At 70.9% G+C, this 447,125-nt stretch carries 423 protein-coding genes, 3 tRNA genes, 1 other RNA gene, 6 pseudogenes and 2 riboswitches (2 of these 435 only partly in view); of the genes and pseudogenes, 233 read left to right on the top strand and 200 right to left on the bottom strand.

Going from position 1 to position 447,125, the window contains the following annotated elements:
* The 3 genes from ACNNMR_RS13275 to ACNNMR_RS13265 form a co-directional block, all read left to right on the top strand.
* Positions 1-125 carry the 3' portion of a glycine--tRNA ligase gene (locus ACNNMR_RS13275; RefSeq protein ID WP_419994795.1) on the top strand. It extends 1,258 nt beyond the left edge of the window, so only the last 125 of its 1,383 coding nucleotides appear in the window; its start codon lies off the left edge, out of view; it ends in the stop codon at positions 123-125.
* A 150-nt stretch (positions 126-275) separates the two neighbouring features.
* Positions 276-1,208, top strand: a complete 933-nt coding sequence (locus tag ACNNMR_RS13270; protein ID WP_419994794.1) for a DUF4394 domain-containing protein — start codon at positions 276-278, stop codon at positions 1,206-1,208.
* Positions 1,209-1,311: 103 nt separating this feature from the next.
* Positions 1,312-1,548 (top strand): hypothetical protein, encoded by a 237-nt coding sequence (locus ACNNMR_RS13265; protein WP_419994793.1) that lies wholly within the window; start codon positions 1,312-1,314, stop codon positions 1,546-1,548.
* Here ACNNMR_RS13265 and ACNNMR_RS13260 read toward each other — a convergent pair.
* Together ACNNMR_RS13260 and ACNNMR_RS13255 are read right to left on the bottom strand one after the other, a co-directional pair.
* Complete coding sequence (locus ACNNMR_RS13260) at positions 1,525-2,139, bottom strand: TetR family transcriptional regulator (RefSeq protein ID WP_419994792.1); 615 nt, start codon at positions 2,137-2,139, stop codon at positions 1,525-1,527. The genes ACNNMR_RS13265 and ACNNMR_RS13260 overlap by 24 nt on opposite strands.
* Before the next feature lie 19 nt (positions 2,140-2,158).
* Entirely contained in the window at positions 2,159-3,181 is a 1,023-nt protein-coding gene (locus ACNNMR_RS13255) for an aldo/keto reductase (RefSeq protein WP_419994791.1), read from the bottom strand.
* A 156-nt stretch (positions 3,182-3,337) separates the two neighbouring features.
* Between ACNNMR_RS13255 and ACNNMR_RS13250 the strand changes: the two genes are divergently transcribed.
* Entirely contained in the window at positions 3,338-4,447 is a 1,110-nt protein-coding gene (locus tag ACNNMR_RS13250) for an MBL fold metallo-hydrolase (protein WP_419994790.1), read from the top strand.
* Positions 4,448-4,501: 54 nt separating this feature from the next.
* Here ACNNMR_RS13250 and ACNNMR_RS13245 read toward each other — a convergent pair whose 3' ends face one another.
* Complete coding sequence (locus ACNNMR_RS13245; protein WP_419994789.1) at positions 4,502-5,836, bottom strand: alpha/beta fold hydrolase; 1,335 nt, start codon at positions 5,834-5,836, stop codon at positions 4,502-4,504.
* A 49-nt stretch (positions 5,837-5,885) separates the two neighbouring features.
* Positions 5,886-9,389 carry a BTAD domain-containing putative transcriptional regulator gene (locus tag ACNNMR_RS13240; RefSeq protein ID WP_419994788.1) on the bottom strand — a complete coding sequence of 1,168 codons (3,504 nt, stop codon included), beginning with the start codon at positions 9,387-9,389 and terminating at the stop codon, positions 5,886-5,888.
* A gap of 104 nt (positions 9,390-9,493) precedes the next feature.
* Here ACNNMR_RS13240 and ACNNMR_RS13235 point away from each other — a divergent pair, with 104 nt between their 5' ends.
* Positions 9,494-11,050, top strand: coding sequence for an MFS transporter (locus tag ACNNMR_RS13235; protein ID WP_419994787.1), 1,557 nt, complete (start codon positions 9,494-9,496; stop codon positions 11,048-11,050).
* 82 nt (positions 11,051-11,132) lie between these two features.
* On the opposite strand, the pseudogene ACNNMR_RS13230 reads toward ACNNMR_RS13235, so the two are convergent.
* Together ACNNMR_RS13230 and ACNNMR_RS13225 are read right to left on the bottom strand one after the other, a co-directional pair.
* Positions 11,133-12,578, bottom strand: a pseudogene (locus ACNNMR_RS13230) (MFS transporter).
* Between the two features lie 44 nt (positions 12,579-12,622).
* A complete protein-coding gene (locus ACNNMR_RS13225) occupies positions 12,623-14,155 on the bottom strand; it encodes an MFS transporter (protein WP_419994786.1) in 1,533 nt (510 codons plus the stop codon).
* Positions 14,156-14,244: 89 nt separating this feature from the next.
* On the opposite strand from ACNNMR_RS13225, the gene ACNNMR_RS13220 reads away from it, so the two are divergent.
* The 11 genes from ACNNMR_RS13220 to ACNNMR_RS13170 all read left to right on the top strand — a co-directional run bounded on the left by ACNNMR_RS13220 (position 14,245) and on the right by ACNNMR_RS13170 (position 25,103).
* On the top strand, positions 14,245-15,099 hold the full coding sequence (locus ACNNMR_RS13220) for a helix-turn-helix transcriptional regulator (RefSeq protein ID WP_419994785.1): 855 nt from the start codon (positions 14,245-14,247) through the stop codon (positions 15,097-15,099).
* Between the two features lie 14 nt (positions 15,100-15,113).
* Positions 15,114-16,244 (top strand): tRNA dihydrouridine synthase DusB, encoded by a 1,131-nt coding sequence (gene dusB, locus ACNNMR_RS13215; RefSeq protein ID WP_419994784.1) that lies wholly within the window; start codon positions 15,114-15,116, stop codon positions 16,242-16,244.
* 744 nt (positions 16,245-16,988) lie between these two features.
* Entirely contained in the window at positions 16,989-19,793 is a 2,805-nt protein-coding gene (ppdK, locus tag ACNNMR_RS13210; protein ID WP_419994783.1) for a pyruvate, phosphate dikinase, read from the top strand.
* Positions 19,794-20,117: 324 nt separating this feature from the next.
* Positions 20,118-20,528: a DUF6907 domain-containing protein gene (locus tag ACNNMR_RS13205; protein WP_419994782.1), complete on the top strand. Its 411-nt coding sequence runs from the start codon at positions 20,118-20,120 to the stop codon at positions 20,526-20,528.
* Positions 20,529-20,531: 3 nt separating this feature from the next.
* Positions 20,532-20,831, top strand: coding sequence for a hypothetical protein (locus ACNNMR_RS13200; RefSeq protein WP_419994781.1), 300 nt, complete (start codon positions 20,532-20,534; stop codon positions 20,829-20,831).
* Positions 20,828-21,208, top strand: coding sequence for a DUF6907 domain-containing protein (locus ACNNMR_RS13195; protein ID WP_419994780.1), 381 nt, complete (start codon positions 20,828-20,830; stop codon positions 21,206-21,208). The genes ACNNMR_RS13200 and ACNNMR_RS13195 overlap by 4 nt, the downstream gene beginning before the upstream one ends.
* A complete protein-coding gene (locus tag ACNNMR_RS13190; protein WP_419994779.1) occupies positions 21,205-21,414 on the top strand; it encodes a hypothetical protein in 210 nt (69 codons plus the stop codon). The genes ACNNMR_RS13195 and ACNNMR_RS13190 overlap by 4 nt, the downstream gene beginning before the upstream one ends.
* Positions 21,411-22,499 carry a conjugal transfer protein gene (locus ACNNMR_RS13185; RefSeq protein WP_419994778.1) on the top strand — a complete coding sequence of 363 codons (1,089 nt, stop codon included), beginning with the start codon at positions 21,411-21,413 and terminating at the stop codon, positions 22,497-22,499. The genes ACNNMR_RS13190 and ACNNMR_RS13185 overlap by 4 nt, the downstream gene beginning before the upstream one ends.
* Entirely contained in the window at positions 22,499-22,675 is a 177-nt protein-coding gene (locus ACNNMR_RS13180; RefSeq protein WP_419994777.1) for a hypothetical protein, read from the top strand. Before ACNNMR_RS13185 ends, ACNNMR_RS13180 begins: the two co-directional genes overlap by 1 nt.
* Positions 22,672-23,046 (top strand): DUF6251 family protein, encoded by a 375-nt coding sequence (locus ACNNMR_RS13175; RefSeq protein ID WP_419994776.1) that lies wholly within the window; start codon positions 22,672-22,674, stop codon positions 23,044-23,046. The genes ACNNMR_RS13180 and ACNNMR_RS13175 overlap by 4 nt, the downstream gene beginning before the upstream one ends.
* Positions 23,043-25,103: a cell division protein FtsK gene (locus tag ACNNMR_RS13170; protein ID WP_419994775.1), complete on the top strand. Its 2,061-nt coding sequence runs from the start codon at positions 23,043-23,045 to the stop codon at positions 25,101-25,103. The genes ACNNMR_RS13175 and ACNNMR_RS13170 overlap by 4 nt, the downstream gene beginning before the upstream one ends.
* A gap of 138 nt (positions 25,104-25,241) precedes the next feature.
* On the opposite strand, the gene ACNNMR_RS13165 is transcribed toward ACNNMR_RS13170, so the two are convergent.
* On the bottom strand, positions 25,242-26,093 hold the full coding sequence (locus tag ACNNMR_RS13165) for a helix-turn-helix domain-containing protein (protein WP_419994774.1): 852 nt from the start codon (positions 26,091-26,093) through the stop codon (positions 25,242-25,244).
* A gap of 11 nt (positions 26,094-26,104) precedes the next feature.
* A complete protein-coding gene (locus tag ACNNMR_RS13160) occupies positions 26,105-26,863 on the bottom strand; it encodes a DUF6879 family protein (RefSeq protein ID WP_419994773.1) in 759 nt (252 codons plus the stop codon).
* A gap of 169 nt (positions 26,864-27,032) precedes the next feature.
* On the opposite strand from ACNNMR_RS13160, the gene ACNNMR_RS13155 reads away from it, so the two are divergent.
* The 3 genes from ACNNMR_RS13155 to ACNNMR_RS13145 all read left to right on the top strand — a co-directional run bounded on the left by ACNNMR_RS13155 (position 27,033) and on the right by ACNNMR_RS13145 (position 28,506).
* Positions 27,033-27,248 carry a hypothetical protein gene (locus ACNNMR_RS13155; RefSeq protein WP_419994772.1) on the top strand — a complete coding sequence of 72 codons (216 nt, stop codon included), beginning with the start codon at positions 27,033-27,035 and terminating at the stop codon, positions 27,246-27,248.
* Positions 27,249-27,410: 162 nt separating this feature from the next.
* A complete protein-coding gene (locus tag ACNNMR_RS13150; RefSeq protein WP_419994771.1) occupies positions 27,411-28,085 on the top strand; it encodes a hypothetical protein in 675 nt (224 codons plus the stop codon).
* 112 nt (positions 28,086-28,197) lie between these two features.
* Entirely contained in the window at positions 28,198-28,506 is a 309-nt protein-coding gene (locus ACNNMR_RS13145) for a hypothetical protein (RefSeq protein ID WP_419994770.1), read from the top strand.
* A 102-nt stretch (positions 28,507-28,608) separates the two neighbouring features.
* Here the strand turns inward: ACNNMR_RS13145 and ACNNMR_RS13140 are convergent, their stop codons facing one another.
* The 9 genes from ACNNMR_RS13140 to ACNNMR_RS13100 form a co-directional block, all read right to left on the bottom strand.
* On the bottom strand, positions 28,609-29,205 hold the full coding sequence (locus ACNNMR_RS13140) for a hypothetical protein (RefSeq protein WP_419994769.1): 597 nt from the start codon (positions 29,203-29,205) through the stop codon (positions 28,609-28,611).
* Between the two features lie 53 nt (positions 29,206-29,258).
* Positions 29,259-29,726 carry a phage terminase small subunit P27 family gene (locus tag ACNNMR_RS13135; RefSeq protein WP_419994768.1) on the bottom strand — a complete coding sequence of 156 codons (468 nt, stop codon included), beginning with the start codon at positions 29,724-29,726 and terminating at the stop codon, positions 29,259-29,261.
* Positions 29,727-30,366: 640 nt separating this feature from the next.
* Positions 30,367-31,035 (bottom strand): hypothetical protein, encoded by a 669-nt coding sequence (locus ACNNMR_RS13130; protein WP_419994767.1) that lies wholly within the window; start codon positions 31,033-31,035, stop codon positions 30,367-30,369.
* A 17-nt stretch (positions 31,036-31,052) separates the two neighbouring features.
* Complete coding sequence (locus ACNNMR_RS13125) at positions 31,053-31,616, bottom strand: hypothetical protein (RefSeq protein WP_419994766.1); 564 nt, start codon at positions 31,614-31,616, stop codon at positions 31,053-31,055.
* Positions 31,613-31,840, bottom strand: a complete 228-nt coding sequence (locus ACNNMR_RS13120; protein ID WP_419994765.1) for a hypothetical protein — start codon at positions 31,838-31,840, stop codon at positions 31,613-31,615. Before ACNNMR_RS13120 ends, ACNNMR_RS13125 begins: the two co-directional genes overlap by 4 nt.
* A 12-nt stretch (positions 31,841-31,852) precedes the next feature.
* Positions 31,853-33,667: an ATP-binding protein gene (locus ACNNMR_RS13115; protein ID WP_419994764.1), complete on the bottom strand. Its 1,815-nt coding sequence runs from the start codon at positions 33,665-33,667 to the stop codon at positions 31,853-31,855.
* Complete coding sequence (locus tag ACNNMR_RS13110) at positions 33,664-34,527, bottom strand: bifunctional DNA primase/polymerase (protein WP_419994763.1); 864 nt, start codon at positions 34,525-34,527, stop codon at positions 33,664-33,666. The genes ACNNMR_RS13115 and ACNNMR_RS13110 overlap by 4 nt, the downstream gene beginning before the upstream one ends.
* A complete protein-coding gene (locus ACNNMR_RS13105; RefSeq protein ID WP_419994762.1) occupies positions 34,524-34,802 on the bottom strand; it encodes a hypothetical protein in 279 nt (92 codons plus the stop codon). Before ACNNMR_RS13105 ends, ACNNMR_RS13110 begins: the two co-directional genes overlap by 4 nt.
* Positions 34,799-35,020 (bottom strand): DNA-binding protein, encoded by a 222-nt coding sequence (locus tag ACNNMR_RS13100; RefSeq protein ID WP_419994761.1) that lies wholly within the window; start codon positions 35,018-35,020, stop codon positions 34,799-34,801. The genes ACNNMR_RS13105 and ACNNMR_RS13100 overlap by 4 nt, the downstream gene beginning before the upstream one ends.
* Positions 35,021-35,166: 146 nt before the next feature.
* Here ACNNMR_RS13100 and ACNNMR_RS13095 point away from each other — a divergent pair, with 146 nt between their 5' ends.
* Both ACNNMR_RS13095 and ACNNMR_RS13090 read left to right on the top strand, forming a co-directional pair.
* Positions 35,167-35,673 (top strand): helix-turn-helix domain-containing protein, encoded by a 507-nt coding sequence (locus tag ACNNMR_RS13095; RefSeq protein WP_419994760.1) that lies wholly within the window; start codon positions 35,167-35,169, stop codon positions 35,671-35,673.
* Positions 35,657-36,925 (top strand): tyrosine-type recombinase/integrase, encoded by a 1,269-nt coding sequence (locus ACNNMR_RS13090; RefSeq protein ID WP_419994759.1) that lies wholly within the window; start codon positions 35,657-35,659, stop codon positions 36,923-36,925. The genes ACNNMR_RS13095 and ACNNMR_RS13090 overlap by 17 nt, the downstream gene beginning before the upstream one ends.
* Before the next feature lie 131 nt (positions 36,926-37,056).
* Here the strand turns inward: ACNNMR_RS13090 and ACNNMR_RS13085 are convergent, their stop codons facing one another.
* Positions 37,057-37,938: a hypothetical protein gene (locus ACNNMR_RS13085; protein WP_419994758.1), complete on the bottom strand. Its 882-nt coding sequence runs from the start codon at positions 37,936-37,938 to the stop codon at positions 37,057-37,059.
* A 195-nt stretch (positions 37,939-38,133) separates the two neighbouring features.
* On the opposite strand from ACNNMR_RS13085, the gene ACNNMR_RS13080 reads away from it, so the two are divergent.
* From ACNNMR_RS13080 to nirD, 3 genes are read left to right on the top strand one after another with little or no spacing between them, the layout of a single operon-like run.
* Complete coding sequence (locus ACNNMR_RS13080; protein WP_419994757.1) at positions 38,134-39,441, top strand: NAD(P)/FAD-dependent oxidoreductase; 1,308 nt, start codon at positions 38,134-38,136, stop codon at positions 39,439-39,441.
* Positions 39,442-39,443: 2 nt separating this feature from the next.
* On the top strand, positions 39,444-42,032 hold the full coding sequence (gene nirB, locus ACNNMR_RS13075) for a nitrite reductase large subunit NirB (protein ID WP_419994756.1): 2,589 nt from the start codon (positions 39,444-39,446) through the stop codon (positions 42,030-42,032).
* A complete protein-coding gene (nirD, locus tag ACNNMR_RS13070) occupies positions 42,029-42,379 on the top strand; it encodes a nitrite reductase small subunit NirD (RefSeq protein ID WP_419994755.1) in 351 nt (116 codons plus the stop codon). Before nirB ends, nirD begins: the two co-directional genes overlap by 4 nt.
* Before the next feature lie 3 nt (positions 42,380-42,382).
* On the opposite strand, the gene ACNNMR_RS13065 is transcribed toward nirD, so the two are convergent.
* On the bottom strand, positions 42,383-43,666 hold the full coding sequence (locus ACNNMR_RS13065) for a hypothetical protein (protein WP_419994754.1): 1,284 nt from the start codon (positions 43,664-43,666) through the stop codon (positions 42,383-42,385).
* Between the two features lie 92 nt (positions 43,667-43,758).
* Between ACNNMR_RS13065 and ACNNMR_RS13060 the strand changes: the two genes are divergently transcribed.
* Positions 43,759-44,682 carry an oxidoreductase gene (locus ACNNMR_RS13060; protein ID WP_419994753.1) on the top strand — a complete coding sequence of 308 codons (924 nt, stop codon included), beginning with the start codon at positions 43,759-43,761 and terminating at the stop codon, positions 44,680-44,682.
* Positions 44,683-44,691: 9 nt separating this feature from the next.
* On the opposite strand, the gene ACNNMR_RS13055 is transcribed toward ACNNMR_RS13060, so the two are convergent.
* Together ACNNMR_RS13055 and ACNNMR_RS13050 are read right to left on the bottom strand one after the other, a co-directional pair.
* Positions 44,692-46,236, bottom strand: a complete 1,545-nt coding sequence (locus tag ACNNMR_RS13055; protein WP_419994752.1) for an MGH1-like glycoside hydrolase domain-containing protein — start codon at positions 46,234-46,236, stop codon at positions 44,692-44,694.
* Positions 46,237-46,316: 80 nt separating this feature from the next.
* Positions 46,317-46,823: a hypothetical protein gene (locus ACNNMR_RS13050; protein ID WP_419994751.1), complete on the bottom strand. Its 507-nt coding sequence runs from the start codon at positions 46,821-46,823 to the stop codon at positions 46,317-46,319.
* Between the two features lie 216 nt (positions 46,824-47,039).
* On the opposite strand from ACNNMR_RS13050, the gene ACNNMR_RS13045 reads away from it, so the two are divergent.
* From ACNNMR_RS13045 to ACNNMR_RS13030, 4 genes are read left to right on the top strand one after another with little or no spacing between them, the layout of a single operon-like run.
* Positions 47,040-48,302 (top strand): ABC transporter substrate-binding protein, encoded by a 1,263-nt coding sequence (locus ACNNMR_RS13045; RefSeq protein WP_419994750.1) that lies wholly within the window; start codon positions 47,040-47,042, stop codon positions 48,300-48,302.
* A 1-nt stretch (position 48,303) separates the two neighbouring features.
* Positions 48,304-49,218 carry a carbohydrate ABC transporter permease gene (locus ACNNMR_RS13040; RefSeq protein WP_419994749.1) on the top strand — a complete coding sequence of 305 codons (915 nt, stop codon included), beginning with the start codon at positions 48,304-48,306 and terminating at the stop codon, positions 49,216-49,218.
* Positions 49,218-50,054, top strand: coding sequence for a carbohydrate ABC transporter permease (locus tag ACNNMR_RS13035; protein ID WP_419994748.1), 837 nt, complete (start codon positions 49,218-49,220; stop codon positions 50,052-50,054). The genes ACNNMR_RS13040 and ACNNMR_RS13035 overlap by 1 nt, the downstream gene beginning before the upstream one ends.
* 32 nt (positions 50,055-50,086) lie before the next feature.
* Entirely contained in the window at positions 50,087-51,055 is a 969-nt protein-coding gene (locus tag ACNNMR_RS13030) for an NAD(P)-dependent alcohol dehydrogenase (protein ID WP_419994747.1), read from the top strand.
* A gap of 16 nt (positions 51,056-51,071) precedes the next feature.
* Here the strand turns inward: ACNNMR_RS13030 and ACNNMR_RS13025 are convergent, their stop codons facing one another.
* Positions 51,072-51,860 carry an SDR family NAD(P)-dependent oxidoreductase gene (locus ACNNMR_RS13025; protein WP_420000347.1) on the bottom strand — a complete coding sequence of 263 codons (789 nt, stop codon included), beginning with the start codon at positions 51,858-51,860 and terminating at the stop codon, positions 51,072-51,074.
* Between the two features lie 123 nt (positions 51,861-51,983).
* Here ACNNMR_RS13025 and ACNNMR_RS13020 point away from each other — a divergent pair, with 123 nt between their 5' ends.
* The 4 genes from ACNNMR_RS13020 to ACNNMR_RS13005 all read left to right on the top strand — a co-directional run bounded on the left by ACNNMR_RS13020 (position 51,984) and on the right by ACNNMR_RS13005 (position 55,609).
* Positions 51,984-52,622 carry a TetR/AcrR family transcriptional regulator gene (locus ACNNMR_RS13020; RefSeq protein WP_419994746.1) on the top strand — a complete coding sequence of 213 codons (639 nt, stop codon included), beginning with the start codon at positions 51,984-51,986 and terminating at the stop codon, positions 52,620-52,622.
* A 40-nt stretch (positions 52,623-52,662) separates the two neighbouring features.
* A complete protein-coding gene (locus ACNNMR_RS13015; protein ID WP_419994745.1) occupies positions 52,663-53,364 on the top strand; it encodes a class I SAM-dependent methyltransferase in 702 nt (233 codons plus the stop codon).
* 94 nt (positions 53,365-53,458) lie between these two features.
* Positions 53,459-55,012: an MFS transporter gene (locus tag ACNNMR_RS13010; protein WP_419994744.1), complete on the top strand. Its 1,554-nt coding sequence runs from the start codon at positions 53,459-53,461 to the stop codon at positions 55,010-55,012.
* A 3-nt stretch (positions 55,013-55,015) separates the two neighbouring features.
* A complete protein-coding gene (locus ACNNMR_RS13005; protein ID WP_419994743.1) occupies positions 55,016-55,609 on the top strand; it encodes a TetR/AcrR family transcriptional regulator in 594 nt (197 codons plus the stop codon).
* A 22-nt stretch (positions 55,610-55,631) separates the two neighbouring features.
* Here the strand turns inward: ACNNMR_RS13005 and ACNNMR_RS13000 are convergent, their stop codons facing one another.
* From ACNNMR_RS13000 to ACNNMR_RS12970, 7 genes are read right to left on the bottom strand one after another with little or no spacing between them, the layout of a single operon-like run.
* A complete protein-coding gene (locus ACNNMR_RS13000) occupies positions 55,632-56,294 on the bottom strand; it encodes a SanA/YdcF family protein (protein WP_419994742.1) in 663 nt (220 codons plus the stop codon).
* A gap of 14 nt (positions 56,295-56,308) precedes the next feature.
* Positions 56,309-57,595 carry a cytochrome P450 family protein gene (locus tag ACNNMR_RS12995; protein WP_419994741.1) on the bottom strand — a complete coding sequence of 429 codons (1,287 nt, stop codon included), beginning with the start codon at positions 57,593-57,595 and terminating at the stop codon, positions 56,309-56,311.
* Positions 57,592-58,872, bottom strand: coding sequence for a cytochrome P450 (locus tag ACNNMR_RS12990; RefSeq protein WP_419994740.1), 1,281 nt, complete (start codon positions 58,870-58,872; stop codon positions 57,592-57,594). The genes ACNNMR_RS12995 and ACNNMR_RS12990 overlap by 4 nt, the downstream gene beginning before the upstream one ends.
* The gene (locus tag ACNNMR_RS12985) at positions 58,869-59,420 is read right to left on the bottom strand and encodes a GTP-binding protein (protein WP_420000346.1); all 552 of its coding nucleotides are present in this window, start codon (positions 59,418-59,420) and stop codon (positions 58,869-58,871) included. Before ACNNMR_RS12985 ends, ACNNMR_RS12990 begins: the two co-directional genes overlap by 4 nt.
* Positions 59,421-59,478: 58 nt before the next feature.
* Positions 59,479-59,871: a DUF742 domain-containing protein gene (locus ACNNMR_RS12980; protein WP_419994739.1), complete on the bottom strand. Its 393-nt coding sequence runs from the start codon at positions 59,869-59,871 to the stop codon at positions 59,479-59,481.
* Positions 59,868-60,434: a roadblock/LC7 domain-containing protein gene (locus tag ACNNMR_RS12975; protein ID WP_419994738.1), complete on the bottom strand. Its 567-nt coding sequence runs from the start codon at positions 60,432-60,434 to the stop codon at positions 59,868-59,870. The genes ACNNMR_RS12980 and ACNNMR_RS12975 overlap by 4 nt, the downstream gene beginning before the upstream one ends.
* A complete protein-coding gene (locus ACNNMR_RS12970; protein WP_419994737.1) occupies positions 60,434-61,684 on the bottom strand; it encodes an ATP-binding protein in 1,251 nt (416 codons plus the stop codon). The genes ACNNMR_RS12975 and ACNNMR_RS12970 overlap by 1 nt, the downstream gene beginning before the upstream one ends.
* Positions 61,685-61,860: 176 nt before the next feature.
* On the opposite strand from ACNNMR_RS12970, the gene ACNNMR_RS12965 reads away from it, so the two are divergent.
* Both ACNNMR_RS12965 and cutA read left to right on the top strand, forming a co-directional pair.
* Entirely contained in the window at positions 61,861-62,640 is a 780-nt protein-coding gene (locus tag ACNNMR_RS12965; protein WP_419994736.1) for a sulfite exporter TauE/SafE family protein, read from the top strand.
* Between the two features lie 26 nt (positions 62,641-62,666).
* A complete protein-coding gene (cutA, locus tag ACNNMR_RS12960) occupies positions 62,667-63,002 on the top strand; it encodes a divalent-cation tolerance protein CutA (RefSeq protein WP_419994735.1) in 336 nt (111 codons plus the stop codon).
* Here cutA and ACNNMR_RS12955 read toward each other — a convergent pair.
* On the bottom strand, positions 62,963-65,074 hold the full coding sequence (locus ACNNMR_RS12955; RefSeq protein ID WP_419994734.1) for a molybdopterin oxidoreductase family protein: 2,112 nt from the start codon (positions 65,072-65,074) through the stop codon (positions 62,963-62,965). The genes cutA and ACNNMR_RS12955 overlap by 40 nt on opposite strands.
* Before the next feature lie 161 nt (positions 65,075-65,235).
* Between ACNNMR_RS12955 and ACNNMR_RS12950 the strand changes: the two genes are divergently transcribed.
* A complete protein-coding gene (locus tag ACNNMR_RS12950) occupies positions 65,236-66,123 on the top strand; it encodes a sirohydrochlorin chelatase (protein WP_419994733.1) in 888 nt (295 codons plus the stop codon).
* Here ACNNMR_RS12950 and ACNNMR_RS12945 read toward each other — a convergent pair.
* Positions 66,120-67,373 carry an NAD(P)/FAD-dependent oxidoreductase gene (locus tag ACNNMR_RS12945; protein WP_419994732.1) on the bottom strand — a complete coding sequence of 418 codons (1,254 nt, stop codon included), beginning with the start codon at positions 67,371-67,373 and terminating at the stop codon, positions 66,120-66,122. The two genes, ACNNMR_RS12950 and ACNNMR_RS12945, sit on opposite strands and share 4 nt — an antisense overlap.
* 290 nt (positions 67,374-67,663) lie before the next feature.
* On the opposite strand from ACNNMR_RS12945, the gene ACNNMR_RS12940 reads away from it, so the two are divergent.
* On the top strand, positions 67,664-68,656 hold the full coding sequence (locus tag ACNNMR_RS12940) for an ArsR/SmtB family transcription factor (RefSeq protein WP_419994731.1): 993 nt from the start codon (positions 67,664-67,666) through the stop codon (positions 68,654-68,656).
* A gap of 12 nt (positions 68,657-68,668) precedes the next feature.
* Here the strand turns inward: ACNNMR_RS12940 and ACNNMR_RS12935 are convergent, their stop codons facing one another.
* Positions 68,669-69,928: a deoxyguanosinetriphosphate triphosphohydrolase gene (locus ACNNMR_RS12935; RefSeq protein WP_419994730.1), complete on the bottom strand. Its 1,260-nt coding sequence runs from the start codon at positions 69,926-69,928 to the stop codon at positions 68,669-68,671.
* 142 nt (positions 69,929-70,070) lie between these two features.
* Between ACNNMR_RS12935 and ACNNMR_RS12930 the strand changes: the two genes are divergently transcribed.
* The 3 genes from ACNNMR_RS12930 to ACNNMR_RS12920 all read left to right on the top strand — a co-directional run bounded on the left by ACNNMR_RS12930 (position 70,071) and on the right by ACNNMR_RS12920 (position 73,891).
* Positions 70,071-70,535 carry a GNAT family N-acetyltransferase gene (locus ACNNMR_RS12930; RefSeq protein WP_419994729.1) on the top strand — a complete coding sequence of 155 codons (465 nt, stop codon included), beginning with the start codon at positions 70,071-70,073 and terminating at the stop codon, positions 70,533-70,535.
* Positions 70,536-70,544: 9 nt separating this feature from the next.
* Positions 70,545-72,443: a DNA primase gene (dnaG, locus tag ACNNMR_RS12925; RefSeq protein WP_419994728.1), complete on the top strand. Its 1,899-nt coding sequence runs from the start codon at positions 70,545-70,547 to the stop codon at positions 72,441-72,443.
* Between the two features lie 143 nt (positions 72,444-72,586).
* Positions 72,587-73,891 (top strand): RNA polymerase sigma factor, encoded by a 1,305-nt coding sequence (locus ACNNMR_RS12920; protein WP_419994727.1) that lies wholly within the window; start codon positions 72,587-72,589, stop codon positions 73,889-73,891.
* 135 nt (positions 73,892-74,026) lie between these two features.
* Here ACNNMR_RS12920 and ACNNMR_RS12915 read toward each other — a convergent pair whose 3' ends face one another.
* Both ACNNMR_RS12915 and ACNNMR_RS12910 read right to left on the bottom strand, forming a co-directional pair.
* Positions 74,027-75,481 (bottom strand): xylulokinase, encoded by a 1,455-nt coding sequence (locus ACNNMR_RS12915; protein WP_419994726.1) that lies wholly within the window; start codon positions 75,479-75,481, stop codon positions 74,027-74,029.
* Positions 75,482-75,544: 63 nt separating this feature from the next.
* Positions 75,545-75,868: a YtxH domain-containing protein gene (locus ACNNMR_RS12910; protein WP_419994725.1), complete on the bottom strand. Its 324-nt coding sequence runs from the start codon at positions 75,866-75,868 to the stop codon at positions 75,545-75,547.
* A 161-nt stretch (positions 75,869-76,029) separates the two neighbouring features.
* Here ACNNMR_RS12910 and ACNNMR_RS12905 point away from each other — a divergent pair.
* Positions 76,030-76,102 (top strand) — tRNA-Asn (locus ACNNMR_RS12905).
* Positions 76,103-76,370: 268 nt separating this feature from the next.
* Positions 76,371-76,444 (top strand) — tRNA-Ile (locus tag ACNNMR_RS12900).
* A gap of 307 nt (positions 76,445-76,751) precedes the next feature.
* Here ACNNMR_RS12900 and ACNNMR_RS12895 read toward each other — a convergent pair.
* Positions 76,752-76,946, bottom strand: a complete 195-nt coding sequence (locus tag ACNNMR_RS12895) for a hypothetical protein (RefSeq protein ID WP_419994724.1) — start codon at positions 76,944-76,946, stop codon at positions 76,752-76,754.
* 98 nt (positions 76,947-77,044) lie between these two features.
* The gene (locus ACNNMR_RS12890; RefSeq protein ID WP_419994723.1) at positions 77,045-78,070 is read right to left on the bottom strand and encodes a calcium/sodium antiporter; all 1,026 of its coding nucleotides are present in this window, start codon (positions 78,068-78,070) and stop codon (positions 77,045-77,047) included.
* Positions 78,071-78,163: 93 nt separating this feature from the next.
* Between ACNNMR_RS12890 and ACNNMR_RS12885 the strand changes: the two genes are divergently transcribed.
* From ACNNMR_RS12885 to ACNNMR_RS12875, 3 genes are read left to right on the top strand one after another with little or no spacing between them, the layout of a single operon-like run.
* Positions 78,164-78,886 (top strand): TetR/AcrR family transcriptional regulator, encoded by a 723-nt coding sequence (locus tag ACNNMR_RS12885; RefSeq protein WP_419994722.1) that lies wholly within the window; start codon positions 78,164-78,166, stop codon positions 78,884-78,886.
* Positions 78,883-79,923 (top strand): NAD(P)-dependent alcohol dehydrogenase, encoded by a 1,041-nt coding sequence (locus ACNNMR_RS12880; RefSeq protein WP_419994721.1) that lies wholly within the window; start codon positions 78,883-78,885, stop codon positions 79,921-79,923. The genes ACNNMR_RS12885 and ACNNMR_RS12880 overlap by 4 nt, the downstream gene beginning before the upstream one ends.
* Positions 79,924-79,980: 57 nt before the next feature.
* Positions 79,981-80,856: a universal stress protein gene (locus tag ACNNMR_RS12875; protein ID WP_419994720.1), complete on the top strand. Its 876-nt coding sequence runs from the start codon at positions 79,981-79,983 to the stop codon at positions 80,854-80,856.
* Here ACNNMR_RS12875 and ACNNMR_RS12870 read toward each other — a convergent pair.
* Complete coding sequence (locus ACNNMR_RS12870; RefSeq protein ID WP_419994719.1) at positions 80,774-81,859, bottom strand: SGNH/GDSL hydrolase family protein; 1,086 nt, start codon at positions 81,857-81,859, stop codon at positions 80,774-80,776. The genes ACNNMR_RS12875 and ACNNMR_RS12870 overlap by 83 nt on opposite strands.
* A 180-nt stretch (positions 81,860-82,039) precedes the next feature.
* On the opposite strand from ACNNMR_RS12870, the gene ACNNMR_RS12865 reads away from it, so the two are divergent.
* From ACNNMR_RS12865 to ACNNMR_RS12815, 11 genes are read left to right on the top strand one after another with little or no spacing between them, the layout of a single operon-like run.
* A complete protein-coding gene (locus ACNNMR_RS12865; RefSeq protein WP_419994718.1) occupies positions 82,040-83,110 on the top strand; it encodes a LacI family DNA-binding transcriptional regulator in 1,071 nt (356 codons plus the stop codon).
* A gap of 34 nt (positions 83,111-83,144) precedes the next feature.
* Positions 83,145-84,074 (top strand): ABC transporter permease, encoded by a 930-nt coding sequence (locus ACNNMR_RS12860; protein ID WP_419994717.1) that lies wholly within the window; start codon positions 83,145-83,147, stop codon positions 84,072-84,074.
* Positions 84,071-84,949, top strand: a complete 879-nt coding sequence (locus ACNNMR_RS12855) for an ABC transporter permease (RefSeq protein ID WP_419994716.1) — start codon at positions 84,071-84,073, stop codon at positions 84,947-84,949. The genes ACNNMR_RS12860 and ACNNMR_RS12855 overlap by 4 nt, the downstream gene beginning before the upstream one ends.
* Positions 84,950-84,989: 40 nt before the next feature.
* The gene (locus tag ACNNMR_RS12850; RefSeq protein ID WP_419994715.1) at positions 84,990-86,504 is read left to right on the top strand and encodes an ABC transporter substrate-binding protein; all 1,515 of its coding nucleotides are present in this window, start codon (positions 84,990-84,992) and stop codon (positions 86,502-86,504) included.
* Complete coding sequence (locus ACNNMR_RS12845; RefSeq protein WP_419994714.1) at positions 86,501-87,469, top strand: ABC transporter ATP-binding protein; 969 nt, start codon at positions 86,501-86,503, stop codon at positions 87,467-87,469. Before ACNNMR_RS12850 ends, ACNNMR_RS12845 begins: the two co-directional genes overlap by 4 nt.
* The gene (locus ACNNMR_RS12840) at positions 87,466-88,305 is read left to right on the top strand and encodes an ATP-binding cassette domain-containing protein (protein WP_419994713.1); all 840 of its coding nucleotides are present in this window, start codon (positions 87,466-87,468) and stop codon (positions 88,303-88,305) included. The genes ACNNMR_RS12845 and ACNNMR_RS12840 overlap by 4 nt, the downstream gene beginning before the upstream one ends.
* 14 nt (positions 88,306-88,319) lie before the next feature.
* Entirely contained in the window at positions 88,320-89,915 is a 1,596-nt protein-coding gene (locus tag ACNNMR_RS12835) for an FAD-dependent oxidoreductase (protein ID WP_420000345.1), read from the top strand.
* Positions 89,915-90,835, top strand: coding sequence for a dihydrodipicolinate synthase family protein (locus ACNNMR_RS12830; protein ID WP_419994712.1), 921 nt, complete (start codon positions 89,915-89,917; stop codon positions 90,833-90,835). The genes ACNNMR_RS12835 and ACNNMR_RS12830 overlap by 1 nt, the downstream gene beginning before the upstream one ends.
* 19 nt (positions 90,836-90,854) lie before the next feature.
* On the top strand, positions 90,855-92,684 hold the full coding sequence (locus ACNNMR_RS12825) for a glycosyl hydrolase family 28-related protein (protein WP_419994711.1): 1,830 nt from the start codon (positions 90,855-90,857) through the stop codon (positions 92,682-92,684).
* A gap of 40 nt (positions 92,685-92,724) precedes the next feature.
* On the top strand, positions 92,725-94,542 hold the full coding sequence (locus ACNNMR_RS12820; RefSeq protein ID WP_419994710.1) for a fumarylacetoacetate hydrolase family protein: 1,818 nt from the start codon (positions 92,725-92,727) through the stop codon (positions 94,540-94,542).
* Positions 94,529-96,331: a sulfatase gene (locus tag ACNNMR_RS12815; RefSeq protein ID WP_419994709.1), complete on the top strand. Its 1,803-nt coding sequence runs from the start codon at positions 94,529-94,531 to the stop codon at positions 96,329-96,331. Before ACNNMR_RS12820 ends, ACNNMR_RS12815 begins: the two co-directional genes overlap by 14 nt.
* On the opposite strand, the gene ACNNMR_RS12810 is transcribed toward ACNNMR_RS12815, so the two are convergent.
* From ACNNMR_RS12810 to ACNNMR_RS12795, 4 genes are all read right to left on the bottom strand, one after another.
* On the bottom strand, positions 96,328-97,113 hold the full coding sequence (locus ACNNMR_RS12810; RefSeq protein WP_419994708.1) for an isocitrate lyase/PEP mutase family protein: 786 nt from the start codon (positions 97,111-97,113) through the stop codon (positions 96,328-96,330). The two genes, ACNNMR_RS12815 and ACNNMR_RS12810, sit on opposite strands and share 4 nt — an antisense overlap.
* Positions 97,114-97,206: 93 nt before the next feature.
* The gene (locus ACNNMR_RS12805) at positions 97,207-99,744 is read right to left on the bottom strand and encodes an Ig-like domain-containing protein (protein WP_419994707.1); all 2,538 of its coding nucleotides are present in this window, start codon (positions 99,742-99,744) and stop codon (positions 97,207-97,209) included.
* Positions 99,745-99,861: 117 nt separating this feature from the next.
* Positions 99,862-100,530 (bottom strand): response regulator, encoded by a 669-nt coding sequence (locus ACNNMR_RS12800; RefSeq protein ID WP_420000344.1) that lies wholly within the window; start codon positions 100,528-100,530, stop codon positions 99,862-99,864.
* Positions 100,500-101,822 (bottom strand): sensor histidine kinase, encoded by a 1,323-nt coding sequence (locus tag ACNNMR_RS12795; RefSeq protein ID WP_419994706.1) that lies wholly within the window; start codon positions 101,820-101,822, stop codon positions 100,500-100,502. The genes ACNNMR_RS12800 and ACNNMR_RS12795 overlap by 31 nt, the downstream gene beginning before the upstream one ends.
* 222 nt (positions 101,823-102,044) lie before the next feature.
* On the opposite strand from ACNNMR_RS12795, the gene ACNNMR_RS12790 reads away from it, so the two are divergent.
* Positions 102,045-102,602 (top strand): GlcG/HbpS family heme-binding protein, encoded by a 558-nt coding sequence (locus ACNNMR_RS12790; RefSeq protein ID WP_420000343.1) that lies wholly within the window; start codon positions 102,045-102,047, stop codon positions 102,600-102,602.
* Positions 102,603-102,659: 57 nt separating this feature from the next.
* Here ACNNMR_RS12790 and ACNNMR_RS12785 read toward each other — a convergent pair whose 3' ends face one another.
* Both ACNNMR_RS12785 and ACNNMR_RS12780 read right to left on the bottom strand, forming a co-directional pair.
* A complete protein-coding gene (locus ACNNMR_RS12785; RefSeq protein WP_419994705.1) occupies positions 102,660-103,784 on the bottom strand; it encodes an L-talarate/galactarate dehydratase in 1,125 nt (374 codons plus the stop codon).
* Positions 103,785-103,899: 115 nt separating this feature from the next.
* A complete protein-coding gene (locus tag ACNNMR_RS12780) occupies positions 103,900-104,694 on the bottom strand; it encodes an SDR family oxidoreductase (protein WP_419994704.1) in 795 nt (264 codons plus the stop codon).
* Positions 104,695-105,043: 349 nt separating this feature from the next.
* Positions 105,044-105,206: riboswitch (cyclic di-AMP (ydaO/yuaA leader) on the top strand.
* 4 nt (positions 105,207-105,210) lie between these two features.
* On the opposite strand from ACNNMR_RS12780, the gene ACNNMR_RS12775 reads away from it, so the two are divergent.
* Positions 105,211-105,963, top strand: a complete 753-nt coding sequence (locus ACNNMR_RS12775) for a transglycosylase SLT domain-containing protein (protein WP_419994703.1) — start codon at positions 105,211-105,213, stop codon at positions 105,961-105,963.
* A 103-nt stretch (positions 105,964-106,066) separates the two neighbouring features.
* Here the strand turns inward: ACNNMR_RS12775 and ACNNMR_RS12770 are convergent, their stop codons facing one another.
* Genes ACNNMR_RS12770 through ACNNMR_RS12760 form a run of 3 tightly spaced genes read right to left on the bottom strand, consistent with a single transcriptional unit; the run spans position 106,067 to position 108,896 of the window.
* Entirely contained in the window at positions 106,067-106,873 is an 807-nt protein-coding gene (locus tag ACNNMR_RS12770; protein WP_419994702.1) for a maleylpyruvate isomerase family mycothiol-dependent enzyme, read from the bottom strand.
* A gap of 58 nt (positions 106,874-106,931) precedes the next feature.
* Positions 106,932-107,924, bottom strand: a complete 993-nt coding sequence (locus tag ACNNMR_RS12765; protein ID WP_419994701.1) for a formylglycine-generating enzyme family protein — start codon at positions 107,922-107,924, stop codon at positions 106,932-106,934.
* Between the two features lie 42 nt (positions 107,925-107,966).
* Positions 107,967-108,896 (bottom strand): LLM class flavin-dependent oxidoreductase, encoded by a 930-nt coding sequence (locus ACNNMR_RS12760; protein ID WP_419994700.1) that lies wholly within the window; start codon positions 108,894-108,896, stop codon positions 107,967-107,969.
* Positions 108,897-109,072: 176 nt separating this feature from the next.
* Here ACNNMR_RS12760 and ACNNMR_RS12755 point away from each other — a divergent pair.
* Both ACNNMR_RS12755 and ACNNMR_RS12750 read left to right on the top strand, forming a co-directional pair.
* Positions 109,073-110,061: pseudogene (locus tag ACNNMR_RS12755) on the top strand (transposase); the annotation flags it as partial.
* A gap of 132 nt (positions 110,062-110,193) precedes the next feature.
* Positions 110,194-111,156: an alpha/beta fold hydrolase gene (locus ACNNMR_RS12750; protein WP_419994699.1), complete on the top strand. Its 963-nt coding sequence runs from the start codon at positions 110,194-110,196 to the stop codon at positions 111,154-111,156.
* A gap of 42 nt (positions 111,157-111,198) precedes the next feature.
* Here ACNNMR_RS12750 and ACNNMR_RS12745 read toward each other — a convergent pair whose 3' ends face one another.
* The 3 genes from ACNNMR_RS12745 to ACNNMR_RS12735 form a co-directional block, all read right to left on the bottom strand.
* Positions 111,199-111,591 carry an STAS domain-containing protein gene (locus ACNNMR_RS12745; protein ID WP_419994698.1) on the bottom strand — a complete coding sequence of 131 codons (393 nt, stop codon included), beginning with the start codon at positions 111,589-111,591 and terminating at the stop codon, positions 111,199-111,201.
* A 282-nt stretch (positions 111,592-111,873) separates the two neighbouring features.
* Complete coding sequence (locus ACNNMR_RS12740; protein WP_419994697.1) at positions 111,874-112,278, bottom strand: peptidase inhibitor family I36 protein; 405 nt, start codon at positions 112,276-112,278, stop codon at positions 111,874-111,876.
* Positions 112,279-112,402: 124 nt separating this feature from the next.
* Positions 112,403-113,122 carry a TetR/AcrR family transcriptional regulator gene (locus ACNNMR_RS12735; RefSeq protein WP_419994696.1) on the bottom strand — a complete coding sequence of 240 codons (720 nt, stop codon included), beginning with the start codon at positions 113,120-113,122 and terminating at the stop codon, positions 112,403-112,405.
* 95 nt (positions 113,123-113,217) lie between these two features.
* On the opposite strand from ACNNMR_RS12735, the gene ACNNMR_RS12730 reads away from it, so the two are divergent.
* Positions 113,218-114,681: a DHA2 family efflux MFS transporter permease subunit gene (locus ACNNMR_RS12730; RefSeq protein ID WP_419994695.1), complete on the top strand. Its 1,464-nt coding sequence runs from the start codon at positions 113,218-113,220 to the stop codon at positions 114,679-114,681.
* 76 nt (positions 114,682-114,757) lie between these two features.
* On the opposite strand, the gene ACNNMR_RS12725 is transcribed toward ACNNMR_RS12730, so the two are convergent.
* Positions 114,758-115,864: a hypothetical protein gene (locus ACNNMR_RS12725; protein WP_419994694.1), complete on the bottom strand. Its 1,107-nt coding sequence runs from the start codon at positions 115,862-115,864 to the stop codon at positions 114,758-114,760.
* Positions 115,865-116,105: 241 nt separating this feature from the next.
* On the opposite strand from ACNNMR_RS12725, the gene ACNNMR_RS12720 reads away from it, so the two are divergent.
* The gene (locus tag ACNNMR_RS12720) at positions 116,106-117,329 is read left to right on the top strand and encodes an alpha/beta hydrolase family protein (protein WP_419994693.1); all 1,224 of its coding nucleotides are present in this window, start codon (positions 116,106-116,108) and stop codon (positions 117,327-117,329) included.
* A gap of 20 nt (positions 117,330-117,349) precedes the next feature.
* On the opposite strand, the gene ACNNMR_RS12715 is transcribed toward ACNNMR_RS12720, so the two are convergent.
* Positions 117,350-118,096, bottom strand: a complete 747-nt coding sequence (locus ACNNMR_RS12715; RefSeq protein WP_419994692.1) for an MBL fold metallo-hydrolase — start codon at positions 118,094-118,096, stop codon at positions 117,350-117,352.
* Positions 118,093-119,007: a cyclase family protein gene (locus ACNNMR_RS12710; protein WP_419994691.1), complete on the bottom strand. Its 915-nt coding sequence runs from the start codon at positions 119,005-119,007 to the stop codon at positions 118,093-118,095. The genes ACNNMR_RS12715 and ACNNMR_RS12710 overlap by 4 nt, the downstream gene beginning before the upstream one ends.
* Positions 119,008-119,047: 40 nt before the next feature.
* Here ACNNMR_RS12710 and ACNNMR_RS12705 point away from each other — a divergent pair, with 40 nt between their 5' ends.
* Positions 119,048-120,223 (top strand): low temperature requirement protein A, encoded by a 1,176-nt coding sequence (locus ACNNMR_RS12705; RefSeq protein ID WP_419994690.1) that lies wholly within the window; start codon positions 119,048-119,050, stop codon positions 120,221-120,223.
* On the opposite strand, the gene ACNNMR_RS12700 is transcribed toward ACNNMR_RS12705, so the two are convergent.
* Entirely contained in the window at positions 120,220-120,804 is a 585-nt protein-coding gene (locus ACNNMR_RS12700; protein WP_419994689.1) for a TetR/AcrR family transcriptional regulator, read from the bottom strand. The two genes, ACNNMR_RS12705 and ACNNMR_RS12700, sit on opposite strands and share 4 nt — an antisense overlap.
* 112 nt (positions 120,805-120,916) lie before the next feature.
* Between ACNNMR_RS12700 and ACNNMR_RS12695 the strand changes: the two genes are divergently transcribed.
* From ACNNMR_RS12695 to ACNNMR_RS12685, 3 genes are read left to right on the top strand one after another with little or no spacing between them, the layout of a single operon-like run.
* Complete coding sequence (locus tag ACNNMR_RS12695) at positions 120,917-121,381, top strand: DUF6463 family protein (protein WP_419994688.1); 465 nt, start codon at positions 120,917-120,919, stop codon at positions 121,379-121,381.
* Positions 121,382-121,411: 30 nt separating this feature from the next.
* Entirely contained in the window at positions 121,412-121,831 is a 420-nt protein-coding gene (locus tag ACNNMR_RS12690; protein ID WP_419994687.1) for a DUF3995 domain-containing protein, read from the top strand.
* Between the two features lie 46 nt (positions 121,832-121,877).
* On the top strand, positions 121,878-122,405 hold the full coding sequence (locus ACNNMR_RS12685) for a DUF2867 domain-containing protein (protein WP_419994686.1): 528 nt from the start codon (positions 121,878-121,880) through the stop codon (positions 122,403-122,405).
* Between the two features lie 528 nt (positions 122,406-122,933).
* On the opposite strand, the gene ACNNMR_RS12680 is transcribed toward ACNNMR_RS12685, so the two are convergent.
* Positions 122,934-123,965, bottom strand: coding sequence for a multicopper oxidase domain-containing protein (locus ACNNMR_RS12680; RefSeq protein ID WP_419994685.1), 1,032 nt, complete (start codon positions 123,963-123,965; stop codon positions 122,934-122,936).
* Positions 123,966-124,232: 267 nt separating this feature from the next.
* Here ACNNMR_RS12680 and ACNNMR_RS12675 point away from each other — a divergent pair, with 267 nt between their 5' ends.
* Entirely contained in the window at positions 124,233-126,602 is a 2,370-nt protein-coding gene (locus tag ACNNMR_RS12675) for a ThuA domain-containing protein (RefSeq protein ID WP_420000342.1), read from the top strand.
* A 17-nt stretch (positions 126,603-126,619) separates the two neighbouring features.
* A complete protein-coding gene (locus ACNNMR_RS12670) occupies positions 126,620-128,524 on the top strand; it encodes an OmpL47-type beta-barrel domain-containing protein (RefSeq protein ID WP_419994684.1) in 1,905 nt (634 codons plus the stop codon).
* On the opposite strand, the gene ACNNMR_RS12665 is transcribed toward ACNNMR_RS12670, so the two are convergent.
* Positions 128,511-128,996 (bottom strand): Lrp/AsnC family transcriptional regulator, encoded by a 486-nt coding sequence (locus tag ACNNMR_RS12665; protein WP_419994683.1) that lies wholly within the window; start codon positions 128,994-128,996, stop codon positions 128,511-128,513. The two genes, ACNNMR_RS12670 and ACNNMR_RS12665, sit on opposite strands and share 14 nt — an antisense overlap.
* A gap of 69 nt (positions 128,997-129,065) precedes the next feature.
* Here ACNNMR_RS12665 and ACNNMR_RS12660 point away from each other — a divergent pair, with 69 nt between their 5' ends.
* Positions 129,066-130,013, top strand: a complete 948-nt coding sequence (locus ACNNMR_RS12660) for a threonine ammonia-lyase (protein WP_419994682.1) — start codon at positions 129,066-129,068, stop codon at positions 130,011-130,013.
* A 10-nt stretch (positions 130,014-130,023) separates the two neighbouring features.
* Here the strand turns inward: ACNNMR_RS12660 and ACNNMR_RS12655 are convergent, their stop codons facing one another.
* The 3 genes from ACNNMR_RS12655 to ACNNMR_RS12645 all read right to left on the bottom strand — a co-directional run bounded on the left by ACNNMR_RS12655 (position 130,024) and on the right by ACNNMR_RS12645 (position 133,128).
* Positions 130,024-130,905, bottom strand: coding sequence for an NAD(P)-dependent oxidoreductase (locus ACNNMR_RS12655; protein WP_419994681.1), 882 nt, complete (start codon positions 130,903-130,905; stop codon positions 130,024-130,026).
* Between the two features lie 110 nt (positions 130,906-131,015).
* Entirely contained in the window at positions 131,016-131,915 is a 900-nt protein-coding gene (locus ACNNMR_RS12650; RefSeq protein ID WP_419994680.1) for a DMT family transporter, read from the bottom strand.
* Between the two features lie 169 nt (positions 131,916-132,084).
* Positions 132,085-133,128 (bottom strand): ABC transporter permease, encoded by a 1,044-nt coding sequence (locus ACNNMR_RS12645; RefSeq protein ID WP_419994679.1) that lies wholly within the window; start codon positions 133,126-133,128, stop codon positions 132,085-132,087.
* Between the two features lie 138 nt (positions 133,129-133,266).
* Here ACNNMR_RS12645 and ACNNMR_RS12640 point away from each other — a divergent pair, with 138 nt between their 5' ends.
* Positions 133,267-133,899 carry a TetR/AcrR family transcriptional regulator gene (locus ACNNMR_RS12640; RefSeq protein WP_419994678.1) on the top strand — a complete coding sequence of 211 codons (633 nt, stop codon included), beginning with the start codon at positions 133,267-133,269 and terminating at the stop codon, positions 133,897-133,899.
* A gap of 3 nt (positions 133,900-133,902) precedes the next feature.
* On the opposite strand, the gene ACNNMR_RS12635 is transcribed toward ACNNMR_RS12640, so the two are convergent.
* Positions 133,903-135,243: a cytochrome P450 gene (locus ACNNMR_RS12635; protein ID WP_419994677.1), complete on the bottom strand. Its 1,341-nt coding sequence runs from the start codon at positions 135,241-135,243 to the stop codon at positions 133,903-133,905.
* A 139-nt stretch (positions 135,244-135,382) separates the two neighbouring features.
* Between ACNNMR_RS12635 and ACNNMR_RS12630 the strand changes: the two genes are divergently transcribed.
* Entirely contained in the window at positions 135,383-136,255 is an 873-nt protein-coding gene (locus tag ACNNMR_RS12630) for an SAM-dependent methyltransferase (RefSeq protein ID WP_419994676.1), read from the top strand.
* Between the two features lie 110 nt (positions 136,256-136,365).
* Here ACNNMR_RS12630 and ACNNMR_RS12625 read toward each other — a convergent pair whose 3' ends face one another.
* The 4 genes from ACNNMR_RS12625 to ACNNMR_RS12610 all read right to left on the bottom strand — a co-directional run bounded on the left by ACNNMR_RS12625 (position 136,366) and on the right by ACNNMR_RS12610 (position 139,875).
* Positions 136,366-136,647 carry a hypothetical protein gene (locus tag ACNNMR_RS12625; RefSeq protein WP_419994675.1) on the bottom strand — a complete coding sequence of 94 codons (282 nt, stop codon included), beginning with the start codon at positions 136,645-136,647 and terminating at the stop codon, positions 136,366-136,368.
* Positions 136,648-136,824: 177 nt separating this feature from the next.
* Positions 136,825-137,658, bottom strand: a complete 834-nt coding sequence (locus tag ACNNMR_RS12620; protein ID WP_420000341.1) for a carbohydrate ABC transporter permease — start codon at positions 137,656-137,658, stop codon at positions 136,825-136,827.
* A gap of 11 nt (positions 137,659-137,669) precedes the next feature.
* Entirely contained in the window at positions 137,670-138,551 is an 882-nt protein-coding gene (locus tag ACNNMR_RS12615) for a carbohydrate ABC transporter permease (protein ID WP_419994674.1), read from the bottom strand.
* A 1-nt stretch (position 138,552) separates the two neighbouring features.
* Positions 138,553-139,875: an ABC transporter substrate-binding protein gene (locus tag ACNNMR_RS12610; protein WP_419994673.1), complete on the bottom strand. Its 1,323-nt coding sequence runs from the start codon at positions 139,873-139,875 to the stop codon at positions 138,553-138,555.
* A gap of 219 nt (positions 139,876-140,094) precedes the next feature.
* Between ACNNMR_RS12610 and ACNNMR_RS12605 the strand changes: the two genes are divergently transcribed.
* The 8 genes and pseudogenes from ACNNMR_RS12605 (at position 140,095) to ACNNMR_RS12570 (ending at position 149,830) form a co-directional block, all read left to right on the top strand.
* Positions 140,095-142,521, top strand: coding sequence for a glycoside hydrolase family 2 protein (locus tag ACNNMR_RS12605; RefSeq protein WP_419994672.1), 2,427 nt, complete (start codon positions 140,095-140,097; stop codon positions 142,519-142,521).
* Positions 142,518-143,552 carry a LacI family DNA-binding transcriptional regulator gene (locus ACNNMR_RS12600; protein WP_419994671.1) on the top strand — a complete coding sequence of 345 codons (1,035 nt, stop codon included), beginning with the start codon at positions 142,518-142,520 and terminating at the stop codon, positions 143,550-143,552. Before ACNNMR_RS12605 ends, ACNNMR_RS12600 begins: the two co-directional genes overlap by 4 nt.
* A gap of 135 nt (positions 143,553-143,687) precedes the next feature.
* Positions 143,688-144,629, top strand: a pseudogene (locus tag ACNNMR_RS12595) (alkaline phosphatase family protein); the annotation flags it as partial.
* 76 nt (positions 144,630-144,705) lie between these two features.
* The gene (locus ACNNMR_RS12590; protein WP_419994670.1) at positions 144,706-145,308 is read left to right on the top strand and encodes a hypothetical protein; all 603 of its coding nucleotides are present in this window, start codon (positions 144,706-144,708) and stop codon (positions 145,306-145,308) included.
* Between the two features lie 155 nt (positions 145,309-145,463).
* Entirely contained in the window at positions 145,464-146,735 is a 1,272-nt protein-coding gene (locus tag ACNNMR_RS12585) for an extracellular solute-binding protein (protein WP_419994669.1), read from the top strand.
* A 74-nt stretch (positions 146,736-146,809) separates the two neighbouring features.
* The gene (locus tag ACNNMR_RS12580) at positions 146,810-147,745 is read left to right on the top strand and encodes a carbohydrate ABC transporter permease (RefSeq protein ID WP_419994668.1); all 936 of its coding nucleotides are present in this window, start codon (positions 146,810-146,812) and stop codon (positions 147,743-147,745) included.
* Positions 147,746-147,747: 2 nt separating this feature from the next.
* Positions 147,748-148,617 (top strand): carbohydrate ABC transporter permease, encoded by an 870-nt coding sequence (locus ACNNMR_RS12575; RefSeq protein ID WP_419994667.1) that lies wholly within the window; start codon positions 147,748-147,750, stop codon positions 148,615-148,617.
* Positions 148,618-148,741: 124 nt separating this feature from the next.
* Positions 148,742-149,830: a murein hydrolase activator EnvC family protein gene (locus ACNNMR_RS12570; protein ID WP_419994666.1), complete on the top strand. Its 1,089-nt coding sequence runs from the start codon at positions 148,742-148,744 to the stop codon at positions 149,828-149,830.
* Here ACNNMR_RS12570 and ACNNMR_RS12565 read toward each other — a convergent pair.
* From ACNNMR_RS12565 to ACNNMR_RS12530, 8 genes are all read right to left on the bottom strand, one after another.
* A complete protein-coding gene (locus tag ACNNMR_RS12565) occupies positions 149,820-150,035 on the bottom strand; it encodes a Trm112 family protein (protein ID WP_419994665.1) in 216 nt (71 codons plus the stop codon). The two genes, ACNNMR_RS12570 and ACNNMR_RS12565, sit on opposite strands and share 11 nt — an antisense overlap.
* Positions 150,022-150,981 carry a DMT family transporter gene (locus tag ACNNMR_RS12560; RefSeq protein ID WP_419994664.1) on the bottom strand — a complete coding sequence of 320 codons (960 nt, stop codon included), beginning with the start codon at positions 150,979-150,981 and terminating at the stop codon, positions 150,022-150,024. The genes ACNNMR_RS12565 and ACNNMR_RS12560 overlap by 14 nt, the downstream gene beginning before the upstream one ends.
* Positions 150,982-150,985: 4 nt before the next feature.
* Positions 150,986-151,840, bottom strand: coding sequence for a methyltransferase domain-containing protein (locus tag ACNNMR_RS12555; protein WP_420000340.1), 855 nt, complete (start codon positions 151,838-151,840; stop codon positions 150,986-150,988).
* 323 nt (positions 151,841-152,163) lie between these two features.
* The gene (locus tag ACNNMR_RS12550) at positions 152,164-153,489 is read right to left on the bottom strand and encodes a condensation protein (RefSeq protein WP_419994663.1); all 1,326 of its coding nucleotides are present in this window, start codon (positions 153,487-153,489) and stop codon (positions 152,164-152,166) included.
* Positions 153,490-153,529: 40 nt separating this feature from the next.
* The gene (locus ACNNMR_RS12545; RefSeq protein WP_420000339.1) at positions 153,530-158,326 is read right to left on the bottom strand and encodes an alpha-(1->3)-arabinofuranosyltransferase domain-containing protein; all 4,797 of its coding nucleotides are present in this window, start codon (positions 158,324-158,326) and stop codon (positions 153,530-153,532) included.
* Complete coding sequence (locus tag ACNNMR_RS12540; protein WP_419994662.1) at positions 158,323-159,048, bottom strand: class I SAM-dependent methyltransferase; 726 nt, start codon at positions 159,046-159,048, stop codon at positions 158,323-158,325. The genes ACNNMR_RS12545 and ACNNMR_RS12540 overlap by 4 nt, the downstream gene beginning before the upstream one ends.
* Positions 159,049-159,180: 132 nt before the next feature.
* Positions 159,181-160,356, bottom strand: a complete 1,176-nt coding sequence (locus tag ACNNMR_RS12535; protein ID WP_419994661.1) for a glycosyltransferase family 4 protein — start codon at positions 160,354-160,356, stop codon at positions 159,181-159,183.
* Positions 160,357-160,433: 77 nt separating this feature from the next.
* Complete coding sequence (locus ACNNMR_RS12530) at positions 160,434-161,450, bottom strand: DUF3068 domain-containing protein (protein WP_419994660.1); 1,017 nt, start codon at positions 161,448-161,450, stop codon at positions 160,434-160,436.
* Between the two features lie 126 nt (positions 161,451-161,576).
* Here ACNNMR_RS12530 and ACNNMR_RS12525 point away from each other — a divergent pair, with 126 nt between their 5' ends.
* From ACNNMR_RS12525 to ACNNMR_RS12515, 3 genes are all read left to right on the top strand, one after another.
* Entirely contained in the window at positions 161,577-161,720 is a 144-nt protein-coding gene (locus ACNNMR_RS12525; protein ID WP_419994659.1) for a hypothetical protein, read from the top strand.
* 222 nt (positions 161,721-161,942) lie between these two features.
* Positions 161,943-163,172, top strand: coding sequence for a helix-turn-helix domain-containing protein (locus tag ACNNMR_RS12520; protein ID WP_419994658.1), 1,230 nt, complete (start codon positions 161,943-161,945; stop codon positions 163,170-163,172).
* Positions 163,173-163,247: 75 nt separating this feature from the next.
* The gene (locus ACNNMR_RS12515; protein ID WP_419994657.1) at positions 163,248-164,087 is read left to right on the top strand and encodes an SMP-30/gluconolactonase/LRE family protein; all 840 of its coding nucleotides are present in this window, start codon (positions 163,248-163,250) and stop codon (positions 164,085-164,087) included.
* A 93-nt stretch (positions 164,088-164,180) separates the two neighbouring features.
* On the opposite strand, the gene ACNNMR_RS12510 is transcribed toward ACNNMR_RS12515, so the two are convergent.
* Together ACNNMR_RS12510 and ACNNMR_RS12505 are read right to left on the bottom strand one after the other, a co-directional pair.
* Positions 164,181-166,235: a SpoIIE family protein phosphatase gene (locus ACNNMR_RS12510; protein ID WP_419994656.1), complete on the bottom strand. Its 2,055-nt coding sequence runs from the start codon at positions 166,233-166,235 to the stop codon at positions 164,181-164,183.
* 151 nt (positions 166,236-166,386) lie between these two features.
* The gene (locus ACNNMR_RS12505; RefSeq protein ID WP_419994655.1) at positions 166,387-166,842 is read right to left on the bottom strand and encodes a MarR family winged helix-turn-helix transcriptional regulator; all 456 of its coding nucleotides are present in this window, start codon (positions 166,840-166,842) and stop codon (positions 166,387-166,389) included.
* Between the two features lie 95 nt (positions 166,843-166,937).
* Here ACNNMR_RS12505 and ACNNMR_RS12500 point away from each other — a divergent pair, with 95 nt between their 5' ends.
* From ACNNMR_RS12500 to ACNNMR_RS12490, 3 genes are all read left to right on the top strand, one after another.
* On the top strand, positions 166,938-167,963 hold the full coding sequence (locus ACNNMR_RS12500) for an NADP-dependent oxidoreductase (protein ID WP_419994654.1): 1,026 nt from the start codon (positions 166,938-166,940) through the stop codon (positions 167,961-167,963).
* A gap of 54 nt (positions 167,964-168,017) precedes the next feature.
* A complete protein-coding gene (locus ACNNMR_RS12495; protein ID WP_419994653.1) occupies positions 168,018-168,443 on the top strand; it encodes an organic hydroperoxide resistance protein in 426 nt (141 codons plus the stop codon).
* A gap of 194 nt (positions 168,444-168,637) precedes the next feature.
* Positions 168,638-171,370 carry an ATP-binding protein gene (locus ACNNMR_RS12490; RefSeq protein ID WP_419994652.1) on the top strand — a complete coding sequence of 911 codons (2,733 nt, stop codon included), beginning with the start codon at positions 168,638-168,640 and terminating at the stop codon, positions 171,368-171,370.
* A gap of 59 nt (positions 171,371-171,429) precedes the next feature.
* Here the strand turns inward: ACNNMR_RS12490 and ACNNMR_RS12485 are convergent, their stop codons facing one another.
* Positions 171,430-172,413 (bottom strand): GNAT family N-acetyltransferase, encoded by a 984-nt coding sequence (locus tag ACNNMR_RS12485; protein WP_419994651.1) that lies wholly within the window; start codon positions 172,411-172,413, stop codon positions 171,430-171,432.
* A 234-nt stretch (positions 172,414-172,647) separates the two neighbouring features.
* Here ACNNMR_RS12485 and ACNNMR_RS12480 point away from each other — a divergent pair, with 234 nt between their 5' ends.
* A complete protein-coding gene (locus tag ACNNMR_RS12480) occupies positions 172,648-175,143 on the top strand; it encodes a glycoside hydrolase family 172 protein (RefSeq protein ID WP_419994650.1) in 2,496 nt (831 codons plus the stop codon).
* Here ACNNMR_RS12480 and ACNNMR_RS12475 read toward each other — a convergent pair whose 3' ends face one another.
* Both ACNNMR_RS12475 and ACNNMR_RS12470 read right to left on the bottom strand, forming a co-directional pair.
* Positions 175,144-176,208 (bottom strand): aldose epimerase family protein, encoded by a 1,065-nt coding sequence (locus tag ACNNMR_RS12475; RefSeq protein ID WP_419994649.1) that lies wholly within the window; start codon positions 176,206-176,208, stop codon positions 175,144-175,146.
* Between the two features lie 54 nt (positions 176,209-176,262).
* Positions 176,263-177,186 carry a GDSL-type esterase/lipase family protein gene (locus ACNNMR_RS12470; RefSeq protein ID WP_419994648.1) on the bottom strand — a complete coding sequence of 308 codons (924 nt, stop codon included), beginning with the start codon at positions 177,184-177,186 and terminating at the stop codon, positions 176,263-176,265.
* Positions 177,187-177,443: 257 nt separating this feature from the next.
* Between ACNNMR_RS12470 and ACNNMR_RS12465 the strand changes: the two genes are divergently transcribed.
* Positions 177,444-177,938: a DUF3145 domain-containing protein gene (locus ACNNMR_RS12465; protein WP_419994647.1), complete on the top strand. Its 495-nt coding sequence runs from the start codon at positions 177,444-177,446 to the stop codon at positions 177,936-177,938.
* A gap of 533 nt (positions 177,939-178,471) precedes the next feature.
* Here ACNNMR_RS12465 and ACNNMR_RS12460 read toward each other — a convergent pair.
* The 5 genes from ACNNMR_RS12460 to ACNNMR_RS12440 all read right to left on the bottom strand — a co-directional run bounded on the left by ACNNMR_RS12460 (position 178,472) and on the right by ACNNMR_RS12440 (position 183,437).
* Positions 178,472-179,737, bottom strand: a complete 1,266-nt coding sequence (locus tag ACNNMR_RS12460; RefSeq protein WP_419994646.1) for a beta-ketoacyl-[acyl-carrier-protein] synthase family protein — start codon at positions 179,735-179,737, stop codon at positions 178,472-178,474.
* Positions 179,738-179,849: 112 nt separating this feature from the next.
* On the bottom strand, positions 179,850-180,098 hold the full coding sequence (locus ACNNMR_RS12455; RefSeq protein ID WP_419994645.1) for an acyl carrier protein: 249 nt from the start codon (positions 180,096-180,098) through the stop codon (positions 179,850-179,852).
* Between the two features lie 74 nt (positions 180,099-180,172).
* The gene (locus ACNNMR_RS12450; protein ID WP_419994644.1) at positions 180,173-181,207 is read right to left on the bottom strand and encodes a ketoacyl-ACP synthase III; all 1,035 of its coding nucleotides are present in this window, start codon (positions 181,205-181,207) and stop codon (positions 180,173-180,175) included.
* Entirely contained in the window at positions 181,204-182,142 is a 939-nt protein-coding gene (locus ACNNMR_RS12445) for an ACP S-malonyltransferase (RefSeq protein WP_419994643.1), read from the bottom strand. Before ACNNMR_RS12445 ends, ACNNMR_RS12450 begins: the two co-directional genes overlap by 4 nt.
* A gap of 89 nt (positions 182,143-182,231) precedes the next feature.
* Positions 182,232-183,437 carry a PucR family transcriptional regulator gene (locus tag ACNNMR_RS12440; protein ID WP_419994642.1) on the bottom strand — a complete coding sequence of 402 codons (1,206 nt, stop codon included), beginning with the start codon at positions 183,435-183,437 and terminating at the stop codon, positions 182,232-182,234.
* 446 nt (positions 183,438-183,883) lie between these two features.
* Between ACNNMR_RS12440 and ACNNMR_RS12435 the strand changes: the two genes are divergently transcribed.
* Positions 183,884-184,558: a pirin family protein gene (locus tag ACNNMR_RS12435; protein WP_419994641.1), complete on the top strand. Its 675-nt coding sequence runs from the start codon at positions 183,884-183,886 to the stop codon at positions 184,556-184,558.
* A gap of 3 nt (positions 184,559-184,561) precedes the next feature.
* Here the strand turns inward: ACNNMR_RS12435 and ACNNMR_RS12430 are convergent, their stop codons facing one another.
* On the bottom strand, positions 184,562-184,708 hold the full coding sequence (locus tag ACNNMR_RS12430) for a hypothetical protein (protein WP_419994640.1): 147 nt from the start codon (positions 184,706-184,708) through the stop codon (positions 184,562-184,564).
* A 50-nt stretch (positions 184,709-184,758) separates the two neighbouring features.
* A complete protein-coding gene (locus tag ACNNMR_RS12425; RefSeq protein ID WP_419994639.1) occupies positions 184,759-185,586 on the bottom strand; it encodes a serine hydrolase domain-containing protein in 828 nt (275 codons plus the stop codon).
* 114 nt (positions 185,587-185,700) lie between these two features.
* Between ACNNMR_RS12425 and ACNNMR_RS12420 the strand changes: the two genes are divergently transcribed.
* Both ACNNMR_RS12420 and ACNNMR_RS12415 read left to right on the top strand, forming a co-directional pair.
* On the top strand, positions 185,701-186,159 hold the full coding sequence (locus ACNNMR_RS12420) for a MerR family transcriptional regulator (protein WP_419994638.1): 459 nt from the start codon (positions 185,701-185,703) through the stop codon (positions 186,157-186,159).
* 4 nt (positions 186,160-186,163) lie between these two features.
* Positions 186,164-187,174, top strand: a complete 1,011-nt coding sequence (locus ACNNMR_RS12415) for an aldo/keto reductase (RefSeq protein ID WP_419994637.1) — start codon at positions 186,164-186,166, stop codon at positions 187,172-187,174.
* A gap of 23 nt (positions 187,175-187,197) precedes the next feature.
* Here the strand turns inward: ACNNMR_RS12415 and ACNNMR_RS12410 are convergent, their stop codons facing one another.
* From ACNNMR_RS12410 to aceE, 7 genes are all read right to left on the bottom strand, one after another.
* Entirely contained in the window at positions 187,198-188,799 is a 1,602-nt protein-coding gene (locus ACNNMR_RS12410; RefSeq protein WP_419994636.1) for an FG-GAP repeat domain-containing protein, read from the bottom strand.
* Positions 188,800-188,960: 161 nt separating this feature from the next.
* Complete coding sequence (locus tag ACNNMR_RS12405) at positions 188,961-190,004, bottom strand: alpha/beta hydrolase (RefSeq protein WP_419994635.1); 1,044 nt, start codon at positions 190,002-190,004, stop codon at positions 188,961-188,963.
* A gap of 164 nt (positions 190,005-190,168) precedes the next feature.
* Entirely contained in the window at positions 190,169-190,849 is a 681-nt protein-coding gene (locus ACNNMR_RS12400) for a response regulator (protein WP_419994634.1), read from the bottom strand.
* Positions 190,846-192,180 carry a sensor histidine kinase gene (locus ACNNMR_RS12395; RefSeq protein ID WP_419994633.1) on the bottom strand — a complete coding sequence of 445 codons (1,335 nt, stop codon included), beginning with the start codon at positions 192,178-192,180 and terminating at the stop codon, positions 190,846-190,848. The genes ACNNMR_RS12400 and ACNNMR_RS12395 overlap by 4 nt, the downstream gene beginning before the upstream one ends.
* Before the next feature lie 27 nt (positions 192,181-192,207).
* Positions 192,208-193,077 carry a DUF4429 domain-containing protein gene (locus ACNNMR_RS12390; protein ID WP_419994632.1) on the bottom strand — a complete coding sequence of 290 codons (870 nt, stop codon included), beginning with the start codon at positions 193,075-193,077 and terminating at the stop codon, positions 192,208-192,210.
* An 88-nt stretch (positions 193,078-193,165) separates the two neighbouring features.
* A complete protein-coding gene (locus ACNNMR_RS12385; RefSeq protein WP_419994631.1) occupies positions 193,166-194,335 on the bottom strand; it encodes an alpha/beta hydrolase in 1,170 nt (389 codons plus the stop codon).
* Positions 194,336-194,471: 136 nt separating this feature from the next.
* Entirely contained in the window at positions 194,472-197,219 is a 2,748-nt protein-coding gene (gene aceE / locus ACNNMR_RS12380) for a pyruvate dehydrogenase (acetyl-transferring), homodimeric type (RefSeq protein ID WP_419994630.1), read from the bottom strand.
* 404 nt (positions 197,220-197,623) lie between these two features.
* Between aceE and ACNNMR_RS12375 the strand changes: the two genes are divergently transcribed.
* The 6 genes from ACNNMR_RS12375 (at position 197,624) to ACNNMR_RS12350 (ending at position 201,973) form a co-directional block, all read left to right on the top strand.
* A complete protein-coding gene (locus tag ACNNMR_RS12375; protein WP_419994629.1) occupies positions 197,624-198,052 on the top strand; it encodes a DUF3052 domain-containing protein in 429 nt (142 codons plus the stop codon).
* Positions 198,053-198,119: 67 nt separating this feature from the next.
* Positions 198,120-198,605, top strand: coding sequence for a peroxiredoxin (locus ACNNMR_RS12370; protein WP_419994628.1), 486 nt, complete (start codon positions 198,120-198,122; stop codon positions 198,603-198,605).
* Between the two features lie 22 nt (positions 198,606-198,627).
* The gene (locus ACNNMR_RS12365; protein WP_419994627.1) at positions 198,628-199,203 is read left to right on the top strand and encodes a TerD family protein; all 576 of its coding nucleotides are present in this window, start codon (positions 198,628-198,630) and stop codon (positions 199,201-199,203) included.
* Positions 199,204-199,353: 150 nt separating this feature from the next.
* Positions 199,354-199,932 carry a TerD family protein gene (locus ACNNMR_RS12360; RefSeq protein ID WP_419994626.1) on the top strand — a complete coding sequence of 193 codons (579 nt, stop codon included), beginning with the start codon at positions 199,354-199,356 and terminating at the stop codon, positions 199,930-199,932.
* Positions 199,933-199,974: 42 nt separating this feature from the next.
* Positions 199,975-201,129 carry a DUF475 domain-containing protein gene (locus tag ACNNMR_RS12355; RefSeq protein WP_419994625.1) on the top strand — a complete coding sequence of 385 codons (1,155 nt, stop codon included), beginning with the start codon at positions 199,975-199,977 and terminating at the stop codon, positions 201,127-201,129.
* Between the two features lie 94 nt (positions 201,130-201,223).
* A complete protein-coding gene (locus ACNNMR_RS12350; protein WP_419994624.1) occupies positions 201,224-201,973 on the top strand; it encodes a TerD family protein in 750 nt (249 codons plus the stop codon).
* A gap of 105 nt (positions 201,974-202,078) precedes the next feature.
* On the opposite strand, the gene ACNNMR_RS12345 is transcribed toward ACNNMR_RS12350, so the two are convergent.
* Positions 202,079-202,795 (bottom strand): TerD family protein, encoded by a 717-nt coding sequence (locus ACNNMR_RS12345; protein WP_419994623.1) that lies wholly within the window; start codon positions 202,793-202,795, stop codon positions 202,079-202,081.
* Positions 202,796-202,981: 186 nt separating this feature from the next.
* On the opposite strand from ACNNMR_RS12345, the gene ACNNMR_RS12340 reads away from it, so the two are divergent.
* From ACNNMR_RS12340 to ACNNMR_RS12325, 4 genes are read left to right on the top strand one after another with little or no spacing between them, the layout of a single operon-like run.
* Complete coding sequence (locus ACNNMR_RS12340) at positions 202,982-204,154, top strand: HpcH/HpaI aldolase/citrate lyase family protein (RefSeq protein ID WP_419994622.1); 1,173 nt, start codon at positions 202,982-202,984, stop codon at positions 204,152-204,154.
* Between the two features lie 23 nt (positions 204,155-204,177).
* Positions 204,178-206,967 (top strand): phosphoribosyltransferase, encoded by a 2,790-nt coding sequence (locus tag ACNNMR_RS12335; protein WP_419994621.1) that lies wholly within the window; start codon positions 204,178-204,180, stop codon positions 206,965-206,967.
* 8 nt (positions 206,968-206,975) lie between these two features.
* A complete protein-coding gene (locus ACNNMR_RS12330) occupies positions 206,976-207,782 on the top strand; it encodes an HAD family hydrolase (RefSeq protein WP_420000338.1) in 807 nt (268 codons plus the stop codon).
* Entirely contained in the window at positions 207,779-208,462 is a 684-nt protein-coding gene (locus ACNNMR_RS12325; RefSeq protein ID WP_419994620.1) for an O-methyltransferase, read from the top strand. The genes ACNNMR_RS12330 and ACNNMR_RS12325 overlap by 4 nt, the downstream gene beginning before the upstream one ends.
* Before the next feature lie 3 nt (positions 208,463-208,465).
* Here ACNNMR_RS12325 and ACNNMR_RS12320 read toward each other — a convergent pair whose 3' ends face one another.
* Positions 208,466-209,107, bottom strand: coding sequence for a DUF4383 domain-containing protein (locus ACNNMR_RS12320; protein ID WP_419994619.1), 642 nt, complete (start codon positions 209,105-209,107; stop codon positions 208,466-208,468).
* Positions 209,108-209,254: 147 nt separating this feature from the next.
* Here ACNNMR_RS12320 and ACNNMR_RS12315 point away from each other — a divergent pair, with 147 nt between their 5' ends.
* The gene (locus tag ACNNMR_RS12315; protein WP_419994618.1) at positions 209,255-209,476 is read left to right on the top strand and encodes an FmdB family zinc ribbon protein; all 222 of its coding nucleotides are present in this window, start codon (positions 209,255-209,257) and stop codon (positions 209,474-209,476) included.
* A gap of 16 nt (positions 209,477-209,492) precedes the next feature.
* On the opposite strand, the gene ACNNMR_RS12310 is transcribed toward ACNNMR_RS12315, so the two are convergent.
* From ACNNMR_RS12310 to ACNNMR_RS12295, 4 genes are all read right to left on the bottom strand, one after another.
* A complete protein-coding gene (locus ACNNMR_RS12310) occupies positions 209,493-210,749 on the bottom strand; it encodes a hypothetical protein (RefSeq protein WP_419994617.1) in 1,257 nt (418 codons plus the stop codon).
* Between the two features lie 176 nt (positions 210,750-210,925).
* Positions 210,926-211,366, bottom strand: coding sequence for an iron chaperone (locus ACNNMR_RS12305; RefSeq protein WP_419994616.1), 441 nt, complete (start codon positions 211,364-211,366; stop codon positions 210,926-210,928).
* Positions 211,367-211,470: 104 nt separating this feature from the next.
* Entirely contained in the window at positions 211,471-212,073 is a 603-nt protein-coding gene (locus ACNNMR_RS12300; protein WP_419994615.1) for a DUF1707 SHOCT-like domain-containing protein, read from the bottom strand.
* A 130-nt stretch (positions 212,074-212,203) separates the two neighbouring features.
* Positions 212,204-212,278 (bottom strand) — tRNA-Val (locus ACNNMR_RS12295).
* A 60-nt stretch (positions 212,279-212,338) separates the two neighbouring features.
* Between ACNNMR_RS12295 and ACNNMR_RS12290 the strand changes: the two genes are divergently transcribed.
* Positions 212,339-213,064, top strand: coding sequence for a GNAT family N-acetyltransferase (locus ACNNMR_RS12290; protein WP_419994614.1), 726 nt, complete (start codon positions 212,339-212,341; stop codon positions 213,062-213,064).
* A gap of 12 nt (positions 213,065-213,076) precedes the next feature.
* Here the strand turns inward: ACNNMR_RS12290 and ACNNMR_RS12285 are convergent, their stop codons facing one another.
* Genes ACNNMR_RS12285 through ACNNMR_RS12275 form a run of 3 tightly spaced genes read right to left on the bottom strand, consistent with a single transcriptional unit; the run spans position 213,077 to position 215,491 of the window.
* A complete protein-coding gene (locus ACNNMR_RS12285; RefSeq protein WP_419994613.1) occupies positions 213,077-213,928 on the bottom strand; it encodes an RNA polymerase sigma factor in 852 nt (283 codons plus the stop codon).
* Entirely contained in the window at positions 213,928-214,839 is a 912-nt protein-coding gene (locus tag ACNNMR_RS12280) for a haloalkane dehalogenase (protein ID WP_420000337.1), read from the bottom strand. The genes ACNNMR_RS12285 and ACNNMR_RS12280 overlap by 1 nt, the downstream gene beginning before the upstream one ends.
* A gap of 55 nt (positions 214,840-214,894) precedes the next feature.
* Entirely contained in the window at positions 214,895-215,491 is a 597-nt protein-coding gene (locus ACNNMR_RS12275; RefSeq protein ID WP_419994612.1) for an AAA family ATPase, read from the bottom strand.
* A 68-nt stretch (positions 215,492-215,559) separates the two neighbouring features.
* On the opposite strand from ACNNMR_RS12275, the gene ACNNMR_RS12270 reads away from it, so the two are divergent.
* Positions 215,560-216,294 carry an HAD hydrolase-like protein gene (locus tag ACNNMR_RS12270; RefSeq protein ID WP_419994611.1) on the top strand — a complete coding sequence of 245 codons (735 nt, stop codon included), beginning with the start codon at positions 215,560-215,562 and terminating at the stop codon, positions 216,292-216,294.
* 33 nt (positions 216,295-216,327) lie between these two features.
* On the opposite strand, the gene ACNNMR_RS12265 is transcribed toward ACNNMR_RS12270, so the two are convergent.
* The 3 genes from ACNNMR_RS12265 to ACNNMR_RS12255 form a co-directional block, all read right to left on the bottom strand.
* Positions 216,328-217,344: an endonuclease/exonuclease/phosphatase family protein gene (locus ACNNMR_RS12265; protein WP_419994610.1), complete on the bottom strand. Its 1,017-nt coding sequence runs from the start codon at positions 217,342-217,344 to the stop codon at positions 216,328-216,330.
* A 147-nt stretch (positions 217,345-217,491) separates the two neighbouring features.
* Positions 217,492-218,247: a hypothetical protein gene (locus ACNNMR_RS12260; protein WP_419994609.1), complete on the bottom strand. Its 756-nt coding sequence runs from the start codon at positions 218,245-218,247 to the stop codon at positions 217,492-217,494.
* Positions 218,244-218,585: a PadR family transcriptional regulator gene (locus ACNNMR_RS12255; RefSeq protein WP_419994608.1), complete on the bottom strand. Its 342-nt coding sequence runs from the start codon at positions 218,583-218,585 to the stop codon at positions 218,244-218,246. The genes ACNNMR_RS12260 and ACNNMR_RS12255 overlap by 4 nt, the downstream gene beginning before the upstream one ends.
* Positions 218,586-218,674: 89 nt before the next feature.
* Between ACNNMR_RS12255 and ACNNMR_RS12250 the strand changes: the two genes are divergently transcribed.
* Genes ACNNMR_RS12250 through ACNNMR_RS12240 form a run of 3 tightly spaced genes read left to right on the top strand, consistent with a single transcriptional unit; the run spans position 218,675 to position 219,983 of the window.
* Positions 218,675-219,118 carry a hypothetical protein gene (locus tag ACNNMR_RS12250; RefSeq protein ID WP_419994607.1) on the top strand — a complete coding sequence of 148 codons (444 nt, stop codon included), beginning with the start codon at positions 218,675-218,677 and terminating at the stop codon, positions 219,116-219,118.
* Between the two features lie 5 nt (positions 219,119-219,123).
* On the top strand, positions 219,124-219,435 hold the full coding sequence (locus ACNNMR_RS12245; RefSeq protein ID WP_419994606.1) for a DUF3817 domain-containing protein: 312 nt from the start codon (positions 219,124-219,126) through the stop codon (positions 219,433-219,435).
* A gap of 11 nt (positions 219,436-219,446) precedes the next feature.
* Positions 219,447-219,983, top strand: coding sequence for an AAA family ATPase (locus tag ACNNMR_RS12240; protein ID WP_419994605.1), 537 nt, complete (start codon positions 219,447-219,449; stop codon positions 219,981-219,983).
* On the opposite strand, the gene ACNNMR_RS12235 is transcribed toward ACNNMR_RS12240, so the two are convergent.
* The 3 genes from ACNNMR_RS12235 to ACNNMR_RS12225 all read right to left on the bottom strand — a co-directional run bounded on the left by ACNNMR_RS12235 (position 219,913) and on the right by ACNNMR_RS12225 (position 222,715).
* Complete coding sequence (locus tag ACNNMR_RS12235) at positions 219,913-220,479, bottom strand: DUF6886 family protein (protein WP_419994604.1); 567 nt, start codon at positions 220,477-220,479, stop codon at positions 219,913-219,915. The two genes, ACNNMR_RS12240 and ACNNMR_RS12235, sit on opposite strands and share 71 nt — an antisense overlap.
* A 9-nt stretch (positions 220,480-220,488) precedes the next feature.
* The gene (locus ACNNMR_RS12230) at positions 220,489-221,199 is read right to left on the bottom strand and encodes a class I SAM-dependent methyltransferase (RefSeq protein WP_419994603.1); all 711 of its coding nucleotides are present in this window, start codon (positions 221,197-221,199) and stop codon (positions 220,489-220,491) included.
* Positions 221,200-221,959: 760 nt separating this feature from the next.
* Positions 221,960-222,715 carry an SDR family NAD(P)-dependent oxidoreductase gene (locus ACNNMR_RS12225; RefSeq protein WP_419994602.1) on the bottom strand — a complete coding sequence of 252 codons (756 nt, stop codon included), beginning with the start codon at positions 222,713-222,715 and terminating at the stop codon, positions 221,960-221,962.
* A 180-nt stretch (positions 222,716-222,895) separates the two neighbouring features.
* Between ACNNMR_RS12225 and ACNNMR_RS12220 the strand changes: the two genes are divergently transcribed.
* The 5 genes from ACNNMR_RS12220 to ACNNMR_RS12200 all read left to right on the top strand — a co-directional run bounded on the left by ACNNMR_RS12220 (position 222,896) and on the right by ACNNMR_RS12200 (position 227,961).
* Positions 222,896-223,312: an RbsD/FucU family protein gene (locus ACNNMR_RS12220; protein ID WP_419994601.1), complete on the top strand. Its 417-nt coding sequence runs from the start codon at positions 222,896-222,898 to the stop codon at positions 223,310-223,312.
* Positions 223,309-224,847, top strand: a complete 1,539-nt coding sequence (locus ACNNMR_RS12215; RefSeq protein WP_419994600.1) for a sugar ABC transporter ATP-binding protein — start codon at positions 223,309-223,311, stop codon at positions 224,845-224,847. The genes ACNNMR_RS12220 and ACNNMR_RS12215 overlap by 4 nt, the downstream gene beginning before the upstream one ends.
* A 68-nt stretch (positions 224,848-224,915) precedes the next feature.
* Positions 224,916-225,926: an ABC transporter permease gene (locus tag ACNNMR_RS12210; RefSeq protein WP_419994599.1), complete on the top strand. Its 1,011-nt coding sequence runs from the start codon at positions 224,916-224,918 to the stop codon at positions 225,924-225,926.
* Between the two features lie 10 nt (positions 225,927-225,936).
* A complete protein-coding gene (locus tag ACNNMR_RS12205) occupies positions 225,937-226,899 on the top strand; it encodes an ABC transporter substrate-binding protein (RefSeq protein ID WP_419994598.1) in 963 nt (320 codons plus the stop codon).
* A gap of 63 nt (positions 226,900-226,962) precedes the next feature.
* Complete coding sequence (locus ACNNMR_RS12200) at positions 226,963-227,961, top strand: alpha/beta fold hydrolase (protein ID WP_419994597.1); 999 nt, start codon at positions 226,963-226,965, stop codon at positions 227,959-227,961.
* Here the strand turns inward: ACNNMR_RS12200 and ACNNMR_RS12195 are convergent.
* Positions 227,937-228,395, bottom strand: a complete 459-nt coding sequence (locus tag ACNNMR_RS12195) for an Lrp/AsnC family transcriptional regulator (protein ID WP_419994596.1) — start codon at positions 228,393-228,395, stop codon at positions 227,937-227,939. The two genes, ACNNMR_RS12200 and ACNNMR_RS12195, sit on opposite strands and share 25 nt — an antisense overlap.
* Before the next feature lie 83 nt (positions 228,396-228,478).
* Between ACNNMR_RS12195 and ACNNMR_RS12190 the strand changes: the two genes are divergently transcribed.
* Positions 228,479-229,153 carry a LysE family translocator gene (locus ACNNMR_RS12190; RefSeq protein ID WP_419994595.1) on the top strand — a complete coding sequence of 225 codons (675 nt, stop codon included), beginning with the start codon at positions 228,479-228,481 and terminating at the stop codon, positions 229,151-229,153.
* A 69-nt stretch (positions 229,154-229,222) separates the two neighbouring features.
* Positions 229,223-230,191: a hypothetical protein gene (locus tag ACNNMR_RS12185; protein WP_419994594.1), complete on the top strand. Its 969-nt coding sequence runs from the start codon at positions 229,223-229,225 to the stop codon at positions 230,189-230,191.
* Here ACNNMR_RS12185 and ACNNMR_RS12180 read toward each other — a convergent pair.
* Positions 230,158-230,946: a Clp protease N-terminal domain-containing protein gene (locus ACNNMR_RS12180; RefSeq protein WP_419994593.1), complete on the bottom strand. Its 789-nt coding sequence runs from the start codon at positions 230,944-230,946 to the stop codon at positions 230,158-230,160. The two genes, ACNNMR_RS12185 and ACNNMR_RS12180, sit on opposite strands and share 34 nt — an antisense overlap.
* A 58-nt stretch (positions 230,947-231,004) precedes the next feature.
* Positions 231,005-231,652 (bottom strand): DedA family protein, encoded by a 648-nt coding sequence (locus ACNNMR_RS12175; protein ID WP_419994592.1) that lies wholly within the window; start codon positions 231,650-231,652, stop codon positions 231,005-231,007.
* 257 nt (positions 231,653-231,909) lie between these two features.
* On the opposite strand from ACNNMR_RS12175, the gene ACNNMR_RS12170 reads away from it, so the two are divergent.
* Positions 231,910-232,524 carry a superoxide dismutase family protein gene (locus ACNNMR_RS12170; protein WP_419994591.1) on the top strand — a complete coding sequence of 205 codons (615 nt, stop codon included), beginning with the start codon at positions 231,910-231,912 and terminating at the stop codon, positions 232,522-232,524.
* Between the two features lie 407 nt (positions 232,525-232,931).
* On the opposite strand, the gene ACNNMR_RS12165 is transcribed toward ACNNMR_RS12170, so the two are convergent.
* Entirely contained in the window at positions 232,932-233,606 is a 675-nt protein-coding gene (locus ACNNMR_RS12165; protein WP_419994590.1) for an HNH endonuclease family protein, read from the bottom strand.
* A gap of 223 nt (positions 233,607-233,829) precedes the next feature.
* On the opposite strand from ACNNMR_RS12165, the gene ACNNMR_RS12160 reads away from it, so the two are divergent.
* Both ACNNMR_RS12160 and ACNNMR_RS12155 read left to right on the top strand, forming a co-directional pair.
* Positions 233,830-234,609 (top strand): ABC transporter permease, encoded by a 780-nt coding sequence (locus ACNNMR_RS12160; RefSeq protein WP_419994589.1) that lies wholly within the window; start codon positions 233,830-233,832, stop codon positions 234,607-234,609.
* A gap of 190 nt (positions 234,610-234,799) precedes the next feature.
* Positions 234,800-235,381 carry a TMEM165/GDT1 family protein gene (locus tag ACNNMR_RS12155; RefSeq protein WP_419994588.1) on the top strand — a complete coding sequence of 194 codons (582 nt, stop codon included), beginning with the start codon at positions 234,800-234,802 and terminating at the stop codon, positions 235,379-235,381.
* A 51-nt stretch (positions 235,382-235,432) separates the two neighbouring features.
* Here the strand turns inward: ACNNMR_RS12155 and ACNNMR_RS12150 are convergent, their stop codons facing one another.
* On the bottom strand, positions 235,433-236,089 hold the full coding sequence (locus ACNNMR_RS12150; protein WP_419994587.1) for an HAD-IA family hydrolase: 657 nt from the start codon (positions 236,087-236,089) through the stop codon (positions 235,433-235,435).
* A gap of 74 nt (positions 236,090-236,163) precedes the next feature.
* Positions 236,164-237,078, bottom strand: a complete 915-nt coding sequence (locus tag ACNNMR_RS12145; RefSeq protein ID WP_419994586.1) for a LysR family transcriptional regulator — start codon at positions 237,076-237,078, stop codon at positions 236,164-236,166.
* An 86-nt stretch (positions 237,079-237,164) separates the two neighbouring features.
* Here ACNNMR_RS12145 and ACNNMR_RS12140 point away from each other — a divergent pair, with 86 nt between their 5' ends.
* Positions 237,165-238,319 carry a YeiH family protein gene (locus ACNNMR_RS12140; protein ID WP_419994585.1) on the top strand — a complete coding sequence of 385 codons (1,155 nt, stop codon included), beginning with the start codon at positions 237,165-237,167 and terminating at the stop codon, positions 238,317-238,319.
* A 3-nt stretch (positions 238,320-238,322) separates the two neighbouring features.
* On the opposite strand, the gene ACNNMR_RS12135 is transcribed toward ACNNMR_RS12140, so the two are convergent.
* Complete coding sequence (locus ACNNMR_RS12135) at positions 238,323-239,000, bottom strand: peptidoglycan-binding domain-containing protein (protein WP_419994584.1); 678 nt, start codon at positions 238,998-239,000, stop codon at positions 238,323-238,325.
* Between the two features lie 381 nt (positions 239,001-239,381).
* Between ACNNMR_RS12135 and ACNNMR_RS12130 the strand changes: the two genes are divergently transcribed.
* Positions 239,382-241,478 carry a DHA2 family efflux MFS transporter permease subunit gene (locus ACNNMR_RS12130; protein ID WP_419994583.1) on the top strand — a complete coding sequence of 699 codons (2,097 nt, stop codon included), beginning with the start codon at positions 239,382-239,384 and terminating at the stop codon, positions 241,476-241,478.
* Positions 241,479-241,491: 13 nt separating this feature from the next.
* Here ACNNMR_RS12130 and ACNNMR_RS12125 read toward each other — a convergent pair whose 3' ends face one another.
* Positions 241,492-241,797, bottom strand: a complete 306-nt coding sequence (locus ACNNMR_RS12125; RefSeq protein WP_419994582.1) for an antibiotic biosynthesis monooxygenase family protein — start codon at positions 241,795-241,797, stop codon at positions 241,492-241,494.
* A gap of 122 nt (positions 241,798-241,919) precedes the next feature.
* Here ACNNMR_RS12125 and ACNNMR_RS12120 point away from each other — a divergent pair, with 122 nt between their 5' ends.
* On the top strand, positions 241,920-243,908 hold the full coding sequence (locus ACNNMR_RS12120) for a bifunctional glycosyltransferase 87/phosphatase PAP2 family protein (protein WP_419994581.1): 1,989 nt from the start codon (positions 241,920-241,922) through the stop codon (positions 243,906-243,908).
* On the opposite strand, the gene ACNNMR_RS12115 is transcribed toward ACNNMR_RS12120, so the two are convergent.
* Positions 243,805-244,218: a DUF2000 family protein gene (locus ACNNMR_RS12115; RefSeq protein ID WP_419994580.1), complete on the bottom strand. Its 414-nt coding sequence runs from the start codon at positions 244,216-244,218 to the stop codon at positions 243,805-243,807. The genes ACNNMR_RS12120 and ACNNMR_RS12115 overlap by 104 nt on opposite strands.
* A gap of 63 nt (positions 244,219-244,281) precedes the next feature.
* On the opposite strand from ACNNMR_RS12115, the gene ACNNMR_RS12110 reads away from it, so the two are divergent.
* Together ACNNMR_RS12110 and ACNNMR_RS12105 are read left to right on the top strand one after the other, a co-directional pair.
* On the top strand, positions 244,282-245,109 hold the full coding sequence (locus ACNNMR_RS12110; protein ID WP_419994579.1) for an AraC family ligand binding domain-containing protein: 828 nt from the start codon (positions 244,282-244,284) through the stop codon (positions 245,107-245,109).
* 102 nt (positions 245,110-245,211) lie between these two features.
* Positions 245,212-246,840: a GMC family oxidoreductase gene (locus ACNNMR_RS12105; protein ID WP_419994578.1), complete on the top strand. Its 1,629-nt coding sequence runs from the start codon at positions 245,212-245,214 to the stop codon at positions 246,838-246,840.
* 110 nt (positions 246,841-246,950) lie between these two features.
* On the opposite strand, the gene ACNNMR_RS12100 is transcribed toward ACNNMR_RS12105, so the two are convergent.
* On the bottom strand, positions 246,951-248,186 hold the full coding sequence (locus tag ACNNMR_RS12100) for a cytochrome P450 (RefSeq protein WP_419994577.1): 1,236 nt from the start codon (positions 248,184-248,186) through the stop codon (positions 246,951-246,953).
* Positions 248,187-248,403: 217 nt separating this feature from the next.
* Between ACNNMR_RS12100 and ACNNMR_RS12095 the strand changes: the two genes are divergently transcribed.
* Positions 248,404-249,573 carry a steroid 3-ketoacyl-CoA thiolase gene (locus ACNNMR_RS12095; protein WP_419994576.1) on the top strand — a complete coding sequence of 390 codons (1,170 nt, stop codon included), beginning with the start codon at positions 248,404-248,406 and terminating at the stop codon, positions 249,571-249,573.
* Positions 249,574-249,691: 118 nt separating this feature from the next.
* On the opposite strand, the gene ACNNMR_RS12090 is transcribed toward ACNNMR_RS12095, so the two are convergent.
* Complete coding sequence (locus ACNNMR_RS12090) at positions 249,692-250,267, bottom strand: CGNR zinc finger domain-containing protein (protein WP_419994575.1); 576 nt, start codon at positions 250,265-250,267, stop codon at positions 249,692-249,694.
* Positions 250,268-250,383: 116 nt separating this feature from the next.
* Here ACNNMR_RS12090 and ACNNMR_RS12085 point away from each other — a divergent pair, with 116 nt between their 5' ends.
* On the top strand, positions 250,384-250,839 hold the full coding sequence (locus ACNNMR_RS12085) for a VOC family protein (RefSeq protein WP_419994574.1): 456 nt from the start codon (positions 250,384-250,386) through the stop codon (positions 250,837-250,839).
* Between the two features lie 2 nt (positions 250,840-250,841).
* On the top strand, positions 250,842-251,783 hold the full coding sequence (locus ACNNMR_RS12080; protein WP_419994573.1) for a pyridoxamine 5'-phosphate oxidase family protein: 942 nt from the start codon (positions 250,842-250,844) through the stop codon (positions 251,781-251,783).
* Here ACNNMR_RS12080 and ACNNMR_RS12075 read toward each other — a convergent pair.
* From ACNNMR_RS12075 to ACNNMR_RS12050, 6 genes are read right to left on the bottom strand one after another with little or no spacing between them, the layout of a single operon-like run.
* Positions 251,780-253,309 carry a helix-turn-helix domain-containing protein gene (locus ACNNMR_RS12075; RefSeq protein ID WP_419994572.1) on the bottom strand — a complete coding sequence of 510 codons (1,530 nt, stop codon included), beginning with the start codon at positions 253,307-253,309 and terminating at the stop codon, positions 251,780-251,782. The two genes, ACNNMR_RS12080 and ACNNMR_RS12075, sit on opposite strands and share 4 nt — an antisense overlap.
* Positions 253,310-253,323: 14 nt before the next feature.
* Complete coding sequence (locus ACNNMR_RS12070; protein WP_419994571.1) at positions 253,324-254,184, bottom strand: ECF transporter S component; 861 nt, start codon at positions 254,182-254,184, stop codon at positions 253,324-253,326.
* A complete protein-coding gene (locus tag ACNNMR_RS12065; RefSeq protein ID WP_419994570.1) occupies positions 254,181-255,878 on the bottom strand; it encodes an ABC transporter ATP-binding protein in 1,698 nt (565 codons plus the stop codon). The genes ACNNMR_RS12070 and ACNNMR_RS12065 overlap by 4 nt, the downstream gene beginning before the upstream one ends.
* A complete protein-coding gene (locus ACNNMR_RS12060) occupies positions 255,875-257,107 on the bottom strand; it encodes a CbiQ family ECF transporter T component (RefSeq protein WP_419994569.1) in 1,233 nt (410 codons plus the stop codon). Before ACNNMR_RS12060 ends, ACNNMR_RS12065 begins: the two co-directional genes overlap by 4 nt.
* 44 nt (positions 257,108-257,151) lie before the next feature.
* The gene (locus ACNNMR_RS12055; protein WP_419994568.1) at positions 257,152-257,787 is read right to left on the bottom strand and encodes an SCO2322 family protein; all 636 of its coding nucleotides are present in this window, start codon (positions 257,785-257,787) and stop codon (positions 257,152-257,154) included.
* On the bottom strand, positions 257,784-258,974 hold the full coding sequence (locus ACNNMR_RS12050; protein ID WP_419994567.1) for a hypothetical protein: 1,191 nt from the start codon (positions 258,972-258,974) through the stop codon (positions 257,784-257,786). Before ACNNMR_RS12050 ends, ACNNMR_RS12055 begins: the two co-directional genes overlap by 4 nt.
* 110 nt (positions 258,975-259,084) lie before the next feature.
* Positions 259,085-259,192, bottom strand: a riboswitch (cobalamin riboswitch).
* 32 nt (positions 259,193-259,224) lie between these two features.
* Here ACNNMR_RS12050 and ACNNMR_RS12045 point away from each other — a divergent pair.
* Positions 259,225-259,644 (top strand): GNAT family N-acetyltransferase, encoded by a 420-nt coding sequence (locus ACNNMR_RS12045; RefSeq protein WP_419994566.1) that lies wholly within the window; start codon positions 259,225-259,227, stop codon positions 259,642-259,644.
* On the opposite strand, the gene ACNNMR_RS12040 is transcribed toward ACNNMR_RS12045, so the two are convergent.
* Positions 259,549-260,070 (bottom strand): GNAT family N-acetyltransferase, encoded by a 522-nt coding sequence (locus ACNNMR_RS12040; protein ID WP_419994565.1) that lies wholly within the window; start codon positions 260,068-260,070, stop codon positions 259,549-259,551. The two genes, ACNNMR_RS12045 and ACNNMR_RS12040, sit on opposite strands and share 96 nt — an antisense overlap.
* A gap of 23 nt (positions 260,071-260,093) precedes the next feature.
* Complete coding sequence (locus ACNNMR_RS12035) at positions 260,094-261,104, bottom strand: MBL fold metallo-hydrolase (RefSeq protein ID WP_419994564.1); 1,011 nt, start codon at positions 261,102-261,104, stop codon at positions 260,094-260,096.
* Between the two features lie 111 nt (positions 261,105-261,215).
* Here ACNNMR_RS12035 and ACNNMR_RS12030 point away from each other — a divergent pair, with 111 nt between their 5' ends.
* The 6 genes and pseudogenes from ACNNMR_RS12030 to ACNNMR_RS12005 all read left to right on the top strand — a co-directional run.
* Entirely contained in the window at positions 261,216-262,667 is a 1,452-nt protein-coding gene (locus ACNNMR_RS12030; protein WP_419994563.1) for an aldehyde dehydrogenase, read from the top strand.
* A gap of 5 nt (positions 262,668-262,672) precedes the next feature.
* Positions 262,673-262,906: a ferredoxin gene (locus tag ACNNMR_RS12025; RefSeq protein WP_419994562.1), complete on the top strand. Its 234-nt coding sequence runs from the start codon at positions 262,673-262,675 to the stop codon at positions 262,904-262,906.
* A gap of 118 nt (positions 262,907-263,024) precedes the next feature.
* Positions 263,025-265,646, top strand: a complete 2,622-nt coding sequence (gene lanKC / locus ACNNMR_RS12020; RefSeq protein WP_419994561.1) for a class III lanthionine synthetase LanKC — start codon at positions 263,025-263,027, stop codon at positions 265,644-265,646.
* Positions 265,647-265,682: 36 nt separating this feature from the next.
* A complete protein-coding gene (locus ACNNMR_RS12015) occupies positions 265,683-265,805 on the top strand; it encodes a SapB/AmfS family lanthipeptide (RefSeq protein WP_419994560.1) in 123 nt (40 codons plus the stop codon).
* Positions 265,806-265,815: 10 nt separating this feature from the next.
* Positions 265,816-267,633, top strand: coding sequence for an ABC transporter transmembrane domain-containing protein (locus ACNNMR_RS12010; RefSeq protein ID WP_419994559.1), 1,818 nt, complete (start codon positions 265,816-265,818; stop codon positions 267,631-267,633).
* Positions 267,630-269,339, top strand: a pseudogene (locus ACNNMR_RS12005) (ATP-binding cassette domain-containing protein); the annotation flags it as partial. The gene ACNNMR_RS12010 and the pseudogene ACNNMR_RS12005, both read left to right, overlap by 4 nt.
* A 258-nt stretch (positions 269,340-269,597) precedes the next feature.
* Here the strand turns inward: ACNNMR_RS12005 and ACNNMR_RS12000 are convergent.
* Positions 269,598-270,206, bottom strand: coding sequence for a LuxR C-terminal-related transcriptional regulator (locus ACNNMR_RS12000; RefSeq protein WP_419994558.1), 609 nt, complete (start codon positions 270,204-270,206; stop codon positions 269,598-269,600).
* A gap of 206 nt (positions 270,207-270,412) precedes the next feature.
* Positions 270,413-271,042, bottom strand: coding sequence for a TetR family transcriptional regulator (locus ACNNMR_RS11995; RefSeq protein WP_419994557.1), 630 nt, complete (start codon positions 271,040-271,042; stop codon positions 270,413-270,415).
* A 68-nt stretch (positions 271,043-271,110) separates the two neighbouring features.
* Here ACNNMR_RS11995 and ACNNMR_RS11990 point away from each other — a divergent pair, with 68 nt between their 5' ends.
* From ACNNMR_RS11990 to ACNNMR_RS11980, 3 genes are read left to right on the top strand one after another with little or no spacing between them, the layout of a single operon-like run.
* Positions 271,111-272,751, top strand: coding sequence for a glycosyltransferase family 4 protein (locus ACNNMR_RS11990; RefSeq protein WP_419994556.1), 1,641 nt, complete (start codon positions 271,111-271,113; stop codon positions 272,749-272,751).
* On the top strand, positions 272,745-273,488 hold the full coding sequence (locus ACNNMR_RS11985; RefSeq protein ID WP_419994555.1) for a methyltransferase domain-containing protein: 744 nt from the start codon (positions 272,745-272,747) through the stop codon (positions 273,486-273,488). Before ACNNMR_RS11990 ends, ACNNMR_RS11985 begins: the two co-directional genes overlap by 7 nt.
* Entirely contained in the window at positions 273,485-274,567 is a 1,083-nt protein-coding gene (locus ACNNMR_RS11980) for a prenyltransferase (protein ID WP_419994554.1), read from the top strand. Before ACNNMR_RS11985 ends, ACNNMR_RS11980 begins: the two co-directional genes overlap by 4 nt.
* On the opposite strand, the gene ACNNMR_RS11975 is transcribed toward ACNNMR_RS11980, so the two are convergent.
* On the bottom strand, positions 274,564-274,860 hold the full coding sequence (locus tag ACNNMR_RS11975) for a hypothetical protein (protein ID WP_419994553.1): 297 nt from the start codon (positions 274,858-274,860) through the stop codon (positions 274,564-274,566). The two genes, ACNNMR_RS11980 and ACNNMR_RS11975, sit on opposite strands and share 4 nt — an antisense overlap.
* A gap of 121 nt (positions 274,861-274,981) precedes the next feature.
* Here ACNNMR_RS11975 and ACNNMR_RS11970 point away from each other — a divergent pair, with 121 nt between their 5' ends.
* The gene (locus ACNNMR_RS11970) at positions 274,982-275,515 is read left to right on the top strand and encodes a hypothetical protein (RefSeq protein ID WP_419994552.1); all 534 of its coding nucleotides are present in this window, start codon (positions 274,982-274,984) and stop codon (positions 275,513-275,515) included.
* A 33-nt stretch (positions 275,516-275,548) separates the two neighbouring features.
* Complete coding sequence (locus ACNNMR_RS11965; RefSeq protein ID WP_419994551.1) at positions 275,549-276,343, top strand: maleylpyruvate isomerase family mycothiol-dependent enzyme; 795 nt, start codon at positions 275,549-275,551, stop codon at positions 276,341-276,343.
* Here the strand turns inward: ACNNMR_RS11965 and ACNNMR_RS11960 are convergent.
* From ACNNMR_RS11960 to ACNNMR_RS11945, 4 genes are all read right to left on the bottom strand, one after another.
* Positions 276,340-277,350, bottom strand: coding sequence for an LLM class F420-dependent oxidoreductase (locus ACNNMR_RS11960; RefSeq protein WP_419994550.1), 1,011 nt, complete (start codon positions 277,348-277,350; stop codon positions 276,340-276,342). The genes ACNNMR_RS11965 and ACNNMR_RS11960 overlap by 4 nt on opposite strands.
* A gap of 94 nt (positions 277,351-277,444) precedes the next feature.
* The gene (locus ACNNMR_RS11955; RefSeq protein WP_419994549.1) at positions 277,445-278,344 is read right to left on the bottom strand and encodes a hypothetical protein; all 900 of its coding nucleotides are present in this window, start codon (positions 278,342-278,344) and stop codon (positions 277,445-277,447) included.
* Between the two features lie 183 nt (positions 278,345-278,527).
* The gene (locus tag ACNNMR_RS11950; protein ID WP_420000336.1) at positions 278,528-279,406 is read right to left on the bottom strand and encodes an N-acetylmuramoyl-L-alanine amidase; all 879 of its coding nucleotides are present in this window, start codon (positions 279,404-279,406) and stop codon (positions 278,528-278,530) included.
* A gap of 27 nt (positions 279,407-279,433) precedes the next feature.
* The gene (locus ACNNMR_RS11945; RefSeq protein WP_419994548.1) at positions 279,434-280,078 is read right to left on the bottom strand and encodes a class I SAM-dependent methyltransferase; all 645 of its coding nucleotides are present in this window, start codon (positions 280,076-280,078) and stop codon (positions 279,434-279,436) included.
* A gap of 126 nt (positions 280,079-280,204) precedes the next feature.
* Between ACNNMR_RS11945 and ACNNMR_RS11940 the strand changes: the two genes are divergently transcribed.
* From ACNNMR_RS11940 to ACNNMR_RS11925, 4 genes are all read left to right on the top strand, one after another.
* A complete protein-coding gene (locus ACNNMR_RS11940; protein WP_419994547.1) occupies positions 280,205-281,698 on the top strand; it encodes an NAD(P)/FAD-dependent oxidoreductase in 1,494 nt (497 codons plus the stop codon).
* On the top strand, positions 281,658-282,785 hold the full coding sequence (locus ACNNMR_RS11935; protein ID WP_419994546.1) for a hypothetical protein: 1,128 nt from the start codon (positions 281,658-281,660) through the stop codon (positions 282,783-282,785). Before ACNNMR_RS11940 ends, ACNNMR_RS11935 begins: the two co-directional genes overlap by 41 nt.
* 4 nt (positions 282,786-282,789) lie before the next feature.
* Positions 282,790-283,389, top strand: coding sequence for a TetR/AcrR family transcriptional regulator (locus ACNNMR_RS11930; RefSeq protein ID WP_419994545.1), 600 nt, complete (start codon positions 282,790-282,792; stop codon positions 283,387-283,389).
* Positions 283,390-283,461: 72 nt separating this feature from the next.
* A complete protein-coding gene (locus ACNNMR_RS11925) occupies positions 283,462-284,907 on the top strand; it encodes an MFS transporter (protein WP_419994544.1) in 1,446 nt (481 codons plus the stop codon).
* On the opposite strand, the gene ACNNMR_RS11920 is transcribed toward ACNNMR_RS11925, so the two are convergent.
* Positions 284,894-286,018, bottom strand: coding sequence for a CapA family protein (locus ACNNMR_RS11920; RefSeq protein ID WP_419994543.1), 1,125 nt, complete (start codon positions 286,016-286,018; stop codon positions 284,894-284,896). The two genes, ACNNMR_RS11925 and ACNNMR_RS11920, sit on opposite strands and share 14 nt — an antisense overlap.
* Positions 286,019-286,303: 285 nt before the next feature.
* Here ACNNMR_RS11920 and ACNNMR_RS11915 point away from each other — a divergent pair, with 285 nt between their 5' ends.
* From ACNNMR_RS11915 to ACNNMR_RS11905, 3 genes are all read left to right on the top strand, one after another.
* On the top strand, positions 286,304-287,170 hold the full coding sequence (locus tag ACNNMR_RS11915) for a MaoC/PaaZ C-terminal domain-containing protein (RefSeq protein WP_419994542.1): 867 nt from the start codon (positions 286,304-286,306) through the stop codon (positions 287,168-287,170).
* Between the two features lie 151 nt (positions 287,171-287,321).
* Positions 287,322-288,401: a Zn-dependent alcohol dehydrogenase gene (locus tag ACNNMR_RS11910; RefSeq protein ID WP_419994541.1), complete on the top strand. Its 1,080-nt coding sequence runs from the start codon at positions 287,322-287,324 to the stop codon at positions 288,399-288,401.
* A gap of 15 nt (positions 288,402-288,416) precedes the next feature.
* Positions 288,417-289,358: a 3-oxoacyl-ACP reductase gene (locus ACNNMR_RS11905; RefSeq protein ID WP_419994540.1), complete on the top strand. Its 942-nt coding sequence runs from the start codon at positions 288,417-288,419 to the stop codon at positions 289,356-289,358.
* 7 nt (positions 289,359-289,365) lie between these two features.
* On the opposite strand, the gene ACNNMR_RS11900 is transcribed toward ACNNMR_RS11905, so the two are convergent.
* From ACNNMR_RS11900 to ACNNMR_RS11890, 3 genes are all read right to left on the bottom strand, one after another.
* Entirely contained in the window at positions 289,366-289,821 is a 456-nt protein-coding gene (locus tag ACNNMR_RS11900) for a hypothetical protein (RefSeq protein ID WP_419994539.1), read from the bottom strand.
* A 68-nt stretch (positions 289,822-289,889) separates the two neighbouring features.
* Complete coding sequence (locus tag ACNNMR_RS11895; protein ID WP_419994538.1) at positions 289,890-291,458, bottom strand: carboxylesterase/lipase family protein; 1,569 nt, start codon at positions 291,456-291,458, stop codon at positions 289,890-289,892.
* The gene (locus tag ACNNMR_RS11890) at positions 291,451-293,949 is read right to left on the bottom strand and encodes a beta-glucosidase family protein (RefSeq protein ID WP_419994537.1); all 2,499 of its coding nucleotides are present in this window, start codon (positions 293,947-293,949) and stop codon (positions 291,451-291,453) included. Before ACNNMR_RS11890 ends, ACNNMR_RS11895 begins: the two co-directional genes overlap by 8 nt.
* A 276-nt stretch (positions 293,950-294,225) precedes the next feature.
* On the opposite strand from ACNNMR_RS11890, the gene ACNNMR_RS11885 reads away from it, so the two are divergent.
* Complete coding sequence (locus tag ACNNMR_RS11885; RefSeq protein ID WP_419994536.1) at positions 294,226-294,564, top strand: SCO4225 family membrane protein; 339 nt, start codon at positions 294,226-294,228, stop codon at positions 294,562-294,564.
* 65 nt (positions 294,565-294,629) lie between these two features.
* A complete protein-coding gene (locus ACNNMR_RS11880) occupies positions 294,630-294,989 on the top strand; it encodes an SCO4225 family membrane protein (RefSeq protein WP_419994535.1) in 360 nt (119 codons plus the stop codon).
* 16 nt (positions 294,990-295,005) lie between these two features.
* Here ACNNMR_RS11880 and ACNNMR_RS11875 read toward each other — a convergent pair whose 3' ends face one another.
* Entirely contained in the window at positions 295,006-297,330 is a 2,325-nt protein-coding gene (locus ACNNMR_RS11875) for a hypothetical protein (protein WP_419994534.1), read from the bottom strand.
* Positions 297,331-297,508: 178 nt separating this feature from the next.
* Here ACNNMR_RS11875 and ACNNMR_RS11870 point away from each other — a divergent pair, with 178 nt between their 5' ends.
* From ACNNMR_RS11870 to ACNNMR_RS11860, 3 genes are read left to right on the top strand one after another with little or no spacing between them, the layout of a single operon-like run.
* Positions 297,509-298,387 carry a Nif3-like dinuclear metal center hexameric protein gene (locus ACNNMR_RS11870; RefSeq protein WP_419994533.1) on the top strand — a complete coding sequence of 293 codons (879 nt, stop codon included), beginning with the start codon at positions 297,509-297,511 and terminating at the stop codon, positions 298,385-298,387.
* Positions 298,384-299,127, top strand: coding sequence for a zinc ribbon domain-containing protein (locus ACNNMR_RS11865; protein ID WP_419994532.1), 744 nt, complete (start codon positions 298,384-298,386; stop codon positions 299,125-299,127). Before ACNNMR_RS11870 ends, ACNNMR_RS11865 begins: the two co-directional genes overlap by 4 nt.
* On the top strand, positions 299,124-300,254 hold the full coding sequence (locus ACNNMR_RS11860) for a bifunctional RNase H/acid phosphatase (protein WP_419994531.1): 1,131 nt from the start codon (positions 299,124-299,126) through the stop codon (positions 300,252-300,254). Before ACNNMR_RS11865 ends, ACNNMR_RS11860 begins: the two co-directional genes overlap by 4 nt.
* 29 nt (positions 300,255-300,283) lie before the next feature.
* Here the strand turns inward: ACNNMR_RS11860 and eda are convergent, their stop codons facing one another.
* Both eda and yaaA read right to left on the bottom strand, forming a co-directional pair.
* Complete coding sequence (eda, locus tag ACNNMR_RS11855; protein WP_419994530.1) at positions 300,284-300,925, bottom strand: bifunctional 4-hydroxy-2-oxoglutarate aldolase/2-dehydro-3-deoxy-phosphogluconate aldolase; 642 nt, start codon at positions 300,923-300,925, stop codon at positions 300,284-300,286.
* Between the two features lie 49 nt (positions 300,926-300,974).
* Complete coding sequence (gene yaaA, locus ACNNMR_RS11850; RefSeq protein WP_419994529.1) at positions 300,975-301,754, bottom strand: peroxide stress protein YaaA; 780 nt, start codon at positions 301,752-301,754, stop codon at positions 300,975-300,977.
* Positions 301,755-301,852: 98 nt separating this feature from the next.
* Between yaaA and ACNNMR_RS11845 the strand changes: the two genes are divergently transcribed.
* Positions 301,853-303,352, top strand: a complete 1,500-nt coding sequence (locus ACNNMR_RS11845; protein ID WP_419994528.1) for an RNB domain-containing ribonuclease — start codon at positions 301,853-301,855, stop codon at positions 303,350-303,352.
* On the opposite strand, the gene ACNNMR_RS11840 is transcribed toward ACNNMR_RS11845, so the two are convergent.
* Positions 303,241-304,146: a hypothetical protein gene (locus tag ACNNMR_RS11840; protein ID WP_419994527.1), complete on the bottom strand. Its 906-nt coding sequence runs from the start codon at positions 304,144-304,146 to the stop codon at positions 303,241-303,243. The genes ACNNMR_RS11845 and ACNNMR_RS11840 overlap by 112 nt on opposite strands.
* Positions 304,143-304,937, bottom strand: coding sequence for a MerR family transcriptional regulator (locus ACNNMR_RS11835; protein WP_419994526.1), 795 nt, complete (start codon positions 304,935-304,937; stop codon positions 304,143-304,145). Before ACNNMR_RS11835 ends, ACNNMR_RS11840 begins: the two co-directional genes overlap by 4 nt.
* 118 nt (positions 304,938-305,055) lie before the next feature.
* On the opposite strand from ACNNMR_RS11835, the gene ACNNMR_RS11830 reads away from it, so the two are divergent.
* Together ACNNMR_RS11830 and ACNNMR_RS11825 are read left to right on the top strand one after the other, a co-directional pair.
* Positions 305,056-305,481, top strand: a complete 426-nt coding sequence (locus tag ACNNMR_RS11830) for a DUF4260 family protein (protein ID WP_419994525.1) — start codon at positions 305,056-305,058, stop codon at positions 305,479-305,481.
* Entirely contained in the window at positions 305,474-306,016 is a 543-nt protein-coding gene (locus tag ACNNMR_RS11825; RefSeq protein WP_419994524.1) for a TetR/AcrR family transcriptional regulator, read from the top strand. The genes ACNNMR_RS11830 and ACNNMR_RS11825 overlap by 8 nt, the downstream gene beginning before the upstream one ends.
* Here the strand turns inward: ACNNMR_RS11825 and ACNNMR_RS11820 are convergent.
* Positions 306,006-306,479, bottom strand: coding sequence for an OsmC family protein (locus ACNNMR_RS11820; RefSeq protein WP_419994523.1), 474 nt, complete (start codon positions 306,477-306,479; stop codon positions 306,006-306,008). The genes ACNNMR_RS11825 and ACNNMR_RS11820 overlap by 11 nt on opposite strands.
* A gap of 29 nt (positions 306,480-306,508) precedes the next feature.
* On the opposite strand from ACNNMR_RS11820, the gene ACNNMR_RS11815 reads away from it, so the two are divergent.
* Positions 306,509-307,351 (top strand): helix-turn-helix domain-containing protein, encoded by an 843-nt coding sequence (locus tag ACNNMR_RS11815; protein ID WP_419994522.1) that lies wholly within the window; start codon positions 306,509-306,511, stop codon positions 307,349-307,351.
* Between the two features lie 10 nt (positions 307,352-307,361).
* Positions 307,362-308,327: a DMT family transporter gene (locus tag ACNNMR_RS11810; protein WP_419994521.1), complete on the top strand. Its 966-nt coding sequence runs from the start codon at positions 307,362-307,364 to the stop codon at positions 308,325-308,327.
* On the opposite strand, the gene ACNNMR_RS11805 is transcribed toward ACNNMR_RS11810, so the two are convergent.
* Entirely contained in the window at positions 308,248-308,721 is a 474-nt protein-coding gene (locus tag ACNNMR_RS11805; protein WP_419994520.1) for a nitroreductase/quinone reductase family protein, read from the bottom strand. The genes ACNNMR_RS11810 and ACNNMR_RS11805 overlap by 80 nt on opposite strands.
* A 97-nt stretch (positions 308,722-308,818) precedes the next feature.
* Here ACNNMR_RS11805 and rnpB point away from each other — a divergent pair.
* The 7 genes from rnpB to ACNNMR_RS11770 all read left to right on the top strand — a co-directional run bounded on the left by rnpB (position 308,819) and on the right by ACNNMR_RS11770 (position 317,039).
* Positions 308,819-309,233, top strand: an RNA gene (rnpB, locus tag ACNNMR_RS11800) — RNase P RNA component class A.
* 458 nt (positions 309,234-309,691) lie between these two features.
* Positions 309,692-310,276, top strand: a complete 585-nt coding sequence (locus tag ACNNMR_RS11795) for a terminase large subunit domain-containing protein (protein ID WP_419994519.1) — start codon at positions 309,692-309,694, stop codon at positions 310,274-310,276.
* Positions 310,254-310,517, top strand: a complete 264-nt coding sequence (locus ACNNMR_RS11790) for a hypothetical protein (protein WP_420000664.1) — start codon at positions 310,254-310,256, stop codon at positions 310,515-310,517. Before ACNNMR_RS11795 ends, ACNNMR_RS11790 begins: the two co-directional genes overlap by 23 nt.
* Entirely contained in the window at positions 310,405-310,722 is a 318-nt protein-coding gene (locus ACNNMR_RS11785) for a hypothetical protein (protein WP_419994518.1), read from the top strand. Before ACNNMR_RS11790 ends, ACNNMR_RS11785 begins: the two co-directional genes overlap by 113 nt.
* A gap of 86 nt (positions 310,723-310,808) precedes the next feature.
* Positions 310,809-312,329, top strand: a complete 1,521-nt coding sequence (locus ACNNMR_RS11780) for a type I restriction-modification system subunit M (protein WP_419994517.1) — start codon at positions 310,809-310,811, stop codon at positions 312,327-312,329.
* A gap of 2 nt (positions 312,330-312,331) precedes the next feature.
* Positions 312,332-313,510, top strand: coding sequence for a restriction endonuclease subunit S (locus ACNNMR_RS11775; protein WP_420000335.1), 1,179 nt, complete (start codon positions 312,332-312,334; stop codon positions 313,508-313,510).
* A 46-nt stretch (positions 313,511-313,556) separates the two neighbouring features.
* Positions 313,557-317,039, top strand: a complete 3,483-nt coding sequence (locus ACNNMR_RS11770; RefSeq protein ID WP_419994516.1) for a DEAD/DEAH box helicase family protein — start codon at positions 313,557-313,559, stop codon at positions 317,037-317,039.
* Positions 317,040-317,422: 383 nt separating this feature from the next.
* On the opposite strand, the gene ACNNMR_RS11765 is transcribed toward ACNNMR_RS11770, so the two are convergent.
* Positions 317,423-318,100 carry an HAD family hydrolase gene (locus tag ACNNMR_RS11765; protein ID WP_419994515.1) on the bottom strand — a complete coding sequence of 226 codons (678 nt, stop codon included), beginning with the start codon at positions 318,098-318,100 and terminating at the stop codon, positions 317,423-317,425.
* Between the two features lie 130 nt (positions 318,101-318,230).
* On the opposite strand from ACNNMR_RS11765, the gene ACNNMR_RS11760 reads away from it, so the two are divergent.
* Together ACNNMR_RS11760 and ACNNMR_RS11755 are read left to right on the top strand one after the other, a co-directional pair.
* Complete coding sequence (locus ACNNMR_RS11760; RefSeq protein ID WP_419994514.1) at positions 318,231-318,482, top strand: helix-turn-helix transcriptional regulator; 252 nt, start codon at positions 318,231-318,233, stop codon at positions 318,480-318,482.
* A gap of 129 nt (positions 318,483-318,611) precedes the next feature.
* Positions 318,612-319,808, top strand: coding sequence for an IS110 family transposase (locus ACNNMR_RS11755; protein WP_419992772.1), 1,197 nt, complete (start codon positions 318,612-318,614; stop codon positions 319,806-319,808).
* A gap of 8 nt (positions 319,809-319,816) precedes the next feature.
* On the opposite strand, the gene ACNNMR_RS11750 is transcribed toward ACNNMR_RS11755, so the two are convergent.
* Positions 319,817-320,122 carry a hypothetical protein gene (locus ACNNMR_RS11750; RefSeq protein ID WP_419994513.1) on the bottom strand — a complete coding sequence of 102 codons (306 nt, stop codon included), beginning with the start codon at positions 320,120-320,122 and terminating at the stop codon, positions 319,817-319,819.
* Positions 320,123-320,140: 18 nt separating this feature from the next.
* Here ACNNMR_RS11750 and ACNNMR_RS11745 point away from each other — a divergent pair, with 18 nt between their 5' ends.
* From ACNNMR_RS11745 to ACNNMR_RS11735, 3 genes are all read left to right on the top strand, one after another.
* A complete protein-coding gene (locus ACNNMR_RS11745; RefSeq protein ID WP_419994512.1) occupies positions 320,141-320,881 on the top strand; it encodes a transcriptional regulator in 741 nt (246 codons plus the stop codon).
* Between the two features lie 75 nt (positions 320,882-320,956).
* Positions 320,957-321,382 carry a hypothetical protein gene (locus tag ACNNMR_RS11740; protein ID WP_419994511.1) on the top strand — a complete coding sequence of 142 codons (426 nt, stop codon included), beginning with the start codon at positions 320,957-320,959 and terminating at the stop codon, positions 321,380-321,382.
* 94 nt (positions 321,383-321,476) lie between these two features.
* On the top strand, positions 321,477-322,088 hold the full coding sequence (locus ACNNMR_RS11735; RefSeq protein WP_419994510.1) for a hypothetical protein: 612 nt from the start codon (positions 321,477-321,479) through the stop codon (positions 322,086-322,088).
* Positions 322,089-322,161: 73 nt separating this feature from the next.
* On the opposite strand, the gene hisS is transcribed toward ACNNMR_RS11735, so the two are convergent.
* Positions 322,162-323,490 carry a histidine--tRNA ligase gene (gene hisS / locus ACNNMR_RS11730; protein WP_419994509.1) on the bottom strand — a complete coding sequence of 443 codons (1,329 nt, stop codon included), beginning with the start codon at positions 323,488-323,490 and terminating at the stop codon, positions 322,162-322,164.
* 195 nt (positions 323,491-323,685) lie between these two features.
* Here hisS and ACNNMR_RS11725 point away from each other — a divergent pair, with 195 nt between their 5' ends.
* A complete protein-coding gene (locus tag ACNNMR_RS11725; RefSeq protein ID WP_419994508.1) occupies positions 323,686-324,270 on the top strand; it encodes an HAD family hydrolase in 585 nt (194 codons plus the stop codon).
* Position 324,271: 1 nt separating this feature from the next.
* Here the strand turns inward: ACNNMR_RS11725 and ACNNMR_RS11720 are convergent, their stop codons facing one another.
* Complete coding sequence (locus ACNNMR_RS11720; RefSeq protein WP_419994507.1) at positions 324,272-325,762, bottom strand: twin-arginine translocation signal domain-containing protein; 1,491 nt, start codon at positions 325,760-325,762, stop codon at positions 324,272-324,274.
* 643 nt (positions 325,763-326,405) lie between these two features.
* Between ACNNMR_RS11720 and ACNNMR_RS11715 the strand changes: the two genes are divergently transcribed.
* Together ACNNMR_RS11715 and ACNNMR_RS11710 are read left to right on the top strand one after the other, a co-directional pair.
* Positions 326,406-326,585, top strand: a complete 180-nt coding sequence (locus tag ACNNMR_RS11715; RefSeq protein WP_419994506.1) for a hypothetical protein — start codon at positions 326,406-326,408, stop codon at positions 326,583-326,585.
* Positions 326,582-327,070 (top strand): ATP-binding protein, encoded by a 489-nt coding sequence (locus tag ACNNMR_RS11710; protein WP_419994505.1) that lies wholly within the window; start codon positions 326,582-326,584, stop codon positions 327,068-327,070. The genes ACNNMR_RS11715 and ACNNMR_RS11710 overlap by 4 nt, the downstream gene beginning before the upstream one ends.
* A gap of 117 nt (positions 327,071-327,187) precedes the next feature.
* Here ACNNMR_RS11710 and ACNNMR_RS11705 read toward each other — a convergent pair whose 3' ends face one another.
* Complete coding sequence (locus ACNNMR_RS11705; RefSeq protein ID WP_419994504.1) at positions 327,188-327,685, bottom strand: hypothetical protein; 498 nt, start codon at positions 327,683-327,685, stop codon at positions 327,188-327,190.
* A 327-nt stretch (positions 327,686-328,012) separates the two neighbouring features.
* Between ACNNMR_RS11705 and ACNNMR_RS11700 the strand changes: the two genes are divergently transcribed.
* A complete protein-coding gene (locus ACNNMR_RS11700; protein ID WP_419994503.1) occupies positions 328,013-328,528 on the top strand; it encodes a DinB family protein in 516 nt (171 codons plus the stop codon).
* Here ACNNMR_RS11700 and ACNNMR_RS11695 read toward each other — a convergent pair.
* Entirely contained in the window at positions 328,525-329,385 is an 861-nt protein-coding gene (locus ACNNMR_RS11695) for an IS5 family transposase (protein ID WP_420000334.1), read from the bottom strand. The two genes, ACNNMR_RS11700 and ACNNMR_RS11695, sit on opposite strands and share 4 nt — an antisense overlap.
* Before the next feature lie 35 nt (positions 329,386-329,420).
* Between ACNNMR_RS11695 and ACNNMR_RS11690 the strand changes: the two genes are divergently transcribed.
* The 30 genes and pseudogenes from ACNNMR_RS11690 to ACNNMR_RS11545 all read left to right on the top strand — a co-directional run bounded on the left by ACNNMR_RS11690 (position 329,421) and on the right by ACNNMR_RS11545 (position 366,656).
* On the top strand, positions 329,421-330,350 hold the full coding sequence (locus tag ACNNMR_RS11690) for a DUF6461 domain-containing protein (protein WP_419994502.1): 930 nt from the start codon (positions 329,421-329,423) through the stop codon (positions 330,348-330,350).
* 349 nt (positions 330,351-330,699) lie between these two features.
* Positions 330,700-331,503 (top strand): hypothetical protein, encoded by an 804-nt coding sequence (locus ACNNMR_RS11685; protein ID WP_419994501.1) that lies wholly within the window; start codon positions 330,700-330,702, stop codon positions 331,501-331,503.
* Positions 331,504-331,867: 364 nt separating this feature from the next.
* Positions 331,868-332,149 (top strand): pilin, encoded by a 282-nt coding sequence (locus ACNNMR_RS11680; protein ID WP_420000333.1) that lies wholly within the window; start codon positions 331,868-331,870, stop codon positions 332,147-332,149.
* 177 nt (positions 332,150-332,326) lie between these two features.
* Positions 332,327-334,171 (top strand): hypothetical protein, encoded by a 1,845-nt coding sequence (locus ACNNMR_RS11675; protein WP_419994500.1) that lies wholly within the window; start codon positions 332,327-332,329, stop codon positions 334,169-334,171.
* A 5-nt stretch (positions 334,172-334,176) separates the two neighbouring features.
* A complete protein-coding gene (locus tag ACNNMR_RS11670; protein WP_419994499.1) occupies positions 334,177-335,118 on the top strand; it encodes a PrgI family protein in 942 nt (313 codons plus the stop codon).
* Positions 335,119-335,133: 15 nt separating this feature from the next.
* Positions 335,134-336,978, top strand: a complete 1,845-nt coding sequence (locus tag ACNNMR_RS11665) for a VirB4 family type IV secretion system protein (RefSeq protein ID WP_419994498.1) — start codon at positions 335,134-335,136, stop codon at positions 336,976-336,978.
* A complete protein-coding gene (locus tag ACNNMR_RS11660; protein ID WP_419994497.1) occupies positions 336,975-339,395 on the top strand; it encodes a type IV secretory system conjugative DNA transfer family protein in 2,421 nt (806 codons plus the stop codon). The genes ACNNMR_RS11665 and ACNNMR_RS11660 overlap by 4 nt, the downstream gene beginning before the upstream one ends.
* An 18-nt stretch (positions 339,396-339,413) precedes the next feature.
* Entirely contained in the window at positions 339,414-340,442 is a 1,029-nt protein-coding gene (locus ACNNMR_RS11655) for a replication-relaxation family protein (protein WP_419994496.1), read from the top strand.
* 262 nt (positions 340,443-340,704) lie between these two features.
* Positions 340,705-341,382 carry a C40 family peptidase gene (locus tag ACNNMR_RS11650; RefSeq protein WP_419994495.1) on the top strand — a complete coding sequence of 226 codons (678 nt, stop codon included), beginning with the start codon at positions 340,705-340,707 and terminating at the stop codon, positions 341,380-341,382.
* Between the two features lie 5 nt (positions 341,383-341,387).
* Positions 341,388-342,428 carry an extensin gene (locus ACNNMR_RS11645; RefSeq protein ID WP_419994494.1) on the top strand — a complete coding sequence of 347 codons (1,041 nt, stop codon included), beginning with the start codon at positions 341,388-341,390 and terminating at the stop codon, positions 342,426-342,428.
* 274 nt (positions 342,429-342,702) lie between these two features.
* The gene (locus ACNNMR_RS11640; protein ID WP_419994493.1) at positions 342,703-343,368 is read left to right on the top strand and encodes a MarR family transcriptional regulator; all 666 of its coding nucleotides are present in this window, start codon (positions 342,703-342,705) and stop codon (positions 343,366-343,368) included.
* A gap of 1,456 nt (positions 343,369-344,824) precedes the next feature.
* Positions 344,825-345,157 (top strand): hypothetical protein, encoded by a 333-nt coding sequence (locus tag ACNNMR_RS11635; RefSeq protein ID WP_419994492.1) that lies wholly within the window; start codon positions 344,825-344,827, stop codon positions 345,155-345,157.
* A 36-nt stretch (positions 345,158-345,193) separates the two neighbouring features.
* Positions 345,194-345,502, top strand: coding sequence for a pore-forming ESAT-6 family protein (locus ACNNMR_RS11630; protein ID WP_419994491.1), 309 nt, complete (start codon positions 345,194-345,196; stop codon positions 345,500-345,502).
* Between the two features lie 59 nt (positions 345,503-345,561).
* Positions 345,562-346,017 carry a DUF6507 family protein gene (locus ACNNMR_RS11625; protein WP_419994490.1) on the top strand — a complete coding sequence of 152 codons (456 nt, stop codon included), beginning with the start codon at positions 345,562-345,564 and terminating at the stop codon, positions 346,015-346,017.
* Positions 346,018-348,411 (top strand): hypothetical protein, encoded by a 2,394-nt coding sequence (locus ACNNMR_RS11620; protein WP_419994489.1) that lies wholly within the window; start codon positions 346,018-346,020, stop codon positions 348,409-348,411. It begins immediately after the preceding gene.
* A gap of 108 nt (positions 348,412-348,519) precedes the next feature.
* Complete coding sequence (locus ACNNMR_RS11615; RefSeq protein ID WP_419994488.1) at positions 348,520-348,894, top strand: hypothetical protein; 375 nt, start codon at positions 348,520-348,522, stop codon at positions 348,892-348,894.
* Positions 348,895-349,091: 197 nt separating this feature from the next.
* Entirely contained in the window at positions 349,092-349,982 is an 891-nt protein-coding gene (locus tag ACNNMR_RS11610; protein WP_419994487.1) for an immunity 49 family protein, read from the top strand.
* A 349-nt stretch (positions 349,983-350,331) separates the two neighbouring features.
* The gene (locus ACNNMR_RS11605; RefSeq protein ID WP_419994486.1) at positions 350,332-351,135 is read left to right on the top strand and encodes an immunity 49 family protein; all 804 of its coding nucleotides are present in this window, start codon (positions 350,332-350,334) and stop codon (positions 351,133-351,135) included.
* Positions 351,136-351,299: 164 nt separating this feature from the next.
* On the top strand, positions 351,300-351,608 hold the full coding sequence (locus tag ACNNMR_RS11600; protein ID WP_419994485.1) for a hypothetical protein: 309 nt from the start codon (positions 351,300-351,302) through the stop codon (positions 351,606-351,608).
* Between the two features lie 16 nt (positions 351,609-351,624).
* Positions 351,625-352,992 carry a type VII secretion integral membrane protein EccD gene (eccD, locus tag ACNNMR_RS11595; protein WP_420000332.1) on the top strand — a complete coding sequence of 456 codons (1,368 nt, stop codon included), beginning with the start codon at positions 351,625-351,627 and terminating at the stop codon, positions 352,990-352,992.
* Between the two features lie 480 nt (positions 352,993-353,472).
* Entirely contained in the window at positions 353,473-354,285 is an 813-nt protein-coding gene (locus ACNNMR_RS11590) for a type VII secretion protein (RefSeq protein ID WP_419994484.1), read from the top strand.
* A gap of 22 nt (positions 354,286-354,307) precedes the next feature.
* Positions 354,308-358,310 (top strand): annotated as a pseudogene (gene eccCa / locus ACNNMR_RS11585) (type VII secretion protein EccCa).
* Between the two features lie 7 nt (positions 358,311-358,317).
* Positions 358,318-359,715: a DUF6177 family protein gene (locus tag ACNNMR_RS11580; protein WP_419994483.1), complete on the top strand. Its 1,398-nt coding sequence runs from the start codon at positions 358,318-358,320 to the stop codon at positions 359,713-359,715.
* Between the two features lie 1,055 nt (positions 359,716-360,770).
* Positions 360,771-361,334, top strand: a complete 564-nt coding sequence (locus ACNNMR_RS11575; RefSeq protein ID WP_419994482.1) for an adenylyl cyclase — start codon at positions 360,771-360,773, stop codon at positions 361,332-361,334.
* Between the two features lie 235 nt (positions 361,335-361,569).
* Entirely contained in the window at positions 361,570-361,878 is a 309-nt protein-coding gene (locus ACNNMR_RS11570; RefSeq protein ID WP_419994481.1) for an endonuclease domain-containing protein, read from the top strand.
* A gap of 113 nt (positions 361,879-361,991) precedes the next feature.
* Entirely contained in the window at positions 361,992-362,315 is a 324-nt protein-coding gene (locus tag ACNNMR_RS11565) for a hypothetical protein (protein ID WP_419994480.1), read from the top strand.
* 114 nt (positions 362,316-362,429) lie between these two features.
* Positions 362,430-363,110: a hypothetical protein gene (locus ACNNMR_RS11560; RefSeq protein ID WP_419994479.1), complete on the top strand. Its 681-nt coding sequence runs from the start codon at positions 362,430-362,432 to the stop codon at positions 363,108-363,110.
* Positions 363,111-363,208: 98 nt separating this feature from the next.
* Positions 363,209-363,409, top strand: a complete 201-nt coding sequence (locus ACNNMR_RS11555; RefSeq protein WP_419994478.1) for a hypothetical protein — start codon at positions 363,209-363,211, stop codon at positions 363,407-363,409.
* Between the two features lie 520 nt (positions 363,410-363,929).
* Positions 363,930-364,682 (top strand): alpha/beta hydrolase, encoded by a 753-nt coding sequence (locus ACNNMR_RS11550; RefSeq protein WP_419994477.1) that lies wholly within the window; start codon positions 363,930-363,932, stop codon positions 364,680-364,682.
* A gap of 885 nt (positions 364,683-365,567) precedes the next feature.
* On the top strand, positions 365,568-366,656 hold the full coding sequence (locus ACNNMR_RS11545) for a hypothetical protein (protein WP_419994476.1): 1,089 nt from the start codon (positions 365,568-365,570) through the stop codon (positions 366,654-366,656).
* Between the two features lie 239 nt (positions 366,657-366,895).
* On the opposite strand, the gene ACNNMR_RS11540 is transcribed toward ACNNMR_RS11545, so the two are convergent.
* From ACNNMR_RS11540 to ACNNMR_RS11515, 6 genes are all read right to left on the bottom strand, one after another.
* The gene (locus ACNNMR_RS11540; RefSeq protein WP_419994475.1) at positions 366,896-367,255 is read right to left on the bottom strand and encodes a hypothetical protein; all 360 of its coding nucleotides are present in this window, start codon (positions 367,253-367,255) and stop codon (positions 366,896-366,898) included.
* Between the two features lie 103 nt (positions 367,256-367,358).
* Positions 367,359-367,856 (bottom strand): hypothetical protein, encoded by a 498-nt coding sequence (locus tag ACNNMR_RS11535; protein WP_419994474.1) that lies wholly within the window; start codon positions 367,854-367,856, stop codon positions 367,359-367,361.
* 41 nt (positions 367,857-367,897) lie between these two features.
* Complete coding sequence (locus ACNNMR_RS11530; protein WP_419994473.1) at positions 367,898-368,383, bottom strand: hypothetical protein; 486 nt, start codon at positions 368,381-368,383, stop codon at positions 367,898-367,900.
* Positions 368,384-368,454: 71 nt separating this feature from the next.
* Complete coding sequence (locus tag ACNNMR_RS11525) at positions 368,455-370,278, bottom strand: VWA domain-containing protein (protein WP_419994472.1); 1,824 nt, start codon at positions 370,276-370,278, stop codon at positions 368,455-368,457.
* 59 nt (positions 370,279-370,337) lie between these two features.
* On the bottom strand, positions 370,338-371,441 hold the full coding sequence (locus ACNNMR_RS11520; protein ID WP_420000331.1) for an AAA family ATPase: 1,104 nt from the start codon (positions 371,439-371,441) through the stop codon (positions 370,338-370,340).
* 209 nt (positions 371,442-371,650) lie between these two features.
* Entirely contained in the window at positions 371,651-372,244 is a 594-nt protein-coding gene (locus ACNNMR_RS11515) for a hypothetical protein (protein ID WP_419994471.1), read from the bottom strand.
* Positions 372,245-372,464: 220 nt separating this feature from the next.
* On the opposite strand from ACNNMR_RS11515, the gene ACNNMR_RS11510 reads away from it, so the two are divergent.
* Positions 372,465-372,650 carry a hypothetical protein gene (locus tag ACNNMR_RS11510; RefSeq protein ID WP_419994470.1) on the top strand — a complete coding sequence of 62 codons (186 nt, stop codon included), beginning with the start codon at positions 372,465-372,467 and terminating at the stop codon, positions 372,648-372,650.
* A 362-nt stretch (positions 372,651-373,012) separates the two neighbouring features.
* Here the strand turns inward: ACNNMR_RS11510 and ACNNMR_RS11505 are convergent, their stop codons facing one another.
* The 12 genes from ACNNMR_RS11505 to ACNNMR_RS11450 form a co-directional block, all read right to left on the bottom strand.
* A complete protein-coding gene (locus ACNNMR_RS11505; protein WP_419994469.1) occupies positions 373,013-375,760 on the bottom strand; it encodes a BTAD domain-containing putative transcriptional regulator in 2,748 nt (915 codons plus the stop codon).
* A 9-nt stretch (positions 375,761-375,769) separates the two neighbouring features.
* The gene (locus ACNNMR_RS11500) at positions 375,770-376,219 is read right to left on the bottom strand and encodes a pilus assembly protein TadG-related protein (protein WP_419994468.1); all 450 of its coding nucleotides are present in this window, start codon (positions 376,217-376,219) and stop codon (positions 375,770-375,772) included.
* On the bottom strand, positions 376,216-376,635 hold the full coding sequence (locus ACNNMR_RS11495; RefSeq protein WP_419994467.1) for a TadE family protein: 420 nt from the start codon (positions 376,633-376,635) through the stop codon (positions 376,216-376,218). Before ACNNMR_RS11495 ends, ACNNMR_RS11500 begins: the two co-directional genes overlap by 4 nt.
* A 2-nt stretch (positions 376,636-376,637) precedes the next feature.
* Positions 376,638-377,054 carry a TadE/TadG family type IV pilus assembly protein gene (locus tag ACNNMR_RS11490; RefSeq protein ID WP_419994466.1) on the bottom strand — a complete coding sequence of 139 codons (417 nt, stop codon included), beginning with the start codon at positions 377,052-377,054 and terminating at the stop codon, positions 376,638-376,640.
* A 7-nt stretch (positions 377,055-377,061) separates the two neighbouring features.
* Entirely contained in the window at positions 377,062-377,196 is a 135-nt protein-coding gene (locus tag ACNNMR_RS11485; RefSeq protein WP_419994465.1) for a hypothetical protein, read from the bottom strand.
* Between the two features lie 121 nt (positions 377,197-377,317).
* A complete protein-coding gene (locus tag ACNNMR_RS11480) occupies positions 377,318-378,214 on the bottom strand; it encodes a type II secretion system F family protein (RefSeq protein ID WP_419994464.1) in 897 nt (298 codons plus the stop codon).
* Positions 378,211-379,113, bottom strand: a complete 903-nt coding sequence (locus tag ACNNMR_RS11475; protein ID WP_419994463.1) for a type II secretion system F family protein — start codon at positions 379,111-379,113, stop codon at positions 378,211-378,213. Before ACNNMR_RS11475 ends, ACNNMR_RS11480 begins: the two co-directional genes overlap by 4 nt.
* Positions 379,110-380,459 (bottom strand): CpaF family protein, encoded by a 1,350-nt coding sequence (locus ACNNMR_RS11470; protein WP_419994462.1) that lies wholly within the window; start codon positions 380,457-380,459, stop codon positions 379,110-379,112. Before ACNNMR_RS11470 ends, ACNNMR_RS11475 begins: the two co-directional genes overlap by 4 nt.
* On the bottom strand, positions 380,456-381,253 hold the full coding sequence (locus ACNNMR_RS11465) for a MinD/ParA family ATP-binding protein (RefSeq protein ID WP_419994461.1): 798 nt from the start codon (positions 381,251-381,253) through the stop codon (positions 380,456-380,458). The genes ACNNMR_RS11470 and ACNNMR_RS11465 overlap by 4 nt, the downstream gene beginning before the upstream one ends.
* 41 nt (positions 381,254-381,294) lie before the next feature.
* Entirely contained in the window at positions 381,295-381,879 is a 585-nt protein-coding gene (locus ACNNMR_RS11460) for an SAF domain-containing protein (protein WP_419994460.1), read from the bottom strand.
* Between the two features lie 224 nt (positions 381,880-382,103).
* A complete protein-coding gene (locus ACNNMR_RS11455) occupies positions 382,104-382,583 on the bottom strand; it encodes a hypothetical protein (protein WP_419994459.1) in 480 nt (159 codons plus the stop codon).
* Positions 382,584-382,981: 398 nt separating this feature from the next.
* Positions 382,982-383,338, bottom strand: a complete 357-nt coding sequence (locus ACNNMR_RS11450) for a hypothetical protein (protein WP_419994458.1) — start codon at positions 383,336-383,338, stop codon at positions 382,982-382,984.
* Between the two features lie 731 nt (positions 383,339-384,069).
* Between ACNNMR_RS11450 and ACNNMR_RS11445 the strand changes: the two genes are divergently transcribed.
* From ACNNMR_RS11445 to ACNNMR_RS11430, 4 genes are all read left to right on the top strand, one after another.
* Entirely contained in the window at positions 384,070-384,534 is a 465-nt protein-coding gene (locus ACNNMR_RS11445; RefSeq protein WP_419994457.1) for a hypothetical protein, read from the top strand.
* The gene (locus ACNNMR_RS11440) at positions 384,531-385,511 is read left to right on the top strand and encodes a TRM11 family SAM-dependent methyltransferase (protein ID WP_419994456.1); all 981 of its coding nucleotides are present in this window, start codon (positions 384,531-384,533) and stop codon (positions 385,509-385,511) included. Before ACNNMR_RS11445 ends, ACNNMR_RS11440 begins: the two co-directional genes overlap by 4 nt.
* Before the next feature lie 94 nt (positions 385,512-385,605).
* Positions 385,606-385,995: a helix-turn-helix transcriptional regulator gene (locus ACNNMR_RS11435; RefSeq protein ID WP_419994455.1), complete on the top strand. Its 390-nt coding sequence runs from the start codon at positions 385,606-385,608 to the stop codon at positions 385,993-385,995.
* Positions 385,996-386,030: 35 nt separating this feature from the next.
* Positions 386,031-387,365: a site-specific integrase gene (locus ACNNMR_RS11430; protein WP_419994454.1), complete on the top strand. Its 1,335-nt coding sequence runs from the start codon at positions 386,031-386,033 to the stop codon at positions 387,363-387,365.
* Positions 387,366-387,699: 334 nt separating this feature from the next.
* Here ACNNMR_RS11430 and ACNNMR_RS11425 read toward each other — a convergent pair whose 3' ends face one another.
* Entirely contained in the window at positions 387,700-387,912 is a 213-nt protein-coding gene (locus ACNNMR_RS11425) for a hypothetical protein (RefSeq protein ID WP_419994453.1), read from the bottom strand.
* Positions 387,913-388,052: 140 nt separating this feature from the next.
* A complete protein-coding gene (locus ACNNMR_RS11420; protein ID WP_419994452.1) occupies positions 388,053-388,523 on the bottom strand; it encodes a hypothetical protein in 471 nt (156 codons plus the stop codon).
* A gap of 304 nt (positions 388,524-388,827) precedes the next feature.
* Between ACNNMR_RS11420 and ACNNMR_RS11415 the strand changes: the two genes are divergently transcribed.
* Positions 388,828-389,328: a hypothetical protein gene (locus ACNNMR_RS11415; protein WP_419994451.1), complete on the top strand. Its 501-nt coding sequence runs from the start codon at positions 388,828-388,830 to the stop codon at positions 389,326-389,328.
* A gap of 16 nt (positions 389,329-389,344) precedes the next feature.
* Here the strand turns inward: ACNNMR_RS11415 and ACNNMR_RS11410 are convergent, their stop codons facing one another.
* The 4 genes from ACNNMR_RS11410 to ACNNMR_RS11395 form a co-directional block, all read right to left on the bottom strand.
* Complete coding sequence (locus ACNNMR_RS11410) at positions 389,345-390,034, bottom strand: hypothetical protein (RefSeq protein ID WP_419994450.1); 690 nt, start codon at positions 390,032-390,034, stop codon at positions 389,345-389,347.
* 38 nt (positions 390,035-390,072) lie between these two features.
* Positions 390,073-390,405, bottom strand: a complete 333-nt coding sequence (locus ACNNMR_RS11405; RefSeq protein WP_419994449.1) for a hypothetical protein — start codon at positions 390,403-390,405, stop codon at positions 390,073-390,075.
* Between the two features lie 243 nt (positions 390,406-390,648).
* Positions 390,649-391,080 (bottom strand): DUF4267 domain-containing protein, encoded by a 432-nt coding sequence (locus tag ACNNMR_RS11400; protein WP_419994448.1) that lies wholly within the window; start codon positions 391,078-391,080, stop codon positions 390,649-390,651.
* 38 nt (positions 391,081-391,118) lie between these two features.
* Positions 391,119-391,523: a VOC family protein gene (locus ACNNMR_RS11395; RefSeq protein WP_419994447.1), complete on the bottom strand. Its 405-nt coding sequence runs from the start codon at positions 391,521-391,523 to the stop codon at positions 391,119-391,121.
* 102 nt (positions 391,524-391,625) lie between these two features.
* Between ACNNMR_RS11395 and ACNNMR_RS11390 the strand changes: the two genes are divergently transcribed.
* Complete coding sequence (locus ACNNMR_RS11390; protein WP_419994446.1) at positions 391,626-392,204, top strand: TetR/AcrR family transcriptional regulator; 579 nt, start codon at positions 391,626-391,628, stop codon at positions 392,202-392,204.
* Here the strand turns inward: ACNNMR_RS11390 and ACNNMR_RS11385 are convergent.
* Complete coding sequence (locus ACNNMR_RS11385) at positions 392,194-393,822, bottom strand: hypothetical protein (RefSeq protein ID WP_419994445.1); 1,629 nt, start codon at positions 393,820-393,822, stop codon at positions 392,194-392,196. The genes ACNNMR_RS11390 and ACNNMR_RS11385 overlap by 11 nt on opposite strands.
* A 186-nt stretch (positions 393,823-394,008) precedes the next feature.
* Here ACNNMR_RS11385 and ACNNMR_RS11380 point away from each other — a divergent pair, with 186 nt between their 5' ends.
* The gene (locus ACNNMR_RS11380; protein WP_419994444.1) at positions 394,009-395,025 is read left to right on the top strand and encodes a chitinase; all 1,017 of its coding nucleotides are present in this window, start codon (positions 394,009-394,011) and stop codon (positions 395,023-395,025) included.
* A gap of 40 nt (positions 395,026-395,065) precedes the next feature.
* On the opposite strand, the gene ACNNMR_RS11375 is transcribed toward ACNNMR_RS11380, so the two are convergent.
* Genes ACNNMR_RS11375 through ACNNMR_RS11365 form a run of 3 tightly spaced genes read right to left on the bottom strand, consistent with a single transcriptional unit; the run spans position 395,066 to position 399,196 of the window.
* Positions 395,066-395,938: a dioxygenase gene (locus tag ACNNMR_RS11375; RefSeq protein ID WP_419994443.1), complete on the bottom strand. Its 873-nt coding sequence runs from the start codon at positions 395,936-395,938 to the stop codon at positions 395,066-395,068.
* Positions 395,935-397,047, bottom strand: a complete 1,113-nt coding sequence (locus ACNNMR_RS11370; protein WP_419994442.1) for a maleylacetate reductase — start codon at positions 397,045-397,047, stop codon at positions 395,935-395,937. The genes ACNNMR_RS11375 and ACNNMR_RS11370 overlap by 4 nt, the downstream gene beginning before the upstream one ends.
* Positions 397,040-399,196, bottom strand: coding sequence for an ATP-binding protein (locus tag ACNNMR_RS11365; protein WP_419994441.1), 2,157 nt, complete (start codon positions 399,194-399,196; stop codon positions 397,040-397,042). Before ACNNMR_RS11365 ends, ACNNMR_RS11370 begins: the two co-directional genes overlap by 8 nt.
* A 91-nt stretch (positions 399,197-399,287) precedes the next feature.
* Here ACNNMR_RS11365 and ACNNMR_RS11360 point away from each other — a divergent pair, with 91 nt between their 5' ends.
* On the top strand, positions 399,288-399,959 hold the full coding sequence (locus tag ACNNMR_RS11360) for a nitroreductase (protein WP_419994440.1): 672 nt from the start codon (positions 399,288-399,290) through the stop codon (positions 399,957-399,959).
* Between the two features lie 18 nt (positions 399,960-399,977).
* Here ACNNMR_RS11360 and ACNNMR_RS11355 read toward each other — a convergent pair whose 3' ends face one another.
* From ACNNMR_RS11355 to ACNNMR_RS11345, 3 genes are all read right to left on the bottom strand, one after another.
* Complete coding sequence (locus tag ACNNMR_RS11355) at positions 399,978-401,120, bottom strand: glycoside hydrolase family 53 protein (protein ID WP_419994439.1); 1,143 nt, start codon at positions 401,118-401,120, stop codon at positions 399,978-399,980.
* 116 nt (positions 401,121-401,236) lie between these two features.
* Complete coding sequence (locus tag ACNNMR_RS11350) at positions 401,237-401,707, bottom strand: hypothetical protein (RefSeq protein ID WP_419994438.1); 471 nt, start codon at positions 401,705-401,707, stop codon at positions 401,237-401,239.
* Entirely contained in the window at positions 401,697-402,182 is a 486-nt protein-coding gene (locus tag ACNNMR_RS11345) for a hypothetical protein (RefSeq protein WP_419994437.1), read from the bottom strand. The genes ACNNMR_RS11350 and ACNNMR_RS11345 overlap by 11 nt, the downstream gene beginning before the upstream one ends.
* A gap of 302 nt (positions 402,183-402,484) precedes the next feature.
* Between ACNNMR_RS11345 and ACNNMR_RS11340 the strand changes: the two genes are divergently transcribed.
* On the top strand, positions 402,485-404,152 hold the full coding sequence (locus ACNNMR_RS11340) for an alpha/beta hydrolase (protein WP_419994436.1): 1,668 nt from the start codon (positions 402,485-402,487) through the stop codon (positions 404,150-404,152).
* Between the two features lie 67 nt (positions 404,153-404,219).
* On the opposite strand, the gene ACNNMR_RS11335 is transcribed toward ACNNMR_RS11340, so the two are convergent.
* Genes ACNNMR_RS11335 through ACNNMR_RS11325 form a run of 3 tightly spaced genes read right to left on the bottom strand, consistent with a single transcriptional unit; the run spans position 404,220 to position 406,276 of the window.
* Positions 404,220-404,561, bottom strand: a complete 342-nt coding sequence (locus ACNNMR_RS11335; protein ID WP_419994435.1) for a VOC family protein — start codon at positions 404,559-404,561, stop codon at positions 404,220-404,222.
* Positions 404,562-404,609: 48 nt separating this feature from the next.
* Complete coding sequence (locus ACNNMR_RS11330) at positions 404,610-405,881, bottom strand: MFS transporter (protein ID WP_419994434.1); 1,272 nt, start codon at positions 405,879-405,881, stop codon at positions 404,610-404,612.
* Positions 405,878-406,276 carry a VOC family protein gene (locus tag ACNNMR_RS11325; protein WP_419994433.1) on the bottom strand — a complete coding sequence of 133 codons (399 nt, stop codon included), beginning with the start codon at positions 406,274-406,276 and terminating at the stop codon, positions 405,878-405,880. The genes ACNNMR_RS11330 and ACNNMR_RS11325 overlap by 4 nt, the downstream gene beginning before the upstream one ends.
* Positions 406,277-406,448: 172 nt before the next feature.
* On the opposite strand from ACNNMR_RS11325, the gene ACNNMR_RS11320 reads away from it, so the two are divergent.
* Positions 406,449-406,814: a helix-turn-helix transcriptional regulator gene (locus ACNNMR_RS11320; RefSeq protein WP_420000330.1), complete on the top strand. Its 366-nt coding sequence runs from the start codon at positions 406,449-406,451 to the stop codon at positions 406,812-406,814.
* A 34-nt stretch (positions 406,815-406,848) separates the two neighbouring features.
* Entirely contained in the window at positions 406,849-407,235 is a 387-nt protein-coding gene (locus ACNNMR_RS11315; protein WP_419994432.1) for a VOC family protein, read from the top strand.
* Positions 407,236-407,286: 51 nt separating this feature from the next.
* Here the strand turns inward: ACNNMR_RS11315 and ACNNMR_RS11310 are convergent, their stop codons facing one another.
* The gene (locus tag ACNNMR_RS11310; RefSeq protein WP_419994431.1) at positions 407,287-408,690 is read right to left on the bottom strand and encodes a gluconate:H+ symporter; all 1,404 of its coding nucleotides are present in this window, start codon (positions 408,688-408,690) and stop codon (positions 407,287-407,289) included.
* Between the two features lie 44 nt (positions 408,691-408,734).
* Entirely contained in the window at positions 408,735-409,247 is a 513-nt protein-coding gene (locus tag ACNNMR_RS11305; RefSeq protein ID WP_419994430.1) for a gluconokinase, read from the bottom strand.
* A gap of 147 nt (positions 409,248-409,394) precedes the next feature.
* On the opposite strand from ACNNMR_RS11305, the gene ACNNMR_RS11300 reads away from it, so the two are divergent.
* The 3 genes from ACNNMR_RS11300 to ACNNMR_RS11290 all read left to right on the top strand — a co-directional run bounded on the left by ACNNMR_RS11300 (position 409,395) and on the right by ACNNMR_RS11290 (position 411,355).
* Positions 409,395-410,114, top strand: a complete 720-nt coding sequence (locus ACNNMR_RS11300; protein WP_419994429.1) for a FadR/GntR family transcriptional regulator — start codon at positions 409,395-409,397, stop codon at positions 410,112-410,114.
* 109 nt (positions 410,115-410,223) lie between these two features.
* Complete coding sequence (locus ACNNMR_RS11295) at positions 410,224-410,772, top strand: response regulator (RefSeq protein ID WP_419994428.1); 549 nt, start codon at positions 410,224-410,226, stop codon at positions 410,770-410,772.
* 34 nt (positions 410,773-410,806) lie between these two features.
* On the top strand, positions 410,807-411,355 hold the full coding sequence (locus ACNNMR_RS11290) for a GNAT family N-acetyltransferase (RefSeq protein ID WP_419994427.1): 549 nt from the start codon (positions 410,807-410,809) through the stop codon (positions 411,353-411,355).
* On the opposite strand, the gene ACNNMR_RS11285 is transcribed toward ACNNMR_RS11290, so the two are convergent.
* Both ACNNMR_RS11285 and ACNNMR_RS11280 read right to left on the bottom strand, forming a co-directional pair.
* Positions 411,352-412,581 carry an alanine--tRNA ligase-related protein gene (locus ACNNMR_RS11285; RefSeq protein ID WP_419994426.1) on the bottom strand — a complete coding sequence of 410 codons (1,230 nt, stop codon included), beginning with the start codon at positions 412,579-412,581 and terminating at the stop codon, positions 411,352-411,354. The two genes, ACNNMR_RS11290 and ACNNMR_RS11285, sit on opposite strands and share 4 nt — an antisense overlap.
* Before the next feature lie 249 nt (positions 412,582-412,830).
* A complete protein-coding gene (locus tag ACNNMR_RS11280; RefSeq protein ID WP_419994425.1) occupies positions 412,831-413,421 on the bottom strand; it encodes an endonuclease domain-containing protein in 591 nt (196 codons plus the stop codon).
* A gap of 665 nt (positions 413,422-414,086) precedes the next feature.
* Here ACNNMR_RS11280 and ACNNMR_RS11275 point away from each other — a divergent pair.
* On the top strand, positions 414,087-415,139 hold the full coding sequence (locus ACNNMR_RS11275; RefSeq protein WP_420000329.1) for an ADP-ribosylglycohydrolase family protein: 1,053 nt from the start codon (positions 414,087-414,089) through the stop codon (positions 415,137-415,139).
* On the opposite strand, the gene ACNNMR_RS11270 is transcribed toward ACNNMR_RS11275, so the two are convergent.
* Positions 415,126-415,596, bottom strand: coding sequence for an OsmC family protein (locus tag ACNNMR_RS11270; protein WP_419994424.1), 471 nt, complete (start codon positions 415,594-415,596; stop codon positions 415,126-415,128). The genes ACNNMR_RS11275 and ACNNMR_RS11270 overlap by 14 nt on opposite strands.
* A gap of 69 nt (positions 415,597-415,665) precedes the next feature.
* Here ACNNMR_RS11270 and ACNNMR_RS11265 point away from each other — a divergent pair, with 69 nt between their 5' ends.
* The 8 genes from ACNNMR_RS11265 (at position 415,666) to ACNNMR_RS11230 (ending at position 425,708) form a co-directional block, all read left to right on the top strand.
* Positions 415,666-416,913, top strand: a complete 1,248-nt coding sequence (locus ACNNMR_RS11265; protein WP_419994423.1) for a styrene monooxygenase/indole monooxygenase family protein — start codon at positions 415,666-415,668, stop codon at positions 416,911-416,913.
* Positions 416,914-417,062: 149 nt separating this feature from the next.
* The gene (locus ACNNMR_RS11260) at positions 417,063-418,484 is read left to right on the top strand and encodes an amidase (RefSeq protein WP_419994422.1); all 1,422 of its coding nucleotides are present in this window, start codon (positions 417,063-417,065) and stop codon (positions 418,482-418,484) included.
* A gap of 119 nt (positions 418,485-418,603) precedes the next feature.
* Positions 418,604-420,187, top strand: a complete 1,584-nt coding sequence (locus ACNNMR_RS11255; RefSeq protein WP_419994421.1) for an ABC transporter substrate-binding protein — start codon at positions 418,604-418,606, stop codon at positions 420,185-420,187.
* Between the two features lie 30 nt (positions 420,188-420,217).
* Positions 420,218-421,180: an ABC transporter permease gene (locus tag ACNNMR_RS11250; RefSeq protein ID WP_419994420.1), complete on the top strand. Its 963-nt coding sequence runs from the start codon at positions 420,218-420,220 to the stop codon at positions 421,178-421,180.
* Between the two features lie 2 nt (positions 421,181-421,182).
* Positions 421,183-423,105 carry a dipeptide/oligopeptide/nickel ABC transporter permease/ATP-binding protein gene (locus tag ACNNMR_RS11245; RefSeq protein WP_419994419.1) on the top strand — a complete coding sequence of 641 codons (1,923 nt, stop codon included), beginning with the start codon at positions 421,183-421,185 and terminating at the stop codon, positions 423,103-423,105.
* The gene (locus ACNNMR_RS11240; protein WP_419994418.1) at positions 423,102-423,899 is read left to right on the top strand and encodes an ATP-binding cassette domain-containing protein; all 798 of its coding nucleotides are present in this window, start codon (positions 423,102-423,104) and stop codon (positions 423,897-423,899) included. The genes ACNNMR_RS11245 and ACNNMR_RS11240 overlap by 4 nt, the downstream gene beginning before the upstream one ends.
* Positions 423,900-424,034: 135 nt before the next feature.
* A complete protein-coding gene (locus tag ACNNMR_RS11235) occupies positions 424,035-424,766 on the top strand; it encodes a DUF2382 domain-containing protein (RefSeq protein ID WP_419994417.1) in 732 nt (243 codons plus the stop codon).
* Between the two features lie 195 nt (positions 424,767-424,961).
* Positions 424,962-425,708: a DUF2382 domain-containing protein gene (locus ACNNMR_RS11230; protein WP_419994416.1), complete on the top strand. Its 747-nt coding sequence runs from the start codon at positions 424,962-424,964 to the stop codon at positions 425,706-425,708.
* A gap of 97 nt (positions 425,709-425,805) precedes the next feature.
* Here ACNNMR_RS11230 and ACNNMR_RS11225 read toward each other — a convergent pair whose 3' ends face one another.
* Positions 425,806-426,777, bottom strand: a complete 972-nt coding sequence (locus ACNNMR_RS11225; protein ID WP_419994415.1) for a Ku protein — start codon at positions 426,775-426,777, stop codon at positions 425,806-425,808.
* A gap of 32 nt (positions 426,778-426,809) precedes the next feature.
* On the opposite strand from ACNNMR_RS11225, the gene ligD (ACNNMR_RS11220) reads away from it, so the two are divergent.
* The gene (gene ligD, locus ACNNMR_RS11220) at positions 426,810-427,697 is read left to right on the top strand and encodes a non-homologous end-joining DNA ligase (RefSeq protein ID WP_419994414.1); all 888 of its coding nucleotides are present in this window, start codon (positions 426,810-426,812) and stop codon (positions 427,695-427,697) included.
* A 38-nt stretch (positions 427,698-427,735) separates the two neighbouring features.
* Positions 427,736-427,936, top strand: a complete 201-nt coding sequence (locus ACNNMR_RS11215) for a hypothetical protein (RefSeq protein WP_419994413.1) — start codon at positions 427,736-427,738, stop codon at positions 427,934-427,936.
* A 7-nt stretch (positions 427,937-427,943) separates the two neighbouring features.
* On the opposite strand, the gene ligD (ACNNMR_RS11210) is transcribed toward ACNNMR_RS11215, so the two are convergent.
* From ligD (ACNNMR_RS11210) to ACNNMR_RS11195, 4 genes are read right to left on the bottom strand one after another with little or no spacing between them, the layout of a single operon-like run.
* Complete coding sequence (ligD, locus tag ACNNMR_RS11210) at positions 427,944-428,930, bottom strand: non-homologous end-joining DNA ligase (protein ID WP_419994412.1); 987 nt, start codon at positions 428,928-428,930, stop codon at positions 427,944-427,946.
* Between the two features lie 11 nt (positions 428,931-428,941).
* The gene (locus tag ACNNMR_RS11205; protein ID WP_419994411.1) at positions 428,942-429,307 is read right to left on the bottom strand and encodes a group I truncated hemoglobin; all 366 of its coding nucleotides are present in this window, start codon (positions 429,305-429,307) and stop codon (positions 428,942-428,944) included.
* Positions 429,308-429,341: 34 nt separating this feature from the next.
* Positions 429,342-430,118: an SDR family oxidoreductase gene (locus tag ACNNMR_RS11200; protein ID WP_419994410.1), complete on the bottom strand. Its 777-nt coding sequence runs from the start codon at positions 430,116-430,118 to the stop codon at positions 429,342-429,344.
* 52 nt (positions 430,119-430,170) lie between these two features.
* Positions 430,171-431,064, bottom strand: a complete 894-nt coding sequence (locus tag ACNNMR_RS11195; protein WP_419994409.1) for a DUF4429 domain-containing protein — start codon at positions 431,062-431,064, stop codon at positions 430,171-430,173.
* A 142-nt stretch (positions 431,065-431,206) separates the two neighbouring features.
* Here ACNNMR_RS11195 and ACNNMR_RS11190 point away from each other — a divergent pair, with 142 nt between their 5' ends.
* The 3 genes from ACNNMR_RS11190 (at position 431,207) to ACNNMR_RS11180 (ending at position 435,254) form a co-directional block, all read left to right on the top strand.
* The gene (locus ACNNMR_RS11190; protein ID WP_419994408.1) at positions 431,207-432,826 is read left to right on the top strand and encodes an alkaline phosphatase D family protein; all 1,620 of its coding nucleotides are present in this window, start codon (positions 431,207-431,209) and stop codon (positions 432,824-432,826) included.
* A gap of 36 nt (positions 432,827-432,862) precedes the next feature.
* Entirely contained in the window at positions 432,863-434,143 is a 1,281-nt protein-coding gene (locus ACNNMR_RS11185) for a Bcr/CflA family multidrug efflux MFS transporter (RefSeq protein ID WP_419994407.1), read from the top strand.
* A 76-nt stretch (positions 434,144-434,219) separates the two neighbouring features.
* On the top strand, positions 434,220-435,254 hold the full coding sequence (locus ACNNMR_RS11180) for a small ribosomal subunit Rsm22 family protein (RefSeq protein WP_419994406.1): 1,035 nt from the start codon (positions 434,220-434,222) through the stop codon (positions 435,252-435,254).
* Here the strand turns inward: ACNNMR_RS11180 and ddaH are convergent.
* Together ddaH and ACNNMR_RS11170 are read right to left on the bottom strand one after the other, a co-directional pair.
* A pseudogene (gene ddaH, locus ACNNMR_RS11175) lies at positions 435,205-436,065 on the bottom strand (dimethylargininase); the annotation flags it as partial. The gene ACNNMR_RS11180 and the pseudogene ddaH overlap by 50 nt on opposite strands.
* Before the next feature lie 96 nt (positions 436,066-436,161).
* Positions 436,162-436,329 (bottom strand): DUF6243 family protein, encoded by a 168-nt coding sequence (locus ACNNMR_RS11170; RefSeq protein WP_419994405.1) that lies wholly within the window; start codon positions 436,327-436,329, stop codon positions 436,162-436,164.
* Positions 436,330-436,430: 101 nt separating this feature from the next.
* On the opposite strand from ACNNMR_RS11170, the gene ACNNMR_RS11165 reads away from it, so the two are divergent.
* Positions 436,431-437,036, top strand: a complete 606-nt coding sequence (locus ACNNMR_RS11165; RefSeq protein WP_419994404.1) for a TetR/AcrR family transcriptional regulator — start codon at positions 436,431-436,433, stop codon at positions 437,034-437,036.
* Positions 437,037-437,072: 36 nt separating this feature from the next.
* On the opposite strand, the gene ACNNMR_RS11160 is transcribed toward ACNNMR_RS11165, so the two are convergent.
* Positions 437,073-437,891 (bottom strand): glycerophosphodiester phosphodiesterase, encoded by an 819-nt coding sequence (locus tag ACNNMR_RS11160; protein ID WP_419994403.1) that lies wholly within the window; start codon positions 437,889-437,891, stop codon positions 437,073-437,075.
* 164 nt (positions 437,892-438,055) lie between these two features.
* On the opposite strand from ACNNMR_RS11160, the gene ACNNMR_RS11155 reads away from it, so the two are divergent.
* On the top strand, positions 438,056-438,802 hold the full coding sequence (locus ACNNMR_RS11155; protein ID WP_419994402.1) for a bifunctional DNA primase/polymerase: 747 nt from the start codon (positions 438,056-438,058) through the stop codon (positions 438,800-438,802).
* A gap of 79 nt (positions 438,803-438,881) precedes the next feature.
* On the opposite strand, the gene ACNNMR_RS11150 is transcribed toward ACNNMR_RS11155, so the two are convergent.
* The 4 genes from ACNNMR_RS11150 to efeO are packed head-to-tail and all read right to left on the bottom strand — an operon-like array spanning position 438,882 to position 443,118.
* The gene (locus ACNNMR_RS11150) at positions 438,882-439,784 is read right to left on the bottom strand and encodes a hypothetical protein (protein ID WP_420000328.1); all 903 of its coding nucleotides are present in this window, start codon (positions 439,782-439,784) and stop codon (positions 438,882-438,884) included.
* On the bottom strand, positions 439,741-440,682 hold the full coding sequence (efeU, locus tag ACNNMR_RS11145; protein WP_419994401.1) for an iron uptake transporter permease EfeU: 942 nt from the start codon (positions 440,680-440,682) through the stop codon (positions 439,741-439,743). Before efeU ends, ACNNMR_RS11150 begins: the two co-directional genes overlap by 44 nt.
* Positions 440,682-441,977 (bottom strand): iron uptake transporter deferrochelatase/peroxidase subunit, encoded by a 1,296-nt coding sequence (efeB, locus tag ACNNMR_RS11140; protein WP_419994400.1) that lies wholly within the window; start codon positions 441,975-441,977, stop codon positions 440,682-440,684. Before efeB ends, efeU begins: the two co-directional genes overlap by 1 nt.
* A 10-nt stretch (positions 441,978-441,987) precedes the next feature.
* Complete coding sequence (efeO, locus tag ACNNMR_RS11135) at positions 441,988-443,118, bottom strand: iron uptake system protein EfeO (protein ID WP_419994399.1); 1,131 nt, start codon at positions 443,116-443,118, stop codon at positions 441,988-441,990.
* A gap of 147 nt (positions 443,119-443,265) precedes the next feature.
* On the opposite strand from efeO, the gene ACNNMR_RS11130 reads away from it, so the two are divergent.
* On the top strand, positions 443,266-443,982 hold the full coding sequence (locus ACNNMR_RS11130; RefSeq protein ID WP_419994398.1) for a CDP-alcohol phosphatidyltransferase family protein: 717 nt from the start codon (positions 443,266-443,268) through the stop codon (positions 443,980-443,982).
* Here the strand turns inward: ACNNMR_RS11130 and ACNNMR_RS11125 are convergent.
* Positions 443,930-444,394: an adenylyltransferase/cytidyltransferase family protein gene (locus ACNNMR_RS11125; protein ID WP_419994397.1), complete on the bottom strand. Its 465-nt coding sequence runs from the start codon at positions 444,392-444,394 to the stop codon at positions 443,930-443,932. The two genes, ACNNMR_RS11130 and ACNNMR_RS11125, sit on opposite strands and share 53 nt — an antisense overlap.
* Before the next feature lie 101 nt (positions 444,395-444,495).
* On the opposite strand from ACNNMR_RS11125, the gene ACNNMR_RS11120 reads away from it, so the two are divergent.
* Both ACNNMR_RS11120 and ACNNMR_RS11115 read left to right on the top strand, forming a co-directional pair.
* Positions 444,496-445,854 (top strand): glycosyltransferase family 4 protein, encoded by a 1,359-nt coding sequence (locus tag ACNNMR_RS11120; RefSeq protein WP_419994396.1) that lies wholly within the window; start codon positions 444,496-444,498, stop codon positions 445,852-445,854.
* A protein-coding gene (locus ACNNMR_RS11115) for a lipopolysaccharide biosynthesis protein (protein ID WP_419994395.1) crosses the window boundary here: on the top strand, positions 445,851-447,125 show its 5' portion. Its footprint extends 477 nt past the window's final position; only the first 1,275 of its 1,752 coding nucleotides appear in the window; its start codon is at positions 445,851-445,853; the stop codon falls past the right edge of the window. The genes ACNNMR_RS11120 and ACNNMR_RS11115 overlap by 4 nt, the downstream gene beginning before the upstream one ends.

Genomic DNA, 447,125 nt, shown 5'->3' with positions numbered 1-447,125 from the left:
CGGTGGACTTCGACTCGCTTGAGGACAACGCGGTGACGGTGCGCGAGCGCGACACGATGAAGCAGGAGCGGGTTTCGCTGGATCAGATCGAGTCGTACCTGGCGGGTCGGCTGATCGGCTGCTGAGCCAGTCCATACGCAGTGGCGTCGGCCCCCGGAGCTTGAAGCTCCGGGGGTCTTCGCATGTTCCGCCAATCCGGAGGCGGCGGTGCTCCGAATTCAGGGGACAGCGGTCCGCAGGGGGCGGCCGCGACACCGGAATTCATGGGGGTACTCATGCGCAGGAAAGCACTTATCGGCGCCGCCGCGCTTGCGGCGGCGGCCGCGACCGTCGGGGTAGTCGGGGCGTCCGCCTCCGGGGGCGCCTCGAACGGGGAGGACCAGCAGACGCAGGCGGCTTCCGCCAAGGGCTTCGGGATCGTCCAGCAGATCAAGGACGCCAGGCTCTCCGCCGTCGGGCTCACCGACGACGGGCGGCTCTCGGCTTTCCGCGTCGCGAAGCCCGAGGCGGCCGTGAGCCTCGGCAAGGTCAAGGGCCTCCAGGGCGACCAGCAGCTCATCGGGATCGACTACCGGGTCCAGAACAAGAAGCTCTACGGCGTCGGCGACCAGGGCGGCATCTACACCGTCGACACCAAGGGGGCCATGGCCACCAAGGTCTCCCAGCTCACCGTAGCGCTGCAGGGCAAGAGCTTCGGCGTCGACTTCAACCCCGCCGCCAACCGGCTGCGCGTCATCAGCGACACCGGCCAGAACCTCCGCCACAACATCGACGACCCGAACGGCGCCCCGGCCGCCGGCGCCACGGCCACCGACGGCACCCTGACCAACCCCGCCGTGCCGCCCGCACCCGCGCAGACCGCGACCGGCGTCACCGCCGCCGCGTACACCAACAACGACCTGGCCGCCGCCACCGCGACCACCCTCTTCGACGTGGACACCGCGCTCGACCAGGTGTCGGTGCAGTCGCCCGCGAACGCCGGCAACCTCGCCCCGACCGGCAAGCTCGGCGTCGACGCGGGCTCCGCGGCGGGCGCCGACATCTACACCGACAAGGACGGCGGGAACACCGCGTACGCCACCCTGGACGTCTCCGGCAAGCAGCGGCTCTACCGCGTCGACCTGCTGAACGGCAGCGCCGACTCGAAGGGCGCCTTCCCGGACCGCGGCAAGGTCGTCGACCTGGCGTTCCCCATCGACCAGTCCTGAGCCGTCAAGGCCGCGGTCCCGTCAAGAATCCCTGAGGGTGGTGTCGTTGAGGCCGAAGTTGCTGCACACTGGGGCGGATTTCGCTCACCATCCAGGAGGCGCGATGCACCACGCGATGGCGACGAGCCGGGTGACCGGGACCGACCCGGACGGCGCGGAGCACACCGTACGGGTGGCGGGGGCCGGGACCAGACGGCAGTTGGAGTGCGGCAGCTGCGACTGGCGGATCGGCGCCCAGTTCCTGCCGTGGCTGAAGGCCGAGGAGCACCTCGCCGAGGCGCATGACGCCGCGGTGCCCGTGCAGGGCGGCCAGGGATCAGGGCCGCAGGCCGCGCAGTAGCAGGTCGACCAGGGCCGTGAAGGCGGCCTCCGCGCCCGGCTTGCTCCATTCGGGGGCGTAGACCGGGTCGTGGAAGCGGGCGGTGGCCGAGAAGACCGCCTCGGCCGCCGCGGCCGGATCGGTGGCCGCGAGGGTGCCCTCGCGGCCCCCGTCCTCGATGATCCGGGCGAGCTGGGTGGTGAGTTCGGCGACATGCCGGGCCACCACCCCCTCGACCCGGGCGCGGTCGCCGTCGCCGAGGCGCTCGATCAGCGCCGAGTACGTGGCGAAGAGCTCCGGGTCGTCGCCCGCCTTGCGGCGCTTGGCCGCGAAGAGCGCCGCCAGCCAGTCCCGCAGCCGCTGCGGCGCGGGCGTCCCGGCGGTGACCACGGCCTCCAGCTCATTGGCCGTACGGTCGAGCCACCGCTTGGTGACCGCCTCGCGGAGCGCCACCTTGCTGCCGAAGTGCCGGTAGACGCTGCCGTGGCTGACGCCGAGCGCGCGGGCGACGTCGACGACGGTGGCCTTGTTGGGGCCGTAGCGCCGCAGCACCTCCTCGGTGGCTTCGAGGATGCGCTCCGGGGTCAGGGACTCGGCGGGCTGCGGCGGCATCGGATTCCCGTTCTCTGCGTCAGTTCTTCTCGCTGTCCAGCATGGCCATCTGCTCCGGGGCGTAGCGCTCGCCCGCCACGGCGTCGGCCGGGACCGCGGCCTCGATGGCGGCCAGGTCGGCGTCGTCCAGGCGGACGTCCAGGGCGCCGAGGGACTCGGCGAGCCGGTCCCGCCGGCGGGCGCCGATCACCGGGACGATGTCCTCGCCGCGGGAGAGCACCCAGGCGATCGCGGTCTGCGCGACCGTAGCACCCTGCGCTTCGGCGACCTTCCTGAGCTGGTCGACCAGGTCCAGGTTGCGGTTCATGTTCGCGGCCGAGAAGCGCGGGCTGTGGGCGCGGAAGTCGTCGGCGGCGAGCTTGGTCTCCCGGTTCATGTGGCCGCTGATCAGGCCGCGGGAGAGCACGCCGTACGCGGTGATGCCGATGCCCAGCTCGCGCGCGGCCGGGAGGACCTCGGCCTCGATGGAGCGGGAGATCAGCGCGTACTCGATCTGCAGGTCGGCGATCGGCGCGACGGCGGCGGCCCGGCGCAGGGTGTCCGCGCCGACCTCGGAGAGGCCGATGTGGCGTACGTACCCGGCGTCGACGAGCTCCTTGATGGCGCCGACCGTCTCCTCGATCGGGACGTTCGGGTCGAGGCGGGCCGGGCGGTAGATGTCGATGTGGTCGGCGCCCAGGCGCTGCAGTGTGTACGCGAGGGCCGTCTTGACCGCGGCCGGGCGGGCGTCGAAGCCGAACCAGCTGCCGTCCGGGCCGCGCTGGGCGCCGAACTTCACGCTGATCACGGCGTTCTCGCGGGCCTGCGGCGAGGCGGTGCGCAGGGCCTCGCTGAGCAGCAGCTCGTTGTGGCCCATGCCGTAGAAGTCGCCGGTGTCCAGGAGGGTGACGCCGGCGTCGAGGGCGGCGTGGATGGTGGCGATGGACTCGGCGCGGTCGGTGTCGCCGTAGACGAGCGGCGACATGCCCATGAGGCCGAGGCCGAGGGCGGAAACGGACGGGCCGGTGGCGCCGAGGCGGCGCTGGGGGAAGTTCGTAGTCATGCTTCGACTATGGCATGGCAGATGACAGATTTCAATTTCTGTCATTCCGCTACGCTGGAACGGGATCCCGAAAGGGGGATCCGGAGGGGGGATCCGGAACATCGCGGACCACCTCCGCCGTTGTTCCAGCGACACGACCATCACCAGGGAGAGCCCATGCGCGGAGTGCGCCCCGATTCCTTCGGCGCCGAGCCCACCGGCGAGCGCCTGCAGCGCATCCTGCGCTCGCCGCATTACGACCCGGAGGCGGGCGCCTTCCGTAATCCCGTGCCCGCATCGATGGGGCCGAAGCCGGACGGCTCGCGCTGGGAAATGCTGCGCACCATGCTGAGCCGGGAGGGCCGCCGCCCCTCCTTCGCGCTGCCGGTGCAGCGGCCCGACCTCGCGACGCCGCCCGCGAGCGGGCTGCGGGTGACCTGGCTGGGGCACTCCACGGTGCTCGCGGAGATCGACGGGCGGCGGGTGCTGTTCGACCCGGTGTGGGGCGAGCGCTGCTCCCCGTACTCCTTCGCGGGTCCGAAGCGCTATCACGAGCCGCCGCTGCCCCTCGACGCCGTCGGCCCGCTGGACGCCGTCGTGATCTCCCACGACCACTACGACCACCTCGACATGCCCACGATCCGCGCGCTCAAGAACGCCGACGTGCTCTTCGCGGTGCCACTCGGCGTCGGTGCGCACCTGGAGCACTGGGGCGTGCCGGCGGGGCGGATCGCGGAGCTTGACTGGCACGAGTCGGCCGAGGTCGCCGGTCTGACGCTGACGGCGACGCCTGCGCGGCACTTCTGCGGCCGCGGGCTGCGCAACAAGCAGCGGACGCTGTGGGCGGGCTGGTCGGTGGCGGGCCCCGACCACAGGGTCTTCCACAGCGGCGATACGGGCTACTTCCCGGGCTTCGCCGAGATCGGCGCCCAATACGGCCCGTTCGACGCGGCGATGGTGCAGATCGGGGCGTACTCCCCGTACTGGCCGGACATCCACATGTACCCGGAGGAGGGCGTCCAGGCGCACCTCGACCTGCGCGGCGACGTGCTGCTGCCGATCCACTGGGGCACCTTCAACCTCGCCCCGCACCCGTGGCAGGAGCCCGCGGAGCGGACGGTGTCCGCGGCGACCGAGCGGGGGGTGCGGGTGGCGGTGCCGCGCCCGGGCGAGTCCTTCGAGCCCGCGGGCGCGCTGCCGTCGGCGGCGTGGTGGCAGCGCCCGGCGGGCCGCGCGGCAAAGCCGGCGACGGCCGGCGCACCGGAGCCGGGGGCGGCGAAGACCTGAGCGTCCCGGGCCGCGGAGGGCTGATCGGCGGCGCGCCCTCCGCGGCCCTGTTCGCTATGGCAGCCGCGGCACCTCGCCGCAGTTGCCCGGGCCCGCGGGCTTGCCCGCCAGGCGGTCGGTCAGCCAGCTCACCGCCTTGCCCTGGTCCGTCAGGAGCGGGGCCACATGGTTGGTGACGATCTTGTCGCCGAGGTTCGGCAGCTTCACCGGTTCGTACGTCACCGCGCCCCCCTTCGCGCACCAGTCGGCGGCGAGCTGCCGGGCCTGCTCATGCGGCACGATGTCGTCCTCGACGCCCGTCGCCAGCCGCACCGGACCGCTCGGCTTGATCTTGCCGAGCCGCTGCGCGTCCATCGTGGCCTGCAGCTTCGGCTCCCCGGCGACGATCTCGGAGAGCGTCTTGCCGCTCTTCGTCCAGTCCTTGCTCTTCTTGAAGCCGTAGCCGAAGAGCGCGTCGCCGATGCACATGGTCGACAGGTCCTTGAGCGCCGCCTTGCCCTTGTCGTTGACGTTGGCGTCGACGATGGGCTGCAGCGCGGGGTCGTTCTGCGCGAAGCCGTTGATCGACCAGCCGAGCGCGCCCGCGAGCGCACTGCCGTCGATGCCCTTGATGACCTCTTCGAGGTTCGCGGGCGGCGCGCCCGAGTACGTACCGCTGAGCTCCACGTCAGGCGCGTACTCCGGCTGCAGCTCGGCGGCCGAGGCGACCGCACCGCCGCCCTGGCTGTATCCGTAGAGCCCGACAGGGGAGTCCGCGCCGACCGACGCCCCGTCGACCGTACGCGCCGCACGCACCGCGTCCAGCACGGCATGGCCCTCGTCGACGCGATTGACGTACGTGTGCAGCCGGTCGGTGCCGCCCAGGCCCGGGTAGTCGGTGACGACCACGGCGGCGCCCTCGGCGAGGAAGCGGTAGACCGCCAGGTCCTCGTAACCGACGGACATGGTCTTCCCGTTGAAGGTGATCGGGTGCTCGAGCCCGAGCGAGGCCGAGCACTGGTCGCCCTGGCCCATCGTGCCGGGTGCGACGGCGACGACCGGGCGCGGCCCGTCGCCCTTCCACTTCGCGGTGGGCTCGATGTAGGCGCCGGTGACACCGACCGGCTTCCCGCCCGCGTCGGTGGACTTGTACATCAGCCGGGTCGCCTTGCCCGGCAGCGGGCCGTCGGTGGAGGGGAGGGTCAGGCCCAGGGGGAGCGGCTCGGTGCGGACCAAGGCGCCATTGGCGGCGGGCAGTTCGGCCGGCGGGGTGTAGAACGCGGGGATCTTCACGCCCCGGGACGTCGTACCGCCGGGCTCGTCGGCCGCCGCCATGGGCAGCGCCTGGGCGCCCGCACAGGCGGCGGCGATGACTGCGGCGGCCACCAGTTTCATACGAGGGTGAGTCATGTGACGCGAAAGTAGTGGCACGTGTTACCAAAGGTAACCCGCCGGTAAGTTACGTCCCGGTAACTATCGTCGAACGCGGTGTCGAATGCGGAATGGGGTGCTCCGACGGGTGCATGGCGGCGCCGCGCTCGTGTGCGGCGGCGAAGGCGGGCGCGCCGAGAGCGCGGGTGGCCAGGGCCGTAATGCGGTCGACGTCGCCGCGCTCGGCGGGCGGCAGCGGGGCGCCGGACCGGCGGCGGAGGGCGGCGGCGGTGCCGAGGAGGAGGGCGGCCCGGGTGGCGGGGTCGGTGTCCCCGGTCGGCGCGGGGCTTCCGGGGCGGGCGGCGTGCGCGGAGTCCCCGGCCCGTGCGGCGTCTCCGGCGGGTGCGGCGTCCCCAGCGTGTGCGGCATCTCCGGCGCGTACGGCGCCTCCGGCGGCGGCCTCGACGCCCGCCAACCCCTCCAGCGCCAGGGCGACCGCGCGCGGGTCGGCGGTCTCGCGGGCGGCGGTCAGGCCTTCCAGGTGCAGCTCCCTGGCCCGGTCGAGGTCGCCGCGCTGCTCCGCCGCGAAGCCCAGCTCGGCGAGGGTCAGGGCCAGGCCGTGCGGCGTGCGCAGCCGGCGGTTCCACTCCAGCCACGGCGCCAGCAGCGCCTCCGTGTCCGCGGGCCTGCCGTCGCGGCGCGCCAGCATCGCGAGGCCGACCGTGGCGTACTCCTCGCCCGCCGGGTCCAGGTGCTTGGCGGCCAGCTCCCGGGCGCGTTCGTGGAGTTCGCGGGAGCGGGGGAGGTCGCCGGTGAGGAGGGCGATGCGGCCGAGCCCGGTGAGCCGGTACGAGACGTCCGCCCACAGGCCGAGCTCCTCGGCGCGGCTCATGGACTCGCCGTGCAGCCGGGCGGCGCGCTCGTAGTCGCCGGTGATCTCGGCGTAGCGGGCGAGGTGTTCGGCGGCCTCCAGCTGCCCCCACCCCTCGCCCAGCTCCTCGAACAGCGCGGTGCTCTCGGCCGCCCGCCGCGCCGCCTCGTCGATCTCGCCGCTGAACACCGCCACCGTGGACAGCACGGCGAGCGCGATTCCCGCGCACCAGCGGTCGCCGCGCTCCCGCGCCTCGGCGAGGGCGCGGGCGGCGAGGCCTGCGCCGGTGCCGGCGCTGGTGCCGGCGGCGCCGGGATTGCCGTAGTTCGCGCGGGCGTACGCAAGGAAGGCCACGGCTCGCGGGTCGGCGCCGGCCGCCGGGACGGTGTCCACGGGGGCAGGCCCGTCCGCCACAGTCGCGGCGATCATGGCGAAGCCGTCGTGCCAGGCGGCGACGGTGGCGCGCAGGGCCGCGGGCGCTTGTGGGGCCGGGTCCGGCTGCGGGGCGGGGTCTGCCTGCGCGGCCGTGCCTGCCTGCCCGCTTGGCTCCTGGCCGGGCTGCGTGGCTGCCTCCCCGCCTGCCTCCCGCGCGCCGGCCGCGAGCGCCCATGCCAGCGACCTGGCGCCCTCCTGGTGCCGGCCGCGCAGGAACCAGTACCAGGCCAGCGAACCCGCCAGCCGCAGCGCGAGGCCGGCGTCGCCGGTGGTGACTGCGGCGCCCAACGCCCGGTGCAGGTTGGTCGACTCGGCGTCCAGGCGGCGCAGGGCGGCCAGTTGGCCGTCGGTGGTCAGCTGCGGCGCGGTGCGCTCGGCGAGCGCGGTGTAGTACGCGGCGTGCCGCAGCCGTACGGCCGTCTCCTCACCGGCGGCCTTGAGCTCCTCCAGGCCGAAGGCGCCCACGGACTCCAGCAGCCGGTAGCGGTACCCGTCCGCCGCCGGGGCGGTCGCGACGAGCGAGCGGTCCACGAGCCGGGCGAGCAGCTCGGCTACGTCGTCGGCGACGACGGTGACGCCGTCGGTATCGCCCGCGCTGCCCGCGGCGGCAGCCGCGTCCGCACACACCGCCTCCGCCGCCGCCAGCGTGCACCCGCCCGCGTGCACCGCCAGGCGCCGCAGCACCACCCGCTCCTCCGGGGCGAGCAGCTCCCAGCTCCACTCGATCGTCGCCCGCAGCGTCCGGTGCCGGGCAGGAGCGTCCCTGCGGCCCGCCGCCAGCAGCCGGAAGCGGTCGTCGAGGCGCTCCGCCAGCCGCTCCACGCCCAGCGCCCGGACCCGGGTGGCGGCCAGCTCCAGGGCCAGCGGGATGCCATCGAGGCGGCGGCAGATGGCCGCCACCGCGGCCGCGTTGCCCGCGTCGAGGCGGAAGCCGGGCGCCGTGGCCGCGGCCCGCGCCAGGAACAGCCGCACCGCGCCCGACTGCCGCAGCTCCGCCAGGTCCACCGCGTCACCCGCCTCCGGCGGCGCCAGCGGCGGCACCGCGTACATCCGCTCGCCGTCGACGGCCAGGGGCTCCTGGCTGGTCGCCAGGATGTGCAGCCCGGGCGCGGCCCGCAGCAGTGGCCCGGCGAGGCGGGCGACGGACTCGACGACGTGCTCGCAGTTGTCCAGCACAAGCAGCAGCCTCTTGCTGCGCAGCGTCTTGGTGAGCACCTCCTCGGTGTCCCGCCCATCCGCGTCCCGTACGCCCAGCGCCTCGGCGATCGACTCGGCCGGCGAGTCGCAGCACTCCCGCCCCACCAGCTCGGCGAGCCGGACCCCGTCGGGGAAGTCGTCGGCGGCCAGCCGCGCCGCCTCCAGCGCCAGCCGGGTCTTGCCCACGCCGCCGGGACCGGTCAGCGTGATCATGCGCTCGGACCGCAGCAGCTTCTGTACGTCGGCGAGCTCGCTGTCGCGGCCGATCAACTCGGTGACGGGGGTGGGGAGATCGGCCACGGGGGAAGGGGCGCTCACCGTGACCGGCGGCGGCGTCGCCGCGAGCCCCAGCGCCGGATCCTGCTCCAGGATCGCCTGGTGCAGCGCCGCCAGTTCGGGCCCCGGCTCCAGGCCCAGCTCCGCCGCGAGATGGCGGCGCAGCGCCGCGTACTCCGCCAGCGCCTCACTCTGCCGCCCGGAGCGATAGAGGGCGCGCAGCAGCGCCGCACGCAGCCGCTCGCGCAAGGGATGCCGGGCCGCCAGCTCGCCCAGCTCACCGACCAGCGCCGCATGCTCACCGAGCGCCAGCCGCGCCTCGGCGAGCTCCTCGACCACGGCCAGCCGGTGCTCCTCCAGCCGCGCGGTGGCGGCCCGCGCGAACTCCTCGTCCGCCAGGTCCGCATAGGCCGGCCCGCGCCACAGCGCCAGCGCCTCGGTGAGGCCGGCGGCCCGGGCGGCGGGATCGTCCGCGGTACGGGCCCGGTCCGCCAGCGCGGCGAACTCCCGGGCGTCCACCGCCCCGGCCGCCAGCCGGTAGCCGCCGGGCCCGCGCACCACCAGCTCCTTGCCGCCGGATTCCGCGGCCTCCAGGGTGCGGCGGAGCTGCCAGACGCGCGTCTGGAGGGTGGCCGCCGGGTTGGCGGGAAGCGCCTCGCCCCACACGTCGTCGATCAGCCGGTCCGCGGAGACGGCGGCGCCCTCGTGCAGCAGCAGATCCGCGAGGAGGGCACGCACCTTCGCCTCGGCGACCTTGACCGGCACACCACCGTCCGTCCACACCGCCAGTGGCCCGAGCACCCCGAATCGCATCTCTCAACCGTACGCAGCCACCTAGAGGCGATCCAGAGAGTACTGAGAGCGGCCGGCGCGACAGTCGGTTCCGTACCGGGAAGCCCGCGATTTTGGAGACCCACATGTCCGCCTCCGCACCCGCCGCAGGACCACGCGCATGGGCCGGGCTCGCCGTGCTGGCGCTGCCCACGCTGCTGCTCGCCCTCGACATCTCCGTACTGCACCTGGCCGTGCCGCATCTCACCGCGGAACTGCGGCCGAGCGGCGACCAGCTGCTGTGGATCGTCGACATCTACGGATTCATGATCGCCGGCTTTCTGGTGACCATGGGCACGCTGGGCGACCGCATTGGGCGCCGCCGGCTGCTGCTCATCGGCGCGGCCGCGTTCGGGGCGGCCTCGGTCGCTGCTGCGTACGCACCCAGCGCCGAACTGCTCATCGCGGCCCGGCTGCTGCTCGGCATCGCCGGAGCCACCTTGATGCCGTCGACCCTCTCGCTGATCAGCAACATGTTCCCGGACCCGCGGCAGCGCGGCTTCGCCATCGCGGTGTGGGCGGCGATGTTCTCGGTCGGGATCGCGATCGGACCGATCGTCGGGGGTGTGCTGCTGGAGCGGTTCTGGTGGGGCTCGGTGTTCCTGCTCGGGGTGCCCGTCATGGCGATGCTGCTGGTGGCGGGGCCGCTGCTGCTGCCCGAGTCGCGGGACCCGCGGCCCGGCCGGCTCGACCTGCCGAGCGTGGTGCTGTCGCTGGCGGCGATGCTGCCCGTGACGTACGCGATCAAGGAGCTCGCGCATGGCTTCGGTGCGGGTGCGCTGACGGCGCTGGCCGCCGGGGTGGCCGCGGGGGTCTGGTTCGTCCGCCGGCAGCGGGTGCTCGCCGACCCGCTGCTCGACGTGCGGCTCTTCGCGGACCGGAAGTTCACCAGTGCGCTGCTGATTCTGCTGGTCGGGACGCTGACCGTGGGCGGGGTCTATCTGTTCGTCGCCCAGTACCTGCAGCTGGTCGCGGGGAAGTCCGCGCTGGAGTCCGGGCTTTGGCTGCTGCCGTCCGCGGTCGCGCTGATCGTGTCGTCGATGGCGGCGCCGGCGCTGGCACGGAGGTTCCGGGCAGGGCGGCTGATCGGGGCCGGGCTGGCCGTGTCCGCGCTCGGCTATCTGCTGCTGACGCAGGTCGGTGTCGATTCGGGATTCGGGCTGCTGGTGGCGGCGTCGATCCTGCTGGAGATCGGCTTCGGGCCGGTAATCGCACTCGGCACCGACCTGGTCGTCGGCTCGGCGCCCCCGGAGAAGGCCGGAGCGGCCTCGGCGATCAGCGAGACCGGCACGGAGCTGGGGTCGGCGCTGGGGGTCGCGCTGCTGGGCAGCGTGGGTGCGGCGGTGTATCGCGGGGAGGTCGGGGACGCGCTGCCGGCGGCGGCCGGGGAGACGCTCGCGGGCGCGACTGAGTATGCGCAGGAGCTCCCCGCAGCCGCCGCCCGTGAGGCGCTGCACACCGCGTACGAGGCCTTCACCGGAGGCCTGGCGGCCGCCGGGCTGATCGCAGCAGCGCTGGCCGCGGGGATCGCGGTGCTCGCGGTGATCGGACTGCGAGAGACGTCCGACGACGACCCCGCAGAACAGGCGCCCGGCGACGTAACGAGGGTGCGGGGTGGGGGTGCGCCCGCAGCGCGGGGATGAGCAGCAAGGGCAGCCAAAGATGTCGGCGCCGCGTGAGGACGTACCCCCACCCCGCACCCGGCCCCCAGGCCGGACGACCCCCTCACCTGGCGATGGAGCGCCCCGTGGCCTCGGGCGGGGCCGCCGCCACCGAGTCCGCCGAGCCGAGCTGCTCCGCCACCCGAGCCGCGGTGCGGCGACCCCACCGCCCGGTCGTTACGGCCCCGACCAGCAGGATCAGGACGCCGCACCCGGTGATGATCCACCAGGCCGGACGGGCCGCCCCCGCGAAGTCCGCCGGGGAACCGCTGCCCGTCCAGCCGTGCGCCAGCACGGCACCGAGGACCGCCACACCCAGTGCCGTACCCACCTGGCGGCTGGTCGAGGCGACCGCCGCCGCCACCCCCGCTTGGGCGCGGGGCATGCCGGAGACCGCGGTGTTGGTGATGGGCGCGTTCACGAGGCCGAAGCCGATGCCGAAGGCCACGTACGAGGCGAGCATGCGCGGCGTGTGCAGCTCCGCCTCGAAGGCGGCGAACAGAAGCCCGCTCAGGGCGATCAGCGGCCCCGCGAGAAGGAGCGGCAGGCGAGGCCCGTGGCCACCGACGAGACGCCCGGAGAGCGGGGCGAAAACCGCCGTCATGGCCGCCATCGGCAGCAGTCACAGCCCGGCGTCCATGGGCGACAGCCCCTTCGCGTCCTGCAGGAACAGGCTCCCGAGGAAGAGGAACCCGGCGAGCGCCGCGAAGGCCGCCACGGCCACCAGCGTCGCCCCGCTGAAGGGCGCGCTGCGGAAGAAGCGCAGCTCGATCAGCGGCTCGGCGCGGCGCGGCTCGTACCAGACAAGCAGCGCCAGCGCCGCCACCGTCACGCCGATGCACGCCAGGATCAGCGGAGACGTGACCCCGCGATCCCGGGCCTCGATGATGGCGAAGGTAAGCGAGCCGAGGATCGCGATGATCAGCAGCTGACCAACCGGATCCGGTCGGCGTGGGTGCGGAGCCTTGGACTCCGGTACGTAACGAGCCGTCAGCAGCAGCGCCGCCAGCCCGACCGGGAGGTTGATCCAGAAGATCGACCGCCAGCCGACCGAATCCACGAGCAGCCCGCCGACCAGCGGCCCGGCCGCCATGCTGATCCCCACCACACCGCCCCACACGCCGATCGCGCGGGCGCGCTCCCGGGGTTCCGTGAAGGTGTTGGTGATGATCGACATGGCGACCGGGTTGAGCATCGAACCGCCGACCGCCTGCAGGGCACGGAAGACGATCAGCCACTCCAGTGACGGGGCCAGGCTGCACAGCACGGACGCCGCCGTGAAGACGGCCAGGCCGGTCAGGAAGACCCGCTTCCTGCCGAGCCGGTCGGCGGTGGAGCCGGCCAGCATCAGCAGGGAGGCGACCACGACGGTGTACGCGTCGATGGCCCACTGCAGGCCCGAGACGGGTGCGTCGAAGTCCTTGCCGAGGGCGGGGAGGGCGACGTTCAGGACGGTGTTGTCCAGGCTGACGATCAGCAGGCTCATGCAGCAGATCCCAAGGATGAGCATGCGCCGCCGATACGTCATGGTGCCCACCGTAATCGGATATGTGCTCATGCCACCGATCGCGGCAGCCGCAGGCTGAGGAGGGCGGTGATCGCGATCCCCGCGAGCTGGACGCCGAAGGCGATGAGCAGGGCATCCCGTACGCCGATGGACGGCGACAGCGCCAGGAACAGCGAGCCGAGGGTGGCGACGCCGAGGGCGAGGCAGCTCTGCTGATTCGTCACGGCGAGCCCGCTGCCCGCGCCCGCCCGGTCGGCGGGCACGCTGCCCAGGACGACACGGAAGTACGTGGGCAACTGCAGCCCCTGGCCGAAGCCGAGCACCGCCATGCCGGGCGCCATGCCCAGCGGCCCGAGGTCGGGCCACCGCCACAGCACCGTCGCACCGAGGAGGGCCAGACCCGCGCCCTGGATGAGCGCGCCCCAGGTCATCACGCGACGCCCGTGCTTCGGTATCAGCCGCGGCCCGGTCAGCGAGGCGGCGAAGAAGGCCGCGCACATCGGGACCAGCGCCAGCCCGGCCGCGATCGGCCCCAGGGACAGCCCCTGCTGCAGCGCCACCGCGACGACGAACATGAAGCCGCCGAACCCGAGGAAGAGCGGCAGGCCGATGGCCAGGCCGGTGCGGAGTGCGGGCTCGCGCAGCAGCGACGGGGGGAGCAGCGGGGAACCGCCGGTGGCTTCGCCGCGGCGCTCGACCGCGTAGAAGGCGTACGCCAGGACGGGGGCGGCGATGAGGAGGATCCAGGACCAGACCGGCCACCCGGCCGCCCGTCCTTCGGTGAGCGGCAGCAGCAGGGCGATCAGCGCGGAGGCGAGGAGAATCGTCCCCGCGGTGTCGCTGCGGGCGGGCTGCGGCGAGCGGCTGTCCGGGACCGTACGGAGGGCGAGGAGCAGGGCGACGGCGGCCACGGGCACGTTCACGAGGAAGATGGCGCGCCAGCCGGTGCCGAGCAGGTTCGCGCTGACCAGGACGCCGCCGAGGACCTGGCCCGCGACCGAGGAGATGCCGCCGGTGGCGCCGTACAGGCCGAGCGCCTTGCCGCGGCGGTCGCCGCTGGTGGCGGCGTGGATGGTGGCCAGCACCTGCGGCAGCATCAGCGCCGACGCGGCGCCCTGGGCGACGCGGGCCGCCACGAGCGTCCAGGCGTCGGGGGCGAGGCCACAGGCGAGGGAGGTGAGGCCGAAGAGGGCCAGGCCCCAGAGGAAGAGCTTGCGGCGGCCGTACGTATCGCCGAGGCGGCCGCCCAGGACGAGGAGGACGGCGTACGCGACGCCGTAGCCGGCCACCACCATTTCCAGGAGGGATTCGCTGGCGTTGAGGTCGCGCTCGATGGTGGGGAGGGCGACGTTGACGATGAAGAAGTCGATCATCGGGAGGGCGGCGCCGAGCAGGACGGTGAGGAGGCCCAGGGGGCCGAGCACGGGTGGCCGCGGGGCGGCCGGGGGCGCCGGGGTCTTCGGGGTTCCCGATGGCCCTGGGGCGCCCGGGGTCACATGCCGTACCCGCGGGACCACCGTGGCCCGGGACGCGGTGCGGCCGGTGAGGGTGTTGGTCGAATCAGTCACGTGAGCAACCATGCGTCCGATTTCAGGGTGGTACCAGAGAGCGTTTATCCAGGTATTGGAACCACCTGGCAATCGGATGCGACATCCGGCAGCCTGGGAGTATGACCACGAGTGCCATCGCCCGCCGCGAGCTCGCCGACTTCCTCCGCACCCGCCGCGAGCGCATCACGCCCGAGCAGGTCGGCCTGCCGCCGGGCCGCCGGCGCCGCACGCCAGGGCTGCGCCGGGAGGAGGTCGCGGCGCTCGCCGCGGTCGGGGTCACCTGGTACACGTGGCTGGAGCAGGCCCGCGACATCCAGATCTCCGCGCAGGTCGCGGACTCCATCGCCCGCGCGCTGATGCTCGACCGCCCCGAGCGCACCCACCTCTTCGTCCTCGCGGGCGTCGCCGACCCCAGCCCGCGCGCCGACTGCGCGGCCATCTCCCCGGCGCTGAACGTGATGCTGCGGCAGCTGGAGCCGTATCCGGCGGCGGTGCACAACAGCCGCTACGACATCCTCGCGTACAACCGCACCTACGCCCGCCTGGTCGGCGACCTGGACGCGCTGCCGGAAGAGGACCGCAACATGCTCTGGCTCGTCTTCACCGACCCGGAGTGGCGGGAGGCGGTGGTCGACCGGGAGCGGGTGCTGCCCGGGATGGCGGCGAAGTTCCGGGCCGTCATGGCCGAGCACCTGGCGGAGGCCCCCTGGAAGGCCCTGCTGAAGCGGCTGCAGGACGCCTCGCCGGAGTTCTGCGAGGTGTGGGAGCGGCATGACGTGCTGCAGCCGGAGAACCACACGAAGCGGTTCCTGAACCCGCGGGTGGGGCTGCTGACGATGGACTTCACCCAGCTGTGGCTGGGCCCGCGGCAGGGCCCGAAGCTGACCACGTACACCCCGGCCGACGAGGTGACGGAGGGCCGGCTGCGGGAGCTGCTCCAGATCGCGACGGCGTCTCCGGTCGTCGCGGCGTGAGCGACAATAGTCTGATGTCGTCGCTCCAGATCGGCCCGCACGCCGTACAGCCGCCCGTCGTCCTCGCGCCGATGGCGGGTATCACCAATGCGCCGTTCCGGACGCTGTGCCGTGAGTTCAGTGGTGGGAAGGGCCTCTTCGTCAGCGAGATGATCACTACGCGGGCGCTGGTGGAGCGGGATCCGAAGACGATGCGTCTTGTCCATTTCGATGGGTCGGAGAAGCCGCGGTCGATTCAGCTGTACGGGGTGGATCCGGTGTATACGGGGCGGGCGGCCCGGATGATCGCGGACGAGGGACTGGCCGATCATATTGATCTGAATTTCGGCTGCCCGGTGCCGAAGGTGACGCGGAAGGGCGGCGGGTCGGCGCTGCCGTACAAGCGCAATCTGCTGCGCAGCATTCTGCGGGAGGCGGTGCGCAATGCGGGTGACCTTCCGGTCACGATGAAAATGCGCAAGGGGATCGACGACGACCACATCACGTATCTGGATGCCGGTCGGATCGCGGTCGAGGAGGGCGTGACGGCGATCGCCCTGCATGGGCGGACCGCGGCGGAGCATTACGGGGGTACGGCGGACTGGGATGCGATTGCGCGGCTGAAGGAGACGGTGCCGGAGATTCCGGTGCTGGGGAATGGGGATATCTGGTCGGCGGATGACGCTCTCCGCATGATCAGCCATACCGGCTGCGATGGAATCGTGGTGGGCCGTGGCTGCTTGGGGCGGCCTTGGCTCTTCGGCGACCTGGTCGCCGCCTTTGAGGGGACGGGGGCCTATGCGCGGCCGACGCTCAAGGAGGTCGCGGTGGTGATGCTGCGGCACGCCGAGCTCCTCGGCGAGTGGATCGGGGACGAGACGCGTGGGGTCATCGACTTCCGCAAGCATGTGCCCTGGTACACGAAGGGCTTTTCGGTCGGCAAGGAAGTCCGGCATCGGCTGGCGATGGCGAGCACGCTTGCGGAGATGGACGCTTTGCTTGGGGAGCTGGATCTGGATCAGGCGTGGCCTGACGATGCGGATGGGCCGCGGGGGCGGACTGCTGCGGGGCGTGGGCGTGTTGTCCTGCCGGACGGGTGGCTCGATGATCCGTATGAGTGTGCGGCGATTGGCGCTGACGCGGAACTGGACACGTCCGGGGGTTGAATCTTCGCGCCTTGCGGCGCGGCATCCGAGCTTCGCTCGGAATCCTCAAGCGCCGGATGGGCTTGGGGTGGGTGGGCCGGGCCGAGTTCCGCGACACTACCGAAGAAAACCTCTGTGGTCGGCCAAGTACGTTCCGGGGTTTTCTTCGGCAGCGTCGCTCCACTCGGCCCTCCTCCCGGAGGGGGAGTTCGGCCTAGGCCTTGCCCTGGCTTCGCCTGGGTTGATCTCTCCCTACGGGAGGAGGGCCGAGTGGAACGACGCCGCCGAAAAAACCCAGCACCGGGCGGTGGTGGACCACCACGTTTTTTCGGTGGTGTCGTGGAACTCGGACCGGCCCACCCACGATCAAGCCGGTCCGGCGCTTGAGGACTCCGTGGCGAAGCCACAGGATGCCCGCGCCGCAGGCGCGAAGCGCGGCACTGGGTGCCCCGAGGCGGCCGACCGGCGGGCCGCAGGGTCCGCGAGGTGAGACACACCGCGTGATACTCGCCACGTTTGATTGGCGGTATGCTCAGATGAGCAGGTAGTGGCTGCTCACACCTCTCCAAGGCGTGGCACTCAGTGCCAGGCGTGTGTCTTCACCTGCTGAAGCCCGCGCATGCGCACCGTGACACGTCCGGCCGGTTCGAGTTGCCGCGTACCGACAAACCCGGATCCCCTGTAAGGGCAGTCTTCGAGTAGTAAACGCATAGGTGGTTGGCCCTCGGGCCCATTGGATCGCAGGTGCGGAGGCCGAAAGCCGCCATGATCGGCAAGTGGCGGTACCCGTCAACCTTTGATCTGGGTATGTTCCTCGCCGTCAGGGCAGAAGCGCAGGCAAGACCCGTGAGGTGTCCCGTGCCGAAGAAGCAGCAAAAGAAGAATCAGAAACTCGTCTACGACTTCAGCGAGGGCAACAAGGACCTGAAGGACCTCCTCGGCGGCAAGGGCGCCAACCTCGCCGAGATGACGAACCTCGGGCTGCCGGTCCCTCCCGGCTTCACCATCACCACCGAGGCCTGCAAGGTCTACCTTGAGACCGGCACCGAGCCGACGGCACTGCGTGCCGAGGTGAGCGCCCACCTCGACGCCCTCGAGCAGCGCATGGGCCGCAAGCTCGGCCAGGCCGATGACCCGCTGCTGGTGTCCGTACGCTCCGGCGCCAAGTTCTCGATGCCCGGCATGATGGACACCGTCCTCAACATCGGCCTCTCCGACGACTCCGTCGAGGGCCTCGCCAAGCAGGCGGGGGACGAGCGCTTCGCCTGGGACTCGTACCGCCGGCTCATCCAGATGTTCGGCAAGACCGTGCTGGGCGTCGACGGCGAGCTCTTCGAGGACGCCATCGAGGAGGCCAAGCGGGCCAAGGGCGTGACCACGGATGTCGACCTGGGCGCGGACGATCTGCGGGGGCTCACCGAGCACTTCAAGCAGGTCGTCGCCAAGGAGACCGGGAGCGACTTCCCGCAGGACCCGCGCGAGCAGATGGACCTGGCGGTACGGGCGGTCTTCGACTCGTGGAACGGCGACCGCGCGAAGCTCTACCGGCGGCAGGAGCGGATCCCGCACGATCTGGGCACTGCCGTCAATGTGTGCTCGATGGTCTTCGGCAATCTCGGCCCGGACAGCGGCACGGGCGTCGCCTTCACCCGCGACCCGGCGTCCGGCCAGCAGGGCGTGTACGGCGACTACCTGCAGAACGCGCAGGGCGAGGACGTCGTGGCGGGTATCCGCAACACGGTCGCGCTCGCCGATCTGGAGGGGCTCGACAAGAAGTCGTACGACGAGCTGATGCAGATCATGGAGACGCTGGAGAACCACTACCGCGACCTCTGCGACATCGAGTTCACCATCGAGCGCGGCAAGCTGTGGATGCTGCAGACCCGGGTGGGCAAGCGGACGGCCGCGGCAGCGTTCCGTATCGCCACGCAGCTTGTCGACCAGAAGCTGATCGATGAGGCGGAGGCGCTGCAGCGGGTCAATGGCGCGCAGCTGGCGCAGCTGATGTTCCCGCGCTTCGACGAGGACGCCACGGCCGACCAGATCGGCCGCGGCATCGCGGCGTCGCCGGGCGCGGCGGTCGGCAAGGCGGTCTTCGACTCGTACACGGCGGTGAAGTGGTCGCGGTCGGGGGAGAAGGTCATCCTCATCCGGCGCGAGACGAACCCCGATGACTTGGACGGGATGATCGCGGCGGAGGGGATTCTCACGTCGCGTGGTGGCAAGACCTCGCACGCGGCGGTGGTGGCGCGCGGCATGGGCAAGACGTGCGTGTGCGGCGCGGAGGAGCTCGAAGTCGACACGAAGCGGCGGCAGATGACGGCGCCTGGTGGCGTGGTCATTGACGAGGGCGATCTGATCTCGATCGACGGGTCGAGCGGGAAGGTCTACAAGGGCGAGGTGCCGGTGGTGCCTTCGCCGGTCGTGGAGTACTTCGAGGGGCGCATGCACGCGGGCGCCGAGGACGCGGACGAACTGGTCGTCGCCGTGCACCGGATGATGGCGTACGCGGACCGGATGCGCCGGCTGCGGGTGCGCGCGAACGCCGACAACGCGGAGGACGCGGCGCGGGCGCGGCGCTTCGGGGCGCAGGGCATCGGGCTGTGCCGTACGGAGCACATGTTCCTGGGCGAGCGCCGCGAGTACGTGGAGCGGCTGATCCTCGCGGATACGGAGACCGAGCGGGAGTCGGCGCTGAAGGAGCTGCTGCCGCTGCAGCAGCGCGACTTCGTGCAGCTCTTCGAGGCGATGGACGGGCTGCCGGTGACGGTGCGGCTGCTGGATCCGCCGCTGCACGAGTTCCTGCCGGACATCACGGAGTTGTCGGTGCGGGTGGCGCTGGCGGAGTCCCGTAAAGACCACAATGAGAACGACCTGCGGCTGCTGCAGGCGGTGCACCGGCTGCATGAGCAGAACCCGATGCTGGGGCTGCGGGGGGTGCGGCTCGGGCTGGTCATTCCCGGGCTGTTCACGATGCAGGTGCGGGCGATCGCGGAGGCGGCGGCGGACCGGCTGGACGCGAAGGGCGATCCGCGGGCGGAGATCATGATTCCGCTGGTGGGCACCGTCCAGGAGCTGGAGATCGTACGGGACGAGGCGGAGCAGGTCATCGAGGAGGTGCAGGCGCGGCGGGGCGTCTCGCTGAAGCTGTCGCTCGGCACGATGATCGAGCTGCCGCGCGCCGCTCTGACGGCTGGTCAGATCGCGGAGTCGGCCGACTTCTTCTCCTTCGGCACGAATGACCTGACGCAGACGGTGTGGGGCTTCTCGCGGGATGACGTGGAGGCGTCGTTCTTCACGGCGTACCTGGAGAAGGGCATCTTCGGCGTATCCCCCTTCGAGACGATCGACAAGGACGGGGTGGGCGCTCTGGTCCGGGACGCGGTGAAGGCGGGGCGGGCCACGCGGCCCGACCTGAAGCTCGGCGTCTGCGGCGAACACGGCGGCGACCCGGAGTCGGTCCACTTCTTCGACGAGGTCGGCCTGGACTACGTCTCGTGCTCCCCGTTCCGCATCCCGGTCGCGCGGCTGGAGGCAGCGCGAGCGGCGGCGAACGGCCGCGCTTCCTGACCCCGTACCCCCTCATCCCCCGGAGCACCCCTGACCCTCGCGCTCCGGACCCAGGGGCGGGCGCCTGTGCGGAGGCGCCCGCCCCGCCTTTTCGACCAGCAGGAACGCATTCGAACACGCTGTGACCTGCTGAAATATGCCCGAGTGGTACCGATGGGAACCGAGCAGTTCCCGTTGTGCTGTGCCCTCGTTGTGCCCTCTCGCGGTCGTGACCCGCCGTAGCGGCGCCCGTCTCCCTCTCGGAGACAGAGGCGGCGCCGCCCGGTGCGGGAACACCGAACGGCGCCTTGATCCAGATCCCTTCTGCATCAAGGAGTCCAGACCATGAGCACAACCGTATCCATCCTCGTCAACTCTTCGGCGTCGCTGGCCGACGTCGACCCTGGCGAGCCGATCCCGTTCTCGTTGACGCCGGCCGCGTCCTCGCCGTGCCCGGCGTGGTGCGCGCTCGGCCCCGTCGACTCGCAGGAGCACAATGGCGGGCCGCGGGCGACCGTGCACCGCAGCGTTGAGGCGCTGCTTGCCGGGCCGTGCGACGGCTTCGGGGAGAACGTCGCCGTCCGGGCTGAGATCTACTCGCTCGAAGAGGAGGGCGAGCGGCAGTGCCCGGCTGTGATCTACGTGCAGGGGGAGTCCGACTTCGAGCTCACCTCCGAGCAGGCGGACGTGTTCATCGCCGACGCCGAGCAGTTCCTCGCCACCCTCCGCGTGCTGCGCGCGCAGATGGAGGGCTGAGCGATGACGACCACAAATGGCCCGGCTGTCGCGCTGGTGACCGACGCCGACACCCTGCCCGTCCCGTTCCGGCTGACGGCCGCCGGCGATCTGGCCGCCGCGCTGGAGGCCCTGTACACCGAGCACGGCGTCACGATGCTGGAGATGCCGGAGGACGGCCCGCACTTCGGATCTTTCCTCGGCTACTACGCCGTGGTCTCCGGTCTGCCGGTGATGGTGTTCCCGCAGCACCAAAATTTGGCGCAGCGGCTGACGGTCGCGCACGGCCTGCTCGCCGCTGTTGGCGAGCGGGGTGCGGCATGAGCGGCCCGCGCACGGTGACCGTGCAGACCCTCGACCGCGGCGACGTCACGCTCACCTGCCCCGACTGGTGCGTCAGCGACGACCACGGCGCCGGCGGCTATGCGGCGGACCTGGCGCACGAGGGCGCGGAACACGGCCTGACGGTTGCGACCTACCTCGGTCCGCAGACGGTCTTGTCGTGTTCGCTGGAGAAGCGGCCGTTCGCGGATAAGCCGCCTGGCACGGCCACGGTGATGAGCGTCGACCTCGGCGGCGACTGGGTTGCGCATGACGCGGAGGAGCTTGACCTTCTGTCGGCGGCGCTGATCGGGTACGGCTTCCGGCTGCGGGCTCAGTCCCGGCGTCTGGCCCGCCTGCGGGGGGTGGAGGCGTCGTGAGCCGGTACGCCTATGTGCCGCGGCCGACCGAGGACAAAGCTGTTGTGGCTGCGTCCTCGGCGGCCCGGCCGCTGCTGCCTGTTGAGCAGCTGCTCGGTCGGCTGCTCGCCGCGTACCGGCTCCGTGACGACCACGGGTTCGCGCTGCTGGCGCACTACGTGGTGCGGCGCGCCCTCGGCCAGGTCGAGGGGGTGACGGGGTCATGAGCCTCACGGCTGGTCAGCGGCTTGTTCTCGGTACGGCCGCCGTCGTCATGGTCGCCGTCGGCGTGGCCGGTGCGGTGGGCACGTTCGCGAACGCGCTCGCCGAGTTCGGCCGCAAGGCCACCGCTGCCGGCGTTGTCGCCGCGGGCGAGGGGCTGACCCTGATTCTGGCGCTGACCCTGCTGGGTCTGACCCTGCTGGGCCAGTCCTCGCCGCCGTGGGTGCGCGTCGGTCTGTGGGTTGCGCCGCTTGCTGCCTGCGGGATGGGCCTGTCCCTCGCCTCGAACATCACCGAGGCCGCGGTGTACGGCGTCACCCCGCTCGGGATGAGCGGGGCCGCCGAGGGCCTGGGTCTGATCGCCCGCCGGATCGTCATCTACACCACCGGAGTGGATGCCGAGGCGCAGCGCCGCAATGCCGACGCGGTGCAGCAGCTCGCCTACCACCAGGCCGCCGCCGAGCGGCACCCGGATGAGGGGACCCGCACTGCTGCGCTGCGCAAGTCGTGGAAGCTCGCGCGGCAGGTCGGCGTGGGTGACCAGGTTCTCGGTGGCGCGCTTGTCGAGGTGCAGCGGGTACGGCTGCGGGAAGGGGCCGATGCGGCCCTCGCCACCATGTACGGCGGCCAGCACGACAGCCTGCCGGCGAGCCCCGTCAATGAGCTCAAGCCGGCCTCCGCCACGGAGCTGCTGCGTGCACGCCTTCGCGGCATGCATCCCGCCGACGCGATCCGCCTGGCGCAGGAGGCGCGCCCCGATGCGCCGCCGGCGGAGCTGGCTCACATGCTCGGCACCTACGGCGTGCCTGTCGACGCCATCGCGGTCGCCCTCGTCCTCGGCCAGCAGCCGACGGAGGGCGAGGCGCATCAATTCGATGCGGTGGATGCGCCGCAGGTCGGCGAGTTGGAGCCGTTGACGGTCGAGGCCGCGGTCGTCGAGGCCGCATCCGCCCTTGGACCGGACGCATCCGCCCGTGAGATCGCCGAGCAGGTTGCCCGCCGCAGGCGCCTTGTTGTCACCGAGCCCTACGTGCGCACCGCCCTGTCCCGGGCCCGTGCCGCGAAGAAGATGGAAGGCGGATACGCCTGATGCGCACTCTCCTCATCGCCCTCGCCGGGCTAGTCCTCGTCCTGCACCCCGAGCTGCTCGCGGACGTCCTCATGGCGGTGGGCCTGGCCGTGCTCACGCCCGTGGGGCTCTCGTTCACCGCCGGCCTCCTGCTGCGGCCCATGGTGGCGCGGCACCTCCGGGGGTGGGCAGCGTGAGCAACCGCCTTCCCCGGCGCTACAGGTTCGACAACCACCTCCCCGTACCGCGTGAGCCCGCGCAACTGCCGGTACAGCGCTCGCACGAGCTCTCCGTACCGGCGAACGAAGAGCCTTCGCAGCAGCCCCCGCAGATCGTGCACATCCACCAGGCGCCGCCGGACCGCACCCTGCAGCGGGTAGCGCTCGGTGCCGGCATGGGCGGCGGCGCGGTGGTCGCGGCCGTGTTCCTCGCCCCCATGCTCATTGCCCTGGTGCAGTCGCTCGTGCTCGGCATCATCAGCCTCGTGGTGGCGCTAGCTGTGGCGGCATGGGTTGTCGTGACGGTCGTCGGTGCGCTCGGCGGCGGCCGGAAGGGCGGCCGTCGATGACCGATAGCGTGAAGCTCGCGAAGGACTCTGCCGAGCGCCGCCGCCTGGCGCGGCTGCGTCACCTGGTCGTAGAGGCCCGCCAGAAGCCCGCGTACCGGCTCGCCGTGCGTCACGGCGCCTACGTCGTCGGCGGCGCTCGTGTCCTGTCCCGGCGGGCGTGGGAGGCCCGCACCGCGGCCACGCATCAGCGGATGATGCGGATCGCCGAGGCCGCGGGGAACGAAGAGCTGGTGCGCAAGTGGGAGCAGCGGGCATACGCGTACCGGTTCGCGCGGCATAAGCGGCGGATGGACCTGCTGCAGATGGCGCTGAACGCGCCGAAAGCGCTGCTGTCCGGGGTGGCCGCCGGCGCGGGTCTGCTGCTGGCCCTGGGCGTGCTGGTGGCCTGGTACAACCATGACACCCGCGACGTGCTCACCCCGTTGAACGCGGCCGTCGAATTCGTGGGCTGGATGGCGTTTCTGGCGTCCGTGATCTGGGGGCCGTTGCTGTATTCGCTGCCGGTCATGGCGCTGGCCGCGGTGTGGTCGGTCGGCCGCAACCAGCGCACCGCCCCCACTTGGGCGCTGCCTGTCGACGGTGATGAGCGGGACGTCGTCCCGGACGAGAACGCCATCATGCGGGCGTTGGGCAACCTGGGCATCGCGGCACTGAACAAGGCCATCAAGGAGGGGTGGAGGCCCCGGTGGGTGCAGCCCACCGTGCGCCTCGGCAACGGTTATCACACGCAGTTGCAGCTGCCGTTGGGTGTGACGGTCGAGATGGTCAATGCGAAGAAGCCGGTGCTGGCGCACAACCTGATGCGGAAGCCCGTCGAGGTGTGGCCGACCGAGCCACCCAAGCAGCCCGGCATCCTGGATCTGTGGGTGGCCGACCAGGGCTCGCTGTCCGGGCCGGTACCTGCGTGGCCGCTGCTGACCGAGGGCACCACAGACTATTTCAAGGGCGTGCCGGTCGCCGTCTCGCAGCGCGGCGAGACCATCGTCGGGAAGCTGATGGCGGCGAATTGGATCGTCGGCGGCATCATGGGCTCCGGCAAGACGTCGATCGTCGTCGCGCTGCTGCTCGGCGCCATCCTCGACCCCATCGTCGAGGCCGAGGTCTACGTGATGGCCACCAACGTCGACTACGACCCGCTCAAGCCCCGGCTGCGGGCCCTGGTCAAGGGCGACGATGACGAGCAGCTCGAAGCGGCGCTCAACCGGCTGCGGAGCCTCACGAACGAGGTCACCGAGCGCGGCAAGCTGCTGGAGGAGCTCGGCGGCGACTCACCCAAGCTGACCCGCGAACTGGCGGTGAAGGATCCGCGGATGCGGCCCCGGGTCGTCGTCTTCGACGAGTGCCACGAGCTGTTCATGCACAAGCAGTACGGCAAGGAAGCCGCCGAGCTGGCCATCCGGGTCATGAAAAAGGCCCGCAAGGTCGGCATCACCCTGATATGGGTCACCGTCTCCCCGACCGCCGACAGCATCCCGCGTGACGTCACCCGCAACACCTCGCACCGGGTGGCGTTCGCGGTGGGCGACCAGGTCGCCAACGATGGACTGCTCGGGTCGGGCAGGTACAAGGCCGGCGTCCGAGCGACCGAGCTGGTGCCCGGCCAGGACATCGGTACTGCGGTGACGGTGGGCTTCACCAGCAAGCCATTCGAAGTGATCCGCTCGCACTATGTCGCCCGCGACCCGGAGAAGAACCTCGACGAGGTCACGCCGGTTGTAGAGCGCGCGCTGAAGGCGTACCAGAACGCCGACGGCGTGTGGGAGGTGCCCACGTTCGAGCCCGCTGACCCGCTCGCCGATACGGCGGCCGTCGTCGGCGACGAGCCGCGCATGCTTGTGCACCAGGTGCTGCACCTGCTCGCCGAGCGCAACCCGGACGCCTACCGCGAGTGGGGGCCGGCCGACCTGAAGCGGGCGCTGGAGCCCTACGGGGCCGAGCAGTACAAGTCAGGTGGCCGCATGGTCGTCGCCGCCGACCGCCTCCAAGACGCCATCATCGAGCGCATGACGGAGGACGTCGCGGACGTCGAAGACGATGAGGGAGCCGACGACCTCTGAGGGAGTTCTCCCTCCCGCCTCCCTCGGTGCCACCTGCACAAACAGGCGTTGAGGGAGGCGAGGGAGGCGAGGGAGGCAACACCGCGGGAAACGGGAAACAGGCCCCTTCGCCTCCCCGACCCGCTTCCCTCCCTGTCGTCACGGAGTGTTCAGGGCGTGCCGGGCGCGCGCGATCACTCGATGAGCCTCGGCGCCGTACACCGCGGAGTCACGGGTCATCTCCCAGGTGCGCATGTACAGGGCGATGGTGTCGGCGTCCTCAAGCCAAAGTTCGGCGTGCCGGTCCTCGACGACCACGAGCCGCTCGTCGTAGATCCAGAACCCGTGCGTGGGGGCGATCTTCAGCGACGCTGAGAGCGGCACAATGCCGAGTTCCACGGTGTCCAGCCCGAGGACGCTGATCAGCCGGTCCAACTGCGCAGCCAGCACTGCATGCGGACACAGGGCGGCGTACAGCGCGGCCTCCCACATGATGATCTCGTAGCGTCGGCTCGCGTCGTAGAGCCCTTCCTGGCGCTGGATGCGGGCCCGCACCGCGTCCTCGGTATCGCGCGGCGACTGCATCAGCGCGGCGTGCCGGGTGAAGACGTTCCGCGCGTAGTCGGCGGTCTGCAGCATCCCGGGCATGATCCCGCACTCCCAGATACGCAACGTCTGGGTACGCGCATGCTCGGCACTGATGGCGTCCTGCACGGGGCGGTGGCCGGCGGCCAGCTGACGGCGCCAGCTGCGCATGTGCGACTCGAACGCACGCAGCCGGGCCACCAGCTCGCCTACCGCCTCGGGATGGCCGGTGACCTCCGCCCACGAGCGCAGATCATCGTCTGTGGCCGTCTGCTTGCCGTTCTCCAACTTGCTGATCTTCGACTGCTGCCACCCCAGCCGCGCAGCCAGATCTGTGCCGGTGAGCCGGCCCCCCGCGGCCGTCAGCCGCAGCTCCCTCAGTCGGTCCCCGAGGGCGGAACGAGCCTGCTGAAAGTCCGTGCTCACCGGCGTGCCACTCAGCTCTGCGCCGTGACTGCCTCGGCTGCGAACTTGTCGGACGGAACGGCGAAGTGCCAGGCAGCATCGCGGATCTGTGCATAGCGGTTGACGCGCATCGGCTCCGTGACCAGCTCTGCGCCCAGCAGGTTGTCCGAGTCGTCGAAGTTGAGCACCGCGGCCATGCGGGAGTCGAAGAGCCAGAAGTCCTCACGCGGGAGTTGCAGCCGCTCGGCTTCCGCGCGGGTGAGGTTGCGGATGTCCTCGCCGGCGGCGTTGTTCCGGTGCGCGCCCTCGAGCAGGTACCGCTGGCCTCGCGTCGGCGGGGTGTCGACCACGCGCACCCGCTCGAACCGCTTGCCCTGCTCGGTCTGCCGGCGGACGCCGGCAAGCCATGCGTTGTCGTAATCCCACTGCACGGGCTGGCCGGCAGCGAACTGCCGCCAGGTCGCGGTCTGCTCGTCGCTGGCGTAGCGGCGCCGGGTCTCCAGCCGCCAGGCGGTGTGCTCGAAGGATTCGAAGAGCCGCAGGAAGGCGTCTACGTCCACCATGTGCGGGGTGCGGTCCTTGGGCCCGAAGTCGACGAGGACTGTGCGGGGCACGACGATGGCAACCTCGCCTTCCTGGATGTGCTGCAGCTGAGCCAGGTCCTCGGGATCGGCCAGCGGTGGGCCGTGCACGATCACATCGTCGGAGCCCTGGTCTTCGTGTACCGAGGGGCAGCCGCCGCCGTCGGAGTCGCCGGGGCCGCTGCCGTTGTAGCGCAGACGTCGCGCCATGGGGTGCTCCCTTCGCCAGTTGATGTGACGAGCATGGCCGTCTCAACGGCGGCGCACACTGCCGCTGTCCCGAGTTCAGGAGGATATTCGAGCAACTCCCGAGGTAGGTCGAGCATATTGGAGAATTCCGCCTGTCCGACAGGCTGCTGCACTCCCTACGGTGCCGGTCATGGCGACCACGAAGAGAGCCCCGGGCGTCGACCCGGGCACTGCAGTTGAGCAGCTGCGCGACGCGCTCACGGGCGTCGACATCGTGCTGCCGTCGCTCGCTATCGACACCACGTCGCCGCGGCTGGCGCTCGTCCAGCTCGGCACAGTGCGGGCGGAGGTTGCGATGCAGCTCGCCGGCGCGCTCCGTGACCGCGGAGGAGACAGCGATGGGTGACGCCACGTGCGCGGGCGCCGCGGCGCTCCTGCCGTTCCAACCCCGGATGACGCTGCGGGTGTCCCGCGACGGAGGCCGTACCTGGGGCCGTACCCGTGTCATCGCACCGACCGCCGAACCCGCGCCGGCCGACGAAAACCTCGCCCTCTACCCGCCCTGTAAATGCCCGCGGCATCGCCGGGCAGGCGGCAGGGCCGGCTGATGCGGCCCGTGCTGCGGCGCCCGAGCGTCGTCCCTTACATCGCCGCCTGGAGCAGCGAGTGGAACGTCAGCCCTCCCGTTGTTCACCGCGGGTTCGGCATCGGCTACGCGGACGAGGTTCCCCAGGACCGTGACGAGCACGGGGTGGTGTGGGCGCGCAATTCCATCCGTCCGAAATCGGGGCGGCCGGACTTCGGCCGCGTGCATGCGCTGCGGCAGCGTCGCGCGATGCGGCGGCTGTTGTGCCAGGTCTGCGGCGAGCCCGCGGACCGCGACACTCGCGGCACGCTGTGGATCGTCGAGGACGCGCGCGGTGACTGGCCGGACTGGCCAGAGCGCATGGTCACTGCCCACCCGCCTGTCTGCCTGCCCTGCGCCCACCTGGCGGTCGAGGAATGCCCGCACCTACAGGAGGAGGGCTGGGTCGCCCTCCGCGTCCAGGCTCCCCGCATCGACGGCGTGCACGGCATGCGCTATCAGCGCGGCATGCCGCTGCCCCAGCCGGGCAAGGCTGAGACTCTGCCCTACGAGGACAACGCCGTGCGCTGGGTCCAGGCCAGCCACCAGACCCAGATGGTGCGCGGCTGCACCGTCGTCGACCTCGCCCGCGAGACGGCCACCGCCCGACGCCCTTGAGACTCCCGTCTCCTGCTGCGAACGCCACGTTCGCGGGCGGCCGCGGTAGGCCGCGACGGTCGGCAGGAGGCGGCCCCAGCACCACCCGCAACGACGCACCGAGGAGGACGCCTTGAGCACCATCGACGCGGAGGGCGCCACGACGGATGAAGAGAACGTCACCGACGGCGAGTGGTGGACGAAGCGGCGGTGGGTCAAGCACCCGGAGGTGCGTCTCGGCGTCGGCTGCGTAATCGACGACGTAGGGGAGCTCAGAGTCCGCGCGCGATTCGGCAAAGCCGAGTACACCGTCTTCAAGACCGAGGTGGAGCCGGCGACGGAAGACGAGATCCGTCGCGCCGCCGCGAAGATGCGGCCGCCGACGGGGTACCAGGCGCCCATCATTGACCACGTCCCCGCCCGCCGCCGCAGACGCCGCTGAACTGCCCGTCCGGCGACGAGACCGCCGCCCCTGCGTCAGGCCCATGGGCGGCGCCGAGCCCCGTCCCGGTGATGCCTTCCGGGGCGGGGCTCTACCTGCCGGTCACCACCCTTCGGGTGGTTCGGGTCCCATCAAGACCTCGATGTCTTGGCGAAGCTCCTCGTAGACCCACTCTGCATACGGCTTCTCAGTCTCCCCGTCCGGTTGCGGTACGACCGTCTCAAGGAACCGTTCGAGGCCCTGTTCGTCGTCGTACTTCAGCCGCAGTCCGAGTGCGTCCTTGAGGTAAGTCTGGCTTCCATCAGGAACCAAGTGCAGCAGAACGCGGAGCCGTTCGCGCGCAGCGTCCTCCTGGGGCATCCTCTTGTGGCCCCGCAGCTCTGCGTAGGCTTCCGATACCTTCAGCAGCAGGTCCATGCGGTGCTGGCGCATCCGCTCGTCCCCAGCACGCGTCCGCTCTTCGCGGATCTGACGGGCTGCCTCAGCGCGATCGCGCTCGTGCCGCTCCCTCTCTTCCTTGAGCGCCAGCTCGTGACGCTCGATCTCAGCCTTCAGTTGCTGATCAGCACGCCTCCGATCCCTCCACGCTAGAAAGATCGTGGTTCCGAGCCCAGCTAGCGCCACGTATGCCGTCAACTCCTGGGCCCAAGTCACTTGAGCTGCAGCGCTCTCTGCCAGAAGGTGTGCAGTGGAATGCATGACCGGAGCCTACGAGCGCCTATCGACTGGCGCCTGTGATTGCCGAGCATCTCCTAGTCGAAGATCCCTTCCGGGTCGAGGTCTTCCGGCTCCTCGATCTGCAGCCCCTGACGGGCCCGCGCATCCGGCGTCAGCCCCAACTCGCGAGCCCAGTAGCGCAACTGCGTCGACGCATCGCGCATGGCCGCCACGGAAGGGTTCTTCACCAGACCGGCGCCGCCCCGGGCCGCGTCCGCCGAGGAACGACCCTCGACGAGCGCCCCGCGCTTCGCGATATCCCGCTGCGCCGCATCGAACGCAGACCACCACGAGCAATAGGCCACCACCGCCGCCCGGTCCGTCTCCCGCACTCGCGTCGGATACGCCGCATGCTGCTCCGCCAGATGCTTCCACTCCGCCTTGCCCGCCCTGTCCAACTGCGCCGGGATCTTGTCCCAGTCCAGCCCCGGGCCGACAGCTATCCGCCGGCGCTCACGCTCCGCCTGCGTCACCGAGTAGAGCGGCTTACGTGCTGCTGGCATCGTTCACCCGCCTTTCAGAAACAGATCTTGAAGCCCCCGGCCATGCGATCCCCTCCCCCACGGTCATTCCATGATCACGGAAGGGGATCATCCCCCACCCCCGTGATCACGTGGCGTTCCATCCGCCGGGCTGCCGCTGGGCTGTGGATCGGTTGTGGCAGGGCTCGCAGAGTCCGCGGCCGTGCTGGGGGTCGTCGGGGTCGAGTCCTTCGACCTCGAGCTGCTTACGGCTCTTCGGGTAGTGATCGGCGACGGTCGCGGGTGCGCCTCGGCATTCGACGCACACCGGATCGCGGTCCAGTACGCCTTGGCGGAACCGTTCGCGGTGCCGTTGCCCGTAGCCGCGTTGCCGTGCGGTTCCTCGTTGCCTGTCTGCCTGCCTCGTGTGTACGGGGCATGGCTTGCTGTGCTCGCATCCGGGGCGCGAGCATGGTGGCTTGGGTCTGCTGGGCATGTGGTGCTCCTGTCGGTGGTGGTGCTCCCGTCCGCCCGTCCGTCGGGTGACGGTGGGCGGACGGGTCGGCGCTGGTCAGGTCTGTGCGAGAAATGGAGGTGACTCGCTCTCTGGCCATCGCTCCCGCTTACGGCTGGCCGTGCCATGGCGGCCGTAGAAGGTGGCGTTGACGCCGGATCTATGGGCTCAGGCCGCAGCGTCTGCCGGGTCAGCAGCCATGCGCGTGATGTCGTCATCGCTCATGCCGTGCAGTTCCTCGGGCTTGGCCAGTGCCGCCTGCATGCCCATGTGCATGCGCGACTGCATGTCGGTGCGACGGGCGTGGATGGCGCCGGCTTCGGCATAGACCTTGGCCGAGCTGGGCCGAGTGGACAGGTAGTCGGCTACGACGTCGTCCCAGTCCATGTCATGTGCCCGCTTGCCGATGGCGCGGGCCAGGATGGCGTCTCCTGCCTGCTCGGCCTGCGCCAGCATGCGGGCGGCGTCGGCTTGTTTACGGATGCCGGCGGCCCGGTCCTGCGCGTCGCGGATGGTGGTGTCGAGGCTGGCCTTGTTGGTGGCGGTGGCGCGCTCGAGGTCGAATCCCCACAGCTTCCGCTCGAGCTTGGGGAACGCGTCGTCGTCGGCGGCATGCTGCTCCTTGAGTACCTTCCGCAGTGCCGCGCGGGTGGTGGTGTACAGCCGTGCGGCCTCGACCTTCCTGCGCTCTGCGTGCATGTTCCGGTCACTGCGGATGTTCCGTATGCCCTGCTGGTACAGGCCGCGGATGTTCGCCGACTTCGTCTCGCCCGGGGTGGGCTGGGGTGTGGCGGCGCGGGTGGCCTGGGTGAGGAACTGGGCCGTCTTGCTTGGCATGGTGGTACTCCTGTCGGTCAGCCGCGGGCCCGCTGTGAGACCTGCGTGTGGTTGTCGGTGATGACGTCGGCGGGGACGACGCCGGCGATGGACGCGGCGACGGTGTAGTCATCGGACTCGGCGGCGGTTTCGGGCGACCAGCCGGTGAACCCGGCCGAGGGTGCGGGGGACAGCACTGCGGTACGGGAGCCGCTGGCGGTGGCGTTGGCGGACAGGGCCGCGGTGGTGCCGTTGGTGACGGTCGCGATGGTGGTGCCCGCGGGTACGCCGCCGGCGTCGACGGTGCGGCCGACGTCTGCGGCCGAGAAGGTGCCGGAGCCTGCGGTGATGGCGGTGGATGCGCTGGTGGTGGTGAGGGTGACGGTGCGGGTCTCGTTGCTGCGGCCGGTGGCCATGGTTGCCTCCAAGAGGGTTACGCCGCGTCCGGGCGGCTGGGGGGTGTGGTCGGGTGCGGCCCGGTTGAGCTTGGCGCGGTGCCGTGCTGCGAGCCCGGGTTGCCGGGCCTGGTCGAGCTCGGCGCGCTGCCGGGCACGGTTTGCCCGCCGGGCGACGGCTGCGGCTATCTGCTCCTCGGCGGTCACGGGGTCTGGACCTCCCGTGATGTGGAGTTGATGAACGCCGCGCCGAGGCTGGTGGTTTCGTCTGAGGACAGGGCCACGGCGGCGATCTCGGTGTCGTCGTGGAAGATGATCAGCAGCGTCATCCCGGACGGGTGGAATCGCAGTTCGGTGTGCGTGACGAGGTCGAGCGTCTTGCCCTCGACCTCGACGGTGCGACCGAGCGGAACGGTGGGGTCGATGGTCATGGGAATCTCCTGTCAGGCGCATTCGAGGTGGACGTCGACGCCGTCGCGGATGAGGTCGTCAGGTAGCGGTTGACCGCAGGCCGAGCAGGAATCAGAGAGAGGGTGCATTTCAGCGTCCACAGCGGCCCCAGCGTCCACGGGTGGGGATTCGTGCAGGTCAGGGGCGCTGTCGGTGGCGGACGCTGTGAAGAGGTCAGCGTCCACCCCAGCGTCCACAGCGTCCGCCGCGGGGGCGGGGGTGGACGCTAGCGGGGATCCCTCAGCGTCCCCCCTGTTTTCACTGGTCAAGCCCTGTTTCTCGGCGCCGGTGGACGCTGTGGACGCTGTTTCGCACCTTCTATCTGCTGATGCGGTGAGCTTGTACATGCGCTGTCGCTTCGGACGGGGTCCGCGCTCGGAGTCGTCGACCTCGACGCCGATGGTGCGCAGGGCGGGAGCGAGCCGCTTGAGCTGTCCGCCGGCGCGGGTGGCGTCCTTGGGCCACTTCTTCGGGGGCTTGTCCGGGGTGATGACGGAGTCGAGGATCTGCTGCGCGGTGAGCTTCAGCCCAGCTGGCCCGGCGCGGTCGACCAGGGCGACGACGGCCTGTGCGAACGGCTCGCCGTCGAGGACATCGGCGATGGCATCGCGGGCACTGGCCTTGTACGACTCCAGTGTCCGCCAGCCCTGCACTTTGTCGACGGCGGCCAGGACGCGGGCGAAGTCCGCCATGCGCGGGCGCTCGGCGAGCCGGATGTCCGGCAGCACGGTCAGCACGTCGGCGAGCAGTTCGAACAGGGAGGCCAGGATCGCGGCGTGCGCGTCGGCGTAAGCCTCGTCCAACTCGGCTTCCTCGCGCCGCTTGCTGTCGGAGATCAGGCTGAGCTCGATCGTCAGGAGCCGCTCGGCGAGGTCGCCGGCCAGCGCGCCGGCGTCGATGGTCGTCATGGCCAGCACCCGGCGGAACTCCAGCACAACCACGTCATCGTCGGTGTACAACGCTCTGTCGACGATGCCGTCGCCGGTGACCGCCCGGCACAGCGCGTCGGACAGCCAGTCCGGCACGATGCTGATGTTGTCGATGCACAGCGCCCAGGAGTTGAACGCCTGCGTGGCCCAGGACTTGATGTCCCGCGGGGCGGTGCGCTTCGGCGCACCGGATGGGTCGATGATCCCGATGACCATCTTCGCGGAGTAGGACTTGCCGGTGCCCTGTTCGCCTCGGAACGTCAGGATCGGGTGCGGCAGGTCAGGGATGAATGCGGCCAGCAACCAGGCGACGAGCAGGTGAAAGCCGTCCTCGTCCATGTTCAGTAGGTCCCGCAGCTTGGCCAGCCCGTCACCGTCGCGGATGGGCAGCGGCAGGGGCTTCATGGCACCCGAGCGGCGGAACAGCACCGGGGAGCGGGCGCCCCGGTGCCAGTGTCCGGGGCTAACGATGACGCACTCGCCGTCGGCGCTGCCGAGGTCGACGATGATGCGGTCGCCGTGCCGGGCCGTGCGCAGGTGCGGCACCCGCGGTTCGGCCGAGGCGGCAACACCTTCGAGGACGGTCATGGCATCGGCGAGCGCGGACTGAGAGGGCACTGCCCCGCCGTGGGTGTCGGTGTACATGCGGGCCAGCAGGGAGCGCAGCCCGGCCCGGCCGCGCAGGGCGTACACGGTGTTCGGCCCGTCCTTCTTCACCCCGTAAGGCCGGCCGTCGTCGCTCATGAACAGGTCGAAATCCTTGCGGGCAAGCGCGACCAGTTGGGACGCCTGCGACGGCCCGCGGCCCTTGCCCTCGTCGACTTCTCCGCCGGCCGCCTTGACGATCTCCTTGGCCTGCTGCTCGGTGTCGTCGGTCACGGGCGCGTCCTCTGGGGTGCATTGCGGGCGCTGTCGACGGTCCGCTCGGCGGCCCGCGGAGGGTGGCCGACGACAACCGCGGCGTCGATGAGAGCCCGGGTGAAGGTGGCGCGGTCCAAGTCGCTCTCGTGCGCGCGGCAGGCGGCCCAGTAGAGGCGGTTGTTCAGCTCGCCCTCGCCGGAGTCGAGTACGAATTTCACCAGGCCAACCAGCGCTCCGCCGGGACTGCGTACCGCTCGGGCCAAGCCGCTCGGCGGGGCGGGCCGTGGGGGCGGCATCAGCAGCGCCAGCAGCTCGTCCGGGATCGGATGCACGGTTGGGGCGCCAAGCTTCGGATGAACGACGTACTCACCGGAGCGCCCCCGGCTCCCAGGGCCGACCAGATAGCCGGCAGTACCGCGCACGTCTATGCCCGGGGCGACCTTGGATGCCGAGTTGCTCACCGTCACTCCGGCCGGTCCGGTGAACCACAAGTGCAGCCCGCCGGACGGGGTGCATACCGCGACGGTGGGCGGGATGGTGATGCGCAGCTCGAGGGCGAGCCGGTTGAGCTCGGCTACGCCGTCGACGCCGTTCTTGCGGTCCAAGTCGAGGCCGATGAGCGGGGCCCGACCGCTGCCGCAGGCGACGCCGTAGCCCGCGGCGTGCGGGGCGGCATCGAACTGTGCCCGGAGGCCGGCGGGCTCCGCCGTGGCGTCGTGTACGCCGTGCCCGAACTGGCCGCACTCGCCCTTGCATTGGTGGCCGTTCACGTGCGGTGACCGGATCGCGGGGACCTTGCCGCAGGACAGCGGGAAGACAGGAAACCCGCGGTCCGCGGCGTCGAGGGCGTGGTCGAGGGCGTTTTGCCAGTTGTTCATGCCGCCCTCCCGACCGCGGCCTTGCGGGGCCGCAGCTCGTACTGCGTGCCGCACGGTCCGGTGACGAGGCCGAGGTGTACGTGCCGATGCCAGGCCCCGCACGGGCAACGGCCGGTGAATTCGACCCGGCCGCGGGTGGCGAGGGCTATCGGGCGCACGACGGGCACGCCGTCCATGGGCTGCGTTACGGTGGCTGTAGCCACGTCGCCCGCCGCGAAGATGGCTTCCTGAGACCCGCGTGATTCGAGCACGCGGGTCTCTGTGCGTTCGGTCATGCTGCGGCGCCTCCGACCTTCGCGGCGTCGTAGCGGTCTATGTCGTCCCAGCGTGCGCGCAGGTACCTGCCCACACGGAACATGTACGGGCCGAACTCGACTTTGCGGTGGTGCCAGTCCCGGACGGTCTTCTCTGGTACCTGCCAGTGCTCGGCCATCTCGGGGACGGTGGCGAGCGGCCTGCGCCCATCGACTCGTGGGAGCGTCTTGCGAGACACGAATGATCTCCCGAAGAACTAGAAGTTCTGTCATGGAACATCTTGATCCATGAGGGTTCATCGAGACCGATAATGCCCGACCCTTGCGATGTTCCGCAAGAGGCATCTATGGTTCCCTCGTGGAACATCCCGAAGGAGCTGAGCCCGTGTCCGTAATCGCAGAGCGAGTCAGGGAGGCACGCGCCCGCCATGGGTTCACCGCGCAAATCCTCGCCGACAAACTCAAGCACGTGGGTGTTCCTTGGGACCGAGCCACCGTGACAAAGGTGGAGACAGGGCGGCGGCAGAACATCACCGTCGTCGAGCTGCTAGCTCTGGCCCGTGTGCTGGACGTAGCGCCTGTACATCTGCTTGTGCCGGTCGACGACCGCCCTTATCAGGTGACTCCCGGACACGAGGCGAGAGAGGGCTCGCCGGCGGTCGAGCCAGAGGTGCGCGACGCGGCCAGAGTGCGCGCGTGGGTGCGTGGTGAGGAGCCATTGCCGAGCACGGATCGCCGGATCTTCCGGAGCGAGGTGCCGCTCGACGAGATGAGGCCTACGACGACCGTGCGGTTCGGCGGGCGCCATGGCTCGGCGGAGCTGGAAGAGGCGTTCCGGGAGGACCAGAAGCGCCGCAGCGAGGAGGAGGCGGGTGATGGCGAAAGTAGTTGACCGCTGGCACCTGAGCCGGCCGCCCGCGGATGCTGAGCCGTGCGAGGATCACAGCACGAAGACCAAGACGCTCATCCCTTCTGCAGACCACGGTACGGGCAAGCGATGGCAGGTGCGCTACCGCGACCCGTCGGGCGAGCAGCGGAAAGAGAACTTCGAGAAACAGGCGCAGGCCCTGGCGCGTGCGGCCGAGGTTAAGGCGGAGCTGGACCGCGGCGAGTACGTCGACCGCAAGACCCGCCGACAGACCTTCCGGGAGTACGCGGAGACATGGCGTGAGGCTGCGACGCAGCGAGAGGTAACGGACGCGAAGACCGAGCGCGCTCTGCGCCTGCACGTCTACCCGATCTTGGGTGATAGGCCGATAGCTGGCATCACGCGGACTGACATACGCGCCTGGGTCAAGGACCGCTCTACGGTGCTGGCCCCGATATCCCTTCGGAAGCCGTACAACGACCTGTCGTCGGTGATGTCCGCGGCCCTCTACGACGGCGTCATTCGCAAGAACCCGTGCCACAACATCGACTTGCCGGAGATCCGTAAGCCCGAGGTCGTGCCGCTCGCCCCCGAGGTGGTTCGGGCACTGCTGGAGTCCGCGTCCCCGCGGTACCGCGCGCTGATCCGGCTTGCTGCGACGACCGGCCTACGCGGCGGCGAGCTGTTCGGGCTTGAGGGCCACGTCGACCTGAGCGCCGGCACGGTCGAGGTGGAGCAGCAACTCGTAGGCCCGGACAAGGGCCGCCCGTACCTGGCGGAGCCGAAGACGGACAAGTCCTATCGGACGGTGCCGCTGTCCGCCTCGGCGATCGCTGCCGTGCGGGCGCATCTCGAGGAGTTTCCACCGCGTGAGGCAGAGGTCGAGGATAAGACGGACCGCCGCCGGCCGCGGATGAGGAAGGCCCGGCTGCTGTTCGTCAGTGAGTCCGGGGGGCCGATCCGGCGGGGATCCTGGGCGAAGGTGTGGGCCTGGCAGGTGAAGCGGGCGGACAAGGCTCTTGAGGCGGCCGGATCGCCGCTGCGAGTTCCGGAGGGCACGACCCTGCATGACCTCCGGCACTTCTACGCGTCCGTGCTGATCGAGCACGGTGCGTCGATCAAGAAGGTTCAGCGGCGCCTCGGTCACGCTAAGCCATCGATCACGCTGGATCTCTACGTCCATCTGTACGAGGACGGCGAGGACGACACGGCCGTTCTCATCGACTCCGCTCTGAACGGTGTGCCCTCAAAGTGCCCTGTGAAGGTGGCGGCGTGATGAGTTGCCAGCTCAACCAGACTGAGACGGCGCCTGTGCGGAGGCGCCCGCCCCGACCTACTCGTGATGCAGGTGGTCGGCGAAGAGGTTGCCGGAGCGGTGCTCATCATGAAACCGCTGGGAGAGGGACATCAGGCATCCGAGCCTTCCGTGAAGAGCTCCTCGGCGGCGGAGACCGTGGCAGCCCGCACCACCCAGGTGGCAAGGATGTCGAGGTCCCGGCAGGTGAGCACCTGCTCTTGCTGCTCGTCGGTGAGCTCGACCCCGCGTGCTTCGAGGATGCGGATGATGTCGTCGGCTCGCCCCTTGATCTCTCCTTCTGCGCGCAGGCGCATGGATGTCTCGGAGCGGAAGAAGGAAAGGTCGGCTGCCATCAGGTCCCTCCAGAGGTGCAGTGCCGGGGTGGGCCCCAGGCCGAGTTCCGTGAGTTCGGCGAAGCGGAATGCCGTCTCGTTGTCGATCTTCTTCAGGGCGGCGCACAGCACCCTCAGTATGGCACCGGCGTTCTCGTCCTTAGCGTGAGTAATCGCCGAAAGCGTGGCAAGGGGGATGTCCTCGACCGCGGATTCCACGTCGGTGACGACGGGCACGTTGTGCGGGCCCAGGACGAACGGGCGGACCTGCAGGCTGGTCCAGTCGGCGATGCCGATGCGGAGCGGTTCTGCCGCCCAGCGGGCGGTAGCTGTGTCCTGGGTTACGACGAGGAGTACGGCGGGGAGTTCGTACTTGGCGTGCAGGAACGCCAGGTAGTAAGGCCAGCTGAATGCCTTCTTCGGATCGCGTTTGCCTTGGGCTTCGACCGCGAGCAGGAAACTGTCGCCGTCCGTGGTGTCGAACTGGAGCAGTGTGTCGAGTCGCCGCTCCATCGTCCTGATCTCTGTCAGATCTGGCGTGAGGATGGATACGGCCGCCGGTTTCGCCAGCGGGATACCCAGCGACCGGAACGTGCGGGCGAAGACACCGGGATCGTCTTGGAAGATCCGGTGCATCGCCTCGTGGTTTGAGCTGACCATGTGGTGGACGCTATGGCGGAGTTCGAGAAGGTGATCGTTTCTCCTGTCTGGAGATCACTGGATCAGGTGAAGTGGGAACGTGTCCGCGACGGTCGACGCCCTCACATCCCGCCTCACCTCTCGCTGAGGGCACCGTTGCGCGCGGGAAACAGCGGTGATCCCACCGGGTAACGCCGCCCCCGCAAGCTCAAGGGCATGAGCCGAAACGGGACCGGGCGGGAGCCGCGCCGCGAGCCGCGCGGCGCCGCGCGGCGCATCGTCGTCATCGGCGCCGGCATGGCCGCGGGCCGCCTCGCGCAGCGACTGGCCACGGTCTCGGCCGGCCGGCCGCTCGACCTGACCCTGATCGGCGAGGAGCCGCACGCCCCGTACAACCGCGTCCTCCTCGCCGACGTCCTCGCCGGCCGCTACGCCCCGGACGTCATCCGCCTCCCTGCCCCGCCCGCCGCCGTCACCCGCCGCCACGCCCGCGCCGTCCGCATCGACCGCGACACCCGGACCGTCCAGTGCGACGACGGCACCAGCGTCCCGTACGACCGCCTCGTGCTCGCCACCGGCTCCAACCCCGTACTCCCCCCGCTCCGCGGCCTCTTCCAGCCCGGTGGCGGGGACCTGCCCGCCGGCGTGCACCCCTTCCGTACGCTCGCCGACTGCGAGGCGCTGCGGGCCGCCGCGGGCGACGGGACCAAGGCCGTCGTCATCGGCGGCGGTCTGCTCGGTGTCTCCGCTGCCCGCGCCCTCGCGCTGCGCGGCGCGCACGTGGTGCTGGCGCACCAGGGCGAGCACCTCATGGAGCGGCACCTCGACACCCACGCCGCCGATCTCCTCCGTCGCCATCTGGAGGATCTGGGTGTTGAGGTGCACACCGAGTGCCGGGTACGCGGGCTGCGCACCCGGCAGGAGGACGAAGCCGTCGCCGACCGCACCGTCACCGCCGTCGAGCTCGCCGACGGCTTCGCCCTCCAGTCCGATCTCGTCATCCTCGCCTGCGGTGTACGGCCCCGCGTCGGCCTCGCGCAGGCCGCCGGGCTCGCCGTCCGCAAGGGCGTCGAGGTCGACGACCAGCTCCGGACCAGCGACCCGCACATCTACGCCATTGGCGACTGCGCCGAGCACGACGGCACCACGTACGGGCTCGCCGGGGCGGCCGTCGAGCAGGCTGAGGTGGCCGCCCAGGTCATCGCGAACCCGCACACCGGCTCCCGCTACACCGGCACCCGCGCCCTGACCCGCCTCACCCTCGGCGCCGAACCGGCCGACACCCCCTTCGACCTGGCCGCCTTCGGCGACACCACCCCCCACCCCGACGACGACGTCGTCCACCTCACCGACGCCACCCGCCGCACCTACCGCAAGGTCGTCGTCCGAGGCGACCGCCTCGTCGGCGGCATTCTCCTCGGCGACCTCGCCACCGTGGGGAACCTCGCGCTCACCTGGGAGACCGACGAAGCCCTCCCCGACTCTCCCCTGCTCCACCTGATCACCGACAACGGAGGCTCCTGACGATGACCGGCAACGCACAGCGGATCGTCCTCATCGGCCACGGCATGGTCGGCCAGCGTTTTCTGGAGGCGCTGGCCGACCGGGGACTGACCCGCACCCACCGCGTCACCGTCCTCGCCGAGGAGGCGCGGCCGGCCTACGACCGCGTCAAGCTCACCTCGTACTTCTCCGGCACCACCCCGGACGAGCTGTCCGTGACCCCCGAGGGCTTCATCGACGAGAACGGGATCGAGCTGCACCTCGACGACCCGGCCGCCGCCGTCGACCGCGGCACCCGCACGGTCACCACCGAATCCGGGCGCACGCACACCTACGACACCCTCGTCATCGCCACCGGCTCGTACCCCTTCGTCCCGCCCGTCCCCGGCAAGGACGCCGCCGGCTGCTTCGTCTACCGGACCATCGAGGACCTCCTGGCCATCGAGGAGTACGCGAAGAAGCACGCCACCACCGGGACGGTGGTCGGCGGCGGCCTGCTCGGGCTCGAAGCCGCGGGCGCTCTCCAGGGGCTCGGACTCGACACCCACATCGTGGAGTTCGCGCCCCGGCTCATGCCCGTCCAGGTCGATGAGGGCGGTGGCAGCGCGCTGCGGCGCACCATCACCGGCATGGGTCTTGAGGTGCACACCGGCGTCGGCGGCAAGGAGATCAAGACCGACGCCCAAGGCGCCGTGCGCGCCATGGCGCTCTCCGACGACTCCGAAATCGCCACCGATCTCGTCGTCTTCTCCGCGGGCGTACGGCCCCGCGACCAGCTCGCCCGCGACGCGGGCCTCGACGTCGGCGAGCGCGGCGGGGTCGCCGTCGACGAGCAGTGCCGTACGACCAATGACCCCGCCGTCTTCGCCATCGGAGAGTGCGCCCTTGCCGCGGACGGTCGGGTGTACGGGCTTGTGGCGCCCGGGTACGAGATGGCGGAGACGGCGGCCAAGGCGATCGCCGCGGAGGATGACAAGACCGGGTTCAGCGGCGCCGATCTCTCCACCAAGCTCAAGCTCCTCGGCGTCGGCGTCGCCTCCTTCGGTGACGCGCACGGGGCCGCCGACGACTGCCTCGACGTCGTCTACTCCGACTCCCGCGCCGGCATCTACAAGAAGCTCGTCGTCGCCCAGGACGGCACCCTCCTCGGCGGTGTCCTGGTCGGGGACACCGACTCGTACGGCCTGCTCCGCCCTCTCACCGGCTCCATCCCCCCGGTGTCCCCCGAGTCGCTCGTGCTCCCCGCGGGGGCCGGTGCCCCGGCCGCCCTCGGCCCGTCCGCGCTCCCCGACGACGCGGTCATCTGCAACTGCCACAACGTCACCAAGGGCAGCATCAAGAGCGCCGTCACCGACCACGAGTGCACCACCGTCCCCGAGGTGAAGAAGTGCACCAAGGCGGGCTCCGGCTGCGGCAGTTGCGTCAAGGTCCTCACCACGCTCGTCAATGACGAGCTCGAAGCGCAGGGCGTCACCATCGACAAGGGCCTGTGCGGCTGCTTCACCTACACCCGCGCCGAGCTCTACGAGATCGTCCGCACGCTCCGTATCACCTCCTACGCCCAGCTCCTCGACAGCCACGGCCGCGAGGAAGCCAAGCGCAGCGACGGCTGCGAGGTCTGCAAGCCGACGGTGGCCTCGATCATCGCCTCCCTCGCCCCGTCGATCGGCGCCGAGGGGTACGTCCTCGACGGCGAGCAGGCCGCGCTGCAGGACACCAACGATCACTTCCTCGCCAACATGCAGAAGAACGGCTCGTACTCGATCGTGCCGCGCATCCCCGGCGGCGAGATCACCCCGGAGAAGCTGATCGTCATCGGTGAGGTGGCGCGGGACTTCGGGCTGTACACGAAGATCACCGGTGGGCAGCGCATCGATCTCTTCGGCGCCCGGGTCGACCAGCTGCCGCAGATCTGGGGGCGGCTGGTCGACGCGGGCTTCGAGAGCGGGCATGCGTACGGGAAGGCGCTGCGGACGGTCAAGTCGTGCGTGGGCTGGACCTGGTGCCGGTACGGGGTCCAGGACTCCGTCAAGATGGCCATCCAGCTGGAGCTGCGCTATCGCGGGCTGCGGTCGCCGCACAAGCTCAAGTCGGCGGTCTCCGGGTGCGCGCGGGAGTGTGCGGAGGCGCAGTCGAAGGACTTCGGGGTGATCGCGACCGCCGGGGGCTGGAATCTGTACGTCGGCGGCAACGGCGGCGCCACGCCGCGGCACGCCGACCTCCTCGCCCAAGACCTCAGCGACGCCGAGCTGGTGCGGCTGATCGACCGCTTCCTGATGTTCTACATCCGCACCGCGGACCGGCTGGAGCGGACCTCGGTGTGGCTGGAGCGGATCGAGGGCGGGCTCGATCACGTACGGGACGTCGTCGTCCACGACTCGCTCGGCCTCTGCGCCGAGCTGGAGGCGATGATGGCCGACCACGTCGCCAACTACCGCGACGAGTGGGCCGAGACGCTCGCCGACCCGGACCGGCTGCGCCGCTTCGTCTCCTTCGTCAACGCCCCCGGCACCCCCGACCCGTCGGTGCGGTTCGTGCCCGAGCGCGACCAGGTCAAGCCTGACCTGGACCTCTTGCAGATTCGTCCCCTGGAAGGAGCCGCGGCCCGATGACCCTGGCACCGGAACGCATCACCCTCCGCGTCGAACTCCGTCTCGACCGCGGCTGGCACAGCATCTGCGAACTCTCCGACCTCACCCCGGGCCGCGGCGCGGCGGCGCTGCTGCCGACCGGCGAGCAGGTCGCGGTCTTCCTGGACCGCGCGGGGCGTACGTACGCGATCGGCAACCGCGACCCCTTCACCGGAGCGTACGTCCTCTCCCGGGGGCTGCTGGGCGCCGCGGGCGGGCGCCCGTTCGTGGCGTCGCCGCTGCTCAAGCAGCGCTTTGATCTGGAGACGGGGCGCTGCCTCGACGACGAGGAGGTGGCGATCCCGGCGTACGCGACGCGGACGCTGTGATCGTCACGGCTTGATCCAGAAGGCGACCCGGATCCCGCTGGTGGAGTTGATCCGCTCGTTGATGCCGTAGAGGCGGCCGTCGGCGGGGCCGTAGCCGAGGTTCTGGGTGAGCACCGGCGCCGTCGTCAGCACGTGCGGCGGCGCGCCCGGCCGGGCGTAGTGGATGCAGGAGTACGGCAGCGCGTCGCCCGAGCCGCCGCCGGTGCCGCTCGGGCAGTCGCCGGCCAGCCACCACCGGTCGCCGTCGGTCGCCGCGCCCTGCATCGCCCAGACAGGGGAGGAGTACGCGGCCGTGGCGCCGCCCTTCGGCAGGCCTGTCGACTCGTCCAGCGCCCAGCGGACGACCCGGCCGCCGGCCGCGCCCGGCTTGTACTCGGCCGAGACCAGGGCGTCCGCTCCGCTGCGGTCCAGGCTGAGGGAGTTGAGGCAGGGGGTGGTGCCGGTGACGACGGTGCAGGCGGCCGTGCCGGCCGTGGTCTGGTACTGGCCGATCATCGGCAGCGCGTAATTGCTCCAGCGGGCGGAGGAGGTCGAGCCCGAGATGCCGACGGCTTCCGTGCTGGAGTTGACCTTCCAGATGTGGGCGAGGTCGTAGACCTGCAGGTAGCGGCCGTTGGCGACGAAGAGCTTGGTGCCGTACCAGACGACGCCGTCGGCGTGCGTCCACTGGGCGGCGGTGAAGTTGCCGTTGCCGTTCGCGTCCAGGGTGGGCCGCGCCAGCAGCAGGTGGTTGTAACGGATGGCGCCGCCGTCGGCGTTGACGAGGCTGACCCGGGCGAACTCGTTCGCCACCGCGCCGGGTGTGCCCATGCCGCGGCTGAAGTGCCAGGACGCGGCGAAGGCCTTGCGGCCGTCCCAGAGGCCGTCGGGCTTCGCGTCGTACGAGCCGGTCAGGCCCTGCGGGGTCCAGCCGCCGGCCGTCGTGTACGAGTTGGAGGTGTCGTCGGCCTTGTCCCAGCAGAAGCCGCCGGGGCTGAGCGACGCCTTGAGGCCGGTGCCGTGGCAGAGCCCGGCGGAGCCGGTGCGGCCGCCGGAGGTGAGGACCTGGGTGGCGTTGCGGACGGCGACGGCCGGATTCTTTTCTACGGCGGTCAGCGCCTTGCCGTAGTCGGCGAAGGTGGTGCCGGGGTCGAGCTTGAACTTGCCCACCGTCGCCGCATCGACGGGCGCGAAAGGAAGCGCGGTGGGGGCAGCGGGGGCGGCGCTCGCCGCCGGGAGCCAGGCGGCCACCGCGGCGGCGGCCGCGGTCAGTGCGGCACCGAATGTCATTCGCCATGAACGCGTCACGTCGGCAGAGCGTACCGGCGGATGGGGCACCGCCCCAGACCCCTGCCGCGCGTTCCTTCACCTCTCCCGCCGCCGCTCGTACTCTGTGCGCCATGTCTCCCTGGAGCGCACGCGACATCCCTGACCAGAGCGGCCGTACGGCCGTCGTCACCGGGGCCAACAGCGGCATCGGATACGCCGCCGCCCGCGAGCTCGCCCGCGCGGGCGCGAGAGTGTTTCTCGCCTGCCGCAGCGAGCACCGCGGCAGCGAGGCGCTGGCCCGGCTGCGCGCCGAAGTCCCGGCGGCCGAGGCCGAGCTGCGGCCGCTCGACCTGGGGGATCTGAAGTCCGTACGGGCCTTCGCGGACGCCCTCCCCGGCGACCGGCTCGACCTGCTGCTCAACAACGCGGGCGTGATGGCGGTCCCGTACGGCGAGACCGCCGACGGCTTCGAGACGCAGATCGGGGTGAATCATCTCGGGCACTTCGCGCTGACCGGGCTGCTGCTGCCGCGGCTGCAGGCCGCCGACCGGGCCCGGGTGGTGAGCGTCTCCAGCCTGATGCACTTCGCGAGCCAGGTCGACCTCAACGACCTGCACATGCGCACCCGCTACCGCCGCTGGGTCCAGTACGGCCGCTCCAAGTCGGCGGACCTGCTCTTCATCCACGAACTGGCCCGCCGGCTGGCCCGCGCCGGCTCCGGCATCATCGCCGCCGCCGCCCACCCCGGCTACGCCGCCACCAACCTCCAGGCCGCAAGCGTCCAGTCGGAGCACCGCCCGTTCGCCGAGCGCATCTTCGCCACCGGCAACCGCCTGATCGCCCAGTCCGCCGACGCCGGCGCCCTGCCGACCCTCTTCGCCGCGACGGCCCCCGGCATCCACCCGGACACCTTCATCGGCCCCCGGATCATGGGCTGGCGCGGCGCCCCGAGCACGTCGCAGCGGGCGAAGTGGACGCTCAACGACGCGGCGTCGCAGCGGCTGTGGGAGGAGTCGGAGCGGCTGACAGGGGTGTCGTACGAGGGGCTGGGGTAACGGCCGCTCTCACGCCACCTCGATCCGGAGTTCATGCTGCCCGGTGAGCCCCGCCGGGATCCGAGCGGGGGCGGGGCGGCCGTCCAGCGTGCACGAGGCGACGCGGCTGCCTTCGCCCTCGACGGTGAGGTCGAGCGTCGCGCCCCGGTACGCCAGCCCGGACAGCGTGACCGGCCCCCAGTCCGGCGGCAGGCTCGGCGCGAAGGACAACCCGCGATGTCCGGCGCGGAGACCGAAGAGCCCCTGGTGGATCAGGCGCAGATAGCCGGTCGCCGACCAGGTCTGGTCCGGCTGCGAGTCCCACTGCCTGCCGACCTGCCAGCCGCCGTCCACCGCGCCGGTACGGGCGTTGTAGATCTCCCAGAAGTGGCCGTCGCCGTGCCAGAGCTCCGCGATGTCGGTCACCGTACGGGCGAAGAGGTCGGTGCGGCCGCCGCGCGCGGCCGCGTGGCCCCACATGGCGGTGGTCATCGGCCAGACGATCACGTTGTGGCGGCCGGGGCGGGCGTCGTCGAAGCGGTCGAAGTGCGGCCAGACGTTGACGACGCCGTGCGGTTCCTGGTGGGTGCCGTCGAGGAGCGTACGCACCTGGCGCCGGGACGCGACGCCGCACAGCACGGCGAAGGCGAGGCCGTTGGTCTCCTGGTGCGGCTCCAGGCGGCCGGCCTTCGGTCCCGTGCCGTGGATGAACGAGCCGTAGCTGCCGGCCTCCGGCCGCCACAGGTGGCGGTTGACCGCCGTCCGCAGCTGGGCCGCGGCCGCGCGCCAGCGGCCCGCCGCGCGCCGCTCGCCCGCCTTGGCCGCCAGGTCGGCGGCGGCCAGATGGGCCGCGTAGTAGAGGCAGTTGGTGGACAGCGACAGCATCTTGTCGGTGTGCGGGTGGTCGAGCACGAAGGACGAGTCGTTGGCCGGGTCGTAGGGCGGGCTCGGGTAGCCGGCGATGCCGTCCTGCATGAAGGCCGGCCCTTCGAAGAGGCCGTACGCGGCGTTGAAGTGCTTGTCGCGGTTGCGGTCGAGGGTGTTCGCGGCGGCCTCGTAGGCGTCGGTGAGGAAGGTCCGGTCGCCGGTGAGGAGGAAGTGCTCGCGGGCGGCGATCACCCAGATGACCTGGTCCCACCACTGGTTGTCCTGCTGCACGATCAGTGTCCCGTCGTCCTGCCGCCGGCACACCGACCACAGCGTGTTCCGGGCGACGGTGGGCGACAGCAGGCTGGCGGCATTCCAGGAGTTCACCGACGCGTCGCGCGTCCAGGGCTGCTCGTAGCCGCCGCCGGCGCGGATGAAGGTGCCGGGCGGGTCGGTCAGGAGGCCGGTCTGGTTGTATTCGGCGGGGTCGTACGGGACGGTGTTGATCTCCAGCAGGTTCTGGAGGGCGGAGCGGTAGGCGCCGCCGAGAAGGGCGTCGTGAGCGCCGCCGAACTCGATGGCCGGACGGGCGTCGTCAGCCGCGGCCGCCGAGGAGGGCATGGTGCCCGCGGCGGCGAGACCCGCGACGGCGGACCCGAACAGCAGCGTGCGGCGGGAGACGGGACGGTGGTGCGCGGGCGAGGGCATGTGGATCCTCCGCATCGACAACGATGTCAGCCGTGCAGCCCAGGACGCTTCCAGGCCCACCGCATGGCTGTCAACGACGCCTACGTCAGCCCGGAAGCCTCGAACACCTTCCGCGCCCCGCCCCCGTCAATGTGATCCGCCAGCGCCTGCAGCTCCCGCGTACCACCCCGCAGGAACCCCCGCTCCCGCGACCGCCGCACCCCCGTGTCCAGGTGGTGCCACAGCAGCGGCGACGCCGCCAGCTGCCGCGGGTCCAGGGTCACCCGCCCGCCCATCAGGTCCTCCAGGACCAGCCGCGACCCCATCCCGCTCCGCGCGCGGATGGTGATCAGCTGGTCGGTGCGTACGCGCTGCTCGCGCAGCAGCCCGCGCACCGTCAGCAGCCCGCCCTGCGCCTCGATCCGCGGCGGCCGCACCAGCACGTACACGACCAGCGCCAGACCCGCCCACCCGGCGGCGCGCGGCAGCGCGAGCGCGCCCGTGGCGAGGTCGCTGACGATGAGGGCGGCGAGGAGCGCGGCCGCGGCATAGCCGCCGGTGCGCAGCTCACGGCAGCGGTGGGGGTCCGGAGCGCCGTGGTCGTTCATGGCGGGAGGCTAGGCAGAAGGACCCCCGCACGTCACCACCTGCCAGCGATTTTTGCCCGGTCGTGACCAATGAGTGAACGCGGCCACAAGCGACGATCACCCCGGAAGCCGACACACCGCCGCAATCCCTCTGTCGTAATTCCGCACCAGGGTTGATCGTTGAGTGGTACGCCGATGACCCCCCCACTCACCCAACGGCATCCGGGAGTACGAGACATGACGATCAGCCGCAGAACTCTGCTCGGGACCACCTCGGCTCTCACCCTCACCGGCGCACTGGCCGCCTGCGGCTCGAACACCGGCCGCGACGACTCCGGCGGCGGCGGGCCGAAGCTGGAGCACTGGTATCACCAGTACGGCGAGCAGGGCGTCGAGCAGGCGGTGAAGAAATACGCGGACGCGTACGACAAAGCGGATGTTTCCATCCAGTGGCGCCCCGGCGACTACATGCAGCAGCTCTCCGCCGCCCTCCTCACCAAGGACGGCCCGGACGTCTTCGAGACGGAGGGCCCGGAGCTGGACCAGATCCGCGGCAAGAGGGTGGCCGACCTCACCGACTTGATCAAGGACGTCAAGGACGACTTCAATCCGGCGGTCCTGGCCACCAAGACGTACGAGGGCAAGGTCTACGGCATCCCGCAGGTCGTCGACATGCAGCTGCTCTATTACCGGAAGAGCCTCCTCGACGACGCCGGCGTCAAGCCGCCGCAGACCCTGGACGAGCTGGTGGACGCGGCCAAGGAGCTCACGACCAAGAAGACGAAGGGCCTCTTCCTCGGCAACGACGGCGGCGCCGCGGTGCTGGGCGCCACCCCGGTGCAGGCGGCGGGCCTGAGCTTCGTATCCCAGGACGGCACGGTCGGCTTCGACGACCCGGCGGCGGCCAAGGCGGTCGGCAAGCTGCGGGCGCTGTACGCGGACAAGTCCCTGCTCCTGGGCGCCCCGTCCGACTGGTCGGACCCGGCGGCCTTCACCCAGGGGCTCACGGCGATGCAGTGGAGCGGCCTGTGGGCGCTGCCGGCCGTGAAAAAGGAGCTGGGCGACGACTTCGGGGTGCTGCCCTTCCCCAAGGACGGCGCGGCGGGCAGGCCGACGGTCCCGGTGGGCGCCTTCGCGGCCGCGGTGAACGCGAAGAGCAAGCACGCGGCCGCGGGCAAGGCGTACCTGAAGTGGCTGTGGGTGGACAAGGAGGACTATCAGGAGGACTTCGCCCTCTCGTACGGCTTCCACATCCCGGCCCGCGTCTCCCTGGCCAAGAAGGCGAAGAAGCTGCAGGAGGGCGCGGCGGCGGAGGCGGTGAAGCTGGCGACGGAGAACGGCTTCTCGAACCCGCTGATCTGGACGACGGCGGCGAACAGCGCGTACAACGACGCGCTCAGCCGCATCATCAAGGACGGGAAGGACCCGGACGCGGAGCTGCGGAAGGCCGTCCGCAAGGCCCAGTCCGAGCTGGCCCGGGTCCAGGGAAAGCCTTCCTGAGGTGCTGCGTACGCTGCTCGGCCCGCAGAACCGCAACCTCTGGTTCTGGATCTTCGTGGGCCCGTTCGCGATCGGCCTGGCGCTCTTCACGTACGTGCCGCTGGGCTGGAGCCTCTATCTGAGCTTCTTCGACGCGCACAACACGGTGACGCCGGAGGACTTCGTAGGCCTGTCCAACTACCGCGCCATGCTGACGGATTCGGCCTTCCAGGACAGCCTCCTGACCTTCGTGGTCTTCACGGCCTTCATCGTCCCGGCCACCTTCGCGCTGTCGCTGGCCCTCGCCCTGATGGTGAACCGGCTGCGCTGGGCGCAGGCCTTCTTCCGCTCGGTGTTCTTCCTGCCGGTGGCGTGCTCGTACGTGGTCGCCGCGCTGGTATGGAAGCTGTCGATCTTCAACGGGGTGCGCTTCGGGCTGGCGAACACGGTGCTGGGCTGGTTCGGCGAGGATCAGATCGCCTGGCTGTCGATGACCGACCCGCCCTGGTACTGGCTGGTCATCGTGACGGTGCGGCTGTGGCTGCAGGCCGGCTTCTACATGATCCTCTTCCTGGCGGGCCTGCAGCGGATCCCGAAGACGCTGTACGAGGCGGCGGCGGTGGACGGGGCGCGGGAGGGCTGGCAGGTCTTCCGGCACATCACCTTCCCGCAGCTGCGGGCGACATCGGTGGCGGTGGTGCTGCTCCTGGTCATCAACTCCTTCCAGGCCTTCGACGAGTTCTACAACCTGCTGTCGTCGGCCAAGGGCTATCCGCCGTACGCCCGCCCGCCCCTGGTGCACCTGTACATCCTCGCGCTGGGCAAGGAGCAGAACCTGGGCCTCGGCTCGGCGGGCGCGATCATCCTGGCGCTGATCATCGGCGTGGTGACGGTGGCGCAGGCGCGCTTCTTCGGCCTGGGGAGGCGGGAGGACTGATGCACGACGCTTTGGTACGGGCAGGGCGGGCGCTGCGCGTGGTCCTGCTGATCGCGCTGGCGGCGCTCTTCCTGATCCCGTTCTACCTGCTGCTCCGCAACGGCCTGGCGCGGGAGGAGGACATCACCGCGCCGGACTGGACGCTCTTCCCCCGCGACCTGCAGTGGGGGAATCTGAGCGAGCTCTTCGCGGACACGAGCGTGCCGATGGCGCGGGCGCTGCTGAACTCGTCGCTGATCGCGGTGGCGACGACGCTGGGCACGCTGCTCCTGGCGTCGCTGGCCGGGTATGGCCTGGCGCGGATCCCGTACCGCCACGCGAATCTGGTCTTCTACGCGATCCTGGGCACGCTGATGGTCCCGGCGGCGGTGACGTTCGTCCCGACCTTCGTGCTGGTCTCGACGCTCGGCTGGATCTCCACCCTCCGCGGCCTGATCATCCCGACCCTCTTCTCGGCCTTCGCCTGCTTCATCTTCCGCCAGTACTTCCTGGGCTTCCCGAAGGAGCTGGAGGACGCGGCACGGGTGGACGGCCTCGGCTACTGGCGCACGTACTGGCGCATCGTCGTCCCCAACTCCCGCCCGGTCTTCGCGGCGGTGGGGACGATCGTCTTCATCGGGGCGTGGAATGCCTTCCTGTGGCCGCTGGTGATCGGCCAGGACCGGGATGCGTGGACGGTGCAGGTGGCGCTGTCGACCTTCACGACGGCCCAGACGATCAATCTCCATGAGCTCTTCATCGCGGCGGTGGTGTCGATCCTGCCGCTGCTGGTCGTCTTCCTTGTGCTGCAGCGGTACATCGTGGCGGGGGTGGAGCGGTCCGGGATCGATGAGTAGGAAGGCCTAGGCATCGGCGCTAGGGTGCGGCCATGAAGGCTGCGGTGCACAGCCGTTACGGGCCAGCCGCCGTGGTCCGGGTCGCTGAGGTCGACAAGCCGGCGATCGGGGACCGGGACCTGCTTGTGCGGGTGCACGCGACCACCGTCAACCGGACGGACTGTGCCTACCGGGCCGCCCGCCCCTTCTTCGTGCGCCTGTTCACCGGTCTTGCCCGGCCGCGGCGAAGCGTGCTGGGGACCGAGTACGCCGGAGTGGTGGAAGCGGTCGGCGGCGGCGTCACATCCTTTGCTGTGGGCGACCGGGTGTTCGGGTACAACGAGGGGGCGTTCGGCGCTCACGCCGAGTACTTGTCCGTTCCGCACGACGGCGTCCTCGCCACCATGCCGGCCGGAGTCGCCTTCGAAGAGGCCGCTCCCGGCACCGAGGGCTCGCACTACGCGCTGTCGTTCATCATGACGGCGGGTGTCCGGGCCGGGCACCACGTCCTCGTCCACGGCGCGACCGGCGCGATCGGGTCGGCGGCGGTGCAACTCCTGAAGCATTACGAGGCCACTGTGACGGCGGTCTGCGACACGGCGCACCTGGATCTGGTGAAGGGCCTGGGAGCGGACCGGGTCGTCGACTACACGGCTCAGGACTTCACCAGAGACGAGCAGCGCTACGACGCGGTGTTCGACGCGGTCGGCAAGAGCACGTTCGGCCGCTGCCGGCGGCTGCTGAAGCCCGGTGGCGTGTATCTGTCCGCGGACCTCGGGCCCTGGTGGCAGAACCTGCTTCTGCCGCTCGTCACGCCCTTGTTCCGGGGCAGGAAGGTGAAGTTCCCCCTTCCGAAGCAGGATCAGGAGATGGTGCGGTTCTTACGGGACCTGATCGAGGCCGGAGAGTTCCGGCCGGTCATCGACCGGCGGTATCCGCTGGCGCGGATCGTCGACGCCTACCGGTATGTCGAGACCGGGCAGAAGACCGGCAGCGTCGTCATCACCGTCGTAACCGCCTGAGGACGCCCCAGCCGGCTCAAGCTGCGAGGTCGGCTTCGGGCTGGAGTGCGGGGCCGAGCAGCAGGCCGCCGTCCAGGACGAATTCCGCGCCCGTGGCGAAAGAGGCGTCCTGGGAGGTGATGAAGAGCAGCAGGCGGGTGATCTCGTGGGGCTCGGCGAGGCGGGGGATGGCGAAGGGGGCGGGTGAGTAGAGGTCGGCGATGGCCGGCTGGCCTGTGACGGTGGGTTCGTTGATCAGGGGTGTGGAGACGACGCCGGGGTGGATGGAGTTGACCCGGATGTTGTCGCGGCCCAGCTCCAGCGCGGCCGTCTTGGTCAGTCCGCGTACGGCCCACTTGCTGGCGGTGTAGGGGGCATAGAAGGCCGTGCCGCCGTGGGCCATGGTCGAGGCGATGTTGACGATGGTTCCGCCGCCGCCCCTGCGCATGGACGGAGCCACGGCTCTGATGCCGAGGAACTGGCCGGTGACGTTGACGCCGAAGGTGTGCTCCCAGGTGCTCAGTTCGGTGTGCTCGATCGGGGCCGCCGGGTTCTGGACGCCCGCGTTGTTCACCAGGATGGTGACCGGCCCGAAGTGGTCTTCGGCTTCCCGCACCGCCGCCGCCCAGTCGTCCTCGCCGGCGACATCCAGGTGAACGGACAGCGCCCTGCGGCCGAGCTGAGCGGCGAGATCGCCGCCGGCGGCGTCGTCGCGGCCGGCGATGACGACGTTCGCACCCTCGTCGTGGTAGCCCTGCACATGGCTTCTGCCCATGCCTCCGCTGCCGCCTGTGACGATGACGGTCTGGCCCGTAAAGCGTCCCATGATGCTTCCTTCCATGATCACCATAATGGTGAGCCGAGCGACTCACCTCGCCTCTTCACCGTACGAGCAGGCCTGGAGGTGAGTCAAGTGACTCACCTCGCCGTGAGAGGCATACTGGAGGGCATGACGGCACAGCCATCGGAATACCACCGGCGCGTGGCAGCTCAGAAGCGGACGGCCATCATCGAGGCGGCGACGGAACTCTTCCTCGACGCCGGCTACGACGGCACCTCGCTGGCCCGCATCGCCGAGGCGGCCGGAGTGTCGCGGGCGACCCTGTTCAAGCAGTTCGCCACCAAGGCGGCCCTGTTCGAGGCGATCGTCACCGAGCACTGGAAGGTCGACGACGAGGAGGCGCCCCTCCCCGAGTCGGGCAATCTCCGCGCGGGGCTTGAGGCCATCGGACGACGCTACGTGGCGCTGCTCACCCAACCCGGCATGGCCGCCCTCTTCCGCATCGTCATCGCCGAGGTGCCGCGCTTCCCGGAGCTCGGCGAGACCCAGTTCAAGCTCGGCAAGATGCCCTACTTCGAATCGGTCCGCCGCTACCTGGCGGCGGAAAACGCCGCTGGTACGGCACGACTTGACGATGCGGAGATGGCGGCGACCCAATTCCTCGGAATGATCTCCAACTATGTGTTCTGGCCACGGATGCTGCTCGCCCACTGGGAGCCCGACGACTCCGCCATCACCAACGCGGTCGACCAGGCGGTGCTGACCATGCTCGCCCGATACGGCGCGCCAGAGGGCCGCAGAGCCTGAGATCAAAGGCCGGTCGCGGCACGGCCCTTAGTCTCCACGAATGACTCATGCGGAGACCGCGTATCACGGAGAGCTCGGCGAATACTTCGCCGCGCAGGCCACCGACAGCATCTACAACGCCCACACCGACCGCCCCGCCATGCTCGAACTCGCCGGGGAGGTGGGTGGGCTGCGGGTGCTGGATCTTGGGTGTGGGGGTGGGCATTACGCCGCTGAGTTGCTGGGGCGCGGGGCGGCTGAAGTGGTCGGGGTCGAGGGGAGTGAGTCGCTGCTGCGGGTCGCGCGCGAGCGGCTCGGGGGTGGGGCCGTGCTCCATCGGCATGATCTGGAGGAGCCGCTCGGCTTTCTCGCCGACCGGTCCTTCGACCTCGCCGTCATGGCGCTCGTCTACCAGCACCTCGACGCCCGGGAGCAGCTCCTCGCAGAGCTGCGGCGGGTGCTCCGCCCCGGCGCCGCGCTGCTGATCTCGATCACCCACCCCACCTCGGACTGGCGCTGGCTCGGGGGCTCGTACTTCGCCGATGAACGCGTCGATGCGCCGCATCACAACGGGCGGATGACGGTCAACTACTGGCGCATGCCGCTGGAGCGGTTCATCGGGGAGGTGCTGAGGGCCGGGTTCGTACTCGAAGAGCTGGTGGAGCCGCGGGCTGCCCCGGGGGCGCGGGGCGTCGACCCGGAGCGGTACGAGAAGACCCATACGTCACCCACCTTTCTGGCGGTGCGGCTGCGCAATCCGTAGCCCTGTAGCCCGCCCCTGGGGTCGGCCCGCCGGTATTTGAACTATGGTACAAGTAGTACGGTAGTTCAACTATCGATGGTGAGGTGTTACGGGCATGGAGCGGTCGGGGCGTGCCGGGTGGCGGGCGTGGGCGGGGCTGGGGCTGTTGGCGTTGCCGACCGTCCTGCTGGGGGTGGATGTCACGGCGCTCTATCTGGTCGGGCCGAGCCTGTCCGAGGAGCTGGATCCGACCTCCACCGAGACGCTCTGGATCATGGATGCCTATGGGTTCTTCATCGCCGGGTTCCTGATCACGATGGGGGCGCTGGGCGACCGGATCGGGCGGCGGCGCCTGCTGATGATCGGGGTGGCGGCCTTCGGGGTGGCCTCGGTCTTCGCCGCCTTCGCGCCCAGCGCGCTGTGGCTGATCGCGGCGCGGGCGCTGCTCGGCGTGGCCGGGGCAACGCTGATGCCCTCGACGCTGTCGCTGATCAGCAACATGTTCGGCGACGCGCGGCAGCGGGCCCTCGCCATCGGGGTGTGGGCGACCATGTTCGCGCTGGGGATGGCGGCCGGGCCGATCGTCGGCGGGGCACTGGTCGCCGCCTTCTGGTGGGGGGCCGTGTTTCTCGTCGCCGTGCCGGTCGCGGTGCTGGTGCTGATCGGGGCGCCGGTGCTGCTGCCGGAATACCGGAGCCCGGCCGGGCGGCCCGATCTGGTGAGCGTGGGGCTGTCCCTCGCGGCGATGCTGCCGGGCGTGTACGCGATCAAGCATGCGGCCGCGTACGGCATCGACGGCCAGGCGGTGGCCGCCGCCCTCGTCGGGGTCGGCGCCGCGGTCGCGTTCGTCCGGCGGCAGCTGCGGCTGAGCGAGCCGCTGCTGGACATGAAGCTCTTCGGCGGCCGGGCCTTCTCCGCCGCGCTGTCCGTGCTGCTGGTCGGGCTGGCCGGTTACGGCGGGGTGATGTTCCTGGTCACCCAGTATCTGCAGCTGGTCGAGGGGCAGTCGCCGACGACGGCCGGGCTGTGGATGGGGCCGCCCGCGCTGGCCATGCTCGTCGGCGCCATCGGCGCCCCGATCGTGGCCGGCCGGGTGTCACCCGGCGTCGTCATGGCGGCCACCCTGGCGCTGTCGCTGTCCGGGTATGTGTCGCTCGCCCTCGCCGGGACGGACAGCAAGGCGCACGTCATCGCCGGCTTCGCGCTCGTCTACCTCGGGCTCGGGGTCATCTCCGCGCTCGGTACGGACATCGTCGTGGGTGCGGCTCCGGCGGAGAAGTCGGGCTCTGCGGCGGCGCTGTCCGAGACGGTGCAGGAGCTCGGCATCGCGGCGGGGGTCGCCCTGCTGGGCAGCCTCACCACCGTGATCTACCGGAGCCGGGCCGAGGCTCCCGCCGGGCTGTCCCGGGAGGCGGCCGATGCGTACGGCGACGGGCTCGCCGGAGCCGCGTCCCTCGGGGAGCAGGTGTCGGCCGGGGCGCTGGCCCACGCCCGTAACGCCTTCACCAGCGGGCTCAACACGGCCGCCGTCGTCGCCGGCATCGCCGTGGCGGGGGCCGCGCTGGCCTGCTTTACGATGCTGCGACACCTGCGGCCGCTCGGCGACGCCGGGCGGGAGGCGGAGCCGGTAGCCTCGGCTCTCGGCGGGCCTGCGCAGGAGCGGCACTGACTGGTGAGCGGGAAGATGGCGGCTGAACACGACACGGTCGACGGGCGCAAGCTGCGCGGTCAGCGCCGCCGGGCCCAGATCATCGAGGCGACGCTCGCGATCGTCCATCGGGACGGCGCGACGGGGGTCACGCACCGTACCGTCGCCAAAGAGGCGGGGATCACCACCAGTCTGACCCTGTACTACTTCGCGACCTTGGACGATCTGCTGGTCGCCGCCCTGACCAGCGTGACCGACGAGTACACGCGCCGGATCCGCGGGCTCATCGACCGCTCGTCCGAGGACGACCCGCTCGACGGCCTCGCCCAGCTCATCGCCGAATCCGCCGGGCCGGGGCGGGAGCGGGCGCTCGCCGAGCGGGAGTTGTCGACGCTGGCGGCCCGGCGGCCCGCGCTGCGGCCGGTCGCGCGGCGGTGGCGGGATCATGTCGCGGAGCTGGCGGGGACGCGGACCGATGATCCGGATGCGATCGAGGCCGTGGTCGCGCTGTCGGATGGGCTGTGCGCGGCGATCCTCCTCAATGACGAGGGGGCGGAGGCCGACACGGACCACATTCGTACGGTCCTCGGCACGGCGCTGCGGCGCGGGCGCTCGTAGCCGGCCGAGACGCCCAACCCGCCTACCGTGGCCCGACCGGAAGCGACTCCTTCGGCCCGAGGAAGCGCGGCGACGGGGTGAACAGCGCGTCGATCGCCGCCTTCCCCGCGCCCGGGATCTCGCGGAGGCCGCCGTAGTACCAGGTCGCGTCGTGGGGTTCCGGGACGCCGATGCCGTACGAGGCGATGCCTGCCGCGCGGCACAGCGCCAGAGCGCGGCGGATGTGGAAGTCCTGGCTGACGAGGATCGCGCGGTGGACGCCGAAGACCTTGCGGGCGCGGGCGCAGGAGTCCCAGGTGTCGAAGCCCGCGTAGTCGCGGACGACGCGGTCGGCGGGGACGCCGCGTTCGGCCAGATAGCGGCGCATGGCGGTGGGCTCGTCGTACGCCTCGGTGCTGTTGTCACCACTGACCAGAAGCGCCCGCACCTTGCCTTGCTCGTAGAGCTCGGCCGCGGCGTCCAGCCGGTGCGCCAGATACGGAGACGGCTCTCCGTCCCAGAGCCCGGCCCCGAAGACGAGCGCCACGGGCGCCTCGGGCGCGTCGGCGGCGTCCGCCGCCACCCGGTCCCCGGCGGACACGAACAGCCAGGCCGGCGGCAGCAGGCCGAGCACGCACAGCAGCACCGCGATCCGCAGCGCGCGCCGCCGCGCCCGGTGCGTACGCAGCCACGACACCGCAGCCATCGGGACGGTTCCTGTTACCGGCCGGCCGGCGTGAGGCGGATCGGCAGGGTCTGGCGGCTGTTGCCCACGAAGCTCGGGTGGGAGGGGAGTTCCGGCTCCGGGATGGCCAGGTCCAGGTCCGGGTAGCGGGTGAACAGCGTCCGCAGGGCCGTGGTTGCTTCCAGGCGGGCCAGGGGGGCGCCTATGCAGTAGTGGGCGCCGTGGCCGAAGGAGAGGTGGCGGGTGGCCTGGTCGCGGGTTATGTCGAAGATGTCCGCCGCCGGGCCGTGGGCCTTCTCGTCGCGGCCCGCTGCCGTGTAGCCCGCCAGGACCGGGGCGCCCTTCGGGATGCGTACGCCGCCGACTTCCATGTCGCGGGTCGGGTAGCGGAAAGGGAAGAAGCTCACCGGGGCGTCCCAGCGCATTGTTTCCTCGACCGCCGCTTCCCAGGGCACCTTCCCCGATTGCAGCAGCGCCAGCTGGTCGCGGTGGGCGCACAGGGCCCGTACCGCGTTGGTGATCAGGTTGAGCGTCGTCTCGTGGCCCGCCACGATCAGCAGCAGCATCGTGCCGATCAGCTCCTGCTCGCTGAGCCGGCCGCCGTCCTCCTCGCGGGCCGCGATCAGGGCGCTGATCAGGTCGTCGCCGGGGGCGGCCGCCCGTATCGCGGCCAACTGCGCCAGGATCGCCACCATTTCGCGGTTCGCCGACACCGCCGATTCCGGCGTGGTGTTGGTGTTGACGATGCGGTTGGAGAGGGTGTGGAGGCGGTCGGTGTGCTCCGCGTCTATGCCCATCAGGTCGCAGAGGACGCCCATCGGGAGGGGGAGGGCGAAGTGGCGGCGGAGGTCGGCGGCGCCGGTGCCGTAGCCGTCCGCGTCCGTGGCCGCCGCCTCGGCCAGGTTGTCGAGGAGGGTGTCCGCCAGGTCCGAGACCCGCGGGCGGAGCTCCTCCACCCGGCGCGGGGTGAAGGCCTTCGTCGCCAGGCCGCGCAGCCGCCGGTGGTCGGCGCCGTCCGCCGTCGTCATCCCCGGCACCGTCGCGAAGGTCAGCAGCGGCCAGCCCTCCGGGATACGGCCCTCCGCGAGCGCCGCGAAGTGGCAGGCGTCCTTTGCCACATCGGGGTGCGCGAGGAAGTCCTTCAGGTCGTCGTGGCGGGTCACCGCGTAGCCCGTGAGGCCGCCGGGGAGCGACACCGGGGCGGCGCCGCCGTGGGCGCGGAGGCGGGCGTTGAGGGCGTGCCGGTCGTCGGCGCCGTCGACGTCCAGGTGGAAGGGGGTGGTTGTCCGGGCGGGTATCCCGGGCTCCGGCTGTGCGGTCATCGGACGTCTCCTTGAGGGCTCGGCGTACGGCTCGGCGGGTGGCTCGATGTGCGTACGGGCAGCCCCGCCAGCCCCGTCGACCACGGCGACGTCACCCACGTCAGCTCCGACTCCGGCTCCGCGAGCCGCAGATCCGGCAGCCGGTGGTGCAGCGTACGGACCGCCGTCCGCGTGATCAGCCGCGCCATGTCCTGCGCCGGGCAGGCGTGCGGGCCCGCGCCGAAGGCGAGGTGCGAGCGGTTGCCCGTGACCGGCCGCCCGGTCGGCGGCAGCGCCTCCGGGTCGGCGTTGGCGCCGGCCAGGCCCAGTATCAGCATGTCGCCCGTCTGCACCTGCCGGCCGCCGAACTCCAGGTCGCAGGTGGCGTACCGGGCCGGGAAGTTCTGCGTCGGGGGGTAGCGCCACAGCACCAGGTCAAGGGCGTCGTCCACCGTCATCGCGCCGCCGGTGAGGGAGGAGCGGAAGGCCTCGTCGGTGAGGAGGATGCGGAGGGTGGTGGAGATCCAGTTGACCGTGGTCTGGTTGCCGGCGACGAAGACCACGACGAGGTTGTGGAGGATCTCGTCGTCCGTGAGCTGCGCCTCGTGGTGGATCAGAGACGACGTGAAGTCGTCGCCGGGGTGAGCGCGTTTGTGCGCGATCAGGTCCTGGAGGATCTCGGCCATGCGGCGGCTGGCGTTCGCCGAGTCGGCGTTGTGCGCCACCGTGCCGGCGATCGCCTGGGTGAGGAGCTGGGCCGTACGCTCCTCAAGGCCCAGCAGCGCGATGATCACCTCGAGCGGGAGCTTGCGCGCGTAATGCGGTACCAGGTCGACCTGGCGCTGGGCCGTAAAGCTGTCGATGAAGCCGTCGATCAGCCGCTCCGCCGCCGCCTGCACGATGCGGCGCAGGCCGTGGCCGTCCACCCCGCCGAGCGCGGCGGCCACCGCCGTGCGCTGGCGGCGGTGCTGCTGGCCGTCGGCGTACAGGAGGGCCGGGCGCCAGCCGACCATCGGCATCAGCGGCGAGTCCGCGGGGACGCGGCCCTCGCGCAGCGGGGTCCAGCGGCGCGGGTCGTGGGAGAAATGGTGCTCGTCGTGGGTGAGTTCGAGCAGCTCCCGGTGGCCGATGACCAGCCACGCCGGGATGCCGGGGGCGATCGTCACCGGCGCCACCGGGCCGTACTCGGCGCGCAGCTTCTCGTACAGCTCCGGCAGCGAACCGCCGTCCAGGCCCGCGCCGTACAGGGCGGCGCGGGCGCCGGAGCCGGGCTCGTAGGGGCAGCCTGCTGAGGTCATGCGGTGCGCTCCGTGGCGGACTCGATGAGGTGCGTGATGAGCGAGATCAGCGCCCGTACGGACGAGGTGTGCTCGCGGGCGTCGCAGACGACGAGCGGGGTGTGCGGCAGCAGGTCCAGGGCCGTACGCAGGTCGGATTCGTGGTGCCGCGGGCTGTCGGGGAAGTGGTTGACCGCGACCGTGAACGGCATGTCCAGGTCCTCGAGATGCCCGATCGAGTCGAAGGACGCCTCCAGGTCGCGGGTGTCGACCAGGGCGAGGGCGCCGAGCGAGCCGCGGGCCAGCTCCTTCCAGGCGGGCAGGAAGCGCTGCTGGCCCGGGGTGCCGAAGAGGTACAGGACGATGTCGCTGTCGAGGGTGATGCGGCCGAAGTCGAGCGCGACCGTGGTCGTGGTCTTCGCCGGGCCCGCCGGGCGGTCGGAGAGCTGCCCGGCCCGGGTCATCACCGCCTCCGTGGAGAGCGGGGTGATCTCCGAGACCGTGCCTATGAGGGTGGTTTTGCCCACGCCCATGGGACCGACCACCAGGATCTTGGCGGAGCCGGTCACGCCGGAGTCCACATAGACCTCGCCGGACTGCCCGGGGTCGGCCGGTGCGACCGGGGCGTCAGATCCGGTTCTCGAGCCCATGGAGCACCTTTCCTAGGACGTCTCGGTACGGGTCGCCTGCGGCGCTTGACTCGCTCGTCGTCAGGGGCGGGCGGTTCTCTATGTGGCCTGCTGCGATGAGGTCGGCGAGGAGGACCTGCACGACCCCGGGGGAGAGCTCAAGGTGCGCCGCCACCTCGGCCACCGACAGCAGTCCGCGGCAGCGGTCGACGATGCGGCGGTACTCCGGCTGCAGCTCCGGCGGCAGCGGCAGCCCGGTCGCGACCACCAGGGCCTCCAGCGGAAGCGGTTCCGCCTGGGCGGCGGCGCGGCCTCCAGTGATCACGTACGGGCGGACGGGTGAGGCCTCGCGGGGGCCGTCCTGGTGCCCCTGGTGCGGGTCCCACGTCATGAGCCCGGCTCTGGGGGTCTGGCCGCAGTGGGGGGCGGGTCGGCGGGCTGGTCCGCGGGAGCCGCCGGGGCTCTCGGCTCAGCGGGCGCTATCGGATCGGCGGGCGCGATCGGATCAGCGGGCGCTATCGGCTCCGCCGGGTCCTTGGCGGACAGCTGCGCGCCGATCTTCACCACCAGGATCTGCATCTGCTGCGCCACCAGCGCCACATCCGCGTCCGCGCCCGTCGCCACCGCGAGCGAGGCGCCGGACCCGGCGGAGGTGAACAGCACATACCCCTGCTCGGACTCCACCATCAGCTGCCGTACCCCCGCCTCCTCGCCGAGGAAGAGCGCCACCGCCGACCGGCTGGTGATCGTGAGCGCGGCACACGCGGCGGAGAGGGCCTCCGCCTCGCCGCGGCCGAGCTCCGGGATGTCGCCGGTGAGGCCAGCGGCGGAGGCGTGGCCGAGGTGCAGGCCGTCGTCGGAGACGACGACGGCGTGCCGGACGCCGGGGATCCCGGTGATGGGGCGGAGCATCCAGCCGACGTCCGGCAGTGCGGTGAGCCTGGCGGCGGGCATCAGCGGTCTCCCTCGTTACGCGGGGGTTGAGTTTGTTGGCCGGCGTCCTGTTGGGCGAGGAGGCGGCCGCGGCGGGTGCCGGCGATCACGCCGGCGATGCTGTTACGGGCGGCGTCCGGGGACCAGGAGTCGTCCGTGGCGGCGGTGGCGGGCTCCTCCGCGGGGGCACCCGCCGCCCGGCGGCGATTGCGGCGGCGGGGGAGCGGGGTGTCCTCCGGCGGCGGCGGGCTCGCCTGCGGGGGTACGGCGGTGGTCGTGACCGCGGGTTCGGGTGCGGCCGGCGGCGGGGGCGCCGTCAGCAGCCGGTGGGGTACGAAGAGGACCGCGCGGGTGCCGCCGTAGCCCGAGGCCGTCGACAGCTCGACCGTGAAGCCCAGTTCGCGGGACCAGCGGCCGACGCAGGCGAGGCCGAGGCGGGGGACCGCGCCCAGGTCGGTGATCTCCAGGCCGTCGCGCAGCCGCGCGCCCGCCTCCTCCAGCGCGTCGGGCGCCATGCCGAGACCGGCGTCGTCGACCTCGATGACCGCGCCGGAGGCCACTTCCCGTACGGACACCAGGACCGGGGAGGTCGCGGGCGAGAACTCCGTCGCGTTCTCCAGCAGCTCGGCGAGCGTGTGCATCAGGCCCTCGGCGGCGCCCGCGGCCACGTACACGCCCTGGCCGCCGTGCACCTCCACCCGCCCGAACTCCACGATCCGCGACTGGGCGCCGCGCACGCAGTCGTAGACGGAGAGCGGCTTCGCGGACCGGCGGGCGGGCCACACCCCGCACAGCACCATCAGCGTCTGCGCCTTGCGGGTCATCTGCGCGGCCGCGTGGTCGGCGCGCATCACCTCGTTGAGGAGATCGGGATCGTTCACCCGCTGCTCGATGCCGTCCAGGACGCGGCCCTGGACGGTGGCCATCGCATGTACGTTTCCGGCCACCGTCTCGAAGGCGGCCTGGACCGAGTCGCGGAGGTTGCGTTCGCGGCGGGCGGCCTGGTCGCGTTCGTCCGCGGCGGCCGCGGCCCGCTCCAGCTCCGCGGTGCGCGCGGCGGCGGTCGCGCGCTGCCGTCTGACCTCCTCGCGCTCCCGCAGCGCCCACGCGAGGCTGAGCGCGGCGACCGGCACGGTGGCCGCGGCAACGCACGCCGCGGCGGTGCCCGAGCGCAGCCCGAGCACGGTGGCGACGGCCGCGGCGGACACGGCGGCCGCGGCGGCGGCCCACAGCCAGTAGGCCGTGGCGGAGGCGGTCGGGGAACGGGTCATGAGCCCTCGCAGACGTGACCGAGCCTGTCGGACGACGCCGATGTTACTGATCGGGAGATCAACTGGCCATCGGCATCCGTTAGTTGACGCAGTGCAGTCAAGCCGTCACAGCGGCTCGGTCCAGCCATTGATACTCCAGTGAGCGCCGGCGGTCCGCCGCATAGGGTCCTGTGATCATGCACGACATATCCCTGGTGACGCTGCTCCTCCTCTGCATCGCCGCCGCCGCGGCGGGCTGGATCGACGCCGTGGTCGGCGGCGGTGGCCTGCTGCTTCTCCCCGCGCTGCTGGTCGGATATCCGAATCTGCAGCCCGCCTATCTTCTCGGCACCAACAAGGCGGTGGCCATCGTGGGCACCTCGGCCGCGGCGGTGACGTTCGCCCGTAAGACGGTCATTGACGTCCGGCTGGCGCTCCGTATCGGGATCGCGGCGCTCGCCGGTTCCTCGGGCGGCGCGCTGCTGGCGGCGGGGATCGACAGCGATGTGCTGCGCCCGGTGATCATGCTGGTGCTGCTGGGCGTGCTCGCCTTCGTCATGCTCCGCCCGGCCTTCGGTACGGTCCCGGCGGGCGGCCCCGCGACCCGGGCCCGGGTGCTGGCGGCGATCGGGGTGGCGGGCCTGGGGATCGGCTTCTACGACGGCCTGATCGGACCGGGGACCGGCACCTTCCTGGTCATCGCGCTGACCGCCATCCTGCATCTGGACATGGTCACGGCCTCGGCGACGACGAAGATCGTCAACACCTGCACCAACTTCGGCGCCCTGGTGATGTTCTCGATCCAGGGCACGGTGCTGTGGTCCCTCGCCGCCGTGCTGGCCGTCTTCAACCTCGCCGGCGGCATCCTGGGCGCCCGGATGGCGCTCAAGAAGGGAGCCGGTTTCGTACGGGCGGTGCTGGTCGTGGTCGTGGTTACGTTGGTGTGCAAGCTTGCCTACGACCAGTGGCTCGGCTGAGCCGGGCTGAGCCGAGGAGGCGCAACGTGGCCGGTGGCACGGGACCACAGACCGTACTGACCGTCCTGACCACGACGGACAGCGCAGCGGCAGCCGAGGAGCTCGCCCGTGGCGCGATCGCGGCCAAGGTGGCCGCCTGCGCACAGATCAGCGCACCGGTGACGAGCGTCTACCGCTGGGAGGGCGCGGTGGAGACCGCCACCGAGTGGCAAGTGCTGTTCAAGACAACGGAGGCGCGCTACGAATCGCTGGAGACGTATCTCCGCGGGGCGCACACCTATGACGTACCGGAGATCATCGCGGTGGCGGTGGCGCGGGGGAGCTACGAGTACCTGGCATGGGTGGAGGCGGAGGTCGGCTGAGTAGCCAACTCCACCCGAACCGCACACACCTTGAACTCCGGCATCCGGGACACCGGATCAAGAGCGGGATTGGTGAGGCTGTTCGCGCGCCCCTCCCCGCCCCAGTGAAAGGGCATGAAGACCGTATCCGGCCGAATCCCCGCCGTAATACGAGCCGGGGCGACGGCCCGGCCGCGTCGGGAGAGAACCGCGACCGGGTCGCCCTCGGCGGCCCCTACGCGGGCGGCGAGCTCGGGGTGGAGCTGGACGTAGGGGCCGGGTGAGGCCTCGTTGAGTTCGGCGGTCCGGCGGGTCTGTGCGCCGGACTGATACTGCGCGAGTACCCGGCCTGTCGTGAGCAACACGGGGTAATCCGGATCGGTTTCCTCCGCCGCGGGCCGGTGCGAGACCGGCGTGAAAACCGCCCGCCCGTCGGGCGTGGCGAAGCGGTCGAGGAACATCCGCGGTGTCGGCGAACCGCCCTCCGGACACGGCCAGAAGACGCCGTCCTCGGCCTCGATCCGCTCGTACGAGATCCCGGAGTAGTCCGCCTTGCCGCCCGCCGAGGCGCGGCGGAGCTCCGCGAAGATCTCCTCGGCTTCCAGCGGGAAGCCGGCCGTCAGCGCAGGCGCAAGACGCTCCGCCAGCCCCCGCAGCACCGCCAGGTCGCTCCGCACCCCCGCCGGCGGATCCACCGCCCGGCGGCGGAGCAGCACCCGCCCCTCCAGGTTCGTCATCGTGCCCGTCTCCTCGGCCCACTGCGTCACCGGCAGCACCACATCCGCCAGCGCCGCCGTCTCGCTCAGCACGACGTCCGCGACCGCCAGGAAGTCCAGCGACTTCAGCCGCGCCTCGACATGTGCCGCGCGCGGGGCCGAGACGACCGGGTTCGAGCCCATCAGCAGCAGCGCCTTCACGTCCCCGCCGAGCGCGTCGAGGAGTTCGTACGCGCTGCGCCCGGGCCCGGGGAGAGAGTCGGGGTCCACGCCCCACACCGACGCCACATGCGCCCGCGCCGCCGGGTCGGTCAGCATCCGGTAGCCGGGCAGCTGATCCGCCTTCTGGCCGTGCTCGCGGCCGCCCTGCCCGTTCCCCTGCCCGGTCAGGCAGCCGTACCCGGACAGCGGGCGGCCCGCTCGGCCCGTCGCGAGGCAGAGGTTGATCCAGGCGGAGACCGTGTCGACGCCCTTCGCCTGCTGCTCGGGGCCGCGCGCGGTCAGCACCATCGCGCCGGGCTCGGCGTCGCAGAAGAGCCGGGTCGCCGCGCGCAGCTGCGGCACCGGCACCCCGGTCACCCGCTCCACGTGCTCCGGCCAGTGCGCCATCGCCGCCGACCTGGCCTCCTCCCAGCCGGTGGTACGGGCCGCGATGAAGTCCTCGTCCGTACGGCCCTCCGCCACCGCCAGGTGCAGCATCCCGAGCGCGAGGGCCAGGTCCGTACCGGGGCGGGGGGCGAGGTGCAGGTCGGCGAGCTCGGCGGTGCGGGTGCGGCGCGGGTCGATCACGATCAGCTTGCCGCCGCGTTCGCGGAGCTCGGTGAAGTAGCGCAGTGCGGGCGGCATCGTCTCGGCCGGGTTCGAGCCGACGAGGATCACGCAGCCGGTGCGGGCGATGTCGGCCATCGGGAAGGGCAGCCCGCGGTCGATGCCGAAGGCGCGGCTGCCCGCGGCGGCGGCCGAGGACATGCAGAAGCGGCCGTTGTAGTCGATCTGCGAGGTGCCGAGGACGATACGGGCGAATTTGCCGAGGCTGTACGCCTTCTCGTTCGTCAGCCCGCCGCCGCCGAAGACGCCTACGGCGTCGGGGCCTGTGGCCCGCTGGGCGGCCTCGATCCCGGCCGCGATCCGGTCCAGCGCCTCGTCCCAGCCGGCGGGGACCAGCTCGCCGGTCTCCCCGTCGCGGATCAGCGGCTCGGTGAGGCGGACCGCCGCGTCGAGCACCGCGGGCGCGCTCTGGCCCTTGCCGCACAGCGCCCCGCGGTTCACGGGGAACGCGCTGCGCTCCAGCACCTCCAGGCCGGACGCCGCCTGCTTGAGCCGCATCCCGCACTGGAGGGAGCAGTACGGACAGTGGGTGTCGGTCGCCTCGCTCATGCTCTTCAGCCTGCGGCTCGCGTGTTACGGACCGGGCCCCGGCGCCATTACGCGGGGGCGTCGGCGTCCTCAGCGGGCGCCGGGGGCGGGTGTGAGCCGCGCACAACCATTCGTAAACGCGGCGCAACGGGGTGGCAATCAGCGGCAGCGAGGCTCTCTCCATGACGCCATCCACGACGGTTCCGCTGGACAGCGCCGGGCAGCTCATAGGGAACATCACGACACAGCTGACCGCCCAGCTGCGGGCGATGAGCCCGCCGCTTCAGGAACGCGGCGCCGACGGCACCGGGCGGCCGCCCACCCTTGTCGCCGTAGCCCACGGCAGCCGGCATCCGGCCGCGGCCGGGGCGGTGCGCGAGCTGGTCGCGGCGGTACGGGCGCTGAGCCCCGGGCTCGATGTGCGGCTCGGGCACATCGAGCTGAGCGAGCCGCTGCTCGCGGACACCCTCGCCGCGCTCAGCGGGGAGGTGGTGCTGGTGCCGCTGCTGTTCAGCCGGGGCTATCACGTACGGCACGACCTGCCCGCGGCGCTGGCGGCGGCCGGGCCGCGGGTACGGGGCACGGTGGCGGCGCCGCTCGGCCCGCATCCGCTGCTGGCGGAGGCGCTGCACGGGCGGCTTGTGGAGGCGGGCTGGCGGGCGGGGTCGCGAGCGCGCGCGGGCGCGGGCGCCGGGCACGCGGGCTCGGAGCGCGCGGGCGCTCGCGACGCCGTCGTGCTCGCCGCCGCCGGCTCGCGGGCGCGCGCCTCCGCCGTCGACATCCGCCGCACCGCGGACCTGCTCAGCGAGCGCCTGGGCGGCGTGCCGGTGGCCCCGGCGTACGCCTCCGGGGACGGCCCGCGCATGGCGGACACGCTCCGCCGCCTGCGCGCGACAGGGGCCCGGCGGATCGCGGTGGCCTCCTGCTTCGCCGCCCCCGGCCTCTTCGCGGACCGCATCAGGGCGGAGGCCCCCGGCCTCGCAGCCGAGCCCCTGGCCGCACATCCGGCACTGGCGCGCCTGGTGCTGGCGCGCTATCACGCGGCGGTGGCCTCGCGGGCGATTAGCTAGGCGGTCAGTGACTCCAGCGGTACCTCCGGGTTCGACAGGGCCTCCGGGTCCACCCTGGCGCCCGAGCGGATCAGGGCCTGGATCGGGTCCGTCACGTCCCACACGTTGACGTTCATGCCGGCCAGCAGCCGGCCTTCGCTCAGCCAGAAGGCGATGAACTCGCGGCGGCCCACGTCGCCGCGGCACACCACCTGGTCGTACGAACCCGGCGGCGCGTAGCCCGAGTACTCCATGCCCACGTCGTACTGGTCCGAGAAGAAGTACGGCACCCGGTCGTACACGACCTCCTGCCCCAGCATCGACTTGGCCGCCGCGGGGCCGCCGTTCAGGGCGTTCGCCCAGTGCTCCACCCGGAGCTCCCCGAACAGCGGGTGGTCGACGGCCGCGTTGTCGCCCACCGCGCAGATCAGCGGGTCCGAGGTGCGCAGCGCCGCGTCCACCACGATGCCGCCGCCGCGCGGCAGCACCTCCAGACCGGCCGCCTCCGCGAGGGCCGTCCGCGGGGCGGCGCCGATCGCGGCGAGGACGTCGTGGGCCGGGTGCTCCTCGCCGTCGTCGGTGAGGGCGGCGAGGACCATGCCGTCCTGGCCGGTGATCTCGGTGAGCCGGGCGCCGAAGTGGAAGACGACGCCGTGCTCGCGGTGCAGGTCGGCGAAGACCGCGCCCAGCTCGGGGCCGAGGACGGTGTGCAGCGGGGTCGGCTCGGGCTCGACGACCGTCACCTCGGCGCCGTACGTACGGGCGGCGGCCGCGACCTCCAGGCCGATCCAGCCGGCCCCGGCGATCACCAGCTGGCCGTTGTCGCGGCCCAGCGACGTCAGCACGCCGCGCAGCAGCTCGGCGTGGGCGAGGCGGCGCAGGTGGTGGACGCCGGCCAGGCCCGTACCCGGAATGTCGAGGCGGCGGGGCTCGGCGCCGGTGGCCAGCAGGAGTTTGTCGTAGTGGATGCGGGTGCCGTCGCCGAGGGTGACCGCCTGCGCGGCGCGGTCGAGTTCGGTGACCGTCTGGCCGAGGTGCAGCTCGATGTCCGCCTGGGCGTACCAGGCCGGCTCGTGCACGAAGACGCTGTCCCGCTCCTCCTTGCCGAGCAGCAGGCCCTTGGAGAGCGGGGGCCGTTCATACGGGTGGTCGCGCTCGTCGCCGATGAGGATGACGCGGCCGGTGAAACCCTCCGACCGTAGCGTCTCGGCTGCTTTGGCCCCGGCCAGTCCTCCTCCGACGATGACGAACGTCTGGTGTGCGTCGACCACTTCGCCCCTCCTAGCTTCCCGTGCGTCAGACCCAAGTCTGCCGCAAGGCGAGCGTCCCGCACGGAGCGTGATGGCGGAAGAGGGCGGATACGCCAGGCACCCCTTTGGAGCAGCCGTCGCGCCTAGCGGTGGCAGCGGGCTTCCCCCAGACACGCGCTGCCACCGCAAGCTCTCATGATGCGCGCCGCGCAAGGCGCATGACCGGACATTCGGCCAGAACGGAAAGGGAGTGCGCGGCTCCGCTGTTGTCATGTCCGCTGATGGGCATACTGCTTCCCCAGGGGGACAAGATGCTGCGAATCGACTTCAGTACGGCCGACTTGAGCCGGCTCCGTATCGCGGCGGAGCCCGACCCGATGTGGGAACTCGCCCTCAGCCTGCACCTTCTGCAGACCCGCGACGCCGCCCTGGCCTTCGACCCCTGGCGCCATCAGGTGCGGCGCGCGGTGGCGCAGGAAGGGCTCGCGGACGCGGTGGGCGCGCTGATGCGGCTGTGCCCCAACGCCGGCTACTTCCCGGACTTCCTCACCCCCGCCGGCGGCTCCCGCGACCTGGAGACCGGCATCGACGCGGTGCTGTCCACGCCCAGACCCCGGCTGTTCGCCGAGCTGTCCATGATGGCCGCCCGCGTCCACCAGCCGCCGGGCTACGCGCGTCGCCTGGCCGAGGGCGACGCCGAGACGCTCGGCCGGCTCGGCGCGGTGCTGCGCCGCTATTACGAGGTGGCGGTCGCCCCGTACCAGGACGCGGTCCGCTCGTCGCTGGCCGCGGACCGGGCGGAGCGCGGCTGCCGGGTGCTGGCGTGCGGCGCGGAGGGGCTGCTGGAGAGCTACGAGCCGGAGGTGACCTGGCGTGAGGGCGACCGGCTGGAGTGCGCGTATCCCGTCGACCGCGACCTCGACCTGAAAGAGCGGCCGCTGACGCTGCAGGCCTCCTTCTTCTGCGTACGCCGCCCGGTCGCCCTCGCCGACACCTCCCTGGACCAGGTGCTGGTCTATCCGGCGGGCCCGGCCCCCGGCTGGCTGGCGGAGGACCGCGGCGACGGCTCCTGCCGTTCGGTGCGGCGGCTGATCGGGGCGACCCGGGCCGAGGTGCTCGAGGTGCTGGCGCAGCCCATGTCGACCACGGGGATCTCCACGGCGCTGCGGCTGGCCCCGGCGAGTGCGAGCCGGCATGCGGCGGTGCTGCGGGAGGCGGGGCTGGTGGCGTCGCGGCGGGACGGGCATCAGGTGCTGCATGTGCGTACGTCGCTGGGGGACGCGCTGTTGGAGGGGCGGGGCTGAGCGGTCGGTCTCTCAGCCGGCCGGGACCAGGCGCCCGTGCAGGCTCCGCGCTCCCGCGTCCGTCAGCGCCGCGATCTGGTCGATCACGGCCCGCATCCGCCCCGCGTCGTCGGCCGCCGTGTCGAAGAGCGTCCAAAACTGCGGGTCGAGCCCCTCCGGCGCCCGCGCCAGCAGCGCCTCCGCCAGCTCGGTGAGCACGATCCGCTGCTCGGCCCGCAGCCGCTCCTGGTCGGGGCGCTGCATGACGTACCGGTCGGCGACGGCCTTCAGCACCGCGCACTCGAGGCGCTGCTCGTCCGGGACGATCAGCTCGGCCGCGTACCGGGTCAGCGGCCCGGTCCCGTACGCCGCCCGGGTGGCGCCCTCCGCGGCGAGGCAGAAGCGGCCGATGAGCTGGCTGGTCGCGTCCTTCAGCCGGGCCTGGGCCCGCGCGGTGCCGTCGTAGCCGTGCGGCCACCAGTCGGCGTCGAGGAGGCGGTCGAGGGCAGCGGCGAGCTCGGCCTCGTCGGCGCCCGGGGCGTAGCGCCCGGCGGCGACGGTGAAGATCTCGCGCCGCTCGGGCTCGGCCAGCAGCACATTCGGGTCGAGGTGCCCGGCGTGCAGCCCGTCCTCCACGTCGTGGACGGAGTACGCCACGTCGTCGGACCAGTCCATGACCTGCGCCTCGAAGCAGCGCCGGTACGGAGCCGCGTCCTCGCGCGCCCAGTGGAAGACCGGCAGGTCGTCGGTGTACACCCCGAACTTCGGGGAGGCCGGGTCCTCGGGATGCCCGCCGCGCGGCCACGGATATTTGGTCGCGGCATCCAGCGCCGCCCGGGTGAGATTGAGTCCGACGGGCTGCCCGTCCTCGCTGAACCGCTTCGGCTCCAGCCGGGTCAGCAGCCGCAGCGACTGCGCGTTCCCCTCGAAGCCGCCGCAGGGCCCGGCGACCTCGGCGAGCGCCTCCTCCCCGTTGTGCCCGAAGGGCGGATGGCCGAGATCGTGCGCCAGGCACGCGGTCTCGACGAGGTCGGGGTCGCAGCCGAGCGCCGCGCCGAGCTCGCGGCCGACCTGGGCGCATTCGAGGGAGTGGGTCAGGCGCGTACGGGGGGTGGCGTCCCACGCCTGGGACCGGGTGCCCGGGGTGACCACCTGCGTCTTCCCGGCGAGCCGCCGGAGCGCGGCGGAGTGCAGCACCCGAGCGCGGTCGCGCTGGAACGCGGTGCGCCCGGGCCGCTTGTCGGGCTCGGGGGCGTACCGCGTGAGGTCCCGGTCCGGATAGGCGCTGGTCATGAGTGAACCGTAGCCTGCGCCCGTCGCGGCGGAATCCTGCGGCTCCGGCGCGATCCATGGCCTGTCCGGCGTTTGAGGACATCTGCGCGGAGCGCGGATACCGCGCCGCAGGCGCGATAGGCCCGCGGGTAGCCTCGGCGTCATGCACATCCGCACCGCCCTGGTCCCCGCCGCCGAGATCCTCCAGCTCCGCTGGGACGTACTCCGGCCGGGCTTTCCCAGGGAGAGCGCGGTCTTTCCCGAGGACGACGCCCCGGGCGCGTACCACGTGGCCGCCTACGACCCCGACGGCATCGTCCGAGGCTGCGCCTCCTTCACGCCCGAGCCGCTCCCGGGGGAGGAGGGCACTCCGGCCCACCGCCTCCGCGGCATGGCGAGCGACCCCGCCGTCCGCGGCCAGGGCTACGGCATCGCCGTCCTCGACGCCGGCCTCGCCGAGGCCGCCGCCCGCGGCGCGGACCTCGCCTGGTGCAACGCCCGCACCGAGGCCCGCGGCTTCTACGAGGCCCAGGGCTGGGAGATCCGCGGCGCCGAGTTCCACATCGAGACCGTCGGCCCGCATTACGTGATGGTCCGCAAGCTCGGGTCTGTCCCCGCGCGGCCGTAGAATCTCCTCGTGGCCGGAAGGATCAACGACGAGGACGTGCGGGCGGTGCGCAGCGCCGTGCCGATCGACTCCGTCGTGTCCGAATACCTGCAGCTCCGGCCCGCCGGCGGCGGCAATCTGAAGGGCTTGTGCCCCTTCCACGACGAAAAGTCCCCGAGCTTCAACGTCAGCCCGGCCAAGGGCTTCTTCCACTGCTTCGGCTGCCAGGAGGGCGGCGACACGGTCGACTTCGTGATGAAGGTCGAGCACCTCTCCTTCTCCGAAACGATCGAGCGCCTCGCCCGCCAGGCCGGCATCACCCTCCGGTACGAGGAGGGCGGCTACAACCCGGGCCGCCAGCAGGGCGAGCGCACCCGCCTCATCGAGGCGCATCGCCACGCCGCCCAGTTCTACGTCGACCAGCTGCAGTCCGCCGAGGCCGAGATCGGCCGCCGCTTCCTCGCCGAGCGCGGCTTCGACCAGTCCGCCGCCGAGCACTTCGGCGTCGGCTACAGCCCGGCCGGCTGGGACCACCTCACCCGCTTCCTGCGCGGCAAGGGCTTCTCCGACAAGGAGCTGATCCTCTCCGGCATCAGCCAGGACGGCCGCCGCGGCCCCATCGACCGCTTCCGCGGCCGCCTGATGTGGCCCATCCGCGACATTACGGGCGAGGTCGTCGGCTTCGGCGCCCGCAAGCTCCGCGACGACGACAATGGCCCGAAGTACCTCAACACCCCCGAAACCCCCCTCTACCGCAAGTCCCAGGTCCTCTACGGCATCGACCTCGCCAAGCGCGAGATCTCCAAGCAGGGCCGCGCCGTGGTCGTCGAGGGCTATACGGACGTGATGGCCTGCCACCTCTCCGGCGTCACCACCGCCATCGCCACCTGCGGCACCGCCTTCGGCGGCGAACACGTCAAGATCCTCCGCCGGGTCCTGACCGACAATTCCCGCTCCGAGGTCGTCTTCACCTTCGACGGCGACGCCGCCGGGCAGAAGGCCGCCCTGCGCGCCTTCGAGGACGATCAGAAGTTCGCGGCCCGCACGTCCATCGCGATCACCCCCGGCGGCATGGACCCCTGCGAGCTGCGCCTCGCCAAGGGCGACGACGCCGTGCACCAGCTGGTCGAGGACCGCTCCCCGCTCTTCGAGTTCGCCATCCGCTCCTTCGTCGCGCAGCACAACCTCGATACCGCGGAGGGCCGTTCCGCCGCCCTGGAGGAGGCCGCGCCGGTCGTCGCCCGGATCAAGGACGGCGCCATCCAGCATGAATACGCCGTCCAGCTCGCCGGCATGCTCGGCATCCTCGACGAGCGCTTTGTCGTACGGCGCGTGGGCCAGCTCGCCCGCTGGGCGCGCGACGGCGGCCGGCAGCGTACGGGCCCGGGCCGGCCCGGCGGCCCGCAGGCCGCCGCGCCCGCTTCGGCCCCGCCGGCCCCCCGCGGCCCGGCGATCAACCTGCGCAACCCGGCCCACCACGCCGAGCGTGAACTCCTCAAGCTGGCCCTGCAGTTCCCCGCCCTGGTCTCGCCCGCCTTCGACGCGTACGGCACCGACGAGTTCACCGCCCCGCCGTACGCCGCCGTGAAGCTGGCCATAGAGGCCGCGGGCGGCGCGGCGCTCGCCGACGACACGTACCTCATCCGCGCCCGCGACTGTGCCCCCGACGACGTCGTCCGCTCGCTCATCACCGAGCTCGCCGTCGAGCCGCTGCGCACCCGCCGGGACCCCGACGAGATGTACGCGGGCGAGCAGTTGGTCAAGGTCCGCCTCGCCGCCGCCGACCGCCGCATCGACGAGGTCCGCGGCAGCCTGCACCGCCTCGGCCCCCAGGCGCCACAGGACCAACAGGCGGCGGTCCAGAACGAGTTGTGGGTGCTGCAGCAATACCGCCAGGCGCTGCGCGAACGCGGCGCCGCGGCCCTCTGACGCGCGCTCGGTCGCCGTCCTTGGCCGGCCCCCGCGTACGCCCCGAACTTCCCGCCTCCGTAACCACCCAGTCACGAAGCGGGCACAAATAGTGCCCGCACGCCCCTCGTGCGGGGCGTGTGTCGTACTCCACACTGGTCCCGGTGCCTGAGTCTTCGGAGCGCGGCGGCGGTGGACTTAACGGGTCCGGCCTCGCCGGGGATGCGCTCACGACGCAAGGGACGGAGTGTGGCGCGGCTGCCGCAACCGTTCCGTTGTCGCACGCCCTCGAACCGGCAGTGATCACTCTGGAGGTCGCCCCCGTGCAGACCCAGACCCTCTCGACCACTCTCGACACCCCCGCACCCCCACCGACGGCGGCGCCGCACGAGCCAGGCACCACGGTGCCACCGCAGACCCGGATCACCCACCACCCCGAGACGACCACCCCCGACGCGCCTCCCGCCGCGGAGGAGCCGCCCGAGCCGCCGCCGTCCGCGCTCACGGAGGAGGCGCCCGCGCCGGAAGCCCCGGCGCGCACCAAGGCGGATACCGGCGGTCCGTCCTCGGATCTCTTCCGCCAGTACCTCCGCGAGATCGGCCGGATTCCGCTGCTCAGCGCGGCCGAGGAGGTCGAGCTGGCGCGGCGGGTGGAGGCGGGCCTGTTCGCCGAGGAGAAGCTCACCCGGTCCACGCAGCTCGACACCAGGCTCGCCCTCGACCTCGACCGGTTAGTGGTGCTGGGCCGGATGGCCAAGCGCCGCCTCATCGAGGCGAACCTGCGCCTCGTCGTCTCGGTGGCCAAGCGCTATGTCGGCCGCGGCCTGACGATGCTCGACCTGGTCCAGGAGGGCAACCTCGGCCTGATCAGGGCGGTGGAGAAGTTCGACTACGCCCGCGGCTACAAGTTCTCGACGTACGCCACCTGGTGGATCCGCCAGGCGATGTCCCGCGCCCTGGCCGACCAGGCCCGCACGATCCGGGTCCCGGTCCACGTCGTCGAACTGATAAACCGCGTAGTCCGCGTCCAGCGCCGCATGCTCCAGGAGCGCGGCTACGAGCCCACTCCGGAGGAGGTGGCCCGCCACCTGGACCTCCCGGAGGAACGGGTCAGCGAGGTCCTGCGCCTCGCCCAGGAGCCGGTGTCGCTGCACGCCCCGGTCGGCGAGGAGGACGATGTCGCGCTGGGCGACCTGATCGAGGACGGCGACGCGGCTTCCCCGGTCGAGTCGGCGGCCTTCCTGCTCCTGAGGGAACACCTGGAAGCGGTCCTGTCGACGCTGGGCGAACGCGAACGCAAGGTGGTCCAACTCCGCTATGGTCTCGCCGACGGCCGCCCCCGCACCCTGGAGGAGATCGGCCGCATCTTCGGCGTAACAAGGGAACGCATCCGCCAGATCGAGTCGAAGACCCTGAACAAGCTGAGGGACCACGCCTTCGCCGACCAGCTGCGGGGCTACCTGGACTGACGCGAGGGGCGCGCTGCCGTAACTCCGGGGGAGGGCGTCCCGCAAGGCGGGACGGGCTGGCCCGGGACGTTTCGCGCAGCCGCCCCACCCAGCCCGCACCGAGACCGAGCCGGCGCGCCCCAGAAGGCGAGCGCCTCAGCCCATCGCCCCCGGATGCACGCCGTCCCTGACGGCCCCGTACTGCTGCCGCACCGCCTGCCCCACCGCAGCGTCCTCCTCACCGGCGGCGAAGACCTGCTGCCCCCGCGGCGCCCAGGCCGGCGGCGCCTCCGGCGACAGCGTGCCCTCGTTCACGCCCAGCGCCCACGCCGCCTGCCGCGCCGCGCCAAGCGCCGCGTAGTCAGCCGGCTCCGGCACCACGACCTGCGCCCCGAGCAGCGCAGGCGCCAACGCCTGCACCGCAGGCAGCTCCGCGGCAGGCCCCAGCAGGAACACCCGCCGAATATCGACCCCCCGCCCGCGCAGCAGCGCGAGCCCATCCGCCAGCCCGCACAGCATCCCCTCGAAGGAAGCCCGAGCCATGTGCTCGGGCTTCATCGCCTCGCGCCGCAGCCCATGCAGCGACCCCGCGGCATGCGGCAGCTGCGGCGTCCGCTCACCCTCGAGATACGGCAGAAAGACCAGCCCGTGCGAGCCGGGCGTCGACTGCAGCGCCAGCGCGCTCAGCCCCTCCAGATCCTTCGGATCCCGCCCGAGCAGCTCCGCGGCCCCCCGCAGCACGCGCACGGCATTCAGCGTGTGCACCACCGGCAGATGCATGCCGGTCGCATCGGCCAACGACGTAATCGTCCCGCTCGGATCCGGCAGCGCCTCATGATGCACGGCAAAGGTCGCGGCCGAGGCCCCGAGCGAGATGACGGCGTCACCCACCCCCACCCCCAGCCCGAAGGCGGCAGCCATCGTCTCCCCGGTCCCGGCGGATATCGCCAGCCCCTCCGGCGTACGCCCCGCGATCTCGGCCGGCCCGAGCACCTCCGGCAGCCCCGGCTCATGCCCGAGCGCCAGCTCGGCGAGATCGGCCCGCCACTGTCCGGTGAGCGGCGACCAGTAGCCGGTGCCGGAGGCCCCGCCCCGATCCGTCGTCCGGCGCGCGGGCGACCCCAGCAGCTGCCAGACCAGCCAGTCCTGCGGCAGCATCAGCTGCGCGGTCCGCTTGGCGCTGTCCGGCTCCTCACGCTGCAGCCGCCGCAGCTTGGCGACGGGCAGCCGGGCATCCGGCACATTGCCGATCGCCTGCGCCCATTCCGTACGCCCACCGAGCGCGTCGGCCAGCTCGGCGGCGGCCCCCTGCCCGCGCTTGTCATTGCCGAGCATGGCGGGCCGTACGAGAGACCCCATGGCATCGACGGGAAGCAGCGCGTCCTGCTGCGCGGAGACCCCGATGGCCTGCACACCCTCCAGCAGCCCGCCGTCCGCGGCCTGCCCGAGCGAGAGCAGCCAGGCCTGCGGATCGATCTCGTAGCGCGGATCGGCGCCCTCCGGCACCGGGTGCGGCGCGTACCCGTGCCTGAGCACCTCACCCGTATCCGCGTCACAGACGACGATGCGGGTGGAATCGGACGAGCTGTCGAGACCGGCGACTATCCCCATGCCAGAGATTTTGCCTCATGGCCGGACGGGACCGGACCGGGCCAGGTGGGCCCGGCTGTTACGTCAGGTATTGCTGGGACCCCAGTCGTCCCCGTCATCGCCGCCGCGACCACGGTGCCTGAGCCCGTTCGCACGGGCGGCAACAGAGTCCGGAATCAGGTCGGTGACCTGCTCACCAACGGCGTGGAAGGCCTTGGTGGCGGCACCACGGCCACTCACCGCCGCGGACTCGGCCGCGTTCCGTACGGCCGGGTTCTGCATGAAGTCGCGGGCGGCCTTCTTGATCTCCTCGTAGCGCTCCCGGCCGGCCCGGGCGCCGAGTACGTACCCCGCGGCCAGGCCGGCGACGAACGTGATCCGGTGCGTCGGCAGCATCCCGTTCGGCATGGCTCTTCTCCTTCTGTGCTGGCCGTGCTGGAGGCCCTCGGGCGGTCGGTCAGGAGCGGGTACCCCAAACCGATTTCAGAGCACCGCCTGCCATGCGCTAATGTATTCCGAGCAGCGCGAGAGCGCCTCCGGGAGACCGGGGGCAGGTCCGCGTGGAGCATTCCTCGGTAGCTCAATCGGCAGAGCAGCCGGCTGTTAACCGGCAGGTTACTGGTTCGAGTCCAGTCCGGGGAGCGCTAAGGAAGGGGCCTTCGACAGAGGGCCCCTTCGTCGTTACGGGGTATGCCGACCAAGATCACACCATCGGCGGTGTCCCACCCCACGCATCCCACCCGCCCCGGGAACCGATCACCACGCCCAGCCGTCCTTGCCTTACGTGCACACCGGCATGCCGCTCGGCCGGAGTCCCGCTGCCAAGCGTGGGGGGACCTCGGGCGACAGATCGTATGAGCAGCTATGCTGCGGCAGACGGCGCGCACATGTGTACGCGGCACGCCGTTCCGGGGCGGTAGCTCAGCCGGTTAGAGCAACGGACTCATAATCCGTCGGCCGTGGGTTCGAGTCCCACCCGCCCCACTCTGCGCCCCTGAGGAAGGAACGTTTCGACCAGGAGTTTCCTGATCGATCGGGCATCCGCTCCGGCGCCACACTCGCCGCAGAGATCGCTAGCCGGCCCGCTGCGGGCCCGAACGGCAGGCGATCATGCATTCGTCGCTCAAAAGACTCGCCGCCCGCGGCCTGTACTCGCTCGGGTTGCGTGTGGGGCTCGAGGGTAGGCGCACTGCCACAGTCGGGGTCCTGCCAGGCGCCGTCCCGAACGGGAGCCCCACCTCCCGGGCGCCTGGCAGGGGGGCCGTATGGCGCCCGCGAGTCGGTCCCGTCGTCAGGGCGCGATGGCGCGGACGATGAGCGTGCCGATGTGGCCGGGCTTGGGGGCGTCGAGCACCTCGGCGAAGCCGCCCTTGTACATGCCTTGTGCCTGGGGGCATGAGGTCGACGACGGAGCCGTCGGGTCATGCGTGCCGCAGCGCGCGGAGTTCCGGCGTTCGGCGCGCAGCCTCGATGAGTTCGACGCCATGACGGACATGTTCGCCGACCTCTTCCCGGATGTGATGTGACGTCGCTGGGCGCCCGTGGGGCGGCACGGTGCGGCATCAAGTGGGACGGCGAGCACTGTCAGAGGCGGGTGGCGAGCAGGAAAGTCATGTATGCCAGGTAGGTCGTGACGAAGGCTGCGCCTTCGATGCGGCCCAGGCGGCGGTGGGTCAGGAAGGCGGGTACGCAGAGTAGGGCGGCGGCCAGCATGACGAGTAGGTCGAGGGTCAGGACCTCGTCCGGGACCGGTACCGGCCCGGGGGCGGCCAGTACGGTCGGGCCGAGGATCAGGGCGATGTTGAAGACGCTGGAGCCCAGGAGGTTTCCCAGGGCCAGGGAGCGGTCGCCGCGGATGGTGGAGACGACGGTGGTGACGAGTTCCGGGGCCGAGGTGCCTACGGCCACGATCGTCAGGCCGATCAGGGCGTCGGATGCGCCCAGGTCGCGGGCGATGGAAACGGCGCCGTCGACGAGGAGTTCGGAGCCGATGACCACTACGGCGAGGCCGGTGAGGAGCAGGAGAGTTGGGCGGAGGACGCCGGTGCTGGAGCCAGAGCCGGAGCCCGTGTCCCTGCCGGTGTCTGTGCCTGTGCCCGTGTTCCTGCCGGCGCCCGCGCCCCCGCCCGCCGCCACCCCACTGCTCCGCGACTCCCGCCGCGCCACCGCCGCCATCAGCACCAGATAGCCCGCCCCGTACGCGCACAGCCACCACGCATCCCCCGTATCGAGCGTCCCATCGCGCGCCACCGCGAAGAGCACCAGCGCCGCCCCCGTCATCGCCGGCAGGTCAAGACGCAGCGTGCGGCGCTCGAATTCCACCGGTCGGATGAGTGCGCTCAGGCCCAGGATCAGCAGGATGTTGACGACGTTGGTCCCGACGATGTTTCCCACCGCCAGGCCGCCGTTGCCCTGGCGGGCGGCGCTGAGGCCGATGGCCAGTTCGGGGAGGCTGGTGCCCAGGGAGACGATGGTCATGCCGATGACGAGTGGGCTGATGTTGAATCTGGCCGCGAGGGCGGATCCGCCGCGTACGACCAGCTCGGCGCCCGCGATCAGGGCGGCGAGGCCTAAGAGCAGCGACAGCGTCGAATTCATGGCCGTACCCATGTGTTCCCTGCGTCACCCATGTGTCCCCTGCGTCCCATGTGGCTCAGTGCGACTTATGTCCCTTTAGGTCGTAAGAGTTATATGCTGGGATGCATGGAGGCAAATGCACTCGCCGCAGACGACCCCCCGGAGGGGCGGCGGCAGCGCAAAGTGCGGCAGACGCGCGAGGCGCTGGCGGAGGCCGCGGTCGAGTTGATTCTCGAGCGCGGGCTCGCCGGCGTGACCGTCGAGGCCATTGCCGATCGTGCCGATGTCGCCCGCCGCACCTTCAGCCGGCATTTCGCCGGCAAGGAGGTCGCCGCCCTGGAATTCGTACGGCTCGACGGCGCCCGGATCAACGACCGCCTGCGCGCCCGCCCCGCCGCCGAGCCGCCGCTGCTCGCCTACCGGCGGTCGGTGTGCGCCTGGCTCGCCGGCCAGCAGCAGGGCGAGCAGGCCGCCTGGCACGGGCGGGAGCAGCAGCGGCGGCTGTTCGCGCTGATGGAGCGCGAGCCCGCGCTGCTCGCCGCGTACGAAAGCGTCCGCATCGAGGCCCAGGACGAGTCCGTACGCATCATCGCCGCCCGGCTCGGCGTCGAGCCGGTCCGCGACCTGCGCCCCGGCGTGGCGGTCGGGGCCGCCGCAGGCGTGCTCGTCGCCGCGCTGCGCACCTGGGCGCATCCCGGGAACGCGGACACCGATCTGCTCGCCATCGTGGAGCGGTCGTACGACGCCATCATCGACCTCGCGGCCGGCGATCCCGGCGACGAGGTGGCCATGATCCCCGGCGGCTCATCCGCGGCCGGGTCAGCATCACAGCAAGGAGTCGTGTCATGAAGGCACTGCAGTACCGGACGATTGGCGCCGCACCCGAGGTCGTCACCGTGCCCGATCCCGAACCCGGGCCCGGACAGGTCCTGTTGAAGGTCACCGCCGCGGGCGTGTGCCACTCCGACATCGCCGTGATGAGCTGGCCCGCCGAGAGCTTCCCGTACGAGCTGCCGCTCACCCTCGGCCACGAGGGCGTCGGCACCGTCGCCGCGCTGGGCGCGGGCGTGACCGGGCTGAGCGAGGGCGACGCCGTCGCCGTATACGGGCCGTGGGGCTGCGGCACCTGCGCCAACTGCGCCGCCGGCAAGGAGAACTACTGCCTGCGCGCCGACGAGCTCGGCATCCGCCCGCCCGGGCTCGGCGCTCCGGGAGCGATCGCCGAGTACCTGCTGGTGGACGACTCGCGGCACCTGGTGCCGCTCGACGGCCTCGACCCCGTCGCCGCCGTGCCGCTGACCGACGCCGGGCTCACCCCGTACCACGCGATCAAGCGCTCGCTGCCGAAGCTGCTGCCCGGCTCCACCGCCGTCGTGATCGGCACCGGCGGTCTCGGGCATGTCGCCATCCAGCTGCTGCGGGCGATGACCGCGGCGCGGGTGATCGCGCTGGACGTGACCGAGGAGAAGCTGGCGCTGGCCCGCGAGGTCGGCGCGCACGAGACCGTCATCTCCGACGCGGGCGCCGCGGACAAGGTGCGCGAACTGACCGGCGGGCGCGGCGCCCAGGCCGTGTTCGACTTCGTCGGCGCCCCGCCGACCGTGGCCACCGCCGGCGCCGCCGCGGGCGTCGAGGGCGACGTGACCATCGTCGGCATCGGCGGCGGTGAGCTGCCGGTGGGCTTCGGCGGGCTGCCGTTCGAGGTGTCCGTCACCGCGCCGTACTGGGGCAGCCGGGGCGAGCTCATCGAGGTGCTCGACCTGGCCAGGGCCGGGGCGGTGTCCGTGCACACCGAGACCTTCAGCCTGGACGAGGCGCCCGAGGCGTACGAGCGGCTGCACGCCGGGAAGATCACCGGCCGCGCCGTCATCCTGCCCAACGGGTGACCCGGCCGGGGATGTCTGCCGCATGTCAATGATGACCTTCGAAACCAGGAGAGCCCGATGAGTGCACCGATTCTGGTCGGCGTCGACGGCACCGATTCCAGCCTGCAGGCCGTGGCGACCGCGGTACGCGAGGCGCAGCTGCGCGGCTGCGGCGTGCGCGTGATCCACGCCTTCATCTGGCCGCTGATGGGTGTCCCGCTCGGCGCGTCGCCGATCGGCCCGGTCGACGGCGGCCTGAGCGCCGAGGGGGAGCGGATCGTCGCCGCGGCCGTGGAGCATGCCCGCGGCGTCGGCCCCGAGGTGCCGGTCGAGGGCGCCGTCGTCACCGGTGACGCCTCGCCGGTCCTGGTTGCCGAATCGCGCTCGGCCGCCCTGGTAGTCGTCGGCAGCCGCGGACTCGGCGCCTTTACCGGCCTGTTGGTGGGCTCCACCGCCATCCACCTCGCCGCGCACGCCGAGTGCCCGGTCCTGGTGGTACGCGGCCGCGCCGAGCCGCAGGGCCCGGTCGTCCTGGGCACCGACGGCTCCCCGGCCGCCGAGCCCGCGGTCGCCTTCGCCTTCAACGAGGCGTCCCTGCGCGGGACCCGCCTGATCGCCGTACACGCCTGGACGCCGTGGAACGCCACCCTGCCCCCGCCGCAGGACCCCGCCCTGCCGTACGCGGGCCGCCCCGGCGACCTGCCGCAGGCCGAGGAGCGCCTGCTGGCGGAGGCGGTGGCCGGCCACCAGGACCGCTACCCGGACGTCGAGGTGGAGCTGCGGACGGTGGAGTCGGGCACCCGCGAGGCGTTGATCGAGGCGAGCCGCGAGGCGCAACTGCTGGTCGTGGGCGCGCGCGGGCGGGGCGGCTTCAAGGGCCTGCTGCTGGGCTCGACCAGCCAGGCGTTGATGCAGCATGCGGATTGCCCGATCGTGATCGTGCGTAATCCTTGAGCTGAAGAATCAGCCTGTCCGCCATCAACTCGTGCCCTTCCGGGCCGGGATGGACCCCGTCACCCAGCAAGCCGGCGTCCGGATGGCCGAGCAGAGCCGGGCCGTCGATGAGGTGGAGGTCGGTGTCGCCGTGCTTGCCCAGGAGGGTCACGGCCTCGCCGACCGCACTACGGATCTGGTTCAGGGTCATGCCGCCACGGCCCTTGGTGTCCTCTTTCGCCGGGGAGACGATCGGGGAGATCACGGCGAGCGGCACGCCGGGGTGGCCGTCGCGGATGGTGCTGAGGAAGCCCAGTACGGCCGGGAGGAAGGAGCGCTCGGTGTACGTGCCCCGGCTGTGGACGTTGATGCCGAGGCAGGTCAGGACGAGGTCGGCGGGCCGGTCGCGGATGACCCGGGCGATCATGGGGTCGAGGTGGCATTCGCCCGCGTAGCCGAGGCAGGTCAGGTCGTATCCGAGGGTCCGGGCCGTCAGCGCCGGCCAGGTGCGGGTGGGGGAGGCCGCCTGCCGGCCGTGGGTGATCGAGCTGCCGTACGCGACCAGCGCCGGCCGGCCCGCCGGTTCGGCCCGCCAGATCCGGGCGCCGGCATCGACCGTAAGGCCGCCCAGGCGCAGCTCGCCGAACTGCGGCAGCCATAGCTCGAGGGTCTTGTCGCCGGCCGGGAGGTCGAAGCGGAAGGCGCCGTCGGCCGCCACCTGCCGGGTGCGGACCGGCTCGCCGTCCACGAGCAGGTCTACGGGGGAGAGCTCGTCCGTGCCGACCCGGATGAACCGGCCGGCGAGATGTGTGCTGTCCGTGCCGAACACGATCCGTACCCCCGCCGCCATGGACGCGCGCCGCCGCAGCACGTCGCCGGGGAAGAGCGAAATCCGGCTGTGCGGCAGCCGCCACGGGCGGGAGAAGTCAGGGGTGTGCTCGACCTCGACGGTGCCGGCCCACAGCAGCGCGGGGTCGTCGCCGTGGAGCTCCCGGGGCTGCTCCTGCTGATTCGGTGCTTCCATGATCCTTCTCTATCAGGGCTGGTGGCAGCGGAGCACCGGGGCGCGGCGACGTCGATCGTGGCCGCCGCATCCCGGGTTGTCAACGCCCAACTTTTTCTCGGTGCCGACCCCTTGACTGTTTCGGAGACGCATCCGTAGCGTCCTCGCCATCTTGCACTTCATACGTATTAAGGATCCGGGATGGCTGCACAGCGACGGCGCCCCACGCAGGTGGACATCGCCCGTCGGCTCGGCATTTCGCAGGCGACCGTGTCGCTCGTGGTGAGCGGCGGACCGGCGAGTTTCCAGGTCGCGGACGAGACCCGCCGGGCCGTGCTGGAGGCCGCCGCCGAGCTCGGCTATACGGTCAACGCCGCAGCTCGCAGCCTCAAGGGCGGGCGGAACCGGATGCTCGGCCTGTATACGTTCGAGCCGGTCTTTCCGGTCGACCGGCGGGACTTCTACTTCCCGTTCCTGCTCGGTGTGGAGGAGGCGACCGCCGAGCGCGGCTACGACCTGCTGCTGTTCAGCTCGGCCACCGCGCGCGGCGACCGCAGCATCTACGCCGGCGGCGCCAACCGGCTCAAGGTCGCCGACGGCTGTGTTCTCCTCGGCCGCCACATTGACCGCGCCGAGCTGGCGGAACTCGTCCGCGAGGACTTCCCGTTCGTCTTCATCGGTCGCCGTGAGGTCCCCGGCGAGGAGCTGTCCTACGTCGCCCCGGACAACGTCGGGGCCACCCGGGACGTTGTGCGGACCCTGGCGGGCCGCGGGCACCGGCGGCTGGCGTACCTGAAGCTGGCTGATGACCAGGAGCCGACCCGCGACCGTGCGGCGGGCTTCCGGCAGGGGATAGCCGACGCCGGGATCGGCGAGGACCAGGTCCTCGTCCACCCCATGGGCGAACCGGACCCCGTCACCGGCGCATTGCTCCGGGAGTGGCTGGCCGACGGGATCACCGCGGTGCTGGTCGAGCCGAGCGAGGACGATGCCGCGATCGCGGCCGTCGAACGCGCGGCCGACGAGGCGGGCATCCGGATCCCCGAGGACTTCTCGGTGGTCCTCCTCGGCGATCCGCCGCTGAGCGAGAGCACACGCGACTGGACCCGGTACACGCCGCCGCGGGAGCAGATGGCCCGTGAGGCGGTCCGGCTGCTGCTGGAGCTGCTGGACGACGAGGAGGGCCGGCCGCGCCATCTGCTCCTCGGCTGCCGGCCGATCGCCGGCGAGACCGTCGCAGAGCCGAGTTCGCATGCGGGCCGCCCGTCATGACCCATGAGCCTGCACCGCTGAAAGGGCTGCCGCAGTGATCCACTACCTTGCCAAGCGGCTGGCGATCGGCCTCCTCACGATCTGGGGCGTCGTCAGCGCCGTGTTCGTCGTGATCCGGCTGGCGCCGGGCGATCAGGCCACGGTCGCGCTGGGTCCCGGCGCGAAGGCCGAGGAGATCGCGGCCCTGCGCCACTCGCTGGGTCTCGACGATGCGCTGCTGCTCCAGTACGTCTCCTACCTGGGCGATGTCGCGACCTTCGACTTCGGCCAGTCGTACCGCTACGGGCGGCCGGCTATGCAGGCCGTCCTGGAGCGCTTCCCGGCGACCATCGAGCTCACCATCGCCGCCACGGTGATCGCCATCCTCGTCGGCCTCCTGCTCGGGGTCGTCGCCGGGCACCGGCCCGGCAGCCTGGTGGACCGGGCCGTGTCGACGTTCACGCTGGGGCTGCAGGCGGTGCCGCCGTTCTGGATCGGCATCATGCTGATCCTGCTCTTCGCGCTGCAGGCCAAGATGCTGCCGAGCGCGGGCGGCGGGAGCTTCCCTCATCTGGTGCTGCCGGCGATAACGTTGTCGATCCCGTTCACGGCCCTGGTCGCCCGTATGACGAGAAGCGGCGTCGCCGAGACGATGACCGAGGCGTTCGTCCAGACCGCTCGGTCGAAGGGGCTCACCGAGACACAGGTGCTCGGCGGGCACGTTCTGAAGAACTCGCTGATCCCGGTCGTCACGGTCGTGGGCCTCCAGATCGGGACGCTGCTCGGCGGCGCCGTGGTGATCGAGACGGTCTTCGCCTGGCCGGGGCTCGGACAGCTGCTGGTGAGCGCCGTCGGCAATCGCGACTACGCGGTGGTGCAGGGCGCCACCTTCCTCATCGCCATCTGCGTGATCGTCCTCAACCTGGCCGCCGACCTGGTCAACGCCAAGCTCGACCCCCGGATCCGTGTGGAGGCACGTCGATGACCCAGCCGGATGTCCTGGTCGCCGAGTCGACGCCGGATCCCGCGGCCGCCCCGGCCCGTCGCCGCCCCCTCGCCGCCCTGCCCTACGTGATCATCGGCCTCTATCTGCTCGCCGCGGTCTTCGGGCCGCTGCTCATCGATTACGACCCCGTGGCGACGACCGTGAAGGGCCGGCTGCTGCCGCCCGGATCCGAGACCGCGTCCGGCACCGCGTGGCTGGGCACCGACGGCGTCGGCCGCGATGTGCTGGCCCAGGTCGTGTACGGGGCCCGGACCTCGTTCATCATCGGGATCGCGGTGGTGCTGCTCTCCGGCCTCATCGGCGTGGCGCTCGGCGCGATCGCCGGCTACTTCGGCCGGCTCCCGGACATGGCCGTGGCCCGCTCCATCGATGTGCTGATGGCCTTCCCCGGCATCCTGCTGGCGATCGTCATCTCGGGGCTGCTCGAACGCGGCATGCACGTCGTGATCATCGCGCTGTCGGTCGGCGGCTGGGTCGGCTTCGCCCGGCTTTCGCGCAGCATCACCATGTCCACCCGGGAGCGGGACTGGGTCGATGCCGCCCGCATCATGGGCGTATCGAAGCCGGCGACGCTCACCCGGCACATCGCGCCGTTCCTCGCCGGGTCGGTCATCGCACTCGCCACCATCGAGCTCGCCTCGGCCGTGCTGGCCGAAGCGGCGCTCAGCTTCCTCGGTCTCGGACTCCCGCCCGACGTCGTGTCGTGGGGCCAGAGCATCGCGAACGGCCGGGACTATCTCGCCACCGCCTGGTGGATCACGGTCTTCCCGGGCCTCGCCCTGACCGTTCTCGTCATCTGCATCGGCCTCATCGGCGACAAGCTCACGCGGCGCTACACCCGCACCCGTGACTAGCGCGGTGACCCGTACCCCGGCATTCGAAAGGAAACCCGGCATGGATATCCGTACCCGGAGACCGCTCGCGGCGGCCGCCGCGTCGCTCAGCCTGCTCATGGTCACGGCCGCGTGCTCGTGGTCGGACTCGCCCGCCGCGGGGGCGGGGGGCGACGGCACCCTGAATGTCGCCGGACCGCTTCCGATCGAGAACCTCGACCCGCACGGCGCGGCGAGCATGGACGCCGGTACGCAGCTGGCGGCCAGGGCGCTCTTCAGCCCGCTGCTCACCGCCACCGGGCCGGGCAAGTTCAAGGGCGATCTGGCGACCAAGTGGAAGCCGAACGAGGACGCCACCAAGTGGACCTTCACGCTGCGTTCCGGTGTGAAGTCCACCGACGGCACCCCGGTGACCGCGCGGGAGGTCGTCGCCTCCTTCGAGCGGGTGCTCGCCGCGAAGGGCCCGCTGGCCGGCAACTTCGGCGGCTACACCGCCGCCGCGCCGGACAAGAAGACGGTGGTCTTCACCTCCAAGACGCCGGATGCCGCGTTCCTCGGGAAGATCACGTCTTTCTTCGTCACCCCCGAGAAGGCGGCGCAGAAAGGATTCTTCCAGAAGCCTGTCGGCTCCGGGCCCTACAAGGTCACGTCCTTCGAGCCCGGCCAGTCGCTCAAGCTGGCGCCCAACGCCGGCTACTGGGACGGCAAGCCGGACCTGAAGCGGGTGGAGTTCAAGTCGATCCCCGAGGTCGCGGCCCGGATGACGGCGCTCAAGACCGGCGAGGTCGACGTGACCTGGGGCATGCCTGACGACCAGATAGCGCAGCTCAAGTCGGACACCAACCTCGCCGTCGACGCCGTCCCCAGCCCGGGCGTCAACACCATGTGGATGAACAGCGGCACCCCGGCGCTGAAGAAGGCCGCCGTCCGGCGGGCGCTGTGGCAGGCCGTCGACTTCAAGTCGATCGTCGAGTCGCTGTACCCGGAGACCGGATCGCTCGCGGACTCGGTGGTCAGCCCGGTGGTCCTGGGCTACGCGAAGCAGCAGCCGGTGAAGTTCGACCGGGCCGCCGCGAAGGCCGCGCTGAAGAAGGCCGGCTTCGACTTCGGTACGAAGCTCCGCTTCCAGTACTCGCAGCCGAGCTTCCGGCAGTTCGTCGAGGCCGTCGCGTCCGACCTGAAGAAGGTCGGAGTCAAGGTCGACCCCATCGAGAAGGAGCAGGCCGTCTTCCTGGAGGACCTGCTCGCCATGAAGTGGGACATCAACATCCAGCAGATCGGCTCCCAGGGCTTCGACGCGGCCACCAACCTCGGGCGCCTATACCCGTGCGCCGCCAAGCGGACCGGCTACTGCAACAAGGACCTGGACAAGGACCTGGCCGCGGCCGGAGCCACCACCGACATCGCCGAGCGCAAGGCGCTCTACACGAAGGCGGGCAAGACGATCTGGAACGACGCGGTCGGCATGTACCCCATGTTCGTCGAGCAGCCCTACGCATGGCGCAAGACCGTCAAGGGGCTGAAGCTCGCCCCCGACGGCATGCCCACCTTCGCGCACGTGAAGGTCTCGGAATGACCGGGTTGCTGGAGGTCGAGGACCTCGAGGTCGCCCTCGCCGGGGGCGCCGGCGAGGGCACGGTGATCGACTCGGTGTCCTTCTCGGTGGCCGCCGCCCGTACGACCGGGCTGATCGGCGAATCCGGCAGCGGCAAGACGATGAGCTCCATGTCGATCGTCGGGCTGCTGCCGGCCGGGGCGAAGACCGCCGGCCGGATCGCGTGGAAGTCGGAGAACCTCCTCGACGCCCCCGCCCGCAGGCTCCGGCAGGTCCGCGGCCACGAGATCGGCGTCATCTTTCAGGACCCCCTTGCCGCCCTGAACCCGATCCAGACGATCGGCCGCCAGGTCGGCGAGATCCTGCGCCGCGGCGGCATGCGGCGCCAGGAGGTCCGTACGAAAGTGCTGCAACTCCTCGACCGGGTCGGCATCCCGGACCCGGAGCAGCGCATCGACGTGTACCCGCACGAGATGTCCGGCGGCATGCGCCAGCGCGTGATGATCGCGATGGCCCTCGCCGGCAGCCCCCAGCTGATCATCGCCGACGAGCCGACGACCGCCCTGGACGTCACCACCCAGGCCCGCATCCTCAAGCTGCTCGCCGACCTGCGCGAGCAGGAGGGCGTGGCCATGCTGCTGGTCAGCCATGACCTGCGGGTGATGGCGCATGTGGCGGACGACGTCGTGGTCATGTACGCGGGCCGGGTCGCCGAGCGCGGCCCGGCGCGCGAGGTGCTGGAGCGGCCCCGGCATCCGTACACCCGGGCGCTGGCCAACAACGTGCCCGCGGTGAGCCGGAAGACGGCGATCGCCGAGCCGCTGCAGGGCGCCCCGGCCAACCCGTTCGACCGGCCGTCCGGCTGCGCCTTCCACCCCCGCTGCCCGATGGCGCGCGAGCGCTGCCGTACCGAGGTGCCGCAGCTGCGGGAGGCCGAGTCGGGCCGCTTCAGCGCCTGCCATTACGCGGCCGAGGTGAGCTCATGACATCGGCCGACACCCTTCTGGAGATCCGCGATCTGCGGGTGTCGTTCCCCGGCCCGCGGCGGTCGCTGCGCGCACCGCGGACGACGGTGCAGGCCGTCGATGACGTCAGCCTCGACATCCGCGCCCAGGAAATGCTGGCGCTGGTCGGCGAGTCCGGGTCCGGGAAGTCGACCGTCGCCCGCTGCGTCCTCGGGCTCGTACGCCCGCAGCAGGGCACGATCTCGTACGAGGGCCGCCCGCTGGGACCGGTCGACAAGCGGCCGCCCGAGCTGCAGCGCGCCGTCCAGATGGTCTTCCAGGACCCCGGCTCTTCGCTGAACCCGCGGATGACCGTCGGCTCGATCATCCGCGAGGCCTGGAAGGTCCACCCCGCCGTGGCCCCGGCCGGCGACCGCGCGCAGGCGCTCCGGGAGGCGCTCGCCGACGTCGGACTCGACGGGGGCATCGCCGACCGGCGCCCCTCGGCGCTGTCCGGCGGGCAGCGGCAGCGGGTCAGCATCGCGCGGGCGCTGGCGCTACGCCCACGGCTGCTGGTGTGCGACGAGGCCGTGTCCGCGCTGGACGTATCGGTCCAGTCGCAGATCCTCCGGCTCCTCGTCGACCTCCGGAAGACCCGGGAGCTGGCCGTCCTGTTCATCACCCACGACCTCGCGGTGGTACGGCAGATCGCGGACCGGGTCGCGGTGATGAAGAAGGGCGAACTGGTCGAGAGCGCCCCGGCCGAGCAGCTGTTCACCGCGCCTTCCCACCCCTACACGCAGGGCCTCTTGCGGGCCGCCTACGACCTGGAGGGCGCGGATGTGCCGGTCAGGGAGACACAGGAGCAGATCAGTTGAGTAGCGAGCACAGCATCCGAACCGACGTCCTCATCGTCGGGGGAGGTGTCGGCGGCGTCGCCGCGGCCCTCGCGGCGCTGCGCCGCGGCCGGTCGGTCGTCATCACCGAGGAGTACGACTGGCTCGGTGGCCAGCTCACCAGCCAGGCCGTGCCGCCCGACGAGCACGCGTGGATCGAGCAGTTCGGCTGCACCCGCTCCTTCCGCGCCTTCCGCGAGGGCGTGCGCGAGCACTACCGCACCTGGTATCCGCTGACGTCGGCCGCACGCCGGCAGCCGGATCTGAACCCGGGCCTGGGCCGGGTGAGCCGGCTGTGCCACGAGCCGCGGGTCGCCCTCGCCGTACTCGAAGGCATGCTCGCGCCGTACCGGTCGGCGGGCAGGCTGCGCGTGCTGACCGGGCATCGCGCCGTGTCCGCCCAGGTCGACGGCGACCGGATCACGGGTGTCACCGTCGCGTCCCGTACGGGCGAGGAGCGCGCCATCGAGGCGCCCTACGTCCTGGACGCCACCGAGCTCTCCGATCTGCTGCCGCTCGCCGACGCCGAGCATGTCATCGGCTTCGAGTCCGCGGCCGAGACGGGCGAGCCCAGCGCGCCGAGCGAGGCGCAGCCGCTCAACCAGCAGGCGTTCTCGTGGGTGTTCGCGGTCGAGCACCGCGAGGGCGAGGACCACACAATCGACCGTCCCGCGCAGTACGGCTTCTGGCGGGACTACCGGCCGGACTACTGGCCGGACCGCCTGCTCAGCCTCACCGCGCCGGACCCCCGGACTCTGGAGACGCTCACTCGCACCTTCGTGCCGCACGCGCCCTCCGGGCCGGTCGTCGCCGATCAGAGCGCTGACCCGGGCGACCGGGACCTGTGGCAGTTCCGCCGCATCTTCGCGCGCGAGCAGTACGCGCCGGGCTTCGCGGAGAGCGACATCACGGTCGTCAACTGGCCGATGATCGACTACCTTCCCGGCACGCTCGTCGGCGTCACCGACGACGAGCGCGACAAGCACCTGGAGGGCTCCCGGCAGCTGTCGCTGAGCATGCTCCACTGGCTGCAGACCGAGGCGCCGCGGCCCGACGGCGGCACCGGCTGGCCCGGCCTGCGCCTCCGCCCGGACGTGATGGGCACCTCCGACGGCCTGGCCATGGCGCCGTACATCCGCGAATCCCGCCGGATCCGGGCGCGGACGACCATCGTCGAGCAGGATCTGTCGATGGCGGTACGGGGCGATGCCGGCGCCGTGCACTATCCGGACTCGGTCGGGGTGGGCATGTACCGGATCGACCTGCACCCCTCCACCGGCGGCGACAACTACATCGACGTGCCCAGCAGCCCGTTCCAGATCCCGCTGGGCGCCCTGCTGCCGGTCCGGATGCGCAACCTCCTGGCCGCGGGCAAGAACATCGGCACCACGCACATCACCAACGGCTGCTACCGGCTCCATCCCGTCGAGTGGAACATCGGCGAGGCGGCGGGCGCGCTGGCGGCCCACTGCCTGGCCAACTCCCTGACGCCGGAGCAGGTCAGGGCGGATGCCCTGCTTCTCGGGACGTTCCAGAGCGAGCTCGTGCAGGACGGTTTCGAGCTGGCCTGGCCCGAGGTGAAGGGCTACTGATGACCATCGATGGCATAGCGCTGCTGGGCGGCGTCACCGTCCCCCTCATCACGCCGATGGACGAGACGGGCCGGCCCGCGGTCGCCGACGATCTGCTCGGCGCCCTCGCCGGTGCGGGCGTCGAGAAGCTGATGCTGCTCGGCAGCAACGGGGAGGGTCCGCTGCTGCCGACGGCGACCATCGGGGCGTTCCTCGACGGGGTGATCAAGAAGTGGCGGTCGCTCACCGACGGCGGCGTGGTCACGGTGAACGTGACCGCGGCCGGCACACTGGAGGCGCTTGAACGCGCCGAGATCGCGGCGGCGGCCAATGCTGACGCGCTGGTCATGAGCCCGCCGATCTACTTCCAGCACCGTGACGACGAGATCGTCTCCCACTACGCCGCGCTGGCCGGAGTCGGCCTTCCGGTGATCGCGTACAACGCGCCGCGCTACAGCAACCCGCTCACCCGCGCGCTGATCGACGCGCTCCTGGACCTCGACCACCTCGCGGGGATCAAGGACAGCTCCGGCGACATCGATTTCTTCGGCTATCTCGTCGAGCGGGCCAGGACCCGGCCCGGCTTCGCCGTCAGCCAGGGCGCGGAGACCCAGCTCGCCGCGGCCCTGGAACTCGGCGCCGACGGCGTCGTCCCAGGCGTCGCCAACATCGGCCCCGGCCTGGCGCTGCAGCTGGTCGCCGCCCACCAGGCCGGCGACCGCGACGAGACCCACCGGCTCCAGGCCCTCATCACCGCGCTCACCGGGCTCCACACCATCCGCCGCGGCACCTCGGGCGTCAAGGAGATCCTCGCCCAACTGGCCCTGTGCCCCCCGTATGTGGCGCCACCCCTGCTCCGCAGCGAGCCGGCGGAGCGCGACGCCTTCCAGCAGTTCATCGCAGCGCACCAGAACCAGCTACTCCACCCGACGAAGGGATAGCAGCAGCATGGGCACGAGCGTGAACAGACGTCATCTCCTGCGCGCCGCCGGCATCGCGGGCATCACCGGCGCGGCAGTCGGCGGCTTCGGGTCGTCCGCGCAGGCCGCCGCGCGGGCCGAGCCGGTCGACGTGGCCAATGCCACCACACCGCAGGATTTCGGCGCCGTCGCCGACGGTGTCGCCGACGACACCGGGCCCATCCAGAAGGCCATCGACGCGCAGCGGGAGCGGAAGAACAAGATCGTCTACTTTCCGCCGGGCACGTATCGCATCACCAAGACGGTGGTCGTGCCCGACGTGGAGAGCGCGGGTGACGGGCACTTCAACCGACTCGTCCTCGCCGGGGCGGGCACCATGGGATCGCGGACCTCGATCATCGACGTCGATTTCGACGGGACGGCGATGGAGGTACAGGCCCCGCTGGCGGCGGTTCGCGGCCTTGCCTTCGTAGCGCCGCCGAGCCTGAAGAAGACGGTCGGCCTGCGCATCAACCGGGACCCCGGGGCCGTGCCGCCGAACACCGACGATATGGACGCGACGGTCACCGAGTGCACGTTCATCGAGTTCTACACCGCGGTGCGGCAGGTGGGGCGCGGTCTGGTCTTCACCAACAACCTGGTCGCGGTCGGTGATGTGGGCCTGGAGATCTCGTGGCCGACGTCAGGGGTCGGCGGCGACGGCGTGCATGTGCTGCCGTACGGGATGCGCAAGTGGCTCATCGAGGGTAATCACTTCCACAGCATGGGCACGGCGATCATCACCAGCGGCGCGGACGCCCACAACTTCCGCGGCGCGGTGATCGCGAACAACATCCTCGACATCGGCAAGCGGCTGTTCTCCGGCAGCATCATCAACTCGACCTTCGCCGGAAACGTCGTCGAGAACGGCACCGGCGGCGCGATCGTCTCCGTCACCACCGGCGGTACGAACCTCACCTTCACGGGCAACATCCTCGGCGGCGGCGACCCCGGCGGCGGCGCCCGCCCGCCGCATGCGATCGAGTTCCGGCCCGAGGCGAAGGCTCAGCACGTCACCATCACCGGCAACGGCTTCAACTGGATCGAGGGGTCGCCGGTCTACTTCGGCGGGCCGGCCTCCGAGGTCACGGTCTCCGCCAACACCTTCGAGAACTGGAACCTCCTCAAGGAGGAGCGCTGGAGCGCGCTCCGGATCAACGGCGACGTGGCCGGGGTCGCGGTCATGGGCAACGCCTTCGGAGACAACCCGGTCGAGACGTCACCGCCGGTGCGTGTGATCGGGAAGCTGACCGGGTCCACGATCGTCGGGAACACCTTCGAGAACACGGCCGGTGTGCTGTACGCCGAGACGGTCGGCGACGGGAACTACATCGAGCGCCGCGGCCCGGGCGCCAACAAGCACGAGCTCACCGCGTCGAAGAACGCCGCCCTCGTCGTACGGGCCACCACCACAGGCACCCCCGACGTCGGCTCCGACGCGTACGGCAGCTTCGTCGCCGCATCGGACCAGGCGGCGGGCGCGGGCCCCGGAGTGAAGGGCGGCGTACGGGTCGTGCCGGCCAATGAATCCGGCGCCGCGGCCGTCGAACTGCTGTGCGCGACGAACAGCACCAACGGCGTCGCGGCGCTGCGGGTGGACATCAACGGACTCGTCCCGACCGCCGACAACGCCCGCGACGTCGGCTCGGCGGAGAAGCGGGTGCGCACGGTCTACGCCCACAGCCTGCAGCTGGCGACAGTGGCGGCCGCCGACCTGCCCGAGCCGAAGGCCGGCGCGGTGGCCATGGTGCACGACGCGGCCGACAACCCCGTGCTGGCGATCTCGGACGGCAAGGGCTGGCGCCATCTGCCGCTGGGCGCCCGGATCTGACCGCCGACTCTTCATCAGACACCCGAGGAAGTAATCACCCGTGAGACTGGCCAGTTATCTATTCGAGGGCTCCGAGCGATGGGGGTTCGTCGCCATCGAGCCCTCCGACGGCACGGCGTGGGTCCTCGAACCCGCCCGGGCCGAGGCCTTTCTCACGAAGTATGCGTCGATCCCGTCGTCCGGCCTCGTGGCCACGCGTCCCCGCTGGCTCGGGGACGCGTGGCCGGCCACGCTGGCGGAGTTCCTGGCCCTCGAGGACGCGGGCATGGAGGCGCTGTCGCGGCTGGCCGGGTATGTCGAGCGGTTCGTGACCCAGACCGACGCGACGCTCCTCCCGCGGGCCGGGCACCCCGTCGCCGAGGTCGAGCTGCTCGCCCCCATCCCGCGGCCGCGCCTCTACTGGGGCCTGGTCACCAACTCCCCGTCGTTCGTCCGCAACAACCCGAACATCGGCAGCCTGAACCTGTTCCCGCTGGGCCACCAGCGCCCGCAGGGAGCGGCCATCGGCCCCGGTACCCCGGTGACGATGAAGCACGACCACCACCTGCCGCACATGGCGTACAACGTCGAGCTCGCGATCGTCATCGGCAAGCCCGGCCGCTACATCCCCCTCGACCGCGCCATGGACCACGTCGCCGGCTACACCGTGGTGAACGACGTCTCCGGCAGCTACTACTACCGCGCGGTCCCCGGTAACGCCGGCAACGGCTACGGCCTCCCGGCCCGCTACAACGACTGGCTCTACCAGGCCACCGCCTCCTGGGGCGGCAAGAAGGCCGACACCCTGTGCCCGATGGGCCCGTACCTGGTCACGAAGGACGAGGTGGCGGACCCGTACAACCTCCTCATGTACACCCGCCAGTCCGGCCGGACCCGCGACCGCGCGCACACCGCGGCGACGCTGATGGGGATCGAGCGGGTCATCCACTGGTACTCGTCGTTCGCCTCGCTGGAGCCCGGCGATGTGATCCACTTCGGCACGATGGGCGTCGACGGCCTGCCGGTCCTCCGGGACGACGCGGCCGACCCGGAGACGCGGCTGGAGGTCGAGATCGAGCATGTCGGCACCCTGGTGAACCCGGTCCGGATCGCCGACGGGAGCGAGCGCCCGCGCGTGCCGATGGAGTCCCATCCCTCGTACGCCATCCGGGAGGTGGCCGCGTCGGACGCGCGCGTGCTGGAGTCGCCGGGGGAGTGGACGGTGGGAGGGGCACGCCACTTCTATACGTCGTTCGGCAACGACCGGTCGGCGGAGGATGGTCTCGCCCAGCTTGAGGTGCCGCGCTTCCTGAACGGTCCGGCCAGGTCCCTCACCGCGGGTGGCTCTGTCGTCGAAATCCCGCCGCGCGCGGGCGACATCGTCGTGAGCATCGAGCTGGCCACTGTGGTCCGCGAGCTGGCGGCCGACGTCGAGGACGGCCGCTCGGCCATCCTCGGCTACGCACCCCTCATCTCACTCTGCGACCTCTCCTTCGCCGACGCCGTAGTCGAGCCGGCGCGGCTCGGCGAGCGCGGGATTCCCGCGGTTTACGGGAGGTGGGCGGACGGCTTCAATGTCGTCGGTGAGCTGGTGGCGGGCCGCGACTGGAGCGGCCGGGCCATGTCGCTGGAGATCGGCGGCCAGGTGGTCCACGGCAATACGTCGCAGTACATCGCGGGACCGGACGAGCTGATCACGACGATCTCCAGCATGATCACCCTGTTCCCCGGGGATGTGATTACGCTCGGCCGGAGCGTCGCGCACCTCCGCGTCTCCCGGGAGGCGTACGAGAACGGCCTGGTGGTCCGCGGCGCGATCGAAGGCCTCGGCGCGGTCGAGGCGGAGCTCGTACCGAAGGAGCGGCATGGCGGGCAATGACCGGAGCGGGCAGCCGACCCGGGCGATCCTGGTCTTCTTCGACACTCTGAACCGGCGCTTCCTGCCCCCGTACGGCAATGACTGGGTGCACGCTCCCAACTTCCGCCGCCTCGCCGAGCGCAGCGCGACCTTCGGCAACTGCTACGGCGGTTCGATGCCCTGCATCCCCGCCCGCCGGGAACTGCACACCGGCCGCTACAACTTCCTGCACCGCAGCTGGGGCCCGCTGGAGCCGTTCGACGACTCGATGCCGCGGCTGCTGGGCGAGCACGGCATCCACTCCCACTTGGCCACCGACCACCAGCACTACGTCGAGGACGGCGGGGCGACCTACCACACCCGCTACTCCACCTGGGAGTTCTTCCGCGGCCAGGAGGGCGACCCGTGGAAGGGCCAGCTCGCAGAGCCGGACATCCCCGAGGCGGCGCGGCTGCAGCGCAACGCGCTCTGGCGGCAGGACTGGATCAACCGCGGCCACCTCGAACGCGAGGAGGACCACCCGCAGTCGCGCACCTTCGAGGCCGGCCTGGACTTCATCGAGACGAACCACGCCCAGGAGAACTGGTTCCTGCAGATCGAGACCTTCGATCCGCACGAGCCCTTCTACACGTACAAGCAGTACAAGGACCTCTACCCGCACGCCTACGACGGCCCGCACCTCGACTGGCCGGAGTACAAGCGCACCACCGAGCGCCCGCAGGCAGTGGAGCACGTCCGCTACGAATACGCCGCGCTGCTGAGCATGTGCGACGGCTCCCTGGGCCGGGTGCTGGACGCCATGGACGCCCACGGGATGTGGGACGACACGATGCTCATCGTCGGCACCGACCACGGCTTCCTGCTCGGCGAGCACGGCTGGTGGGGCAAGAACATCCAGCCCTGGTACGACGAGAACATCCACACCCCGCTGTTCGTCTGGGACCCGCGCACCGGCGTCCGCGGCGAGCGCCGCGACAGCCTCGTGCAGACCATCGACCTCGCCCCGACGCTGCTGGAGTACTTCGGCGTCGACCGGCCGCCGGACATGCAGGGCGCACCCTTGCGCGAGACGACCGCGAGCGATGCGCCGGTGCGCGAGGCTGCGCTCTTCGGCTCGTTCGGCGGCCACGTCAATGTCACGGACGGCCGCTACGTCTACATGCGCGCGAGCGCGAGCGCGGACAACGCACCGCTCTACGAGTACACGCTGATGCCCACGCGCATGAGGGGCCACGTATCGGCGAAGGAGCTGTGCGAGGCCGAGCTCGACGCCCCGTTCTCCTTCACCAAGGACTGCCCGGTCCTGCGGATCCCCGCCCACGGGCAGCGCAACACCCACCACCACGGCTCACTCCTCTTCGACCTCGAAGCCGACCCCCGGCAGGAAACCCCGCTCCTCGACGACGAGCTGGAGCTGCGGATGGCGCGGCTGATGGCCGCCCTGATGCGCGCCAATGACGCCCCGGCCGACCAGTTCCAGCGGCTGGGCCTCCCGGTGGCGGGCGAGATCGGCCGCGAGCATCTCCTCGTACGCGTACAACACGAGGCGGCGGAACGCGCCGCCGCGGCCCTCCCCGCCGAGGACGAGCTGCCCCAGGGCCGCATCGACCCGCGCAGCCCCCTGTCCACGCTCCTCGCGGAACCGGCGGCGGCCGCAGCCATCGAAAAGGCGGTCCCCGGCCTGCTCAGCAACCCGCGGCTGGCCACCCTCGGCCACATCACTCTGCGCGACTTGGCCGCCCTGGCGCCTGCGGTACTGGACGCCGCTCGCCTCCGCACCGTCGCCGCGGCGCTCGCGGCGGTGCCCTAGTGCGGAGTGCGTAGCGCCAGCACGTCCGCGTAGGAGAGGGCGGTGAGGTCCGGCGGGCGGCCGTCGCGGATGGCGGTTGCGGTGGTGATGGCCGCGGTCAGGGCGGTGCGGTAGAGGAGCGAGCCGAGGCTGATGCGGCGTACGCCCAGGGCGGTCAGGTCGGGGATGGGCGGGCCGGTCGGGGAGTACAGGATGTTCAGGGGTGTGGTGAGGGTGGACGTCAGGGTGGCGATTGTGGCCGGATCTGTCAGGCCCGGCACGAAGACGCCGTCCGCCCCCGCCTGTTCGTAGAGCGCTAGGCGATTTTCCGTCTCCGGCTGCCCGGTGGTGAGCCAGTGCGTGTCCGTGCGGGCGTTCACGAAGAGCGCCGGGGCGGCGGTCTTGGCGGCGGTGATCTTTGCGGCGTGCAGGTCGGCGGGGGTGAGGGTGCCGTCCGGGCGGCCGTCTTCGAGGTTGATGCCGGAGGCGCCTGCGGTGTGCAGCTTGCGGGCCAGTTCGGCGACTTCTGCCGGGTCGTCGCTGAAGCCGCCCTCCGCGTCCACGGAGAACAGCAGCCCGTCCTGCCCGAGCCGCTCCGCCAGCGCCAGCGTCGCGGCGGCAGTCGCGCCGCCCCCGTCCGGCAGCCCGGCGGCCGCCGCCACGCCCAGGCTGGTGGTGCCGATCGCCGCGAAGCCCTCCGCCGCCAGGGCCGCCGCGGAGGCGTGGTCCCAGGCGTTGGGCAGCAGGAGCGGGGTGGGCTGGTGGTGCAGGCGGGCGAAGGCGGTCTGCGGCGGGTACGTCATGGGACTGACGCTACGGCCGGGATGGTTGGGTGCCCGCCGAAACGTGCCGACGGCGGGCGGCGCCCACGCCTGCCGCCGCACGCCGCGGGTGGGTCAGCGGCGGGCCCGACGTCGGCGCCGGAGCAGCACCGTGAGGCCGCCCGCCGCCGCGAGTCCGGCGGCGACCGCGAGTGCCGTGGCCGTGTCGTCGTCGCCGGTGTCGGGCAAGGGCGTGGGCCCGGGGGAGTCGGTGGCGGTCGGCGTCGGGCCGGGGGTGGGGTTGGTCGTGCTGGTCGGCGACTCCGTAGGAGTCTCCGTCGGGCCCGGCGAATCCGTCGGCGAATCGGTCGGGCCCGGCGAATCCGTCGGCGAGTCAGTAGGGCTCGGCTGCGGCTGCGCCGGACGCACCACCACCGTGACCCGGCCCGTATCGCACAGCGCCGGGTCCCCGTCGTCGCAGGCGATCACCGTGAAGGTGTCTGTCCCCGTGTAGCCGTCATCCGGCGTGTACGTGAACGTGCCGTCAGCCGCCACCTCCACGGTGCCGTGCTCGGGTTCCGCGCCGAGCCGCGCGGTGACCTCGTCGCCCTCCGGGTCCTCGATCGACACCGCGCTGGACACCGGGGTGTCCTCGCGGGTGATCAGATTGCGGTCGCCGACCTCCGGCGGATGGTTGGCGGCCGTCACGAGGATCGTGGCCGTCGCCTCCGCGCAGACGTCGGGGGCGTTCGGGCTGCAGATGCGGTACGTGAAGGCATCCGTGCCGGTGAAGTCGGCGTCGGGGGTGTAGACGAAGGTGCCGTCCGGGTTCTGGGTGAGGGTGCCGTGCTCGGGCGGGGTGACGACCGTCGGCGCGGTGGCCTCGCCGCGGTCGTTGGCCGCGGTGTCGATCGTGACCGGGGTGCCCGACTCCGTGCCGGCGGAGTCGTTCGCGGCGATGGGGCTGACCGTGATCGTCAGGGTCGCCCGGGTGCACAGCTTGGGGGTGCCGTTGTCGCAGACCTGCACGGTGTACGAGGCGCGGCCGGTGAAGTTCTCCGCCGGGGTGAAGAGGTAGACGCCGTTGGGAGCGAGGGTCAGCGTGCCGCGCGCGTCGGTCCCCAGGAGTGCGCCTTGCGGAGCGTCCGGGAGGGAGAAGGTGAGGGTCTGCCCGGTGTCCGGGTCGCTCGCGACCAGCCGACCCGCCACCCGGTGGTCGACGCGGGTCCTGGCGGTCTGGTCGGCCATCACCGGTGGGTTGTTGGCCGGGACCCGGTCCGTGACGGTCGTATCCACCTGGGCGTCGGACGCGGTGCCGTCGTTGTTGGACTTGTCCGGGTCCGTGGCGGTGGTACGGCCCGCGGCCGTGTCGTGCAGGGTGCCGGCTTCGGCGGCCGTGCCGGTCACCTCGTAGTTGACCGCGTCCCCGGCGGCGATATCGCCGGCCTGCCAGGTGACGGTGGTGCCGGAGACGGTGCCGCCGTCGGAGGCGGTGACGTCGGTGAGGCCGGCCGGGAGGGTGTCAGTGACGGTGACGTCGGTGGCCGGGCCGGGGCCGAGGTTGGCCGCGGTGACGGTGTACGTGACCTTGTCGCCCGTACTCACCGCGGCCGGTCCCGTCTTGTACACGTACAGGTCGGCGCTGGTGGTGAAGGGAGACGCGCAGCCCGCGGGGGAGGAGTCCGCGTCCACGGTCACCTCGGCCCGCTCGGTGTTCGTGACCGTGCCGCCGGCCGTATCGAAGATGCCGCCGCTGGTCTGGGTGGTGTCGTAGAAGGCGATGGGGTCGCTCGCCGAGTCGCCGGAGAAGGTGGCCTGGTTGACCGTATTTCCCGTGAAGCGATAGCCGCCGAAGCCCTGGATCGTGCCGCTGTTGGTGAAGTTGGCGCCGCCGATGCGGCCGCCGGTGGTCTGGGTGAGGGTGCCGCTGTTGTTGAGGTAGTCGGAGCCCAGGGTGATGACGCCGGAGTTCTGCGCGGTGCCGGCCGCCGCCCAGCCGGCGGACACCTTGATGACGCAGGAGTTGAAGGTCGAGGAGCCGGGTTGTGAGTTCAGGTGATTGGCGATGGTGATGCGGCCGGAGTTGTCCAGCTCCCCGTACAGGCTCACGCCGCTGCTGGGCAGGTCCAGCTTGCCGGTGTTGAGCACGGCGGCGTCCGGGGCGACCGTGAGGCTCCCGGCGACGGCGGTGCCGGCGTTACGGAACTGCGAGCTGTCGGCGAGGGCCAGCGCGCCGGCGAACTCCATGGTGGCCCCGGCGCGGTTGACCACCATAGTGGTGCCGTTGGCGTTCAGCCCGTCCGCCTTGACGGTGCCCGCGTTGTCCAGCCGGAAGCCGCTCGCGCTGCTCAAGTACGGAAGCTTCGCCTGGCCCTCGACGACCAGCGTGCCTGCGGGCTGGTTGACGTACGAGGGGGAGAAGGTGGCGTCGGTGGCGACGCACAGCACCGCGCCCTGCGGGAAGGCGCTGACGCCGCCGGTGTACGAGCCGCTCTGCAGCAGCAGCGTCTCCCCGCTGGTGAGGGTGAGGGAGGCGGAGGAGCCCCCGGACAGCGTCCGGGTGGGCTGGTCGCAGTCGGCCGGTGCGGCCACGGACGCGGGCGCGGTGCCCGCCGCGGCGGCCGCGGCGACGGCCACGAGCAGCGACAGCAGGACAGCGATGGGGCGACGCACAGCAGGCTCCGGCATCGAGCGGGGACGCATTCGCGCCGACGCTAGGCCGCGGCCCGGGCGCCTCCTCGTACGCCACTCGCCCCGCCCCCGCGAACTTCCCCCGAACGGCCCGGGCCCTCACCCCAGCAGCCGCTGCTCCTTCGCCACCGCCACCGCGCCCGCGCGCGTGTCCACGCCGAGCTTGTCGTAGATCCGGCCCAGGTGGGTCTTGACCGTGGCCTCGCTGATGAAGAGGGCGCGGGCGATGTCGCGGTTGCCGAGGCCCTGGGCGAGCTGGGCGAGGATGTCGCGTTCGCGGTCGGTGAGGGTGGGCTGCGGGCTGCGCATCCGGGCCATGACGCGGCCCGCGACCGGGGGCGACAGCGCCGTACGGCCCTCCGCCGCCGCGTGGATCGCCGCGAAGAGCTCGTCCGGGCGCTCCGCCTTCAGCAGGTACCCCGTCGCGCCCGCCTCGATGGCGCGGGTGATGTCGGCGTCCGTGTCGTATGTCGTCAGGACCAGGACGTGGGTGTCCGGGTGCGCGGCCGTGATCTGCCGGGTGGCCTCGACGCCGTCGATGCCGGCGCCCAGTTGCAGGTCCATCAGCACGACGTCGGCGTTCCGCTGCGCCGCGAGCGCGACCGCCTCCTCGCCGGTGCCGGCCTCGCCGACGACATCGACGTCGGGGGCGCTGTCCAGCAGCGCGAGCAGGCCCGCGCGGACCACGGCGTGGTCGTCGCAGAGGATGAGGCGGATGGGCTTCGCGGCGGTGGCGTTCACGGGTGCTCCGGCTGCTGGTGGGCGGATGGCGGCACTTCTGGACTCGGCGCGGTCAGCGGGATCGACACCGACAGCACCGTGCCCTGGCCCGGGGCCGACTCTACGGTCACCGTGCCGCCGAGCTGGCGTGCCCGCGCGCGGATCGCGGGCAGGCCGTGGCCGCGCTGCGGTCCCGGCGGCCCGGCGGACTCCGGCGCGAAGCCGCGGCCGTCGTCCGCGATGTCGACGACCACCTGATCGTCGAGGTGGGTGAGGGTGACCGCGGCGTTACGGGCCCCGGCGTGCTCGCGGACGTTGGCGAGGGCGCCCTGCGTGATGCGCAGCAGCGCCGCCTGCACCCCGGCGGGCAGCCCGGCGCCGCTGCCTGCGGCGGGCACGTCGCCGGGAACACCGCCGGGCACCTCGGCCGGAACTTCGGCGTGGAAACGTACCGCCGTCGCCCCCGCCGCCGACTCCCGCTCGACCAGCGCCCGCAGCGCCTCGCTCAGCCCACCGCCCGCTGCCTCGGCCTCCGCGAGGCCCGCCGGGGCGAGGTCGTGCACGAAGCGGCGGGCCTCGGAGAGGCCGCGCTCGGTGAAGGCGCCCGCGGTACGGATATGGGCGCGGGCCTTGGCCGGGTCCGTATCCCACATCCGGTCGGCGGCCTGCAGCAGCATGCGCTGGCTGGACAGGGACTGGGCGAGGGTGTCGTGGATCTCCATCGACAGGCGCTGGCGTTCGGCGAGGGTGCCCTCGCGGCGCTCGGTCGCGGCCAGCTCGCGGCGGGTGCGGATGAGATCGTGGATGAGGGTGCGCTGGCGCTCCGCCTGCCGCTCCATGTGTACGAAGACGGCGGTGGCGAGGGCGGCGACGGCGGGCGGGGCGAGGAGAAGATTCGGGTCGAAGCTCTTGGCGAGCTGCATCTGGGCGCCGACGACGAACGCCGTCAGCAGCCCCACGAGGACCAGCGCGCCGCGCATCGGCAGCGTGCGCAGCCCGGTGTAGAACAGCGGCACCGCGCACCAGGCGAAGCTCGGCGCCAGCAGCACCAGCACGACCCACACGCCGACGACGAGCGCCAGCCAGAGCAGCCGCCGGGCTGTGGCGCGCGTGGGCCCGCCGCCGAGTGCGGGGCCGAGCGCGTAGAGCAGCGCGAGGGTGGCGGACAGGGCGATGATCCACGGGGTGCGGAGCTCGCCCGGGTGCCGGATCAGGAAGCGCGCGAGGGCGCCGCCGAGCAGCAGGAAGAACGCTACGTGGATGACGGCCGCGAGCCAGCTGGTGTCGGGGTCGGGGCGGCCGAGGGTGTCGGCGGGATCGGCGTGGTGGTCCGGTGTCATGTCTTCCCGCTGTCGTCCGGCGAAAAGGCGGTAAAAGGGCGTACCCCCCATGCTGCGCCACCTTGTCCCGGCCGGGGTCAGCCGATCGGATGACCCGCCGGTCGACCGTCCCGCTCGCCGCTTGCAGCCGGTACGTCGACGGGTCGGCGAAGGTTCCCGCACCAGGATTGAGCGCAGACCACAGCATCCATCCGATCAGCTACGGAGTCAGCAGTGCGGAAGATCAAGAACATGAGCAAGCGCGCCCGCATCACCGCCGGCGGCGCCGTTCTCGCCGCCGTCGCGGTCGGCACCGTCGGCGCCGTCTCCGCCTCCGCCGGCGCCCCGGACGCCGCCGCGAAGGCCCCGGTCCAGGCGGCCGCCGCGGACAGCAACCTGACGACCTCCACGCACCTGAGCACCGCCGCCGCCACCAAGGCCGCGAACGCCGCTCTGGACGCGGCGAAGAAGGAGAACCAGAAGGTCTCCGTCGCCGTCGTGGACCGCAACGGCAACACCATCCTGACCCTCCGCGGCGACGGTGCGGGCCCGCAGTCGTACGAGTCGGCCGAGAAGAAGGCGTACACCGCCGTCTCCTGGAACGCCCCGACCTCCGAGCTCACCAAGCGCCTGGAGCAGGCCCCGACGCTGAAGGACATCCCCGGCACCCTCTTCCTCGCCGGCGGCGCGCCGGTGAAGGCCGACGAGGCCCCGATCGCGGGCATCGGCGTCGCGGGCGCCCCGTCCGGCGACCTGGACGAGAAGTTCGCCCAGGCGGGCGTGGCGGCGCTGGCGCAGTAAGCGCCGGGAGACCGGCAGTTGCAGGGGGTCTGGGGGCATCGCCCGCAGACCCCCTGCCTACGCGCGCGTGAGCTCGCAGCTGTCCACGGTCCAGGCCCGCGCCTGCTCGCTCAGCGACAGCCCCAGGCCCGCCCGCGAGGGCACCAGCATCCGGCCGTCCGCGATCTCCATCCGCTCCTCGAAGAGCGGCTCCAGCCACTCGAAGTGTTCCACCCACGTCGCGTGCGGGTACGCCGCCGCCAGGTGCAGGTGCAGCTCCATCGCGAAGTGCGGGGCCAGCTGCAGGCCCCGGTGCTCGGCGAGCGCGGCCACCTTCAGGAACTGCGTGATCCCGCCGACCCGCGGCGCGTCCGGCTGGATGATGTCGCAGGCCCGGCCCTCGATCAGCGCGATGTGCTCCGCGGCGCCCGCGAGCATCTCGCCGGTCGCGACCGGCGTGTCCAGTGCGGCGGCGAGCGCCGCGTGGCCCTCGGTGTCGTACGCGTCGAGGGGCTCCTCGATCCAGGTCAGCCCGAACGACTCCATCGCCCGGCCGACGCGCAGCGCCGTGGTGCGGTCCCACTGCTGGTTGGCGTCCACCATCAGCGGCACCTCGTCGCCGAGGTGGGAGCGTACGGCCTCCAGCCGCTTGAGGTCCGCCGCGGTGTCCGGCTGGCCGACCTTGATCTTGATGCCGCCGATGCCGCGCTCCAGGGAGGCGGTGGCGTTGGCGCAGACCTCGTCGATGGGGGTGTGGAGGAAGCCGCCGGAGGTGTTGTAGCAGCGGACCGAGTCGCGGTGGGCGCCGAGGAGTTTGGCGAGCGGGAGGTTCGCGCGGCGGGCCTTGAGGTCCCACAGGGCGACGTCGAGCGCGGCGATGGCCTGGGTGGCGAGGCCCGTACGGCCGACGGAGGCGCCGGACCAGACCAGCTTCGTCCACAGCCGCCCGATGTCGCTGGGGTCCTCGCCGAGCAGGTCGCCGGCGACCTCCTGCGCGTGGGCGTACTGGCCGCGCCCGCCCGCGCGCTTGGAGTAGCTGAAGCCGAGCCCCTCGTGCCCGTCCTCGGTGGTTATCTCGGCGAAGAGCATCGCCACCTCGGTCATCGGCCGCTGCCGGCCCGTCAGCACCTTGGCGTCGCTGATGGGCGTCGCCAGCGGGAGCGTGACGGAGGAGAGTCGGATGCGGCTGATGCGATCGGGCATGGAAACTCTCCTGTGCATATATGTGAACCGGGGTTGCGTATCTGAATCATGACTAGGCAACCATGGTGAGTCAGGAGAGGGCAAGGGTGCGTCGGCGAACCCGCCGGTCAGCGCGTCAGCGCAAGCCGTGCCGCCGCGCCGTGAGCCGCAGCATCGTCTCCCGCGGGATGAACCGCCGCAGTGTGAAGACCAGCGGCGCATTGCTCCCCACCGCGTACAGCGCCCGCGGCCGCCCGGCCTCGATGGCCTTCAGTACGGTCGCGGCCACCCGCTCCGCCGAGACCCCGCTCTCCTCGTTCGCGTTGAGCGCGGCGAGCATGGTGTCGTATTCGCCCCGGTACGGGGAGTCCGCCGCCACGTACTGCGTGCGCCGCCCGCTGATCCCGGTCGCGATCGAACCCGGCTCCACGGCCGTGACCCCGACCCCGTACTTGGCCACCTCGCCCCGTGCGGCGAACGCGAAGCCCTTGATGGCCGCCTTGGAGGCGACATACGAGGAGCGGTACGCGAGCGGGAAGCTCGCCAGCATCGAGCCGACCATCACCACCCGCCCGTAGCCGCGCTCGCGCATGCCCGGCAGCAGCAGCTGGGTGAGGCGGACGGCGCCGAAGACATTGGTCTGGAAGAGCCGGCGGACCGCGTCGGGCGGCAGCTCCTCGATCGGGCCGCTCTGGCTCTCGCCCGCGTTATTGACCAGGATGTCCACTTTGCCCGCCGCCGCGGCGCAGGCTTCGAGGCTCGCGTCGTCGGTGAGGTCGAGCGGGAGGTAGGTTACGCCGGGCACCGGCTCGGCGACCTTCTCCGGGTCGCGGCTGGTCCCGTACACCGTGTGTCCGCGCTGCACGAGGGCGGCGGCGACGGCGGCACCGATGCCGGAAGAGGCGCCGGTGATGAGGGCGGTCCTGGGCATGTGATTACCTCCCGGTAGGTGGGCGGCAGCCTAATCGCTGCGGGGGTGCACGCCGAGGGCCGCGGGCAGTTGGCCCGCCTCGTAAGTGAATGTCCGTTTTGGGGAGTTCAGGACCAAAGTCGTGACAAGGGTCACTCTGACGAGGTCCGGCGCGGTGGCGCCTTTCCCAGTTTCCCGTCCGTAAGCGGGAGTTGAGCGCGCGCCGCATACCTGTCAATGGTCCTTTCGCGGGGAATCCGGGCGGCGTGAATTGTTTCTTTGAATTCGAGGCTTGTCTCCCTTACGGGTCTCTGCCTAGGGTCGGCGACCAGCCGGACGGACCGCCTAATCCTGCCGCCGCCCGGTACCCGACCAAACACCGCTCACGGCAGGAGCGGGGGAACCAGGTAAGTCGCCGGTCCGGCCATCGGAATGAAACGGCCAGGAACGGCTTGGGGTGAAGTCGCCGAACGGCGGCCGGGCAGCTCCAGCCCGAACCCGACAGCTCACCTCGTAGGCGCCGGAGAGGAATTCGTCATGCCCGCAAAGGGAAAGCACCGCCGTCCCAAGAAGAGTTCGATCGGCCGCGGCATAGCCGTGGCCGGCACCAGCGCCACCGCCCTGGCCCTGCCGCTGATCGGCGCCAATGTCGCGGGCGCCGCGGAAAAGTCCGCCCCGGCCGCTGCCCCCGAGCGCGCCGTGGCCAAGGCCGCCGCGGCCGCGCCGCAGGCGGGCACCGCCACCACCTACGCGGTGGCCAAGGGTGATTCGCTGTCCACCATCGCCCACGAGCACGACGTGGACGGCGGCTGGAAGGCGCTGTACGAGGACAACAAGAAGGCCATCGGCGACAACCCGCGCGTTATCCGCCCGGGCCAGAAGCTGACCGTCGACGGCGCGAAGAAGGCCGCCGAGCCCAAGGCCGACAAGACGTCCGCAAAGCCCGCCGCGGCAAAGCAGGCGAGCTACCCCGACAACCTCGACGGCTGGATCAACGAGGCCCTCTCCATCATGAAGGAGAAGGGAATCCCCGGCTCGTACGACGGAATTCACCGCAACATCATGCGTGAGTCCGGCGGCGACCCGAACGCGCAGAACGGCTGGGACATCAACGCCCAGAACGGCACCCCGTCCAAGGGTCTGCTCCAGGTAATCCAGCCGACCTTCGACGCGTATCACGTCGACGGCACCTCGACCAGCCTCACCGATCCGGTGGCGAACATCGTGGCCGCGAGCAATTACGCGGCCGACCGGTATGGCTCGATCGACAATGTGAACGGTCCGTACTGAGTGATCCGGTAGGGGCGTAGAGACCTGTAGAGACCAAGAGGCGGACGGCTGTTGCTCGGGGGCAGTCGTCCGCCTCTTCGTTTGTCCGGTTACTTGTGTTTGGTTACTTGCGCAGCCAGAAGCTCGTCCGCTCCAGCCACAGCGCCAGCAGCTCCGTATCGCCGTGCGTCTCCAGGTCCGCGATCCTGCGGCGGCCGTACAGCAGCAGCTGCAGGTCGCCGAGCGGGGCGCGCACCGCGACCGCGGCCTTGGTGTGCGTCCGCCGCCAGTACGGCAGTTCGCCGGTGAGGTCGACATACCACTCGGCGGGGTCGTCGCCGCCGGCCGGGTCCGTGCCGTGCAGATGGAGGGTGCGGCCCGGGCCGAGGAGCGGCGGCGCGTCCGCCGGGGCCGCCTCCAGGACGCGGGGGAGGGCGGCGAAGCCCATCCACTCGTCCACCGCGTCCTGCGCCATCACCGGGTCCGCGGCGAACGGGACTTGGGTGGCGAAGGCGGCGTCCGCGGCGTGCACGGTCGTCTCATGCGTCATCCGGCGGGCCCAGAACAGGGCGGTGCCACCCGGCGCGACGGTCCACAGCGGCGCGTCGGGCCCGGCCTCCCGCAGCGCGTCGGTGAGCTGCGCGGCGCCCTCGTCGACCCACTGGTCCAGGGCGGCGGGCGCGGCCGCGCCGCCGGGCGCCGCGACGTCGTAGGTGGCGTCATGGCCGACCGGACCGGTGGCCCGGGTCCGTACGACCTCCGCCGCCCAGCGATGGGTGCCGCCCACATGCCGGGCGAGCTCGATGAGGGTCCAGCCGGGGCAGTCCGGCACCTCGGCCGCGGCGGGGTCGCCGAGCTTCAGCGCGGCCCGCAATGCGTCGGCGCGGGAACGGATTTCGGTGCAGTACGCCTCAAAGCTCACGTCAGTCACGGGTCCACGGTAACCAGACCGACCGACATCGGGAGCTAAGCGGCCTCGGGGAGACGGCTCAGCGCGCGCAGCGGAACCCGATGTTGCCGCCCGAGCTGTCCGGCTCATTGCTGCTGCGGGCGGCGACGCGGTAGCGGTTGCAGTACGAGCGGTGGCACATGTACGAGCCGCCCCGCATGATCCGCGAGGTGCCGGAGGGCGGCCCGGCGGGGTTGCGGCGCGGTGCGCCCTCCTGCGCGTGCCAGTCCGGGCTGAACCAGTCGGCGCACCACTCCCACACGTTGCCCGAGACGTTGTACAGCCCGAAGCCGTTGGGCTCGTACGCGTCCACCGGGGCCGTGCCGAGGTGGCCGTCCTCGCCGGTGTTTTTTGTTGGGAAAGTTCCCTGCCAGATATTGCAGCGGTGCTCGCCGTCCGGCGTCAGCTCGTCGCCCCACGGGTAGCGCGCGCCGGCCAGGCCGCCGCGGGCCGCGTACTCCCACTCGGCCTCGGTCGGCAGCCGCAGTCCGGCCCAGTGCGCGTACGCCTCCGCGTCGGCCCACGACACATGCACCACGGGGTGGTCGGCGCGCTCGCCGACATCCGACCCGGGCCCCTCCGGATGCCGCCAGTCCGCGCCCGGGACGCCGCACCACCACGGCGTCTGCTCGGGGCGGCGGGCGGTCCGCCGCAGCTCGGCGGGCAGGAAGCGGGCGAAGACATAGCTCCAGCCGAAGCGCTCGGCCTCGGTGGCGTACCCGGTGGTGTCGGCGAAGTCGGCGAAGCGAGCGTTGGTCACCGCATGGGTGTCGATCTCGAACGGCGCCACGTGCACCTCACGCACCGGCCCCTCGCCGTCGGCGGGGAAGCCCTCGGCGTCGTCCGTACCCATGAGGAAGCTGCCGCCGGGGATGGCGGTGAGGGCGGCGGTGTGGCGGGACGGGCCGCCGAGCGGGGCGGGCGGGGCCTGGACGACCCGCGTGGCGGCGGGGGCCGCGAGCGGCACCGGTTCCGGGCTGGCTTCGCCGCCGTTACGTCCAGGTGCGCAGCATGCGCCGCCGTGCTCACTCATGGCTCGACGCTATGTCGTGCGGTGATCGACGTCCAGGCCCGCTCAGCCCAGCATCCGCTCGGCCACCTCGAACCCCGGCTCCCGCACCACGTACCGCGTGATCCCCCACCGGCTCCGGTCCCGCTCGATCTTCGCCCGGATCTCCGCCTCGGTCCCGATCCAGGCGTACGGCGAGGCCAGCAGCACCTCGGCGGTGCAGTCGAGCCGCCCGGCGAGCTCCGCCGCCGCGGCCTCGGCGTCGTCCGTCAGCTCCACGAAGTGCACCAGCGCCTCGAGTTCCGGCGGCGCCTCGCGGTCCGCCGCCCGCTCGGCGCCCTCGGCGACCAGCGCGAGCTGCTCGTCCACGTCGGTCTCGGCGATGCGCGTGCTGTGCTTGTGGCCGTCGGGGAGCGTGCGGCCGAGGCCGCTGAGCGCGACCGCGTCGGCGTGCTCGCCGGCCCAGCGCAGCAGCGCGGAGTTGCCGCCGCCGAACACGAACGGCACCTGATCCTGCACCGGCCGCGGCCCGTCGAGCCGCGCCTTACGCGCGTGCACCTCGGGCCCGTCGAGCGTGACCTCACCCCCGGCGAGCAGCGTCCTGGTCGCCTCCGCCACGGCAAGGAACCGCCGCACCCGCCCCGCCACATCGGGGCGGCTCGACCCGAGCATCTCCCACTCCGCGGGGGTGTGCCCAGCGCCGAGCGCCAGCCGGGCCCGGCCGCCGGAGACGACGTCGAGGGTGGCGACGTCGCTCGCCAGCAGGAGGGGTTCGCGGATGCCCGCATGCGACACGTACGCCCCGAGCCCGAGCCGCGAGGTGACCGCCGCGGCGGCGGCCAGCGCCACGTAGGGCGACGCGACCGCGCCCGGGTGATCGGCGGCGAGCAGCGCGTCGAATCCGGCGTCCTCGGCGCGCCGGGCGAGGGCGGCCCAGGAGGCGGCGTCCTTGGGCTGGGCCTGGAGGGAGATGGTGGGGGAGGTGGTTGGTGCCATGCCTCGAAGTTAGCGATCCGATGCCCGCAGGTCACGACGCTCTGCTCAGAGCCGAGACGTTGCCGGCGGCGCGTGGGGGCTGTGGATAACTGGCTCTTCGCAGTTGAGGGTGTAGTCCGGTCGACGCGTCGGTGGCCGGGTAGGGGTCGAGGTCTCCCGAGGATTGAGGTGACTATGATCTCGGGCTCGAAGTGCTCGGGCAGCGGTTGGAGCCCGATCGGGCGATTCTCCGGTGCCGGGTTGTCGAGCCCGACAGATGGTGTCGTCGCTGCGGATGCCAGGGCGCGGCCAGGGACACGGTGGTCCGCCGGTTGGCGCACGAGCCGTTCGGGTGGCGGCCCACGGTGTTGGAGGTCAGCCTCCGCCGATACCGGCGCACCGGGTGGAAGCCCTGGTGTGCCAACACCTGAGTGTCGCCCGCGTCGCCGACGCTCTGGGAGTCTCGTGGAACACCGCCAACGACGCGGTCCTGGCCGGGGCCGCCGGGTCCTGATCGACGATCCGCACCGCTTCGACGACGTGCAGGTCATCGGCGTGGACGAGCACGTCTGGCGGCACACCCGGCGTGGCGACAAGTACGTGACCGTGATCATCGACCCGACGCCGATCCGCGACGGCACCGGGCCGGCGCGGCTTCTGGACATGGTCGCCGGCCGCTCCAAACAGGCGTTCAAGGCCTGGCTCGCCGAACGGGACAAGTCCTGGCGCGACAATATCGAGGTCGTCGCGATGGACGGGTTCACCGGGTTCAAGACCGCCACCACCGAAGAGCTACCCGAGGCTGTGCCGGTGCTGGACCCCTTCCACGTCGTCCGTCTGGCAGGCGACGCCCTGCATCTACCAGCGGATGATCGCCGCCTACCGTGAGACCGACCGACCCCGGGGCCGCGAGCTGATGAGGCAGTTGATCGAGTCGATCAGCCGAGGCGTCCCCAGCCCGTTCAGCGAGATCATCACGCTCGGGCGCACCCTGACCAAGCGCGCCGCCGACGTGCTCGCCTACTTCGACCGGCCCGGCACATCCAACGGCCCCACCGAAGCGATCAACGGCCGCCTCGAACACCTCCGCGGCTCCGCCCTCGGCTTCCGCAACCTGACGAACTACATCGCCAGATCACCACTCGAGACAGGCGGCTTCCGACCCCAACTACACCCTCGATTGTGAAGAGCCGGATAACTTCGGGGGTGTCGGGGGTGCGGCGATAGCCTGGAAGGGGCGTGGCCCCCGGGAGGGCGGGGACTGTTCCGGTGGTGCGGATCACAGCCCGGCGTGGGCGCACGGTGGGATCATCGCCGGGTGATTTCCCAGTCAGACCGAGCCGGTGACTCGCCCGCCGCCACCGCTCTCACACCTGCCCCCTTTGACGTGGTCGCCGAGGCCGAGGGTGCGCATGGCGCTCCTGTCAGGCTGCGCGGACCCGCCGCCTCCGCCGCGGCCTCGGACCCAGCCGCCCCCATGGTCCTCGTCTCGCCCGCCATGGGCACCCCCGCCCGCTTCTACGCACCGCTCGCCGCCGAGTTGTCCCGTACGGGCCTCATGCCGCTGCTCTTCGACCAGCGCGGCCAGGGCGAACGCGCCAGCGGTGCGGGGCGTTTCGGCTATGCCGAGATGCTGGCCGACCTCGACGCGGCGGTGGGCGCGGCCCGAACCGCCTTCCCCGATGCGCCGCTCGCCGTCCTCGGGCACAGCCTGGGCGGTCAGCTCGCGCTGCTGCAGGCCGCTCAGGGCGCCCACCGCGGTACCGCGGCTCCGGATGCGGTGGCGGTCGTGGCCGCGGGGTCGGTGTGGTACCGCAGTTTCGGCGCCGTCCGTGGTCTCGGTGTGCTGGCCGGCAGCCAGAGCGCGGCCATGCTCGCCACGGTGCTGGGTCGGTGGCCGGGTGACCTGTTCGGCTTCGGCGGCCGGCAGCCGGCGCGGGTGATGCGGGACTGGGCGCGGCAGTCGCGTACCGGGCGATACCAGCTGCCCGAACTGGCCGCGAGCGGCGGCGCGGTGGACTACGACGCGCTGCTGGCCCGGCTGCGGCTGCCGGTGCTGGCGGTGGGAGTGGCGGGCGACCGCCTGGCGCCGCCCGGTGCCGTACACCACCTGTGCGGCAAGGTCCCGCGGGCGGCCCTGGAGGAGTGGCGCTACACCGCCTCGAAGGCGGGCGGCAGCCGCCTCGACCACTTCCGCTGGGTACGGCACGGCGAGGGCCTCGCCGCGTACTTGGCGGACTGGCTCGGCCGCAATGGGCGACCGCTGGGGGAGACCGCCTGAGCGGTTACCCGCTGGGGGAGACTGCCTGACCAGGGCAGTCCCTCACTCCCCCGCGACCGCCGCCTCCAGATCCGCCACCGGCCGGAACGCCTGCATCAACCCCGCCGCCCGCAGAATCCGCAGCGTCAGCGGATGCGTGCAGACCAGCCGCACCTCCCCGCCGCGCTCCTCGGCGCGGGTACGGGCCCGGCACAGCAGCCGCAGCCCCGAGCAGTCGAGGAAGGTGACCTGGCGCAGGTCGATGGCGATCTGCGGGGCATGGCCCCCGGTGGCCATGTCGATGTGCGGCTGCAGCCTGGGCAGCGCGGCGAGGTCTATCTCGCCGCGCAACTCCAGCACGGTGAACCCGCGGAGCGGATACGTCCGCAATAACTCCGAGGACTCGGGGGCCGGTCTGCCGGTGCCGCTCTGCCGGCCGGGGGCGCCTGCTTGCATGACCTCTCGCGCCCCCCTCGCGGCGTGAAGACTGGTCCGGTGGCCGCCTTGGTCCGGGGCGGCGCCGCGATCACCGTAGTGCGCAATCCCCAACCCTTGACAAGACTGAAGCGGACACGATCCCCCCAGTCTCACCCGATGGTGTGAACGCGGGCCTGATCGCTTGACATTGATCTTGAGTGCGGAGATGTCCGCTGTTACGCGCACGTGTGCTGGTATGGGACGGTCGGCAGGGCAACAGGTCGACGGTCGCGGTGTACGACGCCTACCGCTGCGGGTGACTCACCCCTTCCCGGGCGGTGTGCCGCAGCTGGGGCCGCCCGGGCCGTCGAACTGGAGGGAGCTGAAGAAGGACTGGTAGTCGGGGAAGAAGTTGCCCTTGCCGCTGGGGCCCGAGGAGGTCACCGCCGTGCAGCCGGTGTAGTTGGCGCCCTCGAAGAGGTGGATGGTGGAGGCGGTGCGGTTCCAGTCGGAGCGGGCGCGGTCGTCCATGCCGAGGGGGGCGAGGTCGGGGGTGTTGGCCTTCAGGGTGATCATGTCGCCGGTGCCGTCGAGGCCGGAGAACATGCAGTAGTAGCCGGCGGGGCAGCGGTCGTACCCCTCGGCGGCGTGCGCCGGGGTCATCGGCACCAGGGCTGCCGCGGCGGCGGCAATCGGCACGGCGACGGCGCGCAACACATTCCTCATCAAGGCTCCTCGAGCTCAAGATCTCGTCGTGGACGCGTAGAAGATAGCCCGGTTTGCGCGGAAGTGGCGGCGTTACGGGAAAGCGTCATTGGTCGCACCGTTGACGGCAGTTGCGCGCGCCGCGTCAGCCCTCCACGAGCCGGGCCAGGCCGCTGACCATCAGGTCGAGGCCGAACTCGAAGCGCTCGTCCCCGACGTCGCGCGTGAGCTCCGCCGCCAGCGCCCGGGTCGTGGGGAAGTCCGCCTCCGGCAGCGAGGCGAAGTAGTCCCGCACCTTTCCCGTGTACTCCTCCCGGAGCTTCGAGCGCTCCGGCTCCGCTACGTGTCCCATCCGCTGTTCGCGCGCGGCGTCGTCGACGACGACGGCCACCAGGTAGAGCGCCAGCGAGTCCACGGCGTACGCGATCGTCTGCGGCGGCAGGCCGCCGGCCCGCAGGACGGCGAGCATTGTCTCGGTGTTGATCAGTGAGTTGGGGCCGAGCGGGACCTGGTCGGCGGCGCGGGCCAGGTCGCGGTGGGCGGCCAGCTGGGCACGGGCGGCGCGGATGACCTCCTTGATCTGCTCTTGCCAGCGCTCCGGGTCGGGCTCCGGACGCGGGAGGCCCGCCTGGGCGCGGTCGAGGAGGAGCTGCAGCAGCTCGTCCTTGTTGCGGACGTGCGCATAGAGGGACGCCGGGCCGGTGTCCAGGGCCTGTGCGACGCGGCGCATCGAGAGCGCGTCGATGCCTTCCGCGTCCACGATCCGCATCGCGGCGTCCACGATCGCCGCCTGGCTGAGCGTCCGCCGCGGCGGCCCGGACTTCTTCTTCGGCTGGCCCCAGGGGGGCGGGGGGACCGTCGTCATGCGAACACCGTACTTGACAGGAACGGCGTTCGTAAGTAGAACAGTGTTCGTAAATGCACGAACAGCGTTCGCCTTGCTCCTGGAAAGGACAACCCGTGACGACCACGGAATCCACGCCCGCCGCACCTCCCGTGACGGATACGGGCCCCGCCCCCCGCGCCCACCGCCTCCGCTGGTTCGGCCTCGCCGTGATCCTCGCCGTCGAGATCATGGACCTGCTGGACGCGATGATCGTCAGCATCGCCGCCCCGTCCATCCGCGCCGACTTCGGCGGCGGCTCGACGATGATCCAGTGGACGACCGCCGGCTACACCCTCGCCTTCGCAATCCTGATGATCACCGGAGCCCGGCTCGGCGACATCTTCGGCCGCCGCCGGCTCTTCCTGATCGGCACCCTCGGCTTCACGCTCTGCTCGGCGCTGTGCGCCGCCGCCGTGAACTCCGAGATGCTCATCGCCTCCCGCATCGCCCAGGGCGCGGTCGCCGCGCTGGTGGTGCCGCAGGGATTCGGGCTGATCAAGGAGATGTTCCCGCCGAAGGAGATGGGCGGTGCCTTCGCCGTCTTCGGCCCGGTCATGGGCCTGTCCGCGGTCGGCGGGCCGGTGCTCGGCGGCTGGCTGACCGGCGCCGACCTCTTCGGCCTCGGCTGGCGCTCGATCTTCCTGATCAACGTCCCGCTCGGCCTCTTCGCCCTGCTCGCCGCGGGCCGCGTCCTGCCCGCGGGCCGTACGGCCGCCACCACCCGCCTCGACCTGCGCGGCTCCGCGCTCGTCGGCCTCGGCGTGCTGCTGCTGATCTTCCCGCTGGTGCAGGGCCACGAGCTCGGCTGGCCCGCCTGGACGTACGTGTCGATGGCCGCCGCGCTCCCCGTGCTGGCCGGCTTCGCCTGGTACCAGCGCCGGCTGCGCGCCCGCGGCGGCTCCCCGCTGATCGAGCCCAGCCTGTTCCGTAACCGCGCCTTCGTCTCGGCGCTCGGCGTCGGCACGCTGATCTTCGCGGGCATGTCGGGCCTGATGCTGATCTTCACCCTCTATCTGCAGATGGGCCTCGGCTTCTCGCCGATGCACGCGGGCACGACCGTGATTCCGTGGGCGCTCGGCATGTCGATTGCGGCAGCCGCTTCCGGGATCAAGCTGGGGGAGAAGTACGGGCGTTACGGGCTGCAGGTGGGGCTGGTCGTCGCCGCTGCGGGCATCGGCTGGCTGGTGCTGACCGTGCATGCCGCGGGTGCGGAGGTGTCCTCGTGGCAGCTGGCTCCGGCGCTGCTGGTCACCGGGCTCGGGCTCGGCCTGGGCATGGGCCCGTTCTTCGACATCGCCCTGGCCGGGGTCACGGACGAGGAGACCGGCTCGGCCTCCGGCGTCATGAACGCCAACCAGCAGCTCGGCGCCTCGGTCGGCGTCGCGGTCCTGGGCACGGTCTTCTTCGAGACGGCGTCGGGCCACGACTTCACGGGCGCGGCCCAGTGGACGATGGGGGTCGCGGCGGTGGCGCTGGTGCTCGCGTCGGCGGCGGTGTTCCTGCTGCCTCGCAAGGCGCGGGAAGGGGGCGGGCATTGAGTGACGGGCCGCCGCCTGTCCCGGCCCCCCTCCGGTCGGGACAGGCGGTGGCGCGTGCCCTCAGCGCCTCAGCGCCTCAGCGCCGCCTCGACCGCTCGATGAGGCCGAGATCCTCCGCGGTGCCCTCGCCGATCACCCGCGAGTAGGCCCCCGACGCCCACATCCGCCCATGCCCCGCCGGGGCCAGGCCGTTCACGAAATACCCGTGCGTGTCGCCGGGCGCCGCCGCCCCCGGCACCTTCTTCCAGCCGCGCTTGTCGTGCCGCCAGAACACCGGCGGGTCCTCGAAGCCGTTCTCGTCACCGGAGAGCCACACCCGCCCGCGGCCGTCGCCGCTGACCGCCTGCGGCCCCAAGTCGGCCACCGGGCCGGTGGCATCCGTCCACGAACGCCCGTCCCAGTGCAGCACCTTCGGCTCGTAGCCATCCTCCAGCGACGACACAAACCCGGCCGCCCACACGCTGCGCGCGGACTCGGCGTACACGCTGGTCAGCCGCAACCCCTGGTCGGAACGCGGCAGCTCGACGTCCTTCCAGCTGCGCCCGTCCCAGTGCATCACCAGCGGCGGCAGGTTGACCCCGGGCAGGTTGTACGAGCCCACGGCCCAGGCGTCGCGCGCCGAGCGGGCATGGATGCTCGCGATGTCGTGGTCCGCGCCCGTGTCGGTCGCGCTCCAGCGCCCGTTCTCGTACGTGCTGATCCAGCGCCCGCCGGCCAGCCAGGCCTTGCCGGGTACGGCGGCCAGCTTGTGGAAGTTGTGCCAGCCGTCGTCGGGCAGCCGCGGGAGCTGGGTGTCCTGCCAGCGGCGCCCGTCGTAGTGCGCCGCGACTTCACCCTCCTGATCCCAGCCGTAGGCCCAGACGTCGCGGGCCGACGCCGCGCTGACGGTGTTCCAGTTGCCGGTGCGGGGCAGCCCTGGCGTGGTGTCCTCGGCCCAGCGGTGGCCGTCCCAGCGCAGCATGACGCTCCGGGCGACGCCATCGGGGCGGACGAGGCCTGCCGCCCACGCGGCGCCGCCCCGGGCGGAGGTGATGGAGCTCAGATGGTCGACGCGTGGGTCGTCGCCGGTGACGGAGACCTCCCAGGCGGGCGTCGTCGTGGCGGCTGCCGCGGGCGTGGCCACGGCGGCGGGCACGGCGAGTAAGGCCGCCGCGGCAAGTGCGGTCAGGTGTCCGGATCTCATGGTGAGCGGAAGTCCTCTCCCTGGAAGGGCTGGTGCTCGGAAGACCGGCTGACGAGGCGGATAGTTGTCCCGAATTATTGTCTTTCGCCCGCTCGTTGAACGGGGGAAACCACGCGGCCGCCCAGCGTTAACGAACGCCAAGGAGCCGCCGCGGTTGTACAACCGTGGGCCGGTGGCGGCGACCGCGATTGCCTTCCGTGGCTGGACGCGGTCCGGCGCGGTGGGTGACAGCGTTCCCGCCATGAACCCACTCACGAGTCGAGAGCCCTTCAACCGCCGCCGCCTGCTGGCCACCGCGCTCGCGGCCGGCGCGACCGTGCCGCTCGGGCTTGCGGGGCCGGTGTCATCCGCCGCGAGTGCGTCGCCCCCGCCGCGGCTGACGTTGCCCGCGCCCACGGGTCCGTATCCGGTGGGCATGGTGGCGCTGCACCTGCTCGGGCCTGCAGCGCGCGGACGCCGCCGGGAGCTGATGGCGAGCGTCTGGTATCCGGCACGGGAGACCTGGGACGCCCGGGAGGCCCGGAACGCCCCGGCCGCCGAGCGGCATCCGCGGGTGCCGTGGATGTCCGACGCCCTGCTGCGCGAGCTGCTCGCGTCCGCGGGCTTCCCGCCCGGTGCCGTACGGGCGCCGCTCACCGCCGGTCGCCGCGGGGCCCCGGCGCGGCGGCTGAGCGGCGGCCGGGGGCTGCCCGTCGTCGTGTACTCCCACGGCGCGCACAGCCACCGCGCCGACCACACCGTGATCGTGCAGGAACTGGCCAGCCACGGCTACGCGGTGGTGACGCTGGACCACACCGACGACGCCTTCACCGAGTTCCCCGACGGCCGCACCCTCGTCCCTTCCGAGGACCCGCAGGACTCGATGGGCCCGGCGGACTTCGCCGCCGACATCCGCTGCGTCCTCGACCGGCTGGCGGACCTGGCCGCGGGCCGCAATCCGGACCTGGAGGGACAGCCGCTGCCCGCGCACCTGGCCGAGGCGCTCGACCTGCGGCGCATCGGCATGCTCGGCTGGTCGAAGGGCGGGACGGCGACGGCGCACGTCATGGCCGCCGATCCGCGGGTGTGGGCCGGACTCGGCCTCGACGGGCCGATGATCCCGGCCATCAGCGCCGGCCTGAACCGGCCGTTCATGATGATGACCGCCGAGTTCACCCGGGCCGACGAGCCCGCGGTCGCCGACTTCTGGCAGCGGCTGCGCGGGTGGCGGCTGAACATCCAGGCCGAGGGCGCCGTGCACTCCTCATACGGCGACAACCAGGTGCTCATCCCGCAGCTGGCGGAGGCGGTGGGCATGAGCGACGCGGAGCTGCGCGGTTACATCGGCACCCTGGCCCCGCACCGTGCCGTCCGCATCCAGCAGGCCTACCCGCGCGCCTTCTTCGACCTGCACCTCCGGCACCGGGGCGGGCAGCTGCTCGACGGTCCGTCCCGGAAGTTCCCGGAGGTGACCTACCTGCCATGACGCCCGACGGCAGGCCGCGCCTACGCCCCCAGCTCGACGGCCAACCCGCTCACCGCGACCGCCACTTCACCGGTGTACGCCTCCCGCGCCGCCGCAATCGCGGCCGCGGGATCCGTCCCCGGCCACAGATGCGTCAGCAGCAGCCGCCCAACCCCCGCCCGCGCGGCATCCGCACCCGCCTGCCGCGCGGACGACAGCTCCGCGGCCAGGTCCGCCGGCACCTCGTACGGATACGTGGCCTCCGCCACGAACAGGTCGACGCCGCGGGCCAGCTCCGCGATGGCGGGGGTCGGGGCGGTGTCGCCGGTGTACGCCAGCGCCCGGCCGCCCGCGGTCACCCGCAGGCCCGCGTTCGGGCGGGTGTGCGGCAGCAGCTGCGTCGCGACCCGGAAGGGGCCGACCGTAAAGGCCGCTCCGGGCTCGAACTCCCGCAGGTCATAGGCGTCGTCGAGCATGCCCGGCCGGTCCAGAGCCAGGACGGCGTCCAGCGACCCCGGCGTGGCGTACAGCGGCAGGGGCGGCGGCGGCACGTCGGCCATGGCGCGGGCGCGCAGCAGCGGGTTGAGGTCGGCGCAGTGGTCCGGGTGGCCATGGGTGACCACGACGGCGTCCACCTGCTCCGCCCGCACATACTGCAGCAGCCGCGGCAGCGCGGCGTACCCGAGATCGAGCACCAGCCGGCACCCCTCGTACTCGACGAGGAAGCCGCTGCACGCATCCCCGGCCGCGGGCCACGCCCCGCAGGCGCCGAGCACCGTCAGCCTCACGGGAGCACCGCGTACGCCCGCACCGTGAACGTCCCCATGCCCTCCACCCGCGGCGGCGCGCCGTGGAAGCGGAAGCCGTCAGGCGGCAGTTGCTCCAGGCCGCGGAGGTGCTCGACGATCGGGGTGCCGGCGCCGAGGAGCAGGGTGTGGGCGGGCCTGGCGCCTTGCGGCGGGGTGTCGTCGATATTGAGGGAGTCGATGCCGACGAGGGCCGCGCCCTGCTCGGCGAGCCACTGCGCCGCGTCCTCGGTGACGTAGGGGTGCTCGCCGCTCGCGTACGCCTCCGTGCCCCAGTGCCGCGCCCAGTCCGTGTGCAGCAGCACGGCACGTCCGCGCACGTCGTACGGCAGCAGCGCGGCCCGGTCGATGGCGCGGCCGGCGGCGCCGGTCAGGCGGATCACGAGGCCGTCGAGGTCGGCCAGCGAGGAGAGCGGGAAGCCGGAGAGGTCGGTGCCGTCGGCGTAGCGGTGGAAGGGGGTGTCGACGTAGGTGCCGGTGTTGGAGCAGAGGGTGATCATCCCGATCTGGAAGGTGGTCCCGGGCGCGTACGCGGCCTTGGACGCCTCCCGGGTGAGGTGATCGCCGATCACGGGGGCCGGCAGCCCCGGATACGTGACCATGCCCTCCCGTACGACATGGCTCAGCTCCACCAGCCCGCGCGGGCCGTCCCCGGCGGCAGCGGCGACACCTCGCCCGCCCTTGTGCGCCTCGCGCACCATGCGCTTATTGCTGATGGCGACCTCGCCGACCATCAGCAGCCCGAGATGCCGTACGAACAGCTCGGCGAGCTCGCCGTCCTCGATGCTGTCGCCCGGCACGTCCAGCCGGAAACCCTGCACCTGCAGCGCGCCACCGTTGGCAAATGCCACCTCGGCGTCGAATTCGACCCGCCACTGCTCCGTGTCGCTCATGGTCCCCTCCCGGAAGGCTGCTCGTCGGCAGAATGATCGCATGACGACCCGCCTGGCCATCCGCCCCATGACGTCCCGGCAGCCCGCCGAACCACACCGTGTCGCCACCCCGCTCGAGCTCCTCTTCGACCTGGTCTTCGTCGTCGCCGTCGCCCAGGCCGCGGCCGGACTGCACCACGCCGTGGCCGAGAATCACGCGGCCACGGGTGTCACCGGCTTCGTGATGGTCTTTTTCGCGATTTGGTGGGCGTGGATGAACTTCACGTGGTTCGCCTCCGCCTACGACACCGACGACGTCCCGTACCGGATCGCCGTCTTCGTGCAGATGACGGGCGCGCTCGTCGTCGCCGCGGGGGTGTCGCGGGCGATGGACGACAAGGACTTCACGGTCATCACCTTCGGCTATGTGCTGATGCGCCTGGCCGCGGTGTCGCAGTGGCTGCGCGCCGCGGTGTCGGACCCGGAGCGGCGGCGGACGTGTCTGCGGTACGCCATCGGCATCACGATCGTGCAGATCGGCTGGGTGCTGCGGCTGCTGCTGCCGGACGGCGCGCCGGGCATGACCGGCTTCGTCGTGCTCGTCATCGCCGACCTCGCCGTCCCGGTCTTCGCGGAGCGCGGCGTCAGCACGGCCTGGCACCCGCATCACATCGCCGAGCGGTACAGCCTGTTCACCATCATCGTGCTGGGCGAGTCCATCCTGTCCGCCACCGTCGCCGTGAAGAGCGCGATGGACGCTGAGGACGAGATCGGGTACGCGCACCTCGGCCTGACCGCGATCGGCGGGCTGCTGATCGTGTTCTCCATGTGGTGGCTCTACTTCTCGAAGCCCGCGCATGACCTGCTCACATCGATTCGCAAGTCGATGCTCTGGGGCTACGGCCACTACCTCATCTTCGGCTCGGCGGCGGCGGTCGGCGCGGGTCTGGCCGTGTCCGTCGACCACGCCGCGCACAAGGCACACATCGGGTCCCTCGGCGCGGGCCTCGCCGTCACCGTGCCCGTGGCCGTCTTCCTCGTAACGCTGTGGCTGCTGCACCTCCGGCCGCATCACGCGGGCCGCGCGCATGGGTGGGTCGGGCCGGTGGCCGCGGTCCTGGTGCTCGCGGCGAGCTTCACCGGGGAGCCGGTGCTGGTGACGGGGCTGGTGCTGGTCGCCGCGATCGTCGTGGGGGAGTACACGCGCGATCGTACGGAGGGGGCCGGCCAGGACTAGCCAGGAGCGTCGGCAGGGGAGTCGATCAGCCAACGCGACGTGAGGGCGCGGATGTCGGCGCGGGTGCGGCCGCCGTGGTCGGTGACCATGAAGGGGTCGGCGATGTAGAGGGAGAAGGCGATGACGCAGCGGGCCTCGACGTCGTCCTCGTCGGCGCAGAACGTGCGGAACTGCGTGCGCAGATAGTCCATGCGGCGGTTGTCCACGCGGCGGAGGCGCTCGGCGACCGCCGGGTCGCGCCGGGCCCAGTCGCGGATGGCGAGGTCGGTGGTGACCTCGGTGGTGAGTCCGTCGCCGGTGTCGACGATCTCGAAGAGCTGACGCAGCTGCGCCTTGGCGTCGTCGTCGCCTTCCTCCTCGACGCGGGCGACGAGCTCGTCGGTGACTTCCCGTTCCCAGTACGCGAGCATCTCGTCGAGCAGGGCCTGCCGGCTGCCGAAGAAACCGTAGAAGCCACCCCGGGTGACGCCGAGGGTGGTGGCCAGGGCATCGATGCGTACGGCATCGGGGCCGCCGCCCTCCCCGAGGGCCCGCAGACCCTCCTCGATCCACCGCTGGCGCGGGGTGCGGGCGATCGCCATGACCTGCTCCTTTCTTGGGGACGGGGCTCTGGGAACGGCCCATTTATACAGCACTGTACAGACGCTGCTACGCTCCATCTATACAGTCCTGTACAAATGAAGGGCCGACACCATGCGACTCCCCTCGACCGCGCTCACCCGCTCGGCGGGCTGGCTCGCGGTGGCCTTCGGTGCGATTCACACCGTCGTGGCGCCGCTGGACGACCGTGACGCCTGGTCAGAGATCTTCGACCAGGGCCTGTGGAACACCATCTCGCTGGACGTCACCCCCGCGAACCTGGCCTACTCCGAGGCCTTCTGGGTCGCACCGGGCAGCTTCGGGGTGCCGATGCTGCTGATCGGCGGTTTGGTGTTGTGGGCGGTCAGGAGGGGGGAGCGAATACCGGCGCGCTTCGGCTGGGTGATGGCCGTCTGGGGCGCGGTGCTGGCGGTGCTGTTGCCCGTGTCGCCGGCGTGGGCGGTGTTGCTGATCGGGGTGCTGCTGGTGGCGGCGGCGTACGCGCCCGACGAGGACGCTCGGGGCGCTCGGGCTGCGCGGGCCGGGCGGGCCGGGCGGGCCGGGCGGGCCGGGCGCTGAGTGGAAGGCCGCGACGCAATGATCCGCACGGTGATCCCCCTGACCCTCGCATCCGCCCTGACCGCGATCGGCCTGCTGCACTTCCTCTGGGTGTTCACGCCCTGGCCGATGAAGGACGCGCTGACCTTCACCAAGACGATTGCCGGGAGCGATGACGGCAAGATGCCGTCGGCGTCGAGCACTGCCCTGGTGGGTGTGGCGCTGGTGGCCGGGGCCGTACTCACGCTGATGGTCAACGAGTCCGTCGGGGCGCCTGGCCCGGAGTGGCTGCGGCTGGCGGCGATGTACGTCCTGACGGCCGTGCTGCTCGTCCGCGGGCTGGGCGGCTACTTGATGAACTCCGGCACCGCGGCCGAATTCCAGCGGCTGAACTCCTACCTGTACTCACCGCTGTGCGTAGCACTCGGTCTCCTGGGCGGCGTCGTCGCGGTCGCCGCGACCAGGCGCTGACCCCGTAACACGACGAATCCCACCCCGCAGACACGGAGGTATGGCAATGAGACTCCCCAAGTCCGCCCACGCCGAACTGCCCTGGCGCATCCACGAACTCGCGCCGGACTTCGGGATCGAGGACGTGTGGGCGCTGCCCACGCCAGGCGGCGCAGACGAGTTCCCCTCGCTGCTGTCGCAGTTGGAGCTGTGCGACTTCCCGGACAGAGACGCCCCGTTCCTGGTCCGCTTCCTCTGGGCTGCCCGCTGGAAGATCGGCGGCGTGCTCGGATGGGATCGGGAGGAGAAGGGGCCGGCGATGGCGGGCGTTCCGTTCGAGCCGCTGTACGCGACGGACAAGGAGTTCGTGGCGGAGATGGCCAACCAGACGGTGCACACGCTGATGCACATGGGCTGGGTCCCTGACGGTAAGGGCGGCTACCGGGGCCAGATGACGGCACTGGTGAAGCCGAACGGCCTGCTTGGTAAGGCGTACATGACCGCGGTCAAGCCATTCCGGTACGTGCTGGTGTATCCGGCGCTGATGCGCAACATGGAGAGCAACTGGAGGGTGCGGGCGCAGGCGGGGCCGTGAGGATGGGGGTGCTTGCTGCTTGCCTGCCGCTGCTTGCTTGCCTAGACGTACGGCGGCGACGGTGCCGTCACGATCCGATGCCAGGCCGTCCGTGCCGGACGGAGCGGGTCGGTTGGCATCGGATGGTGACGGCCGCGTCGCCGTGTTCCGTTCCTGACCGGTGCGGGAAACGGAGGGCTGGCTACGGAAGGGAAGAGGGGGTGGGGCGCCTTTGGTCTGCCGGGCGGGGGTTTGGTGGGTGGGGGAAGGCGGCGGGTGGGAAGGGTGGCGCGTGGAAAGGCGGCGCGTGGAAAGGCGGCGCGTGGGAAGGGCGGCGGTGGGATGGGCCGCATCCCGGCAGCGGCCCGCAGTCTGGCAGCGGCCAGCCGTCCGGCAACTGCCAGCCGTCCGGCAGCTGCCAGTGGTTCCGGCATCTGCCGGCGGGCCGGCGGGCCAGCGGGCGGCCGGCGGGCCGAGACGAGGCCAGCCCCCCGGGTCATCGCGGAGCGGAGCAACGGGCGGGTGGGTGGGCAGGCGTGCGTTTCGGCGTCAGTGGCCCGCGTGATCGGCAGAGTCGTCCTTCGAAGCCGGCGCGCCCTTCTCGCTGGACTTTTTCGTCGACATCGGCCGGTGCTTTCCGGCCACCGTGCCATCCGGGTTCTGGACGATCAGCATGCCCGCCATCCGCTGGTCCGAGTGGGACTGGACGTGGCAGTGGTACATCCAGTGGCCCGACCCCACCAGTTCACCCGCCACCACCTGGAATCCGAAGGAGTCGCCCGGCCCGCAGATCTTGTTGTCCGTGAGCGGCGTCGGGTCATCCGCGCTGGTCAGGAACCCCGTGCGGTTGTCTGCCCAGCGGTGTCCGTGCAGGTGGAAGGTGTGGTAGAGGTCGCCGTGGGTGATCATCAGGATCTCCACGCGGTCGCCCAGCTTCGCGGTGAAGTTGGGGGTTTCGTCGCCCGCGGCGCCCGTCTTGTTGTTGATCGTCATGTCGTTGAAGACGATCGTGAAGGTCTTGTCCGGGAGCGGGTCGCCCTTGCGGCGGACGATCAGGCCGCCGTACAGGCCCCGCCGCACGCCGCCCGTGCCGTGCTCGGTGCCCACGATGTGGTCGTGGTAGTGCCAGTAGCCTGCGCTGCCCGCCACGATCGTGCCGTCGGAGCGCTCGCGCTGTGCGTGCGAGGACCAGGTGTAGGTGCGCTTGCCGCCCGCCGGCACGACACTGTCTGTCATCGCCGTGCCATCGTTGTCAATGGTGTAGTCGACGCCGTGCGGGTGGATGCTGACCGGGACGTCCAGGGTGTTGTTGAGCTCTATGACCAGGGTGTCGCCCTCGTCTATCACCAGCAGCGGGCCCGGGATCGTTGCCTTCCCCGGCTCCAAGCCATAGCCCAGCTGGTTGTTCGGGAGGGCCTCGGCGTACATCTTCACGTTCTTGACCACGCCCTTCACCTCCGCCCCGCCCGGGTCCGCCGCCGGGCGCCGTGCGGCGCCCGTGGACAGCGCGGCCGTCGGGACCACCACCGCTGCCGCGGCGCCGGTGGTGAAGGTTCTCCTCGAGAAGCGACGCTCCGGCATCCGCTCGCCTGCCCTTCCGCAATGATCTTCCGCTACGAACCGGGTACTTCCGGCACGGGATGGTATGAGCACGACAAGAGTTTGAACAGTCACAGGACAAAGTTCGTTGAAACTTGGTAGTAGGTATTGGCGAGTGGAGGAAAGCCGTCTAGCTTCCCCCCGACAACGCTGTCACTTCAGAGGGGCGGGAGTGCGATGAGGCGCAGAGGCCGGACGGTACGCGGCTGGGCAGGTGGTGCCATTGCCACTGGCCTTGTCATGAGCCTGATGCTCGGCGGTGGTGGCCAGGCCGCCGCCCGCAGCGACGCACCGCCCGCCGCGGACCCGCCGGGCGGCAACCAGCCGGGCAAGGTGGACGTGCTCGTCTTCCACGGCAAGGACGCGGCCGACCCGGTGACCGCCGCCGGGGTGAAGGCCATCACCGAGCTCGGGCAACAGGCCCCGGCCGACCAGAAGTTCGACGTCAAGGCGACCAACGACCCCGCCGTCTTCAACGACGCCGAGCTCGGCACGTACAACGCCGTCGTCTTCCTCTCCGCCGCCGGCGACCTGCTCAGCGACGCGCAGGAGGCCTCCTTCACCAAGTACGTCAAGTCCGGCGGCGGCTTCCTCGGCATCCACGACTCGGCGAAGGCCGAGCCCGCCTCCGAGTGGTTCACCAGCCTCATCGGCAGCCGCCCGGCCGCCACCAGCCCGGCGGACGTGCAGACCGCCACCGTCGAGGTCGGCGACCGGCAGCACCCGAGCACCAAGGGGCTGCCGCTGGAGTGGGCCCGCAAGGACAGCTGGTTCAACTGGGCGCCCAACCCGTCCGGCAGCGTCCACACCGTCGCCCGCGTCCGCGAGCGCTCGTACGCACCGGGCGAGGGCAAGAACGGCTGGGACCACCCGATCTCCTGGTGCCGCGACTACGACGGCGGCCGGTCCTTCTACACCGGCATGGGCGGCACCGCCGCCAGCTTTACGGAGAACAACTTCCGCAAGCACCTCTTCGGCGGCCTGCTCTGGACCACCCGCCTCTCCCGCGCCGACTGCAAGGCCACCATCGACGCCAACTACAAGGCGGAGCGGCTGACCAAGCCCAACCAGCCCGAGCAGCAGGACCAGATCGGCGAGCCGCACGGCCTCGACGTCGCCGACGACGGCCGGGTCTTCTACATCGGCCGCGGCGGCCGCTGGCCGAGCGCGCCGGTCGTCACCGACTGGAACAACCCCGAGATGGGCAAGGGCCCCGGCACCATCCACATGTGGGACCCCAAGACCCAGCAGGTCACCAAGGTCGGATCGCTCGACGTCTTCGGAAACAAGGGCGGCGGCGACGAGCTGGTGAAGGTCGAGGAGGGCATGCTCGGCATCGCCCTCGACCCGAAGTTCGCCGAGAACGGCTACGTCTACCTGCACTACACGCCGCACTCCGGCCTCGACCGCGCCAAGCACCTGGCCGAGCGCCGCGTCTCCCGCTTCCACATCGACCCGGCCACCAACAAGCTCGATGCGGGCAGTGAGAAGACCCTCCTGAAGTGGTCCGTCCAGGCGCACAGCTGCTGCCACGCCGGCGGCGGCATGTCCTGGGACTCCAAGGGAAACCTGTACATCGCCACCGGCGACAACAACTCCTCCCGGTTCAGCGACGGCTACTCCGGCAACAACCCCGAGCCGAACTTCGGCGGCGTCTCCTTCGCCGACGCCCGCCGCACCGCGGGCAACACCAACAACCTCAACGGCAAGATCCTCCGCATCCACCCGGAGGCCGACGGCACCTACACCGTCCCGAGCGGGAACCTCTTCACCGGCGAGGAAGGCGGCGGCGGCAAGGCCCGTAAAGAGATCTACGTGATGGGCGTCCGCAACCCGGCCCGGATCTGGGTCGACCCGAAGACCGACTATCTGTACGCGGGCTGGGTCGGGCCGGACGCCGGTGAGCCGTCGGCGACCTGGGGCCCGGCCAAGTACGACACCTTCGCCGTGATCACCAGCGCGGGCAACCAGGGCTGGCCGTACTGCATGGGCAACCGGCAGCCGTACCGCGACCGCAACCTGCCCGACCCGACCAAGCCCCTGGACTGGTACGACTGCCAGCACCTGGAGAACAACTCGCCCAACAACGACGGTCTCACCGACCTCCCGCCGGCCCGTAACAACACCATCTGGTACTCGCCGCAGGGCGGCGGCCCGGACTACCCGCGGGACGCGAACGGCATCCCGAGCTACAAGCTGGGCGAGGAGAAGTTCCTGCTGCCGTGGCTCAAGGGCGGCGGCCAGGCGACCATGAACGGCCCGGTCTACCGCTACAACGCCGACAAGGCCGGCGACGGGTCCTGGCCCTCGTACTGGAGCGGCAAGTGGTTCGTCGGCGACTTCTACGACCAGGACCAGCCGCGGCACGCCGTGCTCATGGACCCGGGGAACATGGGCGGCACGCCCATCCATGCCGAGTCGCTCGCGAAGATGATCCCCAAGGGCAATGACGGCATCAAGAACCTCATGGACTGGAAGTTCGGCCCCGACGGGACCCTCTACGTCCTCGACTACGGCCGCGGCTTCTTCAACTACGACGACAAGTCGGCGCTGTGGCGGGTCACCTACACCGGTGGCGCCCCGACGCCGAGCGCGGACCAGGTGGTGGGCAACAAGTGAGGGAGAGACACCGGATCATGACGCTACGGCGCCTGCTCATCGCGCTGCTCGCCGGCTGCCTGGCGCTGCTCTCGCCCGGGCTCACCGCGCAGGCCGCGGACCCGGACGCGGAGCGTTCTGAAGCCGCCCAGGTGCTGAACTGGACGGCCGACAACAACATGCACCAGTACAAGTCCCAGCCGTCGACGGCGGTCGCGGGCGCGACCACCATCGTCTTCGAGAACAGTGCGGCCACCGGCAACACCACCGGCATGACGCACACGCTGACCTTCGACACCTCCACGCCGGGCTACAACCACGACGTGGCGGTGAACCTCACCGCCTCCCCGAACGACGCCCAGGGCGGCAAGTGGCAGGTGGACGTCAACCTCACCCCGGGCAAGTACCGCTTCTTCTGCGCCATCCCGGGGCACGAGATGATGACCGGCGAGCTGATCGTCACCGACGGCGGCCCCGACACCACGCCGCCGGAGACGAAGGCCGAGGTGACCGGCAACAAGGACACCGACGGCAACTACGTGGCCAGCGCCACCGTGAACCTGGCGGCGACGGACGCGGGCTCGGGCGTGGACCGTATCGACTACGCGGTCGACGGCGGCGAGTACGCGGCGTACGAGGCGCCGGTCGTGGTGAATACGGTCGGCGACCACACGGTCAAATACCGGGCCACCGACAAGGCCGGCAATGTCGAGGCCGAGAAATCCGTGGCCTTCAAGGTCGTCGAGGCGCCGGGCGGTGATGCGACGCCACCCGAAGTGTCCGCGGAGGTCACCGGGGAGAAGAACTCCGCCGGCTACTTCAAGGACATGGCGACGGTGACGATCACCGCGAAGGACAACGAGGGCGGCTCCGGGGTCGGGAAGATCGAGTACTCGATCGGCGGCGGCGCCTTCACCACCTACACCGCGCCGTTCATGGTCCACGCCCTCGGCACCCACACGGTGACGTACAAGGCCACCGACAAGGCCGGCAACGCCGCCGAGCCGAAGACGGTCACCTTCACCATCGCCCCGGGCAACCCGAACCCCGACCCCAACTGCGCGGAGAACGACGACCGGCCGATCGTCTTCGTAGGCGAGGAGACGACCGGCGTCCCGAACCGGGTCACCGGCACAGGCTGCAAGATCAATGAGGTGATCCAGGACGAGAAGGCCTGGCCGGGCCACGCCCGCTTCGTCAAGCACGTCAAGGAGCTCACCACCAAGTGGCGGGGCGATGGCGTCCTTGACCAGGCGGAGAAGGCCGAGATCGATGCGGCGGCGCAGGCCAGCACCGTCGGCGTCGACGGCAAGGGCTACAAGAAGATCTTCGATGGCACCCAGGACACCTTCGGCAAGTGGGAGCAGGTCGGCGGCGGTTCCTTCGGTCTGAACGGCGACGGCTCGATGACGTCGGGGACGGCCAAGGGCGGGCTCGGGATGCTCTGGTATCCGGCCCAGAAGTACGGCGACTTCTCGCTGAAGCTGCAGTTCCGCGACGACGCGCCATCGACGAACCGCGCCAACAGCGGCGTCTTCGTCCGCTTCCCGCAGCCGCACGACTTCCCCGGGGAGTCGCGGCCGGAGTGGGTGGCCATCAAGTACGGCCATGAGGTGCAGATCTTCGACGGCGACTACGGGGACCAGTACAAGACCGGCTCCCTCTACGGCTTCGACGTCAACAACCTCGGCGAGGGGATGGCGACGGACAAGGGCGTCTGGAACGACTACGAGATCAAGGTGGTCGGCCAGCACTACTCGGTCTACCGCAACGGCATCCTGATCAACGAGTTCGAGAACAGCCCAGGCCAGCTCTTCTCCCCGCCCCGCTCGGACGACCCGGGCACGGACGGCAGGCAGCGGGTCCAGGGCTACGTCGGACTCCAGGTGCACGGCACGACGGACGTCATCTCGTACCGGGACGTCCGGATCAAGGCCCTGTAGGCAGCGGGAGCGGGATCGTGAGACCGGCCTTCACGGCGTCGAGGACGACGAGCGTCTCGTAGCGCTTGATGTTCTCGTCGCTCTTGAAGAGCCGGTCTCCGAGCTCCTTGCTGTGCCGCAGGCTGCGCGCGGTCAGCATGACCACGTAATCCCAGCGGCCGGTCACCGCATAGCACTGCTGCACATACGGCGAGTCCCGCATCCGCTCGGAGAACGCTCGATGGTGCTCCGGCGACTCCACGGCGAGCGTCACCAGGATCGTCGAGAGCACCGCGGGCCCGGCCTGCTCCGGGTCGAGGACGGCGACCTGGCGGGTGATCAGGCCCGCCTTCCGGTAGCGGGCGATGCGCCGCTGCACGGCGCTCGGCGAGAGGCCCACCGCCTCGCCGAGGTCGTGCAGGGTGCGGCTCGCGTCCTGCTGGAGCAGGTCGAGGAGGTGAGTGTCGAGCTCGTCGAGCCGGATCCCAGTCACGCAAGAATCTTGCGCTCAGCCGGGAGAATTTTCAATCGCGTACGACGCCCTCCGGGCTAGCTTCAAGGCATGGATCTCGCTACGGAAATCGACCTGGACCCGGAGCGCATCGAGCGCGCCCTCCACACCATCGACCCCGTCTTCCGCGACAGCCCGCAGTACGTCGATGAGCAGCTGTGTGCGGCGCTCGGGCGGCGGGAGGTGACGGTGAAGCCTGAGACGGCCAATCCGGTGCGTAGCTTCAAGGGGCGGGGGGCCGGGAATGCGATTGCCGGGCTGCCCGAGGGGAGTCATCTTGTCTGCGCCTCTTCGGGGAACTTCGGGCAGGCCGTGGCGTATGCCGGGCGCGCCCGCGGCATGCGCGTCGATGTCTTCACCCTCGATGACCCCAATCCGCACAAGCTGGCCCGGATGGAGGCCTTCGGGGCCCGGGTCACCGCCGCCGGACCCGACAGCAGCACGGTGCGGCAGCGCGCGAAAGCCTTCGCCGACGAAGGGCAAGGGCGGGTGTTCCTGGAGGAGTCGCGGATGGCCGCGATCGCCGAGGGCGCCGGGACGATCGGGGTGGAGCTGCTGCGCCGCGGGCGGTTCGACACCGTCGTGCTGCCCGTCGGCGACGGGGCGCTGATCAGCGGCGTCGCGTGCTGGATCAAGGCGAACGCGCCCGAGACGCGGATCGTCGGCGTCAACGCCGAAGGCGCGCCCGCCATGTTCCACAGCCGCCGCGCCGGCCACCCGGTCGCGCTCGACCGCGTCGAGACCATCGCTGACGGCATCAACCTCCGCGAGGTCTCCGCTACGGCCGTCGGCCGGGTACGCGCCCTCGTGGACGACATCGTGCTGGTCCCGGACACCGCGCTCACCGACGCGATGGCGCTGGCCGCCGACACCCTCGGCATCCTGCTGGAGCCCGCGGGAGCGGCAGGGCTGGCCGCCATCGCGACCTGCGACATCCCCGGCGACCGCCTGGCCACGGTGCTGACCGGAGCCAACCCGCGGCCAAGCGAGGGGAGATGACGCATCTCCGCTACGCCGGCTTGCCCAGCTCCTCGAAGAGGCTCGAGAAGCCGTGCCCGCCATGGCCGTCCGCGATCCGGCGGTCCATCAGCCGCTTGACCTCGCGCATCCGGACGGTGTCCACGCCCGCCGACTCGCGGTGGCTGATCATGTCGTCCATCAGCGCCGCCTGCACGTCGAGCGAGCCGAGGTCGGGCCCGTACGCCCCGGAGGTCACCGCCTGCGCCATCGAGGACAGCAGCCCCGGATAGGCGGGCAGCGAGCCGCCGACCCGCTCGGCGAAGGCGGTCAGGTCGACGCCCTCGGCCTGCACCAGCTTCAGCGTGTGCAGGAAGCCGATGAGGAGCTCGTACGACACCGCCACCTGCGCCAGGAACTCGACGGCGGCGGCGCCGGCGTCCTCGCCGTGATACGCGATGGTGCCCAGCTCCTGCAGCGTCGCCTCGTGGGCGGTGAAGGCGTCGCGGGAGCCGCTGAAGGGGAAGATGATGTCCGGTGTGCCCACATACGGCGGGTCGCCCATGATCTTCCCGTCGATGTATTCGGCGCCGCGCTCCCGGGCCCAGCGCTCGGTGGCCCGGGCGTGGGCGGGGGAGCCGCTGGTGACATTCACTATGGCCTTCCCCGCCACCGCGGAGTCGGCCGACCCCAGCACCGCGTCCACCGCCGCCCCGTCGATGAGCACCACGACGACGAGCGGGCTCGCCGCCACCGCCTCCGCGGCGGTGGCGGCCACGGCGGCGCCCGCGTCGGCGAGCGGGGCGGCTCTGCTCGGGGTGCGGTTCCAGACGGTGGTGCGGTAGCCGCGGTCGAGGAAGGTCCTGGCGATCGCGGAGCCCATGTCGCCGAGGCCGAGTACGGTCACAGACTTTTCGATCTCTTCGGTAGCCATGATCGGGACGCTAGGTGCTCAACCGCGGTTGAGGTCTAGTCGCTTACGGATATGACTCGGCCCCGGCAGCCCGCTACTGCTGCCGGGGCCGAGGGCCGAGGGGGGGCACGTCACGGGGTCAGCACGTACGAATCGCTGGCGGCGCGCTGCGGCGGGACCGTCCAGCGCGGCTCGGGCGCCGCTGCCACCGCCGGCACCGGCTGCGTCAGCGCGAACACCCCGCGCGCCGCCACCACCGCCGCCGCCAGCGCGACGGCCGCGCCGAGCGCGCCGCCGCTGAACTGCTCGCCCAGCAGCGTCAGTCCGACCAGCGCCGCCACCGCGGGGTTGACCAGGTTCGAGGTGGCCAGCGGGGCGCCGAGCCCGCCGCGGTACGCGGCCTGCGCGAGCATCAGCCCGGCCGGGGCCAGGGCGATCACGGCCGCGGAGGTCAGCAGGGCCGCGAGGTCCAGGGACGGTCGTACCGCCACCGTCTGGGTCAGCACGGACCCGATGCCGAAGGCCACGCCGGAGGCGGTCGCGTGGGCCAGGCTGCGGACCGTGCCGCTACTGGTCCGCAGTGCCGTCATGCCGAGTGCGGCCAGGGCGAGGGCGGTTGCCGCCACCGTGATCGCGACCTGGGTGGGGGAGAGGACCTGGTCGGGTCCGGTGGGCCGGGTCAGCAGCACGATGCCGGCCAGGCCGGTCATCGTCAGCGCCGCCCCGCGCCACTGCACCCGGCTCACCCGGCGGTGCACGACGGCGGCCTGCAGCGGCAGCGCCAGCACCAGGGTCAGCGCGCCGAGCGGCTGGACTATGGTCAGCGGGCCGTACCGCAGGGCGAGTACGTGCAGCGCGGCGCCGGCCAGGTTCAGCCCGACCGCCAGCCACCAGCTGCCGCGCAGCAGCGCCTTCGCGGTCGAGGCGCCGCCCGCGGAGACCCGCTCCTGGAGGACGGCGGCACCGGCGTACGCGGCTGCCGACACGAGCGCCAGAAGCAGCGCCACCGCGAGGCTGTTGAAGCCGTTCATGGCCGTACCGTCCCCTCTTGTCTTCCCTGCCTACGTCATAAATCTAGGATCTATATAGGACAGATACTGTCCGCCATGGGCGCTGTTCCGTCGCTCATCTGACGAGGCAGCCACCGGCTTTGTGACAGCTCCGCCGCCAGGTGTGACGGGTGTCTCGAACCCGTCACACCTACTGACCCGCGGGGGCCGCAGGATTCATCGCGAGGAGCGGTTCGACGGCCTCGTCCTCCTCCGCCGAGCGCGCCACGACCGTCGGGCCGCCGTCCGTACGGCGCCGCTGGACCAGGCTGCCGAGCGTCACTAGCAGCAGACCAGCGCCCGCCCAGATCCCGAGCACCAGCACCGGGCCGCTCGCCGCGCTGCCGTCGAAGAAGGCGACCGAGCGCAGCAGTTGGCCGCCCGCGCCCGGCGGCAGCCACTGGCCGAGCATGCCGAACGGCTGCGGCAGCATCTCGGGGGCGGAGGTGAGGCCGGAGAAGGGGTTGCCCAGGAAGACGTTGAACAGCGCGCCCACGCCGATGCCGGCCGGGCCGAGCAGCGCGGCGAACCCGGCCACCGCGGCGCTCCCGGCGAGCGCGGTCAGCCCGAAGGCACCCGCCTCCGCCCACCAGTCGCCGGTCAGGATGCCCAGCCAGCTGTCCGCGATGGCCGCGCCGACGAGGCCGATCCCGGCTGCCGCGCCGACCAACGCGATGACGGCGCGGGTGCCGCGCAGCCCCATCATGGTCACCGCGGCGCCCGCCATCACCCCGGCGAGCGCCATGGGCAGCACGCTCGACCCCAGCGCGGAGCCGCGCGGGTCGGTGGCGGGCGCGGCCACCACGTCGGCGGTGGTGACCTTGGCGCCTTCCGGGGCCTGTTCGGTCGCGGCGGTGGTCAGCAGCTGCGCGACCGTGGGGCTCGCGGCGGTGGCGGTGAGCACCTTCGGGCCCTGGTCGGTGACGACGAAGGCGCCGTAGATGTCCCGGTCCTTGATCGCCTCGCGGGCCTGGGCCTCGGTGTCGTACGAGGTGACATCGAAGGCGTCGCCGCGGGCGCCGAGCTGCTGGGCTAGCTGGGCGGTGGCATTCGGTGGTCCGGCCACTCCGACCGGGAGGTCGCGTGGCGCCAGCCGGGCGGCGGGCCAGACGAAGGCGAGGAGGGCGAGGGCGATCACGACGGGGACGAGGATCATCGCGATGAGCGTCTTGCGGTTCTGCTGGGCGGCGGGCATCGGGGGCCTCCGGGCGACGGTGCCGGTGTATCGGTCTAGGCGATTTAAGAGAAGGATCGTTCGTTTTTACGTCATGGGCCACTGTCCTCCCCGCCCGTCGACTTGTCAAGAATGAACGTTCGTTTTAGGCTGGGGAGCATGCCCCGCGTATCCCAGGCACACCTCGACGCCAAGCGCCGCCAGATCATTGAGGGCGCCAAGCGCACCTTCACCCGCAACGGCTTCCACGCCTCGTCCATGCAGGACGTGCTGGGCGAGACGGGCCTGTCGGCGGGCGCGCTGTACCGCTACTTCAAGGGCAAGGACGAGCTCATCCTGGCGGTGGCCGCCGAGGCGTTCACGCAGATGCGGGAGGCCTTCGAGTCGGCCATCCACGAGAAGCCGCTGCGGCCGCTGCACGACGTGATCGCCGGGGTGCTGGACGTCGCCTTCACCAAGCAGAGCGAGGCGGCGGGCGCGCCCGACCCGCAGGCCTTCCCGCGGCTGATCATCCAGGTCTGGGGCGAGGCGGCCCGCAATGAGCCCCTGCGCCAGGCGCTCATCGACGGCTACGTCCGCATGCGCGGCATCTGGGGCGAGCTGATCGCGATGTATCAGGAGGCCGGGCAGCTGCGCACGGACATTCCCACCGACCACATCGTGCGCACGCTGATGGCGGTCGCCCAGGGCTTCATCATCCAGAAGGCGCTCTTCGGTGACGACGCGGGCGAGGTGATCAGTGAGGGCCTCCGCGCGCTCACGACGATGCGCGCGGAGGAGACGGAAGGCTGACGCTCAGCGCGGGCTGATCTCCATGCGGATGTCCTCGGCCGCCCACAGCACGAAGCGCTCGATGGGCGTGACGGTCTGCCCGGGCGCCAGCTCGAAGCGGAACCGCTTCAGCAGGACCGCCAGCACCAGGGTCGCCTCGACCATCGCGAGTGCGGCGCCCTCGCAGCTGCGCGGGCCGACGCCGAAGGGAATGTACGCGAGCCGGTGGCGGTCGGCGGAGGCTTCGGGGGTGAAGCGATCGGGGTTGAAGACCTCGGGCTCGGGCCAGTGGTCGGGGTTCATGTGCACGGCCCAGAACGGGTAGAAGATCGTCGTGCCCGCGGGGATCGTGTAGTCGCCCAGCCGGAATTCCTCGGTGGCCTCCCGGGCGCCGTACGGACCCGGCGGATACAGCCGCATCGCCTCCCGCAGCACCCGGTCCAGGTACGACAGCTGCCTGAGGTCGCCGTAACCGGGCACCTCGCGATCGCCCAGCACCCGGTCGACCTCCTCGGCGACCCGGGCGGCCGCCTCCGGGTGCCGGGACAGCAGGTACAGCGCCCAGGAGATGGCGACCCCGGTGGTGTGGTGCGCGGCCATCATGGTCATCAGCACCGTGTCGCGGATCCGCGGCGCCGACTCGCCGGCCGCCGCCAGCGCCGCGACGAGATCGCTCTTCTCGGCCGCCGCTGCGCTGCCCTGGTGCGCGGCGAGCACCTCGTCGACCATCCCGCGCAGATACGTCAGGCCCTCCTCGGAGCGCGTGCGGCGCTCCTCCTCCGCAACCCCGACGTCCACCTGATAGAGCCGCGCCAGCTGATCGGTGAGCAGGTCCTCGAAGGCCGACACCACCCGCCCCGCCGTCTCCTCGGACTCGAAGCCGCTGCCCAGCGCGTACTCGCACACCATCTGCAGCGACAGCCGGCTGAGATCCTGCTGCAGCGCGACCGGCCCGCGGGCGGCGGCCTCCGCCCACCGGTCGGCCATCGCCGTCGTCAGGGCGGTGAACTGCGCGAAGTGCGCCTCGTGCGACGGCCGTCCGGCCAGCACCTGCAGCATGACGCGCCGCCACGGCACATGCTCGGCCTCCGGCAGCGTCTGCACATTGCCCGACTCCTGCAGCGGCACCAGAAACTCGAAGAGCTTCTCCGGCCGCTTGTTTATCTTCGCGGTCGCCTCCAGGAGCACCGGATCGGCCACCGAGACCGCCATGTCCGCACCCGGCAGGGGGAACCGCACCACCGGGCCGTACTCGGCGTGCAGCTGCAGCTGGTAGTTGTGCAGCCCGCCCGCCGCCACGATTGCCTTGACGCCGTCGCTCTCCGCGGGCGGTCCGGGGATCCGGTCGATGCCGTGGTCCGGCATGGCGCTCCTTCCGTACGTTGTGTCCCGGTAACTCGGCGGTGTCGAACGGGTGTTGGCCGAAAACCGGGAAGGCCAGGTGGTTATGCTCGCATGCCTGCACCTACTCTGTAGTACGACCGGGACACGATGGGAGGCCTCGATGAACAAGCCGTCAGCGGCCGGCGGAGCCAGCAGGCCGAAGGCGCCGCTCGACTTGCGGACGCCCAACGTCCCCCGGATCTACGACTATTTCCTCGGCGGCAAGGACAACTACGCCGCCGACCGGGAGATCATGGAGGAGGTCAGGCAGCACGTCCCGGACGCGCCGGTGCTGGCCCGGGAGAACCGCGCCTTCCTGCAGCGCGCGGTGCGGCACCTGGCCGCCGCGGGCATCCGGCAGTTCATCGACATCGGCTCGGGCATGCCGGTCGAGGGCAGCGGGTACGGGAACGTGCACGAGATCGCCCAGGAAATCGCTCCTGACGCGCGCGTCGCCTACGTCGACATCGACCCCGTGGTGCTCACCCACAGCCGGGCGCTGCTCGGCAAGGCGCCCGGGGTGGCCGTGCTCCAGGGCGACGTCCGGAGCCCGGAGGACATCCTGGCCGCCCCCGAGCTCGACGGCGTCATCGACTTCGACGAGCCCGTCGCCGTCATCATGCTCCTGCTGCTGCACTTCGTACGCGACGAGGACGACCCGGCGGGCGTCGTGGCCCGGCTGCGCGCCGCCCTGGCGCCCGGCAGCCACCTGGTCATCACGCACTCCACCTCGGAGTTCGACACCGACGGCCGGGTGCAGAAGGCCGCCGATGTCTACGAAAAGGCCGGCGCGCCGCTCACCCTGCGCAACCGGGCGGAGATTCTGGGCCTCCTCGACGGCTTCGACCTCCTCGACCCGGGCCTGACCACCATGTCGCTGTGGCGCCCCGAGCCGGACCCCGCATCCCCCGCACGACCGGAACCCGGCTGGACCGTGCCCCCCGGCGCCGACCGCCAGTGGATCCTGGCGGGGGTCGGGCGTAAGACCGAATAGGGCCTGTTCCGCCGGTCCGGCCGCTCCGGATGGAATTCGGCACACGACGAAAGGCCCCATCCGAAAGCGGGAATAGCGGAGAGGCCTTTTTCGCCGGGACGACGACGCAATCAGAGAGCCGTGCCCAGCAGGCCGCCCTCGTTGCTCTTCTCGTACTCGTTCACGTCACCGCACTGCGCGTTGTTGCCAAAGCCCAGAGCGCCGCTCACCGCGCCGACGCCGGCCGCACCGGAGGCGACATTGTTGGCCGGCTGGCCAAGGCACTGCAGGCCCGTGATCGGGAGGAAGCTCGGAGCGTTGACGTCGCCGCCGTCCAGGGCCGAGGCGCTGCCGGCGGAGCCCATGGCGATACCGGCGGCGACCAGGGCGGTGGCGATGTACTTCTTGCTCATGATGAGCCTTTCAGTCGAAGTGCATTGAATACTGCTTGATTACTGCGAGTACTCCAACTGGCCTATCCGCCATCGGTAACGGCCGCGGGTGCCGGGTTCTGCCGCTTGCCTCCCTGCGGGTTAATCGGATGCTTTTCAACGGATGACCCCGCCCGGTTCGTTGACGCCGTCGTGCGCTCACTTCACCGCGCCGCGCGCGAACCCGTTGTAGATGTACCGCTGCAGGAACAGGAAGATCAGCAGCGAGGGCAGGATCACCAGGATCACCCCGGCCGAGATGTTCTCCCAGTGCGCGCCGAACGGGCCCTTGAAGCGGAAGAGCGACGTGGAGATCACGCCCAGGTCCTTCGCCGGCATGTACAGGAACGGGATGTAGAAGTCCTGGTAGACCGTGATGCCCTTGACGATCACGACCGTCGCGGTCGCCGGCTTCAGCAGCGGGAAGATGATCTTCCGGTAGATGGTGAAGTAGTTCGCCCCGTCAAGACGTGCCGCCTCGTCCAGCGACACCGGGATGGCCCGTATGAACTGCAGAAAGATGTAGATCGACACGATGTCGGTGCCCATATAGAGCAGGATCGGCGCCCACCGGGTGTTGAAGAGCCCCATGCTCGTGACCACCTGGAAGGTCGCCACCTGCGTCGTCACGCCCGGCACCAGCGACGCGAACAGGAACAGCCCCACCACAAGCTTCCGGAAGCGGAAGTCGAAGCGGTCGATCGCATACGCCGTCATCGACCCGATCACCACCGTCCCGGCGACCGCGAAGACCATGATGAAGCCCGTATTGACGAAGGCCCGCAGCATCTCGCCGTCGGTGAAGGCGGTGGCGTAGTTGGAGAAGTTCAGCCAGTCCCCGGGCAGCGCGAACGCGGAGTCGTCCGCGGCCGCCTCCTTGGAGGTCTTCAGCGACGTCAGGAAGATGACGACCAGCGGCACGATCACCACCGCCGAAGCCAGCACCAGCGACAGATACTTCAGCCCGGTCGCCGTAGCCCGGCGGGCGGCCATTCCGGTCTCGCTCACGTCAGTTCCGCCTTCTCGTCGGGTACGAGCCGTCGCTGCAGCCACGTCACCAGGAGCACCAGGGCCAGCAGCACGATGGCCGAGGCCGAGGCCAGGCCGGTTTTGTTGAACTGGAAGGCCAGCTTGACCGTCTGGATCACGAAGGTCTGGGTGTCCGTGGCGCCGCCGGTCATGATGTAGGGGATCTCGAAGACCGAGAGTGAGCCGGAGACCGCGAGGATCACCGACAGGCTGATCACCGGCTTGATCCCGGGCGCGATCAAATGCCGGAACTGCTGCCACTTGCTCGCCCCGTCCAGCTCCGCCGCCTCGTACAGCTCGCCCGGAATCGACTGGATCGCACCCAGGAAGAGCACGAAGTTCAGGCCCATGTAGCGCCAGACCGACACCGCCGCGAGCGAGGTGTTCGCCGACTCCGGCGAGCCCAGCCACGCCCGGTCGCCCTCGTAGCCGAAGAGGCTCAGCACCGAGTCGAGGGTGCCGCCGTCCTGGAAGAAGTAGAGGAAGACGAAGCCGATCGCGACGCCGTTGATCAGATACGGGAAGAAGAGGATGCCCTTGAAGAGGTTCCGGAAGCGGGTGCTGAAGCTGAGGATCACCGCGAAGTACAGGGCCAGGACGATCTGCAGGGCGGAGGCGACCAGGTAATAGACGCTGACCAGGAAGACCTGGAAGCGGTCCGGGTCGGTGAAGAGCTCGGTGTAGTTCTCCGCGCCGACGTAACTGCGGGCCGGGCTCACCCCGTCCCAGTCGGTGAAGCTGTAGTCGATCAGGCTCGCCACGGGGACGTACGTGAAGGTCACCAGCAGGGCGAGCGGAGCCGCCAGGAACAGCCAGGGGGTGAGCCCGGCGACCCGGCGGCGCAGCGCGTCTTTCATGTCAGGGACCGACCTCGCCCCGTGCCTGGGCCCACTTGCCGGCCAGCTCCTTGAAGGTGTCCGCCGCGCTGCCGTCCTTGGCGCCGCGGGCCTGGTCGATCAGCCGCTGCCGGTAGTCCGGCTTGGTCAGGCCGACCTCGGAGGCGTTGTCGATGGCGCTGACCTGCTCGTACTTCGCGTTGGAGAGGGGCACGTAGCGGACCCCGCCCGCCGTGTAGTCCTTGAGCGCCGCGGGCATCGGGTCCTTCTTCAGGACCGACACCGCCTGCTCGGTCTTCGCGTAACCCGACTTCTCCGCCATCCAGTCGATCCAGGCACGGGCGGCTTCCTTGTGCTTGGAGTGGATGTTGACGGCCTGCTGGTAGTCGGGGATGAGCATCGAGCAGAACTCGCCGCCGGACTGGGCGGGGAAGGGCAGGAAGCCGATGTCGGCCGGGTCGGTGCCGGCCTGCTTCGCCGCCCCCTGGATCTGGGAGAGCGCCCAGGAGCCGAGGGCCATGGTGGCGATGTTGCCCTTGGCTATTTCGCCCTTGGACTTCTCCCAGTTGGTGGTGGTCGGGTCCTTCTCGGAGACCTTGTTCCTGACGATGTCGTAGAGGAGGGTGTCGATGGTCTTGAGGCTGCCCTCCCACGGGTTGTCGGAGGCGGCGAGCTTGTTGTTGGCCTGGGCGTCGCAGGTGGGGGAGCCGTTGAAGTTGGTCCAGTTCGTGAGCGGCCAGCCGTCCTTGAAGTTGGTGTAGTACGGGGTCGCGTCCGTCTTGGACTTGATCTTCTTCAGGGCGGCGATAAAGGCTGCCGGGGTCTTGGGCCAGTCGGTGACGCCGGCCTTCTTCCAGACCGCCTTGTTGTAGACGAAGCCGGTGGCGGCGCCGAAGGTGGCGATGCCGTAGACCTTGCCGTCCACCGTGGTCTTGTCCGTGAAGCGGTGGGTCTTGACCAGGGTCTTCTCGGGGCCGAACGAGGCGAAGAACTTCGGGTAGTCGCCCTTGGCGACGGTGTTCGGGATGAGCAGGACGTCGCCGTAGTCCTCCGTGTTCATCCGGGTCTTGACCTCGCCCTCGTAGTCGGTCGACGACTCGAACTCGACCTTGACCTTCGGGTAGGTCTTGCGGAACTCGGCGGCGTACTTCTTCATCGTGCCGTTCTGGACCAGGTCGGTCCTGTTGGTCAGGACGGTGATGTCGCCGGAGACCGTCTTCGGGTCCGCGGGCGCCGACGCCTCCTCGGCGCCCGCGGCGGCGCCCCCGCCGCCGCTGCACCCGGCGGCCGCGAGCAGGGCGCCTGCGAGCAGCAGCGCGGCTGCCGGTTTCGTCCTTCTCCCCATGGGGACCAACTCCCTACTAGAGCGGTTAAGTCGAGTCGTCCCGCACTATGGCAGCGGCTGCTGAACCGGTAAAGCCCTGATTTCGTTGACGATGCCGAAATGTTATCTGGTGTGCTGGTGGCTTCGGGCGTCATCAAACTAGACCGGTTTATGGACAACGGCCGCGGTCGCGGCTACGTTGGTCGCCGCCGGTCGAAGACGCGATGGGAGCCGCAACTGATGAAGGACGTCACCCAGTTCACCGAGGGCTGGACCCTGCGCCACGAGGGAGCCGCGCTGCCCGCGAGCGTCCCCGGCTGCGTGCACACGGACCTGCTCGCCGCCGGCGCGATCCCCGACCCGTACCTCGGCGAGAACGAGCACGCCGTCGCCTGGGTGGCCCGCCGCGACTGGACGTATACGAACGCGCTGCCCGCGGGTGGCGGCCATGAGCGTACGGACCTGGTCTTCGACGGCCTCGACACGGTCGCCGGGATAGCCGTCGCCGGCGAGGCCATCGGCCGCACCCGGAACATGCACCGCGGCTACCGCTTCGACGTGACGGGACTCGAAGGCAGCGACCTGGAGGTCCGCTTCACCTCCGCGTACACCGAGGCCGAGGCGCAGCGCGACCGCCTCGGCCTGCGCCCGAACTCCTACCCCGAACCCTTCCAGTACCTCCGCAAGATGGCCTGCTCCTTCGGCTGGGACTGGGGCCCGACCCTGGTCACCGCGGGCATGTGGCGGCCGGTGCGCATCGAGCGCTGGTCCACCGCCCGGATCGAGGGCGTACGCCCCCTGGTGACCGTGTCCGACGCCGGTACGGGCCGCGTCGACCTGCGGATCGGCATCGAGCGCACCGCGAGCGGCGCCGGGCAGCGGCTCCGCGCGCGGGCGCGGGCGGCGGGCGCCGAGGCGGAGGTGCGTTTTGACGGGGACGAGGCCGCCGTCGTGCTCCAGGTCGAGGACCCGGAGCTGTGGTGGCCGCGCGGATACGGACAGCAGCCCCTGTACGACCTCGAGCTGACCCTCCTCACCGCAGACGGCGCCGCCCTCGACACCTGGACGCGCCGCATCGGCTTCCGCACCGTCGAGCTGCGACAGCAGCCTGATGCGTACGGCACCGGCTTCACCCTCGCCGTCAACGGCACCCCCCTCTTCGCCCGCGGCGTCAACTGGATCCCCGACGACGCCCTCCCCTCCCGCATCACCCCGGCCCGCTACCGCGCCCGCCTGGAGCAGGCCGCCGCCGCGAACGTCGACCTGGTCCGCATCTGGGGCGGCGGCATCTACGAGGACGAGGCCTTCTACGACGCCTGCGACGAGCTCGGCCTGCTGGTCTGGCAGGACTTCCCGTTCGCCTGCGCCGCCTACCCCGAGGAGCAGCCGCTGCGCGGCGAGGTGGAGGCGGAGGCCCGCGAGAATGTCGTACGCCTGATGCCGCACCCCTCCCTGATCCTCTGGAACGGCAACAACGAAAACCTGTGGGGCTTCCGCGACTGGGAGTGGGAGCCGCAGCTGGCGGGGGACTCCTGGGGCGAGGGCTACTACCTCGGCCTGCTGCCGCGCGTCGTCGCCGAGCTCGACCCGACCCGCCCGTACACCGCGGGCAGCCCCTGGTCCGGCTCCTGGGACCACCACCCCAACGACCCCGCCCACGGCACCCACCACTCGTGGGAGGTCTGGAACCGCGACGACTACACCGACTACCTGGCCGAAGTCCCGCGCTTCGTCGCCGAGTTCGGCTGGCAGGCCCCGGCGGCGTGGGAGACGCTGCGGCGCGCGGTCGGCACCGAAGCGCTGGACCCCGAATCGGACGCCATGCGGCACCGGCAGAAGGCCATCGACGGCCAGGAGAAGCTCAGCCGCGGACTCGCCCGGCACTTCACGCCCCCGGCCGCCGGCGACTTCGACCGCTGGCACTACCTCACCCAGCTCAACCAGTGCCGCGCCTTCGCCACCGGCATCGAGCACTGGCGCGCCCACTGGCCGCGCTGTGCGGGCACGGTGGCGTGGCAGATCAACGACTGCTGGCCGGTGACGTCCTGGTCGGCGATCGACGGCGACGGACGCCAGAAGCCCTTCTATTACGAGCTGCGCAGGCTGTACGCGGACCGGCTGCTGACGCTGCAGCCGCGGGACGGGCAGCTGGCGGTCATCGCCGACAACCAGGGCGCCGGGGAGTGGGCGGCGACCGTACGGCTGCGGCGGCTCGCGGTGGACGGGGCGGTGCTCGGCGAGGCCGAGGTCCGGGTGGTGGCCGGGCCGCGTAGTGTCGCGTACGCGACGGTGCCCGGGGAGCTGCTGCCGCCGGTTGGTGGGGCGAAGGAGTTCCTGGTGGCGGACGCGGATGGGGATGCGGAAGCGGGCGGGCTGCGGGCGCTGCACTTTCCCGTACGGGACAAGGACTTCGGCTACCCGCAGGCGGAATACGAGGTGGCGGTGGAGAGGAGCGATGTGGTGATCACCGCGCGTACGCTCGTACGCGATCTGCTGCTGCAGGCGGACCGGCTGGCGCCGGGCGCGGTGGCGGACACGGGACGCGTGACGCTGCTGCCCGGGGAGCGGGTGCGGATCGGCGTGCGGGGCTGGGACCGGCCGGACGCGGCGGCGGCACAGGCCGCGCTCTTCGCGGTGAACGCCGCCGCGCCGGAGGCGACGGCATGAGCCCCACCCAGCCCCGCGTCACCATCAAAGACGTGGCCGCCCGCGCCGGCGTCTCCAAGGGCGCGGTCTCGCTCGCCTTCAACGACAAGCCCGGCGTCTCCGACGCCACCCGGCAGCGGATCTTCGCCGTCGCCCGCGAGCTCGGCTGGGCGCCGAACCTGGCCGCCCGCTCGCTGTCCAACGCCCGCGTCGACGCGATCGGCCTCGCGCTGTACCGGCCGGCGCGGATGCTGAGCCACGAGCCGTTCTACATGGAGTTCATCTCCGGCATCGAGAGCGTGCTCGCCGAGCGGTCCTGCTCGCTGCTGCTGCGGATCGTGCGCAGCCTGGAGGAGGAGGTGGAGCTGCAGGAGCGGTGGTGGCAGTCGAAGCAGATCGCCGGTTCCATCCTGGTCGACCTGCAGCGTGACGACCCGCGGCCCGCGCCCCTGGCCGCGCTCGGGCTGCCCGCGGTGGCGGTCGGGCACCCGTCGCTCACCGGCGGCCTCCCGGCCCTGTGGACGGACGACGCCACCGCGATGGCCGAGGCCGTCCGCTATCTCGCGGCCCTCGGCCACCGGCGCATCGACCGGGTCGGCGGCGTCGCGGAGCTCGGCCACACCGGGATCAGGGAGGCGGCCTTCACCGCCACCCTGGCGGACCTCGGCCTGCCCGCGGGCCGCCAGCTGACCACCGACTTCTCCGGCGACGACGGCGCCCGCGCCACCCGCACGCTGCTCACCTCGGGCGAGCGCGACCGGCCGACCGCGATCGTGTACGACAACGACATCCTTGCCGTCGCGGGCCTGTCGGTCGCCGCCGAGATGGGCCTGTCCGTACCGGCGGACGTCTCGCTCCTCGCTTGGGACGACTCCCAGCTGTGCACCCTCACCCACCCCAAGCTGTCCGCGATGAGCCATGACGTGCACGGCTTCGGCGCGGAGGTGGCCCGGGCGCTCTTCGAGCTCCTGGAGACGGGCGCCACCGAGTCGCGGGCCGTGCCCACGCCCGTACTCACGCCGAGGGGGTCAACGGCCCCGCCGCCACGCTGAGTCGGCGGCGGGCGGAGAGCTTCGCCCGCCGTACGCCGATCGTTTACCGCAGGGATCTGGCCTCCGGATGCCGATCGCGTAAAGATAACGGGTCTGGACCAAACCCCAGGCTCCCCACCGACCGGAGGAACCCCCATGCCGTACGGCATACGCCGCCGCACCGTGCTCGCCGCCGTGGGCGCGACGGCAGCGACAGCCATCGCAGGCCCGCTCGCCGGCACCGCCCGCGCCGCCGCGCCGACCCTCCCGAACGGCACCAGCAAGAACAAGATCCTGGTCATCGGCATGGACGGGCTGCGCCATGACCGCATCGCGGCCGCCAAGGCGCCGGCCCTGAAGTCCCTGATGGCGGGCGGCACCTTCGGCACCAGCCTGCTCGACGCCTCGCTCGCCGCCACGTCGTCAGGACCCGGCTGGTCGACGATCTCCACCGGCGTGCTGCCGAACAAGCACGGCGTCAAGGACAACTCCTTCGCCGGGAAGAACTACGACCAGTACCCCGGCTTCCTCGCCCGCCTCGACCAGGTCCGCCCGGAGCTGTCCACGTACGCCGCCCTCGACTGGAAGCCGCTCGACACCCAGGGCACCGTCACCCCGGGCGCCGACGGCAAGAACGTCTACGACGGCGACGCCGACGGCTACGAGGGCCACGACGCCACCATCGCCGACGAAGCCGAGTCCGTCCTCCGCGACCAGAACCCGGACGTCCTCTTCGTCTACTTCGGCAACACCGACGTCGTCGCCCACGGCAAGGGCGTTATGGGCAAGGCGTACCTCGACGCGATCGCCGTCCAGGACGGCTACACCGGCCGCCTGCTCGCCGCAATCAAGGCCCGCCCGGCCTACGCCGACGAGAACTGGACGATCATCGTCACCACCGACCACGGCCACCTGGACGACGGCGGCCACGGCGGCGGCAGCACCGAGGAGCGGATGGTCTTCGTCCTCGCCCAGGGGCCCGGCATTCCGGCGGGTGCGCGGCCCACCAGCGCCCAGCAGGTGGACGTCGCGGCGACCGTCTTCGACCAGCTCGGCATCAAGCCGGAGGCCGGCTGGGGCCTGGACGGCACGTCCGTCGCCACCGGCTAGCGCGCGTCCCCCGGGCGGGCGCGGCCGGCTGCGCCCGCGCCCGCCCGCCGCCCACAATGGGCCCATGTCCTCCCTCTTCATCGAGCACGACGACGCCACCGGGCCGCTCCAGCTGCAGCTGGTCCTGCTCCGCCGGATGGAGGACTTCAACCCCGGTCTCGTCGACGACGCCCTGCACCGCCTCGACGTCCCGCGCCCCGTGATGCGCGAGGCGAACCGCAGGTGGCAGGGCCGACTGCGGGCCGGCGGGCGCCGGCGGCCCGCCGGGATCAAGGACTACGGGTCGCTGCTCGGCCCGGCCGAGTCGGTGGCCCCGCGGGCGATCGGGGACCTGCAGTGCGAGGTGCACACCTGGCCCGTACCGCTCTGGGCGGATCTGCGCTTCGAGGTGACGGCCATTCCGGGCGGGCCCGCGCTGAGCGCCTGGCTGGTACGGGCCCCGGGGGCGGCCGGGCCCGGGCTGCGTACGCTCGACGACCTCGCGCCCTGGGCCGCCACCGTCGACGAGGTCGCCCGGGCCTTCCCACCCGCGAAGCCCATGGAGGGCACGGCCGACAACCGTTTCCGGCTGGCCTTCGCCGTACCCGACAAAAGCGGACAACGGCAGTCATGCGTGGCCGAGTTCGCCTGGGGTCTCCTGCAGCGGTGGGACACCGGGGAGAGTTGATCCGCGACGCTGCGCTATCGCCCTGATTTCAGCTTGGCCACGGCAGTGGCCTAGACCTGTTGCGGGGTTGCCGCGCGAATGTAGTCTGCACCTCGAGCGGCGCCGGAACGATCATCAACAGGCGTACGGCGGCATCAACTTCAAGGGGTGGAAAGATGAACCGACGACTGATCGTCACCAGTGCCGTGGGTGCCGTCATGGCGCTGGGGCTGACCGCGTGCGGCGGGGACAGCGGCGGCGGTGACGGTGGCGGCGACTCCAAGACCGTCAAGCTGGTCGCCGCCGACTACGGCGACAAGGCTTCGAACAGCTCCAAGGTCTACTGGAAGGACGTCGCCAAGCGCTTCGAGGCGGCCAACAAGGGCTACAAGGTCGACGTCGACGTCATCAACTGGAATGACATCGACAACAAGGTCAAGGCGATGATCCAGAGCGGCAACGTTCCGGACGTCCTGCAGACGGGCGGCTACGCCGACAAGGTCGCCGACGACCTGCTGTACAAGCGCTCCGAGGTGCTGTCGCCCGCCACCGAGAAGAAGCTCATCCCCTCCTTCGCCAAGGCCGGCGAGGCCGACGGCACCGCGTACGGCATCCCCTTCGTCTCCTCCACCCGCCTGCTCTTCTACAACAAGGCGGTCTTCAAGAAGGCCGGCATCGCCGAGCCGCCGAAGACCTGGGACGAGGTGAAGGAGGCCGCCCAGAAGATCAAGGACAAGAAGGCCGCCGACACCCCCTACGGCCTCCCGCTCGGGCCCGAGGAGGCCCAGGGCGAGTCGATGATCTGGGAGCTGGGCAACAACGGCGGGTACACCGACGAGTCCGGCAAGTACACGATCAACAGCAAGGCGAACATCGACACGTTCACCTGGCTGACGGACAACATGGTCAAGCCGGGCCTGACCCAGCCGAACCCGGCCGCCACCGACCGCAAGTCGATGTTCGCCGACTTCGCGGCCGGCAAGCTCGGCATGCTCAACGGCCACCCGACGCTGATCGCGATGGCCAAGGAGGGCAAGGTCGACTACGGCGTCGCGCCCATCCCGGGCAAGACCGGGCCGCTGGACTCCACCCTCGGCGTGGCCGACTGGATGATGGCCTTCAAGGACGGCGGCGCCAAGAAGGCGGCGGTCAAGAAGTTCCTGGACTTCGCGTACTCCAAGGAGAACATGCTGAAGTTCGACGCGATGTACAACCTGATGCCGGTGACCCAGGAGGTCGCCGACACGATGGCGGCCGACAAGAAGTTCGCCAGCCTCAAGCCGTTCACCGACGTGGCCGGCGGCGCGAAGTTCTACCCGCTGGGCGACACCACCTGGGACGCGGTGTCCGCCGAGATCAAGAAGAGCGGCGGCAAGGCCGTCGAGGACCCGAAGAAGACCCTCGACGACCTGCAGAAGAAGGCCGAAGCGGCGGTCGAGAACAAGTAACCGTCCACGGGGCCCTGTCCGCCTGCCGCGGGCAGGGCCCTGCCCGCCGTAACGCCTGAGCAAGGAGCGTCTCCGTGTCCGCAACGGTCTCCAAGACCACCGACAGGGGCAGCGGCGGCCGGCCCCGGCGACGGACCCGGCGCAGGGTCCTCGCCCGGCTCGGGCCGATCCCCTGGATAGCCCCCGCCGTCCTGCTGATCGCCGTCGTCGTCCTCTGGCCGATCTACGAGCTCGTCCGCACGTCCTTCCTGAAGATCTCCACCGCCGGGTTCGTCCGCGGCTCCGCAGGCACCGACAAGTACAAGCGGCTCTTCGAGGAGACCGACTTCGGCCAGGTCCTCACCTGGACGGTGATCTGGACGGTCGTGGTCGTCGGCGTCACCATGCTGCTGTCCCTCGCCCTGGCCCAGCTGTTCAACCAGAACTTCCCGGGGCGTCGCGTCACCCGCTGGGCGCTCATCGCCCCCTGGGCGGCGTCGGTGCTGATGACCGCCATCGGCTTCAAGTGGATGCTCGACCGGACCGCCGGCGTGCTCAATACGCTGATGCTGGACCTCGGCCTCATCGACCAGTCGAAGGACTGGCTCGGCGAGGCGAGCACCGCCTGGCCGTGGATGATGTTCGTGGCGGTCTTCGTGTCGCTGCCGTTCACCACCTACACCCTGCTCGCGGGCCTGCAGACCATTCCGCACGACGTCTACGAGGCCGCGAAGATCGACGGCGCGGTGGGGTTCAAGACGTACCTCTACATCACCCTGCCGCTGCTGCGGCCCGCCTTCCTGGTGGGCTTCGTGATCAACCTGATCAATGTCTTCAACTCGTTCCCGATCATCTGGGGCATGACCAAGGGCGGCCCGGACAGCGACACCGCCACCACCACGGTCTACATGTTCCAGCTGAAGTCGACCGACATCGGTGAATCGGCGGCGATGTCAGTGGTCAACTTCGCGATGGTGGTCGTGCTCGTGCTGATCTTCCTGAAGGTCAGCCGCTGGAACAAGGAGGACTGACGATGGCTGCCGCAACCGCGAAGCCCCGGCCGGGGAAGGCCATCAAGCCGCGGAAGACCTTCAAGCCGCGCACCCTGGTCATCACCGCCGTGGCCTGGGGCCTCGCCGTCATCTTCCTGCTGCCGTACATCGAGATGATCATTACGGCGCTGCGCCCGGCGAACGAGCTCCGCGACCGCACCTATCTGCCGGACGACTTCGCCTGGTCGAACCTGATCGACGTCTGGGGCGAATCCACCCTCGGCACCAACCTCAAGGTCACGCTGCTGGTGGCCGGCGGCTCCACGCTGCTGGTGCTGCTGGTGTCGCTGCCGGCCGCGTACTACACCGCCCGGATGACCTACCGCGGGCGGAAGCTGTTCCTGCTGCTGGTGCTGGTCACGCAGATGTTCCAGCCGACGGCGCTGCTGGTGGGCCTGTACCGGGAGTTCTACCAGTTCGACATGCTGAACTCGGTGTGGACGCTGATCCTCACCAATGGCGCGTTCAACCTGGCCTTCGCGATCTGGATCCTGACCGCGTACATCGGGTCGATCCCGCAGGAGCTGGAAGAGGCGGCGATGGTGGACGGGACGGGGCGGCTCGGGGCGATGTTCCGGGTGACGCTGCCCTTGGCGCTGCCCGGGGTCGTGACCGCGGTGATCTTCACGTTCATCTCGGCCTGGAACGAGTTCGTCATGGGCCTGACGCTGTCCACCGAGCCGGAGAAGCAGCCGCTGACCGTCGGCATCAACAACTTCATCGGCAACTACACCGTGGAGTGGAACTACCTCTTCGCGGCGTCGGTGATCGCGATCGTGCCGGTGGTGATCCTGTTCGCGTTCATCGAGCGGCATGTGGTGTCCGGCCTGACGGCCGGGTCGGTGAAGTAGGAGGATCGCCGCCGCGCAGACGGGTGAGCCCTCCGCCGCGCGGCGGGGGGCCGGACGGGGGAGATACCCCGGCGCGCGGTGTGTCCGGGGAGCGGCGCTCCGGGACTCGGTTAATCATCAACCGATGCGACGACTTGTCACACAAACGGGGATCTCCACCGTCCTGTGCCTTGCGCTCGCCGCCCCGGCGGCACAGGCCGTCGCCGCCGACGGCCCCGGCACGGACGGCAAGGGCGCCACGAAGAAGGCCATGCGCGAGGTCGACCGCCTCTTCCAGGAGGCCTCGAAGACCACGCTGCGGTACGAGAAGTCGATGCGCGCCGTGAAGAAGCAGCGGTCGCAGGTGGCCAAGCTGCGCAAGTCGGTCCGCCGGGAGAAGCGGAAGCTCATCGTGCTGCGCGGCAAGCTCGGCCGGATGGCCGCGCAGCAGTACCGCAGCGGCGGCGGCGGCCTCGGCGACACCGCCGAGCTGCTGCTCAGCCGGTCACCTGGGGACGTACTGCAGCGCGCCGAGCTGCTCGGCAAGGGCGAGGACGCCGCCGACCGCCTCTACACCGCCGCGGACCGCGCCAAGCTGCGCACGCAGGCCGAAGAGCGGCGGGCCGCCGCCGCGCTCGGGCGGCTGAACCACGACCTGGCCGAGCGGCGCAAGCTGAAGAAGTCCCTTGAGACGCGGCTGAAGGGCGCGCAGGCCAAGCTGGAGAAGCTGCAGGCCGCCGAGGCGAAGCAGGCGAAGGAGCGCAGCCAGGGCTGCGACACGTACCCGAAGAAGCAGAAGTACGTGCCCGACGGCAAGGGCCCCGGGCAGCAGAAGTGGCGCAAGCCGGTGCACCGGTACCAGCTGACCGCCCACTTCGGCGAGACCAGCGAGAACTGGGCCACCACCCACACCGGCCTCGACTTCGCCGTCCCAGAGGACCGCCCGGTCACCAGCGTCGGCTACGGCACCGTGCACACGGTCGGCTGCGGCGGCGCCTTCGGCAACAACGTCACCATCAAGCACGACGACGGCTACTTCACCTTCTACGCCCACCTCGACGAGATCCACGCCGCCCCGGGCCGGCGGGTCTTCCCCGGCGAGACGATCGGCCTGTCCGGCAACACCGGGAACTCCAACGGGCCGCACCTGCACTTCGAGGTCCGGATGACGCCCCAGTTCGGGTCCGGGATCGACCCGGAGCGGTGGCTGCGCGGCAAGGGCCTCAAGCCGTAGCGCCACCGGCCGCCAGCAGCCGGTCGTGCTCCTCGTCCGTCACCGGCTCGCCCGAGGACGGCAGCAGCTGCGGGATGCCGTCGAGGATCGGATATCTGCGGCGCAACCGCGGGTTATAGAGGGTTTTTCTGTCGGCGAGCAGGGTGAGCGGGCCCTTGTCGAGCGGGCAGACCAGGATCTTGAGCAGGGGGTCATCGGGATTCATGGGCAGCGTCCTTCATGGGGGTCGGGACGTTGTCGTCCGGGGCGGGCACTTCTGAGGCGGGTTCTTCGGGGTCGGGATCGTGGCGGGGCAGGGCGAGCAGGACGGAGACGGCGAGGGCGATGCCGCCGAGGCGCAGCGCCATCCGCAGCGGGTCGTCGGGCAGCGGCTCGTCGAAGACGACGGTGCCGGCGGCGATGGCGTGCAGGCTGTTGGCGGTGGTGCAGACCGGGACGATGAGCGACGCGCGGCAGCGCTGCAGGGCGGCCTGGGAGAGGATCAGCCCGGCGGCGCCGGTGAAGCACAGCACGTACGGATAAGGGGACTGCAGCGCCCGGGTGATCGTGCCGCCCAGGTCACCGGTGTCGGTCAGGCCCGAGAGGCCCTTGATGGTCAGCGAGCTGACGCCGTAGAGAAAGCCGACCGCGATGCCGTACGAGATGCCGGTCGTCGGGGCCCGGTGCCGCCGGCGGCGGCGCTGCTCGGCGACGACGTACAGCCACACCCCGGCGGCGAGGGACGGCAGCGCGATCTCCAGGAAGTCGCCGGTCGGCGCCGTCTTGCTGACCTTGTCGGCGTCCTGGTCGAGGGACGCCACGATCATGCCGAGCGAGAGCAGGATCGCGGTGATCCCCGCCCACTCGCGGCTGCTGAGCCGCTCGCCCAGGATGCGCGACGAGAGCAGCAGCAGAAGCACCAGGCCGGAGACGAGGATGCCCTGCGCGGCGGCGAGCGGCAGCGTCCCGTACGTGATCATCTGCGCCGCGAAGCCGAGCCCCAGGCAGCCGCAGCCGATGGCCCAGAGCGGGCTGCGGATGAGCACCCCGACCATGGCGCCCGGGCGGCGCACGGTCAGCGCCGGGAGCTTGGACAGGGCTTGCTTTTCGAGTACGAACCCCGTGCTGATGAACGCGTTCGCGAGCAGTGCCGCGATGACCCCCCACCACATGCCGTCAATCCTCGCGCCGACGGCGGGCGTGCGCCAGGAGTATGGACGCCAGGCTTGGCGCGCGGCAGGCCAGTCGGTCGAGGGGACGGAGGGGTTTCGGCACGTCGTGGTACGGCGCGCCGGCGAGGCGGACCCCCTCGAAGCCGGCGGCTTCGAGGAACTCGCGCAGCGCGCGGGCGGTGTAGAGGCGCAGGTGGCCGACGACCTGGGTGCCCGGGCGGCCATGGATGCCGCGGAGGCTGACCTCGGAGAAGACCGGCTGGGTGCCGGTGAGGAGCAGCGCGCGGTTGTACCAGGCGGCGAGGTTCGGGGTGGAGAGCATCAGGTGGCCGCCGGGCTTGAGGACGCGGCGGATCTCGTCGAGGGCGGCGTCCGGGTCGACGAGGTGCTCGATGACCTCGCTGAAGAGGACGGCGTCGGCGGAGGCGGTGGCGAGGGGGAGGGCGGTGAGTTCGCCGCGGATGACGGAGACGGGGGTGGTGGCTGCGGGGGTGGCGGCCGGTGTCGCGCCGTCGCGGCCGGTCTCGCTTCTCGTTACCGCCGCAGCCCGGCGGAGGGCGTCCTGGGACCAGTCGATGGCGACGAGGCGCTGGGCACCCGGGCGGTGCTTGTTGAGCACGCGTGCGGCGATGGCGGCGGCGGTGCCGTCACCGCAGCCCACGTCGGCGATGACGGCGGGGCGGGCGTCGGGCGCTGCCGGTCCGAGTGCGCGGGCAAGGATCTCCGCCTGGCGGTGGGAGCGGGGGTCGCCGGAGGCGACAGGGACGTCCGGGTTCTCGTAGAAGTCGCGGAGGGTGGGGCGGGGTTGAGGGGTGGGCGCGGAGGCCGTTGCGGGGCCCGGGCTGCGCGTCGCGCCCAGGTCGGTGTCCGGGCCGGGCGTCGCGCCCAGGTCGGGGTCCGGGGCGGGCGTCGAGGCCGGTGCGGGGTCCGGACCGGGCGTCCCGTCCAGGTCGGGGTCCGGGCCGGGTGTCGCGGCCGGTGCGGGCGTGGAGGCCGTTGCGGTGTCCGGGCCGGGCGTTCCGTCCAGGTCGGGTTCCGGGGCGGGCGTCCCGTCCAGCGCGGGCGCGGAGGTCGGCGCGGGCGCGGAGGTCGGTGCGGGGGTGGGGACGGGTGTTGGCGTGGGTGGGACCACGATGCGGGGGGTGTGCTCCGCGGGTGGGTCGCCTGCGGCCATTGTGCCCGTCACCGGCTGGTCCCCGCGCAGGCGGCCAGGTTTTCCTGGAGGAGTGCTGCCAGGCGGTGGGCCGCGGAGGCGTCGAGGCGGGCCTTTGAGTAGCGCAGCGTCAGGTGGAGGCGGCCCGCCGTCGAGGCCGCCGTGACGGCCAGGCCGCGGGGCATCCGGGACGGGGCCGAGAACCACACCGCCGTGGCCTTGCCCGCGCCCTCGAATTCCAGCGGATACGGGATGCGCCCGATGTTGCTGAGCAGCGTCGTCGACTTCCACGGAGACGCGGCCCAGCTCAGCGTCCTCGCCAGCACGCCGCGAATCGCGACCGGCGCGAGCGGCGCCGTGAGGATCGTGCCCGACAGGCCCATCGGGTGGTCGCTCACGTCGACCTTGAGCGCGTGCGTGCGCGTCATCGTACGGCGGAGAAGGCGCGCCACCGCCTCCTTGTCCGGCGGATCCGCCGTGAGCAGCTCGCGGTCCTCGCGCTCCTCCGGCCCGAAGCCGACCTCGGTGAGGCGGGTGCCGTTGCCGATCGGCATTTCGGCGGAGAGGCGGGAGCGGTTGTCGACCGGCATGGTGATCTGTACGGGCCCCGGCGCCTGCCCGTGCTCGGTGTTCCAGCGGGCGGCCATCAGGCAGGTGGCGACGAGGAGTTGGTCGTTGACCGTGGCGCCGTCCGGCGTGCGGCGCGGAGCCGGGAGGTCCAGGAGGAGCATGCCGTTGCCGGTGGCGGGCGCCTTCGCCTCGCCGGCGATGCGGATGGGCCGGAACGGGGCCGAGGGCGCGGCCACCGGCGGCGGGGTCGCGGAGGAGGGGGCGGCCGGGGGAGCCGCCGGTTCCACGTGCTCATGCCCGCTGTATATCTCCGCCGCCGTCGACAGCACGCGGAGGAAGGACGGGCCGTCCATCGCCGTGTGGTTGATCGTGACCATGAGGACCGTGCCGCCCGCTTCGGTCTCGACGGCCTCCATCCGGACGGGCGGCGACGCGTCCAGCGGCGGGCAGTCGGTCATGGTGCGCTCGCGCGCCGCCTCCACCGCGCCGCGCCCTGCGGGGATGAAGGTGACCGGTTCGACGTCGGGTTCCGCCGTCAGCTGCCAGACGTAGCGGCGGTGCCACCAGCGGCTCGGCGTCTGCCGCATGAGGATGCGCGGGTGCCGGGCCATCGCCTCGCGGAAGGCCGTGCGGAGGCGTTCGTGGTCCAGCCGGCCGGGGAGGTGCACCTCGATGTGCACCGTCTCCGGCTCGCTGGGCTCCAGGCAGTGCAAGGAGATCTCGTCCAGCGTGGGGAACGGGACGAGGTCCGGGGCCTCGGCCGGCTGGGGGCGAACTGCGGTCATCTGAGTCCGTTCAGTGGGTGGGCCGGGTCGATTCGGGTGCTCATCGACCACCGTCCTCGGGCGGGCGGTCCTCCGGCGGAGTGTCCGAGGGCTCCGGGGTGCCGAGCGGCGGCGTGGACGGGTCCTTCGCGTCGTCGGCGGCCGCGTCGCGCGGCTGGGTGCCGAGCGGGGGCGTCGACGTGTCGTCGCCCTGGCCGCCGCCGAGCGGGATCGGCGGGGTCGGTACGAAGCCGTCCGCGGGCTCGTCCTCGGGTACGTCCTTCTGCGGCTGCGCCTCCGGGGCGTGCTCGTCGTCCAGGCCCAAGTTGCGGAGCAGCTCCGGGGGTTCGTCGCTTTCGCCGCGGTGACGGCCGAGGGCCGTCGTGGCCGGGTCCTCGTCCGGGGGCGGCTCCTCCGCCCCCGTCCGGTGGAGAGCGGTGGTCGGGTGGTCGGGCTCCCGTGCCGGCAAGTCCGGCTGGGTCGGGGCGTGTTCGGGCGTGGCCTGAGGCGGGAAGCCCGCGTACTGGCCGGGCGCGTACTCGCCCTGCGGGCCGGGGGCGCCGCCGGGCTGCGCGCCTGCCGGATAGCCGGGCTGTGCGCCGGCCGCATAGCCGCCCGCGGCGAAGCCGGCCGCACCGGGAGCCCCGCCCGCGCCCGCATACGCGGGCCCGCCCGGCCCCGGCTCACCGGCCGCCTGAGCCGGCTCGCGGCCATTCCAGCCGCCCACCGACACCAGCGCCGCCGCCAGCGCCAGCAGCGCCAGCGCCTGCGCCGGACCGCTGTAAGCGCCCTCGTTCATACGGACAGGTTCCCCCGCCCCCGTCGCGGCGGCTATCCCCGCGCCGGCCATGGCTATCAGCGCGATCGGCGGCAGCAGCGCCGGCCGCGCCCGCGCCAACAGAGCCAAGGCCGGGACCACCAGCGCGTACGGCCCCGCGATCACCGCGAAGACCAGCGTCAGCACCACCGTGCCCAGCGCCCACCCGATCGCAGGCTGCGGCTCCGGCTCCACTTCAAATTCCTCGCGGGCATTGCGGCGGCCCACCAGGGCCACGCCGATCAGGGCGAGGATGGCCGCGACCGCGACCCACAGCCCGACCTGATACCAGGTGGCCGGCTCGTACGACAGCTTCACCTGGCCGCCCGAGCCGCTGGGGACCAGGAAGCCCTGCTGCCAGCCGTCCAGCCGGACCGGGCGGAGCTCCTTGCCGTCGAGGGTGGCCTTCCAGCCGTCGTTGTAGTTCTCGTACGTGGTGAGGTACGTGTCGTCGCCGTCGCCCACGGTCACCCGGCGCTGGTCGCCGGCCCAGTCCGTGGCCTTGACGTCGCGCTGCAGCTCGGAGGGCTTGCCTGCCTCGCCGCGGGTGAGGGTCAGGTCCGTAACCGCCAGGGGGCCGTCGTCGCCGGACTCCACGCGGTGGTTGCCGGCGGGCAGGGAGACGGGGCCTGCCGTGTCGTTGGCGCCGCCGCAGACCTTGATGTCGATCGGCTTGCGGTCGGCGAGGTCGCCGAGGGTGCCCTTGGCGCTGGTGGACCGGAACTTGCCGTCCACCGACACCGTCGGGCCCTCGCCGCACTCGAGCTCGAAGGGCTCGTCCGGGTCCGGGACCTTGGAGCGGAGGTCGTCCATGCCGGGGATGTAGACCTCGGTGATGCCTACGGGGAGCTGCATGTCGCGGTCGGCGAAGGGGTTGTGGACCTTCAGCGACTCGGACTTGGTGATCTTGATGTCGACCTGGTTGGTCGTCACCGGCTCGAAGCGGGCCCAGCCGTTCTCGTCCACGCCGGTCGTCACCGCGCCGCCGGGCGTGGTGATCTCCACCTCGGTCGGCTTGGCGGAGATGCCGCCCGCGCCGGCCAGGACCATCGAGGAGATCTCCTTCGCCTCCGGCCACTTCAGGTGCAGGGTCGGGGTCTTGCCCGCGATCCAGGCCGTGGTGAGGTCGCCGTCGACCAGATTGCGCGGGGTGAGCGACGGGCTGAGGGAGCTCGTCGACTCCGCGGTCGCGGTGATCTTCTCCTCGGGGGTGTCCGGGTCGACCTGGTCGCGGAGCTCGTCCAGCGCCTGGCCCTGGACCGGGACCGCCTTGCCGGTGATGGCGTAGTCGCCCTCGGTGCCGGTGGTGAACTGGCGGTGCAGGCCCACCTCGGAGGCGGCCGGGTTCAGGCCGCCCGGGTCGCTGCCGCGGTGCAGCGAGACGATCTCGCTCGCGGTGTCGCGGTTGGCCTCGGCGTCCGCCGGGAGCCGCAGCATCCGGGTCACCTGGACGTCCGGGACGGTGATCTCGGCGAAGCCGGCGCCGGTGAAGCCGGCCTTCGGCTCCTGGGCGTCGGTGATGGTGACCTTCAGCCACTTCGCGGCGCCCTCGGGGGCCTTGACCATCTGCTGCTGGTCATTCGGCTTCATGGTGGACACGACCTTGCCCCGGTCGGTCTCCACCTGGACCCGGGTGGGCCGGGCCCGTACGCCGTCGCCGGGGAGCGGGGTGACCTCCAGGCTGGACGGGAGCGTCTGCTGCTCGTCGAAGTCGACGCGCACCCACTCGTCGGTCGACTCGTCCGGGTTGCCGCCCGCCCAGCCGGTGGCCGGATTGCCGTCGAAGGCGTTGGCCGGGTCGTACTGGGGGAGGTGGAAGAGCCAGTTGCCGGTCGAGGACGCCGACACCTTGGCGGCGCCGCGGAGGTTGGCCGTCGTCTGGTGGGCGAGGCCCTTCTTCGGCAGGATCTGGCTCGGGTTCTCACCCGCGTCCTGCAGCGCGTCCGGGTCGTTCTTCTGGCCCGGGGCGTACGTGTACGACGTGTTGTTGTTCAGCACGCCGAAGCGGGTGTCGGCGCGGCGGAGGCCGTCGGCCTGCACGCTCAGCGGCGGGCTGTCGATGCCGGGCGCGCTGTCGCCGGTCAGCACGGCCGGGCGGTTGCGCCAGTCGCCGGAGCCCGACAGCTGCAGCAGCGACTCGGGGCCGCCGCTGATCACGGCGGTGTCCTCGGCGTTCATCGAGCCGACCGGGCCGGGGCTTTCGCTGCCCTTCGGCGGGGCGTAGATCTCGACCGCGCGCTGCTGCGAGTAGATGCCCTGGATCTGGACCGGGGTGCCCGCGGGGATGCGGCCGCCGGTCATCTTCGGGCCGTACTCCTTGACCTTGCGGTAGCCGGACTGCTCCAGGGTGCGCTTGACGGTGGACGGCGGCACGTACCCCGTCTGGTCGGGGTCGAGGTCATTCCGTACGACCACATAGTGCAGGCCCGCGCGGGCCAGGAAGTCGTCGAGGCCCGGGACCTCGCCGCCGGTCATCAGGGCGCGGTCGACGGCGTCCATGACGCGCTGCGAGCCGGGGGTGCCGAAGGGCACGTAGTCGCGCTGCGCCCAGCGCGAGTCGGCGAGCACGTCGAGGGGCTGGTCGATGGGCTTGCCCCAGGTGTACGTGCCGTGGGCGGTCGCGGGGGCGACCATGGCGCGGCTGTCGGGGGAGTACTCCTCCAGCCACTTGGCGGTGTCCTTCCAGTACTTGGGGAGCTCCTTGAAGCCGCCCGGCTGGAGGATGTCGCCGTTCACGTACGGAAGGAGGAGGCCGGGGAGGACGAGGACGCCGGCGATCAGCGGGTAGAGGCGGCGGCTCTGGGCGGGGCGGGTGCCGTAGCGGCTCGCGGCCGTCGCGGTCACGTGCGCGAGGCCGAAGGCGAGGGCGAGGGCCACGCCCGGCTGGAACTTGTAGATGTTGCGGAAGGGCGAGAGCCAGCCGTCCAGCGCGACGCGGATGCCGTCGGCGAAGGGGGCGCCGAGCGCGCCCGCGTAACCGGCGAGCATGATCAGCACGGACAGCATGACGGTCAGCACCAGCCAGCGGCGCTCCGGCAGATCGCGGCGGGCCAGGCCCGCGAGGCCGATCGCGGCGGCGAAGGCGGAGCCGATCACCGCGAGCCAGGCCGACGCCACCGTCCAGCCGGCGGGCAGCCAGGCCTCGCCGAAGTTCAGGTACGCCACCCAGTTGCCGGCGCCGCGCAGCGACTCGGTCGCGGACATGGTGGAGGTGACGGTGTCGGACTGCTCGATGAACGGCAGGAAGTTCTCGCCGTACGCGCCGAGGAGGATCAGCGGGACGGTCCACCAGAGGGTGGCGAGGATCAGCCCCGGTATCCACCAGGAGAGGAGGGCACCACGCCGGCGGCCCGTGCGGGTCAGCACGTACAGCAGCGCGGGGAAGAGCGCGGCCAGCGTCGACGCCGCGTTGACCCCGCCCATGAAGGGGATCACCAGCGCCGAACGGACCGCCGCGTGGCGCGGCTTGAGGGCGTAGTCGGCGAGCGGCAGCAGCACCCACGGCAGCACGGCGCCCGGCAGCGCGCCCGCTGAGGTGGAGCCGATGATGATGGTGAACGTCGGCCACAGCGCGTACACGATCGCGCCGAAGACGCGGGTGCCCGGCGAGCCGATGCCCAGCCGCTCCGCCAGCCGCAGCGCGCCCCAGAAGGCGGCGGTGATGATCAGCGACAGCCACAGCCGCTCGGCCAGCCAGACCGGGATCTGCAGCAGGTCGGTGAGCCCGTAGTACGGCAGGCTCGGGAAGAGATAGCCGGCGTACTGGTCGGCGATGCCGCCGAAGCCCGCCCGGTCGTGCCACAGCGAGTTGAGGTCGCCGATGAACTTCCACGGGTCCGCGGCCACGCCCAGCTTGGTCTCGAAGGTCATCTTCCCCGCGGACGGCACGAGGAAGGCGACCAGCGCGACCAGCCAGAAGCCGAGCAGCCACTTGCGGCTGCGCCGGGCGCCCTCGGGGGGCTCGGCTTCAGGACCCGCCGGCGGTGGCGCTCCGTGTGGCTGTCCCGGCTGCACCGGGTTGAGAGGAAGCGTGGAAGTCATGGGCACCGCCGGAGAATGAGGAGGAGGTTCCAGGTGGCGAATTCGCGTATGCCGGGTACGCGGACGATCGCTTCGGCGAGGAACGGCCAGTAGCGGGAGCGGGCGGAGAGCACCTCGACGTCGTCGCGGGTGCGTACGTGCCTGAGCACCGGGCCGATGTGCACGGCGAAGAGGTTCTCGCCGAGGGTGTGCTTGGCCTCGCGGCCGTGCTTGCGCGCGTAGCGCTCGCGGGCGCGGTGGGCGCCGAAGTAGTGCCAGGGGGAGGTCTCGTGACCGCCCCACGGGGAGAGCCAGTTCGTGTACGAGACGTAGATCAGGCCGCCGGGCTTGGTGACCCGGATCATCTCGGAGAGGAAGGTCGTCGGGTCGTCGACGTGCTCCAGGACATTGGAGGAGAAGGTGACATCGGCGCTGCCGTCGGCCAGCGGCAGCAGATACCCGTCCGCCCGTACCGCTCCTGCAGGGGGTGTGCCCTGCGCGTTGAGCTCGGCCGTGTCCGGCTCGAAGAGATACGCGTCGGCGCCCCGCCGCCGGAACTCCTCGGTGAAGTGCCCGCTGCCGCCGCCGATGTCGACGACCAGGTTGCCTTTGATATCCGCATGTCGCTCGACCTGGTCGACGGCGTCGCGGGCGAGGGTGGAGTAGAAGAGCTCGGGGTCGGTCTGCTCGCGCAGGAAGGCGCGGAAGAGCGTGGCGGACCGCCGAACCGAGGGATCCCGCAAGGGCGTGGGCAGGCGTTCCGCTGAGCGGAACGGTTGGGCACGGCCGGACCGCACCCGGCGACGCGACGGGCGCCGAGATTCACCAGGCCCGTAGGCTCCGGCACGCTCCGCCTTCTCGGCGTCCGCCATCGGTCACCGCCCTCTCTGCTCGGCGGCCGCAGCCGCCATCGCCTCCGCCGCCACCGCGCGGAAGTCCCCCACCGTCGCCTCCCACCGGAACCGCGCCGCCCGCCGCCGGGCCGCCACGCCCAGCGCGGTGCGCCGCGACTCGCTCAGCGCGAGCGCGCACCAGTGCGCCGCGAAGGCGCTCTCGCCGGAGGCGAGCATCCCGGTCGAGCCGTCCGCGATGGAGTCGCGCAGCCCGGGTATGTCGAAGCCGATCGCCGGCGTGGCGCGGGTCGCGGCCTCGGTGACCACCAGGCCCCAGCCCTCCACCAGCGACGGGTGCAGCAGCAGCCAGGCCTGGCACAGCAGCCGATGCTTGGCCTCCTCCGATACGTGCCCGGCGAACTCGACGCCGGGCCCCGCCATCGCCTCCAGCCGGGCCCGCTCGGGCCCGTCCCCGACGATGACAAGACGCCCGCCGGTGACGGGCCGGACCCGCTCCCACAGCCGCAGCAGCAGATCGATGCGCTTGTACTCGACGAGTCGGCCCATCGCGAGAAAGAGCGGCTCCTCGGCCTTGGGGTGCAGCGGTCCTGGCTCCTCGACGCCGTTGTGCACGACCCGTATCCGCTCCTTGTCGACGCCGATCGCGCGCAGCGCGTCGGCGGTCGAGTCGGACACGGCGACCAGGAGATTGCCGCGGTGCGCGCCGGACAGCGCCCAGTGCTCGAGCCGCCGCCCGAGGCGGGCCACCGGCTTCGGGTAGCGCATGTGCCACAGATCGGTGTGCACGTGATTGACCAGGCACAGGGAGGGGCCCGGGTGCCAGAGCGGGGCGAGGTACGGCATGCCGTTGCAGACCTCGACCAGCAGATCGGTCTCGCCCACCTGGCGGGCGAACGCGCGCCGCGCGCGCAGGAAGTGCCCCGCGTCGCCGCCCGCCGAGACGACACGGTAGTCGCGGTACGCCGCAGGCCCCCCGCACAGCAGGGTCACCTGGTGGCCGAGCCCGGTCAGCCCGGCGGCGAGCCGGTCGACGAGCAGCTCGGAGCCGCCGGCGGCCGGGTTGCCCAGGTCGCGGCGGGCGAGAAAGGCGATGCGGCGCGGCGCGGCCGGGGCCGGCCGTACCGCATCGGCGATGGGGTGAGGGTGGGTCCGCGGCCCCGAAAGGGCGGCTGCGGTGGGTGGTACGTGCTGGGGCATTGGTGCTCCAACTCGTTCTCAGGGTGCGGCGCTTACAGGACCTCTGGTGCTCTGTGCTGGGCCGTGCTGGTGGCTGTTCATGATGCTGCAACGGGCTGCGGAGGGGCCCCTTCCGGCGCGGGTTCCTCCTCGTCAGGGCCTTGCCGGCCCCGTACGACGAGGGCGACGCCGAGGGCGGTGAGGAGCAGCCCGAGCGGACCGCCGACGAGCGGGATGGTGGTGCTGACGGCCTTCAGCTGGCCGCTCTCGGTCTTCGCCTGGTCGACCTGGTCGCGCTGCGTCGCGTCGGTGAAGTCGATGCCGGTCTTGCTCTCCAGCAGGACCACCTTGTCGGAGTTGCCGCCGGGCTGGCGGAGCGTCTTCCGCGGCGAGATCTTGGCGTAGAGGATGCGTCCGGTGCGCTGGTCGGCGACCAGCTCGATGCCGGAGTTGGAGTAGTACTCGTCGGCGAAGACCTGGCTGCGGTCCGGCATGCCGACGATGGCGCCGGGGACCTGCCGGGTGCCGGTCTTGACCGCCTCGGTGACCTTCCCCTTGAAGCTCAGCCCGGTGTAGCCCTGGATCTTCTTCTTCCCCGAGTACTTCAACGGGACCGTGTCCTGGAGGGTGTTGTCCCACCACTGATAGGTCCGCTTCTCGACGTCGAAGGGGAACTTCAGCCCCGCCTCGCCCTGGATCTCGTCCGCGCTGCCGCCGGTCTTCTCGCCGCAGCAGTGGACGGGCAGGTTGGTGTCGCGGTCGATGACCCAGCGCTCCAGCGTCCACTGGAACGCCTTGCGCGGATCCTTGAGCGGCAGCGTCTTCGGGTTGTCGACGGTCGTGGAGGCGTCCAGGACCGCGTGCCCGCTCTTCTCGCTGTCGTGCACGTCGGCCAGCACCCGGCGGGTGATGGTCAGCGTCTGGTTGTCGCGGACCTTCTGGGTGTCCTGGTCGAAGTACTTGCCCTTGCCCGTGTAGTGCGTCGCCTGGTCGATGTCGATCGGGACCAGCTTGACCCGGGGCTGCACGTAGAAGGCGAGCACGGGGGCGAGGACAAGCAGAAAAACCCCGAGCCCGAGGAGCGCCAGGGCCCAAGGTGAGGTCGAACGGCGCATGCTTGCCCTCCAGGGAGTGGCTCCAGCGGACGGATTATCACTGTGGTGCGCGTTCCAGGCTTTACGGGTCGGTAACGTAGGCGTGTGCTTGACAGGGTGTCAATGGTGCTTTCACACTCTGCACCCATGCAGAACAGACTGGTTGCCGCAGTCGTGACAAGCGTGGTGGCCGCAGCGCTCGCTTTCGCAGCGGGCCTGGGCATCGTCGCCGTACGCAACGCGACCCCCGAGCAGCCGAACGTGCCGCTCGTGCACTTCAACAACGGCTGAGGGCTAGGGCCTCTCTTTCGGATCTTGCCGGGTCCCGCACCGCCCGGCACGCGCCCTCGCCGCACGCCGCCCCCGGACCGGTGGCTCCGCCACAGGACCGGGGACGGCGCACGCCGAGGCCACGCACCGACCGATGCTCCTATGTCCCAGGTCAGACCGCACACCCACCCGCACTTGGCACCTCCCAGTGCTAGCCGACAAGATCCGAAAGAGAGGCCCTAGGTGGCGGGCGCCGCACCACTCGCTGCCTGGCGAGACGTACCGCCGTCGCGGATACGGCAGTTCGCCCAGCTCGCCCGGGACGAGGCCCCCGCGCTCGCCGAGTCGATCCTCGGCGAGGTCTGCCGTACGCATCCGGCGCTGCCGGCCGCGCTCGGCGAGGCCGGCCTCAAACGCGCCCGGAATGCGATCCACCGGGCCGTGGAGCAATTTGTCGACCAGGTGACAAGTAGTCACCAGGCGCCGTCAGCTGACGAGCGCGAACCACCCCCGGAGTTCAAGGACTTCGGCCGCGCGGCGGGGCTGGCGGGCCGCAGCCTCGACTCCCTCCAGGCGATGTACCGGCAGGGCGTGCGGCTGGCGTGGCGGCGGCATGCGGAGCAGGGCCAGAAGGTGGGCATTCCGCCACCGGCCATGTACGCGCTCGCGGAGGCCGGTTACGCGTACCTCGACGGGCTGGTGGACGAGACCGTGCGCGGCTATGCGGAGGCGGCGGCCCAGCAGGCCGAGGAACGATTGCGGCTGCAACGCCGCCTGATGGATCTGCTGTTGGCGGAGGACAGCCCGCTGGACGTGAAGGCACTCGGCGACCGCTCGTCGCGGGTCGGCTGGGCGCTGCCGCGCCAGGTGTCGGTGGCGGTGCTGCGCCGCCCCGGCCAGGCGGTGGTGTCACCCGCGGTGGCCCCCGACGTCCTCCTGGACATGGACAGCGAACAGCCGCGCCTGGTCGTACCGGACCCCGGAGCCCCGGGCCGCACGGAAGGCCTCCGCCGCGCACTGGTCGGCTGGTCAGGAGCCCTGGGTCCACCCGTCCCGCTGGCCGCGGCGCCAATGTCCCTGCGCTGGGCGACAACGGCAGTCGCGCTGATGGCCCGTGGCCTGCTCCCCGACGGCGAGGTGCTGCACTGCACGGAGCACACGGAGGCGCTGCTGCTGCTCCCGCACCCAGAACTCCTGGACGACCTGGCCCAACGCCGCCTCGCCCCCTTGGAAAGCTGCGGCCCGGTCCACGCCCGCCGCCTCTCCCAGACCCTGCTGGCCTGGCTCGAATCCCGCGGCGGCTCCGCCCCCGACATCGCCGCCCACCTGGGTGTGCACCCGCAAACCGTCCGCTACCGCCTCCGCCAGATCCGCGAACTCTGGGGCGAATCCATCGACGACCCGGCGCGCCGCTTCGAGCTCGAGCTGGTCCTGCGGGCGCGGCGGCTGCGGGGGGAGCTGGCGGGCCGGTAGCCGCGCTACGTACACTGCGCGCCGCACCTGCCACTGCCTCGGTTCGACGGGCCGGACGAAGGGCTTTACAGCACCATGGTCGACATTGCGATTCACGCCGGCGCGGAGCTCGGCGAGGGACCCACGTGGGACACGGCCGGACAGCGGCTGATCTGGGTGGACATCCTCGGGGCGCGCATCCACACGTACGACCCGGTGAGCGGACGGCGGACGGTGCAGGCGACGGAGCAGCACGTGGGGGCCGTCAAGCCTCGGGCCGGCGGCGGGCTGGTGGCGTGCCTGCGCGATGGCGTGGGGCTGTACGACGCCGACGGCTCCTTCCGCTGGCTCCTGCACGAGCCGGTCCCCGGCCGCCGCGCGAACGACGCGGGCGTCGCGCCGGACGGTGCGCTGTGGGCGGGCACGATGCGCTACGACTCGGCGCCGGGCGGCGGCACGCTGACGCGCCTTACGGGCGACGGCAGCGCGGAGGTCGTGCTCGACGACGTGACGATCAGCAACGGCCTCGGCTGGACCGCGGATGGCTCGAAGCTGTACTACGCCGATACGCCGACGGGCCGGGTGGACGTCTTCGACGTGGCGGAGGGCGGCGCGAAGGCCTCCGGGCGGCGCCCCTTCGCCGAGATCGAGGAGGGCGCGGGCTCGCCCGACGGGCTGTGCGTGGACGCGGACGGATACGTATGGGTGGCGCTGTGGGACGGCGCGGCGGTGCGCCGCTACGCGCCGGACGGCACCCTGGACCGAGTCATCGACCTACCGGTGACCCAGCCGACGGCCTGCGCCTTCGGCGGCGCGGACCTGACGGACCTGTACATCACGTCGGCGTCGGTAGGCGACCGCCACCCGCTGGCGGGATCGGTGCTGGTGCTCCCGGGGGCAGGCCAGGGCTTGGCACAGCCGGCGTTCGCAGGCTGACACTGGCGCTGCGGGGGCAGGCGTCCCGCTGGGCGGGACGGGTGGGCCCGGACGTTTCCGGCGGCCGCCGACGCAGCTCGCACCGAGCACCACTCACGCGGCAGCAGACAGACCGGGTTCCGCCGGCACGGCGAACTCGCACCACACCACCTTCCCCCCACCCCGAGCCTCCACCCCCCACACATCCGCCAGCCGATCCACCAGCAGCAGCCCCCGCCCCGACACCCCCGACTCCCCAGGCTCCCGCCGCCGCGGCATCGCACTCGACCGATCCTCCACCTCGATCCGCAGCCGCCGCTCCGGCGCCGCCGCCACCATCCGGACCGTCGCCTCCGCCGCCCCATCCGTGTGCAGCAGCGCATTGGTGACCAGCTCATCCGCCACCAACTCGATCTCATCCGCCCGCTCACCCGCACCCCAGGCGCGCACCGCCGCCCGGATCATGTGCCGCGCCGCGGACAGCGCATCGGGATCGGCGGCCGGAATGTGCTGCCGCAACCGCCCGGTCGGCCCGCACGCCCCGGCGGCACCCGCCCCATCCCCCGCCGCCCCCACCCCGCGCAGCGCCCCACCACCCCGCCGCAGCAGCACCAGCGCCATATCGTCCTTGACCCCCCGCTTCTCCACCACATCGCACAACGCGTCCGCCAGCTCATCGACATCGTCCGGCCCTGCCGTCACCAGCTCCCGCAACTCCCGCATCCCCGACCCAAGATCCGTACCCGGCTGCTCCAGCAGCCCGTCCGTACACAGCAGCAGCGCGTCTCCCGGATCCAGCGTCAGCGAGGTCACGGGATACTCCAGCCGCCCGAAGTCCGCGGAAAGACCGAGCGGCAGCCCGCCCGGCACCGGCAGCCAGCGCGTGATCCCATCCGGGTGCCGTACGAGCGGATCGACATGCCCGGCCCGTACGACCTGAAGCGACCCGGTCGCGAGGTCGATCTCCGCGTAACAGCAGGTCGCGAAGCGCTCGGTGTCGAGCTCGTGCAGGAAGGTCGACGCCCGCGCCATCACCGTCGCCGGGCTGTGCCCCTCCGAGGCGTACGCGCGCAGCACGATGCGCAGCTGCCCCATCACCGCGGCGGCCTGCGTGTCGTGCCCTTGCACGTCCCCGATCACCGCCGCCACCCGCCCGCGCGGCAGCGGGATGACGTCGTACCAGTCGCCGCCGATATCGAGGCCCGTCCGCGGCGAGCGATAGCGGACCGCCACCTCCGCGCCCGGCACCTGCGGGATGCTCGGCGGCAGCATGGCCTGCTGCAGGCGTTCGGCGAGGTCGTGCTCCTGGTCGTACAGGCGGGCCCGCTCCAGGCTCTGGGCGATGGTGCTGGCGAGGGCGAGGAGGAGGTTGCGCTCCTCGGGGGTGAAGGCGCGGCGGTCGGCGTAGAAGAGGCCGAGGACGCCGACCGGGCGGCCGAGGGCGACCAGGGGGAGGTACGCGGCGGCCGTGACGCCGAGCGGCTTGATGTACGGCCACAGCAGCGGGTAGCCGTGCTTGAACTCCTCCGGCGAGGTGATGAACCGCGGCTGCATCGTCCGCACGACCTCGCTCATCGGGAAGTCGTCCGCGTCGACGTCGGAGAACTGGTGCTCCGGCACGTAACTGCCCGCCTTGCCCTCGGCGACGAGCTCGATGTGATGGTTCTCGACGAGGCCGAGGAGGACGTTGATGGCGCCGAGGCGCCGCAGGGTCTCCTGGTCGCCGAGCACGCCGATCACGTCGCGGACCGTGCTGGCGTGGGCGAGCGCGGCGGTGGTGGACTCGACTATGCGCGACTGCCGCTCGCGCTCGGCGTCGAGGGTGAGGCGGCGGCGGGAGAGTTCGAGCTCGACGGTGGCGTCGCGGACGATGCCGATGATGCGGTGCGGCCGTCCGGTCGCGTCGCGGCGGATGGAGCCCTGGGTGTGGGTCCACTGCAGGGTGCCGTCACGGCGGCGGACCTTGAAGTACGCCCCGTAGTCCTGGCTGCCGTCCTTCAGGGCCTGCGAGACGAGGGCGTCGAGGCGGATGCCCTCGGCGGTGGGGACGCGGACGGAGAGGCTGGTGGGGAAGCCGTCGTAATCCGCCGGGTCAAGATCGAATACGGCCAGCCCACTGCTGTCGAGATGCATGCGCCCCGTATCGAGATCCCAGTCGAAGCTCCCCATGCGATTGAGCGCGAGGCTGAGATCGGAATGCGCAGGCCAGGCCCCAGGCAGCCCACCTCCCGGAGGCAGCGCCTCTGGATCCGCCACAGCCGCCATATGCCCACTTTGACAGCGTTTGGAGCTTTTGGCGCTTTCTGTGCGGGCTGGGGCTTCAGGCAGACCCGGGTGATCCCGTCTCGCCGAGCAGTTCGCGCAGCAGGTCGCGGAGGGTTTCGCGGTCGGTGGCCTGAAGGGCCGCCAGGGGCTCGCGGGCGAAGTCCAGGGAGGCGCGGACGCGAGCCGCCGTGTGGGCGCCCTCGGCGGTCACCGCGGCGAGCTTGACTCGGCGGTCCGTCGGGGCGGGGCGGCGTTCGACCAGGCCGCGTTCCTCCAGGCGGTCGACGATGCCGGTGACGTTGGAGGGTTCGCACTTCAGGCGCTGTGCGATGCGGCGCATGGGGAGGGGTTCGCGGGCCAGGAGGGCGAGGAGGCGGGCCTGGGCGCCGGTGAGGGAGTGGGTGGCGGCGGCGGCCTCGTACTCGCCGTGGAAGCGCGCCACCACCGTGCCGATGAGGTCGATGACCTCCCGGGTGACGGGGTCTGGGCTGGGCGGTGTGTTGCTGGCCATACACATCAGGGTAGCCATTTACTTGACAATCTGAAACATTCAGCAGGAAGGTTGTTTCAGGTACTGAAGTAAACCGAAGCCTCAGGAGCGCCAGCGTGTCCGTACCCTCCACCCCCGCCACCGCCCGCGAATGGCACCTCACCGCCCGCCCCCAGGGCTGGCCCGAGCCCTCCGACGTCGCCCTCGTCGAGGCCCCGGTGGCGCAGCCTGGCCCGGGCCAGATTCTGGTCCGTAACCTGCACCTCTCCGTCGACCCGTACATGCGCGGCCGCATGAACGACGTGAAGTCGTACGTCCCGCCTTTCAAGCTGAACGCCCCCATGGACGGCGGCGCCGTCGGCGTGGTCGTGGCCTCGGAGGCCGACGGCTTCGCCGCGGGCGACCATGTGCTGCACGGCCTGGGCTGGCGCGAGTACGCGACGCTGGACGCCCGCCACGCCGCCAAGGTCGACGCGGACCTCGCCCCGCTGACCGCGTACCTGGGCGTGCTGGGGATGCCGGGGCTTACGGCGTATGCGGGACTGCTGCGCATCGGCGGCTTCGAGGAGGGCGACACGGTCTTCGTCTCCGGCGCCGCGGGCGCCGTCGGCAGCCAGGTCGGGCAGATCGCGAAGCTCAAGGGCGCCGCCCGCGTGATCGGCAGCGCCGGCTCGGACGAGAAGGTGCGGCTGCTCACGGAGGAGTACGGCTTCGACGCCGCCTTCAACTACAAGAACGGCCCGGTCCACGAGCAGCTGAAGGCCGCCGCCCCCGACGGCATCAACGTCTACTTCGACAACGTCGGCGGCGACCACCTGGAGGCGGCCCTGTCGGCGCTGAACGACCACGGCCGCATTGCGGTCTGCGGCCTGATCTCGCAGTACAACGCGACCGAGCCGCAGCCGGCGCCGCGCAATCTCGCGTACGTCCTGACCAAGCGGCTGCGCATGCAGGGCTTCATCGTCACGGACCAGGGCGACATGCGCCCCGAGTTCCTGAAGGACGTCTCGGCATGGATCCGCTCCGGCGAGCTGAAGTACCGCGAAACATTCGTTTCCGGAATTGAAAACACCTTTGACGCATTCCTGGGCGTACTGCGCGGAGCGAACACGGGGAAGATGATCGTCAGCCTCGAGAGCTAAGATCTCAACAGATTGTTGAATCTGCAGAGACGTACGGAAGGAACTCGCACCACCATGCCCATCCAGTCCAAGGACGTCCTCTACACCGCCGTAGCCACCGCCGAAGGCGGCCGCGACGGCCGAGTCGCCACCGACGACGGCAAGCTCGACGTCGTCGTCAACCCGCCCAAGGAAATGGGCGGCAACGGCGCCGGCACCAACCCCGAACAGCTCTTCGCCGCCGGCTACAGCGCCTGCTTCCAGGGCGCACTGGGCGTCGTCGCCCGCAACGAAGGCGCCGACATCTCCGGCTCCACGGTCACCGCCAACGTCGGCATCGGCAAGAACGACGAGGGCTTCGGCATCCTGGTGAACATCACCGCTTCGATCCCGAACGTCGACGCCGCGACGGCCAAGGACCTGGTGGAGAAGGCGCACCAGGTGTGCCCGTACTCGAAGGCGACGCGGGGGAACATCGAGGTCAACGTGTCGGTGGCGTAGTGCCCACTGCGTAACGCGCAACGCGTAACGCGCTGCGCGCAGGCTCCGCCGACGGGGGCCGCATCATCCGGTGGGGTGGTGCGGCCCCCGTTGTGCGCTTTAGCGGCTTGTACGTGCGGGTGGCTTGCCGTCACCATCCCGCCCACCAGGGCGTATCGTGCACGCTCTCAGCTGCGAAGGAGGCGTACAGGACGGTGGGGGACGCCGAGCTGCGCGGGCGGCAGGACGAGGTGCGGCGGATCGAGCGGATGCTTGCCGCCGCCCGCGAGGGCAAGAGTGGCGCGCTCCTGGTTCATGGCGAGGCTGGCATCGGCAAGACCGCGCTGCTCGACCACGCCGCCGAGCAAGCCGTCGCCGAAGGCGTCCGCGTGCTGCGCACCGAAGGCGTCGAGTCCGAGACCGACCTCGCCTTCGGCGGACTGCACCAGCTCTTCCTCCCCGTCCTCGACACCCTGGACCGGCTGCCCACCCCGCAGGCCACCGCTCTCCGCGCGATCTTGGGCCTGACCGACGCCCCCGTGCACGACCGCTTCACGGTCGCCCTCGCCGCGCTCTCCGTCCTCTCCGAAGCCGCCACCGACCAGCCGGTGCTCTGCGTCATCGACGACGTCCAGTGGCTCGACCAGCCCTCCACCGACGCACTCGCCTTCGCCGCCCGCCGGCTGTACGCAGAGGGCGTGGTGATGCTCTTCGGGCTACGGGACACCACCGCAGTCCCGCGTCTCAAAGGCATCCCCCGCCTCCCCCTCACAGGCCTCGACCGCGAGGCGACCGGCGACCTCCTCACCGGACTCCTGCCTTCCGTCGCCGACCGCATCGCCGAGCAGGCGCAAGGCAACCCGCTGGCCCTGCGAGTATTGTCCGCCGCGCTCACCCCGGCCCAGCGGGCGGGCCAACTCGGCTCGTTGCTGCTGCCGGCGGACGTCGACCTGCCGGACCTGCTGGCGGAGCGGATCGGCCGGCTGCCGGGGCCGACCCGCGGGATGCTGGCCGTCGCCGCCGCGGACGACACGGGCGACCTTGCCGTCGTGGTAGCCGCCGCCGCGCGCCTCGGCGGCACCGTGGCGGACCTGGAACCCGCTGAACAGGCCGGCCTCATCCGCCTGTCCGCCGACACCCTGCGCTTCGGCCACCCGCTGATGCGATACGCGGCCTACCGCTCCGCCGCACTCGCCCGCCGCCAGGCCGTACACCGCGCGCTCGCAGCCACGCTCGACCCCGACCGGCACGCGCACCGGCGCGCCTGGCACCTGGCCGCCGCGGCGACCGGGCCCGACGAGGGCGTCGCGGGCGAGCTGGAGCGGGTCGCCGAATGGGCCGGCAACCGGCAGGCGATGGCCTCGGCGTCGGCGGCGTACGAGCGGGCCGCCCAGCTCACGGCCGACCCGTCGCTGCGCGCGTGGCGGCTCATCGACGCGGCGCAGCGGGCGGGCGAGGCAGGCCAGGACCAGCGCTGCCGCATGCTGGCCGACCAGGTCCCGCTCCCGCTCAAGGACCCGGCCATGGCCGCGGACTTCGCCCGCGCCCGGGCCGTCGTCGAACTGGGCTACGGCAGCCCGGCACAGGCGGCGCGGATCCTGCTCGACTGCGCAGAAGAGGTAGGCGCGACACGCCCCGACCGCCTCCGCCCGCTACTGACAGACGCGATCCACGCCGCCCTCTCGGCCGGCGACCCGGAGCTGCTGTCGGAGGTGGCGACCCGAGCCCCGGCGCTGCCGGTACTGACGGTGCCGGCGCGACTGTTCGGCCCGCCGACCGGGAACGGCCGCGCACCCGCCGGGACGGGCCCCGCACTCACCACCGGCGACCCCGCACCCACCACCGACGGCCTCATGGACCACCTCATGTCCGGCCATTACGCCCTCCTCCTCGCCGACCCCCACCGCGCCCACGAGCACGCCACCACCGCCGTCGCCCGCTGCCGCGCCCAGGGCATCCAGGGCTGGCTGCCCACGACGCTCGGACTGCTGGCGCGCGCCGAGACCGCGCTCGGCCGTACGGACGATGCGCACGCGCACGCCACCGAGGCGCTGCGGCTGGCCGATTACTACGACCTCGCCCACCGCGCCGCGCACCTCCGCGCGTGCCTCGCGCTGCTGGCCGCCGCGCAGGGACGCGAGGCCGAGACCCGGAAGCTGGCCGCGCAGGCCCTGGCCTACGCCCGCCCGCGCGACGTCGGCCGGGCCACCGCGGACGCCCTGCACGCGCTCGGACTCCTCGAACTCGGCCTGGGCCACGCCGAATCCGCCCTCGAACAACTCCAGGCCGCCGACCGCGCAGTCGGCAGCCACCCGGCACTCGCCCAAGACTTCCTGCCCCGCCTGATCGAGGCCGCCGTACGCGCCGGCCACCCAGCCGCAGCCCAGGAGCCCACGGCCCGACTCGCGACATGGGCGTCGAGCTGGACGAGTGCAGCGAACCCGGCCCCCACCCCACCCGGCCTGACCGCACTCTCCCGCCGCTGCATCGCCCTCACCGCCCCCGACGCGGACGCAGGCGCGCACTACACCGCCGCCCTCACCCTCCACACCGCCGCCGGCACCAACGCCGACCCCACCGAACGAGCCCACACCGCCCTCCTCTACGGCGAATGGCTCCGCCGCAAACGCCGCCCCCTCGACGCCCGCGAACACCTGCGCACGGCCATGGACCTATTCGCAGCCGCAGGAGCCATCCCCTGGGCCGACCGCGCTCGTACGGAACTGGAAGCCGCCGGCGAATCCCACGACCCGGTCACCGGCACCCGCTTCGCCCGACTCAGCCCCCAAGAACGCGAGGTCGTCCGCCTCGCCGCCACCGGAGCCACCAACCGCGAGATAGCCACCCAGCTCTTCCTCAGCCCCCGCACGATCGGCCACCACCTCTACCGCGCCTTCCCCAAGCTGGGCATCTCCTCCCGTACGGAACTGGCCAACCTGCTCGACTGAGGCTGAGGCGAAGAGCCGCTTGCCGCCGCCGAGCACGACCGGACACCGGGGCGAAGACGTCACTCTCCCTCGGCTGAAAAGACGATCCGGATCTCAGTGACGGCGTAGCCGGCCCGCTCGAAGGCAGCCGCCATCGGCACGTTGCCCATGTCCGTGGTGGCCGTGATCTGCTCGGCGCCCGTCTCCGCCTGGAAGCGGGTGATCTCGGCGAGCACCTCGTCGATGTAGCCGTGGCCGCGGCGCTCGGGGAGCACGCCCAGGTAGCCGACGTTGCGGGCGTACGGCGTCGCCGAGGGGATCGCGAGCCCGACGAGCTCGCCGTCCTCGGCGTCGTACGCCAGCCGCCACCAGCCGCGCTCGCCGAGGCAGTTCAGGTAGAAGTCCATGTCGTCCTGGGCGGCCGCCTCGGCGCCGCGGGCGGCGACGTTCTCACGGGTCCCGTCGTCCAGGCTGCCCACCGCGATCCGGCGGAACATGGCCAGGAACGCCTCGTCCGACGCGGGCGCGAAGCGCAGCCGCCCCCCACTCGCAGGGAGCCCGGCCGCCGGCGTCCACGCGAGCTGCAGCCGCTCGACATAGCGCCCGAGCCCGGCGGCCGCAGCCGCCTCACGCCGCCAGCCGACCGCGGCGGCGGCCGCCGGGTCGGCACGCCAGCCGGGCGCAACCTTGAGCGTGAAGACCGGCGGCTTCCGAGCGCCGGCCCCAGCGCCACCGTCAGCCCCAGCCCCAGCCCCACCCGCCGCAAAGGCGCCGAGCCCGGCCGACAGCAGCTCCGCAGCCACCTTCTCCCGACCGGCCACCGAGGCATCCACCCACAAGCAGTCGAGGTCCACCGGATGCGCCGCGGCGGCCTGCCCCCACCACAGCGCCCGGCCCACCAGCCGGCCGTCATCGTCCTCCGCCAGCCAGGTCCACTCCGGCCGGTACATCCCTTGGCGCAGCTCATCGCGATACCGGTCGGCGGCGATCCAGCCGACCGGCTCATCGACCGTCACAGCTGCCACCCGCTCGGTGTCATCCGCGGTCGCGGGTCTGAACTTCATGCACCCTCCAGGGGTCTTGTCGTCATGCCGCGAACGTAGGCCGGGCGTACCGCGCAGGCATCGGTCGGCATGACTTAATCCGGGCCCGCCGACCAGGGGCGACATCTGGAATCGATTTCGCAGATCCCAGCCGACACACACCCCCTCCCAATGTCTCGCCACGTCACACCCCTTGACCCCCACCACAACCGCACTTAACTTGCCGTGAAATCGATTCCAAGCCTTGGAGGCATTGTGCGCAGAAAAGCCTGGATACGCGGCGGGACGGCCGCATTCCTGGCCGCGGCCACCGCGTTCGGCGGCTACCAGGCCGCCAACGCGAACGAGGAGCCGCAAGCCGCCCCCGACAAGGGCCCCGTCGGCTGGGACACCTACCGCCACCTCGACCAGCTCGCGGGCGTGCCCACCGGCGTGCAGACCAAGCAGGTCTCCAGCTTCGACCGCGCCGGCAACAACGACGACGGCTTCGAGGGCACGTACTCCTGCCTGCGCACCTCCGCCGCCGGCTGCGTCCTCGCCGAGGCGCAAGGGGCGGGCGAGGTCGGCGCGATCTGGTTCACCCGGGACAACGGCGATGTGGCCAAGACCGGGAACATCACCATCGAGCTCGACGGCAAGAAGGTCGTCGACGCACCGCTGCAGGACCTGGTCGACGGGAAGGTGGGCGCCCCCTTCGTCAACCCCCTCGTGGCGAACGCCGACGAGACCTCGGGCGGCGTGCTGATCGAGGTCCCGATGGCGTACCGCGAGTCGATGCGGATCACCACGACCAACAACCCGCTCTTCTACCACGTCTCCTACCGCACCTTCGCCGACGCCGAGGGCGTTACCACCTTCGACCCGGCCGACCCCGCCCAGGACGTACTGGACAAGCTGAAGGCCGCCGGGACCACCGACCCCAAGCCGCCCCAGCCAGGCGCGAAGACGACGACCAAAAACCTCTCCATTGCGCCGGGCAGGGCCCAGACCCTCGCCCAGACCTCCGCCCCCGGCCTCCTCTCCGCCCTCAAGCTCCAGCTCCCGCAGGCCACCTACGTCAAGCCGCGCTCCGAGAAGGACAACGGGCGGGCCTTCGGCAAGGACGGCGCCAGCGCGTTCAAGGTGAAGGTCGACCCGGCGAACGACGGAGTGAAGCTCACCCGCCGCCTCGACCCGTCGATCGGCAAGCAGGTGGCGAAGGTGTACGTGGACGGCCAGGAGGCCGGCCAGTGGGAGCCGAACGCGCCCTCCGGCGGCGGCATGTGGGAGGAGCAGACCCTCGACCTCCCGGCCGCCCTCACCAAGGGCAAGTCCGAGATCACGGTCAAGAACGCCTTCGTCTCCTCCGACTTCGACTACAACGAGTTCACCTACTGGGCGGACAGCGTCGTCGGCGGCGAGAACAAGCGCACCGACACGGTCGACGTCGGCACTGCCGAGAGCGAGACGGCACACGCGTACAAGATCACCGCCCAGACCTGGGAGGGCGAGCGCACCTTCAACTACCCGCTCAGCGCCGACCAGAAGGCCGAGCTCGCCGCCTCGCAGAAGATCACCAAGGGGCTGCGGCTGCGCGTCACCTTCGACGGACGGAAGACGGTCGACTCACCGCTGGGTGAGTTCTTCGGCTCGGGACACGCGGTGGCTCCGGTCAAGGCCCTGATGTACGGGATCGACGCCACAAAGCAAGGCGGCCCCGAGTTCCATTCCTTCTGGCCCATGCCGTACGCGAAGAACGCCAAGGTCGAGCTGGTCAACGGCTCCGACACCGCGATCACCGCGGGCACCTCAGCCGTCACCGCCGCGCCGTCGCCCCAGCACGCCAACGCGGTGAAGGCGGGTACCGAGGGCTATTTCCGCACCACCTCACACGCCGCCGCGACCACCCCCGGCCAGAGCTGGGACTTCCTCAAGACCGGCGGCGCCGGCAAGTTCGTCGGCGTCACCCACACCATGAAGGGCGAGCTCAACCGCAACTACCTCGAGGGCGACGAGCGCGTGTACGTCGACGGCTCCCGCACCCCGCAGTTCCACGGCACCGGCACCGAGGACTTCTACCAGAGCGGCTGGTACTTCAACCGCGACGCGTACAACCAGCCCTTCAACGGCAACCCCACCCACCTCGGCGCCCCGACCGGCTGCGCGGCGGACAGCGACTGCACGGGCGCGTACCGGCTGCAGCTGCACGACGCGGTGCCCTTCAAGAACGGCATCGACTACGACATCGAGCACGGCCCCATCAACGACAAGCAGGCCGACTACTCCTCGACCGCCTACTGGTACGGCGTAAAGGGCGCCAGGTCCGCCAAGACCGACACCCTCAAGCTCGGCGACGCCAAGAGCGAGAAGGCACACGGCTACACCTCGGCCGACCCGGGCCCGGTCACCCCGCTCGACTCGGCCTTCGAGGGCGACTTCCAGAAGCCGACCCCACTCGCGGCCGACACCCGCGCCACGGGCAAGCCGGTCACCTTCAAGCTGAAGATCGACCCGGCCAACAAGGGCGTGGAGCTGCGCCGCACGTCCGACCAGAAGACGGGCTACCAGCGGGCCGCCGTGAAGGTGAACGGCACGGCGCTCGCCGACTGGCTGCAGCCGCTCCACAACGAAGGCCGCCGCTGGCTGGACGACACTTACCAGATCCCGGCGTCGGTCACCGCGGGCAAGAAGGAGATCACGGTGACGCTCACGCCGGCCGCGGAAGGACCGGCGTGGTCGGCGGCGTCGTACGAGGCGCACAGCACCAAGTGATCAGCGCACCCCGAAGGAATACTCCGTAGTCGACGCATACGACTCGCCGGGCCGCAGCACGACCGAGGGGAAGTGCGGCTGGTTCGGCGAGTCGGGAAAGTGCTGGGTCTCCAGCGCGACGGCGTCGCCCGGGCGGTACATCCGCCCCGACGTGCCGGTGAAGTCGGGAAGGATGAAGTTGCCGGTGTAGAGCTGCATCCCCGGCTCGGTGGTACGAACCGTCAGGACCCGCCCCGAGGCGGGGGAGTAGAGCTCGGCGACCGGCTCCGCCGTCTCCGTGGCGCCCTTGTCCAGGACGTAGTTCAGGTCGTACCCCTGCCCGATCAGCAGCTGCGGATGCCCGGAGCGCAGCTCACGCCCGATCGGCTTCGGGGTGCGGAAGTCCATCGGCGTGCCGGCGACCTCGGCGATCTCGCCGGTCGCGCAGGAGGTGGCGTCATTCACCGTGTAGCGGGCGGCGACGATGCGGGCCTCGTGGGCCTCCGCGCTGCCGTTGCCCTCGCCGTCGAGGTTCCAGTAGGAGTGATTGGTGAGATTGACGATCGTCGGGGCATCGGTGGTGGCGGCGTAGCCGAGACGCAGATCACCAGAAGCCGTCACCGCGTACGTAACCGTGACATCGAGATTCCCGGGGAAACCTTCCTCCCCATCCGGGCTGGTCCTGGTCAGGGTGAGCACCACCCCGCCATCGCCGGTCTCCCGGCCCTCCGCGGCCCACACCCGCTTGTCGAAGCCGGCCTCGCCCCCGTGCAGGCAGTTCGGCCCGTTGTTCCGCGGCAGCCGGTACGTACGGCCGTCCAGCTCGAAGGAGCCGCCCCTGATGCGGTTCGCGTAGCGGCCGATGAGGGCGCCGAAGTACGGGCTCTGCTCGATGTACTCGTCGAGCGTGGCGCGGCCGAGCACGATGTTGGCGAGCTCGCCGTCCCGGCCCGGCACCTCCACCGACTGCACGATGCCGCCGTACGTGAGCACCCGCACCCGGGTGCCGCCCGCGGTGAGCGTCCAGCGGTCGATGCGGGTGCCGTCGTCGAGCTTGCCGAAGGGCTCGGAGGTCACGGAGGTCATGGAGGGAGGTGTGGGGGAAGCGCTTGCCGTCATGCCCCCGAGCCTACGTGGGCCCTAGCCGCCGGTGACCTTCCGGTACGCGATCTCCGCGAGGCTCGCCTGGCCGGTCTTGCTCGGGTGGAAGTAATCCCATTTGCTCAGGTCGGAGGTGCTGAAGTCGTACTGGAAGGTGGCATTGCCGTCGAAGCGGCAGAGCGAGACCTTCCCGCACTCCTCCTTCAGCACCCGGTTGAACTCCCGCACCCGGTCCACCACCCGCCCGCGCCGGCCGTCGGCCGCGGTGGTCGTCGCGTCCGGCGACTTGAGCATCGACTGGCAGATGCCGAGCTTCCAGATCTGCTTGGTGACGGGGTTGCTCTTCCCGATCTGCCACAGCTGCTCCAGGTCCGGCACGCTCGCCACGTACACCTGCGTCTTGGGCAGCTCCTTGCGGATCGTGCGCAGCGAGTCGGCGACGGTGGTGCGGAAGGTGCCGACGGCGGTCATGGTGGCGGTGGTGGGGCGGCAGGCGTCGTTGGCGCCGATGAGGATCGAGATGAGCTCGGGTTTTTTTGCGATGGCCTCGTTCGCCTGTACGGGGAGGTCGTCCACTTGCGCGCCCGTACGGGCGAAATTCCAGCGCTGCTTCGCGCCCAGTCGGGCGGCGAGGCTGTCGACCTGGGCGTCGGTGCCGGTGGCCCAGGAGACCTGCGGGCAGTCGGCGAGCGGCCGGCAGGCGTCGAAGCCGCGGGTGATGGAGTCGCCGAGGGCGGCGACGGAGGCGGGGCGCGGCTTCCAGGCGGGCTTCGGTTTCGGCTTGGGCTTGGGCTTCGGCTGGGCTTTGGCCTGATTCTCCTGCCCCGGGCCGCTGTTGGCGCGGGAACCGCCGTCGTCCGACGAGCCGTCCGTACACGCCGAGAGGGTCAGCGCGGCGGCGGCGATGGCGGCGACCGCGGTCGTGGTGGCGCGGGATCCGGTGGGACGGCGCGTACGGCGCATGCTCGTCCGGCTCTCCCGCATCCCTGTGCCCCTCTCGGCCGCTCAGGTCTCCCCCGATTGGAGGTCAGCTTGTCCCACTACGAACGGTACGGCACACGGCGCGGCCCGGGGCACGGTAGCTTTTCCCTGGCCGCTTGCTGCCAGCACAATTACACCCCGTCACACAGTGTCCTGTTTACGGAGATTCGCCCCCCGATGGTGTTTACTCTTAGCAACCTCGGGAACCGCCGCAGGCCCGTCTCGATTGGGAGGTCCCGGTGACGACACGTGGAGTTCTCTACGTACACTCCGCGCCGCGCGCGCTCTGCCCGCACATCGAGTGGGCGGTGGCAGGCGTGCTGGGCGGCAGGGTCAGTCTCGACTGGATCCGCCAGCCGGCTTCGCCGGGCATGTGGCGCGCGGAATTCTCCTGGCAGGGCGAGCCGTCGACGGCGTCCAAGCTGGCGTCGGCTTTGCGCGGCTGGCACCTGCTGCGCTTCGAGGTGACGGCGGATCCGACGGCGTCGGGGGAGGGCGAGCGCTTCTCGTCCACGCCGGAGCTGGGCATCTTCCACGCGGTGACGGGCGTCCACGGCGACATTCTGATTCCGGAGGATCGTTTGCGCGCGGCAATGGCGCGCAGCGCGCGCGGCGAGTCCGACCTGGAGGCTGAGATGGAGCGCCTGCTGGGGAAGCCGTGGGACGACGAACTGGAGCCGTTCCGCTATGCGGGCGAGGGGGCGCCGGTGCGGTGGCTGCATCAGGTGGTGTGACCCACCCACCCACCCGTTGCTCGGTGCGACAGGAATAGGCGGGCTAGCAATCCGGCACGCAGTGCACAGCGGCCAGGCGGCCAGGCGGCCACGTGGCCAGGCGGATAGGTGGCGGCTGCCAGCGGGAGCGCATGCGGCAGCGGAAGCCCGTACGTCAGCGGAGCCCATGCACCAGTGGAAGCCCATGCACCAGTGGAAGCCCATGCGTCAGCGGGAGTCGTGCGTTGGCGGGAGCCCGTACGGCAGCGGGAGCCCGTAGGGCGGCGGGAGTCATGCGGTAGCGGAATCCCGTACGGCAGCGGGAGCCTATGCGCCAGCGGGAGTCGTGCGTCGGCGGTTGCCCGTATGGCAGCGGGAGCCCGCGCGGCAGCGGGAGACCGTACGGCAGCGCTGAGGTGCCGCGCCCGCGTCGAGGTCCTGCGCCCGCGTCGAGGTCCCGTGTCAGCGCTCAACTGGCCACGCTCTCCAGCAATACCGCACGGAGGAACGGGCGGGTGGGTGGGCCTAAGTCCCACCCACCCAAGCGCAGGCGGTCAGACCGACCGGAAGGCCAGCACCACGTTGTGCCCACCAAACCCGAACGAGTTGTTCAAGGCAGCGATGCGCCCAGACGCAGGCAGCGCTCGCGCGTCGTCCCTGACGACATCCGCGTCGACCTCCGGATCCAGCTCCGTGACATTGATCGTCGGCGGAGCCACCCGATTCTTCAGCGCCAGCACACACGCCACCGACTCGACGCCCCCCGCGCCACCCAGCAGATGCCCCGTCATCGACTTCGTAGCGGAGATCGCCATGTGATCGGCCTCCGCGCCGAAGACCTTCCGAAGCGCCTTGATCTCCGCGACGTCGCCCTGCGGCGTCGACGTGGCGTGCGCGTTGATGGTCACGATCTCCGGCACGTCGAGGTCCGTCGAGTCGATCAGGTTCTGCAGCGCGTGCGCGATGCCGTTGCCGGACGGCTCCGGCTGCGTGATGTGGTGGCTGTCCGCGGAGACACCCTGGCCGACGGCCTCCGCGTACACCGTCGCGCCGCGCTTCGCCGCGTGCTCCGCGGACTCCAGCACGATCACGCCGGCGCCCTCACCGAGGACGAAGCCGTTGCGCGAGACGTCGTACGGACGCGACGCGCCCTGCGGGTTCTCGTTGTCCTTGGACATCGCCATCATGTTGCCGAAGGCGGCGATGGGCAGCGGATGGATGGCCGCCTCCGTACCACCGGCGACGACCACGTCGGCGCGGCCCGTACGAATCATCTCGATCGCATAGCCGATGGCCTCGGCGCCGGACGCACAGGCCGAAACCGGCGTGTGCACACCCGCTCGCGCGTTGACCGCGAGGCCGACATTCGCCGACGGGCTGTTCGGCATCAGCATCGGGACCGTATGCGGGGAGACCCGCCGCGCGCCCTTCTCGCGCAGCACGTCGTACTGGTCGAGAAGCGTCGTCACGCCGCCGATGCCGGAGGCGATGACCGCGCCGAGGCGGTCGGGGTTGACGGCGGCGTCCTCGCCGGCCTTGGCCGAGAAGCCGGCATCCGCCCACGCCTCGCGGGCCGCGATCAGCGCGAACTGCGCCGAGCGGTCCAGCTTGCGGGCCTGCGGCCGGGGGATGATCTCGCCGGGCTCGACGGCGATCCGCGCGGCGATCTGTACCGGCAGCTCCGCGGCCCAGTCCTGGTCCAGGTGGCTGACGCCGGACGTGCCGGCGAGCAGGGCCTCCCAGGTGGATGCGCTGTCGCCACCCAGCGGTGTGGTTGCGCCGATACCGGTGACGACCACGGTGCGATTGGTCGCGTTCACAGGAATTGTGCTCTCCGTAAGTTGTGATGGGGAGTGACTACGGCGCTGCCGACCCGGGAGCCGGGCGGGGTTCCGTCCGGTCCCGGGTGGCGACAGCGGGGTGCGCCAGAGCTCAGCTCTGGTGCTGGAGGATGTAGTTCGTCGCGTCGCCGACGGTCTTGAGGTTCTTGACGTCGTCGTCGGGGATCTTCACGTCGAAGCGCTCCTCGGCGGCGACGACGACCTCGACCATGGACAGCGAGTCGACGTCCAGGTCATCGGTGAAGGACTTGTCCAGCTGGACGTCCTCGGTGGGGATCCCGGCGATCTCGTTCACGATCTCGGCGAGACCGGCGACGATCTCTTCCTGAGTGGCGGCCATGATGGCGCTCTCCTTCTTGTGTGCTTCTCTTCGGGTGAGGGTGGTGCGGTACGGGTCGGTTGCTCGAGTACCGGCTAAGGGAGGGTAACGACCGTCGCGGCGTAGACGAGCCCCGCCCCGAAGCCGATGACGAGGGCGGTGTCGCCGCTCTTCGCCTGCCCGGTGGCCAGCATCCGCTCCATGGCAAGGGGGATGGAGGCTGCGGACGTGTTGCCGGTGGTCTCGATGTCGCGGGCGACCTCGACATGCTCCGGCAGTTTCAGAGTCTTCACCATCGAGTCGATGATCCGCATGTTGGCCTGGTGCGGGATGAAGACATCGAGGTCGGCCGCCGTTATGCCGGCGGCGTCCAGGGCCTGCTGGGCGACCTTGGCCATCTCGTACACGGCCCAGCGGAAGACCGTCTGGCCCTCCTGGGTGATGGCGGGGAACTTGATCGCCCCGTCCTCGTCCAGCGGCAGCAGCCCGAGGTCGCCGACGCGGAACTTGTCCCAGCCCACCGTCTGCTTGATGGTGGTGTTCTTGTCGCCCTCCGAGCCCCACACCGTGGGGCCGATGCCGGGCTCCTCGGCCGGGCCGACGATGACCGCGCCCGCGCCGTCGCCGAACAGGAAGGCGGTGGCCCGGTCGGTCTTGTCGGTGAGGTCGGACAGCCGCTCCACGCCGACGACCAGCACATGCGAGGCGCTGCCCTCGACGACGAGGCCCTTGGCGAGGGTGAGGCCGTAGCCGAAGCCCGCGCAGGCGGCGGAGATGTCGAAGGCGGCCGGCTTGCCCGCGCCGAGCGCGTGGGCGATCTCGGTGGCCACCGACGGGGTCTGCATGAAGTGCGAGACCGTGGAGATGATCACGGCGTCGATCTGCTCGGCGGTGATGCCGGCGTCGGCGATCGCCTTGCCCGCGGCCTCCACCGACATCGCGGCGACGGTCTCCTCGGGCCCCGCCCAGTGGCGGGTGGCGATCCCGGAGCGGGAGCGGATCCACTCGTCGGAGGAGTCGATGGTCTTGAGGATCTCCTCGTTCGGCACCACCTGGACCGGGCGGTAGCCGCCGACGCCCATGATCCGCGCGTACGGGGCGCCCTTCGGCGGCTTGATCTTCGACGTCACGACGCGCTCTCCTCGGTCTCCGCGATCAGGGCCTTGGCCTTCTCGATGTCGTCGGGCTTCTTCAGCGGTACGGCCGTGACGCCCGGCAGGGCACGCCTGGCGAGGCCCGTCAGCGTGCCACCCGGCGCCGCTTCGACCATGCCAGTGATGCCGCGCTCGGTGAAGGTCTCCATGCACAGGTCCCAGCGCACGGGGTTGGCCACCTGGCCGACCAGCCGGTCCACGATCTCCAGGCCGCCCGCGGTGCCTTCGAAGACCTGGCCGTCCCGGTTCGACACGAACGGGAGCTGCGGGTCGGAGGGGACCAGCCCGGCGACCGCGGAGCGGAGCGTGTCCACCGCCGGGGCCATGTGCTCGGTGTGGAAGGCGCCGGCCACCTTCAGCGCGATGACGCGGGCCTTCTCGGGCTTGTCCTCGGTGAGGGCGGCGAGCTGCTCCATGGTGCCCGCGGCGACGATCTGCCCGGCGCCGTTCATGTTCGCCGGCGTCATACCGAGCTTCTCCAAGTGCGCCACCACGTCGGCCGGCTCCCCGCCGAGGACCGCGGCCATGCCGGTCTCGGTGACCGCGGCCGCCTCCGCCATGGCCTGCCCGCGGATGGTGACCAGCTTCATGGCCTCCTCGTCCGTCAAGACCCCGGCGAGCGCGGCGGCGGTGTACTCGCCGACGCTGTGCCCGGCGACCGCCCCGACGGCGCTCAGATCGTCGCCGAAGAGGGCGTACGCGGACACCAGACCGGCCGCGACCAGCAGCGGCTGGGCCACAGCCGTGTCGCGGATCTCGTCCGCGTCGGCCTCGGTGCCGTAGCGGATCAGGTCCAGGCCGGACGCGGCGGAATACGCCTCCATCCGGTCACGGACGCCGGGGAGGTCGAGCCAGGGGGTCAGAAAGCCGGGCGCCTGAGCGCCTTGGCCGGGAGCGACGAGTACGAGCACCCTCACACCTTCTCTTGTGCGAGGTCCTGTCCGCCCGTGCGGACCGGGACGAAGAACCTCGGGGGCAGTTGTCGGGGTCTGACAAAAGTTTACGTCTGGGGCTCGCCCTCTGTCAGGCGGCCCAAGATCAGCGCGATCCGCAGCGTAAACGCCGAGCGCACGTCGGACGGCGACCAGCCCGTGACGTCGGTCACACGTCGTAGCCGGTAGCGGACGGTGTTGGGGTGGACGAAGAGCATCCGGGCGGCGCCTTCGAGGCTGCTCGCCTGTTCGAGATAGACGCTCAGCGTCTCCAGGAGAGCGGAGCCCGCCTCCTCGAGCGGTCTGTAGATCTCCTCCACCAGCTGGTCCCGCGCGCCCTTGTCTCCCGCGATCGCCCGCTCGGGGAGGAGATCGTCCGCGAGGACCGGCCGCGGGGCGTCCTGCCAGGCGCTCGATGCCTTGAGCCCGGCGGCGGCCGCCTGCGCCGATTTCGTAGCCGCGATGAGGTCGCCGACGACCGGACCTGCGACGACGGGTCCCGGCGCGAATGGACCGATGAGGGATTTCGCGGCCTTGAGCGGGTCCTCGGAGCCCCCGGCGATGACGACCAGGCGGTCGCCGAGGACGCCGGTGAGGACCTGCAGTTTGGCGTGCCGGGAGGCGCGGCGGATGGCCTCGACGGTCAGCTCGCTGTCGCCGTCGGGGGCGGTGCCGAGGACCACGCACACGTGCTCGGGCGCGGACCAGCCGAGCGCTGCGGCGCGGGAGAGGGCGCCCTCGTCGGCCTCGCCGGACAGCACGGCGTTGACGACGAGCGATTCGAGTCGGGCGTCCCAGGCGCCGCGGGCCTCGGCGGCCTGGGCGTACACCTGGGCGGTGGCGAAGGCGATCTCGCGGGCGTAGACGAGGAGGGCCTCGCGCAGCACGGACTCGTCGCCGGGGGCGGCGACGTCGTCGATCGCGCTCTCCATCACCTCGATGGTGGTGCGCACCATTTCGACGGTCTGGCGCAGGGTGATCGCGCGGGTCAGCTCGCGCGGGGCGGTGCCGAAGACGTCGGTCGAGATGGCCTGCGGGGTCTCCGGGTGGCGGAACCACTCCGTGAACGCGGCGATGCCGGCCTGCGCCACGAGGCCGATCCAGGAGCGGTGCTCCGGGGGCATCGCGCGATACCAGGGCAGCTGCTCGTCCATTCGGGCGATAGCACTCGCGGCGAGCGAGCCCGCCGACTTTTCCAGGCGGCGGAGGGTGGCTGCGTGCGAGTGAGCTGCGCTCGGCTTGGGCGGTTTCGGCGTATCGGTGGGCTCAGGCACGATGTCTAGCCTGCCCTATGCGGGTCGTGTGGTGGTGCTCGGGTAGGTCTCCCGGCCGCCGGAAACGCCCCGGGCCCACCCGTCCCGCCCTGCGGGACGCCTGCCCCCGGAGGCGCGTCGGCCCTTCCCGGCTTGCGGGGCGCGCTCCGGGGACGACGGGGACACGCGCTCCCGCGGGGGACGACGTCGGCCGCCGGAAACGTCCCGGGCCAGCCCGTCCCGCCTTGCGGGACGCCCTCCCCCGGAGGCACGTCGGCCGCTTGCGGGACGCGCTCCGGGGACGACGGGGACACGCGCTCCCGCGGCGGACGACCGGGACACGCGCTCCCCCCGGGCGGCCGGGATACCCCCCCGGAGCGACAGCAACGGGCGGGTGGGTGGGAAGAACCGCAAACAACGCCGCGGCGATGCGCCGCAATCGCACCCATTCGGCGTACCGTATCCGCGTGATTCAGGTACGTCGCAGTGAAGGCCGATATCGCGGGGGCGATGAGGCCGCGGGCATCGAGTCGTGGCATGCGTTCTCGTTTTCCGGTTTCTACGATCCGGCGAACGTCAGGTTCGGGGCCCTCGTCGCCTGCAATGAGGAGCGCCTCAAGTCCGGCGCCGGCTTCGCCGAGCACAAGCACCGGGACATGGAGCTCGTCACCTGGGTGATCGAGGGCGAGCTCACGCATCGCGACTCCAAGGGCCGCACCGAAGTCATCCGCCCCGGCGATGTGCAGCGGCAGAGCGCGGGCCGCGGCATCCGCCACATCGAGCGCAACGACGGCGAAGCCCCGCTGCGCTTCCTGCAGATGTGGCTGATGCCGCGGGAGTTCGGCGGCAAACCGGAGTGCGAGGTGGTGCGCGGCATCGCCGACGGCACCCCGTACGCCGTCGAACGGGCCGGCGCGATACTCCACGTCCGCCGCCTCCGCGCCGCCGAACGCACCGCCCTGCCCGCCGCCCCCTGGGTGTACGTGCACGTGGTGCGCGGCATGATCGAGCTGGGCGGCGAGTTCGTGCACGAGGGCGACGCGGTGCGGCTGGCCGGCTGCGAGCAGACGGAGCTGACCGCCGAGAGCGCGGCCGAGGTTCTCGTGTGGGAGATGCGGACGGGGCCGCAGGAGGCGGATTAGGGCCTAGGCGTCTTCGTCCGGCGCCTCGGACACATCCGGTACGTCCTCCACGAGCTCTTCCTCAAGCTTCTCCTCGTCGGAGCTCAGGGCGACGAGAACCCCCGCCGCGACCACGACCCCCGCGACGACAAGCAGTCTGCTGAAGCGCATTCCGAACCCCATGACCGAACTCCCCTTTCGGTAGGGACCGTTGGCGCGCCTCAGCCTAGCGAGCGGGAGGCGAGCTCCGCGAGCACCGCGTCGGTGAAAGGCGGCCACGCCTGCACCGCCCACTCGCCGAAGGCGCGGTCGGCCAGCGCCACGCAGGCCGCCCGCGCGTCTGGGTCGACCCACAGGAAGGTGCCGGACTGGCCGAAGTGGCCGAAGGTGCGGGGCGAGGAGGAGGTGCCGGTCCAGTGCGGCGACTTGTGGTTGCGGATCTCGAGGCCGAGGCCCCAGTCGTTCGGGTTCTGGTGCCCGTATCCCGGGAGTACGCCCTTCAGGCCCGGGTGCACGACGGACGTCGCCTCCGCGTGCAGCTCCGGCGAGATCAGCCGCGGCGCCAGCAGCTCCGCCGCGAACCGCGCCAGGTCGGCGGCCGTCGACCAGCCGTCCTTCGCCGGGGAGCCCTCCAGAGCGGTCGCCGTCATGCCGAGCGGCACGGCCACGGCCTCGTGGAGATAGTCGGCGAAGGGAATGTCCGTGGCCTTGGCGATGTGATCGCCGAGGACCTCGAAGCCGGCGTTGGAGTACAGCCGCCGGTCGCCGGGCGGCGCGAAGATGCGATGCTCGTCGAAGCCGAGCCCCGAGGTGTGGGCGAGCAGGTGGCGCACGGTGGACCCCGCGGGCCCGGCCGGCTCGTCCAGCTCGATCGCACCCTCCTCGACGGCGACCAGCGCGGCGTACGCGGCGATCGGCTTCGTCACGGAGGCGAGCTGGAACCGCTGCTCCTGCGGCCCGTGCGCGCCGGCCACCGTACCGTCGGCGGTGACGACCGCGGTCGCGGCGGTGGTGACGGGCCAGGTATCGGTCATCAGCAGGCTCTGCATACGGCCGAGCCTAGACGAGTGGGTCCGGGCACCCGCACGCCCGCCCTTGCTTAGAGTGCACTCAAGGTCAGTAGCGTCGGAGGCGTCCGGAAGAGGACGGCGAAGGGGGCAGGGATGACGATCACGCAGCAGACGGCGGCCGAGGAGAAGGTGGACACCTGCGCCACCGAACGCGCCTACCCGCTGCCCGCGGGCCGCGGCGGCTACACGATCAGCGAGGTGGTCACCCACACCGGCCTCTCCGCCCACACCCTGCGCTGGTACGAGCGGATCGGCCTGATGCCGAACGTCAGCCGCTCCCACACCGGCCAGCGCCGCTATTCCGAGGCCGACCTGGGCTGGCTGTCCCTCGTCGGCAAGCTGCGGCTGACCGGCATGCCGGTCGCCGACATGGTGCGCTACGCCGAGCTCGTACGAGAAGGCGAGCACACCTTCGCGGAACGGCAGGACCTGCTCACCCGGCACCGCGAGAACGTGCGCCAGCACATCGCGGAGCTGCAGGACACCCTCGCCGTACTGGATTTCAAGATCGAGCACTACGCCGACGCCCGCCGGGCGTCCGAAAGGGTATGACGCGATGAGCACAATCGAATCGGCACGCCTCGGCACCGCGGGCCCCGAGGTCGGCGTGCAGGGCCTCGGCTGCATGGGGATGAGCTTCGCGTACGGGCCGACGGACGCCGACGAGGCGCGGGCCACCCTGGAGCGGGCGCTGGAGCTCGGCGTCACGCTGTACGACACCGCGGACATGTACGGGATCGGCGAGAACGAGAAGTTCATCGCCCCGTTCATCCAGGCCAACCGGGACCAGGTGACCATCGCCACCAAGTTCGGCATCGTGCTGGACCCGGACGACCCGAGCAAGCGCGGCATCCGCAATGACCGCGACTACATCCGCGCCTGCGTGGAGGGCAGCCTCCAGCGCCTCGGCGTGGACGTCATCGACCTGTACTACATGCACCGCCGCGATGTGAACGTGCCCATCGAGGACACCGTCGGCGCGATGGCGGAGCTCGTACAGGAAGGCAAGGTCAAGCACCTCGGCCTCAGCGAGGTCACCGGGCCCGAGCTGCGGGCCGCGCACACGGTGCACCCGATCGCGGCGCTGCAGTCGGAGTGGTCGGTGTTCTCCCGCGACGTGGAAAAGACGGCGGTGCCGGCGGCCGCGGAGCTCGGGGTGGCGTTCGTGCCGTACTCGCCGCTCGGCCGGGGCTTCCTGACCGGGGCGTTCGTGAAGGCGGACGCGGAGCTGTCGAAGGACGACTTCCGGCAGACGATGCCGCGCTTCACCGGCGAGAACGCCGAGAAGAACGCGGAGCTGCTGGCCCCGCTGCGGCAGATCGCGAACAGCCACGGCATCACCCTCGGCCAGGTGGCCCTGGCGTGGGTGCAGCAGCAGGCGGCGCTCCACGACCTGCCGGTGATCCCGATCCCGGGCACGCGCAAGCGCACCCGCGTGGAGGAGAACACGGCGGCCACCCGCATCACCCTGACCGAGGCGGAGCTGGCGACGCTGGCGCCGATCGCGGGGCAGGTGGCCGGGGGGCGGTACGCGGACATGGCGTTCACGTCGGCGGGGCGGGAGTAGCCCGGGCCCGGGAGCAATCCCTGCTACCCGACCCCGAGTTCGCGGACGGGCAGGAACCTGGCGCGCTTCAGGTCCGGCCCGTCCGCGGTGCCGGGGATCACGTAATAGCCGTGCTCCTCGCGGGGCTTGAAGAAGCCGCGGTAGCCGATGAGGAGCTCGGCGTATCCGTCCTTGTCGAGGTCGGCGCCGGCGACGTCCCAGCCGAGCTTGTCCTCGTCGGACGGGAACTTCGGGCTGCCGCCGCGGATCTTCAGGCCGTCGCGGTCGATGCGCAGCGCCTCGTCGTAGCCGTCCGGGCGGGAGAGCCGCACCAGCACCCCGCCGGCCGGCGTGTCGTCCGGGTCGCTGGTGATGAGGTCGTCGGCGCCGTCTCCGTTGAGGTCGGCGCCGGGCACCCGCGGGCAGGCGCCCATGGTCGTGTCGTCCTCGACGGCCGGCAGCGTCTTGGTGCCGCGGGGGCCGGGGCCCGCGGGGGAGCCGTGCAGGACCGTGCCATCGCGCTGCAGCAGGTCGGCGTAGCGGTCCTGGTCGAAGTGCCCGGCGCACAGCAGCCGCCGGTCCTTGTCCCGCAGCTCCGCTTCCCGGTCCTGGGCCAGTGCGGCGGTCTGGGGACCGCTGATCCCCGGCGGTACGGCGGCGAGGCCGAGGCCCTCGCGGCCGCCGCGGTAGAAGCGGGTGTCCTGCAGCCCGGCGGGCACCTGCATGGATTCGTACGGCGGGCCGTCCTCGTCCTCGCCGCCCCGCGACAGGAAGCTGCGGGTGACGAGGTCGTCGCGGCGGTCGCCGTCGAAGTCGCCGACGAAGAGGCCGTACGACTCGTCGGGGGCCAGCCAGCCTTGCTGGGAGCCGTCGAAGGACTGGGTGTGGTCGGGCTGCCCGGTGCGGGAGAACGGCCCGTACTGGATCTCGACGCAGTGGGTCTTGCGCGCCACGCCCTCGTAGAACACGCCGAGGAGCTGGCCCTCGCGCACCGCGACCAGGTCGAGGGCGCCGTTCCCGTCGAAGTCGCCGGCCGCCTGGACGGGCGCGCGATCGGCGGGCAGCCGCAGGGATGTGGGGCTGGTCAGCTTGCCGTCGCCCCAGAGGATGCGCTGGTCGGTCCAGCTGCGGTCGCGGCCGTCGGTGCGCGGCGTACGGATCAGCAGGTCGGCGTGGCCGTCGCGGTCCAGGTCGCCGGTGAACTGATTGACGCTGCTGCCGGTGAGGTCCCGGAACTGGTGCTTCGGCTCCAGCCCTCTGGCCCGGGTGCTGAGGGAGACGCTGCGGCCCGGGCCCTTGGCCGAGCCGAGCAGCAGCGAGCGGTTGTGCAGCCAGCCGCCGCCCTCCTTCGGCCGGTACCAGGCGTTGAGGTGGACGTCCGGGTAGCCGTCGCCGTTGAAGTCGCCGCGGCCGGTGGCGGCGCGGGCGGGCGGCTTCGCCGGGCGGGCGGCGGCGCGGGGTGGCGGCTCGCAGGTCGTCGGCTGCGGCTTGGTGCGCGGCGCCCGGTCGTGCTCGCCCGGGCCGGCGCCCGGGATGCCGATGGGCCGGTCGTCGTCCTCGCCCCAGAAGGCCTGGTAGAGCAGGACGTTGGCGCCCACGAGCGCCAGGGCCATGACGGCGATGACGGTGAGCCGAAGTCGCGACATGCCGCAAGTTTCCGCCGAGATGCGGAGATTGGGCAGCTCGGGCTCGTATCGGATCGGCTACGACCTTAAGGCCCGGGTTCAGAACACCCCCAGGCCCTGCGCGACCAGGATGGCCGTGAGGGCGAGGGCGGCGACGGCGGCCTCGACGGCCAGGCGCCTGCTCATCGCGGGGTCACCTCCTCGTACACGCCGAGCGCGATGCTGGTGAAGTTGTCGAGGGAGTCGGTGCCCGCGGCGAAGTAGCCGTCATGGCCCTTCGCGCCCTTCGCCGAGATGTCCTTCGCGCCGAAGCCCGCCCCTACCGGGTCGGAGCCGTGGCCGAGGCCGGCGAGGGAGACGTTCGGGATCCGGCCGATCCAGTCGGAGTCGTTACGGGCCGCCCACACCTGGGCGTGGGCGTGCAGGTCGGCGGCGGTGTCGGCGCGCATGCCCGGGGAGGCGAAGGCGACGATGTCGTCGGCGTCCTTGGGGGCCAGGCCGGCGGCGGCCTTGCCGCAGACGACGGAGCCGTAGCTGTGGCAGAGCAGCGCGGGCGGGTCGGCCGGGTCGGTGGTCGCGGTGAGGCCCTTCATGAAACTGATGAGGCGCGGCGCGCCCGCGTCCGCGAGCCGGCCGGTGGCGGCGTCGACGCCGAGGCCCTCGGGGGTGGTGTAGCCGGCCCAGACGACGACGGCGCTGTCCGGGGCCCGGTGTGCCATCGACTTCTGCAGGGCGGCGCCCTGCTTGTGGGCGTTGTGGTAGCCGCGCAGGTCGGTGTCGGACCCGGGGACGAGGACCGCGATGTGCTCGGCCTTGTCCAGATCACCGAAGACCTCGGCGATCTGCCCGCGCCCACGCGGGTCCATGGCGAGCACCTGCCGCTCCTCCAGGCGCTCCAGCTCGCCGTCGCGGGAGTCGAAGAGCGACTGGTGGTTGGCGGCGAGGCGGAGCTTCACCGGGGCGCCGTCGAGATTGCCGACGGTCGCAGGGTGGTCGGCGGCCAGCTTGCGCTGCTCGGCGGGGGAGAGGCCGTCGAAGTAGCGTGCCACCTGCGCGGGCGTGGAGGTCGCGGGGTCGAGCCCGGTCGCCTTGGCGAAGGCGGCGGAGCCGGGCGGCGGCCCGGTCATCGCCGGCTGCGACCCGGCCGCGAAACCCGCGGTGCCGGCGACGGCGGCAACACCGACGGCGGCAGAGATCAGCGTGCGCTTGAGGCGGCGGGGCTGCATGACGGTGTCTCCCTCGGTTCGGCGACGAGCTCTCTCGTCGTTCGAGGGAAGAGTGGGGTGACGATGGGTGGACGAACGTCAGACCGTGGCGCCAACCCGAAGGTCATACCTGGGTAGGGGGTGTATCAGGTACCGGGGTAGGGCGCCGTCACCGCCGCCCAGGCCTACGCCTCCCCCGGCGCCACCAGCCCCGACTCGTACGCGAAGACCACCGCCTGCGCCCGATCCCGCAGGTCCAGCTTGTGCAGCACCCGCCCAATGTGGGTCTTCACCGTCTGCTCGGCCAGCACCAGCTTCTCCGCGATCTCCGCATTCGACAGCCCCCTCGCGATCAGCTCCAGCACCTCCGTCTCCCGCGGCGTCAGCGCATTCAGCTGCAGCGACGGCTCCCCGCGCCGCGGCTGGCGGCGCTGCGTGGCGAAGTCCGCGATCAGCCGGCGGGTCACCGACGGAGCCAGCAGCGCGTCGCCCGCGGCGACGACCCGTACCGCCGAGATCAGGTCCGCAGGCGGGGCGTCCTTCAGCAGGAAGCCGCTGGCGCCCGCGCGCAGCGCCTCGTACACGTAGTCGTCGACGTCGAAGGTGGTCAGCATCAGCACCTTCGGGCGGTGGGTGACCCCGGGCGGCGGGTTGAGCAGCTGCCGGGCCGCCTCCAGGCCGTCCATCTCGGGCATCCGGACGTCCATCAGCACCACATCCGGATGCGCCCGGCGCCCCAGATCCACGCCCTCCACGCCATTGACCGCCTCGCCGACCACATCTATGTCGGTCTGCGCCGCCAGCAGCGCGGCGAAGCCGGCCCGCACCATGGCCTGGTCGTCGACGATGATCACCCGGATCGTCATGGTCCCCCTTCAGTCCCTTCCTCGCGTACCGGCGGCACCTCGCTCATCGGCAGCCGCGCCGCCACCCGGAAGCCGCCATCGGGCAGCGGACCGGTGTCCAGGTCGCCGCCCACCAGCCGCACCCGCTCGCGCATCCCGACCAGGCCGTGGCCCGTGCTCTCCGAGTCCTCCAGCGGCTCCACGGGCCGCGCGGCCGGGCCATTGACGATCAAGACGCTCAGCCGGTCGTCCCTGCCTGACACGGACACGTCGGTACGCGCCCCGGGTGCGTGTCGCACCACATTGGCGAGGGCCTCCTGCACGATCCGGTACGCGGAAAGACCCACCGCCTGCGGCAGCTCGGGCAGCGGGTCCGGCAGCGACAGCTCGACCGGCACCCCGGCCCGTACCGTCGACTCCACCAGCCCGGGCACCGCCTCAAGGCCGGGCTGCGGCTCGCGTTCGCCGCCGTTGTCCGCGCTGCGCAGCACGCCCAGCAGCCGGCGCATTTCGGCGAGCGAGGTGCGGGCGGTGTTGGCGATGGTCTCGAATTCCTCCTGCGCCGACTCCGGCAGGCCGCCGATCCGGTACGGGGCGCTGTCCGCCTGCACCGTGATCACGGACATGTGGTGGGCGACCACGTCGTGCAGCTCGCGGGCGATGCGGGCGCGCTCCTCCAGGAGGGTGCGCTGGGCCCGTTCGGCGTCGCTGAGCTGCTTCTGCTCGGAGAGCTTGCGCTGGGCCTCGCCGCGCTCGCGCAGCGCGCCGCCGAGGATGAGGACGGCGCCGGTGAGGATGAAGAGCAGGAGGTTGCTGCCGTCGCTGTACTTGGGCCGGATCTGCCCGAGCGCCAGCCCGGCGAAGCCGGTGACCAGCCACACCCCGACGAGGGTGCGGCGATTGTGCCGCAGGCCGATGGCCAGGGCGAGGAGCAGATAGCCGACTATGTACGCGGGCGGCCAGGGCCAGGAGCGGTTCAGCAGCTCGTCGCGGCCAGGAGCGGACAGCATGGTCATCAGGAACAGCGCCCCGGCCACCCCGCCCGCGAGCGAGATCCACCAGGCCTGCAGCGGCCGGGTGACGGCGAGCAGCAGCGGCACGATCTGCGCGGTCGCCAGCGCGCCGGACAGCGGCCCGTCCAGGCCGTAGTCGTTGGTGAGCACCTGGATGGTGACGGGCACGAGGATCGCGACCCCGATGAGCGCGAGCAGATACGGCGCCCGCCGCCACCGCCGGCTCTTCGCACCGGCCAGCAGCGGCGTCGCCGGATACACGGGCGTCACCAGCGCCCGCCCGAGGGCACGCACCTCCCGCACAGCGGCACGGGCCAAGCCCAGATCGGCGGTCTCCATCGCGGATCAAGGGTAGCCGTGCGGGAGTCAGAGCTCCGCCAGCAGCTCCGCCTTCTTCGCGCTGAATTCGTCGTCCGTGAGCAGGCCCGTGCGGTGCAGCTCCCCGAGGTGCCGGATCCGCTCCGCGATGTCCGCCGGGTCCGGGCGCAGGGACCCGGAGCCGGCCGGCAAGGCCGCGGGGACGGTGCCGCGCATGGCCTCCAGCACCGCCGCCGCGAAGGGCAGCGACTCGTGGACGAGGCCGTACCCGAGGCCGAAGACCACCGACGCCGGATCCTGGTCGGCGGCCGCGTCCCCGGACCCCACCGCGCCCGCGCCGCCGCGCGAGCGCAGCCGCAGATGCCCGCCGAGCGCCTCAGGGGAGCGCCACTCGACGCCCTCCAGCTCGTCCACGGGGAAGGTCTGGTCCCCGGCCTTCCACTTCGCCGACGAGGCGCCGGTCCAGAACCATCTGAACGTCACCGTCTTGCCGTCGAAAGAGGCCTTGCCGTCGTAAGCCTTGAAGTTCAGTGGCGGCGCCGGAGCTGCCACCTGATACTCCGGCGCCGGTTGGTCAGCCGCTGGATCGAGGACCCCCCGAAGCTCGTCCCGGTAGTACTCCGCGAGGGTCTCCCGGGCCCCCGGCAGCACCAGCCGGTACGGATCGCAGGACTCCTTCAACTGCCCGTCCGCCGCGTCCATCAGTGGATCGGCCCCCGGCCGCGGGGTCAGCCGCAGCGCGACCGTGCCGCGCTTTCCCGGGGCCAGATCGACCGCCGAGAGTGCGGCAAAGGGTATGCGGCGCTCGCCGAGCGCCTGCAGCAGCCTGGGTGTCCGGATCCCCCGTTCGTAGCGGATGAGCACAGAGTCCGTATCGAACTCCCAGGCGGCGTGTAGACCGTCCAGTACATCACCCATGCGGGCCATCGTAGGCGCCACTTGTCCGCTCGTCCCCCTCTGTGCGTGCGCGCCGGTTACGCGCGTTGTGTCCCTCGCTGTTCGCTCATCACCGCAGGTCCAGCGGAGCGGAGCAGTCCGCATCGGTGCCGTCGCACGTCACCGCCGGATAGCCGCCGGTGCCGATGGCGGCGAAGTTGGCCAGGCTCGCCGTGCCCTTGCGGAAGTACTCGGCGTGCCCGTGCGTCCCGTCCGCCGAGATCCGCCGCGCGCCGAAGGCCTTGGCGACGGGGTCGGAGCCGTGCCCGAGCCCGGCCACCTCCAGGTGCGGTACGTCCTGGATCCAGTCGGTCGCGCCGCGCGCCGCCCACACCCGGGCGTCGGTGTGCAGTTCCCGCGCGGTGTCCACCCGCATCCCCGGGCTGCCGGCCACCGCGATGTCGGTGACCCGGTCGGGCAGCTTCGGGGCGGCCACGCCGCAGACGACGGAGCCGTACGAATGGCAGAACAGGGCCGTGTCCGCGCTGCCCGGCAGCCCCGCCACCAGGTCCCGCAGCCGGTCCGCGCCGTCCGCGGCCAGCGGCTCGGTGGCGGCGTCCACGCCGAGGCCCTCGGGCGTCGTGTAGTCGGCCCAGGCGATCACCGCGGTGTGGGTGCCGGGGGCCTTCGCCCGCTCGGCGTTGTACAGGTCCCGGGCCATGCCCGCGGGGGCCGCGTACGGCTTCCACGGCTTGTCGTACGTGGACAGGTCGGTGTCCACGCCCGGCACCACCACCGACACCCGCTGGGCGGTGTCCAGGTCGCCGAGGACCTCCGCCACCCGGCCGCGGCCGGTCGGATCGAAGGCGAGCACCTGGCGGCCCTCGCGCAGCAGCCCGTCGATCCGCTTGAGCCGCTGCTTGGCTTCCGTACGGCCCTCGGGGGAGAGCCGCCCGTCGTGGATACGGGCCCGCTCGGCCTCGCGTGCCTTGGTCATGGCGACGCGGTTGGCCTGGTAGCGCAGCTCGACGGGGGCGCCGTTGAGATTGCCCACGACGTACGGGAAACGCTCCGCGAGCCGCTCGGACTGCGGCCCGTCGAGCCCGCGGAAGAAGCCGCCGACCGCGTCGGGCGCCGCCTGCGGCGACGGCAGGTCGCGCCCGGCGACCTTGGCATCGCCCCACTTGGCGAGCTCGGCCGCCTGCGGGCTGCGCAGCACCTGGTTGGCGCGGGCCGCGGTCCAGCCGGAGGTGGCGAAGAGCCCGACGACCACCGCGATGACGAGCACGGCTCGGCGCACGGTGGAAGCGGTGGTTTTGGAGCGGAACTCCGCGAAGGCAATCACTGGAGGGAAACCCTAGGGGACATCGGGTGCGAGTGAGGGGTGAGCCAGGTCACGTATGACCGGGCTCACCCCTCCCGTACAGCAATTGGGCTTACGCGTCCCCTCCGGCCGCGCCCGGGTCGGCCGCGCTGACGTCCAGGAGCTGATAGCGGTCGATCGCCTGCTTCAGCACCGAGCGGTCGACCTTGCCCTCATTGGCCAGCTCGGTCAGGACGCCGACCACGATCGACGGGGCGTCGATGTGGAAGAAGCGGCGGGCGGCGCCGCGGGTGTCGGCGAAGCCGAAGCCGTCCGCGCCCAGGGACTGGTAGGTGCCGGGGACCCAGCGGGCGATCTGGTCGGGGACCGAGCGCATCCAGTCGGAGACGGCGACCTTCGGGCCCTGCGCGTCGGCCAGCTTCGTGGTGACGTACGGGACGCGCTGCTCCTCCTCCGGGTGCAGCAGGTTGTGCCGCTCGACGTCCACGGCCTCGCGGCGCAGCTCGTTCCACGACGTGGCGGACCACACATCCGCCTTGACGCCCCACTCGTCGGCGAGGATCTGCTGCGCCTCGAGGGCCCAGGGGACCGCCACGCCGGACGCGAGGATCTGCGCCGGTACGGACCCGGTCTGGCCCTCGCTGAGCTTGTACAGGCCCTTGAGGATGCCCTCGGCGTCGACGTTCTCCGGCTCGGCCGGGTGCACGATCGGCTCGTTGTAGACCGTCAGGTAGTAGAAGACGTCCTCGCCGTGCGGGTGCTCGGGCGAGGAGCCGTACATGCGGCGGAGGCCGTCCTTGACGATGTGGGCGATCTCGTAGCCGTACGCCGGGTCGTACGCGACCGCCGCCGGGTTCGTCGAGGCCAGCAGCTGCGAATGCCCGTCGGCGTGCTGCAGGCCCTCGCCGGTCAGGGTCGTACGGCCCGCGGTGGCGCCGATGACGAAGCCGCGGGACAGCTGGTCGGCCATCGCCCAGAACTGGTCGCCGGTGCGCTGGAAGCCGAACATCGAGTAGAAGACATAGACCGGGATCAGCGGCTCGCCGTGGGTGGAGTAGGCGGATCCGGCGGCGGTGAGGGCGGCCGTGCAGCCCGCCTCCGTGATGCCGTCGTGGATCAGCTGGCCGGTCGGCGACTCCTTGTAGGCGAGGAGCAGCTCGCGGTCCACGGACTCGTAGCTCTGGCCCAGCGGGTTGTAAATCTTGGCGCTCGGGAAGAACGAGTCCATGCCGAAGGTCCGGTACTCGTCGGGCGCGATCGGCACGAAGCGCTTGCCGATCTCCTTGTCCCGCATCAGGTCCTTGAGCAGCCGCACGAAGGCCATGGTGGTGGCGATCGCCTGCTGCCCGGAGCCCTTCTTCACGGGCGCGTAGGCCTTCTCGTCGGGCAGCGTGAGCGGCTTGCTGCGCACCACCCGCGTCGGTACGTACCCGTCCAGCTGCTTGCGCTGGTCGTGCATGTACTGGATCTCTTCGGAATTGCGGCCCGGGTGGTAGTACGGCGGCACGCCGTCCTCGAGGTCCTTGTCCGGGATCGGCAGGTGCAGCCGGTCGCGGAAGCGCTTGAGGTCGTCGACCGTGAGCTTCTTCATCTGGTGGGTCGCGTTGCGGCCCTCGAAGTTCGGGCCGAGCGTCCAGCCCTTGACCGTCTGGGCGAGGATGACGGTCGGCTGGCCCTTGTGCTCCACGGCGGCCTTGAAGGCGGCGTAGACCTTCTTGTGGTCGTGGCCGCCGCGGCCCAGGTGCAGCAGCTGGTCGTCCGTAAGCCCCTCGGCCATCTTGCGCAGCCGGACGTCGTCGCCGAAGAAGTGCTCGCGGATGTAGTCGCCGGTCTCGGTGGCGTACGTCTGGAACTGGCCGTCCGGGGTGGTGTTCATCTTGTTGACCAGCACGCCGTCGCGGTCCTGGGCCAGCAGCGGGTCCCAGGAGCGGTCCCAGATGAGCTTGATGACATTCCAGCCGGCGCCGCGGAAGTACGACTCCAGCTCCTGGATGATCTTGCCATTGCCGCGCACCGGCCCGTCGAGGCGCTGCAGGTTGCAGTTCACGACGAAGGTGAGGTTGTCCAGGCCCTCGCGGGCGGGGAGGGAGAGCTGGCCGAGCGACTCGGGCTCGTCCATCTCGCCGTCGCCGAGGAAGGCCCAGACGTGGGACTTCGAGGTGTCGGCGATGCCGCGGGCTTCCATGTAGCGGTTGATGCGCGCCTGGTGGATGGCGCCGAGCGGGCCGAGGCCCATGGAGACGGTGGGGAACTCCCAGAAGTCCGGCATGTTCCGCGGGTGCGGGTAGCTGGACAGCCCGTTCGGGGCCTTGGAGTGCTCCTGCCGGAAGCCGTCCAGCTGGGCCTCGCTGAGGCGGTCGAGCAGGAAGGCGCGGGCGTAGATGCCGGGGGAGGCGTGGCCCTGGAAATAGACCTGGTCGCCGCCGTCGCCGGCGTCCTTGCCGCGGAAGAAGTGGTTGAAGCCCACGTCGTAGAGGGACGCGGAGGAGGCGAAGGTGGCGATGTGGCCGCCGACGCCGATGCCGGGCCGCTGGGCGCGGGAGACCATGACGGCGGCGTTCCAGCGGGTCGCGTTGAGGACCTTGCGCTCGATCTCCTCATTGCCCGGGAAGAACGGCTCGTCCTTGGTGGCGATGGTGTTGACGTAGTCCGTCGACCGCATCTCGGGGACGGCCACGCGCTTCTCGCGGGCCCGCTCGATCAGCCGCAGCATGAGATAGCGGGCGCGCTCGCGGCCGCGCTCGTCCACGGCCGCGTCGAGGGAGTCGAGCCACTCCTGGGTCTCTTCGGGATCAAAGTCCGGGACCTGGCTGGGCAGACCGCCAATGATGATCGGGTTGCGATCGGATCCGGAAGCCACGCTGTTCCTTCGCTTTTCGGTCGGGGCGGGTCGGTGCGGTGGGTACGCGCCGCCCGCGGGCGGCGCCCGCTATCGGGTACTGCCATCGTGTACTGCGGTGGCCGTTACGTCATCTCTACCGAGGGGTAACCCGGCGTCGGTCCAGCGGCCGTACACCCAAATCGCCACCCTACCTCCCAGGCCGGACGAGCCGGACGTGCGCCCGTTCGGCCCCTGACCGGGCGTTCGGGGACAAAATGCGTCCGATCCCCGCACCGCTTTGGCAGCAGAGGCGGGCAACGTCAACGTTTGGGCGGGATCGGCCGCCGGGTACTTGCGCGATTCGCGCTGCCCGTGTGGACTACGGCCAGTACCCGCACACGCGCGGGTGCTGACATGCACCTAAAACGAGCAGGAGGAAATCCGTGAGCGCGACCGCGGACCACGCGGAAAAGAGTCTGGCCGAACGGCTGGGCTTCAAGTCCGGACAGGTGGTCCAGGAGATCGGCTACGACGAAAGCGATGCCGATCAGGAGCTCCGCGATCAAGTCGAGGAGACCATCGGCCAGGCCCTCGTCGACGAGGACTATGACGATGTGGCCGACGCCGTGCTGCTCTGGTTCCGCGACGACGACGGCGATCTGACCGACTCGCTCGTGGACAACCTCCAGTACCTCGAGGAGGGCGGGCACATCGTGCTGCTCACGCCGAAGACCGGCCGTGAGGGGTACGTGGAGGCGAGCGAGATCAGCGAGGCGGTCAAGACCGCGGGCCTGACCTCGTCGAAGAGCGTCAGCGCGGGCAAGGACTGGACGGGCAGCCGGCTGGCGACCCCGAAGACCGCGAGGCGCTAGGCGCTGGGCCCTGCGCGTGGGCCGGGCGGGCGGCCAGGGGTACGCCGTCGGGTGCCAGACTGGGCGCATGTCACCCGCGATCCCGCCACGCACACCTCCGCCCGCCGTAGGCGAACCGGCCCCGGACTTCACGCTGCGTACCCAGCACGGGGAGCCGGTCCGCCTCGCGGACCTGCGCGGGGAGCGGCACACCGTCCTCGTGTTCTTCCCCTTCGCGTTCACCAGCGTCTGCACCGGCGAGCTGCGGGCGCTGCGCGACGCGCAGGCCCGGTTCGTGAACAACGACGTGCAGCTGCTCGCCGTCTCCTGCGACTCGATGCACGCGCTGCGGGTGTTCGCCGAGCAGGAGGGCATCGACTACCCGCTGCTGAGTGATTTCTGGCCGCACGGGAACGTATCCAACGCCTACGGAGTCTTCGATGATGAGAAGGGCTGCGCCGTGCGCGGCACCTTCGTCATCGACAAGACCGGCGTGATCCGCTGGGTCGTGGTCAACGATCTGCCGGACGCGCGGGACCTGAACGACTACGTTAAGGCGCTCGACAGCCTGTAACACTTCGGATTTGGGAGGACCCGTGGGAGTCAGTCTCAGCAAGGGCGGCAACGTCTCCTTGAGCAAGGAGGCACCTGGCCTCACCGCGGTGATCGTCGGTCTCGGCTGGGACGCCCGTACGACCACCGGCAATGACTTCGACCTGGACGCCAGCGCGCTGCTGACCGGCGCGGACGGCAAGGTCGTCTCCGACCAGCACTTCATCTTCTTCAACAACCTCAAGTCCCCGGACGGCTCCGTGGAGCACACCGGCGACAACCTCACGGGTGAGGGCGAGGGAGACGACGAGCAGGTCAAGGTCAATCTGGCGGGTGTGCCGGCGGACGTCGACAAGATCGTCTTCCCGGTGTCGATCTACGAGGCGGAGTCGCGCCAGCAGTCCTTCGGCCAGGTGCGCAATGCGTTCATCCGCGTCGTGAACCAGGCCGACAACAACGAAATCGCCCGCTACGACCTGAGCGAGGACGCCTCGACCGAGACCGCCATGGTCTTCGGCGAGCTGTACCGGAACGGCGCGGAGTGGAAGTTCCGTGCGGTGGGTCAGGGCTATGCGTCGGGGCTGCGCGGCATCGCGCAGGATTTCGGCGTCAACGTCTGAGCGGGTAGCAACCCGCGATCACAGCAGCGGTCGGCGCCTGCCCGGTGCCGCCTCCCCCGGGTTGTCCACAGGGGGAGGCGGCGCCGGGTCGTCGTTTGAGACGCTTGGCACGACTCGGATGGCAGCAGCATCCAGGAGGGGACAGCAGAAATGGGCGTAACACTGGCCAAGGGGGGCAATGTCTCCCTCTCCAAGGCGGCGCCGAACCTCACCCAGGTGATGGTCGGCCTCGGCTGGGACGCGCGCTCCACGACGGGCGCGGACTTCGACCTCGACGCGAGCGCGCTGCTCTGCGGCGCCGACGGCCGCGTCCTCGGCGACGAGTACTTCATCTTCTACAACAACCTCAAGTCCCCCGACGGCTCAGTGGAGCACACCGGGGACAACCTCACGGGTGAGGGCGAGGGCGACGACGAGTCGCTGATCCTCGACCTGCAGACCGTGCCCGCGGCGGTCCAGAAGATCGTCTTCCCGGTGTCGATCCACGATGCGGAGCTGCGCGGCCAGGCATTCGGCCAGGTCAGCAATGCCTTCATCCGCGTGGTGAACCAGGCGGACGGCGCCGAGCTCGCGCGCTACGACCTGAGTGAGGATGCCTCCACGGAGACTGCGATGATCTTCGGAGAGGTTTACCGGCGTGGCGATGAGTGGAAGTTCCGGGCTGTCGGACAGGGGTACGCGTCGGGTCTGCGCGGTATCGCTCTAGACTTCGGCGTCAACGTTGCTTAAAGCTCGGGCAAAACTGCCGGCATAGATCGGATTGGACAGCAAGTGATCTGGAGAACGTTCGGCTGGTCCTTCGGCGTCACCGTCGCGGGCCTCGCCGCTGCCGCTTACTTCTGGGGCTGGCAGGGCTTCGCCGTCGTGGCGATCCTGTCGATCCTGGAGATCTCGCTGTCGTTCGACAACGCGGTGGTCAATGCCGGCGTGCTGAAGAAGATGAACGCCTTCTGGCAGAAGATCTTCCTCACCATCGGCATCCTCATCGCCGTCTTCGGCATGCGGCTGGTCTTCCCCGTGGTGATCGTGGCGGTCACGGCCAGCCTGAACCCGATCGACGCCGTGCAGCTGGCGATCGACAACCCCGACAAGTACGAGCAGCTGGTCACCGACGCGCATCCGGCGATCGCGGCGTTCGGCGGCATGTTCCTGCTGATGATCTTCCTTGAGTTCATCTTCGATGATCATGAGCACAAGTGGCTGACCTGGATCGAGAAGCCGCTGTCCCGCTTCGGCCGGATCGACGCCATCTCGGTCTGCATCGCCCTGATCGCGCTGCTCGTCTCGGCCACCACCATCGCCACCACCGCGGCTCAGCACGGCGGCGCGCATGTCGACAAGTCCGGCACCGTCATGCTGGCCGGCATCGCCGGCCTGATCACGTATCTGATCGTCGGCGGGCTCTCCAGCCACTTCGAGCACAAGATCGAGGAGGATGAGGAGCGCGAGCACGAGGAAGAGGAGGCCGCGAAGCGGGCCGGGAAGCAGCCGACCGTGGTCGGGCTGGCCGGCAAGGCGGCGTTCTTCATGTTCCTCTACCTCGAGGTGCTGGACGCGTCGTTCTCCTTCGACGGCGTCATCGGCGCCTTCGCCATCACGAACCACATCTTCTGGATGGCGCTCGGCCTCGGCATCGGCGCGATGTACGTCCGGTCGCTCACGGTCTACCTGGTCCGCGAGGGCACCCTCGATGACTACGTCTACCTGGAGCACGGCGCGCACTACGCGATCGGCGCCCTCGCCGTCCTGCTGATGGTCACCATCAAGTGGCACATCCACGAGGTCATCACCGGCCTCATCGGCGTGGGCCTGATCGCCGCGTCCTTCTACTCCTCGGTGCGGCGCAATCGCCGCATCGCCGCGGAGGAGGGCGACGGCGAGGACCCTAAGGGCGAGAAGTCGGAGGTTGCTTCTGGCGTCCGCTGAGGAAGGCTAAGAGTGCGGGGCGGTTGCCGGAGACGTCCGGCGGCTGCCCCGCAGTCGTTCGCTGTTCAGGTGGGGTCAGGGGAGGGTGCGGGCCATGGGGTTCTGGGGAAACTGGCGGCGCGAAGGGGTGCGGCAGTTCGACAGCGTCGGCGCGTCGTATTCGGTGCAGCTCACCAAGCGCAATCCGGTGGTGTCGCTGGCCAAGCAGGACGCCGACCGCGGCCATCTGCGGGTGAACCTCTCCTGGCGGATGCGCTCGTCGGACGTCGACGACTTCACCACCCGGCGGCGGCGCTCCAGCGGCGGCGGGCTGCTGCGGCATCCGTCGAAGCTGTTCCGGCCCGAGATGCCCACCCCGCAGACCCAGGCGATGGTCAATGTCGACCTGGACCTGGCCTGCATGTACGAGCTCACCAGCGGCGCGCGCGGCGTGGTCCAGCCGCTCGGCAACTTCCTCGGCGACATCAACTCCCCGCCGTACGTGAAGCTCAGCGGCGACGACCGCTTCGGCTCGGGCTCCGGCGAGACGGTCTACATCAACATGGACCACAAGGACGAGTTCAAGCGCCTGCTCATCTTCGTCTACATCTACGACGGCACCCCCGCCTTCGACCGTACGCAAGCGATCGTCACGCTCTACCCGAGCTCGGGCCCGCGCGTCGAAATCCGCCTGGACGAACGGGCCCCGGAGGCCCGGTCCTGCGCGGTGGTGATGATCGAGAACAACAAGGGCGAGATCACGGTGCGACGGGAAGTGAAGTACGTGTACGGCTTCCAGTCGGAGTTGGACCGGTTGTATGGGTGGGGCTTGCAGTGGGGGCGCGGGTACAAGAGCCAGGTGTGAGCGCTGGCAGCCCTGGCCTCGACACCCGCTCCCGACTCTGCCTAAACCCTGCCCGCCGCCTCTTGGCGGCGCGGAGCGCCGCAGCAGCCGGGCCGCGGAGCGGCGCTAACGGCCGATGAACTGCGGGCCTTGGGGCGGGAGCGTAAACGCGGGCGGGTAGCCATACGCGGCTGCGGGCTGACGCGCGCCCGCAGCCGGCGCGGAAGCCGCAGCGCTCGCCGCAGGCGCAGACGCAGCCGCCGCCGGCTCACCGGCAGGCGACTCATCCACCGCCACCCCGAACTCCGTGGCGAGCCCGATCAACCCCGACTCGTACCCCTGCCCCAGCGCCCGGAACTTCCACTCACCCCCACGCCGGTAGAACTCCCCGCAGATCAGCGCCGACTCCGACCCGGTCTCCGGCGCGATATCGAAGTACGCGAACGGCTCCGCAGCCCCCGCCCCGGCAGGGGCGAGCGCATCATGCAGCTCCAGCCGCAGATCCTTCACCTGGCCAAAGGTCCCCGGATCATCCGGATCCGTGGACGCCGCCAGCACCAGCTGGTCGACGGACGCCGGCTGCCGGGCGAGCTGCGCCTCGACGGTGTCGGTGTACCGGTCCCCGTGCCGCTTCTTCGGCAGCTTGCGGGCAAGGCCCGAAGGGTGCCGGGGCTGGTTGTAGAAGACGAAGTCCTCGTCCGAGCGGACGGTGCCCTCATCGCCGATGAGCAGCAGCGAGGCGTCCACGTCGGGCACCCCCACGCCGGGTGTCCAGCGCAGCACGGCCCGTACGGCCGCGGCCTGCACGGTGAGGTTGGACCCTTTCGCCATCGCCTGCGTCATGGTCGTATCCTGCCCTCTCGCCCTGCTCAAGGACAACGCGGGGTTCCCCGAGCCGGCTCGGGACCGCAGGTCAATGTCGACAGGCGGTTACGAGGATTTCATCCGCGGGGGGAACGTTTCGGCCACTGCTGCTCGTACTCTTACCCGGCCGGGCTATGGCAAAGGGCCAGTAAAAAGGGGGAATGTATGCGGCACTTCGGGCACCTTGCTCCTGATATAAGGGCGGGTCTCTTTTACCGGGACCCGGTGGAATTCACCGCGGATTCGCCGGCCCGCACCCTGTCCTGCGCGCTCGGCGCCACGCTCTACACGCCCGCGACCCGGCCCTCCCTGGCCGCCGACATCGTGAAGCAGGCCGACCGCGGCGTGGTCTCGATGGTGCTGTGCCTGGAGGACGCGATAGCCGACGACGAGGTCGGCTCGGCCGAGGCCAACATCATCCGCCAGCTCACCACCCTCGCGGAGGACGAGCGGCGGGAGCTCCCCATGCTCTTCGTCCGCGTCCGCGAGCCGGAGCAGATCACCGGTCTGACCGCCCGCCTCGGCCCGGCGGTGCGGCTGCTGTCCGGATTTGTGCTGCCGAAGTTCACCGAGGCCAGGGGTGTGCCGTTCCTGGAGGCGCTGACCGCCGCGGAGGAGGCCAGCGGCCGCCGGCTCTTCGCGATGCCGGTCCTGGAGTCCCCCGAGCTGCTGCACCTGGAGACCCGGGCGGCGACGCTGGCCGGCGTCGCGGCGGTGGTGGACAAGTACCGCGAGCGGGTGCTCGCGCTGCGGCTCGGCGTGACGGACTTCGGGGCGGCGTACGGGCTGCGGCGCGCGCCGGACATCACGGCGTACGACGTCCAGCTGATCGCGTCGGTGATCGCGGACGTGGTGAATGTGCTGGGGCGGGCGGACGGCACCGGCTTCACGGTGACCGGCCCGGTGTGGGAGTACTTCCGCCCGTACGAGCGGATCTTCAAGCCGCAGCTGCGGCGGAGTCCCTTCGGGACCGGGCCGCTGGAGCAGTTCCGGGCCGCGCTGATCGAGCACGACATCGACGGGCTGCTGCGCGAGATCGAGCTCGACCGCGCGAACGGGCTGCAGGGCAAGACCTGCATCCACCCCAGCCATGTCGCGCCGGTGCATGCGCTGAGCGTGGTCAGCCACGAGGAGTTCCAGGACGCGACGGATATCTTGCGGCAGGAGGCGGAGGGCGGCGGCGTGCTGCGCTCCGCGTACACGAACAAGATGAACGAGGCCCGGCCGCACCAGGCCTGGGCGCGCCGCACACTGCAGCGGGCGGAGGTCTTCGGGGTCGCCCGGGAAGACGTGACCTTCGTGGAGCTGCTGACCGCGGGGCTGAAGGGGGTCGCGTGAGCGGCGGGAACGGGGTCGGGAACGTGAACGGGACCGGAAACTGGACCGGGGAGTGGGTCGCCGAGCGGCTCGGCGTCTCGCTGACGGGGTCGGCGGAGCTGCGGTCGCTGCTGGGGCTTGCGCTGCGGCGCAATCCGCGGCGGGCGCACCTGCTCGTATCGAATGTGCTCGGCAAGCATGTGCCGCAGGACCCGTCGGTCGTGTACGGGGCCGGGGTGCGGCTCGGGGAGGCCGTGCGATCCGCGCTGGGCGCGGAGGATGCGGGGCGGTCGGTGGTGCTCGGCTATGCCGAGACGGCGACCGGTCTCGGGCACGCCGCGGCTGACGGTCTGGGGGCGGCGGCGTATCTGCACTCCACGCGGCGGCGGGTGCCGGGCGTGCGGCAGGCGGGGGGCTTCGAGGAGGAGCACAGCCACGCGACGTCGCACCTGGTGCTGCCGGAGGATGCCGGGCTGCTTGCCGGGTGCGGGCCGCTGGTGCTCGTCGACGACGAGCTGTCCACGGGGCGGACGATCTGCAACACGATCGCCGCGTTGCAGGCGGCGTATGAGCGGGAGCGGTATGTCGTCGCGTCGCTGGTCGACCTGCGGTCGGCGGAGTCGCGGCAGGCGATGGAGAAGTTCGCGGCCGACCTCGGGGCGCGAGTCGACGTGGTCGCGCTGGCGAGCGGCGAGGTGTCGCTGCCTGAGGGGGTGCTTGCGCGCGGCCAGGCCCTGGTCGCCGAGGCGGACGCTCTCCCCACCCACCCGCCCGCTGAACTCGCTCGAGAGGGTGGGTCGGAGACTGAGGCGGCGCCGCCGGGACGGGCCGGTGCGGCGCGGCCGGGCGGGTCCGGCGCGTTGCGAGCGAGCGGGGCCGGGGCGGCGGGGGCTGATCGGTCGGAGACCGAAGCGGCGCGAGCCGGCGGGGCAGGGACCGGTGCGGCGGGGGCTGATCGGTCGGAGACCGAGGCGGCGCGAGCCGGCGGGGCAGGGACCGGTGTGGCGCGGGCTGATCGGTCGGAGACCGAGGCGGCGCGAGCCGGCGAGGTCGACCGCGAAGCGATACGTGTCGATCTCGGCTGGCCGGAAGGCCTCCCGGACGGCGGCCGCCACGGCTTCCTGCCGGAACATCGCGAACGGCTGGAGTCGGCCCTGCCGGAGATGGCGGTCCGGCTGGCCGAGAGCCTCGCGGGTACCAAGGCTGCGGGCGGTCGGGCCGCCCGAGGGGCGGCACCCGTCCCACCGGAAGCCGGACCGCAGGCCGCGTACGGGACCGGCGCCGAGGACGAGTCGCGCGCACACCGCGCGCATCGCGCCCTGCGCGTCCTCGTGCTCGGCACCGAAGAGCTCATGTACGCCCCCCTCCGCCTCGCCCGCGCCCTGCAGGCCCACCTGGGCGACCGTGCTGAGATACGTTTCTCCACCACCACCCGCTCGCCCGTCCTGGCCGTCGACGACCCGGGATACGCGATCCGTACCCGCCTCGCCTTCCCCTCCCACGACGCCCCCGACGACGGCCCCGGCGAGCGCTACGCCTACAACGTCGCCGCCCCCACCGGCGAAACCGGATTCGACGCGATCGTCGCCGTCACCGACACCCACGGCGACACCCCGGAGCTGCACGCCCAAGGCGGCCTCCTCGATCGCCTCGCCGCTCACACCCACCGACTGCTTCTCGCCGTCATCCCCTCGCACCGCCCCCTGCCGCAGGCACTGCGCGGGCCGGAGTTCTCCTCCTACGCCCCCGACGAAGTCGGCTGGCTGCTGAAGGACCTCTCCGATGTCACGCTCGAAGCCCCCACCGAGGAGCGCGAGGAGGCCATCCAGCAGGGCGGGGCGCACTACGCCGAGTCGCTGCCGGTGGAATACCAGCCGAGCCCCGCCTACCAGGCGCTCTTCCACAGCGCCCTCGAGGACTCCGCCCCTCGCATCGCCCACGCCGTCGCCACCGTCACCGAGACGGTTCTCGCCGAGCGGTCGAAGCGCCCCGTCCTCGTCTCGCTCGCCCGCGCGGGCACCCCCGTCGGCATCCTCATGCGCCGCTGGGCGCGGCACGCGCACGGGCTCGAACTCGCCCACTACGCCGTCTCCATCGTCCGCGGCCGCGGCATCGACGCCACCGCGCTCGACTGGCTGGCCCGGCACCACGACCCGGCCGACGTGGTCTTCGTCGACGGCTGGACCGGCAAGGGCGCGATCACCCGCGAGCTCGCCGAGGCGCTCGCCGGGCACCCCGGCTTCGACCCCCGCATCGCCGTCCTCGCCGACCCGGGCCGCTGCGTCGATACGTACGGCACCCGCGAGGACTTCCTCATCCCCTCCGCCTGCCTCAACTCCACCGTCTCCGGGCTCATTTCACGCACCGTCCTGCGCGCCGACCTGACCGGGCCTGGGGAGTTCCACGGCGCGAAGTTCTATCGCGAGCTGGCCGGCGCCGACCTCTCCGGCCACTTCCTCGACGCGATCTCCGCCCGCTTCCCCGACCCCGGGGACGTACGCCCCATGCCGGAGCCCGACTCCGCCGAGCGCAAGCCCACCTGGGAAGGCTGGGCGGCCGTCGAGCGGATCAGCGAGGCGTACGGGATCGGCAACGTCAATCTCGTCAAGCCCGGCGTCGGCGAGACGACCCGCGTGCTGCTCCGCCGCGTGCCTTGGAAGGTGCTGGTCAAGCGGGGTGCGGGCGTCGACGTCGAGCATGTGCGGCTGCTGGCGCGGCAGCGCGGGGTGCCGGTCGAGGAGGCCGACGGGCTGCCGTACACGTGCGTCGGGCTGATCCACCCCCAATACACGCGCGGCGCCACCGGCGCCGACGGAAAGGCCGCCGCCCAGTGAGCACCACCATGGTCGCCAGCGACCTCGACCGCACCCTCATCTACTCCGCCGCCGCACTGGAGTTGACCGGCCCGGACGCCGACGCGCCGCGCCTCCTGTGCGTCGAGGTGTACCAGGGCAAGCCGCTCTCCTTCATGACCGAGGCCGCCGCCGCGCACCTCACGGAGCTCGCCGGCGCCTTCGTCCCCGTCACCACCCGCACCCGCGCCCAGTACGCCCGCGTCCACCTCCCCGGCCCGCCCCCGCGGCACGCGATCTGCGCCAACGGCGGGCACCTCCTCGTCGACGGCGTCTCCGACCCGGACTGGCAGGCCGAGGTCCGCCGCACCCTCGACGCCGGCTGCGCGCCTCTCGCCGAGATCCGCGAGCACCTGGCCCGTACCACCGCCGACGCCTCCTGGCCGCGCAAGCAGCGCACCGCGGAAGACCTCTTCGAGGTCCTGGTCGTCGAGCGGGCCGAGCTCCCGGAGGCGTGGGTGAAGGACTTCGCCGGGTGGGCGGACGAGCGCGGCTGGACCGTATCGCTGCAGGGCCGCAAGCTCTACGCCGTGCCGCGTCCGCTCACCAAGAGCGCCGCGGTGGCGGAGCTCGTCCGCCGTACGGGCGCGACCACCGTCCTCACCGCGGGCGACTCCCTCCTCGATACGGACCTCCTCCTCGCCGGCGACCGCGGCTGGCGGCCGGGGCACGGGGAGCTGGCCGACCAAGGCTGGACCGCGCCGCACGTCGCCGCGCTCGCCGAGCGCGGCGCGGCCGCGGGCGAGCGGATTCTGCGCGACATGGCGGCCGCGGCGGTGGCAGGATTCCGGGCATGAGTACTCCCGGCACTCCCGCCCACGACAAGCGCCCCGAGCAGTCCCCCGAGCTCTACCAGTACGTACTCGACCACAACCCGCCCCTCGACGCCGTCCAGCGCGACCTGGTCGAGCTCACCCAGGCCCGCTTCCCCGACCGCGCCGGGATGCAGTCGGCGCAGGAGCAGGGTCCGCTGCTGGCGTTCCTGGTCCGGCTGATCGACGCGAAGCATGTGGTCGAGGTCGGCGTCTTCACCGGATTCTCGTCGCTGGCGATGGCGCAGGCCCTGCCGCCCGCGCCCGAGGGGCGGCTGATCGCCCTGGACGTGTCGGAGGACTTCACGGCGCTGGCCCGCGAGGCGTGGGAGAAGTCCGGTGTCGCCGACCGCGTCGAGCTGCGCATCGGCCCGGCGCTGGAGTCGCTGCGGGCGATGCCCACCGAGCCGCACATCGACCTCGCCTTCGTCGACGCGGACAAGGAGCCCTACATCGACTACTGGGAGGAACTGGTTCCGCGGATGCGCCCCGGCGGCCTGATCGTCGCGGACAACGTCCTCTACCGCGGCTCCGTCATCGACCCGCAGGCCGCGGCGGGCGGCGCGGCAATCCGGGCGTTCAACGACCATGTGGCCGCTGACGCCCGGATGGACGCCGTCCTGCTGACCGTAGCGGACGGCCTGACGCTGGCGCGCAAGAAGTAGCTTTTACGCCACCGTCGTGTGGTGCTCCCGCCCCTCCGCGAGCGCCCGCTCGGGATTGCGGGTGCGCCAGTACGGATTGTCATGCGGCAGCCCGCCGCTGACCCGCCCGTACATGCCGAAGGTCAGCAGCACCAGCCCCATGATGAAGCTGAAGATGACGTTGGGCATGCGGAAGGCCAGGATGTTGAAACTGGTCTGCAGCACCGCGAGATTGACGAAGCCGCTGAGCAGGAACGCCGCGCCCAGAATCATGTTGAGCGTGGAAGCGAAGTTGCCGCCGCGATACGCGCCGTAGAGCAGCAGCAGCCCGACCGCGATGGAGAGGGTGGACAGGGCGCCGTTGGTGTTCAGCCCCATCGTGGTGTCGCCCTCGCGGGAGAAGAACCACACGCGATTGAAGAGCCCGAGCACGCCGAACACCAGCAGCCCGAGCCCGGCGACGCCGGCACCCGCGCGATAGACATTGGACAGGGCATGGTCCTGCGGCAGATGCTCATCGAGCTTCGTACGATGCGCCAGACTGCCGAACTGCACCCCGCGCTCATGCAACGCATCACGCGAGCCGAGCACGGGCCCGGTCGGCGCGCCCGCGAGCGGATGCGGGGTGCCGTCCAGGGAATGGCTGAGATGGGTGGGGGTGGCCATGGCTCCGACCTCCTTGGTGGGGGGAGAGGCCGTACGTATCCCAAGCATCCGCCCGGGGCGCGGGGGCGGGCAAATTGTCCGTTACGTACGGTAATCCCGGCCGCCGCCCCCGTTACCCTTCGTGCCCGCCCGGCTATCCTGTTGCCCATGCCCCGATACGAGTATCGCTGCAGGTCATGCGGCACGACCTTCGAACTGAACCGTCCGATGTCCCAGTCCTCAGCCCCGGCGCCGTGCCCGGAGGGCCATGGCGACGCGGTGAAGCTGCTGTCGACGGTGGCTGTGGGCGGGGTGGCGGCCGCGGGCCCGGCCCCGGCTCCGCAGGGCGGCGGTGGCGGCGGGTGCTGCGGCGGGGGCTGCTGCTCGTAAAGACGAGGGCTGGGCCTTAACCCCGCCCGCTCATCTCATCCCTGATCGCCTGCACCACCCGTGCCACCGTCTCCCGGATCGCCTCGGTCTCGGTGAGGAAGTGCCAGTAGTCCGGGTGCTTCCCGGTGAGGCCCGCGACGGCGCGGTCCAGGCGCTCCACCGACTGGTCCAGCGGCTGCGCATGCCGCGGGTCCGGATTGGCGCGCCCGGTCATCGCCAGCCGCTGGGCGTCGCGGATGGCGAAGCGGGTCTTGTCGACCTCGGCGGAGTGGTCCTTCTGCACCTCGTTGAGGCGGCGGAGCCGGTCGCCGGCGGCGGTGACGGCCTCGTCGGTGTCGTTGAGCAGCGCGCGTACGGTGCCGAGCAGGGCCGTGGTGTCCGGCCAGCGCTGGTCATTGCGGGCGCGGGAGGCCTCGCGGATCTTCTCCTCGGCCTGCGCGACAGCCTGCTTCGCCTGCTCCGGTACGGCCTGCAGATCCTGCCAGCAGGCCAGGGCGAACCGGCGCCGCAGCTCGCTGAGGATCGGCCCGACGCCCTCGGCTCTCGTGCCCAGCGCCTGGGCCCGCGTGCGTAGGCTGACCAGGCGTTTGTCCATGTCCGCCGCCTTCTTCGGCAGCTGCTCGGCCTCGCCGCGCAGCGCCTCCGCGGTCCGCTGGACCTCGACCGCGCGGTGGATGGTCTCCGGCACGCCGTGCCGGCCTGCGCCCTCGTTGAGCTTGGTCAGTTCGGGGCCGAGCGCGGCGAGCCGGGCCGCCAGGTCGTCGGCCTTGAAGCCCTCGGCCCGTACCGCGTCGAGGGCATTGCTCGCCGCGAGCAGCCCCTGCCGGGCGCGCTCGACGGCGGGGGCGAGGCGGGCGAGCTGGGTCTCGGCGTCCTGGAGCAGGGGGCCGAGGGAGTGGGCGAAGTGGTTGAGGTCGGCGCGGACCCGTTCGAGCTCGTTGGTGGACTGCTGCAGCTCGTGCCGCGCCTGGGCGGCGGTCCCCGGGGCGAGGTCGTCCCGGTCGAGGTCATGCGCGTCGACGGCGGTGATGTAGGTCTGGCTGACGCGGTCGATGCGCTGCCCGAGCGTGGCGAAGTCGCGCTCCGCCTGGCGCCCTGCGGGGGAATCGTCCACGGCGGCGATGGTCTCGATCGAGATCTTGAGGTCGCGCTGCGCGGTGTCCAGCTCGTAGAACGCCGTCGCCGCCGCGTCCCGGGCCGCCTGCGCCTCGGCCCGCGCGCTGTCTCCGCGGCCGCCGCCCCAGCCCCAGCGCCTGGTGCCGTGTGTCGTCAAAGTCCGTCCACTCCCCGCTCGCCACCGCCAAGCAGCTCCGCTGCGGTCCACCGGCTCACCATTGTCCCACCCGCGGGTGCGGAACCGAGAGGCCTGGGAGGGGGCTGTCACACAGGTGAGACGGTGATCACGTACGAGGGTGGGGTCGGAGCGTCAGGTGACGGTCCGGTCGAGCGTCAGCTGACGGCCTTCCGCACCAGCGCGGCGATGGCCTTCTCGTCCGCGGCCGTCAGCTTCGTGAGGCCGAAGGCGGTCGGCCACATGCTGCCCTCGTCCAGGTTGGCCGGGTCGTTGAAGCCGAACGTCGCGTACCGCGACTTGAACTTCGACGCCGCCTGGAAGAAGCACACGACCTTGCCGTCCTTGGCGTACGCGGGCATCCCGTACCAGAGCTTCGGCGCCAGCTCCGGCGCGCTCTCCTTGATGATCGTGTGGATCCGCTCGGCGAGGACCCGGTCCTCCTCCGGCATCTCCGCGACCTTCTCGAGCAGCGCCGCCTCGGCGTCGGCCTTGGTCTTACGGGCCCCCTTGCGGGTGGCCTTCACCTCCTGGGCGTGCTCCTTCATGGCGGCGCGCTCTTCTTCGGTGAAGGCGGACTGCTGCGATTCCTTGGCCATGGCCGGCTCCCTGTGTCGGATCTACGTTTCCGGGTTCGCTCTCCACGGTAGAAAGCGGCGGCGCGGTTGGCTTCTCCAAAACTGATCGAGTGCCTTTGGCCTGGTCAGGGCCTGCGGAGCAGCCACTCGCCGAAGGTGCGCCCGGCGGGCCGTACGACGATGCGGCCATGCGCCTTCTGGCCGGTCAGCACCACGCGCAGCGCGGTCGGTACGGGAACGTCGCCGTCGTCCGGGGACTGCCGGACCTTGACCTTTACGTGCGCCAGGCTCAGCGCATCCATATCGACCACGACGCCCGGCCTGGTGATCAGCGTGAGGGTCTTGCCGCTCGCATGCATGTCGATGGTCAGGGTGCCGTGCGTGATCACCGCCTGGGTGAAGTCGAGCGTCACCTCGCACCACTGCGTCGCCAGCTCCATCCGCCGCGGCACCACCCAGCGCCCCTCGCGCCTGATCGCACCGCTGTGCGCCTGCTGAATCCGGACGACGTCCTTGACCTCGGCGACCTCACCCCCGACACCCATCGCGGCCACGGGCGGCAGATCAGCGGTCAGCCCCGCCAGCTCCCCCTGGGTCCGCGCCGCCAGCGCGGCCCCCACCCGCTCATCGAGCTCCGCCCCGGTCAGCCGCCCATCCCCCGCCGCGACCCGCAACACCTCAACAACCCGATCCCGCTCCGCGTGCGAGGCCCGCAACTCACCCGACATGCTTCCGCCCTGCCTCCACCCGACATCCCCCGGCCGCCTGACGAACTAACGCTATATCGCGAGTCCCGGAACCCCAAGTGACGGAAGCCCCGGACCGATCGTGGTCCGGGGCTTCCGTCAAGGTCACACCTGGTGGGCGCGGACGGTTTCGAACCGCCGACATCCGCCTTGTAAGGGCGGCGCTCTACCGCTGAGCTACGCGCCCGGGTGAGTCGACAGCCTACCTTGCCGGGATGCCCGGGCCGCAAATCGTTAGCCTCGGGGGATGCGCGTACCCGGGCGGGATGAGCGAGAGCTGCTGGCGCTTGAGGTGGACGTCAATTTCCGGCTGGTCGATGAGGTGTGGGTCGAGGGGGCCGGCGATGGGGCCGGGCGGGCGGTCGTGTGGGCCTGGTCGCCGCGGGGTCGGGTGGTGGCGCTTGCGCCCTCGGCGTGCCTGCGTGCCGAGGGGGTCGATCTGGCGGGTGAGGCGTACGTGGCGGGGCGGGCGCCGCAGGCGCTTGGGCAGCTCGTGGATGGGGCGGTCGAGGGTGGGCCCTGTTTTGTGTTCCCGCCACCCGGTGGGCGGAGGCGGCTCGCTGACCTGGTGGCGGGCGCGGGGCTGCCGCTGCTCGCATCCGATGCGGAGGGGCGGCGCGCAGCGCGGGAGCTGATCCGGCCCTCGAACTGGCAGGCCGAGGAGTGGGGTCGGCTCATCAGCGGTGGTGCGGGGGAGTGGGCCATGGCCGTGCATGGTGGGAAGGACGTCGTCTGCATCGCCCACACCCCTGTCGCCAATGACATCGCCGCCGAGACCGGGATCTGGACCCGCGAGGACTTTCGTGGGCGCGGCCTTGCCCCGGCGGTCGTGGCGGCCTGGGCTGCGCGGGAAGGGCGCCGCAAGGAGGTGCTTTTCTATCGGACCAGTGCCGCTAATCGTGCCTCGCAGGCCGTCGCGCGTACGCTCGGGCTCCGGCCGCTCGGTTGGATCTGGACCGTGGGCGCGCAGTGACCCGTCACGCCGTCATGCACCCCCTGCCGCCAGCAGCGAGTACCGCCCCGACCGCACCAGCGACAGCACCACCTCCGCGCGAGCACGCGGCGCCGCGTAGTCCGGGTGGCTGCGGAGGACCGTCGCGGCGTCGTTGAGGGCGTGCATCTGGCGGGAGACGTCCTGCACCGTGGCGCCATTCACCGGGTGGGTGGAGAAGGCCGGGCGCTTCGGGTCGATACGGCCCACGCCTACCGCCGACTCGACGCGCCGGGCGCAGCGGCAGGCCGCGGACTTGTTCACCAGGCCGCAATTGCTGCCGAGGAAGGCGCGGATGCGGGTCCGGGCGCGTTCCAGGCGTTTGCGGTACGCGGCCGGGGTCGCGTCCATGATCCAGGCGGCCTCCGCGCTCGGGAGCGCGAAGACCTCGCCCAGGACGTACGCCACCCGTTCCGTACGGTCCAGGCACTGCACCAGTGCCTGGGTGCAGGTGAGCCGGACCTCCGTGGCCAGCAGCTCCGCCTCGGGGCCGGCGTAGTCCGCGGGGGCCAGGCCGCGGGCCAGACCCTCCGCGAACTCGTCGAAGGTCAGCTCCGCCTGCTCCTGCGGCGACTTCCGGCGCAGGTTCAGCAGGTGGTTGACCCCGACGCGATACGCCCAGGTGAGCAGCGCGGCCTCGCCGCGGAAGGTCGCCAGCCGGGTGATGACGCGGATGAGGATGTCCTGCACGGCGTCCTCGGCGTCGGCCGGACGGGCCGTCATCCGCAGGGCCAGGCGGTACAGCGGGTCCTGGAGGCGGGTGACGACCTCTTCGAGGGCGGCCGTGTCGCCGTCCACGGCCCGGGCCACCAGCGCCTTGTCGTCCTCGTACGCGGCCGTCCCCATCAGCCCCGTCCCCCCTCCCCGCAAAGGCCGTTGCGCTCCAGCCAGCGCGCGACGGCCTGCCCGATCGCGTCCGGCTGGTCCTCGGGCGCGTGATGCCCGGCCGGCCCGATGTCCTCGACGGTCAGGTTAGCGGCGTGCCGCGCGGCCCACTCGATGTTCTCCGCCGAGCCCAGGGCCACCCCGTCCGCCACGGCCATGAGGAGCTTCGGCACCTCCGGGCTGCCGGCCAGCCATTGCCCGTACGCCTCGATCCGCCGCACCACATCCGCCGGCTCGCCGTCGAAGGGGAACTCCCGCGGCCACTGCAGCAGCGGCTTGCGGGAGGCCGGGTCCGGATACGGCGCCCGGAACACGTCCAGGTCGGCGTCGGACAGGCCGCGCTGCGTGCTGAAGGGGCCGGGGAGCAGGTTCTCGATGAAGAAGTTCTGCTCCAGGATCATCGACTCCCCGACCCCGGGCGTACGGAACGCCTGGAACAGCTCCCGCCCCTCCCGCGGCATGTCCGCCCAGCGCTGCGGCCGCAGGAAGGTCTCCAGCAGCGCGATCCCTTTGATCCGCCCGGGATGGCGGGCGGCGTGGTCCATGCCCAGCGCGCCGCCCCAGTCGTGGCCGACGACCACGAACTCGTCCAGTCCCATCTCCTCGAACCAGGCGTCCAGATAGCGGGCGTGGTCCGCGAAGCGGTACGGGATGTCGGGCTTGCCGGAGGCGCCCATGCCGATGAGGTCGGGGGCGAGGGTGCGGGAGTGGGGGGAGACGTGCGGTATGACGTTGCGCCAGAGGTACGAGGATGTGGGGTTGCCGTGCAGGAAGACCACGGGCGGGCCTGGCTCGGCGGGCGGCGCGGGTGGAGTGGGTTCGGTGTAGGCGATGTAAGAGTCGAGGACCTTGGTCTCGAGGATGTTGTTCATGGAAGGGTTGGACACGGCGGCGCACCCGGTTGTGACAGCGACCGGCGAGAAAGTTCTACGGGATGTCGTCCGACCCCAGCGGCCGGCTCCGCCGCAGGATCTCCGTCACCGTCTCCTGCGGGTGCTGTTCGGAGTTGTCCAGCCACAGCCCGATGCGCGGGGTGTCCTTGCGGAGAGCCTGGTCCAGGGCCGTAACCGACCAGCCGCCGCCATAGCCGGACTTGGTGCGCTGGGCCTCGCGGACGGCGACCGTCGTCGGGCCGGGGGCGAGGACGATGACGTGGAGGGGGCGGCCGCGGATGAGGCGGGTCATGCGGGCGAGGCGGTCGCCGAGGATGATGTCCTGGGCCACGACCGAGAAGCCGGCGGCGAAGTATTCGTCTGCGACCTTGGCGGTCAGGCGGTGGCGCAGATTCAGCTGGCGTTCCGCTTCCGCGGAGGGGTCCGGGGTCATCTCGGCCCGGCCGGTCACCACCATGCGGCGGAAGACGTCGCCGCGTACGTGCACCGCTCGCGGCAGCTGTTCGGCGAGGAGTTGGGCGACGGTGGACTTTCCGGCGGCGGAGATTCCGGTGATGAGGTAGATCGCCTGCGGAGTCTGCGGGGGCGGTGGGGTCGGTGGTGCTTGCGGCGTCTGCGGAGCCGGTGGCATGGGGCTTCCTTGCGGGTGCGGGCGGCGGTGTGGTCAGGAACGACCCCCGGGCCCGGTAGTGTACGGGCGTGATCGCCAAGAGCGCTGAAGGCGCTGCCGCCGTGCCGCTGCTGGTTCTCTGGGACATCGATCAGACCCTGATCGAGGGCGCCGGTGTCTCGCGGGCCGCGTACGACGCCGCCTTCCGGCGGCTCACCGGCGGGCGGTCCATCGAGCGGCCGTGGGCCTTCGACGGCCGTACGGAACTCGCCAACGCCGCGGCGGTGTTGCGCGACCACGGCGTGGATCCGGAACGCGAGGGCAATCTCGAGGAGTTCGTCCGCCTCGTCGTCGACGAGCTGCATGCGCGCGCCGACGTGCTCGCCAAGGAGGGGTACGTACTGCCCGGCGCCGGCGAGGCGTTGGCGGCGGTGGCCGCGATAGGCGGTGGCGTGACGCAGTCCGTACTCACCGGGAATCTCTATCCGCTCGCCGTCCTGAAGATGACCGTCTTCGGCCTCGCCCGGCACCTCGACTTCCGCGTCGGCGCGTACGGGGGCGACGCCGTGGAGCGGGATGAGCTGTCGGCGTACGCCTTCGACCGCACCGCCCGCTACCTCGGCCGGCGGCACAGCGGCGCGGACACCGTGATCATCGGCGATACGCGGCGCGATGTCGCTGCCGCGCGGGCCGCGGGGGCGCGGGCGGTGGCCGTGGCCACGGGACGGACCGGGGCGGAGGAGCTGGCGGCGGCCGGGGCGGATGTGGTGCTGGCGGATCTCAGCGATACGGGAGCGGTGCTGGCGGCGATCGGCGTCGCGTAGGCCGCGCTCGGTCTTTGAACGGGGCGCTGTGGGTCAGTAGTTCAGCCGCGCCAGCACCGGCGCGTGGTCCGACGGGCGGCCGTTCGCCGCGGTCCGTACCGGATCGTCGGTCATCGACGGCAGCGCCGCGCCCGAGCCCGCCGTGACCTCGGCCAGGCGGTCGAGGAGGGCGTGGCTGAGGAGGACGTGGTCGATGAGCTCGCGGCGGCCGCGGTAGACGCGGGAGTAGCGGCGCTCGGGTGGGATGCGGGCGGCGACGTTCCAGAGGCGGTGCGCGTCACCGCGGTCCGGGCGGCCGAAGCCGGGGGAGTCGAACTCCGAGCCGGGCGGGCCGTGCAGCAGCTGGGTGGTGGCGGCGTCGGGGCCGTCGTTGAGGTCGCCGAGGAGGGCTAGGGAGCGGGGGGTGGGGTTGGCCGGGGCGGCGGGGCTGTCCTGGCCCTCCCGGCCCTCCTCGCCCGCGGATCCCGTCAGCAGCTCGTCCGCCAGCCGCCGTACGGCTGCCGCCTCGGCCGCGCGGCGGAAGAGGGCGTACGCGGCATAGCGCGCCCGCTCGCCCTCGTCCCGCGGGGCGAAGCGGCCGCCCGGGAAGGAGAGCAGCTTCGACTTCAAGTGACAGCAGATCAGCAGCAGTTCGGCGCCCGGCGCGGGCTCGGCCCGTACCGCCAGCGCACCGCGCCCCATGCTCTCCGCCGCCGGGCCGAAGTCCTGCACCTGGACGCGGTGCAGCGGCGGCGGGAAGGCGTCCGTATCGGCGACGACGGCGAGCGGGAGCCGGGAGAGGAAGCCGACGCGGATGCCGCGGGAGTCCGGGTGCGCGGACAGGGCCGTGTGCCAGGAGCCCGGCGGGTCGCCGGTGCCCAGGTGGGTGGCGAGGTCGGCGAGGGCGCCCGGGTCGCCGACCTCCTGGACGGCGAGTATGTCGGGGCGCAGCCGGTCCACGACGGCCGCTATCGCGTCGAGCTTCGCCTCGTACGCGGCCTTGTCGGGCGGGCCGAAGGGGCCGCCGGGGCGGTAGAGGTTCTCGAGGTTCCACGTGCCGATGAGCGCCATGGCGGGCCTCCCCTGCGGGTGGTGGGTGGCTCGCAGTGTCCGGCAGTGGGGGTGTGGGTGCCCATACGCCAGATGGCCCGTGTGGGGGTGGAGTGGGTACGGGCTTGGCGGGTGGGGCTGAGGGCGGGTGTGGAGGCGGCCGTACGGTCAGGCCGTCGCCGGCAGTCGCGCGCACTGGCGGCAGGCGCGCGCGGAGGCCGCGATCTTTGAGTGGCAGGCAATGGTGACCGCGCCCGCGAGCGCACTCAACGGCCAGTTGGCCGTCAGCAGTGAGGCGACGGTGAGCGTGCACGCGCTGAGTGCCAGGGCGACCGCCGCGGTGGTGCCCGTCCAGGCGACCACCAGCGGCAGCCGGTCGGCGCGGTCCGCGGCGGGCAGCCGGCGGGCGAGCGGGCCGGTGGCGGCCAGGAACGCGGCGGCGGCCAGCGCGGTGGCGGCGGCGGTGCCGCCGAGGTGGGCGAGCAGCACCTGGGCCAGGTGCGGCAGTTGGTGAGCGGCGGAGACGGCCGCGGTGGCGAGCACGTACCAGCAGGGGAGCAGGAAGGGCACGGCGAGCAGGACGCCGCGGGCGGTGTGGCGGGCCTGCGCGATGGTGAGTTCGCGCTGGAAGGTGGGGGCCAGGTCGGTGATGGCGCCGAACTGGCGGACCGCCTCGCGGGCCGCTTCGGCGGCGAGGGGCTGGGCGCCGGGGGCAGCTTCGCCGTCGGCCGTCACATCCGGCGCCAGGTCCGGCGCCGCGTCGGCCGCCACCTCCGCAGCCGCGTCGAGCAGGCCCTCGCGCAGCTCCGCGAGCATCCGGTCCTTCTGCCGGGGCGGGCCGTGCAGCACGGCGGCCAGCTCCGCGACATGCGCCTCGATCGGGTCGGCGGCGGCGGGCTCCGCGGGTGCCTGCGGCGCGCTCACGTGGCGGCCCCCGGCCTGGGCGCCGGCTCCAGCACGGAGCCGATCGCGGCGGTGAACTCCCGCCACACCTTCCGCTCCGTCTCCAGGCTCCGCCGCCCGGCGTCGGTGAGCTCGTAGCAGCGCCGCTTGCGCTCGCCGGCGGACTCCCAGGTGCTCTGCAGCAGGCCGAGTCGCTCCAGGCGGTTGAGCGCGGGGTAGATCGTGCCCTTGCGCAGCTCCAGGACGCCATTGCTGCGCTGCTGGACCGCGGTGATCACCGCGTAGCCGTGCAGGGGGCCGGATTCGAGTACGGACAGGAGCAGTCCGTCCAGGTGCCCGCGTACTTCGCTCGCCTTCATGGTTAGACAGCCTACCCAAGTGGGGAAGCGATCGTATAGATTGCCTGGCAATCCATTGCTGACCAATCCATGCGAGGGGCCAGGTTCCCGTGACCAAATTCCTGCTGTCCGTGCACGTGCTCGCCGCGATCCTGGCGATCGGGCCGATCGCGGTCGCGGCGTCGATGTTCCCCCGGTACGTGAAGACGGCGGCCGGGCCGGATGTGGCGGAGGGCGTGGTGACCGCCAGGCTCCTGCACCGCATCTGCCGCGGCTACACCGTCGTCGGCATCGCCGTACCGGTCTTCGGCATCGCCACCGGCGCCCAGATGGGCGTCCTGACCGACGCCTGGCTGCTGGCCTCGATCGTGCTGACCACCGCCGCGGCGGTGCTCCTGGTGGTGGCGATCCTGCCCCGGCAGGAACAGCTGATGGAGAGCCCCGGCGCCGCGGGGGCGGCCCGACTCGCCATGGTCACGGGGATGTTCAACCTGCTCTGGGCGATCGTCACCGTCCTGATGATCGTCCGCCCCGGCTCGACGACGGGAGCGTGACGGCGATGCGCGCGCTGCTGATCGCGGCCCATGCCGAGGCTGTCTCGCTGGTCATTCTGCTGACCAACCTCTTCACCGTTCATACGCAGGCGATCACCTCGCTGGGCGGTCCGGTGCACGGCACGGCGTATCTGATCGCCATCGTCAGCACCTGGCGTATGACGGCTTCGCCGGGGGCGAGATGGCGGGCGTGGATCCCGGGTGTGGGTGGGCTGCTGGCGGTGCGATGCCTGCGGCGGCTGGAGGAGGGAGCGGCGGCTGTGAGCCCGGCTTCGGAAGCGACCCAGGCCTCGGCCCCGGCCTCGGATCGCCAGTAGGCTCGGGCCGCATGATTGTCTGGATCAACGGCACCTTCGGCGCGGGCAAGACCACGACCGCACGTGAGCTGGAGCAATTGCTCCCGGACGCGCGGATCTTCGATCCGGAGATGGTCGGCACGATGCTCAGGTACGGAGTCACCAAGCTGCCGGAGCACACCGACTTCCAGCAGCTCGAACCCTGGCGCCCGCTCGTGGTCGAGACCGCCGATCAGCTGCTGCGCAGCTGGGGCGGCACGCTGATCGCGGTCCAGACGGTGCTGCACGAGCCGTACTGGGACGAGATCCGCAGCGGCCTCGAACAGCGCGGCATCCCCGTACGCCACTTCGTACTCGACGCGGACCGCGCCACGCTCGAGTCCCGGATCGAGGGCGACACCCCGGACATCCGGGAGTGGCGCCACGCGCACCTCGACGCCTACGAGTCCGCCCGGCCCTGGCTCCGCCGCGCGGGCACGATGCTCGACACGAGCGCGCTCACCCCGGCGCAGGTGGCGGCGCGGCTCCGGGCGGGCGTGGCCGGGCATTCCGCAGCCGGATCCCGCTGAAGCCGAGGGTGGACGCCGTCACGGCGTCCCAGAAGTCCCAGAGTTCGGGCAGTACGCGCAGCTGGATCCCCGCTGCCCGGTGCAATTCGAGCAGGTCACCGACGGGTTCGGGTGGGCCGAGAGGGCGGACCGGGCGGGTGGCGACGTGGGCGTTCCGGTGGACGCCGAAGGGGCGGAAGCCTGCGGCGTCGAAGCGATACGCGTACAGCTCGACCGTACGCAGGCGCTCCAGCCACCCGTACTCGATCGCATGCACGCGCGTGCCACCGCCCGGGCCGATGATCCGCTCCCGGTCGGCCTCGGCGGTCCGCCCCGGCTCCACCCACGCCATCCCGCGCGGGCACTGCCGCGGAAACCAGTAGTCGGGCGCGCGAGCCGCGTCCACCGCCCAGACGTACGCCTCGGGCTGCTGGGCGGTGGCCGCCACATGCGGGACGAAGCGCTGGATCTCCGGGTCCTCGGAGAAGTGCAGGACCTCACCGGGCCGGGGTCGCATGCGCGGCCTTCAGGCGCGGAGGCGGCAGGTGTACGTGCCGAACGCCGAGCGGAAATACGACGACTCGAGGATCTCGAAACCGGCTCGCTCCAGCATGGGCTCCAGCAGCCAGCGGAAGGTGGAGTACTCGGTGCGGATGTGCTCCGCGTAGTCCTCGGCCGTATACCCGACGGCCGGGTCGTCCGACGCGCCGGCGAACCACGCGGCGAAGCGATCGTCGGCTTCCGACGGCTCGAAGTCGTAGACCAGATCGTGCAGGCGGAGGATGCCACCCGGGCGGAGCAGCTGCGCGATGCGGGTCAGTGCGAGGGCCTTGAAGAAGTCCGGGAGCTGGTGGAGGGCGTTACGGGTGTAGACGACGTCCGGGGCTTCGCCCTGATGCTCGTACGTCAGGAAGCCGGCCTGCACGACCTCGAGATTGTCCGCGCCGGCTTCCTTCGCGCGATCGCGGAGGTAGGCGTTCATGGCGGGCGACACGTCCGCCGCGACGACGCGGCGGCACACCTTGGCCGCGGCGAGGGGGACGCGGCCGGAGCCGGCGCCGAAGTCCACGAGCACGGAGTCGGCGCTGAGACCGTGGCGGGTGAGGGCTGCCAGCTCCTCGTCGATGTCGGGTAGGTAGCCCTGCTTGCGGTCGTAGCCCTCGACGAAGGCGGGGTCGAGGTGTTCGGGGCCGGCGTAGTCGAGTTCGTTGATCATCCAGGTGGTGGTCATGCTCATGGGGGGATCCTGGCATGGGAGTGGGGGTGGATCGAAGCGGATTCTTTGGGTGTGGGGTGGGCGCGGCGCGAGCGCCTGTGCCTGTCCCGTGGGCATCCTGTGGCTTCGCCACGGATGTCCTCAATCGCCGGACGGGCTTGGTCGGTGGGTGGGCCGGTCCGAGTTCCACGACACCACCGAAAAAACGTGGTGGTCGGCTCGTTGCTCGGTGCTGGGTTTTTTCGGCGGCGTCGTTCCACTCGGCCCTCCTCCCGGAGGGAGGGATCCAGTCGGGTGGGGGGCGGGTGGGTTGGTATCGGATGGTGACGGTTGCGTTGCCGTCTTCTGGTGAGGTGCGGTGCCGGAAACGGGTGGCTGGCTGCGGAAGGGCGGGGGAGGCAGCCCACCCCGACCAGCCGCCCCCGCCCCTCCGCAGCCAGCCAACTCACCGGCACCGAGCAGCCCCGCAAGACGGCAACGCGACCGCCACCATCCGATACCAACCCACCCGCCCACCAGCCCGGGTCCGAGTCGAAGCCCCAGCCTCGGCCAGCAGGAGGGTGAGAGCCCTCAGGATCAGCCCGCCACCAGCCCCCCACCCGACTGGATCCCTCCCTCCGGGAGGAGGGCCGAGTGGAACGACGCCGCCGAAAAAACCCAGCACCGAGCAACGAGCCGACCACCACGTTTTTTCGGTGGTGTCGTGGAACTCGGACCGGCCCACCCACCAACCAAGCCCGTCCGGCGTTTGAGGACATCCGTGGCGAAGCCACAGGATGCCTCACGCCGCCCCCCAATCGCGCACAGGCAGCAAGTACGGCTCACCCCCACCCGGACACACCAGCACCCGACCAGCCAGCCCCTCATCCCGCACCAGCCCCACCACCACCTCAGCAATATCCCCCGGCTCAATCACCGGCGACAGCCGGCCCCGCTCGGCGGCAGACATCGCCGCCCGACTCCGCCGCGACGACGGCGTATCCACCATGTCCGGGCACACGCAATTCACCCGCACCCCATCCGTCTCCCACAGCCCCGCCGAGCTAGCGGTCAGGCGTACGACCGCCGCCTTCGCCGCCGCGTACTCAGGCATCGCGTGCGGCGCCGTGCCCAGCCCCGCCACAGACGCGATGTTGACGATCGCGCCACCACCCCGACCCGCCATCGACGCCAGCGCGAGCTGCGTGCACAGCATCAGCGCGAGCAGGTTCAGCTCCACGACGGCACCCCATTCACGGCGGCCCGAGCCGGGGAAGTACGGACCGTCGGCAGGCGCGCCGCCCGCGTTGTTGATGAGGATGTCGATGCCGCCGAGTTGGGCGATCGCCGCTCGCATTGCGGGCGTTACGTTTGAGCGGTCGGCGAGGTCGGCGGGTATGTACACCGCGCCCATCGCGCGCGCCGTCGCCTCGCCCGCCGCGACGTCGTGATCGACGATCGCGACCTTCGCCCCGTCGGCCGCCAGGCGCGCAGCCACCGCCGCGCCGATGCCTTGTGCGCCGCCCGTCACCACTGCGGTCTTGCCGGCTGTCTCCACGGAGCCCTCCGGTCTAAGAAAACGATTTCTTACGTCGTGCCGCCGAGGTCGCCCCACCCCACCCCCAGGTGCTGTCCCGCTCCCCGCGATTTTCCTGCGGCACGGCCATTGACCTCGGCCGCAGCGCGCTTTTAACCTCCCCGTGAAATCGATTCCACGGGACCGGCCCTAAGGAGCGCGGTGCTCTCGAACATCCACCCCTACCTCACCGGCGACCTGCTCCGGCACCTGGACGCCATGGGCCACGGTGACACCGTAGTGCTCGCCGACGCCCACTTCCCAGCCGCGCGCACGGCTGCCGCGCACGGGCGGATCCTCGATTTTCCGAGAGTGACCACTCCGGGCCTGCTCGCCGCCATCCGGACCGTCATCCCCCTCGACGAGCACGAGACCGCGCTCTATCTCATGGCCTCCCCCGACGGCCGGCTGCCGGTCCAGGACGAGCTGATCGCGGCCGCCGAGGCCCGCCCCGCCGACGTCGAGGAGCTCGACCGGCACGCCTTCTACGACACCGCTGCCGCCGGATTCCTGGTCGTACGGACCGGGGAGACCCGTACCTACGGGAACGTCATCCTCCGTAAAGGAGTGGTCACATGAGCAGCAAGACCGATCCGCTCCTCCGCGTCCAAGGCGTAGCCAAGGCCTTCCCCGGCGTCCAAGCTCTCCAGGACATGCACCTCGACCTGGCCGGCGGCGAGGTGCTCGCCCTCGTAGGGGAGAACGGCGCCGGGAAGTCGACCCTGATGAAGCTGCTCTCCGGCATCTACACCGCGGACGCGGGCGAGTTCTTCATCGATGGTGCGCAGGTACGGATCGACGGGCCGCGGCATGCGCAGCAGCTGGGCGTCAGCATCATCCATCAGGAGTTCAACCTGATGCCCGACCTCACCGTCGCCCAGAACATCTTCATCGGCCGCGAGCCGCGCGGAAGGCTGCTCCTGCGCGACCGCGAGCTCGTCGCCCGTACCCGGGAGCTCCTCGACCGGCTGCAGCTGCCGCTCGACCCGGGTGCCCGCGTCGGGGCGCTCACCATCGCGCAGCAGCAGATGGTCGAGATCGCGAAGGCGCTGTCGTACGACGCCAAGATCCTGATCATGGACGAGCCGACCGCCGCGCTCAACGATGCCGAGGTCGCCGCCCTGCACGACCTCATCCGGCGCTTCGTCACCCCGCAGACCGGCGTCATCTACATCTCGCACCGGATGGACGAGCTGAAGGCCGTCTCCGATCGCATCACCGTGATCCGGGACGGTCGTTATGTCGATACGCTCGTCACCGCCGATGCCGCCATGCCGGACGTCATCGCGCGGATGGTCGGGCGGGAAATCGACACGAGCGCCGGGCCGGAGAGCGTACGGGACGATCGCGAGGCCGTCCTCGAAGTCACCGGCCTCACCACCAAAGCGCTGCTCAAGGACGTCTCCCTCGACCTGAAGCGAGGCGAGATACTCGGGCTCGCCGGGCTCATGGGCGCCGGGCGTACGGAGGTGGCGCGGGCGATCGTCGGAGCGGACCCGGTGGAGTCCGGGACCGTCGCCCTCCGCGGGCGGCAGGTCCGGATCAAGAACCCGGCCGACGCCGCCCGTCATCGCATCGGATATCTCTCCGAGGACCGCAAGCGGCTCGGGCTGCTGGTCGAGCAGGACGTGAGCGCCAATATCGGCATCAGCTCGCTCCGCGAGCGCTTCGTGTCGCGCGGCTTCGTCAACGACCGTGCCGTACGGGAGAAGTCGAAGGAGCTCGTCGCCTCGCTGGGCATCCGCACGCCGTCCGTCGACCAGGCCGTCAGAAACCTCTCCGGCGGCAATCAGCAGAAGGTCGCGCTCGCGAAGTGGCTGGTCAAGGACTGCGACATCCTCATTGTCGATGAACCGACCCGCGGCATCGACGTGGGCGCGAAGGAAGAGATCTACCGGCTGCTCAACGACCTGGCGCAGCAGGGCAAGTCGATCATCATGATCTCCTCCGAGCTCCCCGAACTGCTGCGCATGGCGCACCGCATCGTGGTGATGAGCGAGGGCCGGGTCACCGGCGAGCTGGCCGCGGCGGAGGCCACGCAGGAGAAGGTCATGCATTACGCCACGCTGCGCCCGGGCGACGGCAGCGGCAGCAGCGCGGACCACGCGGCCTGAGCGCCACAGCCCCCCACGTACGACACCCCCACGCACGCCCCCCCACGCACGACCGTTAGGAACGAACCATGACAGCCCCCACAGCCACAGCGCCGGATCAGGAGCAGGAGGCGCACCCGTCCGGTGGACTGGCCGCTCTCAAGGGCAAGTTCCAGCAGCTGCTCGCCTTCGCCAGCCTGGTCGTCATCGTCATCTACTTCTCGATCGCCAGCCCCAACTTCCTCAACTACAGCAACATCACCTCCCTGCTCTTCTCGACCGTCGTGATCGGCACGCTCGCGCTGGGCGCCACCTTCGTGATCGTCGCCGGCGGAATCGACCTGTCCGTGGGCACGGGCATGACGTTGTGTGCGGTGATGGCGGGTGTCTTTATCGTCAATTGGGGCGTGCCCATCTGGCTGGGGGTCCTCATGACCCTCGCCTTCGGCGCGCTGATCGGCCTGGTCAACGGCCTCAACGTCACCTTCCTCAAGCTGCCGCCCTTCATCGCCACGCTGGCGATGATGCTGGTGGCGCAGGGCCTCGCCCTCGTCATCTCGAAGAGCGCGCCGATCTACTTCGAGGGCGATTCCGGGTATACGGACATCTCGACCGGGTCGATCATCCCGGGCGCCGACTTCCCGAATGCCGTGCTGATCCTGGCCGCCGCGGCGCTGATCGGCGGCATCGCCCTCAATCGCACGCTGCTCGGGCGCTACACGTACTCGATCGGCTCCAACGAGGAAGCCACCGGCCTCTCCGGCATCGACGTCCGCAAGTGGAAGATCATCATCTACGTCGTCTGCGGCATCTTCATCGGCCTCGCCGGCGTCCTCATCTCGGCCCGCCTCGGCTCGGCGCAGCCCGCCACCGGCATGGGGTACGAGCTGCAGGCCATCGCGGCCGTGGTGATCGGCGGCACGTCGCTGTCGGGCGGCAAGGGGTCGATCGTCGGTACGGTCATCGGCGCCCTGATCATCTCCGTACTCAACAATGGCCTGCAGATCACCTCGGTCCCGCAGGAGTGGCAGAACGTCATCCTCGGCTGCGTGATCGTCGCCGCGGTGTACGCCGACCAGGCGCGTAAGCGCACGGCCTGAGGGGGCACGGATGCGGATCAGGCGACTGACAGCCGCCGCCGGCGCCGCGGCGGCCATGGCGCTCCTGCTGAGCGGGTGCGGCGGGGATGTGAACGGGGACGGCAGGAAGCCGTACATCGCGATCGTGTCGAAGGGGTTCCAGCACCAGTTCTGGCAGACGGTGAAGAAGGGGGCCGAGGCGGAGGCCGCCAAGCGCGGCGTGAACATCAGCTTCGAGGGTCCGGCGACCGAGTCGGAGGTGGAGGCGCAGGTCAACATGGTCTCCAACAGCCTTGGTAAGAACCCGGACGCCATCGGCCTGGCGGCCCTCGACTCCAAGGCCGTCGAGCCGATGCTCGAGCAGGCCAAGCGCGACCACAAGCCCGTCATTGCCTTCGACTCGGGAGTCGACAGCGACATCCCGCTGACCACGGCCGCCACGGACAACAAGGCCGCGGCCGCCGAAGCCGCCAAGCACATGGCGAAGGCGCTGGGCGGCAAGGGACAGGTGGCCCTCGTCGTACACAGCCAGACCGCGGCGTCCGGGGTCGACCGGCGGGACGGCTTCGTCGAGTGGATGAAGAAGCACGCGCCGGGGATCAAGCTGCTGCCGGTGCAGTACGGCGGTGGCGATCAGACGAAGTCGGCGGACATCACGAAGTCGATCATCGCCGGAAACCCGCAGCTGGACGGCATCTACGGCTCCAACGAGGGGTCGGCCATGGGCGTCGTCCAGGGCGTGAAGGAGAGCGGCAAGGATGATCTGAAGGTCGTCGGCTTCGACTCCGGGCAGGGCCAGATCAACGCGATCAACGAGGGCCGGATGATCGGCGCGATCACCCAGGACCCGGCGGCCATCGGCGCGCAGGTGGTGGCGGCGGCGGTACGGGCGATCAAGGGCGAGAAGCTGCCGAAGGTCATCGAGACCGGCTACTACTGGTACGACCGCAAGAACATGGATGACCCGAAGATCGCTTCGGTGCTGTACCGCTGACACGGTTTGCCGGAATGGCAAAGGTGCTGGGGCGCGCGGCCGGCCATCCCGCACGATCGGATCATGACGCCAACACCTTCCTTGGTTCATCGCACGGTTCCCGGTCCCGCGGGGCGGATCCATCTCGTAGAGCAGGGCGAGGGGCCGCTGGTGCTGCTGGTGCACGGCTTTCCCGAGTCCTGGTACTCCTGGCGGCACCAGCTCCCGGCGCTCGCCGCCGCGGGCTATCGCGCCGCGGCGATCGACGTGCGCGGGTATGGGCGGTCGTCCAAGCCGGCCGACGTGGCCGCGTACCGGATGACCGAGCTCGTCGAGGACTGCGCGGCGGCCGTGCACGGACTCGGCGAGCGGGCCGCCGCCGTCGTCGGGCACGACTGGGGCGCCGGGATCGCCGCCAACAGCGCGCTGCTGCGGCCGGACGTCTTCACTGCCGTGGCGATGCTCAGCGTGCCGTACGCGCCGCGTGGCGGGCCGCGGCCGAGTGAGGTGTTCGCCGGGATGGCGGGGGAGGAGGAGTTCTACGTCAGCAGGTTCCAGGAGCCGGGGCGGGTGGAGGCGGAGATCGAGCCGGATGTGCGGGGGTGGCTGGCCGGGTTCTTCGCCGCGCTGTCCGCGGACACCATGCCGGGGCCGGAGGCGCCTGATCCGCATTTCGCCGCCCGGGACGGGCAGTTGCGCGATCGCTTCCCGGACGGGAGGCGGCTGCTGCCCGGCTGGCTCTCGGAGGATGATCTCGACTTCTACGCCGCGGAGTTCGAGCGCACCGGGATCTCGGGCGCGCTCGCCCGCTACCGCAACATGGACCGCGACTGGGAGGACCTCGCGGACCTCGACGGCGCGGCGATCGCGCAGCCCTCGCTGTTCCTCGGCGGCGGCCTCGACGCGTCGACGACCTGGCTGGCGGCGGCCATCGAGGCGTACCCGAAGACGCTGCCCGGCCTGGTCGGCTCGTACATCCTGGAGGGGTGCGGGCACTGGATTCAGCAGGAGCGGGCCGAGGAGGTCAACCGGCGGCTGATCGAATGGCTCGAGGCCTGTCAGTCTGCCAACGGGAAGCCCTGATCTTCCTTGACCAGCTTCATGCTCATGTGCGAGGTCAGCTGGCCGAGGCCCGGCAGATCGGCGAGTACCTCCGAGTAGAAGTGCTCGTACGCGGGGAGGTCGCGCACGGCCACGCGCAGGAGGAAGTCCGGGTCGCCGAAGAGGCGGTGGGCCTCCACCACCTCCGGGCGGGCGGCGATGACGTCCTCGACCGCCGCCACCGTCTCCCGGTCCTCGCGCGCCAGCACCACCGTGACGAAGACCTGGAAGCCGCGGTCGATCGCGGCGTCGTCGAGCAGCGCGCGATAGCCGCGGATGACGCGGTCCCGCTCCAGTTGCCGCACCCGGCGCAGGCATGGGGACGGGGTCAGGCGGACGCGGTCGGCGAGTTCGGCGTTGCTGAGGCGGCCGTTCTGCTGCAGCTCGCGCAGGATGCTGCGGTCTGTGCGGTCCATGGCGCAATATTCTGCTCGCGGGCGGCCGTGCGGGGCCATAAGTCGCCATCGGATGCCAGCGGTTCCGGCCTAGCGTGGGCGGCATGGATACCCGACTGCTGCTGCTCTTTCTGGGAGTCGACGTCCTGCTGATCCTCACCCCGGGACCCGACTGGATGTACATCGTCGCCCGCGCCCTGCGGCAGGGGCGCGAGGCCGGGCTGTACGCGGTCGCCGGCATCGCCACCGCGTATACGACGCACACGCTGCTGGCCGCGGTGGGCCTGGCGGCCGCCTTTGCCGCGCTGCCGGGGGCGCTGGCGGCGCTGCGGTATGTGGGGGCGGCGTACCTGGTCTTTCTTGCCGCGGGGATGCTGCTGGCGGTGCGGCGGGGCTGGGGCGGCCAGGGCGGCGGCCAGGGTGGCGAGCAGCGTGGCGGGCAGGCGCGGCTTGAGCGGGTCGTCGGCGAGGCCGGGCCCGCGAAGGTGCTGCGGCAGAGCCTGCTTACGGCGCTGCTCAACCCCAAGGGGCTGCTGCTGTATCTGGCGCTGATCCCGCAGTTCGTCTCGCCGGCGGCGGCGCTGCCGCTCGGGGTGCAGACGGCGGTGCTCGGGCTGCTGCATGTGCTGTGCAGCTCCGCGGGTTACGTGGTGGTGGCCCTGGCCGCGGCCCGCGCGGGTACCGCGCTCGGGCGCAGCCCGCGGGCGCGGCGGGGGATCGGGGTGGTGTCGGCGGTGCTGCTGCTCGGGGTGGCGGGAGTTACGGCGAGCGTGCACTGACTCTCGACCTCCGCGGCCGATCCCCCTACGCTACCGGCCAGTTATCTCCGGTGTGAGGGGATCGACCGTATGCGACACAGGCGCTGGGTGTGGCCACTCTTCGCGGGACTGCTTTTGGTGACGGCGCTCGGCTGGGGCGCGGCCGTATCCGTATCGAACGGGGACGGCGGCGACGACGGCGCGGGCACCGAGCCCGGCCAGGTCGAGTGGTCGGACCAACCGGGGAAGGCGGGGGCGAAGCAGACCCCGAGCGCGAGTGCGAGTGCCTCGCCGACCGCCCCCAAGGCGCCTGACGCCCCGCGCCGCGTGCTCTACCTCGGCGACTCGCTCGCCATGGAGACGCAGAACGAGCTCGGCAGCTGGGTCCGCCGCGGCGGCGCCGATTACGGCGCCGAGGTGGTCGGCGGCACCACGATCTGCGACTACATCCAGGGGCGCAAGGGCAGGTCGCTGGTCAAGGCCGACCAGAAGGCCGCCGCCCTCGTGAAGAGCGAGAAGCCGGGCGTCGTGGTGATGCAGTTCTGGGGAAACGCCTGGGGCTATACGCCCTGCATGGACAACATCAAGTGGGGGACCCAGGAGTATTACGAGCGGTACGCCGGTGACGCCCGGGCCGTAACCGAGCAGATCGAGGCGGCGGCAAAGCAGGCGGGCACGCCTCGGCCCCGTATCGTCTGGGTGCTGCAGCCGCCGGACGCCTTGAACCCCGCGCGCACCGACGGCGTCAACGACATCTATCGCCGCCAGGCCAGGAGCACCCGCGACCTGACCGCCGATATGAGCAAGCGGCTGGCCGGGCCGGACGGCAAGTGGGCGGAGCAAGTGGACTGCGACGCGTACGAGCAGTCTCACGGGCTGTGCAAGAGCGGCCGGGTGGCGCTGCACCGCGGCGACGACCCCCAGCACTTCTGTCTCGCGAAGCCGGTGGAGGGCGGTCGGCCCTGTCCGGTCGACTCACCCGGCGTGATCCGCTACAGCCGGGTGGTCGCGGATGTCGTGGACGGTTACTTCAGGCCTTCGAGCAGCGGTAGCAGATAGTCCTCGGAGCCCTGCCGGGTGATGCCGAGACCGGCGAGCAGCCGGGCGCCGTCGCTGCCTTCGTCGCGGAGGATGCCGAGGAGGAGGTGCTCGGTGCCGATGTAGTTGTGGCCGAGGCGGAGCGCTTCGCGGAGGGCGAGCTGGAGGGCTTTCTTGGCGCCGCCGCTGAAGGGGACGGCCTCGACGGCGGCGCGGAAGGGCACCGCCTTGCCGGCGGCTTGGCCGGCCTGCCGTGCCTCGCCGGTGGCCCGCCCGAACTCGGCCTCGTACGCCTCGCGGACCGCCGCGACCGCGGCGCCCTGCGCGTCCATGGCCTTGGCGGCCAGCCCTTCGGGCTCCTGCAGCAGGCCGAGCACGAGGTGCTCGCTGCGCACCTGCTCGTGCCCGTAACGCTGCGCGGCGGCCTGCGCCTCCACGACGACCTGCCGGGCGCGGAGGGTGTAGCGCTCGAAGGAGAAGGCGGTCTTGGTGAGGTCGTCGCTCGTTTTGTCGTCCTTGGCGACGAAGCGCTTCTGCGCGGCCTGCTTGCTGACGCCGAGGTGCTGGCCGATGTCGGTCCAGGAGGCGCCGGCGGTGCGGGCCTGGTCGACGAAGTGGCCGATGAGGTGGTCGGCGAGTTCTTCGAGGCGGGTGGAGATGACGACGGCGTCTTCGAGGTGGATGAGGGGGTCGGCTTGGGGGTGGAGGCGATTGACGATGTCGATGAGTTCGTCGAGGCGTACGGGGTTTTCGGGGTTTTCGGAGTTCGCGTCCATGCGTCAACCGTAGGTTGACGATGTTGGAGCGTCAACCCGTGGTTGACGATTGGTTTGGTCAGGCCGTCCTGCGCGACCGCCGCGGGTGCTTCACGAGATACGCCGCCGCGGCGCCCGCCGCGAACAGCGCCAGAAGCGACACCAGCGTCGAGACCCACCCGGTCCCGAGCCACTGCCCGCCGAAGTAGCCGAGCGCCACCCCGTACGCCGCCCACACCAGCCCGGCCAGCGCCGACCACGGCAGGAACTCCCGCACCTTCCGGTGCGCCGCACCCGCGCCCAGGCTCACCACCGACCGCCCCGCCGGGGCGAACCGCGCCAGCACCACCAGCGCCCCACCGCCCCTGGCCAGCGCCGCACCGAGTCCCTCCTGCGCCGCGGACAGCCGGCGGGAACGGGACAGCGCACGATCGAGACGGGCGCCGCCGCGCCAGGCGAGGCGATACGCGACCAGGTCGCCCAGCACCGATGCGGTGGCCGCGCAGGCGACCAGGCCGAGGAGTTCGGGGAGGTGGCCGCCGTGGTCCAGGACCGCCGTGCCCTTGCGGACCGCGGTCGCGGCGGTGGAGGTGCCGGCCGCGGCTGCTGCCGCCATGATCACCAGGACGCCGCTGGGGAGCACCGGGAGGAATACGTCGAGGAGGACGGAGATGCCGATCGCCAGGTAGATCCACGGGGAGTCGGTGAGCGACCCCAAGAATTCCACGGCAGTACTCCAGTCAGTTCCTGCCGCAGGGGACCTCGTTCTCGCTGGGCGGCTAGGTCGGTCAATTTCCTGTACAGCGTACGCCTCGGTAATGCCGTGATGTCCCGGGGGTTCCCTGATGTTGTTCGAATCACGCTTGCCCCTTCTTTACCACGGTCACCCGGATGCCTCGCGCGTACGGCACGCCGCGGCCACTCGCGGCGGGGAACGTGTTGGCGTAACTGACTCAATCGGCACGTGTAGTAGGGGTGACAGCGATGATGGCGAAGGCCAAGGGCGTGGGCGCGGTGGTGGGACTCACGGTGGGTCTGACCGCGGCGCTCGGAGCGGCGCCGGCGGCGGGCGCTGCGGAGGCGGGGCAGGGCCCGCGGGTGGCGCAGGGGGACGGGTGGCTGGCGAAGTCGGGACGGTTCGCGCCGCCGACGGCGCTGATTCCGTCGGACGCCGTGACGTACGACCAGAAGCTGGTCCCGGCGGGCGCGGAGATCGGGGTGGTGGAGCGGGCTGCGGGTGAGCGGACCGCGGTGCTGCTCGCGGTGCGCGGGCTGAAGGCGGACCGGGAGTACGGCGCGCATATCCACACCAAGCCGTGTGGCGCGGACGGGGACGCCGCGGGGCCGCACTACCAGGACAAGGCGGACCCGGTGACGCCGTCGGTGGATCCGGCGTACGCGAATGATGAGAACGAGGCGTGGCTGGACTTCAAGACGGACGGGTCGGGGAGGGGCTGGTCGTTCGTCAAGCAGGACTGGCGGGTGCGGAAGGGGGAGGCGCGGTCGGTGGTGCTGCACTCGGAGCACACGCACACGGGGCATGGGGATGCGGGGACGGCGGGGGATCGGCTGGCTTGCTTCACGGTGCCTTTCGCGTAGCCGGGGTTTTGCTTTTGCCCACCCGCCCGCCCGTTGCTCGGTGCGACTGGGGGGCCGGGCGCATGGGCGGCGGTTGGGTACGGGGTAGTGCCCGACCGCCCCCCCCCGTTGCCGGGTGTGGCAGGGGACGCGCGGGTTGGGCTGCCGGCGGGCCGGTTCTCCGGGTGGGCCGGGCGCGGGGCGGGGGCACGTCCTCACGCGGCACCGACACTTTTGGCTGCGCGTGTTGCTCATCCCCGCCCTGCGGCCGAGCCCCGTCCCGCACCCTCGTCACATGCCCGGGTGCGGTCGGCCCTCCGGCCTGTCGTAGCAGGTCGCTCCGGCGGTGCCCGCCCGCCCCATCCCTGTCGCACCGGGCAACGGGCGGGTGGGTGGGGGAAAGTCCCCACCCACCCGACGTGAAGCGATCAGCAGGTGCCAAGCGCCTCGCTAAGCGCCGACTTCTCCGCCGAGTCGGCAGTCATGCCGTACGTGTGCTTCACCCACACCCACATCCGCGCATACGTGCAGTGATAGCCGCTCACCGGCGGCATCCACTCCGCCGGGTCCTTGTCGCCCTTCTCCTGGTTCACGTTGTCCGTCACCGCGATCAGCTGAGCTATCTCCAGGTTGTTCGCGAACTCTTCGCGCCGGTCCGCAGTCCACTCCGACGCCCCCGACCGCCACGCCTCCGCGAGCGGCACGACGTGGTCGATGTCCACATCCGCGGCAGCGGACCACGTGGCGTCGTCGTACGGGGACTCCCATGTGCCGCTCGTCGCCGCGCAGCTGGAGTCCTGCTGGACGTCCTTGCCGTCGCGCTTGAGGACCGTCTCGCGGGTGTTGCAGGCGCCCTCGACCGTGGACCAGTGGGGGAACTTGTCGCGGTCGTAGCCGGAGTCCGAGCCCTCGGCCGCCTCCTTGATCTCGGAGAGGTACGTGCGCGCGGTCGCCGCGTCCGGCGGGGTGGGGGGTGCGGCTTGCGCGGTGGAGGTGAGCGGTACGGCGAGGAGGATGCCGGAGACGGCGGCGGTCACCGCGAGGACGATGCGTCGACGCGCGTAGACCTTACGGCGTGCGTGACCCATGGCTATTCGGGGCATTCGAACTCCCTCAGGTGTGGGGGTTGTTGGTCCTGAGTTGCTCGTGCATGGTGGCCCGGCGGGGTTTCGTTGAATCGGGCACCAGGTAACACCTTTGCGACATGGGCATGTCATGCGCAAGACCGCGATGCGGGTCCGCTGAGATCCGGCGGCGGAAAAACCGGGTCTCCGCCCCGGACCCATGCAGGCCAGCGCACCAGCGCCGGCTGGATACGCTCAGCCCGTGCTCCTCCCCGTAACACCCCTCCTCGGCTACGTCCTTGCCGCCCTCCTGCTCGCAGCCATCGCCGTCGCCGCCCTCGCCCACCTCGGCGACGGCCGCGGCCGCACGCCCCACTGGCGCGCCATCGGCACCGCCGGGCTGCGTGCCGCGGTGCAACTCGGCGCCGTATCACTGGTGATCGGCTGGGTGGTGCACGCGCTCGGGCTGCTGCTGGCGTTTGTGGGGCTGATGTTCGCGGTGGCCGCGTGGACCGCGGGGCATCGCATCACGCAGAACGGCAGCTGGCGTTGGGCCGCCGCCCCGATCGCGGCGGGGGTGCTGCCCGTGCTGGTCGTGCTGCTGCTGACCGGGCTGCTGCCGCTGCGCGGCATCGCCCTCATTCCGGTCGCCGGGATCCTCATCGGCGGCGGGCTCACCGCGACCGTGCTCGGCGGGCGGCGGGCGCTGGACGAGTTGCAGACGCGGCGGGGGGAGGTGGAGGCGGCGATGGCGCTCGGTTTCGTGGAGCGGGATGCCCGGATGGAGATCGCCCGGCCGGCCGCCTCCGACGCGCTCATCCCCGGGCTCGACCAGACCAGGACTGTGGGGCTGGTCACGTTGCCGGGGGCGTATGTGGGGATGCTGCTGGGTGGCTCTTCGCCCGTACAGGCCGGGGCTGTGCAGCTGTTTGTGCTGGTCGCGCTGCTGGTGGTGCAGGCGGTGGCGGTCGCGGTGGTGCTGGAGCTGGTGGCACGCGGGCTGATTCACCGCGTACACTTGAACGCATCTGAAGGGGAGTAGCTCTCTGCCGGTGTCGTCGACATACTGCTCAGTTCGCTGAGCCGGCGCCCGGAGCGAGGCCCGACGGCGGAAGCCGCGGCCGCGCCAGCGAGACCTTCGGCCAAGCAGTGTTCATGGACGCTGCCGCGCCGGAGTGGTCTCGCTTTTTTACGCTCCGGGGTGGGACGTCCCGTAACGAAAGAGACCTCTCTTGCTGAGCCTCAGCACCATCGCGATCACCTTCGGTGTGATCTTCCTTGCCGAGCTCCCCGACAAGACCGCTCTTGCCGGGCTGATGCTCGGCACCCGCTATCGCGCCGCCTACGTCTTCGCCGGGGTGGCGGCGGCCTTCGTCGTGCACGTCGTCATCGCCATCGCGGCCGGCTCGCTGCTGGCGCAGCTGCCGCAGCGGCCCGTGCAGGCGGTTGTCGGGCTGCTCTTCCTCGCGGGCGCGCTCATGCTGCTGTTCAAGAAGGATGATGAGGAGGAGGAAGCCGCCAGGCCTGCCGATCCCAGCTTCTGGAAGGTGGCGGGGGCGGGGTTCATGCTCATTCTCGTCGCCGAGTTCGGTGATCTTACGCAGATCATGACGGCGAATCTTGCCGCTCGTTACGACGACTGGCTCTCGGTCGGCATTGGTGCGCTGCTGGCGCTGTGGGCCGTCGCCGCGGTCGGGATCTTCGGTGGGCGGGCGCTGATGCGGTACGTGCCGCTGAAGCTGATCACGAAGGTGGCGGCCCTGGTGATGCTCGTGCTGGCCGGGTTCTCTCTCTACGAGGCCATCCGGGGGTAGCACGCGCTGCCCCCTCCCGTTGTCAGGGGCGGGAGGGGGCAGCGCGCGGTCTCAGGCGCCGAACTCCAGCTGGATGCTGCCGTCCGGGAGCTGGGTGACCTTGATCTCGTCGAGGTCGTCGACGTGGACGTCCGGCAGCTCGCCCTTCGCCCGCGGCCCGACGCCGACCACGCGCATGCCGGCCGCCCGGCCCGCGGCCACGCCTGCGGGGGAGTCCTCGAAGACCACGCAGGTGGCGGGGTCGACGCCCAGCTCGGTGGCGCCCAGCAGGAAGCCCTCCGGGTCCGGCTTGCTCTTCTTCACCGACTCGGCCGTGACGCGGGTGGCGGGCATGGGCAGCCCGGCGGCCGTCATGCGGGCGTCGGAGAGGGCGCGGTTGGCGGAGGTGACCAGGGCGTGCGGGAGGTCGCCGTCGGTGAGGGCGGCCATGAAGGCGGGGGCGCCCGGTATCGGGACGATGCCGTCGGTGTCCTCGGTCTCCCACACGAGCATGCGGGCGTTGTCCTCGAGGTTCTTGGCCGGGTCGCGGTCGGGGAAGAGGGCGGCGAGGGTCGCGTGGGCCTGCTTGCCGTGGCAGTGCGGGAGGATCGCGTCGGCGTCCTCGCCGTTCTCGGCCGCCCAGCGGCGCCAGACGCGGTCGACGGCGGCGTCCGAGTTGAGCAGCGTGCCGTCCATGTCGAGCAGCAGGGCGCCTGCGGTGAGCTTCATTGGATCTCCGGGCGGTCGTCGTCGCGGTGGACTCTGAGGTTTGTTCCTCAACGATACAATGCCCGGAGTCCGGCTCAGTGAGCGCGGGCCGCCCGTAGCAACCGCAGGGCCGGCTCGGGGAGCTCGCGGCCCTTGAGCCACACCGCGTGCAGGATCCGGGCCAGGCGGATCGCCGGGTCGACGCTGACCTCCACCAGGTGGCCGCGCTCCAGATCGTCCCGTACGGCCAGGGCGGAGAGCACGGCGGGGGCCAGGCCGCGGACGGCGGCGGTGCGCAGGGGGGCCGTGGCGCCCAGTTCCAGCACGGGGACCGCGATGCCGTCGTACGGGCGCAGCGCCGCCTCCAGCGTCTCCCGGGTGCCGGAACCCGACTCGCGTACCAGCAGCGGGGTGTCCGCCAGCTCGCGGCCGCTCAGCGGGCGGCGGCGGCGCGCCCAGGGGTGGTAAGGGGCTACGACCACTGCCAGGCGGTCCTTACCCACGGCCGTACGGTGCAGATCGTCCGGGATGTACGGGCCCTCGACGAAGCCGAGGTCGCAGGCGCCGCGGCGGAGCGCCTCGATCACGCCCCAGCTGTTGGCGACCGTCAGGCCCACGTGAATGTCCGGGTCCTCCTCGCGCAGCGCCACGAACCAGCCGGGCACCAGCTCCTCCGCGATGGTCAGGCTCGCGGCCACCTGCAGCTTGGGGTCCTGGCGGGAGCGGAGCGCGGCGGCGCCCTCGACGAGCGCCTCGGCCTGTTCTAGGAGGGAGCGCGCCCAGTCGGTGACGACGGCCCCGGCGGCGGTCAGCCGGGAGCCCGAGGTCGAGCGGTCCACCAGCCGCAGCCCCAGGCGGCGCTCCAGCGTACGGATGCGGCCGCTCGCCGACGGCTGGCTGATGCCCAGGCGGGCGGCCGCCTGGCCCAGGCTGCCGGTCTCCGCTACGCAGACGAGGAGCTGCAGGGCGTGGAGGTCGGGGAGCGGGCGGCCGTGGGTGGGTGGGGGCACCCGGGCAGTCTCTCATAGGGGATCCCTATGGGCTGGTCGTAAGATCGCGGCTACCGGGGGCGGGCGGGCCGCCGCAGGGTGGAAGCATGCTGCTTTCCGGCCCTGAGCGGGTCGCCTCCCCTGCTGCTCCGCCTGCCGCCTCACCTGCGGCTTCCCCGGTGCAGACGCCCGCCTCCGTACCCGCCCCCGAGCGCCCGGGCCGCGCCGCGCGGGTGCTGCGGGCCGGGCGGCGCCACCTGCCGGGGCTGCTGCTCGCGGTCGTCGGCGTCGCGCTCGCCTGGGCCGTACACGCTCTGCTGCCTGCCGTGCCGATGCTCACGGCGGCCGTGGTGCTCGGGATCGTCGCCGCGCATCTTCCGCTGGTCAGCGGCTATGTGCGCGGGAGCGCCCGGCCGGGGCTTTCGATGGCGGGCAAGCGCCTGATGCGCGTGGGGATCGTGCTGCTCGGGCTCAAGCTCAGCCTGGGCGATGTGGCCGGGCTCGGGTGGGAGAGCCTGGCCATGGTGGCCGGTGTCGTGCTGGCCACCTTCTTCGGCACGCAGTGGCTGGGGCGCAAGGCCGGGCTCTCCGGGGATCAGTCGCTCTTCGTGGCCACCGGCTATGCGATCTGCGGCGCCTCCGCCATTGGCGCGGTCAGCGGCGTGCTCGGCAAGGGCCAGGACGCGGCGGCGGAGCGGCGGCGGGAGTCGGACATGGCCGCCTCCATTGCGCTGGTGACCCTCTGCGGGACGCTGGCCATCGCCGTACTGCCGCTGCTGAAGGGGCCGTTGGGCCTGGACGCGGTGGAGTTCGGGCGGTGGGTCGGGGCCGGGGTGCATGACGTGGGGCAGGTGGTGGCCACCGCGCAGACCGCCGGGCCCGCCGCGCTGACCGAGGGGGTGCTGGTCAAGCTGATACGGGTGGCGATGCTGGCGCCGCTCGTCGCCGGGGTGGCGCTGAGCCGGCGGCGGGGTGCGGGCAGCGCGCCCGCGGGCGGGCGGCGGCCCGCGCTGCTGCCGCTGTTCGTCGCGGGCTTCCTGGCCATGGTGGCGCTGCGCAGCACGGGGCTGGTGGGCAACGGCGTCCTGGACGTCGCGGACACCGCCCAGGAACTGCTGCTCGCCGCCGCGCTCTTCGGCCTCGGCAGCGCGGTGCACCTGCCGACGCTGTCGCGCTCCGGCGCCCGGCTGGCGCTGGTCGGGCTCGGGTCGTGGGTGCTGGTCGCCGGGGCGTCGTATGCGGGTGTGCTGCTGACCGCGTAGCGGTTACGTCTCCGACTCCAGCGCGCGCCGCGTCGCCGGGCCGTACACGCCGCTCTCGTCGCCGTCGATGCCGCGCATGAGCTGGTAGGTGCGTACGGACTGGCGGACCTTCGCGTCGAAGGTGCCGTCGGTGTCGCCGAGCGGGTACGTGCCCGTCTTGAGCAGGCGTTTCTGCAGCTCCACCACCTCGGGGCCGCTGTCGCCCATCCGGAGCGTGGGGGGTGGGGCGGGGGCCTGGGAGCGGGTGGGGCGGGCGGAGGTGGGCTGGGGCGGTGGCTTGCTGGTGGTCTGCGTCGCCGAGGGGGAGGCGGAGACCGAGTGCGACGACTTGCTCGCGGAGGGGGATGCCGACGCCGTGGCATCGTCCGCCGAGGTCGCCGCGGTCGGCTCGTCGGTGGGAGTCGGCACGGTGGGGCCGGGGTCCGCGCTCTTACGGTCGGTGTCGCCGTCGTCCGGCATGAGCAGCACAGCGCCGATGCCGATCGCCGCGACCGCCGCGGCCGCGGCGAACATCAGCACCAAGGGGCGGCGCCGGGTGGCGGGGCGGTCGTCGCGGGCCGGGTCGTCGTCGTACCAGGTGTCGTAGTCGTGGTCGTACGCGTAGGCGCCGGGGGCTTCCTGCCGGGCCTCGCCGCCGTCCGGGCCGGACTCCGCGTCGAAGGCGCCCAGGTCCGTCGGCACCGGCGGTGCGGTCCGGTACATCGCGCCCGGGAGCGGCGTACTCGCCGCCTGAGGGGCCTCAGGGGCCTGAGGGGTCTGAGGCCCCTCAGGCGTCCCTCGCAGCACATACGGCCGGATCAGCTGCGGATCTCCACCCGGGCGTCTCTCCAGCCCGCAGTGGCACGACGGCGCCCCCTGCGCCGTGCGTGGTGCGCCGCAGCCGGGGCATGCCTGCTGTCGTTCCACCGGGCCGTCCCTCTCGTTCGAATGGAGCGATTATGCAGACGCCCGGCGCCGCTGCCCACCGCCCCCCGGCGGCCTCAGCAGGCCGGATCCGGGTAATCGGGCGAATATGGGGGTAATACGCCACACCAGCAGCACGCGAAGGTAGGGAGCCCGGCCATGGCGCGTGACGCGGACGCGAAGGCGGCGCAGGTGCCCGCCGAGGGCCTCCCGCGCCGCACCATCCTGCTCTCGATGGGCGCCCTCCTCAGCGGCATGCTGCTGGCGGCCCTCGACCAGACGATCGTCGCCACCGCGCTCCCGACGATCGTCAGCGACCTCGGCGGCATGAAGCACCTGTCCTGGGTGGTCACCGCCTACATGCTCGCGGCCACCGCGGGCACCCCGCTCTGGGGCAAGCTCGGCGACCAGTACGGGCGCAAGAAGCTCTTCCAGACGGCGATCGTGATCTTCCTGGTCGGCTCCGCGCTCTGCGGCATCGCCCAGAACATGCCCCAGCTGATCGGCTTCCGCGCCCTCCAGGGCCTCGGCGGCGGCGGCCTGATGGTGCTGTCGATGGCGATCGTCGGCGACATCGTGCCGCCCCGCGACCGCGGCCGCTACCAGGGCCTCTTCGGCGCCGTCTTCGGTGCTACGAGCGTCCTCGGCCCGCTCCTCGGCGGCCTGTTCACCGAGCACCTCAACTGGCGCTGGGTCTTCTACATCAACCTCCCCATCGGCCTGGTCGCCCTCGTGATCATCGCCGCCGTGCTGCACATCCCGAGGCGCACCGACCCGCACCGCATCGACTACCTGGGCACCCTCCTCATCGCCTCCGTCGCCACCTGCCTCGTCCTGCTGACCTCCCTCGGCGGCAATACCTGGGGCTGGGCGTCGCCGCAGATCATCGGCCTCGCCGTCCTCGGCGTGGTGTTCCTGGCCGCGTTCATCTGGGCCGAGACCAAGGCCGCCGAGCCCGTCATCCCGCTGAAGCTCTTCCGCATCCGCACCTTCACCCTCTGCTCGGTGATCGGCTTCGTCGTCGGCTTCGCGATGTTCGGGTCGATGACGTATCTGCCGACGTTCCTGCAGGTGGTGCACGGCGTGACGCCGACGATGTCCGGCGTGCACATGCTGCCGATGGTGGCCGGCGTGCTCATCGCGTCCACCGGCTCGGGGCAGCTCATTTCCCGTACGGGACGGTGGAAGGTCTTCCCGGTCCTCGGCACGGCGATCACCGCGTTCGGCCTGCTCCTGCTGCACCGGCTGACGGAGACCACGGGCACCTGGGAGATGAGCGCCTACTTCTTCGTCTTCGGCTTCGGACTCGGCCTCGTCATGCAGGTGCTGGTGCTCGCCGTGCAGAACGCCGTCGGCTACGAGGACCTCGGCGTCGCCACCTCCGGCGCCACCTTCTTCCGCTCCATCGGCGCGTCCTTCGGCGTCGCCGTCTTCGGCACCATCTTCACCAACCGGCTCGCCGACAAGCTCACCGCGGCACTGGGCGGCGCTCAGCAGCTCCCGGGCGGCGTGGACGTGGCCGACCTGGAGGCCGACCCGCGGGCGATCGCGAAGCTGCCGCCGGAGGTACGGGACGAGGCGCTGCACGCGTACTCGACGTCGATCACCGACGTCTTCCTGTACGCCGTGCCGGTCGTCGCCCTGGCCTTCATCATCTCCTGGTTCATCAAGGAGCAGCCGCTGCGCGGCACCGTCACCGTCCCGGACGCCAGCGAGACCGTCGCCACCAACCCGGTCCAGCGCAGCTCCCGCGAAGAGGTGGCCCGCGCGCTGACCCAGCTCTCCACGCTCGAGGGCCGCCGCGACATCTACCGCGACATCACCGCCCGCGCCGGGCTCGACCTCAAGCCCGCCGCGAGCTGGCTGCTGCTGCGCATGCACCGCTACGGCTCCGCGGATCCCGCGATGCTCGCGCAGCGCGCCAACGTACCCATCGGCATCGTCAACGCGGCCGCCCGCCAGGTCGAGGAGCGCGGCCTCGCCCGCCGGGACGGCCTGCCGCTGGTCCTCACCCCGGCCGGCGCCGAGCTCACCGGCGCCCTCTCCCGGGCCCGCGAGGAGGCCCTCGCGGAGCTGCTCGGCGACTGGTGGACGGCCGACCGGCCGCGCGATCTCACCGACCTGGTGGCGGAGTTGAGCGGCGAGCTGTCCGGGTCCGACGCCGAGATCCCGTACGACGACTTCCCGCGCCGCACGCCGGTGCCGGACCTGGAGAACGGCCACGGCGGGGACCACCGCGGCGACTACCGCCCGTAGGGCACAGGGCCGGTCAGCCCTCCTTGGGCCCGGTCTGCTGAATGACCTCGAACGACCACACATCCGACCCGCTCGCCGCCGGCCGCTGCCCGCCGCCGTGCCCCGCACCCATGCCCTTCATCCAGGCCTGGAAGGACTCCTCGTCCTTCCACCGGGTGTAGACGAGGTACTTGTCGGTGCCCTCGACCGGCCGCAGCAGCTCGAACCATTCGAACCCGTCGGAGGACTCGACGGCTCCGGCGCGGGACGCGAACCGCTGCTCAAGGGTCTCCCGCTGCTCTTCCGGGACGGTCAGTGCGTTGATCTTCACGATGCTCATGGTGAACAGGGTCGCATGACCGCCAATTCGGGCTAGACGTCAGGTATAGGCATGATGGACTGCGTCTGACCAGAGGGAGCAGTACGGCCAGGCGTCGAGCGATATACGAGGAGTAGCGGGGCGTGTCGGACACCGAGGGGTACAGGGCGGGTCTTGGTACGCGCAGCGTCGTGGTGCTCGGCGCGCTGTGGGTGCTGGCCGGGGTGCTGGCGGCGCGGCTCGCGGCCGAGGTGCTGCGGACGCCGCAGGAGGAGCGGCTTGCCGACCTCGACGCCTGGATCGGCCCTGACGGCGTACTGCGGCACCGCGGTTCGGTGTACGACGACGGCGCCTTCACCGGCACGCCCTTCAACGGCCTCGTACTCAAGCCGCTCACCCGCGCCGCCGAACAGGGCCTCGGCGTCGTCTGGACCTTCGGCACCCTGCTCCTCGTCGTGGGCCTCGGCGTGCTCGCCGCGCGGGCGCTGCCGGAGCCGGTCACCCGGCGGACGCGGCTGCTGACCGCGCCCGCGGCGGTCAGCCTGATCGCGCTGTCGGTGCCGGTGCGGGAGACGTTCACGCTCGGGCAGACCAGCCTGCTGCCGGTGCTGCTGGCGCTCGGCGGGTGGTGGCTCGCCTGGCGCGGGCGCAGTGGCGGGGCCGCGCTGATCGGGCTCGCGGCGGCGCTGCAGCCCGCGGTGCTGCTGTTCGCGCCGGTGCTGTGGCTCACCGGGCGGCGGGGCGCGGCGTATTACGCGGGCGGCACCTTCGCGGCGGCCACCGCTGCCGCCTGGGTGGCGATGCCGGCCGACTCCTGGGCGTACTGGATCCACCACATCGCGGGCGCCGGGCTCGGCGAGCCGATGGACAGCGCCGCGAACCAGTCGCTGCACGGCGCCCTGCTGCGGCTCGGGCTGACCGGGCCCGTGGAGATCGCGGTGTTCCTGCTGCTGGCCGCGGCGGTCGGGTATTTCGCGGTGCGGCGGGCGGTGCACTACGCGCGCGACGGGCAGCTGCTGCTCGCCGCCGCGATTGCCGGGTGCGGGGCCATCGCGATCGCCCCCGCGGCGTGGCAGCACGAGCAGCTGTGGCTGCTGCTCGCGGTCGTGGGGCGGACCGGGGCGCGGACCCGGGACCGGTATGTGTGGCCGGTCTTCGCCGTGCTGGTGATCACCTTCGACGGCAAGGACCTGGTGCCGAATCTGGCCTGGCTGTCCTTCATCAGCGACAACGTCGTCCTCATCGCCGCGCTGCTGGCCGCGACCTCGGTGCCTTTCCTCTCCCGTACGGCCGATGCCTGGGCCAAGCCGGCCCCGACCAGGCTGCTCGACCGGCCGAACATCCTGCTCGAACTGCTCCTCATCCGAATCGGCTACCGGCTCTACTCCTACGTCCGCAGCTTCGCCCCCGACGGCCGCGACCTGGCCGAGGGACACGGCGACCAGATCCTCGCCATCGAGCGCTTCCTGCACATCGACATGGAGCACTGGCTCAACCACAAGGTGGCGTCCATCGGCTGGCTCGAATCGTCGATGAACTTCTACTACGCCTCCTTCCACTTCCTGGTCCCGCTGTCGATCCTGGGCTGGCTCTACGCCACCCGCCCCGCCGCCTACCGCAAATGGCGCGCCTCGCTGGCCTTCGCGACCCTCTTCGCGCTCATCGGCTTCTGGGCCTATCCCCTCGCCCCGCCGCGGCTGATGCCGGGCCTCGGGTACATCGACACGGCGAATGGGCCCCAGGACTTCGACGACCCGAAGTTCGGGATGCTGACGGGCGTCTCCAACCAGTACGCGGCCATGCCATCGCTGCATGTCGGCTGGTCGCTGTGGTGTGCGCTGGTGCTGTGGCGGCTGGCGCCGTATGCGTGGCTGCGGTGGGCCGGGTTCCTGTATCCGGCGCTGACGACGATGGTCATCATGGGTACGGCCAACCACTACCTGCTCGACGCGGCGGGCGGCGTCGCGGTCGTCGCGGCCGGGCTCTTCGCGGCGCGCGGGCTGCAGCGGGCGCTGGCGGCCGGCGCGGCTACGCGTGCAGCTTCAGGCCCTTCGTCGTCCGGTCCACCTGATTCCTCGGGCCGTACAACGCCAGACCGACCAGATTCAGCTCGGCAGCCGGAACGGGCTTGACCGCGGCGCGATTGTCGTCGTCGTTGTCGGTGACGAAGTTCTCCTCGGTGTAGATGCCGGTGTGCAGGCCGCGCCGCAGCGCGCGCTCGCGGGTGCGCTGCAGCTCGGCGGCGTCCGCGGCGTAGATCAGGACGGGCTCGCGGGCGAGGGCGAGGTAGGTGTTGCCGTCGGCGTCCTCGTACGGCTTCTCGCCCATGATGGTGTCGGTGGCGTGGGCGACGCCGGTGGCGAGGAAGGCGGCCACGTTCAGCTTCTGCCAGGTGGCGAGGTCGGCGCGGACGATGATGGCGAACTTGGTGTCGAATCGCATGGTGGGGAGCTTGCCGGGCCGGGGGCCGCGGAGTCTTGAACGCTCGTGCGGGACAATGACGGTATGACCGGCGCGGACTGGGCCACCTACTGGCGCGACCCCGTGCGGCCCGTCGAGGCCATGCGGGCGCACTTCGTCGAGCACACCTTCCACAAGCACAGCCACGACGCCTACTCCTTCGGCGTCACCGAGGAGGGTGCGCAGCGCTTCGCCTGCCGGGGTGGGAAGCACACCTCCGCGGCCGGGCTCGTCATGACCTTCAACCCCGACGACCCGCACGACGGGGAGTCCGCGGCCGAGCTCGGCTTCACGTACCGGATCGTGCACATCGGCCCCGATGTCGTACGGGAGCTGCTCATCGAGCAGGGGGCGGGTGGTGAGCTGCCGCTCTTCCCCGAGCCGGTGCACCACGACCGCGTGCTGCGGCGGGCCGTCGTCGGGCTGCACGAGGCGCTCGCAGGCGGGGCCGGGGCGCTGGTGCGGGAGGAGCGGCTGATGGCCGCGGTCACCGCGATGGTGCGGCGGCGGGCGACGGGGGTGCGGGCCCGGGAGGCCGTGCCCGCCGGGCGGGAGCAGGCGCGGCGGGCCGCCGAGGTGCTGCGGGCGGCGGTGACCGAGGACCTGTCCGCCGAGGAGCTGACGCTCGCGGCGGGGGCCGGGAGCCGGTTCGCGCTGTACCGGGCGTTCAAGGCCGAGTACGGGATGGCGCCCAGCGACTACCAGCGGCTGCTGCGGCTGCGCTCCGCGCGCGAGCTGATCGTCGCGGGCAGCAGCGCGGCGGATGCGGCCGCGGCGAGCGGCTTCGCGGATCAGGCGCACTTCCACCGATGGTTCGTGCGGAGTTATGGGGTCACGCCCGGGGCGTACGCGAGGGCGGGCGCAGGCGCCTGAAGCGGGGGTCCGGGGGCGAAGCCCCCGGGATTCTTCTCCGGCGGAGACCAGCCTGGCCACCGCATATTGTCCCTTCGGGACTATCGTGTTTCACTGCGCCTCGTGGCTGACACACCATCAGATTTTGAGGCCGATTACATCGTCGTGGGCGCCGGCAGCGCCGGCTGCATCGTCGCCCGCAGACTCGCCGACAGCGGCGCGAGCGTGCTGTTGGTCGAGGCCGGGGCAGGGAAGCTCGACCGGTCGCGCATCGTACGGGTGCCGGGAATGATCTCGATCATGCACTCGGTGCCGCAGGTGAAGAAGCGCTTCGACTGGGGCTATTACTCCGTACCGCAGAAGCACGCGGCCGGGCGGCGCATCCCCATGACCCGCGGCAAGCTGCTCGGCGGCTCCAGCGCCATCAACGGGATGCTCTTCGTGCGCGGGCACCGCGGCAACTACGACGACTGGGCGGCGGAGGGCTGCCGCGGCTGGTCGTACGACGACGTGCTGCCGTCCTTCAAGCGCATGGAGGACTGGGAGGGCGGCGCGAGCGATGTCCGCGGGGCGGGCGGGCCGGTGGCCGTCAATCGCACCGGCCCCATCGTCCCCGCCTCCGAGGCGCTGGTGGAGGCGATGAGCGAGGCGCTCGGCACGCCGCGCAACGACGACTACAACGGCGCCGAGCAAGAGGGCGTCGGGGTGGTGCAGATGAGCGCCCGGGACGGGGTGCGGTATTCGACCGCGCACGCCTATCTCGCGGATCGTCCGGCGAATCTGCGGGTACGGGCGGCCGCCATGGTGGGCCGCGTGGTGATCGAGGGCGGTCGGGCCGTCGGGGTCGAGATCGTCGGGGGTGACGGGCGGAAGCAGGTGCTGCGCGCCGGGCGCGAAGTGGTGCTGTCGGCCGGGGTGGTGGGGTCGGCGCAGATACTGATGCTGTCGGGGGTCGGTCCTGCCGAGCAGCTGCGTGAGCACGGCATTGAGGTCGCCGCTGACCTGCCGGTGGGGCGGAATCTGCACGATCACCTGTTTGTGCCGATGACCTTCCTGGCGCCGAGTGCGCAACACCGGGGGACGGCCGGACACTTCTTCGGCGGGATGCTCGCCGAGACGGTGCGCGGGGGGACGTGGCTGGGGAGGACCGTCTTCGAGGCGATGGCCTTTGTCCGTACGGGCGCGGCGGAGACTCCCGCCGGACAGCCCGACCTGCAGGTCCATGCGCTGCCGTGGTCGTATCCGAGTCCGAATCAGGATGCTCCGGTGCGGCATGACGTGGACAAGCGGCCCGCGCTGACCGTCATGCCGACGCTGATCTACCCGAAGAGCCGGGGGGAGGTGCGGCTGGCTTCCGCCGATCCGGCTGCGGCGCCGCTGATCGACCCGGGGTATCTGTCGGATCCGGACGACTCCCGCTTTCTGCTGGAGGGGATGAAACTGATCCGGGATGTCATGGCGCACAAGCGGCTTGATGAGGTCGTCACGGGTGAGTTGCACCCGGGGGCGCGGTACGCGGACGATGCCGCGCTCGCGGCGGAGCTGCCGGAGCGGATTCACTCCGTGTATCACCCGGTGGGCACGTGTCGTATGGGCGTCGATGAGGAGGCGGTCGTCGATCCGGAGCTGAAGGTGCGGGGGATTGAGGGGCTGCGGGTGGCTGATGCCTCGATCATGCCGACGATCAGTGGCGGCAATACGAACGCTCCCGCGATGATGATCGGGGAGCGTGCGGCGGAGTTGATGCTCTGATTCTCTTCGGCGCTGCGCGCCGGGGGCTGTACCCACCCGCCCGCCCGTTCCTGTGAGCGAGAGGAACGGGCGGGCGGGTGGGTACAGCTGGCGCGCAGCGCCGAAGCGGATCAGACGTACGTAACCTGCATCTCCTTCACGCCATTGATCCAAGCCGAGCGCAGCCTCCGCGGATCGCCCTCCAGCCGGATCCCGGGCATGGCGTCGGCAATCGCATTGAAGATCAGCTCAATCTCCAGAATCGCCAGCGACTTCCCCAGGCAGTAGTGCGGCCCACCGCCCCCGAACCCCAGATGCGGATTCGGATCCCGCGTGATGTCGAAGCGCTCCGGGTGGTCGAAGACCTCCGGATCGTGATTCGCCGACGCGTAGAAGAGCCCGACCCGGTCGCCCGCCTTGATCTGCGCGCCGCCCAGCTCCACGTCGCGCGTCGCCGTCCGCTGGAACGACGTCACCGGCGTGCCCCAGCGCACGATCTCCTCGGCCGCGGTCGCCGGGCGCTGGGTCTTGTACAGCTCCCACTGCTCCGGCTGCGTGAGGAAGGCGTGCATGCCGTGGGTGATCGCGTTACGGGTGGTCTCGTTGCCGGCGACGGCGAGCATGAGGACGAAGAAGCCGAACTCGTCCTCCGACAGGTTGCCCTCGTGCTCCGCGGCCACCAGCTTGGAGACGATGTCCTGCGCCGGGCACTTGGTGCGCTCGGCCGCCAGGCCCATCGCGTAGCCGATGATCTCCGCGGCGGCCTCCTTGCCGGCCTCCTCGGTGATCGCGAGCTCGGGGTCGTCGTAGGCCAGCATCTTGTTCGACCAGTCGAAGAGCTTGCCGCGGTCCTGCTGCGGCACGCCGATCAGCTCGGCGATCGCCTGGAGCGGCAGCTCGGCCGCGATCTCGGTGACGAAGTCGCCGCTGCCGCGGTCCGCCGCCTCGGCGACTATGCGGGTGGCGCGGCCGCGCAGGGCGTCCTCGAGGGAACGTATCGCGCGCGGGGTGAAGCCGCGCTGGACGATGCCGCGGACCCGGGTGTGCTCGGGCGGGTCCATGTTGAGCATGATCAGGCGCTGCATCTCGATCTCGTCGCGCTGGATGTGCTCGCTGAAGCGGATGACCGCGGTGTTCTCGGTGCTGGAGAAGGTCTGGGCATCGGTGGAGACCGCCTTCACATCCGCGTGCCGGGTCACCACCCAGTAGCCCTCGTCGTCAAAGCCGACGCTGCCGCGTGGCTGCGGACACCACCACACCGGCGCGGTCTGGCGCAGCTCGGCGAACTCGGGGAGGGGGACGCGTTGTTGGTAGATGTCGGGGTCGGTGAAGTCGAACCCGTCGGGGAGGGCGGGGCAGGGCGGCATGAGAGCCTCCACGTTCTGACGGACCATCAGAAAACGCGGTGAGAGTAGTAACGGGTTCTACAACCTGCAATAGACGCGTCGGGGTTCGTTGCGTGCACATTCCGTGCGGGTTGCGTGCACACCCCTTGCGCGGGTGGGTGTAGGTCAGGAGACTGCTTGGATAACTGATACGTGTTCTAGTTCTCCTGGTTCTCCCGTACGAGAGGACGCTCTGGTCATGGCCGCTGAACCCGTCATCGTCGAGGCTGTACGCACCCCCATCGGGAAGCGCGGCGGCACCCTGTCCACGCTGCATCCGTCCTATCTGCTCGGCGAGACGTACCGAGAGCTGCTGGAGCGTACGGAGATCAAGGCCGACTGCGTCGAGCAGATCGTCGGCGGCTGCGTCACGCACGCCGGCGAGCAGTCCATGAATCCGGCCCGCACGGCGTGGCTCACCATGGGCCTTCCGTACGAGACCGCCGCCACGACGGTGGACTGTCAGTGCGGGTCCTCGCAGCAGGCGAATCACATGGTCGCCAACATGATCGCGTCCGGCGTCATCGACGTCGGGATCGGGTGCGGCGTCGAGGCCATGACCCGGGTGCCGCTGGGCAGCGGGTCCAAGCACGGGCCGGGGAAGCCCTTCCCCGATGAGTGGAATGTGGATCTCCCTAATCAGTTCGAGGCGGCCGAGCGGATTGCCCGTAACCGCGGGCTGACCCGGGAGAACGTCGACTCGCTCGGGCTGATCTCGCAGGAGCGGGCGCGGCGGGCGTGGGACGAGGGGCGGTTCGACCGCGAGACCTTCGGCGTGCAGGTGCCGACGACCGAGGAGGAGCAGGCCGCGGGGCAGGGCATGTGGCGGCTCGTCGAGCGGGATCAGGGGCTGCGGGAGACGTCGATGGAGGGACTCTCCGGCCTGAAGCCGGTCATGCCGACGGCCGTGCATACGGCGGGGAATTCGTCGCAGATCAGCGACGGCGCCGCCGCGGTGATGTGGATGTCGAAGCGGCTGGCGCGGGCGCTCGGGCTGCGCGGGCGGGCCCGGATCGTCGCGCAGGCGCTGGTGGGGTCCGACCCGCACTTCCATCTCGATGGGCCGATCGACGCGACCAAGGCGGTGCTCGGGCGGGCCGGGATGTCGCTGAAGGACATCGATCTGGTGGAGATCAATGAGGCCTTCGCTTCTGTGGTGCTGTCGTGGGCGCAGGTCTTCGGGCAGGACCTGGAGAAGGTGAATGTGAATGGCGGGGGCATCGCTCTCGGGCATCCGGTGGGGGCCACGGGGGCGCGGCTGATCACCACCGCGCTGCATGAGCTGGAGCGGCGGGACAAGGAGTTCGCGCTGATCACGATGTGCGCGGGCGGTGGGCTGGCCACGGGGACGATCATTCAGCGGCTGTGACCATGGGGGCTCCGCCCCCAGACCCCCGGATGCCGGCGCTTCGCGCCTCGTCCTCAATCGCCGGACGGGCTTGACTGCCCGTCCGGCGATTGTCGTCGGCCGGTGTGTTGGTGGGTGGCTATCGCGTGTGCTGGCGGGCGTAATGGCCCTTTGCCTTTGATCTGTTGCCGCAGATCGCCATGGAGCACCAGCGGCGGGTGCCGTTCTTCGAGACGTCGTAGAAGTGCAGGATGCAGGTCGGGCCTGAGCAGGCCCGGATGCGGCCCGGGCGGTCGTCGAGGAGGCGGAGGTAGTTTTCGGCGGCGGCCCAGGCGGGGAGCCAGGCCGGGTCTTCGGCCTCCAGGTGGGTGGTGGGGCGGCCGTCGGGGTCGAGGGCGTGGCGGACTCGGGCTCGGGACAGCACCTTGTTCAGGGCGCGGAGGGCGGCCGGGTCGGGTGTGGTGGTCGGTGTGTCCACCAGTTTCGCCAGGGCGGCGCGGGCCTCGTGCAGGGCGTTGAGGGTGGCTGTGTCCGCGTGCGGGGCCGGGTCCGGGAGCTGCGCCGCTACGGGTGGTGAGGACAGCCAGACGGCGAGGCCGTCCGTGGAGTCGAGCAGGTCGGCCACGCGGTCGCCGGACATCCAGCGGGTGTTGAGGAGGTCGATGGCGAGGGGCTCGCCTGCCAGGGGGCGTGGGTCGGGGCTGCTGCTGCTCATGGTGTCAGGCTAACCGGTCAACTGGGTGTGAGTGGTTGACCGTGTTCGCGTCTAACCTTTAAAGTTAATTTAGAAGGTTAGAGGGGTCGCCTCTGGCCCTGGATGAAGGCGTCGACATGACTGCTCTGGCATCGCTGCAGACCGGACACGTGGGGTTGAACGTCACCGATATCCGCCGCTCCGTGGACTTCTACGTCCGCGTCTTCGGCTTCGAAGTCACCTCGGAAGGCAAGGACGAGGGGCGGGAGTTCGCCTTTCTGAGCCGTGATGGCCGGCTGGTGGTGACCCTCTGGCAGCAGGGGGCCGGTGGATTCGCCGCCGATCGGGCGGGGCTGCATCACCTGTCCTTTCAGGTGGAGACGGTCGATGAGGTCCGGGAGGCGGAGCGCGTGCTGAAGGGGCTGGGGGCGCACTTCGCGTACGAGGGTGTGGTGCCGCATGGTGAGGGTGCCGCCTCGGGTGGGATCTTCTTCGCTGACCCGGATGGGACCCGGCTGGAGATCTATGCGCCGACCGGGGCCGAGGGGGCTCCAGCGCCCGCTGGGGCCGCGCCGACCTGCGGGTTCTTCTAGCCATGGCCACTTATACGAGTGGCGAGCTCGCCGTTCAGGAGCGGGCCGGGCTCGCCGGGCCGGCGGGGAATGCGCTGCGGGGGATTCGGGGTGAGGTCCCGGAGGTGGCCGCTGCTTTTCTCGGCGAGCAGCCGATGATCGTTGTCGGGGCGGCTGACGGTGCTGGGCGGATGTGGGCGACCGTGCTGGCGAGCGAGCCCGGCTTCCTCGCCGTACCGGACCCCTCTGTGGTGACGATCGGCGCGCGGCCGCTGCCCGGGGACGCGCTTGCCGAGGTGCTGGCGGGGGAGGCGAAGGTGGGCACCATCGCCATCGAGCCCGCCACCCGGCGCCGTATGCGCCTCAACGGCCGCTCGGCGCCGGCCGGTACGGGGGCGGGGCTGGGGTCGGGGTCGGGGCCGGGGCCGGGGCCGGGGTCGGGGTCAGGGCTGGGGCTCCGGGTGGAGCTGGATCAGGTGATCTCCAACTGTCCCAAGTACCTGCAGCGGCGGACGTACGACATCGTGCCGACGACCGCCGGGCGGGCGGCCGGGTGGCGGGGTGAGGCGCTCACCATGGCCCAGCAGCTCGTGATCGCCACCGCCGACACCTTCTTCATCGCCACCGCCGACGAGTCCGGCGACGCGGACGCCTCGCACCGGGGTGGCAATCCCGGCTTTGTGGAGGTGGTGTCGCCGACGCGGCTGCGGTGGCCCGACTATGTCGGGAACGCGATGTTCCTGACGCTCGGGAATCTGGAGCAGAATCCGGCTGCGGGGCTGGTCTTTCCTGACTGGGAGACCGGGGATCTGCTGCAGGTCACCGGCTCCGCCCGGACGGTCTGGGGGGCGCAGCGGATGGTCGAGTTCGAGGTGCGGGAGGTGAACGAGATCTCCGGCGCGCTGCCGTTGCGCTGGAGCGAGCCGGAGTTCTCGCGGTTCAATCCGCCGATCGGAGCTGCCTAGATGTCCCGGAAGGTCTCGATGCTGGCGCCGACGGAGTTCAGGCGGTCGGCCAGGGACTCGTAGCCGCGGTTGATGACGTAGACGTTCCGGAGGACGCTCGTGCCCTCCGCCGCCATCATCCCGAGGAGGACCACCACCGCCGGGCGGAGTGCGGGCGGGCAGATCATTTCCGTTTCGCGCCAGCGGGTCGGGCCCTCGACCAGGACGCGGTGCGGGTCCAGGAGTTTGACGCCGGCGCCGAGTCGGGTCAGTTCGGTGAGGTAGATGGCGCGGTTGTCGTAGACCCAGTCGTGGATCAGCGTCGAGCCCTGCGCGGAGGCGGCGATCGCGGCGAAGAACGGGACGTTGTCGATGTTCAGGCCCGGGAACGGCATCGGGTGGATCTTGTCGATCGGGGCCTGGAGCTTCGACGGGCGGACCGTCAGGTCGATCAGGCGGGTGCGGCCGTTGTCGGCGGGGTATTCCGGGCCGCGGTCGTGGTCGAGGCCCATCTCCTCGAGTACGGCCAGCTCGATCTCCAGGAATTCGAGCGGGACGCGGCGGATCGTCAGCTCGGAGGACGTGACGACGGCGGCGGTGAGGAGGCTCATCGCCTCTACCGGGTCCTCGGACGGGGAGTAGTCGACGTCGCGGTCGATGTGGCGGACGCCGTGGACGGTGAGGGTGGTGGTTCCTACGCCCTCGATCCGTACGCCCAGCTCCTCCAGGAAGAAGCACAGGTCCTGGACCATGTAGTTCGAGCTGGCGTTGCGGATCACCGAGACGCCGTCGTGGCGGGCGGCGGCGAGGAGAGCGTTCTCCGTGACCGTGTCGCCGCGCTCGGTCAGGACGATCGCGCGGTCCGGGGTGATGCCGGGCTCCACCTCGCAGTGGTACGTGCCCTCGGTCGCCGTGATGTCCAGGCCGAAGTGGCGCAGCGCGCTCATGTGTGGCTGCACGGTGCGGGTGCCGAGGTCGCAGCCGCCGGCGTACGGGAGCTTGAAGCGCTCCTCGCGGTGCAGGAGCGGGCCGAGGAACATGATGACGGAGCGGGTGCGGCGGGCCGCTTCGGTGTCGAGTGCGTCGAGGTCCAGGTCCGCGGGCGGGATCACTTCGAGGTCCGCGCCGTCGTTGATCCAGCGGGTGCGTACGCCGATCGAGGCCAGGACTTCGAGGATGCGGAAGACCTCTTCGATACGGGCGACCCGGCGCAGCACCGTGCGGCCGGAGTTGAGGAGCGTGGCGCAGAGGAGGGCGACGCAGGCGTTCTTGGACGTCTTTACGTCGATCGAGCCGGAGAGGCGGCGGCCGCCGGACACCCTCAGGTGCATAGGGCCGCCGGTGCCCAGGGAGACGATCTCGCTGTCCAGTGCCTCGCTGATGCGGGCGATCATTTCGAGGCTGATGTTCTGGTTGCCGCGCTCGATGCGATTGACGGCGCTCTGGCTGGTGCCGAGCGCCTCGGCAAGGTGGGTCTGGGTCCAGGCCCGGTGTTGCCGGGCCGTGCGGATAAGTTTGCCGATGCGTACGAGGTAATCGTCTGCCATACGCGGAACGTATATCAGATGTGAGATCCCCGCCTGGGGAGAGGTGAGTTGGGTTTTGTGAAATTGACGGGGGCGGAAAAGGCTGCTCGGCGGGTTGCGCGGCGGAGGGCTTTGAGCACGGGTGTACCGAGAGTGAGCGCGAGGATCGCGGTGACCAGGGCCCTTGGCAGGTCCCAACCCAGGGAAGTAGCCAGGCAGTAGGCGATGAAGCGGCCCAGATTATCGGCGAGTGGGTCGCCGGGAACGAAACTAATGTTCGTCGACATTCCGCCAAGGTATGGCCAGCCCTGGAGATTCAGGATCGTCCCATAAGTAATCGCGGAAATTGCTCCGTATGAGGCAAGGAGGATGAGCTCGCGGCGCCCGCGGAGGCGGTCCGCGCCGGGGAGCAGGCCCGCGCCCATCGCTACCCAGCCCATGCCCAGCATTTGGAAAGGCAGCCACGGGCCGACGCCGCCGGTGAGCAGCGCGGAGGCGAACATCGTGACCGAGCCGAGCACGAAGCCGAAGCCCGGGCCGAGGACTCGGCCGGCCAGGACGATGAGGAAGAACATCGGCTCGATGCCGGCCGTGCCTGCGCCGAGCGGGCGGAGGGCCGCTCCTGCTGCCGCTACTACGCCGATCATGGCGATGGCTTTTGCGTCCAGGCCCGAGTCGCCGATGACGGCTACGGCTACTGCGAGGAGGAGGGGGAGGAGGGCGGCGAAGAGCCAGGGGGCGTCCTGGGAGTGCGCCTTGACCAGGCTGGAGTCGGGGGAGGCGAAGAGGGGCCAGGTGAAGGCGGCTATGCCGATGGCTGAGACGAGGGCCAGGGCGGTGGCTGCGCGGGGGCCCAGGCGGACGGGTTTGGCTTGGGTGGTCTTCGCCCAGCTCATGCCGCCTCCAGTGCGCGGGCGACCTGCGGCACCGTCAGCCAGGGGAGGGGGTTGAGGATCTTTGACACCTGGGGGGCGAAGGCGGGGGACGAGACCACGACCTCGGTGGTCGGGCCGTCTGCTACTACCTCGCCCTCGGCGAGGATCACGACGCGGTGGGCGAGTTCGGCGGCGAGTTCTACGTCGTGGGTGGCCAGGACGATGGCGTGGCCTTCGGCCGCGAGCGTGCGGAGGATGGTGGTGAGGCGGGACTTGGCGGCGTAGTCGAGGCCGCGGGTGGGCTCGTCGAGGAGGAGGAGTGGGGGGCTTGCCGTGAGGATGACGGCGAGGGCGAGCGCGAGGCGCTGGCCCTCGGAGAGGTCGCGGGGGTGGATGTCGTCCGGGACGTTCGGGAGGAGGTCGGCGACGAGGGTGCGGCAGGTGCCGGGCGTCGCCTTCGCGTCGTGGTCCGCTGCGGTGCACTCGGCGGCGACCGTGTCGGCGTAGAGGAGGTCGCGGGGGTCCTGGGGGACCAGGCCTGCGCGGCGGAGGAGTTGGGCGGGTTTTGTCTTGTGGGGTGTGTCGCTGCCGCTGAGTCGTACGGAGCCGGCGGCGGGGGTGTGCATGCCGACCAGGGTGCGGAGGAGGGTGGACTTGCCGGCGCCGTTGCGGCCCATGAGGGCGATCGTTTCGCCGGGCTGGATGGTGAGGGTTACGTCGCGGAGGGCTTCGGTGCGGCCGCGGGTGACCGCTAGGTGGTTGGTCTGCGCGGCGGGTCCTTCCTGTGGGCCGGGGACGGGGTTCCGCGACACCACCGAAAAAACGCTGTGGTCGGCTGCCGCCGAGGTCTGGGTTTTTTCGGCGGCGTCGCTCCACCCCGTCCCCTCCCTTGCGCCGGCGGCCGCCAGTCGGTCGCGGAGCGGCTGGGCCTTGCGCCGGGCGTCCCGTACGGAAAGGGGGAGGGGGGACCAGCCGGCCAGCTTGCCCAGGGTCACCACCGGGGGTGCGACCGGGGAGACCGCCATGACGTCGGCCGGGGCGCCCGTGATGGGTGCCTCGCCGGGGCCCGGGAGGAGGACGACCTGGTCGGCGTACTGGACGACCCTTTCCAGGCGGTGCTCTGCCATCAGGACCGTGGTGCCCAGGTCGTGGACGAGGCGCTGGAGGACGGCCAGGACTTCTTCCGCTGCGGCTGGGTCGAGGGCTGAGGTCGGCTCGTCCAGGACGAGGACCTGGGGGTGGGGGGTCAGGACCGAGCCGATGGCTACGCGCTGTTGCTGGCCGCCGGAGAGGGAGGCGATCGGGCGGTCGCGGAGGTCGGCCAGGCCCAGGAGGTCGAGGGTTTCCTCTACGCGGCGGCGCATCGTGTTGGGCGGGAGGCCGAGGGATTCCATGCCGTAGGCGAGTTCGTCCTCGACCGTGTCGGTGACGAAGTGGGCGGCCGGGTCCTGGCCGACCGTGCCGACCAGGTCGGCCAGGTCGCGGGGGCGGTGGGTGCGGGTGTCGCGGTCCGCGATGGTGACCGTGCCGGTGAGGGTGCCGCCGGTGAAGTGCGGGACCAGGCCTGAGACGCAGCCGAGGAGGGTGGACTTGCCGACGCCGGACGGGCCGACGAGCAGGACCAGTTCGCCCTCGGGGACGTCCAGGGTGACGTCCGCGATGGCGGGGGTGGTCGCGCCGTCGTATGTCACGGAGACCTGGTCGAAGCGGATCACTGCGGGGTCTCCTCGGGGGTGGCCTGTGGATAACTTGGGGTGCCGGGAGGGGTGGGCGATAGCCTTGAAGGGGGTTGGCCCCCGGGAGGGCGGGGACTGTTCGGCGGTGCGGGGGCGATGAAGGCCGGCAGGAGCGCCAGGGCGATGCCCGCTGCCGGCAGGAGGGGGAGTTCGGGCGCCGTCAGCGGGTTCACGGACGGGGTCAGGGCCGCGGGGTCGTGGCTCGCCGCGTAGATCATCAGGGCCGCGGCCGGGAGGCCTGAGGCGGCGACCAGCCAGGCGCGAGGGGTCCAGCGGTCCGGGCGGTAGGTGGTGCGCAGGGTGCGGCGGCCGCCGAGGCGGAGGCCGGCCAGGGCGGCGGCCAGGCCGGTGAGGAGGAGGGGGAGGCCGTAGGCCCCGCCTTGGGCCGTCAGCAGTCCGTACGTGCCGCAGCAGATGGCCAGCAGGCCGCCGAGCGTGAGGGCCGTGGTGGTGTGGCGTACGGCGGGGGAGACCGGGTTGGCGCGGCCGTAGCCGCGGGAGTCCATGGCGGCGGCCAGGGTCACGGAGCGTTCCAGGGCGCCTTCCAGTACGGGGAGGCCTACCTGGAGCAGGCCGCGGAGGCGGCGGTCAGAGCGGCCGCGGAGGCGGCGGGCGGCGCGGAGGCGCTGGACATCGGCGATGAGGTTGGGGGCGAAGGTCATCGCCACGACGACTGCCACGCCTGCCTCGTACAGGGCGCCCGGGAGGGACTTGAGGAGGCGGGCCGGGTTGGCGAGGGCGTTCGCGGCGCCTACGCAGATGAGGAGGGTGGCCAGCTTGAGGCCGTCGTAGAAGGCGAAGGCGAGCTGCTCGGCCTTGACCCTGCCGCCCAGGCGGACGCCCTGCGCCCAGTCGGGGAGGGGCACTTCGGGGAGCGTGAAGAGGGTGCGAGTGCCGGGGATCGGGGAGCCGAGGACGATCGCGAAGAGGAGGCGGATGAGGAGGACGGCGAGGCCGAGCTTCAGGAAGGCGGTGTAGGAGCGGGCCCAGGGGGCGTCGGTGCGCCTTGCCGCCACGACGTAGCCCGCGGCGGCGATCAGGAGGCCCAGGAGGAGGGGGTTGGTGGTGCGGGTGGCGGCGGTGGCCAGGGCGAGGGCCCAGAGCCACCAGGCGCCTGCGGGGAGCGAGTTTGACCTTGTGGCTTGCGGTGGGCGGAGACCTTTTCGGCGCTGCGCGCCGGGGCTGTCTGCCTCCGTGGCAGAAGGCATGCGGCCCGGCTCAGGGGCGGGGCGGGTGGGGTGCTGCTTGCCTGTCATGCGCGGCGGCGGCGCAGCTGCCAGACCGTGGCCGCGGCGAGGGCGACGACTGCGGCGGCGCCGGCGAAGAGGCCGACGGACGGGCCGGAGTCGTCCTGCTCGTCCTGGGCGGCCGGCTTCTTCTTCCCGGCGCCCGTGTCCACCGTTTCCGCGCAGCCCGACTTCGGATAGCCGGCGATCGCGCAGATCAGGCCGTCCGAGCCCGTCCGGAGCGGTTTTGCCGTCGTGGCAATCGCGTCCGCGGCCGTGCCGTCCTCCGGCAGCGTCGCGCACTCCGTGCGGGGCTTCGGCGGAGTCGTCTTCGTGGCGGCGTCCTTCGGGGTGCCGAAGTCGATCACGACGGCGACACGCTTCTTGCCGTCGGCCGCCGGAGTGTCCGCGCACGCCGTCTCGAAGGACGGCTTTGTGCGCGGCTTCGCCGCCGAGCCCGAGTCCTCGCTCACCGCGTACCGGAAGCCGATCACATCGCCGTCGGCGGGCCGGGCGATCGCCGGGCCCTTCGTGGCGTACGACCAGGTGTCCTTCTCGGTCTCCCAGAAGGACCAGTAGCGGTACGCGGACGCCGCCCCGGCCGGGGTGGCCAGGAGGGCGGCCGCGAGGACCGCGAGGAGGAGCGGCAGGGCGCGCCTCATGACTGGCGCTTTCGGCGCATGCTGAACAGGAGGCCGCCGCCGATGCCCGCGACGAGGCCGACGGCGATCACGGTGATCACGGCCGTGTTCGAGCCGTCGTCGTCGCTGTCGTCCGCCTTCGTCTCGCCGCCGGTGGCGCGCTTGGTGGGCTGCGGGCCCGCGGCGTTCAGGGCCTCGACCGTCTTGGCGGGCGGGGTCTCGCCGGTGGCCTGGGCGGCCAGGACGAGCATGCCGAGGGCGGCCGGGGTGGTCTTGGACCAGGCGGCGGAGTTCTTCTCCAGCCAGGCGTACGGCTTCTTCGCGGCCTCGGTGTGGCCGCCCGCGGCGAGGGCGAGGATGGCGACCGCGGTGGCGTTGTTGTCCGGGGACTTGCCGTCCATCGCGCTGATGAGGTGGCCGGACTTGGCGAGCTTCTTGTCCAGGTACGCGGCGGCGCCCTCGGCGGCGACCGTCGGGGCCTCCTTCTTGGCGCAGTCGGGGGCCTTGACCGGCTTGTCGGCGTTGGGTGCGTTGACCGCGAGGCCGGAGCCGAAGCCGGCGAGGGTGGCGGCGGCGGTGGCGTAGTCGTTGGCGTAGAGCTTCTTGTTCTTGTCGGGCTGGAAGGTGTACGCGCCCTTCTCGGCCGGCTTCGCGTCGCAGGGGAGGCGGAGGGCGGCGAGGGCGTCGTACGGGGACTTGCCGGTCTTGACGACGCTTGCCGGGCGGGCGCCGGTGGCGGTGAGGGCGCCGATGACGACGGCGGTGGAGTTGGCGTCGGAGGGGGCGCCCGCGTAGAAGGGCCAGCCGCCGTCCTTGTTCTGGCTGGTCTTGAGCCAGCCGATCGCCTTCTCGACGGTGCTGCCGCTCTTGCCGGTGGCGGCGAGGGCCTGGACCGCGGCGGCGGTGGCGTTGGTGTCCAGCTTCTTCGCGTCGCAGGCCTTGGCGGTGTCCTTGCGGTACGACATGTAGGCGCCGTTGTCGCACTGCTGGTCGCGGAGCCAGCGGGTGGCGGTGGCGCTGGGCTCGTACCCGGTGCGCTGCTGCGCGAGCATGGCGATCGAGGTGCGCCAGACGCCGTCGTTGGTGGGGTCCTTTTCGCCGTAGAGGCCGTCCTTGGAGGCTGCGGCGCTCGCCGCGGGGGCGAGGGTGACGCAGAGCGCTGCCGCGCTGAGGGCGGCGATGAGGCCGGTACGACGTATGGGAGCCATGGCGGGGTTAGTGCCTTTCGTGGTCGGCGGGCGTCGCAGCTGGACACGGCGCCGTCACTCTCCGCGCGGGCGCGGGGGCACCGGCTCAGCTCCGTATTCCTCGACGGGTTCGAGCCTGCAGTGCCCCCAGCAGGTGCTCCGGCTTTACGGTTGCGGGTCAGCGCCGGAGTCGCACCGGCTTTCCCCGCGAGGGGCGGGTTGGAGTTTACCTGCGGGTCAGGTGCGGGTGCACCTTGCTAGGGTGTAATACATGACTCATGGTGTGGACCCTTACGAGCTGCGTGTCGGTGTCCCCTCGGTCGAGGTCTTCCGGCGGCTGCGTACCGATGCCGGGATGTCCGACCGGGCGCCCGAGGCGGTCGAGATCGGGCTGCGGAACACCTGGCACGGCGTGGTGCTGCACCACGAGGGCGAGCCCATCGGCATGGGGCGGGTCGTCGGGGACGGGGGGACCGCCTTCCAGATCATCGACATCTGCGTGCACCCGGCGCATCAGGGGCGGGGGCTGGGCAGGCGCATCATGGCCGCGCTCACCGAGGAGCTCGACCGGCGGGCGCCCGCGACGGCCTATGTCTCACTGATCGCGGACGGGCCCGCGCGCTTCCTTTACGAGAAGTTCGGCTTCGCCGATGTGGCCGGGCATGACTCGGTCGGCATGTATCGGATGTGACGGGCGCATCATCCAGACGTCGATGGGGTCCTCGGACTCCGTGACGAATCCGTGGCGCTCGTAGAGGCGGCGGGCGGGGCTGCCCTGCAGGACCTGCAGGCGTACGGTGGCGGCCGTCTTCCGCAGCAGCTCGCGCAGGACGGCCGAGCCCAGGCCGCGGCCCTGGTGAAACGGGGCCAGGTAGAAGTTCTCCAGCCAGTGCGTGCCGTCGTCGGCGGCCGGGCGCAGCGTGACGCAGCCGCCGAACTCGCCGGCCACCGTGATGACCCACGTGTGCCGGGCGGAGAAGTTGTCCCGCAGCCGCTGCCGCACCCGGTGCTCGTCGTACCGCCCCAGCCGCTCCAGGTCCCGCCGCAGCACCGCGGCGCGCAGGTCCGCGATCGGTTCGATGTCGTCCGTCAGCGCGGCGCGCAGCCCCCAGTCCATGGCCCGGAGTATGCCAACGGCCGCTACACCGCCGCGTACCGCACCGGGTCCGAGCCCGGCACCGCCTCCGCCAGGCCGCGCTTTTCCAGGCGGCGGACGTGGGCTTCGGCTTCCGAGACGGCGATGTTGCGGGAGCCGAAGCGGATCTGCTCCCAGGGGCGGTTCCACTCCATCGCCACCGCCAGCTCCCAGGCCGTGCGCGGCTCGGCCGCCAGCAGGCGCCGGATGTCCTCCAGCCGCTCCTCGTGGTGCGCTAGCAGCGCGGCGACCCGCTCCGGAGCGCCGGTGAAGGCGTGCTGGTGGGCCGGGAGGACTTCGGCGGGGGCCAGTTTGCCGACCCGCTCCAGGGAGGCCAGGTAGTCGCCCAGCGGGTCCGTTACGACCGTGTCGTCCGGGTCCTCGTACAGGCCGATGTGCGGGGTGATTTCCGGCAGCAGGTGGTCGCCGGAGAAGAGGCGGCCGTTGCCGGGGAGGTTGGCCGGGTGGTCCTCTTCCAGGTGCAGACAGACGTGGCCTGGGGTGTGGCCCGGCGTCCACACCGTGCGCAGCCGGCGGCCCGGGAGGTCGAGCAGCTCGCCCGGCTCGATGTGGCGGTCGGGCAGCGCGCCGCGGAGGCCGGGGACCGCGCGGGCCTTGCCCGACGCCAGCATCTCGCGGAGGGGCGCGATGTGCTCGTCCGGGGCGCCGGCCGCCGTGAGCTTGCCGATCATGTACTCCATCCAGATCGCCGGCTGTGCCGAGCGGCCGCGGCGTACCACCGCCGCATCCGCCTCGTGCATCGCGACCCAGCAGCCGGACGCCTCGCGGGCCTTCTCCGACAGGCCGTGATGGTCGGGGTGGTGGTGGGTGATCAACACGCCGTGCAGGTCCGCCACTTCGGTGCCGCACTCGGCCAGGCCCGTCACCAGCGCGTCCCAGGAGTCGGGGTCGTCCCAGCCCGTGTCGATCAGCACCGGGCCGCGGTCGGTGTCGAGGAGATAGATGAGGGTGTGGCCTAGCGGGTTGTCGGGGATCGGGACGGGGATGCTCCACACTCCGCCACCGTGAGCCTGCACCTGCACGTCGGTTCCCCTCTGTAAGTAGAACTGGTATCAGTTTTAGCTGAAACAGCGTCAGGTTAACCCTCATTCCCGGGAGGCGGATCGATGAGCGCCCTCGTCGAGCACGAGCAGCTCTATATCGGGGGCCAGTTGGTCGCCCCCGCGGGCCAGGACACCATCGAGGTGGTCTCCCCGCATACGGAGGAGGTCATCGGCAGAGTGCCGCACGCGTCACGGGAGGACGTGGACCGGGCCGTCGCCGCCGCCCGCAAGTCCTTCGACTCCGGCGTGTGGGCCGACCGGCCGCTGGCGGAGCGGATCGAGGTGGTCACCCGTATCAAGGACGCCTTCGCGGTCCGGTACGAGGAGATCAGCAAGGTCATCAGCACCGAGAACGGCACCCCCATCACCGCGGGCGCCATGATGCAGGGCCTCGCGTCGATGATGGTGTGGGACGCGAACATCAATATCGCCCGGGACTTCACCTATGAGGAGCGGCGGCAGGGCGCCATCGGTTCGATCATGGTGCGGCGGGAGCCGGTCGGCGTCGTCGCCGCTGTGGTGCCGTGGAACGTGCCGCAGTTCACCGCCGCCGCCAAGCTCGCGCCCGCGCTGCTGTCCGGGTGTTCGGCGATTCTCAAGGTGTCGCCCGAGACGCCGCTGGATGCGTACATCCTCGGTGAGATCTGCGCCGAGGCCGGGCTGCCGGAGGGGGTGCTCTCCATCCTTCCCGCGGACCGCGAGGTGAGCGAGTACCTGGTCGGGCACCCCGGGGTCGACAAGGTGTCCTTCACCGGGTCCGTCGCCGCCGGGAAGCGGGTCATGGAGGTGGCCTCCAGGAACCTCAGCCGGGTGACGCTGGAGCTCGGCGGGAAGTCCGCGGCGGTCATCCTGCCGGATGCCGATCTCGACGCGACGGTGGCGGGGATCGGGCCGTTCGCCTGGATGATCAATGGGCAGGCGTGCGTAGCCCAGACCCGGATCCTGGCGCCGCGCAGCCGGTACGACGAGATCGCGGAGCGGTTCGCCGCGTACGCCTCCGGGCTCAAGGTCGGCGATCCGCTCGACCCGGAGACCGAGGTCGGGCCGCTGGTCGCCAAGCGGCAGCAGAAGCGGTCGCTCGACTACATCGCCATCGGGCAGGAGGAGGGCGCCAAGGTGCTCACCGGCGGCGGCCGGCCCGAGGCGCAGGAGAAGGGCTGGTACGTCGAGCCGACGCTCTTCGGCGACGTCAGCAACAGCATGCGGATCGCCCGCGAGGAGATCTTCGGCCCGGTCATCAGCCTGCTGCCGTACGAGGACGAGGCGGAGGCGCTGCGGATCGCCAACGACTCCGACTACGGGCTTTCCGGCAGCGTATGGACCGGCGACACTGAGCGCGGAATCGAGATAGCGCGGCGGGTGCGCACCGGGACGTACAGCGTGAACACCTTCAGCATCGACATGCTGGGGCCCTTCGGCGGCTACAAGAACTCCGGCCTGGGGCGGGAGTTCGGGCCCGAGGGGTACGCGGAGTACCTGGAGCACAAGATGATCCACCTGCCCGCGGAGGGATGAGGCGTATGGGAGACCGCTGGCGGGTCGAGGTGGACCGGGGGGTGTGCATCGCCTCGGGGATGTGCGTCGGCACGGCGCCGGACGACTTCCGGCTCGACGGTGCCCGGCAGTCGCACCCCGTGGCGGAGGAGACGGACGCCTCGGAGGACATCCTGGCGGCCGCCGAGAGCTGCCCGGTGGAGGCGATTTCGGTGCGGCTGCTGGGGACGGACGAGGCGGTGTTCCCGCCGGACGACTGATGCATTTTGCATGATTTGGACATGACAGTCGCAGCGTCACCTGGTGACAGCTGCGACTGTCGGCGTCCCCCCACGGCGTGGAAATGTTTTGTTCCACGCCGGGCCTTGGGGGGCTTTCATGGACAAGCGGTACGAGGTCTTCTGCCTTGCCGACGAGTGCTTCTACGAGACCCCGGACCGGGCGGCGCGGCGCAGCAGCGGCCTCTTCGAGGCGGCCGAGCGCCCGCTGCCAGAAGGCTGGCTGCGGGCCACGGCGGGAGACTGGCTGCAGTTCACGCCCGAGGGCGCGGAACTGCCCGCGCAGGGCTGGAAGATCCACGTATCGGCGACGCTGGACAACGCGGAGAAGATCGCCGCCGAGGTGTGGGACTACTGCGTGCAGCGGCGCATCGCGTTCAAGTTCGTGCCGGGCCGGCGGGCGCTGCACCTGCGCAACTCCAAGTACGCGGCCCGGTCCAACAGCGGGAAGTTCGCCACCCTTTACCCCGCGGGCGTGCCCCAGCTGCGGCAGATCCTCGGCGAGCTGGGCGCGCTGCTGGCCGGGCAGCCCGGGCCGTACGTCCTCACCGACCTGCGCTGGCAGGAAGGGCCGCTGTATGTGCGCTACGGCGCCTTCGCCAAGCGGCACTGCACGGACGACAGCGGCACGCTGGTGCCCGCGATCGAGGGGCCCGACGGGACGCTGGTGCCGGACCGGCGGGATCCGGCGTTCCAGGTGCCCGAGTGGGTGACGCTGCCGGGCTTCCTGGAGGAGCAGGTCGCCGCCCGTAACGCCGTGACCTTCGCCCAGGTGCCGTACCGGGTGCGGCGGGCGCTGCACTTCTCCAACGGCGGTGGGGTGTACGCGGGAACCGACGAGCGCACCGGCGAGCAGGTGGTGCTCAAGGAGGCCCGCCCGCATGCCGGGCTCGCCGCCGACGGCGCCGACGCGGTCGCCCGTCTTGAGCGGGAGCGGGCGGCGCTGGAGCGGCTCGCAGGGCTCGATGTGGCGCCCGGGGTCCGCGACTTCTTCACCCTCGGAGATCACCGCTTCCTGGTGATGGACTACCTGGAGGGGCGGACGCTCAACGCCTTCTTCGCCGAGCGGCATCCGCTGCTCGCGGCCGACCCGGACCCGGGGGAGGTCGCGGCGTACACCCGCTGGGCGCTGCGCATGCACGGCCTCGTCGAGGAGGCGATGGCGGCGGTGCACGAGCGCGGCATCGCCTTCAATGACCTGCACCTGTTCAACATCATGGTGGCGCCCGACGAGGAGGCCGTACGGCTGCTGGACTTCGAGGCGGCCGCGGACGCGAGCGAGGAGCGGCGGCAGGCGATGGCGCACCCGGGCTTTATCGCGCCGTCCGGGCTGCGCGGCTTCGCCGTGGACCGGTATGCGCTGGCGTGTCTGCGGATCGCGCTGTTCGTGCCGATGACGTCGCTGCTGGCGGTGGACCGGGCGAAGGCGGCGCATCTGGCGGAGGTGGCGACGGAGCAGTTCCCCGATGTGCCGGGGGAGTTCTTCGAGGAGGCGGTGCGCGTCATCGAGGGGCGGGGCGGCGAGGGACACGGCGCCGAAGGGCGGCCGGGCGAGCGGGCGCGGCCTGCCGGGCGGCGGCGTCGCCGGTATCTGCCCGTGCCGCTGCCGACAAGCCCCGCCGGGTGGCCCGCCGCGCGCGACGCCATGACCGCCGCGATCCTCGCCGCCGCCACACCCGAGCGCGACGACCGGCTCTACCCGGGCGACATCGCGCAGTTCGGCGACGGCGGCGGGCTCGGCATCGCGCACGGCGCGGCCGGCGTCCTGTACGCCCTGCGCGCCACCGGCACCCGGCACCCGGAGGGCGAGGAGTGGCTGCTCGACCACGCCGCCGCGCCGCCGGAGGGCACCCCGCCCGGGCTCTACGACGGGCAGGCAGGCGCCGCGTACGTACTCGACCTCCTCGGCCACCGGGAGCCCGCGCGGAAGGCGCTGGGCCGGCTGCTCGAAGAGAAGTGGGAGCGGCTGGGCCCCTCCCTGCATGGCGGCCTCGCCGGACTCGGCCTGGTCCTCGGCCACTTCGGGCTGGAGGCGGAGGCGTTACGGGCGGCCGAGCTGCTCGCGGACAGGTCGCGCGAGCAGCCCGGCGGCCCGGCCGGGCTGCTGTACGGCGGCAGCGGCGCCGCGCTGCTGTACCTGCGGCTGCACGAGCGCACCGGTGACACCGGACTGCTCGACCTCGCCGAGAGCGCGCTGCGCCGCGACCTCGACCGGCTCGTACCGGACCGGAGCGGGGCGCTGCACGTCGACGCGGGCGACCGCACGCTGCCGTACGTGGGCGAGGGCAGCGCCGGGGTGGCGATGGTGCTCGACGACTTCCTCGCGGTGTCGCACCGGGAGTTCGCGGACTTCGGGTCCGCGCGGGCGGCGATCCTGCCCGCCGCGTGCGGGCGCTACTACGCCCAGCCGGGCCTCTTCAACGGCCGCGCCGGCATGGTGCTGCACCTCGCCCGCACCGGCGCCCCGCCCGCCCGGCTGCGGGCGCAGGCCGAGGCGCTCGGCTGGTACGCGATGCCGTACGGCGGCGGCCTCGCCGTCCCCGGCGACCAGATGATGCGGCTGTCCATGGACCTGGCCACCGGCACCGCCGGCTGTCTGCTCGCGCTCGGCGCGGCGTACGGCGGTGCCGGCACGGCCGACCGGGCCCAGCTGCCCTTCCTCCCGCCACCGCGCGCGCCGCGGGGGCCCCAGGACCGGCCCCGTCTCCGGACGGGGTCGTAAGGAAAACCGCTCTCAACCGAACGAAGGGACACCGTCATGACACTTCTCGACCTGCAGATTCTGGAGACGCCGGAGACGACCGGTGGCGGCGGCGGCAGCAACGTCAGCCTGCTGCTTTGCGACAAGCACAGCTCCCACAGCAACATCCTGTGTCTCTGACCGGTAGCGCGTGAGCGTCACCGCTGACGACAAGGCCCCGGGCGCAGCCACCGGCCGCCCGGGGCCGGCGCGTGCGCTGCTGCGGGCGGCGATACGGGCGCGGCTCGGCGGAGCCGCGGGCATCGCGCTGTGCTCGGTGCTCGGCGCCGGAGCCGCCCTCGCCCTGCCCGCGGCGCTCGGCAGCGCCCTCGACCGGGTGCTCGCCGGGCGCGCTTCCGCGGGGCCGCTGCTGCTGTGCGCCGGGCTGATCGCGCTCGCGGCCGCGGTGGAGGCCGCCGAGGGGCTGCTCACCGGCACCGCGAACGCCCGTACCACCGCCTGGCTGCGCACCGGTCTGCTGCGCCGGCTGCTGGCCGCCGGGCCCGTCGCCACGCGCCGGTTCCCGGCGGGCGACCTGGTGGCGCGGCTGGTCGGCGGCGCCGCGCAGGCGGGCACCGCGCCGGCGGCGGTCGCGGGGACGGCGGCCGCGGTGCTGGCGCCGCTCGGCGGCTTGGTGGCGCTGGTCGTGATCGACTGGCGGACGGCGCTGGTCTTCGCGGCGGGGCTGCCCGTACTGGCCCTTCTGCTAAGGGTTTTCATAAGGGAGACAGGCGACAGCGCCGCCCGCTACCTCGAGGTCCAGGGCGACGTCGCGGCGCGGCTGAGGGAGGCCGTCGCCGGCGCCCGCACCATCGACGCGGCCGGCACCCACGCCCGCGAGGCCGCCCGCATCCTCGCCCCGCTCCCCGACCTCGCGCACGCGGGCCTGCGCATGTGGCGGGTCAACGCCCGCTCCACCGCCCAGGCCGCCGCGCTGCTGCCGCTGCTGGAGCTGGCGGTGCTCGCGGTGGCGGGACTGCGGGTGGCGGACGGCGCGCTGAGCGTCGGCGAGCTGCTGGCCTGCTGGCGCTACGCGGTCCTCGCCGCCGGGATCGGCTCCCTCACCGGACAGCTCAGCGCGCTCGCGCGGGCGCGCGCGGCGGCGGGCCGACTGGCGGAGCCTTCGCGGCTGCCGGTGCCCGGGTACGGGAGCCGGTCCCTGCCGGACGGCTCCGGGACGCTGGACTTCCGCGGGGTGACGGTGCGCCTCGACGGCCGCGCGGTGCTGCGGGACGTGGACCTGACGGTGCCCGGCGGCGCGGCGGTCGCGATCGTCGGCCGCTCGGGCAGCGGCAAATCGGCCCTGGCCGCCACCGCCGGAAGACTGCTGGAGCCGGACACGGGCACCGTGCTGCTGGACGCGGTGCCACTGACGGAGCTGAGCCGGGAAAAGCTACGGGAGGCGGTGACGTACGCCTTCGAACGCCCGGTGCTGCTGGGCGGGACGGTGGAGGGGACGATCGCTTTGGGTGGGGTGATGGGGTCCGGTGGCGCCTTGCCGGAGGAAGGCGGCCTGCTAGCAGGAGGAATCTCGCGGACGGATGGCGGCGGGCGGGTGGCGGAGCGCGTACGTGAGCCGGCGGTCGTGCGGGCCGCGGCGCGGGCTGCGCGGGCGGAGGCGTTCATCGCTCGGCTGCCGCATGGATACGGCACGCAGTGCGCCGCGCTCCCGCTCTCCGGTGGCGAGCGCCAACGCCTCGGCCTGGCCCGCGCCTTCACCCGCACCCGGGCCCGGCTGCTGATCCTCGACGACGCCCTGTCCAGCCTGGACGCGGTGACGGAGGCGGAGATCCGCGAGGCCCTCCGTACGGCGCGCGGCGGCGCGACGCGCCTGGTGACCACGCACCGGGCCGAGACGGCCGCGGCGGCGGACCTGGTGGTCTGGTTGGACGGCGGCCGGGTGCAGGCCGTGGGCCCCCACGCGGAACTGTGGCAACGCGGCGGGTACCGGGAGGTGTTCGGCGGATGAGCGCGCGGGCGGGCGGCGGAACGGCAGCCGGAACAGGCGGCGGCCTGCTCCCGCAGGGCCTTCGCTTTCTGCGCCGCCGCCCGCGCGTCCTCCTCCGGCTGGCCGGGTGGTCGGCGCTGGAGGGCGGGCAGACCTTTCTCTTCGGATACGCGCTGGCGCGGGCGCTCGACGACGGATTCCTGGCCCGGCAGCCCGCCACCGGCCTCGCATGGCTCGCCGCCGCCGCGGTCGCCGCGATCGCCGGGGCGTACGGCACCGGGCGCGCCTTCCACGCCGTCGCCGGGTTGGTCGAGCCGCTGCGCGACGCGCTGGTGCGGCGCGTGGTCGGGCGGGCGCTCGGCACCGCCGACCCGGGCGCCGTGTCCCGGCTGACGCACCAGGTGGAGATCGCGCGGGACACGTTCGCCGGCGTGGTGACGGTGGCCAGGTCGTTCGTGTTCACGGCGGCCGGAGCCCTGGTCGGGCTGGCGTCGCTGGCACCGGTGCTGCTGCTCGTGGTCGTACCGCCGCTGGCCGCGGGGCTCGGCCTCTTCCTGGCGACGCTGCGGCCGCTGGCCAGGCGGCAGGAGGCGTTCCTGGCGGCGGACGAGCGGGTGGCGGCGGAACTCGGCGCGCTGGTCGACGGTTTGCGCGACGTCACCGCGGCGGGCGCGGAGGCGTGGGCGGAACGCGATGCCGCGGCGGGGATCGCGGCGGAGACCCGGGCGGCGGAGTCGGCGGCCCGCTGGGGCACGCTGCGGGTGCTGGCGCTGGCGGTGGCGGGCTGGCTGCCGCTGATCCTGCTGCTGCTCACCGCACCGTGGCTCCTCGGCCACGGCGCCACCCCCGGCGCGCTGGCAGCCGCCATCGCCTACGTAACGCAGTCCCTGCTCCCGGCACTTACCGCCCTGATGCAGGGCTTCGGCGCGGCGGGATCCAGGCTGGCGGTGGTCCTGCGCCGCCTGACGGCGGGGACCGCGCCGTCGCCTGCCGCGAACGCGAACGCGGGCGCGGAGGCCGGGCCGTCGCCCGTCGCGAACGCGGGCACGGTTGGTGCGGCGAGGCCGGCCCGCCCTTCGCCTGCCGCGGACGCCGATGCGGACGGGACGGCTGCGGGGCCTCCCCCGCACGGAGCGGAGCGCCGGTTGCGGCAGCCGCTCACCTCACCTGCCCCCTCCGCCGACCGCCGCGCAGCCCGGGCGGGGGCGCATCCCGGGGCGAGCGACCACGCCCCGGCCCCGGCCCACCGCGGCGGGCCTGCCCCCGCCATCCGCCTGCAGCGCGTCACCTTCGCCTACGGCGCCGCCGCCGAACCCGTGCTGCGGGACTTCTCCCTCGACGTCCCAACGGGCGGCCGGCTGGCCATCGTCGGCCCCAGCGGCATCGGAAAGTCCACCCTCGCCGCCCTCATCGCCGGAACCCTGACCCCGGACCGCGGCACGGTCCTCCTCGCCGGGCAAGCGGTCCCCGGCACCGCGCGCACCACCGCCCCCACCCCGGCCCCCGACCCCGCCCGCCTCGCGCGCCGGCGCGTCCTCGTACCGCAGGAGGCCTACGTCTTCACCGCCACCCTCCGCGACAACCTCTCCTACCACCACCCCACCCCGCCCCCCGACCCCGAACTCCTCGCCTCCTGCACGGCCGTCGGCGCCGCCGACCTTGTCGCGCGGCTCGGCGGGCTCGACGCCGTCCTCCGCCCCGGCCCCCTCTCCGCCGGCGAGCGCCAGCTCATCGCGCTGGCCCGCGCGCACGCCGCCCCCGCTCCGCTCCTCCTGCTCGACGAGGCCGCCTGCCACCTCGATCCGGCCGCCGAGGAGCGCGCCGAGCGCGCCTTCGCCGCGCAGCGCCATCGCACCCTCGTGATCGTCACGCACCGCCTCGCCTCCGCCAGGCGCGCCGAGCAGGTGCTCGTCATGGACGGCCGCGGGCAGCCCAGGCTCGATTCACAGCCACTCACGCTCGATTCACAGCCACCCACCCCCGACTCACAGCCACCCCGCGCCCTGAGAGATCCGGATGGCGTCCACCCGGTTCCTGGCCCCGGTCTTACGGGTGATGGCGGCCATGTAATTGCGCACCGTGCCCGACGTCAGGTGCAGCTTCCGGGCGATCTCGGCCACCGTGAGCCCTTCGGCCGCGAGTGACAGCACGCTCAGCTCCCGCTCGGTGAGCGGCGCCCTGGTCGCGTCCATGAAGCTGAGCGCGAGGCTGTCGTCGATGTAGCGCTCTCCCTTCGCCAGCAGCCGGATCGCCTCGACCAGCCGGTCGGGGTGCGCGTCCTTGCCGACGTACCCCTGGGCGTCGGCGTCGTAGGCACGCCGCAGCACCCCCGGCCGCCCGGCCGAGACGAGCACCAGCAGCGCGCACCCCGGATACGCGCCGCAGCACGCCGACACCTTGGCCGCCGCGGCCAGCCCGGTGGCGCCGGGACCCTCCGGGTCCACCACGCATACATGCGGCAGCAGTCGGCGAGCCGCCTGCCCGGCCTCGGCGCTCGGGACGGCGACGACGTCGAGGTCGAGCTCTCGTTCCAGCAGCGCGGCCAGCGCCGACCGCATCAGACATTCATCGTGCACAAGAAGAACGCGGATCACGCCCTGCTCCCTAGCCCCACCCTGCTATCACTACGGAGTCTTGCCCGCTTATTACTACCTGCGGCGACGGCGCTTGGAAAACGGCAAATCGGCCATGCGGTGGTGAGTGGTGCAAGGGGGGCGCTCGACTACCTTCTGCACGCCCCTTGTCGTTTCCGGCGCTACGGCTGCAAGCCCTCAGGCTCTACGACCGCACCCCGCAGGCTCTACGACCGCTCGCCCGCCGTCAGGTCGATCAGCCGGCAGGCCATCGCAATATCGATCTTGACCTGGGCGATCGACGCGCGCCCCGACAGCCAGGTGATCAGCGCGGAGTGCCAGGTGTGCTCGATGACGCGGACCGCGGAGAGCTGCTCAGGCGTCGGCTCACCCTCGATCCCCATCGCGTCCAGGATGATCGCCGTCGTGTGCCGCGAGACCGTATCCACCTCCGGACTCACCGACCGGTCGGCGAACGTCAGCGCCCGCACCATCGCATCCGCCAGATGCGGCTCCCGCTGCATGGCGCGGAAGGCGCGCATCAGCGTCTCCGCGACCCGCGCCCCCGGGTCGGTCTCCTCCGGCGGCCGCTTCTGCAGCGTCTCGTGCAGCTGCTGCAACTGGTCCTGCATGGTCGCCACCAGCAGGTGAATCTTGGAGGGGAAGTAGCGGTACAGCGTGCCCAGCGCCACCCCGGCCTTCTCCGCGACCTCGCGCATCTGCACCGCGTCGAAGCCGCCGCGCCCCGCCAGCTGCGCGCTGGCGTGCAGGATGCGGCGGCGGCGGGCCTCCTGCCGCTCGGTGAGCGCGGGGCCGGCAGCCGGGGCGGCCGCGGCCGGTCTGGCTGCCTGGGTCATGTGGTTCCCGCTTTCCTACGGTTCCATCGGTCACGGCGCGACGCCCGTGCCGCCCGTGGCGCAACAGGATGGCAGGGAGCCGGCGGGTGTCGCGAATCACCTGGTGCGGCCCGTCCACCAGAGGCTACGGGCGGGTAGATTCAGGCTCCGAAAGACCGGAGCTGAAACTTGTTCTACCTTACCGTGACCCGTTACGCTCCGGCGGAAACGCTGTGAGAAGGGGGCCGCGAGTGGCCGCAGATGAACCGCTGCGCATCGCGTTGCTCAGCTATAAAGGCAACCCCTTCTGCGGCGGCCAGGGCGTCTACGTACGCCATCTGTCCCGCGAGCTCGCCCGCCTCGGCCACCGCGTCGAGGTCATCGGCGCCCAGCCGTACCCGGTCCTCGACGAGCACGAAGGCGTGACCCTCACCCGCCTCCCGAGCCTCGACCTCTACCGGCAGCCGGACCCCTTTCGCACCCCGAAGCGCGACGAGTACCGCGACTGGATCGACGCCCTCGAGGTCGGCACGATGTGGACCGGCGGCTTCCCGGAACCGCTCACTTTCAGCCTGCGCGCACGCCGCCATCTCGCCGCGCGCCGCGGCGACTTCGACGTCATCCACGACAACCAGACGCTCGGCTACGGCCTTCTCGGCGGCCCCCGCGCCCTCGGCGCACCGCTGGTCACCACCGTCCACCACCCCATCACCGTCGACCGGCAGCTGGAGCTGGACGCCGCCGAGGGCGTCAAGCGGCGCGCTTCGGTGCGGCGTTGGTACGGCTTCACGCGGATGCAGGGCCGGGTGGCCCGGCGGCTCGGCTCGGTGATCACCGTATCGGGGTCGTCGGCCGCGGAGATCAGCGCCGACCTGGGCGTGCGCCGCGAGCGCATCCACGTCGTCCCCATCGGCGCCGATACGGACCTGTTCGCGCCCGACCCGTCGGTACGGGAAGTGCCCGGCCGCATCGTGACCACGTCCAGCGCCGACGTACCGCTGAAGGGCCTGGTCCACCTCGTCGAGGCGCTGGCCAAGGTCCGTACCGAGGTGCCCGAGGCGCATCTGGTCGTCGTCGGCAGGCGCGCGGACGACGGCCCGGTCGCGACGGCGATCGAGCGCTACGGCCTCGGCGGCGCGGTCCGCTTCGTCAAGGGCATCAGCGACGCCGAGCTGGTCGACCTGATACGCAGCGCGCAGGTCGCCTGCGTGCCGTCGCTGTACGAGGGCTTTTCGCTGCCCGCGGCGGAGGCGATGGCGACGGGCACGCCGCTGATCGCCACGACGGGCGGCGCGATCCCGGAGGTCGCGGGACCGGACGGGGAAACGTGCCTGGCGGTGCCGCCGGGGGAGGCGGGGGCGCTGGCGACCGGCCTTGGCCGACTGCTTACGGATCCGGCGTTGCGCGTGCGACTGGGTGCCGCGGGCCGAGAGCGTGTGCTGGCCAAGTTCACGTGGGCCTCGGCGGCCAGGGGGACGGCGGACCACTATCGCGCGGCGATCAACGCGGCCGGGAGCCGCAGGCGCCCGCGCCCGACTGCCCCCGCCGCAGGCGCTGCAAGCGCCGCCGCCGACGCCCAAGTGCCGCTGGCGGGCGGAAGGGCCGCCTTCGGGCGGCACCCGTCCCACGGAGAGCGGCCCGGCGGCCGCCAGGCCGACCCGCACCGAGACCGACCCGCGCGCACCCCGGAGCGGGTCACCGCAGACCAGAAGGGCAACACCCCGTGCTGACAGTCGACTTCACAAGGTTCCCGCTCGCCGCAGGCGACCGCGTGCTGGATCTGGGCTGCGGGGCCGGGCGGCACGCCTTCGAGTGCTACCGGCGCGGGGCTAAGGTCGTCGCCCTCGACCAGAACGCCGAGGAGATCCGCGAAGTCGCCAAGTGGTTCGCCGCCATGAAGGAGGCGGGGGAGGCCCCCGCCGGCGCGGAAGCCACCGCCATGGAAGGCGACGCACTCGCCCTCCCCTTCCCCGACGACTCCTTCGACGTCGTCATCATCTCCGAGGTCATGGAGCACATCCCCGACGACAAGGGCGTGCTCGCCGAGATGGTCCGGGTCCTGAAGCCCGGCGGCCGCATCGCCGTCACCGTGCCGCGCTACGGCCCGGAGAAGGTCTGCTGGGCGCTCTCCGACGCGTACCACGAGGTCGAGGGCGGCCACATCCGCATCTACCGCGCCACCGAGCTCCTCGCCAGGATGCGCGAGGCCGGCCTCAAGCCGTACGGCACCCACCACGCCCACGGCCTGCACTCCCCGTACTGGTGGCTGAAGTGCGCCTTCGGCGTCGACAACGACAAGGCGCTGCCGGTGCGCGCGTACCACAAGCTGCTGGTCTGGGACATCATGAAGACCCCCGTGATCAGCACCGCCACCCGGGCCGCCGAGCGCGCGCTCGACCCCTTGATCGGCAAGAGCTTCGTGGCGTACGCGACCAAGCCGCACCTGCCCGAGGCGGCTGCCGAGTGACGTCACCCGGTCGTACCGAACGGCTCGCCCTCACCGGCGTCCTCACCGCGGCCGAGGCCGCCGCCACCGTCTCCGGCATCCTCGCGGTGCAGTGCGCGGACGGCGCGATCCCGTGGTTCCGCGGGCACCACCTCGACCCGTGGGACCACATCGAGGCCGCGATGGCGCTGGACGCCGCCGGGGAGCATGCGGCGGCCGAGGCCGCGTATGACTGGCTGGCGGCGCATCGGCTGCCGGACGGCTCGTGGTACGCGGCGTACGCCGACGGCGACGCGGCCCGGCCCACCGACCGCGGCCGGGAGACCAACTTCTGCGCGTACATCGCGGTCGGCGTCTGGCACCACTACCTGTCCACCGGCGACGACAGCTTCCTCGGCCGGATGTGGCCGGCGGTGCGGGACGCCGTCGAGTTCGTGCTGGCGCTGCAGCAGCCGGGCGGGCAGATCGGCTGGAAGCGGGAAGCCCCCGAAAAAGGCGCCGCCGCGCTCACCGACGCCCTGCTCACCGGCTCCTCCTCGATCCACCAGGCGCTGCGCTGCGCCCTCGCCATCGCCGAGCGGCGCGGCGAGCCGCAGCCGGACTGGGAGCTGGCGGTCGGGCAGCTCGGGCACGCCATCCGGCGGCACCCCGAGCGCTTCCTCGACAAGGACCGCTTCTCGATGGACTGGTACTACCCGGTCCTCGGCGGCGCCGTCACCGGGGCCGCCGCCAAGGAGCGGATCGACGCCGACTGGGACCGCTTCGTCGTGCCCGGGCTCGGCGTCCGCTGCGTCTCCGACCGGCCGTGGGTGACCGGCGGCGAGAGCGCCGAGCTGGCCCTCGCCCTGTGGGCCATGGGGGACCGGGACCGGGCGCACGAGATCCTGCGCTCGATCCAGCACCTGCGGGCGGCCGACGGCATGTACTACACCGGCTACGTCTTCGAGGACGACGCCATCTGGCCCGCCGAGCTCACCGCCTGGACCGCGGGCTCACTGCTGCTGGCCGTGGCCGCACTGGGGGGAGACAGCGCGACCACGGCAGTCTTCTCGGGTACGGAGCTGCCGACCGGGCTCCGGGTGGAGCCGGACTGCTGCTAGAAGCGGCGCACCGCCTTCGCCAGGGCATGCCCGACGGCGAGGTACACGATCGCGGCGATGCCGTAGTTCAGCAGCACGCGCCACCAGTTGGGGTCGACCACGAACATGTCGCGCGACCAGCCGGCCAGCCAGCGGGCCGAGTCCTGGATGAAGTCGACGAGGCTGTTGCCCTGATTCGCGTCGAGCACGTACATCAGGATCCACAGCCCGATCACCAAGGCCGCGATGTCAGCGATGACCGCAATGGCGATGGCTGCCGGGTTTCCTCCGTAGTGCCTCGTGTGTGTGGCCATAAGTGTCGGGTAGCCGCTTTGGGGCCGGACAAACACTCCAATGGCGGGCCTGAGTGGCCGTCGCCACCGCGGCGGGCGAACCTGCGGGGGAGATGCACCCGCCCCGCCCTGGAGGCCCTTCATGCGCCGGATAGCCCTCGCCCTGATGCTCTGCTGCGCCCTGCTCGCCGGGGGTACGGCGTGCAGCAACAGCCCCGACCGGGAGGCGGGGGCGGGATCGGCGAACAGCACGAGCAAGCCGGAGCGGGAGAAGTACAACCGCGCCAAGTTCGTGGCCAACGCGGGCCTGGCGGCCGGCGCCGCGTACCAGTGGCTGATCAAGCCGTACCGCGCCGATAAGTTCCAGAAGGGCGCCAAGGGCCGCACCTTCACCCTGATCAAGGCGGGCGTGGCCGGCGCCTTCGCGTACAACCGGCTCAAGGCCGCGCAGAAGAACGCCAAGGGCGACCCGGTGCTGACCAAGGCCCTCGCGCCGGTCACCGGGAGCATCGAGTCCCTCAAGGGCATGACCTCGAAGTTCCGCAAGGGCAATGCGACGGAGGCGGACGTCAAGCAGTACGAGGACGTCCTCAACAACATCAAGGGCGCGGGCAAGGACGCGGGCCTGAACGTGGTCAACCGCGTCCCGACCACCAGCCAGCTCAACGGGGGCTGACGCCACCCGCCCGGCGCCCGTAGTGTGCCCGGCATGCCTCACCTCGCGCACGAGCGCTACTGCACCGAAGTCACCGCCCAGACCACCCTGCTGCGCGACGCCGTACGCGCCACGGACCTGGGCGCGCGGGTGCCGACGACCCCTGACTGGGACCTGGGTGAGCTGGCCGTGCACGTCGGCGGCGCGCACCGGTGGGCGGCGGTGCTGGTGTCCAGCCGCGCCGAGCGCGACATCCCTGACGACGAGGTGCCCGGCTTCTACGGGCCGGAGCCCAGGGAGCCGGGGGCGCTGGACTTCTGGCTGGCGGAGGGCGCCGAGCTGCTGGCGAACGCGCTGCGCGAGGCCGGTCCCGATACCCCGGTGTGGTCGTGGGCGCCCGGGCGGCGGACGGCCGGATTCTGGGCGCGGCGGATGACGCACGAGACGGTCGTGCACCGGGCCGACGCGGCCGGGGCGGTGGGGCCGGACTTCGACGTGGCGCCCGAGGTCGCCGCCGACACCCTCGACGAGTGGCTGGAGATCCTCGACCTGGCGCAGCGCGAGGAGGACGACGAGGACCTGGCCGCCCTCCGCGACCCGTCCCTGGCGGGCCGTACGCTCCATCTCCACGCCACGGACGCGCCGGACGCGGAGTGGCTCATCGAACTCGGCGAGAGCGGCTTCACCTGGCAGCGCGCCCACCACAAGGCGGATGTGGCCCTGCGCGGACCGCTCGCGGACGTGCTGCGGGTCTTCTACCGCCGGCTGCCCGCGACCAGCCCCCGGGTGGAGGTCCTCGGCGACGCCAAGCTTCTGGACACCTGGCTGGAACGGGCCTCCTGGAACTAGGAGTTGAGCTCGGCAAGCGCCCGCAGGGTCGGCAGGTCGGGGGCGGTGACCAGAAGATCCGTCACCAGCCCCTTCCGCCACAGCTCCAGCCGCTCGGCGATCCGGGCCCGCGGCCCGACGAGCGAGATCTCGTCGGCGAAGGCATCCGGCACGGCGGCGATCGCCTCGTCCCGGCGGCCCTCCGCGAACAGCTCCTGGATATGCCGGGCTTCGGCCTCGTAGCCCATCCGCGCCATCAGGTCGGCGTGGAAGTTGCGGGACGCGTGGCCCATGCCGCCGATGTAGAAGCCGAGCATCGCCTTTACGGGGAAGAGCCCCTCGGCGACGTCGTCGCGGAGCTGGGCGCGGACCAGCGGCGCGATCATGAAGCCGTCGCGCAGGCCGGTCAGCGAGGCCTCGTAGACGTCGGTACGGAACGGGGACCAGTACAGCGGCAGCCAGCCGTCCGCGATCCGCGTCGTCTGCGCGATGTTCTTCGGGCCCTCCGCGCCCAGGAGGATGGGGACCTCGGCGCGCAGGGGGTGGGTGATGGGCTTGAGCGGCTTGCCGAGGCCCGTGCCATCCTCGCCGCGGTACGGGTGCGCGTGGAAGCGCCCGTCGAGCTCCACCGGGCCCTCGCGGCGCAGCGCTTGGCGGATCACCTCCACGTACTCCCGGGTGGCGGTGAGCGGGCTGCGGGGGAAGGGCCGCCCGTACCAGCCCTCCACCACCTGCGGCCCGGAGAGCCCGAGGCCGAGCATCAGGCGGCCGCCGGAGAGGTGGTCGAGGGTGATCGCGTGCATGGCGGTGGCGGTGGGCGTACGGGCCGCCATCTGCACGATCCCGGTGCCGAGGCGGATGCGTTCGGTGTGCGCGGCGATCCAGGTGAGCGTGGTGAACGCGTCGGAGCCCCAGGCCTCCGCGGTCCACACGGAGTCGTAGCCGAGGCGCTCGGCTTCACGGGCGAGGTCGGTGTGCTGGGCGTTGGGGCCGCGACCCCAGTAGCCGAGTGCGAGTCCCAGGCGCATATCTGACGGTGTATCAGTTATGCCTGGACAAGACAATGGCCCCCCGCCCGTCGAGCCGGGCGGGGGGCCGCTGTTCAGGCGGTGTGTCCAGGCGTCAGCCGCGCTGGATGCCGCTGGTGTCCTGCAGGACGCCGCGGCGGCCGTCCTGGGTCTGCGCGATCAGCGCGGGGCCGCGCTGGTCGACGGCCAGGTACCAGATGCCGGGCGCGAGCTCGGCGACCTGCGCGTTGGAGCCGTCCTCCGCGAAGAGCGGGCGGGCGGCCGGGACCGCGAACCAGAACGGGGCGAACGAGCCGCCACCGCCGGCCGGCGGGGCGTCCTGCCGCTGCGGGGCGCCGGGGCCACCGGGACCGCCCGGGCCGGGCTGCGGGGCGCCGCCGTACGCGGGCTGCGGCTGCTGCTGGCCGTACGGCTGACCCGGACCGGGCTGGCCGCCCTGCGGGCCACCGGGGTAGCCGTAGCCGGGCTGGCCGCCCTGCTGCGGGTAACCGCCCTGCATCGCGGGCTGGTTGGGGGAGCCGAGGAGCGGAGCCTTGAAGGCCGGGATGACATTGGTCAGGATCGCGCCCGCCGCAATGGCGAGGGTGCCGAGCAGGGCGAGCCAGGCGCCCATGCCGGCGCCGGCCTCATCGGCGTCGGCGGCACCACCCGGCAGCTGGATGATCGACCACAGCGCGCTCAGCAGCGCGCCGGCCGCCAGGCCCGTGCCGACCTGGTCGAGGGCGAGGCCCGCGGGCTTCTTGCCCTCGGGCTGCATGCGGCCGATGACGATGAGGATGGCGGCGATGATGCCGGCGATGAAGACCGCCGTGACCGTCGGGTAGATCTTGTCCGACCAGCCGCCGGGCATGTCTTCATTAATCTTGTCGCACGCGTCGGCGGGCGCACCGGACGGGCAGTCCGCGGAGATGAACTTCAGGAACGAGGCGACGATCAGCAGCAACGCGCCGACGAGCACTACGGCGTCGCCTCGGGTGAGTGAGCGGATATTCACGAGTTGTCCTTTGCGGGTCTTGGTCGTTGTCGCTGTCGCCTGTGTCCCGTACGGGCCGCCGCCGGCGCCATCCGGGCACGGTGCGACATCGTACGGGTTATAGATCTACGTACGAGAAGACGGGCCCATGTACATCGCTGTCACCTCTCCCCCTGTTCCCCCGTCATGTACAGCTTTTCGTCACTACCCCTGGAGATACGCCCTGATGCCATCGGCGATCCCGTGCGCCGCCCGCTGCCGCCAGCCGGCGTCGGACAGGCGGGCGGCTTCGGCTGCGTTGCGCATATTGCCGCATTCGATGAAGACTTTGGGCGCCTTCGACAGATTGAGACCGCCGAGATCCGAACGCACCGTATAGCCCTTGCCGCCGCCGGTGTAATTCGAGTAGCGGCTGCCGGTGTCCTTCGCGAAGTGCTCCAGCACCGACTCGCCGAGCTTGCGCGAGTCGGCGGCGATGGGGCGGGTGTCCGCCGCGCCCTCGTGGACCGGCGCGGGGAAGATCACATGGAAGCCGCGGTCGCCGCTGCTGCCGGCTCCATCCGCGTGGATGGAGATGACGGCGTCGGCCTTGGCCTTGTTGCCGATTTCGGCGCGCTCGTCGATGCACGGCCCGTACGCACGCTTGCCGTTGTGGGTGAGCTTGACGGTCGCGCCCTGCGCGCTGAGCAGCCGCTCGGTGCGGCGGGTCACGTCGAGGGTGAACTCGGCCTCGCTGTACCCGTCGTTCGTGGCGGCGCCGGTGGTGTCGCATTCCTTGCGGGCGGTGCCGATGTCGACCTTGCGGTTGATCTCCGCGGTGTGGTCGCGGTTGTTGGGGTTGTGCCCCGGGTCGAGGACGACGACCTTGCCGGCGAGCGGTTTCTTGTCCGTCTGCGGCTTTACGGAAGAAGGCGGGCTGCTGTCTTTTTTGCCCTCGTTATCCGCGGATGCCGATGTCCCCGGTTTTGCGTCTTGCGACCCGCCGTCCGAATCGCCCACCGCCTGCCACGCCAGATAGCCCGCGAAACACACGGGCACCGCAGGCGCGAGGAGGAGGACGGCGCGGAAGCGCCGGTTCTGCATGGACACGGAGCGACCGTAGCAGGGTGGTCAGACACCCTGCCCGGTACGTCGCAGCACCCGTAGCGAGCGTGTGGCGGAGATCTCGGTGAAGGCGCCGGAACCGAGGGCGCGGCGGTAGATCCGGTACGGGGCCTGGCCGCCGTCGGCGGGGTCCGCGAACACGTCGTGGAGGAGGAGCAGGCCGTCCTCGGCGAGGTGCGGGGCCCAGCCCTCGTAGTCGGCGGTGGCGTGCTCGTCGGTGTGCCCGCCGTCGATGAAGACGAGGCCGAGCCGGCTGCCCCAGTGCGCGGCGGCCTGCGGCGAGCGGCCGACGAGGGCGAGGACGTGGTCCTCCAGGCCCGCGCGGTGCAGGGTGCGGCGGAAGGTGGGGAGGGTGTCCATCAGGCCGAGCTCCGGGTCGACCAGGGTGGTGTCGTGGTACTCCCAGCCCGGCTGCTGCTCCTCGCTGCCGCGGTGGTGGTCGACCGTGACGGCGATCACCTGGGACTCGCGGGCGGCGGCGGCCATCAGGAGGGTCGAGCGGCCGCAGTAGCTGCCGACCTCGAGCAGCGGCAGCCCGAGCCGGCCGGCGTCGAGGGCGGCGTCGTAGAGGGCGAGGCCCTCGTCGAGCGGCATGAAGCCCTTGGCGGCTTCGAAGGCGACGAGGACGTCGGGCTTGGGCTGGGGGGACATGCGCGTCACCTTAAGGCCTCGGCGGGAAAGCCTCGGTGGGAGGTCTGGCTCCTTCGGGCCGTCCCTGTTAGCGTCCGCGCCCACTGGTCATACATTCATCCAGCTTCTGTATGAATGGAGCGGCGCATGCGAGGCAAGACGGCCGTGGTGCTCGGCGGCAGCGTGGCGGGCCTGTGCGCCGCCGGGGTGCTGGCGCGGCATTTCGACGAGGTGATCGTCCTGGAGCGGGACCGGCTCCCGCCCGGCGCGCAGCACCGGCGGGGCGTACCGCAGAGCAAGCACCCGCACTTCCTCCTCAACTCCGGGCGGCGGGCGATCGGCGAGATCTTCCCCGGGTTCGAGGAGGCGCTGATCGCCGCGGGCGGGCTGCACCTGATGCCGTCGATGGACGCGGCGTACTGCGAGAACGACGGCTGGGCGCCGCGCAAGGCCGGGTCGATGACGATGGTCTACAGCTCCCGGGTGCTCATCGAGCGGGTGCTGCGCGACAAGGTCCGGGAGCTTCCGGCGGTCGAGATCCGCGAGGGCGTGACGGTCACCGGGCTCCGTACCGGCGGGCGCGTCGAGGGTGCCGACTACCGCACGGACGACGACGGCGCCGGGCACCTGCCCGCCGATCTGGTCGTCGACGCCCTGGGCCGCGGCTCGCCCGTCGCCGCCTGGCTGACCGAAGCGGGCTGGCCCGCGCCGCCCGAGAAGACCCTCGACGCCAAGGTCACCTACACGTCCCGCTGGTACGACCTGCCCGCCCTCCGCCCGCCCGAGTGGTGGTGGCAGCACCTCGTCGTCACCCCGACCCAGGCCACCGGCGCGCACCCCGAGGAGCACGACTTCCTCAGCAACTTCTTCCCGATCGAGGGCGACCGCGCCATCGTCTGCATGGGCTCGTGGGGCATCCCCATGCCGCGCGAGACCGCCGCCTTCGAGGCGGCGGCCGACCGCGTACGGGCCGCGGCCTTCGGGCAGGCGACCCGCGCCTGCACCCCGTCCTCCGAGGTCCACCTCACCCGCTCCACCGGCAACCGGTGGCGCCGCTTCGACCTCCTCGACCGGCCGCCGCTCGGCCTGGTCAGCATCGGCGACTCGATCTGCGCCTTCAATCCGTTCTACGCCCAGGGCATGAGCTCGGCGGCCCGGTCGGCGCTGATCCTCGCCGAGCTGCTGTCCGGCCGCGACGCCCTCGACGCCGCCTTCTTCCGCGAGTTCCTCGCCCGGCAGAAGAAGTCCCTGGACGTCCCCTGGATGCTGGCGATGGCCCGCGACCAGGCGTACGACTTCGCGGCCGGGACCGAGACCATCGCCCCCTGGCGGCGCCGGCTGGCCGCGCGGATGAGCTGGCCGGTCTTCAACGCCATCACCGCCACCAGCCGCGAGGACGCCTACGTCGAGCGGACCTTCGCCCAGGTCTTCAACCTCGACAAGTCGCTCCGGCAGCTGGCCACCGACCCGCGCTTCTGGTTCGGCATCGCCCGCTACAAGCTGCGGCAGCGGCTCGGGCGCACGGTCGTACCGGGCGGCTTCGACGACCAGCAGGACCCGCCGGGCACGGACTACACCGACGCGACCCGAGGAGCGAGCCATGGCCAACCCGTGCGACCCGGCAGCCGAACGCCTCGCTGACCGGCTCGGCTTCTCCTGCCACGACGCGCACCCCGTCGTGGACTTCCGCAGCCCCTTCGGGCTGGAGAGCGGCACCATGCCGTTCCTGGAGCTGCTCGTCATCTTCGGCGCGGTCTTCGCCTTCGTCCACGCCTGGCGGCGGTGGCGGCGCGACGGCGACCCGGTCAACATCGCGCTGTGGTTCGCGTCCGTCGTCTACCTGGCGGTGATCGAGCCACCGCTCTACTTCCCCGGCTGGTTCGGCCTGGAGGAGCACGTCGGGCTGATCTTCTCCCACAACGTGTTCACCGTGCAGTTCATGTACGACCGGCTGCCGCTCTACATCGTCGCCTTCTACCCGGCCCTGTCCCAGCTCGCGTACGAGCTGATCCGCACCCTCGGCGTCTTCGCCCGCCGTGGCCCGCTCGCCGGCTCGCTGGCGGTCGCCTTCGCCTGCCAGGTCTTCTACGAGGTCTTCGACCAGCTCGGCCCGCAGCTGCGCTGGTGGGCCTGGAACCCGGACAACCCGAAGATCAACGAACCGGCGCTCGCCTCGGTCCCGATGAACAGCATGCTCCTCTTCGCCTCGGTGTCCTTCGGCGCGATGACGTACCTCGTCGTCCGGCTCGTCGGCGCGCGGGACGGCCGCGGCCCGCTCACCGGCCGGCAGCTCAGCCTGCGCACGGTCGCCGCCGGAGTGGTGACCCCGCTGGCGATGACCATCGTCAGCGCACCCAGCGGCGCCTTCCGCGGCGAGGACCAGCTCGGCGTCCAGCGGGCGATTCTCGCCACCGAGCTAGCGGTCGTCTGGATCATCGGCCTCTGGCTCCTCGCCGACGCCTGGCGCGCCCGCCGTACGGACCAGGACCCGGTCCCGGCACCGCGGTTCGCGCGCACGTACCCGCCGCTCTTCCTCGGCGTCCACCTGATCCTCTGGGCGGCCGCGCTGCCCGACTGGTTCGCCGCGGACGACGGCCGCACCGACCAGGGCACCCCGACCGGCAGCCTCTGGTACGTCGCCCTGTGCACCACCGCCGCGACCGGCCTCATCGTCGCCGCGCTCCGCGCCACCGCGCCCCGGGCGGCCCCGCGGCCTGTGCCATCCTGAGCCCATGGGGCACCACGGCTGGGGAGGCCGGCCGCCGGCGTCGGACGCCGAGGGCCGGCAGCGCATCATCGACGCGACCGTCCGCTGCATCGACCGGCACGGCGTACAGAAGACGACCCTCTCCGATGTCGCCGCCGAACTCGGCGTCACCCGCCAGACCGTCTACCGCCACTTCGGCAGCATCAGCGACATCTTCGGCGAGGTGGCGGCCCAGGGCGCCGACGCCTTCGTCGAGCGGCTCATCGCACACCTGCAGGGCAGCAAGGACCCGGCCGAGGCGGTCGTCGAGGGCATCGTCTTCTGCGTACGGACCATCCCCGCCGACCCGCGCCTGAGCCTCCTGCTGCAGCGCGGCGACACCACCGCCTTCGGCCGCGGCGCCACCACCGGGGACACCATCGCGTACGGCGCCAAGATGCTGCGGCGCTTCCCCGTCGACTGGGCCGCCGCCGGAATCGGCGAGGACGACCTGGGCGGCCTCGCCGAGATCATCATGCGGCTGCTGACCTCGCTGCTGGAGCACCCGGGCGAGACCGCGCAGGACGACGCGAGGCTGCGGGCGCTCCTGCGACGCTGGCTGGCACCGGCGCTCTCCAGGTCCTAGGACCACAGCCCGATCCGGTCCCGGCCGATATCCCGGTGCCCAGCGACGTAACGGGATGTCAGCATGGGGCTCATGGTTCACAGCCCGACGGACGACATCACCGGCATATCCAAGGCGGCAGCCAAGAAGAGACCCCCGCTCTGGCTGCTCCTGGCGGTGACCTGCGCCGGCCAGTTCCTCGTCGTGCTGGACGTCTCCGTCGTCAATGTCGCGCTGCCCTCCATGCGCGCCGACCTGGGCATGTCCGCCGTCGGCCTGCAGTGGGTGGTCAACGCCTACACGCTCACCTTCGCGGGCTTCATGCTCCTCGGCGGGCGGGCCGGGGACCTCTTCGGGCGCAAGCGGATGTTCGTCGTCGGGCTCGCCCTCTTCACCGCCGCCAGCCTCGCCGGCGGCCTCGCGCAGGCGCCGTGGCAGCTGCTCGCGGCCCGCGCCGTGCAGGGCATGGGCGCCGCCGTGCTCGCCCCGTCCACGCTCACCCTGCTCACCGCCTCCGTCCCCGAAGGCCCGGCCCGCGCCCGCGCGATCGGCACCTGGGCCGCGGTCGGCGCGGGCGGCGGGGCCGCGGGCGGGCTGATCGGCGGGGTGCTCACCGACGCGCTGTCCTGGCGCTGGGTGCTCCTCATCAACGTGCCCATCGGCGCGCTCGTCCTCATCGCCGCCATCGTCTGGCTCACCGAGTCCCGGGCCGGCGACGGCCGCCGCCTCGACGTCCCCGGCGCCGTCCTGGTCACCGGCGGCCTCGCGCTCCTCGCGTACGGCATCGTGCAGACCGAGAGCGAAGGCTGGGGCGCCGCCGCCGCGCTGATCCCGCTGCTGCTCGGGCTCGTCGTCCTCGCCGTCTTCCTGCTGGTCGAGGCGCGGACGAAGGCGCCGCTGATGCCGCTGGGGCTCTTCCGGCTGCGGTCGGTGTCCGCCGCCAATACGGCGATGATGGTGTCCGGCGCGGCGATGTTCTGCTCCTGGTACTTCCTGTCCCTCTACACGCAGAACGTCCTCGGCTACACCCCGATCGAGGCGGGCCTGTCGATGGTCCCGCACTCCATCGCCATCGTCGTCGGCTCGAAGCTCGCGCCGCGCCTGGTAGCCGCCACCGGGCCGAAGACCGTCGCCGTCACCGGCATGATGATGTCCGCGGCCGGCTATCTGTGGCAGAGCGCGATGCCGGTGGACGGCGTGTACGTACGGGACATGCTCGGCCCCGGCCTGCTGATGATGCTCGGCGCGGGGCTCGCCACCACGCCCTTGGTCACCGTCGCCACCAGCGGCGTCCAGGCCGCGGACGCGGGTCTGGTCTCGGGGCTGGTGAACACGTCGCGCACGATGGGCGGCTCGCTCGGGCTGTCGATCCTGTCGACGGTCGCGACCTCCCGGATCGGCGGGGGCACGGATCCGGGGGCGCTCACCTCCGGGTACGCGGCGGCGTTCCGTACCGGGACCTTCATGCTCGTCGGGGCGGCGGTGCTGGCGCTGCTGGTGCTGCCGCGGACGCGGAAGGACGCGGCTACCGCCCCATGACGAGACCGTCCTTGCCCGCGCCCCGGCTCAGCACAATCTCGCGGATCCGGTCGCGCGCGTCCTCGTAGCCGTCGGCATCGGCCCCCAGGTTGCGCACCCGCATGTCATCGAGGTCCATCAGCTGCGGCACGAACTCCGCCTTCGACACCCGCCAGCGGCCGCCGTCCTTGCGCGGCGGAGCGAAGGTGAAGCGGGCGACCGAGGACCAGTTGCCGCGCTCGTCGTTGACGCCGTCGTAGTTCGTCATCGCGCCGGCGACCTGGTCGCCCATGCCGTAGACGACCCAGGTGCCGTTGACCTTCTCGTACGGCTGCGGGACATGGGCGTGGGTGCCCAGGATGACGTCGATGTCGCCGGACTTGGTGAGCTCGTCGGCCAGCCGCCGCTGCTTGCTGTCCGGCTGCTCCTCCCACTCCGTGCCCCAGTGCATCGACACCGCCACCACATCGGCGCCGGCGTGGCGCGCGGCCCGGGCGTCGGCGATGATCCGCTCCGGGTCGGTGATGTTGACCGCCCAGGGCTTGCCGGGTGGCAGCGGGATGTCGTTGGTGCCGTACGTGTACGCGAGCTGGGCCACCTTCGCGCCGCCCGCCTTCAGTAGGGCCGGGCGCTGCGCCTCGGCCTTGCTGCGCCCTGAGCCCGCGTGCTTCAGGCCCGCGGCGTCCATGGCGTCGAGGGTGTTCATGATGCCCTCGGGGCCGTCGTCGAGGGAGTGGTTCGAGGCGGTGGAGCAGGCGTCGTAGCCGGTGTCGGCGACGCCCTTGGCCACCGCGGGCGGGGACTTGAACGCCGGATACCCGGTGAACGGGCCGCCGTCCGGGCCGTACACCGTCTCCATGTGGCACAGCGCCACGTCGGCGCGCGACACCAGCGGCCGCACGCCCGCCAGCATCGGCGCGAAGTCGTGCGCCTCGCCGCCGCCGTCGTCCAGCGCCTGCTGGATCACCGTGTCGTGCGGCAGCACGTCGCCGGAGCCGAGGAGCGTGAAGGGCTGGCCTGGCGGGGCCTTCTTCACGGCCGGCGGGCGGGCGTCGTCGGACGGCGCCCCGGCGCAGCCCGCGGCCAGCAGCGTGGCGAGGAGTGCGGCGCAGTGCCGCCGGTGCAGAGCCATGCCTTCATTGCGCTGGATACGCGTAAATCGGATCAAAGGCCCACGCCGCTGAGTCGCCCATGTGGCCCACGTACGGCAGCAATCTGACGATGCGTCAGCCCCCTTCCCAACTCCATCGGCGTGCGTTATACATGCCGCAGCGGCTAGAACGTGTTCTCGTTAGCACGCTCCGGCCGCCCCGATACGACCCCGGCGTGCCGACGGTGCGGACGGCCGCGCCGGGGTCTCGCAAGCCGCCAGCAGCCAGCCGCCGCATCGCAGCCCAGCAGAAGGAGCGCGCGCCCGATGCCCATCGACGCAGCCAAGGCCGTCGCCGCCGAACCCCGCGAGACCCCCGTCGCCTGGAACCACAAAGACGTGCAGCTCTACCACTTGGGCGTCGGCGCGGGCGCGCTGCCGGGCACGGCCACGGACGCGGCCGAGCTGCGCTACACGCTGGAGAACAAGCTGCACGTGCTGCCCTCCTTCGCCACGGTCGCCGGCGGCGGCCTGGCCGGCGCCGGCAGCTCGCTCAACGCCCCCGGCATCGAGGTCGACCTCGCCGCCCTGCTGCACGCCGGCCAGCGCATCGAGATACACCGCCCGCTGCCCGTGAACGGCGAGGCCGTGCAGACCTCCCGGGTCGCCGCCGTCTACGACAAGGGCAAGGCCGCGGTCCTCGTCCTCCGCTCGGAGATCGCCGACGCGGACGGCCCGCTGTGGACGTCCGACAGCCAGGTCTTCGTACGTGGCGAAGGCGGCTTCGGCGGCGAGCGCGGCCCCTCGGCGCGCGTGGAGACCCCCGACCGGGAACCCGACCACACGGTCGAGCGCGCCATCCGCGAGGACCAGGCCCTCCTCTACCGCCTCTCCGGCGACTGGAACCCCCTGCACGCCGACCCCGACTTCGCCAAGCTGGCCGGCTTCGACAAGCCGATCCTGCACGGCCTCTGCTCGTACGGCATCGCCCTCAAGGCCGCGGTGGACACCACCCTGGCCGGCGACGTAACCCGCGTCCGCTCGTACCAGACCCGCTTCGCGGGCGTGGTCTTCCCGGGCGAGACGCTCCGCATCAGGCTGTGGCAGGAGCCGGGCAAGGTCCAGCTCACCGCCACGGCGGTCGACCGCGACGACGCCCCGGTCCTGACGGACACGGTCCTAGAGCACACCTGAGCCGCACCCGGCAGCGTAAGGAGGGCCGGAGTGGAGCGACGCCGCCGAAAAAACCCAGCACCGGACGGCGGATGACCACCACGTTTTTTCGGTGGTGTCGCGGAACTCCGGCCCGGCCCAAGCGCCCCGGCCACCCGGAGAAGGAGGCAGCATGCGCGCAGCGGTATTGCACGAGACAGGCCAGGAGAAGCTCGAGATTCTCGATGATGTCGAAGCCACCGGCTTCGGCCCCGGCAAGGTCCGTATCCGGCTCCGCGTCACCGGGCTGTGCCACTCCGACCTCTCCGCGATGAGCGGCGTGCTGCCGCAGCCCGCGCCGTTCATCCCCGGGCACGAGGGCGCGGGCGAGATCGTCGAGGTCGGCGAGGGCGTCACGTCCGTAGCGACCGGCGATCGCGTCCTCGTCAGCTGGCTCCCCGCCTGCGGAGAGTGCTCCGCCTGCAAGCGCGGCCAGTCCCACCTCTGCCTCACCGGCTTCCTCAACGCGGGCACGCCCAACTTCCAGCGCCCGCAAGGCGACGTCTTCGGCTTCGCCGGCACCGGCACCTTCGCCGAGGAGCTGGTCGTAGACGCCGTCTGCGCGGTGAAGATCCCCGACGACGTCCCGTTCGACGTAGCCGCCCTCATCGGCTGCGGCGTCACGACCGGCCTCGGGGCGGCCATCAACACCGCGAAAGTGGAGCCCGGTTCGGCCGTAGCGGTCATCGGCTGCGGCGGCGTAGGCATCAGCGCCATCCAGGGCGCCAGGGTATGCGGCGCGGCGCAGATCGTCGCCGTAGACCCGGTCGCCTCTCGCCGCGAGGCCGCGCTGCGCTTCGGCGCCACCGAGGCCGTGGCGCCCGACGCCCTCGACGACGCCAAGCAGCGGCTCACCGAGGGCGGCGAGGGCTTCGACTACGTCTTCGAGGTCGTCGGCAGGTCGGCCACCGCCCGTACCGCCTACGACAACACCCGCCGCGGCGGCTCGCTCGTCGTCGTCGGCGCGGGCGCCATGGACGACCACCTGCAGCTCAACATGTTCGAGCTCTTCTTCGACGAGAAGCGCATCCTGCCGTCGCTCTACGGCGGCGACAACGCCCGCCGCAGCTACGAGCGCGCCATCGCGCTCTGGCGCGCGGGCCGGATCGACCTGGCGGGGCTGATCACCCACCGGGTGCCGCTCGCCGACATCAACGAGGCGCTGGACCAGATGCGGACCGGCACGGCGCTGCGCACGTGCATCGAGATCTGAGGGGACACACCACCTGTGGAGCTAGACGGAAAGACCGCGATCGTCACCGGCGCAGGCCGCGGGCTCGGCCGCGCGGAGGCGCTGGAACTGGCGAAGCTGGGCGCGAACGTCGTCGTCAACGACTTCGGCCAGACCGGCCGCGACGGCTCCGGCGAGGCCTCCGCGGGCCCGGCCGAGCAGGTCGCCGAGGAGATCCGGGCGGCCGGCGGCAAGGCGGTCGCGCACACCGGTGACGTAGCGGACTTTGAGCAGGCCAGAGGCCTGATCGGGCTGGCGATCGAGACGTACGGCAGCCTCGACATCCTGGTCAACAACGCCGGCATCCTCCGCGACCGGATGATCTTCTCGATGACGGAGTCGGAGTGGGACACCGTCATCCACGTCCACCTCAAGGGCCACTTCAACACCACCCACTTCGCCGCCGCCCACTGGCGCGAGCTGTCGAAGTCGACAGGCGCCCCGGTCTACGGCCGCATAGTGAACACGTCCTCGGAAGCCTTCCTGGCCGGCTCGGCAGGCCAGCCCAACTACGCGGCCGCAAAGGGCGGCATCGTAGGCCTGACGACCTCAACGGCAGAGGCCCTCCGCAAATATGGCGTCACAGCAAACGCCATCTGCCCCCGAGCCCGCACCCGCATGACGGAAGACGTCTTCGCGGGCTTCGCGGAAGCCGAGAAAGGCAAACTGGACCCCCTCGCCCCAGAACACGTCTCCCCACTGGTCGGCTACCTCACCACCCCGGCAGCCGCCCGCATCTCCGGCCAGGTCTTCGTCGTCCACGGCGGCATGGTCGCGCTCCTGGAACGCCCCCGGGTGGCAGCAAAGTTCGACACAAAGTCCGAGTCCTTCTCCTACGAGGAACTCGACGCCACCCTCACCCCGTACTTCGCCGACCGCCCGGAAAAGGAGTCATTCGCGGCGGCGGAGGTGCTGGGGCTGAAGCACGAACGGGGGTAGCCGGCCGCTACCCCTTGAGAACGTACTTGCAGTAGCCGGCGCCGCTCTTCGCGGTTGCCGGTTGCTCTGCGACAGTCTTGCCGTCCACCTTGATGACACACGAGCCCTTCTTGAGGAACCCGTCGTCCTGCAGGGCAGGGCCAGGAACGAGGGCAAGTTCGGCGCCCCGCTTGGCCTCGACCCCCTGAAGCTTGATCTCGACGGTCTTCGTCCAGGGCAGGGTGACCTTCTCGCCGAAATGGTTGATGTCGACCCCGGCGTTATACGTCACCGGCGACTCACCTTTGCCGCCGCCGACCTCGAATGTCACCTTGTACGTCCTGCCCTTGTCGGCAGGCTTGCTCGACTTGGTCGAGGACTTCGCGTCGGACTTCTTGCCGCCGTCCGCGGAATCCTCACCTCCGCACCCCGAAACCAGAACAACGACGGCGATGGCTGCTCCGGCGATAGCCGTGAAACGCATGGTGACCCTCCCGTTGACTGATACAGCAGGGGTCACCATGTCATGTTCCCGGGCCGTCCGGGTTCAATTCAGGCCCATATCTCGCAATGGTGCCGGGCTGCGAAGTCCCCCGATATCCGCGGGCCGCCCGCCGGGGCGGTCTGCAGGGTCAGGACCTTGCCGGGGGCGCGGGACTGTTCCGGCATGGCCGGGAGGCCCGGTGCCGTGGGCTTTCCGGTGCGGACGAAGGATGACCAGTAGGCCGTCATCTGCCGTGACAGCTGCTTTTCCGCCGTCGTGAACGGGGCGTCGAGGCCGAAATGGCGGAAGAGATACTGGAGTTCGTTCACATGCGTCGCGCCGAAGGGGAATTTCGTATTCAGGTTGCGCAGTGACGCAAACGGCGGCCCGGTCTCGTCGGCGAATTCAAACGCGTAGACCGGGATCGTCCCCGCAAGGCGCTCATCCAGGCGCGCCGCCGGGCACGCCATCAAGTGGTCGCCCGTCGCGGCCGCGTACGCGAGTGTCGGGGTTTCGTACGCGGACAGCGGATACGTGCGCAACACGCGCTCCGCCCGCTCCGCGCCGAAGGCGCCCCGTACCGCCGCCGGATACTGCTCAGCCGTCAGCGGCTTTCCCGCGCCGTCGTACGCGCCGAAGGCGAAGAGCGTGCCCTCGTCGCGATTGGCGCCATTGACCACCGGCACCCGCGGATACTCGCCCGAGGCGAAGGCCGCCGCCGGCTGGCGGGGGAGGAAGGAGCCGCCGGCCACCGGGTTCCAGTCGTGGCCCGACTGGGCCTGCAGCAGGTCGGCGGCCGGCTTCGAGCGCAGGCACGCGGCCGCCGTCGCCGGCTCCGCGCACCCCGCCTTCTTCGCGAAGGCCAGACCATCCGCGTCCGCCGCCGCGCGGGTGCGCGCCGCGCAGTCGCCGTACGCGCCCGACTGGATGATCGCGCCGCGGAAGAGCCCGCGCGCCGTAGGCGAGGCCAGCTGGTCGCAGACCGACTTGCCGCCCGCGGACTCACCCGCGATCGTCACCTTGGCCGGGTCGCCGCCGAAGCGGGCGGCGTTCGCCCGCACCCAGCGCAGGGCCGCCTGCTGATCGAGCATCCCGTAATTCCCGGAGCCCTTCAGGCCCGGCAGCGACAGGAAACCCATCGCGCCCAGGCGGTAGTTCACCGTCACCACGACCGCGCCGGAGGCCGCGGCGAAGGTGTCCGGCACGACATCGGAGCCCGCCCCACCGGTCAGCCCGCCGCCGTGGAACCACACCAGCACCGGCCGGTGCCGCTGCTCGCCGCGCGGCGTGTAGACGTTGAGGCCGAGGCAGTCCTCGGTATGCGTCGGCTGCTCATAGCCCGGATCCCAGCTGGAGCCCTGCACGCAGCGATGCCCGAAGCCGGTCGCATCCCTGACCCCGCTCCAGCGGGCATGCGGCCGCGGCGGCTGCCATCGGCGGTCGCCGACCGGATCGGCGGCGTACGGGATACCGAGGAACTGCCGCCCGAGGCCGGTGACTTCGCCGCGGACGGCGCCCTTGGTGGTCCGTACGACATCGGAGGGGCCGTGGCCCCCCGCCACGGCAGCCGGCAGCGGCACCGCCAGCACGGCCAGGACCGCTAGCAGCAGCCCCGTAAAACGAAGCCTGTCAGTCACGACGACCCACCTCCGCCCGCCCATGCAGCCGCAGATCCCGCGCCGACGCCCCGACCCACACCTCGCGCCGCCCCGTGCCCAGCACCCACCCGTGCTTCTTCTCCGACCATGACGACAGCGTGCTCGCGGATATCCGCACCGTCACCCGCTCCGACCGGCCAGGCTCCAGCTCGACCCGGCGGTATCCGGCCAGCGACCGCACCGCCTGGTCGAGTCGCAGCTCGGGCGAGGGGCCGACGTACACCTGTGGCACATCGGCGCCGGCCCGGCGCCCGGTGTTGCGTACGGTGAAGGACACCTCGAGGCCCCCGTCGGCCGCGGCCTCGACCCGCAGCCGGGAGTACGCGAACGACGTGTACGACAGCCCGTACCCGAAGGGGAACAGCGGCCTGCGGCCCATCTTGTCGAACCACCGGTAGCCGAGGTGAATCCCCTCCGAGTACTCCTCGACCCCGTCCACCCCCGGATAGCGCCGCGCGTCGCCGGCCGTCGCGTGCACGTCGTCGGAGGCCGGATAGCTCTGGGTGAGCCGGCCGCCCGGATTCGCGTCCCCGTACAGCACGTCGGCGGTCGCGCGGGCGCCCTCCTGGCCCGGGTAGTACATCTGCAGCACCGCCGCCGTGTCGCGCAGCCAGGGCATGGCGACGGCGGATGAGGTGTTGAGGACGACGATGGTGTTGGGGTTGGCGCGGGTGACGGCCCGGATCAGGGCGTCTTGATTCCCCGGGAGGGCGATGGTCGTACGGTCCTTGCCCTCGGTCGCGTCCTCGTACGCGAAGACGACGGCGGTGGCTGCTTTGCGGGCGGCCGCGACCGCCTCGGCGACATCCGCCGCCTGAGTGTCGGAGGTGATGCGGGTGAGCCGGAACTGCTGGCCCTCCTTGCCCCCGTCCGCGGTGATCCGCAGGGCGTGCGAGCCCGCGGAGACCTTGACGGCGGTGCGGCGCACGGAGAGTCCGTCCGGGGTGGTGGAGACGACGCCGCCGCTGAAGTACTCGCCGAAGCCCGGGGCCTGCGGGAAGAGCTCCTTCCCGTCCAGCCGCACCTTGGGCCGGTCGGCGGCGGCGCCGCTGAACTGGATCACGAAGGTCCACTCGTCGTCGCTAGCGACGGTGAGCCGGCCTTCGTACGAGAAGGGCTTCCCGGCAGGGATGGCGGCGGCGCCGGTGTGATCGAGGTCGGCGGCTGGGGAGAGCGCTGTGCGCGGGATCGCCTTGCCGAAGATGTCGTCGCCGAGGGCGTAAGTGACCGTGCGGGCGCGTTTCTTGAGCACGTCGAGCGGGCTGTCCGCGCGGTCCGGGATGACGTGTGCGCTGCCGCCGCCGCTGACGAACGGGAGCTCGCCGGTCGGGCCGATGACCGCGAGGCTGCGGGCGGCGGGGCCGGCGAGGGGGAGGGTGTGGCGCTCGTTGCGGAGGAGGGTGGCGCCGGCGACGGCGATCTTGTGCGCGGTCTCGGCGCCGGCGGCGGCGTCGCGCTTCGGGCGCGCGGGGATGGAGCCGTCGAGCAGCCCGAAGCGGTCGAGGACGGCGAGGATGCGCCCGGCGGCGCGGTCGACGAGCCGCTCGGCGACCGTGCCGTCCTGGACGGCCTTCTTCAGCGCGGGGCCGAAGTACTTGTCGTCGGGCATCTCCATGTCGAGGCCGGCGGCGATCGCCTGCGCGGTGGAGTGGGCGGCGTACCAGTCGGTCATCACCCAGCCGTCGAAGCCCCATTGCTCGCGGAGGACGTCGGTGAGCAGGGACTTGTTCTCGCAGGCGAAGGTGCCGTCGACGCGGTTGTACGAGCCCATGACGGCGCCGGAACCGGCCGCGATGGCGGCGGCGAAGGGCCGTAGCTCCATCTCCTGCTTGGTCTGCTCTGCGGCGTGAACGTCGATCGTATTCCGCTCATGCTCCTGGTTGTTGAGCGCGAAGTGCTTGACCGTCGCGATCATGTGCTCGCCCTGGATGCCCTCGATCTCGGCGGCGACCAGGTCGCCGGAGAGCAGCGGGTCCTCGGAGAAGGTCTCGAAGTTCCGGCCCGCGTACGGGGTGCGGATGAGGTTGACCATGGGGGAGAGGAGCACGTCCTGGCCGAGCGCGCGGCCCTCGTGGCCGATCACCTTGCCGTAGGCGCGGGCCAGTTCGGGGGAGAAGGCGGCGGCCAGGAGGATGGGCGCGGGGAGCGCGGTGGCGTGGGCCGTAACGCGGACGCCGGCCGGGCCGTCGGTGAGGCGGATGGCGGGGATGCCGAGGCGGGGGACGCCGGGTATGTAGCCGGCCTGGCCGAGGGAGTCGGGGTCGGTGTGGCCGTGGAGGAGGGAGATCTTCTCGTCGAGGGTGAGGTCGGCGAGGAGGTGCTGGATTCGGTTGGCGGAGACGGAGCGCCCGCCGCCGGTGCCGGTGGCCGAGGCACCGGCGGCGGGCAGTACGGGGGTGGCCGCGGCGGCCACGGCGATGGCGCCGGCGAGGCGGATCGCGTTACGACGGGTGGGCTGAGGTCGGCTCATATCTGCGTGTGCTCCTTCAAGCCTTGAAGCCGCGGATGCATGGTCCGCGGGTGCTCAAGTGGGCGGCTCCGGGCAGCGCTTAGCGCTGCTTACACGTGTCACAAGCAGTGCATGCAGACCGTAGAACCAGGCTGTTGAGCAGTCAATGACTTGAACGCAAGTGGTCGGATGGGTGCTGGGTGTACCTGGGTGCGGGTGAGTACGCGTACTCATGCCGGGCGGCGGCGGCCGTTCCAAGGTGGGGGCCTACGGGGACCGATGAGAAGGAGCTCTTCGATGAGAAACGCTTCGCTGCCGCGGCGGCTGCTGGCGCTGGCCACGGACAACTGGCTGTCGCGGGGTTACCTGGCGGTGCTCGCCACGTCGATCGCACTCGCGGTCGCCGCGCCGGACAGCGACGCGGTGGGCATGGCTCCCATGCTCCTGACGGCTCCGCTGTCCTTCTTCGGCATCGCGGTGCCTTTCGGTCCTGGGACCGAGGGTGGGGGAGTGGTGCAGGTGCTCGCGCTGGCCGCCACCTTGGGGTGGGCGGGGGTGTGCGCGTTGGTGAACGCGGCGGTGCTCGGTGCGCTGGCGCACGAGGTGAGTGGCCGTAGGACGGCCCGGCACGCCTGACGCCTTCTTACTGCTTCGTCTTGGACGGCGCTCGCATCTCGCTCTCTCACTCGGAGGATTTAGCTATGGCCCGCACTGCACGCCCTCGTATCCGGAGAATCAGGGCGCTGCTGACGCCCGCGGTCGACAACTGGCTCTCGCGCGCCTACCTCGCTCTGGTGGCGGCCTCGCTGGGCTTCTTCCTGTGGGCCGCGTACCTGTCGGAGGACGTCGGATTCGCCGGCATCTGGCCGCTCATTACGACGGCGCCGGGCAGCTTCCTCGCCCTGCTGCTCCCGGCCCCCACGTGGGCCTTCCCCGCGATCGACTGGCTCGGCCCGCTCCTCTTCGCCGCCGGCACCGCCGCCTCGGGCCTGGTCAACGCTGCCCTGCTGGGCGTGCTGGCCCGCCAGCTCCGCCCGCGCTCGCTGCGCGCAGCGAACTGAGGCCCGCCGCCGTATCTCAGCTCGTGGCCGCCAACGGCGCCTTCTGCAACGGAATAGGCCGCCGCATCACGGACGGCTTCCGCTTCCCCATGACCACGCCCTTACGAGACGAGGGCTCCGCGCCAGCGCGCCGCGACCGCGCCGGCCCGGGGATCGGCGCGGGCTCGGCTGCAGGGGTGGGCGTGGTCGCGGCGGCCGGGGTGGGCGCGGTCACGCCCGCCGTGGGGTCGGTGGTGGTCGCGTCTGCGGCGGGGTCGATCGTGGCCGGGGCCGCGGCGGGGTCGGTCGTGGCCGGGACCTCGCGCGACGCTGGGCTTGTGGCGGGGGCGGGCGTTTCACCTGTCGCTGCGCTTGGCGCGCCGCCTGGTGTCGCGGAGGTCTCCTTGCCCGGTGCGGTGCTCGCGTCCGCGGCACCTGCGGGTGACACTTCCGGCGCCTCGCCCGACGGGGCGTCAGCGGCCGCCTCGGCCCCGCCTTCGCCCCCCGCGCTCGTACCGCCCCGGCTGCCCTGCACCGCATCTGCCGCGCCCTGTACCGCATCTGCCGGGGCCTGCACCGCATCTGCCGCGGCCTGTTGAGGACCTGCCAGGTCGGCAGGCGCCGTGCCGTCGACCGTCGCGCCCGTGCTGCCCCGACTGCCCTGCGCCGCACCAACTGCGGTCTGCCGGGCTTCGGCTTGGTCGCCAGGCGGCGTCACCTCGTCCCTTGGGCCCGCGCCGCCCCGACCACCCTGCATGGCACCCGCCGCGGTCTCCGGAGGCCCTACCTGGCCGTCAGGCGTCGCGCCCTCTCCCCTTGCGCCCGCGCCGCCCGTACCGCCCGAGCCACCCGAGCCGTCCTGGCCGTCCGTGCTGCCCCGGTCCCCCTGCGCCGCATCTGCTGCGGACTCCGGTCGACCGGCCTGGCCGGCCGGCAGTGCGTCCTCATCCGTCGGCTCCACCGCAGCGCCCCCGCCGCTCTCCGTCGGCACCGCCCCGCCGCCCACCGAGGGCTCCGTGCGCCCCGCCTCCTCGCCGCTCGCGCCAGCCAGGGATTCCGCGCCCGCCAGGGACCCCGCCCCCGCCAGGGCCGGCTCTCCCGGCGCCCTCCCCGCGCCCGCCGCGGATTGCGTCTCCGTCGCGCCCGTTACAGGCCCCGCCGCTGTCGCGCCCGTCGCGCCCCCCGCCGCCTCGCCGCTCGCGCCAGCCAGGGACTCCGCCCCCGCCAGGGACTCCGCCCCCGCCAGGGACTCCGCGCCCCCCGCGGATCGCACCAACGACGCCACCCCCACCGCCAACGCCCCCGCCGCACAAGCCAGCCGCAGATCCCCCTCCGCAGTCCACCACCCCGCCCCCGGCAGCCACCCACGCGGAGCCGCATAGTGGCTGAGCTCGCGTCCGGACGGCCGCCAGAGGCCCACCCAGCTGCCCGCTGGGCCGTCCAGGCGCAGCGCCACCCCGCAGCTCTCCGGCATCAGGGCCTGGCCGGGCTGGACGGCGAAGGGGGCCATCACCACGCCGGCCAGCGGCGAATTGCCGGAAGCGCCGCCGCCACTCCCGCCCCCCGGCCGCAGCGCCTCCGGAAAGCGCACCGGACGCGAGCTCCCCAGCACCCCCCACCCCAGCCGGTCATGGCCGGGCGCGTCCGACAGGACCAGGAGCAGCCCGCTGTCCGGATCCGCCAGCAGCAGCCGGTCGTTGCTGTCCTCCGTGATCTGCAGCAGCGGGGACACCTCCCCGGTGTGGCGGACGTCCACCGCCACCGCCTTCGTACGCCCCTCCAGCGAGCGGTCCACCGCAAGCAGCCCGCCGGCCCGGTCCAGCCAGCGACCCCCCGTGCACCGCCCCTGGACCTCCGCCGCCAGCTCGACGCCCCCCGTATCGCCGCCGTGCACAAGCCACACCGCCGTCGACCGATCCCCGGGCGCCAGCGCGTACACCTCAGAACTGCCCACCGCCGGCGGCACCAGCAGCAGCTCGCCCCCGGGCCCCGCCTCGACGCTGCCCAGCTCGACCTCGCCGGTCGCCGGACCGGATGGGTAGAGCAGCGACAGGTGGTGCCGGCCCGCCGCCGGGTCCACCAGCCGGCGGATCAGCACCCGCCCGTCGCGCAGCGGCAGCACGCTGCTCGCCGGCTCCTCGGGCTGCGCGCACGGGAGCGGTACGGCATACGGCTCGGGCCCGCCGAGCGTCCAGCGCTCGGGGAACCAGTGGCCCGCGCTGTCCGTAGCCAGACAGGCCGCGTACGACCCGTCCGCGGAAAGCACGAACCCGGCCCGCTGCACCCCAGCTCGACCGGCCGCGATCTCCGCCCGCTGGTCGCCGCCCCCCGTGACGGTGGTCTCGTCCGCAACGGCTGTCATCGCTCGCCTCACCTCCGAGGCCGAACGTAGGGCTTCGCACTTCCTGCCGAACAACGCGACTAGGTACCCGTCACACAAAGGGGTGGGGATTCGCGCATTCCGCTGTGCCGCGCCAGCGGAATATGCTCCGGCCGGACAGCCGAGCCCGCGCCCGCACCCGGCAGGTAACCTCTCACCCGTGCCCGCACTCTCTGACGTCATCGCCGCCCTCGACGCCCTCTGGCCCGCCGACCGCGCGGAGGACTGGGACGCCGTCGGCACCGTATGCGGCGACCCGGATGCCGAGGTCACGCGCGTGCTCTTCGCCGTCGACCCGGTGCAGGAGGTCGCCGATGAGGCGGTACGGATCGGGGCCGGTCTGCTCGTCACGCACCATCCGCTCTATCTCCGCGGCACCTCCACGGTGTCGGCCGCGACCTTCAAGGGGCGGGTTGTTCATAGCCTGATCAAGAATGATGTGGCGCTGCATGTCGCCCACACCAACGCCGACCGGGCTGATCCCGGTGTCTCCGACGCGCTCGCCGGAGCGCTCGGGCTGCGGGTTCGCGGGCCGCTCGTACCGGACGCGACCGACGCCGACGGGCGGCGCGGGCTCGGGCGCATCTGTGAGCTCGACGCGCCGCTGACGCTGGGCGCCTTCGCCGACCGGGCCGCCCGTTCGCTCCCCGCCACGGCCGCCGGCCTCCGCATCGCCGGCGACCTGGACGCCGAGGTGCGTACGGTCGCGGTCTGCGGCGGGTCCGGCGACGGCCTGATCGATGTCGTACGGCAGGCGGGGGCCGATGTCTTCGTCACCGCGGACCTGCGGCACCACCCCGTCTCCGAGGCCCAGGAGAAGTCGCGGGCTTCCGACGGCCGCCCGTTCCTCGTGGACGCGGCACACTGGGCCACGGAGTGGCCGTGGTGCGAGCAGGCGGCCGCCCAGCTCGACCAGATCTCCGACCGCCACGGCTGGGGGCTGCGGACGCACGTCTCCCGTACCCTCACCGACCCCTGGACGGCCCGCTCGGGCACTCCAGCCGATCCAGCCCCACTCACCCAGGAGCAGCCAGCTTGAACGCCGCGCCCGCCGACCAGATCCGCCTCCTGGACGTCCAGGCCCTCGACGTCCGGCTCACGCAGCTCGCGCACAAGCGCAAGAACCTTCCCGAGCACGGCGAGGTGACCACCCTCGACGGCGACCTCACCCAGCACCGCGACCTCCTGGTCGCCGCGCAGACCGAGGAGTCCGACACCGGCCGCGAGCAGACCAAGGCCGAGCAGGACGTCGACCAGGTGCGGCAGCGTGCCGCCCGCGATCAGAAGCGCCTCGACTCGGGCGCCGTCACGTCGCCCAAGGACCTGGAGAACCTGCAGCGCGAGATCGCCTCGCTCGCCAAGCGGCAGGGCGACCTGGAGGACGTGGTCCTGGAGGTCATGGAGCGCCGCGAGGCCGCCCAGGGCCGCGTCGCCGAACTGACCGAGCGCGTCCAGTCCGTCGAGGCCAAGCTCGCCGACGCCACCTCGCGGCGCGACACCGCGTCGAGCGAGCTCGACGGCGAGGCGGCCGACGTCCGCAAGGAGCGCGAGACCGTCGCCGCGGAGATCCCGGCCGACCTGCTCAAGCTCTACGACAAGCTCCGCGAGCAGCAGGGCGGCGTCGGCGCCGCGAAGCTCTTCCAGCGGCGCTGCGAGGGCTGCCGCCAGGAGCTGCCGATCTCCGAGATCAACGAGATCCGGGCCGCCGCCCCTGACACGGTCGTACGCTGCGAGAACTGCCGCCGGATTCTGGTGCGCACGCCCGAGTCCGGCCTGTGAGTTCAACCCGCTTCGTCATCGAGGCGGATGGCGGGTCCCGCGGGAATCCGGGGCCCGCCGGGTACGGGGCCGTGGTGCGGGATGCCGCTTCCGGTGATGTGGTCGCCGAGCGGGCCGCCTATCTGGGTGTGGTCTCCAACAACGTGGCCGAGTACCGCGGGCTGATCGCGGGGCTGCGGGCTGCGGCGGAGATCGATGCCGAGGCGTCGGTGCTCGTACGGATGGACTCCAAGCTGGTCGTGGAGCAGATGTCCGGGCGCTGGCAGATCAAGCACCCGGCGATGCGCGAGCTGGCGGAGGAGGCGCGGGGCGCCTTTGCGGGGGAGCGGGTCTCGTACGAATGGATCCCGCGGGCGCAGAACAAGCATGCCGATCGGCTCGCGAACGAGGCGATGGACGCGGGGGTGGCCGGGCGCGAGTGGAGTCCGTCCGAGTCGACAGCCGAGCTGGATGCCGGCCCGGAGACATCGGCTCCCGCCGCCTGGCCCGCCGACCTCGGCACCCCCACCACCCTCGTCCTGCTCCGGCACGGCGAGACCCCGCTGACGCCCGAGAAGCGCTTCTCCGGCAGCGGCGGCTCCGACCCCTCCCTCTCCGACGCCGGGCGCCGCCAGGCCGCGGCCACCGCGGCGCTGCTCGCCGCGCGCGGCTCCGTGCAGGCCATCGTCACCTCGCCGCTGCGGCGGTGCCGCGAGACCGCCGAGGTGGTCGCGGGGCGGCTCGGGCTGGGCGTCGGCGTCGAAGAGGGGCTGCGGGAGACGGACTTCGGGGCCTGGGAAGGGCTGACCTTCGCGGAGGTCCGGGAGCGTTACGGGACGGACCTGACGGAGTGGCTGAAGTCGCCGTCGGCGACGCCCTCCGGTGGTGGCGAGTCCTTCGAGGCCGTCGCGGAGCGGGTGATGGTGGCGCGGGATGCGCTGCTGGAGCGGCATGCGGGGGAGACGGTGCTGGTCGTCTCGCATGTGACGCCGCTGAAGACGCTCGTACGGATGGCGCTGGGCGCACCCGCCGAGTCGCTGTTCCGGATGGAGCTGGCGGCCGCGTCGCTGTCCGCGGTGGCGTACTACGCGGACGGCAACGCGTCGGTGCGGCTGCTCAACTCGACCGAGCACCTCACGCAGAGCTGAGCCGCACGAGCTTCACCCAGCCCTGCGCCTCACACCGTGCCGAGCCCCAGCGACGCCTCCGTCGCCAGCCCCCGGATCCGCTCCCAGTCGCGCGCCGCGATCGCGTCCGGCGGCAGCATCCACGTACCGCCGACGCACGCCACATTCGCCAGCGCCAGGTAATCCCGCGCCGAGTCCGCCGTGATCCCGCCCGTGGGGCAGAAGCGCGCCTCCGGCAGCGGTGAGGCGAGCGAGCGCAGGTAGGGCGTGCCGCCCGCGGCCTCCGCCGGGAAGAACTTCATCTCCGTGACGCCCTTCTCCAGCAGCGCCACCACCTCGGACGTGGTGGAGACGCCGGGCAGGAACGGCACCCCGGTCTCCCGCATCGCGCCCAGCAGCCGCTCCGTCCAGCCGGGGCTGACCAGGAAGCGGGCGCCCGCGTCGACGGCGGCCGTGGCCTGGTCGGGGCGGAGCAGCGTGCCCGCGCCGACGGTGGCCTCGGGGACCTCCGCGGCGATGGCGCGGATCGAATCGAGCGCGGCGGGGGTACGCAGGGTGATCTCGATCGCCGGCAGGCCGCCGGCGACGAGGGCGCGGGCGAGAGGGGCGGCGTCGGCCACATCGTCGAGGACGACGACGGGTATGACGGGGGCGGGGGCATTGCCCAGGAGCTGGTCGGTCACGCGTGCCATCCTCCGTGGGGATGCGTGCCCTGCGCAACAGTCGTTGCGCAATGCGCAATCAAAGGTCCGTGACGATGACGTCGAGCTGGTTCGGCGCGGGCGCCTCGACCTGGTAGCCGAGGTCCCGCAGGGCGTCCCCGAGCGCCGCCGGGGTCCGCGGACTGGCGCCTTCCGCGAGCAGCGAGCGGAGCAGCCGGCCCTTCGTCGCCTTGTTGAAGTGGCTGACCACCGTGCGCTTCTCCACCCCGCCGACGATCTTCGACTGCAGCACCCGCACCGTCGCCGTGCGGGCCGCGAGCTCGCCCTTCGGCTTCCAGAGGTTCGCGTACGTGGAGGAGCGCAGGTCGAGCACCAGGCCGCTCCCGGCGGCCTCGGGCATCACCTCGGCCATGTGCGTACGCCAGAAGGCCCCGAGCCCGCCGATGCCGGGGAGCGCGACGCCCCCGGAGCAGCGGTAGGCGGGGATCTTGTCTCCCGTACGGACCGCGCCCCACAGGCCCGAGAAGATCAGCAGCGACTTGGCGGCCCGGCGCTTGGCGGCCGCGTCCAGGGTCGCGAGGCCCAGCGCGTCGTACAGCACGCCTGTGTAGATCTGCCCGGCCGGGCGGGTCGGCGCGGTGCGCAGGGCGGCGTTCTTGGCGACCTCGCCGTGCAGCCCCTCGCTGAGCCCGAGCACCTCGCGCGCCTTGTCCTCGTCGCCGGAGCAGAGCGCCACCAGCTCGTCGAGAACGGTTTCCCGCGCGGCGGTCAGGCCGGGGAGGGAGAGCGAGCCGAGGTCGAGCGGAGCCCCGCGACGGCCTTCGGCCTTGCCCTCCGAGGGCGGGAGGAGCACGAGCACGATGGTTCTCCTTAGGTGGGTCTGCGCGCCGGAAGGAAGCCTACGCAACGCCGCGCGTGCAGCAGGCGCCCCACCTCCCCGCGGCCTACGCTGACTAAATGCCGCATCGTCTGATGAGCTGCAGCGACGCAGCGGACTCCCCGCTCAGCTGTGCGCTGAGGGAGCTGAGGGAGCGGGAGCAGGTGCCCGCCGGGTTTCCCGCCGAGGTGCTCGCCGAGGCGGAGAGCGTGGTGCAGGCGCCGCCGATCGCCGTCGGGGTGCAGGACGCCACCGACATCCCCTTCTTCACGGTCGACCCGCCCGACTCCATGGACCTCGACCAGGCGATGCACCTCTCCCGCCGCTCAGGCGGCGGCTACCGGGTCAGGTACGCCATCGCCGACGTCGCCGCCTTCGTCACCCCCGGCGGCGCGATCGACGCCGAGGCACACCGCCGCGTCACCACCCTCTACTTCCCCGACATCCGGGTCCCGCTGCACCCCGAGATCCTCTCCGAGGGCGCCGCCAGCCTCCTCCCCGACCAGACCGCCCCGGCCCTGCTCTGGGACATCGACCTCGACTCGACCGGCGACGTCGCCGCCGTACGCCTCGGCCGCGCCCTCGTCCGCAGCATCGCCAAGCTCGATTACGCGGGCGTCCAGCAGGCCATCGACGAGGGCACCGCCGAGGAGCCGGTGGCGCTCCTCCGCGACATCGGGATGCTGCGCGAGGAGGCCGAGAAGGCGCGCGGCGGCATCTCGCTCGGCGTACCGGAGCAGGAGGTCGTGGAGCGCCCGCCCGGCCATTACGACCTCGAGTACCGCGCCCCGCTCCCCGCCGACAGCTGGAACGCGCAGATCTCCCTCCTCACCGGCATGGCCGCCGCCGACCTGATGCTGGCGGCCGGCGTCGGCATCCTCCGTACGCTGCCGCCCGCCGAGCGCGGCGCGGTCGAGTACCTGCGCCGGGTCGCCAAGGCGCTGGGCGTCGACTGGCCGAGGGACACCGACTACGCCACCGTCATCCGCACCCTCAACCCGCAGCGCGCCAACCACGCCGCCTTCCTCCAGGAGTGCACCACCCTGCTGCGCGGCGCCGGCTACACGGTCTTCGACGGCACGTCGCCGGAGCACGCGGAACACGCCGCCGTGGCCGACGAATACACCCACTGCACCGCCCCGCTGCGCCGCCTCGTAGACCGCTACACCGGCGAGCTCTGCCTGGCCGCCGTCGAGGGCCGCGAGCCCCCGCAGTGGGTACGCGACGCCATGCCGGCCCTGCCCGAGGAGATGGCCGAGGGCAGCGCGCGGGCGAACCGGCTGGAGCGCGAATGCGTCGACCTCGCCGAGGCCGCGCTGATGCGGAACCGGGTCGGCGAGGTCTTCGACGGCTACGTCATCGACGTCAACGACCGCAAGGAGCCCGAGCGCGGCACCGTCCAGCTCTACGAGCCCGCCGTCATCGGCCGCGTCGACGCCGCCGAGGACGCGCCCCAGCTGGCGCTGGGTCACCGGCTCCGGGTGCGGCTGACCGAGGCGGAGCCGGGGGCGTCGCCCGTACGCTTTGTGCCCGCCGCCGCGGACACCGCGGCCACGGCGGACGCGGGGTCGTCGGCGTAGAAGCGGACGGCTCCCGAGACCTCGGCGACCTTGCCCAGCGGCCGTACGAAGCGCAGCGGCGGGCCCTCCGTCAGCTCCACCGTCACCGTGGTCTGGCTGGCGACGGCCAGGTCGAGCGAGCCGTCGTCGCGCACCAGCGCCGGGCCGCTGCCGTCGGGGAAGCGGCGGTCGGTACGGGCGGCGACGATGCGGTCGGCGGGGATGCGGAGCTCGAGCAGCACGCCGTAACGGAGGTGCAGTCCGCCGTCGGCGGTGACCACGTGCGGGCGGACGGCGCAGGAGGCGTGCAGGGCGACGATGAAGTAGATGCCCCAGATGTCGATGACCAGGACGATCAGGTGGACGACCGGCCAGGGGATGATCAGGGCGAGGGCGACCGTCTCGATGACGGAGACGAAGAAGAAGCCCCAGATCACGAAGGACTGGCCGGCGGCGTACTTGACCGGCACTGCCCCCGGGCCGACGCCGTGCGGCGGGCGGCGGGCGATCCAGCGGCAGAAGCTGGTGAAGAGCTTCAGCTCGTGGACGGTGAGGCGGCGGACGGCGGCCGGGATCGTGTCCCGTATCGCGGCCATGAAGGCCTCGCGGGGCGGGAGGCCCCCGCTGCGATGGCGCCGGTAGTCCGCGGTGAGCACCGTCGCGGCGGCGGCGAACAGCGCGAGCGTCAGCGCCTCCACGGCGTGCCGCACGAGGGCGGGTATCGGGGCGCCGGACACCAGGCACAGGACGAGGACGACCTCGCCGGGCACCAGCGCGAACATCCCCCAGCGGACGGCCCTGCGCAGCGCGTTCACCGGCTCCACCGCTCTTGGAGCAGGTTCATCGCGCGGCGCAGGACCTCCGCCTGGGCGGGGGCGAAGTCCGCGAAGATCGCCTCCGCGAACCCCCCGCCGTCCTCGTCCGCCGCCGGGTCCCCGGCCGGCGGCTGGAAGGCCTCGTGGGGCATGGCGTCCGCCACCAGTCGCGCCAGCTCCGGGATGCGCGGGTCGTCGGTGGCGGCGTCGGCCAGCTCGTCGAGCCGGGCGTAGATCTCGTACGCCCGCTCCATGGCCTGCTCGTCGGAGCTGAGGGTGTGGACGAGGCCGAGCATCCACTGCCGGTGGCCCTCGTCCGCGTTGGCCTCCAGCATCGCCAGCAGCTCGCGCTCCTTGACGGCCATCACGGGCTCCGGGCCCTCGCGGTCGGCGGCCGTACGGGCCATGTCGTCGAAGACCGCGGCGAGTTCGGGGGAGACCGGGCCCTCGGGCGGGAGGCCGCCGGCGGCCGCGCGCTCCAGCAGTTCGCCGAGCCGGGCGCGGCGCTCCCTGATGGCCTCTTCCTGGCGGGCGAGGTCGGCGTCGAGCTCGGTGAGGATCTCGTGCAGGTCCTTGCCCGCGTCGTCGGCGAGCGCGTCGCGCACCTCGTCGAGGCCGAGGCCGAGCTCGGTGAGCCGCCGGACGCGGGTCAGCTCGACGGCGTCGCGCAGCCCGTATTCGCGGTAGCCGTTGGACTGCCGGGCGGGCTCCGGCAGCAGGCCGATGCGGTGGTAATGCCGCACCGTACGGGTGGTGACGCCGACGAGTGCGGCGAGCTCTCCGATTCGCATGACCTCAGTAGAAACGTTGACGCTGCGACAAGGTCAAGCGGCGCGCTTGACGGCTAACGCTGTTAGCCTTATGGTTCTAGCTAACGGCGTTAGCCGCCCACTCTCCGAGGAGGAAGCAATGACCGCCACGATGATCACCCAGACCCCGACTGCGAGCCGGACAGTCACCCGCCGCATAGCCCGCGTCGCCTGGGCCGCCAACGCCCTCTTCTGGGCCGCCTTCGCGGTGCTGGAGGGCATCAACCACGGCGCGCTCGCCTACACCCTCGCCGCCGTCTTCCTCATCGCCCCCGACCTGACCTTCCTCGTCGCCGCCCGCGACTCGGCCCGCACCGCTCCCGGCCAGCTCCCGCCCCGCGCCGTGCCGTACTACAACACCGCCCACCGCGCCCTGATCCCGCTCGCGCTGATGGCGCTCTACACCTTCACGCCGATCGAGTGGGCCCCGGCCTTCGCTGCCCTGTGCGGCTGGATGGCACACATCTCCGCCGACCGCGCCTTCGGCTACGGTCTGCGGACGAAGGAAGGATTCCAGCGTGACTGAAACGGCCGCAGTCGCAGGGCAGCACCTCAGCCCCCGCGCCCGGCAGATCGTCGGCGCCGCCCGCGAACTCCTGGAGCAGGAGGGCGCGGACGCGCTGACGATGCGCCGGCTCGCGGACCGCATCGGGGTCAAGGCCCCGTCCCTGTACAAGCACTTCCCGGACAAGGCGGCCGTGGAGGTGGAGCTGATGGCGCTGTCGTTCGCCGAGCTCGCCGACGCGCTGGAGGCGGCGGAGGCGGCGGCGCCCGGGTCGCTGGCGGCGCTCTTCGCGGCGTACCGGGGCTATGCGCTGGCGCACCCCGGCCTGTATCGCCTGGCCACGGCGGGGCCGCTGCCGCGCGAGTCGCTGCCCCCGGGGCTGGAGGAAAGGGCCGCCGCGCCGCTCTTCCGCGAGCTGGCTCTCGACGAGCACACCGGGCGGGCGGCGTGGGCGTTCGCGCACGGGATGGTGGTGCTGGAGCTGGACGGCCGCTTCCCGGGCGGCGCCGACCTGGACGAGGCGTGGCGGGTGGGGGCGGCGGCGTTTACGCGGTGACGGTGGCTTGGACTCGTACCGGAAAGCTCACGGAGTGGTTGACGAAGCACTTCTCCCGCGCCTCGTCATGAAGCTTTGTCGCCAAGTCCACCATCGCTGGATCCGCCACCGTCACCCGCGGCCGCAGCGCGACCTCGCTGAAGTGATCGGGCTCGCCCCCGCGCTCGGAGAGCAGCCCGCGGGCCCGGTCCTCGTACGAGGTGACGACGACCCCCGCCTCCCCGCACAGGTGCAGATACCAGAGCAGATGCCCCTGAGCGACGGCCGCGGTCAGCAGCTGCTCCGGATTCCAGCGGGCGGCATCGCCGCGGAAGGGACCGGTGTCGGCGCTCCCGGCGATGGGTGTGGCGGGCCCGTCCGCGCTCACGGTGTGATCGCGTGCGTAGGCGTCAGGGCCGCTCGTCCCGCTGCCCCGGTCGCCGGTCCAGGTGACGGTGATCTCGTACGGGAATTCCGTGGTCACCCCGCCGAGCGTAGAGCAGAATGCGCGCTATGACCGCCCCCCGCCCCCGCCGCGAACACGCCGCCTACACCAGGGCCGCGATCGGCGACGGCGCGGCGCTCGACCTCCTCACCGCGTGTTTCACCGAGCATCGGTACGCGCCGCACAGCCACGAGGAGTTCAGCATCGGGATGTGGACGGGCGGCCTGGAGGTCATCGACTATCGCGGCGGGCAGCTGTACGCGGGACCCGGCAGCGTCGTCGTCCTGGCGCCCGGCGAGATGCACACGGGCCGCCCGGCGGGCTGCGACGGCTACGCGTACCGCGCCTTCTACCCCAGCCTCGACCTGCTCTCCGAGGGCACCCGCACCATCCCGCACTTCACCGAGGGCGTCTTCCACGACCCCGAGCTCGCCCACCGGCTGACCGCCGCGCACCGCGCGCTCAGCCGCACCGCGGACCCGCTGGAGGCCGAGTCGCGGGTGCCGCTGCTGCTCACGGCGCTGGCGCGGCGGCACGGGAAGGCCGGGCCCGTACGGGAGGCGCTGCCCGGGGCCGGAGACCTGGCGCGGGCGATACGGGACCGGCTCGCCGACGAGCTGCTCGCCCCGCCGTCGCTCGCCGAGATCGGCTGCTCGCTCGGCCTGTCCCGCTATCAGGTGCTGCGGGTGTTCCGCGACGCGATGGGCGTACCGCCGTACGCCTGGCTGGCACAGCACCGGGTGGCGCGGGCGCGCGGGCTGCTGGACGAGGGGCGGACGCCGGCGGAGGCGGCGGCGCTGGTCGGATTCGCGGATCAGGCGCATCTGACGCGCTGGTTCCGGCGGGTCATGGGGGTCACGCCCGGGGCGTATCGCAACAGCGTTCAAGACGCGGCGGCCGGCTGCGGCTGAGGCTGCGGGCATGAGCGTACGCGGCTGGTCTCTCTTCGTCGGTCTCGCCCTGGTCTGGGGCGTCCCGTACCTGATGATCAAGGTGGCGGTGGGCGAGGTCTCGGTGCCCCTGGTGGTCTTCGCGCGCTGCGCGCTGGGCGCCGCGGTGCTGCTGCCCTTCGCGCTGCGGCAGGGCGGGATGTGGACGGCGGTCAGGAAGCACTGGCTGCCCATCCTGGGCTTCGCGACCTTCGAGGTCCTCGGCCCCTGGTACACGCTCACCGACGCCGAACGCCACCTCTCCAGCGGCACCACGGGCCTGATCGTCGCCGCCGTCCCGGTGCTGAGCGTCTTCGTGGCGCGGCTGCTGGGCAGCACCGAACGCCTGGGCGCCGTCCGCTGGCTCGGCCTGGCGATCGGCTTCAGCGGGGTCGCGGTGCTGTCGGTCCCGACGATGTCCGGCGGCGGGGTGTGGCCGGTGACGGAGGCGCTGCTCACGGCGGTGGGCTACTCGATCGCCCCGCTGATCGCGGCGCGCTACCTGTCGGACGTACCGACGCTGCAGGTCATCGCCCCGACCCTGCTGCTGGCGACGGTCCTGTACGCGCCGGGTGCGGCGCTGACGTGGCCGTCGTCGGTGCCGTCGGCGGAGGCGCTGGCGTCGATGGCGGGGCTGGGGGTGATCTGCACGGCGCTCGGCTTTGTGATCTTCCTGCAGCTACTACGGGAGGTGCCGCCGTCGCGGGCGATGGTGTTCGTGTATCTGACGCCGGTGGTGGCGGTGACGGCGGGGGTGGTGCTGCTGGAGGAGGAGGTCACGGGGTGGGTGCTGGCGTCGTTCGCGCTGACGGTGGTGGGGTCGGTGCTGGCTACGGGGAGGTCGGGGGCGCGGGACCGAGGTGCGGAGGACCCGCACCTCAACCGGCAGCGGCCGCCGGCCGACGCCGCAGCTCAATCAGCGGAATCACCCGCCCAGCCCGCTCCTGATGCTCGGTGAAAAAGGGCGCCAGCTGCACGAGCTCATCCCACAGCCGCTCCCGCTCCGCCGCGGGGGCGACGACGGCCTCCGCGTCGTAACGCTCGGGCCCGAGCTCGACGACGATGTCATCGGGATGGGCGACGAGATTGTGAAACCAGTCGGGCGCCCGAGCCGCCCCCATGGCGGAGGCGACGACAAAGACCCGCCCGCCATCCCGCCCGCCATCCCGCCCGCCATCCAGCCGCCAGAACCCGAGCGGCGTGGTCCGCCGCTTCCCGCTCCGGGCCCCGGTGTGGGTAAGGAGCAGCATCCGATCGGCATGCATCATCTCGCCGATCTTCCCGGTGCCGCCCTGAGCGCGAAACTGCTCGGCGACCTGCTGATTGAGGGCGTTGCGCTGCTCGGTGCTCATCGAGAGGGGATCCATGGGCGCTCAATCTGCCAGATCGCCGGGCCGGGCACTCGCGGATCTGGACAGATCACGCAGGTTAAGATGTCCGTACGGCGGACGAGCCGGCCGGGCGGCCGCGTCGGTTCCGGGATTTCCCGGGACCGCCGAGGAACGTCCGGGCTCCACAGGGCAGGGTGGTGGGTAACGCCCACCCGGGGTGACCCGCGGGACAGTGCCACAGAAAACAAACCGCCGGCGGCCTTAACGGGCAGCCGGTAAGGGTGAAACGGCGGTGTAAGAGACCACCAGCGCCCGAGGCGACTCGAGCGGCTAGGTAAACCCCACCCGGAGCAAGGTCAAGAAGGGGCCATCGGAAACGACGACCCTGCGCGAGCGCTAGAGGGCGGCCCGCCCAAGCTCGCGGGTAGACCGCTAGAGGCCGGCGGCAACGCCGGCCGTAGATGGATGGCCGCCTCCCCCGGCCCCGCAAGGACCCGGGGAGACAGAACCCGGCGTACAGGCCGACTCGTCCGCCAATCCGGCCCTGACCTGTGGGTTTCCGCGGGTCGGGGCCGTTTCTGTGGCGGTGTGGTGTTCCCTGCTGACCTGGGCGTTTCCCGGGACTTCCCGCGCGGTTGTGGTCTGGATGTGGTCTGGCGGCGCCGTTCGCCAGATCGTCCGCATCGCGGGGTGCCCGCAGGTTCGAGTCCCCGGCGGGGCGCGACCAGATGGGAACGGGCGTCACCAGCGGGTTTCCGGGGCGCGGGTCACGATCGAAGCGACGTATGGGTTGGCGTGAGGTGGGAAGTGAGAGCGGCGTTAGCCAGCCCTTCGGAGAGCGTCGGAAGGAGTCACGGGGAAGCGCTGGTCGCGGTGGCGGGGCTGCGACCTGCGCGAATGTGCTGATGGTGAAGGCGTCGAGACGGTTGCCGAAGACGCGTTGCGTCTAATTGCCGACGCAGGATGCGTTTGTGGGGATCACTGCGACAACATGCAGGGACGATCCCCCGAGCGTATCGGGAAGAACCTGCGTGGCTGGGCGTTCCACAAGGCGTGGTGTGACGAGTATGCGGCCTGGACGCGGCAGACGGCGCAGGATGTGTACGACATGTTGTGGTTCTGCCTGCGGGAGGCGGAGCTGCCGCAGATGGTGATCTCCACGACTCCGAAGCCGCTGCCGCATGTGAAGCGCCTCGTCGAGCGTGGCCGACTTCAGGAGCGGCAGGCCGCCGCGGGCGGAGGACAGCCGAAGGTGGTGCTGACGCGCGGGCACATGCGGGAGAACGACGCGAACCTGTCGGCGGTGGCCCGCGCGGAGCTGGAGGAAGAGTACGCCGGTACCCGCCTCGGTCGGCAGGAGCTGTCCGGCGAGCCCTTCGAGGACGTCGAGGGCGCGCTGTGGCAGGGCTGGATGCTGGAGGTCGAGGGCTTCCGGCCGCGCCTGAACCACCTACCGGAGCTGCAGCTGGTGGTGATAGCGATGGATTCCGGCCACGAAGTCCCACGAGAACGCCGACCTGACGGCGTTCACAACTGCAGGCCGCGACAGGCCGGTGGAGACGCTGTACGGCGATGACCGGTCGCGCGGATTCGTGCTGCACTGCGAGCAGGGCCGGCGCACTCCGACGCAGGCGATGCAGTGTGCGGCGCACCTGTTCCATGAGTATCGCGCGGACTGCGTCGTGATCGAGGCGAACAACGGCGGTGACTACCTGCCGGCGCTGCTGGAGCAGGTGGACCCGACGGTGTCGTGGCGGAATCGTTCACGCGACGGGCGGCAAGCGGGCGCGGGCGGCGCCAGTGGCGCAGCTGTATGAGCAGGCCCGAGTGCACCACGCTGGCCCGCCAAGGGTGTACGCAGAGCTGGAGGAGCAGATGACGACGTTCGTCGGACAGGGTGAGACGGAGGACTCGCCGGATCTGCTGGACTCGCTGGTGTGGGGGCTATGGGACCTGTTCCTGGATCCGGCGATGCCGGCACCGCGACGTGGGGCAGATGAGCGTCTGCAGGGACGAAGGTGACGTGAACTGCTCAAGTCGGGTGTCGCCCACTGCGCTTGATCGGGAGAGCCTGCCAACGGGCGGGCGTGGTCCGGTACGGTATCGGCGTGATTACGGGTGAACTCAAGAGCAAGATCGACCGACTGTGGGACGCCTTCTGGTCAGGCGGGATCTCGAATCCCCTCGAGGTGATCGAGCAGATCACCTACCTGATGTTCCTGCGCCGACTGGACATGATCCACACGGCCAAGGAGAGCAAGAAGAGCTTCACAGGCGAGCCGATCGAGAGCCCCGTATTCATCGAGGGCACCGAGGAGCTGCGCTGGTCACGCTTCACTAACCGGGACCCGGGGACCATGTTCAAGCTGGTCTCAGAGGAGGTGTTCCCGTGGCTGCGCAACCTGCGCGGCGAGCAGTCCACGTACGCCGCCCATATGAAGGACGCCCGGTTTACCATCCCGACTCCGAATCTGCTGGTCAAGGCCGTCGACATGCTCAACGGCATCGACCTGAGCGACCAAGACACCAAGGGCGACCTGTACGAGTACATGCTCGGCAAGATCGCCACTGCTGGTCAGAACGGCCAGTTCCGCACACCGCGACACATCATCCAGCTGATGGTGGCGATGATGTCCCCTGGCCCGAAGGATGAGATCTGCGACCCGGCGTGCGGCACCGCGGGCTTTCTAGTGGAGAGCGCGGCTTATGTGAGGAAAAATCATAAGCACGAGATCCTGGAGAAGGAGCGGCACCGCCACTTCCACGAGAGCATGTTCCACGGGTTCGACTTTGACAGCACGATGCTGCGAATCGGCAGTATGAACATGCTGCTCCACGATGTTGAAAACCCAGACATCAGGTATCGCGACTCGTTGGCCCAGAGCGCGGCCGGCGAGGCAGAGCGTTATTCGATGATTTTGGCCAACCCACCCTTCGCCGGCAGCCTCGACTACGAGACCACCGCAAAGGATCTGCAGCAGGTCGTCAAGACTAAGAAGACGGAGCTGCTATTCCTCACTCTGTTCCTGCGACTCCTGAAACCCGGGGGGCGGGCTGCGGTGATTGTGCCGGAGGGTGTGCTGTTCGGCGCCAGCAAGGCGCACAAGGACCTGCGGAAGTTGCTCGTAGAAGGTCACAAGATGGACGCCGTGGTGAAGCTGCCGGGCGGTGTCTTCAAGCCGTACGCAGGAGTCTCCACTGCAATCCTGTTCTTCACCAAGACCAATAGCGGTGGTACTGACAGTGTCTGGTTCTACGAGGTCACGGCGGACGGCTGGAGTCTTGACGACAAACGCACACCGCTGCTCCGGGAGGACAAACTCGGGCCGCTGGTCGGCAGCCACGTGCTGAATGAGAGCGAACATGCCAAGAATAATTTGCCCGACGTTCTAGCGCGCTGGGGTCGTCGCAACGGCAGCGAACAAAAGCGGATGAGGACGGAGCAGAGCTTCTGCGTCCCAAAGGAAGACATTGTTGCCCAGGCGTACGACCTGAGTCTCAGCCGGTACAAGGACATTGTCCATGAAGAGGTTGAGCATCGCTCGCCAGCAGAAATTATGGATGAGCTTACCCGAATTGAGGCGCAGATTCAGCGGGGCATGAGCGGTGTAAAGGAGATGCTGGGGTGAAGATGCCGTATGCACTCCCTGGTGATTGGCGATGGGCGAAATTTGGCGAAGTCGCTCGCGTTGCGAGCAACCTCGTGGATCCGGAACTCTACCCAAATGAGCCGCACATCGCCCCTAACCATATCGAATCGGCAACAGGTCGCCTTCTTCCCTACTCGACAGTTTCGGAAGACGGAGTAAAGAGCGCAAAGAATCGGTTTAGTGCTGGGCAGATCCTGTACTCTAAGATCCGTCCGTATCTCGCCAAGGTTGCTCTACCGGATTTCTCTGGGCTTTGCAGTGCCGATATGTATCCGATCGAGAGTTCGATCGATTACCGCTATCTGCAACACTGGATGCTGAGCCCTGATTTCACGCTCGCGGCGAGTCGAAAACAAGGAAGGAATCTCCTTCCGAAGATCAACGTGCGCGAGTTGTCGTCCCTACCCGTTCCTATTCCATCAAGCGGGGATCAGCAAAGAATTGCTGATGTGTTGGATTCGGTGAACGATTTGCGGAACGAGCGTCGAGAGTCCGTAACTCTTATCGATGACCTTGCGCAATCGATATTTCGGGAAATGTTCGGAGATCCCTCGGTAAACCCACTCGGCTTCCCTCAAGTGCGGCTAGAGGAAGTCTCCGAGCAGGTGACAGATGGGGAACATCAGACTCCGAAACGGGAGCCACATGGCATCAAACTCCTATCCGCGCGAAATGTTAGGGATGGATTTATCGATTTCTCGAATGTCGACTACGTTGGCGTTCAAGAATATGAGCGAATCCGCGGGCGCTGTGACCCGAGGCGTGGCGATGTGCTGATTTCATGTTCCGGGACGATTGGGCGGGTTGCCCCGGTTGAGACTGATGAACGCTTTTCTTTGGTGCGGAGCGCGGCCCTGGTAAGGCCACGACGTGATGTGGTCTCGACTGACTACTTGGTGAGTTATCTGCGGACGCCGGTGATGAAGGCGCGAATGATCCAGCGTGCGAATGCGTCAAGTCAGGCCAACTTGTTTCAAGGCCCCATTCGAGAGCTGCCCGTACTCATCCCGCCGCCAGGTCTGCAGGACGAATTCGGGAAGAGATTCAGGGCGGTCGTTGATCTTAAATCGCAGCATAGTCGCCACCTTGAATTGCTGGATGAATTGTTTATGGCGCTGCAGCATCGCGCGTTCCGCGGCGAGTTGTTTGCCGAAACATGATTGACTTCACGGTCAGCCCAGTCACTATGCGGGGGGTCGCCAGTTTATGAGCAACTTCGGGTTCCTGGAAGCAGAGTGGCCGCAGCTTCACAGCGAGGCCATGCAGACTGAGAAGAACGCGGTCGCAGATCCGCGGGCTTCGTGCTTTTATGCGCGCCGCACGCTTGAGTTGGCGTTGCGGTGGCTCTACACCGCGGACGGCGCCCTGCAGCGCCCCTATGCGAAGAATCTCGCGGCGATGATCTCGGAACCGAGCATGGTGAACCTTGTCGGGCCGACGATCCGCGCGAAGATGGATGCCATCCGGCTGCACGGGAACGCCGCAGTTCATAGCCCGGCCCCGGTAGCTGGGCAGACGTCTATGCAGGTCGCGACCGAGCTGTTCCATGTCATGTACTGGATTGCTCGCAGTTACGCTCGTAGCCCTGACGACGCACCTGCACCGGGCCTCGTTTTCGACCGGACGCTTGTTCCTCAGGCCGTATCGGCAGAGACGCAGCGGAAGAAGCAGGTCGAGCTCAAGGCTCTCGCCCAGGAGCATGCGGCCAAGGACGCGGAGGCGGACGCCGAGCTCTCGAGCGAAGACGTCGACTCCGAGCTCGCCAAGCTCCGTGCCCAGATCAAGGCAGCGAAGGCTGCCAATGCCGCTCGGCCGGACACTCACGACTACAACGAGGCCGAGACTCGGACGCTGATCATCGATGTCCTGCTCAAGGAGGCCGGCTGGCATCTCACGGAGCCCCGTGACCGTGAGTTCGCGATATCAGGACTGCCGGCATCCGTCTCGCCGTCGGGCAAGGGCAAGGTCGACTATGTGCTGTGGGATGACGACGGCAAGCCGCTCGCGCTCGTCGAGGCCAAGCGCACGACACGGGATGCGCTCGTCGGTCAGCAGCAGGCGAAGCTGTACGCCGATGCACTCGAGAAGCAGTTCGGTCAGCGCCCAGTGATCTTCTGTACGAACGGCTACCAGACATATCTGTGGGACGACCACCCTTCCTTCGGATACCCGATCCGCGAGGTTCAGGGCTTCTATACGAAGGCTGAGCTGCGGCTGCTCATCCAGCGGCGTGCTGGGCGTCGACCGCTTGGCGGGCTGGAGATCAACGATGAGATCGCGGCTCGCCACTACCAGAGCCGGGCGATCCGGCGCATCGCGGAGACGTTTGAGAAGCGCCAGCGGCACGCGCTTCTCGTGATGGCTACTGGTGCCGGGAAGACTCGTACCGCCATCGCCTTGTCGGACCTCCTCGCCCGTGCCGGATGGGTGAAGCGGGTCCTGTTCCTGGCGGACCGCAAGGCTCTGGTCAACCAGGCGACGAACGCCTTCAAAGAGCACCTGCCGAGCTTCACCACGATCAACCTGTTGAAGGACAGGAACCCCGACGCACGCGTCTACGTCTCGACGTACCCCACGATGATGGGGCTGATCAACGAGATGGACGAAGGGGGCCGGCGGTTCGGTCCCGGCTTTTTCGACTTGATCATCATCGATGAGGCGCATCGATCCATCTATCAGAAGTACGGAGCCCTGTTCGACTACTTCGACGCGCTGCTCGTCGGACTGACCGCTACGCCGAAGGACGAGGTAGACCGCAACACCTACCGGCGATTCGAGCTTGAGGACGGTGTTCCTACCGACGTCTACGACCTCGACGAGGCCGTGAACGAAGGCTATCTCGTCCGCGGGCAGGGCGTCGACGTACCCCTGAAGTTCCAGCGCGGCGGCATCAAGTACGACGACTTGTCCGAGGAGGACAAGGAGAAGTGGGACCTGCTGGAATGGGATACGGACGACGGTAGCGTTCCGACGGAGATCTCCAGCGAGGAACTGAACAAGTACTTGTTCAACGCCGACACGGTCGACAAGACCCTCGAGGTCCTGATGCTCCACGGAGCGAAGGTCGCCGGTGGGGATCGCCTGGGCAAGACCATCATCTTCGCCAAGAACAATGCCCATGCTGCGTTCATCGCGGAGCGATTCAATGCCAACTACCCCGAGTATCAGGGTGAGTTCGCTCGCGTCATTACGCACCAGAGTGAGTACGCGCAGGACCTGATCGACAAGTTCTCCGACAAGGACACCAACCCACACATCGCGATTTCGGTCGACATGCTGGATACCGGCATCGACGTGCCGGAGATCGTCAACCTGGTCTTCTTCAAGCTGGTGCGCTCCAAGACCAAGTTCTGGCAGATGTACGGTCGCGGGACACGGCTGTGCCCGGACCTGTTCGGACCGAACTTGGACAAGAGCGGCTTCCTCGTCTTCGACATGTGCCAGAACGTCGAGTTCTTCAACCAGGATCTTGGGCGTGCCGAAGGCAAGTTGCTGGCGTCCCTCAGCGAGCGCCTCTTCCGCAGCCGCGCTGACCTGCTCATGGCGCTGGACCAGCTGAACCCGGGGCTGGTTGCCGATACCTCCCCCGAGCAGGCGACTCAGGCGCCAGCCCAGGACGCTGAAGACGGTACTTCGAGCGAAGTCGGCCTGCGCTGGGATCTCGCGCGGCGTCTGCACCAGGAGGTGACCGGGATGAACATCGACAACTTCCTGGTCCGCCCCTACCGTCGCCAGGTCGACCGGTTCGCGGACTTCAGCGCCTGGAAGGAGTCTGTCGGCCAGGACGAGCACACCGAGGTTACAGAGAACCTGGCGAAGCTGCCGACTGCCTTCCGCGAGGACGAAAACAGTGAGGAGGCCAAGCGTTTTGACCTCCTGGCGCTGCGACTGCAGCTCGCTCTGCTGAGGGCCGATCCCGAGTACGCGCGGCAGAAGGCGCAGGTGCAGGACATCGCCTCCGCGTTGCTCGACCAGAGCACCATCCCGGCGGTTCGGGACCAGCAGGTGCTGATCGAGGAGCTCTCCGGCGACGAGTGGTGGCAGGACGTGACCTTGCCCATGCTGGAGGTGATGCGCCGCCGCATCCGAGGGCTGGTCAAGTTGATCGAGAAGACCAAGCGCGGGATCGTGTACAGCGACTTCGAGGACGAGGTCGGCGAGCTTGCGCTCACCGAAGTCAAGTCCATCCAGCACGGCACGAATAAGACTCGCTTCGAGGCCAAGGTCCGAAATTACCTGCGCAGTCACGAGGATCACCTCGCAGTGCAGAAGATCCGCCGCAACCGGCAGATCACGACCACCGACCTCACCGAACTCGAGCAGATCTTCCTCCAAACGGGGTTCGGCACCGAGGAGGACATACAGAGGGTGAAGAATGAGACTGGCGGCATGGGGATCTTCCTTCGCTCCCTAGGCGGCTTGGAGCGTTCCGCGGCCGCGGCGGCGTTCGATGCCTTCCAGGCGGAGCGCTCGTTGACAGCGAGCCAGCTCGACTTCCTCAACCTGCTGATCGATTACCTCGCCAAGAATGGCGTCGTCGACGCAGGGGCGATCTTCGAGCAGCCGTTCACGACGATGGCTCCCCACGGGCCGGTCGACGTCTTTCCCGACCAGCAAGACGTCCATGCGATCATGGGGGTACTGCGCGCTGTTCACGGCACCGCGGTTCCTGTGGAGGGGGCAGCGTAGGGTTTGGCCAGGCGGCGCGGGGTCGAGTTGTGGAGGACATGGCCCTGCGCCAGTTGGTGATCGATGCCTGGTCGTGGCTCTCGTACAAGCCGGTGAAGTTCGTCGACACATACCTCATTGACCCGGCAGCGATGAGGACGGCAGACGTGGCCCGTGACATACCAGACTCCGGTGCATCGCCCCGCAACATCCATGGATGGTCGGCATGCCGACCACCCTGGCACTCCAGCCGCCTGCTTCGAGGAGGCTCCGGAGTCGCGGACCTCACCCGTACTGACCGGCACCCAGCCCTGCCGACGCCCACCCTGACCTGCTGCTATTTACGCGTCAGAGGAGCGGGACACTGTGTCAGTGAGTCCAGTGCCCGGTCACCGCGATCCTGGTCACCTCTGTTCCGTCAGTAGCTTGGTGTGGAGGTCGATATCGAGAAGGTTGGGGAGGACGACGTCCGAGCCTGTTGCCCGAAGCTCTGCCTCATCGCTGCGACCGGTGGCCACGGCGATGACCCGGACCGCGTTGTCCCGTGCGGCTGCGACATCAGCCGGGGTATCGCCGATCAGGATCGCGTGAGTCGGCGCGACGCTGGCGCGTTGGAGGGCGAGGTGGACGAGTTCGGCGCGTTCGTCGTCGTCCTCGCCGTAGGCACCCACGTCCCAGCGGATGTGGCGGTCGAGGCCGAAGATCTGCAGCTTGATCTCAGCCACTGTGCGGACGTTTCCGCTGACCACCGTCTGCACCACGCCGGGCAGCGCTGCGAAAGCATCCAGCGCCTCGACGGCGCCGGGAAGCGCGTGGCCTCGGTCGCGGAGTTCGTCGGCGCGCTCGTGGTGGGCCTTGGCAAGATGACAGGCGAAGGCCTCGAAGTCGGTTCGGTCGGTGTCGATGCCGTGGAGTTTGGCGGTTTCGCGGAAGATGACCGGCTCGGTGATGCCGTCGATCTTCGCCTGCTTGCGCATCTTCTGCCCGGTCGTGGCCTCGAAGGCGGTGGCGGATAGTTCGCGGCCGACGCCCCGGGTGGAGATCAGCGTGTGGTCGATATCCCACAAAACCAGTCGCTTCATTGGCCTGAACCTCCCAGCAGCTGGGCCGATATGGGTACCAGGCTGTCACGGCGTGGTTCCGCGTCATGGGTGCACCGCTCTACGCTGCGCGCACCACGCGGGCCGTAACGGGGAAGGCGGTGATCCGGGGATGGGTGCCTCATCAGGACTGCCGGTCGGGGAGCGGGTACAGCACTACCGCGAGCGCGCCAACCGTACCCAGGTCGCGGTCGCCGGGCTCGTCGGCATCACGGATCGCTACCTGTCGTTGATCGAGACCGGGAAGAAGACACCATCGGCCGGCCCTACCTTCCAGATCACGGGTGAACCCCAGCCATTCGTAGGGTTGTGGCACCCAGGGGGGCGGGGTGTGGCTCTCAGGCTGGCTGCCGTTCGAGGCTGAAGAGGCTTGGCCGCCCCGCTCCCCACGACGACTCGGCCGCCGATTAGGAAGTGCGACAAGGTCGCTGTGTAGGGCAATGCCGGCGAGGTCGTCCGTGGTACGCCAGACAGGAACGACTTCGGGAGCACGATGAGCCGGATATGGGCCGGGATCGACTGCGGCAAGACCCACCACCACTGCGTCGCCATGGACACCGACGGCAAGACCTTGCTGTCGCGCAGGGTGGCCAACGACGAGCAGGAACTCGTCCAGCTCATGGGCGATGTCCTCGACCTCGCCGACGGCCGCGAGGTGACGTGGGCGATGGACATGACCGGCGGTGAACCGGGTCTGCTGATCGCAGTCCTGGTCAACCACATGCAGGAGCTGCTCTACATCCCAGGCCGCATGGTCAACCGAGCGGCCGACACCTACCGGGGCGAGGGCAAGACCGACGCCCGCGACGCCAGGATCATCGCCGACCAGGCACGCATGCGCCGTGACCTCCAAACGATCCGGCCCGACGACGAGACCACGATCGAGCTGCGGCTGCACACCAGCCACCGCACCGACCTGGTCGCCGACCGCACCCGAACCATCAACCGTCTGCGGGGCACCCTGCTGAGCATGTTCCCCGCACTCGAACGTGCCCTGGAACTCACCAACGCCGGGCCGCTGGTCCTTCTCACCGGCTACCAGACACCCGCCTCCCTGCGCCGCATCGGCGTCAGCCGGCTGACCACCTGGCTGCGCAACCGCAAGGTCCGCGGCGCCGAAAGCCTCGCCAAAGCGGCCGTGGAGGCCGCCGCACGCCAACACACCGCCGTGGCCGGAGAGAAGGTCATCGCGAAGATGGTGCACACCTTGGCGAGGGAGGTGATGGCCCTCAACGAGAAGATCGCCGAGATCGACAAGCTCATCGAGGGCCGGTTTCGCGAGCACGAACTCGCCGAGGTCATCTTGAGCATGCCGGGCATGGGGCCCAAGCTCGGTGCCGAGTTCCTGGTCGCCATCGGCGGCAGCCTGGACGGCTTCCCCACCGCGGACCGCCTCGCGGCCTTCGGTGGCGTCGCTCCCGCCCCGCATGACTCCGGCAAGACCAGCGGCAACCTGCGGCGCCCTCAGCGCTACCACCGGCGCCTGCAGCGCGTCTTCTATACCTCCGCGCTGGTCAGCTCCTGGAGCGATCCCAACTCCAAACGGTTCTACGACCGCAAGCGAGCCGAGGGCAAGAGCCACGTCCAGGCCGTCCTCGCGCTCGCCCGCCGGCGCGTCAACGTGCTGTGGGCCCTCATCCGAGACCGAAGGTGCTACCAAGTCACGCCGCCAGTCACGCTCGCCGCTTGACAACAGCATTAGGAAGCCTTATTGCGCGGCTGGCTGCCGAGCTCGGCGTCCCCGTCGCGGCGCTCCTGAGCACTGAGCCTGTTCCCGACGCTCCAGCCGCCCGCACCGGTGCGCCGGATGTCGGCCGGGCGCTCATGCGGCACCACTCGCCCAGCGGTGATGCCGACCTGATCAGCCCGGATGCGTTGCGTCAGCGGGTGGAGGCGGCGTGGCATATCTGGCAGCGTTCCGCCACGCGGTTCAGTCAGGCGGCAGACCTTCTCCCTGGGCTGATCACCGATGTTGAGGACGCCCTGCGTGGGCAGCATGGTCATGCTCAGCTGCGGCGTGAGGTGTTACGCACGGCCAGCGACTTATACGGGCTGCTGCGTTCCTACACCCGCCGCACCGGCCGCCTGGACCTGTCGCTGATGGTGGCCGATCGTGCGATCCGTGCCGCGCAGGACGCCGACGACCCCGTACGTATCGCCGCCGCCCAGTGGAACCTCGGCCACGTCCTGCTCTCCCAGCCCGACGGCGCAGAAGAAGCACGTGACCTCGCTGTCCACGCCATCGAAAACCTGCAGAAGGAAGCCCCCGACAGCCGCGAAGCCGTGGCGGTGCGCGGGGCGCTGGAACTGGTCGCCGTGGTCGCCGACGCTCGTCAGCAGCGCTGGTGGGACGCCCGCGCCCGGCTGCGCGACAAGGCCCTGCCGCTGGCGAAGCGGGCCGGCGAGACCAACGTGATGTGGACGGTGTTCGGCCCCACCAACGTCGAGCTGCACGCGGTGAGTATCGAGATGCTCGCCGGGGAGGCCGCCGAAGGGTTGCGGTTCGCCGATGAGATCGACGCGAGCCGGGTGCCGTCCAGGGAGCGGAAGTTCACTTTCGGGCTGGAGACCGCCCGCTGTTACGACCTGCGCCGGGAGGACGCCGCTGTCCTCGTACACCTCCTCGATCTGGAGCAGTTGGCGCCCGAAGACCTGCGGCACAGCCCGCTGGCCCGGGAGCTGGTGACCGGGCTCCTTCGTCGGGTGCGGCCGACGTATCGCCGCCAGGTCGCCGCGCTGGCCGAGCGGCAAAACTTCACCTGAGCTGACCCGAACCTGCAGGCCACCCGAACCCACAGTTCGGGTCGGGGGTGAGCTTCGCTCCTACGGTCTTCGGTCATGAGCCAAGACCACGCGCCGGCGACGGATGGCCCTTCGGGCACGAGCATCGTGGCGGCCGGGATCGAGTGGGACGCGGTGAAGGTGCCCCGGCGTCTGGGACTGCGTGCGCTGAAGCTTCTCGAAGTCACCGGGCCGGTCGCGGTCGATCCGGGTGCCGTCGAGCCGATGCTGTACTTCCTCGTCCCGCCCGGTAGTACTGCCGGCTGCCGGTTTCAGCACATGGTCGTACTCGGGCGAGGTGCCCACGTCGTCCTGCCGCCGCACGAGCGGCTGGCGCCGCCAGGACCGTATTGGCTCATCCCACCTGCTGACGGCCGGCAGCACACCGACGCCGCGGCCCTGCGGCAAGCACTGATCACGGCTTGGGCCGCCCGCGGCACCGCATGTTCCACCGCCGATCCCACCTGGACTGCCCGCGGCTAGCCCCTGCGGGCCGCACCACCCCTGCTCGGTCACCGATGGCCGCGGCGGGGAGTGCCATTTCCGTACGCACGCCGAGAACAAGGAGGCATGCACCATGGGCACGCAAGGAGACCGCATCTTCGCCACCACCGCAGAACGAGGCTTCCCCGACCCGTGGTTGAGCTTCGGCGACTCGCTGTGCGACGAGGCTGCCTTGTCGACGGAGCTGACTCGCGCCATAGCCAAGGCCCGAAAAGAGCCCGCGGGCACCGGGCATACAGAGGTGGCCCGGGTCTTCGTCGCGAAGAAGGCGAACCTGCGCCGCTGCGCCGGGATCCTGGCGCAGGTGCTGACCGACTACGACGACACGGGCATGTGGACCCGCCTCGATGAGAAGGCGGCACGGCTGGACGTAACGGATGTGCTGGAGACCTGGGCGCGCACGCAGGCGCTGCATCCGTTCCCGGTGGTCCTGAAGAGCCTGGAGTTCAACTGGGGCTACATGAAGGAACACGGGGTGCGCAGCTTCTACGAGATGACCCAGGGCTACATCGCCCGGCTGACGGACAACACGGAGCGGTGGCACGCCGCGTGGGACGCCGAGGTGGCGACCGGGGTCGTGGACCGTATCACCAGCATCGAGGCCGACCTGGCGTCGATCGAGGCGCCGATGCACTGCGACGTGTGCAAGAAGACGATCACTGCGCTGCTGTACCTGGACGCCTAGAGCGCCTGGTCGCTGTCCGGGCCCGTCCGCGTCCCCCGTCGCGGGCGGGCCCTCTCACGTGTGCCGGCCGGGGTCAGGTTGTGGTGGGTGTCAGGCGGCGGGCCAGCTCGGCGGCGGCCTGGTCGAAGGGCACCTGGGTCTGCTCGCCGCTGTCCATGTCCCGCAGCGTGACCGTGCCGGCTTCCCGCTCGCTGGCGCCGTAGATGACCGCGTATCGGGCTGCCTGTTCGTTGGCCCACTTCATCTGCCGGGCGAACTTCCCCGACGATCCGAGGTAGACCCCGGCGCGCAATCCGGCGCGGCGGATCTCCGCGGCGAGGCGGAAGCTGCCCGCGGCCTGTTCCTCGCCCATCACGGTCACCGCCACATCGACGCCCGCGCCGTCTTCGTCTGCGCCTGGCAGGAGCGGCAGAATTCGCTCGATGCCCAGCGAGCCACCACAGGCCGGGGCGTCCTTACCGCCCAGTCGGGCGATCAGACCGTCATAGCGGCCGCCGGAGGCGATCGAGCCCGGCATGCCCGGCGCGACCACCTCGAAGATGATCCCGGTGTAGTAGTCCAGACCGCGTACCAGGTTCGGGGTGAACGCGATCCGCTCCGGCGTGATCGTCTCGGCGGTGAGTTCCAGAAGGCGGTCGACCTCGGCGAGGCCGGCCTGGCCCAGGTCGGATCCCTTCAGGGCGTCACGGATACGGGTGACCGCGTTGTCGGCTGTCAGATCGTCGACCAGCCCGCGGGCCACTTCCTCGGCCAGGCTGCGGGAGTCCACCAGTTCGGTGACGACCTGCTCGGGCGTGAGTTTGTCCAGCTTGTCGAGGGTGATCAGCGCGCCCGCGCCGCGGTCGGATGGAACGTTGTAGGCGTCCAGGAGGCCGTGCAGGGCCTGCCTGGAGTTGATCAGGAACTTGAAGTCGGGCACGCCCAGCTCGGCGAGCGCGTCGTGGAGCGCCAGCACCACTTCGGCGTCGGACAGCGGCGATGAGGAGCCGACCACGTCGATGTCGCACTGCACGAACTCGCGGAAGCGGCCCTTGCCGGGCCGGTCCGCCCGCCACACCGGAGCGATCGCATAGCGCTTGTAGGGGTTCGGCAGCTGGGAGCCGTAGGCCGCTACGGCACGCGCCAGGGGCACCGTCAGGTCATAGCGAAGCGCCAGGTCGGCTTCCCCGGAGGCTTCATGCTCACCACGGCGCATGATCTTGAAGATCAGCTTGTCGGCCTCATCCCCGAACTTTCCCGTCAGCACCTCAAGCCGCTCGAAGGCCGGAGTCTGCAAGGGCTGGAAGCCGTAGCGGGCGAAAACACTCCGCAGGGTGGCGAAAGCATGCTCGCGGCGGATGTACTCGGCGGCGAGGAAGTCGCGGGTACCTGACGCGGGCTCGAACTGCTTCGGAGATGCCATGACCGACATAGTTCCGCACGCCCGGCACCGACCGCAAAGCGACGAGGCGTACGACCTGCACGCCCTTCTCGACGAACTCGACGAGATCAGCCCGGGTGCTGCCGTGGGGGGAGATCGGGCGTCATATCTGCCAGCGACGCCATCATTCAGACGCTGCCAGTGACCCGCGCCAGCCGCGAAGCTATCGTCACCACCGTGGAGTGGGTGGAGCTGAGCCGGTATGCGGGCGTCATCTTCGACTGGGACGGCACCCTGGTGGACAGCCAGCCGCTGAACTACGCCTCGCTGGCCGCCGCTCTCGCCCCGTACCACGTGACGTTGGAGCGGGACTGGTACTGGCAGCGCCTGGGCACCTCCGCCGGGGATCTGCTGTCCGAGCTGGGCGTGACGGTCCCGGTCTCGGACGTGGTCGCGGACTGCAAGCGCCGCATCATCGCGGGTGCGGCCGGATTGGTCGTACGGACCCCGGTGGTAGAACTGGCGCGGCGGGCCAAGGAGGCCGGTGTGGCGTTGGCCATCGCCTCCGGCGGTGCACGGGAAGTTGTACGTGCCGGGCTGGTGGCCACCGGGTTGGATGAGCTGTTTTCCGTGGTGGTGGCCTATGAAGATGCCGAGAGGGGAAAGCCGGCGCCGGATGTGTTTCTTCGGGCGGCCTCTCGGATCGGGGCTGAGGCCGGACGGTGTCTGGCGGTGGAGGATGCCGACGAGGGTGTGGTCGCGGCGCGGGCAGCCGGGATGACGGTGCTCGATGTCCGCGACGGCATGCTGGATGCCCGCTGACTCAGGCCGGCAGAGCGGGGCGGGCCGCGCGTACCTCGGCCGTGAAGGCGCGTACCTCGGGGGCCCTGCCGTCGATGTGCTGCAGGGCGCGACCGAGGTCGGTCGACCGGGCGACGATGGAGCCGACCAGGCGGCGGCACGCCAGTGCTTGGCGTCCCGCGTCGAGGGCGCCGTCGAGTTCGCCGAGTTCGGCGCGAGCCGCGGCGAGATCGATCTGGGCGATCGCCATTCGGGTCGGGGCCTGCTTGCCGTACGGCACTGCTCGGTACTGCGCGATGGCCTGCTCGGCGGCATCCAGCGCTTGTCGGGGCGCTCCCAGCCACAGGTGGCTGGAGGCGTCGTAGCTGGCGAGACGGACCGCGTCCGCACCGAACAGGCCTGCGCCATGGGCGGGCAGATGCTCGGCGTGGCGGCGGGCGATGCGATGGGCGTCATCGAAGGCGTCGGCGCGGCCTGCCTTGGCGGTGGCGCGGGAGACCTGGGCGGACAGCCGGGCGGCGGCCGCGGTGCCGGTCGGCGCGGCGGCCAGGCCACGCATGGCTGCGCCCAGCGCCTCGGTGGGGCGGTCGTCGTACAGGGCGATGGTGGTGCGGGCATCGTCGGCCCAGGCACACACCTCGGGTACCTCGGACTGCCGACCGTGGGCGTACGCATCTACGCACCAGGACTCGGCGAGCGCGGTCGCACCCATGTCGTGTGCGAGCCAGGCCAGGACCACGGAGAACATGCCCGCGACGCGGGCCAGTTCACGGCCCTCTTCCAGGGTGTGGCGGCCGGCCAGCAGGCGGGCGGTGTGCTCGCGTGCCGTGGCAGCGGTCGCCCAAGTGGCGGCCGGGGGGTTCGAGGCGTAGGAGGAGCCCAGCTGGGTCAGCTGTACCTGCAGATGTTCCAGGGTGCTGGGGCCGAGGTCGGTGCGCTCCAGGTCCAGGGTGTAACCCATCGCGGCGCGCGGATGCGCCAGATCGGCTGCGGCCGTCGCGGCCGTGGCCGTGGCAACGCCGAGGGCCTTCAGTGCGTTACGTCGGTTCGTGTCGTCACCTGCTTCGGTCAAGGCTGCGGAGGGTGCGGTGCTCGGGCTGGTTGCGGGCGGATGGGTCTGGCGGAGGCGGGCGAGCCCGGCTGCGCCGAGCGCGCGCACGTCGTGAGCGTCCAGCAGCTGCATCAGCTCGGCGCCGTAGAGGGCGGCCAGGCCCGCCAGAACGTGCGGGGCGGGGCGGCGCGCGGCGCCCGTCATCGGCCACGTCTCGTATTCGCTGATCCGGGCCTTGGACATCGGCGTCGGGGAGACGGCGGTGCCGTACAGCTGGTTATAGGAGTCGGCGGCCTGCTGCCCGGACAGTCCGGCCGCGTAACGCCAGGCCGCGCGCGGCCGCATCCGGCACTCGGCCACGATGGCCTGCGCGATCAGCTCCGTTGAGCAGCCGACCGCGGCCAGCTCGACACGCAGCCGCGCCGCCCGCGCCACGGGGCCCGACCTCGGCGTCTCGCCCACACCAACCCCCTTGCCGGCAGTGAGAATCAGCGAGATCTCCACCCCACCGTAGCGTCGGGAGCCGCCCCCGCGGCACGGACTGGGAACACCGTGGCCGGCGATCTGGGAACACCTGTCTCTTGACCGGCGATGAATGCCCAGGTCACCACCTACGCAGTGACGCCCGTGCTGGGAACGGAACGTTCCCGGCACCACGGGCCGACAGCGGCAGCATCGCGCGGCAAAGCTGATGGGGCCAACGCAGGCCCTCGGCAGACCAATGCACCTGCACACAGCACATCGAAGGGCGACGTGAACCGGACGCAGCGCGGCCTGACCTGCTTCGACGCAACGACGACTGCAACTGCCCGAGAACCGGCGCCGGCCCAGAGGGGACAGGAACAGTGGCAACGGCAAACCCCATCGAGGCCGACACGGTGGTCATGCGCGAACGGCCGACACGCCACGCCCAGATCAGCCGCTCCATCGGGCTGACAGACCCCACCATCATTCGCCGCCGGTCACTACGGATGCGGCACGCCCGCCCTCCCGTCGGAAGCACTTCGGGCCAGGGGCTTCCGCTCTTCCGTATCACGACGGTGTCGTCGTCGAGCCAACAAAAGCAACGCAACCAGCGCACCCCTCGCATGTCTGGAGAAACACTATGGACGCGACACTGCTGCCCGCCTACCTGCTCCTTGCACTCGCCGCTCTCCTCGCTGCCGCGCTGCTGGCATGCGACGCCTACCGCTGCATCAACCGGCCGACGGGCCGACACCGACTCCCGCAGCGCTCCCGTCGGCCCGGGCGTGTGCTGTACGTGACGTACGGAGTTGTCCGGTGATCCGGGCGCCACGACCGGCCACATCCGGGGTCCTGCTTCTCAGTTGGGGTGCCGGTACTCCGCACGCGCCGAGCGTGGCGCGGGAAACGCTGCGCAGTGCCTTGCGCAGCCGCGGCGTAGCGCCCGAGGACACCGACGATGCCGTACAGGCGGCTTCCGAGCTCATCGCCAACGCTGTCGAGCACGCTATCGGCCCGTACGAACTGTGGCTCCGGTCCACGGCGAGCGAGCTGATCTGCGAAGTACACGATCACGATCCCACCCTGCCCCGCCTGACCCCGCACAGCGAACATCCGGAGCCTGTGCCGCGCGAGTGCGGGCGGGGCCTGTGGATCGTCGAGGAGCTGACCGCGGGCTGCTGGGGATTCCGCCTGACGGGAGGACCACGACGGGCGACCTGGCGGAAGGTGGCCTGGATGGCGGTTCCAGCGGGATTGCATTTGGTGCAACGATCCGCTGAGCGGGGACCTGGCGCGGTGACCTAAGCTTGTCGATCTAATGGAGTGAACGGGCCGGATAAACCAGGACTACCGGGCGGCAGGCGGCACGCGGTACGCCGCAGCTGGCCTTCCCTGGAGAAATCGGGTGGCTGCTGTCTCCGGTCAGAGGCTGCCTGTCAGGCGATAGCTCTTGGGGGTTCCACTTGCGGCCAGGTCGGCAGTGTGGGTACTGAACCCGTCAGGGCTGAGCAAGAGGTATGACTCCTGCTCTGATGCGATGTGCTTTACCCAGGTCGCGGTAAATCCCGCGGCTAGTTTCTGCCAGGGTTTCCAGTCGGAGCCTTCTGCCAGTTCGGCGTAGAAGTGGTATACGTCGCGGACCGACAGTGTCGAGGTGAACGTCACCTGTACATGTCCGCCGCTCCATGCCCCAGCCTGGAATATGTTTCCTTTCGAGTAGGTTGCGGGCTCTTCCTCTCTGTTGGTGCGCTTCGCACCAGGGGGGAGTTTGGTGAGCGCCGGATCGGACGCCAGGCGGCGCAGCCGTTTGTTGCCCGGGTCCGGATGTGGTGGCCTGCGGTGAATTGCGCAGGCTGGGGTCAGGCCGCCGACGGCCCACAGCAGGAGGATGGCTCTACGACTCGCGATCAACATGATCACCTCAAGAGTGTTCCGCCCCTTGGCTGAGCGGTCCCGGCGAAGTCCGTTCCTGTTCCGCGTCTGCGGCGGGACGCCGACCGCCCCGGTGGGCGGGGGTTTGGGAGCGGGCCCGGGATTCGGCTGTCGGTGGACCGCGGCGACGCCGCTGAATTGGCTGGGGTCGCTGGTCAGTGTAAGCAGGCCCGGCCCGGCATGATTCTGGCCGCGATGGGCCCGGGCCCGACGGCAAACTTCGGGCCCGGGCTGGTGGCCGGTTAGGGCCTGTCCGGCGGATCTTGAACCGAAAATCAGGCGGCATCCGGAGACCGAGCGCCCTAACGTGCAGGCATGTCACCTTCACTTGAGCGTCCCCCTTTGCAGGCCGACGAACGCACCGCGCTCATCGGCTGGCTGGATCTGCAACGGCAGATCTTGAGATGGAAATGCGAGGGCCTGAGCGAGGCTGACGCGCACCGCTCCGTCATCCCGACCTCGCCGGCGATGACGATGGCCGGGCTCATCAGCCATATGCGGTGGGTCGAGCACACCTGGCTGGAAGTGGTGTTCTTGGGCGGCGACAAGACGCAGAACCCGTCCCTGGTCGCGACGGGCGAGGACGCGGACTGGCGCACCGACGGCATCTCGCTGAAGCAGCTGCTCGCGGAGTACGAGGCCCAGTGCGTCCGAAGCAACGAGATCGTGGCCGAGGCATCCCTGGACGACGTCGGCCGCCACCCCGACTACCGCGCCGGCAACGCCAACCTCCGCTGGATGCTCATCCATCTCGTCGAAGAGACCGGACGGCACGCGGGGCACGCGGACATCGTGAGAGAGCTGCTCGACGGGGCGAAGGGGTACTACTAGGTCTCTTCAGTGGGTCGCGATCGGAGCCAGAGTCGGATCGAGGCAACGGTGACGGTGCCGTAGAAAACGTAGGCGCGTTTGTCGAACCTCGTCGCCACAGCCCGGAAGCTCTTGAGGGCATGGATCGTCCGCTCCACCTCGTTCCTGAGCTTTAAGATCGTTTTGTCGAAGCCGGTGGGCCGTCCGCCCCTGCTGCCTCTGTGTTGTCGGTTGGCCCGCTGGTTCTTCGGTTCGGGGATCGTGTGCTTGATCTGGCGTCGCCGCAGGTAGCGACGGTTACGACGGGACGAGTAAGCCTCGTCTCCGCCGAGATGGTCAGGCCGAGTCCGCGGACGCCCACCATCACGGCGGGCGACACGGACACGCTCCATGACCGGGATGAGCTGTGGGGCGTCGCCCCACTGACCCGGGGTGATCAGCAAGGCCAGTGGGCGGCGTCCGCTCTCCCCAGCAAGGTGAATTTTGCAGGTCAGGCCGCCCCGTGAGCGTCCCAGTGCCCTCATCGGGTCGGTGCTGCCGGGGCGTGCGCCTTTTCCCGGGAACCGCGGGGGCTTCCTACGTGCTCCCGCGGCGTGCTGGTGGGCCCGGCAGGAGGTGGAGTCCACGCTCACCATGGACCAGTCAATGTGGCCTTCCGCGTCAGCATCAGCGAGGACAGCCGCGAAGAGCCTGTCCCATGTGCCATCCGCTGACCAGCGCCGATGCCGCTCGTACACGGTCTTCCACCGGCCGAAACGCACAGGCAGATCCCGCCACGGCACCCCGGTCCGTTGCCGGAACAGAATCCCGTTGATCACCCGGCGATGACTCTCCCAACGACCGCCGCGCTGACCGGACGTCGGCAGATGCGGCTTCAGCCGGGCGCGAGGAGACGCTGCAGGTTGCCGGACAGTTGAGCCTGAGCCTGTATCCGGATTATTTCCCGCTCGTGCTCGCCGACCGCGTGGGCGGATGGGTGCTACTCGTGGAGGACAACGGTTACCACGGATCGCAGCGCCGGATCCTCGCCCGGTTGTCCGAAGGGACGGTCGCGGCCAGCGTGTACTGGAACGTCAACCGCCACAGCCTGCTCGCCCTCGCCCAGGATGGCCGGGTCCTCGCCAGCATGGACTATTTGCTCCGCCGGCGGGCGCCGGAGGGTTCGGCGCCCGACTCGGTGCTGCCCTTCCTCGACGGGCTCGACTTCGAGGACGCAGAGTGCGCCGACGCTGCCGCCCTGACCTTCCTGGAGCGGGTAAGTGGGGTGCGGATCACGGCCACGTGGGCGGAGGCCGTGCACCCGGTGGCCGCGCTCGCTGACCCGGCCGAGTTCCTCCCGGACACGCCCAGGAGTTGGCTGCACGGTCGAGACCTGCCGACGGACCGCAGCCGACTGCGCGCCGAAGCCACTCAGCTGGCGCGTGATGCCTGCGCGGCAGCGGGCGTTGCCGACCCCGAGGTCCTTGAAGGCCTTACCGCCGATCCGGATGATCTCTCCGCGGAGGAGCGGGAACGGCGCCTTGCCGGGTTGGTGGAGCAAGCGATGGCCACGTACCGGCGAGTGCTTGATATGCGCTGGGAGCGCGGCAGACCAATCGACGAAGAGCTTCCGGCCGGGGAGCGGCTCCGGGCCGCACTCGTACGCAGAGACACCGACCCCGTCCTGGAGAGGTCGCTGCTTGCCGAAGCGCACGCCTATGCGGCGGCCGCCAGCCGGCTGGCGACCGACCCGGTCGACGCGCTCGGACTGGCGACCTACAACGCCGGCCAGGTCGCGAGCGCGAGGAAGGCGCGGCGCCTCGACGAACAGCCACAGCCTAAGCGGGCGCCACGCGGCGACTGATGTAAGGGAACCGCGTCGGCGACGGGGCCGGCGCCGCGCGATTTCTCGCTGGTTATGGGCGGATCTGCGATGCCCGCGCCACGCCCGTCCCATGCTGTGAGTGGACCATGCTCCACGGCTGAAAGGCCTTCACTCACAAGCGTTGACCTTCATGATCTTCGTCGACCGGACAGTGGCGGGCGGCTTGAGAGGACGCCGCAGCCCGACGGGCGAACCGTCAGGGGCAGGTCGGCACATGACGCCGCAGTGGCAGGCCAGTGGCGGGGCGCTGCCAGGTCAGCGGCGCGGCGGTGACAGGGGTGTCTGGGGTGATGCGAGGGCCCTGTTCCGCCGAGCACTGGAGACGCTCGTGGCCCTCACACCTGACACCCGTCCTGCGATCGCCGCGCTCTCGCCGTTGGAGAGCCTGGACGCCGCCTTTCTCGCGCTGTCCGGCGCGGCGTCCTCCGGGACGCTGCCCGTCGATTCGTTCATCGAGGAGGGCGGGGCGGTGATGTTGCCGATCGTGGAAGTGCGCGGTCGGCTGGCGCATCCGGCTACTCCGCCCGAGGTGCGTACCCGGATCTGGCGGGCGGTGGTCGTACGCGCTCATCGCTGCGGGGAGCCGTGGACGACGGCCGCGGCCGGCCTGGCGGTGCCGGTTCTGCGGCGGATGTTGTCTCGGCTCGTACGGGCTTCGGTCGCGGACCGGGAGGAGCTGGAGCAGGAGATGCTCACCGCGCTCCTGGCTGAGTTGGCGGTCGTTGACCCGGCGGATCCGCTGCTGGACCGGCGGCTGCTGCGGGCCGCGGACCGGGCCGGGCACCGGGTCGCGTACGCCGCGATGCGGGCCGCTCGGTGCGTGGAACTTCGTCCGGAGCTACCTGTGCGAGGCCCCGGGGACGGTGACGGGGATGACGTCGGTGACGGTTCGCGGAATGAGTACACGCTGCTGGTCGCCGCGGTGCGGGCGGGGGTGCTGACCACGTACGAGGCGCAGTTGATCGCTTGCACGCGGCTGGCTGGAGCGTCGATGAGCGCGCTTGCGCACTCCGAGGCTGGGGCCGCTGGTGCGGAGAGTCGGCGGCGGTGGCTGTATCGCTGTCGCACGGATGCCGAGCGGCGGTTGGTGGCCTTTCTCTTTGACGAGGGAGACGCGCCGGACAGGACTTGACCCCGCGCGGTGTCACAGATGGTGGCCCCGGATCTCTATCTGCGAGTGAAGGCTTTGTGGCCGGCTTCGACCGTCGAGCTCTGCTCCGAATGAGCACTCCCGGTCGAGGAGGTGCAGGCAGGCCGGGGACGGCTGGTGCTGACACACATCCGAGCCGTAGGTCGGCTGCGCACGCGAGGGAGGTGCGCGTCGGGACCCGCCGGTCTGTATGCGCCGGGTCACAAAGCCTTCGCCCGCTTGCCCTGACCTGCAGGGCTCTGGGAGCTGCCGGAGGTGTGGAGCGATGGGAAGGTCGTCTCGGTCGATGGCGGCTGCAGCATGGTGGCGCGCCGGCGGTTGTGTGGGCCGCGGGCTGCTCGTCCTCATGGGTGTGTGGGTCGTGCTGCTGGTGGCCGCCTCGTCCGCGGAGGCGGCAGCGACGATCCCGCAGGTGATCACGAATCTGCGGAACTGGATCGTCGGGATCCTCGCCGGGCTGGCCACGCTGTTCCTGACCGTCGGAGGGCTGCGGTATGTGATGGCGGCCGGGGATCCGGCGGAGGTGGACTCGGCAAAGCGGGCGCTCAAGGCAGCGGCGATCGGCTACGGACTCGCGGTCCTGGCCCCGGTCATTGTCGAGGTCCTCAAGAACATCGTGGGTGGCTAGGTCATGGCCGCGCCCCGTCCTCGCTTCCGCCGTCCCGGACCGTCCTGGCTCCGTGCGGTGCTCGCCGGCGCTGTCCTGTTCGTGCTGCTGCCCGTGGCCATGGCGACTCCGGCGGCGCCTGCTGGCGTTGTTGATCAGAACGCGCAGTTGTCCTTGGCCGCCGGCACGGTGGCCGCGGTGCCAGCGCAGCCGGATCCCGATCCCGCGCCCGGGGCGTCCCCCACCGCTCCCGACGGCGAGGCAGACCAACGTGATCCGGAGCCGTCCCCGGGCCCGCCTCCACCGGCCGACCCGCAGGACGACCCCGACAAAGACAAGGACAACGACAGGGACGGGGGCGAGGACGACGGGGACAGTGACGACAAGGAGTCGAAGGATCCGGGCTCTGGGGAGGCGCCGCGGGCGTGTGAGGTTGACCCGGATGTGCCGTGTGAGACCGACGGCAGTCTGTTCGACATCCCCGGCATGGTCACCGACGCGATCGCCTCGTTCTTCGGCCGACTCGTCGACGCCCTGGCCTCGCCGCTGAAGAAGCTCCTCGCCGACACCCTCCTCGCCACCCCCGACGTGACGACGAACCCGGTGGTGAAGAAGGTCTGGACGGCCTCGCTCGGCATCACCGTCGCCCTCTACGTGCTGTTCGTCCTCGCCGGCGGCCTCACCGTCATGGGATACGAGTCCGTCCAGTCCCGCTACGCACTGAAACAGATCGCCCCGCGCCTGATCCTCGGCCTGATCACCGCAGCGGCCTCCCTGAGCGTGCTGCGCAAGGCCATCGCGCTGGCCAACGCCCTGTCCACCGCGGTCATGACCACCAGCACCCAAGGCACCGGCACAGGGCTGATGCAGCAACTGCTCTCCAGCCTGCGCTGGGCCACCTGGAACCCAGCACAACTGCACCTGATCCTGCTGGCCCTGGTGTTCTGGGCGATGGCCCTCGGCGTCGTGCTCGGCTACATCATCCGCGTCGCCATCATCACCATCCTCGCCGTCTGCGCACCCCTGGCCCTGGCCTGCCACGCACTGCCGCAGACCGAACCCCTGGCCAAACTGTGGTGGCGCGCGGTGACCGGGATGCTGCTTATCCAACTCGCCCAGTCCTTCACCCTCATCGTCGCCGTCCTGCTGTTCTTCGCCCCCGACAACACCGGCATCCTCGGCCTGCCCAACCCCGGCCGGCTCACCAACCTCCTCGCCGGACTGTGCCTGTTCTGGGTGCTGCTGAAGATCCCCGGCTGGATCGCCCGCATCATCTTCCGCGCCACCCCCATCACCGGCCCCGGCAACTCCCGCATGCTGCGCACCATCCGCGGCCTGGCCATCATGATGCTGCTCCGCGGCGCACTCCCCACCCGCACCGCCACCGGCGCCCGTTCACCGACGCCTACCGGGCACGGACGCGCCGCAGGCGGCGGACCCGCAGGCAGCGGTCCGGGCAATGGCGCACCGGGCAATGGCGCACCCGGAAGCGGCGGGCCCGGAGGCGGTGGCGGACCAGGCGGTGGAGTTCCCGGAGGCGGCGGACCCGGAGGTGGAGCCCCCGGCCAGGACGGACCGGAAGGCGGCGGCCCGGGAGGCGGACCCCCGGTTGTAGTCCCAACCCGCGGCGGCTCCGACACCGGACCAGACTCCAGCCCAACCCTGCCCACCAGCGGCCCGGACGGCCCGCCAATCACCTACACCTGGGCCACCCCACGCCGCAACGGCCCGCAGCCCGGCACAGGCCAGCAGAGCAGCGCACACCCCGCCGCCCCAGCAGCAACCCCGAACACGGCCACCCCGGCTCGTTCACATGCCAAACCGTCCTCGCCACGCACCGGGACACCACACCAGCCCCCCTCCCGCGTGCCGCCGCCCGCCCACGCGGAGTCACCGTCCGCCACTACAGGTCGTCGGCACACTCAGCCGCCGCGACCGGCCCCACCACCGCCCCCGGTACGCCACACGCTGCCGCCCGGCAGGCCGCTGCCACTGCGCCTTCCACTCGAACCGCCCCGTTCCCCATCCGCAAAGGTCCGGTGAACCTCATGCCCAAGGACAGGCACGAAGCCGACGGTCCATACGTGGCCCGCATTCCCGCCGACGTGGCACGGAGTGATCGCGTACTCGGGCCCTTCACGGCCCGGCAGTGCGCCCAGCTGGCCGTCGTCGGAGCGCTCTTGTACGGCGGCTACTTCGCGGCCCGGCCGCTGATGGCGCCGCTGGCCTACCTGGCGATGGTCATCCCGGTGGCCGGCGTACTGATCGCGGTGGTTCTCGGCCGCCGGGAAGGCATCGGCCTCGACCGCTTCCTTCTCGCAGCCCTGACCTTCGCGCGCACGCCGCGTCGACGCGTCCACGCCCCCGAAGGCGTGCCTCCTCTCCCGGCGTTCGTGCCCGAGCACTTCGGAAACGCCGCAGGCCCGGACCCCGTCCCGCTAGAACTGCCAGCTGCCGGCGTGGACGAGGCCGGTGTGCTCGACCTTGCAGACCATGGGCAGGCCGGGCTGGCGGTGTGCTCGACAGTCAACTTCGCTCTGCGCACCGCCGCCGAACAACAGGGTCTGATCGCCGCATTTGCCCGCTGGCTGAACTCACTCACCGGCCCAGTGCAGATCATGTTGCACGCACACCGCATCGACCTGGCCCCGCTGGCGGCACGGCTCCACCGCAACGCCCCCGCACTGCCGCATGTAGCACTGGAGCGCGCGGCCCGCGCCCACGCCGACTTCCTCACCGAACTGGCCGAAGGCCGAGACATCACCGCCCGGCGCCATCTGGTCGTCCTTCGTGAAGCCGGTCCGGCCGCCGGGTCGGCGCGTGAGCGTGCCGAGGCCGCGACGCGACGGGCGCGCCAGAGGCTGGCCGAGTCCGCACGTGCCCTGGCATCTGCCGAGGTCGAAGTGCGCCCACTGGACGCCGCTGGGGCCCGGCGCGCGCTGGCCCTCTCGTGCGAGGCCGATCTGCCGACGCAACACCCGGAGGCATGAGCCGTGAAGATCCGTATGAAGAAGGCTCAGCAGGCGTCTCCGCCCGGGCGAGTGAATGCGCGAGCAGCACTCGCGCCGCTGGGCCCGGAGGCCATCGAGGTTCACGCCCGGACCCTGGCCGTGGGTGCGAGCCTGTCGGCGACGCTGGTGGTCACTGGTTACCCGGCCGAGGTGACCGCCGGCTGGCTCGCGCCGCTGCTGAACTATCCCGGCCGACTGGACGTGGCGCTGCACATCGAGCCGATCCCTAACGCGGTAGCGGCCGCAGGCCTCAAGAAGCAGCGCGCCCGCTTCGAATCATCCCGTCGATCCGACTACGACAAAGGCCGGCTCGACGACCCCGAGGCAGAGGCCGCCGCCACCGACGCGATGGAATTGGCCTACCGAATCGCCCGGGGCGAGGGAAAGCTGTTCACCCTCGCGCTGTATCTGACCGTGCACGCCTCCAGCGAGGCCGAGCTGGAGGAGGAAGTCGCCGCGGTCAGGGCGGTGGCCGAGTCGCTGCTGCTCACGGTGCAGCCGACCACCTACCGGGCGTTGCCCGCCTGGTTGGCCAATCGCCCCTTCGGCATTGACACCCTCAAGATCCGCCGCACCTTCGACACCGCCGCGCTGGCCGCCTGCTTCCCCTTCACCAGCCCCGACCTGCCTGCCCCGACCGATGGGCGTACGCCATCCGGGGTGCTATACGGGCTGAACACCGCATCTGGCGCCCCGGTGATCTGGGACCGGTACGCGGCCGACAACTACAACTCCATCACCCTGGCCCGATCCGGCGCCGGCAAGTCGTATCTGACGAAGCTGGAGCTGCTGCGGCTGCTGTTCACCGGCGTGCAGGCCGCGGTGATCGACCCGGAGGACGAGTACTGCCGCCTCGCCGCCTCGGTCGGCGGCACTGTCGTCCGACCTGGTGCCGCAGGCGTGCGCATCAACCCCTTCGACTTGCCGGCCCATACGGCCGACGGCACCGATGCGCTCACCCGTCGGGTGCTGTTCCTGCACAGCTTTCTGTCGGTGCTGTTCGGCACCGAACTGTCCGCCGCGGAGAAGGCGGTGCTGGATGCCGCCTTGCTCGATACATATCACGCCGCCGGGATCAGCACCGACGCCCGCACCTGGCGCCGCACTCCGCCCACTCTGGCCGATCTCGCCGCCGTGCTGGAGCGGAGCGGGAGCGAGACGGGGAAGGAGCTGAGCGCGCGGCTGGCGCCGTACGTCACCGGCTCCCACGCCGGGCTATTCAACGGACTCACGACCTGCGACATGCGCGGACATCTGGTGGTCTTCGCGCTCAAGCAACTGCCGGAGGAGGTCAAGGCCCCGGCGATGCTGCTCACCCTGGAAGCCATCTGGCAGCGCATCACCGCCACCGCGGGCGCTGAACGTCACCTGGTCGTCGTCGACGAGGCATGGCTGCTGATGCAGCAGGGCGCCGGCGCCCGCTTCCTGTTCCGAATGGCCAAGGCCGCCCGCAAGTACTGGACCGGACTGGCGGTGGTTACCCAGGACGCCGACGACGTGCTGTCCAGCGAGCTGGGCAGGGCGGTGGTCTCCAACGCAGCTACGCAGATCCTGCTGCGCCAGGCCCCGCAGGCCGTCGACACGATCACGGAGGCCTTCCATCTCTCCCGTGGCGAACGCGAATTCATCCTCTCCGCGGGGCGAGGCGAAGCGCTGCTGCTCACCGGTGACGGCCGACGAAAGGTCGCGATGATCAGCGTCGCCTCACCGGAGGAGCACGGGGTGATCACGACGGATCCAGCGGAGCTGGCCGCTGCGGCGGATCCGCCAGCAGCGACCGCCCAGGTGCATCTCCCGCACGACGACTCCACTGACCTGGACGAGGTGGATGAACCGTGATTCCCACTCTGCTCGTAGTCCCCGACAAACCCACCAGCAGCCCGCACCCCACCAGTCCACTGGTCACCTTCCTCACCGACCCGTACGGCTTCCTCACCGGCCACCTCGCCCCGATCGCCGCCTTCGCGACCACACACGCCGCAGCACTGATCGCCGCCACGACGGCCGTGGTCGCAGCTGTCGTCGCTCTCCGTTTCGGCCTCGCACGTCACCGCCACGCCCGCCTCGCGGACGGCGCAGTCTGCGTGACGGTCCTGGCCCCGCCCGACGTCGAGCCGCACGGCGGCGAGGCGCTCTGGGCCCAACTCTCCGGCCTGCTGCGCCCCTGGTGGCAGCGGCTGCTGCACGGCCAGCCCCACCTGGCCTTCGAATACACCTGGAACTCCGACGGCATGACCCTCCACCTGTGGGTGCCCGCCGGCGTGCCGACAGGGCTGGTGCGCCGCGCCGCGGAGGCGGCCTGGCCCGGCGCCCATACCCGGGTGACCGACCCGCCACCGCTCCTGCCCGCCGGACACCGCATCACCGCCGGTCGGCTGCGGCTGGCCCGACCGGAGGTTCTCGCCCTGCGCACCGGCCACGACCGCGATCCTCTGCGCGCCCTGCTCCAGGCCGCCGTCGGACTGCGGGACGGTGAGACGGCCTGCGTACAGGTTCTGGCCCGCCCCGCCACCGGAATTGCGCTCCGCCGCGCCCGCCGCACCGCCCGCCGACTCAAAGCGGGCGACGGCGGGGCCCGGTTGCCCGCGCTGGTGAACCTGGCCGCCCACCGATCCCAGCACACCCCCACCACCCGCGAGGACGCCGACTACGCCGCCACCGTCCGCCAGGCGGCGATCAAACTGGCGGGCCCGCACTGGCAGGCGAGCGTCGTTTACGCCGCCACCTGCACACCCAGCGACGACCGCGCCGCCGAGCGGACCCGCGGCCGCGCCCATGCCCTGGCCTCCGCCTTCAGCCTGTTCGCCGAGCGCAACTGGCTCGCCCGCACCCAACTCTTCCGGCCCGCTCGCTGGATCGACGCCCGCCGCTTCCCGCACCGCGCAGGCTTGCTCTCCGTACCCGAACTCGCCGCCCTCGCGCACCTGCCCACCGACGCCCACGCCCCGGGCCTGGCCCGCGCCGGCGCCCGCTCCGTTCTCCCACCCCCGGCCATCCCCGCGCCCTCACCCGCCGCCCGCCCGCTCGGCACCGCGGACTCCGGCCCCCGCCGCCCGGTCGCACTGGCCACCACCGACGCCCGCCAGCACGTCCACCTCATGGGCGCCACCGGCTCCGGCAAGTCCACGCTGATCAACCACCTCGTCCTCGACGACATCCGCCACGGCCGCGGCGCCATCGTCCTGGACCCCAAAGGCGACCTCATCGTCGACCTGCTCGCCCGCCTGCCTGAGCACGCCGTCGACAAACTCGTACTGATCGATCCCGACGACCCCCACGCCCCGCCCTGCCTGAACGTCCTCGACGGCACGGACACCGACGTGGTCGTCGACAACATCACCGGCATCTTCCGCCGCATCTTCACCGCCTTCTGGGGCCCGCGCACCGACGACCTGATGCGCGCCACCTGCCTGACCCTGCTGCACCACCGCGACGCCACCGGCTACCTGCCCACCCTCGCCGACATTCCCCGGCTGCTGGCCGAGCCCGCCTTCCGCCTCCGCCTGGCGGCCACCCTCAAAGATCCGGTACTCAGAGGCTTCTGGGCTTGGTACGAGTCCATGTCCGAGCCCACCCGCGCCGCGGTCGTCGGGCCGGTGATGAACAAGTTGCGCGCCTTCCTCCTCCGCGACTTCGCCCGCCGTGCGATCGCCGCAGGCCCCTCCACCTTCGACATGACCGACGTCCTGGACGGCGGCATCCTGCTGGCCCGCCTCCCCAAAGGCGCCCTGGGCGAGGAAACCTCGCGCCTGATCGGCTCCTTCATCGTCGCCCGCGCCTGGCAGGCCGCGGCCGCCCGCACTCGCACCCCCGAGCGCGACCGCATCGACGCCTCGCTCTACCTCGACGAGTGCCACAACTTCCTCACCCTCCCGTACCCCCTGGAGGACATGCTCGCCGAAGCCCGCGGCTACCGCCTCTCCCTCACCCTCGCCCACCAGAACCTGGCCCAACTGCCCCGCGACCTGCGCGAAGGCATCTCCGCCAACGCCCGCAACAAGGTCTTCTTCAACGCCTCCCCGGAAGACTCCGCCTCCCTGGAGCGGCACACCGCCCCGCTGCTGACGGCACACGACCTGGCCAACCTCGGCCCGTACCAGGCCACCGCCCGCCTGCTCGTCTCCGGCGCGGAAACCCCCGCCTTCACGCTCACGACCACTCCGCTGCCGCCCGCAGTCCCCGGCCGCCCCGAGCGACTCCGGACCGCTGCAGCTGAGCACTTCGGCGCCGGTCGGCCGAAGCACCGGCCCCTGTGACTCTGGAGGAGAAGAGCGATGCCGCACCCCAAACGCCCCGCCCCCGGCACACACACGATCTACACCCCCCGCGCGGCCTTGCCCCGCCGCCGCCCGGCTACTTCGGCACGCCTCGATACGCGCGCCCTGGCCGCCCGCCTCACCGACCGCGACCTATGGCTCTGCGGGCTCCTCCACGAACACCGGGTCATGACAACCCACCAGCTCACCGCCCTATTCGGCATCGGACAGCGCAGCGTCAACCGCCGCCTGCGCACCCTTTACCTCCTCGGCGTCCTGGACTCCTTCCGCCCACTGACCCGCTCGGGCTCCGCACCCGAGCACTATGTCCTCGGCCGCAGCGGAGCCGAGATCCTCGCAGCGCACCACGGCGTCGAGGTCGCGGCCACCGGCTGGCGCAAAGACACCCTCACCCGCACGGCGTTCTCCGCCCATCTGATCCACGACCTGGGCGTCAACACGCTGCTCACATCCCTGGCCGCCCACCATCACGACCACCCGGAGCAGTCCCTCGACATCTGGCTGGCGGCTCGCTCAGCGGGTCGCCTGTGGGGCGACCACGTCCGCCCCGACGCGTACGCCCATTGGCGATGCGGCCGACATCTGCTGCCGTTCTTCCTCGAGTACGACACCGGCACCGAAAGCCTCGCACGCGTTGAGGCCAAACTCCCCGGATACGCCGCGCTGTCCACCTCTACCTCCAGCCGAACCCCGCTGCTGCTCTTGACCTGCACCAGTGCCCGCGAGGCAAACCTTCGCCGCCGCCTCGCGCTGACGGCAGATCGGCTCGACGTCCCCATGGCCACGGCCTCGCTGTCACCGAACGTGTCGGCACACCGCCTCGGCTGGCTGCCCATGGACCGCGGGGTCGGCACCCGAAGCGGTCTGGACGACCTGGCCTCCAGCTGGCCAGGGCTGTCACCGGCATTCACCAACAGCACGTCCAGCATGGATCTCGTGGCGCTGTCCACGCGCGGCCCAACGCCGTGGCCCTGGCGTCCTGTCCCACCGCTGCCTCCGGCCACGCCACGCGGAGGACAGACATGACCAGAGCCTTGATTGCCGTCCTCGCCGGTGTGGTCGCCGTGGTCCTGCTGGCCGCCGCCGGAACAGCCGGACTACTGGGCATGGTCGGCACGGCTCCGGCGACAGCCCTTGGACGGACCGCTCCCAGCCGGTACGCCCTTGCCGACATCCCGCCGAAGCTGCTGGCGCTCTACCAGCGGGCCGCGCCGGAATGCCCCGGCCTGGACTGGACGATCCTCGCCGCCATCGGGAAGGTCGAGACTGACCACGCCCGCATCGTCCGATGGTCTCCTCGGCAGGCGCGGTGGGACCGATGCAATTTTTGCCATCTACCTTCCGCGCCTACGCCCACCCGGTGCCGCCGGGCGGGAAGAAGCCGCCCACCCCATGGGACCCGGTCGATGCGGTCTACGCCGCCGCCCGGCTGCTATGCGCGAACGGCGCGAAAAACGGCAAGAACCTCCGCCGCGCAATCTTCGCGTACAACCGCGCCACCTGGTACGTGAACAAGGTCCTGCGGATCGCCGGCAGGTACCGGGCGGCTACCTCGTCCACGCAGGCCGATGCCCGTCCGCCCTCACTGCGGGCGGCGATCGCGGTGCGCTTCGCCCGCGACCAGATCGGCCACAAATACGTCTGGGGCGGCGACGGCCCGGCCGAAGGCGGCTTCGACTGCTCAGGGCTGACCAAGGCCGCCTACGCCAAAGCCGGCATCCGCCTGCCCCGCGTCGCTCAGGACCAGTACAACGCTGGCCCTCGCCTGCCACAGAGCGCGCGCATCCTGCCCGGCGATCTCGTCTTCTACGGCACCCCGACGAACGTGCACCACGTCGGCATCGCCACCAGCGGCACCCACATGATCAACGCCCCTAAACCAGGCACAACGGTTCGCGAGGAGAAGATCCACTACCCGGGCGACGATTATCTTGGCCACACCAGGCCCAGCGCGGCGAAGCGGTGAACGCCATGCCGGAGACACTGACGTCCACAGCCGCGGCGGAGGTGCGAGCGCTGCTCAACACACTGACGCGTTTCCTGGCCGGCGTCGCAGTTCTGGCGCTGGTCTTCACCGCCGTCAACGTCACCCTCTTCGCCGTCGCCTCCGGCATCCCGTGGCCGATCGCCATCCTCCTCGACCCGCTGGTCGCCCTCACTCTCAGCGCGGTGCTCTATGCCGACGCCCGTTTGGCAGCCCTCGGTATCCGCCCACCGGTCTGGTCAGCCGTGCTGCGCTGGGGCTGCGGCCTGACTGCCACGCTGCTGAACACCTGGACCTCGCTCTGGCCCGATCACCAACTCGGCTGGCCGCGCCACGCCGACATCGCCGGCGTCGTCCTCCACGCCGTACCGCCGCTGCTACTGATCGGCCTGACTGAAACCGTGGCCGCCTACCGTCGCACCCTGGCCGACCTGGCCCATACGGAGACCGGCACTGCGCTCTCCCACGAGACAGACCCCCACCACGAAGGTGGGGCTCAGGAGTGCAGACCGAGTTCACCCGACGCCTCCGTGCTCTCGACGATCCACCGCCGTTCGAACACGCCCGAAGTCGATCCATGGATACGGTTCGACGATGCGCCCATTGCGCCGTCCGGATCCATGACCGCTCTCGATCGTGGCGGTATCGCCGACTCTGCTCTCGGTGTCGATCCCGCTCCGGCAGACGGAAGCGATCCACGATCCACCCCGTCTCCACCCCTCAACCCGCAGACAATGCCCCGATCCCAGCCAGCATCAGCTGCCCACGGCACCCGCGTCGGCTCGCAGGCGGCCGACAGCGCGCCGACCGCCACCCTCCGGCGCCATGGCCCCCGCCCTGACGACGAAAGCCCCGCAGACGGCGACCTGTTCACTCGCGCTCTGGCCCTGGACGCCGCATGCCGTTCGCACTACGGACGACCGGTGAGCATCCGCCGATTGCGCACCGAGCTCCACCTGGGACCTAAGCGTGCTCGCGCGCTCCACGACCGGATCCAGGCCCGGCACGCCGAGCACGCCACCCGTTGATCCCAGGCTCAGGTCAGCGCTCTCCATGGCACCCACGCGTGCCCTTCACCGATCCGCGGGACTCTCTGCACGATCCGCTTGACGACCAGGCAGTTGCGAGCGTCGATGGTCGTGAAGCCCAACGCGGGCAGGTCCACAGACCGTGGATGTGCCGACCGCCGCTCCAGCGGCGATCCTGCGCAGCGCACGCAGCCGCATCGGGCCAACTGCCGAACCGGCAGCCCCGGCCGGGGTCCCCAGCAATCACAGCACGACGGAGAACGAGGACCCCACAATGACGACGCACGACACCCTCAGCGGCGCTCCGGCAAATGTCCACACTCACCTCCAGACTCAATCTGCCGGCACCGCCCTCACCGTGACCGAGATTGCCCTGGCCATCGGCCTGGGCCGCTCCACCGTCGGAAAGGCCTTGACCACCCTGGAGGAGCGCGGACTGGTTGTCCGGCAGCCCGGCAATACCACCAGCGGACGCCGCAGCCCCGACCGTTGGACCGCGACTGGAACGGCGGAGATCAAGCCAGGGGCAGCGGCTGCGGCTGGCGACGCGGGGGCGCGGCAGACCTCGGTGCCGGACGTCTGGACCGGCATCCTCGTCGCTGTTGAGCCCGAGCCGCCCGTGACCTGCCTGGACGGCCGCGCCGCAACCGACACAGGCAAGGCACAAAACCCGGCGCGGCCGCAGGCCTCGTACGGGCCGCCGAAGCGACGTGCTCCGGGACAACTGCGCGAGCGTGTCTTGCAGTTCCTGCAAGAGCGGCCGGACGAGGAGTGGGGACCGACAGGTCTGTCCCGGCAGTTGGAAGCATCATCAGGAGCGATCAGCAACGCGCTGGACAAGCTGGCACAGCTCGGCCTGGCACGCCAGACCAACGACAAGCCGCGACGGTTCACCGCGGTCCCTGCACCGGAGTCTGGGCACGCCGGAGTCAGCAGGTAGCTGTAGCCATGACCGGGCTGCCGATGATGACTGCGGCGTCGGCAGCCCGGTGCCGTGTCGAAACGGGCAAGCACCCCGACCATCCGGGAGCGAGCTGCACCTGGTCGCGCACATGGTGAAGAATGTCCGAGTCTGCGGGGACACCGTGCAGCAATTGACCCACGTGGCAAGATCGGCAGATGGTTGTTGATCCGGTGCTGAATCAGACCCGGGGGGTGTGGGAGACGCTGGCTGCTGTGCCGGTGTCGTTTCCCTGGCGGGGGCCTGAGGGTGGTCACGTCGCCCGGCTCGCGGATGGCTCCGCCGTCGTGGGCTGGGATTGTGGTGCTGGGTGAATCGGCGGTCGTCACGGCACCGACCGATACGGCTGCGCAGATTCTGCGTCGGATCCGCTCCGGGATGCCGGCCAGTTCGCTGACGTCTCTAGAGGCGGTTCGGTCCGTGCTGCCGGTGACTGACGTGCTGGGTACGGCGGTGTTGGGCTACGTGTCACGTGACGGCTTCCGCCCTTGGCGGATGGCCGTCGCGTTGAACGGCCGGCCGCCGGGCATCAGGACCTGACGAGGCTGGTGGAGTCAGGGACGCCAGAGGACGCGGGGAGAGCGGGATGGATGAGATCACCTCCGCCGCGTTCGTCGTGCGCAAGGGTGCGGACGTGGTGGCCGCAGGGGGGTTTCGAGCTTGGCCCGCGGCAGTAGCTCACCTGTGCGTGCTCACCGCACCAGGAGAAGGAGGCGGCGGGCTGGCGCGGCAGGTCGCTTCTCAGGCGGTGCGCAGGCGCTCACCGACGGGCTGCTGCCGCAGTGGCGGGCCCTTCCGATGCCCTCTCGTAAAGTCGCACGCCTGCTGGGGTTTCGTGAGCTTGGAAGCCAGCTCAGTTTCCGCCTGGACCAAGAGCAGCCTCTGCTGGGCCTCGGAGCGAGCCAGGCGCCATGACGTGGTGCCGGTCTCGTCGGGGGGCGCGTTAGCTCATCCTGTCGTAAGTCTGGTCGGGGCTCGACTCCGGCCTCGGCACGAGACTCGGTGGCGGGCAGGCGAGCGAAGCGGGGATCACCGATGCAGGGCATTTGGTGAAGGTGGTGTAGTGGGCTGCGGTTTGCGGCCAATTCAATCCTCGATCGGTGCACTCCTCCTCGCAGCGCAGCCTCTCCGTGACGTAGCCATCGCTCAGGTTTGCAGAGCATCGGCCTGAGCAAATTGGATCAACTTATCTGAGTGCTGCGGGCCTGCAACCACGGCATCCGTCATGTGCGCGGCAATAGCTGCAGCCCAGGAGGCCTTTCGATGCGGCAGGTTGGCCACTTGCGCGGCCGCCGGATGTTACCGGAACCGGACATTCATTGTCGACACTGGCATTGCGTTCGGAACTGCTGTTTGCCTAACATGTGTTCCTCGCTTCGTTGCGTGTGTGCCTCGTGGGATCGAGGGACGCGCATCTTCTTGGGGGTGCGAATTCGTGAAGTTCGACATGGGTGATACGACGCTGGGGACGCTGGCGCAGGGTTCGTCGACTTCCAGTGAAGATCTGGGCGTGCTGATCCAGCACTTGATCGCGGCGGTGGAGCCGCTGGAGGGGAAGTTCAACGGGAACGGCCGCGCGGCGTTCGATGCGTTCAAGGCGCAGTCGGACGAGATCACGGCGGCGTTGAACAGTGCGCTGGGTTCGATCATCGGCGGTCAGTCGGGGATGGACGCGGCGTTCTACACCGGTGACACCGAGTTCGGGGACAACGCCGGGCGTTCGGCGTCCGCGGCGAACTTCGACGCCGCGCGATTCGCCGGCCGCTGACCACTGCCAACTGACGCGAGGAGAGCGGGGAGAGTCATGCCGACTACGGATCGACGCAGTTACGACACGGGCGCCTCGGGCGAGGTGCAGGGCAGCCTGCACGGCATCATCGGCCGACTGGAGCAGGTGCTGGACGCCCGGGATACGCAGGTGAAGAACGCGATGGCGGACTTCGCCGCGGACGGGGTCTCGGATGAATACCACGGCAAGGAGCTGCGCTGGCAGTCTGCCGCCTCCGAGGTCCGCAACATCATTCACCTGGTCCGCCAGACGCTGGAGACGAACGACTCCACTGCCGGCTCTACACAGCAGCGGGCGAAGGCGGCAGTCGACGGCATCGGCTGATACGCGCGCCGGGTCGGGCACGCGCCATTCGGGCAGCAGCAGGTCAGTGGGGGTAGCGGGTGACGAACTGGGATATCTGGCCGCAGAGTGTGCGCGCGGTATTGAAGACCACGACCGGACATGTGAAGGACATGGGTACCGCTGCGCAGTCGCTGGGCGAGTCGCTGCAGAGTGCGGCCACCAACGCCGGCTATCTGGCGAGCACGACGGAGCAGATGAGTGCTGCGGCTGACTACAAGGGCGGCAACGCTGGCCAGGGCGGCGCGGGCGGCGGCCAGCGTGGCGGCCCGGTGGGTGCTGCTTTGGCGCAGTTCATGGAGGCCAACACTGACCGGCTGCAGTTCTTGTTCAACCGCACCAAGGCGTCGATGACGGGTGCCGCCGAGGCCACGAACCACTATGTGGTCGGGGATATCGACATGGCGGCCGATGCTCAGTCCAAGGCGACCAAGTACACCTCGCAGATTCCACTCGCCATAGCTCCGATGGTGTGCAGCAAGGACGGGGGCAAGTAGGTGATCGCTCCCGAGGAGATACCGCAGTTCGTCGGCAACTTCGAGTCGCTCGATACCGACATCAAGAAGCTGAAGAAGGCCGGCGGCGGCCTTTCGGACGCCGGCGGGGACGTTCACTCCAGCTTCCAGGGCCTGTCCTCGTGCTACACCGCCCCGGAGGCGGAGCAGCTCTTCGCCACCACCGGTCCCGTCAAAGCTGCCGCCGACGACCTCGGTGACGACATCACCACCGTCGCCACGGCACTGTCCACGTACGCGGCCACCGCCCGCCCGCTGGCGAAGAGGCTCACGAGCCTTCGGGCCCGGGCAATTGCCTTCAACGCCTCCATCCAGGGCGACGACGACTGGGACGCGGATAAGGGCACGTGGAACACATACGCGGGGATCCGCGATGAAATACGGCAAACGGTGCAGGCGTTCCAGGACGCCGAAACCGCCTGCTACGACCGGGTCGTCGGGCTGGTGGGCGGGGTAGGCCTGCAGGCCAGCGACGGCCGTGGCAAGCCCGGGACGAACTCGTACGGGTTCACCGACGAGGTGTGGGACAAGGCCGAGGAGTTTCCGTGGGAGACCAAGGAAGGCTTTGACCACCCCTGGTATGTGGACGTCGGCCATGGCGTCCGTGACTTCGTCAAAGGCTTCGTCATCGACGGCGGGTGGGCCACCCTCAAGGGCCTGGGCACCCTGGCCCAATTCGGCCTGACCCCCGAAAGCCGTCAGGCCTGGAAGGGCATCAGCCAACTGGCCACCTTCGCCGTGCCGGGCGGCATCATCACCGTCTACGCGGCCTCCAAGTGGGGCCCCGAACCGGTGAAGAAGTGGGCCAAGGAGAGCCTGACCACTGCCAAGGAAACCGGCAAGGCCCTGGTCGCCTGGGACATGTGGAGCGAGAACCCCTCCCGCGCTGCCGGAAATCTCTCCTTCAACGTCCTCACCGCCGTCACCACCCGCGGCGCCGGCACCGGCGTCTCCGCGGCTGGCAAGGCCGGTACCGCCGCCAAGGTCGCGGGCGCCGCAGGCAAGGCCGCCGGCGTGGCGGGCAAGATCGGCCGTATCGTCGACCCCACCACCTACGTGATCAAGGGCGTCGGCGCCGCCGGCAAGTTCTCCACTGCCAAGATCGCCGACATCGTGGCCTCGATGCGTACTCACTCGGGCATCGAGGTCCCGCCACGGGTGCCGCCCAACGCAATCCCAGATCCCGTCATACCCGGCCGGTACCTCGACCCTGAAACGCTCAAGACCTACGACGCCAATGACAGTGTCGTCGCCCGCGACGGCACTGCTGCCGCCGGCCCCGCCGAGGCAGCAGCAAAGAGGGAGCCCAGCGGCGCCGAGTTCGGTAGCCAAGCGACGAAGGCAGCCGAAGCAGCACAGACCCCCGGACGTCAGCCGGCACTCGTCGGAGCAGGCGAACGGGTGGGTGGCGCGGCGGCACGCGCAGGCGATGACCTCACGCCGCGCGCCAGTCACGAGGTGCCGAATGGCGGATCGGGGCAAGCAATCGGCGGTCAGGCACCCACCGCGCCTGTGGGCACGGCAAGATCCGGGCACGGGGCTCACAACTCGCTTGCTCCGGCTCGCGCAGGGGCAGCCTCAACGACCCATTCGCCTGCTCCCGGTGTCGCAGATGGGCCATCGACTCCACCAAGGGAGAGTGTCTCTGGGGATGGACAAGGTTCGCCCCCCTCACGGACCGGCTCAGGGGCGCCCGGAGGGCCTGAGCATCGCTACCCAGGGGCTTCCACCACCGAACACACTCACCCCGAGTCGAATTCCAGTGAGCCGCGACCCGGCGACGAGGCCCACGGTGATTCGGGCCAAGGCCACGATGGCACAACGGGACACCCGGGCTCTTCGCATTCTGGCGATGCGTCCAACGGAGGCGCTGTTCAAGAGCCCGATTTCTCTCGACGCGCACTTCCCCCGGGGCGAAGCGAGTTGTCGCTCGCGGAGGTCCGACGCATGCGTGGGGAAGGTCGATGGCAGGCCGGCGAGCGGCTGCACCGCGAGATGTATGGTGGTGGCACCGAGCGGCATTATCCAGTGCCAACTAGGGAGGAAGGGCGTTACCCGGTCACGCAGCCGGGTGGCAGGAAGGTCGACGTACCGGTCGACATGCCGGATGGTCGAACATTGGCCGTCGAGGTGAAGACGTATAAGGGATTCCGGACTCTTACGCTCCATGATGGCACGAAGCAGGTCGTCAAGGGTGAAGTGCCGCTCAGTGGGCACATCAAGGAGCAAATCCACAAGGACTTGGCCTTGCGGGAGATGGACCCAACCTACGATCCTCGATGGGTGTTTACGGACGCAGGGCCGTCCGCGGCCCTCCGAAAGTACCTCATGGAAGCCAAGATAATATTCGTAGAGTACGGCCCCGCCAAGAAGTAGCCAACGAGGAAAGATCGTCGCATGGAGAATGGTTCCCCAAGTAGCTCGCTTCCAGATGTGGGTGAGTGGGCCAGTGGTTCGCACCGGAATGCCGTCAACCTAGCTGACATGCTCGGCGTAGACCTGGAGACCTTCGCGGCGGATCCGTTTACTTTGGTGCCGCTGCTGCAAGACTATGTGGCCCGCCTACCGTTGTCTGAATTCGAACAGTCGGATTGGGTTACGCTACATACTGACCTGACCTCATTTCTTGCAGAAATCCTCGTCAAGAACTACGGAGGGAATTGGGAGAAAGTCGAGGCTTCGGACTCGCCCGCAGGGTTCCGGTATTACATCGTAGCCACTGGCCTCGACGGGCTCCGGCGGCGTGTGGAACCTTACGATGTCGTCATGGAAGAATTCCAGCACCCTCCGATTGAGATTACGCGCATGATTGCGAATGCAGGCGCCTTCCTGGGTGTGATTTCCTCGACTGAAGGGTGATTTCACGTGATGCAGGGATCGACTGGCTGGCGTGTCCGCACTACAAGCTTGCTTGCCCTGTGGCCGAGTGGACTGAAGGCGTGGGTATCTGATGGCGCAGGATTACGACAGCCAACTGCTCGAATCTATGGCCGTGCAACGACGCGGGATGCGGTGCTGTTCGGGAGTCTGCGGGGGCGGCGGACGCTGGCTGAACGATGAACATTCGCATACCCCGCCATGATTTCCCGGTTGCCGACATGGACGAGGCTCTGGGGCCGATTCTGCAAGCCGCGGAGGATGCGGTTGCCGGGATTGAGACTTCAGAGTTCGACCGGCACGATGCGTTGGATTATTCGCTGAATCTGGCCAAGTGGGCATGCGTATCGGATCCGGAGGTCGGAGAGCTGACAACCTGGGAAATCTGGGTCGCAGCGATGCAGGTCGGCTCAGGATTGTTCATCTCGGGAGCAGCGGAGTGCGGGGCTACCGCGTGCCGGATTGGAATCAAGGGCGAGATCAAGGATCTTCCCGCGACCGGCCCGCAGGAATATTTGCATGCTGGTAATTGGCTCACCGCCTACTATCTGGCAGTGGCTTGCCGTGAAAATGACCGCCTGGACCAGCTTGCAAGAATTCCCGTCTCATTTCTGCGTGCGGCAGGCGTAGAGGTCGACGAGTACGCCTATTCCTGGGTGGAAACGCTGCAGAACGCTTGGTTTCGGCGTCGAGAAACCTGGGATACCTTGGTTGCCGCGATTGATGGCGCAGATCCGACCTCCTCTCGTGTCGCTGGCGCAGACCTTATGGTCAAGATCCTCTGCCCGCCGCTTGAGGCCTTCCACCGCTATCAGCTGCAGGAGCCCGTTGAGTTCAATCGGGCATTGGAGAGGGCCATTACGCGGCATCGCGAGTACTGGAGCCAGGACGAAACGCGGGCCAGGAGTGGTACAGGTCTCGTTGCTTTGGGGCCGTTGGCCATTGCTTGCATGGCGTTCGATGCAGGTATCCCGGTTGAGGTAGAGTCCGAATACCTCCCCAAGCATCTACTTGAGCGTCGGTGGGTGGGTCGGATTCCTGCCCAACTGACCGACGCGCTGAGGCGGTAATGCTACGTACCCTGAGCGACTCAAGATTAATATGAGACGAACGGCGCGCGGGGGTCATGCGGACTCCCGGCGGAATTATCTCAATGCGCCGGAGGGTTGATCATGTCGAAGGTAGCGTAGCGACTGCCAGCTCTCCTGTCGTCTGATGGGCCTGGGGTGAGTCGATGCGTCGGGCGGCAGTGTCGTGCGATGCACCGAAGATACCCCATCGCATGGTCTGTACTGCGCAACGATCTGAGACCCGGTGGTTCACTTCAAGGTATACGAGGGGAGAGTGCCAGTCATCGAGAGCGTCCCCCGTCCCGCCTTTCCTGCAGACAACCCTGCGGTGGGTGGAAATGCTCGGCGTGTGGCGAGCTTGCAGCGAATGCTCAGGCGGCTTGGCGAGTCGGACATGTCGCGGGCGCGGGCACTGAACAGCTCGGTCGTGGTGGCTATGCAGCATTGTTTGGAGGATGCTGAGGCGTCCAGATTCCAGACGTGGGAGGCTTGGGTCACCGCCATGCAGGTCGGCTCTGCCTTGTTCGATGCGGGCACGGCAGTCGAGGGCCCTGTGCCCTGCAGGATCGGAAGCGCAGGCGAGGTGGTGCAGCTTCCCGCGACTGGACCACAGCCTTACCTACATGTGGGGGCCTGGCTCAGTTCGGTCTACCTGGCAACGATCTGCCGCGAGAACGACCGACTGGAGCGGTTGATGCGAGTGCCGGTAGACTTCCTGCGCGCCTCGGGCGCCGACTTCGGCTCGTATCTCTATGACTGGGTGAAGGTGCTGCACGACTTCTGGTTCCGTCGACCAGATGCCATGTGGAGCAGCCTGGTCGATGCAGTCAACGGTACCGGCACTCAGGCGGCGGACACTGTCAACCAGGAGACGATGCTGAAGCTCCTCTACCCGCCGATGGCGCTCTTCCAGCTCTATAACCGGGCTGAGCATGACCGCTTCAATGCTTCCTTGACCAAGTTCCTCACGTGGCACAAGCAGTACTGGACTGCCGACGAGTCACGTACTCAGGATCTCGAAGGGCTGGTCGCCATCCCCCTGCTAGCGATTACGTGCATGGCCTATGACAGCGACTTTCCGATCGACGTCGAGTCCGAGTATCTTCCCAAGGGTCTACTCGACCGGGGTTGGATCGGGGAATACGACACCTGATACCTCTGACGTAGCGGTGATAGCCCCTTGCTTGCTACGTCGCGTCGCGGGAGGAATCGCGGTGTGATCCGCCTAGTGTCGACGGCGGTGGGAGTGGCTTGGTTGAATGACCCTCCTGAAGCCTTCGAGGCGAGAGTTGCACACGTCAGGGGAGAGGGGGGCCGGTGGCACAAGACTATGACAGCCAACTGCTGGAGTCGGTGGCCGTGCGGCGGCGGCGGCTGCGGGATGCGGTGCTGTTCGGTGAGTTGCGGGGGCGGCGGACGCTGGATGAACGATTGGGGCGGGCGTTCGTTGGGATCGTGATCGCTGCGGTGCTGTGTGCGGGGTGTGTTGGGTGGTCTTTCATTTCGCATCGGTTGATGGGGAAGAACGGGCCGTTCAATTCGCCTACGCAGCAGCAGACTCCGTCGCCGGTGCAGCCGGGGTCGGAGAAGTCTGCCGGGGCTTCCGCTGGGCCGTCGGGTCGATGATAGGTTCGGTTCTGTGGTGAATGCCGGGGCGGCTGTTGGCCGGAGTGGATTGAGCCGGGTCACGTTGGTCGGTGATCGGCGGCGGATTGATCTCGTATTGCCGTCCAGTGAGCCCGTGGGCCGACTGCTGCCTGAGGTGCTGGAGCTTCTTGGAGATCGGGCCGGAGCGCGGCCGGAATTGCGGCAGTTGGTGACTGCGAGCGGCCTCGTGTTGGCGCCGGAGTCCAGCCTGGCCGATGCGGGGATCGCCGACGGAGCGGTTGTGAGGTTGGTGCGGACTGCGGATGCACCGGCCGCGCCGATCGTGCATGACGTCGCCGATGAGGCGGCCGAGGATTTGGATGTGCGGGCGTGGCGGTGGGAGCCGCGTTCGCGGCGGATCTCCATGGGAGCTGCAGCCCTGGTGATGGCCTTCGCTGCGGCGGTGCTGGCACGCGCTGAGTATCCGGGTGCGCGGGTGGCGGAGTGGGTGCTGGGGATTGCCGGATTGGTGTTCGTGGTCGGGGCTGTGCTGGGCCGGGCCGGGCGGCGCGGACTGGCGATCACACTGATCGGCATGGGTGGCGTGCTCGCCGGCTACGGGGCCTGGAGCGCGGCCGATGCGCATGATTGGTCGGGCCTGCTGAGGCTGGTCGGGGTAGTGGCAGCCGTCGCGGTGATGTTGTTCCTGCTGGGTGGGTTCACGCCGTTGGGGCGGGGCGGAGTCGTTGCCGGCGGCGCGCTTGCGGTCACCTTGGGCGCGTGGGCGTTGGTGACCATGCTGCAGTCCGGCGGGGAGACCACGGGGCAGCAGGCGCGGATCGGTGGCGTGCTGGCCGTGGGATCGCTGGTCGTTTTGGGTCTGCTTCCGCGCTTGGCGTTGATGGCCTCGGGACTGAGCGCGCTGGATGATCGCCGGGTATCGGGGGCGTCGGTGAGTCGGTATCGGGTGGCCACCGCCCTTGCCGCTACGCATCGCGGGCTGGCGCTGACGACCGTGGCCCTCGCTGTGTCCGTGACGGCGGCGGGGGTGCTCATCGTTCAGGAAACGACCGTGTGGACGGTGTCGCTGGCCGCTTTGGTCGCTGTGGTGCTGATGCTGCGGGCGCGGGCCTATCCACTCACTGCCGAAGTGGTAGTGCTGGGCGCGGCCGGTGCGGTGATGGCGCTGCGGTTGGTGTGGGTGTGGCTGGAGCAGTCGGAGCGGGCGATCGGGCCTATCGCGGTGCTCGTCGGACTCGCGGTGGTGCCCTTGTTGGTGTTGGCGGTTGAGCCGGCAGAGCATGTTCGTGCCCGGCTGCGGCGGATCGGGGATCTGCTTGAGACGGTGGGTGTGATTGTGATGTTCCCGCTGGTGATCGGCATGTTCGGGGTGTACGGGCGGCTGCTCGACACCTTCGCGTAAGACATTCGGGACGTAGTGAAAGGGGTGAGGACGGTGTCCGGCAACGGCTGGCAGCAGGATGTGCGAGGCGGGCAGGAGCAGCCGAACGGCGCACCCCCGGTGGTAGATGTGCGGCAGCAGCCCGTCCCGGGTGAGCCCACGCCGCTGCCCGCCTACGGGCCTCCCTCCTACGCGCCGCCCACACCTGACGCCGCGCCCGCGGCGGCGCAACCGGGGCCCCAGCCGCCACCGCGTCCTTCCGCGGCGCCGGCGGCCGGCCATTTCGTCCCGCCTTCACCGCAGTACGATGCCCCACCTTCGCCGCAGTACGATGCCCCGCCGCGCCCCTCTGATCGCATCCCCGCCCAGCGCCTCGGCGCCGCCGCCTCTGCCACCACGCCGGAATCCCGGCCCGTTCTCCCCCCGGAACTGGTGCGGGCCCGCGCCCGCTCCCGCCACGGGGAAGGTGCGGCCCGGCGCTCCGCGCGACTGCTGGGGCGGGTGTTCACCTCCGCCGGCCGGGCCGTCGGACGCGAGACGCAGCTGGCGCAGCAGATTCAGCAGCCGGTGACGACCGGACGGCATATCGCGGTGACCTCGATCCGCGGTGGTGCCGGGAAGACGACGGTGGCCGGGCTGCTGACGCGCGCCTTCGCGCACTACCGGCACGATCCGATCCTGGCGCTGGAAGCCGACGCCGCCCTGGGCACGCTGCCCGTCCGGCTGGGGGCCAAGGAGGTGCGCTGGTCGTGTGAGGAGCTGGCGCAGATCCTGCACCCGAACATGCAGTTGACGGACGTGACCGGATATCTCGTGCCGTTGGCGGAGGGCGCGTGGCTGCTGCCGGCGAGTCAGGGGCAGATCGGCGCGCGGGTGGATGTGCAGACGTACCGGCTGGTGGTGCAGGCACTTCGCCGCTACTTCGCTGTCACCGTGATCGACGGGGAGACGCTGCCCGGCGAGGTGGCGCGGACCGCGATGAACACCGCGCACGCCCACGTCATCGCAGCCCCGGCGACCGCGGAGGGGGTGGCCGGCACCTTCGAGGTGCTGCGGTGGATGTCCGCGCCGCCGCTATCCCTGGCCCCGCGCACGGTCGTGGTGCTGTCCGCCGCCGCCCCTGTGCCTGGCATCGATGTCGCCAACGCCGCCTGGTATCTCGGCCAGCTCGGGGTCGAGGTGGCCGTGCTGCCCTATGACCGGCACCTGGCCGGGGGCGGGGCGATACGCACAGACCGGCTCGCCGAGCCCACCCGGCAGGCGGCGATCTACGCGGCCGCGGCGGCGATGCAGCGCGCCGTCGGTGTGCGGTGAGGGACGGGCGGCTTTACGCGTCATGAGCCAGATATCCATCCACCGCCCGGCCCGTGCCACCCGGCCGCTGCCGCCCCCGCCGCAGCAGTCGCTGGAGGCGCCGCCGACGCTGCCCGACGGCAAGACCCACAACGCCGCGATGTCGATGCTGCCGATGGCCGGGATCATGGGCTCGGTCGTGATGATGACGATCATCCGCAACAGCCAGTTCGCCGTGATCGGTGCGGTCGTCCTCGTCGCCGCGCTCGTCGGGGCACTGGTGCTGGTCTTCTCCCAGCGGGGGAAGGCGCAGCGGCAGCGCAGGCAGCAGCGCGAGCGGTATCTGGAGTATCTGGAGGAGCAGCGCGAGGCGTTCAGCTCCGCCGAACGGAAACGGCGGGACGCGGCCCGACTGCTCAGCCCGCCCCCGGCGGCGCTGTACGACGTGGTCCGCGACCCGGCCCGGCTGTGGGAGCGGCGCCGCCTGGACGACGACTTCCTCACCGTACGGCTGGGCACCGGGCAGGTGCCGGTGCAGCGCCTGCGCATCAGTGAGCATCAGGGCGGGGCGATGTCGCCGCCGGATCCGTTCATGCTCAACGAGGCCCGCGCACTACTTGCCCGCTTCACCTTCGGCCGCGACTTCCCGCTCACCGCGCCGCTGGATCGCGCCGGGAACGTGTCCATCGTCGGGCCCGACCGGAACCAGGTCGTCAACGTGGCTCGCGCCCTGATGCTCCACGCCGCCGCCGCGCACGCCCCCGACGACGTGGCGATGGCGCTGGCCGTCCCGGGCGTAAGGGAGGAGGAGTGGGTGTGGGCGAAGTGGCTGCCGCACATCCTCGACGATGTCGAGCGGGACGACGCCGGTGCCGCCCGCCGCATCGCGCCCAGCCTGCCCCAGCTGGCCCGGCTGCTGCGCACCGACCTGACCCGGCGAGCCGGCTACGCCGCCGAGATACGCCGTGGGCTGGCCGACCGGGACGCCTTGCGGCTGACCAGCCGTCTGCTTGTGATCGCCGACTGTCACGGCGAACTCGCCACCGAGCTGACCCGCCCCGACGAGGCGATCTCCCTAGCCGCGATGCGAACCACGGTCGTGCACCTCCTGGCGGATCAGGTGCACGAGCCGGACGAGGTGGCGGTCCGTATCACCGTCTCCGGTGACGGCGACATCACGATTACGGACTTGCGCGACACGGACGCCCCGCTGGTCCAGGGCGCGGCCGACGTTGTCAGCGTCCCGGCGGCGGAAGGCGTGGCGCGGATGCTGACCCCGCTGCGGCTGTCCGCCGAATCCCGTAGCGAGGGCACCCCGGCAGCCGTCGGTCAGGTCGACTTCCCCGGGCTGCTGCGCGTCATGGACCCGGCGGCGCTGGACATCGGGCGGCTGTGGTCGCCGCGTGGCGACCGGGCGTTCCTGCGGGTCCCGATCGGCGTCGACGACCGCCGCGAGCCGGTACTCCTGGATCTCAAGGAGTCCGCCGAGCTCGGCATGGGCCCGCACGGCCTGTGCGTCGGCGCCACCGGCTCCGGCAAGAGCGAGCTGCTGCGCACCCTGGTCCTCGCCCTCACCGCCACCCACCCGCCGGAGGATCTGGCGATGGTACTGGTCGACTACAAGGGCGGCGCCACATTCGCCCCCTTCGAGCTGCTGCCGCACGTGGCCGGCGTCATCACCAACCTGGAGAACCAGGCCGACCTCATCGAACGGGTCCACACCTCCCTCGCAGGCGAGGTCAAGCGCCGCCAGCAGGTGCTGAAGGATGCCGGGAACGTCGCCGACATCGGCCACTACGCCGCCCTGCGCGCCAAGCATCCCGAGCGGAAACTGGAGCCGCTGCCGCACCTGTTCGTCGTCATCGACGAGTTCGGCGAGCTGCTCACCGCCAAACCCGACTTCATCGACCTGTTCCTGTCCATCGGCCGGATCGGCCGCTCCATCGGTGTGCATCTGCTGCTGTCCAGCCAGCGCATCGAGGCGGGCAAGCTCAAAGGCCTGGAAACCTACCTGTCATACCGACTGGGACTGCGGACCTTCTCCGCGGATGAGTCCCGTACGGTGCTGGACTCCAAGGACGCCTTCAACCTGCCGCCGCTGCCCGGCTTCGGCTACCTGAAGGTCGACACGTCCGTCTACACCCGCTTCAAGGCCGGCTTCGTCTCCGGCGCCTACACCGCCCCCGACCTACGTGATGCCGCCGAGAGCGACGGACCGCAGGTGCATCCATACGGCACCTACAACACCAGCCGCGACGCCGCGAGCGAGGCGGGCGAGACCGAGCCGCACATGCCCGTACGGGAAACCGGCCCCACCACCATGTCGGTGATGGTCGACCAGCTGCGCACCGCCGCAGAGCCGGTCCGCCGGATCTGGCTGCCGCCGCTCCCGCACGCGCTCACCCTCGACCAGGCCGCCGGCCCCCTCGTCGCCTCCGCTGACGGACTGACCCTGGCCGGAAAGCCGAACCGCCCGATGCGCATCCCGCTCGGCCTGCTCGACGACCCGGAGAAGCAGTGGCAGGGCCAGTGGATCCTGGACCTGACCGTCGCCGGCGGCCACGCCGCGCTCATCGGCGGCCCGCAGTCCGGCAAGACCACCCTGCTGCGCACCCTCGCGCTGTCCCTGGCACTCACCCACACCCCCCGCGACGTCGCCATCTACGGCCTCGACCTGGTCGGCGGCGGACTCGCCGCCCTGGCCCAACTGCCGCACGTCGGCGGCATCGCCTCCCGCACCGACCGCGAACGCGCCGCCCGCACCGTCGCCGAGGTCCGCGGCATGCTGGGCCAGCGCGAGGAGGCCTTCCGGGTGCACGGCATCGACTCCATCGACCAACTCCGTACGCTCCGCGCCCAAGGGAAGGCCGACGAGCTCACCGCCACCGACATCGTCCTGATCATCGACGGCTTCGGTGGGCTGCGCGACGACTTCGAGGAGCTCGAGGACGCCGTCACCGACCTGCTACGCCGCGGCGGCGGCTACGGCATCCACGTCGTCGCCGGGATGCTGCGCTGGAACGACGTCCGCATCGCCAGCCAGTCGATGTTCGGCACCCGCGCCGAGCTCCGCCTGAACGACCCCACCGACTCCTCCATCGCCCGCAAACTCTCCGAGACCCTCGGCGCCGACACCCCCGGCCGGGTCCTGACCGACGGCAAGCTCTTCGCCCAAACTGGGTTGCCCCGTACGGACACCACCCCCGCCCACCGACGACCTGACCACCGCCCTGGAGCAGGCCGCCCGCGCTGCCCGCGCGACCTGGCACGGCGAACTCGCCGCCCCCGTCCGCATCCTGCCCACCCGCCTGCCCGCCGCCAAGCTCCCCACCGTCGCAACCGAGCCGAAGCGCCTCCCCATCGGCGTCGACCAGGACGCCCTCGCCCCGGTCCTGCTCGACCTGGCCGGCACCGACCAGCACCTCCTCGCGCTCGGCGACAACGAATGCGGCAAGACCAACCTGCTGCGCCACATCACCGACCAGCTGGTCGCCCGGCACACGGCCGACGAGCTGGTGCTGGCCGTCTTCGACCCGCGCCGCACCCTGCGCGGCCACATCCCCGAGCCCTACCTCGGCGGCTACGCCTACAACAACAAGCTCGCCACCGGCCTGGCCAACGGCATCGCCGCCGAACTGGAAAAGCGCCTCCCGGACGCCGACAACCCAGACATCGAACCGGGGCAGTTCACCGGGCCCTGCATCGTCATCGTCGTCGACGACTACGACATCCTCTCCACCGCAGGCCAGCAGCCCCTATCCGCCTTCCTGCCGTACATCCCCTCAGCCATCGACATCGGCCTGCACTTCATCGTCACCCGCCGCGTCGCCGGCTGCGCCCGCGCCCTGTACGAGCCCTTCCTCACCGGCCTCCGCGAATCCGGCGCGACCAGCCTGGTGATGACCGGCGACCGCAGCGAAGGCCAGCTGTTCCCCGGCCTCTACGCCTCCCACCAGCCTCCCGGCCGCGGCACCCTGGTCCGCCGCGGCCGACCCCACCAACTCATCCAGACCGCCCTCGCGCAGGAAGCGCCCAAGAGTCTGTGAGCCGCCTGTGACCACCGACGTCGTCGCCCTCACCCCGACCATGCCGGACCCGATGACCCTCCTGGCCGGCCTGCACGCCGGCGGCTCCGACCTCCGGGTCGGCTCGGGAGCCGACGGCGCCGTCATCCAGCTGTGCGGCACAGGAGGCCGACCGCTGGTCTCCATTGAAGCCCCGCTGCTGCTGCAGGTCCCGGGCGAAACCGAACGCCTCCTGGGCGCCAAGAGCGACATCCCCGTCTGGTGGACCGAAGCCCGCGCCTCCACCGCCGTAGCCGAGGCATCCGCCCTGGCAGGCTCCTTCGCCGGCCGCCTCACCGCTATCCTCGGCGGCATCGTCCATCCACCCGAGGCCGCCACAACCGACGTCATCGACCTCCCCGAGGACGCCCACGCCACCACCGAGCCGGAACCGATCGTCGACGTCCTCACCGACTCCACCGCCGTTGTCATCACCGACCGGCCGATCGTCCCGCTCACCACCTCACTGTCAGCGATCCTCGCCGTCACCGCCGAAGCCGAACGGGCGTTGCACATCGTCACCCCACACACCACCCGCCTCACCCAGCCGCTCCACACCGCCCTGTCGGGCTACCCGAACCGCTGGGTCGTCCAAGCCCCGGACAGCGTCTTCTACGACGGCTTCTCCGGCGCGCAGTTGCACTGGCTCGGCGGCACCTTCACACCCGTGGTCGAGGAGGACGGCACTACCAAAGTCGCCGACGCCTTCACCGGGCCGCACGCCACCGGCACGGAGGGCCATCAACTCCTGCTCAGCTACCGCACGCTGCACCCTGCTGACGGCGACCTCGAACTCGGCCTCGCCCTCGCTTGCGCGTGGCAGCACCTCACCGGCAGAGACCCAGCCGGATGGTCCACTGCCGAACCGGTCAACCTGCCCTGGTCGCCACGCGAGCTCACCGAACTCGCCCGCAACCGCGCCCCAGAACCCACCCTCATCACCGCCATCGGCACCCCGAGCCACCCGGCCATCGCGACCAGCCGCATCCGCCCCACCGCCGAAGGCATCGAGGAGAACGTCACCCTCACGCTGGGCTACAGCCTCGACGAGGCCCCACCCCTCGACGCCCTCGAAGCCCTCGCCACCGACCTCAGCACCCACCACCACCTGGTCAACCTACTCGCGACGCTCCGCACCGCCCGAAGCGACCTGACCACCCCACCCCACCTCGAGGCCCCACCGCTCCCGGTCGCCCTCACCCTCGGCCCGCGCGCCATCCGCGACACCGGCCTCGACCGCGCCCTCCACGTCCCCGTCGCCGTCCAGCCGACCCGCCTCAACCCGGCCGCGGACACCGGCGTCCACTACCCCCTCGGCGACGGCACCGACCCGACCGCCTGGGAGACCCTCACCCAGCTCACCGCGCACCTCAAGAATCAGGACTGACGGCCATGTCGACAGAATCCCCCTTGATACGGAGCCTGCGCACGGCTGTCGCATGTGACTTTTCGCGCTACATGACACTCGCGCCGTGGCCTGAGCTGGTCGAGTGAGTCCTGCGTTTCGGCCTACCTGACACTGGAATCGCGCGGTAGTTGGCACCTGCGTTACCTCTTCGAGGCAACTGACACTCCCGGCGCTACTCCGGTCGACCCTCATCCGGTTGGAGTAGTCCTCGCGGTTGATCAGTTCCTTTACGCGCCCGGCGGGAGCGTCCGCTCGCCGGCGACTCCGATGATCAAGGAGACGCCAGACTGACATCGTTGAGCCCAAGGTCGCCATCCGCCAATGTGACGCTTCGCCGCGCACCGCATAGCGGCAGACCAAAACTGAGCAGCACTCGCTATAGTTGGTACACCGCACCCTTTGGCGAGGACCTTGCCGTGTGCACTCGAAGGGGAATGCAAGTTCTCACTTTGGGCCGCTGAGTTCTCAGCAGCCCCGCCAGAACGTAATGTCACCGCCAGCAACACCCCTAGTGAGACTGGACAATTCTACGTCCCTGCTCTCAACCCCCACCTAGGAGGTCGTTCCAGTGGTGCGCACGAATATACGTCACGGCCTGAGACTACTCGCGGCAGCGGCGCTGGTGAGCGCTGTTCTAGTCCCCGGATCTGCGAGTGCTGTCTCCGTGGACTCGCGTCCCACCGGCGCGCAGATCGACTGTTACGCATGGGAAGGCTGGGAAATTACCAGGGCGGACAGAAACACTGAAGTCCACAGCGACCCGTACGACGCGTCTGACGAAGTCAATCTCCTGCCGCCCACAACGTCTGTCCATACGGTTGAGTACTGCATCAACGAGTACGGCAACGTGTGGTATGCGATAGATGTGCCAGCCCCATGGGGCTGGGTATGGTCGGGTGACTTGGCCGGATGCTGTTCGGCTGCCAGCCGTCCCTAGGAACCCGCTCAACCTGCGTTCGTAAATGAGTAAGTGCGACCGGCGACGTCAAGGTATGCCTAGCCTGCGCACTGCCACATTCGATGGGATCTCTGTCGTGCCGAACCAGAGCCAAGCCGTCTTCCTCAATGTCGATGTCGCTGCACTGAGGGAGCAGCTCACCGCCCGCGGCGCCACACAGAACTTGGCACGCAAGCTCCTGAAGCGCCTCGTCTATGACGGCGCAGGCCCTGCAGACGCCGCGCGGATTCAGCTGCGCGACGAGGGCCATGACGTCACCCTGACGCTGTGGTGGAACTACAAGGATCCCCGCAGCGTCGAGCGGAAGGTGCACATTGAGACCGGGGTGTCGGATCTCCGGGCGATGGCCGAGTTCCTCATGACCATCGGCCTGCATCAGTGGCTGAATGAGTCGCATTACCGCGAGGAGTGGCAGCTCGACGACGTTCTGTACGGCTTCGAGACATGGCCCGACCTGCCGGACATGCTCGTCCTCGACGGGCCCGACGCGGAAACCGTCAGGGCAGCTGTGCAGGAACTCGGCCTCGACCCCGCGCAGGGCCGCAGCCAGTCCGTAGCAGAGATCTACCGCACCGAGCTGGGCCGAGACATTAATGCCCGATACACGAGCACCCGCTTCACCGACCCAGAGCGGGCCTGACAGACGAACGTCCGGGGCTCGGACGCTCCTCGTCGGCTCCGGCATACTCGCGGTCCCAGTACAGCGGTCCGCCGCCTCGTGGCCCTCCAACACGACCTGCATGCAATGCGGGAGCGCACCGTCGAGCAGGCTGCCGCCGATTGCTGATCGCCGAGCTCATGTGTTCGGGACGCAGTCGCCTGGGTCCCCGGACGCTGTCGGTGGCGTCGGCCAGACTGTTTCGCATGGGCTCGTCATGGAAGCGCCCCGACGCTTACGGGAGATATTCGGGACTCGATGCCTCGGCTGCGGGGAGCGCCCTGGCGACCTCATCGATCATGACCACTTCTCCGGGATCGTCCGCGGAATGCTCTGCCGGGTGTGCAACTGGCAGATCGACGACTGCCCGCACGTCGACGGCTGCAGCTGGGCCGACTATCTCAACCGTCGGCCGGCGCTGCCGCTGCGCCTGCTGTACCCGGACCGGCGCAACGCCTGGCGGAAGGACCGCGCGCAGATCGAGCACCTCGGGTTCGACCCCTATCTCGGCTCGCTGAGCGCGTGAGGTTGGGCACAGGGCGATGGACTGGCTTGCTCGTCTCCGGCTGGTCGGCGCACAGTGGCTATTTCCTGCCGCTTCTGTCGATTCAGCGCAACAAGGATAACAACATCATGGGCATGATCCGCAAGACCACCTCCGTCTTCACGGCAGGTCTCGTCGACTTCCGCAGCGACAAGGAACGCACCGCCCGCAAGACGGCCAAGGGCGCCCGCTACGCCAAGCAGTCCGCGAAGCAAGCCGCCAAGCAGACCGAGATCATGCAGCAGCAGACGCGGCTGATGCAGCAGGCCGCCGCCGCGCAGCCCGCCGCGGCTGTCGCTCCCTATCCAGCCGGGGATGTCGCCGCCCGGCTGGCTCAGCTGGACGACCTGTACCGGCAGGGCATGATCAGCGCGGAGGAGCACGCCGCCCAGCGCACCCAGATCCTCGCCGCTATCTGAACCAGACCGCGTCCGCACGGCTCGCACCGGCAGACCGGCGTGAACCCTCAGTGAAGATCAATAAGGTGCGAGGTGCGGCGGGCGGACCATCAGCGCATCCATGCAGAGGAAGACATGCAGCCTGACCTCGGTCCGTTGACCGTCCAGCGGCTCACCGGGCAGGAGCCCCTCCATGCTGGCGAACACCGGCACGGCACCGTCGCCGACTTCTGGCGCTGGGCCTGCTCGGACCTGGCTAGCAACACCATGCGCGGCATCCTGGCCGAGTACCTGGTGGCGCATGCCCTGGACGCAGCCACCGGCACCCGCCAGGAGTGGGACGTGGTGGACATCCGCAGCCCAGAAGGATGGCGAGTGGAGGTGCAATCTTCCGCCTATCTGCAGACCTGGGCGCAGAGTAAACCGTCCAGCATCGGCTTCTCGATCGCGCCCGCCTCCGGCTGGGACGCCCAGACGGGCAACTACTCGCCGGAGCAGCTGCGCCGCTCGGACGTCTACGTCTTCTGCGTCCTTAACCATCAGGACAAGCAGAGCCTGAACCCCCTCGACCTCGCGCAGTGGGACTTCTACGTGCTCGCCACCCGGGTACTCGACGAATCTTGCCCCCGGCAGCGCACCATCAGCCTGTCCAGCCTCCAGCGCCTGGCCCCGATCCGGACGGGCTACGCGGGCCTGCGCCAGGCCGTGGCCTCCTGTGCGCCGGACCCGGCTGAGACCGCCCCGGCAGAGTCGGCCAGCCGGCTCGGCGAGATACCGGCGCCGCCAGCGCCGCGGCCGCGGTCCGCGGGGCGCTGAAGAAGGCGGTCCGGGAGAAGCGCACGACCTCGTGGCAGCAGCCGCACCGCCAGCTCGGCTCGGCGCTGCCCAAGCTCGATCCGGGCGAGCAGAACCGGGTGCTGTGCCAGGTAGAGGACGTCATCCCGGATGACGAACCTCTGCTGCTGGTGCTGCTGGCAGCTGAGGAGCCCAACGGGCGGGTCTGCCGGCAGGTCTCCAAGGAGCTCGGGCAGCAACTCCCCGCCGAAACACAGAAGCTGGCGGAGCGCTGGGAGAGCGAGAGCGAGCGCCTCTTCCAGGCATGGCACCAGCGTTGAGCGGGTGTCGAGGGCCGCCACCGGTGGCTGCCCTCGACACCCACGCGACAGCAGGCTGCCGGGTCTGCCGGAAGCCCATGTCCATCAGGCCTACCGGTCGTCCTCAAGCCCTCGACCTGACCGATCAGGTCGAGGGCTTGAGGACCGTCTCGCGGCTGATTCTGACGGCGGGAAGCGACCGCGGGCACCCACCGCGACCGGCACTCGGCGTGCGACCTGGTACCAGGAACTGCGGAAGGAGCTATGGAACTGGGGATTGAGCACTGGCGTCGATGTCCGCGCCGTCAACCGGTCTGACAGTCGAACTGGGTGCGGACATCGGCCTGCCGGCCGCGACGCCTGGGCACTACCGTGGCCAGAGGCGCCGCCGCACCCGGCCAGTCGCAACCCGGGGCACGGCAAGGGCACTGGCTGCCGCCGTATCCCCGGCGGGCGAGCGGCCAGGGCCGCTTCGACTTCCTGCGCCTCCGTGTCAGCCCGCCTCTTTCCCGGCCGCGGGCACCGGGCTAGTCTCCCGCAGATGGAAGACGATCACGCGACGGTTCCGGTCGTCAGGTCGGCGCACCTGTGTGACGGAGTACACCTCAGCTACTTCGACGTGAGCTCCACCGCTCCATCGAGAAGTGAGTGCGTGGTCATCATGCACGGGTCCGGCAACCGCGACACCAAGGAGACCAGCCTCCCGCTCGCGAAAGACCTCGCCGCATGCGGGCACCGTGTCATCGGCCTGGACTTCAGCGGCAGCGGAGACAGCTCGGGAACCTGGTCGGCGACGACCATCAACGGCCGCCAGCAACAAGCCACGACACTGCTAGCCAGTCGACTGCCTGCAGAGACTCCGCTGCTCCTGATCGGGTTCAGCCTGGGCAGCCAGACCTCCGTCGATCTCCTTGAACACTTCGGCAAGCGCATCCGCGGCATGGCCTTGTGCGCGCCGGCCGTCTTCTCGACGGCGATTCGCGATGTCCCGTTCGGACACCCGGACATCCTGGAACTGGCCTACGGGCAACCGGAGGAATGGCCCGAGGCCCCAGCGCTCGAGGCGCTCGCATCCTTCCCGGGCAGCATTGTCCTCGCGCTCCCAGAGCACGATGACACTGTCCCCGCCGAGATGACGGCACTCATCCAGAAGGCGCTGCAACGCCGCCCCCAAGCGGAGACGCTGGTGTTCGGCGGTGCCGACCACTTGCTCGACCAGTGGCTCGCGCAGCACCCGCACGACCGCAAGAGGCTGCTCGAGTCCCTGCTGCCACGGCGCGGCAGCGACGGGTAACGCCGGCGCACCCCGGCCCCGAACGTGATGGTGGCCGCGTCTGCTGCCGGCCGTGAGGTCGTACACGGTCACCGGGACACCGCGGTCGGCGAGGTTGGTGCGGATCAGCGGTTCGATCCGGTCCCATGATCCGCCGGCCAGGCCGGCGCCGATGCGCGGCATGTGCACCGAGGCTCCGAGCACCAGCGCCTGGTCGTGCAACGCGGCGAGCGCGATGCCGAGCGCCTCATGCCGCACCGGCGGGGTGCCGTCCACCGCGGGACGAATACTGTGCTGGCCGATCATGGCTGGCCGATCATGTTCGCCACCCACAGCTCTCGGCGACGGGCACCAGCTGTACCGCGCCGATTGGCCACCGGTCCGCGCGCGGCGCTCCGTACCAGGCGCGGTATTCCGCCTCGGGCGCCGGCCAGCAACGCATGATCGCCAGGACGAAGCCCGCCCGGAGAGGGCTTGGCACTACTCGGCGACCGTCCGCCTTACCGACACCCTGACCGAGGGCGGTGCACCGGCTGGAGACCTGCGAGGACGAGGACTTCGGCACCATCTCGCTGCTGGACTCGGAGCTCGCGGCCGAGCTGGAGGAATGCGCTGGACAACACTAACGGCCATCGCCTGCTACCTATCACCCTGGCGGGTGCGGTGGGTCGGCTCGATCACCGGATCGAGAGGGCGGGGTGGAGGGGGCTGCTCGCGGGAAGGGGCCGCCGCGTGGTGGCCGCACCGCACGCCGCCAGAAATGGGGAAGGACCGCAACTGAGCACGCGCCCCCTCGTCGGATGGCGGGGTCTGGACGTGGCGCAATAATTTCGGGACCATCGCTCTATGCTTCGTTTTCGTAAGCGCTCGAAAGATTCGATTCAGAATGAGATTGTCGCCCGCGAAATGCGTTCCTTCTTCAGGCAACTTCGCGGAAAGGTGCGACAAGATCCCAGGGAAGTCGCGCTCGCCTATGGTAAATACCTGTGGGACAGTAAGGCCGAGAGCGTCAAGGCAGAAAGGCGCCTTCGAGATTCGAAATTTTACGTGGGGATCTCGACCGCCGAGTACGGATTCGAGGATCTAACAAAAAAGGTCCCCCTGATCGCGGACACGTTGCTGCTCTCTCATGATCGTCGAGATTCTAATGCCTGTCTGCTGAGGCGGGAAACCAGCGACCTCTCACCGGGGAGGTTTTCGGGCGATGGCTTGGATAGAGAAACTAATATCGAAATGGAGACGGTGACCAGCTATATGCACTGCCCGTCTCTCTCAACACTCGGAAGCTGGATTCTCGGTTCTGAGCCCTTGATGAAGGCCGGGCTTGCTTGGTATCTCCCCACCTATTCAACCCAGACGAGCGGCTTCAGCACCTCCCCGGCGGACCCTGACGGGGTGTACGTGGGAGACCGGGAGCACGCGTCAGCCATCGACTACCTCGTACGCGACGGCAGGGTGATCGATGGCGCAGGCGTGAGGCCGGAGAAGAGCAAGTATGTACGGCCGATCCTGGAGATCGAACTCCCATTCCTGGAGAACGTCCCTCTGGGAGACTTCTCCCGGATCACAATCGAAGAATTCGACTCCTATGCCTCAGTCCGTCGATACATGAGGAAATCATTCCGCTCGCTCGGAGACGCACTCAACTCCGTCGACTCGCAGTTGGCGCTGGACGCGATTCGCGACGAAATCGAGGAGCAAGTAAGCATTTCGGCATCGCAAATGGAGGCGGCCTCACGCGGAACAGTTCTGTCCGCCCTGGAGGTGGGTGTAGGAACCGTTACGGTGGCGCTCTCTGCCGTTTACAGTCCAATATTCCAGGAAGTTATTACCGCTCTCGGGGTCGGTGCGACAGGTGGAGCGGTGTGGCACCTCCTGAAGGTCAAGGAGGAGAATAATAGGCGAGCGGCTGAAGGCCCTGACTGGACTTATGTATGGTCCCTGCAGCAAGTGAGCGAGGCGAAGAAGAGGCACCGCGTCAACGCCCCTGATTGAACTTGAAAGCCTGCTGTCGACCGTACGCTGGAACCATGAGGTACGCACAGGGGCGAAGGGTGCTGAGGGACGCGGGCGTCCATCGGGCCACGCCGTAGATCATCTTCTGGTGCGTGCTGGCACCCACAGCAGCCACGATCTGGAAGGTGGCACCGGCCACTCGGGCGGCAGAGGGGCGTGAACCCGCCTCTCCGTTGAAAGGGGCGCTCGAGTAGCGCGGCTCGGCGACCCGCGGGACGTCAGCGCAGTTCGTACCCGCGGAGATCGAGGTAGGCGCCCAGCAACCGCACAAGGGCCGTGTCGGCGGCCTCGGTTGAGCGGATGGCCAGCGCCAGCTCGTGCGCTACGGCACCGATCGCCGGGTCTTCCGTACTCGCGGTCGGGTCGGCGCGCAGGAGCCGCAGGGCGGCGCCCGCCTCGCGAGCCGTGGCGAAGAATGCATCCAGGTCAGCGGCGCCGGCGAGCAGTGCTGCTGCGAGGCGATGCAGGCGGGTGCCCGGTGGGTGCCGCTCGGTGAGCCAGTCCGCCGGGTCGTCCACGGCGAGCTGCTGGCGCAACAACTCCGTGCCGGGCCCGAGGCGGTGCGCTGGCGGGCTCATAGCCGTTGCCATGGCCGGCCAGGGACGGTGCATCTGCGTCCGACGTCGTTCCTGACAGCCACGGCTTCATCTGCGGGCCAAGGACACGGCCTCAGGGAGGTCATCAGCGGCCTCCGCATCCGGCGTGACCGCAATCGCAGCCCTCGTCCTCGGTGCAGTCGCAGCCACAGCTGCCCGCCGGTGACCTCGGATTGAGGGTGATGCGGGGTGCCGAGGTGTGCCGACGGCGGGAGGACGGGCGGGCGGTGGGGTTCAGCACGTTGGTTGCCCGGCGAAGGATGTTCAGCTGGACGGTGTGGCCGAGGGTGTTGATGCGGTCGAGTCCTGCAGTGAGGCGCGGGTCGGTGGTGCCGGAGCAGGGCCAGCCTGCGGCGGTGATGAGCTGGAGGGCGGCCTCGGCGTGCAGCCAGTCGGCCAGCGTGCGTTGCTGGGCCGCCGGGCGGTGAGGGTGGAGGTTGCGGGCGGCGGCATACGCGGCCTCGTGCAGGATCGCGTCGAGGGTGTGGCGGTCGCCAGGGACGATGTCCACGGCGGTGGTGGTGCGCTGCAGCACTTGGTGGACAAGGCGTCGTACCACGGTCAGTGGGAGATGAGTGCTCATGAGGATCGGCCTCCGGGGCGGCTGGGTGCGACGGCTGCCGGTTACGGCATGGGGCCGTAGCGGCAGCGGCTGGTGTGGGCTTCGTCGTTGTGGAAGTCGTCGGGATAGCTGGCCGTAAGGGAGTCGGCGAGGGCTGAGCCGAGGTCGGCGAGGTGGCCGATCGTGGCCACAGGTACGGCGCCGCCGCATTCCGGGCAGGCGTCGAGGAGTTCGAAGGGCTCGTCGTGGAAGGCGCAGTCGCGGAGCAGAAAGCTGTAGTGCGAGCCGGTGGTGGGGCAGGTGGCGGTGGCGATCACGGGTTCGCCGGGCAGGGTGCGGCGGCGTAGGTGGTCGGGGTGGACGTCGATCGCCTCGGGTTCGAGGCCGAGGAGGCCGGCGAGGCGGATGGCGACGGTGGCCATTGCGGCGCCGCGCCAGGGGCCGTACGGGCTGCGAGTACGGCCGTGCGCGATGAACGCGGCCGCATCGCGGGCTCGCTTGCCCAGCGACTGGTTGGGTTGTGGGTGCGGGGCTAGTTGCCTGGTCATGGGGGAAGTCCCTTCTGGCGCGGCGGGCGGGGAGGGCCGGTTCGGTTCGCCGAGACCCGGGTGGGGGTCGGTTAGTGCGTGGCTGCGAGGGCGGTGGTGGCCGCTTTGGCGATGGCGGTGATAGCGCTCGCCGGATTGCTGAGGATCACGGTGGTGGCGCCGGGGAGCGGGCAGGGATCGTCCTCGAAGGCGAGCCACAGCACGGCACAACCGGTGCGAGTCAGAGTGGTGATGCGGTCGGCGGCACGGGCTGCTTCGCCGTCGCTGTAGTAGCCGTCGGAGGCGATGACCAGCAGCCGACCCGCTCCGGGGGTGGCCAGGTCCAGGGCCGCGGTCAATGCGTCCGTGGCCTCGGCGAGGCGGTGGCCCATGCCTTCGGCGCGCAGTTCGGTGACCTGGGTGGGGGCGCCGCCGGGCGCGGTGATGGCGGTCAGAGCGCGGTCGTAGGCGACGGTGGCGGCGGCCGAGTCGGGGTCGGTGAGCGCGGTGGCCTTCGCGAGGATCCAGGCGGCCGAAGCGATCGGGGCGGTGGCGGCGCCCATGGAACCGGAGATGTCCACGGCGATGCCGACCCGCAGTGGAGGGGTGGGCGCATGGCGGCGGCGGGCGGCCAGCCACGGCTGGGCGGTGGGAGTTGCGCCTGCGGCTCGTTGGGCGTCGCGGGCCAAGGCCGCGCGCATCTGCAGCCGTCCGGGCGGCACTGCCGATGCGGTGGTGATCGCGGTGCGCTCGCGGTAGGCCGCCTGCCGCAGCGCGCGGGCGAGTTGACCGGCCGCCGCCTTCTCCGCACCGGTGGGTGGACGGGTGCCGCAGATCGGGGTGCGCACCCCACGCGCGGAGCTGCCTGGACGGGGGATGAAGGGGCGGCTGCGGCCGGGTGCGAAGACCTTCTCGGCAATCTGGGCCGCCTGCTGGTGCCGTGCCGCCTGCTCGGCCTTTGCTCGTGCCCGCGTGGCGGTCGCCGCCTTTGCCGCTGCTCGGGCCTGCGATTCGGCCTGCTCGTTCGCAGTGACCTCGCCGATGGCTGCGGTGATCGCGGCCTCCAACGCCTCCGAACCCGCACTGTGGGTGCCGTTGCCGAAATGGGGGGCGTGCGTCTCGGGGGTGATGCCCACCGCCTCGCACCAGGCGCGGCCGTGCTCCAGCATGCCCGTCGCGTCGGTGTCGGCCGTGGCGTGTGCCGCCGTCCAGATCGTCTGCAGGGTGGCCAGGGTGTCGGGGCCGAGGAGGGTGGTGACCACCTGTTCCAGGGCATCGGTTTCGTCTGGGTCGAGGACTCCGGTGTCCCGGCGTGCCAACAGCAGTCCGGACGCCGTGGCGGCCTGCCAGTTGCTGTCGAATCCGCCGGTGGGCAGGCTGTCCATGACCAGGGTGCGGATGCAGGCGCGCAGATACGGGCGGTCGCCCGGGCGGCGGGCCAGGTGGGCTGCCTCGGCGCGGGATTCTTCCAGGACTTCGGCGGCCTGATGGGCGGCGGTGCCCCGGACTGACGGCGGGGGCTGCCAGCGGGAGTGGGCAGCATGCGCGGCCTCGTGGATCAGCGCGCCCCAGGCGGCCGGATAGCGTTCCTCATCCCCTACCTGGTCAGGGTTGATGCTGGCCGGGTGCAGCGGGGTGAAGCAGGCGGTGTCGATCTCCAGCTCGGCGGTGGCGTCGCAGAAGGCGGCCGGTGCGCCAGAGCTGGTGCCGGGGGTGCAGGTGACCATCACATCGTTGCGGCCAGCGATCGTGGGCAGGCGGCCGCTGAGGGCCGCGGAGATCCGCAGCCACTCCCCGGTACGCGGATCGGGCGGGGGCTCCCAGGCCGGGCCGCCGTCATCGGCCCACCGGGCCAGTGCGGCCTCGGATTCGGTGACCGGCGGCGGGGCGGGGAGCAGGTGCGTGGATACGGCCATGATGATCGACTCCTTCACCGGTGCAGCGCGAAGCGGTACGGGCTTGGGCTGGTGGGCGGTTAGAGCTGGTTGCCCAGGGCCAGGGCTGTGACGGGTTTGCCGAGGGCTTTGGTGACGATCTCGGCGACTACGTCGCGGTCTTCCAGTGGGGCGACGCCGACGAGATTGGCGAAGGCCGCCTCTACCCCGAGCACGTCGGCGATCTTTTGGAAGGCGAGGAGTTCGCGTAGTTGCGGGCACCAGCCGATCTCCCCGGATTCCTGCCGCTTGGCCAGGTGCCGGGCCACCCGTACTGCAGTCCGGTTGATCTTCAGGCTGGTGGCGAGGTCGTAGTCGGAGCCGACTTGGATCTGTACCGAAAACCGGGACGCCAGGGCCTCGGTCAGCACGGCACCGTGGACCCCGGGATTGTGTCCGGCGATCACGTAGAACCCGTCCGCCGCGGTGATCGTCTCGCCCTTGTGCGCCTTGACCTGGATCTGTCGTCGGCCGTCCATCGCCGGATACAGCGCTGCGAGGACTTTCGGAGAGATCAGGGTGGCGTCGTCGATCAGCAGCGCGCGGCCCCGCTGCATTGCTGTGACCAACGGCCCGTAGATGAACTCGTAGCCGCCGTCGTCCTTTTGCGTGTACTCACCGATCAGGTCACCGACCGCGGTGTCACCGTCCCCAGCCACCGTGATCAGATCGTCGAAGGCCGCCTCGATCAGGGACGTCTTGCCGGTGCCCGGCGGCCCGTACAGCAGCACCGGCACCTGCGCGGTGCGGAGTTTGCGTAGCGCGTCCACGTCTGGCATCGCCGCCAGATCGCGGGGGTGGTACGGCTGGCCATTCGGCCGCAGCACCGGCGCCGGACGCCCGGAACGCGCAGGCGGCGGTGCGGACGTACCCGCGCCGGACACACCCGGGCTCGTGTTGCCGGTGCCGGACGGGCCGTGGTTAACCGCCGCAGCGGGGGCTGCCGGGGGCGGGGTGGGGTTGGCGGGTGCTGTACCGGCGGGGGCCGGGGTGGTGGCCCGGTAGGTGCGTGGCCGGTCGCAGGTCCGTTCGGCATGGCCGTGCGCTACCAGGGTTTCGCATGCGTTGCCGATGGCGCCGCCGGAATGCCCGAGTTTCTTCGCCAGTTCGGTCACCGTGAATGAATCCCCTGACTGTGCTGCCATAGTGCGGTGGATGTGCATACGCAGTTGCCCCGGGCGGGCTTTGCCGCCGCTTCCCATCACGGGCCCGGCGGGCAGGTTCGCAGACATGACTGACCTCTTTCGCCTTTCACGGATTACGGGGAACGGGCTCGCTGTCGGGGAGTCCGAGTGATGGGTGGCTGGTGCCGCCCGGCCCGGGGAAGTGCGGGCGGCACCAGCGCTTTCGGGGGTTACAGGTCCCGCGTGCGGGCGCGGGCGGATTCCACGTTCGGGCAGAATTCCTGCGTCAGCGTGTAGGTGTCATCGGTCAGGTCCGCCCGGTCCACGATCAGCCGCACCGGGGCGGTGGAATCACTGGGGCGCAAGTCCTCAGCGATCACCCAGGTGGTCGCTGGCTCACTGTCATGGGTGTAGGAGTCCACCACCCGCAACCGGGCAGCTGACCAGCGCAGTTCGTTTGCCAACCGGCGGGTCTCTTCGTTCGCCGGACGCTGATCAGTGCGGGCGATGAACCCGTCCGGGTCCGCGCCCCGTTCCGTCAGCCAGCCGTGAGCGAACGGCATGATCGCTTCGTCGGCACGTTCGGCGGTGAACGTGCCAGTTGATACGTCCCGGCGGATGTGCACGGCCACCAGTGACGGGCCGCCGGGGACATCCGCCCACACCGCGGAACCGTCGAAGAACACGTAGTAGCTGCGCGCCCAGTCCGTGCTGTGCTGCTCACTCAGCAGCACGTACACGTCAGAATTAAGACTGAAGTCGTTGGCGATTTCATCGGACTGCATGTTGACGGACTTCAGGTCATCCACACGGAATTCACGCACGGCAACCACTCCTACGTTCCTGGCCGTTCATCCTTTTCCCGGACTTCTCTTTTCCGGGAACAATTTAAATATAGCTCGAATCCGGGTCACGGTGAAGCCTTTTTTGGGCTCGATAATCAAGGAATTCTCGTGAATTCTCGACGCTTTTAATCGAGTAAATTCGTAAAGAGTCTTGGGAACGGTCGTCCCCGCAGGAATCACGACCGATCCCAAGCCGGAAATGCCCCGAATTCCCGTGCCCACCGCCCGCCGCGGCCCACCGCCCGCCGCGGCCCACCGCCCGCCGCGGCCCACCGCCCGCCGCGGCCCACCGCCCGCCGCGGCCCACCGCCCGCCGCGGCCCACCGCCCGCCGCGGCGGCACCTGCGGCTACGCCGGGTGCCGCCGCGCCTTCGATCTGCGTTAGTGATCACAGCAGTAGGGGTGTTGAAGGCATGGGCCGGCGAAGGGAGGGATGTATGGATGAGGGAACGTATGGTGATGATTCGGCGTGGGATGCGGGATCGTAGGCGCGTATGCGCGCCGCCGCACGCGCGCCGGCAGTTCAGCACCGTGGATCGAGTGACGTTTCCCGTACCGATATACAGTCGGGTCCGGCTGCGCGTGGCACAGAGGCCGCCGGCCTGCGTTGGCCGGCCCGCCAGGGTGCTCCTGTCATAGCGGGACGTAGAAGTGGACCCGCCCTTGCGGAGCAGCGATTGGACCTGGGAATGGACTTTCCCTGTTACTGGCGCCGTGGCGCATCTTCTGGCGCAGAACCCTCAGCCCTCAGCCCGTCGAGCTCGCTGCGCGATGCTGCTCCAGCTGGTCACGGGTTGCGGCGTCCGGCTGGACTCCGATTGCGGCGAGGTGTCGGTCCAGGCGGTCGTAAGCACGGGCGGCAGCCTCGGGACGGCCGGCGGCTTGGTGCAGGCGGATCAGGCGTTGGCAGGCGCCTTCGTTGACCGGGTCGAGGGCTGCGGCTCGTTCCAGGAGTTCGGTGGCGGCCGTCGTTTCTCCGGTGTCGCTGTGGTGTTCAGCCAGGAGGACCAGGGCGTCGACGGCCTGCCGGTGCAGGCGTTCACGGAGGGCGTCTGCCCAAGGGTAGTCGGCTCCTTCGCAGAGCGGACCGGCGTATAGGGCGGTCGCCTCACGCAAAGAAGCGAGGTGACGGTCCGAGCCTCCCGCCCGGGCCGCCGCATCGATGCTGGTGGTGAAGTCGTGAACGTCGGAGGTGACGAGTTGAGGGTCGAGGCGGTGCCGGTCGGTGTGGTGGAGCACGAAGGCTGCCTCGTGGTGGCTGGTGGCAGCACGTAGAACCCGGCGTACGGCGCGGCGGAGGTTGGCGAGTTCGCGCTTGCGGCGTTCCGGCTCCGGGGCCAGGCGGAGGTGCTCAGCGAGGGCATCGGTGCGTACGCCGTCGGGATAGGTGGCGAGGAGCGAGAGGAATTCTTTCGTGCGGCCCTTTATGCCGTGCTCGTACTCACCGCCGTTCGCGGTGTGCAGGGACAGTCCGCCCAGGAGACGGATCTGGCACGACGGGCCGACTGACTTCCTCGTGTCCGGGCAGGTGCTGGTGCCCGTACCGCTGTCGCCCGGTTGATTGGGCTCCCCGGTCGTTGAGCGGTGCTGCTGGCGTGGGCGGGCTACTGGCCTGCCTGCAGCGGGCGTAACCGGTGCCGCAGGGGCGGCCCTTCGCGGCTGGGGCGGCGTGGGCATTGCCGACCTGCACAGCGTGAGGATGTCCCGGGCGTCCCTTTCGGAGACGGTGAACATGCTGCTGTCGAAAAGCGGGCCAGTGGACGGAACGCCGCTGATGGTGCCGTCGAAGGCCAGCTCGGCGTGGCGTGCGAGGCGCGGGGTTTCCAATGCGATGACGGCCAGGCGCTCACGGGCAGCACGGGTCACGAGCTCGGCGAGTCGTGTGGTGGTGCCATGGTGAGGACCTGTGGCGATGAGCAGGATCGTCGTCGGCGAGCGCACTGCGGTGGCGGAGGAGGACGGGAAGGCGGTGTCATCGGCCTGCCGGGTGTGCTGGAGCAGTTCGCGTTCAGCCAGGGCACACGCGTGATCGTCGTCCTCGGCCAGCACCAGACCGGGCAGTCCGGCGAGAAGGTCTTCGGCGCCGGGCAGTAGGCGCATCGCCAGCGGTCGCGAGCAGATCAGATGGGTGGAGGGCGGTGCCGGATGCAGACGCTGAGCGGCGGTGGCTACGGCGACGGTGAGCGCCCGGAGCATCGCTGGTGCGCCGGGCCCGGTGAGGCTCCAGCCACCGGGGGTGGCAAGGACGTCGACTGGGATCTCCTGGCCCTGGCATACGGCGATCATGATGCTCCCGGGGATTGCCGGAGCCGAGGTCGGAGCGGAGGCCTCGTCGGCCTCGGCAGTGCCAGGGTCCGTATCCGATCGGTTCCCCCGGTCGGCGAGGTCCGCGTGATTGGCACTGAGCACGGCGGGAGCGAGCGGTTCGACCTCGGCTGTCAGGTCTGGGGTGCGGCGTCGGCGGGTGTGGGCGCGGGCAAGGGCGATTGCGGCGGTGATGCCGGCTGCTGTAGTCAGGCCGATAAGACCGGCGTTGCCGATGCTGATCGCGCCCTGCGGAGCGGGGCGTCGTTCGGTGCCGCTACTCGGTGAGTCTGGTCCGGCTGTTGCGGACGGGGCGTGGGGAGCCGCTGGTTCGTCGACGGTTAGGGGCGGTGATTGCTCCGGTCCGGGCTCGGCCTTCGGCGGTGCGGGTGACCTGGGCGGTGACCCGGCCGAGGTGTCGGTACGAGCCTCAGCGGGGAGCCGCAGGTGCCATCCGATATCGATCAGGTCGGGATCGGTAAGGCGGCGGCCGTCCGGCTGGATGATGTCCTTGCTGAGCGCGTAGATCCGTGGCCAGCGCACGCCGTCACCGAGGTGGGTGTCAGCGATGTCCCACAGCGTGTCGCCGGGGCGGACGATGTACTCCACCGGCTGCCGCTCTTCCGGATTCTCTGCTGCAGGCTGCGGACTCTCCGAGCGGGAGTTGACCGTGGCGGCCTTCGCTTCCCCAATCTGGAGTGCTTGCGACGTGAGCACCGCCGAACTGGGCGGATGCATAGGGTGGCCGCCGGCCGCCACCTGGTGCGGGCGGAGGATGGAGAGCAAGGCGAGCAGCAGACCACCGACACACAGGGCGGCCATGGTCCGCGAAGCGGACAGTCCCTCCACGTGCCGGTCGTGTGCCTCCTGATCGAGCCGGACCAGCTCAACGTGGGAGACGTACCAGACCACCTCCCGGACCACGGCGCAGACGAAGGAAGCCCAGAGGTACCAGCCGACCAGCACCAGCAGCCAGATCAGGAGTGGGTCGGCCACCGGCGAGGAAAGCCGCAGCCACAAGTCGTCGAGGGAGGTGACCCCTTCTTCCGGCCACGGAAGCCCGCCACCGGCGTACCACAACACGCACGGCACGCCGGCGATCAGCACGAGCAGGCCGCATCCCCTGGAAAGGGCGGTCACGAGGCGGCGCAGTCGGTGGCCCGTGGTCAGCGGCGGCGAGGGCGTTCGCATGGGATCACATCACTGACCTTCATTTGTCTGGTGCGGGCCTCGCTGGGCTTCGGCGGTGGCCGTGGCGGTGGTGACCAGCTGCCGGACGCCGACGAGCTGGAGTAGTTGTGCACGCTGGTGGTGGGTGACGGTGACGTGGACTCTGTTGCCTCGCACCGCAACGTCGGCCGCGTCTCCTGTACCCGCGACGTACGCCCGAGCGGCGCCGACGGCCTTGCTGGCGTCTAGGCGGACGCGTTGCTCGTCGCGGAGGAGGCGGAGGTCAAGCTGCTGGGCGCCGGTGCGGGCGGCTTCCTGGGCGTTGTTCAGGGCACGGACCTTGCCGGCGAGGGCGAGGCCGCCGTCGATGACGATGCCGGCGAACATCCAGCCGATGAGCACCGCGCCGAGCACGAACACCGTGACCTGTCCTTGGTCGTCGCCGCGGCAGCCGGTACGTGGCGGCCGGCTCCCGATCATGGCTGGCTCCGGAACGTATCCACGGGTGAAACGCTCGTCCCCGTGATCGTCGTCGTGCCCGGTACGAAGCCGGAGCCGATCAAGTCCCCGACAGCGACTGTGCAGCTGAGCCGGGCGCGGACCTGCGTTCCGGGCCGCAGTCCGGCGTGCGATAGAGCGAGGTGGTGGGCCCGGCACGAGGGGCCATTGCCATTCAGGGCCGCCCCGACGACCTTTCGGGCTTCGGTGTCGGCCTCCCCAGCCGTGTGGGCGAGGGAGGCGGCGCGGGCAGCCTGATGGGCCGTATCCCCGACGAGAAGGCGGGCATCCGCAAGACGTCCCAGGGCGATGACGACGAGCGCGATGAGCACCAGCAGTGGCGTGGCGGCGATCAGCTCGACGGTGGCCGAGCCGCCCTCCCGGGTGGTGCGCTGCATGGTCAACCGCCTTCGTTGACGTCGACGAAGCGATCGACCGGCCCTGCAGCCCGGCCCGTAGCAGGCAAATGCAGCCAAGGAGCCACGCTGATCACTTCTCCCTTGATCGTCACCCGGGCCTCGGTGGCCGACCGGGCTGCCGTCACCTGCGGCCTCTGAAGTACGCGCTCTCCCACGGCTCCGAGCACCTCACGGGCCCGGGTCTGCCCGGCTGCCGCGCTGCCACCGTCGGAGCGAGCAGCAGCGAGACCCTGCGCGGCAGCGGTCTGCGCCACATGTGCGGCGTGCCACTGCAGCGCGAACTGCACGGACAGGAGCGTGAGCATCATCAGAAGCGGAGCAATCAGCACGACCTGCGTCGCCGCGGCTCCGCGATCGACGATCCAGCGCTCTTCGCAGCGAAGCTGCCCGGCGCTCATCGGACGCTCAGCCGCCGAGGTCGATCCCGTTGGCGCGACCGACCACCTTGGCAACGACGATGCCGATCGCGGTCAGCGCCAGCATGGCCAGCAGCGCGGTGACCACGACGGTCTCCGTGGAGTAGCCGGCATCGCGGCTCAAAGAGGAGTCCTTCCAGGCGCGACGGGCCTTGGAACCCAACTGGGCGGGAAGGAGAAGGCTTCGTGTCATCGTCGTTGCCCTTCATTCGGCGACGGCAGGGCCGCCGGTCGTTCGAATCGCGTTACATCCCGGCCATGACGTGCGCGAGCGCGGGCACGCCAATGAAGATCAAGAATCCGGCGAGCTGCAGCACCACCGGCAGTGTCATTCGCTCCGTGGCCGCTTGGGCCTCTCCGTCAGCCGCGGCGAGTTCCCGGCGCCGCATGGCTGTTGCCTTCGCCTCCAGCGATGCGCGGATCTTGGCGCCCTCCGTGCCAGCCAGGGAGAGCATGGCCGCCAGCTCGGAGATCTCGCTGACCTTGCTCCGCTCGCCGAGATGCTCCAACTGCTCGGCGAGCGGGGTGCGGGTGATCTGAGCCGTCGTCAGCGAGTGCCGGAATTCATCCGCTGCCCAGCCGTGCGCCTCGTCCGCCGCCTCGTGCAACGCATGCTCGACGCCAGCGCCCCCGGCCAATCCCAGCACGGCGAGATCGAGGACGGTGGCGAGGACGTTACGCAGCTCTTCCCGGCGCTGTCGTGCAAGGCCACGGACCTCCCCGTCGGGGAGGAAGAAGCCGGCAACACCGAGCAGCAGACCGGCAGACGTCGGCAGCCACCAGCCGGTGCCCTGCCCGGCGAGCAGGGCCAGACCGGCGATGGCCCACGGCATTGTCGCGCCGAGCAAGGCACAGCCCGCCTTCAGCGCCAGGAAGTCCTCCAGCGGCCGATCGGCGAGCGCCAGATCCGCACGTAACGAGGGCGTGGGCAGCCCCGCCGCCCGCAGCAATGGGGCCGCGCGGCGCCCAACCCCCGTCAGTAGCCCGCTCTCCACCGTTCCTTCACGACCCTGCGCTGCGACTGCAGGCTCTGCCTCCAGCAATGCCAGCTGCGCGCCCAGAGACCGCCGAGCCGGACGCAACCCGGCATACAGCAGCACGACCCCGCCGCCGAAGACCACTCCGAGCACGATGGCGATCACGACACACCCACCCGCCCACTGGAACCGGGCGCCAGCAGCCGCTCCGGGGCCCGCATCTGCGCCAGCCGCCCCAGCCACCAGAACGACGCCCCGAAGAGCGCTCCCACAACCGCGAGCGCTACTTGCCCGAGCACGGACGAGAAGGGAGCCAAGTACGCCCGGTTGAACACCAGCAGCACCGCCGCCAGGACCAGCGTCGTCGTCACGGACACCCGCACCGACGTACGGATCGAAGTCCGCGAAGCATCGATCCGCTGCCGCATCGCGACCTCCTCGCGCACCATGACGGCCAGCGCGCCGAGCACCGGAGCCAACTGCCCGGCCTCCTTGGCGGCCGCGAGCCGCAGCGTGACGACGACCTTGTCCGCCAGCGGGTCGGCAACGGCATTAGCGAATTCCGCCAGCCCTTCCGGCAGCGGCCGTCCGGCACGCAGGGCCGCGGTCAGATCGCCGAGTTCGCCGCGCAGAGCGGCAGGGGCCACCCGGGCGGTGGCCTGGATCGTCTGCTCCAGCCCAGCCGCTGCCGACAGCGTGTCCCGCAACATCTCCGTCCACACCGCCAGCGCATCAAGCCGCTCCGTACGCCGCGCCGCCTGCCGATCCGGACCGAGCAGCTCCGGCAACGTCAACGCACCCACCGCGGCCAGCAGCCCACCCACCGGCCAGCCCGTCACCGCACTCAGCGCGACTCCCACACCAACCGCACCGACGAGGCGACGGCCATGCCACCGCGCGGGTACGAGCTGCCGCAGCATCCGCGGCACACGCCCTGTCACCCCCGGCAGGTCTGCTACGTACCGCAGCCCGTGGAGCGCCACCCACGCCCCGCCGGCGAGGACGGCGCCGAGTCCGGCCGCCAGCAGGACGTCCATCTCCTGTAGCCACGCCGCACCGTTCACACCGACCGCCTCCACCAACGCTCCAGCACCCGCGGCTCCAGCCCAGCGGCGAGCAGCTTGTCGGTGGTCTCGTTGCGCAGCGGCACCGCCGGGCGAGCGCGACGGTCCGGGCCCGGCATGCAGACCTCGTTCGAGACCACCTGCGCCCCGTCGGCATCCGTCACCTCCCGGATGGAGGTGACGCAGCGCACCCCGTCGGTATCCCGGCCGAGGTGAATCACAAAGTGCACAGCGGAAGCCACCATCAGATTCGTCGCCTCCAACGACAGCCGCTCTGGCGCCTGAGCGGCGTACGTGGCCAGCTTCGTGAATGCCTGCTTGGAACCGGAGGCATGGATCGTGGACATCGACCCGTCGTTGCCCTGCGACATGGCGTTGCACATCGGCACTACCTCGGACCCACGGATCTCCCCGACGATCACCCGATCCGGATGCATGCGCAGCCCCCAGCGCACCAGCTCCGCCTGGTCGACCGCGCCCGCCCCTTCGATATTCGCTTCGCGCGCCTGCAGCGCCACGACATCCGGGTGAGCGTCGGTGTGCTTGTCCAGGCCGAGCTCGAAGGTGTCCTCGATGGTGACGAGGCGCTCGGTAGCCGGAATTGCGGAGGCGAGCGCTCGCAGCACGGTGGTCTTGCCCATATCGGTGCCGCCGGCGATGAGGAGGTTGAAGCGGCCGCGCACCAGCGCGCCCAGCAGCCCGGCCAGGTCCTCGTCACAGACCCGTAGCCGTACGAGATCGGCCAGATCAGCGGCGGGGAAGCGATGCCGCCGAATCGACAACGACACCCGCTCGCACAGCGCCATCACCGCCGTCAGCCGTGATCCGTCCGGCAGCGTCAGATACAGCCGCGGATTGGCCCGGTCAAAGCGCCTCTCCTCAGCTCCAGTACGGGCAGCCAGCAGCCGCACCAGCTCGATCAGCTCGTCGTCGCTGCCGGCCAGCGCTGGTCCACGCCGCTTGGTACGGTCCGCGTGCCGCAGCCACACGTTGTCGCAGCCGTTGACAGAGATGTTCTCCACGGTCTCGTCCGCCAGCAGCCGCTCCAGGACCCCCGTGCCCAGCAGCGCATCGACGACCGCCTGCCGGGCGCGGGCCTCTTCCTGCGGCGTAGGTACGGCACGCCCGGCGGACAGCTCCGCCCGCGCGTGCACTTGCAACTGCTCGGCCACCATCCGCTCGACCGCCGACTGGTGCTCGACGGCATCAAGCGCCCCCAGCCCGGCTGCCTGCCGCTCCCGTACGTGCTCCGCCAGCCGCTCCGAGATCCGCGGCAGCAGCAGCCGGGCAAGCTCCCGTGGCTCGTCGGCCCTCGCCGCGGCCGGACGGTATCCGTTGACGGTCACGACATGTCACCGCCCCCATGAACCGGCGCCGTAAGCGCCACCCGCTCCGCCGCCCCAAGCGCCGGAGCCTGCACGCTCTCCGCGAGGGCGGGCGCCAGCTGTCCCGACGACGGCACGCCACCCGCCAGCAGATACGCCAGCTGCTCGGCCGCCTTCATCAACGGCCAGACCCGCCGCCCCCGCCTGCGCGCCGGCAGCTCCTGGCACCCCGCCAGTGCCTCTGCCGAACGAGGGTCCCAGGGCAGAAAGACGACCCGCCCGACCTTGAGCGTCTGCAGAATCTCTGCCTCGCGGTACGGGCACGGGCCAACGACCACCAGCGTCAGTTCTTTCGCGTCCTCCTCACCGAGTAGCTCGGTGTACGCGTAGACGTGACTCAGCGCCTCCACGCCACCGCGGCTCAGCAGCACCACCTCATCCGCCAGCCCCACCGCGCTACCCGGCTGGATCCGCCCGGCGTCCAACAGCACGGTCCCGTGCTCTCCGTCGCCACCTGCGAGTACCTCGCCGCTACTGGAACCGATCGCCCGGATGGCCTCAGCGCACTGCCGCGCCCCAGCCGGCGCGAGTACGGCCCGAACGCCGACCGGCAGCTCCTGTACCGCCCCGAGCACCGTCCCCGGCCGGTCCCGATGCGCGGACGCCGCCACGTCCAGCAACCCCGGCGAATGCGCCGTACGAAACCGCGCCGCCAGATCCCCACCCCCGGCATCGGCTTCCACGAGCACCGGCCGCACCCCACCATCGAGTTCCCGCGGCCACGCGGCCGTCACCGCAAGCGCTACCGTCGTCACCCCCGGCGCGCCTTTCAGCGCCCCGAAGCCGATGACCCGCCTCACTGGCGCTCGCCCCCACCCGGCGACAGAACCACCACACGCGGATGCTCCATCCCGACCGCCCGCTCCGAAGCGACCTCGGGTACGAGCACAGTCACCACCCGAACCGCGTCCGAACCGGCCGAGTCGGCGGCCTTCACTCCGGTGACGGTGCCCACCACGGGAGCGGCATCGCCTTCACCGTCGGCCTTCTCAGCTTCCTCGCCGCCCGCCTTTCCCAGCCCAGCACCGTCCGGCCCCGGATAGACGGCCACCCGCTCCCCACGCGACAACCGCGGCGGAGCCGCCCCCTTCTCCGCAGCAAACGAAAACTCCGCATACCCCTTCGGCGGCCAACCACGCCCTTTGCTGAACTGGCCCGGCGCCAGCAGTGCCCCGGACGCCAGCGGCACTGCCGCCACCCGCCCGACCACCTGCTCCGCACGCCCTGCCGCCACGACTCCGGAACCCGCGGCCACCTGCACCGTCCGTAGATCGTCAGCAGTCAGCACCTGACCGGCTTGAACATCTCGTGCCACCGCGAGTACATCGCTGCGCCCACCGGTCACCGCCTGCAGCGTCGCGAATCCGGCCGCCGCAGCCACCACCGCCGCGGCCCCGGCCGCAATCCGCAGAGGCCGCCTGCGCGGGCCGCCCGCGACGACGGGCCTGCCCGTATCCCCCCGGGAGAGACGCAGCCGCGTTCGAGGCTTCCGACGCGTACCCGCGGGCGCCGCCGAAACCGAAGTAGTAGTCGTGGTCACACTCACCCCTGCCTTCTCGCCCAACTGCCTCTGCCGCCCGCCAGGACTCACCAGGGCGCGGCAGGTCACCGCGCGTCGGCGACCACCACGGCCTGCATCTCGTCCACCTGGATCGGTACTTCGTCCGCGGTGACCAACCCCGGAATCACGCCCGCCTCCCCGCCGCCCTGCCATGTCACGGTCCAGGAGATCGCTGCCTGGACGGTGTAGACGCCCTCCGGCTGCCCCCGCGACGCACGTCGATAGGTATGACCACAGTCCGGCGACGCCGCCTGCGGTCGCTGACCCCCCGCGGCGTACGGCGTCCCCGGCCCCTCGCACACCACCTGACGCCCATCACCCATCGACCAGACCACCTGTTGCGGCTCCGCTGTCGCCGTCACGGTGACCCCGGGCACCTCTGCCGTCACCGTCACCGGCTTCCACACCCCGGACGACAGCCACAGCCACGTCGGCACGCGCACCATCTGCACGAAGTCCTCATCCGGACTCGCCTGGATCTTCGGATCCGGCAGCTCCAGCTCCTCGACGACCTGCCGCGCCACGGCCTCAGGATCCGGCGCATCTCCACCGGGCTCGTCCGCCCCGGGCGCACCCTCCGGCTCTTCCGGCAGATACGGAATAGCACCACCCCAAGGCCCGGGCCGAAATCTGACCCCCTCGGTACGAGGCCCAGCACCCCCGCCTGCCGCGGCACTCCCGCCCGTCGTCGCTGCCGTTCCCGTACCGCGGGCAGCCGAACCGCCAGACCTTTGCTCAGGAGCGCGTTCGCGTACGCCGGCGGTCGCCCGGCAGGAGCTGGTCGTGCAGTCCGTACGCGCCACCTTAGAGCTTCCGAATCCGCTGCCGCCTTCTTCCGCACCAGCGGGCACGGACAGTGCCAACGCCAAGACCGGAAGGCCCGCGCCCGCAAAGGCTGCCGTCCGCACACCGCGTCGGGCGGTCAACATGTCGCCGGCTCGTGAATCTTCAGCCGCGTGACCACCCACGCCCCATCCCGCAGCGTGACAGTGGCATCGATCCTTTCCCGCGTGCCCTGCTCGACATCGGGCGGAGACCCGTCGCGCTTCCGGATCTGCCACTTCTCGTCATCGAGGCAATCCCTGACCACGACGCGCTTGCTGTCCTCGCTCACGATCTGTGGGTCGAGCCTGGGCTCGCCTTGAGCGACGAGCCCGTACTTGCGGTAGTCACGAAGTACCAGGCGGAGCAGCCCTAATGCCCCGTCGTCAGCGTGGTCGTTCAGCCGTGGATGCTTGGCATCGGACGTCCGCGCCGCCACCACCGCGTCGTCCCACATGGCCAGGTAAGCCTCCGTCGCGGGCCCCCGGCTCGCAGAACGGGAAGGGCCTTGGGCATCAGGGAGAGCCACGCTCGCTGTGTCACCAGGCTTGGCCGGGCTGGCGCCCTCACCCCCGCAGGCACTGACAAGCAGGAGCACCGACGCCGCCAACATGACTCCACGCCACTTCACTGTGCGCCCCCAAAGCCGTGACTCGGGCTAGTTGCGAGTGTGAACATTCCGCCCGTCTTTCCATCCGGAATGCCGGGCTCCGAGTCTGGCAACATCCCAGCGCATAACGGGCATTGCCCGCAGTCCCCCGCAGGGGTGATTCTCGGATTATCCGCAGCGCATGCGAAGGTGAAGATCTGCATCGCGATAGAGGCGAGCAGCGCGTGCATGCACCCCGAGCGTCCGCGACGCGGAGGCAGCCACGCGCAACGGCGTGGCCTCGGTGAACAACAGCCCGGACCGCGTGTCACAAGGCCTTGGTCCCGCTCTCTATACCGACTGTCAGCACCACCCGCCCGGGCCCCGGCGCACCGTCAATGCCTCACTCCACATCACCCTGGCCGCATGCCGAACTGCCCACATCCGTCTGGTTGCCTGGCCCCGACACCCCGGGCGCATCCACCCCGCCGACAGCGGCGGACGTCCTGCCGAGCTGGGCGCACGAGCGCCTGCGCGTCACCTTCGCGTGCCCCGAGGGTCGGCTCCTGCGGGCGCGTATTGAGGACACGGGTCCCGCCATGGATGCACGAGCCCGGTGTGCCCCGCTGGGGCCCGACCGCGAGCAGCCGACTCAACCTGCGGACCGCACTGTGCTACTGGCCGAGTTGCACCCCGACACGCTGCCGGACGCGCAGCTCGCCACGGCCGACGACGGTGCCGCGGAGGCGGGCTGGCCCGGCTTCTTCCACCGCGCCCACCGGCTGCTGCGCGGTAACGGCGACCTGCTACTCCTCGCCACCCGGCAACGCCGCAACGGCGGAGGGCTGACCGACCCGCTGGGGTGGCTGGTCGCGTGTGCCCGGACCGCGGGATTCTCCTATCTCCAGCACATCGTCGTCGTTCATGGCCGGGGCGAGGAGGGACGTATCGTCGCAGCGCCACCGGACAACATGGCACCCGAGCTGATCCACTCGGATCTGTTGGTACTGGATCCGGGCGAGTCCGCCTCGCGCGCGGCGATGCCCGCCGGAGGCCGGCGATGAGCGGGCCTTCGGTGTGGAACACGGCGCCCGCGGCCGCCCGTATCCAGCGCTCCGGCCGCTACGTTCCTGGCACCAGCGCACACCCCGCCAAGATGCTCCCCGCCATCGCCGCCCATGCCGTCCGCTGCTATTCCCACCCCGGCGAACTGGTCCTGGACCCGATGTGCGGCATCGGCACCACCCTTGTCGAAGCCCTCCACCTAGGCAGGCACGCCATCGGCGTCGAGGTCGAACCCCGCTGGGCCAACCTCGCCCGCCAGAACACGCTGGAGGCCATGCACACCGGGGCCCAGACGCACGGCCAGGTCCACTGCGGCGACGCCCGCAACCTGACTGACCTCATCCCTGCAGAGCATCACGGCAAGATCGCTCTGGTGGTGACCTCACCTCCGTACGGCAACTCCGTGCACGGCCGAGTCCACGCCACCCGCGACTCGGGTGCCCCCGGCATCGTCAAGTTCAACCACCGCTATGGCCACGACCCGGCCAACCTCGCCCACGCCGGCACCGATCGCCTCCTGGCCGCATTCACCGAGATCCTGGATCAATGCCGCCGCATTCTGCGCCCGGGCGGCACCGTCGTCATCACCACCCGCCCCTGGCGCGAGCGCGGTGAACTCATAGACCTGCCCACCGCGGTCCTGGCCGCCGGCCGACACGCCGGCCTCATCCCCACCGAACGCTGCGTCGCTCTGCTCGCCGGAATCCGCGACGGCCACCTCACACCCCGCCCGTCATTCTTCCAAATGCACAACGTCCGCGAAGCCCGCCGTCGGGGCCTGCCTCTCCATGTCGTGGTGCACGAGGACGTGATCGTCTTCCGGACGTCTGGAATGTCCGCAGCCGCTCATGGGGGCGCTTTGCCCCAGGGGGTGACCCGAAGCCCCCGGAATATCCCCTGCCGGAAAGGCAAGCGCGTCTGCACGTCCCGAAACTGCAGATTTGCCAGGACTGTCGGGGGTCGCCTTGAGGGCTAGTGAAATTCCCCAAGGGGATGGTCACCCTGAGCCACATCCGGGCCACAGCAGAGATGATCGATCGGCTTCGCAGGCAACAGGCGATGGGCGGACCGTGAATGATTCCGATCAGCGGACCGACCGGCTTGACGAATTGGCCGTGGCCGAGCCTCCATTGTCGTCGGCCGCACCCCAACGGGCGGCTGGTGGGCACAACCATCCAGTTCGGCGAGAAGGACGCACGCCTCGTCATCGCACCGTAGCAAGGGAATCCCCCGCACGCCCATGTCGCACACCGAGAAAGCCACCCCCACCCTGCGAGCGGTTGTTGAGCCCACAGGACGCGGCGGACTTGCTTGGGCTGAGGCGGAAGACGCTCTACAACTGGGCCAGTACCTGGAAAGTTGAGCGGCGGGGGCCCGAGCCACTTCGTCTGGAGGGCCGAGCGCTGCGTTACCGAGCATCGGATGTGGCCCGCTACATAGAGAACCTTCCCCGGGCGTAATCGCTTCGGGGGAGGCGACGAGCGGAGACCCGCGCATGGCAAAAGAGCAACCCTATGACCGGTGGCACAAAGCCCGTCCAGCCCCGGACGAGCCAGAGTGTCCGGAACACCCTGGTCTTGTCTCCACACCTCAGCACGGATGCGAACTGCGTTGGCAAGCGCGCTGGCGCGATGCGGAAGGGCGTCAGCACTCTAAGCGTTTCCCGAAGAACAAGAAGAGTGCGGCTCTCGCATTCCAGCGCAGCCAGCGGGCAGCCGTAGAAGAAGGCAGAGATCCGTTCCCGTATCGAGGGCGGCGTAAAGGAAGCAGCACGCCCACGATCGCTGAATACGCGGAGACATTCCTGTCCCGCCACGAGGGGCGGCCCGGCACGATCGCAACGTACGCATACCGACTACGTGGCCATGTGGTCTCCGTCATGGGGGACCGTCCGATCAGGGAGGCCAAGCGCGGTGAGTTCCGGGACTTCTTCAGCACGCTGAAGTGCAACGGAATGCCGGATACCACCCGCTCCGGGATCAAGAAGGCAGTGTCCGCGATGCTCTCCATGGCCGTGGAGGACGGACTGCTGGAGGGAAACCCCGCGTCCGGCATCCGGCTGCCGAAGGGGAGCGGGCGTGGCGTGCAGCTGACCTGGCAGCACGTCTGTGGCCTCGCCGACCACATCACGCCTCGATACCGGCTGCTGATCTGGTACGGGGCCCTGCAGGCGCTGCGCTCTATGGAAGCCGCTGGCGTTCGGCGGCCGGACATGGAGATGGTTCCGGGGCACCAGTTGATTGAGGAGCAGCGCCAGAGAGGCAAGGCCGTGGCGTTGAAGACCGACGCCAGCCGGGCGGCACTCGCAGTGGGGAGCTTCCTGCGGTGCGAGTACAACGCACATCTGGCCCGCTGGCGGGCGCCGGTGTCTCCAACTGCACTGCGAAAGCGTGAGCGTCGAGGATTGCCTCCCATCGCGGAGGAGTACCGGGATCTGGTCACCGTCACACGCTTGTGGACGCCCGTGCGCGAGAACGCGCTCTGCCGGGAGTTCAACCTGGCGAAACAGCGTGCCCGAGAGAAGGGGATCCCAGTGCCCGTGGGAGCGACGTTCCGCGATCTGCGCCACTTCGCCGATGCTGTGCTGGTGGCTTCCGGGGTGGAGCCGCGCAAGGTGCAAGCGCGCATGCGCCACGCCCGGATCGCCGAGACGCTCGACACCTACGGATACCTGGTCTGGGAGGTGGACTGGGAGTACGCCCCCGCCTCGTTCCAAGAGCTGTACGGAATCCAGGCGCCGCCCGGATTGCCGGAAGCTGCTCTGCTGCCGCGTGCCGAGCGGGGCTCCGTCGGCCACACAGCCTCGGATGGGTCGGCGCCGTCCCGGTAAGTGCGCAGCTCAGCGCAGTGATTGGCAACGACCAATCATGATCGTTTAGCGGTGCGTGGAATTGTGGTCACGTTGTGGTCCGGCGCCGGCCAGGCAACCCGTTTCCGCAGCTCACAGTGCCTCCATACGGGACGCGGGATAGTCCCCGGCGTACAGGCCGACTCGTCCGCCTCTACGGTCCTGACCTGCGGGTTTCCGCGGGGCAGGGCCATTTTGTGGGATGAGGGAGTGCACGCGCTGACCTGGGGTGTCCCGGGAGTTCCGTGGCGTTGTACTTCGCCTTTTGAGTAGGGAACTACCGCAATATGCGCAGTAGATCTCCGCCCGGCGAGCCCTATCGGTCCGTGGCCTTCGGATGCCCTGTACCAGCCCAGTCGATCCAGAGCGTGCGGCGCTCCACGTCGATCAGATACCAGATCCGGGCCCCGCTGGTGACTTCGATCTGCCACCGGTCCATCTCCTCGCCGCGGTGCTCACCACGGGCCAGCTCACCCCTGAGTCGGTGGTGACGCGGGGTGGGCTGGCGCGGCGCCGGGGCTGTACGCATGGCAAGCCACGCGTCGCGGGTGTTGCTCGCAGCCTGCGTGCACAAGGCCTCCCAGCCCTTCGCGGCCTCAGCCTTGGCAAAGCGAATGTCCCACTCGTCCGGCCCCGGCGGTGGCGCGGCGCGAGCCCCGCGCTTAGGGCTCACGCCGCAGCGCCCGGCTCGGGCACCGGTCCGAAGTCCTCACCGGAATCAGTAGTCAAAGCAGCGAACAGCTCCGGATCGGCGTGCGCCTCGGCGGTGTGCCTCCACTCCGTAATCAGCTGAGCAACCGCCGACGTGTTGTCGATCGACGCCGCAGCCTGGAAGGTGTCAACCAGCTCGACGGCAAACTCCCGCACATCCCGCGGGGGCAGGTGGCGCACCCACGGGAAGACTGCCGGCATCACGTCGAGCACTAGAGTGCGACCCTCGGGGCGGCGCATCAGCTCGACGAACATGCGACTGGTGGCATCGATGACCTCTTCGTCCTGCTCCGCTCGAGCGGCGGTAGTCAGCACGAGGTCTTCGTCGCCGCGCCGGTTCAGCCGAAGACGGCGCACGCCGCGCAGCTGCGCGATCGTGTCTTTCGGCTTGTTCAGCAGCTCCGACAGGTTGGTCTCCAGCGCGCTCATGAGTTGAAGTTTACTTGAAAACTCGCAAGAGCGATAGTTAGTGCCAGCCCCTCAGCTCCCGGTACGTCGGCCGTACCAGGTGATCCGGCGGCCCTGGCGCAGCGGTGCCGACCTGCGCCTGCGTGACCTTCACGTGGACCCGGATACCGCGGCGCTTACCTCGCGGGTCGTGCCAGACGACGTGCACACCGCACCGGCTCCCGCTGCATCATGGAAAAGTCCGGTCTCCACCACGTACGAAACCTTCCCCCTCCACTTCGACGACCCGATCCCGGGCACGGAGCACGGAGCACGGAGCACGGAGATGTCGAATACGAGATTCTTCGCGGTGGCGATGACCAGTTCGGCGTCCCCTGCGGATATCACAACGGATGTAGTGTCCTCGCAGCCGTACGAAACATCAGGGGGAGCAATGCATCCGGCCGCAGTGGAACAGCACTTCACCGAGCGCTCGCGGCGCTCGCAGAACCGCGGACTCGCTCTGCTTGCGGTCGCCGCGCTCCTGTGGGTCTATGTGGCCTTCCAGTTGTTCACTCCGTACGGCCAAAGCTGCGAACCAGTCGTCTCTCAGGAACGGCTCGACGTCTACGTCGACACCGGCCGGGACGACGATAAGTGGGCAGATGCGCACACCAAGGCCACGCACTGCGCGGCGGAGCGCGACTGGCCCAAGTCCATGACGGCCCTTGCGCTGTCTCTGCCCTTCGCGATGGTCGGCGCGGTTCTGTACTCCACGGGTGCGGTCAGCACTCGGATCCGGCAGCACGAGGCAGACCTGGCCAGGGCCCGCAGCAAGGACGACTGAGGACCTCTCGCTGGCGTCACGCCTCCTCATGCCAGGGGAAGCCAGCTGGGTCCGCGGCGGCACGGGGCCAGACCCGCTCGTCGTCGTGGCCGCGGATCTGGTCCAGGAATGGGAAGTCCTCGGGCTGGACTGCCAATTTGGCGACGGGAGTTACCGGTACGGGGCTGGCCCACTGGGCCAGCTGCACTGACAACTCGTCGACTCGCATCCGCGGCTGCAGCTCGAAGGTGCGGGCGGGAAGCAGATAGACCGTGCCCGGACGCCAGGGCTGCTGCTTCAGCGCCTGCGCGCTGATGGAGAAGTAGTAATGCGGCTCGCCGAGCCGGTCGTTGTCGTCGGCGAGGCGTGCGCAGCCATTGAGCAGCGACATCGGGTGGCGGTCCCGGTCCAGGATCGCGTAGTACATCGGCCAGAGCCCGTCGCCGGCGGCAAAGACCGCCCGCCGGTTGCCGAACTCGCTGCTGTCTTCGGGCTGCCGGGGTTCGAAGCGGCGGATCGCCGGGTCGCCCGAGCCGTGCAGCACCAGACTGCCGCTGTCGGCGGCACGGCAGAGGAACTGCCATTTCGGCGCCTCGAGCCGGTAGTCGATCGGCTCGTCGGGGCCGTCCGTGCGCGCCCGCTCCAGCAGCCGGTCAAAGGACGCGGACGTCCCGTGGTCCGGGGCCGGGGCGGGGCGCGTCATCCAGTACGCAGGCAGCTGCTTCATCAGGGCAACCTACCCAGCGCATCGCCCGCGTGGACGGCCTACCGGGCCTCGAACTTCTTGTATTTTCCGTGCTGCCACGCCTCGACTGCGAAGTTGTTGTCGGTGTTCCAGAGCTTGCAGCCTTCGGGCTTTGAGTTCCGGGTTCGGGCCTTGCATACGGCCATGCGGAATCCGTTGGGGTTGTCGTGGTTGGTGGTGAACTCTGGGCCGTACCCGGCCTTGCCGTTTCCGCAGGCGAAGACCAGGTACGGGTCGTAATGCCGGTGCGGGCTGGTTGTGTAGTCCACCCATGTTTCCGCGCAGTAGCCGTCGGCCTTGCTGTCCCGGGCGAACACGTGCAGCCTCCGGATGGGGGCGCTGCTGCGCTCCATATAGTGAGTCCAGCCGTACGCGCCGGAAATGGTGGCGTCGTGGTAGATGTCGGCGCCGGCTGGAGCTGATGCCGTTGGAGCTGGTGCGGCTGACGCCAGTACGGCAACCGAAGCTGTCGCGGTCAAGAGCGTGAGGATTTGCCTGATCACTTGATCCCCCCCGTTATTTCTGTCGATTCCATCGTGTTGGGAGGGGCGACCAGTGGCAAGCATGTTTCGACCCACAGAAAAACATGCAGGTCATCAGGAGGGCTGTGCGGTGGGGGTTGGGGCGGGGGTGGCCTGGCGGGCCTTGCTGGTCTCGCGGAGGGCGAGGGCGCCGGTGATCGCTATGAACGCCGACGTCAGGCCGTGGATGCCGAAGGCTGCGGCCGTGGAGCCGTTGTGGGTCAGGATGTTGATCATGTCGCCGAAGGGGGCGACGGCCTCCATCAGGAGGACCAGGGCCAGGGCGCGGCGGTGGCCGGTCAGGAGCAGGATGGCCAGGACCAGGCCCATCGAGAATTCGCGGATGCCCTTCATGACGAGGAAGCCGCCGCCGTCGCCGGCGGGCCAGGTTGGCAGGCCGACGCCCGGAGTCGCTGTCTCGGGGGTCAGGATGAAGGTCAGCCCGAGGTAGAAGAGGAACAGGGTGATGGTGGTGGCCAGGATGGTGTTTACGGTCCTGAGCGACATGGGTTTGTTTGCTCCTTCGGCGTTGAGAGAATCGGAATTCAGTGTTCGGACGACTGCGTCGGCGAGGTAACACCCGGGGTCAGGATTTCCATCAGATGCCCGTTGGGGTCCCGGAAGTAAGTGCCTCTGCGGCCCGGCGTGCGCTTGCTGTTATAGACCTCGCCGATCTCTTCGCAGGCCGGGTCGCCGTAGTGGGTGATTCCGCCACGCTGGATACGCGCCAGCGCCGCGTCGAATTCCGGCTCGCTCACCATGAATGCGTAGTGGTGCGGCTCGAAGTCGTCCAGCTGGTCGTAGTCCAGGCTGATCTGATTGGCGAGCGTGACCGGCGTGAAGTGTGCCAGTGGTGGGTCGACCATCAGGCCGAGGATGTCGGCCAGGAATTGTGCCGAGGCCTGCGGGTCGCGGGCGGGGACGATGGTGTGGTTCAGCTCTGCGGGCATGGCGGACTCCTGCACTCCCCGGGTAGGGCTAGCGCTGCTAGCTGATGAGGCAACGCTAGCGCTGCTATCGCTCGCTTGTCTAGCGGTGCTAGGATTTCAGTCATGTCGGTACAGGAACGCAAGCAGCGCGAACGGGCGGCGCGCGAACAGCTCATCGTGGCCACCGCCCGCGAACTCGCCGAGCAGCAAGGCTGGGACGCCGTCACCACCCGCCGCCTCGCCGAGCGCATCGAGTACAGCCAGCCGGTCCTCTACAGCCACTTCCGCGGCAAGCGGGAGATCATCGGCGCCGTCGCCCTCGAAGGCGCCACCGACCTCGCCGCATCAGTACGCGCCGCGACCGCCACCGCCGACACCCCGCGCGCCCGCGTCACCGCCCTCGCCCGCGCCTACCTCGATTTCGCCGCACGCAATCCGGCGGTCTACGACGCCCTGTTCCAGCTCGACGGCGGCCTGGCGTACGCGCAGGAGGACACCCCCGCGCCGCTGAAGGACGGCTTCGCCGCGCTGCTGGAGACCTTGCGCGAGGTCGCGGGGGAGGGCGTTGAACCGGGGCTGTTCACCGAGCTGTTCTGGGCGTCGCTGCACGGCCTGGCGACCCTGACCAGGACCGGGCGGCTGCCGCTGGAGGACGCCGAGCCGAGGCTGCAGCTGCTGGTGGACCGCCTCGCTATCGCGTGAGCCGGGCGTGTACCTCCCGCACGATCTCCCACGCCGCCTGCGGGGTGAGGCGGCCGGCGTCGTACGTCTCGGTGTGGCCGCCGATGCCGCCCATGTCGTGGGGCTTGAGGTGGCCGTTCGCGTGTCCCTCGGCAGCCAGCCGCTCATGGACAGCCTGCTCAACCGCGTGCGCCAGCGCGCCATTGCCGACCGGGAGCGCCTCGACCGTGTGCCACCCGTATCGGGCGAATGCATCGGTACGGGAAGTCCTGTTGTCCGTCGTCGCCACGCCGACCTTGGTCGCGTGCAGTGCGGGGTGGTGGAGCACGTAGATACGGGCGGCCGAGGCGCCGTCGTACTTGAAGCCCCACGGTGCGCACCAGCGGCAGCCGCCGGCGCCGTTGCGCAGGTCGTTGAGCCTCGGGGTGACCTCGTTGCCGCAGGCGAGGTGGATCGACGTCCAGCCGGTGATGACGCCCGGGTAATCCGTCAGCGTCCGGTACCCGAAGCGGAGCATCTCCGCCTCGCACTCGGCGGCGTCGTGGCGCTTCGTCGCGCTGCGGCTGAGGTTGGCGCAGTGCGGGCAGCCCTTCCCGGCGGCGACGGAGGACAGGGTCGGGCTGCAGGGTTTGCCGCAGGTGTCGCAGGTGGACGGCCAGGGCTTGTTCGTGCCGGGGTACGGCGCCGTGGTGCTGAAGCCGGCCGCCTTCAGCCGCGCCGCCGCCTCCTCGTCCGACAGACGCAGCGCCGCGGCGGCGTCCTTGCGGCCGCAGTGCGGGCAGCCTTTGCGGCCGCCCCGGATGTGCGACAGGCGCGGGGCTACCTCGCGGCCGCAGGGGCGGTGGATGGCTCGCCAGGGGTTTCCTGCGCCGGGGTAGTCCTCGAGGGGGTCGAAGCCGGCCGCGTCCAGGTCGGCTTTGGCTTGCTCGGGGCCGCGTTTGTTGGGGGCGGTGGTGCGGGGCTTTCCGGTACGAGCCGCCGCGCTCGCGGTGATGGCGCAGAAGCGGCAGCCCTTGCCGGCGCGAATCGCTGACAAGGTCGGGGAGACGGGCTCGCCGCACGTATCGCAGACGCACGGCCAAGGCTGCTTCGACCCCGGATAGTCCGTCTGCGGCGTCAGCCCGGCCGCCCGCATGATCGCCTCGGCATCCGCCGCGGAAATCCGCCGCTTCGCCGCCGCCTGCTTGCGGGCACAGCGCGGGCAGCCGCTCCCGCTGGTCTTCGCCGAGTTGAGCAGGCCCAGGACCTCGTCGCCGCAGGACCGGCACCGACACCGCCAGCGAGTCGTGGCCCCGGGATAGTCCTCCAGGGGCTCGAGCCCGACGGAACGCATCACCGCCACCGCCTCTCCCGGGTCGAGCCGGAGCCGAGACTTAGGCGGTCGACTGGCGGCCGCGGCCCGCGCCTCCTCCAGCCGCTCGGCCCGGGCGGCGGCGTACCGGGCGGCTTGCGCGATGCCCCGGCAACGTACGCAGCCCTTCCCGGCCTTCACATTCGACAGGGTCGGCGAGACCGTCTCGCCGCACCGAATGCACAGGCACTCCCAAGGCTTCCCGGCCCCGGGGTAAGGGACTTGGGGGTTCAGACCGCTGGCGCGCATCACCGCCCGTGCTTCCGCCTCGGGTATGCGTCGCGTCATCACCAGCCTCCTCCGTCACGAGCTCGTCATGTTCGCACAGCGCAAAGTGCGCAGTCGGCCGTACCCCTTGACAACGTTATTGGTCTGGACCAGATTGCACGGCAGCAACAGCGGTGGCCACCGCACCAGCTATCTCCTCCTTCCCCCACCCCCCAACAGGAGGCAGCAGTGCACCGCGCAATAGGTATGTCCAGGAACCGGAGCGTGATGTGGACGGCGCTCGTGGCGGCCCTCATGGCCGTCTGCGCGCTCGCGTTCACCGGCTTCGTGGGCAAGAGCGATGCGGCAGAGGCTGAGGCAGAGGCGGGCCCACGGGCCGTGCCGAAGCACGCCGTCACCGGCTACTGGCAGAACTTCAACAACGGCGCCACCGTGCAGAAACTGGCCGATGTGCCGGCGGCGTACGACATCGTCGCCGTCGCCTTCGCGGACGCGACCGGGACGCCGGGGAAGGTGACGTTCAATCTGGACTCGGCCGGGCTCGGCGGCTACACCGTCGATCAGTTCAAGGCCGATGTCGCGGCCAAGAAGGCGGACGGGAAGTCCGTGATCATCTCGGTGGGCGGCGAGAAGGGGGCGGTGAGCGTCAATGACGCGGCGTCCGCCACCGCCTTCGCCGACTCGGTCTACGCGCTCATGCAGGAGTACGGGTTCGACGGCGTCGACATCGACCTGGAGAACGGGCTCAACTCGACGTACATGACCCAGGCCCTCAAGTCGCTCTCGGAAAAGGCCGGGTCGGGGCTCGTCATCACCATGGCGCCGCAGACCATCGACATGCAGTCGACGGGGAACGAGTACTTCAAGACGGCGCTCAACATCAAGGACATCCTGACCGTCGTCAACATGCAGTACTACAACAGCGGCTCGATGCTCGGCTGCGACGGCAAGGTGTACAGCCAGGGGACCGTGGACTTCCTGACCGCGCTGGCGTGCATTCAGCTGGAGGGCGGACTCGCCCCGTCCCAGGTCGGCATCGGCACGCCGGCGTCGTCGAAGGCGGCGGGCAGCGGATACGTGGAGCCGAGCGTCGTGAACGCCGCGCTCGACTGCCTCGCGAAGGGGTCCAGCTGCGGGTCCTTCAAGCCGTCGAAGACCTATCCGGACATCCGCGGGGCCATGACCTGGTCGACCAACTGGGATGCGGCCGCGGGTAATGCCTGGTCGGATGCGGTTGGGCCGCACGTGGACGGTCTGCCGTAGGCAGGCGTCTGCCGTAGGCAGGCGAAGGCCCCGCAGTCAGCTAGGTGAGGCGAGCGAGCACCAGGTCGAAGGTCATGCTCGACCATGCGCCCTGCGGTTCGGATCCGTCGGGTGCGGGGCCTGCGGCGTGGTGCTCGGCTTCGGCGACAAGGCTGTCCCTTACGCCGAAGACCGCGTCGCTGTCCAGGTGGGGGTCGCCTGCCACGAAGACGTGCGTGATCAGGGTTCGGTGGCCCGGTGCGGTGGCCTTGAAGTGCAGGTGGGCCGGGCGCATCGGGCCGCGGCTCGCGGCCGTGAGGAGGGCGCCCACCGGGCCGTCGTGCGGTACCGGATACGGCGTCGGCAGCACCGTCCAGAAGCGGTACGCGCCGTCGGCGCCCGTCCGCAGCCGGGCACGCCCGGCGGCCGAACGGTCGCCGGGGTACTGGACGTCGTAGCAGCCGTCCTCGTCGGCTCCCCACACGTCCAGGAGCACGCCGCCGAGCGGGCTGCCGTCCGCGGAGGTCACCTGCCCCGACACGTAGCACGGCGTGCCCGGGGCGCCGGCCGCTATGTCGCCGCCGAGCGGGAATTCGGGGGCGTCGTCCACGTAGAACGGGCCCAGGACCGTCGCCTCGGTCGCTCCCGGTGATCGCGGCTCGTTGATGGCGACGGTCAGGGTGGACAGGCCGAGTACGTCCGACAGCAGGATGAATTCCTGGCGGTGGGCGTCGGTGATGTGTCCCGTACGGGTGAGGAAGTCGATCGCCGTCTCCCACTCCCGCTCGGTGAGGCGGACATCGCGGGCGAAGGTGTGGAGGTGGCTGATCAGGCTCTGCAGGATCTCGCGGAGGCGGGGGTCGGCGGTTTCGGCGAAGCCGGCCAGCACCTCGTCGGTGATTGCCTGTTCGCGGTTGGCAGGGCCTGTGGTCATGCGTTCCTCCGCTCGGGGTCGTCCCCCGCCCACGCCGCCATCAGCAGCCCTCGCAGGCCCGCCGGCGTCACGGCGCGCGGATTGTCGGCGGGCGCGAGTGCGGTGATGTCGTCGAGGACGGTGTCGATGTCGCGCTTCCGCAGGCCGAGTTCCCGCAGGCCGGTGGGGACGCCCAGCTTTGCGCCGAGTTCGTGGAGTCCTCGCGCCGGGTCGGTTCGGCCGAGTGCCGTCGCGATACGGGCCGTGGCCGCGGGCGCGGCCGGGGCGTTGAAGGCCAGCGCGTGCGGGAGCACGATCGCGTGGGTCTGGGCGTGCGGCAGGTCGAAGGCGCCGCCGAGGACGTGGCAGATCTTGTGGTGGAGGCCGGATCCGGCGACGGCGAATGCCGAGCCCGCGAGGTAGGCGCCCAGCAGCAGTTCCGTACGGGCGCCGCCGGCGCGCTCAGCGCCGCCCCCGCGCTCAGCGGCCAGGCCGGACAGCCCCGCCCCAAGGTGCCGAATCCCATCCTCCGCAACAGCGCTGGAGACCGGATTCCGCCGCGGCGCCCAAAAGGCCTCCACGCAATGCGCCATGGCGTTCAGGCCACTGGCCCCCGCCACAGCGACCGGAAGCCCCACCGTCAGCTCAGGGTCGTACACCACAGTCCGCGGCAGCACCCGCGGATCCGTGCCGGTGGTCTTGCGCGCGCCCTCCGTCAGGCCCCACACGGGGGTGACCTCGGAGCCCGCGTACGTCGTGGGCACCGCGACGATCGGCAGCCCCGTGGTCAGCGCAACCGCCTTGGCGGTCCCGGTCGCCGACCCGCCACCCACGCACAGCACCAGATCGGCCCCGTCCGCCGCCGCCCGCGCCCGCTCGGCGACCTCGACCGGCACATGCGGCCTGACCTCCGTGAAGACGCCCACGACCCGCCCGGCGAACGGAGCACACAACTCGCGCCCCAGCCCGGCCCCGGAAGCCCCGGCGACCAGCAGGATCCGCCCCGCGCCCAACGCATCGACCTCATCCACCAGCACCCGCCGCGCCGTCCCAGCCCCGAACACCACCCGCCCAGGCAGCGCGTCGTACGTGAACGCACGCACCTCCCCAGCAGCACCCGGCTCAGCCACGCTGCCCCCCGCCGCTGACGCCGCCGCCGAGATCACCCCGATCCCCAAGGGCATACGCGAGCGCCTCCTCATGCCCGAGGTCCCGCCCCTTCTGCACCGCCTCCCGGTACGCCCCGTCGCCGAGCACCTCCCTCGCCTGCGGCTCAGCCTTGCTGCGGATCATGGCCAGCCCGGCATAGCCGAGGCCCGCAGAGTCCGCGAATTCCTGCGCAATGCCCAGAAGTTGAGCGCCGCGAGCCGCGGCGCCCGCCGCCACCGTGGCGCCGGCCAGCGCGTCGATGGCGAGGCACTGGCCGAGGATGTCGCGCATGCGGATCTTGGCGCGCAGGGAGGTGAGGGCATAGCGGGTGGCGGCGGTGTGGTGGCCGATCGCCAGTTCCGCGTTGACCTGGTAGAAGTCGACGTACGAGCGGGACCACTCCTCGCCGGACACCTCGCACATCGAGCGGGCCAGCTCCAGCATGCCGATCGCGTCCTGCGGGCGGTCGAGGCGCAGGAACGCGGTGCTGAGCACGATCAGGGCGAAGGGGAGGCCGATGACCCGGTCGCCGCGGCGGCCGTGCAGGTCGGCGGCCTGTTGCAGCAGGTCTACGCCCTCCTCGGCATCGCCGTAGAAGGCGTGGTGGACGCCCTGGAGGAAGAGCGCGTACGCCGCCGCCTCCGGGTCGTCGATCCGCTCGGACAGGTCGCGGCCCTGCGCGGCGAAGTCGGCGGTGCCGTCGGAGTCGTTCAGGAGGACCGCTACCCAGGAGCGGGCCCACAGCGCCCGCGCGCGCTCCGGGGTGGGCTCGGGTGGCTGCTGCAGCGCGCGGTCGAGGTGCAGCCGGCCCTCCGTGGCGGCGTACGCGAGCCAGAGGAAGACCAGCCGGCCCGACAGGTCGAGGGCGGCGGGCGCCTGGCCGGGGGTGGAGAGGGAAAAGTCCATCGCCGCACGGATGTTGGGGAGCTCGGGCTGCATCCGGTCGAGCCAGGTGACCTGGTCGGGGCCGCGCCAGCCCGCGTCGAACTCCTGCGCAAGCCGCAGATAGTGATCCCGGTGCCGGGTCTGCTGCCGCGCCTCCTCCGCGCCCAGCAGCACCAGCCAGGACCGCCCGTACTCCCGCAGCGTGTCCAGCTGCCGGAACCGCCGCCCGCTCGGGGTCTCCTGGCTCATCAGGATCGACTTGTTGACCAGCGCCGTCAGCAGCCAGCCGATCCTGGACGCCGGAAGCTGCGCGTCGCCGCAGACCTTCTCGGCGGCCTCCTGGTCGAACTCCGCGGGGAACACCGAAAGCCGCGTCCACAGCAGCCGCTCGTCCGGGGAGCACAACTCGTGGCTCCAGCCGATCGTGGTGCGCATCGTCTCGTGCCGCGGCAGTTCCGCCGCCGTGCCGCCCGCGAGCAGCTGGAAGCGGTCGTCGAGCCGGTCCGACAGCTGCTCCACGGACAGCGTCGACACCCATCCCGCGGCCAGCTCGATCGCGAGCGGCAGGCCGTCCAGGCGGCGGCACAGCCGCACCACGGCGGCCTCGTTGCGCGCGTCGAGACGGAAGCCGGGGTCGACCTTGGCCGCGCGGTCGGCGAACAGCCGCACCGCGTCGTGCGATCCGGCCGCCGCCGGGTCGTGCGATTCCGCCAACCCCGGCTCGTAGTCCGGCGCGTCCGGATCGGGAACCGACAGCGGCGGTACGAGAAACACCTGCTCGCCCACGATGTTCAGCCGCTGCCGGCTGGTGGCCAGGATCCGCAGCCCGCGCGCGGCCCGCAGCAGCACCTCGGCGAGCAGCGCGCAGGCATCCACCAGGTGCTCGCACGTGTCCAGGATCAGCAGCAGCCGCTTGTCGGCCAGGAATTCGGTGAGCACGTCGAGCTGCGGGCGGCCGGTCTGGTCGGCGAGCTGCAGCCGCTCGGCGATGGCGTGCGCGAGCAGGTCGGGGTCCTGCAGCCCGGACAGCTGCACGCACCACACCCCGTCGGGGAACGCCGTCTGCGCGGCCGCCAGCCGCAGCGCCAGCCGCGTCTTGCCCGAGCCGCCCGCGCCGGTCAGCGTCAGCAGCCGGGTCCCGGCGAGAAGTTCCGCGGCCGTGGACAGCTCGCCGCGCCTGCCGATGAAGGTCGTCGTCTCCGGCGGCAGATAGCCGAGCTGCGCCTCTCCAGCCCTCTCATCCATCGCCATCCTCCCCGCCGTCCGCCCCGCCCCGCCCGAAGCGGACTGCTTCGATCCTAGTGCCGTACGCTCCCGGACTTAGGGGTGCGGAGAAGTGGATGTGTACGAGGCGGTGGCGAGCCGGCGGGCGGTGCGCGCGTTCAGTGGTGAGCCCGTGCCCAGGGGCGTACTCGAACGGGTGCTGGCGGCCGCGCGGCGGGCGCCGTCGAGCGGGAATCTGCAGCCGTGGCGGCTGTACGCGGTGAGCGGCGAGCCGCTGGCCGAGCTGAAGCGGGAGGCCACGGGGCGGGCGCTGGCGGGGGATCCGGGGGATGAGCGGGAGTATCCGATGTATCCGGATGCCATGGGTGGTCCGGCTTATCTGGACCGCTTCGTCGCGGCGGCCGGGGTGCGGTATCGGGAGCTCGGGATCGAGCGGGACGATCCCGAACGGCCCATGAAGATCGCTGCCTTGAACTCCGGCGCCTTCGGGGCGCCCGTCGTGCTGTTCTGTTACCTCGACCGGGTGATGGGGCCCGGGCAGTGGGCGGACGCGGGGATGTATCTGCAGACGGTGATGCTGCTGTTGCGGGCGGAGGGGCTGCACAGCTGTCCGCAGGTGATGTGGACGATGTACCGCGAGACGGTGGGTCGGATCGTCGGGGCGGGGGAGGAGCGGGTGCTGCTCTGCGGCGTCTCGGTGGGATATGAGGCGCGGGGTGGCGGGCCGCGCCCGCGCACGGCGCGCGCGGACTTGGCGGAGACGGTCGGCTTTGTCGGGTGGTGAGCCACGCGACGTAGTGACCTACTCGCTGTACACCCTCGCCGCCGGCAGCAGCTTCCCCTCCCAGTTGAAGAGCGCCTGGTTGTCCCATGCGTTGCCCGCCTTCGGGTCGGTGGGGTCCCAGCCGCTGCCGTCCACCGCCGTCCAGGCCGGCTCCCAGTAGACGACTCCGAGGCCGCGTCCGTCCGGGACGGCGGCGACTGCCGCGACGACGTCGGAGAAGTACTTCTGCTGGCCCTCGGAGGTGGCGGGGTAGCCGTCCATCAAGTCGTCTGCCGCCGCGATGTTGTTGGGGAAGCCGTCGGCGTCGTCCAGGGTGAAGGGGTAGGCCGTCTCCACCACCAGGATCGGCTTGCCGTAGCGGGCGGCGGTGTCCTTGAGGTTGCTGCGGAAGTCGGCGAAGGTGCCGTGCCAGTAGCCGTAGTACGACAGGGCCACTACGTCGAAGGGCACGTCGTGGTCGACCGCGGCGTCGTAGAACCAGCGGGTGGTGCCGTTGTCGGCGGCGTTGGCGATGTGCAGGACGCGCTTTGTCGACTTGGAGACGTCCTGTACCGCCTTGAAGCCGGATTTCAGCAGGCCCGCCAGCTGCGCCCAGTTCTCGTAGCTGCCCTCGGGCCAGAGCATGCCGGAGTTGAGCTCGTTGCCGACCTGCACGTAGTCGGCGGTGGTGCCCTGTGCGGCCAGCGCGGAGAGGACGTCGTGGGTGTGGTCGTAGACGTCGGTGAGCAGCCGGTCGTAGCCGTGGCTTGCCCAGGCGGCGGGCTTGTTCTGCTTGCCGGGGTCGGCCCAGGAGTCGGAGTAGTGGAAGTCGATCAGCAACTGCTGGCCGAGCTGCTTCGCGCGCTTGGCCATGGCGAGGACGTGCTTCTTGTCGTTGTAGCCGTCGGCCGGGTTCACCCACACCTTCAGGCGTACGCAGTTCATGCCGGCGTCGGCGAGGATCTTGATGGCGTCGCCGCGGGTGCCGTCCGCGGCGGTGTATGTGGCGCCGTGGTCCTCGTTCTTGGGCAGCGTGGAGAGGTCGCCGCCGCGGATGCGCAGCGGGGCGGCGCCGGCGCTCTGCGCGGAGAGGCTGAGGGGGATGGCGGCGGCCGCGGTGCCGCCGAGGGCGGCGGCGAGGATCGTGCGGCGGCGTGGGCGGGAGAAGGCGTGCTTCGGCACGGGGCGCCTCTCTGGGAGTGGGGGAGGGGGCGTCCCCTAGTCGCCGCGAGGGCGGGGAAGGTTGCCGTACGGACCGGCGCCGGGGCCGCGCGGGGCGGCGCCGGAGCCTGCGCGAGTCAGTCGCCCGCGTACTTGTTGGCCAGGTCCTCGCAGTCGTCGAGCCGCCGCTCATCCGTCGTCTGCGGGTCGGGAGATGCGCTGGGTAGTACGGGCTGAGGTTTATGTCCGTACTCCTTTTCCACTTTACGGGCCAGCCGGACGCAGTCCGCGAGCGGGCCGGAGAGCGGCTGCCGCTTGGCGCGGGCGATTTCGTCCTTGCAATCGCCCGAGACCGAGTAGGCGTACATCCTGGCCGTCCCGGAGTCCATCGCCGCCACCCGCTGGATCTCATGCGCCTGGACCAGCAGCCGGTGCTTCGCCGCGGCCTCCTCGCAATCCACAGAAGTCCGCTCGCTCGCCCCGGAAGCGGCGGGCGGCGCCGGCCCCTCCGGCACCCCGGGCCGCGCCGACAGCACCACCGCTACCGCGACCGGCACCACGGCCAGCACGATGGCGGCGACCCGCCCCGGCCTACCCCTACCAGCCATACCAGGCGGCCCGTTGCTGATACCAGGCGGCGACGAGCAGCGCCATCAGGAGCACCACCGCCGTCGTCACCAGCCACCTCCGGTCCTTCTTACGACGCGCAGGCCGCGCCGGCCGCTCCCGCCCAGCCGCACCCCGCCCCGCCGCCACCGGCCCCGCCGCAAAGTCCGCACTCGCCGGAATCTCCGCCAGCAGCGACCGGCAACACGCCGCCAGCGCCCCCGTATCCGACCCCCGCGCCACCGAAGCCTCCACCCGCGCCGGCGCCGTGGTTCCGCCGTCCAGCACCCGCCCGGCCCGGACCCGTACCGCATCCGTCCCGGCCGAAGTCAGCGATATCCACCGCCCCGCGCTCTCGCTCCGCACCACCAGCGTGCCGCCGCGCTCGCGGTAGACCGTGTGCTCGCGCCAGAGGATCGCCGCCAGCTCCCGGGCCGTTTCCCGCAGGTCGGTCCGCGGCCGTCTGTCGGTAGCCAAACTATGTCCTCTCCCAGGCTGGTTGACGCGCCGCGGGACTTCCTACGCCCACCGCGCCACAGCAGGCAACCGGGCATCAGGGGACACACGCCCCGTACCGCCTATGCCGGTCGTGACGCTGGTCACGGTTGTACGGGCCGAGGTCACGATCGCATCGCGTTGGCTGCCAACGACTGGGCAAAGATCTGCCCGCAGGTCTGGCCAGAAGCCCGGCGGCTCGGTTGGATCTCCCCGCAGAGAGGCAGACATTGAGTGCCGCCATGCCGCCCTAGGGGCGGCCGGCCGAACAAGGGGGATCCCTGGTGATACGTAAGGCAGCGCTTGGCGCTGCGGCAGCGATAGCGGCGTCCGCCACACTCGCGGGCGCGCTATACGCGTCGAGCGCCACAGCGCAACCGACGCAGCAGGAGCAGAGCGGCAACGGCAACGGCAACGGCCGCGCCGAGGCCCGCGGTGCGGCGATCGCCGCCGCGTCCGCGGCCAAGAAGGGCATCGACTGGCAGACATGCCCGGAGGACTGGGGTCTCGACCCCAAGATCCAGTGCGGTTACGTGACCGTGCCGCTCGACTACGCCAAGCCCCACGGCAAGAAGATCAAGCTCGCCGTCGACCGGATCGGCAACACCGGTACGAAGAAGGAGCGCCAAGGCGCGCTCGTCTACAACCCCGGCGGTCCCGGCGGCTCCGGCCTCCGCTTCCCGCTCCGGGTCACCACCGGCAACCCGCTGTGGAAAAACGTCTCCAAGGCCTACGACTTCGTCGGCTTCGACCCGCGCGGCGTCGGCAAGTCGGCCGCCATCTCCTGCATGGACCCGCAGGAGTTCGTGAAGGCGCCGAAGGCCGACCCGGTGCCGGACGACGAGGCGGACAAGAGCGCGCAGCGCAAGCTCGCCGCCGAGTACGCCGACGGCTGCAAGGAGCGTACGGGCGCGGCCAAGCTGCAGCAGATGACCACCCCGAACACCGCCCGCGACCTGGACGTCATCCGCGCCGCGCTCGGCGAGCGGAAGCTGAACTTCCTCGGCGTCTCGTACGGCACCTACCTCGGCGCCGTGTACGGGACGCTGTTCCCGTCGCACGTCCGCCGCATGATCACGGACAGCGTCGTCAACCCGTCGCGGGAGAAGATCTGGTACCAGGCCAACCTGGACCAGGACGTCGCCTTCGAAACCCGCTGGAACGACTGGACGGCGTGGGTCGCCAAGCACCATGACGTCTACGGCATCGGCGACACCCAGGCCAAGGTCCAGAAGGCGTGGGAGGACCTGCGCGCCGCGGCGAAGAAGGAGCCGATCGGCGGGGTCGTAGGCCCGGCCGAGCTGCTCGGGCTCTTCCAGGGCGCGCCGTACTACGACTCGTCCTGGGCGCCGGTGGCCGAGGTCTGGGCCGCGTACCGCAAGGGCGACGAGAAGGCGATGGTCGAGGCCGCGGGCCCCGACATGTCCGATACCGCGGGCAACGCCTCCTCCGAGAACGGCAACGCCGTCTACACGGCGGTCGAGTGCACCGACGCCAAGTGGCCGCGGGACTGGGCGACCTGGGACCGCGACAACACCGAGCTGCACAAGAAGCACCCCTTCCTGACCTGGTCCAACGCCTGGCTGAACCTGCCCTGCGCCACCTGGGGCGTAAAGCAGCGGACCCCGGTCGAGGTCGGTACGGGCAAGGGCCTGCCGCCGGTGCTCATCGTGCAGTCGGAGCGGGATGCCGCGACGCCGTACGAGGGTGGTGTGGAGCTGCACAAGCGCTTCAAGGGCTCGCGCCTGATCACCGAGAAGGACGCCGGCTCGCACGGCGTCACGGGCCTGGAGAACGAGTGCATCAACAAGCGCGTTGACGCCTATCTGCTGAAGGGCGAGCTCGACTCGGCCGATGTGACGTGCGCCCCGCACGCCACGCCGACGCCGAGCAAGGCGACGACGCTGAAGCGGGATCAGGCCGCCGCGCAGGACCTGCCCCGGGTTCCGTAACCTTCCGTAACCCCTGGCAAGCGAAAGGCCCTGGCCGGGTGGCCAGGGCCTTTTCGTCTGCGTGTGATCAGCTGTCTTCCATGATCCCGAGTACGTTCCCGTCCGGGTCCGTCACCGTGGCCACCCGGCGGCCGGGGCCGACCTCGTGCGCGGCCTCCTTCACGGCGGCGCCCGCGCCGGTCAGCTCGGCGAGCTTGGCGTCGAGGTCCGGCACCTTCCAGTACGCCACCGGGCCCTGCTCCTTGCTGCCCGGCACCAGGCCGATGTGCTGGCCTTCGGCGTCGAAGCCGACGTAGTACTCGGAGTCGGCGGACGGCTGGGTGCCGAGGAGGGTGGCGTATACGTCCTTCGCCTTCGCGAGGTCGGAGACGGGGTGCAGGACGATCTTGATGCCTTCGGTGCTGGTCATGATTTCTCCCGTTTGGAGTGGTTAGCGGCGGTTAGCGGCGCTAGCGGCTTATTCCGATGCTTTTACGCTAGCCGGGTACCCGCTCGCGGCGCTTCTCCGATCCTGACCAGTGCGGCTCCGGGCCGAAAACAGCAGCACACACGCCGCAAGGCCCAGCGCCACCGTGGCCAGCCCGGAGACGCCGAGGGTGGTGCGCGGGCCCAGCGCCGTGGTGAGCGGGCCGCCCAGGGCCGTGCCGAGCGGGGCGGCGGTGAGCAGTGCCGAGGTGCGGGCGGCGAGCATGGAGGCGAGGTGTACCGGCGGCGACTTCTGCTGCATGAGCGTGATCGAGAAGGCCACGAAGGGCCCGTAGATCACGCCGCCGAGCGCGAAGCACACCACCGTGACGGCCGTCGGCACCCCGCTGAAGCCGAACGGCAGCAGCGTCACCCCCCAGCCGATCACGACCCCGGTCGTCACCGGCCACAGCGGCAGCCGCTGCAGCGTCCCGACGGCGAGGCCGCCGACCACGGCGCCGGCGCCGAAGAGGATCCAGTACAGGCCGAGCAGCGTGCCGGGCCCGTGCAGATCCTCGGTGACGTGCAGCGGGAGGGCGACCTCCACCGGGCCGTAGAGGAAGTTGAAGAACCAGGTGAGCGCCAGCAGCCCGAGCAGCTGCGGATGCGAGCGCAGCAGCGCGAAGCCGCCGCGGGCGGCGCTCCCGTCGACGGGAGCGGCCGCCGCCTGGGACTCGGGCAGCCGGATGCGGGCGACGATCACCGCCAGGAAGACGTACGTGAGCGCGTCGATGCCGATCACCAGCGCCGTGTTCACGTACGTCACCAGCACGCCCGCGATCGCCGGACCCGCGATCGTGGCGCCGAAATTGATCGACGAGACCAGGGAGTTGGCGGCGAGCCGCTGCTCCTGCGGCAGCAGCTCGGCCAGGATCGTGTACTTGCCCGCGCTGCCCCACGCATGCAGCACCGACGAGGCCGCGAGCAGCACGACGTACAGCGCCGGCGTCAGCACTCCGGCGAGCCAAACGAGCGGGATGGCGCCGAGGAAGAGGGCGCGGGCGATGTTGTCGAGCAGCAGCAGCCGCTTGGGCGGCACCCGCCGCAGCCGGCGGCCGAGAACCAGCGCGCCGACCACCCCCGGCAGCGTGGCCGCCCCCAGCGCGGCCCCGACCCACAGCCCCGCCGTCGCCTCCGGCGCCAGCTCGATGGCCAGCCAGGCCACCGCCACGAAGCTCATCCCGTCCCCGAGATACGACACCGCGAAGCCGAGGATCAGCCGCCGGAAGACGGGGTTGGCGAGGACCGGCCGGTAGGCGTTCACGGCTGCTCCCGGATCCGGATCAGATTCCCCGCCGGGTCGCGGACGGCGCATGCGCGGCCGCCGTCCGGCTGCTCGACCGGGCCGTGCACGACCTCGGCGCCCCCGGCCCGCAGCCGCGCGAAGGCGGCGTCGAGGTCGGCGGTGGCCATCTCGATCGCGGCGTACGTGCCCTTGGCCATCATCTCCGCGATCGTGCGCCGCTCGGCGTCGGTGACGCCGTGTGCGGCGCCGGGCGGCTGCAGCACGATGGACGTGTCCTTCTGCCCTGCCGGACCGACGGTGATCCCGTCCCCGCGGCTCTCCCGTACCTCGAAGCCGAGGGCATCGCGATAAAAGGCCACGGACAGGTCCGCGTCTTCATGCGGCAGGAAGCTCGCGCGAATGGTGATGTCCATGACGTGCACGCTAGAAGCCGTGCGGGCGGCGGCGCTTCTCGATTCCTGACGGACCCGCCCATGGTCCCGGTTCGTCTCCTCCTGCCGCCCTAGGGCGGCATGCGACACTGAGCCCGTGAGCAGCGGGCAGAACCTCGACGATCTCCGGCGGCTGCGGCGGGCCCGCGACCGGATGGACCGGGATTACGCCGAGCCCCTGGACGTCCCCGCCCTGGCGCACGAGGCGCTGATGTCCGCGGGCCACTTCCAGCGCAGCTTCCGCGCCGCCTACGGCGAGACGCCGTACAGCTATCTCATGACCCGCCGCATCGAACGGGCGAAGACGCTGCTGCGGCGCGGCGACCTGTCGGTGACCGAGGTGTGCTTCGAGGTGGGCTGTACGTCGCTGGGCTCGTTCAGCACCCGCTTCACGCAGCTGGTGGGGGAGAGCCCGAGCGCCTACCGCGACCGCGACCACGCGGACGGCGCCGCGATCCCGGCGTGCATCGCGAAGCTGTACACCCGCCCGGTGAAGGGCGAAAAGCCGGTCACCGAGTAGCGCGTCGCGCAGGTCCTCCCGCATGCTTGCGCGCATGCCTTCCGTACTGCAGAACGTGGCCATCGACTGCGCCGACCCGTACCAGCTGGCGCTCTTCTGGAGCCAGGTGACGGGCCACCCGGTGCATCCGGACGACAAGCCGGGCGACCCGGAGACGATCGTGGAGCTGCCGGAGGGCACGGTGCTGCATTTCAATCAGGTGCCGGAGGCCAATACGGGCAAGAACCGGATTCACCTCTGCCTGCGCCCGGAGACGACGCGCGAAGAAGAGGTCGAGCGGCTGCTCGGCATCGGCGCCACGATGGTCGCCGACCGGCGGAACCCGGACGGCACGGGCTGGGCGGTGCTGGCCGACCCCGAGGGGAATGAGTTCTGCGTGCTGCGCAGCGCCGGGGAACGCGCCGCGCAGCACGCGGACTGAGGCGGCGCCGGATCACCGGCGCCGAGCCGCTGGATCACCAGCGACGAGCCGCTAGATCACTAGCGACAGCAGCAGCACGAAGACGATCGACACCACCGAGATGATGGTCTCCATCAGCGACCACGTCTTGATCGTCTCGCCGACCTTCATGCCGAAGTACTCCTTCACCAGCCAGAACCCCGCATCATTGACGTGGCTGAAGAAGAGCGACCCGGCGCCGATCGCCAGCACCAGCAGCGATACGTGGGCGGTGCTCATGTCCGCCGCCAGCGGTGCGACCAGGCCCGCCGCCGAGATCGTGGCGACCGTCGCCGAGCCGGTGGCCAGGCGGATGCCGACCGCGATCAGCCAGGCGAGCAGCAGGGCCGAGATGTTCCAGTCCTTCGAGATGTCCATGATCATCTCGCCCACGCCGACGTCGATCAGCGTCTGCTTGAAGCCGCCGCCGGCGGCGACGATCAGCAGCACACCGGCGATCGGGACGAGCGACTTCTCGACGGTCGTCGTAATCCGGTCCTTGGTGAAGCCGGCCGCCCGGCCGAGCGTGAAGAGGCCGACGATGACGGCGGCGAGCAGCGCGATCAGCGGGTTGCCGATGACGTCGAAGGTGCGCTGGACGGTGTTCTCGGGGTCGTCGACGACGATGTCCACCAGGGACTTCGCGAGCATCAGCACGACCGGCAGCATCACGGTGGCGACGGTGGCGCCAAAGCCGGGACGCTTCTCCAGGTCCTCCGAAGGCCGCTGCGGGACCAGGCCCTCCGGCGGCGTGACGTCGACCCAGCGGGCGGCGTAACGGGCGAACAGCGGGCCCGCGATGACGACCGTCGGGATGGCGACCAGCACGCCGAGCGCGAGGGTGACGCCGAGGTTGGCCTTCACCGCGTCGATGGCGGCGAGCGGACCGGGGTGCGGCGGCACCAGGCCGTGCATGACCGACAGGCCGGCCAGGGCCGGGATGCCGATCCGCATCAGGGAGTGCCCGCCGCGCTTGGCGACCAGCAGCACGACCGGGATCAGCAGCACGATGCCGACCTCGAAGAAGAGCGGCAGGCCGATGATGCCCGCGATCAGCGCCATCGCCCACGGCATGGTGCGATTGCTCGCCCTGGCCAGGATGGTGTCGACGATCTCGTCCGCGCCGCCCGAGTCGGCGAGCAGCTTTCCGAGGATGGCGCCCAGCGCGATCAGCACGCCGACGCCGGCGGCGGTGGTGCCGAGCCCGCCGGTGAAGCTCGTGATGACCTTGTCGAGCGGCGCCCCGGCCACGGCGCCCAGCGCGAGCGAGCCGATGGTCAGGGACAGGAACGCGTGCAGCTTGAACTTGGTGATCAGCAGCACGATGACGCCGATCCCGAGCAGGACGGCGACGGCGAGCTGAGCGTGGCCGGCGGAGGTGATCGGCTCGACTGGAGCCGGGCCCGCCGCCAGCATCTCGGCGCTGAGATGCGGCATGGGGAGTTCCTTGCGCTTGAGGGTGTTGGGGGGGAAGGGGGTCGTCAGACGGCCTGGGGCCGGCAGAGAGCCGTGACCGCCCGCTCGGTGAGGGCTTCCGGCGGGGCGTCCACGGGGATGACGACGCCGGGTTCGTCGTCCTGGAGGGGCTCCAGGGCGGCGAGCTGCGAATCCAGCAGGGACATCGGCATGAAGTGGTCCGTACGCCCCGCAAGCCGGTCCGCGATCAGGTCGCGGTCGCCGGTGAGGTGGACGAAGAAGAGGTGCGGCTCGGCCGCCCGCAGCCGGTCGCGATAGGCGCGCTTGAGGGCCGAGCAGCTGACCACGCCACCGGTGGCCGCGTGCTCGTGCGCCCAGGCGCCGATGGCGTCGAGCCAGGGGGCGCGGTCCGCGTCGTCCAGGGGGTGGCCGGCGGCCATCTTGGCGATGTTCGCCTCGGAGTGGAACTCGTCCGCCTCCGCGTACGGGACGCCGAGCCGGCCGGCGAGCAGCGCGCCGACGGTGGACTTGCCCGTACCGGACACGCCCATGACGACCGCGACGGATCCGTTGGCCATGGTGGAGCACCTCTTGCTGTCTTCTTCGACCGCTTGCGGCTTGCGGAGCCAAACTCAACGCCATATGTATGACGTATTCAAGAGCCTGTGACGTAAACGTCATACATATTCGCTAGCGCGCGCCCGAGCCGTAGGATGTGTCCCGCCATGGAGACCAGCCGTCAGGGCCTGCACGCCCACCTGCTCGCAGCCCTCGGACCTGCGATTACGTCCGGGGAACACCCGCCGGGCTCGGTGCTGCGCACCGACGAGATGGAGGAGCGCTTCGGCGTCTCCCGCACCGTCGTCCGCGAGGCCATCCGCGTCCTGGAGTCCATGCACCTCGTCGAATCCCGCCGCCGGGTCGGCGTCACGGTGCTGCCGCCCGAGCGCTGGAACGTCTTCGACCCGCAGGTCATCCGCTGGCGCATGGCCGGCACCGACCGCCCCCGCCAGCTGCGCTCCCTGACCGTCCTCCGCTCCGCCATCGAGCCGGCCGCGGCCGCGCTGGCCGCCAGCAACGCGACCCCCGAGCAGTGCGCCGAGATCACCCGCTGCGCGATGGACATGGTGGCGACCTCCCGCGGCCACCAGCTCAAGGCCTATCTGGTGCACGACATCGCGCTGCACCGGATACTTCTGCAAGCCTCCGGGAACGAGATGTTCGCCCGCCTCGGCGACGTCGTCAGCGAGGTGCTGACCGCCCGCACCGAGCACCAGGTGATGTTCGAGGACCCGGACCCGCCGGCCGTAACGCTGCACGTCCGGCTCGCGGAGGCGATCCGCTCCCGGGATCCCGAGCAGGCCGAGCAGGTGGCCCGGGAGATCGCCGTCGGGGCGATGCGGGAGCTGGACATCCTGGAGCCCGTACCGGACGAGACGGCTTGATAACAGGGGTCGGACGGAGTGGAGTTACGGGAACGACTCCTCCGCTCACCCACCGCAACATATTCTGGGGCAAGTACGCGGCGCGTGCGTGCTTCCGCTGGGGGCCAGGTTGCACAGGACCAAGATTCTTCTCGTAGACGACAGGCCGGAGAACCTGCTGGCCCTGCGAAGCATGCTCGCCGACCTCGGCCAGGATCTGGTCAGCGCGGCGTCCGGCGACGAAGCCCTCAAGGCGCTGATGGTCGACGAGTTCGCGCTGATACTGCTCGATGTGCAGATGCCGGGCATGGACGGCTTCGAAACGGCGGAGGTCATCAAGTCCCGCGAGCGCACCCGGGACATCCCGATCATCTTCCTGACCGCGATCGACGCCGACCCGAAGCACGCCTTCCGCGGATACTCCGCGGGCGCCGTCGACTTCCTCACCAAGCCGATCGACCCGTCCGTGCTGCGCACCAAGGTCGGCGTCTTCGTCTCGCTGCACCTGAAGGCGCTGAAGCTACGCGAGGAGATCAGGGCGACCGAGGCCTCCGCGAGCGACCAGCTCCAGCGGGCGCTCGCGGGGCTGCGCAAGGCCGTGGAGGTGCTGGGCCCGCAGGCGGATGTCAGCCATGTGCTGTTCCCCGAGCGGCAGGACGGGGCGCCGCGGGAGGCGTGAGGGGGCTCGTGAGGGGGTTGTTAACCTCTGGGGCGTGACCCTTTCTGAGCTGTCCTTTCGCGCCGCTGTCCCCGAGGACGCACCGGATCTGGTGCGACTGATCGAGTCCGCGTATCGCGGGGACTCCAGCCGGGCCGGCTGGACCACGGAGGCGGATGTACTCGATGGTCAGCGGACCGACCGCGAGGGTGTCCTCACCGTGCTGAAGGACCCGGAGAGCCGGATGCTGCGCGTGTCGCGCGATGTCGAGCTCGTCGCCTGCTGCCAGCTGGAACGGCGGGGAGAGGCGGCGTACTTCGGGATGTTTGCCGTACAGCCAGGGCTGCAGGGCGGCGGCGTCGGGAGGCGGGTGCTCGCCGAGGCGGAGCGGGTGGCGGCTGCTGAGTGGGGGGCGCGGGAGATGCACATGACGGTGCTGTCGGTGCGGGATGACTTGATCGGGTGGTACGAGCGGCGCGGGTATCGCCGTACGGGAGAGATGACTCCCTTCCCGTACGGCGATGAGCGCTTCGGCATTCCGCAGCGGGATGACCTGCAGTTCGAACTGCTGGTGAAGCCGATCGCGGCGAGGGTCAGCGACTAACCCTGCTCCACCAGCCCTTGGACGAGGTCCCGCGGGAGGCCGTGGGTGTCGTGGAGATAGTGGTAGTCGTCATCCGTCAGGGGGCGGCTGCGGTAGCCCGGCCGGGAAAGGACCTGGCGGCCGCGGTCGAGCAGGCTGCGGAAGCGGCGTTCTTCCTGGTCGAGGGTGGTCAGGACGGGGCTCGGGTCCTCGGGTAGGTGGAAGTGGGACTGGGTGCCCTCCACCAGCTCCCGCGGGAGGTCGGTGAGGGTGCGGGACGGGTCGTCGCGCCAGAGTGTGGTGAGGACGCGGCGGATCAGGCGGCGCGGTACGTAACCGCGGCCGGTGTTGGACGGGTGGACGCCGTCGCCGTGGATGACGACGAGCGACCGGAGGTGGTCGCTGAGGAGGCGGAGGTCGATGCTGTTGCCGAGGCCCCAGACTTCCGGCAGGCGGCGCAGCCACGGCTCGAAGAGATCGGTCTCGTATACCGAGTCCTTGCCCTGCAGGATCGTGACCAGGCGTTCGAGGCCCATGCCGGTGTCGACGTTCTGCTGCTTGAGCGGGGTGAGGCTGCCGTCCTCGTGGCGGCGGTGGCGCATCATGACGTGATTCCAGACCTCGACCCAGCGGTCGTCGGTGGTCGGAGTGCCCTGGGGCGGAGTGCCGGGCCCGCCGGTCCAGACGAAGATCTCCGAGTCGGGGCCGCAGGGGCCGGTGGGCCCGTTCGACCACCAGTTTTCCTCGCCGTGGGTGAGCTCGATGGGGAGCCCGATGTCTTCCCAGGTGCGCAGGGATTCGTGGTCGACGTCGCTCACGCCAAGGCGCTCATCCCCGCCGAAGACGGTGACGTGCAACCGCTCCCGCGGAATGCCGAAGCCCTCGTGCAGCAACTCGTATCCCCACCGCAGGCTCTGCGGCCCGCCGTAGTCCCCGAGCGACCAGGAACCGAGCATCTCGAAGACGGTGAGATGCGTGCTGTCGCCGACTTCGTCGAGGTCGGTGGTGCGCAGGCAGCGCTGGACGTTGACGAGGCGGTGGCCGAGGGGGTGGGGGCGGCCTTCGAGGTACGGCGTGAGCGGGTGCATGCCGGAGGTGGTGAAGAGGACCGGGTCGCCGGGTGGCGGGAGGAGGGTGCCGCCGGTGATGAGGCTGTGGCCGCGACCGCTGTCGCGGAAGAAGCGCGTGAAGGTGTCGATGGTTTGCTGGGTGGTGATGGGGGTGGTTGGGCTATTTGAGGTGTCCATGGCGGTGCCCTTTCGGGTCGGGGAGACCGGAAAGGGACCGCGACGCTGGGCGTGCTGCCGAGCAGCCGTGCCTGCGGGCACAACACTCCGGCGATCCGTTTCCGGTCGCCGGCGGTGTGAGAGAGAAGAAGGTCAGGCGGCGGCAACCGGCGAGCGGGGCGCTCGCGCGGTCGCGGTGCGATGCGTATGGCTGATGACCTTCATGCCGTCTACGGTAACAAGATCGGGAAGTGAACGTCCTGGGGTTTTTCAGCCGCCCTCGAGCCGCGCCGCGATGTCGCGCATCCCGCTCCCGACCACGTACTCCCCGGGCAGCCCCGGTATCTCCACCGGCCGCCCGGGCCGGCGCGGCGGATGCCGGATCAGGTGCTCCAGCACGCGGGCGGCGAGCGCGGGGTCGTCGGGTGGGTCGCCGAGGACGTAGTAGTACGCATTGGGCCGCCAGCTCGGATACCGCTCGGTGAGTCCGACGATCAGCGCGGGAGGCCGCTGGCGGTAGGCCCCGTAGGGCTCGTCGTAGTAGCCGGTGCTGCGCCCCTCCGCGGTATTGCATCCGCCGCAGAGCAGCCCACGCACGAGCCCGGAGGGATGGTGGTGATCGATGACGAGCGCACCCGCCCCCGCTCCAGCCCCTGGCCTCGCCCGCGCTGTCGCCTCCGGCCCCGCCCCCGCTCGCCCGCTTGCTGGTGCACCTGCGCCGCATATCGCGCACCGGCCGCGCTGCCAGTCGCGGATGGCGGCGAGTGCCGAGGTGGTCCGGCGCGGGAGCTGGGGCTGGGGCTCCGGGGGCTGCCAGTCGTGGCAGGCCGGGCCGTGCTCGTACGACCAGAGCCGTGACATGTCCCGAAGGCTAGGGGCTGGCACTGACAACGCCCCTCGGCGCCATGTCGGCGGAGGGCTTGGCATCGGATGGTGACGGCCGCGCCGCCGTGGTGCGTCGGGCGCGGTGCCAGAAACGAATTGCTGGCTGCGGAGGGAGTGGGGAAGGGGGTCGCCTTGCCCTGCCGGGCGGCGGCTGGATGGTGGTGGGGGGCGCGGGCTTCTTGTCTGGGGCGTGAGGCGGGTGGGCGTGCGCCCTCTTTCGTTGGGGCGTGTTGGGGGGCGCGGTGCCTTGGTATGCAGATCCGACTCCGCCCGGGCCCTACCGCCGCCCGGCAGGCCAAGGCACCCCTTCTCCAAGGCGCCGCCTCCCCAAGGCCCTCCAAGGCCCCCCTCCCCCCGACACACCCCTACGAAAAAGGGCGCGCGGCCAAGCTGCAAGCGCCCCCGAGCCTCCGCCAGCGCCCCCCATCGCCAGACCGCCACCCGCTAGGCCCCCCCCACCAAGCCGCCACCCGGCAAGCCAAAGCCCCCCGGCCTCCCCGCCCTTCCGCAGCCAGCCTTCCGTTTCTGGCGCCGAGCCCGGACAGAAGACGGCAGCACGGCCGTCACCATCCGATGCCAAGCCACCCGCAACAACTCCCCCTCCCAGCCCCGCATCCGCCACCATGAACCCCGTGAACCCGATGAACCGACGACCCGCCACAGGCGCCCTCCTAGGCCTCGCCCTTGGTGATGCTCTCGGATATCCCACGGAGTTCAGCAAGGTGAGCACCATCGAGGCTGACCATGGCCCCTGGCGCAAACTGCCGCTGCCGGATCCGGCGATCGTCAGCGACGACACTCAGATGACGCTCGCTTTGGCGCGTGGGCTTCGGGCCGCAATGGCGCGCGGCTATCTCGCACCCAAGCGCCTCGTACGGCCGGTGCGCGAGGAATTCGTGGAATGGTCGCGTTCACCTGCGAACAACCGCGCGCCGGGGCATACCTGCATGGCTGCCTGCCGGATCCTCGCGCAGGAGCAGCGGCCGTGGTCGGACGCCGCACAGATGGAGTCCAAGGGCTGCGGTGCCAATATGCGCGTTGCGCCGATAGCCCTCGCACCGGGATTGAGCGACGAGCAGCGGTCCGGCGCCGCACAACTGCAGGCTGTGCTCACTCACGGGCACCCCACAGCTCTCGCCGCGAGCGATCTCACGGCGTACGCCGTCAGATCGCTCGCGGAGGGTGCGGAGCCGGGCGAGCTGATCGGATTGCTGCGCGCGTACGCCGAGGACAGCCGGCGCCGCTATCGCGACGTGTGGCTTGGTGACTTTTGGCGTGCCGCTCCGCTGCGAAGTGGTGCGGACTTCATCGAGATGGGGTGGGAGGACTGCCTCAAGGCGCTGGGCTGGCTCGAGGGGGCGGTGCGCCATGCCGATGTCGAGCGGGATCCGTGCACGTATACCGGCGAGGGATGGGTTGCCGAGGAGACGCTGGTGACCGGGCTGCTGTGTTTCCTGCTGGTCCCCGGGGAGCCGGTGCTCGCGCTGCGGCGGGCTGCCTGCTCGTCAGGGGACTCGGATTCCATCGCCTGTCTGACCGGGGCTTTCGCCGGTGCTTACTACGGGGCTGCGGCTTGGCCCGAGGAGTGGGTGAGGAGGGTGGAGCACCGGGAGGAGCTGATGGGGCTGGGGGAGGAGTGGGACACGGGGCGTGCGGTGGCGCCTGCCACCACTCCTTCTCCTACTCCGCCGTGACCTGCGGCTCGTGCCGGACCGGGAAGTTCACGGACCGGGCGATGAAGCACTTTTCGTGGGCCGGAGCGTGGAGCTCCAGAGCCTTGTCCACCATCGACGGGTCCGACACCGTCACCTCCGGCCGGAGGATGACCTCCGTGAACTGGCCGCCGCCATCCGCCGCTTCCGTCATCGTGCCGACCGTCGCATCCCGGTACGACGTGACCACCACACCCCCCACCGAGCAGAGGTGGAGATACCAGAGCATGTGGCACTGGGCCAGCGAAGCCGCCAGCAGCAGCTCCGGATTCCAGCGGGACGGGTCGCCGCGGAAGGCCGGGTCCGAGCTGGCCGGGAGCGGTGGGATTCCCGCCGCCGTCGACTCCAGCAGGCGGTCGAAGTCGCGGTAACCGCTCGTGCCCGTGCCGCGGTTGCCGGTCCAGACTGTGGTTGTTTCGTACGTATGTGTGCGCGCCATGTGTGGGAGCCTAACTCCGGCCACCGACAGAGTTGACCAGGAACCTCAGACCATGCATCGTCCCTGGTCATGCGTAAGATACTAATCGTCGGAGCCGGTCACTCCGGACTCCAGCTCGCGCTCGGCCTGCAGGCGCGCGAGTACGACGTCACCCTCATCAGCGCCCGTACCGCCGACGAGATCCGCGGCGGGCGGATCCTCTCCACGCAGTGCATGTTCGGCACCGCACTCGCGCACGAGCGGGAGCTCGGGCTCGACTTCTGGGCGGGGCAGGCGCCGCAGGTCGGCGGGATCGGGGTCTCCGTGGCCGGGCCCGAAGGGCAGCGGGTCATCGACTGGCTCGGGGCGCTCGACGCCGCCGCCGAGTCGGTCGATCAGCGACTCAAGATCGCGGGTTGGCTGGAGGCGTTCGAAGAGCGCGGGGGGCGGGTCGAGTACGGGGAGGCCACCCCCGAGCAGCTCGACCGCCGCGCCCACGACTTCGATCTCATCCTCGCCGCCAGCGGGCGCGGCGGCCTCGGCCGGCTCTTCGAGCGCGACCCCGAGCGCTCCCCGTACGACACCCCGCAGCGCGCCCTCTCCGTCGCGTACGTGCACGGGCTCGCACCCCGCCCCGAGCACCCCGACCTGCACGCCGTACGCACCAATCTCGTCCCCGGCGCCGGCGAACTCTTCGTCATCCCCGGCCTGGCGCCCAGCGGCCCCTGCCACATGCTCTTCTTCGAGGCGGTCCCGGGCGGCCCGCTGGACGTCTTCGGCGACCGGCCGGAGCCGCAGCAGCACCTGGAGCGCACCCTCGACCTGATGCGGCGCTACGTGCCCTGGGAGTACGAGCGGGCCACCGGCGGCGTCGAGCTCACGGACGCGGGCGGCACCCTCGCCGGGCAGGTCAAGCCCGAGGTGCGCACGGCCGTCGGGCGGCTGCCGGGCGGCGCGCCGGTGCTGGGCGTCGCCGACGCCGTCGTCACCAACGACCCGATCACCGGGCAGGGTTCCAACAACGCGAGCAAGTGCGCGGCCTCGTACCTCGAGAGCATTACCCAGCGCGGCGACAGCGACGACCCCTTCGACGCCGCCTGGATGCAGTCCGCCTTCGACCGCTACTGGCGCCACGCCGCCCCCGCCACCAAGTGGTCGAACGCCATGCTCGCCCCGCCGCCCGAGCACATCCTCCAGCTCTTCGGCGCGGCCGGCGAACTCCAGCCCATCGCCGACCGGTTCGCGAACGCCTTCAACGACCCGGCCGACCTGGAGCACTGGTTCTACACCCCGGAGTCGGCGGGCGCGTTCCTGGAGCAGGTCGCCGCACGCCGCTGACCTCACCGAATGCGGGCCGTCGCCCCCTCCGCGGCGGCCCGCATGTCGCAACCGTTACCGACGTACCAACCGGTCGGTATTGACAGACGGCCCGCGGACCGGTGTGATTCCAGACACTGAATCCGGCTCCTTGGGCAGGAGGGCATGCAATGGCGCAGCTGCACGAGCTCGACGCGATGGCACAGGCGGCCGCCGTGCGGGCGCGCGAGGTGAGTCCCGTGGAGCTGGTCGAGCACCACCTGGAGCGGGCCGAGCGGTACGGGGAGGGGCTCGGCGTCTTCCTCACCGTGACGGCCGAGGCCGCGCGCGAGCAGGCGAAGGAGGCCGAGCGCCAGGTACGCGAGGCGCAGGAGCCCGACGCGCTGCCGCCCCTCTTCGGCGTCCCGACCGCGATCAAGGACCTCAACCCCACCGCGGGCGTACGCACCACCTTCGGCTCGCGCGCCTACGCCGACTTCACCCCGGCCGGTGACGGATACGCGGTCGCGCTGCTGCGCGCGGCAGGGACCATCAGCATCGGCAAGACGAACACCCCCGAGTTCGGCTTGAGCGCGTACACGGACAACGACCTCGCCGGCCCCGCCCGCAGCCCGTGGGACACCACCCGTACCGCCGGCGGCTCCAGCGGCGGCGCGGCCGCGGCCGTCGCGGCGGGGATCGTGCCGTTCGCGCACGGCAGCGATGGCGGTGGCAGCCTGCGGATCCCGGCGAGCTGCTGCGGCATCGTCGGCTTCAAGCCGTCCCGCGGCCGGGTCAGCAACGGCCCGCTGGGCAGCGACGTCACCGGCATGCCGGTCCAGGGGCCCCTTTCCCGTACGGTCCGCGACGCCGCCGCGATGCTCGACGCGATGGCCGTGCCGCAGACCGGCGACCCGTACTGGGCGCCGCCGCTGCCGGACGGCGAGAGCTTCCTCGACCACGCTGGGCGCGAGCCGGGGCGGCTGCGCATCGGCGTGTACACGCACCCCGGGATCGAGGGCGTCGACGTCGACCCCGAGATCCTCGACGCACACCGCGCCGCCGCCGAGCTGCTCGCCTCGCTCGGACACGAGGTCGAGGAGATCGACAACCCCTTCGGCGACTCGCTGCGCAAGCCCTTCATGGGCGTGTGGGCCGGGCAGTCGCTGCAGATGAAGGTGGGCGACGAGGCGCAGCTGCGGCCGCTGACCCGCTGGTGGCGGGAGGCGGGGCGCGGGCTGAGCGCCGAGCAGTACAACGACGCGCTGTACGGGCTGCAGTCCGCCGCCCGCCGCGGGGTGCGGAAGATGGCGGCGTACGACGCGGTGCTCGCGCCGACGCTGGCCGTACTGCCGCACGCCACCGACTGGTTCGAGGCGGAAGGGCCCGCGGAGGCGGCGCGGCGGCAGATGGGCTACAGCTGCTTCACCGCCGCGTACAACGCCACCGGTCAGCCGGCCGTCAGCCTGCCGCTGCGCTGGACGGCGGCCGGCGTCCCGGTCGGCGTGATGCTCGCCGGCCGGCCCGCGGGCGAGGCGCAGCTGCTGTCGCTGTCCGCCCAGATCGAGGCCGCCCGGCCGTGGGCAGACCGCCGCCCGGAGCTCGACCGCTAGCCACCCAGCTCACCCTCAAGCGTCCGCACCCGATACCCGATCGTTCCGCACACCTTCCTCGGACCGGCGAAGCCGATTGCGCCGGCCCGCCGATGGCGTATGCCCACTGGAGGCTCGACATGGCACGTTCAGGCACACATCACCCCGCGGCGAGACTCGCCGCAATAGCCGTCGCCCTGGGCACGGTCGCGGCCTCCGCCGCCTGCACCACCGGCAGCGACGGCGCCGCCGAGGGCGGGAGCGGCGGCAACGGCGGCGGCGCCGTCTCGTACCAGATCGCCTCCGACCCGACCACGCTCGACCCGGCCAAGGGCACCATCGCCTCGGACCTGCAGCTGGACCGGCTCCTCTACGACACCCTCGTGGCCCGCGACGACGGCGGGAAGATCGTCGGGCGGCTGGCGAAGAGCTGGGAGATGCCGGACGCGAAGAACGCCAGCTTCACCCTCAACTCCGGCGTCACCTGCACCGACGGCACGAAGGTCACCGCCACCACGGTCGCCGACTCGCTCAAGCGCCTCGTCGACCCCAAGACCGGCGGCGCCACCGTCTTCGGCGCCGGCAACAAGGCCGACATCAAGGGCGACGACGGGTCCGGCAAGGTCACCATCAAGCTGCAGAACCCGTGGTCCGACCTGCTGTACGGGCTGTCGCTGCCGCAGGCCGGGATCGTCTGCCCGAAGGGCATCAAGGACGACAAGCTGCTGAAGTCTGGCGGCAAGGGCGCGGGCACCGGGCGCTACTACGTGTCCGACGCCAAGTCCGGCTCCTCGTACACGCTGACCGCCCGCGACAAGTACACGTGGGCCGCGAAGTACGCCAAGCAGCCCGAGGGCGAGGCGCCCGAGCGCTTCGACGTGAGCGTCACGCAGGCCGAGTCGACGATGGCCAACAAGATGATGGAGGGCAGCCTCGACTACACCGGCATCACCGGGCCCGACATCGCGCGGCTGGCCGCGGCGAAGAAGTTCGGCATCGAGAAGGCGCCGCTGGTGCGGATGATGGTCGCCTTCAATGAGCGCAAGGGGCACCCGGGGGCCGACCCGGCCTTCCGCAAGGCGGTGGCGCAGGCGCTGGACGCGAAGGCGTTCAACCAGTCGGTCACCAAGGGCACCGGCACCGTGATGCACTCCATCGCCGACAAGACGGTGCCGTGCGCGCTCGACGACGCGAAGCTCATCACCAAGGCCGACCCGAAGGCCGCAAAGGCGGGGCTCAGCGGCAAGAAGATCAAGCTCGTCGGCACCAACGCCGTCGCGGGCGGCGCGGGCAACGAGTTCGTACAGGCCTCCCTGAAGGCGGCAGGCGCCCAGGTGGAGCTGAAGAACGCCGACAACACCACCTGGGGCAATGAGGTCCTCGGCAACAAGGGCGACTGGGACGTCACCGTCTACCCGAACCTCAACGTCACCAACCTCCTCACCTCCCCGGCCGGCCTGATGCTCGGCGACAGCCCGCCGAAGGGCCGCAACTTCGCCGGCATCGACAACGCCGGCTTCGCCAAGGGCTTCGGCGCGGCGATGGCGACCACGGACGAGGGCGACAAGTGCGCGGCGTGGGGCGACGCCCAGAAGGCGCTGCTGGCGCAGAACGACGTGGTGCCGCTGGCCGCCGTCGCCATCAACTACGTCACCAGCAAGCGCGTCGCCGCCGTCAATCCGGACGGCGTGCACGACGCGTCCTCGATCCGGCTCGTCAAGTAGCCCGCCCTTCCCGTACGAGAGGAGCAGCCGTTGCGTACGCGATCACCCTGGCTGACCTTCCTGCTGCGCCGGGCCGTCGGGCTCGCCGGGGTGCTCGTCACGCTGGTCGTCGTCACCTTCCTGATGATCCAGCTGATCCCCGGCGACCCGGCCCGGCGGGTGGCGGGCTCCGACGCCACCCCGGCCCGGATCGCCGAGGTGCGGACCGAACTGGGCCTTGATCAGCCGCTGTTCAGCCAGTTCGGGGATTACGTGAGCGGGCTGCTGCGCGGCGATCTGGGTACGTCCTTCGCCACCAGCCGGCCGGTCGCCGACCTGCTCGGCGACCGGCTGCCGTTCACCGCCCAGCTGGCGCTGCTGGCGATCGTGGTGGTGCTGCTCATTGCCGTACCGCTCGGCATGGCGATCGCGGTCGCCTGCCGGGCGGGCCGGCGGCGGCCGCTGGACACCGCCTTCACGTCGGTGACGGCGCTGGCCGGGGCGGTGCCCGAGTATGTGCTCGGCACGCTGCTCATCCTCGTCTTCGCGCTGGGCATGGGCGTGCTGCCGTCGTCCGGCGCGGCGACGCTGTCCGCGCTGGTGCTGCCGGTGATCGCGGTGAGCGTCGGCCCGATCTGCACGCTCGCCCGGATCGTGCGGCGGGAGACGGCGGCGGTGCTCACGCAGGACTTCATGCGTACGGCCCGGGGCAGGCGGCTCCCTGGGCTGCGGCTGTACGCCCGGCACGCGCTGCCGAACCTGCTCACCTCCACCCTCACCCTCGGCGGGCTGATCCTCACCGGACTGCTCGGCGGCACGGTCGTGGTCGAGTACGTCTTCCAGTGGCCGGGCCTCGGCAGCGCGGCCGTGGGCGCCATCGTCGGCCGCGACTACCCGGTGATGCAGGGGATCGTGCTGCTCCTCGGCCTGCTGGCGGCGGTGCTGAACCTGCTGGTGGATGTGGTGCTGGGCCTGCTCGATCCGCGCACTCTGAACGCGAAGGCGGGGCAGTGACAATGAGGAACCTCCGTTGGACACCCTCGCTCGTCATCGGGTGCGTGCTGATGGCGGCGCTGATCGTGCTGGCCGTCATCGGGCCGATGGTCTGGGGTGACGCCGCCGACCGGCTCAACCCGCAGGCCACCCACCTCGGCGCTTCCGCCGAGCACTGGTCGGGCACCGACGCCCTCGGCCGCGATGTCCTCGCCCGTACGCTCGCCGGCACCCGGCTCACTCTGCTGATGGCCTTCGGCGCCACCGCCATCGCGGCGGTCGGCGGCATCCTCTTCGGCGCGGCCGTGTGGGTGAGCGGGCCGCGGGTGCGGGAGCTGGGGCTGCGGCTGATCGATGTGCTGGTGTCGTACCCGGCGGTGATCTTCGCGCTCACCGTAACGGCCGTGCTCAGCCCGAGCGCCAGCACGTGTGTCGCCGCGATCGGCCTGGCCAGCTGCCCGGCCTTCGCCCGGCTCACCACGAACCTGGCCGCGGGCATCGCGAACCGCGACTTCGTCTCGACGGCGCGGCTGCTCGGCGTCGCCCCGGGGCGGATGCTGCGCCGGCACATCCTGCCGAATATCGCCGAGCCGCTGCTGGTGCTCGTCTCGGTCGCCTTCACCGTCTCGCTGAAGGCGCTGTCGGGGCTGTCGGTGCTGGGCATGGGCACCCAGCCGCCGAAGTACGACTGGGGCTCGCTGCTCGGCAAGAGCCTCCCGGACATCTATGTCAACGCCGCGCCCGTGGTGGCCCCGTCGATCGCGATCATCGTCGCCGGTCTCGCCGGCGGCCTGATCGGCGACGGGCTCGCGGCCGCGGTGCACCCGGATGCGCGAGGGCGGGGCGGCAAGGCCCGTATCAAGGCGGCGCTTTCGGCTACGGAACCGGCGCCCGCGTCGCCCGCGGACGAGGCCCTGGTGGCGGTCGACCGGCTCAGCGTCTCGCTGCCGGACGGCACCCGGCTCGTCGAGGACGTATCGCTGCATATCGGCGCGGGTGAAGTCGTCGGCGTGGTGGGGGAGTCGGGTTCCGGCAAGAGCCTCACCGCGATGGCGGTGGCGAAGCTGCTGCCGGAGGGGCTGCGGGCGGACGCGGGGCGGCTGCGGCTCGGCGATCTGGACCTGCGCGGCGAGGTGGCGCCGAAGCGCCTCGCGACCGAGATCGGCATCGTCTACCAGGATCCGTCGGCGTCCTTCAACCCGACCCTCAAGCTGGGCAGCCAGCTGACGGAGACGCTGCGGGTGCACGGCGGTACGGGGCGCGGGGAGGCCTCGGCGCAGGCGGTGGAGCAGCTGCGGCTCGCCCACGTGACGCTGCCCGAGCAGCGGATGAAGCAGCATCCGCACGAGCTGTCGGGCGGCATGCGGCAGCGCGCGATGATCGCGTCCGCGCTGCTGACGAAGCCGCGGCTGCTGATCGCCGACGAGCCGACGACGGCGCTGGACGTGACCGTGCAGGCCGAGGTGCTGAGGCTGCTGCGCGAGGCGAATGAGCGCGACGGCACGTCCGTGCTGCTGATCTCGCACGACATCGGCGTGGTGGCGCAGGTCTGCGACCGGGTGCTGGTGATGTACGCGGGCCGCCTGGTCGAGGAGCTGCCGGTGGACCGGCTGCGCGCGGGCGACGCCCGGCACCCGTACACCCGCGCCCTGCTGGCGGCCACCCCGGAACTGGACGAGGACAAGCCCCTCGCCCCCATCCCGGGCCGCCCACCCCAGCCCGCGGACCGCCCGAAGGGCTGCGCCTTCGCGCCGAGATGCGCGCTGGCGCGCCCGGAGTGCGAGGAGTCCCGGCCGGTCCTGGAACTGACGCCCGCGGGCGGGGCGGCGGCCTGCTTCGCGCTGGGCTGGCCCGATGACGCCACCGCGGCGGCGGATGCGGACCCGGCCGCCACGGAGCGGCCGAGCAGCGCCGCCGACGCCGCCCCCGAAGGGAGCACCCGATGACCGCCTCCGCCTCGACCTCCGCGGCAGCGGAACCCGTGCTGGAGCTCGACTCGCTCGACGTCGCCTTCGGTTTCGGCCCGCGCCGTCGCCAGGTGCTGCACGGTGTCAGCCTCCGCCTCGCGGAGGGCCGCACCCTCGGCCTCGTCGGCGAGTCCGGCTCCGGCAAGTCCACCCTTGCCAAAGCCGTCGTCGGCCTGGTCAAGCCCAGCGGTGGCCGCGTGCTCCTCGACGGCCAGGACCTTGCCGCCGCCCGCCGCGACCGCCTCGCCGAGCTCCGGCGCCGGGTGCAACTCATCCCGCAGGACCCGTACGCCTCGCTCAACCCCCGCATGACCGCCGGCGAGGCCATCGCTGAGGCCATCGACCCCCGCCGCGGGCGCCTGCGCGAACACCGCGACGAGGTCGCCGCGCTGCTGGCGCAGGTCGCCCTCGACCCGGACGCCGCCGACCGCTACCCCAACGCCTTCTCCGGCGGCCAGCGCCAGCGCATCGCCATCGCCCGCGCCCTCGCCGTACGCCCCGAGGTGATCATCGCGGACGAGGTGACATCCGCGCTGGACTGCTCGGTGCAGGCCGAGGTCCTCGGCGTGCTGCGCGACCTGCGCGCGGCGGGCCCGCTGACGATGCTCTTCATCTCCCACGACCTCGCCGTCGTACGGCATGTCAGCGACGAGGTCGCGGTGATGTCCGAGGGCCGCATCGTGGAACACCGCGAGCGCGACGCGCTCTTCACCGCGCCCCGGGACGCGTACACGAAGACGCTTCTCGCCAGCGTGCCGCGGGTGCGCGCCTGACCTGGGCGCTTACCCCCTCCGGTCGACACCCGTTCGGGTGGGAGGTTTGATGGTGAATGTCGGATTTCGCCGCACCTGTTCCGAGGGTGCAGGCGGAGCCAAAGCATTCCCTGGACCTACCCAGCTGGAGGAACAGTGCAGACCGACAAGTCGAACATGAAGGGCGGCAGCGGCCGCGCCGAGCGGGCCGCCGCCGAGGCGAGCGAGCAGGCGCGGTCGCAGGCGGACAACACCGTGAAGGTGACCGGTCCGGAGTGGGGCGAGCAGGCCGCCTCCAGGGACGCGCGCGCCCCGCAGTACGCCCGCCAGGCGCCGGTCGAGGTGACCTTGTACGAGGAGTCCCTCGAGGCCGACCCGCAGCTGCGCCAGGTCGAGCTCGGCAAGGCCCAGCTCAAGACCAAGGTGACCAGCGAGCGCCGCTCCGTATCGATGCCGGTGACGCGCGAGCACGCGAACTTCCACCGGGAGCCGGTCAGCCGCGGCGACCTGGTCGAGGGCCGCGCCACCTTCGACATGGGCGAGAACGTCCAGGAGGTCGTGCTGCACGGCACCGACGTCTCCGGCGCCGTCCACCGCACCGCCGCCCCGTACGAGCGGGTCGTCCTTGAGGTCACCCCGCAGACCAGCCACGTGACGGTCGAGGCCGACTGCCGCCGGCAGGAGTGCGAGGTCGTCGAGCCGCAGATCGCCGACGCCCAGGCGAACATCCAGGTGGACGACCGCCACTACACGGCCCGCGAGGCCCGCGGCACGCAGCGCCAGTTCGCGGCGTCGTCCGGCTCCGCCAAGGCGAGCTTCTCCGAGGCCGAGGCCGACGATGACGACGACCGCGGCACCCGCGACAGCAAGGGCCGCTTCACTGGCTGAGCCAGCGCGCAAAAGGCCCGTACCCCCTTGTTGGGTACGGGCCTTCGCCGTTCGGCGGCGGCGCTCTGACCAGGGGATTACGCCTTCCGGTCGACACCCGAACGGCGGAGGGGTTTGATGGGGTAAGTGGGCTTTGTCCGGGTTCTCCGGCGAAGCCGCGTCTATCCCTGGATTCCGGATCCAGCGGGAGGAACAGTGCAGACGGACAAGAACACCAGCAGGGGTGGTAGTGGCAAGGCCGCGAACGCGGCCCGTGCGGCCGCGCAGAGCGGCGGCATGGGCAACGAGCGCTCGGCGGCCCAGTCGGCCGCGAGCGCTGCGGACCAGGCCACTGACCGCTTCCAGGAGTCGAACCGTTTCCAGGACTCGAACCGTCGCGAGCGCATCGTCGCTTACGAGGAGCAGCTCGAGGTCGAGGCCGGCCAGAAGCGCGTGCCCCTGGGCCAGGCTTCCGTGTCGGTCCGCGTCTCCGAGCACCCCGAGCGGTTCCGGGTCGAGCGCAGCCACGACGAGGCCGTCATCAGCCGGGTGAACATCGGCGATGTCGAGCCCGGCGACCGGCACGAGTTCGTTGAGCGCAGCATCCAGGTCCCGCTCGAGGGCCAGGACTCGAACGTCGTGGTGCACAAGAAGGCGGTGCCCTATGAGGCCGTCGAGCTCGGCTCCCGCTCCGTCACGGAGACGCAGGAGTACGAGACCCGGCTGCGCCGCGAGGAGCTCGTCGAGAACGTCCCGCAGGTAGCCAACGGCGGCATCCAGGTGTCGGAGGTCGAGGAGGGCTTCCGCGAGCGCGGCCGCCGCGATGCCCGCGAGGGCATGGCGGGCGAGACCCGCGAGGGCATGTTCGAGCGGGCCGCCGACGCGGTGCGCGGCGACGCCGATGACGTCCGGGCCCGTGCCGATGACATCGGCGAGGGCAAGGGCAAGGGCAGCTGGTTCTGAGAGACCGCACGCAGCCCTGACGAAAAAGGCAGAGAACGAGGCCCGCGCGAAGAGCGCGGGCCTCGTGTTTGGCCGGGTGCCGGTGTCGGGTGCCGGGTCAGGCGGCCTTCTTCTCGGCCGCGGTCTTCTTGGCCGCGGTCTTCTTGGTCGTCGTCTTCTTGGCCGTGGTCGTCTTCGCCGCCGTCGTCTTCGCGGCCGTCTTGCCGGCGGTCGTGGTCTTCTTTGCGGGCGCCGCCTTCTTTGCGGCCGCCTTCTTCGCCGGGGCCTTCTTCGCGGGCTTCTTGTCCTCGCCCCGGGAGGACTTCGCCGCGGCCACGCTCGCCTCCAGGGCCGCCATCAGATCGATGACCTTGCCGGGCTTCTCCGCCGGCTCCTCGGGCGCCTCGGGCGGGGCCTCGCCCTCCTTGGTCGCGACGAGCGCCTCCACCGCCTCGCGGTACTCGTCCGTGAAGTCCGCCGGGTCGTAGCCGCCGAGCGCGTCCATGAAGGAGTCGACCATCTCGAGCTCCTGCTTGCGCACCGTCACCTTGTTGTCCGGCGCGATGCCCTTCGCCGCCCGGACCTCGTCCGGCCACAGCATCGTGTGCAGCACCAGCACATCGTCGTGGACCCGCAGCAGCGCCGGCGCCTCCCGGCTGCGCAGTGCCACCTTCACCACCGCCACCCGGCCCGAGCGCTCCAGCGCCTCCCTGAGCAGCACATACGGCTTCGCCGCCGACGCGTCCGCCGCCTTGATGTAGTACGGGCGGGCGAACTGGATCGGGTCAAAGGTCTCCGACTCCACAAAGCCGACCACGTCGATGATCTTCTTGCTCGGGAGCGGCAGATCCGCCAGCTCGTCGGCCGTCAGCGTGACGAGATGGCCGTCGGCCGTCTCGTACGCCTTGGTGATGTCGGAGTACGGGACTTCCTTGTCCTCGATCTCGCAGATCCGCCGGTAGCGGATGCGCCCGCCGTCCTTGGCGTGCACCTGCTTGAACGACACGCCGCGCTCCTCGGTCGCCGAGAAGAGCTGGACCGGGATGGAGACCAGGCCGAAGGAAATCGCACCTTTCCAGATAGATTTCATCCGATATGTCCTCTCGCGGAGGAGTCCAGCGTATGCCAGTCGCAGAGGTCGATGGCCGCCAGGTCAAGCTCAGCAACCTCGACAAGGTGCTCTATCCGGAGCCCGGCTTCACCAAGGGCGAGGTGCTGCACTACTACACCCACATCGCCCCCTATCTGCTGCCTCACGTGCAGGGCCGCCCCGCTTCCTTCCTCCGCTTCCCGGAGGGCGTCGAGGGCCAGCGCTTCTTCGCGAAGAACATTCCGCCCGGCGCGCCTGAATGGGTGAGGACCACCGACGTGCCGACCAGCAGCGGCACCACCCACCACGTCCTCGTGGACGACCTCTCCACCCTCCTGTGGGCGGTGAACCTCGCCGCCATCGAGATCCACGTCCCGCAGTGGCGGGCCGCGGAGCCCGGCGTCGCCGACCGGATCGTCTTCGACCTCGACCCGGGCCCGCCGGCCACCGTCGTGGAGTGCTGCCAGGTGGCGCTGCTCGTACGGGAGGCGCTCCAGGAGGACGGGCTCGACGCCTGGGCCAAGACGTCGGGGTCGAAGGGGCTGCACCTGTACGTGCCGCTGGCCGGGGCGCCGTCGAAGGACGCCAGCGCGTACGCCAAGGCCCTTGCCGTACGGCTGGAGCAGGAGCACCCGGAGCTCGTGCTGCACCAGATGACGCGGAAGCTGCGGCCCGGCAAGGTCTTCCTGGACTGGAGCCAGAACGCGAAGGCGAAGACGACGGTGGCGCCGTACGTCATCAGGGCGCGCCCGGAGCCCACCGTGTCCACGCCCGTGACCTGGGATGAGGTGGCCGGATGTGCGGCGCCGGAGGAGTTCGTGTTCCTGCCCGACGAGGTGCGGGAGCGGGTCGCTGACCAGGGAGATCTGCTCTCGCCGCTGCTCGAATCAGCATTCGATCTGCCCGGAATGCCGGATTAGTCCATTCGTGTCATGGTGGGAGTCGTAGGAGGGTGATCATGAGCAAGCACCACAAGCACGACTCGAACCGGCACCGCGAAGGCGGCAACCCCGCCTTCCAGGAGGCGATGGAGGCGCGCAACACCAAGTACGAGGCCTCGCAGCGCGCCAAGGGCATGTCCTCGCACTTCGACTCCAAGTCGCACAGCAGCAGGACCAACCCGCAGGGTCAGCGGAGGTCCGCACAGAAGGACCGCTGACAGCGGTCTAGATTCCTCCGGTGTCCGGCGCGGGCTTGTCCGTACGCAGCCCGCGCCACACCGGATGCCGCAGCTTCCCCGCCGAGGTCCACTCCGCGTACGCCACCTCGCCGGGCAGCTCAGGCTCCACCCAGTGCACGTCCGCGCTCCTGACGTGCCGGTCGGCCACGGGCCCGTTGAACGGGCTCGTTTCGCGTTCCAGCCCGTCCAGCAGCTCCTGCAGCGCCTCGAGTGCGTGCTCGCTGAAGCCCGTACCGACGCTGCCCGCATAGCGCAGCCCGTCCGGGCCCGGGATGCCGACGAGCAGCGCGCCCAGCGTGCCGCGGCGGCGGCCCTCGCCCTGGGTCCAGCCGCCGATGAGGACCTCCTGGGTCCGGACATTCTTGATCTTCAGCCAGGCGTCGCTGCGCCGGCCCGGCAGATATGCCGAGGTCAGCCGCTTGGCGACGAGGCCCTCCAGGCCGTGCTCCTGGGTCAGCTCCAGCGCCTGCGCGCCATGGCCCTCCCAGTACGGCGGGGTGGACCAGCGCGGGCCGTGGATGCCCAGGCCTTCGAGGCGGGTGCGGCGCTCCTCGTACGGCTCGCGCGTCGTGTCGCGGCCCGCGAGATGCATGATGTCGAAGGCCATGAAGTCGACCGGCGTCTCGGTGGACAGCCGCTCGATCACCGCCGCCTTGGTGAGGTTCATGCGGCGCTGCAGGTCCGCGAAGGACGGGCGGCCGTCGGGGCCGAGCGCGACGATCTCGCCGTCCAGGACGCACGGGGTGGCGGCGAGGGCTTCGCCCAGCGGCGCCAGCTCCGGGTATTGGGCGCTGACGTCGTTGTCGTTCCGGGTGAGCAGGGTCAGCGAGCCGTCGCCGGGTACGTACGCGACGGCCCGCACCCCGTCCCACTTCAGCTCGTACCCGAAGTGCGCATCGGCCTCGGCCGAGGGCAGGCTGCCGGACACGGCCAGCATGGGCTGGATGTGCGGCAGTCCGCCCAGGTCGCTCATACTTCGCGAGGCTAAGCCCCCTGGGCGATGTCCGCCTTCAGAGGGGCGAGGGCGTCGGCTATCTCCTTGATCGTCGCGGCGTCCACGCCGAGGGACTCCAGCGTCCCCGCCAGATGGCCGACCACCCGGTCGAAGTGCTCCGGGGTGATGCCGAGCTTGGCGTGGGCGGCCTCCATGCCGAGGCCCTCGTACGCCTCCGGGCCGCCCAGGGCGGCGCCGATGAAGTCGCGCTGGTGGGCCTTGAGCTTGTCGATCGGGACGCCGGTGAAGTAGCCGGTCAGCTCGGGGTCGGCGAGCACGCGGACGTAGAAGTCGTCGACGGCGGCGCCGACGGCCGGGGCGCCGCCGATGGTCTCGTAGAGGTTTGAGGGACTCATGGTGCAGGAGTATGGGTGTTCGACCGCTTTCTGCTCAACCCCGCCCGACAAGTGGCATGTTGGTGGCCATGACTGTCGCGAATTGAACGTTCGCCTCGAGCGGCAGCGCCGCCATGTGCAGTACCGTGCGGGCCACATCCGCGACGTCCATCACCGGCTCGATCGCCTTGCCGCCGTGCGCCTGGAGGATGCCCCGCTGCATCTTCTCGGTCATGTCGGTCGCCGCGTTGCCGATGTCGATCTGCCCGCAGGCGATCCGGTACGGGCGGCCGTCGAGCGACAGCGACTTCGTGAGGCCGGTCATCGCGTGCTTGGTCGCCGTGTACGCGACGCTGTGCGGGCGCGGGGCGTGGGCGGAGACCGAGCCGTTGTTGATGATGCGGCCGCCCTGCGGGTCCTGCGCCTTCATGAGGCGGAAGGCGGCCTGGGCGCAGAGGAAGGACCCGGTCAGGTTCGTGTCGACGACCGCGCGCCAGTCGTCGGCGTCGAGCTCGTCGACGGGGACGGCGGGGCCGAACATCCCGGCGTTGTTGAAGAGCAGGTCGATACGCCCGTGTCGCTCGCGCGCCGCCTCGAAGAGCGCCGCCACCGCGGCCGCGTCGGTTACGTCGGTCGGCACCGCGGTGACCGCGCTGCCGTTGCCAGCCAGCTCCGCCGTGCCGGCGAGTGGCGCCTTGCGGCGGCCCGCGAGCACCACATTCCACCCGGCGTCGGCGAGGGTGAGCGCGACGGCCCGCCCGATCCCGGACCCGGCTCCGGTGACGACGGCGGTCCTGGGCGTGGCTGCTTGCGGCTCTTCGTGGCTGGTCATAAGCGCAGGCTAGCGCGGGCGCGGCGGACTCCCGCCGCGGCCCGTACGCCGGTCACTCCTGGTCGGCCGCCAGCCGGCCGAGGATGGCCCGCTTGGCGGCGGCGAACTCCTCCTCGTCCAGCACGCCCTCCCGCCGCAGCTCGCCGAGCTCGCGCAGCCGGCGGAGTATCGCGTCGTGGTCGGCGGCCGGGGCCGCCGCCTTCTCCAGGGCGGGCGGGGGCGGCGGCACGGCGTCCTCGACGGCCGCCGGGTGCGGGAGCCGGGCGACGACCGCGGCGGCGAGCAGCGCGGTCGCGCCGGACTCGCGCTGGAAGCCCCACAGGGCGAGGCAGTTGGGGTCGTGGTCCGGCTTCACGTGCGTGCGCATGCCGTGCGGATTGAAGCGCAGCGCGCCGACGCCGAGGCCGCCGGCCGGGCTCCACTCGACGCCGGCGAGGTCATCGAGCTTGAACGCCCGGTCGCCCGCGTGCTTCTTGCTCTCCTCGACGACCCAGTTCCACTCCAGCCGTACGGTCTCGCCGTCGAAGGTCGCCGTGCCGTCCATGCCGCCCGCGGTCAGCGGGACCGCGGGCCCGGCGACCACAAAGCGGTCGAGGGGGCCGTCCGGCACCTGCTCCAATAGCAGCGCATTGCGGACCTCGTCGGCGAAGTACTCCGCGACGCCGGTCCGGTTGCCGTCCACCTTCACCTGGTACGGGCTCGCCACGTCGGGCAGCGCCCCGCCGGTCGCCAGCTGCAGCGGACAGGCGCCGTCGCGCAGCCGCAGCCGCAGGCGGCCGCCCTTCTTCCCCGCCTCGTACGCGATCCCCGCCACCGCTTCGAGGGGCACCGCCACCTCGCCGAGCAGCTTGCGCAGCTTGTGCACCCCGCGGTCGGTCCCGGGCACGATCCGGACAGTGTCCCCGTCGAAAGTCCAGGTCCCGTCCTTGCCGATCAGCTCCGCCATGTCACGGAGTCTATGCGGGCGGTGGCGGTGATGGGCTGAATGCCCCCTAGCGTCCCGATCCCGACGCCGAACTCACCCGCCCGTCATGTCTGTGTTGTGTACGTGACAGGGACTAGACCACTCGCGGCACTCAACTGCGGGCATGACACATTTGCCGCACGATTCCGAACTGCGCGCTGCCGCCTCCCGGTTGAGCCGCCGTCGCTTCGTCACCGTCGCCTCCGCGGCCGCCACGCTCGCCTTCGCCACCAACCTGCCGCAGGCGCACGCCGCCGAGGGCGACCCGAAGACGATCAAGGACGACCCGTTCACGCTGGGCGTCGCCTCCGGCGACCCGCACTCCGACGGCGTCGTGCTGTGGACCAGGCTGGCCCCGAAGCCGTATGAGACCGGCGGCGGGCTGCCCGCCACGGCCTTCCCGGTGGCCTGGGAGATCGCCCACGACGAGGGCTTCCGCCGGATCGCCCGCCGCGGAGTGACGCTCGCGCACCCGGAGTTCAACCACACCGTGCACGTGGAGGCGGCCGGCCTCGCCGCCGACCGCCGCTACTTTTACCGTTTCAGGGCCGGCCGTCACATCAGCCCGGCCGGCCGCACCCGTACGGCACCCGCGGCCGGCGCCCGCAACGGCGCGCTGCGCTTCGGCATCGTCTCCTGCCAGGCGTACCACGACGGCTACTTCACGGCGTACAAGCACCTCGCCGCCGAGGACCTGGCCTGCGTCTTCCACCTCGGCGACTACCTCTACGAATACGCCGTCAATTCGACCGGCGGCGCCCGCAATTACACCGACCGCGTGCTGCCCGACGTCTTCAACCGCGAGACGGTCGGCCTGGACGACTACCGCCTCCGCTACGCCCTGTACAAGTCCGACGAGGACCTCAGGGCCGCCCACGCCGCGCACGCCTTCATGCCCACCTGGGACGACCACGAGACCGAGAACAACTACGCGGGCGACCAGGACGAGAACGGCAACCCGCCGGAGGGCTTCCTCGCCCGCCGCGCCGCCGCCTACCGCGCGTACTGGGAGCACCAGCCGCTGCGCCGCCCGCAGCGCCCCTCCGGGCCCGACATGCGGCTCTACCGGCGCCTGCGGTACGGCACCCTGGCCCAGTTCGACATCCTCGACACCCGCCAGTACCGCAGCGACCAGGCGTACGGCGACGGCTGGGACGCGCCGGGCCCGGAGTCCACGGACCCCTCCCGCACCATGACGGGCGCCTCGCAGGAGCGCTGGCTGCTCGACGGCTGGCGGCGCTCGCGCGCCCGCTGGAACATCGTCCCGCAGCAGGTCACCTTCTCCCAGCGGCGCGACCGCTCGACGGACGACTACAAGGTGAGCATGGACTCCTGGGACGGCTACCCGGCGTCGCGGGAGCGGCTGCTCGCGGGCTTCGAGTCGTCGGGTGCGGAGAACCTGATGCTGCTCACCGGCGACGTGCACGTGAACTACGCCTTCGACATCAAGAAGGACTGGGCCGACCAGGGCTCCAAGACGCTCGGCACGGAGTTCGTCACGACGTCCATCAGCAGCGGCAAGGACGGCGCCGACAAGCCGCCGACCTGGGACGCGTACATGCAGGCCAACCCGCACATGAAGTTCTTCAACGGCCGCCGCGGCTACGTCACCATCGCCCTCGACCGCGACAAGGCGCGGGCCGACTACCGCACCCTGGACCGGGTCACCACACCCGGCGGCTCGATCGGCACGGCGGCCTCCTTCGTCACGGAGGCGGGGGATCCGGGCCTGAAGCCCGCATGAGATTCTGGGGTCTCCAACGTCGCATGAGAGGCCCCCATGTCGGAGAGCGGTCATAGCCGCACAGAATCCATAACTGAAACGACTCACATCAGCAGCCCGGCGCCAGGACCCACCCGACGCGCCGGGCTTCTGACCGTCCTGCTGCTGGGCGGTCTGACGGCGATGCCACCGCTGTCGATGGACATGTACCTCCCCGCGCTGCCCGATGCGGCCGCGGACCTGGGAAGTTCAGCAGCGGGCATCCAGCTCACCCTCACCACCTGCCTCGCCGGGCTTGCCCTCGGCCAGCTGGTGGTCGGCCCGATGAGCGACCGCTGGGGCCGCCGCCGCCCGCTGCTGGCGGGCATGGTGATCTACATCTTCGCGACGGCCGCCTGCGCCCTCGCGCCCACGTCCGGCGCGCTGACCGGCTTCCGGCTGATCCAGGGCCTGGCCGGCGCCGCCGGGGTGGTGATCGCGCGGGCCGTGGTCCGCGACATGTTCGACGGCCTCGCGATGGCCCGCTTCTTCTCGACGCTGATGCTGGTGTCGGGCGCCGCCCCGATCGTCGCGCCAGTGGTCGGCGGCCAGGTGCTGCAGCTGACCGACTGGCGCGGCATCTTCTGGGTCCTGACGGTGGTCGGCGCGCTGCTCACCCTCGTCGTCGCCCGCTGGCTCCCGGAAACCCTGGAGCCCTCCCGCCGCCACACCGGCGGCTTCACCGCAACCCTGCGCACGCTCCGCGACCTGCTCGCCGACCGTAAATTCACCGGCTACCTGATCGCCGGCTCCTTCGCCTTCGCCGCCCTCTTCGCGTACGTCTCGGCCTCGGCCTTCGTGATCCAGGAGCTGTACGGCGCCTCGGCGCAGACGTACAGCCTCCTCTTCGGCCTCAACGCGGTCGGCATGGTCGCGGTCGGCCAGCTCAACGGCCGCGTGCTGGTAGGCCGCGTAAGCCTCGACGCAGCCCTGGGCGCGGGCCTGGCGGTGGTGCTGGCGGCCTCGACGGCCCTGCTCCTGATGGCGACGGGCGCCTTCGGCGAGGTCGGCCTGGCGCCGATCGCGGCGGGCCTGTTCGTCATGATGTCGGCAATGGCCCTGGTCCTCCCGAACGCCAACACCCAGGCCCTGCTACGTACCCCACACGCGGCAGGCTCGGCGTCGGCGCTGCTGGGCACGTCGTTCTTCCTGGTGGGCGCGATCGCGTCACCGCTGGTCGGGGTCGCGGGGGAGCGGACGGCGGTGCCGATGGCGGTGGTGCAGGTGAGCTGCGCGGTGCTGGCGGTTCTGGCCTTTGTGACGCTGTGCCGACCGAAATCAAGCCCGCCCGGCGCTTGAGGGCAAGCGCCGCAGGCGCGACAGCCACGGCGGGCCAGGACCAATCGGCGCAGGCAAGGCGACTACGCTCGCCACCGTGACAAGGACGGAAGACGCCCTCCGCGACAGCCTGGGCGACGTACTGACGGGCCTGCCCGAACGGCAAGCACAACGGGCGGTGGAACGCCTCATCGAGGCGTATCGCGGTGACACCCCAACCACCGCCCCCGTACTCCGCGACCACGCCGACGTCGCGGCGTACGCCGCCTACCGCATGCCCGCCACCTTCCAGGCCGTACGGGCCGCCCTAGGCGGCCTCCGCGAGGCGGCCCCGGCCTGGTCCCCGGCCAGCCACGCCGACATCGGCGGCGGCACCGGCGCGGCGGTATGGGCGGCCGAGGACGCCTGGCCCGGCGGCGACCGCAGCACCACCGTGCTGGACTGGGCCGAGCCCGCCCTCGCCATCGGCAAGGAGCTGGCCTCAGCAGCCGCAGCCGACGCCCCCGCGCTGGCCGCCGCCGACTGGTGCCATCAGGTCATCGGCGAGGACCTGCAGCTGCGCGCCGCCGACCTGGTCACCGTCTCGTACGTCCTCGGCGAGCTCACCGCCCCCGCCCGCCAGGCCGTGCTGACCGCCGCCGCCGGAAGCGCCCAGGGCGCGGTGGTGGTCGTCGAGCCGGGCACGCCCGAGGGATACCTCCGGATCATGGAGGCCCGCGACATCCTCATCGAGGCCGGCTACACCGTCGCCGCCCCCTGCCCGCACAGCGGCGCCTGCCCCATCGAGACCGGCGCCGACTGGTGCCACTTCGCGGCGCGGGTGCAGCGCTCCTCCCTCCACCGGAGGGTGAAGGGAGGGGAGCTCGGCTACGAGGACGAGAAGTTCTCGTACGTCGCCGCGGTACGCCCGGCCGCCGTGCCGGACTGCGTGCCCGCCGCCAACCGCGTCGTGCGGCATCCGCTCGTACGAAAAGGCCTGGTCATGCTCGACCTGTGCACGGCGGAGCAGACCCTGGAGCGGCGCAACGTCAGCAAGCGGCTGGGGCCCGTCTACCGGCAGGCGCGGGACGCGAGCTGGGGCGCTAGCTGGAATCCGCCGGGGGAGCCGGGGGCTCCGGAGGACGCCCTCTGAGCTCCTGCGTGCAGCACTTCACGCTGCCGCCGCCCTTGAGCAGCTCGGTCAGATCCATGGCGATGGGCTCGTAGCCACGCGCCCGCAGCGGCGTGAAGAGACCCGCCGCGGCCTGCGGCAGCAGCACGTGCCGGCCGTCGCTGACCGCGTTGAGGCCGAAGGCCTCCGCGTCCTCGCGGGTGGCGATGAGCGCGTCGGGGAAGAGCGCGGCGAGAACCGACCGGCTGCCTGGAGAGAAGGCGTCCGGGAAGTACATGACGTCGGGCACCGGCCCGTCATCCAGGACGCACAGCGCCGTATCCAGGTGGTAGTAACGCGGGTCGACCAGGTCGAGCCCGATCGCCGGGCGGCCGAAGAACTCCTGCGCCTCGGCGTGCGAGTCCGGGCTGGAGCGGAAGCCGCGCCCGGCCAGCAGATACGGGCCCGCGACCGTGAAGTCGCCCTCGCCCTCGTTGACGTGCTGCGGCAGGCCGATGTCCGTAAAGCCGTGGGCGCGGAACCAGCGGCGCTGGGCGGCCGACTCGGCCGCGCGCTGCGGATAGGCGAAGCGGGCGCTGAAGACGCGGCCGCCGATGACGGTGGCGCCATTGGCGGCGAAGACCATGTCGGGCAGGCCGGGCTCCGGGTCGAGGAGCTCGACCTCATGGCCGAGGGAGAGGTACATGCGGCGCAGGTCGTCCCACTGGGCGTGGGCGAGCTGCGGGTCCACGGGCTTGGCCGGGTCCATCCAGGGGTTGATGGAGTAGCTGATCGCGAAGTGCGCCGGTGGGCACATCAGATAGCGGCGCGGCGAGGCAGTGCGCAATGAGGGCTCCTCACGCTGGGACCAGGCGTACGGATCGCGTACGCGTGTATGTCCACATGGTGGGGCGCGAGGAGCCCTTGCGCACGGCTCAACACCGGAGGTTCACCCCGTACGGCCCTGCTGCAACTTCCGCAGTAGCTCGCGTTTCTGGGCCATCGGGTCATTGCCCGCACCGGTACGTCCTGCCTGGCCGCCGCGCAGGTCCTTGCGGGAGAGCTTGGCGCGGGTGCCGCCGACGCCGAGCATGTTTCCGGCACGTCCCTTGGACATGGTGGGTTCCTTTCCGTCGGGTGAAGCGAGACGGTTCGTCTCGCGTTGTTATCGAGTGTGCGACGAGACGGACCGTCTTGTCAAAGGGTATTCTTGGGCGCATGCCTGCCACCGCCGCCCGTAAGCCCGACGCCAGCCGCCGCAGTGAGCGCTCCCGGCGCGCCATCCTCGAGGCCGCCCTCGACCAGGTCGGCGAGACCGGCTACGAGAAGCTGACCATCGAGGGCATCGCCGCCCGCGCCGGCGTCGGCAAACAGACGATCTACCGCTGGTGGCCGTCCAAGGCCGCGGTGCTCCTGGACGCCTTCACGGCGGTCAGCGAGGAGGCCGCGCAGGGCGAGCACTCCCTCCCGGACACGGGCGACCTGGAGGCGGACCTCAAGGAGGTCGTGCGCGCCACCGTCGACGAGCTCAACCGCGACGTCTACGACCGCCCCGCCCGCGCGCTGGCCGCCGCGGCGGTCACGGACCCGGCGCTGGCCGAGGAGTTCAACCGGCGGGTGCTCGGCCCGCAGCTGGAGCTGTACGTCGACCGCTTCACCGCCGCCCGCGCGGCCGGCCACATCGGCCCCGACGTCGACGTGCGGGTGGCCACGGACCTGCTGGTCGGGCCGCTGGCCCACCGCTGGCTGCTGCGCACGCTGCCGATGGACCACGCGTACGCGGACCGGGTGGTCGAGCTGGCGCTGCGCGGGATCGCGACATGACGGGGCCGCGAGGCCAAGCGGCCTCGGGGAGGCCGCCTAGCCCATCGGCGTACGGGAAAGCAGCCCCGGTGCATCCGTCTCGAAGCCGTCGCAGCCATACCGGGCGGCCCGGTCCCGGGCGCTCACCGTATTGACCGTATGAGCCCACACCCGGCCCGCGCCCGCCTTCGCGAACTTCCGCAGGTCCTGCGGCCGCGCCCGGTGATCGACGTCGAACACGTCCACGAAGCCGCGCCACCGCTTCGGGTGGTCGTGGCGCATTTGCTTCTTCGAGCGCCACAGCTGCGAGAGCAGGCCCAGCTGGTGCACCCGGCGGGCCGCGGCGGGGGAGTTGGTGTTCACGTACACGGACCGGGTCAGGCCGCGCCGCTCCAGTTCGGCCGCGATCCGCGGGATGCTCGCCGGGTCCTTGGCCTCCATGGTGAGCACGGCTTTTCCGCCGAACTCCCGCAGCACCTGCGCCACCGTCGGCGCCGGCTCCGGGCGGAAGCGGGCGCGCAGCGACGAGTCGGGCTGCAGCCGGACCTTCTTCCACTGGGCGGCGGTGAGGTTGCGCACCGGCCCCGACAGGTTCGTGGTCCGGTCGAGAGTCGCGTCGTGGATCACAACTAGAGTGCCGTCGCGCAACATTCGGGTGTCAAAGTCCAGCACATGTGCCCGTCCGTCGCGGTAGCTGGCGCGGAGGGCCGACATGCTGTTCTCCGGCGCCTCCAGGGCCCCGCCGCGATGTGCCGTATAGACGATTCCGGGCAGCTCGGCGGCGGACGTGACGCGTCCGGCGGCATCGGCACCGGGTGCCAGCGCGGCGGTGGTGGCAAGGGTGGTTAATCCCGCTACCACATAGGTTGTGAGCATAAAGACCAGATTAAGGTGAGTCGTCTCCTGTTTCATGCCGATGACCTACGCATCACCCGTCAGGATTGCCCGGTAACCGGCGAAGCGACGTCCCGCGGCGTGGGAGCATGGCACTGCGAGCCCCGGGGACGGGGGCTGCGGGGGCCGATGTGGTGAGGGGATACATGGCACAGGGCAAGGGGCGCGCGCGTTGGTTCCCGCAGTGGCTGCAGCGCGGGTCCACCCGCTCGGCCGCGGACGCGACGGCCGCCGATCTCGCCGCCGCCCGCCGCAGCGAGCTGGTGCTCGCCGCCGCCGGGGCGGGCCTGCCGCTGGCCCCTGCCGCGCATCCCGAGGGCTATGGCTGCTCCTGTGACCGCGTCGGCTGTCCCACCCCTGGCCGCCATCCCGTCTCGTTCGCCTGGGGGACCCAGGCGAGCACCGACCCGCAGCGCATCGAGCGCTGGCTGGCCGCGCAGCCCGAGGCGAATTTCATCACCGCTACGGGCCGTAACCACGACGTCCTCGACGTGCCCCTGGAGGCCGGACGGCAGGCGCTCGAGCAGCTGGAGGCGGCCGGCGTCGCCGTCGGACCCGTGGCGCAGGCCGGGGAGTCGCCGCTGACCGGGCGGATGCTGTTCTTCACCACCACCCGCGGCACCCCCGAGGACGAGGACGAGTGGTGGCCGTGCGAGCTGGACTGCCACCCCGAGACCATGGACGAGCACCCGGGCCTGCGCTGGCACTGCCGCGGCTCGTACGCCCTGGTGCCCCCGGCGCGGCTGCCCGGCGGCGAGACGGTGGAGTGGGTGCGCGGGCCCGAGCTGCCGCTGCCGGACGCGCTGGCGCTGCTGGAGCGCCTCACGGACGCGTGCGCTGCCTACGTCGGCGACGAAGAGGGGTCGGAGCACGCAGCCTGGCCGCTGGGCTGAGCAGCGACGGCGGCCGCCGGAAACGTCCGGGCCCACCCGTCCCGCCATGCGGGACGCCTGCCCCCGAGTGACGGGGGGCTTACTCGCCCCGCGCTCCCACCAGGCCCTGGATCCGGTTGAGGAACTCCACGTTCCCCTTCTTGCCCTTCTTGGGCACCAGCACGGCCTGCTCCGAGACCCACTCCAGGGTCACCGACCGCTTGGCCTCGCCCGTCAGCAGCGCCTTCACCACGCCGTCGAGGCGGATCGTACGGCCCGGCGCCACCGTCTGCTTCGCGAAGTGCCGGGTGGAGAAGAAGGCCAGCGCACCGCCGTTCCGGGTGCGCAGCGCGTACGTCTCGAACTCCGTCGCCGGGGCGTCGCGGAACTGCGTCACATACCCCGGCTTCTTCGCCTGCGCCTTGCGCTGCTGCACCCACTCCGTGGTGTGCTGCCCCGGCGCGAAGCCCGGGTTCTTGCCGCCGGACTTCAGGTAGTTCACGTACGACGTGCCCAGGTCGCGCGCCGGCGTCGACAGCCGCTCCTCGGGGCCCGGCTCGACCGGCTGCACATAGCCGTCCTTGTCGCGGGCGAGCTCCGGCAGCTCACCGGGCTGCATCACCGACAGGTACGAGGCCTTCCACGGCTTGCCCTCGGCCTTCTTCTCGAAGATCACCAGCCAGCGGTTCTTGGTGGCGGGCGTCGGCCGGTTGGACTTGGCGTCGGCGACGAACCAGCGCGGCCAGCCCGCCTGCTTCGGGATCAGGTACTTCGGATCCGTCAGCTCCAGCGCGGTGTAGTCCGGGTTGCCGTTGGGGTTCTGCTTCTTGCGCGCCTTCAGGCCCGCCTGGTCGATGGCGCCCAGCGGGCCGGTCTCGATCTCCCGGTTCAGGTCGCGGTCCAGGGTGCGGTTCGCCTTGTTGTTGTCGTCGGCGAACTCCTCCAGGACGCGCGCGGCCTCAGCCTTCGTCGCCGCGGGCCGGAGCTTCGTCTCCCCGTGCACCGTGACGCACCCGCTCGCCGCCGCCGTCAGCAGGGCGCTCAGCAGCGCCGTCGCGAGAAGTCTGGGGTGGGACCTGGGGTGAGACATGGTTCGAAACCTTACCCGGGCGCAGGAACAGGAACAGCGTCGGGACGATATACAACAGCCACACCGCCACCTGCAGCCAGGTCGGGTCCGGCTGGAAGTTGAAGATGCCCTTCAGCAGCGTCCCGTACCAGCTGCCGGAGTCGAAGGTCGCGCTGATGTCGAAGGCCTTGCTGCTCAGGCCCGGCAGGAAGCGGGCCTCCTGCAGGTCGTGCATGCCGTACGCGAGCACGCCCGCGGCCACGACCACCAGCAGCGCGCCGGTCCAGGTGAAGAACTTCGCCAGATTGATCTTCAGCGCCCCGCGGTAGAACAGCCAGCCCATCGCCACCGCCGTGACGATGCCGGTCACCGCGCCGAGCATCGGCGTGGTCGAGCCCTCGGTGCTGGTGCGCACCGACGTCCACACGAAGAGCGAGGTCTCCATGCCCTCCCGGCCCACGGCCAGGAACGCGGTCAGCACCAGCGCGCCCTTGCCGATCGCCAGCGCGGCGTCCAGCTTGCCCTGCAGCTCGGCCTTGAGGTGGCGGGCCGTACGCTTCATCCAGAAGATCATCCAGGTGACGAGGCCGACCGCGACGATCGACAGCGAGCCGCCGAGCAGCTCGATCGCCTCGAAGGTCAGCTCGTTCTCGGTGAGCTGCAGCGCCGCCTGGAAGGCCACCGACAGCGCCACCGCGGCGCCGATGCCCAGCCACACCGGGCGGAGCGCGTCGCGACGCCCGGTCTTCACCAGGTAGGCGATCAGGATGCAGACGACCAGGCTGGCTTCGAGGCCCTCGCGCAGGCCGATCAGATAGTTTCCGGCAAACATCAGGAGAACAGCTCCCTGCCCCACCAGTCGCGCTTGTCGCGCACGCCCGGCGGGATGGCGAAGACGGCGGAACCGACGTGCTGGATGTACTCGTTGAGCGTGTCCTTGCGCGCCAGCGACTGCTGTACGGGCACAAAGCCGTCCCGTACGTCCCGCTGATAGGCGAGGAAGAACAGGCCCGCGTCCAGCCGCCCGAGCCCGTCGGTGCCGTCGGTGAACGAGTAGCCGCGGCGCAGCATCTGCGCGCCGTTGTTGGTGTCCGGGTGGGCGAGGCGCACATGGGCGTCCGGCAGCATCGCCTTGAGGTTGGGCTCGTCGCGCTCCTTCGTCTTGCCGAAGGGGGCACCCTCGCCCTTGTTGCGGCCGATGATGTCCTCTTGCTCCTTGAGCGAGGTCCGGTCCCAGGTCTCGATGTGCATGCGGATACGGCGGGCGACGAGGTACGAGCCGCCGGACATCCAGGCGGGGCCGTCCTTCTCCGGCACCCAGACGTGCTTGGCGAGGGCCTTGGCGTCCGTACCCGCGATATTCCGGGTGCCGTCCTTGAAGCCCATCATGTTGCGCGGCGTCTGGGCGTCCGGCGTCGTCGACGAGGTCTTGCCGAAGCCGAGCTGCGACCAGCGGACCGCCATCTTCCCGAAGGCGATGCGGGCCAGGTTGCGGATGGCGTGCACCGCCACCTGCGGGTCGTCGGCGCAGGCCTGGACGCAGATGTCGCCGCCGCTGCGGGCCTTGTCGAGGTTGTCGCCGGGGAAGGCGGGCAGGTCGATCAGCGCCTCGGGGCGGCGGTCATCCAGGCCGAAGCGGCCCTTCTTGAAGAGGCCGGGCCCGAAGCCGATGGTCAGCGTCAGCCGGGACGGCTTCAGCCCGAGCGCCTCGCCGGTGTCGTCCGGCGGCGCCTCCGCGAGCTTGCTCACCGCCCCCTCGCCGACGCTGCGGCCCGCGGTCATCCGCTCGGCGGCCCGCGTCCACTTCTTCAGTACGTCGATGAGCTCGGCGCGGTCCTCGGTGGTGACGTCGAACGCCGCGAAGTGCAGCCGGTCCTGCACCGCGGTGGCGATCCCGGCCTGATGGGCGCCGTGGAAGGGCACCGCGGCGGCGGCGCCGGCCACCGGCTCCGTACCGGAGTCACGGCCGGAGGAGACGGCGGCCGCCGCCCCGCCCGCCGCGGCGGCACCGAGCGCGAGCCCCGCGCCGCCCCAGCCGAGGACGGCGCGGCGGGAGGTGTGCTGCCGGTCGTCGGCGGGGATGTGCTGCTCGTCATCGACCGTGGCGTGCTGCTGGTCATCAGCCATGGGGCGTCCTCTACTTCACAACCGCGGCGGCCAGCTTGGACAGCGGCTCGGCGAGCGCGTTGACGCCGTCGGAGAGCTCCTTGCGCTCCTTCTTGCCGACCGTGTCGTACGAGACGTAGCCGTCGCCTTCCTCGTAGCCGGCCAGTTGCTTGTTGATCGCCTTGAACTGCCGGTCCAGCTCCTTGGTGAGCTTGGGGTCGTTCTTCGCGGCGACCGGCTTCAGCAGCTCGTACGACTTCTGCGCGCCCTCGACATTGGCCTTGAAGTCGACCAGGTCGGTGTGGCTGTAGCGCTCCTCCTCGCCGGTGACCTTGCCGGTGGCGACCTCGTCGAGGAGCTCCTTGGCGCCGTTCGCCATAGAGGTGGGGTTGATGTCGGCACGGCCGACCTTCTTCACCCAGTCCTTGAGGTCCTTCATCAGGGTGTCGGCGAGCTTCGTGTCGGCCGCGGTGAGCTTCTTGTCCTGCCAGAGGGACTTCTCCAGCTTGTGCCAGCCGGTCCACTTCTGGCCCTTCTCCAGGCCGTCCTCGCGGACGTCGACCTTGGGGTCGATGTCGCCGAAGGACTCGGCGACCGGCTCGGTGCGCTCCCAGCCGATACGGGACGGGGCGTAGGCCGCCTTGGCCGCCTCTATGTCGCCGTCCTTGACCGCGTCGGCGAACTTCTGCGCCAGCGGGAGGGTTTCGTCCGCCTGCTGCTGTACGTACTTCCGGTACTCGGCGACCGCCTTGTCCAGCCGCGGGTCGAGCTTCTTGGCCGCGCCCTTGCCGCTGGCCTTCACGTCCTGGCGGATGCCGTGGCCCTTCATGCCGGGCTTGCAGGCGATCTGGTAGTCGCCGGCGCGGACTTCGGCGGTGATCTCGGCCTTGGTGCCGGGGCCGATGTTCTCCCGCTCGGTGACGATGCGGTCGCCGGGGGCGTAGATGTAGACCTCGGTGACCTTGGAGCCCTTGTTCTCGACGGCCAGTTTCACGTGCCCGGCGGGGAACTCCTTGTCGGAGACGTCGCACTTGCTGTCGCTCGCGGTGACCTGGATGGTGCCGTCGCCGGAGCCGGCATCGCTCTTCTCGGCGCAGCCGGCGATGCCGGTGGTGAGGGCCGCGGCGGCAGCGACGGAGATGGACAGGCGGACGGCACGCATGGCGGGCGCTCCAGGGGGACGAGGGGGCCAATAAGGCTGGCCTAACTTAACTGAGGCTTACCTCAGTACATGCGGGCGGTCCAGTGATTTCAGTCTCTTTTGACCAAGCCGCTGCACATGCGCGCCCGAAGCGATCACAATCCCCCCATGACATACGGGGCAGCGCTGACAGACCTGCGCAATGCGCAGAAAACGGCCAAGGGAGTCTCCCTTTACTCGCGTTACATCAACCGCCCGCTGGGCCGCCGGCTCGCGGCGGCCTCGTACGTCGCGGGGCTGCACCCGAACCACGTCACGCTCATCAGCGCCGCCTTCAGCGGCGCCGCCATCGCGGCGGTCGCGCTCGTATCCCCGGGGTGGGGCCTGGCCGTGCTCGTCTACGCCGGACTGGTGCTCGGCTTCGCCTTCGACTCCGCGGACGGGCAGCTGGCGCGGCTGCGGAAGGCGAGCAGCCCGGCGGGGGAGTGGCTGGACCATGTCGTGGACTGCGCGAAGCTCATAGCGGTCCACGCCGCCGTGCTGATCTCCTTCTATCGCTTCTTCGACCTGCCCGGTGAAGGGTGGCTGCTGCTGCCGCTGGGGTTCCAGTTCGCCGCGGTGCTGATCTTCTGCGCGGGGCTGCTGCGGGAGAAGCTCGGGCCGCGGGGCGGGTCGGGACCCGCGGCGCCGCCCTCGCGGGTGCGCGCCGTGGCCCTGCTGCCCGTCGATTACGGCGTCTTCTGCCTGGTCTTTCTGCTGCTGGGCAGCGAGGACGTATTCCTGGTGGCGTACGCGGCGCTCTTCGTCGTCAACGTGCTGTTCCTGGCGGCCTTCATGGCGAAGTGGTTCCGGGAGTTGACTGCGGCTGCGCCGGCGGTTCGGTGAGCACGTCGAGCGCGCGGCGGAGCTGGGTGCTCGACGTGTGCACCGTGTACGGGAAGTAGACGACCTCCACGCCCACGGTGGCGAAGTCGCGCTCCAGCCGGGTGCCCTTGGGCGTACCCCGCCAGTCGTCGCCCTTGAAGATCACGTCGAAGCGGACCTGCTGCCAGGTCTCCAGCTTGTCCGGCACCGTCTCGACGAACGCGGCGTCCACGAACCGGATCGAGCGGACGATCTCCAGCCGCTCGACCAGCGGTATCACGGGCGGCCGCCCCTTCGCCCGCTCGGCCATCTCGTCGGACACGACCCCCGCGACCAAGTAGTCGCACTGCGAACGGGCGTGTCTGAGGATGTTGAGGTGGCCGACGTGAAAGAGGTCGTAGACCCCCGGTGCATAGCCGACAACATGCGGCATCTGTGAATCCCCCCACGGAATCTGTCACTCCTGGCACAACCCCCCGGCGGCCAGAAGTGTCAACCATAGCGGGCTTCGGCATTTTGAGGGGGAAATCTTACGTGTTGCGCGTTCTGCTCGTCTCGACCAACTATGCACCAGAAGAGGCCGGTATCGGCCCGTACGCTACTCAGACGGCCGAGCACTGGGCGGCCGACCGGGGTGCGGAGGTGCACGTACTGGCCGGGATGCCGCACTATCCGCAGTGGCGAACGGCCGCCGCGTACCGGGGGCGTTGGCGTGCGGAGGAGGAGCGCGCGGGGGTGCGGGTGCACCGGCGGCGGCACACGGTGCCGCGGCGGCAGACGGCGCTGACCCGGGCGCTGTTCGAGGCGTCGATCCTGGGGCACGGGCTGCTGGCGCGGCCCCGGATGGGGCGGCCCGACGTGGTCGCGGCGCAGCTGCCGAGCCTCGCCGGCGGGGTGCTCGCGGCGCGGCTCGCGCGGCGGCACGGGGTGCCGTTTGTGCCGGTGGTGCAGGACCTGATGGGCGCGGCGGCGGCGCAGAGCGGCATCGCGGGCGGCGGCCGGGCGGCCGTGGCGGCGGCGGCCGTGGAGAGCCGGGTGCTGCGGTCCGCGGCGCTGGTCGGGGTGATCCACGAGACCTTCAAGGAGCGGGTCGTCGCCATGGGCGTGCCCGCTGATCGAATACGGCTCGTACCCAACTGGTCGCATGTGGCGCGGCCTTCGCGGCCCCGGGCGGAGACCCGGGCGCGGCTCGGCTGGCGGGACGGGCAGACGGTGGTGCTGCACTCCGGGAACATGGGCTTCAAGCAGGGCCTCGAGGTGCTGATCGCGGCGGCGCGGCAGGCACCCGACCTGCGGGTGGTGCTGATGGGGGACGGCAACCAGCGGGAGGCGCTGCAGGCGCTGGCCGGCCGGCTGCCGAACGTGGACTTCCTGCCGCCGGCTTCGGGCGCGGACTTTCCCGAGGTGCTGGCGGCGGCGGACGTGCTGACGGTGACGCAGCGGGCGTCGGTGCAGGACATGAGCGTGCCGTCGAAGCTCACCTCGTACTTCGCGGCGGGGCGGCCGGTGGTCGCGTCGGTGGCGGCGGACGGGGGGACGGCGGCGGAGGTGCTGCGGTCGGCGGCGGGGGTCGTGGTGCCGCCGGAGGATCCGGGGGCCGTGGTGGCGGCGGTGCGGGAGCTGGGCGGGGATCCTTCGCGGGCGGACGAGTTGGGGGCTGCCGGGCCGCGGTATGTGGATGCGGAGCTGGGGAGTGAGGCAGGGCTGGCGCGGGTTACGGCGCTGCTGGACGAGGCGGTGAGCTCGGGGGTACGGAAGGGCTCGGGCTTGGCCGGGAAAGCGGTTGTCCACAGGGGGAGGCGGAGCCGGTTGCGGCGCGCCCATACTGAACGGACGAATGAGGCCATCGCGGGGGAGCGACTGGCGAAGATGCCGGCCGAGGGGGGCCAGTGACACAGGAGTTCCGTACGCCACCGGCGCAGGACGAGCCCGATCTGCTGCGCGACCAGTTCCGCCAGCTGCTGCGGCATCGCGGGATATTGGCGCTCGGCGTGCTGCTCGGGCTGCTCGGCGGGGGCTGGATGGGCCTCGGCGGCGGCGAGTCGTATGTGGCCACCAGCGAGGTGACCATCCGGCAGGTCAGCCTCGACCCGTTCGCGCCGTCCGGGGGTGGCGGCTCCTCCGGCATCAAGGAGAATGTGGGCACCGAGCGGCAGACCGCGGTGAGCAACTCCGTGGCCCACCTGGTCGAGGAGGACCTCGGCGGCGACGCGGGCCGTCGTGTCCAGTCCGGCCTGCAGGTCACCAACCCGCCGAACACGATGGTGCTGCGCTTCAGCTATGCGGCCGCGGAGCCGGAGATCGCGGCAAAGCGCTCCAATGCCTTCGCGAAGGCCTATCTCACGTACAAGCGCCAGCAGATAGAGCGCACCATCGACCGGAACGTGAAGAACTACGACCGGCAGATCAAGCCGCTCAAGACCGAGCGCGAAGACCTGGACCGGCGGATCGCCGGCATGGGCGAGGGCCGGGCGCTGGAGTCCGCGCTGTCCGCCCGCGCCTCGCTCAGCCAGAGCATCGGCGAGATCACCTCGGACCGGGCGAAGGTGCAGGCCATCGACACCACGCCCGGCTATGTGGTGCGCACGGCTGAGGCGCCGCAAGAGCCCTCGGGCCCCGGCCTGTTCATGCTGCTCGGCCTCGGCGCCGCGGTCGGCCTCGGCGTCGGCCTGGTGGCGGCGTGGGTGCGGCTGGTCTTCGACCCGACGGCCCGCTCCGAGGGCGATGTGGTGCGGGCGCTGCGGGCGCCGGTGCTCGGCAAGCTGCCGCGCGGCCGCAGGCACGGACCGCTGCTGGCGATGGGCAGGACCGCGGAGGAGTACCGCTCGGTGGCCTTCCGGCTGGCGTACGGCGCCCGCTTCGCCGACCGGCGCCGGCTGCTGGTGGTCGCCCCGCGCGGCAGCAGCGATACGGCTGCCGCCGTGTCCGTGAACCTGGCCGCGTCCTTCGTCGAAATGGGCCATGAGGTGATGCTCGTCGAGGCCGACCTGCGCACCCCGTCGCTGCACGAACGGCTGCGCACGGCGGAGGGCGTCCGCCCCGGCTGGGCCCGTACGCCGGAGCAGGGCGAGACGGGCTGGCCGACCGGCGCGCAAATACCCATCGACGCGGGCGAGTCGGGCGCCTTCGACCTGGTCCCGGGCGCGAGGGTCCGCAACCCGGCC

Source organism: Streptomyces boninensis, from assembly GCF_048572725.1.
GTDB lineage: Bacteria > Actinomycetota > Actinomycetes > Streptomycetales > Streptomycetaceae > Streptomyces > Streptomyces boninensis.
This window is presented reverse-complemented; position numbering and strand designations above follow the sequence as displayed.

Coding starts and splice junctions, on each gene's coding strand:
- ACNNMR_RS11170 (WP_419994405.1), bottom strand. CDS start 436,329: ATGTCCAAGGGACGTGCCGGAAACATGCTCGGCGTCGGCGGCACCCGC.
- ACNNMR_RS12045 (WP_419994566.1), top strand. CDS start 259,225: ATGACTCATGGTGTGGACCCTTACGAGCTGCGTGTCGGTGTCCCCTCG.
- ACNNMR_RS11325 (WP_419994433.1), bottom strand. CDS start 406,276: ATGGACATCACCATTCGCGCGAGCTTCCTGCCGCATGAAGACGCGGAC.
- ACNNMR_RS13010 (WP_419994744.1), top strand. CDS start 53,459: ATGGAGCGGTCGGGGCGTGCCGGGTGGCGGGCGTGGGCGGGGCTGGGG.
- ACNNMR_RS13235 (WP_419994787.1), top strand. CDS start 9,494: ATGTCCGCCTCCGCACCCGCCGCAGGACCACGCGCATGGGCCGGGCTC.
- ACNNMR_RS12125 (WP_419994582.1), bottom strand. CDS start 241,797: ATGAGCATCGTGAAGATCAACGCACTGACCGTCCCGGAAGAGCAGCGG.
- ACNNMR_RS11390 (WP_419994446.1), top strand. CDS start 391,626: ATGTCGGTACAGGAACGCAAGCAGCGCGAACGGGCGGCGCGCGAACAG.
- ACNNMR_RS12845 (WP_419994714.1), top strand. CDS start 86,501: ATGACCGGGTTGCTGGAGGTCGAGGACCTCGAGGTCGCCCTCGCCGGG.
- ACNNMR_RS13045 (WP_419994750.1), top strand. CDS start 47,040: ATGACGATCAGCCGCAGAACTCTGCTCGGGACCACCTCGGCTCTCACC.
- ACNNMR_RS11425 (WP_419994453.1), bottom strand. CDS start 387,912: ATGCGTACAGCCCCGGCGCCGCGCCAGCCCACCCCGCGTCACCACCGA.
- ACNNMR_RS11420 (WP_419994452.1), bottom strand. CDS start 388,523: ATGAGCGCGCTGGAGACCAACCTGTCGGAGCTGCTGAACAAGCCGAAA.
- ACNNMR_RS11920 (WP_419994543.1), bottom strand. CDS start 286,018: ATGGCTCTGCACCGGCGGCACTGCGCCGCACTCCTCGCCACGCTGCTG.
- ACNNMR_RS12610 (WP_419994673.1), bottom strand. CDS start 139,875: ATGGGGAGAAGGACGAAACCGGCAGCCGCGCTGCTGCTCGCAGGCGCC.
- ACNNMR_RS13110 (WP_419994763.1), bottom strand. CDS start 34,527: ATGAACAACTGGCAAAACGCCCTCGACCACGCCCTCGACGCCGCGGAC.
- ACNNMR_RS12765 (WP_419994701.1), bottom strand. CDS start 107,924: ATGAGTGAGCACGGCGGCGCATGCTGCGCACCTGGACGTAACGGCGGC.
- ACNNMR_RS11405 (WP_419994449.1), bottom strand. CDS start 390,405: ATGGAGCGCAGCAGCGCCCCCATCCGGAGGCTGCACGTGTTCGCCCGG.
- ACNNMR_RS11205 (WP_419994411.1), bottom strand. CDS start 429,307: ATGAGTCCCTCAAACCTCTACGAGACCATCGGCGGCGCCCCGGCCGTC.
- ACNNMR_RS12640 (WP_419994678.1), top strand. CDS start 133,267: ATGCCCCGCGTATCCCAGGCACACCTCGACGCCAAGCGCCGCCAGATC.
- ACNNMR_RS12055 (WP_419994568.1), bottom strand. CDS start 257,787: ATGAGGCGCGCCCTGCCGCTCCTCCTCGCGGTCCTCGCGGCCGCCCTC.
- ACNNMR_RS11885 (WP_419994536.1), top strand. CDS start 294,226: ATGAGAAACGCTTCGCTGCCGCGGCGGCTGCTGGCGCTGGCCACGGAC.
- ACNNMR_RS12410 (WP_419994636.1), bottom strand. CDS start 188,799: ATGTCGCGACTTCGGCTCACCGTCATCGCCGTCATGGCCCTGGCGCTC.
- ACNNMR_RS12735 (WP_419994696.1), bottom strand. CDS start 113,122: ATGACGACGGTCCCCCCGCCCCCCTGGGGCCAGCCGAAGAAGAAGTCC.
- ACNNMR_RS12885 (WP_419994722.1), top strand. CDS start 78,164: ATGGAGGCAAATGCACTCGCCGCAGACGACCCCCCGGAGGGGCGGCGG.
- ACNNMR_RS12395 (WP_419994633.1), bottom strand. CDS start 192,180: ATGGAGACCGCCGATCTGGGCTTGGCCCGTGCCGCTGTGCGGGAGGTG.
- ACNNMR_RS12495 (WP_419994653.1), top strand. CDS start 168,018: ATGCCCATCCAGTCCAAGGACGTCCTCTACACCGCCGTAGCCACCGCC.
- ACNNMR_RS11945 (WP_419994548.1), bottom strand. CDS start 280,078: ATGTCCCCCCAGCCCAAGCCCGACGTCCTCGTCGCCTTCGAAGCCGCC.
- ACNNMR_RS11650 (WP_419994495.1), top strand. CDS start 340,705: ATGGTCTCCTCGGCAGGCGCGGTGGGACCGATGCAATTTTTGCCATCT.
- ACNNMR_RS11445 (WP_419994457.1), top strand. CDS start 384,070: ATGGATGCACGAGCCCGGTGTGCCCCGCTGGGGCCCGACCGCGAGCAG.
- ACNNMR_RS13130 (WP_419994767.1), bottom strand. CDS start 31,035: ATGCCAAGCAAGACGGCCCAGTTCCTCACCCAGGCCACCCGCGCCGCC.
- ACNNMR_RS11130 (WP_419994398.1), top strand. CDS start 443,266: ATGACATACGGGGCAGCGCTGACAGACCTGCGCAATGCGCAGAAAACG.
- ACNNMR_RS11665 (WP_419994498.1), top strand. CDS start 335,134: ATGAAGAAGGCTCAGCAGGCGTCTCCGCCCGGGCGAGTGAATGCGCGA.
- ACNNMR_RS11890 (WP_419994537.1), bottom strand. CDS start 293,949: ATGAGCCGACCTCAGCCCACCCGTCGTAACGCGATCCGCCTCGCCGGC.
- hisS (WP_419994509.1), bottom strand. CDS start 323,490: ATGGCATCTCCGAAGCAGTTCGAGCCCGCGTCAGGTACCCGCGACTTC.
- ACNNMR_RS12760 (WP_419994700.1), bottom strand. CDS start 108,896: ATGGCACCAACCACCTCCCCCACCATCTCCCTCCAGGCCCAGCCCAAG.
- ACNNMR_RS11965 (WP_419994551.1), top strand. CDS start 275,549: ATGCCTCACCTCGCGCACGAGCGCTACTGCACCGAAGTCACCGCCCAG.
- ACNNMR_RS12815 (WP_419994709.1), top strand. CDS start 94,529: ATGGCGGGCAATGACCGGAGCGGGCAGCCGACCCGGGCGATCCTGGTC.
- ACNNMR_RS12780 (WP_419994704.1), bottom strand. CDS start 104,694: ATGCCCAGGACCGCCCTCATCACCGGCGCCTCTTCCGGCATCGGTGCC.
- ACNNMR_RS11265 (WP_419994423.1), top strand. CDS start 415,666: ATGCGTAAGATACTAATCGTCGGAGCCGGTCACTCCGGACTCCAGCTC.
- ACNNMR_RS11930 (WP_419994545.1), top strand. CDS start 282,790: ATGGGGCACCACGGCTGGGGAGGCCGGCCGCCGGCGTCGGACGCCGAG.
- ACNNMR_RS12970 (WP_419994737.1), bottom strand. CDS start 61,684: ATGACCCGTTCCCCGACCGCCTCCGCCACGGCCTACTGGCTGTGGGCC.
- ACNNMR_RS11245 (WP_419994419.1), top strand. CDS start 421,183: ATGAGGAACCTCCGTTGGACACCCTCGCTCGTCATCGGGTGCGTGCTG.
- ACNNMR_RS11375 (WP_419994443.1), bottom strand. CDS start 395,938: ATGACCACAGGCCCTGCCAACCGCGAACAGGCAATCACCGACGAGGTG.
- ACNNMR_RS12545 (WP_420000339.1), bottom strand. CDS start 158,326: ATGACTTCCACGCTTCCTCTCAACCCGGTGCAGCCGGGACAGCCACAC.
- ACNNMR_RS12025 (WP_419994562.1), top strand. CDS start 262,673: ATGGGAGACCGCTGGCGGGTCGAGGTGGACCGGGGGGTGTGCATCGCC.
- ACNNMR_RS13000 (WP_419994742.1), bottom strand. CDS start 56,294: ATGGCTGCGGTGTCGTGGCTGCGTACGCACCGGGCGCGGCGGCGCGCG.
- ACNNMR_RS11615 (WP_419994488.1), top strand. CDS start 348,520: ATGCTCGGCGTAGACCTGGAGACCTTCGCGGCGGATCCGTTTACTTTG.
- ACNNMR_RS12830 (WP_419994712.1), top strand. CDS start 89,915: ATGACCATCGATGGCATAGCGCTGCTGGGCGGCGTCACCGTCCCCCTC.
- ACNNMR_RS11570 (WP_419994481.1), top strand. CDS start 361,570: ATGGAAGCGCCCCGACGCTTACGGGAGATATTCGGGACTCGATGCCTC.
- ACNNMR_RS12350 (WP_419994624.1), top strand. CDS start 201,224: ATGGGGTTCTGGGGAAACTGGCGGCGCGAAGGGGTGCGGCAGTTCGAC.
- eda (WP_419994530.1), bottom strand. CDS start 300,925: ATGGCACGCGTGACCGACCAGCTCCTGGGCAATGCCCCCGCCCCCGTC.
- ACNNMR_RS12530 (WP_419994660.1), bottom strand. CDS start 161,450: ATGCGCCGTTCGACCTCACCTTGGGCCCTGGCGCTCCTCGGGCTCGGG.
- ACNNMR_RS12575 (WP_419994667.1), top strand. CDS start 147,748: ATGGCTGCCGCAACCGCGAAGCCCCGGCCGGGGAAGGCCATCAAGCCG.
- ACNNMR_RS12165 (WP_419994590.1), bottom strand. CDS start 233,606: ATGCCCCGAATAGCCATGGGTCACGCACGCCGTAAGGTCTACGCGCGT.
- ACNNMR_RS11765 (WP_419994515.1), bottom strand. CDS start 318,100: ATGAAGCGACTGGTTTTGTGGGATATCGACCACACGCTGATCTCCACC.
- ACNNMR_RS12880 (WP_419994721.1), top strand. CDS start 78,883: ATGAAGGCACTGCAGTACCGGACGATTGGCGCCGCACCCGAGGTCGTC.
- ACNNMR_RS11640 (WP_419994493.1), top strand. CDS start 342,703: ATGACGACGCACGACACCCTCAGCGGCGCTCCGGCAAATGTCCACACT.
- ACNNMR_RS12550 (WP_419994663.1), bottom strand. CDS start 153,489: ATGACCGCAGTTCGCCCCCAGCCGGCCGAGGCCCCGGACCTCGTCCCG.
- ACNNMR_RS11200 (WP_419994410.1), bottom strand. CDS start 430,118: ATGACCAGCCACGAAGAGCCGCAAGCAGCCACGCCCAGGACCGCCGTC.
- ACNNMR_RS12305 (WP_419994616.1), bottom strand. CDS start 211,366: ATGGCCAAGGAATCGCAGCAGTCCGCCTTCACCGAAGAAGAGCGCGCC.
- ACNNMR_RS11835 (WP_419994526.1), bottom strand. CDS start 304,937: ATGCGAATCGGAGAGCTCGCCGCACTCGTCGGCGTCACCACCCGTACG.
- ACNNMR_RS13020 (WP_419994746.1), top strand. CDS start 51,984: ATGACGGCACAGCCATCGGAATACCACCGGCGCGTGGCAGCTCAGAAG.
- ACNNMR_RS12205 (WP_419994598.1), top strand. CDS start 225,937: ATGCGGATCAGGCGACTGACAGCCGCCGCCGGCGCCGCGGCGGCCATG.
- ACNNMR_RS11225 (WP_419994415.1), bottom strand. CDS start 426,777: ATGAAATCTATCTGGAAAGGTGCGATTTCCTTCGGCCTGGTCTCCATC.
- ACNNMR_RS12510 (WP_419994656.1), bottom strand. CDS start 166,235: ATGGGGAGCTTCGACTGGGATCTCGATACGGGGCGCATGCATCTCGAC.
- ACNNMR_RS13120 (WP_419994765.1), bottom strand. CDS start 31,840: ATGACCATCGACCCCACCGTTCCGCTCGGTCGCACCGTCGAGGTCGAG.
- ACNNMR_RS11165 (WP_419994404.1), top strand. CDS start 436,431: ATGCCTGCCACCGCCGCCCGTAAGCCCGACGCCAGCCGCCGCAGTGAG.
- ACNNMR_RS12930 (WP_419994729.1), top strand. CDS start 70,071: ATGCACATCCGCACCGCCCTGGTCCCCGCCGCCGAGATCCTCCAGCTC.
- ACNNMR_RS11410 (WP_419994450.1), bottom strand. CDS start 390,034: ATGAAGCAGCTGCCTGCGTACTGGATGACGCGCCCCGCCCCGGCCCCG.
- ACNNMR_RS12680 (WP_419994685.1), bottom strand. CDS start 123,965: ATGCCGGAGCGTCGCTTCTCGAGGAGAACCTTCACCACCGGCGCCGCG.
- ACNNMR_RS11995 (WP_419994557.1), bottom strand. CDS start 271,042: ATGACCCAGGCAGCCAGACCGGCCGCGGCCGCCCCGGCTGCCGGCCCC.
- ACNNMR_RS13160 (WP_419994773.1), bottom strand. CDS start 26,863: ATGGCGCGACGTCTGCGCTACAACGGCAGCGGCCCCGGCGACTCCGAC.
- ACNNMR_RS11310 (WP_419994431.1), bottom strand. CDS start 408,690: ATGCCGCATCTCAGCGCCGAGATGCTGGCGGCGGGCCCGGCTCCAGTC.
- ACNNMR_RS13195 (WP_419994780.1), top strand. CDS start 20,828: ATGAGCGGCCCGCGCACGGTGACCGTGCAGACCCTCGACCGCGGCGAC.
- ACNNMR_RS12865 (WP_419994718.1), top strand. CDS start 82,040: ATGGCTGCACAGCGACGGCGCCCCACGCAGGTGGACATCGCCCGTCGG.
- ACNNMR_RS11495 (WP_419994467.1), bottom strand. CDS start 376,635: ATGCAGCGCACCACCCGGGAGGGCGGCTCGGCCACCGTCGAGCTGATC.
- ACNNMR_RS12080 (WP_419994573.1), top strand. CDS start 250,842: ATGGCCACTTATACGAGTGGCGAGCTCGCCGTTCAGGAGCGGGCCGGG.
- ACNNMR_RS12170 (WP_419994591.1), top strand. CDS start 231,910: ATGATGGCGAAGGCCAAGGGCGTGGGCGCGGTGGTGGGACTCACGGTG.
- ligD (WP_419994412.1), bottom strand. CDS start 428,930: ATGAGCGACCTGGGCGGACTGCCGCACATCCAGCCCATGCTGGCCGTG.
- ACNNMR_RS12775 (WP_419994703.1), top strand. CDS start 105,211: ATGCCCGCAAAGGGAAAGCACCGCCGTCCCAAGAAGAGTTCGATCGGC.
- ACNNMR_RS11315 (WP_419994432.1), top strand. CDS start 406,849: ATGCCTTCCGTACTGCAGAACGTGGCCATCGACTGCGCCGACCCGTAC.
- ACNNMR_RS12990 (WP_419994740.1), bottom strand. CDS start 58,872: ATGACCTCAGCAGGCTGCCCCTACGAGCCCGGCTCCGGCGCCCGCGCC.
- ACNNMR_RS11190 (WP_419994408.1), top strand. CDS start 431,207: ATGACACATTTGCCGCACGATTCCGAACTGCGCGCTGCCGCCTCCCGG.
- ACNNMR_RS12840 (WP_419994713.1), top strand. CDS start 87,466: ATGACATCGGCCGACACCCTTCTGGAGATCCGCGATCTGCGGGTGTCG.
- ACNNMR_RS11715 (WP_419994506.1), top strand. CDS start 326,406: ATGGACGCGACACTGCTGCCCGCCTACCTGCTCCTTGCACTCGCCGCT.
- ACNNMR_RS12745 (WP_419994698.1), bottom strand. CDS start 111,591: ATGCAAGCAGGCGCCCCCGGCCGGCAGAGCGGCACCGGCAGACCGGCC.
- ACNNMR_RS12265 (WP_419994610.1), bottom strand. CDS start 217,344: ATGGCGCTCATCGGCACGTGGAACCTCGAGAACCTCTACCGCCCCGGC.
- ACNNMR_RS11700 (WP_419994503.1), top strand. CDS start 328,013: ATGTCACCTTCACTTGAGCGTCCCCCTTTGCAGGCCGACGAACGCACC.
- ACNNMR_RS11155 (WP_419994402.1), top strand. CDS start 438,056: ATGGCACAGGGCAAGGGGCGCGCGCGTTGGTTCCCGCAGTGGCTGCAG.
- ACNNMR_RS12855 (WP_419994716.1), top strand. CDS start 84,071: ATGACCCAGCCGGATGTCCTGGTCGCCGAGTCGACGCCGGATCCCGCG.
- ACNNMR_RS12950 (WP_419994733.1), top strand. CDS start 65,236: ATGACGCCATCCACGACGGTTCCGCTGGACAGCGCCGGGCAGCTCATA.
- ACNNMR_RS12075 (WP_419994572.1), bottom strand. CDS start 253,309: ATGGCAGACGATTACCTCGTACGCATCGGCAAACTTATCCGCACGGCC.
- ACNNMR_RS11750 (WP_419994513.1), bottom strand. CDS start 320,122: ATGACCATGCTGCCCACGCAGGGCGTCCTCAACATCGGTGATCAGCCC.
- ACNNMR_RS11215 (WP_419994413.1), top strand. CDS start 427,736: ATGAGCAAGCACCACAAGCACGACTCGAACCGGCACCGCGAAGGCGGC.
- efeB (WP_419994400.1), bottom strand. CDS start 441,977: ATGGCTGATGACCAGCAGCACGCCACGGTCGATGACGAGCAGCACATC.
- ACNNMR_RS11875 (WP_419994534.1), bottom strand. CDS start 297,330: ATGACAGCCGTTGCGGACGAGACCACCGTCACGGGGGGCGGCGACCAG.
- ACNNMR_RS11755 (WP_419992772.1), top strand. CDS start 318,612: ATGAGCCGGATATGGGCCGGGATCGACTGCGGCAAGACCCACCACCAC.
- ACNNMR_RS11935 (WP_419994546.1), top strand. CDS start 281,658: ATGGCCAACCCGTGCGACCCGGCAGCCGAACGCCTCGCTGACCGGCTC.
- ACNNMR_RS12505 (WP_419994655.1), bottom strand. CDS start 166,842: ATGGCCAGCAACACACCGCCCAGCCCAGACCCCGTCACCCGGGAGGTC.
- ACNNMR_RS12670 (WP_419994684.1), top strand. CDS start 126,620: ATGACGCTACGGCGCCTGCTCATCGCGCTGCTCGCCGGCTGCCTGGCG.
- ACNNMR_RS12705 (WP_419994690.1), top strand. CDS start 119,048: ATGACGACCCGCCTGGCCATCCGCCCCATGACGTCCCGGCAGCCCGCC.
- ACNNMR_RS12470 (WP_419994648.1), bottom strand. CDS start 177,186: ATGCGCCGTACGCGCCGTCCCACCGGATCCCGCGCCACCACGACCGCG.
- ACNNMR_RS12130 (WP_419994583.1), top strand. CDS start 239,382: ATGGCGCGTGACGCGGACGCGAAGGCGGCGCAGGTGCCCGCCGAGGGC.
- ACNNMR_RS12785 (WP_419994705.1), bottom strand. CDS start 103,784: ATGCCCGATCGCATCAGCCGCATCCGACTCTCCTCCGTCACGCTCCCG.
- ACNNMR_RS12710 (WP_419994691.1), bottom strand. CDS start 119,007: ATGAGCGACACGGAGCAGTGGCGGGTCGAATTCGACGCCGAGGTGGCA.
- ACNNMR_RS12535 (WP_419994661.1), bottom strand. CDS start 160,356: ATGCCCCAGCACGTACCACCCACCGCAGCCGCCCTTTCGGGGCCGCGG.
- ACNNMR_RS11350 (WP_419994438.1), bottom strand. CDS start 401,707: ATGGCTGGTAGGGGTAGGCCGGGGCGGGTCGCCGCCATCGTGCTGGCC.
- ACNNMR_RS12300 (WP_419994615.1), bottom strand. CDS start 212,073: ATGTCGGGTGAGTTGCGGGCCTCGCACGCGGAGCGGGATCGGGTTGTT.
- ACNNMR_RS11415 (WP_419994451.1), top strand. CDS start 388,828: ATGTCGAATACGAGATTCTTCGCGGTGGCGATGACCAGTTCGGCGTCC.
- ACNNMR_RS11975 (WP_419994553.1), bottom strand. CDS start 274,860: ATGGCCACACACACGAGGCACTACGGAGGAAACCCGGCAGCCATCGCC.
- ACNNMR_RS13105 (WP_419994762.1), bottom strand. CDS start 34,802: ATGACCGAACGCACAGAGACCCGCGTGCTCGAATCACGCGGGTCTCAG.
- ligD (WP_419994414.1), top strand. CDS start 426,810: ATGCCAGTCGCAGAGGTCGATGGCCGCCAGGTCAAGCTCAGCAACCTC.
- ACNNMR_RS12955 (WP_419994734.1), bottom strand. CDS start 65,074: ATGAGCGAGGCGACCGACACCCACTGTCCGTACTGCTCCCTCCAGTGC.
- ACNNMR_RS12600 (WP_419994671.1), top strand. CDS start 142,518: ATGAGCCCCACCCAGCCCCGCGTCACCATCAAAGACGTGGCCGCCCGC.
- ACNNMR_RS11535 (WP_419994474.1), bottom strand. CDS start 367,856: ATGAGCACTCATCTCCCACTGACCGTGGTACGACGCCTTGTCCACCAA.
- ACNNMR_RS13170 (WP_419994775.1), top strand. CDS start 23,043: ATGACCGATAGCGTGAAGCTCGCGAAGGACTCTGCCGAGCGCCGCCGC.
- ACNNMR_RS12650 (WP_419994680.1), bottom strand. CDS start 131,915: ATGAACGGCTTCAACAGCCTCGCGGTGGCGCTGCTTCTGGCGCTCGTG.
- ACNNMR_RS12565 (WP_419994665.1), bottom strand. CDS start 150,035: ATGAATCCCGATGACCCCCTGCTCAAGATCCTGGTCTGCCCGCTCGAC.
- ACNNMR_RS11815 (WP_419994522.1), top strand. CDS start 306,509: ATGACCGCCCCCCGCCCCCGCCGCGAACACGCCGCCTACACCAGGGCC.
- ACNNMR_RS11550 (WP_419994477.1), top strand. CDS start 363,930: ATGGAAGACGATCACGCGACGGTTCCGGTCGTCAGGTCGGCGCACCTG.
- ACNNMR_RS13150 (WP_419994771.1), top strand. CDS start 27,411: ATGCCCGCGGCATCGCCGGGCAGGCGGCAGGGCCGGCTGATGCGGCCC.
- ACNNMR_RS12060 (WP_419994569.1), bottom strand. CDS start 257,107: ATGCCTTCTGCCACGGAGGCAGACAGCCCCGGCGCGCAGCGCCGAAAA.
- ACNNMR_RS12240 (WP_419994605.1), top strand. CDS start 219,447: ATGATTGTCTGGATCAACGGCACCTTCGGCGCGGGCAAGACCACGACC.
- ACNNMR_RS13255 (WP_419994791.1), bottom strand. CDS start 3,181: ATGACTACGAACTTCCCCCAGCGCCGCCTCGGCGCCACCGGCCCGTCC.
- ACNNMR_RS12720 (WP_419994693.1), top strand. CDS start 116,106: ATGAACCCACTCACGAGTCGAGAGCCCTTCAACCGCCGCCGCCTGCTG.
- ACNNMR_RS13260 (WP_419994792.1), bottom strand. CDS start 2,139: ATGCCGCCGCAGCCCGCCGAGTCCCTGACCCCGGAGCGCATCCTCGAA.
- ACNNMR_RS12915 (WP_419994726.1), bottom strand. CDS start 75,481: ATGGGGATAGTCGCCGGTCTCGACAGCTCGTCCGATTCCACCCGCATC.
- ACNNMR_RS12890 (WP_419994723.1), bottom strand. CDS start 78,070: ATGGGTACGGCCATGAATTCGACGCTGTCGCTGCTCTTAGGCCTCGCC.
- ACNNMR_RS13225 (WP_419994786.1), bottom strand. CDS start 14,155: ATGGTTGCTCACGTGACTGATTCGACCAACACCCTCACCGGCCGCACC.
- ACNNMR_RS12370 (WP_419994628.1), top strand. CDS start 198,120: ATGTCACCCGCGATCCCGCCACGCACACCTCCGCCCGCCGTAGGCGAA.
- ACNNMR_RS12050 (WP_419994567.1), bottom strand. CDS start 258,974: ATGGCTCCCATACGTCGTACCGGCCTCATCGCCGCCCTCAGCGCGGCA.
- ACNNMR_RS12210 (WP_419994599.1), top strand. CDS start 224,916: ATGACAGCCCCCACAGCCACAGCGCCGGATCAGGAGCAGGAGGCGCAC.
- ACNNMR_RS12255 (WP_419994608.1), bottom strand. CDS start 218,585: ATGAAGGCGAGCGAAGTACGCGGGCACCTGGACGGACTGCTCCTGTCC.
- ACNNMR_RS11185 (WP_419994407.1), top strand. CDS start 432,863: ATGTCGGAGAGCGGTCATAGCCGCACAGAATCCATAACTGAAACGACT.
- ACNNMR_RS12995 (WP_419994741.1), bottom strand. CDS start 57,595: ATGACCGCACAGCCGGAGCCCGGGATACCCGCCCGGACAACCACCCCC.
- ACNNMR_RS11670 (WP_419994499.1), top strand. CDS start 334,177: ATGCCCAAGGACAGGCACGAAGCCGACGGTCCATACGTGGCCCGCATT.
- ACNNMR_RS11610 (WP_419994487.1), top strand. CDS start 349,092: ATGAACATTCGCATACCCCGCCATGATTTCCCGGTTGCCGACATGGAC.
- ACNNMR_RS12525 (WP_419994659.1), top strand. CDS start 161,577: ATGCAGAACAGACTGGTTGCCGCAGTCGTGACAAGCGTGGTGGCCGCA.
- ACNNMR_RS11490 (WP_419994466.1), bottom strand. CDS start 377,054: ATGAGCGCCGGGCAGCTTCGCTGCGAAGAGCGCTGGATCGTCGATCGC.
- ACNNMR_RS11770 (WP_419994516.1), top strand. CDS start 313,557: ATGAGCAACTTCGGGTTCCTGGAAGCAGAGTGGCCGCAGCTTCACAGC.
- ACNNMR_RS12115 (WP_419994580.1), bottom strand. CDS start 244,218: ATGCGATTCGACACCAAGTTCGCCATCATCGTCCGCGCCGACCTCGCC.
- ACNNMR_RS13090 (WP_419994759.1), top strand. CDS start 35,657: ATGGCGAAAGTAGTTGACCGCTGGCACCTGAGCCGGCCGCCCGCGGAT.
- ACNNMR_RS12195 (WP_419994596.1), bottom strand. CDS start 228,395: ATGGACCGCACAGACCGCAGCATCCTGCGCGAGCTGCAGCAGAACGGC.
- ACNNMR_RS13085 (WP_419994758.1), bottom strand. CDS start 37,938: ATGGTCAGCTCAAACCACGAGGCGATGCACCGGATCTTCCAAGACGAT.
- ACNNMR_RS12725 (WP_419994694.1), bottom strand. CDS start 115,864: ATGAGATCCGGACACCTGACCGCACTTGCCGCGGCGGCCTTACTCGCC.
- ACNNMR_RS12625 (WP_419994675.1), bottom strand. CDS start 136,647: ATGAGCAAGAAGTACATCGCCACCGCCCTGGTCGCCGCCGGTATCGCC.
- ACNNMR_RS12390 (WP_419994632.1), bottom strand. CDS start 193,077: ATGGGTGATGTACTGGACGGTCTACACGCCGCCTGGGAGTTCGATACG.
- ACNNMR_RS13265 (WP_419994793.1), top strand. CDS start 1,312: ATGCACCACGCGATGGCGACGAGCCGGGTGACCGGGACCGACCCGGAC.
- ACNNMR_RS12085 (WP_419994574.1), top strand. CDS start 250,384: ATGACTGCTCTGGCATCGCTGCAGACCGGACACGTGGGGTTGAACGTC.
- ACNNMR_RS12230 (WP_419994603.1), bottom strand. CDS start 221,199: ATGAGCATGACCACCACCTGGATGATCAACGAACTCGACTACGCCGGC.
- ACNNMR_RS12935 (WP_419994730.1), bottom strand. CDS start 69,928: ATGACCAGCGCCTATCCGGACCGGGACCTCACGCGGTACGCCCCCGAG.
- ACNNMR_RS12645 (WP_419994679.1), bottom strand. CDS start 133,128: ATGCCCGCCGCCCAGCAGAACCGCAAGACGCTCATCGCGATGATCCTC.
- dusB (WP_419994784.1), top strand. CDS start 15,114: ATGTCGTCGCTCCAGATCGGCCCGCACGCCGTACAGCCGCCCGTCGTC.
- ACNNMR_RS12515 (WP_419994657.1), top strand. CDS start 163,248: ATGGTCGACATTGCGATTCACGCCGGCGCGGAGCTCGGCGAGGGACCC.
- ACNNMR_RS12190 (WP_419994595.1), top strand. CDS start 228,479: ATGGATACCCGACTGCTGCTGCTCTTTCTGGGAGTCGACGTCCTGCTG.
- ACNNMR_RS12590 (WP_419994670.1), top strand. CDS start 144,706: ATGTCCTCCCTCTTCATCGAGCACGACGACGCCACCGGGCCGCTCCAG.
- ACNNMR_RS11195 (WP_419994409.1), bottom strand. CDS start 431,064: ATGGCGGAGCTGATCGGCAAGGACGGGACCTGGACTTTCGACGGGGAC.
- ACNNMR_RS13180 (WP_419994777.1), top strand. CDS start 22,499: ATGCGCACTCTCCTCATCGCCCTCGCCGGGCTAGTCCTCGTCCTGCAC.
- ACNNMR_RS11565 (WP_419994480.1), top strand. CDS start 361,992: ATGATCCGCAAGACCACCTCCGTCTTCACGGCAGGTCTCGTCGACTTC.
- ACNNMR_RS11560 (WP_419994479.1), top strand. CDS start 362,430: ATGCAGCCTGACCTCGGTCCGTTGACCGTCCAGCGGCTCACCGGGCAG.
- ACNNMR_RS12420 (WP_419994638.1), top strand. CDS start 185,701: ATGACGATCACGCAGCAGACGGCGGCCGAGGAGAAGGTGGACACCTGC.
- ACNNMR_RS12330 (WP_420000338.1), top strand. CDS start 206,976: ATGGTCGCCAGCGACCTCGACCGCACCCTCATCTACTCCGCCGCCGCA.
- ACNNMR_RS13155 (WP_419994772.1), top strand. CDS start 27,033: ATGGCGACCACGAAGAGAGCCCCGGGCGTCGACCCGGGCACTGCAGTT.
- ACNNMR_RS11925 (WP_419994544.1), top strand. CDS start 283,462: ATGGTTCACAGCCCGACGGACGACATCACCGGCATATCCAAGGCGGCA.
- ACNNMR_RS12235 (WP_419994604.1), bottom strand. CDS start 220,479: ATGCGACCCCGGCCCGGTGAGGTCCTGCACTTCTCCGAGGACCCGGAG.
- ACNNMR_RS13220 (WP_419994785.1), top strand. CDS start 14,245: ATGACCACGAGTGCCATCGCCCGCCGCGAGCTCGCCGACTTCCTCCGC.
- ACNNMR_RS12560 (WP_419994664.1), bottom strand. CDS start 150,981: ATGTGGTGGGGGGTCATCGCGGCACTGCTCGCGAACGCGTTCATCAGC.
- ACNNMR_RS13200 (WP_419994781.1), top strand. CDS start 20,532: ATGACGACCACAAATGGCCCGGCTGTCGCGCTGGTGACCGACGCCGAC.
- ACNNMR_RS11775 (WP_420000335.1), top strand. CDS start 312,332: ATGCCGTATGCACTCCCTGGTGATTGGCGATGGGCGAAATTTGGCGAA.
- ACNNMR_RS12630 (WP_419994676.1), top strand. CDS start 135,383: ATGAACAAGCCGTCAGCGGCCGGCGGAGCCAGCAGGCCGAAGGCGCCG.
- ACNNMR_RS11365 (WP_419994441.1), bottom strand. CDS start 399,196: ATGGATGAGAGGGCTGGAGAGGCGCAGCTCGGCTATCTGCCGCCGGAG.
- ACNNMR_RS12360 (WP_419994626.1), top strand. CDS start 199,354: ATGGGCGTAACACTGGCCAAGGGGGGCAATGTCTCCCTCTCCAAGGCG.
- ACNNMR_RS11655 (WP_419994496.1), top strand. CDS start 339,414: ATGCCGCACCCCAAACGCCCCGCCCCCGGCACACACACGATCTACACC.
- ACNNMR_RS12570 (WP_419994666.1), top strand. CDS start 148,742: ATGCGACGACTTGTCACACAAACGGGGATCTCCACCGTCCTGTGCCTT.
- ACNNMR_RS12110 (WP_419994579.1), top strand. CDS start 244,282: ATGACCGGCGCGGACTGGGCCACCTACTGGCGCGACCCCGTGCGGCCC.
- ACNNMR_RS12185 (WP_419994594.1), top strand. CDS start 229,223: ATGCGACACAGGCGCTGGGTGTGGCCACTCTTCGCGGGACTGCTTTTG.
- ACNNMR_RS12615 (WP_419994674.1), bottom strand. CDS start 138,551: ATGAAAGACGCGCTGCGCCGCCGGGTCGCCGGGCTCACCCCCTGGCTG.
- ACNNMR_RS12895 (WP_419994724.1), bottom strand. CDS start 76,946: ATGGCGTCGAACTCATCGAGGCTGCGCGCCGAACGCCGGAACTCCGCG.
- ACNNMR_RS13035 (WP_419994748.1), top strand. CDS start 49,218: ATGCACGACGCTTTGGTACGGGCAGGGCGGGCGCTGCGCGTGGTCCTG.
- ACNNMR_RS11680 (WP_420000333.1), top strand. CDS start 331,868: ATGGGTGTGTGGGTCGTGCTGCTGGTGGCCGCCTCGTCCGCGGAGGCG.
- ACNNMR_RS13250 (WP_419994790.1), top strand. CDS start 3,338: ATGCGCGGAGTGCGCCCCGATTCCTTCGGCGCCGAGCCCACCGGCGAG.
- ACNNMR_RS11845 (WP_419994528.1), top strand. CDS start 301,853: ATGCCGCATCGTCTGATGAGCTGCAGCGACGCAGCGGACTCCCCGCTC.
- ACNNMR_RS11830 (WP_419994525.1), top strand. CDS start 305,056: ATGACCGCCACGATGATCACCCAGACCCCGACTGCGAGCCGGACAGTC.
- ACNNMR_RS12315 (WP_419994618.1), top strand. CDS start 209,255: ATGCCCCGATACGAGTATCGCTGCAGGTCATGCGGCACGACCTTCGAA.
- ACNNMR_RS12695 (WP_419994688.1), top strand. CDS start 120,917: ATGCGACTCCCCTCGACCGCGCTCACCCGCTCGGCGGGCTGGCTCGCG.
- ACNNMR_RS13080 (WP_419994757.1), top strand. CDS start 38,134: ATGAGCCGAAACGGGACCGGGCGGGAGCCGCGCCGCGAGCCGCGCGGC.
- ACNNMR_RS12030 (WP_419994563.1), top strand. CDS start 261,216: ATGAGCGCCCTCGTCGAGCACGAGCAGCTCTATATCGGGGGCCAGTTG.
- ACNNMR_RS11240 (WP_419994418.1), top strand. CDS start 423,102: ATGACCGCCTCCGCCTCGACCTCCGCGGCAGCGGAACCCGTGCTGGAG.
- ACNNMR_RS12200 (WP_419994597.1), top strand. CDS start 226,963: ATGACGCCAACACCTTCCTTGGTTCATCGCACGGTTCCCGGTCCCGCG.
- ACNNMR_RS11760 (WP_419994514.1), top strand. CDS start 318,231: ATGGGTGCCTCATCAGGACTGCCGGTCGGGGAGCGGGTACAGCACTAC.
- ACNNMR_RS13060 (WP_419994753.1), top strand. CDS start 43,759: ATGTCTCCCTGGAGCGCACGCGACATCCCTGACCAGAGCGGCCGTACG.
- ACNNMR_RS11125 (WP_419994397.1), bottom strand. CDS start 444,394: ATGCCGCATGTTGTCGGCTATGCACCGGGGGTCTACGACCTCTTTCAC.
- ACNNMR_RS11915 (WP_419994542.1), top strand. CDS start 286,304: ATGCCCATCGACGCAGCCAAGGCCGTCGCCGCCGAACCCCGCGAGACC.
- ACNNMR_RS11300 (WP_419994429.1), top strand. CDS start 409,395: ATGGAGACCAGCCGTCAGGGCCTGCACGCCCACCTGCTCGCAGCCCTC.
- ACNNMR_RS11440 (WP_419994456.1), top strand. CDS start 384,531: ATGAGCGGGCCTTCGGTGTGGAACACGGCGCCCGCGGCCGCCCGTATC.
- ACNNMR_RS13205 (WP_419994782.1), top strand. CDS start 20,118: ATGAGCACAACCGTATCCATCCTCGTCAACTCTTCGGCGTCGCTGGCC.
- ACNNMR_RS11450 (WP_419994458.1), bottom strand. CDS start 383,338: ATGTGGGACGACGCGGTGGTGGCGGCGCGGACGTCCGATGCCAAGCAT.
- ACNNMR_RS11735 (WP_419994510.1), top strand. CDS start 321,477: ATGGGCACGCAAGGAGACCGCATCTTCGCCACCACCGCAGAACGAGGC.
- ACNNMR_RS11280 (WP_419994425.1), bottom strand. CDS start 413,421: ATGTCACGGCTCTGGTCGTACGAGCACGGCCCGGCCTGCCACGACTGG.
- ACNNMR_RS12320 (WP_419994619.1), bottom strand. CDS start 209,107: ATGGCCACCCCCACCCATCTCAGCCATTCCCTGGACGGCACCCCGCAT.
- ACNNMR_RS12975 (WP_419994738.1), bottom strand. CDS start 60,434: ATGCCCGCCGCCAGGCTCACCGCACTGCCGGACGTCGGCTGGATGCTC.
- ACNNMR_RS12620 (WP_420000341.1), bottom strand. CDS start 137,658: ATGGCCGCCCGCCGGGCTACGGCGACCGGGCTGAAGTATCTGTCGCTG.
- ACNNMR_RS12285 (WP_419994613.1), bottom strand. CDS start 213,928: ATGGGGACGGCCGCGTACGAGGACGACAAGGCGCTGGTGGCCCGGGCC.
- ACNNMR_RS12100 (WP_419994577.1), bottom strand. CDS start 248,186: ATGCCGCCCTGCCCCGCCCTCCCCGACGGGTTCGACTTCACCGACCCC.
- ACNNMR_RS12090 (WP_419994575.1), bottom strand. CDS start 250,267: ATGAGCAGCAGCAGCCCCGACCCACGCCCCCTGGCAGGCGAGCCCCTC.
- ACNNMR_RS12280 (WP_420000337.1), bottom strand. CDS start 214,839: ATGAACAACATCCTCGAGACCAAGGTCCTCGACTCTTACATCGCCTAC.
- ACNNMR_RS13030 (WP_419994747.1), top strand. CDS start 50,087: ATGAAGGCTGCGGTGCACAGCCGTTACGGGCCAGCCGCCGTGGTCCGG.
- efeU (WP_419994401.1), bottom strand. CDS start 440,682: ATGTTTGCCGGAAACTATCTGATCGGCCTGCGCGAGGGCCTCGAAGCC.
- ACNNMR_RS11385 (WP_419994445.1), bottom strand. CDS start 393,822: ATGACGCGACGCATACCCGAGGCGGAAGCACGGGCGGTGATGCGCGCC.
- ACNNMR_RS12910 (WP_419994725.1), bottom strand. CDS start 75,868: ATGCCGAACGGGATGCTGCCGACGCACCGGATCACGTTCGTCGCCGGC.
- ACNNMR_RS11545 (WP_419994476.1), top strand. CDS start 365,568: ATGCGTTCCTTCTTCAGGCAACTTCGCGGAAAGGTGCGACAAGATCCC.
- efeO (WP_419994399.1), bottom strand. CDS start 443,118: ATGCGTGCCGTCCGCCTGTCCATCTCCGTCGCTGCCGCCGCGGCCCTC.
- ACNNMR_RS11305 (WP_419994430.1), bottom strand. CDS start 409,247: ATGGCCAACGGATCCGTCGCGGTCGTCATGGGCGTGTCCGGTACGGGC.
- ppdK (WP_419994783.1), top strand. CDS start 16,989: ATGATCGGCAAGTGGCGGTACCCGTCAACCTTTGATCTGGGTATGTTC.
- ACNNMR_RS12340 (WP_419994622.1), top strand. CDS start 202,982: ATGCGGCACTTCGGGCACCTTGCTCCTGATATAAGGGCGGGTCTCTTT.
- ACNNMR_RS11270 (WP_419994424.1), bottom strand. CDS start 415,596: ATGGCGCGCACACATACGTACGAAACAACCACAGTCTGGACCGGCAAC.
- ACNNMR_RS13240 (WP_419994788.1), bottom strand. CDS start 9,389: ATGCGATTCGGGGTGCTCGGGCCACTGGCGGTGTGGACGGACGGTGGT.
- ACNNMR_RS13025 (WP_420000347.1), bottom strand. CDS start 51,860: ATGGGACGCTTTACGGGCCAGACCGTCATCGTCACAGGCGGCAGCGGA.
- ACNNMR_RS12455 (WP_419994645.1), bottom strand. CDS start 180,098: ATGGCCGCCACTCAGGAAGAGATCGTCGCCGGTCTCGCCGAGATCGTG.
- ACNNMR_RS12400 (WP_419994634.1), bottom strand. CDS start 190,849: ATGACGATCCGGGTGATCATCGTCGACGACCAGGCCATGGTGCGGGCC.
- ACNNMR_RS13270 (WP_419994794.1), top strand. CDS start 276: ATGCGCAGGAAAGCACTTATCGGCGCCGCCGCGCTTGCGGCGGCGGCC.
- ACNNMR_RS11805 (WP_419994520.1), bottom strand. CDS start 308,721: ATGAGCACCGAGCAGCGCAACGCCCTCAATCAGCAGGTCGCCGAGCAG.
- ACNNMR_RS12215 (WP_419994600.1), top strand. CDS start 223,309: ATGAGCAGCAAGACCGATCCGCTCCTCCGCGTCCAAGGCGTAGCCAAG.
- ACNNMR_RS12475 (WP_419994649.1), bottom strand. CDS start 176,208: ATGACCTCCGTGACCTCCGAGCCCTTCGGCAAGCTCGACGACGGCACC.
- ACNNMR_RS11505 (WP_419994469.1), bottom strand. CDS start 375,760: ATGCGAACGCCCTCGCCGCCGCTGACCACGGGCCACCGACTGCGCCGC.
- ACNNMR_RS12870 (WP_419994719.1), bottom strand. CDS start 81,859: ATGGAAGCACCGAATCAGCAGGAGCAGCCCCGGGAGCTCCACGGCGAC.
- ACNNMR_RS11400 (WP_419994448.1), bottom strand. CDS start 391,080: ATGTCGCTCAGGACCGTAAACACCATCCTGGCCACCACCATCACCCTG.
- ACNNMR_RS11990 (WP_419994556.1), top strand. CDS start 271,111: ATGGCAGGGAGCCGGCGGGTGTCGCGAATCACCTGGTGCGGCCCGTCC.
- ACNNMR_RS12095 (WP_419994576.1), top strand. CDS start 248,404: ATGGCCGCTGAACCCGTCATCGTCGAGGCTGTACGCACCCCCATCGGG.
- ACNNMR_RS11970 (WP_419994552.1), top strand. CDS start 274,982: ATGCGCCGGATAGCCCTCGCCCTGATGCTCTGCTGCGCCCTGCTCGCC.
- ACNNMR_RS13015 (WP_419994745.1), top strand. CDS start 52,663: ATGACTCATGCGGAGACCGCGTATCACGGAGAGCTCGGCGAATACTTC.
- ACNNMR_RS11740 (WP_419994511.1), top strand. CDS start 320,957: ATGAGCCAAGACCACGCGCCGGCGACGGATGGCCCTTCGGGCACGAGC.
- ACNNMR_RS11540 (WP_419994475.1), bottom strand. CDS start 367,255: ATGAGCCCGCCAGCGCACCGCCTCGGGCCCGGCACGGAGTTGTTGCGC.
- nirB (WP_419994756.1), top strand. CDS start 39,444: ATGACCGGCAACGCACAGCGGATCGTCCTCATCGGCCACGGCATGGTC.
- ACNNMR_RS11275 (WP_420000329.1), top strand. CDS start 414,087: ATGAACCGACGACCCGCCACAGGCGCCCTCCTAGGCCTCGCCCTTGGT.
- ACNNMR_RS12875 (WP_419994720.1), top strand. CDS start 79,981: ATGAGTGCACCGATTCTGGTCGGCGTCGACGGCACCGATTCCAGCCTG.
- ACNNMR_RS12150 (WP_419994587.1), bottom strand. CDS start 236,089: ATGAAGCTCACCGCAGGCGCCCTGCTGCTCGACATGGACGGCACGCTG.
- ACNNMR_RS11395 (WP_419994447.1), bottom strand. CDS start 391,523: ATGCCCGCAGAGCTGAACCACACCATCGTCCCCGCCCGCGACCCGCAG.
- ACNNMR_RS12070 (WP_419994571.1), bottom strand. CDS start 254,184: ATGAGCTGGGCGAAGACCACCCAAGCCAAACCCGTCCGCCTGGGCCCC.
- ACNNMR_RS11160 (WP_419994403.1), bottom strand. CDS start 437,891: ATGCTCACAACCTATGTGGTAGCGGGATTAACCACCCTTGCCACCACC.
- ACNNMR_RS12290 (WP_419994614.1), top strand. CDS start 212,339: ATGCGCGTACCCGGGCGGGATGAGCGAGAGCTGCTGGCGCTTGAGGTG.
- ACNNMR_RS12700 (WP_419994689.1), bottom strand. CDS start 120,804: ATGGCGATCGCCCGCACCCCGCGCCAGCGGTGGATCGAGGAGGGTCTG.
- ACNNMR_RS12655 (WP_419994681.1), bottom strand. CDS start 130,905: ATGGCTACCGAAGAGATCGAAAAGTCTGTGACCGTACTCGGCCTCGGC.
- ACNNMR_RS12015 (WP_419994560.1), top strand. CDS start 265,683: ATGACACTTCTCGACCTGCAGATTCTGGAGACGCCGGAGACGACCGGT.
- ACNNMR_RS12980 (WP_419994739.1), bottom strand. CDS start 59,871: ATGACGTGGGACCCGCACCAGGGGCACCAGGACGGCCCCCGCGAGGCC.
- ACNNMR_RS11950 (WP_420000336.1), bottom strand. CDS start 279,406: ATGCAGAACCGGCGCTTCCGCGCCGTCCTCCTCCTCGCGCCTGCGGTG.
- ACNNMR_RS12245 (WP_419994606.1), top strand. CDS start 219,124: ATGCGCGCGCTGCTGATCGCGGCCCATGCCGAGGCTGTCTCGCTGGTC.
- ACNNMR_RS12275 (WP_419994612.1), bottom strand. CDS start 215,491: ATGCCACCGGCTCCGCAGACGCCGCAAGCACCACCGACCCCACCGCCC.
- ACNNMR_RS11900 (WP_419994539.1), bottom strand. CDS start 289,821: ATGCGTTTCACGGCTATCGCCGGAGCAGCCATCGCCGTCGTTGTTCTG.
- ACNNMR_RS12345 (WP_419994623.1), bottom strand. CDS start 202,795: ATGACGCAGGCGATGGCGAAAGGGTCCAACCTCACCGTGCAGGCCGCG.
- ACNNMR_RS11810 (WP_419994521.1), top strand. CDS start 307,362: ATGAGCGTACGCGGCTGGTCTCTCTTCGTCGGTCTCGCCCTGGTCTGG.
- lanKC (WP_419994561.1), top strand. CDS start 263,025: ATGGACAAGCGGTACGAGGTCTTCTGCCTTGCCGACGAGTGCTTCTAC.
- ACNNMR_RS13135 (WP_419994768.1), bottom strand. CDS start 29,726: ATGCCAGCAGCACGTAAGCCGCTCTACTCGGTGACGCAGGCGGAGCGT.
- ACNNMR_RS13245 (WP_419994789.1), bottom strand. CDS start 5,836: ATGACTCACCCTCGTATGAAACTGGTGGCCGCCGCAGTCATCGCCGCC.
- nirD (WP_419994755.1), top strand. CDS start 42,029: ATGACCCTGGCACCGGAACGCATCACCCTCCGCGTCGAACTCCGTCTC.
- ACNNMR_RS11645 (WP_419994494.1), top strand. CDS start 341,388: ATGCCGGAGACACTGACGTCCACAGCCGCGGCGGAGGTGCGAGCGCTG.
- ACNNMR_RS11430 (WP_419994454.1), top strand. CDS start 386,031: ATGGCAAAAGAGCAACCCTATGACCGGTGGCACAAAGCCCGTCCAGCC.
- ACNNMR_RS11910 (WP_419994541.1), top strand. CDS start 287,322: ATGCGCGCAGCGGTATTGCACGAGACAGGCCAGGAGAAGCTCGAGATT.
- ACNNMR_RS11530 (WP_419994473.1), bottom strand. CDS start 368,383: ATGACCAGGCAACTAGCCCCGCACCCACAACCCAACCAGTCGCTGGGC.
- ACNNMR_RS11260 (WP_419994422.1), top strand. CDS start 417,063: ATGGCGCAGCTGCACGAGCTCGACGCGATGGCACAGGCGGCCGCCGTG.
- ACNNMR_RS12325 (WP_419994620.1), top strand. CDS start 207,779: ATGAGTACTCCCGGCACTCCCGCCCACGACAAGCGCCCCGAGCAGTCC.
- ACNNMR_RS13140 (WP_419994769.1), bottom strand. CDS start 29,205: ATGCATTCCACTGCACACCTTCTGGCAGAGAGCGCTGCAGCTCAAGTG.
- ACNNMR_RS12675 (WP_420000342.1), top strand. CDS start 124,233: ATGCTCGGCGGTGGTGGCCAGGCCGCCGCCCGCAGCGACGCACCGCCC.
- ACNNMR_RS12485 (WP_419994651.1), bottom strand. CDS start 172,413: ATGAAGTTCAGACCCGCGACCGCGGATGACACCGAGCGGGTGGCAGCT.
- ACNNMR_RS12740 (WP_419994697.1), bottom strand. CDS start 112,278: ATGAGGAATGTGTTGCGCGCCGTCGCCGTGCCGATTGCCGCCGCCGCG.
- ACNNMR_RS12795 (WP_419994706.1), bottom strand. CDS start 101,822: ATGACACCGGACCACCACGCCGATCCCGCCGACACCCTCGGCCGCCCC.
- ACNNMR_RS11320 (WP_420000330.1), top strand. CDS start 406,449: ATGGACCGGGATTACGCCGAGCCCCTGGACGTCCCCGCCCTGGCGCAC.
- ACNNMR_RS11510 (WP_419994470.1), top strand. CDS start 372,465: ATGCCCCGAATTCCCGTGCCCACCGCCCGCCGCGGCCCACCGCCCGCC.
- ACNNMR_RS11880 (WP_419994535.1), top strand. CDS start 294,630: ATGGCCCGCACTGCACGCCCTCGTATCCGGAGAATCAGGGCGCTGCTG.
- ACNNMR_RS12405 (WP_419994635.1), bottom strand. CDS start 190,004: ATGCAGCCCCGCCGCCTCAAGCGCACGCTGATCTCTGCCGCCGTCGGT.
- ACNNMR_RS11940 (WP_419994547.1), top strand. CDS start 280,205: ATGCGAGGCAAGACGGCCGTGGTGCTCGGCGGCAGCGTGGCGGGCCTG.
- ACNNMR_RS11255 (WP_419994421.1), top strand. CDS start 418,604: ATGGCACGTTCAGGCACACATCACCCCGCGGCGAGACTCGCCGCAATA.
- ACNNMR_RS12425 (WP_419994639.1), bottom strand. CDS start 185,586: ATGCAGAGCCTGCTGATGACCGATACCTGGCCCGTCACCACCGCCGCG.
- ACNNMR_RS12965 (WP_419994736.1), top strand. CDS start 61,861: ATGCACGACATATCCCTGGTGACGCTGCTCCTCCTCTGCATCGCCGCC.
- ACNNMR_RS11630 (WP_419994491.1), top strand. CDS start 345,194: ATGCCGACTACGGATCGACGCAGTTACGACACGGGCGCCTCGGGCGAG.
- ACNNMR_RS12605 (WP_419994672.1), top strand. CDS start 140,095: ATGAAGGACGTCACCCAGTTCACCGAGGGCTGGACCCTGCGCCACGAG.
- ACNNMR_RS11335 (WP_419994435.1), bottom strand. CDS start 404,561: ATGACCAGCACCGAAGGCATCAAGATCGTCCTGCACCCCGTCTCCGAC.
- ACNNMR_RS11525 (WP_419994472.1), bottom strand. CDS start 370,278: ATGGCCGTATCCACGCACCTGCTCCCCGCCCCGCCGCCGGTCACCGAA.
- ACNNMR_RS12585 (WP_419994669.1), top strand. CDS start 145,464: ATGAACCGACGACTGATCGTCACCAGTGCCGTGGGTGCCGTCATGGCG.
- ACNNMR_RS12635 (WP_419994677.1), bottom strand. CDS start 135,243: ATGCCGGACCACGGCATCGACCGGATCCCCGGACCGCCCGCGGAGAGC.
- ACNNMR_RS12040 (WP_419994565.1), bottom strand. CDS start 260,070: ATGGACTGGGGGCTGCGCGCCGCGCTGACGGACGACATCGAACCGATC.
- ACNNMR_RS11500 (WP_419994468.1), bottom strand. CDS start 376,219: ATGATCGGGAGCCGGCCGCCACGTACCGGCTGCCGCGGCGACGACCAA.
- ACNNMR_RS12850 (WP_419994715.1), top strand. CDS start 84,990: ATGGATATCCGTACCCGGAGACCGCTCGCGGCGGCCGCCGCGTCGCTC.
- ACNNMR_RS11960 (WP_419994550.1), bottom strand. CDS start 277,350: ATGCGCCTGGGACTCGCACTCGGCTACTGGGGTCGCGGCCCCAACGCC.
- ACNNMR_RS12430 (WP_419994640.1), bottom strand. CDS start 184,708: ATGCGCTTCAGCAGACTGCTTGTCGTCGCGGGGGTCGTGGTCGCGGCG.
- ACNNMR_RS11285 (WP_419994426.1), bottom strand. CDS start 412,581: ATGGACACCTCAAATAGCCCAACCACCCCCATCACCACCCAGCAAACC.
- ACNNMR_RS12810 (WP_419994708.1), bottom strand. CDS start 97,113: ATGACGTACCCGCCGCAGACCGCCTTCGCCCGCCTGCACCACCAGCCC.
- ACNNMR_RS13055 (WP_419994752.1), bottom strand. CDS start 46,236: ATGCCCTCGCCCGCGCACCACCGTCCCGTCTCCCGCCGCACGCTGCTG.
- ACNNMR_RS12940 (WP_419994731.1), top strand. CDS start 67,664: ATGCTGCGAATCGACTTCAGTACGGCCGACTTGAGCCGGCTCCGTATC.
- ACNNMR_RS11380 (WP_419994444.1), top strand. CDS start 394,009: ATGTCCAGGAACCGGAGCGTGATGTGGACGGCGCTCGTGGCGGCCCTC.
- ACNNMR_RS12180 (WP_419994593.1), bottom strand. CDS start 230,946: ATGGACGCGAACTCCGAAAACCCCGAAAACCCCGTACGCCTCGACGAA.
- ACNNMR_RS13185 (WP_419994778.1), top strand. CDS start 21,411: ATGAGCCTCACGGCTGGTCAGCGGCTTGTTCTCGGTACGGCCGCCGTC.
- ACNNMR_RS11795 (WP_419994519.1), top strand. CDS start 309,692: ATGCAGGGACGATCCCCCGAGCGTATCGGGAAGAACCTGCGTGGCTGG.
- ACNNMR_RS12660 (WP_419994682.1), top strand. CDS start 129,066: ATGGATCTCGCTACGGAAATCGACCTGGACCCGGAGCGCATCGAGCGC.
- ACNNMR_RS12685 (WP_419994686.1), top strand. CDS start 121,878: ATGAGACTCCCCAAGTCCGCCCACGCCGAACTGCCCTGGCGCATCCAC.
- ACNNMR_RS13050 (WP_419994751.1), bottom strand. CDS start 46,823: ATGAACGACCACGGCGCTCCGGACCCCCACCGCTGCCGTGAGCTGCGC.
- ACNNMR_RS12415 (WP_419994637.1), top strand. CDS start 186,164: ATGAGCACAATCGAATCGGCACGCCTCGGCACCGCGGGCCCCGAGGTC.
- ACNNMR_RS12140 (WP_419994585.1), top strand. CDS start 237,165: ATGCTGCTTTCCGGCCCTGAGCGGGTCGCCTCCCCTGCTGCTCCGCCT.
- ACNNMR_RS11520 (WP_420000331.1), bottom strand. CDS start 371,441: ATGGCAGCACAGTCAGGGGATTCATTCACGGTGACCGAACTGGCGAAG.